Origin of the sequence: Oerskovia jenensis (assembly GCF_016907235.1) — a bacterium.
In the GTDB taxonomy this organism is placed as follows: domain Bacteria; phylum Actinomycetota; class Actinomycetes; order Actinomycetales; family Cellulomonadaceae; genus Oerskovia; species Oerskovia jenensis.
This window is the reverse complement of the sequence record NZ_JAFBBO010000001.1, coordinates 2,576,272-3,029,023: the sequence shown is the minus strand read 5'-3', so window position 1 is coordinate 3,029,023 and position 452,752 is coordinate 2,576,272. Positions and strand designations below refer to the sequence as shown.

Genomic DNA, 452,752 nt, shown 5'->3' with positions numbered 1-452,752 from the left:
ACCTCAAGACCTACCTCCCCGACTACGTGAACTACGAGAAGACCGACTTCGAGCGTGCCCGCGCGACCGACGTCGTCGACCCGGCGGCGAACCCCACGGCGTTCGACGAGTACGCGTGGGCGCACACCGAGCACCCGAGCCCCCAGGGCCTCGGGTACGCCGCGTTCGAGCGCTCGTGGGCCGAGCAGCGTTCCCACGTCGACCGCGCGCTCGCGGCGCTCTCCCCCGGTCTCCGCGCCGAGGCCGAGGCGGCGATCGCCGAGACCCGTCCTGCCGGCGGCGGTGCAGGGACGACGGGCGCACCCGTCGCCCTCGACGGCGAGCTGCAGCTCGGCGCCTATCGCGTACGCGTCGGCGACGACGGCGCGCTCGTCTCGCTGATCGACCCCGACGGCACGCAGTGGGCAGGGCCCGAGCATCCTCTCGGCGCCTACCGCTACGAGACGTTCGACGAGCGCGACGAGGCCCGCTGGATGAGCGAGTACTGCCGCGACCTCGACGAGAACGCCTGCTGGGCGGTGCCTGACCAGTCGAAGCCCGGTCTCGCGATCGCCGATCGCCTCCCGGCCACGACCTTCGCACCCCGCCTCGAGTCCGCCGGACGCCGGACCGACGGGACCGACACGGTCCTGTCCCTGCGGCTCGCGCTGCCCGACGTCGCGTGCGAGACCTGGGGAGGGCCACGGGACATCCGGCTGAGCTACCGCTTCCCGGGTACCCCGGGACCGATCGTGGTCACCCTCGACCTCTGCGGCAAGGACGCCTCCCGGCTCCCCGAGGCGAGCTGGCTGGGCTTCCGTCCGCGCACCGAGCCCGGTGACTGGCGTCTGACCAAGATCGGCACACCCGTCGACCCGCGGTCGGTCGTGCGCAACGGCAACCGCAGCATGCACGCGGTCGACGCCGTCGTGCACACCGCGGCGCGGACGTTCTCGCTGCGCCCGCTCGACGCGGCGCTCGTCGCGGTCGGTCGCCCCGCGCTCCTACGCTTCGACAACACCGTCCCCGATCCGGAGAAAGGCCTCCATGTGAACCTGCACAACAACGTCTGGGGAACGAACTTCACGATGTGGTTCGACGACGACCTGCGCTTCCGCTTCGTCCTCGCCCTCGGGGGTGCGCGATGACCACCACGACCGCGATGACCCCGGAGACCCCGGAGACCCCGATCACCGGCTCGCTCGTGACGAGCCCTCCCGTCGTGATGGCTCCGCGCCCCGACGGGTTCGAGGTCGTCTGGGGGGTGAGCAGGCTGTCCCGTGGCTGGGTCGAGTGGGAGGCTGCCGACGGCTCGCGCGGCACCGTCTCGGGCGACGCGTTCGGCATGGTGCCCCAGGGGGCCCGGGTGCTGCGCGTGCGGGTCGACGGCCTGCCGCACGGCTCGACCCTGCGCGTCAGGACCGTCACCGAGGCCGTCGACGCCTCGTCCCCTCGGCACGAGAGCGCCTGGAGGTCGGTGCGCATGCTCGACGGTGCGTCCGAGGACGCGCGCTTCGCGGTGTGGAACGACACCCACCAGCGCGACGACACCCTGAGGGCGCTGCACGAGGCGACCCCCGAGGTCGACGTGCTCGTCTGGAACGGCGACCTCTGCAACGACTGGACGGACCCGGCGGAGTTCGCCACGACCGTCCTGAACCCTGCGGGCCTGGACGTGAGCGACGGCCGGCCCCTCGCGATCGTCGTGGGCAACCACGACGTGCGCGGCACCTGGGCCTACCAGCTCGAGGACTTCGTCGCCACGCCGGAGGGGCGGCCGTTCACGGCGTACCGCGTCGGGCCGGTCGCGTGCATCGTGCTGCACACGGGCGAGGACAAGCCCGACGACCACCCGACGTTCGAGGGCCGTGTCGCGTTCGAGCCGCTGCGTGCCGAGCAGGCCAGGTGGCTGCGCGAGGTCACGGCGCGTCCCGAGATCGCGGACGCCCCCTACCGCGTGGTCTTCTGCCACATCCCCTTGCGGTGGATCGACGAGACCGTCGTCGACTACGACGCCGACGGCTACGACTGGTTCAGCCGCAGGAGCCGCGACGCGTGGCACGACACGCTCGTCGAGTGGGGGGCCCAGGTCGTCGTGTCGGGGCACACGCACTACCACGCCTCGCTCCCCGCGACCGAGGAGTTCCCGTACGCGCAGCTCATCAGCGGCGGACCCGATGCCGAGACGACCTCCGACGAGGCCGCCGCGTGGATCGACGGCTCGGCGTCGGCCGACGAGCTCGTGCTCACCATGCGCGACCTCGCCGGCACGGTGCTGCACGAGGTCCGTCTGCCACCGCTCACCTGACGACGAGACGACGAGGGGGCCGGGTCGCTCGTGCGACCCGGCCCCCTCGTCGTCCCCTCACCTCAGCGGCTTGCAGAGGAGCGCGTCAGGCACGCCCCCGTGGTTCCAGCGCCACGTGAAGGCGACGCCGGAGATGTACTCGCCGTCGGCGCACTGGCCCTTGTACCTGCCGGGCGCCCAGTCGCTCGCGGTCGAGCCGCCCCCGACCGGCCGGTTGTCCCCCTGGTCGAACCACACGAGACGGCCCTGGCTCGCGGGGAGCGCGGTCGCGCTCTGGCCGCACAGGAGCTTCGAGGTGGACCACTTGGTGGTCGTCCCGATCGTCAGGCTGTAGCCCACGGCCATCTGCCCGGCCGGGCACTGCAGCTTGTCGTACCTGCTCGCCCAGTCGGTCTGCACGGTCGACTCGTCCTCGACGATCGTGCGGACGTCGGTCAGCGCGGGCTGCAGGTTGTCGGTGCAGAGCGCTCGGTTGGTGCTCCGAGCGACCCCGACGAGCCGCTGGGAGTCAGGGCAGCTCCCCTTCCACCTGCCGGAGTCCCAGTCCGGCCGGGTGTTCATGAGAGCCGAGGCGTTCGTGTCGGGCGAGTGGCTGCCGCTGCCGAGCATGTTCCAGCGCGCCGCGCGCGCGACCTGCCCGGTCTTGCCGTCCGAGGCCACGAGCTTCGTCCACTGCGGGTAGCGCCAGTCGTCGGCGATGCTGAGCCGGGTGCCGTCGGTCTTGTAGGCGAGGAGCGAGTAGCTGTCGACGAAGGTGCCGTCGTCGGTGGCGTGGGCCACGAGGGGCCAGGCCGCGAAGTCGCTGTCGTTGGCGACGAGGATGTCGGTGAAGTTCGCCCACCACGCCTTGTCGAGGGCGCCCGTCTCGTCGGAGGAACCGATGCCGAACTCGCTGAACCACACGGGGGCGGTGTAGTGCTGGTTCGCCGTGGTGACGAACGCGGCGGCCTTCTTCACCTCGGCCGCGAGCTCGCTCGCACTGAGGTCTCGATAGCGCGCGTCGTGGGTCTCGCCGAGTCCGGTGGCGCCGGTGTGCTGCGGTCCGGTGTAGGCGTAGATGTGCGCCGCGTACACGAGCTTGTCGGGGTACGGGAGGGTGTTCGAGAGGTTCGCGACGGGCTTGAGGTGCGGCCGGTCGTGGAACAGGCCGTCGAGCGGGATCCCCTGCCAGTTGATGCCCTCCATGATCACGAGCACGTCCGGGTTGGCCCGCTGGATCGCGACGCCGGCCTGCTGGTAGGACTTGTACAGGTCGTTCTTGTCACCCATGCCCCAGTTGGGGTCGTCCAGGATGTCTCGGCGCACCTCGTTGCGCAGGTCCATCCCGACGACGCGGGGGTTGTCCGCGTAACGCTCGGTCAGCATGACCCAGTCGCTGATCCACTTCTCGATGGTCTGGCTGCTGTACGGCTTCGAGTTGCCGTCGTCGGCGCCGCAGCACCAGCGCGACGTCGTGGTGTGGTTGTTGAGGATGACGGCGAACCCGTCGGCCGTGAGCGCTTCGACGACCTCGTCGAAGACCTGCAGCGGTGTCATGCCCCGCAGCTGCGGGTTCGCCGTCACCGCGACGTCGGGCACGGGCGCGGTCATGCCGAGCATCTCGTTCGAGTAGGACAGCCGGATGCTGTTGAGCCCGAGCCCGTGGAAGTCGCTCATGAGGGTTGCCATCGGCACGCGGTCGAGGCCCATGGGGATGTCGTAGCTGATGCCGCTGTTGTGGTTGGCGGGGTCGTTCCTGTCGCCGCTGCCGTTCCAGTGCCCCTGCGCGCCGTCCCAGTTGGCGGACTTGAGCTTGAACCTGTCCCCGTCCGCGTCGACGACGTACCGACCGCGCGTGCTGAGCGGCGCGTCCCACGACGCCGACAGCTGCGGACCGGTCAGCACCCGGACTGCTCCTGGCGTGGCCGTGGTGGACGTGGTCGACGGGGACGCTCCGGGGGCGGCGGACGTCGGGCTGACGACCGACGTCGTGAGCCCGATCGTGACCAGTGCTACCGCGAGCCGCATGATGCGACGTTGCATGCTGCGAACCTCTCTGTTCGTCTCGTGCGTGTCCGCGGCGCTCGACGACGAAAGGCCGCGGCGCCGCGGCTGATCCGGTCAGGCTAGGTTGACGAACTGGCGATGTCAACGTAAACATCCGACGGGATGGCAACGTGAACATCGGCCTGGCTGCTGTGCGCGCCCGCCCTCAGCGCTGCGTCTCGAAGAACTCCCGGATGAGGTCGCCGCACTCGACGTCGCGGATCCCGCCGACCACCTCGACGCGGTGCGGGTTGCGGCGGTCGCGCACGATGTCCCACACGGACCCGCACGCGCCGGCCTTGGGGTCCCACGCGCCGAGCACGAGCCGCTCGACGCGCGCGAGCGTGGTCGCGCCCGCGCACATCGCGCACGGTTCGAGGGTCACGACGAGCGTGCACCCCTCGAGGCGCCACGAGCCGAGCGTCGCCGCGGCCTGGCGCAGCGCGAGGACCTCGGCGTGCGCGGTGGGGTCGCCGATCTCCTCGCGCCGGTTGCGGCCGAGGCCGAGGAGCCGCCCGTCAGGCCCGACGACGAGCGCACCGATGGGCACGTCTCCCGTGGCGAGGGCGTGGGTCGCCTCGTGCAGCGCGAGCCCCATGAGCTCGTCCCACACGGCACGGCGGGCCGCGACGGTGTCCGGGGGGAACGTACCCGTCGCCCAGGGCAGGTCGAGCCCGGCAGGGCCGGGTTCCGTGGCGGGGGCGACGTCGTCGGGGACCATGCTCCCGAGGCTACCGGGCGGTACCCTCGAACCATGCGCCTGCACGTCGCCGACCACCCGCTGGTCGCCCACAAGCTCACCGTCCTTCGCAACAAGGACACCGCCTCTCCGACCTTCCGCCTCCTGGTGGACGAGCTCGTGACCCTGCTGGCCTACGAGGCGACGCGGGACGTCCGGGTCGAGCCCCACGAGGTCGAGACCCCGGTCACCACGACGGTCGGGGTCCGCATCGCCGAGCCGCGCCCGCTCGTCGTCCCCATCCTGCGCGCGGGCCTGGGGATGCTCGAGGGCATGACCCGCCTGCTGCCGACGGCGGAGGTCGGCTTCCTGGGGATGCAGCGCGACGAGGAGACGCTCGAGGCCGTCACGTACGCGAACCGTCTCCCGGACGACCTGACGGGTCGCCACGTGTTCCTGCTCGACCCCATGCTCGCGACCGGCGGGACGCTCGTCGCCGCGATCGACTACGTGTTCGAGCGCGGCGCGCGGGACGTCACGGCCGTGTGCCTGCTCGCCGCCCCCGAGGGCATCGAGGTGCTCGAGAAGGCGATCGGCGACCGGGTCGACGTCCAGCTCGTCGTGGCTGCGGTGGACGAGCGGCTCGACGAGAACGCGTACATCGTGCCGGGCCTGGGCGACGCGGGCGACCGCCTGTACGGCGTCGTCTGAGACCAGCGGCCTCGTGGGGCGCGGGGTGAGCGGTCCGCCGGGTCGCCCTGCGCCCACGATGCCCGACGGCGTCACGTCCGTCCCATTTTCGCGTCTCACCCCATGAGATTCTTGGCTCCCGCCCTTGGCGACCCTCGACGTCGCTGCCATGCTCGCCACGTGACCCCCTCGCTGAGCTCCCGAGGCGCCGACCGGCGCCCGAGCGTCAGCATGTCCTCCAGCGTCTGTTGTCCGGCCTGACTCGCTCAGCCCTCTGACAACCCTGCCGACCCTCGTCGGCGCCGCTCCGGCCCCGGCCGTCGAGCGGAAGACCCTGGAGCCTCGCATGACCACCCTGACCCACCAGACCGCTCGCTCGCACGCACCCCACCGCCGCACCCACCCGGGCTTCGTCCTGTACGTCGGTGTCGACGCCGCGACCGGGGAGCACCCGCAGGCCGAGCTCGTCGAGCTCGCCGAGGCCCTCGGGGAGCTCGCCCGCGAGTGGCTCCCGGACGCCGAGACCTACACCGCGCTCACCCTCTCCGCGCCCGCGACCGACCGTCACGAGCAGCTCGTCGACGAGGGACGCCGCAAGGCCCGCGGCCGCAGCGCCGCGCGTCGGGCCGAGATCCCCACGCCCGCCCCCGACCTCGCACCGCTCGGCGACGTCCAGGCGTTCCGCGACCGCCTCGCGGCCCTGTCGCCGTTCCCGCGGGTCGTCATCGACCCGGCGAGCCGCCGCGTGACGGTCGACGGCTCCGAGCAGCGGCTGACCCACAAGGAGTTCGAGCTCCTGACGCACCTGTCCCGCTCGGCGCACCGCGTCGTGACCCGGGACGAGCTCCTGTCGACCGTCTGGGGAGCCGACGCGGTGCGCGACGGCAGCCGGACCATCGACGTCCACGTGCGCCGCCTGCGCGAGAAGCTCGGGCTCCAGCACGTCATCTCGACCGTCCGCGGGCTCGGCTACCGGTTCGACCCGCAGACCCACGTCGTCCTCAGGGGCTCGGGGGACGCCGCCTGAGGACCAGCGCTGCCGGGTCGCACGTTCGTGGTCTCGTGGGGGGATCCCGTCCGACCCGGCAGCAACCCCGCCGTGCGGCGACCGTCCGAGTTTGGTCGAGGGCCCCCGGCAGGGTTGGATGAGGGCGTCCGTCCCCCCGTCCCGTGAGGTCCCCGCCGTCGTGCCTGTGCTCCGCCCCTCCGCCCGTCCCCTCGCGGGCCTGATCGGGGCGGTCGCCTCGCTCGGCCTCCTGTCGGGATGCGTGGGCACCGAGGTCGCCGCAGCACCCGCCCAGGTGCGCGAACCCGCGATCGACCACGCCGCGGCCGCCACCCTCTTCGGGTCGCTCTCCGCCACGCGCAACGCCGCGAACGCAGCGCGCGACCCGGCCGTCCTCGCCCGCATCGGGACGGGCCCCGTCCTGCGGTCCTCGACGTTCGCCTTCGCGGCGCAGAGCGCGCAGTCGGCGGACCCCGTGGCGCCCCACACGTCCGTGCCCGGAACGCTCGCCGCACCCACGGCAGGGACCGCGGACTGGTTCTACTCCCTGGGCGCACAGGGCGACCCGGCGGCGTCGGACGGCGAGTTCGTCGAGTCCACGCTCTTCACCCGCGTGTCCGCGGACGCACCCTGGCTGCTGACCTACCAGCTCGCGACGGACCCGGCCCTCGCCCTGCCGCAGCCGGTGCTCACGGGAGGGACCGCCGTCGGGCCGGACGACGCAGGGCGTGCCCGCGGGGACGCCGCACTCGACGAGGTGCTCGACTTCGCCCGCACGGGCCAGGCGGCCCCCACCCTCGACGTGACCGACGCCGACCAGCTCGCGACCGCGCACGCCCAGGGCTTCCCCGTCCCGGACCTGTCCCCCGCGAGCGGCACCGAGGAGCGCTCGTGCGGGTACGAGGAGCCCGGCCCCGCCTGGCTCACGGCCGCCGAGGGCATCTTCACCCTGGTGTCCGTCGAGTGCACCCAGACCGTGGCGCTCACCGGCGGGTGGACCGCGCCCACCCCCACGACCGGCACGCTCGGCACCGTCCCTCCGGGGGTGCGCCTGTCCGCGTGGACCGTCACGCAGACCGTCACGGTCCTCGTCGAGGTGCACGACGACGGCACGTCCCGGGTGGTCGGGTCCCGGCTGCGCCCGGTCCGGACGGACGTCACACTCGCCCCGTGACCCCGGTCGCTGCGGACGCCCGGGGCCCGGCGTAGGTTCGGTCCATGAGCGACACCACCGGTTCGAACCCCGTCCCCCGCGGCTGGAAGCGCCGCGGCCCGCACTTCACCGACCGCATCACGGCCGACAGCACCTCGTCGCCCGGCGGGCAGGGCGACGACCAGGGCCGCTGGCCCGTCGAGCCCGGGCGCTACCGGCTCGTCGCGAGCCTCGCGTGCCCGTGGGCGCACCGGTCGATCATCGTGCGTCGGCTGCTCGGGCTCGAGAACGCGATCTCGCTGGGCGTCGTCGACCCGATCCAGGACTCCCGGTCGTGGCGCTTCACGCTCGACCGCGACGGGATCGACCCCGAGCTCGGCTCCCACTTCCTCGCCGAGCACTACCTCGCGCGCGACCCCGAGGACGACGGCGGCGTGAGCGTACCCGCGATCGTCGACGTCCCCTCGCGCCTGCTCGTGACCAACGACTACCCGCAGATCACGCTCGACCTCTCGACCGAGTGGACCGCCTACCACCGGCCCGGCGCACCGGACCTCTACCCCGAGGCGTGGCGCGACGAAATCGACGACGTCGCCGAGAAGATCTACCTCGACGTCAACAACGGCGTGTACCGCGCCGGGTTCGCCGACTCGCAGGAGAAGTACGACAAGGCGTTCGGGATCCTCTTCGAGCGCCTCGACTGGCTCTCGGACCGGTTGTCCGAGCGCCGCTACCTCGTCGGTGACCACCTCACCGAGGCCGACGTGCGCCTCTTCACGACCCTGGTGCGCTTCGACGCGGTCTACCACGGGCACTTCAAGACCAACCGCAACAAGATCACCGAGGACAAGGTCCTGTGGGGATACGTCCGCGACCTGTTCCAGACGCCCGGGTTCGGTGACACCGTGAACTTCGAGCACATCAAGCACCACTACTACCGGGTCCACTCCCAGCTCAACCCCAGCGGGATCGTGCCCGACGGTCCCGACCTGTCCGGATGGCTCACGCCGCACGGGCGCGAGGCGCTCGGCGGCTCGCCCTTCGGCGACGGCCACGCGCCGACTGCCGCGACCGACCTGGCGTCCTACCACCTCGCCCCGCTCGCCGTGCCGGTCGCGGGCGATCCGCAGGCAGCGCGCCCCAGGGACTGACGCCGGCCGGGCGGGGCCACGGCACGCCGCGCCACGTCACGGCACGCCACGCCTCGCCACCGCACACAGGCGAGCCAGGCCGCACCACGGCGACCGTCGAGCGCGGGCACCGCGCGCACGAGGGAGGGACCGAGACGCTGCGTCTCGGTCCCTCCCTCGTGCCGTTCGCGGCCGACCCGTCAGGTCGACGAGCGACCCGTCAGGTCACCTGCCGCTCTCGTCGTGCCAGAAGTACGGGCCGAGCGGGGACGTCGGTGCGACCGAGACGCTCCACACCGTCGCGGTGTAGTTCCGGCCCTCGTACGCGACGCGGTCACCCAGGCGGTAGGCCTCGGTCCAGTGCCACGCCGGCAGGCACGACTGGCCCGCGACCTGGAACGTCCAGGAGTGCCCCGAGTCCGCCACGACGCGGTACGTCGCACCGGCCTCGGGCACGTTCGGCACCTTGAGCTGGACCCTCTTCTGGTCCTGCACCACCCGGTGCGTCTCGGGCGCGAGGACACCGTTCACCTCGACGTGGAACGTGACGGCCGCGGTCGAGGCGGTGTTGTCGTACACGAACGTCACGGGCCGGTACGACTGCTGCTCGTTGTCCTCGAAGTAGCAGACGCCCAGGATCGGGGCGCCCACCGTCGGCGCGAACACGTCGTAGCGCGCGGCCTCGTACTTGGCAGTCACGGTGTTGCTGCGGGCCACCCCGTCGGCTGTGACCGACTGCTGGAACTGGACCGTCCCGGCGGGGAGCCGGGTGACCCCCGTCGGCAGGAAGAACTCCTGGGTGGCCCCGGCCGGGACGTCGACCGCCGCCCCGGCGAAGCCGTACACCGGGGAGTACATGCGCACCCGCACGGTCCCCGGTGAGGTGTTGGTGTACGTGCCGACGATACGGACCGACTTGTCGGCCGCCTCCGCACGGGCGCTCTGCGTCGCGGACCAGCTCGGGACGTAGCAGCTCGCGGCAGGGATCACCTGGCTCGCGACCTGCCGTCCGTCGGCCGAGACCGTGAACGTGGCGCCCTGGTACCCGGCCGACACCGTGACCGGGACGACCTTCCCCGGGGCCACGACCTGTGAGAGGTCGTCGCGACCCGCGACCGTGAACTGCACCGGCAACGTGGAGGACGAGTTGTCGAGCATCAGCGTCACGGAGGTCGAGGACGCGTGCGCGGCCGGGTCGTAGACGCACTGCCCGGCCGTGACGGAGGCCTTCGGGGCGATCGCCGCACGGTCGTACGGGGCGACGACCTCACGCTGGTACCCCTTGCCGGCGGCGCCGGTCTCCGCGACCCACCGGTACTGGCGGAAGGTGACCTTGCCGGCGTCGACGGACTGGCGCCCGGTGTCGATCGTGAACGAGCCGGTCTGCCCCGCGGCCAGCGTGACCTTCTCCGAGTCCTTCGTTCCCAGGCCCGCCGGCGCGAGCATCCGCACGTCCATCGCCTCGGCCGTGGTGTTCACCACCGTGCCGGTCAGACGCACCTGACCGCCCACGTTCTCCGCAGCGACCGACACGTCCTGCGACCACTGCGGCACGTAGCAGCTCTCGCCACGGACCGTGAACGACCCGACGACCCGACCGTCCGCGAGGACCGTGAACTCGTGCGCGTCGAGCCCGCGCAGCAGACCCGGTGCGGTCACCGTCGCCTTCTCGCCCTTGCCGACGACCGTGCGCAGACCGTCCTGACCGGCCACGCCGAACTCGACGGGAAGCGTCGAGGCCGAGTTGTCGAACGAGAGCTCGACGTCGGCGACCGAGGTCCGCGACCCGAGGTCGAAGACGCACTGCCCCACCGTGGGCGCCGCGGCCTGGGGTGCGATACGTGCCCCCGTGTGCCCGACCTCGAGCGGCTGGTCGTACTCGCCCGGGTCACCGTCGGCGTCGGGGACGGACAGGTGCTGGTGCACGAGCAGGTCGCCGGAAGCCAGGACCTGCTCGCCGGTCGACCGGAAGAACGTCGCACTCGTGCCCGGGTCGATCGTGACCGTCCCTCGCGAGGCTTCGTCGGCACCCACCGGCGTCATGTCGTCGACCTGGACCGTCAGAGGACGACCGGTCGAGTTGGTGACGGCCGCCTCGAGACGGACGGACCCCGCCTCGTTGCTGGTGCTCGTCGTCACGTCGGCGCCCGACAGCCACTGCGGGACGAAGCAGTCCTTGGCAGGGACGCCGGCCACCGGTACCTTCCGCGTGAACTCGCGCGCCTCGACCGTGGTCACGAGCGTCAGGGACGCCGAGGCGTCCTTCGGGACGCGCAGGTCGTGAGGCACCGCGAGCTGCGTGCTGGCTCCGCGAGGCACGGACACCGTCGGAGAGGTCACGGCGTCGACCCCGAGGCTCACCCGGAGGTCGTCGTAGGCCGTCGTGTTGGTGACGCCCTTCAGCACGACGGTCGCGGCGCCGTCGACGCACTGGGCGGCGAACGCGGCCCCGGCGGGGGCCTTGTCCGCGCCGGCCCAGGGCTCGCCGACCGTCAGGTCCGCGCTCGCGGTGTCCCTCAGGACCCGGCCGGCGGACGACGTCGTCGCGGAGAACGAGAGACCTGCCGTGGTCGCCTCGGCCCCGTCTCCCGCGAGGAGCTGGATGTCGAGCGCAACCGGCGGGCCGGACGTCTGGCTCCCGCCGGGAGCCACGAGCGCCGCGCCTTCCGTCGGCGTGCACCTCAGGGACGCGTCTCCCGGCGTGCAGGCCCACCTGTCGTCCAACGACCTCGCGGTGACGCCGGCGGGCAGGTCGCCCACGAAGAACACCACGCCCTGGGCGTCGACGTCACCCGTGTTGCGAGCCGTGAGCCGGACCGCGGTCGCGCCGGGGTTCACGAGCGGGCTGACGGTCGGCGTCACCAGGTCGACCTCGGCGCCGTACGACGGCACGGGCGCCGGCACGTACTCCTTCATCACGGGGGTCAGGCCCTTGCCGTGCACCGTGCCGCCGAACGTGTAGCTCCCGCCCCGCGAGGCCTGGACGGTGACGACGAGGTCCTTCGTCTCCCCGGGAGAGAGCACCCCGACCGAGCACGTGACGAGCGACGACCCGTCGCTCTGCGGCGACGCCGGGCCGCAGGGCAGTGCCGCGAGCCGGATCGCCGGGACGACGCCCCGGCCTGCGGTGACCGCGGAGGTCACGACCGAGACGTTCGGCGGGAGCGTCACGTCGACGACGACCTCCTCGGCGGACGTGCCGCCGGAGTTGGACGCCGTGAGGGTCAGGTCCTCGGGGTCGCGGGGAGCGAGCGTGAGGGGGGCGAACGCGAGGTCGAGAGACGCCGGGGTCGGCGGGTCCACGGGGACGACCGGGTCCGGTGCTCCAGGGATGACGGGGACGACCGGGGTCAGCGGGAACGTCGGAGGCACGAGGGGCGTCGTCGGCTCGCCCTGACCGGCCGGCGCCGTGTCGGCCCCCGCAGCAGCGCTGCCGTTCGAGGCCGGCGCCGCGGGGTCGGCAGGCGCCTCGGCGAGCGGCGCGGTGTTCGCCGGGGAGGTGGGGTCGTCGCTCGGGACCGAGGGCTGGCTCGTCGGAGCGCTCGTAGGAGCGCCCGACGGCGACGTCGAGTCCGACGGGTCGGGACTGGCACCCGCGCTGGGGGGCGGGTCGGACGAGAAGCCACCGGACACGGCGACGACCCCCGCGCCGACGGCCGCGACCGCCACGACGCCCACGGCGGCGGCGATCAGAGGGGATGCCGCGATGAAGGCCGCCAGGCCGGTCGCGCCGGCCGCAGCAGCGGCGCCCGTGCCGACCGCGGCACTCGCGCCGACGGCCGCGGCCGCACCGAGCCCACCGCTCGTGGCGGCCGCACCGGCCGCAGCGGCCCCGCCCATCGCGCCGGTACCTGCGGCTCCGCCGGCGGCACCGGTCCCGGCCGCGGCCCCGCTGCCACCTGCGGCGGCGCCGGAACCGGCAGCACCGGAACCCGAGGCCCCGGCTGCGCCGCTCCCCGCGCTCCCGCTCGCACCGCCCGCAGCGCCCGTCGCCCCGGCCGCCCCGGCACCGACCGCCGCGCCCCCCCGTGAGCGGGAGCGCCGTGCCGACCAGAGCCAGTCCCGCGGCTCCGAACACCAGCGGTGCGATGACGGCACGCATGCCGTGCGAGACGTCGCCGAGCTCGAGCACGAGCGCGCGGCACTCACCGCACTCCTCGAGGTGGGCGTCGACCTTCGCGGTCTCACGCTTCGCGAGACCGCCACGGACGTAGGAGCCGAGCAGGGGGTTGACGTTCTCGCACCCGGCGCTGCTCGTGCCCGTGAGGTGCTGCTGGAGGTAGGCCTGGCGCAGCCCCTCCCGGGCACGGTAGGCGAGCGCCGAGACACCGTTGGCCGTGAGCCCGAGGAGCGGAGCGATCTGGGCCGGGTTCATCTCCTCGACCTCGGTGTACCAGAGCACGGCCTGCCATCGCTCGGGCAGACCTTGGTAGGCCTTGGTCACGACGGATCGTTCGAACCCCAGGAGCGTGGGGTCCTCGGTCGACGCCATGGGTCCGAACGCGCTCTCGAACGTCTCGATGTCGTCGGTGGGCTGCGTGCGTCGGCCCGCGTTCGACAGGTCGTAGGACAGGCGCCGGACGACGGTGAAGAGGTAGGCGCGGAACGTCACGTCGGGTCCGCCACCGGACTGCAGGATGCCCAGGACCTTGGCGAAGGCTTCGGACACCATGTCGTCGGCGTCCGAGCCCGAGCGCACGTACTGGCGCGCCACGGTGCGCGCCGCGGCGGCATGCCGCTCGTACAGCGCACCGAATGCCGCGTAGTCTCCCGCACGAACGGCGGTGATCAGCTCGGCATCGCTCGTCGGGGCATCGTCCCTCGACGTGTCGACCTGCGTCATGCCCTACCGCCTCTGACTCCGCCTCACCTCGTCAGGCAAGGCTCTCCCGTTCATCCTAGACGGGAAAACTGGTGGTGTTATCTACGTCTCAACGCGGTTTCGCCCGTCTTGTCCGTCTGTCAGGATGACAGAACCGACGGAATGTGCTGCATGTCCGTCGGTGTGTCGAGTGGATGAAAGAGAATCAGGACGCCGCTGTCGCGTCATGAGCACGGGCCTCACACGTCTCATAGGTATGGACCTACGACCTGGCTACCCCGAGCCAGCCGTCGCCTCGCTGCTCGACGAGTGGCAGGCGGCCAGCACGAACAGCGTCTGGCTGCGGCCAGGCGACTGGTACCACCCTGCCGTCGAGGCGCTCGTCGAGGCGCTCACGGACTCCCGCTGCCCGGCCGCTGCGGCCGAGCGGCTCGGTGAGGCCCGCGGCCGCGACGGGATCAGCATCGGCGAGACGATCGACGACCTGACCTGCTTGTTCGACCTCTGGGGCACCGCTCCCGATCTTCGCGTGCTGCGGGCAGTCAGCACCGGGTGGGCCGTGGGCAACGAGGTGGTTCCGGGCGCTCCGCCGACGACCGATCCTCGATCGGGGCTCGTCACGGTCCCCTACCTCGTCCAGCGCCTCCAGGAGACCTACGGACTGGCCGACCGCCTGGGGACGCCGGCTCCGACCACGCACTGCCTCGTCCTGGTGGACGTCGCGGTCGAACGCATCGACGGCTGGCAGAAGGTCGCCCGCGCGGCAGCCATGGGCAAGGTGCTGACCGAGACGTTCGGCCTCGGGCACCCGGTCGCGACGCTCGGTGGCGGGATCTACGCGGCGCTCTGCGCTCGCACGGCCGACGTCGGCCCGGTCCGTGCGGAGCTCCGGCACAGGATCGAACGCATCGCGCTCACGTTCGGCGTGACGGCGATCCTCCGGCGCCCGCCCCGCATCTGGGTCGAGCCCCTTCCCGCGCAGCATGCCGACGCGGCGAAGATGCTTCACGACCTCTCTCGCTAGACCACGCGGTCGTCGGGTGCTCCGGCCGCCCGGCGAGTCCCCCCGCACGCCACGACGCCCCGTCGTCCGGCGAGGGACGACGGGGCGTCGTGGGGGAATCGCGCGTGGGGGGACGGCGCGAGGGTCAGCGGGGGCTGTAGGTCAGGCAGTCGGCGTGGTCCGCGCCCTGGGGGCCGGCTCCGACGCGGATCGAGGAGGCGTTGCACTCGAGCGACTCGTTGTGCGCGCACTCGCCGCGCTGGCAGGCACCGACGTGGGCGATGACCTTGTCCAGACCGCCCTTGGCGGTCAGGGGGATGAACGTGGCGCACTCGGCCTCGCTGCCGTGCGCGGCGATCGTCACGGCGCCGGCGTGGCAGCCGTGCTCGTGGTTGTATCCGCATCCGTCGATCGAACACTCGACGACCTGGGGCATCTCCATCAGGCTGCTCATGGGACTTCTCCTTGCTCGAAGGACAGGGGCGTTCAACCGTGCAATTCCTTCACGGTATTCCTTCGCGCATCCTGTGTATAGGAAGCAAGGCCTCACTCACTTCGGCGGAATTCCGCCATTTTTACGTCACGCACACCGCACGTAATTGCGCCCGGAGGATTCAGGTGCGGGCGAGCCCACCGGGTCGGGCGGGGGGCACGGGAAGGGTCAGGAGCCCCGGCCGGGACGCCACAGGACGAGGGCCCGCGCCTCCGTCGCCTCACCGACGACCTGGCCGCCTGCCCCCGTCTCCTCCCCCCGCGAGCGCCGCACGCGGCGTCCACGGGGCACCACGACGACGTCGCCGCTCACCCCGGCCGCGAACACGCGTCCTCCCTCGAGCCGGGCGGACAACGCGTCGAGGCGGGACTCGAGCCGACTCACCTGCTCCTCGAGCGCGAGGATACGGCGGATGCCCGCGAGGTTGATGCCCTCCTCCTGGGAGAGCCGCTGGACCTCGAGGAGCTTGGCCACGTCCCGCTGGGAGTAGCGGCGACCACGCCCCATGGTGCGGCGCGGGGTCACGAGTCCCAGCCGGTCGTACTGACGCAGCGTCTGCGGGTGCATCCCGGCCAGGGTCGCGGCCTGCGAGATGGCGAGCACGGGGGCGTCGTCGTACGCGTTGAACGGGATCTGGCTCCCCGTGGGGGCCTCGTTCCTCGCCATGCTCTCCTCCTCGCTCTTCCTCGTGCCTGCTGGTCGCCCGCCCGTTACTCGGCCGCGCGCCCGAACAGGTCGGAACGTACGTCGTTCTCGCCGTCGGTCGCGGCGGCGAGCGCCTCGACGGCCTCCTTGGCGGCCTTCGAGAGCTTCTGCGGCACCACGACCTGGATCGTGACGAGCAGGTCGCCCGTCGCCTTGGCGGTCTTGACGCCCTTGCCCTTGACGCGCAGCGTGCGGCCGGACGGCGTGCCCGCGGGGACCTTGACCTTGACGGGCTTGCCGTCGAGCGTCGGGACCTCGATGGTCGCGCCGAGGGCTGCCTCCGCGAACGTCACGGGGACGGTCAGGCGCAGGTTGTGCTTCTCGTCGACCGAGAACACGGGGTGCGGCGTGACGTGCACCGTGATGACCAGGTCGCCGGGTGGGCCGCCCGCGACGCCGGGTCGGCCCTTGCCGCGCAGCCGGATCTTCTGGCCGTCGCGGACGCCGGCCGGGATGCGCGCCGTGATGGTGCGGCCCTCGGTCGTGACGTTGACGGTCGAGCCCTCGACGGCGGGCCGGAACCCGAGCGTGGCCGACGAGTGCACGTCGGCGCCCGCCTGCGGGCGCTGGTACCCGGCGTTGGGGCGGAAGCCGGTCTGGCCTCCCCCGCCGCCGAACATCGACCCGAGGATGTCCTCGAAGCCGCCGCCACCGCCGGTCTGGGTGGAGTACCGCACGCGGCCTCCCCCACCTCCGCCGCCACCGCCGCCGAACATGCCGCCGAAGATGTCCTCGAACCCTCCGGCGCCACCGGCGGGTCCGCCGGCTCCTGCGGAGAAGCGGGCGCCCCCGCCGGCCATGGCACGGATCGCGTCGTACTGCTGGCGCTGCTCGGCGTCGGACAGGACCGCGTAGGCCTCGCCGATCTCCTTGAACTTCGCCTCGGCCTTCGCGTCACCCTGGTTCTGGTCGGGGTGATAGGTGCGGGCCAGCTTGCGGTACGCCTTCTTGATCGCGGCGTCGTCGGCATCCTTGGGGACGCCCAGCGCGGCGTAGAAGTCCTTCTCGATCCAGTCCTGACCGGTCAAGGCGCCTCCTCTCGTAGGTCTCACCGGCCCCGGGGCCGGTGGTGGTGCTTACATCGATAGTGGTCGTGCTCCCGGGGCCCGACGGCGGAGGTCACCTTCACGCGGAAGGTGCGCTCCGCCGTCGGGCGTCCCGGGTCCGGTGGGTGCCCTGTCCCGCAGGACCTGGCACCCACCTTCCGTTTCTACTCCGGTCCGACGACCGAGACGCGCGCGGCGCGCACGATCTTCTCGCCGATCCGGTAGCCCGGCTCGATGACCATGTTGACCGTGGCCGACGTGGCCTCGGGGTCCACCTGGTGCATGAGCGCCTCGTGGACCGTCGGGTCGAACTCCTCGCCCACGACGCCGTACCGCTCGATGCCGAACTTCGCGAGGCTCGCGTCGAGCTTGTCGGAGATCGCGACGAACGGTCCGTCGAGCTCGCCGTGCTGGCGGGCCCGGTCGATGTCGTCGAGGACCGGCAGGAGCGCGGCCAGGACGTCCTCGACGCCCTTGACCCGCGCGGCCTCCTGGTCACGCAGCGACCGGTTGCGGTAGTTGGTGAAGCTGGCCCGCTCGCGCTGGAGCGCGTCGAGGTGGGCCGCCGCCTCGGACTGCGCAGCAAGAAGAGCTGCGTCGTCCCCGGCCTCGCCGGTGGGCTCGAAGTCGAGCCCGGCCAGCGGGTCGCTCTCCGCGTCGTTCCCGGCCGAACCGGGCGCGGAGCCGGCCCCCTCGGGGGCAGCCTCCTTGGGCTGCCCCTCCGGGGTCACCTTGCGCTTGTCGGTGAAGTGGAAGGGCTGGTCCTCGGAGCCGAGCTCCTCGGGGCCCTGTGCGTCGCTCGTCACTTCTTGTCGTCCTCGTCCACGATCTCGGCGTCGACGATGTCCTCGTCGGGAGCCGAGGTCGCACCGGCGGCCGCAGCGGCATCCGCGTCAGCGGCGCCCTGGTCGCCCGCGGCCTGCTCACGCTCGGCCGACGCGTAGAGCGCCTCGCCGATCTTCTGGCTCGAGGCCAGGAGCTTCTCGTGGGCAGACTTCACGGCGTCCGCGTCGGTGCCCTCGAGGGCCGTCTTGACCGACGCGATGTCGGCCTCGACCTCGGTGACGACCTCGGCGGGGAGCTTCTCCTTGTTCTCCGCGACGAGCTTCTCGGTCGAGTACACGAAGGACTCGGCCTGGTTGCGGGTCTCCGCCTCCTCGCGACGCTTCTTGTCCTCGGCCGCGTGCTCCTCGGCCTCCTTGACCATGCGGTCGATGTCCTCCTTCGGCAGCGCGGAGCCACCGGTGATGGTCATCTTCTGCTCCTTGCCGGTGCCGCGGTCCTTCGCGCCGACGTGGACGATGCCGTTCGCGTCGATGTCGAAGGTGACCTCGATCTGCGGCAGGCCGCGCGGGGCCGGGGCGATGCCCGTGAGCTCGAACGTGCCCAGCGGCTTGTTGTCGCGGGCGAACTCGCGCTCACCCTGGAAGACCTGGATCAGCACCGACGGCTGGTTGTCCTCGGCGGTCGAGAACACCTCGCTGCGCTTGGTCGGGATGGCCGTGTTGCGCTCGATGAGCTTGGTCATCACGCCACCCTTGGTCTCGATGCCCAGGGACAGCGGGGTGACGTCGATCAGGAGGACGTCCTTGCGCTCGCCCTTGATGACACCGGCCTGCAGCGCGGCGCCGACGGCCACGACCTCGTCCGGGTTGACGCTCTTGTTGGGCTCCTTGCCGCCCGTGAGCTCCTTGACGACCTCGGTCACGGCGGGCATGCGGGTGGAACCACCCACGAGCACGATGTGGTCGATGTCGCTGACGGAGATGCCGGCGTCGCGGATGACCGCGTGGAACGGCGCCTTGGTCCGGTCGATGAGGTCCTGCGTCATCTGCTGGAACTGGGCGCGCGTGAGCTTCTCGTCCAGGTGGATGGGGCCGTTCTCGCTCATCGAGAGGTACTGCATGGAGATGTTGGTGCTCGTCGCGGACGAGAGCTCCTTCTTCGCCTGCTCGGCGGCCTCACGCAGACGCTGGAGCGCGATCTTGTCCTTGGACAGGTCGACGCCCGAGCTGTTCTTCACCTGCTGGATGAGGTGCTCGACGATGCGGTTGTCCCAGTCGTCGCCACCGAGGCGGTTGTCGCCCGAGGTCGCGCGGACCTGGATGGTCGAGAAGTCGTCCTCGTCCTTGCCCACCTCGAGGAGGGACACGTCGAACGTTCCACCACCGAGGTCGAAGACGAGGATGAGCTCGTCCTCCTTGCCCTTCTCCAGGCCGTAGGCCAGAGCGGCGGCGGTGGGCTCGTTGACGATGCGCAGGACGTTGAGGCCCGCGATCTGCCCGGCGTCCTTGGTCGCCTGGCGCTCGGCGTCGTTGAAGTACGCCGGGACGGTGATGACCGCGTCGGTGACGGGCTCGCCCAGGTACTCCTCGGCGTCGCGCTTGAGCTTGCCGAGCACGCGCGCGGAGATCTCCTGCGCGCTGTACTTCTTGTCGTCGATCTCGACCGACCAGTCGGTGCCCATGTGGCGCTTGACCGACGTGATGGTGCGGTCGACGTTCGTGACCGCCTGGCGCTTGGCGATCTCGCCGACGAGGACCTCGCCGGTCTTCGAGAACGCGACGACCGACGGGGTCGTGCGAGCGCCCTCGGCGTTCGCGATGACGGTGGGCTCTCCACCTTCGAGGACGGCGACCACCGAGTTGGTGGTGCCCAGGTCGATTCCGACCGCTCGTGCCATGTTCATGCCTCCGTTGTGTTGCCTGCGTGTGGTGCTTGTCGTCCGTGCGGCAGCCTGCGGTGGGGTCCCGTGGCGGGCCTGGTGCCCGACGGCGCGTGGTGGCGCGCCCGTCCGGACCGTCCCCTGCTGGGTGTCTCCACCCGACTGCCGGTTGAGTCGTCTTCACTCAAGTTATGCCGGTCCGTGTCGCTGCGCAAGCGGCGGAGGTCAGAACTTGAGTCCACTAGGCTCAACTCTGGAGCGGGGAGGGGTATTCCCGGTGGGGTGGCCGGCGGGCGGCAGGCAGATACACAGCGGGTGGCCGACCGGTTCACCTGGAACCGTCCGGCCACCCGCTCACGAAGACTCCTCGATCACGCCAGCTCGACGGCGTCGGCCTGCGGTCCGCGGTCGCTCTGGCGCACCTTGTACCGGACCCGGTCGCCCTCCTCCAGGACCTCGGTGCCCCGCACGACCGACACGTGCACGAACAGGTCCAGGCCCCCGTCATCGGGGGTGATGAAGCCGAAGCCGCGCTCCTCGTCGTAGCGCGCGACGATGCCCTCACCACCGCGCACGGGCCCGCCCGATGCTCCGGGTCGACCCGGTCGGCCACGGTCCACGGCGCCGCGCCCACCCCCGGAGCCGCGTGCGAGCTGCACGTTGCGCGCGTTCGGCCCCTTGTCGCCGGCGACGACGTCGTACGTCACGCGGTCGCCCTCGGAGAGCTCGGTCATCCCCGAGCCGAGAGCGCTGACGTGGACGAAGACGTCGTCGCCGCCCCCGTCAGGAGCGACGAAACCGAAGCCCTTGACGTCGTCGTACCAGGAGACCGTGCCGTCCGCGCCGTCCGAGGGCACCGCACGCTGGGCCGCCTCGGCCCCGAGCGGCAGCAGGTGGTCGGCCTGCGGCCCCTTCTCCCCGTCGACGACGAGGAACGCCACCCGCTGCCCCTCCGAGATCACACCGCCCCCGACGATGGCCGAGCTGTGGACGAAGATCTCACCGCGACCGCCGTCGGGCGTGATGAAGCCGTATCCCTTGGTCGGCTCGTACCAGTTGACGGTGCCGAGCACCCCCACGGGCGCGTCGGCGGCCCGGTCTCCCGTGACACGGACGCGGCGCGCCTGCGGCCCACGGTCCCCCTCGCCCATCTCGAACTCGACGGTCTGCCCCTCACGGAGCACCCGCGGTCCGTCGTCGTCGAGGATCTCGGACGCGTGCACGAACAGGTCCTCGGCCTCGTTCCCGAGGTCGATGAAGCCGAAGCCTCGGTCGGCGTCGAACCATCGGACAATTCCCTGGGGCACTGAGGACTCCTCTTCTGAGCGAACACTTGCTGTCGTCCATTGTCCCCCCGGCGGAGCCGTGGCGGGTGGGCCCGGCTGACTCCGACGAGATCGACGACGGACCGCAGCCACGAGACACCCGCGCCGGGTGCCGTTTGACCCTCGACCCGGTCGAGGCGCGAGCGTGCCGCCATGACCACGACCCTCTCCCCCGCACCGGCGCTCCCCCGCCCCTATCTCACCTGGCTCTGCGGGGTGACCGTCTCGCAGCTCGGCGACGCCGTGCTCGCGTTCGCGCTCGGCTGGGCCGCCGCCGGGCTCGGTGGGACGACGGCGGCCCTCGTGCTCACCCTCGGCGGGTTGCCTCGCCTCGTCCTGCTGGTCGTGGGCGGCGCGGTCGCCGACCGCTTCGGCGCGCGGCGCGTCCTGATCGCCGGGGAGGCGGCGCTGCTCGCCCTGACCGCGGTCCTCGCGCTCGCGCTCACGCGGTTCGGGACGCCGACCTGGCTGCTCCTGACCACGTCCCTCGCACTCGGCACGATCTCCGCGTTCTGCCTGCCCTCCACGGGCTCCATGCCGCGGCGCCTGGTCCGGGACGACCAGCTCTCGCGTGCGCTCGCGCTGCGCCAGAGCCTGGTCCAGATGGTGCTCCTCGTCGCTGCTCCGCTGAGCGGCCTGCTCGTGGGCACCGCGGGGTTGCCGACCATCGCGTGGGGCACCACGGTGACGACCGGCGTCTGCTTGTGCGTGCTCGTCGCCGTCCGGGAGCCGTCCAGGTCGGCGCCCGACCGCGCGCCCACCGGCGCACCGGTCCCCGCGCGGCTCGACCTGATCGACGGCTTCCGCGTCGTCACCCGCACTCCGGGACTCCGCAGGGCGCTCGTGCTCACGGGGGCGGGTGCGGCCCTGATCCTGCCCGTGCCGTCGCTCCTCGTGCCCCTCCTCGGCCGGGCCTCCGGCTGGGGCCCGGGGACCACGGGCGCGGTCGCCGGGGCGGTCGGCGTCGGGGTGATCTGCGCGGCACTCCTCGCCGCCCGACGCCGGACGGTCGTCGCAGGGTCCACCGGCTCTCCGGCCGGTGCCGTGGACCGTCCAAGGCCCGCACGCCCAGGACGCCGGGCACCGTCGGCATCCGCCGCCGTCGGGCTCGTCGTGAGCGCGACCGGGGCGCTCGTCGTCGCGGTCGGGGCGCTGCTCGGCGGCTCGGCGGCCACCGTGGTCACCGTGCTCGGTGCCCTGGTCCTCGGGTGCGGGAACGGGACGTTCGTCGCGCGGATCGCGCCGCTCGTCCTGGGCAGCGCGCCCCGGACGCACCTCGCCCGCGTCCAGGCCCTGGTCGGGCTCGCCCAGCTCGTGCCCGTCCTGGTCACGAACACGGCCCTCGGTGCACTGGCCGAGCGCACGTCGCCGCACTGGGCGCTGGGCGCGACGGCCGCGGGCCTCGCGGCGCTCGCGGTCTGGGCACGCCGCTCGGCTTGACCCTCGCGCGGGTCGAGGGTCCACAGTGTGCGCATGCCCGACGACCTGCTCAGCATCGGCGCCCTCTCCCGCACCGGCGGCCTGCCCGTGACCGCGCTCCGGTTCTACGACGCAGCCGGTGTGCTCCGGCCCGCGCACGTCGACCCCGCGACCGGGTACCGCTGGTACACCTCGGCCCAGGTCCACACGGCTCGGCTCGTCGCGAGCCTGCGCCAGGCCGGGCTCCCGGTGTCCGACCTGGTCACGGTCCTCGCGGCTCCCCAGGAGTCCACGGCCGTGCTGGCCCGGCACCGCCGTCGGCTCGAGGAGGACCTGGTCGCGGCCTGTGCGCACCTCGACGCGGCAGACGGCCTCCTGGCCCAGCCCGGCCGCTGCACGGTCGCCTCCGCGGACCTCGTCGCGGCGGTCGCGGCCGTCCGGCACGCCGTCGGCACTGACCCTGACTGGCCCGGGCTCACGGGCATCCTGCTCCACCTCGACGGGGACACGCTCCGCCTCGTCGGCTGCGACCGCTTCCGTCTCGCCGTCGCGACCGTGCCGGCGAGGCAGGTCTCGGGCCCACCGGCCCGTGTCGTCGCCCCTCTCGGCTTCCTGGAGACGCTCGCATCCGCCACGCTGCCCGACGTCGGGTCGGTCGCCCTGGGCAGGGACGTCCTGGAGGTCCTGGGGGCTCTGGGCGCTCCGCTCGACGCGGCGTATCCCGACTACGAGCGGCTCGTGCGCTCGGGCTCGTCCCCGAGCACGACGGTCACGTCCGACGAGCTGGTCAGGACGGTCACGCACGCGGACGACGTCGTGGCCGTCCGGCTGGACGGCGACCGGGTGGAGATCGGCCCGCCGGGCCCGCCGGGCACGCTCGGGTTCTCGCGGAGCTTCCTGCTCGACAGCGTCCGCGCGACCCGTGCCGAGCACGTCGCGCTGGCCCTCGACGAGCGGTCGGCCCTCAGCGTCCGTGCCGCAGACCGGCCGGACCACCTGCACGTCCTGATGCCGATCCTCCTCGACCAGCGGTGATCCCTGGGCAGGTCACGCCTCGGCGGGCAGCCCTTCGGCGGTCCGACGCCTCACGCCCTCCGCGCCGCCTCCCCCACCTTCCGGGCGAGCTCCGGCCAGAGCGGGGCGAAGCACCCGACCCAGGGCGCGGGCATCCGCCCTGCGTCTCGACGATCCTCGACCTCGGCCCACGTGACCCAGGTGGCCTCGTGGACCTCTGCCGGGTCGAGGACCAGCCGCGGGTGCCCGGGCACGGTCGCGACGTGGACGTCGAGGAACGACGCGGACTCGACGCCCCTCCCGACGCGCACGAGCGCGCCCTCGTCGAGGACGAGCCCCGTCTCCTCACGCACCTCGCGCACGGCTGCCTGGGCACCGGTCTCGCCCGCGTGCACGCTCCCGCCAGGGATCTCCCACAAGAGCGGGAAGGTCTTGGTCGCGGCGCGACGGGTCAGCAGGACCAGGCCGTCGGACCGGACGACGCACGTCGCCACCATGAGGTGGAAGCGGCCCGGGGGCCATCTCGGCTCCCCTCGGCGGTGGACCTCTCCGGTCAGGTCGCCCTGCTCGTCGAGCAGGTCCCAGGTCTCCGCGTCGGCCATCCAGGCATCCTCGCAGCCGCGCGGGCCGCGCTCCAGGTCTGCCCGACGGCGGATCACGCCGTCGCGCGTCAACGCCCCCGCGCCGCGAGATCGAGCGCGCGTTCCACCGTCGCCGCGTAGACGTCGTCGACGGCGAGCGGGAGATCGTTGAACCAGTCCGTCGCGATCCGGAACACCAGCGCACGCACGAGGTGCTGCGCGAACCCCTCCCCCGGGTCGATCGTCTCGAGGAGCGACGGCGGCGCCCCCTCGAAGCAGACCGCGTCGACCGCGACGATCGCCACCGAGTACCGGACCGGCCGCCAGTAGAGCGTCAGGTCGATCACGGCGGGCGGCAGGTGGTCGTCGAACAGCACGTTGCCCGTGAGGTCGCCGTGGACGATCGTCGACGGCTCGGCGACGACCCGCCGGGCCGCGAGCAGCGCCGGGAGGTGCGGGACGCCGTCGGGCACGTCCACCGCGTCCTCGCCCCAGGCGAGCCGGTCCGCCCGAGCCCAGGCGTGCGTCCGCTCGTCGAGGAACCCGGGCCGCGCGGCGCCGTCGAACACCTTCGCGAAGCGGTGACCCACCTCCGCGACCTGGGCCCACCTCCCCGCGACGTGCTCGCCCGGGAGGACCGGGAACGCCGTCCAGCCGTCGACGACGAGGTCGCCCGCGACGCTCGCGAGCGGCAGGCTCAGCCGGAGCCCGCCCCCGCCCGACGGCGCGTGGTCCCGCAGCCAGTCGAGCTCGGCCGGGAGCACGTCGAGCGGCTTGAGCACCGTGTCACCGGTGCGCCAGGCCCTGCCCCGTCCGCCGTCGAGCCTCGTCGCCGGCCCGACGGCGCCGAACGCCTCGAGGACCTGTCTCGGTGGGTGCACCGGGCGAGCGTACCCGGGACGTCGCGTCCGGTGACGGGACGGTACGTGCGGCGTCCGCACCGCGCGCCGCGAGCGCCTCGCCGTGCGAGTCGTCCCGTGTGCACGTAATGTCCGGGAACTCGCGCGGCGTCCAGCCCGGCCGTCCCGCGCCGACCCCCGCCTGGAGGCCCCGTGCACCCGTTCGTCCACCGCTACGAGCTCGACACCACGCGACCGACCCGCCGCGAGGTCGCCCGTGACCTGGCCCTGCGGGCGTTCCTGCCGGGCGTCGCACTGTGGGTCGTGATCGTGGGTCTGGGGTTCCTCATCAAGGGGCCGCTCGACAACCTGCCCGGCGAGGCCGGGGTCAACCAGGCCCTCGTCGACCTGCGGACCCCGTTCCTCGACAACGTCACCGAGATGCTGTCCGCGATCGGGATGACCGAGTTCATCATCGGGGCGTGCGTGCTCGCGGTCGCGCTCATCTGGTGGCGGACCAGGCAGTGGTGGTTCGCCCTGGTCCCCGCGCTCGCGGTGTCGCTGCAGGCGCTGATCTTCCTCACGTCCTCGCTCGTCGTGGGCCGCACCCGCCCCGAGGTCGACATGCTCGACCACGCCCCGCCCACGTCGAGCTTCCCGAGCGGGCACACGGGCGCGTCCACGGCGTTCTACCTGACGCTCGCGCTCCTCGCGCAGCGTGTACAGAACCCGGCGCTCCGGGTCGTGCTCACGGTCCTCGCGGTGCTCGTCCCGTTCGCGGTCGGCTTCGCACGGCTCTACCGCGGCATGCACTCGCTGACCGACGTCCTCGCCGGGCTCGTCAACGGCGTCGTGTGCGCAGTCCTGGCGTGGGGCTACCTGCGCCGCGACACGTCGCGGGTCCGGGCCTGACGACCGCAGTCATCGCGGGCCGAGCGTCAGCGGGTGCCGGTCACCCTCGGCGTCCGCCGGTCGCCCTCGGCGGGTCCGTCGGTCACCGTCACCCCGCGACCGGCTCCACGCGCACGATCTGCGTACGGGCGACCACCCGGTCCCGGACGTCCGCGAGCGCCACGCGGGCGGGGTCGGCCATGTACGCGGCGAGCGCGCCGTCGTCGGGCATCTCGATGACCTGCACCTCGGCGGGGAGAGCCGGGTCCTCGCCGGGCACGCTCCTCACCCGTGAGGTGACCCGGCCGCCGTGGACGGGGACGAGCGCGAGGACCTCGTCCTCGTAGCGCGCGAGGGGTTCGACCTGGCCGTCGACGGCCCAGAGCAGGACGCAGAGCGTGAGTGGCACGCGCCCACGCTACCGGTGCCGAGCATGCGTCTGGCGCTCCTCGAGCATGCGGTCGGCGTCGCGAAGGACGGCAATCACGACGCCAACCGCATGCTCGGCACCGGGAGGGCGCCGGAGAGGGCGCCGGGAGGGCACCGGAACTATCCCTCCGCGATCCGCTTGATCGCGCCGAGGCGGCGGTCCCACTCGGCGCCGATCGCGTCGAGGGCTCGGGCGGTCTCCCCCAGGCGGGACCCGATCGCGCGGTAGCGGACCTCACGTCCGACCCGCACGGGCTCGACCAGCCCGGCGTCGGCGAGCACGGTCAGGTGCTTGGCGATCGCCTGCCGCGTCACGGGCAGCACGGTCGCGAGCGCGGACGCCGACAGGTCCGCGCGCCCCAGCTCCTGGAGGATCTGCCACCGGGTGTCGTCGGCGAGCGCCGCGAACACGGGGGCCAGCGTCTCGGTGCTCACGCCGCGGGGCCGTCGGCGGGGCGCGCGCCGTCGGCCGGGCGCACGTCGCCCGCGGCGAGCACTCCGCCCGCCGAGGACGCCCGGTCGCCGAGCGCGTCCCGCGCGGGGAACGCGGCCCCCTCGACGAACGCGACGAGCTCGTCGAGCTCGCTGGTCCACCCCGAGCGGTTGTCGGCCATCGCGCCACCGGCCCCGTCGCCGAGGCGCTCGAACCCGGACTCGACGACCGTGAGCACCGTGCCCTCGCCCTCGGGGGTCAGCGTGAACCGGACGAGGGTCGAGTTGTCGGGGCGCAGCTCGGCGCCGGCCTGGTTGGTCCAGGTGAACGCGAAGGCGTGCGGCTCGTCGTGCTCCTCGATGCGGACGGCGAACTGCCCGTACCCGTCGAAGCCGAAGGTGCCCTCGCCGCCCACGCGCAGGTCGGGCAGGGAGGCCTCCTGGCCGAACCACTGCGCGATCAGGTCGTCACGGGTCAGTGCCGCCCACACCGTCGACGGCGCGGCGTGGACGAGCAGCGTGCGGGTCACCTGGAACGCCTCGGTGTCGATCGAGGCCTGCTGGTCGGTGGTCGTCATGGTCGTTCCTCCCTGGTTCCTCTGGGGGTCCTGGTTCCTCTCGAGTACATCTGCAACTTCAGAGTTGCATCAATCGTCACCCAGCGCAACCTCTTGGTTGCAGTTCGTTCGTCGGCACGACCGTGCCCGCGACGGCGCCAGGTCACGCCCCGACAACGAAGATCGGCTCGCCGAGCCGCCTCGGGACTCGGGACGTACAGTCGGCAGATGGGCCAGTCCACACGACCCCGCCAGCAGACCTCCGCCGTCAAGGCGCTCGCGCTCCTGATGGCCTTCCTGCTCGTGTCGGCCATGGGGGGCGTCCTCGCGGCGGGCCTCCTGCTGCCCATCGCGGCAGGGGCGAACACCGCGACCGAGGACGTCACACGGATGTTCGACGAGCTGCCCGACGAGCTCGTCCCCGGCCCCCTCGCCGAGAAGTCCAGCGTCTACGCCAACGACGGCACGACGCTCCTCGCGACGTTCTACACCGAGAACCGCATCGTGGTGCCCCTGGACCAGGTCTCCCAGCCGATGAAGGACGCGGTCGTCGCGATCGAGGACCACCGCTTCTACCAGCACGGCGGGATCGACCCCGAAGGGGTGACCCGAGCCGCCATCAACAACTTCACGGGCGGCGACACCCAGGGCGGGTCCAGCCTGACCCAGCAGTACGTCAAGAACGTCCTGATCGAGCAGGCCGTGCGCGACGACGACCCGGTCGCGATGCGCGCGGCCCGCGACGACACGCTGGGCCGCAAGGCTCGCGAGGCCAAGCTCGCGATCTCGCTCGAGACCGTCATGAGCAAGGAGGAGATCCTCCAGGGCTACCTCAACATCGCCCAGTTCGGCATCCGGGTCTACGGCGTCGAGACCGCCTCCCTGCACTACTTCGGCAAGCACGCCTCCGAGCTCAGCGTCGTCGAGGCCGCGACGATCGCGGGCGTCACCAACGCCCCCACCAAGTACGACCCCGTGACCAACCCCGCCGACTCCGAGAAGCGGCGCAACCGGGTGCTCGGCAAGATGCTCGAGCAGGGATACATCACGCAGCAGCAGCACGACGAAGCCGTCGCGACCCCGCTGCCCGCGACGCTCCACGTGCAACCCATCTCGGGTGGGTGCCAGACCGCCGGCGGGGCGGCGTTCTTCTGCGACTACGTCACCAAGGTCATCACGTCGGACCCGACGTTCGGCGAGACCAAGGCGGACCGGCGGGCCCTGCTCTACCGCGGCGGCCTCGACATCACCACGACGCTCGACCCCCGCATGCAGCAGGCCGCCGAGGCGAACATCTCCGCAGCCGTCCCGCCGTCGGACCCGAGCGGGCTCGAGGACGCACTCGTCACGGTCGAACCCGGCAGCGGGAAGATCCTCGCGATGGCGCAGAACCGGCCCTACGACGTGTCCAGGGAACCGGCTCCCGGAACCACCGCCGTGAACTACAGCGCCGACCAGCTCCACGGCTCCTCGAGCGGGTTCTCCCCCGGCTCGACGTGGAAGGTGTTCACGCTCGCGGAGTGGCTGCGCTCGGGTCACACGCTCAACGACACCGTGAACGCGAACAAGCGCACGTTCGTCCCGACGCGCGACTTCCGCGCCTCGTGCGCCCGGCTCGACCGCATCCCGTGGTCGCCGGGCAACTCGGACGGCTCGACCGACCAGGGGTCCATCCCGGTCCTGCGCGCGACGTTCAACTCGGTCAACACGGCATACGCGTCGATGGAGTCCCAGCTCGACCTGTGCGCGGTCCGCGACATGGCATGGTCCGCGGGGCTGCGCCCGTCCCGCACCGCGGAGATCACGGGCGACGCGTCGTCGATCCACGTCATGCCGACCATGACGATCGGCACCCAGAACTCCTCCCCTCTGCAGATGGCGTCCGCCTACGCGACGTTCGCGAGCGGTGGCACCTACTGCGACCCGATCGCGATCACCCGGGTCGTCGGGGCCGACGGGTCCGAGCTGCCCGTCCCCTCGGCCAACTGCAACTCGGGGGCGGTCGACTCCCGGATCGCGAACACCGTCACGTTCGCCCTGGAGAACGTCATGACGCAGGGCACGGCCAAGAAGTCGCAGCTCTCCCGGCCGAGCGCGGGCAAGTCCGGCACCGCCAACAACAACAACCACACGTGGTTCATCGGGTACACGCCGCAGCTCGTCACGGCCGTGTGGATCGGCAACGCCGAGAACGACGTGTCCATGAGCTACATGAAGATCAACGGACGCTACGAGAAGCGCTGGTACGGATCGACGTTGGCCGCACCGACGTGGCAGTCCTACATGGAGACGGCGCTCGAGGGCTACCCCGTCGTCGGGTTCCCCGGCCCGGACCAGGGCATGGTGGGGCAGGCGCCCGCGCCCAAGCCCGCCGAGAGGCCCCAGGACGACGCGCCGGCCGCGCCGACCGACCCCGCCCCGCCGACCGACCCCGCGCCCCCGACCGACCCGGCCCCGCCGACGGACCCGGGCGTGCCGCCGACGCCCTAGCCCGTCGTCCGAGCCGCCGATCAGCCGTCCCCCGGACGGCCTACCCCGGATGCCCCATGCTCTCGGGCCACGTTCAGGGTTCTTTCAGGGAGATCCCCGATGCTCCGCCGACCGTCCCGCCGCCAGGATGGACGCAGCGGCTCGGAGGGGCCGACGTGAGCGGTCCCCCGCGACGCTCCCCCTCTCCCGGGTCGCCGTCCGCAGCGCGCACCCCTCGAGAGAGAGTCCAGCCATGCCTTCCCCGTCCCCCGCCCCGGCCGTCACGACGGCGGCCGCCGCCGGCGGCACACCCCCCTCCGGCTCCGACGCGATCGCGACGGCGCGCGGCCTGGTCAAGACCTACGGCAAGGGCGCGACGGCGGTCCACGCCCTCGCAGGGGTCGACGTCGACTTCGGGCGCGGTCGGTTCACGGCGATCATGGGCCCGTCCGGCTCGGGCAAGTCCACGCTCATGCACTGCATGGCGGGCCTCGACACCCCGACGGCCGGCACGGTCGTCGTCGACGACCTCGTCGTCTCCACGATGAACCAGCGTCAGCTCACGAAGCTGCGCCGCACCCAGCTCGGGTTCGTCTTCCAGTCGTTCAACCTCGTCCCGACGCTCACGGCCGAGGAGAACATCACGCTCCCGCTCGACATCGCGCGCAAGCCCGTGGACCGGGCGTACCTCGCGAAGGTGGTCGACGCCGTCGGGCTGAGCGACCGGCTCCAGCACCGCCCGAGCGAGCTGTCCGGCGGGCAGCAGCAGCGCGTCGCGTGCGCGCGCGCCCTGGTCTCCAAGCCGTCCGTCGTGTTCGCGGACGAGCCCACGGGGAACCTGGACTCGACGTCCTCGCGCGAGGTCCTGACGTTCCTGCGCGAGTCGGTCGACGACCTGGGCCAGTCCGTCGTCATGGTCACGCACGACCCGGTCGCCGCGAGCTACGCGCACCGCGTCCTGTTCCTCGCGGACGGCCGCATCGTCGACGAGATCACCGACCCGACACCGGACTCCGTCCTGGCGGTCCTGGGTTCTCTCACGCGCAAGAAGGCGGCCGCCTGATGCTGCGCGTCGCCCTGCGCAACGTCCGGGCGCACCTCGTGCGCCTCGGGATGTCCATCCTCGCCGTCGTGCTCGGCGTCTCGTTCGTGGCGGGCACGTTCTCGCTGCGCGAGATGCTCTCCACGACGTTCGACGGGATCGTCGACAGCTCGTCCGCCGACGTCCTGGTACGCGGCGAGGAGGAGTCGTCCGCGCTCACCCAGGAGAACGCGAGCGCTGGGGCGGTCCGCAACCCGATCCCGGCCGACCTCACGGACACGATCGAAGGAGCCGACGGCGTCGCGCACGCCTTCGCCGACTACACCGGTCCGCTCGTGCTCGTCGGGGCGGACGGCACCCCGCCGCCCACCACGGGAGCGCCGACGTTCGGTCTCGCCTACCGGGCCGAGGATCCCGCGACCCCGCTCGCGGAGGGTGCGGCGCCGTCGGGCCCGGACGAGTTCGCGCTCGAGGCCGCCACGGCCGAGGCCAGCGGCCTCGTCATCGGGGACACGACGACGATCGTCGTCGCCGGACAGATCACCGAGGCCACCCTGACCGGGATCGTCGACATGGGCGCCTCGATGGCCGGGGCGAGCATCGTCTTCTTCGACGAGGCCACCGCGGCCGCGGCGTTCGCGCCCGACGGCATGGTCTCCGCCATCACGGTGCTCGCCGAGGACGGGGTGAGCGAGCAGGAGCTGCGCGACGACGTCGCGAGCGCCCTGGAGGACGCGTCGCCGACCGAGGCCGTCGAGGTCATCACCGGAGAGGTCGCGCGCGACGAGGCCCGCGAGGACATCGCCTCGATGCTCGGCTTCATCGAGACGTTCCTGCTGGTCTTCGCCGGGATCTCGCTGTTCGTCGGCGGCTTCATCATCGCGAACACGTTCGCCATGACGGTCCGCCAGCGGCAGCGCGAGTTCGCCCTGCTCCGCGCGGTCGGGGCCTCCCCCCTCCAGGTGTTCTCCTCGATCCTGGTCCAGGCCGCGATCATCGGCACGCTCGGCGGTGCACTCGGGATCCTCGGCGGGCTGGGGCTCGTCACCGCCCTCAAGGCCGTGTTCGAGTCCATGGGCATGGACCTCACGGGCGACATCCCCGTCAACGCGTCGATGATCGTGGTCTCGCTCGTCCTGGGCATCTTCGTCTCGGTCGCCTCGGCCGCGCTGCCCGCCCGGCGCGCGGCGCTCGTCGCCCCGGTCGAGGCCATGCGCGACGACTCCCCGGCCCAGGCCGGGTCGCTCAAGGTCCGCGGGATCATCGGCGCGGTCGTCGCCGGGGCCGGAGTGGGGGCAGTCGTGCTGGCCGTCGTCCAGGCCGCGGCCGACGACACCGCGAGCACCGGAGGCCTGCTCGGCCTCGGCGCGGTGGGGGTCGTCGTCGGGACCCTGCTGCTCGCCCCCGTCGTGGCCCGAGGCGTCCTGCACGTCATGTCCGCGCCGTTCGTCGCCTGGGCCAAGCCGCTCGGGACGCTCGCCCGCGGCAACGTGACCCGCAACCCGCGCCGCACCGCGAGCACCGCGGGCGCCCTCATGATCGGCATGTCGCTCGTCGGGGCCGCTTCCGTCCTGGCGGTGTCCATGCAGGCGTCCATGAAGAACCTCGTGACCGAGGAGTCCCTCGCCGACCTCGTGGTGCAGTCCGCGACCGGTACGGTCCCCTCGGGCGCGGTGAGCGACATCTCGGCCCTGCCCGAGGTCGGGCGGGCCGACTCCATGACGGCCGACCGGTACTTCGTCGGTGCCGCCGGCGAACCCTCGGACGAGGCGTCGCCGCTGTTCGTGCTCGGGGTCGACCCGAGCCTGTTCGGCGAGACGTGGAACACCGAGGCCGTCGAGGGCGACCTCGACACGCTCGCCGACGGGCAGGTCTCGGTCCTCAAGGCGACCGCCGACGACGAGGGCTGGGAGCTCGGCGACGAGCTCACGCTGCGCACGCAGCTCGGCAGCACCGACGTGACGATCGGCTCGGTCTTCGACTCGCCCGCCCTCGGCGTGCCGGTCGTCGTGCCGGACACCGTGTTCGCGGAGCTCTCCGCGGCGCCGACCGAGATGTCGACCATGCTGCTCCTCCAGGCCGCCGACGGCGTGACCCAGGCAGACCTGGACGCCGCCGTGACCGCCGCCGCCAAGCCGTACATGATCGTGTCCGTCATGGACAACGAGGAGTTCATCTCGTCGCTCGCGAGCCAGGTCAACCAGATGCTCACGATCCTCTACGCGCTGCTGGGGCTCTCGATCGTCATCGCGATCCTGGGCATCGTCAACACCCTGGCGCTGTCCGTGATCGAGCGGACGCGCGAGATCGGTCTCCTGCGGGCCGTCGGGCTGGGACGCTCCCAGCTCGCCGGGACGATCGTCATCGAGTCGATCCTCACGGCCGTGTTCGGCACGGTGCTGGGCCTCGCGGTGGGCGTCGGCCTCGCGGCCGGCATGCCCACCGTGTTCGCGAGCACGGGGTTCACCGACCTCGTGATCCCGTGGACCGCGCTGGGGACGATGGTGGGCGTCGCGGTGCTCGTCGGCATCCTGGCCGCGGGGTGGCCCGCGCTGCGCGCGGCCCGGCTCCCGGTGCTCGACGCAGTCACCGTCGACTGACCGTCGACCGACGGCCCGCACGGGCGACGGCCTGCCCGTCGCCCGGGCCGGCCGCCGCCCCGCACGAACGGCGCACGCCGGTCGCTCCCCACGGAGCGGCCGGCGTCGTCGTCTGCCCCTCGGCGACCCCGTGGTGGTCCGCACGCCGACGATGCTGCACGATCAGCACATGCCGATCCTGCCCACCGACCGCGACCCCCGCCTGATCACCGAGCGTCGAGGAGGCACCCTCACCGACGAGGACCACCACCTGCTGGCCGAGTGGGCCATCGCGTGCGTCGAGGGCGTGCTCCCGCTCTTCGAGCAGGTCGCACCGGACGACCCTCGCCCTCGCGACGCCCTCGACGTCGCTCGCGCGTGGATCCGCGGCGACGCCGCCATGAAGGATGCCCACCGAGCCGCGTTCCCCGCGAACGCCGCCGGGCGCGGCCTCCCCGACCCGGCGAGGTACGCCGCGCTCGCAGCCGGGCAGGCCGTGGCCGTGGCCCACGTCGCCGCCCACGACCTGGGCGCCGCGGCCTACGCGATCCGCGCGACCGTGGCCGACGCCACCGCCCAGGGCCGAGACGCCGAGTCGGCACGCCTCGCCGAACGAGACCGGCAGCGCGCGCTGCTCCCGGCCCAGGTGCGGGACCTCGTCCTCGACGACCAGCGACGCCGGAGCCCGATCTGCTGGGACGTCTTCGACGACTGACGCCGCACCGACTGCCCACCGACCGGCCCGGACGGGTCGGTCGGGTCCGGTCGGTCGGGTCGGGTCGGGTCGGGTCGGGTCGGTCGGGTCGGGTCGGGTCGAGTCGGGCCCGGCCCGGCCCGGTCCGTCGTCACCGGTCCACGGTCACCGGTCCCCCCGTCGAGACCCAGGAGCCGAGCGGCCGCGTCGGCACGTCCTCGTCCGACTCCTCGGTCCCGCAGACCACGAGACCGCGCGCCCGATAGTTGGCCAGGGCGGCGGGACCGTCGAGCGAGCACGTGTGCACCCAGACCCGGGAGACCGGCGGGACGTCGAACCGTCGTGGCAACGACCACGCCGCCGCGAGGCAGTGCTCGAGCAGCAGCCCGCCCAGCCCGCGGCCGATCGCCTGCTCCGCGAGCCCGAAGTAGCGGATCTCGACGTGGGTCCCGTCCTCGGCGACGACAGGCTGGAGCTGGCCGTAACCCCACGGGCCGTCCTCGCCGTACAGGATCCAGAACTCCGTGCCCGCCACGTCGAGCTCGGCGGCCCACTGGTCACGTGTCCAGCCGAGGCGGTCGGTCCAGGTCCACGGGCCGCCGATCAACCCGTAGAGGAATCGCGCGTACTCGGGACGGACGCCCACGGTCCGTTCGAGCCGGACACCATCGGGGACCGCACGGGGCGACCTGTCAGTCTCGTGCAGCATCTGGAGCGTCGTGGTGATGACCTTCACGAGCATCAACAGTAGGGCCGCACCGCCTGGCCCCCGTCGCGGCCGCTCGACGCCGTCACGACCGGTCGGCCCCCTAGGTCGCGGGCGCCGTCGGGTCCCAGACGAAGCCCAGCGCGTCGAGTGCCGCGGTCCGCTCGGGGCTCAGCCTCCCGCCCTTCCCCTCGCTGCGCCGGCTGCGCACCCACTGTCCGAGCCGGAACCCGTCGTCGCGCCAGTACCGGATGGGCACGCGGGCGTGCCCGTGCTCGACGACGTAGGCGCGCAGCGCCTCGACCCCCTGCTGCCACAGGGCCTCGTTGTCGCGGACGCGCCACTCGAAGCCGAGCCGGTCGAGGACCTCCACCCGGTCCTGCGCGAGCAGGCCCTTGGCATGCCTGGCCCGCGTGTAGGCGACCCAGTCGCCCAGCCGCCGCCCGTCCGGGGTCGCGAAGCCGGCGGGGACGCGGCAGTGCCCGCTCTCGTCCCGGTACGTCTGGAGCGCGTCGACCCAGGCACGGAACGCCCGGTCGTCCGTCGCGCGCGTCATCCCGGGCTGCGGCGTCACGGTCCACTCGAACCCCAGGGCCGCGAGCTCACCGACACGTTCTGCGCGCAGCAGACCGTGACGGTGCTCCCAGCGGCGGCGGGCGACCCACGCACCCAGCGCGGTCCCGTCGGGGGCGACGTGGTCCCCGGGCACACGGCTGTCCCCGTGCTCCTCCACGTACCGCGTCAGGAGCCCGATGCCACGGAGCCACTCGTCGTCCTCCTCGTCACGCACCTGCCAGACGAAGCCCAGGTCGTCGAGCCGCGCGACCCGTTCCGCCGAGAGCGAGCCCGTCTGCCTGGAGGCGCGCTGGCTCGACACCCAGTGGCCCAGACGGGTCCCGTCGTCGCACTCGAAGGTCGTGGAGATGTCGGGGCCGTTGCGCGCGATGTACCTCGACAGGCACGCCAGGTGCGCGTCCCAGTCGTCGGCGGCCAGCACGGTCGGGAACTCGAACCCGAGGTCGCGCAGCTCGCGCTCCTGCGTCGCGGACAACCTCCCGGCACGTCGGTCACGGCGCACCCGCGCCGCCCAGCCCGACAGGTCGAAGCCGTCACCCGTGACGTACGGGTCCGGCACCCGGCCGTGCCCGTGGTCGGCGACGAACGCCGCGAACGCACGGTGGCTGCGTCTCTTCGAGGTCTCGAGGGCAAGGGTCCAGTCCATCCCGACCGCGTCGAGGTCGGCCACCTGCTCGTCGGTGAGCGCACCGGCCGCCCGGCGTCGACGCATGCGCCCGACCCACGCCCCGAGCCCGAACCCGTCGGCCGACTCGAAGTAGTAGGGGACACGGGTGTGCCCGTGCTCGTCCTTGAACGCGGCCAGCTGGTCCACGTTGCGCTGCCACTGCTTGAGGGGATGCCGGACCTCGAACGCGAACCCGGCCTCGCGCAGAGCCCGCAGTCGCTCGTCCTTCAGAGTTCCCACGGCGTGCTCACGGCGCTGGACCTTGACCCAGGCGCCCAGGGTGAAACCGTCCGGGCCGGCGCGATGGTTCACGGGGACCCGGGAGTGCCCGTTCGCGGCGACGAACTGCACGAGGTGGGCATGGCCCTGCCACCAACGCTCTTCGTAGCGTCCCACTCGCCGGCCTCCTTCCTCTCGACGGCCCGGTGAACGGCCCGCGGGGCCGATCACCCGGGAAAGACACGCTGGGAGGGCCCGTGTGACGGCAACCGGTCGATGGATCGTCCTTTTCATCCACTGGCCCGGCCGACACGGGGAGGAAGGGCCGCGCGCGGGGCCTCGCGGCCGCTCGGCACGGGCCCCCGGTGAGCCAGGTCGCCTCTCTCGCGCTGGGCCGACGGGCCCGACCTCCGCCCGCCTCCCGGTGACCCGGCCCTTCCCGATGACGTGACCCGCTCCACCCGATAGTGTCCCGCTGAGGGTCGCCGACCCTGCCGTGCCGTGGACCGAGCCCTTCCGGTGAGGCTCGAGGGATGCGTGGTGCCATGTCCGCCTCTCCTCACGTGCTGGTCGGCCGCGAGCGCGAGCAGCGCCTCCTCGCGGCCACCCTGGCGGACGCTCGCCGCGGGGAGAGCCGTGTCCTGGTGCTGCGGGGCGAGCCCGGGACGGGCAAGAGCACGCTGCTGGGACGCACGGCGGCGTCGGCCCACGGCTTCACGGTCCTGCGCCTGGTCGGCACCGAGACCGAGGCGGACCTCCCGTTCGCCGCGATCCAGCGCGCCCTGCTCCCCCGGGCGGCGCGGATCGCGACCCTGCCCGCTCCCCAGGCGGAGGCGCTGCGCGTGGCGCTCGGGACGTCGTCGGGCCCGGCACCGGACCGCTACCTCGTGAGCCTCGCCGTGCTCTCGCTCCTCGCCGACCTGTCCGACGACGCCCCCACCCTGGTCCTCGTCGACGACGCCCAGTGGCTCGACCGGGAGTCGCTCGACGTCCTCGCGTTCGTCGGTCGCCGACTGCACGCCGAGCAGGTCGCTCTCGTCCTGGCCGTACGGCCCGGGACCCCGGGCGAGGCCACCCTCGCCGACCTGCCCGCCGTGGACCTCGCCGGGCTCGCGCGCGACGAGGCGCTCGCGCTGCTGCGCGGACGCGTGGGGACCGCCCTCGACCCGCAGGTGGCGGACTCGATCGTCACGGCGACCGGCGGCAACCCGCTCGCGCTGCTCGACCTGAGCGACGAGCTGAGCGCAGCCCAGCTCGCAGGGCGCGCGGTGCTCGGTGCGCCGCTGCCCGTCGGCAGCCACCTGGAGGAGCACTACCAGCGCCTCACCGGGGCCTACGGGCCCGCGACCCGCCGCTGGCTCCTGCTCGCCGCGGCCGAGCCTACGGGCGACGTCGCCTACGTCGCGGCCGCGGCGGCGACCTCGGGGCTGCCCGACGACGCGTCCGCCCCGCCCGAGCAGGACCGTCTCGTCTCGGTCGACGGCCAGGTCGCGTTCCGCCACCCCCTCGTCCGGTCGGCCGTCTACCGCGGGGCGACCGGCAGCGAGCGCCGGGCGGCCCACGCGGCGCTCGCCGCCGTGACCGACCGTGCGGCGGACGTCGACCTGCGTGCGTGGCACCTGTCGGCGGCCACGACCGGCCCGGACGAGGCGGCTGCCGTCGCGCTCGAGGCGGGCGCGGTGCGCGCGCACGCCCGCGGCGGCTACGCGGCCCGTGCGGCCTTCCTGGCGCGGGCCGTCGAGCTCACCGCGCCAGGTCCTCGGCGGGACGAGCGGGCGGTCTCGGCCGCGGAGGCCGCGTCCCTCGCCGGTTCGCCCGTCCGGGCCCTGGCCCTGCTGGAAGGGGTCGACGACGCGACGCTCGCGCCCGACGTCCTCGCGCGGGGACTCATGGCGCGGGCGGTGGCCCGCAAGTACGCGGGCGCGCCGCGTGCTGCCGCCGAGAGCCCCGGACTCTTCCTGCGCGCCGCGCACGCCCTGCGGGCGACCGACCCGGCGGCGGCACGGGACGCGCTGCTCGCGGCGTTCGGCGAGATCCTCGCCGCGGAATCGGCCGCGGGAGACGGGGTCCTGGCGGAGCTCTCCCGCGAGGCGGCCGCCCTCGGCACGCCCGGGCCCGCAGGCACCGGCACCGGGTTCGGCGTCAGGTTCGGCGTCGGCACGGCCGACGAGGTCGTCGGTGCCCCCGTGACCGGCGACCGGCCCGACGACCTCGCCCCGACGCTCCTGAGCGCGTTGTCCGCCCTCGCGACCACGCCCGACGCGCGGTGCGTCCCGGCGCTCCGGGCCGCGGTCGACGCGATGCGCACGCCCAGCGCGACGTCGTCGGAGACGTTCCGACGGCACGGCCTCCTGGCCGTCGCCGCGACGACCGCGCTGTGGGACGACGCGGCGCGGGACGCGCTCCTGCGGCAGGCCGCCGCGCAGGCGCGCGCCGCGGGCGCCCTCCCGACCCTCGACTCGGTGCTGTGGGTGCTGTCGCTGTGCGAGACCGTCATGGGGCAGCTCGACTCGGCGGACCTCCTGCTGGCCGAGGTCCACGAGCTTCGTGAGGCCGTGGGCCTGAGCCCCGAGCAGGCGCGGGTATTCGCCAACGTCGAGCTGCTCGCCTGGCACGGTCCGGACTCGCTCGCGCTGCGCGAACGGATCGACGGGGCCGAACGTGCCGCCGCCCACCTCGGCATCGGCGGGGCCGTGAGCCTGGCCCGGACGGCGCGGGCGCTGCTCGATCTCGCGGCGGGCGACCACGCCGCCGCCTTCGAGGGGGTGTCCGTCGTCGCGCGCGAGGGGTTCATGCAGGTCGGGACGCGCGTCCTGCCGGACCTCGTGGAGTCGGCGGTCCGCAGCGGCCACCACGACGTCGCCCGCTCCGCGCTCGACCGGCTCGCCGACGTCACGCTCGCGAGCGGGGCACCCTGGGGCCTGGGCGTGCTGTCCCGCTCGCGGGCCCTGCTCGCGCCCGACGGCGAGGTGGACGCCCACTTCCGCGACGCCGTCGAGCACCTGTCACGGACCCGGTCCGTCGCCGACCTCGCCCGGACGCACCTCCTGCACGGCGAGTGGCTGCGCCGCAGGCGGCGGCGCCGCGAGGCCGCCGCCGCGCTCGCGACCGCGCTCGACCTCTTCGAGCGCATGGGGGCCGACCCCTTCGCGGCGCGCGCCCGGCGCGAGCTGAGCGCCGTGACCGGTCGAGCGCCCGCACCGCGCGACCGCCCGACGACGGGGCTGACCGCGCAGGAGCAGACCGTGGTCGAGCTCGCGGTCACGGGCGCGACGAACGCGGAGATCGCCGCGAGCCTGTTCATCAGCACCCACACCGTCCACTACCACCTGCGCAAGGCGTTCCGGAAGCTCGGGGTCACGTCCCGTCGTCAGCTCGCGCACGCCCTGCGCACGCCCGACGGCGGAGCGTCCGTCCCGCGATAGGCGGGCGTCGTCGCCCGCTCCGGGCGGGCGACCGGGCGACCGGGCTCAGGCAGGCTCTCCCGCTCCCTGGGGCGCCCGGGCGTGGGCGAGAGCCCAGTCGAGCGCGGCGTCGGCCACGGCCTCCCAGCCCGGCTCGGCGCACGTCCAGTGCGACCGTCCCTCGAGGTCGAGGACCTCGGTCAGGGCGGGCGACCGGTGGTACTTGTGCGCGTTCGACCGGTTCACGGAGGGCGGCATGATGTGGTCCTCGCTGCCCGTGACGAACAGGAGCGGGGCCCGGTCGGCGTCGTAGTCGACCCACGTCTCCTGCTTGCCCGGCTTGTAGTTGGCGATGAGCCCGTAGGCCCACACCCAGCTCCCGGGCGCGGGGACGTGGTACCGCTCGTACACCTCGAGCGACTCCTCGGCCGAGAGCGTGTTGGTGAACGCGTAGTGGAACTGCTCGGGCGTGAACCCGGCGGCCCGGTGCGCCTTGGCGGGGTTGTTGAGGATCGGGAAGAGCGACTTGATCTGCGAGGGCGGGTTGACCCGCACTCCCTCGGTCGGGGCCCCGTTGATCGCGACCGCCGACGCCCCCAGGCCGCGAGCCAGCAGGAGCTGGGTCAGGGTGCCGCCGAACGAGTGACCCATGATGATCGGCGGCCGGTCGAGGCCCTCGATGACGCCCGCGAGGTGGTCGACGGTCTCCGGGACCGTGAGCCGCGCGATCACGTCGGGGTTCTCGCGCAGCGCCTCGACCTCGATCTCGAAGCCCGGGTAGCCGGGCGTGAGCACGCGCAGGCCCTTGGCCTCGTAGTACGGGACCCAGTGCTCCCAGGAGCGCGGCGTCATCCACAGACCGTGGACGAGGACCACGGTGTCGGGGGCGGTCGGCGGGGCGGTGTCGCTCATGGTGCTCTCCTGTGGCCGTCGGGCTGGTCCTCCCACGGTCCTCGGCGCACGGGCGGCGCCGCATCACCCGTCGCTGGTAGTCCCCGCGGTCCACGTCCGGAGGCACCGGGTGGACAGGCCGGGGTCAATGAGTCAATACTCTGACTCATTGACTCATTCGAAGGAGCACGCATGACCGGCTTGTCGCTCGTCGCCCTCGCCGCGCTCGGCGCCCTCGCCGCTGCGGTCCTGACGGCGGCCAACACTGTCCGGTCCCGGCGCCATCCCCGGCGCCCCGTGCTCGACGCCGCGCTCCGGCACGAACGGACCACGTCCGTCGTCGCCGCCGTCGTCGCCCTGTCCCTGATCGCCTACGTGGTCTCCCCCGCGGCGCTCCCGGGCCTCACCGGTGTCACGACCACCCCCGGCCTGCTCGTCGCCCTCTCCCCCTTCATCGCCGTCGTCATGGTCCTCGTCGTCCGCGCGATCGGCGAGCTGGCCTGGCCCCGTCCCCAGGGGGCGGTCCGCACGGCCCCGCTCGCCCGACGGACCGTCCGCGGCCTCGGCGAGTGGCGGCTGCCCCTCTTCCTCGCGACGGCGGCGCTCACGGCCGTGGCCCTCGTGGTCTTCGGGGTCACGGCGGGCGAGGGCGGAGGTACGGTCGACGCGCCGCTCCTCGTCACGGTCGACGGATGGATCACCGGCGAGTCCGGCCCCTACCCGGGCTGGCCCTACGCCGGGCCGCTGCTCGGCATGCTGGGCGTCATCACCCTCGGGGTCCTCGGCGTGCTGCGTCTCGTCGCCCGGCGCGGCGTCGTGAACGGCGCCACGGCCCACGAGGACGACTCCCTGCGACGGCTCAGCGCAGCCCACGTCCTGGCCGGCACACAGCTCCTCATGGGCCTGGGATCGGCCGCGGTCCTGCTCACCGCAGCCCTCGCCCTGTTCGGGGCCGACCGGACGGGAGCCGCCGTCCTGGCGTTCGCCGTCGGGTCCGCGATCGGCATCACCTCGGTCGTCGTCGGACTCTCGGTGCTCGCCCGACAAGCCCTTCCCGCCCTGCCCGGCACCCCCGCCGCGACCGGGACGACGCCCGGGACGACCGTGGTGCCCGAGCCCCAGGCATGAAGACCCTCATGGTCGACCTGGACTCCCCCGTCCCCGTCTACGAGCAGATCAGGACCCAGGTCGCGGCGCTCGTGTCGTTGGGGACGCTGAACCCGGGAGACCGGCTGCCCTCGTCACGCAACCTCGCCCGGGACCTGGGGGTCGCGGTCGGCACGGTCCAACGTGCCTACCGGGAGCTCGAGGCAGCGGGCGCCGTCTCGTCGCGCCCACGGACCGGGACGGTCGTCGCGACCCCTGCGCACCGGCGGTCGTCGGTCGCGGACCAGCGATCGTTCGCCGACCTCGCGACCCAGATGGTCGCCCGCGGTCGCGAGCTCGGGCTGGACGACTCCGCGATCCTCGACGTCGTCACGGGCCTCCTGCAGCAGCCGGTCGACGCGCCCCGCACGCCCGCGCAGCACTGACTCGGCGGCGGCCCTGACGGCGGGCGCATCGCGCGTGCGGGTGGCGTCGAGCCGGCCGGCTGGTTCGTCAGCCGGCAGGCCCGCCGGCCGGCGGGTTCGTCAGCCGGCAGACCCGTCAGCTGGCGGGGTCGAACTGGAACTCCCGCACCTCCTGCGCGCACCGGCAGGCGACCGCGATCTTCGCGGCCCACTCGAGCGCCTCCTCGCGCGAGGGCACCTCGAGAACCGTGTAGCCGCCCTCGATCTGCCTCGTCTGCGGGTAGGTGCCCTCGGTCACGGTGCCGTCCCCGTCGACCAGGACGGGCGGGACGCTCTCGTCGATCCCGCCGCCGAACACCCAGACGCCCGCTCGCCTGGCCTCCTCCACGACCGCGTGGGACGCCTCCGAGACGGCCGGCAGGTCCTCCGCCGAGACGTCCATGGCGCCGCTCGGGAACGAGATCAGGTACTTCGTCATCGCGTCGTCTCCTCTGTCCGGTTCCAGGGAACCATCCTCGCCGACGCGGACGCCGCGGGCAGTGCGGACGCCACGGGGACTGCGAGGACTGCGGACACGACGATGCCGCGCCCCCGACGCGGGAACGCGGCATCGACCGACGACGGCAGATCCCCCGCGACCGAGCCCGTCTTCCCCGTCCGTGCTCGGCTGCGGCTGATCGTCCGCACACCGTCTCAGACGGCGACCGGAACCTGTGCGCGCAACGCCGCAGCGATCTTCTCGCCCCAGACGTACGCCTCCTCGAGGTGGCCGTCGACCAGGGGGCCGGCCGCGTCCTCGACGAGGAACGACCGGAGCGGCACGAGCATCTCGTAGCCCTTGCGCGTGATGATGCGCGCGGCAGCACGGGAGGCGGACGATGGGATGGCCCGACCGAGCGCGGTGCGGGTGTCGAACGTCGTGACCCACCGGGGGCCGTGCTCGTCCGAGCGGTCCTGGAGCGCGACGCACCACTCGCGCAGGCCGACGTTGCGCGCTGGCACCGTCCCGCCCGAACGCTGGACGGCCTCGGCCCGGGTGCCGGGGCGGCTCATCGACATGGAGTGCGTGGGACCACCGGCGACCACGAGCGCGACGTCGTCCAGGATCGACGGGTCCGCGAGCGCGTCCGCGACGTCCACGACCTTCACCGGCACACCGGTCGCCATGCCGGCCGCGATCTGCCGGGCGACCTTCTCACAGTTCCCGAACATCGACTCGAAGACGACGGCAGCAGTCAGGTTCGTTTCGTGGTTCGACATGCTCCCAGCCTCCCCGAGAACGGCTCTCGAGAACCACGGACGACGGTCCCTGCACGGTGGGACTTTCGTCCCCGGTGCGGGTACCGCGATCTTCCCGACAGGGGGCACGGGGCCCGGTCAACCCCGACGAGCGGCGGACGAGCGCCGAGGTCGGGCTGTATGTTATGGGGCGATCTGTCCACATAGGGGTTCTCCACACGATTCGAGGTGACCTCTCTCTCACCTGCTTCTCATCTGCCCGACGGCGTCGCTCACCAGGCGCGCCAGGACGCCATTTCCCCGGGCCTCGTCGGGCGCCTACGTGTTTACCCTTATGCCGCGCCGCTGTTTGAAGACTCAACGACCTCTGGCTTAGCGTCGCAGCGTTCTGGTCGAGGTGGACCCGAGGCCCTGCGTCTCGCCGTCCACCACAACGAAAGCGAGATGCAGATGAGACGACTACGTGCGGCAATGATCGCCGCCGTGCTCGGCGCCACCGCCATTGTTGCCCCCGTGGTGCTGGCCCCCGCCGCCTCCGCGCACGGCTGGGTCACCTCCCCGCCGAGCCGTCAGGACAACTGTGCCACCGGCGCGACGTCCTTCGACTGCGGCAGCATCAAGTTCGAGCCGCAGAGCGTCGAGGCCGCAAAGGGCTCCATGCAGTGCAGCGGTGGCAGCGGCTACGCCATCCTCGACGACAACAGCAAGCCCTGGCCGCGCACCACGGTCGCCTCGTCCGTGAAGTTCCAGTGGAAGCTCACGGCGAACCACGCCACGACGACGTGGGAGTACTTCGTCGACGGCAAGCTCCACCAGACCTTCAGCTCGGGCGGCGCCCAGCCCGCGAAGGACATCTCCCACACGCTGACCAACCTCCCTGCCGGGGACCACACGGTCCTCGCTCGCTGGAACGTCGCTGACACTCCGATGGCCTTCTACAACTGCGTCGACCTCACCGTCACCGGTGGTGGCACGACGGGTGGCACCACGGGCGGTACGACGGGTGGCACCACGGGCGGTACGACGGGTGGCACCACCGGTGGCACGACGGGTGGCACCACCGGTGGCACGACCGGTGGCACGACCGGCGGTACGACCGGCGGTACGACCGGTGGCACGACCGGCGGCACCACGGGCGGTACGACGGGTGGCACGACCGGCACGCCGCAGTGCGCCGCGGGACCGTGGGACACGGCTGTCGCCTACACGGGCGGCGCCAAGGTCTCGCTCAACGGCCAGCTCTTCGAGGCCAAGTGGTGGACCAAGGGCGAAAAGCCCGACGCCACCTCGCAGTGGGGCCCCTGGAAGAGCCTCGGCGCCTGCTGAGGACTGCATGACGCGTGACGCATGACCGGTGACGCCGGGTCAGGAATTCCTGACCCGGCGTCACTTTTCCATTTCTCGGTCGATTGAATTTCACGCATCCTACGTAGGACCCCCTACGTGCTTCACCGGATTGTGCGGAGCGATTTCATTGCATAGCGTCGAAGTTGTCCGATTCGACATGTGTAGGTCGCCCGGCAATGGGGCCCTACCGACTGCCATGGAGAGCGAGAAGAAAAGATGAGACGACTACGCGCGGCGATGATCGCCGCCGTCCTCGGGGTGGCCGCGATCGCGGCCCCCGTCGTGATGGCCCCGGCCGCCTCGGCACACGGCTGGATCACGTCCCCGCCCAGCAGGCAGGACAACTGTGCGACCGGCGCGACGTCCTTCGACTGCGGCGGCGTCAAGTACGAGCCGCAGAGTGTCGAGGCACCCAAGGGCTCGATGCAGTGTTCGGGTGGCAGCGGGTTCTCGATCCTCGACGACAACAGCAAGCCGTGGCCGCGCAAGAGCGTCGGCAGCTCGGTGACCTTCCAGTGGAAGCTCACGGCCGCTCACAACACGAGCACGTGGGAGTACTTCGTCGACGGCAAGCTGCACCAGACGTTCAGCCAGGGCGGCGCCCAGCCGCCGAGCAACATCTCGCACACGCTGACCAACCTGCCCTCGGGCAACCACACGATCCTCGCCCGGTGGAACGTGTCCAACACCGTCAACGCGTTCTACAACTGCGTCGACCTCACGGTCAACGGAGGTGGCACCACGGGTGGCACGACCGGCGGGACGACCGGCGGCACCACCGGCGGGACGACCGGTGGAACCACCGGCGGCACGACCGGCGGCACGACCGGCGGGACGACCGGCACGGGCGTCTGCACCGCCCCCGCCTGGGCGGCCGGCTCGGTCTACACGGGCGGCACCCGCGTCTCGTACAACAACAAGACGTACGAGGCCAAGTGGTGGAACACCGGGGAGAACCCCGGCACGAGCGGCCAGTGGGGCGTGTGGAAGGATCTCGGCGCCTGCTGACCTGAGCACCGAACGGTCGGCCCTCCGCAGGACGGACTGACCGACACCGCACCAGAACCGCGCCCGGGTCGCCTGGAACGTCAGGAGGCCCGGGCGTCGTGCTGCGCGGCGCCGGGCGGAGCACGCTGAGCGAGACGGGTGGTTCGGTCCGAGACGGGTCCCTGCGCCACGGTCCGGGAGACCTGTCTCGGACCGAAGCACCCGTCTCGTGCGCGGCACCCTGCCGCCCCACGCCTGCTCCCGTCCACCGGCCCCACCGGTCCGAGCCCGACCACAGAACGACGAGCCGTCCACAGCCCGGCGCCAGGGCCGCCGTCGGGTCGCAGTGGAGGGCACCATCGCGGCCATGACCTCACCCACCCACGACACCGACGCCCTGGCCGCGCTCGCCTCCCGCCAGGGCGGCGTGCTCCTGACCGCCCAGCTCCCACGCCCCGTCCTGCGCGCCGCGCTCTCCCGGGACCTGCTCGAGAAGGTCCGTCGGGGCGCCTACCGCTGGCGTGCGGTGGACGATCCTGCTCCGGGCCACGCGCTCGACCGGATCCGCGCCCTCGCGCAGATCGAGGCGGTCTCGCGCCAGCTGCGCAGCCCGTTCGCCCTGTGCCAGGAGTCCGCGGCTCTCGTGTGGGACCTGCCGCTGTGGCGGGTGCCCGCGCGCGTGCACGTCGTGCAGCAGCACCGCCCCGGCATCCCGCGGACGGGCACGGACCTCGTCCGGCATCTGACGGCGCTCGCTCCGGCCGACACCGCGGTGCGCCGGGGGCACGTCGTGACCTCGCTCGCCCGGACGGTCGTCGGCTGCGCTCGGACGCTGCCAGCGCTCGACGCGCTCGTGGTCGTCGACGCGGCCCTCCGGCGAGGTGTCCTGACCGAGCAGCTGCGCGACGTGCTCGACCGTGTCGGGGGCGGGCGTGGGAGCGCGCGGGCCCAGGTCCTCGTGGGCCTCGGCAGCGGGGGCGCGGAGTCGCCCGGCGAGTCCGCGGTCCGGTTCCACCTGCTGCGCCGGGGGCTTCCCGTGCCGACGACGCAGATCCCGGTCACGACCCGGCTGGGGACGTTCCGCGCCGACCTGGGCTGGCCGCAGTGGCGTGTGCTCGTCGAGTTCGACGGGTTCGTGAAGTACTCGACGCTCGCCCAGGGCGATCCGGCGAAGGTGCTGTTCGAGGAGAAGCGGCGTCAGGAGGGCATCGAGGAGGAGGGATGGCGGGTCCTGCGCGTGACGATGCGGGACCTCGAGGACGGCACGGAGCTCGTCCAGCGCGTGCTGCGTCTTCTCCCGCCGGGCACGTCGGTCGACCTCGAGCGGCGCCCGTACCTGTGGTTCGGCGCGGTCTGAGAGCGAGACGGGTGGTCCGGTCCGGGACGGGTCCCTGCGCCACGGTCCGGGAGACCCGTCTCGGACCGAAGCACCCGTCTCACCGCACCAGGTCAGTCGGGGGGCAGGTCGCGCCCCCGCAGCTTGTCGATCTCGCGCCGCTCCCGCTTGGTCGGACGTCCCGCGCCGCGATCGCGCACGGGTACGAACGGCACGGCCTCTCGCGGCAGCACGGGCGGGCTGTGGTCGACGTACGCCTTCGCGGCCTCGGGCGCGCCGACGCGCTTGGCGAGCAGCTCGACGACCTCGACGATCCGCTCGCGCTCACCCCCGCGGTACGTCACGGTGCTGCCGACGCGCACGGTCGCGGACGGCTTGACGCGCACCCCGTCGACCTTGACGTGCCCGGCACGGCACGCGGCCGTCGCGACCGAACGGCTCTTGGTCAGGCGGACCGCCCAGAGCCAGCTGTCGACCCGCATGCTCACTTCCCTTCCCGACGTCGGACCACCCCAGCGTAGGCGGCGCACGTCGCGCGACGGTCCGGTGCGTGCCGCGGACCACCTCAGCGAGCCCGAGCCCCACGGCGCCGCTCCCCACGCGCGCCCGGCGTCGCGGCCGTCCGGGGGCCCGGCTGGCACGGGATCACCCCGACACGCTTGCGCGGATCGTCCCCTATCGCCGTGCGTGTCCGGCCCGTCCGTGCCACGGTGGAACCGACCGGCGACGGTGCCGGTCCGGCCTCGACCGTGTCGTCGGCCGGCGAGCTCGTTCGACGAACGGAGTGGACCATGTGGTTTCTGTCGTGGATCGTGATCGGACTCATCATGGGGGCGATCGCCCGCGCCATCATGCCCGGCAGGGCTGCGGGCGGCTGGGTCGTGACCCTGATCGTCGGTGTCGTCGGCGCGTTCGTCGGCGGGTTCATCGGCCGGGCGTTCGGCTCGGACCCCAACCAGGAGTTCTGGTCGTTCTCGACCTGGTTCTGGGCGTTCATCGGGTCGCTCGTCGTCCTGCTGATCTGGGGCCTCATCGCGGGCCGCAGGTCGAAGGCCTGAGGCGCGCTGCGCCGTCGGGCGTCCTGACGAGGCGCGGCCCGGGGCCACCGGGCCGCGCCGGCCACCCACGAACCCCGAAAACCCGTGGACCGCTCGCGCCTCGCGCGAGACGCTGAGGACATGAGCCATCCGATCGAGTCGACGACGACCTGGCGCATCGCCCGGGCCCCGCACCCCGCCGACCTCGACTCCCCCGACGCGTGGGCGTACCACGGCGTGGCCGAGGTCGAGGAAGAGGTCATGATCGAGGCCCACGGCTACGACGACCTCGCGAACGAGGCCCGCGACGTCCTGGCCGGCATGGACAACCAGCAGTACGCGACCAAGCAGCGCTTCGTCGCGATCCGCGCGGACGCACCCGAGACACCCCGGCCACAGGACGTGCTGGGCCACCTGTTCGTCCTCATGATGACGAGCAGCAACGAACACCTGGGCGAGCTGTACGTGCAGGTGCGCCCGGCGGCCCGCCGCCAGGGACTGGGCACGGAGCTGTGGGAGACGGGCGAGAAGATCCTCGTCGACGCTGGCCGCACCGTCCTGTTCACCGACACCCAGCACGGCGTCGAGCCCCCGCCCGGCCCCCACGCCCTCGAGGCCCGGACGGGCGCGGGACGCGTCCCGGCGAACGACCCCGGGCCCCGCTTCGCGCGGAGCAAGGGCTACGCGCTGGAGCAGGTCGAGCGGCACTCGATCCTGCCGCTGCCCGTCGACCCCGCCCTCCTGGACCGGCTGCGCGCGCAGGCCGGGGCCGCCGCGGGACCGGACTACCGCCCCCTCGTCTGGGAGGACGACGTGCCGCACGAGTGGCGCGAGCAGGTCGGGACGCTCTTCACGCGCATGAGCACCGACGCCCCGAACGGCGACATCGACTACCGCGAGGACCCGTGGGACGCGCAGCGGGTCGGCGTGTGGATCGACGAGCTCCTGAGCAAGGGCGACGGCCTGCTCATGACGGTCGCCGAGCACGTCCCGTCGGGCACGCTCGCCGCGTTCTCCGTGTTCGCCTACCCCAAGGACCACCCGTCGTTCGCGTTCCAGGAGGACACGCTGGTCCTGCGCGAGCACCGCGGCCACCGCCTCGGGATGCTCGTCAAGGTCCGGAACCTCGACGAGCTCGCCGTCCGACGCCCCACGACCGAGCGCATCCACACCTGGAACGCCGAGGAGAACGACCACATGCTCGCGATCAACGTCGACCTGGGCTTCGCGCCCGCAGGCGGGTACGCCGGCTGGCAGAAGCGGGTGGGCGCGTGAGCGGCCCGTCGCAGGCCGCGGCTCAGGCATCGTTCTCCGGCCCGACGGCGTGGCGCGTCCTGCGCGCGCCCGTCCCGGACTCGCTCGGCGCACCCGAGGCGTGGGCCGTGCACGGCACCGTGCGCGTGGGCGAGATGATCGACCGGGAGATCCACGGGCACGCCGACCTCGGTCTCGACGCGGCGACCGTCCTCGTCACGATGACGGCCCAGCAGGAGTACAAGCGCACCGTCCGGCTCGTCGCGGTGGCCGACGGTCCGCGAGACTCTGGCGGTTCGGGGGCCGCCGAGGGCTCCGGCGTCCCGTCCGGCTCGGCTGCGCGCGGACCGGACCCGGTCCCGGTGGCGGGCGACGTCGTCGGGCGCGGGCTCGTCGGCCTTCCCCAGAAGGGGAACACGCACCTCGCGATCGTGTACGTCGGGGTCGATCCCGGGCACCGCGGCCAAGGGGTCGGGGCGGCGCTCTGGGACGAGTGCCTGCGCATCGCGCGCGAGGCCGGGCGCACCGTGATCCTGTCCGACTCCGCACACGCCCCCGAACCCCCGCCCGGCCCCGGTGCCCTCGACTCGCCGACCGGCAGCGGACGCGTGCCGCTCGACGACCCGGGCACGCGCTTCGCGCTCGCGCGCGGCTTCGCGCTCGAACAGGTCATGCGCCAGTCGACGCTCACCCTGCCGCCCCGCGCCGACGTCGTGGACCCGCTGCGCGACGCCGCTCGGGCGGCCGCGGGCGACGACTACCGCGTGCACCTCTGGCGGGACACCGTCCCCGAGGAGTGGATCGACGACTTCGCGGTCCTCGAGACGCGCATGAGCACCGACGCGCCCAACGGCGGGCTCGACCTGGAGGAGGACCCGTGGGACGCCGACCGCGTGCGCGTCGCCTCCCGGTCGTTCGCCGACCGTGGCCAGGGATACCTCGTCGCGGTGGCCGAGCACGTGCCGTCGGGGCGGCTCGCCGCGTTCTCGATGGTCGCCTACCCGCACGACCGCCCCGAGGTCGTCATCCAGGAGGACACCCTGGTCCTGCGCGAGCACCGCGGCCACCGCCTCGGGATGCTCGTCAAGATCGCCGTGCTCGACGAGCTGGCCCGTGCGCGGCCCTCGTCACGGCGCATCCACACCTGGAACGCGCAGGAGAACCGGCACATGCTCGCGATCAACGAGGCCCTCGGGTTCGAGGTCGCGAGCGTCACCGCGGAGTGGCAGCTGCGGCTGGTGTGATGGTGACCGCCTGGGGGGGCACGCAAAATGCGTGGCGTACCCGGGCGGCGGCCCGCCAGGGTGGACGCATGACGAGCACCGACACCGCCGTTGGCCACGAGAACCCCTGGGCCGCGAGCCCGACCCCGCCGCCCGCCCCATCGACCACGACGTGGCGGGCGGTCGACGCCCCTCCCGTGCCGCCCACGCTCGAGCACCCCGACGTCTGGGCCGTGCGGGCCTACACCGACATCGAGCACGACGTGCAGCTCGCGACCTGGGGCTGGACCGACTGGTGGGCGCCGCTGCCCGTGATGCTCGGCGTCCTCCAGCACCAGGAGTACCAGCGCAAGGTCCTGGTCCTCGCGCTGCCCGAGCCGGACCCGGCGACCGATGGGGCCACGGCCCTGGCCGACGACGACGCCGCGGACGGCGCGAGGCGTGCGGACCGCGAGCAGGCCGGCGGGAACGCCCCCGAGCCGCAGGACGTCGGCGGCGCCGCGATCGTGTGGCTCGCGACCGACGCCAACACCCACCTCGCGTACGTCACGCTCATGGTCCGCCCCACGCTCGAAGGCCGCGGCATCGGCGAGACGCTGCTGGCCCGCGCCGAGGAGATCGCGCGCGCCGACGGACGCACCACGGTCATCGTGCCGAGCAACCACTCCCCCGAGCCCCCGCCCGGCCCCGGCGCGCTCGACGCCCCCACGGGCGCAGGCCGCGTGCCCGCAGCCTCCCGGGGAGCGCGCTTCGCCCTGGGGCACGGCTACGCGCTCGAACAGGTCGAGCGTGCCTCCGTCCTGAGACTGCCGGTCGCCCCCGAGAGGCTCGACACCCTGGAACGCGAGGCGACGCGGGCCGCGGGCGACGACTACCGCCTGCACACCTGGTGGGACGAGGTGCCGGCCGCATGGCAGGACCAGGTCGCGATCCTGTGGACCCGCATGAGCACCGACGTCCCCTCCGCGGACCTGGACGTCGAGGAGAGCCCGTGGGACGCGGCCCGCGTCCGCTCCTACCTCGCCGACATGGCTGGGCGCCACCAGCACGTGCTCGTCACGGTCGCCGAGCACGTGCCCACCGGGACGCTCACCGCGTTCTCGGTGCTCCAGATCCCCGTGTCGGACGTCCTGTTCGCCTTCCAGGAGGACACGCTCGTGCTGCGCGAGCACCGCGGACACCGGCTCGGGATGCTCGTCAAGGTCGCCAACCTGCGCGCCTACGCCGAGCGACGTCCCGGCGAACGCCGCATCAACACGTGGAACGCCCAGGAGAACGAGCACATGCTCGCGATCAACGTCGCACTCGGGTTCGAGCCCGTGGGCGTCGCGGCGGTGTGGCAGAAGAAGCTCACCTGACCAACTCTCCTCGGCGCCCGCACCGCACGGTGAGGTGCACGCCCGACGGACGCTCCGCCGTCGGGCGTGCACGGTTGTCCGGCAGCGCACCTCACAACCGCTCGCACCGTGAGCCGCCAGGACAACCGCGCAGGTCGCGGCCTACGGTGGTCGGGTCCGGCCAAGACCCCGCGACACCCACGACCCCCACCGACCAGGGAGCAGCGAGACCATCGTGAGCACTGCGAGCACACCGCCGATCGACGCCACCACCACTCCCGCCTGGGCCGACCTCACGGCCCACGAGGCCGCGCTGTCCCCCGACCTGCGCACCTGGTTCGCCCAGGACCCGGGCCGCGCCGACCGCCTCACGTTCGACGCCGCCGACCTCCACGTCGACCTGTCGAAGAACCTCGTGACCGACGAGACGCTCGCGCTGCTCGTGCGCCTCGCGGACGACGTCGACCTGGTCGGGCGCCGCGACGCCATGTTCCGCGGCGACCACATCAACGTGACCGAGGACCGCGCCGTGCTGCACACCGCGCTGCGCCGCCCGTCCGGGGCGACCCCGGGGCTGGTCGTCGACGGCCAGGACGTGGACCACGACGTGCACGCCGAGCTCGCCAAGGTCTACGCGTTCGCCGACAAGGTGCGCTCGGGCGAGTGGAAGGGCGTCACGGGTGAGCGCGTGCGCACGGTCGTGAACATCGGGATCGGCGGGTCGGACCTCGGCCCCGTCATGGCCTACGAGGCCCTCCTGCCCTACAAGGCCGAGGACCTCGACGTCCGGTTCGTGTCCAACATCGACCCGACCGACGTCGCCGAGAAGACCGCGGGCCTCGACCCGCGCACCACGCTGTTCATCGTCGCGTCCAAGACGTTCGGCACGCTCGAGACCCTGACCAACGCGCGCCTCGCACGCGACTGGCTGTGGACCGAGCTCACTGCCGTCGGGGCCCTCGCAGCGGACGCGGACGACGCAGCCCGTGCCGAGGCCGTCGGCAAGCACTTCGTCGCGGTCTCCACGGCCCTCGACAAGGTCGCGGCGTTCGGGATCGACCCCGCCAACGCGTTCGGCTTCTGGGACTGGGTCGGCGGCCGTTACTCGGTCGACTCCGCGATCGGCACGTCGCTCGCGATCGCGATCGGCCCGGCCCGCTTCGAGGAGTTCCTCGCGGGCTTCCACGCGATCGACGAGCACTTCCGCACCACCCCGATCGAGCAGAACGTGCCCGCGCTCATGGGCCTGCTCAACGTGTGGAACGTCAACTTCCTCGGCGCGCACACGCACGCCGTGCTGCCCTACGCGCAGTACCTGCACCGCTTCCCCGCGTACCTGCAGCAGCTCACCATGGAGTCCAACGGCAAGTCCGTGCGCTGGGACGGTTCCCCCGTCACGACCGAGACCGGCGAGGTCTTCTGGGGCGAACCCGGCACCAACGGCCAGCACGCGTTCTACCAGCTCATCCACCAGGGCACGCGCCTGATCCCCGCGGACTTCATCGCCGTGGCGAACCCGGCGCACCCGCTGGTGGACTCCTCGGCAGGCGATGTCGACGTGCACTCCCTGTTCCTCGCGAACTTCTTCGCGCAGACCAAGGCCCTCGCGTTCGGCAAGACGGCCGACGAGGTCCGCGCCGAGGGCACGGCCGAGGACCTCGTGAGCGCCCGCGTGTTCTCGGGCAACCGCCCCACGACGTCGATCCTCGCGCCCGCGCTCACGCCCTCGGTCCTGGGCCAGCTCATCGCGCTCTACGAGCACATCACGTTCGTCCAGGGCGTCGTGTGGGGCATCGACTCGTTCGACCAGTGGGGCGTCGAGCTCGGCAAGAAGCTCGCCAACGAGATCGCCCCGGCCGTCGCCGGTGACGCGGCCGCGCTCGCCGAGCAGGACCCGTCGACGCAGGCGCTCATCGGCTGGTACCTGAACCAGCGGAGCTGACTGGCTAGCCGGCCGGCTGGCCGGCCAGCCGGCCAGCCGGCCAGCCTGCTGCCGAGAACGGGGTTGAGGTCGTCCTGTCGTCCGGGACGACCTCAACCCCGTTCTCGACGCCGGGGGGGCAGGGGGCTGGGGGGCTGGGGGGCAGGGCTAGTGGGCCGCCACCGCCGCGAGGGCCTGCTCGACCGTCGCGACCTCCTCGGGGGCGCCCGTGATCCCGTCCCTCATGACGAGCACGGACGAGAAGATCCCGTCGCGGCACGACTGGCCCGTGAGCGCCTGCGGGTCCTCGAGCGAGGGCACGATGTTGACGGTCTCGGTGCGGCCCGGCTCGCCGCCCGCGATCTCGATCGTCGTCGAGAAGATCTCGCACGCCTGCACCGCGTCGAGCTTCTCGCCCGTGCCGACGAGCGCCGACGCCTCGCGGATCTTGCGGGTGTTCTCCGCGTCGTCGACGAGTCCCGTCGCCTCGAGCTGCTGGAGCATCTCGGGCAGCTGCTGTGCCCAGTCCGCGGCCGGGATGCGCGAGACCTGGACCGTGGCGCCCGCCGGGTCGCCCCACACGCAGGCAGGGAACTCGACGCTGCCCGCGACCGTCGTCTCGAACGGGCCGTCGAGAGACTGGCCGGCCAGTGCGGTCACCTGGTCGGCACCGATCAGGTCGCACGCTCCCGACGCCGACGAGCTCTCCGTGGCCGCAGCCGGGGCGGGAGCGTCGGCCGCAGGGCCGTCGCCACCGGCGTCCGTGGGTGACGCGCACCCCGTCAGAAGGGTCGCACCGAGCACACCGGGCAGGACAACAGAGAGGACATGCCTCCGCAACGAGTTCACCGGTCAAATCCAACCATACGGTCGGGAGTTGTCCGGTCGGGACGCGGCCGCGAGCGAGGCCCGGACACCTCACACGTTGCCGGAGCCGCCGCACCCCGGGAGGGCCCTCAGCCCGGCCACCACGGCCACCCCCGCGGTCAGCCCTCGGCGCCGCCCGGTACCTTGTCCTTCACGTCCTCGTAGTCCTCGCTCCCGGGCAGTTCGCTCGGCCCGTAGACCAGGTGCACGACCCCCGTGGGGAACACCTCGGAGCGCAGCAGGTGCAAGGGGTAGACCGGTTCGCCCTCGTCGAAGAGCCGCTCGCCCTTGCGGGCCGCGACGGGGTGGACCAGGAGGCTCAGCTCGTCCACGAGCCCGGCGGCGAGGAGCTGCCGGACCACCGAGAGAGACCCCGCGACGAGGACCTTCGCGATCCCCGGGGTCTCCTTGAGCGTCGTCACGGCCTCGACCAGGTCCCCGTCGATCCGCTCGGTGTTGCGCCAACCGAGGTCCGCGTCGCCGCGGGTCGCGACGACCTTGCGCACGTCGCCCAGCCGCTTCGCGAACACCGCGTCCTCCTCGCCGGCCTCCTCGCGACCGGGCCAGGCCCCCGCGAAGCTGTCGTACGTGACGCGCCCCAGGAGCAGGGTGTCGACGCCCGAGTAGTCCTCGTCGACCGCGGCGCCCATGTGCTCGTCGAAGTAGGGGAAGTGCCAGGCCGGGTCGATCTCGGCCACGCCGTCGAGCGAGATGAACAGGGTCGAGACGAGCTTGGCCATGATGGGTCCCTTCGGGAGTCTGCCGGTACGACGGTTGGACCAGGACCGGGCCGCGAAATCATCGGTCCCCTGGTCCCACCGTGGCACGCGACGGGGCTCGCGGCGCGCGCAGGTGCGCGACGCCGTCGGGCCGTGCGCGCGGTCAGGACGGGGGCGGCTCCGAGACCCCCACGTCCAGGGCGCGGGCGAACACCGTGGCGAGGTCGGACGCCCGGCTCGGCGCGCAGCGCGCGGCCCAGTCGGAGACCGCCCCCACGAAGTCGGTCAGGTCCCGCTCGACGCCGGCCAGCAGGCGACGGAGGTCGGCCACCGGAACCTCGATCGTGGGGCTGTCGGCCTCCTCCGTGTCCGCCGTCATCCGGACGACGTCGTCGACGAGCTCGCTCCCGGGGGAAGGACTGTGCCCCAGGTAGGCACCCGTCCCGTCCAGCAGTCCGTACCAGCCCCGCCACTCGCCCAGCGCGACGCAGCAGCCGGGATCCACCGACGCGCCTGTCACGGAATCCTCGAGGCTCAAGCCTCCGAACGCCGACACCCGCTGGGCCGTGAGCATGCCGTGGAGAAAGGTCTCGACCTGGTCTCCGGCCGGGGGCTGCGAGCCCTCCGTGGTCCGCGGCGAGCACGTCTTCGCGACGGCCATCACCGCCGACCCGATCTCCGCCTGACTGATCGACCCGTCGAGAGGCAGGAACCACCCGGTCTCCGCGACCGGCCACAGAGAGAACCCCTCGTCACGGGGGACCTCGAGGACGGGACGCAGAGTGATCATCCGTGCAGTGTCCGCGCCCGGTGCCGTCGAGCGCCACCCGATTGTCTGGTTCGCCCACCGCCGCCATGCCCCTCCCGAGACATCAGTCGCCCGGCCACTCCCCCGTCCACTTCTGGAAGACACGCGCCCCGCCGCGGTCGATGAGCGCCTTGACCCCGGAGAACACCGCTCCCTGGATGAGCGAGGCGATGAGGATCTCGCGCAGCGGGTACTCGGACTGCAGCGGCGTGGGGGCGTCCTTGCGGTGGCCCGGGGAGACGCGCTTGTAGACCTGCTTGAACACCTGGCCGGCGATCAGTCCACCGATGATCGAGCTCGCCAGCCCGAACGGCCGGTACAGGATCTTCGCGGCCTTGCCGCCGTGCTCCTCGGTGCGCTCGGACACGTGGTCGCTCGTGGTCTTCGTCATCGTTCGACGCTAACGCGGGAGCCGGTCGGTCGCAGGGCGGGCACCACCGGCACCCTGGGAACCCACGGCATCCTCGGTTCCCTCCTGGCGGCGAGCATGCGGTCGACGTCGGTATGGGCGTCCTTCCGAACGCCCACCGCATGCTCGAGCGACGCCAACCACATGACCGACCGACGGATCATGAGTCCGCAGGTCACCTCTCGGCCACGGCGCCCGGGCTCAGCCCGGGACGACCGCGCAGCCCGCACGGTCGAGCACGACCCGGACCTGCTCTCCCGGTGCGGGTGCGAGCGGGTGGTGCGCGACGCCGTCGGGCGTGGGAGTCGTGGCGCCGCCCGGCGGAGAGCCGAGCGCGACGACGCGCTGCGTCCCCGCACCGAGGTCCACGTCGACCGTGACCTCGGTGCGTCCCCGCCGGAAGGCGCTGCGCACGACGGTGCCCGTCCACCCCGCTGACCTGTCAGAACCAGCGAGCACTCCACCCATCGCTGGTTCTGACACGTGGGCGGCGAGCACGAGCCCCGTCGGGCCGATCGCGAGCAGTGCGCCCGCCCCCGCCGAGTTGTCAGAATCAGCGAGCACTCCACTCCTCGCTCGTTCTGACAGCTCGGCGGGGACGGCACGCAGCGGCACGAACGCCTGGTAGCCCAGGAATTCCGCGACCCGCCGTGAGGCCGGCGCGCGCCACAGGTCCTCGGGGGCCGCGACCTGGAGCAACCGACCGGCGTCCATGACGGCCACGCGGTCGGCCACGGTGAACGCCTCGTCGTGGTCGTGCGTGACGAACAGCGCGGTGGTCCCGGTCGTGACGAGCGCGGCCCGCAGGTCGCCCGCGAGGCGGTCGCGCAGCCCGCGGTCGAGCGCCGAGAGCGGCTCGTCGAGCAGCAGGAGCTGCGGCTCCGGGGCGAGCGCACGCGCGAGCGCGACCCGCTGGCGCTCCCCGCCGCTGAGCGTCGCGACGGGCCGCTGCGCATACCCTGCGAGCCCGACGAGCTCGAGCAGCTCGGCCACGCGGTCGCTCGCCGCGGTCCGGCGCACCCCCGCCATCCGCAGCCCGAAGGCCACGTTCCCCGCGACGTCCCGGTGCGGGAAGAGCTGCCCCTCCTGGAACATGAGGCCGAACCCGCGCCGGTGCACGGGCACGCCCGCGAGATCGCGCCCGCCCCAGGACACGGACCCGGCGGCCACCGGCTCGAGCCCCGCGACAGCGCGCAGCAGGCTCGACTTGCCGCAGCCGCTGGGCCCGAGCAGCGCGAGCACCTCGCCCGGGGCGAGGTCGAGGCTCACGCCGCACACGGCCGTCGTCCCGGGCCCCTTGCCGGACGCGGGGTCCGCATAGCGCACGACGACGTCGCGCACCGCGAGCCCGCGGCCCACCGTCACGTCGGCAGGGCCGAGCGCACCGGGCACGTCCCGCGGCCCGGGCCGACCGCCACGGGCTCCTGCTCGCTCCACCACCTGGGCTCCGTCCATCAGAACTCTCCTGCCGAGCGGTCGCCGCGCAGGCGCTCCGCCACCATCATGACCGTTGCTGTCAGGACCGCGAGGACCACGCTCGCGGCGAGCGCCATGCCGTAGTTCTCCGCGCCGGGCCGCCCGATGAGCCGGAAGATCACGACCGGGAGGGTCGCGGTGTCGGGGCGGGCCAGGAACGACGTCGCCCCGAACTCCCCCAGCGAGACCGCGAACGCGAACCCGACCGCGAGGCCCAGCGACCGGGCCGCGATGGGCCCGTCGACCGCGGCGAACACGCGCGCGGGCGACGCGCCGAGGGTCGCGGCGGCCTCGCGCAGACGCGGGTCGATCGCGCGCAGCACGGGCAGCACCGTGCGCACGACGAGCGGGATCGCGACGACGGCCTGCGCGATCGGCACGAGCAGGCCCGAGGTCCGCAGGTCCACGTCGAGGCCGAGCGGCTTGTCGAGCGTGATGAGGAAGCCGAACCCGACCGTGACGGCCGAGACCCCGAGCGGGAGCATGAAGACCGAGTCGAGCGCGCCGATCGCGCGCCGCCCCGTGCGGGACCGCGGGCGCCGCGAGACGACGAGCGCCACGAGCCCACCGATCACGACCGCGATGAGCGTCGCGACCGCCGCGGTCCGCAGCGAGTTGGCGGCCGCCTCCCACACGGTCACGGTCAGGGCGTTGCGTCCGCCGGTCGTGCCGAGGTTCGCGTAGTTCGCGAGGCTCCACCCGGCGGGGGTCTGGAAGGACCGGACGAGCAGGTTGACGAGCGGCAGGGCGATCAGGCCGAGCACGACGACGGCGGTCACCACGAGCGGGACGGCGTCCGCGCGCAGGCGCAACGGTCGGGCGGCGGACGTCGCCGCGGACAGGTTGAGCGCGCGATCGCGCCGGGAGCGGGTCCGGTTCGCGACGCTCAGCGCGATCACGACGACCACGAGCTGCACCACGGACAGCACGGCCGCGGTGCGCAGGTCGAGGAACTGGGTGGTCTGGATCCAGATCTCGGTCTCGATGGTCCCGTACTGGATGCCGCCCAGGACGAGCACGACCCCGAACGCCGTGGCGCAGAACAGGAACACGATCGACGCCGCGGACGCGATGGCCGGGGCCAGGGACGGCAGCGTCACCGAGCGGAACGCGCGCCACGGCGAGGCGCCGAGCGCGCGGGCCGCCTCCTCCGCGCGCGGGTCGAGGTGCTCCCACAGCCCGCCGACCGTGCGGACCACGACCGAGTAGTTGAAGAACACGAGCGCCAGCACGATCGCCCCGAACGTGCCGTCGAGCCGCAGGAACCCGAGCAGCCCGCCCTCGACGAGCAGCGACCGGAACGCGACGCCGACCACGACGGTCGGCAGCACGAACGGCACGGTCACGAAGGCCCGCAGGAACGTGCGCCCCCGGAACCGGCACCGGTACAGCACGTACGCGCCGGGGACGCCGAGCAGCACCGAGAGCACGGTCCCGAGCACGCCCTGCCACAGCGTGAGCCCGATGATGCGCCAGGTCCGCGGCTCGGAGAACACCTCGGCGAAGCCGGAGAGGTCGAGGGAGCCATCGGTCACGAACCCGCGCGCGATCAGCGTCGCCACGGGCCACGCGAAGAACACCCCGAGGAACAGCAGCGGCAGCCCGGCGGCGAGCCCCCACAGGAGGACCCGCCCGCCGCGCCGTACGCCGGGTGCCAGGTCCCGGCTCATGGGCGTCATGCTCAGCCGATCACCGTCGACGTCCACGCCTTGATCCACTCGTCGCGGTGCGCGGTGATGTCGGCGGGGGCGACCTCGAACGGCTCCGGGGACAGCGGTGCGAACTCGGCCCACCCCTCGGGCAGCGCGACGTCCGAGTTCGCGGGGTACATGTACATGGTGTCGGCGATGTCGGCCTGGAACGCGTCGCTCACGAGGAAGTCGACGAGCTTCTTGGCGCCTTCGGGGTTCTCGGCCCCGGCGAGCACCCCTGCGTACTCGACCTGGCGGAAGCACGTGTCGAGCAGCGCGCCCGTGCTGGTCGAGGTCCCGTCCTCCGAGACGGTGAACGCCGGGGAGGTCGAGTAGGACAGCGCGAGGGGCCGCGGGCCCTTGCCCTCGGAGCCGGAGAAGTCGACCGAGTACGCGTCGGACCAGCCGTCGACGACCTTGACGCCGTTGTCCTTGAGCTCGTCCCAGTAGCCTTCCCAGCCGTTCTCGCCGTAGGCGCCGACGGTCGCGAGCAGGAACGACAGCCCGGGCGAGGAGGTCGCGGGGTTGGTCACGACGAGCAGGTCCTTGTACTCGGGCTTCGTGAGGTCGTCGAGGGTCACGGGCTCGGCGAGGCCCTTGTCGGCGAACCAGGCGTGGTCGACGTTGACGCACACGTCGCCCAGGTCCACGGGGGTCAGCGCTCCGTCGCCGATCGCGTACTGCGCGGCCGAGTCGGCCAGGCCCGCGGGCGTGTAGGGCTCGAGCACGCCCTCGTCGATCGCGCGTGTCGCGAACGAGTTGTCGATCCCGAACACGACGTCGCCCAGCGGCGCGTCCTTGGTCAGGACGAGCTGGTTGACGAGGGCCCCGCCGTCACCGGGGGCGACCTGCTCGACGGTCAGCCCCGACTCCTTCTCGAACGCCGCGAGCACGTCGTCGCTCACCGCGAACGAGTCGTGCGTGACGAGGGTGACGGTGCCGTTCGCGGCGCTCGACGAGCCGTCCCCCGAGCCGCTGTCGGTCGTGCCGGCGCACGCCGCGAGGGCCAGGACGCCGATCCCGCCGACGAGCCCGAGGCCGATCCTGTGGGCGGGGCTGCGGCGGGTACTGATGGTGTTCACGTGTCCTCCTTGGACGTCACAGGAGGGGCCTCGCGCACGGATGGTCCCGTGAGCGAGGTATGAGAAGCCCGACTTCCTCCACCGGTGCTAACCGGATCAGGTTCGAGGGTCTGCGGTGGTCCGCACTCTCAGCGCCCGTCGCCCGTTGTCTCCGGGCGGACGGCGCTCCCCTGTCGTTCACCTGCGACTTTACACCGCGGCCCGACGGCGCAGGCAGGGCTCCGGCGTGTGACGTCGCCCGGGGCGCGCCGCGCCCCGGGCGACGGCTACGGTGGGACGTGAGCTCCGCCGTCGGGCCTGCGTGCACGCCGGCGGCACCGCCCCGCCCGCCTCACCCTCACCGGAGGAAAACACATGGCCGAGAACGAGCAGACCCTCACCGAGAAGGTCGCGACCGTCGCACTGACGCTGGCCGCGGGCTGGGTCGCGCAGAAGGTCGTGACCGTGGTGTGGGCCAAGGCCACGGGGCACGACGCACCCAAGGACCTGGACGACCCCGAGGTCAGCGTCATCAGCGCCGTGACGTTCGCCGCCGCGGCCGCCGCGGCCAGCGTGTTCGCACGGCGGTTCGCGGGCCGTGAGGCCAAGCGCGTCGTGAAGCGGTTCGTGGCCCGCGCGTCCTGACGGACGCCGAGCCCTGGCGCGGGGCGGAGGGCCAGGACCCTCCGCCTCGCGCACCACGCCCTACCTCGGCGGCTCCTGCACCAGTGCCGCGACGGCCTTGTCGATGCGCCTCTGCCGGGTCTCGGCGGTCCTCGCGGCCTCGACGGGCTCGACCAGCGCGCGCCGGCGGCTGACCGACAGGGCGTCGAACACGGCGCGCGCCTCGGCCGTGAGGGCCGCCGCGAGGTCGTCGGGCACCGCGACCTCGCGCGGGGCGTCGTCGACCTCGATCTCGACGTCCACCTCGTCCCCGCCCGACACCCCGGCCGCTTCCCGGTTCTCCGCGCTGAGCGCGATCATGAACTGCCCCCGGTAGGGCGCGACCGAGCTGCGGTAGGTGTGACCGCCGAGCGTGACCCTCACCGGGACGCGCTTGCCCGCACCGAGCGCGGCGACCACGTCGTCGGGTACGGGGATGCCGGTGGCCGTCTTGCCGCTCTGGAGGATCGTCGCCCGGAATCGCATGGGCCCGAGTCTTCCACCGGCCCGACGACGTGGCGCGCCGACCGCTCGACGGTCGCCCCGCCGTCGGGCCGGAGCACGGGGCCGAGGCAGAACGTGCTGCGCGAGGCAGAACGCACCGCGCACTCCCTCGCGCAGCACGTTCTAACTCGCGGTCACACACCGTCACACGGTCACGCCGTGAGCATCGCCGCCGGGTTCTCGTGCGTCAGGCGACGCAGCACGTCCCGCTCGACCCCACGCTTCGCGAGCATCTCGGTGAAGACCGTGGGCACGTACGCGAACCCGTTGCCGCCGTTCTGCACCCACATCTGCTTGAGGAACACGTCGTGGCTCAGGAGCACCTGCCCCGCGAACCCCAGGTCGATCAACCGGTGCACCGCGCCCGCGGTCGTCTGCGGGTCGGGCGAGACGCCCTCCTTGGGGTAGGTGATGTCCATGCCGACCATGTCGAACTCGAGCCAGACCCCCCGCTTCGCGACCGACCACTGGTACTCGGGGTCCTCGGCCGACGGGTCCATGTGGCACAGCACGACCTTCTCCGGCCGGACCCCCACCTCGTCGAGCACGAGGTCGAGGATCGCGTGCGCACGTCGCTGCCAGCCCGGCAGGTGGATCTGCATCGCGACGTGCGGGTGCTCGAGCTGGGCCAGCGCGGAGGCACGCAGCGACGCCCGCTCGCCCTCGGTGAAGTCCGGCGAGACACCGATCTCCCCGATGACTCCGGGCCGGATGCCCGTGTCCCCGACGCCGTCGGACAGCTCGCGCGAGATCGCCGCGGCCTGCGCCTCCACGGACTGGACCGTGATGCGCTCGCCCTCGAACTTCTCGAGGTAGGCGCCCGCCCCCATGACGACGTTGAGGCCCGTGCGGCGAGCCACGTCGAGCAGGCGCTCGGGGTTGCGCCCGATCGACTCGCTCGACGTCGCGTCGACGACGGTCCGCCCGCCGAGAGCCTCGAAGCTGCGGATCTCCGCCTCGACGGCCGCGACCGGCTTGTCCGCGATGTTGTCGGCGCAGCAGTACGGGTCCTGGCGCAGCGCCCAGGCGACCGACGCGGACACCGGCTCCCGGATCACGGCCTGGGAGAACTCGTAGCTCGGCGCGTCGAGCACCCCGGACAGGTCGTTGAACAGGTGCTCGTGGGGCAGGGTCAGCCCCAGGTCCGACGCCGCGACGGGCCCCGTGACGGTCTGGACGAATCCGGCCGGCGTGACGTTCATCGCGGGCTCACCTCTCCTGCTTCACCACCGCCGACGGCGGCGGCCACCGCGTCACCCGGAGCCGCTCCCGCCGACGCTCCCGCCTTGCCCGACGGGATCATGCCGATCACCGCGGCGATCAGCGCGATCACCGTGCCGATGATCGTGGCCGCGTAGATCGTGTGACCGAGCGACGGGATCGCCGCGTCGATCAGGAGCGAGCCGACGAGCTGCCCGGCCGTCGAGGCGAGGCCCAGGAGCAGCAGGCCCAGACCGCGGACGAGCAGGGCCATGAGGGCGATCGAGAGCAGGCCGAGGGGGCCACCCAGGTACATCCACCACGAGCCGGGGAGCTGGAAGTCGACACCCGAGGTCATGGCACGGATCCCGTAGGCGATGCCGAGGGCCGTGAACCCGACGAGGAAGTTCCAGCCGATCGAGACGAGCATCGAGCCCGTGGCGTCGGCGACCGCGGCGTTGCCCGCGGGCTGCCAGCCGGCGAGGAGACCGCCGACGAACGGCATGATCGCGAGGGCGATCGTGTGCGGGGTGGAGAAGTTCGGCGAGATGACGATGACCGTCGCGACGATCGCGAGGACCGCACCAGCGAGGCGGAAGAACGTGAGCGGCTGCTTGACCGAGGCCGTGACGCCCAGGCGGTCGCAGATCACGCCCGAGATGACCAGACCCGAGATGAGCGAGATCTGGAACGTCGCGACGCCCAGGACACCGACCGTCACGCCCTCCGAGAGGACGATGACCGCGCCGCACAGGCCCGCGAGGAAGTTCCACCACGGGATGGTGCGGCCCTTGATGAGCTTCGGGATCGCGAGCGCCTCGCGCCGCGTCACGGGCCGTGCGAACACGATGACGAACATCAGGACCAGGCCCGTGCCGAACGAGATGAGGGCGGCGGCGTGACCGTCGCCGATCGTCTTGCCGAGCTGACCGTTGACCGCTGCCTGCATGGGGCCGAGGGCACCGGCGAGGACGGTCGCAAGGACGAGCAGAGCGGTCGCCGTGGTCTTGACCGTGCTGCGCTGGGTCGACGTGTCGACCGACTGGGTGCCTCCCGAGCGGGAGGCGGTCTCCGGCGTGGTGTGCTTCATTGCTTGGCCGTGCCTTTCATCTTTCGACGGTACGTCGGATCGGAGGACCGATCGAACGGTCAGCCCTGGGTCGACGCTGAGTGGTCGGGCTGGGTGGGGGTCGTGCGGGGTGGGGGTCGTGCGGGGTGGGGGTCGTGCGGGTCAGTGCTCCGGCGTCAGGCCCTGCGGGACGGCAGGCACCTCGTCGGCGAGCGGCAGGGACTCGATGGCCCCGTCGCGAGTGGTCGTGACGGCCGCGACGCGGGCAGCCCAGCGGGCGGCCCCGACGAGGTCCTCCCCGCGCAGCAGCCCGTCGGCGAGGGCCGCGCAGAAGCTGTCGCCCGCGGCGGTCGTGTCGATCGCGTCGACGCGCACGGCCGGGACGGGGGTCGGCAGGCCGTCGCGGGGCACCACGACCGAACCGTCGGCCCCGAGGGTCACGACGACGTCGCCCGGGAAGGCGAGACCGCGGACCATGGCCACGACGTCGGCGAGCGACTCGGGGGCCTCGTTCGCGCCCGCGAGGGTCGCGAGCTCGAACCGGTTGGGGACCAGCACGTCGAACCGGTCGCGGATCTCGGCCGGGACCGGGACCGCGGGGGCCGGGTTGAGGATCGTCGTCCCGGTCGCGAGGCGCGTGACGGCGGCGAGCGCACCGAGAGGGGTCTCGCACTGGCACAGGACGACCTGTGCGTCGGCGATCGCCCGGACCGCGGCGTCGCGCGCGTCGACGAACGCCTCGTCGACGTCGCCGTTCGCGCCCGCCTCGATGACGATCGTGGACTCGGGCTGCTCCCAGAGGATCACGGCGGTGCCGGTGGGCTGCTCGGAGATCGCGACCGACGCGACGTCGAGGCCCTCGGCCACGAGACGGGTCGTGATCGCGCGGCCCGCGTCGTCGTCCCCGACGGCCCCGACCATCGCGACGCGACGGCCCAGGCGAGCGGCGGCGACGGCCTGGTTGGCCCCCTTGCCGCCGGGCGAGCGCTTGAGCCCGGTCGCGCTGATGGTCTCGCCCGAGCGCGGGATCCGGTCGACGGTCAGCCGGATGTCCATGTTCAGGCTGCCGACGACGGTCACCTCCGGGGAGGCCGCGGCCTGCGGGGCGAGGGCGGGGGTGACCCCGCCCTCGGGGTGGGCGCTCATCAGCCTGCGAGCCAGGTGATCGCCTGGCCGAAGAGCTTGCCGTAGCCGGACCACTCCATGAACTCGCGGGGGGCCCAGTGCGGGGAGATGTCGGACGCGAAGGCCAGCGTGCGGCCCTCGCCCTCGGTGCGGACAGCGACGAGCGGGCGTCCCTCGATGGTCGCGAGGACGGTCGCGTCGGCCTTGGCCGTGAGCTTCTGGTAGCCGAGCAGGATGGGCCACTCGGCATCGAGGCCCGCGGTCACGGGGTGCTCGACGTCGGTCAGCTCGCCGCTGATGCCCTCGGGGGTCTCCTCGCGGTCGTCGTACGGGAGGATCTCGACGGGCAGGACGGCCTCGACCGCGGTGCCGTGGTAGTTCGCCTTGGCCTGGAAGCCCTGGAAGCTGAGGTAGCCGCCGGCCATCATGAGGCCGCCGCCGCGACGCACCCACTCGGCGAGGAGCTTGAGGCGGTTCGGGAAGGGGCGTCCCTCGGAGAACACGACGGGCGGGAGCAGCAGGGTGTTCGCCCCGATGTCCGACAGGAGGACGACGTCGTAGGCGTCGAGCTCCTCGAGGGTCGACGGGAAGTCGGTCGCGACGAGGTGCGACGGGAGGTGCGTGACGTCGTGGCCCTCGGCGGCGAGCGCCTCGAGCAGCTTGGCGCAGCCGATCTCCAGCTGGGCGTGCGGGAAGGCGTCGTAGCCCTTGTAGTCCGTCGCGGCATTGATCCACGACTCTCCGGCTAGCAGCACGCGGCTCATGCGGTTCTCCTCAAGACGGTTCGGGCTCCGCCGCACATCGGCGACGTTGCGCAATGTTGTGTTGCTGTTGCGCAACAACCTAGGCGCGCGGCATCCTGGTGTCAACCGAGGCCCCCGGAGGCCGGTGCCACCGCGCGCCACCCCGTCGGGAATCGGCGAGATGCCGGGCGTTCCGGGGCTCGCGGCCCGCCCACCACCAGCACAGCGATAGGCTCGGGGAGCCCCCGACGGCCGAGGGCACGAGCAGAGAGGCGGCGACGATGACGCTGACGCAAGTTGCGCAACACGCAGGTGTCTCGACGTCCACGGCCTCCCGCTACCTGCGCGGCCAGCTCAACGTCCAGCCCGAGACCGCGGCCCGGATCGACGCCGCGGTCGCCGCGCTCGACTACCGCGGGGCGGTGGTGAACCGCGGCCCCCGGCTGGGCACGGGCACCCCGTCGCGCAACGACGCGACGCCGGGCGTCGTCGCTCTCGTCGTGCCCGACTTCACCAACCCGTTCTTCACGACCCTCGCCGAGGAGTGCGCCGACCTCGCGGCCTCACGGCAGATCCCCCTCGTCGTCGCCGTCTCCGGCAAGCACGGCGAGCGTGACGGAGGTCTGAGCCCGCTCATCGGGGGCAGCGACGTGCTGGGCGGCCTGATCTACCTCGGCATGAGCCGCACCGACGAACGCCTGGCCCGCGCCGTCGAGGGTGGGCTGCCCGTCGTCGTGATCGACGAGGAGATCGACCTCGACCTCGCGGTCGACACCGTGACGGTCGACAACTACGGCGGCGCCTACCAGGCCACGAGGTACCTCATCCAGCAGGGGCACCGCCGGATCGCGCACGTCGCCGGACCGCCCGAGCTGTCCACGACCCAGGAACGCAAGCGCGGCTTCCTCGACGCGCTGAGCGACGCGGGGCTCGGCGCAGACCCCGAGCTGATCCGCCACGGCCCGTACACCGAGCAGTTCGGCGCCTCGACGTTCCCCTATCTGACGCGCCCCGGGAACGCGCCCACCGCGGTGTTCGTGGGCAGCGACATCGTGGCCGTCGGGATGCTCGGCGCGGCCGAGCTCCACGGCATCCGCATCCCGGAGGACCTGTCGGTCGTGGGCTGCGACGGCATCCGCATCGGCCAGTGGCTCCGCCCCCAGCTCACGACCCTCGAGCAGCCCGTCGCGGCCCTCGCCCTCGCGGCGGTCGACGCGCTCGAACGAGCCATGGCCCGTCGCGGGACGGGGGCCGGGACGCCGGGGGCCGGGACACCAGGGGCCGACGACGCCGACGTGGAGCCCGCCCGCACGGTCCTGCCCCTCCACCTGGTCATCCGCGGCTCGGTCGCGCCGCCGTCGGGCTGAGCGGCGCGACCGCCGCGCACCCGAGCCTCAACCGGTCAGGCGGGCACCTGGACCTGGGTGTCGAGCGTGCGCCGCAGGAAGCCGTTGAGCGCGGCGCCGAGGAACCGGCGGCCGCGGAACGTGTGGATCTCCCGCGCCGCGAGGTCCACGACGACGGGCTGGACGATCACGGCGTACTCCAGGCGCGGCTTCACGGTGGCGGCGGCGACGACCTCGGGCGTCACGCCGTCGGCCACGATGACCGCGAACGCGCCGATGCCGGACTGCATGCCCCGCAGCGCGTTGCTGCGCTGCTTGGCGAAGGCCGAGACGTCGCGCGTGAAGAGGTCCACCTGCAGGTCGGTGGGCGTGAAGTGCGCGACCGCGGTGACGACGTGGACACGGGACATCGCGGCGGGGACGAACTTCGCGCGGTAGCCGATCAGTGCCTGCACCGGGCCCACCTGGTCCCAGCCCACCTCGCAGCCGTCGTCGGTCAGGCGTCGGCGGGTGGCGTCGAGGTACTCGGCTGCGTTCACGGCGATGGGTGCGGTCACAGCGCAGATCGTAGGGCAGAACGCCGACCGCGTGAAGAGGTCCGTCCCCTCAGCCCGTGACCGCGGTGATGGTCTCGAGGAACGACCCGATCACGACGAGGTAGATGAGCGCGAAGAACACCGTGTAGAGGCCGCTGAACAGGAGCGCGTCGCGCACCTTGCCGGGTCCGCGGAAGTAGCGGAAGAACTTCTGGAGGAAACCGACCGGGTGCATCAGGTCCCAGCTGTTGAAGCGGATGTAGCGCCCCAGGTAGATGCCGAACGAGACGAGCACGAGGATCACGACGACCACGAGCCAGGACGCCGGGCGCAGGAAGGGCTGGAGGTCGTCGGGGTAGCGCAGCACGGCGTAGAACATCTGGACCAGGAAGATGTTGACGACGGTGTTGAGCACGCCGGACATCGCGAGGGTCAGGACCGCCACGATGTCGAACCAGAGCGGCACGTCCTCGTCGTCCGTGCGGTGGCTGAAGTTGAGCTCGGTCACGAGGTAGCCCGCGTTGGGGAGCAGCAGCAGCCAGATCACCAGCCCGGCGCCCGCGATGGTCGCGACGAGCCACAGCGGCGCCCCGGCCGCGCCCAGCACGAGGTCCCCGACGATCAGGACCGTCAGGACGAGCACGGGCAGCACCGACAGGCCGACGTTGAGCAGCATCGGCCGGTAGACCTCGGTGCGGAACAGGGGCGCCCGCAGGAGGATCAGGGCGAACGCGAAGACGTTGATGAGGATCACGCCGAGGAACAGCAGGGTCATGGGTGGGGCTTTCGGGGTGCGGCGTGGGCGGGGCGTGGGGACCACGCTAGGGCCCGACGGCGTCTTCGCCAGCCCGCGCGACACGTCACCTGCGCGGATAGCGTGGGTCGGGCGGGAATCTCGAGCTCCACCGATTCGCCCGAGGACGGGCGACCGACCCCCGGGAGTCACAGTGACGCATCCTGACGAATCAGCCGCGGCGGTGACGGCTCCCGGCGCCGGGCAGGGGGCCGCCGCCTCGACCGGCGGCGCGCCGTCCGGCGGGTCCGCGACGCTCATGCTGGTCCTCGCCACGATCGGGTTCGCGGTGAACTTCTGGGCGTGGGCCCTCATCAGCCCGCTCGGAGGTGCGTACAGCGCGGCGCTCGGCCTGTCGGCGGTCCAGCAGTCGGTGCTCGTCGCGGTGCCGGTCATCGTCGGGTCGCTGGGGCGCATCCCGGTCGGCGCGCTCACGGACCGGTTCGGGGCGCGGATCATGTTCCCGCTGGTCAGCGCCGCGACGATCGTCCCGGTCCTGTTCATCGGCTTCGTCGCGGACAGTTTTCCGCTGCTCATCCTGGGTGGCTTCTTCCTGGGGCTGGGCGGGACGGCGTTCGCCGTCGGGGTGCCCTTCGTCAACGCCTGGTACCCCCCGGCCCGGCGCGGGACGGCGCTGGGGATCTTCGGGATCGGGATGGGCGGCACCGCGATCTCGGCGTTCACGACCGTGCGGATCACCGACGCGTACGGCAAGAGCGCGCCGTTCGTGCTCGTGGCGTGCGTCCTGGCGGTGTACGCGCTCGTGTCGTGGCTCCTCGTGCGCGACGCCCCGGGCCGGGCGCCCGCCGCGCACGGTCACTTCCTGGCACGCACGTGGGCGACGTTCAGGCTCCCGGCCACGCTCCAGCTCTCGTGGCTGTACGCCGTGGGGTTCGGCGGCTTCGTGGCGTTCAGCGTGTACCTGCCGACGTTCCTGGTGAACGCCTACGACCTGACGGCCGCCGACGCCGCCGCACGGACGGCCGGGTTCGTGGTGCTCGCGGTCGCGTGCCGCCCGATCGGCGGGACGCTCTCGGACCGGTTCGGCGGGATCCCGGTGTCTGTCGTCTGCTTCGCGCTGGTCACGGTCCTCGCGGCGGTCGTCGCGTTCCAGCCGGCCCTCGTACCCGTCGGGACCATCGCGTTCCTGGGCCTCGCGGTAGGGCTCGGGGCGTCGTCGGGCGCGACGTTCGAGCTCGTGGCCAAGGTCGCCCCGCAGGACAAGGTCGGCGCCGTCACAGGGCTCGTGGGGGCCGCGGGCGGACTGGGCGGGTTCATCCCGCCGCTCATCATGGGCGCGGTCTACCAGCTCAACGGGGACTACGGCCTGGGCTTCGCGGCCCTCTCGGTGACGGCCCTGCTGACGCTGCTGTTCACGCTGGGGCCGGTGCGGCGCGGCGTGCGCGACTGAACGAGGTCATGGGGCCGTGCTCGTCCGGGCACCGGCGGTCCTCGTCGGCCCGCTCCTCGGACGGCTTCGTCCGCCCAGCGCCCGCGCCGGGTCGCCCGGTCACCCCTGCGGCTTACGGTGTCCTCATGGACCCGCGCACCACCCACGAGCCGTCGACGAGCCGCCGTCCCGTGGACCGGTCGGGTTCCGGCGAGGGATCGGCACCGGTGAGCGAGGACACCCCGGCGGCGGTCCGCACCGGCGGGACGACGGTCGACGAGTACCGCGACCACGTCCTCGGGCTGGTCTCGCCGCTGCCCGCGGAGCGGCTTCCCCTCGACGAGCTCGCGACCGCCGCCCCGGCACGGCGCGTGCTGGCAGAGGACGTCCGGGCCCTCCTGGACGTCCCGCGCTTCGACGCCTCGGCCATGGACGGGTACGCGCTGCGCGGCGCGGACCTCGCGGCCGCGACCCAGGACTCCCCCGTCACGCTGCGCGTCGTGGGCGACATCGCGGCGGCCCCCGCCGTTCCTCCCACCGAGCGCGGCGCCCCCGGTGGCCCGTCGTCCGGCCTCGGCGCCCCCGGCGAAGCCGTCCGCATCATGACCGGCGCCCCCGTGCCGAACGGGTGCGACGTCGTCGTGCCCGTGGAGCGGACCTCGACGCGACGCTTCGTGCCCGGCGCGCCCCTCGACGAGCGGATCGAGGTCTACGAGCCGTCCAGGCCCAACATCCGCCGCCGCGCCGAGGACGTCGCGGTCGGCGACCTCGTCGCCGCAGCGGGCGCCCCGACGACCCCGCGACTCGTCTCGGCCGCAGCCTCGGCAGGGCACGCGACCCTGCCGGTGCACCGCGTCCCGCGCGTCGCGGTCCTCTCGACGGGCAGCGAGCTCGTGCCGTTCGGCACCGCCCCCGGCCCGGGCCAGATCCCCGACTCCAACTCGCTCCTGCTCGCGGCGTGCGTGCGCGACGCGGGCGGCGTGCCGGTGCGCGTGGGCGCGGTCCCGGACACGGCCGGGGCGCTGCGCGCGGTGCTCGACGACGTCGCCCCCCACGTCGACCTGATCGTCACCTCGGGCGGGGTCAGCGCGGGCGCGTTCGACGTCGTCAAGGAGATCCTGTCCGGCCCGCACGGCGAGGATCACGGCGCTTCCGAGGTGCGGCTCGTCGCGGTCGGGATGCAGCCCGGCAAGCCGCAGGCAGCCGCCCGCTGGCGCGGCACCCCCCTGCTCGGCGTGCCCGGCAACCCGGTCAGCGCGTACGTGTCGTTCCGGGCGTTCGTGCGCCCGGCGGTCCGCCGGCTCGGGGGCCACCCGGAGCCTGTCGAGCCGCTCGTCGAGCGCGTCGCCGTCGAGGGCTGGCGCTCCCCGGCGGGGCGTCAGCAGTTCCTCCCGGTGCGCTTCGTCGGGGCCGACGGCGTCGCACCGGTCGGGCCCGGCGCGCACCACGTGTCGGCGCTCACGCGGGCCGACGCGATCGCGGTCGTGCCACCCGAGGTCGAGGCGGTTGGGACGGGCGAGGTCGTGCGTGTCATGGTGATCGCATGAGCGAGTTCACCCACCTCGACGAGCGCGGCCACGCCCGCATGGTCGACGTCACCCTCAAGCAGCCGACCGTCCGTTCCGCGACCGCGACGGGCGTCGTCCGGTGCGGCCCGCACATCGTCGCGGCCCTGCGGTCGGGCGAGGTCCCCAAGGGCGACGTGCTCGCGGTCGCGCGCATCGCGGGCATCCAGGGCGCCAAGAAGACGGCCGAGCTGCTGCCGCTCGCCCACATCATCGGGGTGCACGGCGCGAGCGTGGACCTCGACGTCCAGGACCACGGCGTCGAGATCAGCGCGACCGTGCGCACCGCGGACCGGACGGGCGTCGAGATGGAGGCGCTCACGGCCGTCGCGATCGCGGGGCTCGCGGTCGTCGACATGGTCAAGGGCCTCGACAAGTCGGTCGAGCTCACCGACGTCCGCCTGCAGTCCAAGACGGGCGGCAAGTCGGGCGAGTGGGTGCGCCCGGTGTGAGCGGGCCCCTGTTCGACGCGATCGTGCTCGCGGGCGGGCGCGCGCTGCGGCTCGGCACGTCCAAGCCGCAGCTCGTCGTCGCGGGCGCCCGTCTGCTCGACCACGTGCTGACCGCGACCCGCGACGCCCGGGCGACGGTCGTCGTCGGGCCGGACGAGCTGGCCTCCGAGGCGTACGTCCTCACGCGTGAGGACCCGCCGTTCGGTGGTCCGGTCGCGGGGACCGCGGCGGGCCTCGCCGCCCTGCCCGACGGCGCAGCCCCCTGGGTCCTGCTCCTCGCCTGCGACGTCCCGCGGGCCGCGGAGGCGGTGCCGCTGCTCGTGAGAGCGGCGGCCGCGGGCACGGCCGACGGGGCGGACGGCGTGCACCTCGCGCACGACGGGCGGGACCAGTGGCTCGTCGGGCTGTACCGGCGCGAGGCGCTGGACGACGCCGTGGCCCGGCTCGAGGGCGACCCCGCGCAGGGCGGCCTCGCGGGTGCTCCTGTGCGCCGACTCGTCTCGGGGATGCAACTCACCCGTGTCGAGGACGTGGACGGTCTGAGCGCCGACGTGGACACGTGGCAGGATGCGGAGACGTACACGCTGCGGCGCGCGCGGTTCGGCACTGGCGACCCGCACGGACCATCGGGAGGCACGGCATGAGCAACCTCGAACGCTGGGTGGACACCCTCGTCGACGAGTTCGACCTCGACCGCGAGGCGGTGGACATCGGGGCCATCCTGGACCTGGCGCGCGACGCCGCGCACCGGGTCGAGCGGCCCGCGGCCCCGCTGACCACCTTCATCGCGGGCTATGTCGCCGGGCTGTCCGCCGGGGAGGGCGCCGACCACCCGGGCCTGGACGCCATGGAGCGGGCCACCGAGCTCGCGCTCGCGTGGGAGGTCGAGCCGACGCTCGACGAGGTCGTCGTCGACGGTGCTGCGGACGCCGACAACCCTGTGGAGCCCGCAGCCCCCGAGAGGGCGTGACGTGCCGCGGGTCCGCTACTTCGCCGGTGCGGCCGAGGCCGCCGGGCTCGAGGCCGAGTCCCTCCCGGGGGCCTCGGTCGGGGAGCTCTTCACGGCCATGACCGCCCGCCACCCCGCGCTCGCCGACGTGCTGCCGCGCTGCTCGGTGCTCGTGGGTGGCATCCGGACCGCCGACCACGGCGTGGCGCTGGCGCCCGACCAGCAGGTCGACGTCCTGCCCCCTTTCGCGGGCGGCTGACTGTCCCCACCTTCCGCTGAGTGCGGAGTAGTTGTCGTCCGGAGAGCCGATCGACGACAACTACTCCGCACTCAGCAACACGTCTTCCCCTCAGTGGTCCCCGCCCGCAAGCTGCGAGAACACGTGCGGCAGCAGCGGTTCGAGCACCGACCAGCCGTCGCGCACACCGCCCGGCGAACCCGGCAGGTTGACCACGAACGCCCGCAGCCCACGGGCCCCCGGGGCGGTCCCCACGATCCCCCGTGACAGCACCGCGCTCGGCACGACGGTCGCGCCGCGCCGCCGGATCGCCTCGGCCACGCCCGGCAGCTCCTGGTCGACGACCTCGGCCGTCCCCTCGGGCGTGTGGTCGCGCGGGCCGATGCCCGTCCCGCCCGTGGTGATCACGAGCCGCGCCCCCTCGACCAGCGCGGAGGTGAGCGCGTCGCGGACCGAGCTGACGCCGTCGGGCACCAGACGCGACGTGACCCGCTCGAAGCCGCCCGTCTCCAGGAGCGAGACCAGGAGCGGCCCCGAACGGTCGACGTACTCGCCGCGCGAGCCGCGGTCGGAGACCGTGACGACCGTGACGGGCAGGTGGGCGAGGGGGAAGGTGGCGTGGGGCCCGTCGAACGTGGTCATGGGAGCACCGTAGACAATCAGGGCGCACCGGGCGACGTGGCCCTGCTCCCCGGGCAGAACCCTGCGGGACGTGGGCATACTGCGAGGCAGACGAACGAACACGCACGGTCCTGCTCGCCCCAGGAGGTCGCATGTCGCAGTCCACCGTCCCCGGCCCGGGCACCGACGCCCGTGCCGCGGACGCCCCACGCCCTGAGTCCCCGGGCGGCAGCGGCGAGGACGCCCTGCTGCGGCTCGGCAAGCACCTGCGCCGCGGCGAGGTCTCGCCGGACCTGCGCCAGCTGTTCCTCCAGGGGGGCCGCGAGGGTGACGTCTTCTACCGGGACCGGTGGTCGCACGACAAGGTCGTGCGCTCGACGCACGGCGTGAACTGCACCGGGTCGTGCTCGTGGAAGGTGTACGTCAAGGACGGCATCATCACGTGGGAGACGCAGCAGACGGACTACCCGTCGGTCGGCCCGGACTCGCCCGAGTACGAGCCGCGCGGCTGTCCGCGCGGCGCGGCGTTCAGCTGGTACACGTACTCCCCGACGCGGGTCCGCTACCCGTACGTGCGGGGAGTGCTGCTGCGGGCCTTCCGCGACGCGAAGGCGCGCACGGGCGATCCCGTGCTCGCGTGGGCCGAGGTCACGGGAAACCCGGAGACGGCGCGCGCGTACAAGCAGGCGCGCGGCAAGGGCGGCCTGGTGCGCGCGTCGTGGGAGGAGGCCGCGGAGATCGTCGCGGCGGCCCACGTCCACACGATCAAGACCTACGGCCCGGACCGCATCGCGGGCTTCTCCCCCATCCCGGCGATGTCGATGGTCTCGCACGGCGTGGGCGCCCGGTTCATCTCGATGCTGGGCGGCGCGATGCTGTCGTTCTACGACTGGTACGCGGACCTGCCGGTCGCGTCCCCGCAGGTGTTCGGTGACCAGACCGACGTCCCCGAGTCGGCCGACTGGTGGAACTCGTCGTACTGCATCATGTGGGGCTCGAACATCCCGGTGACCCGGACCCCGGACGCGCACTTCATGGCCGAGGCGCGCTACCGCGGCCAGAAGGTGATCGTGGTCTCGCCCGACTACGCCGACAACACCAAGTTCGCCGACGAGTGGCTCGCGGTGCACCCCGGCACGGACGGCGCGCTGGCGCTCGCGATGGGGCACGTGATCCTGCGGGAGTTTCACGTGGAACGTCGCACGGCGCCGTTCGTGGACTACCTGAGGACGTACACGGACTCGCCGTTCCTGGTCACGCTCACGCCGAGCCCGGCGTCGGCTTCCTCGGGGCCCGACGGCGGAGCCCACCCCGCGGGACACATCACCTACGTCCCGGACAAGTTCCTCACCGCGGCCGACCTGGGCGACGACGTGCTGCCAGGAGCCGCGAGCGCCGCCAACGCGGCCTTCAAGCCCGTCCTGCTCGACGCCGACGGGGGCGTCGTCATCCCCAACGGCACGCTCGGGCACCGGTTCGGCGAGGCCGACGAAGGGAAGTGGAACCTCGACCTGGAGGGCGTGGTGCCGCTGCTGTCCGTCGCGGACGGCGTGGCGGGCGCTCCGGGGATCCCGGGGGCCGCGCACGAGACGCACGGCGCGTCCCACCACACCGCTGTCCGCGTCGACCTGCCGCGCTTCGACCTGTCCCCCGACCCCGACCAGGGCGAGACCGGGAGGCACACTGGCGGCGCGGGCTCGGTCACGCGCGGCGTGCCGGTCCGGCGCGTGGGCGGGCACCTGGTGACCACGGTGTTCGACCTGCTGCTCGCCCGCTACGGAGTGAACCGCGAGGACCTGGACCTGCCGGGTGAGTGGCCAGCGGGCTACGACGACGCGGACTCGCCCGGCACCCCGGCGTGGCAGGAGCAGTTCACGGGGGTCCCGGCCGCGGCGGCCGCACGGATCGGTCGCGAGTTCGCGGACAACGCCGAGAGGTCGGGCGGGCGCTCGATGATCATCATGGGCGCGGGGGCGAACCACTGGTTCCACGCCGACACGATCTACCGGGCCATGCTCGCGCTGACGACCATGACGGGTTGCCAGGGCGTCAACGGCGGCGGCTGGGCGCACTACGTCGGGCAGGAGAAGTGCCGGCCCGTCACCGGATGGGCGCAGTACGCGGGCGGCCTGGACTGGTCGCGGCCCCCGCGCCAGATGATCGGCACGGCGTTCTGGTACGTCGCCACGGACCAGTGGCGCTACGACGGGCTGCCCGCGGACGCGCTCGCGACACCGCTGGGCTCGGGCCTGTTCGCGGGCCGGACCACGGCCGACTGCCTGGTCGAGTCGGCACAGCGCGGCTGGATGCCGAGCTACCCCACGTTCGACCGCAACCCGCTCGACCTCGTGGACCAGGCCGAGGCGGCCGGGGTCGCCCCTGCGGACTACGTGGTCTCCGAGCTGCGCAGCGGCGCGCTCCGGTTCGCGGTCGAGGCCCCCGACGCCCCCGAGAACTTCCCGCGCTGCGTCACGGTGTGGCGGGCCAACATCCTGGGGTCGTCGGGCAAGGGCAACGAGTACTTCCTCAAGCACCTGCTCGGGACGGACTCCGCGGTGCTCGCGGACGAGTCGGCGCCGGGGCGGCGCCCGCAGTCGATCGAGTGGGCCGAGGAGGGTGCGCGCGGCAAGCTCGACCTGCTCACGACGCTCGACTTCCGCATGACGAGCACCACGCTGTTCTCCGACGTCGTGCTGCCCGCGGCCACCTGGTACGAGAAGCACGACCTGTCCACGACGGACATGCACCCGTTCGTGCACTCGTTCAACCCGGCCATCAGCCCGCCGTGGCAGACCCGCACGGACTTCGACATCTTCCACACGATCGCGCGGAAGATCAGCGAGTACTCGGTCGAGCACCTGGGCGTGCGCAAGGACCTCGTGGCCGCTCCCCTGCTGCACGACACCCCGGACGCCATGTCCGTGCCGCACGGCACGATCGTCGACTCGGGCGCGGGGTCCGCGTCCCGTCCCCTGGTCCCGGGCGTGACCATGCCCAAGCTGGTCGTGGTCGAGCGCGACTACCCGGCGTTCGCGGACCGCATGGCCTCGCTCGGACCGCTCACCGAGAAGCTCGGCATGGTCACCAAGGGCGTGCAGTTCTCGCCGGGCGAGGAGGTGCGGGTCCTGGGGCAGAAGAACGGGCTCGTCCCCTCGGGCCCCGCGGCCGGGCGCCCGCGGCTCGACAAGGACACGCACGCGTGCGAGATGATCCTCGCGCTGTCGGGCACGACGAACGGCCGCCTCGCGGTCCAGGGCTTCGAGCACGTCGAGAAGCGCACGGGCGTCGAGCTCGCCGACCTGGCGCGCGACGAGCAGGGCAAGCGCGTCACGTTCCCGGACGTCCAGTCCCGCCCGACGACGGTCATCACCTCTCCCGAGTGGTCCGGCTCGGAGCACGGGGGCCGCCGGTACACCGCGTTCGCGATCAACGTCGAACGCCTCAAGCCGTGGCACACCCTCACGGGGCGCCAGCATTTCTTCCTCGACCACGACTGGATGACCGAGCTCGGGGAGCAGCTGCCCGTGTTCCGGCCGCCGCTCGACATGCATCGCCTGTTCCCCGACTCCCCGCCCCTGGGCGACCGCTCCCCGAGCGGCTACCCGGGCTCGGAGGGCCAGGCCGAGGTCGCGGTGCGGTACCTGACCCCGCACTCCAAGTGGTCCATCCACTCGGAGTACCAGGACAACCTGTTCATGCTCTCGCTCTCGCGCGGCGGGCCGAACATCTGGATGTCGCCGCGCGACGCCGACAAGATCGGGGTGCGCGACAACGAGTGGATCGAGGCGTACAACCGCAATGGCGTGGTCGTGGCCCGGGCCGTGGTCTCGCACCGCATGCCCGAGGGCACGGTCTACATGCACCACGCCACCGACCGCACGATCGACGTCCCGCTCGCCGAGACGTCCGGGCTGCGCGGCGGCATCCACAACTCGTTGACGCGGGTGCTGCTCAAACCGAGCCACCTCGTCGGGGGCTACGCGCAGCTCGCGTTCGCGTTCAACTACCTGGGGCCCACCGGCAACCAGCGCGACGAGGTCACGACGATCCGCCGCCGCTCGCAGGAGGTGACGTACTGATGCGTGTGATGGCTCAGATGTCGATGGTCATGAACCTCGACAAGTGCATCGGGTGCCACACGTGCTCGGTGACGTGCAAGCAGGCGTGGACGAACCGCACGGGCGTCGAGTACGTGTGGTTCAACAACGTCGAGACGCGGCCCGGCCTCGGCTACCCCCGGACCTACCAGGACCAGGAGAAGTGGCAGGGCGGCTGGGTCCGGACCAGGCGCGGGAAGCTCAAGCTCCGCGCGGGCGGGCGGGCCAAGAAGCTCGCGACGATCTTCTCCAACCCCAAGCTCCCCTCGATCCACGAGTACTACGAGCCGTGGACGTACGAGTACGACATGCTGCTCTCGGCCCCGCAGGGCCCGCACACCCCCGTCGCCAAGCCGAAGTCCCTGCTCACGGGCGAGGACATGAAGATCGAGTGGTCGGCCAACTGGGACGACGACCTGGGCGGGTCCAAGGAGACCATGCAGGACGACCCCATCCTGCAGCACATGAGCGAGCACGTGGCCTCGGAGTTCGAGCAGACGTTCATGTTCTACCTGCCACGCATCTGCGAGCACTGCCTCAACCCCGCGTGCGTCGCCTCGTGCCCGTCGGGGGCCATGTACAAGCGGGCCGAGGACGGGATCGTCCTGGTGGACCAGGACCAGTGCCGCGGGTGGCGCATGTGCGTCACGGGCTGCCCGTACAAGAAGGTCTACTTCAACCACAAGACCGGCAAGGCCGAGAAGTGCACGCTGTGCTACCCGCGCCTCGAGGTCGGCCTGCCCACGGTCTGCTCCGAGACGTGCGTGGGGCGCCTGCGCTACCTGGGCCTGGTCCTGTACGACGCCGACCGCGTGACCGAGGCCGCGTCGGTCGAGGACGAGCACGACCTCCTGGAGTCGCAGCGCTCGGTCTTCCTCGACCCGCACGACCCGGCGGTCGTCGAGGCCGCGCGCGCCGAGGGCATCCCCGAGGACTGGATCGCGGCCGCGCAGGCCTCCCCGATCTGGGCCCTCATCCAGAAGTACCGCGTGGCGCTGCCGCTGCACCCCGAGTACCGGACCATGCCCATGGTCTGGTACATCCCGCCGCTGTCGCCCGTGGTCGACGTGGTCGGCTCGTCGGGCAACGACGGCGAGGACCCGCGCACCCTGTTCGCGGCGATCTCCAAGCTCCGCATCCCGCTCGAGTACCTCGCGGGCCTGTTCACGGCGGGCGACACCGTGCCCGTGGAGCGCACGCTGCGCCGTCTGGCCGCGATGCGCACCTACATGCGCGACATCAACCTGGGCGAGGAGCCCAACGAGGCCATCGCCCGCGCGGTCGGCATGACGGGCACCGAGGTCCAGGAGATGTACCGCCTGCTCGCGATCGCCAAGTACGAGGACCGCTACGTCATCCCGACCGCCCACCAGGAGATCGCGCGCGAGCTCGAGGAGATCAGCTGCTCGCTCGACTTCGACGGCGGCCCCGGGATGGGCGGCATGGGCGGCGCCGGGCCGTTCGGCTCGTCGAGCGGGACGCCGACCCCGGTCGCGGTCGAGAACTTCCACGTGCTCCAGGCCCGTCAGACGGCCGACTCCCCCAACGGGCCGTCGACACCCGGGCGCGTCAACCTGCTCAACTGGGACGGCAACGGCCGGCCCCCGGGCCTGTTCCCGCCGGGGTCTCCCGGTGGCTCGGACGGCCCCGGGCCGGACACGTCCGGCGACGACGCGGCGGCCCGCTGATGGGCCTGTTCACGAAGTCCCCGGCGACGACCCTCCTGCCCCGCCCGACGGCGCGCACGCCCCTCCTGGAGCCCCTCGCCCCCGTACGGACCACGCCCGCGCAGCGACGCACCACGCACATGGCCGCCTCGCTCCTGCTCGACTACCCCGACGCCGGGACGCTCACCGCCGCGCGCGAGGTGCGCGGCGTCGTCGGGCAGCTTCCGGGCGCCGTGCAGGCGCGGCTCGGCGCGTTCCTCGACGACCTGGAGACCGGCGAGCCCGCCGCGCTCGAGGCGCGCTACGTCGCGACGTTCGACCTCAAGCGCAAGTGCTCGATGTACCTGTCGTACTACGCCGCCGGGGATACCCGGAAGCGCGGCATGGCCCTCGTGCGGTTCGTGCAGGCCTACCGGGCCGCCGGGTGGGAGGTCGACGGCGAGGAGCTGCCCGACTACCTGCCCATGGCCCTCGAGTTCTCCGCGCGGGCCAGGACCCGCGACGAGGAACGCATCGCCGCGGGGCTGCTCGGCTCGCACCGCCAGGGCATCGAGGTGCTGCGCTCGGCCCTCGCCGCGATGGCCAGCCCGTACGCGCTCGTGGTCGAGGCCGTGTGCCTGACCCTGCCCCCGCTCGACGCCGAGACCGAGCGGCGGTACCTCGAGCTCGTGACGTCGGGCCCGCCGACCGAGATGGTCGGGCTGTCGGCCATGGGGCCGCTCGAACCGTTCGCCCCCGCAGGGGCGCCGCCCGAGGAGGTACGACGATGACCGGAGCGAGCACGGGAGACGTCCTGCTGTGGGTCGTCTTCCCCTACGTGACCTTCGCGGTGTTCGTCGTCGGGTCCGTGTGGCGGTACCGCTACGACAAGTTCGGGTGGACCACACGCTCGAGCGAGCTCTACGAGAAGAAGCTCCTGCGGCTCGGCTCGCCGCTGTTCCACTTCGGGCTGCTGTTCGTGATCCTCGGGCACGTCCTGGGGCTCGTGATCCCCGAGACCTGGACCGAGGCCGTCGGGATCGACGAGGGCGCGTACCACTTCGTGGCCACCTACATGGGGTCGCTCGCGGCTCTCGCTCTCGTCGCCGGGCTGCTCATCCTCGTCTACCGGCGGCGGACCACCGGGCCCGTGTTCCTCGCGACCACGCGCATGGACAAGGTCATGTACGTGTTCCTCGCCGCGTCGATCCTGCTCGGCGCGTGGGCGACCGTCCAGACCCAGCTCCTCGCCGAGAACCACGGGTACAACTACCGCGAGACCATCTCCCCCTGGTTCCGGTCCCTCTGGTACTTCCAGCCCCAGCCCGCGCTCATGGAAGGCGTACCCGCGGCGTTCCAGCTCCACATCGTCGCCGCGAACCTGCTGTTCATCCTGTGGCCCTTCACGCGGCTCGTGCACGCGTTCTCGGCGCCCGTGCCGTACATCTTCCGGCCCTACATCGTGTACCGCTCGCGCGACGCATCCGTGGCGTCCCGCGAGCCGCGGCCGGGGTGGGACCCGGGAGCAGGGCCAAAGGTGTAGTCAAACCCGCCGCATCTGGCCCGGTGTGCTGCAGCCGGAAGCACATCCGATGTTGTGAGCGAATCGGGCCGCCATACCGCCCGGAGGGGCAGAAACCCCTCCCCTTAGGGCATCCTGCGATAACTTCAGCACAATTCCCGACCGGACGGTCGGTGATGCCAGGGCGTCTCTCGAACCGCCAGTAGACAACCCCCTCTGCAGGTCGCTATTCTCATTCACGTCCAGTAAGTAAGGGTCGCTGCGCAATGTCGTGCGCGACCCCGACAGAAGGGTGCATCGATGCATCGCAAGTCAGCAGGGGGGCGATCGGCCTGCTCTTGGCCGCTGCTCTGATCTTCGTTCCGGCAAGCAGCGCAAGCGCGATCAAGATCGACGACACGGGCGACTGCCCCGGCGGTCGCTATCAGGTGACGACCGGCACCTCCAAGTCCTGGGTAAGCGTGAACTCTGGCGGAACCTACAGGACTGGTTCCACGTCGAACGGGAGCGTTGCAACCGCGAAGGCTCGTAGCGCCATTTCCGGGGCTGTCTACTGGAGCGTGTCGAACACGCAGAACGTCGTTCCGGGCTGGTCCTATACCTGCAGCGTGTAGCAAATCACCGGTGGGGATGGCTTTCCTCGACGAACCGCGGCGCCATCCCCACCGTTCTTCGCTGCGATCCGAAGCGCGAGTTTCGATCACCCAAAAATTACAACACTCTCCAGCCCAGTCACGCTGCGGTTTGGTCTGCATCATTCACGACGGAGACTTCCGATGAGCACTCTACGTCCCGCCGCACCACTCGGCGGCTCGATCCTGCTATCCGCACTACTCCTCGCATGCGCGGCCTGCACTTCCGCTCCGACACGGGAAGCTCCGGAGGCCCGCTATACTCCGCCCGCATGGATGGCCGAGCAGCTACAAACCACAGAGGCCTTCACCGCCTTTCAAGAAGCCTGCGCCCGCGAGAAGGGGTACACGGTGACGACCGAGATCGACGGAGGAATCTCGCTCGATCTGTCCGGCGCACCACTTGAACAGCAGAAAGCCTTCGATACAGTCATGAATGCGTGCTACAACAAGGCCATCGGGCAGCTGGGAGAGCAGGAGGTCCCCGCAGCGAGCGATTTCTACGACCGCGTCGTCGACACGCACGCCTGCCTTCTCGCCGAAGGGTATACCCTAGCCGACCCACCGAGTCGTGAGACGTGGATCGATACCTTCAACGGGGCCGACACTGTCAACGTCTGGTCGCCGTACGCCGCACTCCTCGAGGCCGAGCCGGAGATCTCCAAGGACGAGTGGTACCGGCTCAAGTCGATCTGCGTCGAAGACGGCGTCGTCTACACGACCGACTTTGCTGAAGACGTGACCAGCGAGTGACCATCTCCGGATCGGACCACAGAGTCCCGGGGTCGGGAATCCCCTGCTTCTCGATCCTGACTGCGCCCCGGTAATACGTTCACGGTCAGCAGGTACGCAGAGAACGGCAAAGAACCGGTGTCGGGCGTTTTCGCCTCGACCAGGAAGGGCCGCAACCCCGCATCGCGGCCACTGGACGCGATGCGTTGCAGCCGGGCCGGCTCAAGCGCACCCGGCACGACCGCCGCTCGAATCGCACGACTATGAACGGAAGATGATGACACGCAGGTGGGGGGCCCGAGCGGCCTGGGTTCTGGTGGTGCTGCTCGCAGCGGCCGGTGGATTGTGGGCGGGGCGGGCGACGTTCGCCCCGCCCGCCGCTCCGGTGGCTGAGTCGACGGTGCCGCTCTACACGGTCCGCGAGGAGACGGTCGGGAACTCGATGTCCTTCCCGGTCGCGGCCCGATGGGACAAGACGCCGCTCGGAACCGGGGCCGCCACGGGGACAGTGACGTCCCTCGAGGTCGTCGAGGGCGACACGGTCGCGGCGGGCGACATCCTGTACACCGTGGACCTGCGGCCAGTCGTCATCGCGTCCGGCGCGGTTCCCTCATTCCGTGACCTCTCCGAGGGCAGCGAGGGGGCGGACGTCCGCCAGCTCCAGGAGTTCCTGCGCGACGCGGGCTATCTCAAGGTCCGCACCCCGGACGGGAAGTTCTCCGAGGCCACGACTGCGGCGGTCAAGAAGTGGCAGAAGACCGCCAAGGTCACCGAGGACGGGGTCGTCCGCGCGGGGGACGTCGTCTTCGTCGGCACGCTGCCAGCGAGGGTCGTCCTCGACCCCGAGGTCTTCCTCGGTGCTCAGCTGACTCCCGGTACGGCCGTGGTGTCCTCGCTCGGTCTGACGCCGACGTTCGTCATGGAGCTGTCCGCCGACCAGGCGGGGCTCGTCCCCACGTCCGGCCCGGTCTCGGTGACCGGGGCCGACGCGACCTGGGACGGCATCATCGCCTCCGCCACCACCACCGACAACGGCCTCCTCCTCCTCACGCTCACGGCCCCCGACGGCGGCTCGCTGTGCGGCGTGGCGTGCAGCAGCGTCCCCGTCGCCGAGAAGGACGCGCTGTTCACCGGGAACATCATCACCGTCGAGGATGCGACAGGCCCTGCCGTCCCGGCAGCAGCGATCGGCACGCGAGCCGGTGGGGAGGCGTTCGTCGTCACCGAGGACGGCGAGCAGGTCCCCGTCACGATCCTGTCTCAGGGCAACGGTCGGGCCGTCGTCGACGGCATCGCGGTGGGCGACGTCGTGCGGCTGTTCGGCGAGAAGGACCCAGGGGCCAGCGGGGGTACGACCGGAGGCAAGGGTGACGGGTCGGACGCCGGTACGGCTGAGACCGGAGGCGGCACAGGCGGGACCACGCCGTGACCCTCGCGACGAGCGACCTGACGTTCGCCTACCGCAAGGGTGCTCCCCCGGTCATCGAGGGGCTGACCACGGCCTTCGCGCCCGGCGCGCTGACCACGGTCACGGGCCCCTCCGGGTCGGGCAAGTCGACGCTGCTCTACATCCTGGCGCTCATGCTGCGCACGACCTCGGGCGAGGTCCTGTGGGACGGCCGGCCCGTCGCGTCGCTGCCCGACGCCGAGCGCTCGCGCCTGCGGGCCGCGGACGTCGGCTTCGTCTTCCAGGACGCGATGCTCGACCCGGCCCGCACCATCACCGACAACGTCTGCGAGGGCGCCCTGTTCGCGGGCATGCCCGCCCGCGTCGCGCGCACCCGCGCCGCCGACCTGCTCGACCGGTTCGGCGTGGGGCACCGGGCGACGCACCGTCCCGGTGAGATCTCAGGTGGTCAGGCCCAGCGCGTGGCCCTGTGCCGCGCGCTGCTGACCTCGCCGCGCGTGGTGTTCGGCGACGAGCCAACGGGCAACCTCGACCACGCCTCCGCCCGCATCGTGTGGGACGCGCTGCGCGACCACGCTCGAAGCGGCGCGACCGTCGTCATCGCGACGCACGACGAGCAGCTCGCCGCCGAGGCCGACCACCGGCTGGTCCTGGCATGAGCGCGCCCGAGCAGCAGCTCTCGCCCCCCGCACCCGACCCGCGCACCGCCGCACCCGAGCTCCCCGCTGATGGCCCGCCGTCGGGCAGGAGAGAGACCTGGCCCGGGTCGCCGCGTCCCGCGCGACTCCTCGCCGACGGCGTGAAGTCCGCGTTCGCCCAGCCCGTCGCGACAGCGACCGCAGCGCTCGTCATCGCGATCGTGTGCCTCGTGGTGTTTGCCACCACCGGGCAGTCCGCCGCCGCAGAGCGCGCGGTGATGGACCGGATCGACGGGGTCGGCACACGGCTCGTCACGGCGTTCGACCAGTCGGGCAACGCACACATGCACGCGCGCGGCGTCGAGGACGTCGCGCGCCTGGACTCCGTGAGCTGGGCGTTCGCGCTGGGATCGGTGACCGATGTCCGTAACGCCGACACGGGCGGGCTGTCCGCCGGGGTTGCCCTGCGTCCCCTGTACGGCGGCCTGCCCCCCGCGCTCCAGATCGTCACTGGCCGAACCCCGCGCGAGGGCGAGGCAGTCATGGGGGTCGACGCGGCGCGCACGCTCGGGATGGTCGACGGCGTCGGAACCGTGACCGACGGCCCACGCTCGTGGCCCGTGGTCGGGGTCTACGAGGCCACGGGTCCGCTCGCGTCGCTCAGCACCAGCATCCTCGTCTCCAGCCCGACGACGCCGCTCGCCCCGAGCGGCCCCGGTACGTCCGGGGACACGCCCCCGCCCGTCGAGGCACGCTACGTGTACGCCATGGCGACCGACGTCACCACGGTCGACGAACTCGCCGCAGCCATCCCGGCCGTCATGCCCGCAGCCGAGTCCCGGCAGATCACGGTCGAGACCCCCGACGGCGCGCTCGCGCTGCGCGAGGTCGTCGCCGGGGAGCTCGGGGCGTCGTCCAGACAGCTCATGGCCGTCGTCCTGGGGGTCGGACTCGCGCTCATCACCATCACCATGCTCGGGGCCGTTGCGGGCAGGCGCCGGGACTTCGGGCGGCGTCGCGCACTCGGTGCCACGCGCACCGCGATCATCACCCTCGTCCTGGTCCAGACCGGGGTCGCTGCCCTGGCCGGGATCGCGCTCGGCGTCGGGGGCGGGCTCGCCGTCGTGCACCAGCTGACGGGCACCCTGCCCGACCCCACGTTCACGACCGGCGTCGCGACCCTCGCGGTCCTCATCGCCCTCGCAGGGGCAGTACCGCCCGCCCTGGCCGCCGCGCACCGAGATCCGGTCCGGATCCTGCGCGTCCCCTGACAACCCACGATCTGGATGAGGGCGGAGATGTGGCCGCCATCTCGCGAGAGATGGCGGCCACATCTCCGCCCACAACGCTCCGGCGAGACCTCAGGACGGGCGGCGGCGCGGCTTCAGGCGCACGTCCGGCAGCACCGGAGCGGGCAGCGGCCCGCCGTCGTAGCCGGCGACCTCACCGAACCTTCGGCCCGACGCCCCTGCGGCGTAGCGCGTGCCGCCGTCCCCGGGCACGGAGACCTGCGCCGCGGCCGTCTCGTCCCCCAGGACATCCGGGCTGACCTCGACCTGCGCCATCCAGTCCGCACGCGCGGCCGCGACGTCGTCGTGCGAGCGGCCCACGAAGTTCCACCACATGACGATCTCCTCGGCGAACGGCTCGCCGCCGATCAGCACGGCCCGCACGGCTCGCTCCCCCGCCGAGACGGTCAGCACCGAACGCCCTGGCTCGACGTAGCCGAGCGATGCGACCGGCACGGGCACGCCCTCGAACGACGCGTCGCCCGCATCGACGAGCAGCGCGTGCTCGAAGCCCGGGTCCACCGCGAGCTCGACCGACGCCCCCGCGGGCAGGTCCACCTGCGCCCCGACCAGGGGCGTGAAGACCGTCGCGGCCGACCGCAGCTCGGCGCCGCCCAAGCTCAGCGCCCCCACGAGCACCTGGACCCGCTCGCCCCCAGGCCCGCTCCACGCGGGCAGGTCGCCGTGGTGCTCGAAGAAGGGCTCGTCACCGAGCCGGTCCGCCGGCAGCGCGACCCAGAGCTGCACGCCGTGCAGCAGGGGCGGGCGCACGCCCGCGGGCGACTCCTCCGAGTGCGAGATGCCGCGTCCGGCCGTCATGAGGTTGAGCTCGCCCGGCCGCACGGTCTGCAACGAGCCGACCGAGTCGCGGTGCAGGATCTCGCCCGCGAACAGCCAGCTCACGGTCTGGAGGCCGGTGTGCGGGTGCGGCGGGACCTGCATGCCGTCGGACGTCGAGACGTCGTCGGGCCCGTAGTGGTCCAGGAAGCACCACGCGCCCACGAGCGAGCGCACGCGCTGCGGCAGCGTGCGGCGCACGTCCATGGCGCGGGTACCGCCGAGCGGGACCTGGCGGTGGTCGAGGATCTCGACGGGCGATCCTGCGCCCGGGACGTCCTGCGCGCCCGACGACGGAGCATGGCTCCCCGCGGCGCACACCTCTTCGCGGGGCCGGGTCTCGAGGTTGCTCATGGGACGAGCCTAGGCTCACCTCCGGCGTGGGGCCCGCCGCTGCGGACCGAGCCGACGAGCCGGACGGCGGGGAACCGTTGGCGACCGACCGCCGAGACACAGCGAGGCCCCCGGCGGGGGCCGGGAGCCTCGCTGACTGACCGTGTGCCCTGAGGCGGCCGGACCTGGAGGGTCCGGCCGGGCTCCGCGTCGACGTCGCGGCTCGACGCCCTCCCCACGACGAGCGGGTGCTCGTCCTGTTCTCCTGGAAGGCGCCTCTCACGATCGGCCTTCCGGTTCCGGTCGAGACCTGCGTCGTCACCCGCAGCCCGGGGCGTTGGCACCCGCGGGACGTCCCACCGTTCTCCGGTCAGCCTGGGGCTCTCGGGGGTTGTGGTTCCAGCGTCCTTGCCGGTCCGTCCTCCCGTACGGGAGGGCGTCGTTGGGGCTGCTGCCGCCGTACCCGTCGAAGCCGATAGTGACGTTTCTAGTCCTGCACGGGCCACCCCGGCAAGAGGTCGACGGACCCTTTTTCGACGATCGCGTTCACCACAGGTTCGTCCACAACGAGATCACCGTCCTCACGTGGTTGCCCACAGGCTTGTGCACAGAATCTGTGGATAACTCTCGGGTCGGGTCACACCCAGAAGCGCGCCGTGCTCTCCGCTGCGATGCGCTCCTCGACCTCCGTCGCCGACACCGCGAACCCGTCGTCGTCGACCAGGACGCCCTGGACCCTGCCCTGCAGCACCGCCGCGAGCCGGGCGAGCGACGCCCGCATACGGGCCCGTGCGATGAGGTGCAGTCCCGACGGCTCCTCGACCTCCGTCTCGTACGGATCGGTGGGAACCCACACCAGCCGGTACGCGAACGGTCCGTACTCGCGCCAGTCGAGCGCCCCCAGGGACGCGGGCACCCTGCCCACCTTCTGCACCACGAGCTGCACCGCGCCGTCGTACGGCGTCTCGCCCGCCAGCGCGAAGTCGACCAGGCGGTCCGCCCGCTCCTCGACCTCCGTCACCCGCGCCCCGGGGACGAAGGTCCGCAGCACCCCCAGCGCGGACTCCGGTGTGAGCGCGTGCGCGCTGTACACCGTCAGGTCCACACCGCGCGCCGGGTCCGGCGTCAGCACCTGCGCCCCGTCGACCGCCACGCTCCCCCCGACCTTCCTCGCCGCGGCGACGGCCCACCGCACGGCGCGGAGCTCGATGTCCTCGGGCAGCCCCGCGGCGAAGACCCGGCCGAGCCCGTCACGGTCCTCCAGGGAGAACGGCGCCCGGCCCCGCGACGAGTGCGCGACCCGCACGGCCCACACCTCCGCGGTCGAGGACCCCACCCCCAGGCCCTGGACCCCGGGAGCCAGAGCCACGAACGGCCCCACGACCTCGACGCCCTCGGTGAGCCGGAGCACCCCGGGGCGACGGATGTCGTCGGGCACCACGCCGCGGAAGCGTGCGCCCGCCATGGGTCGCTCCGCCGGGCCGCTCGTCGGCTCGCTCACCCAACCCGCCTCCGGGAACCAGGCCCGCGCGAGCACCTCGATCCCCGGACGCGCGACACCGCGCGAACGCGGCAGCGCGAGCAGGTGGTCACTGCGGTACAGGTCGGGGACCCACCCCGTCGGAGGAAGCGTCATGACGTGACGCTAGGCGCGCCGACGACCGCCCAGAATGCCGGGAGGTTACGGGCGTGGGTCGGGTGCGGGCGCCGGGCTCGGGTCAGGCGGTCGGGGCGCCGACGTCGTGCAGGTGGTGGACGACGTCGTGCAGGAAGTACTGGCCCAGCGTGCGCACCGTGAAGACCGAGCCGTTCGACCGGCGGCCGGGCCGCTCCCAGTCGTCGGGCCCGACGGCGTCGAACCGCCCCGCGACCCGATCACCCGCGATCGCGATCTCCCGGGCGAGGAGCTGCGGGTCCTGGTGCTCGTAGTCGCCCGCGAGCGCCGCCGCGTCCTGGTCCCAGTTCGCGAACAACGGGTCGTCCCCCTCGACCATCGACGCGAGACGCACGTCGAAGATGGCGAACACGTCGCGGACGTGCGCCGCGTACTCGAGCGGGGACCACGTGTGCTCGTCGGGGCGCACCGCGGCGTCCGGGCGGGCGAGGACGTCCTGCCAGCGCGGGATCGTCGCCCGGACCGCGGGCCCCACCTGGTCCGGGTCGACCGTCCCCGACTCGAACCCGCACTCGGGGCACGGATGGTCGAGGACCCAGGTCCAGTCCTTGGTGTCAGGGGTGATGCCGGAGGGGTCGGCCGGGGCGGGCTGCGAAGGCGTCGTCATGCCCGGATGCTAGGGCCCCGTCGCGCGGCGCGGAACCCCCGGTCCATCCCGTGGCCTCACTCCTGCGGGGCGGGCGGCGGGATCTCGTCGAGCAGGAGGACGTCGAGCGGCTCGAGCATCCACTCCTCGAACGGCACGCTCCGGAACAGGTCGAACAGGGCGTCCTCGCCCGCGGTGAAGGCTTCCGACGACTCCCAGGTCGTCGTGAGGACCAGGCGCTCCTCGTCGCCCTCGGACCACACCGCTGCCTGCACGAGCCCGGTGATCGACCGCGTGACGAGGGCAGCCTGCTGGAGGTAGGCGAGCGTCACGTCGCGGAACTCGGGGCGCGGACGGTGCACGACGACCTGCGTGAACATCGGTCCTCCCCGGTCTCGGCTTCAACGCTACGAGCCGCTGGCGACCCCTGGGAAGAGTACGACAGGGTGATGTCCTGGACGTCATGCCGCCCGGGCCCCGTCGCCCATCTGGTCGAGGGACCGTCCCTTGGTCTCCGGGAGGAACCGCAGCACGAAGAACACCGCGAACGCCGAGACGGCGGCGAAGGTCCCGTAGGTGGCGGGCAGCCCCCACGCCTCGCTGACCACGGGGAACGACCGCGTCACGGCGTAGTTCACGAGCCACTGCACGGCCGTCGCGACCGCGAGCGCCGTCGCCCGGATCGCGGGCGGGAACATCTCCCCGAGCAGCACCCAGCCGAGGGGCCCCCACGTGAGCCCGAACGAGACGACCATGAGGTTGACCGCGACGAGCGCCGTCATGGCCCAGGCCAGGGGGAAGACCAGCTCTCCCGAGGCCGACGTCGTCGCCTGACCGAACGCGAAGGCCGTGACCGCGAGGGACACCGCCATGCCCACGGAGCCGGCCGCGAGCATGGGACGGCGCCCGAACCGGTCGGCGAGAAGGATCGCCACGACCGTGACGGCGATGTTGACCCCGGCCGTCACGAGCGACATGGTCAACGCCTCGGACTCGGTGAAGCCGACCGACTCCCACAGCGACGTCGAGTAGACGAACACGGCGTTGATGCCGCTGAGCTGGATGAGGGCCGCGACACCGAGCCCGATCCACACGATCGGCCGGAGCCCCAGGGCGTGCCCGCGCAGGTCCCGGAGCGAGCTCGTGGCGTGCGCGCCGATCGAGGTGCGGAGGCGGCCCACCTCGTCGTCGACCTCCCGGTCGCCGAGGCCGGTGAACCCCTGCAGGACCCGCTGGGCCTCGGTCTCGCGCCCCTGAGCCACCAGGTAGCGAGGGGACTCGGGCAGGCGCAGGGCGGCGAGCCCGTAGAGCGCGGCGGGGACGAGCTCGGCCAGGAACATCCAGCGCCACGCGGGGAACCCCGCCCAGAGGTCGTTCGCCGCGCCCCCGGCCGCGCGCGACATCGCGAGGCCCACGGCCAGGGCCACGAAGATCCCGATGGTGATGAAGAGCTGCTGCAGACCGCCCAGGCGACCACGCGAACGCGGCGGCGCGATCTCCGCGATGTACGCGGGCGCCATGACCGAGGCCGCGCCGATCCCGATGCCCGCGAGGAACCGCACGGGCAGCAGGACCTCGACGGACGGGGTGAAGGCCGCGGCCACCGCGCAGAGGCCGAACAGCAGCGCCGAGAGCAGCATGACGCGCACTCGCCCGAGACGCTCGGACACCGCCCCGGCGAACCAGGCACCCACCGCGCACCCGAGGAGCGAGAGCGAGGCAACGATGCCGCGCAGGCTCGCGCCCAGCGCGAAGTGCTCGCTGAGGGCGCCGACCGCGGAGTTCACGACCGACGTGTCGAACCCGAACAGCAGACCACCGAGGGCCGCGGCGAGGCACGCGAGGACGACCTTGCGGGGCACGCGGGGTCGCGGCTGCGCGTCGCTGGTCATGGTCGGAACCGTTCGGTGGTCATGGTCCGAACACTGTCATGGGTCGCGGCCCGGGCGCAGTCCTCGGCGGGTGATCCTCGCCCCGGTCACACGTGGCGGGTGCCCGCAGGTGTGTCAGAACCAGCGAGCACCCGAGGCCACGCTCGTTCTGACAACCCTCGGGGCCCGCCCGGGTGTCAGAACCAGCGAGCACCCGAGACCACGCTCGTTCTGACAACTCCTCACAGCACCTGGCCCGCGAGCGCCGCCGACTCCTCGTCCGAGAAGAGCCGCGACCGGATGATGAACCGCACGCCCTCGGGAGCCTCGACGCTGAACCCCGAACCGCGCCCCGGCACCACGTCGACCGTCAGGTGCGTGTGGCTCCAGTACTCGAACTGGTTGCGGCTCATCCAGAACGGCACGGTGAAGGTCACCCGCGCAGGTTCGACCACGTGCCCGGCACCCTCCGCGACCTCCTCGTCCCCCCGCAGGGCGGACCCGAGCCCCAGCGGTCCCGCAGGTCCGGTCAGCGCGACGTCCGCGAGCTCGGGCTCCAACAGCTCCGAGAACGAGTCGGCGACCACGAGGTCACCGAGGTGGACGTCCGCGTCCGACGTGAGGAACTCCCCCTGCGGGTAGCACATGGGCGACGACCCGTCGCAGCACCCGCCGGACTGGTGGAACATGAGGTCGCCGTACTGGACGCGCAGGCGCGCGAGCAGGTCGGCCGCGCCTTCCGTGAGAGCCACCCGCTCGGGCAGCACCGCTCCGGGCGGCACTGCACCGCCCGCCGGCTCGGTGCCGGGCGCGGCGACCACCGCCCCCGGTGCGGCGACCTGCGGTGCGGGCGTGACGTCGTCGGACATGATCGTTCTCCCCTCGTGACGGACGGGACCGGCGGCCGACAGACGAACGACCGCCAGCCGACCGACGGAAGCCGTGGGCGGGACCCAGGAGCAGGGCCCCGCCCACGGCAGCGGTCGAGACCTAGAAGAAGCCGAGCTTCGAGGCCGAGTAGCTGACCAGGAGGTTCTTGGTCTGCTGGTAGTGGTCGAGCATCATCTTGTGGTTCTCGCGGCCCACGCCCGAGCCCTTGTACCCGCCGAACGCCGCCGCCGCCGGGTACGCGTGGTAGCAGTTCGTCCACACGCGGCCCGCCTGGATCTCACGGCCCGCCCGGTAGGCGATATTGGCCTCGCGCGACCACACGCCCGCGCCCAGCCCGTACAGGGTGTCGTTCGCGACCGTGATCGCGTCGTCGAAGTCCGCGAAGTCCGTGACCGCGACGACGGGCCCGAAGATCTCCTCCTGGAAGATGCGCATCGAGTTCTTGCCCTCGAAGATCGTCGGCGTCACGTAGTAGCCGCCCGCGAGGTCACCGCTCATCTCCGCTCGGGTGCCGCCCGTGAGGACCTTGGCCCCCTCGGCCTTGCCGATGTCGATGTAGCTGAGGATCTTCTCGAGCTGGTCGTTCGACGCCTGCGCGCCGATCATGGTCTCGGTGTCGAGGGGGTTGCCCTGCTTGACGGCCTTGGTCCGCTCGATCGCGTCGCCCAGGAACTGGTCGTAGATCGAGGACTGGATGAGCGCGCGCGACGGGCACGTGCACACCTCGCCCTGGTTGAGGGCGAACATCGTGAACCCCTCGAGGGCCTTGTCGTAGAAGTCGTCCTTCTCGCGCGCGACGTCCTCGAAGAACAGGTTGGGCGACTTGCCGCCCAGCTCGAGCGTGACCGGGATGATGTTCTGGCTCGCGTACTGCATGATGAGCCGGCCCGTCGTGGTCTCGCCCGTGAACGCGATCTTGCGGATGCGCGGGCTCGACGCGAGCGGCTTGCCCGCCTCGACCCCGAACCCGTTGACCACGTTGAGGACGCCCGGGGGCAGCAGGTCCCCGATGATGTCGATCAGGAACAGGATCGACGCGGGCGTCTGCTCGGCGGGCTTGAGGACCACGCAGTTGCCCGCCGCGAGCGCGGGGGCCAGCTTCCACACCGCCATGAGGATGGGGAAGTTCCACGGGATGATCTGCCCGACCACGCCCAGCGGCTCGTGGAAGTGGTAGGCGATGGTGTCCTCGTCGATCTCGGAGATCGACCCCTCCTGGGCCCGGATCGCGCCCGCGAAGTAGCGGAAGTGGTCGATCGCGAGCGGGATGTCCGCGGCGAGCGTCTCGCGCACGGGCTTGCCGTTCTCCCACGTCTCGGCGACCGCGATCTTCTCGAGGTTCGCCTCCATGCGGTCGGCGATCTTGTTGAGGATCACGGCGCGCTCGGTCGCCGTGGTCTTCCCCCAGGTGCGGGCGGCGCCGTGCGCGGCGTCCAGGGCGCGGTCGATGTCCTCGGCCGTGCCGCGCGCGACCTCGGTGAAGGTGCGGCCCGTGACGGGGCTCGGGTTCTCGAAGTAGCGGCCGCTCGCCGGGGCGACGTACTCGCCGCCGATCCAGTGGTCGTAGCGGGTCCTGTACTCGGCGATCGCTCCGGGGGTGCCCGGGGCAGCGTAGACGGTCATGTGCGTCTGCCTCCTTGCAGTGCTCTGTGCCGTGCGTGGCCCGCCGCCTGCCGTCTGCCCGCCGTCCGGCGCGGTCCACATCCCGGGGCGCACCGTTGCGCCCGGGTGCTCCGGACGTTACGCAGCGCAGGGTTGCAGAAGGGTTGCAGTCACGTTGTCAGAACGAGCGAGGTCCCCGGGGCACGCTGGTTCTGACAGGTGCGCCCGGAGCCCTCAGCGCAGCGAGCGGTCGAGGAGCGCGAGGCGCGCGCGGGCCCGGGCTGCGGCAGGGGTCCCGGGGGCGGCGAGCGCCGCGAGCCGGCGCCACGCCGCGTGGTCGTCGGCGCCCTCGTCGCTCGCGAGCCAGCGCCCCAGCACCCCGACGTCGCCCGACGCGAGGACCGCCCCGCGCACCTCGGCCGACAGCTCGTCGCGCAGCCGCTCGACGCCCGGCGCGACCGACCGCGGCAGGACCGGCCCCGGGTACGCGGTGAGCGCGGCGTGCACGTCGCCGGCGGCGAGAAGGTCTCGCACGGTGTCGAGGTCGGTGCGCAGGGGCGCCCCGAGCCGATAGGGCCGCGAGCCCCCCAGCAGCGGCCCGACCGCGCGCCGCAGCCGCGACACCTCCGCGCGGACCGTCACGTCGGACAGCTCGCCGGGATGCAGCAGCACGGCCAGCTCGTCCGCGCCGAGCCCCCGGGGGGACGCGGCGAGCAGCAGCAGGATCTCGCTGTGGCGAAGGCTCAGCCGGCCCGACGGCGCAGCGTGCGTGCCGCCGTCGGGCACGGTCGCGTAGGTGCCCGGGCCGGGCCACCCGGCCGCTGCTCCCGGCGCGGCGCGGAGCACGCCGGAGGACACCCCGAGGACGTCGAGGCGCGGCGCAAAGGCGCCGACCGGCGAGCCGGTGGCGCTCTGCTCGAACCGCTCGGACCGTTCGGCGAGCTCGCGCTCGACCGCGGCGACCGAGGCGCGCACGAGGGACAGCACGAGGCCCGACGCCGCGACCTGGCCGCCCGTGACGTCGAGGACCCCGAGGATGCGCCCTGTGCGCAGGTCGCGGACCGGGGCCGCCGCGCAGTTGAACGACTGGACGGGGCGCGTGAAGTGCTCTGCCCCCAGGACCTGGACCGGGCGCCCCGTCGCGAGGGCAGTGCCGGGGGCGTTGGTCCCGACGCGCTCCTCGCGCCACACCGCGCCCTCGACGAAGCCGATGCGCCCGACGTCGTCGCGCACGCTCGCGCTGCCCTCGACCCACAGGAGGCGGCCGGCGTCGTCGGTCATCGCGACGACCGCGCTCTCCCCCGCGAGCCCGGCGACCAGGAGGTCCCGCACGATCGGCATGGCACGCGCGAGCGGGTGGTGCGCCCGGTAGGAGCCGAGGTCGGCGTCGGACATCGACACGTCGGGGTGGGGGACGTCGGGGTCGACACCGCTGCGGGCGCTGCGGCGCCACGAGGCGGCGACGAGCGGGCGGACGCCGGGCGGGAGGGCTCCCGTGCTGAGGAAGGTCTGGTGCGCGGCACTCACGGCGAACGCGCCGGGCGCGGTGCCGACCGGTGCGGTGTGACGCGCGCTCGGCGAGGCGTCGTGGGTCTCGGGACGGTCGGTCATGATCGCCTCCTTCGACGCCCTCGTCGAGTCCTGCCGGTCCTGGGGCCAGTGTAGGTGGCACGACGCGCGGCGTCCTGGGACCGCTCCCGCGTCCAGGGTGCGCGCGCAGCGCGTGCGCCCGGTGTGCGCCCGGCGGGCCGGGCGAGCGCCCCGGACCCGCAGAACGACGCGAATTAGCAATCTGACAAAGAGTGCCTATGATGTCATCATGCCGAAGATCATCGGCGGTTCGCTCCACGAGCACCGCGCACAGACCCGTCAGAAGCTCTTCGCGGCGCTCTCGAACCTCATGATGGACCGCGGCTTCGACGCGATCTCCCTCGCGGACATCGCCGCTGCGGCGGGCGTGGGACGCACCGCGGTGTACAACCACTTCCCCGACAAGGAGTCGCTGCTCCTGGGCTTCATCACGCACGAGACCGAGCAGTACGTCGGGACCCTGGAGCGCGCACTGGAGGGCGTCGACGACCCGGTCGAGCAGCTCCGCACGTACATCCGCCAGCAGGCCCAGCTCAAGCGCGTCTTCCACCTGGCCCCCGGACCGGACCTGCGCACCGTGCTCTCGCGCGGCACCCAGCAGCGCCTGCGCGAGCACGCCGTGATCGTCGAGGACACGCTGCGCCGCATCCTGACCGCGGGCATCGCGTGCGGCGAGTTCCCCGAGCAGGACCTCGGCACCACGGTCCAGCTCGTCAACGCGTGCCTCTCCGGGCGCCTCATCCCCGAGGACCCCGCCCAGCGCGAGCGCGCGATCGAGGCGACCGAGGCGTTCGTCCTGCGGGCCGTGGGCGCGCAGGAGCTCGTCGCCGGCTGAGGTTTGACACCCTGCGCGACAGGCTGGGAGCCTGCGGCGTGACCTCGACCGCCCCGGCCCGCGCCTTCCTCGCCCCGACCCTCACGTTCGTCCTGGCGACGTTCGTGGCGTCGGGCGCGCTGCTCCTCCTCCAGCCGGCCTCGGGGATCGACCCGTCGGTGCTCGCGCTCGTCCAGCTCGGCCCCGCGGTCGGGGCCGGGGCCACGGTCGCGATCTTCCGCAGCCGCCTCGCGCCCCTCCTGCCCGACGCCGTCCCGCGCCGTCAGGTCGTCGCTCACCTGGTCCTGGCGTTCGCCGCGTGCCTGCTCTACTGGGGCGTGCTCGTGGCCGTGCTCCTGGTGCAGGGTGAGCCCCTCGACGGCGCGCACGGCGTCGCGGGCGTGCCGTTCGTCGTGCTGACGCTCACGTACCTCGTGGGTGCGGCCGGCGAGGAGATCGGGTGGCGCGGCATGCTCCAGCCGCTGCTCGAGAACCGGTTCTCGCTCCTGGTCGCGAGCATCGTGACGGGCCTCGTGTGGGGCGTGTGGCACGTGCAGATCTTCACGGCCGGGCCCGTCGTGATCGTGGGCTTCCTGCTCGCGACCGTCGCACTGTCGGTGCTCATGGGCCACTTCGGCCGCGGGACCGTGCGGCAGCGGGTCGCGCTCGCGACCCTCGTGCACTGGCTGGTGAACCTCGCGCTGCTCGTGACGCTCGGCGACCGCCACTCGACTCCCGCCGGCACGGTCGCGAACGCGATCGCCGCGCTCGTGACCACAGCCGTGTTCATGGCGATGTTCGCTGCGGCCCAGCGCAAGCGCGGCAGGAGCGCGCTCGTGGCACGCCGGACGCAGGACGTCGCGGCCTAGGTCGCACGCCCGGCGCGAGCGGGCCGTGGTGTCCCGGCCCGACGACGGAGCGTGCCTCCCGCCGTCGGCTCACCGCTCCGAGCGAGCCAGCGCCCTCGTCGCCGTCCCGACCGCTTTCGGCCTGTCTCACCGGTGCTCACCGTCGTCTCTCGCCACACGGCCCTCCCCCAGGGGTGTGGTTCTGCGAAGCCGCAACAATTGTTGCGGCTCCGCAGTAGACGAACCCTCCCGAAGCCGTCAGGATCCGCTGCCGTGGCGCGGCAGGACCGCACCCGACAGACCGGCCGGCGCTCCGCCGTCGGGCCGTCGCGGGCTCGCGCCGACGGGCGCCTAGAGTCTTCCGGTGCCCCCAGCCCTCCCCCCGCTCCCCCCTGACGACGCCTCGACGCCACCCGGGACCCCCGAGGACCCCGTCCGCCGCGGTCTCGGCCGGTCCTTCACCAACGTCTTCACCGCGAACATCAGCTCGAGCCTGGCCGACGGGATCGCGCGCGTCGCCGCGCCGCTCCTCGCCGCCCGCCTCACCGACGACCCGCTGCTCATCGCAGGCATCGCAGCCGTCGCGATGCTCCCCTGGCTGTTCTTCGCGATCCCGTCCGGGGTGCTGCTCGACCGCATCGACCGCCGCCACGCCATGGCGATCGCCAACGGCGCCCGGACCCTGCTCGCGGCCCTGCTCCTGACGCTCTTCGCGACCGGCACGCTGACCATCTGGTGGCTGTACGTCGTGATCTTCGCGTACGGCGCGCTCGAGACGCTGTACGACGGCGCGATCCGGGCCGTCGTCCCCGCGATCGTGCGCCGACCCGACCTGCCGCGCGCCAACTCCCGCATCGAGGCCGGCGAGCTCGTGGTGCAGAACTTCCTCGCCGTGCCCCTGACGTCGGCGCTGTTCGCGGTGGCCGTCGTGATCCCGCTCGGGATCGGCGCGCTGTCCTACGCGGTCGCGGGGGTGCTCGCGTTCTTCCTGCCCGCCGCGGCGGCAGGGGCGCACCGGACGCACCGGAACCGGCTGCGCCGCGCCGACGAGGCCGGCGAGCCTCCGGCGCCCGCCCTCGTCCGTACGACCTTCGCCCGCCAGCTCACCGACGGCTTCCGCTTCATCATGAGCCACCCCATGCTGCGCCCGCTGTGGTTCCTGAGCATCCTGATCGCGCTCTTCTTCGCGGCGGCCATCGCGACCGACGTGCTGTTCGTGCTCGAACGGCTCGACGTGCCCGAGCAGTGGTTCGGGGTGTTCATGCTGTCGGGGGCCTTCGGCGGGATCGTCGGGGCCGTGGTCGTGAGCCCGCTCAAGGTCCGCTTCGGGGCGGGCCCGGTCATGGCCGCGGCGAACTTCGTCGGGCCGGTCGCCCTGGTGGTCATGGGGTTCTTCCCGACGGTCCCCGTCGCGGTCGTGTGCTTCGCGGTGTCGTTCGGCTCGACGTCGGTGTGGAACGTCCTGGTCATGTCGCTGCGCCAGGCCGCGATCCCCGGGCACCTGCTGGGCCGGGTCCACGGGACGTGGCGCACGCTGCTGTGGGGGACCATGCCGCTCGGGTCGCTGCTGGGAGGGCTGCTCGCCCGGATCGACCTCACCACGCCGCTGCTCGTCGCGGGCGGGCTCACGGTCGTCGTCGCGGCGGTGGGCTACCGGTTCCTGCACGGTCTGCCGAACCCCGAGGACGTCGCGGAGCACGCGCTGCCCACCAGGTGACGTCGCGCCTCCGCGCCCACCCCCTGAGATCTCCCCCACAGAGCATAGGTAAACCTCACCTCACTGTTGTATCGTTCCTGACGCGACGTCATGACGATGTGTCACGACACACCGCGGACCCGGCGCCGACCACCCGGCGCACGTGCCGACGTCGTGCACGTGACACGACGAACCGCAGGAGCCCGCTGAGATGACCGCCGAGACCCTTCCCCCCGTGGATGCCGCACCCGCATCCCTGTCGCTGCGCCTGCGCGAGGGCACCCGCCCCGAGCACGAGCAGGCCGAGACCACGGGCTTCGTCGAGAAGCTCATGGGCGGCGAGCTCGACGTCGCCGCCTACACCGACCTCGCCGCGCAGCAGTACGCGATCTACGGCGCGCTCGAGCAGGCCAGCGCCCAGATCCGCGACGACACCCAGGGCGCGACCCTCGTGTTCGACGAGCTGACCCGCACGCCCTCGATCGAGAAGGACCTCGCGTTCCTCGTCGGCCCCGACTGGGCCACCCAGATCCGCATCCTGCCCGCGACCGAGGCCTACGTGGCCCGTCTGCTCGAGGTCGGCACGTCGCTGTCCGCCTACGCCGCGCACGCCTATACGCGCTACCTCGGCGACCTGTCGGGCGGCCAGATCATCAAGCGCATGATGGAGCGCCACTACGGCCTCGGCCCCGACGGCCTGGCGTTCTACACGTTCGACGAGATCCCCAAGGCCAAGCCCTTCAAGGACGTCTACCGCGAGCGCCTCGACTCCCTGGACCTCACGGACGAGCAGATCGCCGAGACGGTCGCCGAGGCCAAGCGCGCGTTCCGCCTCAACAGCGCCCTGTTCGCCGAGCTCGGCGCGGTCCACTGCTGACTGCTCGCTGAGCAGCACCGGGCACCACCGGGCGCTGCTCCCGCTTCGCCCCCGGCCCCCTCGGCCCTCGCGGTTGCCGAACATGCGGTGGGCGTCCGTCGAACATGCGGTGGGCGTCGCAGATCCAAGGATTCTCGACGTCCACCGCATGCTCGGCACCGGGGGCCGGCCGCGCCCGACGTCTCCAAGATCACAGAAGATCCTGGGGACCGGCATGCCTTCTGACGGGCTGCGTAGGTTAGCCTCAACTTACCCGAAGCCGCCCTCTCGCGTGGGCGGCCGACCCCTGCTGGAGCCCCTGTGATGTCGCACCCTGCCCGTGTCCCGTCCCACGAGCAGCGTCGTGGTCCCCTGACGCACCGCCTGCGGCGCTCGTCCGTCGCCGGTCTCGCGACGCTCGCAGCGGTCCTGCTGGCGGCAGGCTGCGCGCCCCTCCCGTACGAGCCGCCGGAGCCGACGTCCGCACCCACCACGGACTCCGCGCCCGTGCCGGCCGAGGCCGAGGCCGTCACCCTGGACGCGTGCGCGGCCCTGGAGTCGGGCGAGCGCCCCGCCGTGGACCCCGCGACCTTCCCGACGGGTCCCACGACCGCGACGTTCGCCGACAACGTGATCGACCCGATCACGACGTCCCCCGCCCCGGCCCTGCCCGTGACGGTCCAGTCGCACGACGGCCGCCAGGTGACCGTCGCCGACGCCTCCCGGATCATCGCGGTCGACCTCTACGGCACGCTCGGCGAGATCGTCTACAGCCTGGGCCTGGGCGCGAACGTCGTGGGCCGGGACCTGCCGACGGGCTTCCCCGAGGCCGCCGACGTCCCCGTGGTCACGGGCGCGGGCCACGCCCTCAACATCGAGACCATCCTGGGCCTGAACCCGAGCGTCATCCTCACGGACGCGACGCTCCTCACGGACACGGCCCGCTCGCAGCTCGAGTCCTCGGGGATCCCCGTCGTGTACTTCGACGAGGCCCGCACGCTCGACGGCATCGACGACCGCATCACCGCGGTCGCGACCACGCTCGGCGTCCCCGAGGTCGGCGCGGCCCTCGTCGCGCGCACCGACCAGCAGGTCTGCGCGGCCCTCGCGGGCGTCCCCGCGGACACGGGCAACCCGCTCGTCGCGTTCCTGTACCTGCGCGGTTCCAACATCAAGATGCTGTTCGGTCCCGGCTCGGGCGCCGACGACCTGATCCGCGAGATCGGCGGCCAGGACGCCGGCACCGCGATCGGCCTCACGCAGCAGTACGCGCCCGTCACGAGCGAGGCCATCATCGCCGCGGCCCCGGCGGCGTACCTCGTCATGACCGACGGCCTCGAGTCGAGCGGCGGCCTCGACGCCATGATGGCGATCCCGGGCCTCGCCCAGACCCCCGCGGGCCAGAACCAGCGCGTGGTCGACATGGACGGCAGCCGCCTCCTGACGTTCGGCCCCCGCACGGGCGAGACCATCGCGTCGCTCGTCGAGGCGTTCTACGGCGTCCCCGCGCCGGACCTGAGCACGGTCGGCTCGGTCGACGCCTCGGCGGACGCAGGGTCGACCGCACCGTGACGCCCACCTCACGCCCCGCCGGCCCGACGACGTCGCGCACCACCGCGGGCTCCCTCACCACCGAGCAGCGCACCCCGCGCGCGACGAGCACCACCGGCGGCGCGCCGGACGGACCGGTGCGCGGCGCCGTCGGGCCGGGTGCTGCCGGCGGTTCTCCCAGCGGTCCCGGTGCGCAGGACGCCCTCCCCGGCGTCGGGAGGTCACGGCGACGCGCCGCGACCTGGCTCATGATCGGGCTGGGCGTCGCGCTGGTCGTGCTCACGGTGCTGTCCGGCATGACCGGGCAGGTGCCCGTGTCGCCGTCGGAGGTCCTCGGCTCGCTCATGCACCACCTGGGCCTGAACATCGGCCCCATGCCCTCGCACCCGCAGGGCGAGAACACGCTGTGGGTCGTGCGCTTCCCGCGCGTGGTCCTCGCGATCCTGGTCGGGGCGGCGCTCGCGTGCTCGGGCGCGCTCATGCAGGGCGTGTTCGGCAACCCGCTCGCGGAGCCCGGCGTGATCGGGGTCTCGGCCGGCGCGGCCGTGGGCGCGTGCGCCGTCATCGTCACCGCGGGCTCGCTCGTGTCGGGGACCTGGGTCGCCGCCGCGGCCTTCCTCGGCGGACTGATCACGACGTTCCTCGTGTACGCGCTCTCGCGCTCGGGAGGCCGGACCGAGGTCGTGACGCTCGTGCTCACGGGCATCGCGGTCAACGCGTTCGCGGGCGGGCTGCTCGCGTTCTTCACGTTCGTCGCCGACCCCGCCGCACGCGAGCAGATCGTGTTCTGGCAGCTCGGATCCCTCGGCGGGGCCACGTGGGGGTCGGTCGCGGTCGTCGCGCCCATCGCGATCGTCGGCGTGACCGGCGCGATGCTGCTGCGCCGCCAGATGGACCTGCTGTCCCTCGGCGAGCGCGCCGCGCACCACCTGGGCGTCGACGTCGAGCGGCTGCGCCAGATCGTCATCGTCCTCGTGGCGCTGCTCGTCTCCGCGGGCGTGGCGTTCACGGGGATCATCGCGTTCGTCGGGCTCGTGGTGCCGCACCTGGTCCGCATGGTCTGCGGGCCGAGCCACCGCTGGCTCATCCCGGCCTCGACGCTCGGCGGCGCCGTGGTGCTGCTCCTCGCGGACCTGGTCTCGCGCACCCTCGTCGCGAACGTCGAGCTCCCGCTCGGCATGATCACCTCGCTCGTGGGTGGGCCGTTCTTCTTCTACCTGCTGCGCCGCACGCGCTCGCGGCAAGGAGGCTGGGCATGAGCCGCACACTGGTCGAGCTCGACTCTCGGCACGAGGGCAGCAGCTTCTTGTCGTCCCTGCGGACCGCGGTCACGGGGCGGCGCCGGGCGTCACGGCTGCCCTCTGTCGCGGCGGCCGGCGACGTCGTGACCGAGGCGCGCGACGCGACGCTCTCGCTCGACGGGACGCCCGTGCTGCGCGACGTGTCCGTCCAGGTGCGGGCGGGCGAGGTCCGCGCGCTGCTCGGCCCCAACGGTGCGGGCAAGTCCTCGCTGCTCGGGGCGCTCACGGGCGACCTGCCGCTCGACGGCGGGGCCGTCCTGGTCGACGGTGCGCCCCTGCGGTCCTGGACACCGACCGAGCTCGCGATGCGCCGGGCCGTGCTCATGCAGCAGATCCACCTCAGCTTCCCGTTCACGTCGCTCGACGTCGTCCAGATGGGTCGCGCGCCCTGGCGCGGGACACCGTCGGAGGAGATCGACGACGAGGTCGTGGCCGAGTCTCTCGCCGCGACCGACGTGACGCACCTCGCGGCCCGCCACTTCCCGTCGCTGTCCGGGGGCGAGAAGGCGCGTGTCGCGCTCGCCCGTGTCCTCGCGCAGCGGACCGGGTTGCTCATGCTCGACGAGCCGACCGCCGCGCTCGACCTCAAGCACCAGGAGCTCGTGCTCCAGATCGCGCGTCGCCACGCGGAGGCCGGGGGCGCCGTGGTCGTCGTCGTGCACGACCTCGGCCTGGCGTCGGCGTACGCGGACCAGGTCACGCTCCTGTCGGGCGGTCGGGTCGTGGCCGACGGTTCTCCTCGCGAGGTCCTGACGGCCGGGCTGCTGAGCGAGGTGTACGACTACCCGGTCGAGGTGGTCGAGCACCCCGACGGCGGTGCGCCGATCATCCTGCCGGCGCGTTCCCTGGCGGCTCCGCCGAGGTAGAGGGCTGCCGTCGAGGTAGAGGGCTGTGGCCCTCTACCTCGACGACGACCCTCTATCTCGCGGGCCCTCCTACAGGTTCCGCTCCGCGTACGCCGCCAGGGCGTCGCGGACCAGGCGCGCACCCTCGACGCCGCCGTAGTTCGCCGCGAACCGCTCGTCGGCCACGTACATCTCACCGAGCCCGACGACGTACTCCTTGACCGGCGCCCCACCGTGCCCCGGAGTGCCCGGGATGCCGCTCAGCCACTCGACGTGCCGCCGCGCGAGCGCCTGCGCCTCGTCGCTGTCCGGGGTGACGCCCTCCGCCGCGGCGGCGGTCCAGTCCGCCCCGAGCTGCCGGGTCCGCTCCTGGTAGGCCGCCTTGTCCTGCGCGGACAGCCCACGCCACCAGGTGTCGCCCGTCCGGTAGGCCTCGGCACCCCACCGCTCGGTGACCTCCGCCTCGTGCTTCGTGTGGTCGAACCCGTCGAACATCTCGTCCGCCATGAGTCGCCCACCTCCTTCCATGGTCGTGATGGTGTGCTCGACCGACGCGATCTGTCGCGCCAGCCGCAGCTCCTCGGCCCGGAGGGCGTCCAGGTGGGTCCGCAGAGCCCGCGCCTGCACGGCGGGGCTCGCCTCGCCGTCACGCTCCAGGATCTCTGCGATGGCCGGGAGGCCCACGCCGAGGTCCCGCAGGAGGAGGATCCGCTGGAGGCGGACGAGCGCAGGTCCGTCGTAGTACCGGTAGCCGTTGTGCCCGACCCTACTGGGCGCGAGCAGCCCGACGTCGTCGTAGTGACGCAGCGTGCGGCTCGTGGTCCCGGCGAGGCGGGCGATCTCCTGGATGGACCAGTCGGTCGCGGTCCCCGGTGTGCGTGCGGTCATGCGCTCTCCTCCTTTCCTGGGTGCTGGACGCCTCGGGTGAGGCAGCACGATCGACCCTAGAAGTTGACGTTACGTCAAGGTCAACACGGATTCTCGACCGGCCGCACGGCCGCACGGACTGAGCGTCCGGGCGCACCCGCGCGCTCCCGTCCTCCCGCTGCCCGACGGCGTCACTCCCCTCGCAGCACCCGCGCGAGCTCGTCCGTGGTCGCCACGACCCGGAGGGCGCCCGCCGCCTCGAGCTCGCCCGGCACGGCGTATCCCCAGGCGACCCCGAGGCACGTGATGTGGTGCACGGCGGCGCCGAGCACGTCGTGCTCCCGGTCGCCGACCATGACGATCTCCTCCCACGAGGGGAGCCCGCCCGGCGATGCCGCGAGGGAGGTGAGCGCGTGCTCGATCACGTCGGCCTTGGTGCCGCGCGAACCGTCGAGGGTCGCGCCGTAGACGCCCTCGACGTGCGTGTCGATCCCGAAGTGAGCGGTGATGCGGCGCGCGTAGACCTCGGGCTTGGACGTGGCGACCGCGAGCCGGACGCCTGCGTCGCGTGCCGCCGTCAGGCACTCGAGGATGCCGGGGTAGAGCGAGTTCTCCATCATGCGTCCGGCGGCGTAGACGTCGCGGTAGGCCGCGACCGCCTCGGGGACCCGGTCGGCCGGGACGCCGTGCCGCGCGAACGACTCGGCGAGCGGGGGGCCGACGAAGCGCTGCAGGGCATCGTCGGTCGGCGGCTCGATCCCCAGGGTCGCGTAGGCGTGGCGGACCGAGGACAGGATGCCGGGGGCCGAGTCGGTCAGGGTGCCGTCGAGGTCGAGGAGGGCCAGTCGGTAGGGAGGGGGCGCAGTGGTCACGGGATCGATTCTCCCGCGTGCCGCGGGCCGGCCACCGGCCCCCGAGGTAGAGCCCTTCCGTCGAGGTAGAGGGCTGCAAGCCTCTCTCTCGACGCCAGCCTTCTATCTCGGCGGGTCGCTCGGTTGCGCCCGACCACCGCCGCGCCTCGCGAGCACCCACCCGGCGACGAAGCCGAGGACCAGCAGCCCGGCACCGACCGCAGCCAGCCCCACGGTGTGCGCCCATGGCCTCGGCGGCGCGAACGTCTCGCCCGACAGCGGCGCGTAGGCGAACCACCCGAACGAGGTCCACCAGGAAGACCGCGACGCGAGCCACGCCCCCACACCCACGAGGAGCACCCCGGCCACGAGCCCGAGCACGGCGCCACGGCTGCGCGGACGAGGACGGGGAGCAGGTGCGGGCTGGGTCATGCCGGACATCCTGGCGCGGCTGCCGCGCGGTCGCAACGCCCCGCGCCGGCCGCCGGCCACCGCCCACCGGTCACCGGCCGCCGGCCGCCGACGTAGAGGCCTTCCGTCGAGGGAGAGGGCTGCAAGCCTCTGTCTCGACGCCAGCCCTCTATCTCGGCGCCCCGGCTGTCCCGGCCGCGCCGACCTCGCTCTCCCACACGAGCCACTTCTCCGCCACGGCGCGTTCGACGTCGATCCCCTGGGCCCGCGCGAGCAGCAGCAGGTGCGCGAGGACGTCGGCGACCTCGGCCGCGAGCGCCGCCCGTCCGCCGTCGGGCACCTCGCCCTCCGACGCGGCGCGCGGCCGCGTGCGACCCGTGGCCATGAGGTACGCCTGCGTGAGCTCGCCCATCTCCTCGGCGAGCTTGAGCACGAACCAATCGGGGTCGCGCTCGATCCCGAACTTCCGCGCGTAGAGCGCGGACACGGCCTCGACGCGCTCGGTGAGCGCGGGCAGCGTCAGGCCCGACGGCGCGGGCTCGGGCGGGGTGCGCGGCGTCGCGGTGGTCATCGCGTCAGTCAAGCACGCGTCACTCCCCGACGAGCCCCCGCACCACGCGGTACGACAGGTGCGTGACGAGGTGGTTGCTGCTCACGGGCCCGGGCTCGACGCGCAGACCGCCGAGCCCGTCGAGCAGCCGTTCACCCGCCCCGAGGAGCACGGGCGCGACGTGCAGCCCGAACTCGTCGACGAGCCCCGCGGCGAGGTATGCCCGCATGGTCGAGGCGCCGCCCGCGATCCCGACGTGCCCGTCCCGCGACGCCGCGAGCGCCTGCGACAGCGCGGACTCGATCCCGTCGGTCACGAAGAAGAACGTCGTCCCGCCCTCCATGACGAGGGGGTCGCGCGGGTGGTGCGTGAGCACGAACACGGGTGCGTGGTACGGCGGTTCGTCGCCCCACCAGCCTCGCCAGGCCGCGTCCCACGGTCCGCGCCCGGGGGCGAACATGTTGCGTCCCATGACGAACGCGGTGGGGGCCGCGACGGACTCGAGCGCGGCCGTGTTGACCTCGGGTTCCTCGAACATCCACCGGTGGAGCTGCTCGCCGCCCTCGCCGAGCGGGTTCTCGAGGGACTGGTGCGGTCCCGCGACGAACCCGTCGAGGGACAGCCCGACGTCGAACGTGACCCTGCCCACGGCGCTCACACCGACTTCCTGGTCCGACGGATGCCGACCCACAGGCCGACCGCGCACGTGACCGCGGCGGCCACGACGCCCCACAGGACGGTCGTGCTCGCGAACGTCCCGCCGAACAGGGCGCGCTCGGCGTCGACCATGTAGGTCAGGGGGTTGAACTTCGACGCGGTCTGCATCCACGACGGCCCGGCCTCGAGCGGCAGCATCATGCCCGACAGGATGAGCAGCGGGAACAGCAGCGACTGCTGGACACCCCAGAACAGCCACTCGCGGTTCTTCGCGGCGAGCGCGAGCGCGCAGGAAAGCGCCCCGACGCCGACCCCGAACAGGCCCAGGAGGGCGAGCCCCGCGAGCGCGTGCAGCGGGTAGAACGTGAACCCGAACGGGATGCACACGAGCGCGATGAGCAGGCCCTGGACCACGAGCGGCGCGAACTCCTTGAGCGCGCGTCCCACGAGGATCGCGGACCGGGACAGCGGGGTCGCGAGGACTCGCTCGTAGGAGCCCGTCATCATCTCGTAGAGCAGGTTGGAGCCGGTCATGGAGGTCCCGAACAGGGAGATCATGACGATCACGCCGGGCACGAACCACTGGAGGGTCGCGGCGGTGGACCCGCCGGGCCCGCCCATGCCGCCGCCCACGGCGCCGGTCAGCAGCGGCCCGAACAGTCCCAGGAAGATCAGCGGCTGGAGCAGCGAGAAGATCAGGGTGAAGGGGTCGCGCAGGACCAGGAGGATCTCGCGCGTGAAGACGGCCCAGGTGTCGCCGAGGAACTTCGCGGCCCCCGAGCGCCCGACGTCGGAGCGCCGGTCGGTCGCCTGCCTCGCCGCGGCCTGTGGTGCGGTCCGGGTGTCGAGCCCGAGGTTCGCCTCTCGCCGGTCCCCCGTCGCCTGCCCGACCTCGGGCTCGACCCCCTGGCTCGGGTTCGTCTGCTCGTCCATCACGCCGCCTCCTCGCGCAGGCTCCGACCGGTCAGGTTGAGGAACACGTCGTCGAGGCTCGCCTGCTTGAGCCCGGCCGACCGGACCGAGAGCCCCGCGACGCGCAGGGACTCGATCGCCTCGGGCAGGCGGTCGGTGCCGTGCGCCGTGGACAGGGTCACCGTGACGTCTCCCCCGGCGCCGACGGTCGCCTGCAGCCTCCCGTCGTCGGCCTCGCCCACCGAGCCCACGACCGGGGCGAGAGCTGCGCGGACGCGCGTGACGTCGTCGGGCACCTGTCCCTGGGACGCGGACGTCCCGCTGACGACGAGCGTCACGACGTCGTCCGCGTGGTCGCGCTTGAGCGCGGCGGGCGGGGCGTCGGCGACGATCGTGCCGTGGTCGATCACGACGACGCGCTCGGCCATGGAGTCGGCCTCGTCGAGGTAGTGCGTGGTGAGCACGATCGTCATGCCGTACCGCTCGCGCAACGCCCCGATGTGCTCCCAGAGGTTCGCGCGGCTGTGCGGGTCGAGGCCCGTGGTGGGCTCGTCGAGGAACAGCAGCGGCGGGTGGTTCATGAGGCCCAGCGCCACGTCGAGGCGGCGGCGCTGTCCGCCCGACAGGCTCTGGACCGTGCGCTTGCCGAGGCCGTCGAGCTCGAGGGCCTCGAGGAGGTCCGCGGCCCGGCGCTGGTACTCGGAGGCCGCCATGCCGTAGAAGCGGCCCTGGTTGTGGAGCTCGTCGGCGACGCGGTACGAGAACCCTCCCCCGTTGCCCTGGCCGATGTACCCGATGCGTGACCGGACCTCGGCGGGCTGGGTGCGGACGTCGAAGCCGGCGACCTCGGCCCGGCCCGACGTGGGTTCGAGGAGGCTCGTGAGCATGCGCAGGGTCGTGGACTTGCCGGCGCCGTTGGGGCCGAGGAACGCGACGAGCTCACCCTCACGGACGTCGACGTCGATGCCCTTGACCGCCTCGACCACTTCCTTCTTGCGATGGAAGGTCTTGGTCAGCCCTTCGGTGTGGATCATGGCTCACGCCTCTCGCGTACGGTGTACTGGAATAGGTTTTCACGCTAGCATACGGTGTACGGGAAATGAAGGGTCTCCCGGTACAGCGCGGAAGTGGGAGGATCAGGCACCATGGCCAGCAACACCGTCGCCCCGGTCCCCTCCGACGGGGTGGACTCCGCCCGGACCTCGGACTCATCGGTCGGCACCCCCGTCACGGCGGCCGACGGCGACGGCGCCCCGGACCCGACCGACCAGGTCCCCCGCCCCCCCGAGGTGACCCGGCGCCTCGCGCTCCTGTGGGACCCGCCCGCCCCGCCGACCCGCGGTCGCAAGGCGCGCCTGACGCTCGACGAGGTCGTGACCGCCGGGATCGCCGTCGCGCAGGAGGTCGGGCTCGACGCGCTCTCGATGCGCCGCGTGGCAGCCCGCCTGGGCATGGGCGCCATGTCGCTCTACACCTACGTCCCTGGTCGCACCGAGCTCGTCGACCTCATGATCGACCGCGCGTTCGCCGAGCTCGACCTGCCCCCGGCCGACGCCCCCTGGCGCGACGGGCTCTCGCGGTATGCGCGCGAGGTCTGGCACCTCTACCAGCGCCACCCCTGGATCCTCCAGACCAACATGTGGCGCCTGCCCCTCGCGCCGCACGTGCTCGACGCCCAGGAGGCCGGGCTGCGGACGCTCGTCGACACCGGGCTGTCCGCCGAGCGCGTCGTCGAGATCCTGGGTCTGGTCGACGCGTTCGTGCGCGGGCTCGCGCGCGCCGCCGTCGCCGAGTCCGTCGAGAACGACGCGAGCGGCATGAGCAGCGACGAGTACTGGACGTCGATGAGCAGCTTCTGGGCCGACTGGTTCGACGTCGAGCGCTACCCCGTCATGACGCGCATCTGGGAGGCGGGCGGTTTCCACGCGCCGAGCGACCCGTTCGACGCGTCGCTCGACCGGCTGCTCGACGGCGTCGAGATGACGATCGACCGGGCCTGACCCGGGTGCCGAGAACGGGGTTGAGGTCGTTCTGGCGCCCGTAGCGGCCCCTGTCCCGTTCTCGACCGCGGGGAACCTCGGGCTCGGCGAGGCAACCGGTCCGCCGCGCGCCCGCCGCCCCCGCGCGCTACCTTCCGAGGACGAGGCCCTGCGCCGCCCCACGGACCCGCCGTGGGGCGGGCCCCGCGAGGACGGTGGATCCCATGCCCGAGCAGGACGACTCCCTCACCGGACGCACCACCAAGATCGCCCGGCGCCTGTGGGGCCTGGCCTACCTGCGCGGCGCCCTGTTCCTCGTGATCGGCGTCGTGCTGTTCGTCGCGCCGGACCGCGGCATCCAGTGGCTCACGTGGCTCGTCGCGGCGATGGCCGTCCTCCAGGGGATCCTCTTCCTGGTCGAGGCCGCGCGGCAGCGCAAGGACGGCGAGGGCGCGGTCTGGCGCTGGGTCGTGGGCGGCCTGAGCATCGTCGTGGGTCTCGTCCTCGCGTTCTGGCCCTCGGCGAGCGTGACCCTCGTGCTGCGGCTCGTCGGCATCTGGGCGCTGGTCGCGGGGGTCATCGGCCTGGTCGGCGCGCTGCGTGCCCGCCGCACGCGCGAGCCCGGGTGGGACTGGGAGCTCGCGACGGCCGCGCTGTGGGTCGTGTTCGGCGTCCTGGTGCTCGTGAGCCCCGTGACCGGGCTGCAGACCATCACGGTGCTGCTGGGGCTGTACCTCGTGGTCACCGGGGTCGTGATCCTGGTGGCCGCGTTCGCGCAGAGCACGGCGGCGAAGGACGCCAAGGCGGCGCTGGCAGGCTGACGGCCAGCCGGCCCAGCGGTCGAGAACGGGGTTGAGGTCGTCCCGTCGCCGATGACGACCTCGACCCCGTTCTCGGCACCGCGGGCCGCGCCCGCTACCAGGCGTCCAGGTGGCGGTGCTCGTGGCCGGGCGGCGGCTCGTACTCGGCGTGCGGCTCGGGCTGGAGGTAGGTGCGCGCGAACGCGAGCGAGGCGGCGAGGTCCTCGTAGCGCTCGGCGGCCGTGCGGGCACGTCGCGTCGCGATCTCGACGACGACGTCCCCCTCCCAGCCTCGGCGCACGAGCTCCCCCAGCACCTTGTCGCACGGTTGCGTGCCGCGCCCGGGGACGAGGTGCTCGTCCGACATCGAGTCCGTGCCGTCGGCGAGGTGGACGTGCGCGAGCCGGTCACCGAACACGTCGAGCAGGTCGAGGCTGTTCTGGCGTGCGACGGCCGCGTGCGAGAGGTCGAGCGTCACCTTGTCGTACGGGTGGTCGGTGGGGTCCCAGCCGGGGAGGTAGGCCTGCACCTCGCGCTTGCGACCACGCCACGGGTACATGTTCTCGACGGCGATGGTCACGCCGGTCGCGGCGTTGAGCTCGCGCACGTGGTCGGCGAAGCCGCGCGCGTACAGCCCCTGCCAGCGGAACGGCGGGTGCACGACCACGGTGGCCGCGCCCAGCTCGAGCGCGAGGTCGACGGTCCGTTCGAGCTTGGGGCCGGGCAGCCGTCCCCACACACGCTGGCTCACGAGGAGCGTCGGGGCGTGCACGCTGCGGATGGGGACGCCGACGTCCGCCGAGAGCTTGCCCAGGGCCTTCGCGTCCTGCGTGGCCGTGTCCGACCAGACCATGACCTCCATGCCGTCGTAGCCCAGGTGGGCTGCGGCCTCGAAGGCGAACGGCGCCTTGCGCGGGTAGACGCTGGCGCTCGACAGCGTGACCTTGATCCGGGGCTCCTCGCCCGTGCCTGCTTCACCCCCTCGGGCCTCGCCCTGGACGGGCGGCTGGGCGTCGGGCGTCGTCGCTTCACGCATGTCCGACACCCTAGCGCCGTCGGGTGAGCGTCGTTCACAGGGCGTCCTGAAGGCCCCATGAACTCTGGCAGGATGCTGCTCGACCGAACCGCCCGGAGCACAGGAGTGCGCATGGATCGTCCCGACGCCGTCTCTCCCTCGACCGTCGGCACGGCGCGTCCGGGGTTCGGCCCGGGCGACGACGTCGTCCTCTCGACCGAGACCGACGACGCCCAGGCGCTCGCGGCCCTGGAGTCGCTCGTGGCGTACCTGGAGCAGGACTCGGCCTGAGAGCGGCCGCGGCCCAGCCCCTGTCGAGGGGCCCTTCCTGCCCGACGGCGCCGCTCCCGTCCGCGTCCGGAGCCTCACCTCGTGCGCGGGTCGTCGAGGCCCCCGACCCTCCCCGTCCCGGGGGCGTGCCGGCCCGCCCGCCCCGGTCCGCCGTCGGCTCCCACCTCCGCTACAGTGGACTGGTCTATACCACTTCCAGGTAGGAGCCTGTCATGGAACGAACCGTCACCGTCGCCATCGCCGAGGGACTCCACGCGCGCCCCGCGGCGCTGTTCGTGGCCGAGGCGGGCAAGCAGCCCGTCGCCGTGACCCTCACCAAGGAAGGCGCCGAGACCGTGGACGCCGCGAGCATCCTCGGGGTCATGACGCTCGGCGCGGCCGCCGGCGACCAGGTCGTGCTCGCGACGGAGACGGACGGCGCCGAGGCCGAAGCCGCCCTCGACGCGCTCGCCGAGTTCCTCGGGCGCGAGACGGTCTGACCCTCTCGCCCCGGCACCGTCGGGGTGTGACGTCCGGGCCGTCCGGTGACGGATCCCGCGACCCGGACGTCACCCGCGGCAGCCCGGCGTCGCGGGAGACGCGGGAGACGCGGGACGCGCGCACGACAGCACCGAGCCCGTGCCCCTCGGACGAGAGGCACGGGCTCGGTGCTGCGTGGGGGGCGGTGCGGCAGCACCGCCGCGGGGCTAGAGGCCCAGCTCCTCCAGCACGGGCAGCCGCGCACGGACCGCGTCTCGCGCGGCGGCAGCGGTCGGCGAGGCCACCGCGACCCTCGCGAGCTCGGCGCACTGCTCGGACGTCGTCGCCGCCAGGACGGCCGCGACGTCGCCGAGCGCGCGCGGCGTCATCGACAACGACGTGACCCCGAGGCCCACGAGGACCGGCGCCAGGGCCGGGTCGGCCGCAGCCTCCCCGCAGACGCCGACCGGACGGCCGTGCTCGGCCCCGCCCGCGCACGCGGCACCCACGAGGGAGAGCACCGCGGGCTGCCACGGCGTCGAGAGCGCGGCGAGGTCCGCCGTCTCCCGGTCCGCGGCCATCGTGTACTGGGTCAGGTCGTTCGTGCCGATGCTCGCGAAGTCGACCTGCTCCAGGACCCAGCGCGACTGGATCGCCGCGGCGGGGACCTCGATCATGACGCCCGCGGTCGCCAGGCCCCGCTCACGGCAGGCTGCCGCGAACTCCTGGGCCTCGTCCGGGGTCGCGACCATGGGGGCCATGACCCACACGTCGGCCTCCTCGGCCGCAGCGGCCTGGGCGATCGCGTCGAGCTGGCGCGCCAGGACCTCGGGGTGGCGTACTGCGGTGCGCAGCCCACGGACGCCGAGCGCCGGGTTGGGCTCGTCCTCGGCCGTGACGAACGGCAGGGGCTTGTCGGCGCCCGCGTCGAGCGTGCGGACGACGACCTTGCGGCCCCCGAACGCGCTCAGCACGGCGCGGTAGGCCGCGACCTGCTCGTCGATCCCGGGCTCCTCGGTACGCCCCAGGAAGCAGAACTCGGTCCGGAACAGACCGACTCCTTCCGCCCCTGCGGCCACCGCAGCCTCGGCCCCGGCCGGGTCCGCGACGTTGGCGAGGAGCTGGACCCGCACGCCGTCGGCCGTCCTGCCCTGACCGTCGAACGCGCGCGGACCGCGCGGGCGGTCGAGCACACGGGCGACGTCCTCGGGCGACGGGTCACGCTCGACCGTGCCCTGCGAACCGTCGACCAGGACGGTCTCGCCGTCCGCGAGCTCGGTGGCCCGGGGGGTCGCGACGACCGCGGGGATCCCGAGCGAGCGGGCCAGGATCGCGGTGTGCGACGTCGGGCCTCCCCCGCTCGTGACGATCGCGAGGACCCGCGCGGGGTCGAGCGTCGCGGTGTCGGCCGGCGCGAGGTCGGTCGCGACGAGCACGAACGGGTGATCGAGGTCCGGGACCCCCGGCGCCCGACGGCCCGTGAGGGCCGCGACGATGCGCTCGCGCACGTCGCGGACGTCGTGCGCACGCTCGGCCATCATGCCGCCGAGCGACTCGAGGCGGGCCGCGAGGTCGCCGGCCGCCTCCCACACCGCACGCTCGGGGGTGGTCCGCTCGTCGCGGACCTTGCGCGCGGACTCCTTGGACAGCGTGGTGTCGGCCGCCATGGCGGCCGTGACCGTGAGGACCTCGACGGCGGTACCGGTCGCCCTCGCGGCGCGTGCCGCGAGGTCAGCCTGGACGCTGCGGACCGCGTCGTCGATCGCGGCGACCGCCGCCTCGACGTCCGCGTCCGGCCCGAGCGTCGCCGCGGCGGGCTCGGGCACGGGGGCCGGCATCGTCACGACGACGCCGGCCCCCCGTCCCGGGCTGACGCCCACACCGTCGAGGACGGAGGTCACCTGCCGCCTCCGCCGTCGGCCGTCGCCCCGGAGCCTCGGGCATCTGCCCCTCGGGCATCGAGCTCCGCGGGAGACAGGTCGGCCTCGGCCGCCTTCTTCTCCTCGGCGACCAGGACCGGGTCGGCGGTCGGGTCGGCGATGGCATCGTCGTCGTCCTCGCGGCCCGGCGTGCGCAGGTTCCACTTGGTGATGACGAACCGGAACAGGAAGTAGTAGATGACCGCGTACCCGAGGCCGATCACGATGATCCACAGGGGCATCGTCGCGATCCGGAAGTTCAGGAGATAGTCGATCGCGCCGGCCGAGAACCCGAAGCCAGACTTGATCCCCAGGGCGTTGACCAGGGCGATAGAGGTACCCGTGAGGACCGCGTGGATCGCGTAGAGCGGGTAGGCGACGTACACGAACGCGAACTCGAGGGGCTCGGTCACGCCGGTGACGAACGCGACGAGCGCGGCCGAGCCCATGATGCCGCCGATGAGCTTGCGGTTCTTGGGCTTCGCGGTGTGGATGATCGCGAGCGCGGCCGCCGGGAGCGCGAACATGAAGATCGGGAAGAAACCGGTCTGGAACAGCCCGGCCGTGGGGTCGCCGTGCAGGAAGCGCGGGATGTCACCGTTCCAGACAGCGCCGCTCGCATCGGTGTACTCGCCGAACTGGAACCAGGGCAGCGAGTTGAGCAGGTGGTGCAGGCCGATCGGGACGAGCAGTCGGTTGGCCGTGCCGTACACGAACCCGCCAAGGATCGCCGAACCGGTGACCCACTCTCCGATTGCAGTGAAGCCCGCGTCGAACCAGGGGTAGATGAGTGCGCCGACCACGGCGATGAGGACCGCGGCCCCCGCGGTGACGATCGGCACGAAGCGACGGCCGCCGAAGAAGGCCAGGTAGGGAGGCAGCTTGATGCGGCTGTACTTCTGGAACATGATCGCGGCGGTGAGACCGATGACGATGCCGCCGAGGACGCCGTAGTTGATGAGGTCTTGCTTGGGTGGCCCGGTGATGGCCGCTGTGACGAGGTCGAGGAAGCTCCCGTCCCCTGCCGCGGCAACGGCGTCCGGGTTGGCGCCTGCCAGCCATTCTGCGGGGGTGTCGGGCTTGCCGAGCACATACGGCGAGAGGGCCTTGCTCACGCCGCTGAAGACCAGATAGCCGATGACTGCGGCCAGGCCCGTCGAGCCGTCGGCCTTCTTGGCGTAGCCGACCGCGACACCGACCGCGAAGAGCAGCGCCAGATTGTCGAACAGCGCGTTGCCGGCGGACGCGAACACGTCGGCGACGGGCTGCAGCCAGGGGAAGGTGCCCGCGGCGCCGTCCGCACCGAGCATGTCGGCCTGACCGAGGCGCAGCAGCAGTGCTGCGGCGGGCAGGGAGGCGATGGGCAGCATGAGGGATCGACCGACCCTCTGCAGCTGGGCGAAGCCGGGAATCCCCTTCTTCACCTTGGGTGTTTCGGCCACGGACGTCATGTTCACTCCTCGTTGATCGGGTGCCACCGAGGCCGTCGGATCGCACCGCTGGAACTGGGAACTGCCTTTGATCACGACGCCGGCCCGGACCCTGGAGCGCGTCGTTGCTGTAACCCGAGCCATCGCCACCGTCTGTGGTGGGATAGTTGTCTGGACCACTTGCGGACAGAGTGGTCTAGACATCATGATGTGTCAAGCCCCGGCAACTCCGGGGCGACCGAGAGCGAGGAACACGTGGCAGCGACGACGCAGGCCAGAGCACCTAAAGGTGGGCACAAGCACCAGATCGTGCGCGCCTACCTGAGCGACCTGATCGCGAACGAGCTGTCCGTCGGGGACGCCGTTCCCTCGGAGCGCGTGCTCACCGAGAAGTTCGGCGTCTCGCGCATGACGGTCCGCCAGGCTCTCGACGCCCTCGTGGCCGACGGCGTGCTGCAGCGCGAGCAGGGCCGCGGCACGTTCGTCGCTCCGCAGCACACCGACTTCGAGATGCGTCTGACGACGTTCGGCGAGGAGGCGCGACGGCTCGGCCTCGTGCCGAGCACCCAGGTCATCGACAGCGACACCCTCGCCGCGGGCCGGGTCGTCGCCGAGGCCCTCGGCATCGCTCCTGAGGACCGCGTGCACTACGTCGAGCGGCTGCGCTTCGCGGACGGCACGCCCATGGCCGTCGAGCGCGCATGGGTGCCGGTGGCGCTCGCCCCCGACCTGCTCGACAACGGTGTCCCCGACAGCCTGTACGGCGCGCTGCGCGAGCGCGGCCACTCCCCGACGTGGGGCGAGGACACGATCATGGCCGCCGAGGCCAGCGCCGCCGAGCAGGCGATCCTCGCCATGACGAGCGTCCGGGCCGTCCTGCGCGCGCACCGCAAGACCTACTCCGACGACGGCGCCTGCATGTACTCCCAGATGTGCTACCGGGGCGACCGGTACTCGGTCGTCGTCCCGCTCCGCGAGGCGCGGCCGACGATCGTGCCCCGACCCGCCCCCGCACCGGAGCTCGAGGCAGTGCCCGAGGCGGCGCCCGTGCCCGGGTCCGGCACGGCAGAGGCGGCCGAGACCGCATGACCCCCACGACCGGCACGACCGACGACCTACCCACGACCCACGCACCAGAGAGGATGCAACGATGACTGCAGCCGATGCAGCACGGGCCGCCGCGATACTCGCCGGCCTCGGCGGGGTGAGCAACATCGAGGAGATCGACCCCTGCACCACCCGACTGCGGTCGCTCGTCAAGGACCCCAGCCTCGTCGACGTGGCCGCCCTGCGCGCCGCCGGCGCCTTCGGGGTCATGACGACGGGCCGGGTGGTCCAGGTCGTCGTCGGCCCCCAGGTCGACACGATCGCCTCGGACCTCGCAGACCTCATGTGACCCCGTGCCCGTCCTCGGCGGGCACCACGACGCACGCCCGCACCAGCACACGAAGGAGCACGACATGAGCAAGGCAGAGCAGATCCTCAAGGGCCTCGGCGGGGATGCCAACATCCTCGACCTCGAACCCTGCATCACGCGTCTGCGCGTGGAGGTCGAGGACCCCACGCTCGTCGACGACAAGACCCTCACCAATGCTGGTGCCATCGCGGTCGTCCGGACGGGCAACGCGATCCAGGTGATCGTCGGCCCGGAGGCCGACAACCTCGCCTCGGACATCGAGGACCTCCGTTGAGCACTGCGCCCCTGACCGTCCTCTCGCCCGTCACCGGGACCGTCGTCGCCCTGTCGGACGTCGACGACCCGGTGTTCTCGGCGGGCCTCGTCGGTCCGGGTACAGCGATCGCGCCGGACCCGGCCGAGGGCGGCCTCGTCTCGGCGCCGATCAGCGGCACGATCGTCAAGGTCCACCCGCACGCGTTCGTCATCAAGCACGACAGCGGCCAGGCCGTGCTCGTGCACCTGGGCATCAACACGGTCCAGCTCGCGGGTGAGGGCTTCACGCTGCACGCCGCGCAGGGCGACGTGGTCCACCAGGGCGCGACCCTGGTCACCTGGGACCCCGCCGCGATCGAGAAGGGTGGCCGCTCGGCCGTCTGCCCCGTCGTCGCGCTCGAGGGCAAGCCCGACGCCGTGACCCCGCTGGCCCCGGTCGGGACCTGGGTCGCGCGCGGCGAGGACCTGCTGATCTGGGAGTGACCCTCCGTGTCAGAACGAGCGTGACCTCGAGGTCACGCTCGTTCTGACACGTCCGGGGCCGTGGCCTGGGGAGGCACGCGGAGGGCCGTCCGCCTATAAATGGTGCGCGGTCCTTCCATATGCCAGGCTCTGTGATCGACACCACGTCCACAGGGGGCGAGCCTGGTGTCGGATGCCTCGTGCATCACGACCCTTCAAGGAGAACGATGAAGTTCAAGAAGGCCATCGCCGTCATCGCCACGACCGCCGCACTGATGCTGGCAGCACCCACCGCCGCCAACGCCGCCGAGACCAAGACGTACACGAACACGTTCGGCAGCTGCCGCGTCCTCGTGGTCACCTGGGTCAACGCCGGAGGTGGCGGCCCGTTCAACTCCCCCTACCGTCTGCTGGGTGGTCAGTCCAAGACCTTCAGCACCGCGGGTCACATCCTGGGCCACAGCTGGACGGCCTGCTGACGTACTCACCAGGGCCGGGCTTCGTCGAAGCCCGGCCCTGGGCGTGTCCTCGTCCGATCTCAGCCCGTCCGCCGGTGCGGCCTCAGCCCCGCAGCGGGAGCGTCAGCACCCGATCGTCCGGGGAATCGCCCACGATCCGCACCGGCACGCCCCAGTCCTGCTGGGCGAGGTGGCACGCGGGGAACACGTCGGGGTCGGGCGTCCCGTCGGCGAGCAGCGGCACGACGTCGCACGACGCGGCCTGGGCGGTCACGTGCAGCACGCCCTCGGTCACCTCGGGGTTGACGACGAGCGCACGGGACAGTTCGGTCCCCGTGCCGGCGCCCTCCAGCAGCAGCTCGGGCGGTGTCGCGCTCACGGTCAGGCGCGTCGAGGGCCCGTAGCGGTCGTCGAGCTTCTGCCCCGGCGCGGGCGAGAACGGCACGTCGAGCCGCAGCTCCCCGGCCACGACGTCGGTGACGGGCCGCTGCGTGCGGTGCGCGCCGCCGTCGAGCACCTCTCCCGCGAGCGTCGCCGGGAGCGTGACGCGCGTGATGCGGTGCGAGGAGGACTCCACGACGAGCAGGTCGACGCGCGCCCCCGCCGCGGTGGCCTCACCGGGAGCCCACGGCTCCCCGGCCACGAGCACGACGACGTCGCTCGGCTCCGCGAGGCCCGTCGCCAGGGTCGTCACCTCCCCCACGTTCTTGTCAGAACCAGCGTGGCCTGGGGTGCTCGCTCGTTCTGACACGACGGGCGGGGAGGGCGGGGCGGGCGGGACGTAGCGACGGATCGCCCCGTTGTAGGTGTCGGCGACGACCACGCTGCCATCGGGCAGCACCGCGACCCCGAGCGGATGCTGGAGCAGCGCCTGGTCGGCCGCGCCGTCACGGTGCCCGAAGTCGAACAGCCCCTGCCCGACGGCGGTGCTCACCTCTCCCTGCGTCGTCCCGGCGACCGGGGTCACCACACGCAGCGCCGACGTCTCCGAGTCCGCGACCCACACGCGCTGGTCCGGGCCGACGGCCAGCCCGGACGGCTGCGCGAACCAGGCGTCGACGAGCGGCCCGTCGAGCAGACCTTCGTTCATGGTGCCGCCGACGAGGTCGATCGATCCCTGCTCGCCGTCGAAGGCCCACAGCGAGTGGTTGCCCGCCATCGCGACGAGGAAGGCCCCCGCCTGCTCGACCCAGGCCACGTCCCAGGGCGACGACAGCTTCTGCAGCACGGCGCCGCCCGCGTTCTCGATCGTCGCGGGCAGGCCCGCGGGCCTGGGCTGCTCCGGTGTGTCCGCGCCGACGAGGACCGTGAGTCGCGATCCGAACGGCCCGTCGACCTCGGCGAGCGTCTCACCGACCGGCGCACCACCGTCAGCGGCCGCGAGCACGTTGTCGACCGCCCCCACCATGTACTGCTGCCCGTTCCCCGCCACCGTCGTCACCCGGCCGTCCGCGAGGCGCACGCCGCGCAGCGCGTGGTTGACCGTGTCCGCGACCAGGACGTCGTAGCCGAGGTGGGCACGCAGCTCGGTCGGGACCAGGCACAGCCCGTTGGGCTCGCTGAACCGCGCCACGTCCGGCCCTCCGTCGACGAGCCCGCGCTCGCCGGACCCGATGCGCCGGACGAGCGTCTCGCCGTCGGGCCCGAGCTCGGCGAGCGAGTGGTGCCCCGCGTCCGCGACCAGGAGGTTGCCCCCCGGGAGCGCGATCGCCTTGGCGGGGAAGCGCAGCGTGCCCGACGTCGGGGCGGGCGGCACGTAGACGTCGTCGCTCCCCGCGGCGAGGGACCGCAGCGTGCCCTTGGCGCGGTGCTCGGTCACGAGCTCGTCGACGAGCGCGGCGAGCGCCGAGGCGTGCCCCTCGCCTGCCATCTGCGCGACGACGTAGCCCTCGGGGTCGATCACGACGAGCGTCGGCCAGGCCCGCGCGGTGTACGCGGACCAGGTGACGAGCTCGGGGTCGTCGAGGACGGGGTGGCGCACCTCGTAGCGCTCGACCGCGGCGGCGAGCGCGACCGGGTCTGCCTCGTGCTCGAACTTCGGCGAGTGGACGCCGATGATGACGAGGTCGTCGCGGCGGGCCTCCTCGAGCTCGCGCAGCTCGTCGAGGACGTGCAGGCAGTTGACGCAGCAGAAGGTCCAGAAGTCGAGGACGACGACCCGGCCGCGCAGGTCCGCGAGCGTGACGTCGCGGCCGCCGGTGTTGAGCCAGCCGCGCCCGACGAGCTCGGAGGCGCGGACGCGGGGCAGGCGGGCGTGGGGGGTCGTAGAGCTCACCCGAGGATTCTCCCCTCCCCCGGGGCGCACCGTCACCCCCGGGACGGAACCCTCACTCCCTGGGTGGGCCCGGGGCGCGGCGGTTCCCGTCGACCGCATTCCTCGTCGCGTGAGAGCGAGTCGCGTGAGAGCGAGGGGTGCGGTGGGACGACGGGCGTCACCCCGCGCCGACGTGCCCCGTGACGCGCACGACGACCGCGACGCCGTCGACCTCCTGCGGCACCTCGCGCCGGGCGTCGGCGTCGACGACGTTGACCTGGAGGCACCAGGTGTCGTCGAGGGGCGCGGGCGCCTCGGCATCCTGCGGCGCCCCCGTCCGAGCGCCCGCTGCGTCACCGGCCGCGTCCGCGGGCCCGCGCGTCAGCCCGATCCCCGTCACGCCCTCGTGGCCCGCGAGGGCCCGCTTGAGCGCGGCCTTCGCGTCCCGGGCCTGGTCGATGCTCGCCACCGGTACCACCCTCCGGCCGTCCACCGCGGGTCGAGGCGGGCTCAGCGGGCGAGCCGGGCGTCGAGGGCCGCGAGGACGGTGTCGATCGGGTTGACGTACGTCAGCCCGGTCCCATTCTCTCCCCCGGTCTCCGACCCGGCAAAGAGCAGCCCGAGCGCGACGCCGTCCGCGCGGTACACGAGCGACCCCGAGTCGCCGCCGCGGGAGAACGGCCCGGTCCCGGTCGACTCGACCTCGATCTGGTCGTCGAAGCGCAGCACGCCGAGCTCTTCGCCGTACCCGACCACGACGTCGTCGAGCTCGATCGCGGTGACACGCCCCGCTGTGACCCCGGTGGTCCGGCCGATCTTGGCGACCGTCTCGCCGCCGAGGGCGGCGGCCGTCGTCGTGATGTGCCCCACGGGGTAGTCGAGGTCCACGTCGGGGTCGTCGAGCAGGGCGATCGCGGCGTCGACCGTCGCGGTCCGCCCCGGGGCGAGTGGCACGGTCGCGGCGAGCGTCCCCACCTGGTCGGCGGGGGCGCGTCCGCCGTCGGCGGGCCCGGGCTGCACGACGGCGTCGCCCACCTGCGCGCGCGGCGAGCCCGCGAGCACGTGGTAGTTGGACAGGGCGTGCAGCGCGTCCCCGACCAGGACGAACGCGCCGAGCGTGCCGGCCGTGACGTCGACGTGCGCGATCGAGACCCCGGGGCGCAACGGTCGCACCCGGCCGGTCTCGCCCGTGGCCTGCGCGGTCACGACGGGCGGACGCGGGCCGGTCCCGCTCGACCGGGAGAGCGCCCGGATCCGACCCGTCCGGCGCACGTCCACGACCGGTCCCGCCTGCGACGCGACGCGCCGAGCGATGCTGCGCACGGCCGGGACCCCCAGGCGGTAGCGGACCGCGATGCCGTACCCGCCGCCCTCGCGCGGGGCCAGGCCGAGCGCGAGCGTGGGAGTCCGAGGGTCCTGCCTCACGTGCCCGACCTCGCCGGGCCCGTCGGCCGTGCTCGCCGTCACGTAGGGGCCCGCTCGCTCCGCGAGATCGCGCGCGTAGTCCGCGAGCTGCCCCTTGATCTCCCGTGCCTCGTCCCTGTCCATGCGTCGAGGTTGGCACGGCCCACCGACAAGCACGTGACGAGAGTCACCGTGTCGCTGGGGCTGTTCGCTTCACGAAACAGACTGTCAGGAAAACTTCTTCCGGGAAGTCGCGTCATGAAGTCCGGGTTCGCCCCTCTTGAGAGGTGTACACAGTTTCTCCGCCGCGAGACCCGCGGCCCTCACCTTGAGAGTGATCATGCACCTCGACCACGCGTTCCGGCCCTCGACCGACGAGATCCGTAGCGCCATCCTCTGGGCCCTCGACCACGACCGCGCCGCCCTCGTCGAGCACCGGGCCTTCGCGCACCTCAACCTGCGCAGCCCTGTGCGGCGTGCCGCGGACGCCCGTCTCGTGCGCCGCTGGCTCGAGGCCTCGGCGGTGTCCTGCGTCATGACGGGCACGCTGGCCATGGCAGCATGACCCCGTGATCGACTTCACCAACGCCTCGTTCGTCAAGCTCAACCCCTGGGACCTGGCGAGCGCCCAGAAGGACCTTCAGCAGATCCTGCACGCCGACGAGCAGGTCTACCTGGCGTTCAAGGGCATCCGTGACTCCGTGACGTTCACGAGCAAGCGCATCCTCGCGCTCAACGTCCAGGGCATGACGGGCAAGAAGAAGGACTTCACGACCCTGCCGTACAGCAAGATCCAGGCGTACTCGGTCGAGACCGCCGGGACGATCGACCTCGACTCCGAGCTCGTCCTGTGGTTCTCGGGCCTGGGCAAGGTCAAGCTCGAGTTCGGGCGCGGCGTCGACATCTACACCGTGAACCGGCTCCTGGGCGACAAGGTTCTCTGACCAGCCCGACCGCCTACCGGCTGACGTCGACCCACTGCGCCCCCGCGAGCTCCGCGAGCCGTCCGGGCGAGATCGCGAACGCGCTCGTCGGGCTGCCCGCCGCCGGGTAGACCGTCTCGAAGCCCTGCAACGACACGTCGCAGTACACCGTCACGGGCCCGCTGTGCCCGAACGGCCCCACCCCGCCGATCGGCTGCCCCGTCAGCGCGGTCGCGGCCTCGGCGTCGAGCATGCGCGGCTTGGCCCCGAACGTCGCCCTGAACTTCGCGTTGTCGACCCGCGCGTCGCCGCGCGTCACGAGCAGGAAGCTGCGCTCGCCGTCGCGCAGCGCGAGCGTCTTCGCGATCTGTCCCGGCTCGACCCCCAGCGTCGCGGCCGCCATCTGGACCGTCGCGGTGTCCTCGCCCGTGTCGAGGACCGTGAGGTCCGGGGCCTGGGCGTCGAAGAAGGCACGGGTGCGGTCGGTGCTCACGGCAGGTCTCCTCGGGGGTCGGCAGGCAGCCATCATCGCGCGCGACCAGCCAGGACGAAACCCGGCCGCTCCACGGGGTCGAGAACGAGGTTGAGGTCGTCCTGGACCCCGGGACGACCTCAAGGTCGTTCTCGACGCGGCGGGGCGCCGTTCTCGTGGAGCGTTCAGGCCACAGGCACCGCGCCCGACGGCGGAGTCCCCACCTCCGCGACCGGCCGCGGCAGGTAGGTCTCGCCCGTGAGGTCCGCCCGCTCGACGCGATCGAGGCGGAACCACCGGACGGCTTGTCGGGACCGGCACCACGCGATGAGGTACCAGGCGTCCTCGCGGTGGGCCAGGATCACGGGCTCGACCCGGCGGGCCGACTCGTTCCCGCCCGCGTCGCGGTAGCGGATCGCGAGCACGAGGGACCGGGCGAGGGACTGCTCGACCGCGCGCAGGACCTGCAGGTGCACGCGGGCGCGCGGCACGGGACCGCCGCTCGTCGCGTCCGCAGCCGGCGGACCCGCCTGGCGTGCGGCCGCGTCGGCCTCGCCCCGACCGGCCGCGGCACGGGGTTCCGGCTCGAGGTTCTCGCCCCCGGGCCGCGACGACCCGGGCCCCTGGGGGACGTGCGCGCGCCGGTGAGCGGCGCCGTCGGGCGGGGAGGACGCGCCGTCCGGGGTGCGCCCGCCGCGGTCGATCCACACCCTGCCCGCGAGCGCCGCCGCCCGCTCGCGCGCCTCCGGGCCGAGCGCGTCCCAGACCTTGCCCTGCGCGGCTGCGGCGTCGAGCGCGAACGGGCTGCCCGGCGGGAGCGCCGCGAGCGCGACCGCGACCGCGACGGCCTGCTGCGGCGTGAAGTTCACGGGGGGCAGCGACGCGGAGGGATCGAGCACGTAGCCGCCGCCCGGCCCGGCCTGCGCCCAGATTGGCAGCCCCGCCTGCTGGAGCGCGGAGACGTCGCGCTTGATCGTCCGCTCGCTGACCTCGAGCAGCCGGGCGAGGCGCGGCCCGGTGGTCCCGCCGGGCCCCGCGCGACGCAGCTCCTCGGCCACGGCGTAGAGCCGTTCGGTCTTGTTCACGTGCCGCCTCCGTCGAGATCCCCGGAACCCCTCGAACAATGGTGACAGACAGGTGTCACCAGGGCCGCGCGAGAGTGGACCCATGACCACTTCAGCGCAGGACACCAGCACAGAGCAGCAGACCCACGTCGTCCTCGTCCCGGGCTTCTGGCTCGGGGCGTGGGCGTGGGACGACGTCGTCCCTCATCTCGAAGCCGCGGGCCTCGTCCCGCACGCCGTGACGCTCCCCGGGCTCGACGACGTCGCGACCGACCGCAGCCGCCTCACCCGCGAGGACCACGTCCAGGCGGTCCGCGACGTGATCGCCCCCCTCGACGGGGACGTCGTGCTCGTGGGGCACAGCGGCGGTGGCCCCGTGATCCACGAGGTCGTCGACCGCGACCCCGCGCGCATCCGTCGCACGGTCCACGTCGACACGGGGCCGCTCGTCGACGGTGCGTCGCTCGCCCCCGACCTGCCCGCGGGGACGGTCGAGATCCCGCTGCCCGCGTGGGACGAGCTCGTGGCCCAGGGGTCGAGCCTCGACGGGATCGACGAGGCCGGGCTCGCGCGGTTCCGCGCACGGGCCGTGCCCCACCCGGGCGGCGTCGCCGGGGGCCGGGTGCACGTGAGCGACCCCGCGCGGCTCGACGTCCCCGCGACCGCGATCTGCACGAGCCTGCCCTCGGAGGTGCTGAAGACGATGGCGCACCCCGGGCCGCCCCTGCACACCGAGCTCGGCGAGCTCGACGTCACGTACGTCGACCTGCCGACGGGGCACTGGCCCATGTTCTCGCGGCCCGCCGACCTCGCGGCCGAGATCGCGCGGGCGGCGCGGGCGTAGGCGGCCCGGCTGGCGACTGGCGAGAACGAGGTGGAGGTCGTCCTGGATCCCAGGACGACCTCGACCTCGTTCTCGACAGCGGGCACGCGGGCGCAGCGCGGCGGGGCTACGAGCCGGCGGGCACCGTGATCTCGACCAGAGGTGCGTCGCCGAGGTCACCCGGCGCGACGACGACACCGCGCTCGCGGTAGTCACCGGACCGGGGGGTGGCGGGCACGATCACGAGGTGGTCCGGACCCGAGCCTGCACGGACCTGCACACCGGTCCCCTCGGCACCGATCCGGAACACGACGGTGCGCGCCCGGCCCCCGAGCTCGAGGTCGACCGTGAGCCCGTCGGCCCTCGCGGGCAGCACGGGGTCGACGACGAGCGCGCCCGCCTGCTCGGTGAGACCGAGGACGCCCTGGACGAGCTGGCGCAGGTAGATCCCCGGCCCGCTCGAGTAGACGCGCCATCCACCCCGCACGCCGACCGACCCGTCACGGAGCCCGTCGAAGTCGCGCGCGAAGCTCGCCCGGTCGGGGAAGTCCGCGTCGCTCGACGAGAAGTAGGCGTTGCGCTGACGCGGGGCGGCGTGAGCGATGCGGTCCCCGAGGTCGAACGGGCTGATGCGGAGCAGCTCGTCGAGCGTCCGCGCGCGACCCAGCGCGGCGAGGGCCTCGGCGTAGCGGATGTGCGCGTGGACGTACATCAGGCCCACCTCGCGCCCGACGTTCGCCGCCTGCTCGGCCCGCTGGAACGTGTGCGGGATCCCCTCGTCGAACGCGGCGGGGTGGTCCATGAGCCGTACCCCGTCGGGGAAGTGCAGGTGCTCGAGGATGAGGCGTTCGTGCTCCTCTGCCTCGGTGGGGGTGAGGATGCCCGCGATGATCGACTGGTTCATCGGGATGAGCCGGTAGCGCATCCCCGTGCTGGTGTCCCGCGGGTGGATGACGAGCTCGTCGCCCTGGTCGCCGTGCCGCACGTACCCCGCCATGACGCCGTCGACGAGCGCACGCTCGCGCAGATCGGCACGCACCGAGGACGCGAGGGTCGCGGCGCGGGCCGAGAGCGGAGCCAGGTCCTCGCGGCCCGTCGTGGTGCGGGCCAGGAGCGCGGCCGCCTGCACCAGCAGCGCCGACGTCCACGTCGAGGCCAGGTTGGTGCGCATCCGGGGGTCGGCCGGCTGGAGGGTGTCGTCCCAGTCGCCCTCGCCGTAGGCGGGCAGCGACGTGCCCGGCAGGAGGTCGGTCTCGAGGTGGTCGAGGATCCGGACGACGTGGTCGAGCACGGTCGCGGCGGCGTCCGGGCCGGCGTCCGCGGGTCGGCGGTGCGCGTGGTCCCAGAAGGGAACCGCCTCGTCGAGGATCGCCAGGTCGCCGCTCGCCTCGAGGTACTGGGCGAGCGCGAAGAGCGGCCACACGACGATGTCGCCGTGCGACGAGTCGTTGTACCGCTCGGCGTACGCGTCGAACATGAACCACTGCGGGAACCCGCCCCAGGTGTGCTGGTGGGCGAGGACCCGCAGGACGATCTGCCGGGCGATGTCCTCACGGCCCCCCGCGAGCGCCAGCTCGAGCGGGCCCTGGCACACGTCGCGGGTCCCCCACGCCGCGCCCGAGTACTGCTCGAGCCCGTGCGGGACCAGGAAGTGGATCAGCGCGTCGTGCGCGTACCACGGCACGAGGAGGTCGAGCTCCTGCGTCTGGACCTCGGCGTGGGGCTGGAACCGCAGACCGCGGACGAGGCCGCGCACGGTCTCCAGGTGTCCCGCGAGCGTGGCCTCGAGGTCGCCGAGGGGGTCGTGCTCGGGAGCGAGGAGCTCGAGGGCACCGGCGTCACCGTGCAGCGAGCCTGCGATCGCGACGGTCAGCACGCCGGTGTCCGTGGTGCTGGTCATCCGGTCCGTCGGGGCGCCGTCGAGGGAGACCGGCGCGGTCGAGGTGAGCGCGTAGCGAAGGTCCGGGTAGTGACCGTCGACGTCGCCGCCCGCGACCGGACGCAGCAGGACCGCGCGCTCGGACGCCCGCTCGGCTTCCCAGCCGCCGGCCTCGTCGTCGAGCTCGAGGGTGGCCGTGACGCGCAGCGCGCGCTCGCACCGCACCCTCACGTCGAGGCGGTCGAGACGGTGGTGGGCCACGGTCCGCACGTCGATGCGGCCGACGGGCGTCTCGTACACCCAGCGCACGCCACCGACGTCGAGCACGAGGGCCGAGGGCACCCCGAGCAGGTGCGCGCCCGAGCCGTCGTCGACGAGGACGCGCAGCCCGCTGCTGCGCAGCAGGTTGAGGTGGTGCCGGTGGACCGTCGTGAGGCGGTTGGCGGTGGTGTTGCCGAGGACCACGTGCGACGCGAACACCCCGGGAGCGAACGCGGTCACGGACAGGACCTCGTCGGTGGGCAGGACGTCGTCCCCGGCCTTGAGGACGTGCCCGTGCGACCGTTCCGTCAGGGTCTCCTTGCGCCCGTCGACGACGTGCGACCCGCCGGGCGTGAAGAACGAGAGCAGCGTGCCGTCGGCGTCGCGCTCCGGGAGCAGGACCGCGTCGACGCCGAGGTCGAGCGCCGCGAGCAGGTCGGACTCGTCGAGCGCGTCGCCGGCCAGCAGCGGGGCGTCCCGGAGCACCGAGCCGGTCGTGGGCAGGGGCCGCGCGTCGCGCTCCTGCGCGGCGACGGCGACGGCGGCCGCGGCCCACCGGTCCACCTCGTCGACGTGGGCCGCGAGCGGGCCGCGGGCGTCGAGGTCGACGACGGTGACCGCGTGGACCTGGGCCGCGCCGCTCGAGAGGTCCAGCGGCCGCGAGACGAGCGTCTGCATCGCGTACTCGTACTGCAGCACGCCCGAGGTGACGGGGCCGAGCAGCCCGTGCGGGGCGCCGTCGTGACGGGCCTGCGGGGTGAAGACCTGCAGCGAGTCCGTGAGGTGGGACGCGGCCCCCTCGACGAGGAAGGTGACGGCGAGCGGCAGGCGCGGCAGCGCGGACATGGTCTGGCGGCTGACGAGGACGCTGCCCACGGTGGGGTGCGTGAGCGCCCGGTGCAGCAGGTACTGGCAGACGTACGCCTCGCTCGACAGCGCTGCCGCGGGGGGCGCCAGGGCGAGGTCCTGCAGGTGCACGACGTCGTACACGATGCGCTCGTCGACGTCCGGGCCGGCCGTGAGGTCGACGCGCCACACGAGCGTCCGGTCCGCCACGGTCAGCTCGACGCACGTGGTCAGCCCGAGCGCTCGACCGGACCACACGACGCGGTCGACGCCCGTCTCGACGTCCGTGACCGCGGGAGCCGAGCCCGTGAGGTGGGCGACCTCGACCGTGCCGTCCGCGCGGGTCGCGCGCAGGAGGACACCTCCGGGCATGCGGTCGTGCTCTCCGGGGAGGTACTGGTTGACGAGCAGCCCGCCGGTCCGGACGGCACGCACGTCACCGCCCTCCGTGAGCTCGACGGTCATCTCGGCCGAGGTGAGCGTCGCGCCGGCGAGGGCGGTGGTCGTGGCGGTGCTGGTCACGTGGACTCCTGCTCGATGAGGGGGGCGGGGGCGGGGGGCGCGCCCTGCTCCGGCTGGAGCAGCGCGACGAAGTGGTCGAAGAGGGCGACCATGTCGACGTTCTCGGGGTCGAGCAGCCACTGGAGCTGCAGGCCGTCCATGACTGCGGAGAAGAGCTGCCCGATCGCCTGGGGGTCGACCTCGGGGCGCAGCTCACCGCGATCGATCGCGTCGTGGAACCGGGTGTCGTCCTGATGGCGCAGCGCTCGGTAGCGGTCCCGCACGACCGCGTGCGCGGGGTGGGTGGGGTCGGTGGCCTCGGCCGCGACGACGACGTGCAGACCGACGAGCCCCGGCGTCTCGGCGTTGCGACGGACCTGGTCCCGGATGGTGGCCAGGAGGGTCGCACCCTCGGTCTCCTCCTGCGTGCGGCGCTCGAGGTCGCGCCGGTCGCGCTCCTCGATGGTCGCCGTCAGGAGTCCGGCCTTGCTCCCGAAGTGGTGCAGCAGCCCGGCCTCGGAGATCCCGACCCGCGCGGCGATCTCGCGCAGCGAGCTGCCGCGGAAGCCCTGCTCGCCGAAGACCTCGACGGCCGTGCGCAGGATCTCGCGCCGGCGCTGCTCGCCCCGGACGAGGCGGCCGTCGGGCCGCTTGCCCTCGGCCTTGCCCTGGTTCTTGCCCTCGGCCTTGCCCTGGTTCTTGCCCTCGGCCTTGCCCTGGTTCTTGCCCTGGTTCTTGCTCGTGGGCGCGGTCCGCGCCGGGCTCTCCGTCGCGGTCTTCGGGGTCGCTGCCGTGTCGGCAGGGTCAGCGGTGCGCGTGCCAGGACCGTTCTCGATCATCACTGTCTCCTTCGTCAGGATTTGTCGGTATCCACGGTAGCGGCCGGACATCCCTGGGAAAAGACTAACCGAGCGCACGCTATGGTAGTTTCGCATCGGCTCAGAGATCGAGCCGAACACTCGATGAGGAGGATTGCTCATGAAGCTCGGACGCAAGGCGGTCGCCGTCGGCATCGTCGGACTCCTGGCCCTGACCGCCTGTGGGCGCGCGGACGAAGGGTCGGCAGAGAAGCCCGGCGCCTCGTCCAGCACGACGGTGGACGACTCGCCCGCGAAGGGCGACATCTCCGTCTGGGCGATGGGCGAGGAAGGCGAGAAGCTCCCTGACTTCGTCAAGGGCTTCACCGACGAGAACCCCGACGCGAAGGTCCAGGTCACCACCATCCCGTGGGCCGACGTCATGACGAAGTTCCAGACGGCCGTCGCCGCCGGCACCGTGCCCGACGCGATCATGATCGGCACGTCCTTCATGCCGACGATGGTCTCCACCGGGGGCCTCGCGCCCGTCCCGGACGGGCTCGTCGACAGCGCCGACTTCGTCGAGGGCGCCGCCGCCTCGACCGTCGCGGACGGCGTCGAGTACGGCGTGCCGTGGTACGTCGAGACCCGTGTCATGTACTACCGCTCGGACCTCGCGCAGGCCGCCGGTGTGGCTGCTCCCACGACCTGGGACGAGCTCACCGCCTTCGCGCAGGCCATGAAGACCAACGGTTCCACGTACGGCCTCCAGCTCCCCATGGGTGACGCAGAGGACTCGACGCAGGTCATCCTCCCGTTCTACTCGCAGGCGGGCGGCTCGATCTTCAACGAGGCCGGTGACGCCTACGACCTGGACAACCAGGCGATGATCGACGCGCTCGACTACTACGCCTCGTTCTTCACCGAGGGCCTGTCCCCCCTCGCAGGCTACGGCGACACGCAGAACAGCGCGTTCGTGGACGGGTCCGACCCGGCCTTCGTCTCCGGGCCGTGGATGGTCAACGTCCTCGCCGACATGCAGGGCGAGGACTGGGTCGAGCAGAACGTCGCGACGGTGCCCGTGCCCGCCGGGACCACGAACAACGACTCGTACATCGGCGGTGCGCACCTCGGCGTCTTCAACGAGGCCAAGAACGCCGACGGCGCCTGGAAGCTCGTCCGCTGGCTCGCCGAGCCCGAGACGCAGCAGGAGTGGTACGCCGCGACGAACGACCTCCCGGCCGTCAACAGCGCCTGGGACGACGAGGCCCTGACGTCCAACCCGCGCACCCAGGTCCTCCAGGAGCAGCTCAAGAACACGATCGCCCCGCCGACCGTCCCGAGCTGGGACGAGCTCTCGGCCACGATCGAGACCGAGGCCGAGAAGGTCGCGAACGGTCAGGTCACGTCCGAGGACGCGGCGAAGACGATCCAGGCCAAGGCCGACACGCTCGGGCTCGGCTGGTAAGTCCCCGCCATGACAACGACCACCGAGGGGCGGCGCCGACGTTCGGTCGGCGCCGTCCACCGGCGACGTCAAGCCGTCGTCGCCTGGCTGTTCGCGCTGCCGTTCGTCGCAGTCTTCTCGGTCTTCATGCTGGGACCGTTGCTCGCGTCGTTCGGCATGTCGTTCTCGGATCTCACGATCCGTGACATCAAGACCCCCTTCGCGGTGAACTTCGTCGGACTCGACAACTTCGCCCAGGTCTTCCAGGACGAGCTCTTCCGCAAGGCGCTCGTCAACACGTTCTTCTTCGTGGTCGTCGGCATCCCGCTGACGATGGCGCTGGGCCTCGCCCTGGCCGTCGCCCTCAACTCGGGCATCGAGAAGTTCCGCAGCGTCTTCCGCGTCGGGTTCTACACCCCCGTCGTGACCTCGATCGTCGCCGTGGCGGTCGTCTGGCGGTTCATCCTCCAGGACTCCGGCCTCGTCAACACCGTGCTCGGCTGGGTCGGCATCAACGGCCCCGACTGGCTCAACGACAGCACGTGGGCCATGCCCTCGATCATCGTCATGGCCGCCTGGCGCAACATGGGCACGCTCATGATCATCTTCCTCGCCGGCCTCCAGGCCATCCCGCGGGACGTCTACGAGGCGGCCGAGGTCGACGGCGCCGGCGCCTGGCGCCGCTTCCGCTCCATGACCGTGCCCCTCATGCGCCCCACGCTGCTGCTCGGCGCGGTCCTGCTGTCCGTCGGCTTCCTCCAGGTGTTCGAGGAGCCGTTCGTCATGACCAAGGGCGGGCCGGTCAACTCCACGCTGACGATCAGCTACTACGTCTACAACCAGTTCGGCTACGGCAACTACGCGTTCGCCTCCGCGGCGGCGTACGTGCTCTTCGCGCTGATCGCGGCCCTCGCGGCAGTCCAGTTCCGCCTGCTGCGGTCGAAGGAGGATTGACATGTCCCTCACGTCCTCGAAGGTCGCCCCGGCGCCGACCAGCACGAGCCCGACGCCGCGCCCACCCCGCCGTCCGATCCGCTGGTCGCGCGGCGCCACGTACACCGCGCTCGTCGTCGGGCTCCTGCTGACGCTCATGCCGTTCATCTGGATGCTGCTCGGCAGCTTCAAGACGCAGGGCGAGCTCCTCCAGCGCCCCATCACGTGGTGGCCCGAGAACCCCACGCTCGAGAACTACGAGAAGTGGCTGTCCCAGCTCAACTACGGGCAGTTCTTCACCAACTCGATCGTCGTGGCCGTCGCGGTCGTGCTCGGCAACATCGTCTTCTGCTCGATGGTCGGGTACGCGCTGGCCAAGATGCGGTTCCCGGGCAAGAAGATCCTCTTCGCGCTCGTCATGCTGACCCTCATGGTCCCGGGCGTCGTGACGCTCGTCCCGATGTTCGTCCTCGTGTCGAACATGGGTCTGGTCAACACCTACCCGGCGCTCGTCCTGCCGTTCCTCGCGGGACCGCTCGGCGTGTTCCTCATGCGCCAGTTCATCCTCGGGATCCCCGACGCGCTCATCGAGGCCGCCCGGATCGACGGCGCGGGCGAGTTCCGCATCTTCTTCAGGATCGTCCTGCCCCAGTGCGGGCCGCCGCTCGCGACGCTGAGCATCCTCACGTTCCTCGGTTCGTGGAACAACTTCCTGTGGCCGCTCGTCGTCGCGCAGACCGAGAACATGTACACGCTCCCGGTCGCGCTCTCGCTCTACTCGGTCGGCTCCAACGGCACCTACTACGGCCTGCTGATGGCCGGCTCGGTGCTCGTCGTGACCCCGATCCTGATCCTCTTCCTGTTCCTGCAGCGCTACTTCGTGCAGGGCATCGCCATGACCGGCATCAAGTAGGAGAACCCCCATGCCTCTCACCTTCCCCGAGCCCTTCGCCTGGGGCGCCTCGACGGCCGCCCACCAGATCGAGGGCAACAACGTCAACAGCGACTGGTGGGCACGCGAGGTCGCGACCGACTCGACCCTCGCCGAGCCGTCGGGCGACGCCGCCGACAGCTACCACCGCTACGCCGAGGACATCCGGCTCCTGGCCGAGTCCGGGCTCACCTCGTACCGCTTCTCGATCGAGTGGGCGCGCATCGAGCCGGCCGAGGGCATGTTCTCGCGGGCCGAGCTCGACCACTACGGCCGCATGGTCCAGTGCTGCCTCGACCACGGCGTCACGCCGCTGATCACGTTGCACCACTTCACGTCGCCCCGGTGGTTCGCCGAGGACGGCGGGTGGACCGACCCGCGCTCGGTCGAGCGCTTCGCCCGCTACGTCGAGCGCGTGCTGCCGCTGCTGGACTCGGCCTCGCACGTCTTCACGATCAACGAGCCCAACATCCTCGCCATGATGATCACCGCCGCCAAGGGCAAGGAGCAGCTCCAGGCAGGCACCATGCACGCGCCGGACCCCGTCGCGACCGAGAACCTCATCGCGGCGCACCGCCGAGCGGTCGAGCTCGTGCGCACCGTCGGGGTGCCCGTGGGCTGGCCCGTGGCCCCGCAGCAGTTCTTCGCGGACCCTGGCGCCGAGGAGGTCCTGCGGGAGTACGCCTACCCGCGCGAGACCGTGTTCCTCGAGGCCGCGCGCGGCGACGACTTCGTCGGCGTCCAGGCGTACACCCGCACGCGCATCACGGTCGACGGGCCCCTGCCCGCTCCGGAGGACTCCGAGAAGACCCTCACCGGCTGGGAGTACTACCCGCAAGCGATCGCGGAGGCGGCGCGGCTCGGCCACGAGATCACGGGCCTGCCCGTGCTCGTCTCGGAGAACGGCATCGCGACGTCCGACGACGCGCGCCGCATCGACTACACGCGTGACGCCCTGCGCGCCCTACGGGCCGAGGTCGACGCGGGCCTGCCCCTCATCGGCTACCTCCACTGGTCGCTGCTCGACAACTACGAGTGGGGCTCGTTCGCACCGACCTTCGGGCTCATCGGCTGGGACCCGGAGACCTTCGAGCGCACCCCCAAGCCGAGCCTCGGCTGGCTCGGGTCGGTCGCACGCGGCGAGATCTCGCTCGACGACTGACCAACCACCTGGCCACCCGGGGCCGAGAACGGGGTTGTGGACGTGATGGAGCCCATCACGTCCACAACCCCGTTCTCGGCACCCCCGGTTCTCGGCCAGCGGGTGCAACCCCGGCGTCCGGGTGCATCCTGGGAGGGAGGGGTTCCGCCCCGGATCTCCCGGTCAACGAGGAGTCGACATGTCCGGTCTCATGCTCGCCAGCAGCGTCGATGCCGCGGTGTACGTGCCCACGGGGTCGGGCCCCGCGAACTGGTTCCTGCTCTTCGGGATCCTGCTCGTCGCGTCGATCATCGTGTTCATGGTCGTCGAGCTGGTCCGTGCCGCGCACGACCGGCGCCTCCCGCCGCACCGGCGCATGTCCCACTAGGCGGGAGTCTCCCCGGCACGCGGACCCGCGGAGGCACGCTCCGCCGTCGGGCGTCGCACCTCACGCACCCGGACCCGCTACGCGAGGCGGGACACGGCGCACGACGACGCCCGTCCCACCTCGCGCACGACGGTCAGCCCAGCGTCGTCGGGAGCCGGGCCGCACCCTCGCCCGGGGCGACGCCCAGCACACGCTCCGCGAGGAACGCCTGCACGACCTGGTACCAGACGATCGAGTGCTGCGGCTGGAGCACCCAGTGGTTCTCGTCGGGGAAGTACAGGAAGCGGTGGTCGGTGCTGCCGTCGGCCGCGGCGGGCAGGCCCGACGCCGAGAGCAGCTCGTACCAGAGGCGCAGGCCCTCGCCGATCGGGACGCGGTAGTCCTTGTCGCCGTGGATCACGAGCATGGGCGTGACGATGTCCGCGACGTAGCGGTGCGGGGAGTGCTCGGCCGCCATCTCGGGCGTCATCTCGCGCTGCCAGTAGTAGGACGCGTCGGTCGTGGGGCCGAACTGGTCCAGGGCCCACAGGCTCGCGTGCGTCACGATGGCCTTGAACCGGTCCGTGTGGCCCGCGACCCAGTTCGCCATGTACCCGCCGAACGAGCCGCCCATCGCGGCCGTCCGGGTCTCGTCGATCTCCGGCAGGGCCTCCGCGGCGTCGGTGATCGCGAGCAGGTCCGTGTACGGGGCCGCGCCCCACGAGCCCCACCCGCGCTGCACGAAGTCCTGGCCGTAGCCCGTCGACAGCGCGGGGTCGGGCAGCAGCACCGCGTAGCCCTGGGCCACGAGGATCCACGGGTTCCAGCGCCAGCTCCACGCGTTCCACGAACCGAGCGGCCCGCCGTGGATCCACAGCAGCAGCGGCGCGGGGTTCTCCGCGCTCGCGCCGTGCGGCAGGGCCAGCCAGCCGCGGACGCGCACGTCGTCCGACGCCGCGGTCTCGATCTCGGTGAGCGTGCCGGGCAGGTCGGGGCTCTCGACGGGGCCGCGCAGCGCGGTCGCCGCGAGCGGCGTGCGCTCACCGGCAGGGGCCGCGAGGAAGTCCGCGAGCTCGATCCGCACGGGGTGCGAGGGCTCGAGGTAGCTCGTGCGCTGGGCGTACGCGGCCGAGGCGTCGGGCGCGACGCGGACGTCGGTGAACGTCGCGTCGTCCGAGGTCAGGCGCGACACCGTGCCGTCGTCGCCCGCCCCGTCGGGCGTGAAGGCGACGTGGAAGACCGGGCCGCGGCCGTCGTCGTCGGCGGTCACGAGCAGGCCCGAGCCGTCCGGCAGCCACGCGACCGACGTGGGCCAGCGGTCCCAGCTCGCGGCGAGCGAGCGCAGACCGTGGTTCGCGCCGCCGTCGCCGGGGTCGCCGTCCGACCCGTCGCCCGCGCGCAGCGGGACCACCGCGAGGCTCTGCACAGGTGCGTCCTGCGGCGTCGTGAGCGTGTCGCGCACGAACACGACCCACGCGCCGTCGGGAGAGATCACGGGTGAGTTCGCGTCGGCGCCGGGCTCGTCGACGAGCGTGCGACGCTCGCCGGTCGCGGTGTCGATCGCGACGAGGATCGACCGCTCCGAGGCTCCCGGTCCCGCGACGGACCAGGTCGTGACGAGCGTGGTGCCGTCCGCGGACAGGTCCGCGGAGTGCTCACGCAGCCCACGCCCGACGGCGGAGGTCACGTCCCGCAGCTCGAGGCGCCCCGCGGGGAGGTCGGGTGAGGCGGGGTCGGTCGCGTCGGGGTCGACGGGCGCCGCGGCGGCGCCCGTGGCCGACGCCGTCTCGCTGGCCGGCGCCGCCGGGAGCGGGCGGGCCGGCTCGTCGGTCAGGTGCGACAGGTCGGCGATGAACCGGTGCTGCTCGGACGGGCCCAGGTCGTGGTCCCAGTACCGCACGGGGTAGCCCGTGTGGAGGATCGCGGCGACCTTCTTGTCCTTGCGGGCCGTGCGGAGCTCGGCGTCGTGCGCGAGGTCGCGCGCGCTCGGCAGGACGTCGGCTGCGAGCGACAGGACGGGGGCGCTGCGTGCGACGAGCGGGGCCGAGACGCCCGCGGGGGCCGACGCGACGATGCGTGCCTCACCGCCCGTCGCGGGCAGGAGCCACAGGGCCGAGACCGGGTCGCCCTCGGTCGAGGCCGACGCGTCGCTGTCGGGGCGCGCGGACGTGAAGAGCAGGTCCCCCTCGGCCGTGAACGCGGCACCCGACTCCCCCTTGGTGCTGCGCGTCAGGCGGCGGGCAGGCGCCTGACCCGTCGGGTCGACCTCCCACAGCGCCGAGACGTAGGCCGTGCGCTTGGCGTCGAGCGTCGAGACGCTCGTCACCAGGCGACGCCCGTCGGGGGACATCACGAGCCCACCCGTGCGCGGGATCGCGACGTACTGGTCGAGGTCGTGGAAGGGGGTCGGCGTTGGCCCGGCGGCCGCGGGGCCGGACGGCTCGGGCGCGGTGGCGGCAGAGTCTGCGGAGTCGATGGTCACTGCACCGTCCTATCACGACGCCCGGCCCCCGGCGCCGCACCCCCGGCCCGCGCCCTCTCGGTGCCGAGCATGCGGTGGGCGTCGCTCCCGGCCCGATTCTCGACGACGACCGCATGCTCGGCCCGCGACCACCGCAGGCTCGGCCCCTGACCACCGCAGGCTCGGCAGCCGCGTGCTCGTTCGGCGCATACTGGACCCGTGCCCAAGGCCCCTTTCCTCGTCCTGACCGTGAGCGCCGCCGTCGGGCTGCTCCTGACCGGGTGCGGGTCCGAGCCCGCACAGGATCTCGACGACACCGTGCTCGCCGGGATCGACGCTGCCGGACGCGCGGACGGCGACCTCGACCTCATCTCCACGACCCACTTCGACTGGCAGAAGGCCGTGATCGTGTGCCCCGGCGACGACCCGGCCGACGTCGCGGAGGCAGCCGGGACCGACGGCCCCGTGCAGGGCGAGCTCCCGAGCACGGTCGACGTCGGCACGGGCTACCTCGTGTTCGTCAACGACGACGAGGTCGTGCAGGTCGCGGACCTGCGGCTCGCCCAGGCCGACCTGTGCTCCGAGGACCTCGCGCTCACCAACCGGGTCCTGAGCCCGGGCGCGAGCCTGCACGTAGCCCGCGGCACGGGCGACGGCTGGGTCGTCACCCGGGACTGAGCCGCCGCACTCGGGGTGTGGCCGGGGTGCCGAGCACGGGGTTGTGGTCGTCCTGACGCCGATGACGACCGAGACCTCGTTCTCGGCACCGGAGGGTTCCGGGTGGGGGTCAGGCGTTGAGGCTCGCCACGAGCTCCGGCAGGTCCGCTACCGAGTCGAGCAGGAAGTCGTGGCGCTCGCGGCCCAGGTCCCTCGCGCCCAGCTTGCCCGTGAGCACCCCGACGACCGCCCCGGCGCGCGCGTTGACCCCCGACCGCAGGTCGAGCACGGTGTCGCCCGCGACGAGGACGCGCGCGACGTCGAGCACGCCCGTGCGCTCCATGTCCCGGTGGACCATGTAGGGCGCCGGGCGCCCCAGCGGCACCTCGTCGGCACACGTCACGGCGTCGAGCGTGACCTCGGGCGAGAGCCACTGCTCGGGGCCGGACGCGACGGTCCAGCCGAGCACGTCGAGGATCCCCCGGGTCACCTCGCGCGTGAAGCCCGTGGTCAGCGCGACCTTGACGCCCGCGGCGCGCAGGGCCGCGAAGGCCTCGGGCGCGCCCGGGATCGGGGTCGGGGGGTTCAGGAGGTACGCCTCGCGGAGGAGCGCGGTGAAGCGCGCGAACGCGGCGTCGACCGTCGCCTCGCCGGGCCCGGGTGCGCCGGGCGCACCGGATCTCCTGTCAGAACCAGCGTGGGCCAGGGCACTCGCTGGTTCTGACACGCCGATCGCGAGCAGGGCGGTGATCGCCGCGCGCTTCTCGGCCCCCATCCAGTGCTGGATGTCCGACGACGTCGCACCGCTCCCGTGCTCGAGGACCGCCGTGTGCAGCGCGTCGTAGACCGCGCCGCCCTCCTCGACGGTCGTGCCCGCGATGTCGAGCGCGACGAGCTCGATCGCGAGGGGCGGGCGGGCGGTGGTCGTGGACGTGCTGGCCGTGCTGGTCGTGCTGGTCATGCGGAGGGCTCCTGGTTCGGGTCGGTGTCGGCGGTGCCGGCAGTGTTGTCGGCGGAGGGAGCCGTGTCTGCCCCACCGGCCGGGGGCGACACGAGCGACGCCGCTGCGGCCGACGCCGTCGGGAAGCGGACCATCGAGAGCGACGTGTCCTGGGTGTTGTCGATCGTGAAGGCCGCGAGCTCGGGCAGGTAGCGGTCGTCGGCGTACTCGACCGGGACGCCCGCGGCGTTGCGCGTGGTGCGGCGCTCGCGCAGCAGAGGGGCGCCCACGGCGACCTCGAGCAGGTCGGCGTCGGTCTCGTCGGCCGCGACCGCGTCGATCACGTGGCGGGCGGCGTGCAGGTCCGCGCCGCGCGAGATGAGGTGGTCGTAGATCGACCCCGTGTCCGGGTCGAACTCGAAGATGAGGCGCCCCACGGGCTCGATGAACGTGTCGCGCTCGACCATCGCGGGGACGCCGTCGAGCAGCCGCAGGCGCAGGACCTCGACCACGGGCGTGCCCTCCTCGAGCCCCAGTGCGTCGGCCGCGACGCCGTGCACGCCGCGGCGCGCGACCTCGACGGTCCGCTGACCGGGCACGCGACCCACCCCGGCGGCCCACCGGCTGAACGACAGGAACGTCTCGAAGGGCTGCGGGACCGCGCGCGAGCGCACGACCGGCGGGCGCCCCTGCCCCCCGCCGATGAGCCCCTCGCTGCGCAGGGTCCCGAGCGCCTGGCGGACCGTGCCGCGCGAGATCGAGAACTCGGCGCACAGCGCGGACTCGGACGGCAGGGAGTCTCCGATCGCGTAGGTGCCGGACACGATCCGACGGCGCAGCTCACCCAGCACGTGCTGGTGCAGCGGGCCGTGAGGCGGGTGGGCGGCGGGGGCAGCGGGGGCCGACCGGGCCGCGTGCGGCGGACGGGACGGGACGCCCGCCCCGGGCTGCGGGGCGGCGTGCGGGGACGACGAGGACGGTGCCATGACTTGACCATACAGGCGCTCGTTGAGGGGTCGACCGCGCAACGGGTGACGGTCGTATGAACCCTGCACACATCGCGCCAACCGCAGATGAACACTCTGGAAACTTGTCTGAACAAGTCTCGGAATCGCTTGATCACGACTCGAACGGCACGGCAGTGTCCGTGTCGTGAGCAGCACACCATCGCCGTCCCGGGCCACCTCGACCGGCACCGCCGGCCCCCGTACCGCCGGCCCTCGTCCCGCAGGCCCCAGCGCCGCCCCCCGCGCCGGGGGCAGCCCGTCCGTCGCGTCGTCCACGCGGCCGACGAGCCACCCCGGCACGCGCAGTCCGTCCACCGGGAACGACCTCCCCGCCCGCGTCGACCTCGTCGTCGTCGGCGCCGGCATCGTCGGCCTCGCGCACGCCGTCGAGGCCGTCGGGCGGGGCCTGTCCGTCCTCGTGGTCGAGCGTGACGACCGCGCGGTCGGCGCCTCGGTGCGCAACTTCGGGCACGGGTGCTTCACCGCGCAGGACGGCACGGCCCTCACCTACGCCTTCACGGCCCGCGAACGCTGGATCCAGCTCGCCAAGGAGGCCGACTTCTGGCTGCGCGAGTCCGGGACCGTCGTCGTGGCCCGCGCCGACGACGAGCGGCAGGTCCTCGAGGACTTCGCCCACGGCCGCGACGGCCACGTCCGGCTGCTCGACCGCGACCAGGTCCTCGACCGCGTCCCGGGCGACCCCGCCGAGGTCGTCGGCGGCGCGTTCCTGTCCCAGGACATCCGGGTCGACCCCCGGGAGGCCGTCCCCGCGATCGCCCGCTGGTACGCCGAGCAGCGCGGCGCGCACCTCGCCTGGTCCACCACGGTCCAGGGCTTCGAGGCCGGCAGCGGCGTGACCCTCGTACGCACCTCCCGGGGCGACGTCGTGGCGACCAAGGTGATCCTCGCCGTCGGGCACGACGTGGACCGGTTCTTCCCCGACACCGCCGCCGCCGCGGGCCTCCAGCGCTGCACGCTCCAGATGCTGCGCGTCGACGCTCCCGGGGGCGCAGCCGGCGGTCCCCGCGAGATCGACCCCGCGATCTTCACGGGCACCTCGCTGCTCCGCTACGACGGCTTCCGTCACTCCCCTGCGACCGCCGCCGTCCGCGAGCGCCTCACGGCCCAGCACCCCGCCCTGATCGACGCCGCGGTGAACCTCATGGTCACCCAGCGCCCCGACGGGACGCTCACGCTCGGCGACACGCACGCCTACGCGACGACGCCCGGGCCGTTCCACCCCGAGTCCCTCGACGAGCTCCTGCTCACCGAGGCCGCGCGGCTCTTCGGCGCGGGCCCCCTCACGGTCCGCGAGCGCTGGCAGGGCGTCTACGCCTCCGCGCCCGCGCCGTTCCTCGACGTCACGCCCATGCCGGGCGTGCGCGCCGTGTCGGTCACGTCCGGCATCGGCATGACCACCGCGCTCGGGCTCGCCCCGCGCGTGCTCGACAGCTTCCTCTGACAGACCAGCCTCTCTCGCGAAACCCCCACCCCAGGAGAAGACATGCACCGCAGCCGCACCGGCCAGGCCACCTCCGTCCTCGCCGCCGCACTGCTCCTCGGCACGCTCAGCGCCTGCTCGACCGGCACCGCCGACGCGGGGACCAGCACCGACGGTGCCGAGTCCACGACGTGCCCGAACGGCGCGATCCGCTTCGGCATCGAGCCCTACGAGGACCCCGCCAAGCTCGAGCCCGCCTACCAGCACCTCGCCGACGCGCTGTCCGAGAAGCTCGACTGCCCCGTCGAGCTCACGATCGTCGAGGACTACTCGGCCGAGGTCCTCGCCATGGAGAACGGCAAGCTCGAGCTCGCCCAGTTCGGCCCGCTCGGCTTCGTGTTCGCGAGCGAGCGCGCCGACGCCGAGCCCCTCGCCTCGTTCGGCCTCGCCGACGGCTCGCTCTCGAGCTACACCGCGGGCATCTGGGTGCCGGTCGACTCCCCGATCCAGAGCATCGAGGACCTGCCGGGTCACTCGCTCGCGCTCGGCTCGACCGGCTCGACGTCGGGCGACGCCCTGCCTCGCTTCGCGATCCTCGACGCGGGTCTCACCGAGTCCGACGTCGAGATCACCTACGCGGGCGGCCACCCCGAGGCGCTGCTCGCCCTGACCAACGGCCAGGTCGACGCCGCGCAGATCAACTCCCAGACGCTCGCGACCGCCGAGCGCGAGGGCACGTTCGACTCCTCGACGTTCCGCCAGGTCTGGGAGTCCGACCCCATCCCGAACGACCCCATCACGGTCGCCGGCTCGCAGAGCCAGGAGTTCAAGGACGCCGTGCGCGAGGCCCTCCTCACGCTCGACACGGCCGACGTCGAGGCCATCGGCGCGTTCCTCGACGTCGACCCGGCGGGTCCGCTCGTCGAGGTCGACGTCGACACGTACAAGCCGCTGTTCGACCTCGCCACGACGCTCGGGCTCACGTCCGACGACGTCTGACCCCCACGGACGTGCGCGGGGTCGTCGCCGGGTCGACCAGACCCGGCGGCCACCCCGCTCGTCCCGTCCGGTCGACCACGCTCCCGGTCGACCGCCCTCTCTCCCCCGCGGGCTCGCGTCCCGTTCCAGCAAGGAGTAGTTCCAGATGGCTTCACACCACGGCGCGCTCGCGCCGGGCTCGCCGGGGCTGCCCGGCGGGCCGGGCGGCTCGGCCGGCCCCGTCACGGCCGAGGGCGTCCTGCACCTGCCCGACGGCGTCCGCTCGCCCGGCCTGCACCTCCGGGACCTGCGGGTCCAGTTCAACACCCGCTCCGAAGCGGGCGAGAACGTGCTGCGCAGCGCGGTCGACGGCATGGACCTCGACGTCGCGGCGGGCGAGCTCGTGGCGATCCTCGGCGCGAACGGGTGCGGCAAGTCGACGACGCTCAAGTCGGTGATCGGGCTCGCGCCCGTGACGTCGGGCGAGGTGTGGGTCGACGGTGAGCAGGTTCTCCCCCACCACCGGACCTCGGCGGCGGAGCAGCACGAGGCCAGGCGCCGGGTCGCGATGATCTTCCAGCAGGTCAACCTCGTGCGGCGACGCACGGTGCTCGACAACGTGTGCGCCGGCGCGCTCGGGCGGCTGCCGCTGCGCCGGTCCCTCGTCGCGTCGCTCTTCCCCCGCGACCTGCGCGCCGAGGCCATGCTGTGCCTCGACCGCGTCGGCCTCGCCGACCGCGCGCTCGACCGGGTCGGCCAGCTCTCGGGCGGTCAGCAGCAACGCGTGGCCGTCGCCCGGGCCCTGTGCCAGCGGGCGAGCATCCTGCTGGCCGACGAGCCCACGTCGGCGCTCGACCCCGCGGCCTCGACCCAGGTCATGGAGCTGCTCGCGACCCTCGCGCACGACGAGGGTCTCGCGGTCGTCGCCGTCCTCCACGACCCCGAGCTCGCGCGCGAGCACGCCGACCGCCTCGTCGGGATGGTCGCGGGCCGCGAGCGCCTCAACGGTGCGCCGGACGCGGTGACGCGCGACGCCGTCGAGCACCTGTACTCGGCCGAGACGGCGACCGCGACCGTCACCCGGACGACCACCGGAACGAGGATCCCCGCATGACCGCCACCGCCCCCACCCGCTCGCCCCGCTCCCCGCGCGGCGGCTCCCCCGCCCGGGCCGAGGGGCCGTCGCCCGAGAGGCTCGCGCACGTCGTCGTGCCCACGGCCCACCGCTCGGGCCGGCAGGTCACGACCTGGGTCACCGCGGGCGCGGTGCTGCTCGGTCTGCACGTCCTCGCCTGGCAGGGCACGGGCTTCTCGATCAGCGCGCTCGTGGGCGGCTGGGAGGGCATGGCCCGGTTCGTCGGCGAGGCGTTCCCGCCCGACCTCGACTGGTCGACCGTCGTGGCCCCCGGGCTGCAGGCCACGCTCGTGACGCTGTGGATCGGGCTGCTCGGGACCACGCTGTCGATCCCGCTCTCGCTCCTGCTCGCGGTGCTCGCCGCGCGGGGCAGCACGCCGGGGTCGGTCTGGTACCAGGGGTCGCGCGCGATCCTGTCGTTCTTCCGCGCCGTGCCCGACGTCGTGTTCGCCCTGATCTTCGTGACCGCCGTGGGGCTCGGACCGTTCGCGGGGGTGCTCGCGCTCGTCGTCCACAACACGGGCGTCATGGGCAAGCTCTGGGCCGAGGCCATGGAGGAGATCGACCCGGGGCCGGCCGACGCGCTGCGCACCAACGGCGCGGGCCGCACCCAGGTCGTCACGCACGCCGTGCTGCCCGCGGTCGTGCCGCAGTTCCTGGGGCTGCTGCTCTACCGGTTCGACGTCAACGTGCGGTCCTCGCTCGTGCTCGGGCTCGTGGGCGCGGGCGGGATCGGGTTCCTCATCAACAAGTCGATCAAGCTGTTCCGGTTCGACGAGATGCTGACCTACATCCTCATGGTCCTCGTGCTGGTGTGGGTAGTGGACCGCTTCTCGTCATGGGCAAGGGCAAGGATCGCGATCTGAGATCTCGGCCCGTCGGTGCCGAGAACGGGGTTGAGGTCGCTATCCGAGGGATGGCGGCCTCGATCCCGTTCTCGGCCGCGCGGAACCTCGTGCTCGACCTAGGAAGCTCCGGATCTCCGCTCCGACTCGTCCCACACCTGCAAGGTCCCGGGCCGTGAAGCGGAGCAGCGCGACGCCTCGGGACGCGACGAGCAGGTTCTGCCGTCGCCGGTCGGCGAACAGCGCCTCGGGTGCTCCGTGAATCTCGGTCCCGTCGACCTCGGCGATCAGCCAGCTCTCGTCCGGGAGGCGCCAACCCAGGTCGCCCCGGGCCAGGAACTGACCCTGGTCGCCCGAGATCACGACCTGGAGATCGTCGGGCGGGACACCGGCGTCGAGACAGTCGAGCCGGGCGAAGGTCTCGAGCGGGGACTCGGCGCGCCGGTCGCTGAGCTCCCACCACGAGTGCGTCCTGGCGACCCCGCGTCGGCCCCGCGCCATGTCGTGCGCACGGTCGAGTCCACGGACGTCGAGCAGGCCGCGGTGCTGCGCACTGTCCATCAGGGCGACCGCGGCGCGGCGACCGACCTCCGGTACGGTCTGGGCGAGCGCCCAGTCCGGCGTGGCGACGTACCGGTCGCCGACTCGTGTGACGGTCATCCCGTCGTCGAACTGCCTCAGCAGGATGCCGTCCCGTGAACCCGTCGCGCGCCCACCGGGGAGCGCCGCCTGCGCGGTGATCCGGAGCGGGAGCCCCTGGATGCCGAGCAGTGCCAGTGCGCAGGGGCCGACGGCGATCGCGTCCGGCCCGAAGGCGAGAAGACCTGCCCAGGCGGCGCGTCGACGGCGATGGTCCGGGACCCCCGGCCCTTCCCGGCGGTCCGGCGGCACCGGGTCGGTGTCGTAGACACCACGGGTCACCTGCGTCCATCGCCGTTGCTCGACGAGCCGGGAACGGCGGTGCGAACGCAGTCCGTGCTCGTCGCACTGCGCCGCCGACACCAGTCCCTCCTGGCGGCGCGCGACGACGAGGAGCTCTTCGGGTACCCGCGACAGGTGGCGCATCGGGGCATCCCAGCAGGTGACGCCGACCACCCGCCGCCGCCCGACGACGCCCTGGGGACGACCCTCGTGGCTGGGGTCCCTGTGGACACCGTCGACAACGGGAAACCATGCGGTCCAGAACGGGGTTGAGGTCGTCATCCGGCGGATGACGACCTCAACCCCGTTCTCGGCACCTGGACGGCACCAGCTCAGTCCTTGTCCTGCTCCGCCATCTTCGCGAGCATCTGGTTGTACTCGTCCATCTCGACGTCGCCGTCCTTGTCGACCCGGCGGTCGCGGCGCCTGGCGTCCTTCTCGTCGGACTTCGCCCACATGACCGCGACGACGATCGCGAGCGACAGCGTCGGCAGCTCCCCGATGCCCCACGCGACGCCGCCACCGCGCTGCTGGTCGGCGATCGCGGTGATCCCCCAGTCGTGGCCCATGAGCCCGAACCACTCGGGCACGAGGAGCTGCGTCCCGGTCGTGAGCGACACCCCGAAGAACGCGTGGAACGCCATGGTCACGAGCAGGAGCAGCAGCCGTTGGGGCCAGCCGGGCCGCTGCGGTCCGGGGTCGATCCCGACGAGGGCGTTCGCGAACAGGTACCCGGCGAGCGTGAAGTGCAGGATCATCGCGAGGTGCCCGACGTACGTCGTCATCGCGAGCTCGAACGCGGGCGTGTAGTAGAAGACGATCATCGACCCGGCGAAGTTGATCGCCGCGACGATCGGGTTGGCGAAGAACTGCCCCCACCTCGACGTGACGAGCGCGAGCACCCACTCGCGGGGGCCGCGCGAGCCGTCCTTGCGCACGGGCACGGCCCGCAGCAGCAGGGTCACGGGCGCGGCGAGCACCAGGAAGATGGGCACGACCATCGCGAGCACCATGTGCTGGACCATGTGCGCGCTGAACAGCACGTGCCCGTAGACCGCGGGCCCACCGTTGGTGACCCAGAACAGGACGACGATGCCGAGCGTCCACGAGATCGTCCGCCCGATCGGCCACCTGTCGCCCCGCTTCGCGAGCCGGCGCACCCAGCGCAGGTACACGACGAGGGCCGCGACGCACGCGAACGCGGGCAGCAGGTCCCAGCGCCACTCGGTGAACCAGCGTCCGAGGTCCGGCTCGGGAGGCAGCGGGTGACCGGTCACGAGCTCGGCGGGCGTCGGCAGCGCGATGGGCTCGTCCGGTACGGGGGGTGCGGTGGAACCGAGCGCGACGGCCACGCCCGACACCGCACCCATGACGAGCAGCTCGACCGCGACGAGCCGCCAGAACAGCCAGGTCGCGGCCTTCTCGGCCGCGGCCTGCGGTCGACCCTTCCCGGCGGCGGCCGGGCCGCGCTGACCGGTGGCCCCCGGGCCGGCGTTCTTCCCCGGCCCGACGGCGGAGCCCGCCGCCGCTCCCTGCTCGCCCGTCGCGGTGGCCGTCCCGGCGGACGTGCTGGTCGTGCGCGGGCCGCGGGCGGGACCGCCCACGCCCTGGAGCCGGCGCACGACGAGCTCACGGTGCGCGAACCCGATCGCGCCGAGCACCACGATGAGGCCGACCTTGGTGAGGATGAGCACGCCGTAGTCGGTGCTCAGCCCGGCGACGCCGCCGAGGCGGATCCAGGCGTTCGCGACGCCCGAGACGGCGACGGCGACGAACGACCACCCCGCGATCGAGGAGTAGCGCGAGACCGAGGACGCGAAGGCCGTGCGGTCGAGGCCGCCGCGCAGCCGCACGATCGCGAGCACCCCGAGCCCCCCGATCCACAGGGCCGCCCCGCCGAGGTGGAGGAACATCGAGGAGATCGCGAGCTCGTGGCTCGCGGCGCCCGCGGTGTGGCCCGTGTTGGCCTGGAACGCGAGGGCCGAGATCGCGAGCAGGGCCGTCCACAGGGCACCGGTCGCGGTGCGGACCGCGAACGCGCACGCCGAGGTCAGCGCCGCGACGACGATCACGCCGAGGAGGCTGCGGCCCAGCGAGATCTGGGTGACGAACGCCGCGAGCTGGTCGCCGAAGCCCACGCTCGTGACGGGCATGCTCGACAGGACCGAGTAGCGCAGGATCGTCTGGACGACGGTGAGCACGGCCCACACGGCCGCGGCGGCGCCGGCGACCCCGAGCGCCTTGCGCAGCGGCGGTCCGGCGGGCAGCACGCAGGCCGCGAGGACGAGCGAGCCGATGGTCAGGGCGATCGCGAGCTCGGTCAGGGTCGTCGAGATCGGCAGTCCCCACCGCGCGGCCGTTCCCGGGTCGGCGAACCCTGCGAGGGCCTGGAACGCCCCGGAGAAGGCGCCCGCGGCGACGACCGAGAGGATCGCGACGACGACGGCCGCGGGCCCCGCGAGGACGAGCCACCAGGGGTTGCGCGGGGCGAGGTCGGCATCCCGGGTGGCGGGCTGCGCGACGCGGTCGGGCGCGGTTCCGGGGGTGCTGCGGGGGGCGGTGGCGGTCACCCGACCAGGGTAGGCGGGATGGGGTGCATCGCGGTATTCCCCTCGTGCCGCCGTCTCCTGTCGAGGAGTCGTCGCCGCCACGCCCGGACCCGCCCCCGGCCCGGCGTGACGGCAGGTCCCCTGCCACCCCGACGGCGGAGCGCGCCTCGCCCGCCTGGGCGCGCTCCGCCGTCGGGCGGCCTGCCGGGGGGAGTTCTCCCCATGCCTCGCCTGTGGATGAGACGCGGCGCTCCGAGGCACCGCTGGCATACTGGGCCGGGTTCGCACGGCGTCCCCCTCGTGAGGGACGGCCGTGCCCAGATCCCCGGCACGACCCGAGCACACGCGAAGGACCTCACCATGGCCACAGGTCACGGCAGCATCTCCACGACGGACCTGGACCGCGCGGGTCACCTGCTCAAGCGGGTCGAGCAGGTGTTCGACCAGCGCGTGGTCGGGCAGGAGGCCCTGCGCACGGCCCTGATCAGCTCGCTCCTCGCGGGTGGCCACATCCTGCTGGAGTCGGTCCCCGGCCTCGCCAAGACCACGGCCGCACAGACGCTGGCCGCCGCGATCAACGGCTCGTTCCGCCGCATCCAGTGCACGCCGGACCTCATGCCGAACGACATCGTGGGCACGCAGATCTACAACTACGCGACCGGGTCCTTCACGACGCAGCTCGGTCCCGTGCACGCGAACCTGGTCCTGCTCGACGAGATCAACCGGTCGAGCGCCAAGACGCAGTCGGCGATGCTCGAGGCCATGCAGGAGAAGCAGACGTCGATCAGCGGCGAGAACTTCCCGCTGCCCTCGCCCTTCATGGTCCTCGCGACGCAGAACCCCATCGAGGAGGAGGGCACGTACGTGCTGCCCGAGGCCCAGATGGACCGCTTCCTCATGAAGGAGGTGCTGACGTACCCGGCCCCGGCGCAGGAGCTCGAGATCCTCGACCGCATCTCGACGGGCCGCATGACGGCACCCATCACGGCCGAGCCGATCAGCATCGACGACGTGGTCTTCCTCCAGCGCCTGGTCGACGACGTGTACGTGGACGAGTCGATCAAGCGGTACATCGTCGACCTCATCAACACGACACGGCTGTCGGGCCCGCGGCCCGTCCCCGGGCTCGACCAGCACGTGCGCGTCGGCGCGAGCCCGCGCGGCGGGATCGCGCTCATGCGCGTGGGCCAGGCCCTCGCGATCCAGGCCGGCCGTGCGTACGTCGTCCCGGACGACATCAAGGCGGTCCGCTACTCGGTCCTGCGCCACCGCCTGGTGCGCACGTTCGACGCGCTCGCCACGAACGTGCAGCCCGAGCAGCTCATCGACGCTGTGTTCGACGCGGTCCCGACCCCGTAGGGCGCGGTCCATGACAGACGTGTCGCGACTGGCCCAGGTGCGGGCCAGGCTCGAGCTCCCGCTGGCCCGGCGGGCCTCGGGGCTGCTCGAGGGGCGGCACCGCTCGATCCTCAAGGGACACGGGCAGGACTTCGACGACCTCCACCTGTACGCGCCGGGTGAGGACGTGGGGGACATCGACTGGAAGTCGAGCGCCCGCGCGGGCATCCCCGTGGTACGCCGATTCGTGCGCGAGTCCAACGTCAACCTGGTCCTCGTCGTGGACACTGGCCGCAACATGGGGGCCACGGCCGCGAGCGGCGAGCCCAAGGCCGACGTCGTGAGCTTCTGCTGCGCGCTCGTGGCCTACCTGGCGCGCGACCGCGGGGACCGGGTCGCGCTCGTCGCGGGCGACGCGGAGCGCATCGTCCAGCTTCCGCCCCGGGCCAGCACGCAGGACCTCGAGCTCCTGCTCCGTACGGTCGAGAAGCAGCTCCGGGTCGACGCGCCGCCGAGCGACCTGAACCGCGCGCTCGACCGGGCTCTCAACGCCTTCCGCCGCCGCTCGCTCATGGTCGTCCTGACGGACGAGGCCCGACCGGGTCCCGAGCACGAGCGCCTGCTGCGGCGCCTGCGCGTGCGCCACGAGGTCATGGTCGTCGCGGTCGCGGACCTGTCGCCGGTCGGTGCGCCCGCCGACCCCTCGGCGCGGACGACGGGCCAGGTCGCCGACGTCGACGGCACGCTCGACCTGCCGCCGTTCCTGCGGGGTCGTGCGGACATCGCCGCAGGGGCTGCGCAGGCGGCGCGCTCCCGGCGCGGGGCGGTCGTGGACCTGTTGCGCACCCTCCAGGTGGAGGCCGTGAGCGTGACCGGGACCGGCGACGTCGTGCCCCGTTTCGTCGAGCTGCTGGGGAGGGCCAAGCGTGCCGGACGATGAGCTCTACGCCCCGGTCCTCTACAGCGGCTGGTGGGCGGCCCTGGGGGTGGCCCTGCTGCTGCTCGTCGTCGGTTGGGTCGTGTTCGCGTTCCTGTCCACGCGCGCGTCGGCGCAGGAGAAGGCCGCGCGGTTCCCGGGGCCCTGGGCCCCGGGCACGCCCGACCCGTACGCGGGCCTGCGGGCCGAGTTCGAGGCGCACCTGGACGCGGTCGAGGCGGCCTATCTCGCGGGCGGGCTCGACGAGCGTGGGCTGCACCTGGCGCTGTCGAAGGAGGTCCGCGGCTTCGCCTCGGGCCGCCTGGGCGTGGACGCCTCGGTGCTGACGCTCTCGGAGATCGAGAGCATGACGGGCACGGCGCACCTGACCCGCCTCATCGCGCGGTACTACCACCCGTCGTTCGCGGAGGACGAGGCCCTCGACCTGCCCACGCCGCCGGAGCAGGGTGGCTCGCCCGACGGTCGGGAGTCGATCGACCGCGCTCGTTCGGTGGTGAGGACGTGGTGACGCCCGGGCCCCAGGGCGCCTCGATCCTGTGGCCGTGGCTGCTCGCCGCGGTCGTGGTCCTGGTGCTGGCCGCGGGCGCGTCGGCATGGTGGCTCGCGCGCCGCCGTCGGGCACGGGCGGAGAAGGCGCGGTCCGACGACGTCACGTGGGTCGCGAACTCGGCGTACCTCGCGCAGGTCCCCGCGTTCGCGGCGTGGGTGCGCCGCTACCGGACGCTCCAGGTCGCGGGGCTCGGAGGCCTGCTCGTCGCGCTCGTGGGCGTCGGCGCGGTGGCCGCTCGTCCGGTCGAGACGGACCTGGTCGTGGACCGCATGGGGACCCGCGACATCGTGCTGTGCCTCGACGTGTCCGGCTCCATGACGGCCTACGACGGCGAGATCCTCAAGGTCTACTCGGAGCTCGTCGACAACTTCGAGGGCGAGCGCATCGCGCTGTCGATCTTCAACTCGACGTCGCGGACCGTGTTCCCTCTGACCGACGACTACACGCTGGTCCAGGAGGAGCTCGCTGCGGGGGTCGCGGCGTTCGACAAGGACCCCAGCACGCTCGACTTCAGCAGCGAGCGTGACCGGAAGGACGTCCTGGAGTTCCTCACCTACACCGCGGGGACCCTGGCGAACGAGTCCGCGGCGAGCCTGATCGGCGACGGGCTGGCGAACTGCGCGCTCCAGTTCGACGAGGAGACCACGGACCGGTCGCGCTCGATCATCCTCGCGACCGACAACTACGTCGCGGGCGAGCCCATCTACACGCTCGAGGAGGCCGCAGCGCTCGTCACCTCGCGCGACATCACCCTGCACGGGATCTACGGCGGCTCCGAGCTCTACGAGGGCACCCCCGAGGAGACGCAGTACCGCGAGGTCGTCCAGGACGGTGGCGGGCTGTACTTCCTCGCGGGCGACCCGCAGGCCGTCGAGGGCATGGTCGAGGACGTGGTCGCGCAGCAGGCCGTCGAGCTCGACGCGAGCCCCGAGGTCGTCGTGACCGACCTGCCCACGACCTGGTTCCTCGTGGCGACCGCCGGTACCGCCCTGCTCGTCGTCGTCGCCTGGAGGCTGCGCGAATGACCTTCCAGCCGTTGGTGCCCCTGTGGGCGTGGGCCGTCGTGTTCGTCCCGCTGCTCGGTCTCGCCGGGTGGCAGCTCGCCGTCGCTCTCCGTGCCGCGGCACGCGGTCCCGTCGGGCAGGGCCGGGTCGCGGGACCCCGTGGTGCGTGGGCCCGCCGGACCGCGCTCGTCGCCCTGCTCGCCGTGATCGGGCTCGGCCCCTCGGTCCCCGTGACGGACCGCGACACGTCGGTCGCGAACGTGGACATGTTCTTCGTGGTCGACCGCACGGGGTCCATGGCGGCCGAGGACTTCGACGGCACCAACGAGCGCCTCGACGGCGTGCGCCACGACATCGCGAGCCTCACGGCGGACATCCCGGGCGCCCGCTACTCGATCATCTCGTTCGACTCCCAGGCGAGCCGCCAGGTCCCGCTCACGACCGACGCCCGGGCCATCACGTCCTGGGCCGAGACCTTCCAGCGCGAGATCACGCTCTACTCCAAGGGGTCGCTCACGGACCGGCCGCTCGACGCGCTCGGCGCCGCGCTCCAGGGTGCCGCGACGGACCGACCGGCCAACGTGCGCCTGGTGTTCTTCCTGTCCGACGGCGAGCAGACCGCCGACGGCGAGCCCCGCTCGTACGAGGACCTCGCGCCCCTCGTCGACGGCGGCGCCGTCCTCGGCTACGGCACCTCGGAGGGGGGTCGCATGAAGGAGTACATGCCGGGCGAGGACCCGGCCACGGCCGGGTACCTGCGGGACCCGTCGCGCGCGACCCTCGACGAGGCCGAGTCGCCCGATGCGCTGTCGCTGATCGACGAGGACAACCTGCGTGCGGTCGCCACCCAGCTCGGGGTGCCGTACGCGCACCGCGAGACCACCGGCCCGACCGCCGAGCTCGTCGCGGGGGTCGACGCCCAGCAGGTCGCGGCCGACGGCAGGCGCCTGGTGACGGCGTACCGTCCGGTCGTGTGGCCGTTCGCGCTCGTGGGCGCCGTCCTGCTCGGGTTCGAGGCGTGGGCCGCCGGCCGGTCGGCCTCGCGTCGGGTGGGGGTCCGCGCATGAGCGGCGACGGCCGACCCCCGCAGCCCCCGCCGGTGTGGGGAGCCCCCGGCGCCCCCGGCCCGAAGCGGCCGGCGGCGCCGCACGGCGGCTCGCCGTTCCCGGCCCCCCGGCCCGGCACGCGTTCCCCCCAGGGCGCGGCGATGCGCACGAGGCGGCTGCGCCGTCGGACGCTGCTGCTCCTGCTGCCCTGTCCCCTGCTGATCGTCGCGCTGGTGCTCGGCACCAAGCTGGTCTTCCTCCCGGTGATCGCGTCCTACGCGTCCGGGCGCTACGAGGCGAGCGACTACTCGGAGGCCGCCACGAACTTCGACCTCCAGAAGACGATGAACATCGTCGACCCGTGGAAGGCGTGGTTCAACACCGGGACCGCCCACCACCGCGCGGGCGACGACACGACCGCCATCTCCGACCTCCACCGTGCCTACGACCTGGCCGAGGACGAGGAGCCTCTGGTCCGTTGCGAGATCCAGGTCAACCTGTCGATCTCCTACGAGACCGCGGGCGACTTCGAGGCGTCCATGGGCGAGGACTTCCTGTCGCAGAAGAGCGCGCTCGAGGAGGCCCTCGCTGCGCGCGAGGCGGGGCGGGACTACGACTCGTTCCTCATCGACCCCTTCGGTACCGGCGACGAGCTCGTCCCCGAGGACCTCCAGGACCAGGCCACCGAGTGGTTCTCGTTCGCCGAGCGGTCCTACGCGACGGCCGAGCAGGTCCGCGGGTGGCCCGGGTGCGAGGCGCAGCCGCCCGAGGCGAAGGAGCAGAACGAGGCGTCGGTCCAGCGTCTGCGGGACAAGCAGCAGCAGGCGAAGGACGCCCAGCCGCCAGAGCCGCAGGACCCGCAGAGCGGCGACCAGGGCGAGGAACCCCCTCCGGAAGCCGACCAGAGCGAGCAGGAGCGGGCCGAGGCCGAGCGTCAGGAGAAGCTCCAGCAGCAGAACTCCGAGGCTCGCGGCGACGAGGACCAGAGCCGGCAGGAGTACCAGGAGTACTTCGGCGGCGAGGACCCCGCGGACGGGTCGGGCGAGGGCGGCGGGTCCGCCAAGAACTGGTGAGGTGCTCGCACCCTCGCTCCCCCGTGGCCAGGTGTGTCGGACGGTGCGTGGTCTCCGGCGCACGTCGGTTCTGACGACCCTGCACGAGCCCTCAGTCGTCGAGGCCCTCGACGAGCCAGGTGCGCGGACCGGGGCCCTCCTCCGCGAGCACGTCGTGCGGGTTGGCCAGGACGCACTTGCGCAGCGACAGGCAGCCGCACCCGATGCAGTCCGTGAGGTGGTCACGCAGGCGCACGAGCTGCTCGATCCGGGCGTCGAGGTCTGCGTGCCACATGCGCGACAGGCGCCGCCAGTCCTTGGCGGTCGGCGTGCGGTTCTGCGGGAGCGTGCCGAGAGCCTCACGGACCAGGGCGAGCGGGATCCCGACGCGCTGCGAGACGCGGATGAACGAGACGCGGCGCAAGGTCTCGCGGGGGTAGCGGCGCTGGTTGCCGGGCGTACGGCGGGACGAGAGCAGACCTTCGCGTTCGTAGAAGTGCAGGGCCGACACCGCGACGCCGCTGCGGCGCGCGAGCTCGCCGACCGTGAGCTCGTCGTCGGGGTGAGGTCCGTCGTCAGGCATGATTGCTCCAGGCATTCGTCGCTCCGTCCATCGTCGAGACGAATCCCCTTGACCTCGACAATGGTTGAGGTTCGAGACTAGTCGAAGCGCTCGATCGAGCTCACTCCTGCCGCGCAACCCCCACCGGTCCGCGCCCACCCCTGCGAGGAATCATGGAACCACCACGCCCCGAGGCGCCCCAGGCCGAGGTCGCCGCCGCGATCGGCGACGCCCACACGCCCGACCCCTCGCTCCCGGTCCCCGCTTCCGCCGCGGCCACCACGACCACCGCGCTCGAGCCGCCCGCCGACGCACCCGTCGCCGTCGGCGCGGGCCTGTCCCCCGCGACCCAGCGCACCGTGCTCGTCGGCATGGTGGCCCTGGTGCTGCTCGGGGCGTTCGAGGCCCTCGCGGTCGCGACCGCGATGCACACCGTCGCGACCGCACTCGACGGCATGTCGCTCTACGCCGTCGCGTTCGCGGGCTCGATCGCGGCGAGCGTCGTCGGCATGGTCGCCGCAGGTCGGTGGTGCGACCGCTTCGGGCCGGGCCCGTCGCTGTGGGGCGGCGTGGGCCTGTTCCTCGCGGGCCTGGTCGTCTCGGGGCTGGCCCCGAGCATGGAGCTCTTCGTCGCGGGGCGCGTGGTGCAGGGACTCGGCACCGGGATGTACATCGTGGCGCTGTACGTGCTCGTCGCCCGCGTCTTCCCCGAGGAACGCCGGCCCGCCGTGTTCGCGGCCTTCGCGGCGGCCTGGGTCGTGCCCTCGCTCGTCGGCCCCGTCATCTCGGGGCTCATGGTCCAGCACCTCGGGTGGCGGTGGGTCTTCCTCGCCGTGCCCGTGCTCGCCGTCCCCGCCGTGCTCATGATGCGCCCGGGCCTGCGGGCCGTCGGCCAGGACCGCCGCGCGGTCACGGCCGGCGCGACCGGGAGCGCGGCACTGTGGTGGGCCGTGGCCGCAGCCGCCGGGATCGGCCTGCTGCACTTCGCAGGGCAGCAGGAAGGCGCCCGCCTGTACGTGCCGCTCGTCGCGGCGCTCGCCCTCGTCGTGGTCTCCGTGCCCCGGCTGCTGCCGCGCGGCACTGCCCGCGCGGCCCGCGGGCTCCCGTCCGTCATCGCGATCCGTGGCCTCGTCGCCGCGGCGTTCACCGGGACCGAGGTCCTGCTGCCCCTGCTCCTCCAGTCCGAGAGAGCCCTGTCCCCGACCCAGGCCGGCGGGATCCTCACCTTCGGGGCGATCGGCTGGTCGGTCGGTGCGTGGCTGCGCGGCAAGGCGCACTGGGGCTGGTCGCACGCGCGGTTCGTCCTCGTCGGTTCGCTCTTCGTCGCAGGCGGGATCGCGGGCACCGTGCTGCTCGCCTGGTCAGCGGTGCCGCCCCTCGTCGGCATGCTCGCCTGGACGTTCGCGGGCCTGGGCATGGGCATGGTCCACCCGACGCTCTCGGTCCTCACGCTCGCCCTGTCCCCCGAGGACCAGCAGGGCGCGAACAGCTCGGCGCTCCAGGTCTCCGACGCCCTGTCCGCAGCCATCGCGCTCGCCGTGACGGGGTCGATGCTCGTGGTGCTGCGCGAACCCCTCGGGCTCCTGGCGTACGTCGTGTGCTTCGGGGTCATGGTCGCGATCGCGCTGCTCGCGGCGTTCGTCTCGCCGCGGACCCGCGTCCAGGCCTGAGGCGCACGTCCCGAGGGCGGGGCCGGGACGGCGGGGTGGGGACCGCCGGCGGGGCCGGGCCGGGACGGGTCGGCCCGGGATCGCCGGCTCGGCCCCGCCCTCGATCCGTGTCCGGGTTGCCCGGTGTCCATATGCTCTCGCAACATCGGGCTTCGTACGTTCGAGCGCATGAAACGCTACGAGCTGTCCCTTCTCGCCCTCCTGACCGCGGCGCTCATGGTCGTCGGCGCCGGGCCGTCGTCCGCGATCAGCGGCGGTACGGAGGCCACCCAGGACTACCCGTTCATGGGCGCCTACAAGCCCGGCCACCCGGTGCCCCCCGGCGCTGGTGGCAACGGGTGCGGCGTCACCTTGATCGATCCGCAGTGGGCCCTGACCGCAGCCCACTGCCTGAAGAACAACCGGGCGCAGAACGGGTCCCCGGTCGGCTGGACCGTGCAGGTCGGGTCGCCCGACGTCACCGAGGGGGGCGACGTCGCCACGGTGGACCGCTTCTTCCGGCTCCCCGCCATGGGCGAGGCCTGGTGGGGGAAGGACCTAATGCTCCTGCGGCTCGCGGAGCCCGTCTCCGCGACCCCGATCGACGTCGCTGCGGCGGCTCCCTCCCCCGGGACGTCCGGGCGCATCCTCGGCTGGGGAAACACCGTCGAGGACGGCCCGCCCTCCTACCCGCAGATGCTCCAGGAGGCCGACGTCAGCCTTCTCGCGAGCGACGCGTGCCCGACCCTCGACGTGGGCGAGCTGTGCGTCGGCACGGGCGACGGCAGCACCCGGGGCAAGGCCGGAAACGCCGACTCGGGCGGTCCCCTGCTGGTCCGCGAGGGCGACGCGTGGGCGATCGCCGGGCTGCTCACGGGCCCTGAGGAGCACAACGACGCGGTCGCCGGCCTCTACACCGACGTCACGCGCCACGGCGACTGGATCCGCACCGTGATGGAGACCCACGAGTCGATCCCCGACGACGTCTTCGACATGGGTATGGGCGGCTTCCCCGCGCTGTCGGGCTGCGAGTCCTCGATCGTGCGGACGTCGACGTCGGCGGGCGACGACCCGGCCATGCTCCTCACCAACGGGCACTGCCTCCCCGTCGTGGACGAGACGTTCGGCATCCCGGGGGTCGGGGCGACGATCGTCGACCAGCCCGTGGACGCGTCCGTCGCGTTCACCGACGCGCAGGGCTACGGTCTGACGACCGCCGAGATCGAGCGTCTGCTGCTCGGCACCATCACGGGGACCGACGTCGCGCTGTACCGCCTCGACGAGTCCTTCGAGGAGCTCGAGTCCGAGGGGGTCACGGTCCTGACCCTCGCCGAGTCCCGGCCGCAGGTCGGCGACACGGTGACCCTCAAGACCACCGACCCCCGCGGGTGCACGATCGAGGCGGTCGTCCCGGTCTTGCGCGAGGGCGGCTACGAGCAGCACGACGCCCTGCGCATGGCGGCCGGCCCCGACTGCGAGACGTACCCCGGCGACTCGGGGGCCGCGCTCGTCGCGGCCGACGGCGTCACCGTCGTCGGCGTCAACAGCACCACCAACCGCGACGGCCTCCTGTGCGAGATCGACAACCCCTGCGAGGTCGGCCCCGACGGGACGACCACGGTCGTGACGAACCAGCCCTACGGGCAGCAGGTCGTCGGGCTGAACGCCTGCCTCACCGAGGAGTCCGAGCTCGACCTCGATGCCCGCGGCTGCGAGTTCGAGGCATCGGGGGACCAGCGGGGGGTCCTTCCGTCACCGCCCGACGGCGCACCCGTCGTCGACGCCCCCTCGTCCCTGACCACCGCGGCGCGCCGGGTCTGACGTCGGCCGGGGCACCGGGGTCCCGTCGGTCGCGCCGTGCGGCTAGGCGGGGCCCTGCGCCGCGAGGGCCTCGGCGCCCTCGGCGTAGCGGTCCAGCACGATCGCGGTCAGCCGTGCGTCGGGGGCGAGCGGCGCGGTGACGAGATCGGCGCCGGTCTCGAGGAGACGGTCGTGGAAGAACCCGGGGGCGAGCAGGTAGGCGGCGACGACCACGCGCGGGACCCTCGCTCGTGCCGGTTCGTCGTCGCTGCCCGACGGCGCCGCGTGGGTCTCACCGAGGGGTTCGCCGTCCGCGGTGGTCGCCTCGCCCGTGGCCGCGCTCGCGGCGAGCGTCTCGCGGGCGGCCGCGACGGCGTCGCGCACCGTCGGGGTCGCCATCGCGCCGAACCCGACCGTGACGGGGCCGTCGTGGTGCGCGCGCAGGAACTCGGCGACGGCCTCGACGTCGCGAGCGGCGCCCGCCTTGCTCGACCCGGCCGCGGCCAGGACCACGGCGTCGTGCGGACGGACCCCGGCCTCGGTCAGTCGGTCGGCGAGGATCTCGGCGAGGCGCGGGTCGGGGCCGAGCGCGCGGGCCGCGGTCGCGGGTCCGTGCTCGGGGCCGCGGCCCTCGTGCTCGGGCGAGACGGCCTCGGTGATGTCGACGTTCACGTGGAATCCCGTGGACAGCAGCAGCGGCACGACGACGGCCGCCCCGCCCGGGCGCTCGCCCGCGGCGGGCGGCGCGACGGCCTGCGTGACGACGTCCGCGACCTCGGGCTGCTGGACGTCGACGAACGCCTCGCGCACGTCGAGGTCGGGACGGGTCGCGCGGACGTCGTCGAGGATCGCGCGGATCGCGGCCTGGCCGTCCGCGTTGTTGGTGCCGTGCGAGCAGCCGACGAGCACGGGTCGGCCGACATCCCTCGCGCCGCTGCCCGCGGCGTCGACGGTCGGCGCGCTCCCCTCGGTCGCGTCGGAGGGAAACCCCAGGATCTCCGTGCTCATGCCAGCTCCAGTCGATAGCCACGTTTGACGACGGTCTTGACGAGGGTGCGGTCGCCGACCGCCTCGCGCAGACGGGCGACCGCGACCTCGGCGGCGTGCGGGTCGCGCGAGTCGCCGGGCAGCGCCGCGAGGACCTGGTCCCGCGTCACGACGTCCCCCGCCCGGTTCCCGGCGCGCGCGGCCAGCAGCCGCAGGACCTCGAGGCCCGAGGGCGAGAGCGGCAGGACGCGGCCGTCGAGCACCGCGACGCGCGAGCGGATCTGCAGGTTGCCCGCGACGGTCACGAGCGCGAGCGTCTCGGCGTGCTCGTAGTGCCCGACGAGCGTGCGGACCAGCGCGCCGAGGCGGCCGCGGTCCGGCTGGAGCGTCGGGACGCCGCGGTGCGCGAGCGGTCGGGCCGTGATGGGGCCGACCGCCGCGGCGATCATGGCACCGCTCGCGAAGCGCGCGACGACGGCGTCCCCGACCCCCTCGGACTCGGCCGCCGCGAGCCAGGCCTCGGCGCCCGGGGCCGACGTGAAGACGACCGCGTCGATCTCGCCGGCCGCGGCGGCGTGGACCGACGCGCGCAGCGCCGCCTCGTCGGGCGGCGGCCCCCAGCGGTACACGATGAGGCTCGCGACGTCGGCCCCCGCCTGCGCGAAGACCACGTCGAGACCGTCGGCCCCTGCACCGTGGTGCTGAACTGCGATCCGCAGCCCGTCGACCCCCTCGCCGAGCAGGACGTCCGCGATCTCGCCCGACGTCTCGGACTCGGCGACCCAGTCGGCCTGGAGGCCCGCGGCCTGGATCGCGCCGCGCGCCTTGGGGCCGCGCGCGACCAGGCGGGCCCGGCTCATGACGTCCAGCAGCTCGTCGGCCAGGCCGTGCGCGTCGGCGGCCTCGATCCAGCCCCGGAACCCGATGCCCGTCGTGACGACCACGACGTCGGGCGGGTGCGCGATCAGATCCCGCGTACCCGCGAGCAGAGCCTCGTCGTCCTCGTTGGGCACCATGCTCAGGGCCGGCGCGTGCCGCACCTCGGCGCCCCGGCGGGACAGCGCCGCGGCGAGCTCGGCCGACCGGCGGTCGGCCGTGACGAGGACCGTGCAGCCGGCCATGACCTGGCCCAGCGCGGGACGGTGTCCGCCGGTGGGCTCGCCCGTGACGTCCGTGACGTCCGTGACCTGATCCGTCACAGGGCGGGCTCCGGCACGAGGGCGGACAGGACGGGCAGCGATACCAAGGTGTCCGGGACGAGCAGGCCCTCGGCCGCGACGTCCCCCACGACGACGACCGCGGGCGCCCGGACCCCGACCTCGGCCGCACGACGGACGAGCGTCCCGAGCGTGGCGCGCGTGACCCGTTGGTGCTGCGTGGAACCGGACTCGACCACGGCGACGGGCGTGGCGGCGTCGGCCCCGGCGGTGACCGCCTGGTCCGTGATCTCGCTCAGCATCGACACTCCCATGAGGATCACCAGGGTAGCCGTGCGGTCGCGCACCGCGGCCAGCGCGACCACGCCCAGGGGCTCGTGACCGTTCACGACCAGGAACGCGCCGACCGTCCCGCGATGCGTGAGCGGGATGCCCGCGAGCGCCGGGACGGACAGGGCGCTGCTCACGCCGGGCACGACTTCGACCGGGACGCCCGCGGCCCGGCACGCGAGGACCTCCTCGCCGCCCCGCCCGTAGACGAACGGGTCGCCGCCCTTGAGGCGCACGACCCGTCGTCCGCGGCGGGCCTGCTCGACGAGGATCGCGTTGATCTCGTGCTGCGGGACGGGGTGGTGGCCCGGGGTCTTGCCGACGTCGATGATCTCGACGCCCGCGGGCAGGTCGGCGAGGACCTCGACGGGTCCCAGGCGGTCGGTCACGACGACGTCGGCGCCCGCGAGCGCTCGCCAGGCGCGCAGCGTGAGGAGGTCGGCGGCGCCGGGTCCGCCGCCCACGAGCACCACCGAGCCGCCGGGCACGGTCCCGCCGGTGCCGCCGGTGCTGCCGGTGCTGCCGGTGCTGCCGGTGCTGCCGGTGCTGCCGGTGCTGCCGGTGCTGCCGGTGCCGAGCATGCGGTTGCCGTCCGCCGAGCATGCGGTGGGCGTCCGATCCGGGACGGATCCCGACGACGACCGCATGCTCGGCCCCGAGGCGGCCGTCACGGGGTGGGGCCGGTCGGGGTGGGGCCGGTCGGCACCGCGACGTGCACGACGCCGTCGCGCACCTCGACCGGCCACGTCGCCAGGTCCGGGCCCGCCACGAGCACGGGGAGGAACCCGACGGGGTCGAGGCACTCTCCCGTCTCGAGCGCGAAGACCTGCTTGTACATCGGGGAGGCGACGGTCGGCACCCCACGGCGCGTTCCGACGATGCCGCGCGACATGACGTTCGCGCCGCTGAACGGGTCGAGCTGCTGGACCGCGAGCACGCGGTCGTCGGTCAGGCGGAAGAGCGCGACCTGGTTCCCGTCGACGAGCGCCGCGGCCCCGCGCTCGACCGTGAGGTCCGCGACCCCGCACACGGGCTGCCACACCGGGACGGCCTGTGCGTCCACCACCGCGCCAGCCGGCGCAGCCGTCAGGCCCGGTGCGGCCGTCGTACCCGTCGTGCCCGTCATCTGCGCGCTCATGCCCGTACCTCCAGCGTCGTCCCGGCGATCAGTACCGCGCCCGCGGCGCCCGCACGCTCCGCGGTCGTCGCCGGGCGGGGCTGCCCGCGCTCGGCCACGTACGCGAGGTCCGGGTCCGCCGTCGTGGGCGCGTTGACGAACGACCCGAACCGCCTGAGCTTCTCGGGGTCCTCCAGGACCGCACGCCACTCGTCCTCGTACGCGTCCACGTGGAGCGCCATCGCGGCGTCGAGGTCCGCCGCGATGCCCAGCGAGTCGTCGAGGATCACCGCGCGGATCCCGTCGAGGCCGCCCTCGACCTCGTCGACCCACACCGACGTGCGCTGGAGCCGGTCGGCGGTGCGGACGTAGTACAGGAGGAAGCGGTCGATCGTCCTGATCAGCGCCTCGTCGTCGAGGTCCTCCGCGAGGAGCCGCGCGTGCCGGGGAGTGAAGCCGCCGTTGCCACCCACGTACACGTTCCAGCCCTTGTCGGTCGCGATGACCCCGACGTCCTTGCCGCGCGCCTCGGCGCACTCGCGCGCGCAGCCCGAGACGCCGAGCTTGATCTTGTGCGGCGACCGCAGGCCGCGGTACCGCAGCTCGAGACGCACGGCCATGCCCACCGAGTCCTGCACCCCGAACCGGCACCACGTCGACCCGACGCACGACTTCACGGTCCGCAGCGACTTCCCGTACGCCTGCCCCGACTCCATGCCCGCGTCGACCAGGCGGCGCCAGATCAGCGGGAGCTGCTCGATCCGCGCCCCGAACATGTCGATCCGCTGGCCGCCCGTGATCTTGGTGTAGAGCCCGAAGTCCTTCGCGACCTGCCCGATCACGAGCAACCCCTCGGGCGTGATCTCCCCGCCCGGGATGCGCGGGACCACCGAGTAGGTGCCGTCCTTCTGCATGTTCGCCATGACGTGGTCGTTGGTGTCCTGGAGCGCGGCCTGCTCGCCCGTCAGGATGTGACCGTTGCCCAACGAGGCCAGGATCGACGCCACGACCGGCTTGCAGATGTCGCACCCACGACCGGGACCTGCGGCCGGGAGCCCGGCCGGGGCGACGCCGTCGGGCAGGGCGGGCGCGCCGGGCGTCCCGTCGGGGACGACCTCCGGGACTCGACCGAACCGCGCGATGATCTCGCTGAACGTGTGCAGGTCCGCGACGCGGACCGCGTCGAAGAGCTGCGACCGCGAGAGCTCGAAGTGCTCGCACAGCGCGTTCGAGACCTCGATGCCGGCCTTCTCGAGCTCGGTCGTCGTGAGCTTCTTGACGAGCGGGAGGCACGAACCGCAGCTCGTGCCGGCCTTGGTGCACGACTTGACCGCGGCGACGTCTGTGCACGCGTGCTCGGTCACGGCACCGCGGACCGTCCCCGCGGTGACGTTGTTGCACGAGCAGACCGTGGCGTCGTCGGGCAGCTCGAGCCCCGCCGCGCCGCCGCCCGCGGCGCCCTCGGGCAGGAGGAACGCCCCGGGGTCGCCCGGCAGCTCGCGCCCCAGCATGGGCCGCAGGGCCGCGTACGGCGTCGCGTCGCCCACGAACACGCCACCCAGGAGCGTGCGCGCGTCGTCGGACAGGACGAGCTTCTTGTAGACGCCCGCGACGGGGTCCGCCCAGACGAGCTCCATGGCGCCCTCGGTGCGCGCGAACGCGTCGCCGAAGCTCGCGACGTCCACGCCGCGCAGCTTGAGCCTGGTCGCGGTGTCCGCACCGGGGAACGTCGCCTCGCCCCCCAGCAACCGGTCCACGACGACCTCGGCCATCGCGTACCCCGGGGCCACGAGCCCCAGGCACCTGCCCTCGATGCACGCGACCTCGCCGACCGCCCACACGTGCGGGTCCGGCGTGCGGCACGACAGGTCGACGACCGCTCCCCCGCGCTCGCCGACCGGGAGGCCCGCCGCCCGGGCCAGCTCGTCGCGGGGCCGGACGCCCGTCGCCAGGACGACCACGTCGACGTCGAGCCGCCCGCCGTCCACGAAGTCGAGGCGGCCCACGTGACCCGTGGCGCGCGCGGGCCGCATCTGCTGGGTCGCGGTGCTCACGCGCACCGCGATGCCCCTGTCGTTGATGAGGCGACCGAGCGCCTGCCCACCGCCCAGGTCGATCTGCGCGTCCATGAGGTGCGTCCCGAACTGGACGACGGTCGCCTGGGCGCCGAGCGCCGTGAGCGCTCCCGCGGCCTCGAGCCCCAGGAGCCCGCCGCCGATGACGGCGCCGCGCACCGGGCGGTCGTACGAGGTCCCGGCCCGCTCCTCGCGCTTGGCCTCGACCCACCCGCGCAGGGCCGCGACGTCGTCGATCGTGCGGTACACGAAGACGCCCGGCAGATCGTTGCCCGGGATCGGGGGGCGCGCGGCGTCCGAGCCCGTCGCGAGCACGAGCTCGTCGTAGTCGTGGACCCGGCCCAGGCGGTCGGTGACCTGGCGGGCCTCGCGGTCGATCGAGTCGACGCGGCAGTCGCGGACCAGGCGCACGAGCGGGTCGTCCCACAGCGCCGGGTCGCCGAGGGTGAGCTCCTCGGGGTCGCGCGCCGAGAAGTAGGAGGTGAGCGCGACGCGGTCGTACGGGTAGCGGGGTTCCTCGGCGAAGACGGTGACCCGCCACCCGCCGGCGGTGTCACGGGCGCGCAACGCCTCGACGAGACGCTGGGCGACCATGCCGCCGCCGACGACCACGAGGTGACGGGGAGAGCTCGATGATGCGGTCACGGGGGCTCCTGGGGGGTGCGGTCCGGGTGTCCGGGAAGCGGCTGCTGCTCCGGACACTAGGGACGCGCCGTTTCCGCGCCGCTCCCGCCCCTTTGCCCGGCCGTAACGTTCTTCTCACGCGCGCCGGGGGCGGCGCGTGAGAACGCGCGCGCGGCCTGCCGGCGCCGCCCCGGGAGCCCTGTCAGCGGGGCACGCCGGCGGGTTCGGGGGCCGTGGGATGCGCGGGCGCGGGGCCCTCCTGCTCCGGGTCTGCTCGCCGCAACCAGTCGGCGATCCCGCACACGACGTCCTTGCACCCGCCGCACCCGGTCGTCGCACGCGTCGCGCGTGCGATGTCCGTGGTGCTGCGGGCACCTTCTCGCCAGCTCGCGACGATGTCGCCCTTGGTCACGCCGTTGCAGCTGCAGACCGTGGTCCGGTCGGGCATGTGCGTGGGGTCCGACGCCGGAGCCGCGGCCTGCGCGACGGGTCGCAGCAGGAGGTGGGCCGGGTCCGCGGGCACGGGGACGCGGCGCGTGTAGGTCGCGGCGAGGTCGGCGCCCACCTGCGCGGCTCCGACGACGGTCGCCCCGACGAGGAACCCTCCCGCGACCACGACCTCGACGTGGCGTCCCGCGTCGGGGTCGGTCAGGCGGAGCGTGCGGTGGGTGGGGTCGTGGGGACGCCGCGACCCGCAGACCCCCATCGCGACGACGTCCAGGCCCGCGGCCTTGAGACGCACGACGTCCGTGGGTGCGGGGTTCGGCGCGGGCGGCGCCTCGGTCGGTACGACTCCGGACGACGACCTCGCCGCACCGACACGCGGGTGGTCCCGAGATGCGGCCAGCGGGGGTCCTGCGGCGCCGTGGACCCCAGCTGGCCGTATCTCGCGGGGGCCACGGCTCGGTGGACCCCACGCGCTCCGTTCGACGCCGAGCGCGATCCGCAGCGCCATGCTGGGCCGGTCCTCGTCGACGAACCGGACGCGGGGGCGCGTCCTGGCCCCCTCGGGGTCGGGCCCAGAACGCCCCGACGCGCCCCCCGGTCCCCTCGCGGATATCCGCAGGGCGAGCCGCGCCGCGAGCCGCCGCGACTGCTCCCACCCCTGCGCGATCAGCCCCGTCCCTCCCTCGGGCGGCTGCGCGCAGTCACCGATCGCGTGGACGTCCGGGTCGTCGGGGCTCGCCAGTCCCTGCCCGACGACGACTCCCCGGTCCACCGTCAGGCCCGCGGTCCGGGCGAGGGTCGCCTCGGGCACCGTCCCGCACGCGAGCACGAGCAGGTCGGCCGGGATCTCGTCGGCCGGTCCGGACGGGTCCGCGGCAGGTGGCCCTCCCGTGCCGCCCGCCCCGGGTGCGCCGGTCGCACGAGGTGAGCGTCCGCCGTCGGGCACGAGGACGAGGCCCGCAACCACCGCACCCCCGCCGCCGACGCCGCGCACCACGACCTCGCGCGTGCGCGTCCCGGTGCGCACCGTGATCCCGAGCTCGGCGAGCGTGCGCAGGGCGGCGAGGCCCGCGTCCGGGCCGAGCTGCCGGTCCATGGGGCTCGCGCCACCGTGCACCACGGTCACCGCGAGCCCGCGCCGGGCCAGGCCGCACGCGACCTCGAGCCCCAGGACCCCCGCACCGATCACGACGGCGGAGCGCGCGTTGGCGGTCGCGGCGACGATCTCGCGCGCGTCGTCGAACGTGCGCAGGGCGTGCACCCCGGCCGGCAGCGACCCACCGGGCCCCGCGCGCAGGCCCGGGACGTCCGGGATGCGCGCGGCCGAGCCGGTCGCGAGCACCACGGCGTCGTACGGGAAGGCCCCGTCGCTCGTGAGCACGGTGCGCGAGGCGCGGTCGATCGCGATCGCGGGCGCACCGCGGTGGACCTCGACGCGCTCGTCGTCGGCCGAGGGCAGGGTCAGCGCACCGATGTCGGCCCGGCCCGCGACGACCTCGCTCAGCAGGACACGGTTGTACGGCTCGTACCCCTCGTCGCCGAGCACGGTGACGCGCAGGGCCCGGGCGCGGTGCTCCCGGCCCGGTCCGACGCTCGCGAGCAGGTCAGCCACGAACCGCGACCCGACCATCCCGTCGCCCACGACGACGACCCGGAACAAGGTGTCAGAACCAGCGTGACCCATGGCCCACGCTGGTTCTGACATCTCGGCGGTGTCGGTCACGCGACCACCTCCTCGGAGCGCTCGAGCGCCCGGCCGGCGCCCGCGCCATCGCCATCCGCGCCCGCGCCCGCGCCGCCGTCCAGGTCCGGCTCGACCGCGACCGCGCAGACCTTGAACTCGGGCATCCCGGAGATCGGGTCGGTCGCGTCGGTCGTGATGCGGTTGACGCTGCCCGCGCCGCTCCAGTGGAAGGGCATGAACACCGTGTCGGTGCGGATGTCGTCGCTCCACCGCGCGGGCGCCCGGACGTCGCCCCGAGCCGACGTGAGCCGCACCGGGTCGCCGTCGCGGATTCCCAGACGGAACCCGAGGATCGGGTGCATCTCGACGAACGGACCGGGCACGATCCGGTCGAGGTCGGCGACGCGGCGCGTCTGCGCGCCCGACTGGTAGTGCTGCAGGACGCGACCCGTCACGAGGTAGACCGGGGCGTCGGGCCGCAGGTCGTCGCTGGGGCCGACGTGGTCGACCGCGACCATGCGCGCGCGCCCGTCAGAGGTGTGGAAGCGCTCGAGGAACAGTCGCGGGGTGCCGGGGTGCGCCTCTCCCCCGCCCGGGTTGTCAGAACCAGCGTGGGCCATGGCACTCGCTGGTTCTGACAAGCCAGCGGGCACCGCCGGCACGGGCCAGTAGAGCCCCGGACCGCCCGCGGCCTCGTCGGTGTCGAGCCGCGCGTGACTGAGCCCCGAGTAGTCCGCGACGCCGCCCGCCGAGGCCCGGGCCAGCTCGTCGAACACCTCGGCCGGGTCGAGCGGGAAGGGCACGGCCGAGCCCAGTCTGCGCGCGAGCTCGGCGAAGACCCACAGCTCGGACCGCACGTCTCCCGGCGGCGTCACGGCCTGCCGTCGGCGGATCACGCGCCCCTCGAGCGACGTCATGGTCCCCTCCTCCTCGGCCCACTGCGTCACGGGCAGCACGACGTCGGCGCGCAGCGCGGTCTCGGACGGCACCAGGTCGCACACCACGAGCAGGTCGAGCGCGTCGAGCCGCTCCGCGACGCGCGTCGCGTCCGGGGCGCTGACCAGCACGTTCGACCCGTGCACGAGCAGTGCCCGCGGCCCGCCCGGCGTCCCGAGCGAGCGCAGCAGCTCGACCGCGGGCCTGCCCGGGCCGGGCAGCGAGTCCGGGTCCACACCCCACACCGCAGCGACGTGGGCGCGCGCGGCCGGGTCGTCGATCTTGCGGTAGCCGGGGAGCTGGTCGGCCTTCTGCCCGTGCTCACGCCCGCCCTGCCCGTTGCCCTGCCCGGTGATCGCGCCGTACCCGGACCCGGTCCGGCCGGGCAGGCCCAGCGCGAGCGCGAGGTTGATCGCCGCGGTGACGGTCGCGGTCCCCTGGGTCGACTGCTCGACGCCCCGGCCCGTGAGGACGAACGCCCCGCGCCCGCCGCGCACGGGTGAGGCCGCGGCGAGCAGCCGAGCGACCCGGCGGAGGTCGTCGGCCGGGACGCCGCACACGGTCTCGGCCCGCTCGGGCCACCAGGCCGCGACCGCTCGCCGCACGTCCTCGACCCCGGACACGCGCGCTGCGAGGTACTCGTCGTCGGCGAGGCCCTCGGCCCACACGACGTGCAGGAGCGCGAGCAGCACCACGAGGTCGGTGCCCGGCACGGGCTGCAGTTGGATGCCCTGCGGCGGACCCTCGCGCGGTCCCGTGAGCGCGGCGGTCGCCGTGCGCCGAGGGTCCACGACCACGAGACCGCCGCGCTCACGCACGCCCGCGAGGTGCTGGACCGAGGGCGGCATGGTCTCGGCAAGGTTCGAGCCGAGCAGCAGCACGGCGCCGGCCCCGGCGAGGTCGGCGAGCGGGAACGGCAGACCGCGGTCCGCGCCGAACGCCCGGTTCGCCCCGGCAGCAGCGCTCGCCATGCAGAAGCGCCCGTTGTAGTCGATGTTCGCGGTGCGCAGCACGGTCCGGGCGAGCTTGCCCAGCGCGTACGCCTTCTCGTTGGTGAGCCCCCCGCCGCCGAAGATCGCGACCGCGTCGCGCCCCGATTCGGCCTGGATCGCCGTGATCGCGTCGGCGACCCGGCCGAGCGCCTCGTCCCACGTCGCGGGCCGCAGCTCGCCGCGCGTCACGACGCCCGACGCGTCGACCGTGCGGTCGCGCACGAGCGGGACCGTGAGCCGGTCGCTCGCCGTGAGCAGGCTCGCGCTGGTCCAGCCCTTCTGGCACAGCCCGCCCTTGTTGGTGGGGAACTCGCGCGGTGCGACGACCACGCGAGGTGAGGCTCCGCCGTCGGGCCCACGGTCCTGCGCGGGCGTGAGCGTCATGCCGCACTGCAGCGCGCAGTAGGGGCAGTGCGTGTCCCTGCCCGACGGCGCCGCTCGCCCGGCGCGGTCGGGCACGCCCTGGGCGTGGGCCGGCCGGGCGGCGGCGGCCACGCTCAGACCCCCGCCGAGGCCAGCGACGCACCTCGGCGCTGGTAGACGGCCCACGTCACGACGGCCATGACGGCGTACACGCCGATGAAGATCCACAGCGCCGGGACGAGCGACCCCGCGAGATCGTTCGAGACCGCGAAGCCGCGGGGGATGAGGAACCCGCCGAACGCCCCCACGGCCCCCGCGATCCCGATGCACCCTGCAGCCGCCTTGCGGACCCGGAGGCGGTGGGCGGCGCGCTCGTCGTCGGGCAGGCCCTTCGCCGTTGCCTCCCCCGACGCCGCGAAGACCGCGGGGATCATGCGGTAGGTCGCACCGTTGCCGATGCCCGTCGCGACGAACAGCAGCAGGAACGAGCCGAAGAACGGCCCGAACGAGTGCGACCCGAGCGCCTGGATCGCGCCGAACGCGCCGACGGCCATGACGACGAACGCCGCGATCGTCACACGCGCCCCGCCGACCCTGTCGGCGACGATCCCGCCGAGCGGTCGGGACACCGACCCCACGAGCGCCCCGAGGAACGCGATCGAGAGCGTGACCTCGGGGAACTGGTTCTTGAGCAGCGTCGGGAAGGCGCCCGAGTAGCCGATGAACGACCCGAACGTCCCGATGTAGAGGAACGAGATGATCCACGTGTGCCGGTTGCGGGCAGCCGCGGCGAACGACCGCACGTCGGCCGTGGCGTGCGACAGGTTGTCCATGAAGCGCCACGCGAGGAACGCCGCGAGCAGCACGAACGGGATCATCATGAGCCCCGCTCGCTCCAGGGCGATGCCCGCCCGCGTCACGATCACGAGCGGCACCGCGAGCTGGACCGCTGCGGTCCCGAGGTTGCCGCCCGCGGCATTGAGCCCGAGCGCCTTGCCCTTCTCCTTCTCGGGGTAGAAGAACGAGATGTTGGCCATGGAGGACGCGAAGTTGCCGCCGCCGACCCCGGCGAGCGCCGCGACGAGCAGCATCACGCCGAAGGGCTTCTCCGGGTCCTGCACCACGACCGCGAGCGAGACGGTGGGCACCAGGAGCAGGAGCGCGGACACGATCGTCCAGTTGCGTCCGCCGAACAGCGGCACCGCGAACGTGTACGGGATGCGCAGGGTCGCGCCCACGAGGCTCGGGACGGCGATGAGCCAGAACTGCTGGTCCACGGTGTAGGCGAAGCCCGCCGCGCCGAGCTGCGGCACGACGATCGACCACAGGGCCCACACCGCGAACCCGAGGAACTCGGCGAACACCGAGATCCACAGGTTGCGGGTGGCGACCTGGCGGCCACCGTCGCGCCAGAACGTGGGGTCCTCGGGGTCCCAGTGCTCGATCCAGCGGCCACGGCGACGGGACCGGACCGCGGCGGGTGCCCCTCCGGACGAGGCCGCCGGGGCCTGCGGTGACCCCGACGACGGCGCGAGCGTGGTGGTCGTGACCTGCGGGGTGGGACCTGCGGGGACGGACATGTCGCCTCCTGGTGGGACCGGGGTGGGACCTGGGACCGGGTGAACCGGCACGTCGAGCGACGCCCGACCGGTACCAGCGACCGTAGGAAGAACGTGTTTCTACCGGGCGTGAGGTCCGTTTCCCGTCCGTAAGGGTTTGCGCACACCGCGGCCGGCCCCGCTGTGAGAGCCGCCCCTGCATCGCCCGTGCGGAGCGCAGTGACCGAACCGTCAGGTGATATCCGGGCCGTCCGGCGTTTCATCCTGCCCGAGCCCGACCGACCCGGTTTAGACTCGCGCCAGTCCCTTCGACGGCGGCCGGGCTGGGCGCGCTCCGACCGCTGCACGACGGGGCGAACCGCTGGACCCACGTCCAGGGGTTGAGATTCGAGAAAAGGATCCACGCATGCCGCGACAGAGCACCGCTGCATCCGGAGCGGTCAACCCGCTGCGCGCGCTCGCCGCGCTCGTCCGTCTGACGAGTGCGTCCGCACCGAAGGACGTCGACCACAGCGCGGCCCTGTGCCGGGTGTGCGCCTGGTACCTCGACGAGCCGGGCTGGACGCTCGACGGTCCCACCCACACGATCTGCGACTGCTGCGGGTCCGAGAGCGGTATCGACGACACGACCCCCGAGCGCATCATCGCCTACCGCCGCCGCTGGACCCGCGGCGGCCACGTCTGGTTCGACCCGACGCGCCGGCCCGCGGGCTGGTCCTACGACGACGGCCTGCCGTCGGACACGCAGGACCGCTGGAGCGCCGCGCGTCACTGACGTCTCCCCGCACCACCTGCCACGCCCGGCCGCTCCCGGCCGCCGTGAGGTCCTACCCCTGGCCGGGTGCTCCCCACGTCCCTCCGCCAGGGGGCGGGGCACAGGGGCCGGGGGCGACGAGCGCCGCGATCTCGGCCCGCACCGCCACGCCGTCGCCTGTCCTCATGACGGTGTAGACGACTCCTTCGTGCGAGCTCGACGCAGGCGCGTTGCCGACCATCGCGGAGTCGACCGGCGGATCGTCGGGCACGGGCGCCCAGGCTGTCGTGACGAGGTCCGCGGTCGGGTTCTCCCTCAGCCAGTTGGCCGTCTCGCTGACGGTCGCACCAGGGATCTTCCAGAACGCCTCGAGCTCTTCGACCGGCCCGCAGGACCAGCCGGTGAAGGAGGTGAAGGTGGCGACGCTGGAGTCGGATCGGATCGCTCCGGGCGGCACGACCGCCGCGTCCAGCCAGGCCTGGGCCCGCTCGCGTGCTGCTGCACCGTTGGCCCCCGGTGCGGAGGTCGCCTCACCGCTCGACGTGACGGCGACGGGGCCCGGGGTCGCCGGCCCGCCGTCGCCGTCGTCACCGGCGGCGGGGACGGAGACGGGGGCGGGGGCGGAGGCGGGGGCGGCACAGCCGGTCACCGAGAGGGTCACGAACAACGCACCGATCACCAGGCCTGAGCGACTTCGCATGCGCACACCCTAGCGGCGAGGGGACTGCCCGATCGCACACCGATCATCGTGCATCCGCTGAGGCGTCGGCGGTCTCTCCGCAGCGCCCGGCGGGGCCGTCAGCCCCAGACGAGCGCCTGGGCCGGGTCCTCGAGGATCTTCGCGACGTCGCTGAGCACGTAGGCGCCCAGCGCGCCGTCGACCAGGCGGTGGTCGAAGCTCAGCGCGAGCTGCGTGACCCAGCGCTTCTTGATCTTGCCCTTGTGGACCCAGGGCTGCTCGCGGATCGCGCCGAACGCGAGGATCGCGGCCTCTCCCGGGTTGAGGATCGGGGTGCCCGTGTCGATCCCGAACACGCCCACGTTGGTGATCGTGATGGTCCCGTCCGACATGTCGGCGGGCGACGTGCGGCCCGCGCGGGCCGTGGCCGTGAGGTCGGAGAGCCCTTGGGCGAGACCCTTGAGGTCGAGGCGGTGCGCGTCCTTGATGTTCGGCACGACGAGCCCGCGGGGCGTCGCGGCCGCGATCCCCAGGTTCACGTAGTGCTTGTAGACGATCTCCTGCGCGGCCTCGTCCCAGCTCGCGTTGATGTCGGGGTGGCGGCGCACCGCGAGCAGCAGCGCGCGGGCCGTGATGAGCAGGGGTGTGACGCGCACGTCCTTGAACTCGCGGTCCTCGCGGAGCCTCGCGACGAGCTTCATGGTCTTGGTGACGTCGACCGTGTGGAACTCGGTCACGTGCGGGGCCGTGAACGCGCTCTGCACCATGGCCTCGGCCGTGCGCTTGCGCACGGACTTCACGGGCACGCGGGTCTGGCGTCCGTCGGGGGTCACGGACGAGCCGGTGCCCGCGTCGTTGAGCCAGGGCGAGTCGTCGCCCGCGTAGGTCGCGAGCGTGCGCGGCTCGGAGCGCGCGTTGTAGGCGAGCACGTCCTCGCGCGTGATGATCCCGCCGGGCCCGGTCGCGGGCACGGACGCGAGCTCGACCCCCAGGTCGCGCGCGAGCTTGCGCACGGGGGGCTTGGCGAGGACGGTCCGTCCGGCGGTCGCGGCGGAGACCAGGGCACGGATGGGTCCCGACGGCGCCGGTCGCGCCGGCTGCGCGGGTGCGGCGGCGGCCGGGGTCACCCGAGCGGGGGGCGCGGCGACGGGAGCGGGACGCTCCGCCGTCGGGCCGGGAGCAGACGTGCCGCGGCGCGGGCGACGCGCGCTCGCCTGCTCGGCGACGCCGTAGCCGACCAGGACCGCGCCGCTGCCCTCGGCAGCGGGGGCTTCCGCCGCGGGGGCGGCAGGGGCCGACGGCTCGCCCGTCGGGTCGGTGTCGACCACGATGATCGGCACACCCACCTCGACCGTGTCCCCCTCGGCCGCGAGGAGCTCGGTCACCACGCCCGTGTACGGCGAGGGGAGCTCGACGAGCGACTTGGCCGTCTCGATCTCGACGATCGTCTGGTTGACCGTGACCTCGTCACCCACGGAGACGTGCCACTGCACGATCTCCGCCTCGGTGAGTCCCTCGCCGGCGTCGGGGAGCTTGAACTGCTCGAAGGTGGGCACTGCTGCTCCTCGTGTGAACTGGTCTACGGGTCGGAAGATCGGGTGCGGCGCGGGGCCGTCAGAACGCCAGGGCGCGGTCGACGGCGTCGAGCACCCGGTCGAGGCTCGGCAGGTACTCGTGCTCGAGCTTCGCGACGGGGTACGGCGTGTGGAACCCGCCCACGCGCAGCACGGGCGACTCGAGCTCGTAGAAGCACTCCTCGGTCACGCGGGCCGCGATCTCGGCGCCCGAGCCGAGGAACGTCGCGGCCTCGTGCACGACGACGCAGCGCCCGGTCTTGCGCACCGACGCGACGACGGTCGCGGTGTCGAGCGGGGAGATGGTGCGCAGGTCCACGACCTCGATCGACCGGCCCTCGGCCGCTGCCGCGGCGGCGACCTTGAGCGCGGTCGGCACCGTGGGGCCGTACGCCACGAGCGTGAGGTCCGTGCCCTCGCGCACCACGACCGCGGAGTTGAGGGTCGAGTCGCCGACGGGAGCGTCGAGCACGACGTCGCCCTTGTCCCAGTAGCGGCCCTTGGGCTCGAAGAACAGCACGGGGTCCGGGGACGCGATGGCCTCGCGGATCATGGTGTACGCGTCCTGCGGCGTCGACGGCGAGACGACGCGCAGCCCGGGGGTGTGCGCGAACAGGGCCTCGGGGCTCTCGCTGTGGTGCTCGACCGCGCCGATCCCGCCGCCGAACGGCACGCGGATGACCACGGGCAGGTTCAGGCGACCGCGCGAGCGGTAGTGCATCTTGGCGAGCTGCGTCGTGATCTGGTCGTAGGCCGGGAAGATGAACCCGTCGAACTGGATCTCGCACACGGGCCGGTAGCCGCGCAGCGCCAGGCCGATCGCGGTCCCCACGATGCCGGACTCGGCGAGCGGCGTGTCCACCACGCGGTCCTCGCCGAAGCTCGCCTGGAGCCCGTCGGTCACGCGGAAGACGCCGCCCAGCTTGCCGATGTCCTCACCCATGAGCAGAACCTTCGGGTCGCCCGCGAGCGAGGCGCGCATGCCCTCGTTGATGGCCTTGCCCAGCGTGAGGCGGGCCGTGCCGGTCGCCGTGGCCGGTGCGGTGGTGGTCGGCGCGCTCATCGTGCTCCTCCGTGCTGGTCGTGCGTCCTCGAGGCTCCCTCGTCCGTGAAGGACGCCTCGTACTCCTCGAACCACCGGCGCTCGGCCGTGACGACCGCGTGCTCGGTCGCGTAGACGTGCTCGAACATCGACTCGGTCGACGGACGGCCCAGCCCACGGACGAACGTCCGCAGACGCTCGCCGAGCGCGTCGCCCTCGGCCTCGAGGTCCGCGGCCCACTGCTCGTCCCACGCCCCCTCGGCCTCCAGCAGGAGGCGCAGGCGGTCGATCGGGTCCCGACGGCGCCACAGCTCCTCCTGCTCGGAGGTGCGGTAGCGCGTGGGGTCGTCCGAGGTGGTGTGGGCGCCCATGCGGTACGTGTACGCCTCGATGAACGTGGGGCCGCCCCCCGCGTGCGCGCGCTCGAGCGCCTCGGCCGTCGCGGCGTAGCACGCGAGGACGTCGTTGCCGTCGACCCGCAGGCTCGGGATGCCGAAGCCGTGCGCTCGCTGGTGGATGGGGATGCGCGACTGCTTGGTCGTGGGCTCGGAGATGGCCCACTGGTTGTTCTGGCAGAAGAACACGACCGGGGACTCGTTGACCGCGGCGAAGACGAGGGCCTCGCTCACGTCGCCCTGGGACGTGGCACCGTCGCCGAAGTACGTCACGACCGCGGTGTCCTTGGCCGGGTCCCCCGTGCCGACGAGCCCGTCGCGCTGGACGCCCATCGCGTAGCCCGTCGCGTGCAGGGTGTGCGAGCCGATCACGAGCGTGTAGAGGTGGAAGTTGTGCGCGTCCGGGTCCCAGCCGCCGTGGTCGATGCCGCGGAACTGGCGCAGGATGTCGGCGACGTCGACACCGCGCGTCCAGGCGACGCCGTGCTCACGGTAGGACGGGAAGACGTAGTCCTGCGGGGCCAGCGCGCGGCCCGAGCCGATCTGCGCCGCCTCCTGGCCGAGCGCCTGGGGGAAGAGTCCCAGCTCGCCCTGCCGCTGCAGCGACGTGGACTCGTCGTCGAAGCGGCGGGTCAGCACCATGTCGCGGTACAGGCCGCGCAGGGCGTCCGCGTCGAGGTGGGCCACGCGCTCGCGGTAGGCCGCGTTCTCCGGGGTCTCGACCCGCACCCCGGCCGGGGTCAGGAGCTGGAGGAGGTCCGCGTCGACGGGGAGCGTCGCCCCGGTGTCCGTCGTGCCGGAGTCCGTCGAGGCCGCCAGGGGACCGCCGGCAGGCTCGGCTGCGAGGTCGGCCGCGGGGGCCGTGTGCTGCTGGTTCACGCGTTCTCCTTCGGTGCGGCCCGAGGCGTGAGCCCGGGTCGCTCGGGGGCGGTCCTCGGCCGTTCCCGACCGAACCTACGACACCGTAGCTTACGCAAGCGTAGGCTACGAGCACGCAGCCTCCTGCGCCATTGGAGGACAAACCTTTCCCGCCCGTCTTTGGAGGTTCCCTCCAACAGGGCGTCCACGTCCCGCCACGAACCAGGGCGTCAGGGGCAGAACGGTTGGCGCAACCCGTCAGAACGTGCGCACCGACTCAGGCCCCCCGCGCCCCTCCGCACCGCGAGACCCGGGGGTCCCCCGGCGAGCTCTAGCCGGTATACCCCCCACGCACACGCAGGGCGTCCCGCTCCCGGGTCACGGGCCACGTCGAGAACGCGAACACCAGGAACATCACGACGTTGAGCAACGGCACGATCCCCACCAGGACCCACCACCCCGAGTACCCGGCCTTGCGGATGATCTGGATGTAGGCGATCAGGAAGATGATCGCGACGGCCGCCCAGACGATCAGCGCCGCCGTGCCGAAGAGCCAGCCGTAGTCGTCCTGGAGCTGGTCGTACGAAGGAGTGTCCATACCGGGAGTCTTCTCCCGGTGGCCCCCTCCGGCAACAGGTACCGGCGGCCCTACCGCCAGCCGGCCGCGACCCGCAGGAACGACTCGGTCGCCTCCTCCTCGCCCACGCTCACCCGGATGCCCTCGCCCGCGAACGGACGCACGAGCAGACCCGCCGCCGACGCGCCCGCGGCGAGCTCCGCCGTCGGGCCGCCGAGCGGGAACCACACGAAGTTCGCCTGCGTCTCCGGCAGCTCCCAGCCCTGGTCGCGCAGCCCCTCGACCAGCCGCTCGCGCCGCGAGACCAGGTGCTCGACGCGCTCGAGCAGCTCGTCCTTGACCGACAGGGCCGCGAGCGCCGCGCGCTGGGCCACGTGCGAGACGCCGAACGGCGTCGAGACCGCACGGATGCCCGCCGCGAGCGCGGGCTCGGCGACCGCGTAGCCGACCCGCAGCCCGGCCAGGCCGTACGCCTTGGACAGCGTGCGCAGCAGCACCACGTTGCGGTGCGCCGCGAGGACCGCGAGACCGTCGGGCGCCTGCGGGTCGCGCACGAACTCCAGGTAGGCCTCGTCGAGGACCACCAGGACGTCGGTCGGGACCGCCGCGAGGAACGCGTCGAGCTCGCCCGCGTGCACCACGGGGCCCGTCGGGTTGTTGGGCGTGCAGACCAGGACGACACGGGTGCGGTCGCTGATCGCGGCGGCCATCGCGGGCAGGTCGAGGCGACCGTCCCGGGTCACCGGGACACGCACCGAGGTGCCGCCCGCGACCGCGACCGCGATCGGGTACGCCTCGAACGAGCGCCACGGGTAGACGACCTCGTCCCCCGCGTCCACGACGGCCGACAGGATGTGCGCGAGCACGGCCACCGAGCCGTTGCCCACGACGACCTGCGCCGCGTCCACGCCCAGGTCGGTCGCGAGGGCCTCGGTCAGATCCGTCGCGTACATGTCCGGGTACCGGTTGGTGTCCGCGGCCGCGTCGACGATCGCCGCGACGACCGCCGCGGGCGGCGGGTACGGGTTCTCGTTGGACGACAGCTTGAACGCGCTCGACCCGGGTGCGAGACGCGCGCCCGGCACGTAGGCCGGCAGGGCGGCGACGGCGGGGCGCAGCGGGACGGAGGGGGCCTGGGGGGCGAGGTCGGTCACGCCCTCCAGGATGCCACCGTCCCCCGCCGCCCGACGGCGTCGCTCACCTCGCGGGCCGTCGCCCCGCCGGCCGGAGCGCCGTGGGCGGACATCTCGCGGGCTGCCCGCGCACCATCCACCCGTTCCCGGCGTGGCCCGGCGCCCTGACGGACGGGGATGGCAGGATGGCACGCATGAGCTTCGTCATCCGCGTCATCGTCACCGGCATCGCGATCTGGCTCACGAGCCTGTTCATCGACGACCACTTCTCGATCGTCGGCTCCGACACCGTCGGTGGCCAGATCGTGATCGTCCTGGCCGTGGCCCTGATCTACTCGCTGGTCAACGCGATCATCAAGCCGATCGTGGCGATCATCTCGATCCCGCTGTACATCCTCACGCTGGGCCTGTTCACGCTCGTCGTGAACGCCCTCATGCTGATGCTCACGGCGTGGATCACCGAGCAGACCGACTGGGGCATCCGCATCGAGGGCGGGTTCTGGTGGGCGCTGCTCGCCGCGCTCATCATCGGCGTGCTGAACTTCCTCATCTCCGCGGTCGTCGCGCCCAAGTCACGCGTCTGACGCGCGAGGGCCGGAATCGGGGGCCGGGGGCTTCTGCACGTCCCCGCGGCGCCGCTAGGGTGCGTGCATGCGAACCGCCCCACTGGTGATCGGCGCCGTACTCGTCGCGCTCTCCCTGACCGGCTGTGCGACCGCCGGCGACGGGGTGACAGCCCCCGGCTCGGCCGGTCCCCGGTCGAGCGGCGAACCGACGACCGGCACGCCCGGCACGGACGACTCGGGCGGCACGTCCGGCCCCGTCGACGCGGCAGCACGCGAGCGCGCCCAGGGCTGGCTGGACGCGGCCTCCCTCCCGCCCGGAGCGATCCCTGCCGAACCGGGCGACGCGGCCTTCTCCTCCTACACGGGCTGGCCCTGCGGGCCGGTCGAGGAGCTCGAAGCGTTCTGGTCGATCCCCGGCGCCACCGTCAACGAGACGGCAAACTGGCTGCAGCAGAACCCGACGGCGGACCTCCTCTCGACCGCGCTGGCCCCCGTCCCTGACGAGCCGCTCGTCGACTCGGCCCACGTCGGCTACGTCCCCGCGCCGGACTCGCACGAGGGCATCGTCTACACCGTCATGCGGACGCTCGACGGCGTCGCGGTGCGCGCCGAGATCGCGGCTCTCACGGAGTCTGCGGAGTGCCCGGCGCTCCCTGACGGAGGGACGCGGGGCGCGCCCGGCCAGGGCTGACCCTTCGCACCTCACCCCGTGTCTCTGGGCGCCCCGTGACTCCTGGGCACCCGCCTCCTGGGCGCCGTGGCGTTGGGTGCGTCCCGGGGTCCCTGGGTCCCGGGGTCCCTGGGTCCGGGGTCCCGGGGCACACCTCACGACCGATCCATCCGCACGAGGAGAGCACCATGGGCACCTGGAGCAGCTCGACGACCGGCCTGGTGACGCTGCCCGACGGGCGCCGGTTCCGCGGGCGTGGGCTCGCTGCCGGGCCTCCACCGGACGACGACCTGCCCGAGCTCGGCGTCTACCTGACCGGCGCCCCGCACCGTGAGGCGTGGGAGTCGCGGTGGGTCGCGTGGCCCGACTTCGGCCTGCCGCGCTCGACGTCCGAGGCGGTCGCGGCGCTCCACGAGGCCTTCGAGCGCGCGGCGTCGGAGCGCGTCGAGATCGCGTGCGACGGCGGGACGGGGCGCACCGGCACGTCGATCGCACTCCTCGCGAGGCTGGCCGGGGTCCCGGCCGACGAGGCCGTCGGCTGGGTGCGCGCCCACTACCGCCCGCGAGCCGTCGAGACCCCGGGGCAGCGGCGTCTCGTCGCGCGCATCGACCTGACGCCCCCGCTCGCCGGACCGACGTAGCTCCTCACCCCGCGCCCACCGCCCTCCGCATCCCGTCGACCACCCGCTCGACCGCCCCGACGGGCGTCGCGGCGCGCGCGGCCGCCGCGACGTCCAGGTCGAGAGCGCCGCGGAAGTACCGGGCCTCGACGCGCTCGCCCGACACCGCCCGTTCGAGCGCGTCGAGGTTGTCCGCCAGCCCGGGATGCCCCACCTCCCGGGCTCGTTCGAGGACGGCGACGTGGAACGGCACGCCGTGCGGGACCTTGCCGTCCGACCCCGGCGCACCTGGCGCGTCGAGGTCGGCGCGGACCGTGACCTGGTCCGGACCGGCGCGGTTGTCCGCGCCGTCGAGCTGGGAGACGCCCTCCTGCTCGATCTCGACGTGCGTGCCCCGTACCCCGGCGGGCAGCCGCGTCAGCCCCACGGGCGCACCGGCCGTCAGGACCTGGCGGACGTCGTAGCGAGGCGCGCCCCCTGATGGTCCGGCGGCCCCCGCCGCACCCGTCACGGCCGTCGCGACGGCCATCGCGACCATGCCGCCCTGTGAGTGGCCGACGAGCACGACCTCCTCGTCCGCCGGGATCCCGGCCTGCCTCATCGCCTCGAGGACGTGCACGGCGCTGTCAGCACGCGCGCCCTGCACCAGGTCGAAGTTCGACGTCATGCTGAACGGCGTCGTCGGGTTCCCGAGCTGGGTGCCGGGGACGGTCACCACCCAGGTCGCGGTGCCGCCGTCGCCCACGTACTTCTCGACCGACACGATCGAGTCCGGCAGGTCGTCGCCCGTGCCGTAGACGACGTCGATCCCGGTCAACAGGTCCTCGGCGGTGCGCGCCACGGGCTTGGTGAACCCAGCGGGCAGGGCGGAGCCGGTCAGCTCGGTCGTGGAGACCTGCGCGTCGAACAGGCCGCGGTAGGGCTGCGAGAGTGCGCGGAGCATCCCGGCCGCGTCCTCGACGGCCGAGCGCCCGCTGAGCACGGTCAGCGGGCTCAGCATCCCGAGCGCGACGCCCGCCCCCCGGACGAACTCGTCGTGATACGCCCCGGAGCCCGTCACGAGACGCGCAGGCTGGAAGCCCTGTCCGGCCACGATGCCCCGCACGACGTCCACGATCCCGGCCCCTGCCAGGACGGCCACACCGGAGGCAGGAGTCTGCGCGAGCCACGAGAGGACGGTCTCGACCCCCGACTCGCCTTCCTCGTAGACGCCCGCGGCCTTCGCGAGCCGGTCGATCAGCCCGTGGAGCAGGGCCACGGCCGAGACCAGGGCGTCGTCGTAGGCGGCGATCTCCTCGAGCAGCGCGGCGCGTGCCGCGACGACCTCGGGCGGCACGGGCGCCCACGACGACGGGATCCCCGAACCGAGCGTGGGGTGGCACGCGGGCACGCCGCCCGCCCAGCGCACCGACGACGACGGCGCCTCCACGAGCCCGCTGACCAGACCGTGCGCGCGCCGCCCCTCGGCGAGCGCGGCCTCGACGCGGAGCACGGCCTCCGCCACCACGGCGGCGGCCGCGAGGAGGTCGGCCGTCTCGACGCGCGTGACCCCGCCCGAGACGACGATCCCCGCGGTCGGGTCGGGCGCCCGGCTCATCGCAGGCTCGCCTCGGCGTTCGCGGCGTCGACCGTCAGGGCGTAGCGCGCCGCGGCACCCATCGCCTGGTCGACGGCTCGGTCCGCCCGGAGCAGCTCGTGGACCGCCTCGACGACGAGGTCTCGATAGCCGTCCGACGCCTGCCCCTCCCACGCGACGTCCGCTGTCCGGCGGACGATCGCGACGGCCTCGGCGGCAAGGTCGGACGCACGGCGCAGCTCGGGTCGCGGATCGACCGCGGCGAGAGCAGGGGACCAGCCGGACGTGGCGCCGGGGAGGGAGAAGGAGGTCGACATGCGCACGACCGTAGGGACTCCCCCCCGGGGCCCGCTGGTCCGGCGCTCACTTCTGTGGGCAGGAGCTCGCACGCCGGGCCTGTGCACGGCTCGGCAGCGACGCCCGCCCAGGGGGCGACGACCGCGAGACGCCCGCTCCGCCGTCGGGCCCGCGTGGGAGAATGGCGCCATGCCTACGGACTCCGCCGACTCCGCCGCGCCTGTGACCACCACCCAGCGCGCCACGCTCGCCGACATCACCCCGCCCATCGCCCTGGGTCCGCTCGACGGGCGCTACCGCGGCGCCGTCGCGCCCCTGGTCGACCACCTGAGCGAGGCCGCGCTCAACCGCGAGCGCCTCCACGTCGAGGTCGAGTGGCTCATCGCCCTCACCGAGGGCCCCGTGGTCCCGGGCGCGCCCACGCTGAGCGACGCCGAGAAGGCGTACCTGCGCGCGATCGTCACCGATTTCGACGCTGCGGGCATCGCCGAGCTGGGCGAGATCGAGCGCGTCACGGTGCACGACGTCAAGGCGATCGAGTACTACATCAAGCGTCGCCTCGAGGCCGCCCCGGGCGTGCTGGGCGAGGGCACGGTCCTGCCGTCGGCGGGCGAGCTGGTGCACTTCGCGTGCACGAGCGAGGACATCAACAACCTGTCGTACGCGCTCATGGTGCAGGGCGCGGTGCGCGACGTGTGGCTGCCCGCCGCGACGGCCCTCACGGACCAGCTCACGGACATGGCCCGCGAGCACGCAGCCGTCCCGCTGCTGAGCCGCACGCACGGCCAGCCCGCGACGCCGTCGACGCTCGGCAAGGAGCTTGCCGTGCTCGCGCACCGCCTGCGCCGCCAGCTGCGCCGCATCGAGGGCGCCGAGTACCTCGGCAAGCTCAACGGCGCGACGGGCACGTACGGCGCGCACACGGTCGCGGTCCCGGGCGTCGACTGGCCGGCCGTCTCGAAGTCCTTCGTCGAGAGCCTCGGCCTCACGTGGAACCCGCTGACGACGCAGATCGAGTCGCACGACTGGCAGGCCGAGCTCTACAGCGACCTGGCCCGCTTCAACCGCATCCTCCACAACCTCAGCACCGACGTGTGGACGTACATCTCGCTCGGCTTCTTCAAGCAGATCCCGGTGCCGGGCGCGACGGGGTCCTCGACCATGCCGCACAAGGTCAACCCGATCCGCTTCGAGAACGCCGAGGCGAACCTCGAGATCTCCTGCGCGCTGCTCGACACGCTCGCCTCGACGCTCGTGACCTCGCGCCTGCAGCGCGACCTCACGGACTCGACAACGCAGCGCAACATCGGCCCGGCGTTCGGCCACTCGCTGCTCGCGGTGGACAACGTCTCGCGCGGCCTGCGCGCCCTCGCGGTCAACGCGGACCTGCTCGCGGCGGACCTCGACGCCAACTGGGAGGTGCTCGGCGAGCCCATCCAGTCGGCCATGCGCGCGGCGTCGGTCGCGGGCGTCCCCGGCATGGAGAACCCCTACGAGCGCCTCAAGGACCTCACGCGCGGGCACCGGCTCACGGGCGAGGAGATGCGGGAGTTCGTCCAGGGCCTCGGCCTGCCCGACGACGTCACGCGCCGCCTCACGGACCTCACCCCGGGCACGTACACGGGCATCGCGGAGCAGCTGGTGGGCGACTACCTGGCCTGACCCGGGCTCGTTCGCCGAGAAGTGAGTAGATGCCCCTGATCCCGCCGGATCAGGGGCATCTACTCACTTCTCGGCACCGGCTCGGCACCGGCTCAGGCCGGGGTGGGGCCCGTCGACCGCGCCCCGGACGCCTCGACCGGCTCACCGAACCGGTCGACCGCCCAGCGCAGCACCAGGAACGTCGCGGCGGAGACCAGCAGCAGGACGACGACGTCCACGCGCTCGTACCCGTAGAAGGGGTAGGTGCGCGACCCGAAGATCCCCACGCGTCCGATCATGAACGCCGCGAAGATCCCACCGAGCAACGGCGCCGCGTCGCGCGTCGCCGGGATCACCACGAGCACGACCAGCCCCACGACCACCGGCACCACGATCGTGCCCGTCGTGAGCTGCCAGATCGGCGATATGTATCGCCACGACGGCCCGGCCCCCGCGTACTCGCCCCAGGTCAGCGCGGCGAGCAGCAGGGCGACACCGGTCGGAGCGATGCCCCAACGCCACCCGTAGGGCCGTTCGCCCGTCCGGGTCCGTTCGACCAGGGCGAGCGCGAACGCCGCCAGGCCCAGGACCCACGCGGCCTCGACGTAGGCGGCGAGCAGCACGTCCTGGCCGATCATGACGGCCAGCGCGACCGTCGAGACCGCGGCTCCCGCGACCACGAGGGCCCGGCCGGCACGGACGAGACCGCACAGCACCAGGACCAGCCCGGTCCCCCACAGGACCCACCCCGGCGCGAAGGGGTTGCTGGACACCGCGAGCCACGGACCCTGGTACTCGAACGCGACGGCGGTCGACACGAGGGTCTTGGCGGCCGGGACCATCAGCAGGAGCGGCAGGACGAGCACCAGGACCGTCGCGGCCGATCGTCGCCGCCCCGGGGTCGGGCCGAGCGGGACGACCGCCCACTCGCGCACAGCGGCCAGCACCAGGTCGCGGCGCTCGGCCCCGGACGGACGGGACTGCCCGGGGAGCGCGCCGTCGAGGAGGTGGCCGAGCATCTCGGCCTCGTGCTCACGCCGGTACGAGTACGGGAAGAGGCGTACCAGCCGGCGGTAGTCGCGGACGAGCACGGGCACGACGGGCACGACGGGCAGAGCCTCGTCGGCGGATCCCACCTGCTGCGGACCGGCGGCGCTCACGCGGGCACCGGCCCGGCACCCAGGCCCGACGGCGCAGCCCCCGTCGCGCGTCCAGGCGAGCTCCTGCGGGACTCGCCGCGGGAGCCAAGCCGTTCCAGGGCGCGGCGTGCCTGGGCCTCGGCCCGGTGCGCCTCGGCCTCGAGCCGCTCTCCGCCCTCGGCGGTGAGTCGGTAGTACCGGCGCAGGCGCGAGTCGACGACCTCCTCGTGGTCGACCTCGACGAGCCCCGCGGCGGCGAGCCGGTCGATCGCGCCGTAGAGCGTCCCGACGCGCAGCGTGATGCGGCCGCCCGAGCTGGCCTCGACGTCCTTGGCGATGCCGTAGCCGTGCAGCGGGCCGGCCGCGAGCGCCGACAGGATGAGGAACGCCGGTTCCTGGAGCGGTTTGGATGCCATGCCGAAGAACATACTCTCGTCACGAATCCATGGGTGCCGACACTCCGACGACTCGCCTTCGAGAACGGGGTTGAGGTCGCCATCCGACAAATGGCGACCTCGACCCCGTTCTCGTCCGCAGGCGGGTCGGCCTGGCCGGCCCGCAGGGCAGATTCCTTCACAAATGAGGAGAACTGTGAAATTCTCTTCCATGCATCGGACCCGTACCAACGGAGGCATGGACATGACGCACCACCCGAGCGACCCCACGGCGGTCGCCCCCGCTCCCACCACCCCCTCGCCCGAGACCACGGGCCTCGGCCGCCGTGGCTTCCTCACGCTCGCGACCGCCGGCATCGCGGCCAGCACGCTGAGCGTGACGATCGGTTCCTTCTCCCCCGCCGCGGCTGCGACCGCACCCGACCCGGCGACGGGAGCGGCGCCGTCGGGCCCCGTGCCCCGCAAGCGCGAGCTGCGCGCCATGTGGATCTCGAGCGTCGTCAACATCGACTGGCCCTCGGCCGCCGGGCTGAGCGCCGAGCAGCAGAAGGCCGAGTACCTGCACTGGCTCGACGTCGCCGAGCAGTACCGGCTCAACGCCGTGTTCGTGCAGGTCAGGCCCACGGCCGACGCGTTCTGGCCCAGCCCCTACGAGCCGTGGTCGCAGTACCTCACGGGCACCCAGGGCAAGGACCCCGGCTACGACCCGCTCGCGTTCGTCGTCGAGGAGTCGCACAGGCGCAACATCGAGATCCACGCCTGGTACAACCCGTACCGCGTCTCGATGCAGGCCGACCCCGCCCAGCTCGTCCCCGAGCACCCCGCCCGCCAGCACCCCGACTGGGTGTGGGCGTACGGGGGCAAGCTCTACTTCGACCCCGGTCTGCCCGAGGCGCAGGAGCACATCCAGCGCGCGATCCTGCACTCGGTCGAGAACTACGACCTCGACGGCGTGCACTTCGACGACTACTTCTACCCCTACGCGGTCGCGGGCCAGACCATCCCCGACGCGCACACCTACGCGAGCCACGGCGCGGGCTTCGCGACGGTCGAGGAGTGGCGCCGCCACAACGTCGACACGTTCGTGCAGTCCATCTCGCAACGCATCAAGCAGGTCAAGCCGTGGGTCAAGTTCGGGATCAGCCCGTTCGGGATCTGGCGCAACGCCTCGACCGACCCGCGCGGCTCGGCGACCAACGGCTCGCAGTCGTACGACATGCAGTTCGCCGACACGCGCAAGTGGGTCACCGAGGGGTGGCTCGACTACATCAACCCGCAGATCTACTGGCAGATCGGGCTCGCAGTCGCGGACTACGCGAAGCTCGTGCCGTGGTGGGCCGAGGTCGCGGCCCAGTCCGGCACCCAGCTCTTCATCGGCGAGGCGCTCTACAAGGTCACCTCGGGCGTCTTCACCGACCCGGCCGAGATGTCGAACCACCTGACCTTCAGCCAGCAGGTCGACGCCGAGGTCGGGCCCGTGCTCGGCAACGTCTACTTCTCGGCCAAGCACGTCCCCGCCGACCCGCAGGGGTCCATGAGCCGTGTGCTCGAGGACCACTACCGGCACCCGGCACTCGTGCCCGCCTCCCCCAGGCTGCCCGCGCAGCCGCTGCGCACCCCGGTCCTCGCCTGGGCCGGGTGGCGCGACGACGGCGTCCGCGTCCACTGGACCGACGCCGGCGGACGCCGCTTCCCCGCGACCTCGTTCGCGATCTACCGCGTCGACGGATGGGTCAAGAAGGTCGACGTCGAGAACCCCGCGCACCTGGTCGCGACGCAGCGCGCCGAGGGGCGGATCCTGCAGGACTACCTCGACGAGACCGCGCTGCGCGGCAAGAAGTACACCTACGTCGTCACCGCGCTCGACCGCCTGTGGAACGAGTCGCGGCCGAGCGAGGTCCGCTGGTCGGTCTGACCCGGACGGCCCGGGCCGAGGCGCCACGCGCCACGCCGCACGCGACCGCAGGATGGGGACTTCTCCCCCGCCCGGACCACCCGTGCCGCACGGCCCGACCCCTAGGATGATGGCCGCTGCGCGCCGCCGGCGCGCAGCCCGTCGACCAGGGGGAAACGTGACCAACTACGGCGCCGACGTCGCCGCGCTCCGAGCACTCGCGACCAGCCTCGACTCGGGGGCACAGGAGCTCGACGGCTCCCGCAGCGCCGTCCGCGGCAGACTCCTGGCCGGCTTCTGGCGTGGCCCCCGCGCGGACCAGTACCGCGCCGACTGGCAGCACCGGCTCGACCCGATGCTCGCGCGCACCGCGGACTCGCTCCGCGACGCCGCCCGCACCCTCCGCTCCAACGCCGAGGCCCAGGAGACCACGAGCGCCTCGGGCGGGCCGACCGCCGTCGGAGCGACCCCGTCGGGATCCTCCACGACCCGCGGAACCACCACGGCCGGCGGACCGGCGGAGAGCGCCCCCGGCGCGCCGGAACGGTCCCACCTCCCCTCGTTCATCGGTGGTCGCACCACCGGCGACGACGCGGTCCGCGACCCCGACGGGTCCGTCCGGACCCCCGCCACGGCGTCGCGGGAGGCCATGTGGGCGTACCGGTCGTCCTACGACGCCGCGACCGGGACCAGCACGCAGTCCCTCACGGGAGAGGCCGGCGTGACGGTGCCCGCCGGTCCCGTCGGGATCTCGTTCGGGGCCGCGGGCGCCGCCGAGACCTCGGAGACCGTCAGGTCCCACGAGGGCTTCACGACCTTCGCGAGCACGGCCAAGGGATCCCTCACGGCGAAGGGCGGGGTCGACGTCGACGGGTACGGCGTCGAGCTGAGCCGCGGGGAGGGCCTCGAGCTCTCGTACCGGACCACGGTGCCCGACGCCGTCGCGGGCGCCCCCGGGTTCGACGCCTCGGCCGTCTCGCCGCTCGACCCCCGGAGCATCCCCGTGGGGGCGAGCGTGCAGATGGACGACAAGTCCTTCAGCGACGAGGGCTCGCGCGTCTCGTTCAAGGTGGTCAACTTCGACGACTCGACCTCCACGAGCGAAGGCGTGAGCAAGCTCGTCGAGCGGATCGACGAGGACCACGTCCGGCTGACGGCCGGACCGACGTCGGCCCTGGAGCTGGCCGGATCGGTCGGGGTCGAGCTCGAAGGAATCAGGGCGGCGATCGGCCAGAGCACCTCGTTCGAGAACGCGATGGCGCGGACCGCGGTCTTCGACCTCAGCACCTCCGAGGGACAGGCCGCCTACGCCACGGCGCTGGCCACCGGTGACATGCCGACCGACGGCGTCGGGGTCTCCGGTGCGCTCGTCGTCGAGAAGTTCACGGACACCCACAAGGACCAGACGATCATCGACGTCTTCGGTCAGAACCTCGGCAGCGACTTCGTCCGCGCCGACGGGAGCATGACGAGGACCGTCCAGCCCGACGGGAGCGCCGTCGTCGAGGGCACGATCGACATCGCGGACGGGAGCCGTCAGCTCGCGTTCTCGCAGTCGGTCGGACCGACCGGCCAGGTCGACGGTGCCGGCGCCGAGTACGTCCTGCGCGTCCCTATCACGGGCGACTCCGTCGACTTCGCGCGCATGCTCACCACGTCCGGGCCGCCGGCCGCAGAGGGCCGGACCCTGGAGATCGCCCTGAACGGCTCCGACGTCGAGAAGCTCAACTCGATGGGCTACGGCTACCTGCACAAGGACCTGCCCCCGGGCGCGACGGCCCCCTCGAGCGCGCTCTCGGAACGCGTCCTGGACTACTCGGGCAACCCCGTCACGAGGATGCGCGAGGACAGCGACCAGGGCATCGGCTTCCGTCGGCCCGGCGCAGAGTTCCTCGGCAGCATGGTGGACGCGTCGGTGGGTGACAACGGGAACGTCCTGGAGGGTCTCTGGCGGATCAGCGAGCGAGACGGGGACGGCTCGACGAACCGCGGGACGCTGCCCGGGACGGCCCGGATCGTCGGCTGACGGCGGGTCGCCGCCCGGTCGACGCACGGTTGCCGCCCGGTGGACGCCCGGTCGCCGCATGGTCGCCGCCCGGACGACGCGCCCGGTGGGGAGTCCTCCCCATGTCGGCGGGCACCGGCTTCACGTAGCCTTTCACCGTCCCTGCCCCTGCCCGTCCCGGAAGAGGTCCCCGCGTGTCCACCTACGGCGCCGACGTCGAAGCCCTCCGCCAGCTCGCGACGACCATCGACGGTGGCGCGGGCGTTCTCGACGACGCGCGCACGTCCGTCCGCAACGCCTACCAGTCCGCCTTCTGGTCCGGGCCCGACGCGCAGCAGGCGCGCGGTCAGTGGGACGGGCAGCTCGAACCGTCGCTGGCTCGGACGGCGCAGGCCCTGCGCGACGCGGCCGCGACCCTGCGCAGCAACGCCGACGCCCAGGAGCGCACCAGCACCGCCGGCGGCGGGACGGGCGGGGGTGCCCCCGTGGCGCCGGGCGGGTCCGCCGGCGGCGGCAGCGGCAACAGCAGCGGCAGTGGCAGTGGCAGCGGCAGCGGCGACGCCCCTGGCGGCGGCCCGGCCGTCAACGTCAAGAACACCCAGGAGTCCAGCGCGGACAACGGCTCCCTCGGCTCCCCGGCGACCGAGGGCAGCAAGGGCTCGGTCTCGGGCGGTGTCACCTACGACCCGACCACGGGCGAGACCACGGTCTCGGGGTCGGGATCGCTCGAGAACTGGTTCAAGACGGCCAACGGCTCCACGGTGACCTTCGGCCTCACGGGCGGCGCCGAGCTCACGTCGGGTCAGAAGAGCGAGGACGGGTTCACGACGTGGACCACCAAGTCCGACGTGTCGGTCGGCGTCGAGGGGGGCTTCGACAAGGGCGGCAACGGGATCAGCGGCAGCTACACGACCGGCGTGACGTCCGAGTACGCCGTCAAGGTGCCCGACGACGCGAAGGTCACGGACCCGGGCAGCGTCAACCCGTTCGACCCGTCGACCATGCCGACCGGCTCGACCGTGACCATGGACAGCGGCAGCTACCAGGGCACCGAGCTCGAGGCGTCGTTCCGGCACATCGCCCTGGAGTCGGGGCTCAAGGAGTCCGCCGGTGTCAGCAGCATCATCGAGAAGACCGGCGACGACACGGTGCGCATCACGTCGGGCCCCACGGACGCGCTGAGCAACAGCTTCGGCCTGGGCCTCGACTTCGACGTGGTCAAGGCGATGCTGGGCAACACGACCTCGCTCGACGGTGCCTCGCTCCGCAGCGCCGAGCTCGACCTCTCGACGCCCGAGGGCAAGGCCGCGTACGACGCGTACCTCCTCACGGGCGAGATCCCGGCCGACCCCTCGACCGGCGTCTCGGGCCTGACGAAGATCGAGAAGCTCGACTACAAGTCGACGACGTCGGTCGGTGTCGAGACCCCTGTCGGCGGCGCGTCGTGGGACGTGGGCGAGAACTCGGGCTCGGCCGTCGTCACGACGTACCCGGACGGTTCGGCCGAGCAGCAGACCAAGCTCAGCTACGGCGGTCGCAGCGACACGTTCTTCACGCAGTCGTTCGGGGCGGACGGCACCGAGGACCCCTCGGGGCGCTCGTACACGTACACGGTCAAGGCCGACGAGATGACGACCCAGCTCTTCAACCAGAGCGAGTACTCGGGCCTCGACGCGGGGGTCACGGTCAAGGAGGGCGACACCCTGCGCCTGACCCTGACCGAGCAGCAGATGGCGAAGCTGCACACCAACGCGATGACGTTCACCGAGTCGTACCCCGGCACGAACCTGGTCAGCTCGCTCGCGACGGACTACGACGGCGCGAAGATCGACACGTTCGACTACGCGGCGAACCTCGCGCGCGGGCCGCGCAGCGACTACGACCTCGTCCAGATGCTCTACACCATCAACCAGGCCGCGGACGGGGACCTGGCCAACAAGAAGGTCGGGCAGTTCCCCGGGACCATCACCCCGGCCGGATAGGCACGGCCGGACAGGCCCAGCCGGGCGGGCCCAGCCGGGCGGCAGAGCCGTCGGCAGAGCGGTCGGCAGAGCGGTCGGCAGAGCGGGCGGCAGGACAGCCAGGCGCCTGGTGGTCGTCGAAGCAACCGCGACCGGTCCTGTCGTAGCCTTCGTCCTGCCATTCGCGTACGACCAGGGGGAACAACCATGTCGAAGTCCGGTGCCGACGTCGCAGCGCTGCGAGCGCTCGCGCAGAGTCTCGAGGACGAGGCCCGAGAGCTCGCCGGGACACAGACCGGGATTCGTGCCCGCCTGGGCTCGGTGTACTGGCGGGGCCCGATCGCCGACCGGTTCCGCAGCGACTGGCGTGGGCATCTCGATCCGTTGCTGGCCCGGACCGTCACCTCCCTCGAGAGCACCGGTGCGCTCCTGCGGCGCAACGCCGAGGCCCAGGAGAGGACGAGCGGTGCCGGTGGGGGGACGAGCACTCACCTCGGTCCCGTGGGGTCGGGCAAGGAGTCGCCATGGCACGTCCCCGGCTCGCAGACGCCGGGCGGCGGCTTCGTGGGCGGCACGGTTCCCGGAGCCCCGGTCGACCAGGACGCCGGCCCGCGGATCCCTGGCCTCATGCCCGTGCCCGACGGCGCCACGTACGACCCCGCGACCGGTATCAAGACCCGACCGGTCACGGGCGAGGCGGAGTACACGAGCGAGCAGAAGACCGAGGACGGCGTCACGACCTCGACCGAGTCGTCGAAGGCGACGGTGGGCGCCGAGCACGGGTTCGAGAAGGGCACACCGGGGACAGACGGTCACCGCACCCTGGACCTCGGCGCATCGTTCTCGAGCGGCACGAGCGACGTGCGCACGGCCGGCGAGACCACGAAGGACGGTTGGACGATGTCCACGTCGACGTCCGACATCTCCGTGAGCCGCGACGGGAGCATCTCGCTGAACAAGGTCGGCGCGGGGGCCGGTGAGACCACGGGCGAGACCGCGTCGTACTCCGTCAGGGTCCCGGAGGGCGCACGTACCGAGGGCGTCACCCCGTTCGACCCGACCACGATCCCGGTCGGCGGCTCGGTCGTCATGGAGAGCGGGGACTACACGACGTCCAGCCTGTCCGGGTCGTTCGACAAGATCGCCGCCGAGTCCAAGATCACGACCGACCGTGGCGTGAGCAGCACCATCGAGCGCCTCGACGACGACAGCGTGCGGATCACCTCGGGACCGACCGGTTCCCACGAGGAGGTCCTCGACCTGCGCGCGTCCACCGCAGGCGTCAGCTCGGGGATCACGGGGACCTCGCTGCTCGAGGGAACGCGGCTCAGGATCGCGGACCTGGACGTCTCGACCCCGGAGGGGGCAGCCGCCTACCAGCGCTACCTCGTCTCCGGGGAGCTGCCCGACCAGCCGTCGCCGGGGATCTCGGGGGTCACGTCGATCGAACGCCTCGACTTCCAGGGCCGTTCGACGATCGACTGGATCAGCACGGACTTCTGGTCGGCGTCGAGCGACGTCGTGGACTCGAAGGGGTCGGACGTGCTGACCCGGTTCCCGGACGGGTCGTCCGAGGCGGTCACCACGTTCGGCACGTCCGAGCGCCCCGTGTTCACCACGAAGGCGGCGTTCGAGCCCGACGGCACCGAGAAGGTCTTCGCCCGCGAGACGACCTACACCGTGGTCGCCGACGACGTCGCCGTCCGCATCCTCAACGACGAGAGCTTCGGGTTCGACCCCGGTGAGAAGGTCGCGGTCGGTGACCGGGTCGAGCTGAGCCTGAACGACCGGCAGATGCGGATGCTGCTCTCGAACTCGGTGGACGCCGTGCAGAACGCGCCGGGGGGACCGGGGTTGTCCTTCGCCGCTCTGGACCAGGAGGGGCGTCCGGTGACGGACCACCAGCAGTTCGGGAACAACATCGGCTCGGGCTTCTACCGTGACGGGAACTTCCTCCAGATGATCTCCCACTCCAACACCTCGTCGGAGGGGCGCTTCCTGCCAGATGGGCCTCGGGACTTCCCGGGCCGTGTGACGGTGGTGGGCTGACGACGGCCCCCCGGGGGCGCCTCACACGGGCAGCGCGAACCTCCCGTCGGGGTCGAGCTCGCGGCGCACGGTCGCGAGGTGCGCCTGGTCGGCCGGCGACCACAGGTCGATCGGTGCGGCCTCGCTGATCGCCCCCGCGAAGTTCGCCTGGGTACGTCCGAGCGACCAGGGCTGCGCCGCCTCGAGCAGACCGTTGATCGCTGCGGGGACGGCCGTCTCGAAGAGCTCGGGGACGGGGAGCCCGATCGTGAAGAGCGCGAACGCGGCGTCGCGCCCCGTGACCGAGTCGGGGCCGTGCGACCCGTCGGCGAGCGCCCCGCCGAGGTGGCGGATCTCGGTCATCATGAGCGGTGCCTGGCTCTGCGGCCCGGCGACCGCGAGCACGGCCTCGGCGGTCCGGGGCTCGAACGTGTGCAGGAGGGTCGACCCGTCGAGGATCGGCATGGGGTCGGTCGGGTCGGCGTGCACTCCCCCGATCGCCGCGTAGGGGATCTCGGCGATCGAGTCCATGAGGATCGGCACCGCGGTGCGCAAGGGTGCGATGGCCCTCTCGACCTCGGCCAGGGGCCGGGTCGAGGCCACGCGGACGTTGGCCACGTACTGGCCGCGCAGCGGCTCGGGGAGGAACTCGAGCGGCGGCAGGCGCAGGAGCGCGATGGACGTCGTGATGTCGGACGGCGCGCCCTGGACCCAGTCGGCGTAGGTCCGGAAGAGCGTCGCGGCGTCGTCGCCGAGGGCGAAGAAGTTCCCGCCCGTGACGGTCTCGAGGTTGAGCAGGCGCACCGTCACCGAGGTCACGACCCCCAGCCCCCACTTGCCGCCCCGCAGCGCGCGCAGGATCTCGGGGTGGTGCTCGTCGTCGACGTGGAGCAGGGTGCCGTCGCCCGTGACGAGGTCGGCCGCGACGAGATAGTTCGACCCGAAGCCGACCTCGCGCGCGAGGGGGCCGATCCCGCCGCCGAGGAGGAAGCCCACGGCTCCCACGTCGGGCGAGGACCCGGTGACGGCCGCGAGCCCGAGGGGCGTGACGACGTCGAGCACGTCCCTCCACCGGGAGCCGGCCGCGATGCGGGCGGTGCGGGCGGGTTCGTCGACCTCGACGCCGGTCAGACCGGCGGTGCTCAGGGCGATGCCGCCGTCGATCCCGCGCGCGAACCCGTGGCCCGTGCTGAAGACGGTCACGGGCAGCCCGAAGCGCTGGGCGGTGCGGACGGTCGCCCGGACGTCGTCGGCGGAGGTTGCGTGGACGACGTAGTCGGGGTGGTGCTCGACCGCGACGTTCATGCCCGAGAGCCGGGCCTCGGGGTCGGTCCCTGCGAGGACCCGGCCCGTCACGCCCTGTGCGAGCGCGGCGAGCACGACGTCCTGCGTGGTGTCGTGGGCAGTCATGGGAAGTCCCTCTCGGACGGTGGGGAGCGCGGAGCGGCGCTACCCCAGAGAGAGGGATGGGAGCGCTTCCGGTGACAGGTCCGACGAGGGTGACGGAATTGTCCGGCGAGGGTCGCACCCGCGAGCGCCCACGGTGACCGAGACGTCCGCCGGTCGTGAGGCTCCACCGCGCCCACGGTGACCGCGCGCGCCATGATGAGCGAGGGCGTCCCGCACGCCCCGACCCGAGGAGCGACGATGCCCCAGCACGCGACGGACCAGGCCCCGACCCGACCCGACGGCCGCCCACCCCTGCGCGGCACGCCCGCCCCCGAGGACCGCAAGGAGCAGGGCCGCGCGGCCCGCTCGCTGCTGCACCGTCGCTCGACCTCCGCCTGGGAGCCCGCACCCGACCGCCGCGACCCCGTCGCGATCCTCCAGGCCCAGAACGCGAGCCGCGTCCCCGAGCTCGTCCCCCTGCGCATGGGTCGCATGGCCGCGACACCGTTCTCGTTCTACCGCGGGGCGGCGGCCGTCATGGCGGCCGACCTGGGCACGGGCCCCACCACGGGGCTGACCGTCCAGCTGTGCGGCGACGCGCACCTCGCGAACTTCGGCGGCTTCGCGTCTCCCGAGCGTTCGCTCGTGTTCGACATCAACGACTTCGACGAGACGCACCGCGGCCCCTTCGAGTGGGACGTGCAACGGCTCGTCGCGAGCCTCGAGATCGCGGGCCGTCACCGCGGCATGTCGCACCACGAGCGCGAGCGCATCGTGCTGGGGGCAGGGCGCGCCTACCGCGAGACCCTGCGGTCCTTCGCGGACCTCGGCCACCTCGACCTGTGGCACGTGCAGCTGCGCGGCGACGAGATCGTCGACAGGTGGCGCGGCTCGGTCCCGCCGGCCGTCATGGAGAACCTCCGCAAGGCGCTGCGGAAGGCGCGCACGAAGGACCGGCAGAAGGCCCGCCGTCGGCTCACGGTGCTCCACGACGACGGCGAGCTGCGCTTCCAGAGCAACCCGCCCCTGCTCGTGCCCGTCCGGGAGCTCTTCGACGCCGAGGAGCAGGCCCTCCTCCTCGGCGTCGTGACCACTGCGCTCGCGACGTACGGCGAGTCGCTCACGGGAGCCCGGCGCATCCTGCTCGAGCGCTACCGCCTCGTCGACCTGGCGCGTCGCGTGGTCGGGGTGGGGAGCGTCGGGACGCGCTGCTGGGTCGCGCTCCTCGTGGGCCGGGACAACGACGACCCGCTGTTCCTGCAGGTCAAGGAGGCCGAGCCGTCCGTCCTGGAGCCCTACACCTCGGCCAGCCCCTATCCGGAGAACGGGCGGCGCGTGGTCGAGGGGCAGCGGCTCCTGCAGGCCACGAGCGACGCGCTGCTCGGCTGGAACACCGTGCACGGCGCCGACGACCACCCCCACGACTACTACTTCCGCCAGCTCTGGGACTGGAAGGTCTCGGCCGACCTCGAGACCATGCTCCCGGTCGCCATGGCCGCGTACGCGCAGATGTGCGCGTGGGTCCTCGCGCGCGGCCACGCCCGCTCGGGCGACGCCCTCGCGATCAGCGCGTACCTCGGCAAGGGCGACGTCGCCGACCGCTCGTTCGCCGAGTTCGCGAAGCGCTACGCGGACCAGAACGCCCTGGACCACCGGGCACTCGTGGACGCGATCGCGGCGGGGGACGTGGAGGCGGTGGAGGGCGTCTGACGCCTGCCGCGCTCCGTGGAGTCCCGGGGCCCGACGGCGCCGCTCACCTGGCGCGGACGCGGCCCGTCCCGCCGTGGCCGGGGCGCGTCCGCGCGAGGGGGAAGGTCCCGCTCAGGCTCCCGTGGTCGGCTGCGCTGCCGAGCGGGCGAGCCCGCGCCGCAGGAGGACGACCTGGTGGGCGAGCGCGGCGAGGACGAGCGCACCGAGCAGGATCAGCACGACGATCCCGCCCACGTCCGGTCCCGCGGCGTCGCACGTGCTCACGACGTCGCCCGTCGTCGACGCGCCGACCTCGCCCGATCCGTCCAGGACCGTGGTGGCTCCCTGCGTGACGCAGGTCGAGGACGCGAGCAGGAACATGCCGCTGAGGCCGAGCCACGCGGCCCCGGCGACGAATCCCGACACGATCCCCCAGACCTTCTCGTGGGTGGTCCACAGCGGCGAGGCACCGAGCAGGACCGCTGCGGTGAGCCACAGGACGCCCGGGAGCAGCAGCGGCGCACCGACGATGCCGACGATCGTGAGGCCGAAGACCACCGGGGCGACCCATGCCCCGGCGAGGGCGGGGCGCGAGGAGGCTCCGCCGTCGGGCAGGGAGGGCCTGGGTGCTCCCGACGACGCTCGCGCCACGTCCTCCGGAGCCCCGAGCGACGCCAGGATCGCCGCGACCTCCTGCTCGCCGGGCGCGTGCCCGAGCTCGGCCAGGCTCGCGTCGACGTGCTCGCGCACGCCGCCCAGGACGTCGGCACGCTCGGCCGGGTCGAGGTGCGCGAGCATGCGCCCGAGGTCGTCGAGGTAGACGCTGATCGCGTCGGTCGTGCGGTTCATCGGTGGCTCCCCAGGGTCGAGTCGACGGCATCGCGGAAGGGTGCCCAGGTGCGGGCGAAGGTCTCGAGGGCCGCGCGACCCTCCGGGGTCAGCGCGTAGTAGCGACGGGGCGGGCCGGCGTCGGACTCGCGCCAGTGCGTCTCCACGAGCCCGCCCTTGCGCAGCCGCGCGAGCAGCGGGTAGAGCGTGCCCTCGCCGCTCAGGAGGACGCCGTCGGTCGAGAGGCGGCGGGCGATGTCGAGCCCGTACCACTCGTCGTCGGCGAGGAGGGCGAGCACGCAGTACTCGATCGCCCCTCGCCGCAGGTTGGTGAGGATCATGTCCTCGCTAGGTACCATGCGAGACAAGGTACCACCGCCTGCGCGGACCGAGAAGAGGGTCCTGCGGAAGCCTCCGTCGCCGGTCTCCCGCGCCGGCGGGCGGGTGGGATCAGATCTGGTCGAGGCGACGCAGGATCGCGCCCTCCCGCAGCGCCCACGGGCAGATCTCGACCTCGGCGACCTTGAGCGCCTTCATGGTCTCCTCGGCGACCACGCCCCCGGCCACGATCTGGAACGTCCGCTCGGCCGTGATCCCCGGCAGCTCGGTACGCCCCGCCGCCGGGATGCGCGCGAGGCGCGGCACCCAGTCCGAGAGCTGCGAACGCTCCATGCGCCACCGCTCCTCCGGCCCGACGACCGCGACCTTCATGCCCGCGAGCCGCGCGAGCGACCGGAACGTCTTGGACGTCGCGACCACGTGGTCGGGGCGCGGCAACCGCTTGACCTCGCCCAACGCCCCCGCCAGGACCTCCCGGACGTGAGCACGGAGCGCCGCGACCTGCTTGGCCGAGGGCGGGTCGTCCGGCAGGAACTCGATCGTCATCCGACCTGCACCGAGCGGCACCGAGACCGCGACGTCGGGCTCCTCGTCAAGACCCGACGCGATCTCGAGCGACCCGCCCCCGATGTCGAGCACCATGAGCCGACCCGACGCCCAGCCGTGCCAGCGCCGTGCGGCGAGGAACGTCAGCCGCGCCTCCTCGGGCCCCGAGAGGACCTCGATCGGGACGCCCACGCGCTCCTCGATGGCCGACAGCACCTCGGCGCCGTTGGTCGCCTCGCGCAGCGCCGACGTCGCGAGCGCCAGCGACTCCTCGACCTCGTACTCGCGGGCCAGAGCCGCAGCCTGGTCGGCAGCCACCAGGAGCGCGTCGACCCCCTCGGCCGAGATCGAGCCGTCCGGCTGGAGGTAGCGCATGAGCCGCACCACCGAACGGCCCGACGCCGCCGGGTCCGGACGCGCGCCCCGCTCGGCGTCCACGACGAGCATGTGGACCGTGTTGGAACCGATGTCGAGCACTCCCAGTCGCATCCGCCCACGGTAGCCGCACCCGTCCGGGACACGCGGGAGCCCGCACCGCGCCGGCGCCCCGTCGCACGGGTCGCCGGTGCCGCTGGAGCGGCTGGCCGCGGCGCCTACGTCAGGTGGTTGGCGTCGTTCATCGAGCTGTTCGACCGCCCGGTGACGCGCCTGACGTGCGTGTCCGACCCGCTCTCGTCGAGCGTGACGGACTTGGTGTCCCGTCGGTGGTCGTGCCGCTTGCCCGTGTTGCGGTACCGCGCCCACGTGAACCAGTAGAACAGCGGCCCTGCGAGCAGCAGCACCACCACGACGACGACCTTCACGGCCCCCTCCTCCTCGGAGGAGGAGGCGACGACGGTGAGCGCGTCCAGGGCGAGCGCGTGCATCAGAACCCGATCATGACGAAGAGTGCCGCGACGGCCGCCACGGCCTCGACGACGACGGACACCGCGAGCAGGCGGCGGTGGTTGACCGGGACAGACCCCATGGTCTCGCCCGTGCGGCCGTTGACCGCGACGTAGTGCAGCAGCGACGACCCGTTCTTGCGGACCTCGTGGTACGAGTACAACCACACGGGCAGGTAGGCGGCGACCCACCGCTGCCCGACGACGTCGAGCCGTTCGCGGTCCCACCGGACGCCACGGTCGTAGAACTCGATCATGTCGCGCGCCCGGAACCGCGCGATCTCCTTCGCCTGCGCGAACGCGGGATCGCGCAGGTCCTCGACGTCGCTGTCGCGGCGCTCGGCCGTGAACCCCGACAGGTAGTTCGAGTCGTAGCGCACCGCGTTCTCGACGTCGAACGGCAGGATCGTGTTGATGACGTTGTTCGTCCGGGCCTTGCCACCGTGGTCTCGCCGGTCGGCCGAGGACTCGATGGTGAGGTCGTCGACGTGCAGGTCGAAGTCGCGCACGACGTCGTACAGGTCGTAGTCGTAGCGGGTCTCGGTCGTGTCCTTGCCGTCGGAACCCCGGACGGTCACGGTGTACCTGCGCACGAGGTGCTCGCCCTGCCCTTCGAGGCGCGCCTTCGCATTGAGGTCCGCGACGAGGTACGGAAGGTAGACACCGACGACGTTCTCCGGGGTGAACTCCGCCCGGAACCGGGGGTGCGCGTAGAACTGGCGCCGGCCGACGAACTGGCGGATGCCCGCGACCGCGTCCTCCTTGGGGAGTCGGAACGGCAGCAGGACGTCGGGCACGGCCCCGTTGGGGACCTGCTGGTTCACCGACAGGACGTTGCGGCACCAGTGGCAGCGGGCCTGTGTGCCGTGCGCGGTGTCGACGACGACGTCGGCCCCGCAGCCCGCGCAGCGGAACGTCAGGATCTCCTCGGCGGACGGCACGATGTCGGCGCTGCCGGAGCCCAGGACGACGCCTTCGAGCCCGCCGATGTTCCCGTCGAGCCCGAGGTCGGCGAGCGTCACCGTGCTCACCCACTCGTACCGGCAGAACCCGCACCGCAGCGTCGCCCTGGCGACGTCGTAGCCGATCTCGGTCGCGCCGCACCGGATGCACTTGACGAGACCGTCGGTCGCGCCGGTGTCGGTGCGCACGACGGTCGGGCCGCCCGCCGGGCTCCCCGCCAGCGGAGGCCGGGCGGTCGTCGTCGGGCCGGCTCCCGGCGGGGGCGGGCCCTCGGGGGCAGGAGCCGACTCCGGCTCGTGAACGGTCATGGCCTCAGAACCCGAGGACCTTGGCCTTGGCGGCGTCGTAGTCCGCCTGGGTGATGAGGCCCTGGTCGAGCAGCGACTTGAACTGGGTGAGCTTCGCGACCGGGTCCTCGGCGGCAGGGGCGGGCGCGGGCGGTGCAGCAGGCGCCGCCTGCTGGACCGGGACCTGCTGCACCGGCACGACCGGCTGCTGCAGCCCGGACATGGCGCCGCCGGCGGCGTTCATCCCCATGCCGAGGATCGCCATGTTCGCGGCTCCGCCCGGGTTCTCCCCCGCGGACTGGATGCCGCGCGCGGCGGCCTGCTGGAGGAACGAGTTCCCCCGGGCCCCAGCGAGGGCGTCGGCCTTCTTGACGTCGCTGAGCAGCGCACGCGTGTCCTCGTCGTACTCGATCGCGGCGAGCGCGACCTTGACGATCGACAGGCCGCGGTAGGAGGTCCACTGGTAGCCCTCCTCGACCGCACCCGCCAGGGACTGCGCGAAGCCGACCGAGTCGCTCTGGATCCGGGTGATCCGGTTCCCCTTGTCGGGGTCGTTGGTGTAGCTCGAGAAGGCCGCCGCGAGCGAGCCGACGACCTCCGTGAAAAGCTGGCTCGCGGCGTCGTTGTCGAGGTCGGAGAAGTCGAAGACCTTCGCGCTCGCCCCGAGGTACGTGAGCGGCACGAACTGCTTGACGAAGAGGATGGGGTCGACGATGCGCAAGGAGTAGGTGCCACGCGTGATCGCGCCGACCTGGGCGCCGAGGTAGGCGTCGTCCCAGTAGATCTCCGACTGCGTGCCGAACCGGTTGTTCGGCAGCTCCTTGAGGTTGACGTAGAAGCCGAGCTGCTGCGACCCGGGCTGCCCGCCGAACTTGAACCGCTCCCACGACGTCGTGATCAGGGGGCTCAGGATGCCGTTGCCCGCGAAGATCGACTGGGAGTTCTGGTCGTCGGACGTGTACAGGTACCCGCCCGGCTCGGCCACGAAGCCCGTGAGGGCGCCGTCCTGGAACGTCAGGAGCCCGTACCCCTCGGGGACGACGAACCGGCTCCCGTTGGTGATGATGTTCGCCGAGCCCTTGGTGTTCGCCCCGCGCCCGGCGTTCTGCCCCTGCGCGACGGCCGGGAAGAGCGCCGCGGTCGGTGCGAGGTTCGTCGGCGGCGTCAGGAAGTCCTTCCACTGGTCCGCGAGCGTGCCTCCGAGGGCACCAGCAAAGGCCTTGATGAATCCCATCGAGCTCTCCGTCCGATCGGGCGGACGGCGCCGCGCGTGACCTGTGTTCGTCGCGTCGGGCCGTGGGGGCCCTCCGCGATCGGCACAGTATCGACTTTCGTTCCGGAACGGAACTATCGGCGAGTTCCCGGCGCATCGGCTCTCACGGACCGGACCGCCGAGGGTCACGCGGCCGGCCCGACGCTGACGCACCGGATGACAGGATGTTCTCCGTGACCTCCCCCGCCCCCCTCCCAGACCCCCTGAAGACCGTCGGCTGGATCCACGTCGTGGACGGGCGGCTGCTCGTCGTCCGCAGCCGGGACAACGACCTGTTCTTCATGCCGGGAGGCAAGCTCGATCCCGGCGAGAGCGACGAGCAGGCCCTGGTCCGGGAGATCGAGGAGGAGCTCGGCGTACTGCTCGACCCGGCCACGGTGCGACCCGGGTTCGTCGCCGAGGCTCCCGGTCACGGCCTGGGTGGGCGGCTCGTGCGCATGCACTGCCTCTACGCCGAGCCGCTGCCCGGGTCCCCCGAGCCGGCACCCCGTGCCGAGGTCGGGGAGCTCACGTGGGTCGGTGCGCAGGACGCGCACCGGGTGCCGCCCGCGGGCCGGATCGTGCTGGAGCGCCTGGCGGCGACCGGCGTACTCGCGGCCTGACCCTGCGGGTCAGCCGAGCGGGGCGGCAGAGCGGGTCGGCAGAGCGGGTCGGCCGAGCGGGTCAGCCGAGCGGGTCGGCCGAGCGGGTCGGCCGAGCGGGTCGGCCGAGCGGACCTTGCCACGCGGGCTGCCGGTCGAACGTGCGGTTGCCGGTCGCCGAGCATGCGGTCAGCGTCCGGATCCGGCACGATCGCGGCATCCACCGCATGTTCGGCACCGAGAGGTCGGCTCAGCGGCCCGCGCACACCTCGTCGCGGCCCGACACGTCGGCCCCCAGGGTCGCCGCCTCGGCGTCGGCCACCACGGCAGAGGCTTCCTCGCGGGCCGCGGCCAGCGCCGACGCCCGTGCCGCGACGATCGCGTCGTGCAGCTCGGCGTGCACGCGCCTGCGGACCGAGCGGGTGAGCGCCTCGGTCTCGGCGTCGTCGACCGTCGCTCCCGCGCCCCGGCGCTCGGCCACGCGCTCGGCGACCTCGGCCGCGATGCGCCGGTCGGCGTCGTCGAGCAGCGCCACGACGGCCGTGTCGGCCGCGCGCCCCAGGCGGGTCTCCTCGAAGTCCTGCGTCGCCCGGTCGACGATCCGCCGCGCGTGCCCGACGACGAGCGACCCCAGGGCGGGCGAGTGCGCCTTGAGGGAGGCCAGGTCGTAGAGGAGGACGCCGTCGAGGTCCGCGACCCGAGGGTCCACGTCACGGTGCAGGGCCAGGTCGAGGACGACCATGGGCCGGTGCGGCACTTCGTCGCCGGCGGCCTCCGCCGCGCGGGACCGGGCACGGACCACCGCGGCCGCGTCGAGCACGTGCCCCAGGGCGTCGCCCTCGGCCCGCTCCCCGCCACCCGCGACCGGCAGCCGGTCACCGTCGGCTCGCGGGGTGGTCGGCCGCGACGCACCCCGTCCACCGGACTGCGCTCCCCCGTCGAGCGCCCGCCCTCGGGCCCCGCTGCACGAGACCACGAGGTCGGCGTCCTCGAGGGCCTCCACGAGGTCGGTCACGGCCACGACGCCACGGTCGGCCGCGAACTGCTCGGCCCGTCCCGACCCCGAGTACACGCGCACGTCGTCGCAGCCGCGGGCGCGCAGGGCTGCGAGCGACGCCCCGGCGTACGAGCCGGTGCCGATGAGCACGGCGCGGACCTGGCGCCAGGGCGGCAGCTCGGCGCTCGCGAGGTCGAGCCCGAGGGACACGACCGACCGGCCGTTGCCCCCGAGCGTCGTCTCGTTGCTGATCTTCTTGGAGGTCCGCGACGCGGTCTGGAACAGGAGCTCGAGCGTGGACGACGTCACGCCGCCCTCGCGTGCTTCCTCGAGGGCGCGCTTGACCTGCCCGGCGATCTCTCGCTCGCCCACGACCATCGAGTCGAGGCCGGCGGCGACCTCGAAGAGGTGGGCTGCGACGTCGGGCCCGGTGCGTGTGGAGAACGCGCGCACCGCGACGTCCTCCTCGACCCCTGACGCGGCGGCGACGAGCCGCGCGACCTCGTGCGACGCGTGCCGCACGCCCCAACCGTCGACCGGCGAGTCGATGTCCAGGTACACCTCGAACCGGTTGCACGTCGCGACGACGACGGCACCGGTGATCGCTTCGCAGGTCGCGACGGCGGCGCGTCCGACCGACCCGGCCCCTGTGGACAGGAGCTCGAGGGTGGACATGTCCAGCTCGTGGTGACTTGCGGTCATCGACAGGAGAACCACAGTGCTCCGATTCAATCACCGCCCCGGCCACAAGGCAGAATCGGTTCTTGTGACGTTCACCGCGCTTTCCGACAACCACCCTCTCGTCGACGGTCGGACGACGAATTCTCCGCTCGTGCGCGCATTGCGCGGCGAGCGTCCGCAGACCACTCCTGTGTGGTTCATGCGGCAGGCCGGCAGGTCGCTGCCCGAGTACCGCGAGCTGCGGCAGGGCATCGGGATGCTCGACTCGTGCCTGCGCCCGGACCTGGCGAGCGAGATCACGCTCCAGCCGGTGCGCCGGCACGGCGTGGACGCGGGGATCTTCTTCTCGGACATCGTCATCCCGCTCAAGCTCGCGGGGGTCGAGGTGGACATCGTCCCGGGGGTCGGCCCGGTCATGGGCCAGGCGTACCGGACGCCCGACGACGTCGCTCGCCTCGTGGAGCACGAGCTCACGCCGGAGTCGCTCGCCCCCGTGACGGAGGCGGTCGCGCTCACGGTCGCGGCGCTCGGGTCGACCCCTCTCATCGGGTTCGCGGGGGCGCCGTTCACGCTCGCGGCCTACCTGGTCGAGGGGCGTCCGTCGCGCGACCACCTCGCGGCGCGCACCCTGATGCACGCGGACCCCGAGTCGTGGGCGCGGCTCACGGCGTGGACCGCGCAGATCACGGGCGCGTTCCTGCGTGCGCAGGTCCTGGCCGGGGCCAGCGCGGCCCAGCTCTTCGACTCGTGGGCCGGCAGCCTGTCCCTGGAGGACTACCTCGCGGGCGCCAAGCCGGGCAGCACGGTCGCGTTGTCGCAGGTCAGCGACCTGGGTGTGCCCGCGATCCACTTCGGGACGGGCACCGGGCACCTGCTCGGGGCCATGCGTGACGCGCTCACCGAGGCCGGTGTGACGCACCCGACCGTGGGTGTCGACTACCGCACGCCGCTCGACGAGGCCGCGGCCGCGCTCGGGGGGTACGTGCCCGTGCAGGGCAACATCGACCCCGCGCTGCTCGCGGCGCCATGGCCCGTGCTCGAGGCGCACGTGCGCGACGTGCTGCGCCGCGGCGCCGCGGCACCGGGGCACGTGGTGAACCTGGGGCACGGGGTGCCACCCGAGACGGACCCGACGGTGCTGACCCGCGTGGTCGAGCTCGTCCATTCCGTCCGGAACGTGTCAGAACCCGCGTGACCCCTGGGTCACGCACGGTCTGACACACCCTCGCAGCGGGGGCACACTTGACGTGTGCACCCCGTTGCTGATGGCTCGTCCGGCCCGTCCTCCCCGTCCGACGCCTCGTCTCACGCCACGTCCGACGCTCCCTCCCACGGCTCGTTCGACGCCGTGGTCGTCGGCGCCGGCATCGCCGGCCTGACCGCCGCGCGCACGTTGCGCCGTCGCGGTCTGCGGGTCCTGGTCCTGGAGGCGGCCGACCGCCCGGGCGGGCCCGTGCACGGCGACAAGCTGGGCTCGACGGGGCTCACGGTCGACGTCGGGGCAGAGTCGTTCGCGGCCCGGGGCTCCGCGGTGGGCGACCTGGTCACGGACCTGGGCCTGACGGTCGTCGAGCCCGCCCCGCTCGGCGCCTGGGGCTATGCCGCGAGCCACGCGTTCCCGCTGCCGAAGGCCGGGATCATGGGCATCCCGGCCCACCCGTTCGCGGCCGACGTGCGTCGTGCGGTCGGCTGGCCCGGTGCCCTGCGTGCGGGTCTGGACCGCGTCAAGCCTCGCCGCTGGGTCGACGAGGAGAACCTCGAGACGTTCACGCGCTCGCGCCTGGGGCGCCGGGTCGCGGAACGCCTCGTGGCGCCGGTCGCCGCGGGGGTGCACTCGGCGCCGCTCGAGCGCCTCGACGTCGATGCCGTGGCCCCGGGACTGCGCGAGGCCTACGCCCGGGAGGGGTCGCTGACGCGCGCGGTCGCGGCGATGCGCGCGCAGGCGCCGGCAGGCTCGGCGGTGCGCGGCATCGAGGGCGGCCTGCACCGTCTGGTCGAAGAGCTCGCGCTCGCCGTGACGGGCGAGGGGTCCGACGGCGCCGCACCGGCCGGGAGCACCGGTCCCGCCGGGGTGGTGCTCACGCGGCACGAGGTCGTGGACCTCGGCCGGGACGCCGTCGGGGGCTGGACCGTCCAGGCCGAGGGCCCCGGTGGACCCGTGACCTTCCGGTCCCCGCGCCTGCTCGTGACGACCCCCGCGGTCGTGGACCTGGTGTCCCCGCTCGCGGGCCGCACGGCCGACCCGGTCCCGGACCCCGAGCCGGGCGCCGACATCCGGCTCGTGACCCTGCTGCTCGAGGCCCCCGCGCTCGACGCGGCACCGCGCGGCAGCGGCCTGCTCGTCGCGCCCAAGCCCCGCACGTGGTCGACGCGTGACGAGAACCACCGCGCGGGCGCGCACGACCCGGTCCAGGCCAAGGCCCTGACCCACTCGACCGCGAAGTGGCCGTGGCTGGCCGCCCGGGTGAGCGACGCCGTCGGGCCGGGGAACCACGTGGTGCGCCTGAGCTACGGGCGCATCGGGGAGACGGTCGAGCCGGCGCTCGACCAGGTCGTCCGCGACGCCTCGGTGCTGCTGGGCGTGGACCTGGAGGGCAAGGTGCGCGAGCACCTGTCGACGCGGTGGAACGGGTCGCTCCCGCCGCCCACGCCCGTGTACCGGCGCGAGGTCGCGATGTTCGTCGAGCGCGTCTCGCACGTGGACGGCCTGGGCGTGACGGGCGGGTGGATCGCGGGCACGGGGCTCGCGGCGATCGTGGGGCACGCGCAGGAGTGCGCCGAGCAGCTCTGAATTCTCCCGCCGGCGTGACCTTTCCCGACGTGCTGACAATTCGTCTCTTTGTCATGACTGCATGTCAGGTCGATGTCACCCCGCGACAATTCCCGGAATCACGCGACGAACGGCTCCGCGCACATTTCGAGATACCCCCGACGCAGAGGACACTGGAACCGTGAGCATTCGTGTCGGAACCCGTGGCAGCGCCCTCGCGACGACCCAGACGGGTCTCGTCGCCCGGCGCATCGAGAAGCTGACCGGGCACCCGGTCGAGATCGTGCGCATCCGCACCGAGGGCGACGTCCGCACCGGCTCGCTCACCCAGATGGGCGGCACCGGGGTGTTCGTCACCGCGCTGCGCGAGGCCCTGCTCGACGGCCGCTGCGACGTCGCCGTGCACTCCCTCAAGGACCTCCCGACCGGCGCTGCCGAAGGCCTGACCCTCGTGACGCCCGAGCGCGAGAACCCGCGCGACGTCCTGTGCGCACGCAACGGCTGGACGCTGGAGACCCTGCCGCGCGGCGCCAAGGTCGGCACGGGCTCGCCCCGTCGCGCGGCCCAGCTCCTCGCGGTCCGCCCCGACCTCGACGTGCTCGACATCCGCGGCAACGTCGACACGCGCCTCGCCCGGGCCCTCGGCCCCGACGCCGACCTCGACGCGGTCGTCCTCGCCTACGCCGGGCTCTCGCGGCTCGGGCGCCTCGACGCGGTCTCCGAGGTCATCGACGTGCGCATCATGGCCCCGGCCCCCGGGCAGGGGGCGCTGGGCGTCGAGGTACGGACCGCCGACCTCTCGCCGCTGTCCTCGTTCGACCTCCTGCCCGACGGCGCCACGGACCGCCCGCTCGACCTCGCCGACGTCGTCGCGGGCCTCGACCACCTCCCGACCCGCCTCGCGGTCCTGGCCGAGCGTGCGCTTCTCGCGCGCCTCGAAGCCGGCTGCGCGGCGCCCGTGGGTGCGCACGCCGTGGTCGAGGACGACGAGATCCGGCTCTCGGCAGTCGTGGCCCGGCTCGACGGCGGGCAGGTCCTCACGCACTCGGCACGGGTCGCGCTGCCGTCGCCGGCGGGCGCTGCGGGCCGGGCCACCGCAGGGGCTGCGGGCTCGTCCGTCGAGGCGCACGAGGCCGCGGACGCCACCGACGCGCTCGCCCGCGGCCTCGGGGTCCAGGTCGCCGACGCTCTCCTGGCCGGTGGAGCCGCCGAGCTCGCACCGCTGCGTGCGACCGGACCGGGCGCCGCGACCGACTCGTTGTGGGCTCCGGGCACCGCGCCCAGCAGCCACCCCGACGACGCGCACGGCTCCTCCGGCCGGGAGGACTCCCCCGGTCAGGTCGACCCAGGCGCCGCGGTCGGCCCGGTCGGCCGGTCCCCGGTCGGCGGCACCGACGCCCCCGTGAGCCCGGAGCAGCGCTGATGGCGGGGCGCCTGCGCGACCCCCAGCGCGGCCGCGCCCTGCCGCCTGCCCCGGAGCGCCAGGCTGCGGCCGCCGCGGACAGCGCCCCCGAACCCGCCGCCCGACCGACCGCGGCGCGCGACGCCGTCGGGTCGGGCGAGGCACCCACCGGCGACGCCGACTCCCCCGAGGCGGGCGATGCCGTCGGGACGGACGGCGCTCGCGTCGCCCACGACGGGCCCACCGACGCCGTCGGGCCGCTGGCCGGTACCACCGTGCTGGTGCCGCGCGCGCCGGGGCGGGCCGCATCCCTGGCCGCACTCCTGCGCACGCAGGGCGCGACCGTGCTCGTGAGCCCCGCCATCGAGCGCGCCCCCATCGAGGACACCGCGGCGATGGACGCCGCCGTGGCGGACCTCGCGGGCTTCGCGTGGGTCGTGGTCACGAGCGTCAACGCGATCGACGAGCTGACCGCGAGCGCCGCGCGCCGGGGCCTCTCGCTCGCCGAGCTGTCAGAACGAGCGAGGACCGGGGTGCACGCTGGTTCTGACACGAGGTGGGCCGCGGTCGGGCCGGCGACTCGGCGAGCGCTCGAGGGCGCGGGGGTCCACGTCGATCTCGAGGCGAGCGTGAACTCGGCGCGCGGGCTGCTCGCGGCGTTCGACGCGCTCGCCGAGGCCCCCGACCGCACCTCGCCGGCGGACGGGTCCGTGCGCGCGACGCCGCGCGTCCTCGTCCCGCAGGGCGACCTCGCGAAGCCCACCATGGCCGACGGGCTGCGCGACCGGGGCTGGGCCCCGCACGTCGTGATCGCGTACCGGACCGTCTCGCACCCGCTCTCCCCGGAGGTCGTGGACGCGTGGCGAGCGGGCGAGGTCGACGTGGTCGTGCTGACCTCGGGCAGCGTCGCGCGCGAGGTCGCGGCCCAGCTCGGCGCGGACCCGCGCGTCGCGGGTGTCGCGATCGGTGAGCCGACGGCGGAGGCCGCGCACGCCGTCGGGCTGCGGATCGACGCGGTGGCCGAGAAGGCGACCGACGACTCCCTGGCAGAGGCCGTGCTGCGCGTCGCCGCCCCCACGAACCTGTCAGAACGCGCGAGCCCTCTGGGCCACGCTCGTTCTGACACCCCCTCCCCCTCTCCCGCCGTGTCAGAACCAGCGAGCACCCCAGGTCACGCTCGTTCTGACAACCCCACCACGACAGAAGGCAGGAACCACCCGTGATCCGTCCCCGCCGCCTGCGCTCGACCCCGCAGATGCGTCGGCTCGTCGCCGAGACCCGGCTGCACGCCGCCGACCTGGTCCTCCCCCTGTTCGTCAAGGAGGGCCTGACCGAGCCCAAGCCGCTCGGGTCCATGCCCGGCATCGTGCAGCACACCGAGGAGAGCCTCGCCGGCGCCGTCGCGCAGGCGACCGCAGCCGGGCTGGGCGGCGTGATGCTGTTCGGCATCCCCGCGCACCGCGACGCGACCGGCTCGCAGGCGGACGCCCCCGACGGCATCCTCAACCGTGCGATCCGCATCGCACGCGACGCGGCTCGGGACGCCGCCGCCGGCACGGGTCGCCCGGCTCCGGTCGTCATGGCCGACCTGTGCCTCGACGAGTTCACCGACCACGGGCACTGCGGGGTGCTCACCCCCGCAGGCGAGGTCGACAACGACGCGACCCTCGTCCGCTACGCCTCGATGGCGCTCACCCAGGCCGAGGCAGGCGCGGAGGTCGTGGCACCCTCGGGCATGATGGACGGCCAGGTCGCCGTGATCCGCGAGGCCCTCGACGACGCCGGGCACACGGGTGTGAGCATCCTGGCGTACAGCGCCAAGTACGCGAGCGCGTTCTACGGGCCGTTCCGCGAGGCCGTCGACTCGACGCTCCAGGGCGACCGCCGCACCTACCAGATGGACTCGGCGAACTTCCGCGAGGGCCTGCGCGAGGCGGACCTCGACCTGGCCGAGGGCGCCGACATGGTCATGGTCAAGCCCGCGGGCTCGTACCTCGACGTGCTCGCGGCCGTGGCCGAGCGCAGCGACGTCCCCGTGGTCGCGTACCAGGTCTCGGGCGAGTACGCGATGATCGAGGCGGCCGCCGCGAACGGTTGGATCGACCGGCGCGGCGCCGTCCTGGAGTCCGTGCTCGGCATCAAGCGTGCGGGCGCCGACATCGTCCTGACCTACTGGGCCCTCGAGATCGCAGAATGGATTCGGTGACACCGATGACCATCCACCCGACCGGTTCGCCGCTGCGCGCGACCACCCTCCACGACAACCACGAGGCGTTCGTGCGCGCCCAGGGCGCGATCCCGGGCGGCGTGAACTCGCCCGTTCGCGCCTACGGCTCGGTGGGCGGCGACCCGCGCTTCATCGCGAGCGCGCGCGGCGCGTACGTCACCGACGTGACGGGCCGCGAGTACGTGGACCTCGTGTGCTCGTGGGGTCCTGCGCTCCTGGGGCACGCTCACCCCGCGGTCGTCGCCGCGGTCCAGGACGCCGCGGCGCGCGGCCTGTCGTTCGGCGCCCCGACGCTGGGCGAGGTCGATCTCGCGGAGGAGGTCCGCCGCCGGGTCCCTGCGGCCGAGCGCGTGCGCCTGGTCTCGACGGGCACCGAGGCGACCATGACCGCGGTGCGGCTCGCGCGCGGCGTCACGGGCCGCAACCTGCTGGTGAAGTTCGCGGGCTGCTACCACGGGCACGTCGACGCGCTGCTCGCCGAGGCGGGCTCGGGCGTCGCGACGCTCGCGCTGCCCGGGTCGGCCGGCGTGACCGAGGCCAGCGCGGCCGAGACCCTGGTCCTGCCCTACAACGACCTCGAGGCCGTCGAGCGTGCGTTCACCGAGCGCGGCTCGGAGATCGCCGCGGTCATCACCGAGGCCGCACCCGCGAACATGGGCATCGTGCCGCCCGCGCCCGGCTTCAACGAGGGTCTGCGCCGCATCACGGCCGAGCACGGCGCCCTGCTGATCCTCGACGAGGTCCTCACGGGCTTCCGCGTGGGGCCGAGCGGCTGGTGGGGCCTGGAGTCAGGCATGGCCGCGGGCGAGCGGCCCTCGTACACGCCCGACCTCTTCACGTTCGGCAAGGTCATCGGCGGCGGCATGCCCGTCGCAGCGCTCGGTGGTCCGGCCGTGATCATGGACCAGCTCGCGCCGCTCGGTCCCGTCTACCAGGCAGGCACGCTGTCCGGGAACCCGGTCGCGGTCGCGGCGGGTCTCGCGACGCTGCGCCTGGCCGACGACGCCGTGTACGCCCGCGTCGACCACGTCGCGCAGGTCGTGGGAGACGCCGCGAGCGCGGCCCTCGCCGCGGAGGGCGTCCCGCACGCCCTGCAGCGCTCGGGGAACCTGTTCTCGATCATGTTCGGCGACTTCGCCGCCGCGGCCGGGGTGCGCACCTACGCGCAGGCCCAGGCGCAGGACGTGTTCCGCTACAAGGCGTTCTTCCACGCGATGCTCGACGCGGGGGTCAACCTGCCGCCGTCGGTCTTCGAGGCGTGGTTCGTGTCGTCCGCGCACGACGACGCCGCGGTCGAGCGCATCCTCGCCGCGCTCCCGGCCGGGGCGAGGGCTGCGGCGCGCGCCCAGCGCTAGACCTCGCACGGGGCGAGGTGCCCGGCGGGGTCGAGCTGCGCCGTCGGGCACCTTCCTCCGTGCCCGACGGCGCCGCTCACCTCACGCCCTGCCGCGCCGTCGTGGACGGCGTGGCGGGCGGCTCCGGCGCGGTCAGTAGCTGATCTGCCCGACCTTCTTGCCCAGGCTGCGGATCTGGAAGCCGAACGCGATGAGCGCGACACCCCACACGAGGGCGACGACCGCGAGGATCCACACGATCGACACGACGCCCGCGCCCACGTTGAACAGGACCAGGACACCGAAGACGAGCGCGAGCAGGCCCGCGAAGACGCCCCAGCCCCAGCCGCTGCCGGGGACCTTGCGGAGCTCGACGCTCGCGATGGTCTGGAAGAGGCCGAGGACCACGGCCCACAGACCGACGATCCACACGAGGACCTCGGCGGTCTTGCCGGGCCACACGAGCAGCACGATGCCGACCGCGACGCTCAGGAGACCGACCGTGACGAGTGCGGCCGTGCCGCCGGTCCCCCGGCGGCGGATGCCCTCGACGATCTCGAAGAGTCCGTCGACGAGCGTGAAGATCGCGACGATCCAGATGAAGACGACCGCCGTGATCTCCGGCCACACGAGCGCGACGACACCGAAGAGGATCGCGATCACGCCGCGGACGACGGGCCAGTACCAGACCTGCTTGGCGGTGGTGGAGAAGGCGGTGAGGATGGGGTCCTGCGTGGTCATGGTGGGCTCCTGACGTCGGATCCTGTCCCGCCGGGAACGCTGGAGCACCGTCCGTGCGGGCTGTTCGATACTCATCGAACACCCGAAACGGCCGCATGTCGTGGCGAACGCCGCATACGTCGCGCAGGGACCTACGGCCCTTGACAATGCGATACCCCGCAGGGGTACCTTTGGGGGTTGGTACCCAGTAGGGGTATCCGAGCGAGTGATCACGGAGGCCCAGCATGAGCGACACCACGACCCAGCGCCCGGTCGAGCCGGGCCCGACCCCCGCCCACACCGGCCCCCACGGGTACGCCTCCGACAAGGAGGCCTACCTCAAGCGCATGCGCCGCATCGAGGGCCAGGTGCGCGGCATCGCCCGCATGATCGACGAGGACGTCTACTGCATCGACATCCTCACCCAGGTCTCCGCGGTGACCAAGGCACTCCAGGCGGTGTCCATCGGACTCGTCGAGGACCACCTCGGCCACTGCGTCGTCGACGCCGCCCGGTCCTCCGAGGCCGAGGGCGCCGCCAAGGTCCGCGAGGCGTCCGAAGCCATCGCCCGTCTCGTCCGCAGCTGATCCCCACCCCTCCCCAAGGAGCACCATGAGCACCGTCACCACCCTCGGCGTCACCGGCATGACCTGTGGCAACTGCGTCTCGCACGTCACCAAGGACGTGGGTGCCGTCCCCGGCGTGGAGAACATCAGCGTCGACCTGAACGTCGGCGGCGCGTCCGAGGTCACCGTCTTCTCGGACGACCCGCTCGACGAGGCCGCGCTGCGCGAGGCCGTCGACGAGGCCGGCTACGAGGTCGTGAGCTACGAGGTCCAGCTCGACGCGCAGGCCGCGCAGTCGGCCGAGCAGGCCGCCGACCGCAAGGCCCACAACTGCGGCTGCGGCTGCGGCACGGACTCCGCGGCGGACGCGGCTCCGGCCCAGAAGACGTACGACCTCCAGGTCCCGCAGTCCTGACGCCCCGGGTTCGTGTCAGAACCGGCGAGCCCTCAGGCTCACGCTCGTTCTGACAACCCTGCCCGACGGCGGCGCACCGGCCGGACTCCCGGCCCACGCTCCGCCGTCGGGCAGCGCACGAGCCGCGAACCGCCCGCCGGACCCTCGGCCGCGCGCCTCACGCCGCCGACCCAGGCCGCTGCGCGCCGCGCCCCCACCCGGGGCGCACCGCCGTCCCCGCCCCGGACCCCGGGCCGCGACGGAGCAACCCCACCCGGCGCGACCCGCCGGACGCACCACCGGACTCCCGAGGAGCACACATGACCACCCCCACCGGCCTGACCGCCGGGCCGAACCTCGTCGAGGTCGACCTCGCGATCGAGGGCATGACGTGCGCGTCGTGCGTCGCACGCGTCGAGAAGCGGCTCAACCGCGTCGACGGCGTCGAGGCGACCGTCAACCTGCCGCTCGAGAGCGCGCACGTCGTGCTGCCCGAGGGGGTGACGGACGCCGAGCTCGTCGCGGCCGTCGAGAAGGCCGGCTACCAGGCGCGGGTCACGGGCCGCCGTCGCGCGACGGTGCCCGCGGTCGGGGCGGCGCGTGCGGTCGGCGCGGTGCCTGCGCCCGAACCTGTCGCCGTCGTGTCAGAACCAGCGAGCACCCCGGCTCACGCTGGTTCTGACGACCCGGCTATCGACGACCCGGCCACCGACGACCCCGCTTCTGACGACCCGGCGGTGGCCGGGTCCGTGCCCACCGCGACCGACACCTCGGCTCCCACGCGCGACCGCGGCGCCGACCTCGCCCGACGACTCAAGGTCGCCGCGGTCCTCACGCTGCCCGTCGTGCTGCTGTCGATGGTCCCGGCCCTGCAGTTCCCGGGCTGGCAGTGGGTCGTCACGGCCCTCGCGCTCCCGGTCGTGACGTGGGGCGCGTGGCCCTTCCACACCGCTGCCTTCCGTGCGGCCCGCCACGGCGCCTCGACCATGGACACGCTCGTGTCGATCGGCGTGATCGCCGCGACCCTGTGGTCGCTGTGGGCACTGCTGCTGGGCGGCGCGGGTGAGATCGGCCTGCGCATGTCGGTGTCCCTGCTGCCCTCGCGCGCGCACGGCTCCATGCCCGAGCTCTACTTCGAGGTCGCGGCCGTGGTCACGACGTTCCTCCTCGCGGGCCGCTGGTCCGAGCACCGCTCACGCCGCAAGGCCGGCGACGCGCTGCGCTCGCTCCTCGCGATGGGTGCCAAGGACGCCGAGCGCGTCACGGCCGGCCCCGACGGCCAGCGCGTGACCGAGCGCGTGCCCGTCGCGGCCCTGCGCGAGGGCGACCTGTTCACGGTCCGCCCGGGCGAGAAGATCGCGACCGACGGCGTCGTGGTCGAGGGCAGCTCCGCCGTCGACACCTCGCTCCTGACGGGCGAGCCCGTCCCGGTCGACGTGACCCCCGGCGACGACGTCACGGGTGCGACCGTCAACACCTCGGGCCACCTGCTCGTCCGTGCGACGCGCGTCGGCGAGGAGACGACGCTCGCCCAGATCGGTCGCCTCGTGAGCCAGGCGCAGACGGGCAAGGCTCCCGTGCAGCGCCTCGCGGACCGCATCTCGGCCGTGTTCGTGCCGATCGTGCTGGTCCTGGCCGTGCTCACCCTGGGCGGGTGGCTGCTCGCGGGGGCGAGCACGCAGTTCGCGTTCACGGCGGCCGTGGCCGTGCTCATCATCGCGTGCCCGTGCGCGCTGGGGCTCGCGACCCCGACCGCCCTGCTCGTCGGGACGGGCCGGGGCGCGCAGCTCGGCATCCTCATCAAGGGCCCCGAGGTCCTCGAGTCCACGCGCCGCGTCGAGGTGATCGTGCTCGACAAGACCGGCACCGTGACGCAGGGGCGCATGGCCCTGGAGCGGGTGGTCACGCGTGAGGGAACGCTCGAGCTGGGGTCGGAGGCGGCGCGGGCTGCTGCTGGTTCGCCGGGCGAGCGGCCCGACGGCGCCGCTCACCACGCCCTGCGCCTCGCCGGTGCGGTCGAAGGGTTGAGCGAGCACCCGATCGCGCAGGCGATCGCGTCTGCTGCGACGCAGCTCTCTGGGGCAGACCTGTCAGAACCAGCGAGCGCTGGGGGTCACGCTGGTTCTGACAACCCGGTCGCGGAGGGCGTGGGGGGTGTGGGGGGCGTCGAGACCGGGGCCGACGGTGTCGTCATCGGTTCCGCGCAGGTCTTCGACTTCGTGAGCTCGCCGGGTGGCGGCGTGAGCGGCCTGGTCCGCACCGCGCACTCGGGCCTGTCCCCCGCGGGCGCCCTCAACGCGCGGCGGGTGCTGGTCGGACGGCCGACGTGGCTCGCCGAGCAGGGCGTCACGTTCGACGTGTCAGAACCAGCGGGGGCCATGGGTCACGCTCGTTCTGACAACCCTGGGGGCGAGCTGCGCCGAGCGTTCGACGAGGCCGAGGCCACGGGCGCGACCGCCGTCGTCGTCGCCTGGAACGGAACCGCCCAGGGCGTCCTCGTCCTGCGCGACCCCGTCAAGGAGACCTCCGCCCAGGCCGTGACCGAGCTCCGCGCGCTGGGGCTGCGTCCGATCCTTCTCACGGGCGACAACGCTGGGGCCGCGCGCGTCGCCGCCCGCCAGGTCGGTATCGCGGAGGAGGACGTGATCGCGCAGGTCCTGCCGCAGGACAAGGTCGACGTCGTCGCTCGCCTGCGCGCGCAGGGTCGCGTCGTGGCGATGGTCGGGGACGGCGTGAACGACGCCGCCGCGCTCGCCGGGGCCGACCTCGGCCTCGCCATGGGCACGGGGACGGACGTCGCGATCGAGGCGAGCGACATCACGCTGGTCCGCGGCGACCTGCGCTCGGCCGCGACCGCGATCCGGCTCTCGCGCCGGACGCTGCGCGTCATCAAGCAGAACCTGTTCTGGGCCTTCGCCTACAACGTGGCCGCGATCCCGCTCGCCGCTGCCGGGCTGCTCAACCCGATGATCGCGGGGGCCGCGATGGCCATGAGCTCGGTCCTGGTCGTCGGCAACTCGCTGCGCCTGCGCCGAGCGGGCTGAACCCGGCTGAACCCGGCTGAACCCGGCTGCCGAGAACGAGGTTGAGGTCGTCATCGTGAGGATGGCGACCTCAACCTCGTTCTCGGCACCGGGGTGACCAGCGAGTACCCGTCACTGCGCGGGCGGGCGGCCCGGGCGCCGCGGCGGGCGCACGTCTCGTGGGAGCCGCCCCTCGGCGTCGAGGGCGCGGCGCAGCACCATGTCGATCTGCGCGTTGACGCTGCGCAGCTCGTCCGACGCCCAGCGCGCGAGCGCGTCGTGCACCGCCGGGTCGAGGCGCAGCAGGACCTGCTTCCGCTCGGTCCGGGGACGGCGCGGCGCACCCTCGCGCCCGGCGTCCGCACCGCCGTCGGGCCCACCCACGCGCGGCGCACCCTCGCGCCCGGCGTCCGCACCGCCGTCGGGCCCACCCACGCGCGGCGCACCCTCGCGCCCGGCGTCCGCACCGCCGTCGGGCCCCTGCGCGCCCTCACCCGGCGACCCGCCGGGGGCGGGCGCCGGGACCTCGGGGGTCACGAGTAGAGCGACCCGGCGTTGACGACGGGGGTCGCGCGGCTGTCGCTGCACAGCACGACGAGGAGGTTCGACACCATGGCGGCGCGGCGCTCGTCGTCGAGCGTGACGATCGACTCGGCCTCGAGGCGCTGCAGCGCGTCCTCGACCATGGACACGGCCCCCTCGACGATCCTCGACCGGGCCGCGATGATCGCCCCGGCCTGCTGGCGCTGCAGCATGGCCTGCGCGATCTCGGGGGCGTACGCGAGGTTGGAGATGCGGGCCTCGATGACCTCGACGCCCGCCACCACGACACGGGCGGCGACCTCCGCGGCGATCTCCGCCGAGACGACCTCCGTCGCGCCGCGCAGCGACTGCTCGCCGGCCTCGGCGTCGTCGTACGGGTGGGACATGGCCACGTGGCGCAGCGCCGACTCGGCCTGGACACGGACGAAGTCGGTGTAGTCCTCGACGGCGAAGCTCGCCTTCGCGGTGTCCGCCACCTGCCACACGACGATCGCCGCGATGTTGATCGGGTTGCCGTCGGCGTCGTTGACCTTGAGCTCGCTCGTCTCGAAGTTGCGGACGCGGACCGACACGCGCTTGCGCGTCGAGAGCGGCACGGTGGCGACGAGCCCGGTGCGGCGGATCGTCCCGAGGTACCGGCCGAAGAACTGGACGACGAGCGTCTGCCCCGGGTTGATGACCTTGACGGCGGTGAGCGCGAGGAGGCCGAGCACGATCGCGACCACGCCGAGCAGGGTGCCGACCGGGGTGCTCGTCATGAACAGGGGGACCGACCCGCCGAGAAGGACGAGGACGAGGAGGATCGTGAGACCACCTCCGCCGGCGCCGAGCGACCACGCAGGCTGCTCGGTGACGTCCACGCGGGTGCCGTCGTGCCCGACGGGGCGTCCGCTCGGCTCTCCGCCCAGGGACTCCTGCGGGGGGACGGTGGTGTCGCTCATGACGTGTTCCTCTCGTCGCTCACGGGTGCCGGGAGCCCCGCGTCTATCAAAGTGATATCACATTAGGCTCTGTGTCGTCGAGAACGAGGTTGTGGTCGCCATCCACAGGGACAGCGACCACAACCTCGTTCTCGGCACCGGGAGGGGGGCGAAGGGGACTACTTGAAGCGGCGACCCTCGTCGCGGCGGTACGCCCACACCGCCAGGACCGCGAACACCACGGTCCACCCCAGCAGCACGACCCACGCGAGCGCGTAGGCCGGCTCTCCCGTGAGCGCCTGGACCAGCAGGTCGCGACCGGCGCGCGTCGGGGTGGTCATCGAGATCGCGTCGAGCCACGGCGGGAACAGGAACGGCGGCAGGAACAGGCCGCCCGCGAACGCGAGCGGGAACAGGATGACCTGCACCACGGGCAGCGCGGCCTTGGCCGAGAGCGAGTACCCGATCGCGATGCCCAGCAGCACGAACGGCACCGACACGAGCAGCACGGTCCCCACCCCCGCGAGGAGCTGTGGCCCCGTCACGGAGGCCGCGGTCAGCAGCCACCCGATGAGGATGAGCGGCACGAGCCCGAACAGCGAGAAGATCCCGCCGTTGAGGATGCGCGCGATCATGCGCGGCGCGGGGCCCGCGGGCAGCGAGCGCAGGAACGGGTCGAACGGCAGCGCCCTGTCCTCCGCGACGCCCAGCCCGTACGTGAACAGGCTCGCGGAGCAGATCGCGAACAGCCCGAGCGACGCGACGGCCGTGGTCGCCGCGACGGGGTCGCCCGCGACCCCCTCCTGCGGCACGACGAAGAAGAACATCGCGAGCGCGGGGAACAGCAGGTTCCCGAGGACCGCGATGGGCACGCGCACGGTCTCGAGGAACTGGTACTTGAGGTGGATCCAGGTGAGGGTCGCGGCGCCGGGCGGGCGCCCGCTCACGCCAGGGGTCGTGGTCACTGCGTCGGTGCTCATCGCGCGCTCTCCTCCTCGGAGGTCTGGTGGTCCGGGATGCCCGACGGCGTCGCGCCCGTCGGGGTCCCGGCCTCGCCGTGGTCGGTGGTCGTGGCGTGCGAGACCATCTGCTCGAACGCCTCTTCCAGGCTCGCGCCCCGGATCTCCAGCCCGTGGAACGGCAGGCCCGAGGTCACGAGCGTGCGGACCAGCTCGTCGGCGTCGGCCGTGTACAGCTCGTAGCGCCAGGTGCCGGACGCCCCGGCCCGGGCCGCGCCCGTGTCGCCCGCGCTCCCGGTGTCGGCGGTCCGCTCCGACCGCACCACGCCCGGCAGGTCGGCCCCCAGGTCGGCCGCGCTGCGCACGACCACGCGGCGCAGCCCGACGCGACGCAGGATCGCGTCGAGCGTGTCGTCGGCCTTGACCACCCCCCGGTCGATCACGACGACGCGCTGCGCGAGCGCCTGCACCTCCTCGAGGTAGTGGCTCGTGAGCAGCACGGTGCCGCCGTTCGCGTGGTACTCGCGGATCGCGGCCCACAGCGCCTGGCGTGCGCTCACGTCGAGCCCGGTCGTGGGCTCGTCGAGCAGCACGACGCGCGGTCGACCCACGAGCGAGAGCGCGACCGCGAGGCGTCGCTTCTGGCCGCCGGACATGGCCCCGGTCTGGCGCCCGGCGAGGTCGGACAGCCCGAACTGCTCGAGCAGCTGCCCCGTGGGCACGGGGTTCGCGTAGTGCTTGCCGACGAAGTCGACGACCTCGCGCACCTTGAGCGTCGCGGGCAGGCCGGTCTCCTGCGGCGTGAGTCCCAGCCCTTGTCGGGACGGGGCGTCGCGCGGGTCACCGCCGAACAGGCGGACGACACCGGAGTCGGGCTTGCGCTGCCCGCTCACGAGCGAGAGCAGCGTCGACTTCCCGGCGCCGTTGGGGCCCAGGAGGCCGACGAGCTCGCCGGCCCCGACCTCGAGCGTCACGTCGTCGAGCGCGACGACGTCGCCGAAGCGGCGGGTCACGTGCTGCGCCGACACGAGGGACCCGTGCGGCACGGCCTGGCCTCCTCGTGTCGCGGCGGCGGCGCGCCCTGGGCTGGCGGCAGAGTGCTGGGTGGTCACGATCCGGCTCCTCTCAGGAGCATGGTCAGGGACTCGGTGTAGACCTCGAAGGCACGGCGCCCGCGGGGAGTGAGGCTGATGTAGGTGGCCGGGGTGCGGCCCTCGTGGGTCTTGGTCACGGTCACGTACTCGGCGTCCTCGAGCTTGCGCAGGTGCGTCGAGAGGTTGCCCGCGGTCATGTCGAGGAGCTTCTGGAGCTTGGGGAACGCGATCTGGTCGCCCGCGCCCAGGGCGGAGAGGGTCGCGACGACGCGCAGTCGCGCCTGGGCGTGGATGACCGGGTCGAGCTCGACGTCAGGCACGGGTACCTCCCGCGACCCGGCGCCGGGTGCGGACGCGCAGGACCTGCTCGACGAGGGTCATGAGCAGGAACCCGCCTCCTCCGGCGGCGGCCATGACGAGGTAGAGCCCGGGCAGGCCGACGATCGTCGCGGCCCCGGCGACGAGCAGGATCCACACGCCCAGGACGTACAGGCGGGTCTCCTGCCACATGGCACCGCCCGCGAGGTACATGATCCCGACGACCAGGCACGACAAGGAGTTGCTCGCGAGGGACATGACCTCGGGGTTCGCGCCCGCCCGGGCGAGCCCGCCCAGGACCATGCTCATTGCCGCGAAGGAGATGAACCAGGCCCAGCCGTAGAGCGCGCCCGAGCGGGCACTCGCGCCGCGCACCCCGCTCACGCGGGTCATGATGTGCACGATCGTGATCGCCACGGCGCCCACGATGAGGAAGGTGAAGGCGAGGAGGGCCCAGGGCTCGGGCTGCCCGACGGCGCCGCTCGCCCCGGTCTCCAGGGTCGCCGTGGCGGGAGGGGGGGCCGAGCGCAGCGAGCTCACGTAGAGCGTCGTGTAGCCCAGCAGCCACGCCAGCCCCCAGACGCCGTAGAGGACGCGGCCGTCGGGCTCGACGTCCTTGGCCTTCTCCTGCTGGGCCGCGATGAGGCGCAGGCTCGCGGCGGGGTCGAGCGGCTGGTCGTCGTCGGTCCCCTCGGCGGGTCCGGCGGGCCGGTCGGGCGACTGGTCGGGCATCTGGTCCGGCACGGCAACTCCGTTCTCCACCACGACGGTCGTGGTTTGTACTGCAAACTACTTTGTAGCCTGCCAGGAGGAGCGGGGTGCGCGCAAGAGGTTTGATGCCGAGAAGTGAGTAGATGCCCCTGATCCGCGTGGATCAGGGGCATCTACTCACTTCTCGGCGGCGGAGAGCCGTCAGGACGTCGCGGAGCCCGAGGCCCCGGTCCCCGGGACGCTCTCGGCACCAGAACCGCTCCCGGACCCGCTTCCGGTTCCCGTGCCGGGCTGCTGCTCGAGGTCGGTGCCCGAGCCGGCACCCGAACCTCCTGCGCCCCCGCCCGTACCCGGAGTCGGGTTCGGGTCGGGCGTGACCGGCGTGGTCGGCTCGGGGTCCGGGACCGTGGTCGGCGGGTCGGTCGGCGCCGGGGTCGGGACCTCGCTCGGGGCCGGGCTGGGCGTGGTGCCCGAGCTCGGCGCGTCGGTCGAGGTGTCCGTCGTGCCGCCGGTCGTGTCTCCCGTGTCCCCCGTCGTCGAGGGCTCGCGCGAGACGACGTGGCTGATCGACGTGCCCGAGCCCTCCTCGCCGCGCAGGATCTCGCTCAGCGGGCGCCCGGCGACGACCTCGACGAGCGTCACGCCCACGATCAGCACCAGGAAGACACCGACGGCCGAGAGGATCAGCGTCCTGCGGCTCGGCCGGCGGGACGTCGCGTCGTCGCCGTCCGTGTCGTCGCCGTCCGTGCCGTCGCCCGAGGTAACGCCGTCCTGCGGGCCGTCCGCGCCGTCGTCGGGCCCGTCCGTGGCCGCGGTGCGCAGGTCGTCGAGGCGCGTGCCGCCCACGTCGTCGGCCGAGAGGACCGCGGTGTCGGCAGCCTGCCCGTCCGTGCCGACCGCGGGCAGCACCCTGGTGTCCCCGGAGCCGTCGTCGCTCACCGAGTGCGACCCCGCGAGCGTCGGCAGCAGGACCTTGCGGCCACCCTTGCCCACGGGCAGCGCCACGCCCGCCTTCATCGCGGCCTTCATCTGGCGACGCGTCTTGAGGATCGAGCGCGTGTAGAGGTTGTTCCCGACGACCGTCAGGACCGACGCCACGCCCGCACCGATGATCGTCCCGGCCACACCCAGGTACGACAGCAGGACCGTCGAGCTCACGGCAGCGAGCGCGCTCGCGACGACCTGCGTGACCGAGAGGCCTGGCGGCTTCTCGTCGAGGTCGTCGTCGGCGGCGCCCGGTGCAGGGGCGTCTCGGGCGGTCGGGCTGATGGAGGGGGGTCTGTGCGAAGTCACGGTCCTTCCAGGGTAGGAAGCCCTTCTGCACGCCCCCCGGACGCCTGTTGACCAACCGACGAGGATTGTGTGAAGACCGCGCAGCGCTCCCCCGCGGCGGGTGCTATAACGGCCAGGTGACCACTCCTCCCGGCACTCCTCCCGGCACTCCCTCCGGCGCAGCCGCCGCGCCCGACGTGCCGTCCGGCACATCCCGAGAGCCGGGAGCGGCAGGAGTCGTCGTGGCCACGGCCGACGAGACCACGGGCGGGAAGCGCTCCCGCTGGGCCCCGACCACGGCAGACCGCCCCGAGACGCGCCGCCGCATCGGGGCCGAGATCTGGATCCTGCTGGGCCTGAGCCTCGGCCGGTCGGGCGTGTACGCGATCGTCAACATCGTCGCGCGCCTGACCGAGGGCACCCCGCTCGCCGAGCAGAGCACGAGCCTCAACAACTCCCAGTCGCCCCGCCCGTACCTCGACCTGACGTACCAGATCCTCAGCATCGGCTTCGCGCTCATCCCGGTCGCGCTCGCGCTCTACCTGCTCTCGGCGCGCGGCCGGTCGGTCACGCGGGCCATCGGGCTCGACGGCAGCCGCCCGTGGCGCGACACCGGGTGGGGGTTCGCGCTCGCCGCGGTCATCGGCATCCCGGGCCTGGGGCTGTACGTCGCCGGGCGCGCCCTGGGGATCACGGTCGAGGTCAACCCCGCCAACCTCGCCGACTACTGGTGGACCGTCCCGATCCTGATCCTCGCGGCGCTCCAGAACGGCCTGCTCGAAGAGGTGATCGCGGTCGCGTACCTGTTCGAGCGCACCAAGGACCTGGGCTGGGGGCGCGTGAAGTTCGTCGTGTGGAGCTCGCTCCTGCGCGGCTCCTACCACCTGTACCAGGGCATCGGCCCGTTCATCGGGAACGTGGTCATGGGTGTCGTGTTCTCGTGGTTCTACACGAGCAGGTGGGGGCGGCACCGGGTCGTGCCGCTCGTGATCGCCCACACGATCCTCGACGTGGTCGCGTTCGTGGGCTACGCGCTGCTGCCGCGCGAGTGGCTCGAGGCGCTGGGCGTCGGCTAGCCGCCGCTCCCCGGCCACCCAGGCGTCGCTGAGTGCGGAGCAGTTGTCGTCAGAACCGCCGTTCGGCAGCAACTACTCCGCACTCAGCGACCGGGCTGGGCCCGACCGTCAGGCGCGCAGCGCCCGGAGCTCCTCCCGGCGCACGGCCTGGAGCACCGGGTCCGGCACGGGCAGCGACGCCAGGAGCTGCTTGGTGTACACGTGCTGCGGCGCGCCCAGCACCTCGGCCGACGTGCCCTCCTCGACGAGCAGGCCCCGGTAGAGCACCGCGATCCGGTCGGCGAGCAGGTCCACGACCGCGAGGTCGTGGCTGATGAACAGGCACGCGAACCCGAGGTCGCGCTGGAGCTCGGCGAACAGGTCGAGCACGCGCGCCTGGACGGACACGTCGAGCGCCGACGTGGGCTCGTCCGCGACCAGGAGCTCGGGGTCGAGCGCGAGCGCCCGGGCCAGGCTCGCGCGCTGGCGCTGCCCGCCGCTCAGCTCGTGCGGGTACCGGTCGCCGTACGAGCGCGGGAGCTGGACCGACTCGAGCAGCTCGTCGACCCGTCCGCGCGCGTCGCCCGCGTCGGCGGCCCGCCCGTGCACCACGAGCGGCTCGGCCACGCACTCGGCGATCGTGAGCAGCGGGTTGAAGCTCGACGCGGGGTCCTGGAAGACGAACCCGATGCGCGGCCGCACGGGCCGCACGTCGCGCTCACGCGCTCCTCGCATCTCGACGCCCAGCACCGACAGCGACCCGCCCGTCACGGGCGTGAGCCCGCCGATGGCCCGGCCGATGGTCGTCTTGCCCGAGCCCGACTCCCCCACGAGCCCCAGCACCTCGCCCGGCCGGATCGACAGGTCCACGCCGTCGACGGCGACGAACGCGGGCTTGCGGAAGCGGCCCGGGTACTCGATCCGCAGTCCCTGAGCCACGACCACGGGCGCACCCTCGGCCCAGCCGTCGGCGCGCGCCTGGACCCGCGCGGCGGCGTTGACCACCCCGCCGCCCACGCGCGGCACGGCCTCGAGCAAGGACCGCGTGTACTCGGCCTGCGGGTCCTCGAACAGCGACCGGACGTCCGCCTGCTCGACGACCTTGCCCTGGTACATCACGGCCACACGGTCCGCGAGGTCCGCGACGACGCCCATGTTGTGCGTGATGAGCACGATCGCGGTCCCGAACTCGTCGCGGCAGCGCCGCAGCAGGTCGAGGATCTCGGCCTGCACGGTCACGTCGAGCGCGGTCGTCGGCTCGTCGGCGACGATCAGCCCGGGGTCGAGCGCGAGCGCCATCGCGATCACGACGCGCTGCTTCTGCCCGCCCGAGAACTGGTGCGGGTACTTGTCCACCGCCGTCTCGGGGTCGGGGAGGCCGACCCGGCGCAGCACGTCGATCGCCTGTCGGCGACCTTCCGCGCGCCGCACGCGCCGGTGCGCGCGCAACCCCTCGACGATCTGCCACCCCACGGTGAAGACCGGGTTGAGCGCGGCCGACGGCTCCTGGAAGACCATCGCGACGTCCGTGCCGCGCACGGCCCGCAGCTGGGACCGGCTCAGCGCGACGACGTCGGACTCGCTCGTCCCCGCCTTGTTCGCCAGCACGACGGCGCCCCTCGCCGTCGCGGTCTCCGGCAGCAGGCCGAGGATCGTCTTGGCGGTCACGGTCTTCCCGCTGCCGCTCTCGCCCACGACCGCGAGCACCTCGCCCGGGGCAACCTCGAGATCGACCCCGTCGACCGCGAGGATCGGACCGGCGTCGGTCGCGAACGAGACCGTGAGGTCCCGGACGGTGACGACCGCACCCGAGGTGCGTGACGTCGTCGGGCGTGAAGCCTGTGCGGGTGCCGAACCCGGCACCGCGTCCTGCTGCGCGCTCACGGGCGCACCTCGATTCCCTCGTCGCCCAGCGTCCCCGAACCTTCCAACCCGCCCAGCCCCGCGGGGCCGGCCGCGAGCGTGCCGCCCGGCACGACCGAGGTCTCCGCGACCTCGCCCGCCCCGACCGCGGCCGCCCGGCGGCTGCGCAGGCGCGGGTCCGCGAGGTCGTTGAGGCTCTCGCCCACGAGCGTGATGCCCAGGACCGCGAGCACGATCGCGAGGCCCGGGAAGAGCGCGGTCCACCAGATGCCGCTCGTGACGTCGGACAGGGACTTGTTGAGGTCGTAGCCCCACTCGGCCGCGGCCGTCGGCTCGATGCCGAAGCCCAGGAACCCGAGCCCCGCGAGCGTGAGGATCGCCTCGGACGCGTTGAGCGTCACGATGAGCGGCAGCGTGCGCGTCGCGTTGCGCAGCACGTGCCGCCCCATGATCCGGCGGTGCGGCGTGCCGATCACGCGCGCCGAGTCGATGAACGCCTCGGCCTTGATCCGCACGGTCTCCGCGCGGATCACGCGGAAGTACTGCGGGATGAAGACCACGGTGATCGAGAACGCGGCCGCGAGGATGCCGCCCCACAGGTCCGACTGACCGCCGCTGATGACGATCGCGAGCAGGATCGCGAGGAGCAGCGACGGGAACGCGTAGACCGCGTCGCACACGACCACGAGCACGCGGTCGAGCCAGCCCCCGAAGTACCCCGAGACCAGGCCCAGCAGGACACCGATCACGATCGACGCCGCGATCGCGACCACGATCACGAGAGCGGCGGTGCGCGTCCCCCAGATCACCCGGGACAGGACGTCGTACCCGCCGACGGTCGTACCGAGCAGGTGCTCGGCCGACGGCGGCTGCTGCGCCCCGAACAGCACGTCGCCGCTGCGGAGCTGGCTGAACCCGTACGGCGCGAGCCACGGCGCGGCCAGTGCCGTGAGCAGGAAGAGCGCCGTGACGACCAGGCCCGCGACGAGCATCCCGCGCTGGAGGCCCACGCTCTGACGGAGCTGGTGGACCACGGGCAGACGGCCCCAGGAGAGTCGGCGTGCCATGTCAGTACCTCACCCTCGGGTCGATGAACGCCGCGAGGACGTCCACGAGGAAGTTCGTGACCGCGACGATCACGGCCAGCAGGACGACGATCCCCTGGACCGCGACGAAGTCCCGGGCCTGGAGGTACTGCGCGAGCATGAACCCGAGGCCCTTCCACTCGAACGTCGTCTCGGTCAGGACCGCCCCGGCCAGGAGGAGGGCGATCTGCATGCCCATGACGGTGATGATCGGGATGAGCGCGGGCCGCCACGCGTGCGTGCGCACCAGCCGGTGCTCGGACACCCCGCGCGAGCGTGCCGCGTCGACGTAGTCGGTCGCGAGGGTCCCGATGACGTTGGTGCGCACGAGGCGCAGGAACACCCCGGCCGTCAGCAGGCCCAGGGCGACGCCCGGCAGGACCGCGTGCATCAGCACGTCGCCCAGGACAGCAGGGTCGCCCGTGCGGATCGCGTCGACGACGTAGAAGCCCGACGGGTCGGGCAGGGCCATCATCTGCAGCTCGGCTCCCGTGGACGCGCGCCCCGCGACGGGGAACCATCCGAGACCCACCGAGAAGACGAGCTTGAGCAGCAGGCCCGCGAAGAACACGGGCGTCGCGTAGCAGAGGATCGCGAAGACGCGCAGGAACGCGTCGGGGATCCGGTCGCGGTGGTGCGCGGCGAGGAGCCCGAGAGGCACGCCGACCAGGAACGCGATGATCAGGGCGTAGACCGCGAGCTCGAGCGTCGCGGCGCCGTAGGTCGCGAGGACCTCGGACACCGGACGGTTGTCGCTGATCGTGGTGCCGAAGTCGCCGCGCACGATCCCGCCCAGGTACTCGAGGTACTGGACGATGATCGGGCGGTCGTAGCCGGCCTCGTGGATGCGCTCGGCGAGCTGGTCGGCGCGCAGGCGCCCGCCGAGCGCGGCCGTGATGGGGTCGCCGGTCGAGCGCATGACGACGAACACGGTCGTCACGAGGATGAAGACGGTCGGGATGATGAGGAGGAACCGGACCAGGACGTACCGTCCCAGCCCACCCCCTCCGGACGTCTTCTTCCGCGGGGAGGTGGAGCGGGAGGTCCCGGTGCCCGGCGGGTCGGCCGTGGTCACCTGGTCGGTCGTCGTGGTCATGTCGTCCGTTCGTCGTGGTCCGAGCCGCGCTGCTCGGTGGCCTGCGGTGCTGCTGCGCGGGCTCGGGCGTGCCGAGCCGGCTGGGCTCGGGGTGGTCGGGACGTCATCGGCCCGACCACCCCGAGCGCCCGTGGGATCAGCCCTTCGAGAGCGCGCCGTAACGGAACTTGAAGGACGCGTCGAGCGTCTTCTCGGTCCCCTCGACACCGGTGCCCACGACGGCGACCTGCGCGCCCTGGAGGTAGGGGACGGTCGAGAGGTCCTCGGCGACCTTGTTCTGGATGTCCTCGATGAGTGCCGTGCGGGCCGCCGGGTCGGGCGTGGCGGCCTGCTGGAGGATCAGGTCGTTGACCTCCTGGTCGTCGTAGTGGTTCGCGAGGAAGTTCTCCTGGAGGAAGAACGGCGTGAGGTAGTTGTCGGCGTCGGAGTAGTCCGGGAACCAGCCGAGCTGGTACGCCGGGTACACGTCGGCCGTGCGGTCCTTGGCGTACTGGACCCACTCGGTCGTCTGCAGGTTGACCGTGAACAGGCCGCTCTCCTCGAGCTGGTCCTTGATGAGCGCGTACTCCTCACCGGAGGACGGACCGTAGTGGTCGTTGCTGTACTGCAGGTCGAGCACGACGGGCACCGTGACCCCGGCCGCCTCGAGGGCCGCCTTGGCCTTGTCGGCGTCAGGTCCGCCCTGGCCGTCGCCGTAGAGCTCCTTGAGCGGCTCGACCGCTCCGGTCAGGCCCGCGGGGACGTACGAGTACAGCGGCGTGTAGGTGCCCTTGTAGACCTGGCTCGCGATGGCCTCGCGGTCGATCAGGTCCGCGACCGCCTGGCGCACGGCGAGGGCCTTGGCCGGGTCCGCGCCGTCGGCCGTGGCACCGTAGGGCTGGGAGTCGAAGTTGAACGTGATGTAGCGGATCTCTCCGCCGGGGCCGTCGACGACCTTGACCTTGTCGTTGCCCCGCAGGTCGTCGATGTCGGTCGCGGACAGGCTGCGGAAGGCGACGTCGATGTTGCCCTCCTGGATGTCGAGCTTGAGGTTCGACGCGTCGGCGTAGTACTTGGTGTTGACCGTGGCAGTCGCGGCCTTGCCGAGCACGCCCTGGTAGTCGGGGTTGGCCTCGTAGGAGATGAGGTTGTTGAAGTCGTACTTCGCGATCGAGTACTGGCCCGCGAACGCCTTGCCCGCGACGATGTCGGCGTCCGGCGTCAGGGCGTCGGCCGCGAACACGTCCTCGTCGACGATGGGGCCGGCCGGGCTGGACAGGATCTGCGGGAACACCTGGTCGTCGGGCGACGTGAGCGTGAAGACGACGGTCGTGTCGTCGGGCGCGGCGACGCTCGCCAGGTTGTAGAGCAGCGAGGCGGGCCCGTTCTCGTCGTTGATCGCGACCTGGCGGTCGAACGTGAACTTCACGTCGGAGGACGTGAGGTCGTTGCCGTTGGCGAACTTCAGGCCCGGCTTGAGCTTCACGGTGTACTCGGTGGGGCCGGTGAACTCGGCGGACTCCGCGATGTCGGGCTCGACGTCGGGGCTGCCGTAGGGGGTGTTCAGGAGGAACGGGAACACCTGGTTCATGACCGCGAAGGACCCGTTGTCGTAGGAGCCGGCCGGGTCGAGCGTCGTGACCTTGTCGGTCGTGCCGATGGTCAGGGCGCCGCCGGCGCTCGCGCCGCCGCCCCCGTCGTCGTCGTTCCCGCCGCTGCCGCACGCCGTGAGCGTGAGCGTCACGACGGCGATGCCCGCCGTTGCGGCGAGGAGCCGCTTCCTGGAAACGGTCGTCATCCGTCACACCTCTTCTTCGGGGTCGTGAGGTGGGTGCGCGGTGGCGCTCCCACGACCTGGCGCTGTGACCAAGGTGCGTGATGTCTAACACACCGTTGTTTCGGTCGAGCACCCGCGAAGGGCGAGATGGTGCGGTTCCGGTGATGTTGTTACCGGGTCGTAACTCCAGCCTCCACATGGTGAGACAGGTCACACGGGTGAAGTTACCCAGGAGTACGTTCCGGTGCGTCACGGTCGTTTCGCGGCGCGGCGCGTCGTGGTGGCAGCGCTGTCATCGCGCCTCTCACCGAGGGGGCGTCCCCTGCCCGGCGCCGGAGCCCGGCTCGCGCGGCCAGGTCACCCCGTCCGGGTCGTCGGCAGGTTCCGGACCGTCGGCGGAAACCGGGTCGTCGGCCCGTGCGTCGACCGCCCGCTCGGTACCGGCCTCGGTGCCCGCACCGGTACCGGCCCCGGCGACGGGCCCACCCGACACCGCAGCCCCGTCCTCGATCACGAGCCCGTCTCCCGGCCCGGCCACCTCGCCCGGGACCTCCCTGCCCGGGGCGAGCTCCGCCGTCGGGCCGGAGGGTTGCACCTCGCCCGGGACCGGAGCGGGCGCCGCCGTCGCCTCCGCGACCACCGGGGCCGACGGCCCCGCACCCAGGACCGACCCGCCCGTGACGACCACTCCCGCGGCGACCGCCTGCGCACGCAGGTCGGCGAGCTCGCGCGCGACCGAACGCACCCCGAAGCCCGAGACCACGTGGATCGCCCCCGCGACGAACGCGTAGAGGCCGAACACGACGACCGTCAGGCTCAGGACGTCGCCCGCGTCGACCGGTCGGGTGACGAGCAGCAGGCCGAACAACGCCGACACGATGCCGGACGTCAGCATCCACGGCCACCCCAGGTCACGGTTGCGCACGAGCCCCGCCGCCCCCACGACGGCCACGACCCCCAGGACCAGGACCCACACGACCAGGACGTAGTAGAGCGCCGTCGCGCTGAGGTCGGGCCAGAACGAGATCGCGACCCCGAAGAGCACGTCGACGACCGCCTGGGCGAGCCACCACCGCCAGCCCACCTGCTTGCGGTGGGCCAGGCCCTGGGCCGCGACGAGGACCGCGTCCGCGACGAGGAAGATCCCGAACACCCAGCGCAACGTCTCGAGCGCCTCGAGCGGCTGGATCATGAGCAGCAGCCCCAGGACCACCAGGAGCACCCCGCGCACCACCGGGAGCCACCAGACGTTCTTGAACGCGTGGGGAGGCTCGGCGACCCCGACGGCCGCCCGCTCCCTGCGCCTGCTCCGGACCATGAGCCACCACCGTTCGCGTCGTGCGCCGAGCCCCTGAGCGCGGACGTCCATGACACCTCGTCGTCGCAGGTCAGGTGGGAGCGCTACCTGGGTTCATGGTGCTGGAGGTTGGTCACACTCGCGCGCCGAAGCACCCCCGGCACCGGGAGCAAGCGGGCAAATCACCCGTCCGAAAGTGGCGTAATACCGCGCCTCCTGGGGCCTCCCGCCCTAGACTCGCAAGCATGTCTGCGCGCGCTCACGACCCGGCCGGTCCTCCGGCGACGGCCGGGCCGCGCCCGCAGGTGCACGAGGTCGGATCGCGCGCGAACCCCGAGCCCCCAGCGCCCGACCCCCGCTCGTTCCGCGCCTTCCTCACGACGCCGCGCCCGGTCGGGGACGGCACCGACCCGACCGTCATGATCGTCGACACCCCCGAGTCCCGCGTTCGCCACCCCAGCGACCTCGTCGGGATCGTGCTGTGCGCCCTGGGAATCGCACTGGTCATGTTCATGTCCGTGTACGCGCACGGCACCACGGCGGGCGTCGCCGAGGACGTCCAGGGCTTCTCCGACCTCCTCGCCCGGATCCTCTTCATCCCCGTCGCGGTCCTCGAAGGGCTCGTGACCCTCGCGATCCCCACGGCCGTCCTCATCGAGCTGGGCATCCGCAAGCTCGGGCGCCAGGTCGTCGAGTCGATCGCCGCCGCCGCGCTGGGCATGGTCCTGGGCATCGCGCTGACCTACTCCGTCATGATGTTCGGGTCCGACGACCTGATCCAAGGGCTCTCCGTCCGCATCCGGGGCGAGTGGCAGCTCAGCATCCCCGGCTACGTCGCCGCGATCAGCGGACTCCTCACCGCAGCGGGTCCCCGCACGCGACGCCGGACGGTCGCCTGGTCCTGGAACCTGCTGTTCATCGCGCTCGGCGTCGTCCTCATCACGGCCCAGGTCTCGCTGCCCGGCGCGATCATCACGCTCCTGCTCGGCCGCATCGCGGGCAACACGGTCCGGTGGGTGTCCGGCGTCCGCAGCGAGCGCGCCTACGGTCCGCACCTGGTCGACGGCGTCCGCCGGGCCGGCTACTCGCCCACCGCCCTCGTGCGCGTGCGCGACGTGTCCCAGCCCGCCGAGCTGGCCGAGGCCGCCGAGGACCCCATCACCGAGGTCAACTCCGACGGCGAGATCACGGCCGAGGTCCACGTCGGCGTCGTGCGCATCGCGGGTTCCGACGAGGACTCGGCCCTGACCGCCGACGCGCGCCTCACGGGCGACCACCTGTCCGGCGCGCTGGGCCAGGGCATCAGCGAGCCCGCCGAGGCGCCGTCGGACCCCGCCGCGATCGCCCTCGCCCGCTCCGGGGACAACCGCGTCTACGCGATGTTCACCGAGGACGGTGTGCGCCGCGACGTCGTCGTGCTCGACGGCGACCGGCAGGTCGTCGGCTTCCTCACCCGGCTGTGGCGCTCGCTGCGCCTGCGCGGCATCGAGGGCCGCGCCGCGATCTCGCTCAAGGCCGTGGCCGAACGCACCGCGCTGCTCGCCTACGCGGCCCGCGCCGCAGGCGTCCGCACGCCGCGCCTGCTCGGCGTCGCCGAGTCCGACGACTCGATGATCCTCGTGCAGGAGCACGCGGTGGGTGCCGTCTCGCTGCGCGACCTGCCCGACGACGAGGTCACCGACGCCGTCCTGACCGAAGCCTGGCACCAGATCCAGCTCGCGCACGACGCCGGCCTCTCGCACCGCGCCCTGACCTCCGACGTCATGCTCGTGAGCCGCGGCGAACCGGGCGGGGCAGCGACGCACCCCGCCGGGAGCAGCACCGCGACGACGTCGGTCGACCTGCGCCCCGACGACGAGACCGGCCCCGACGACTCCGAGGTCAAGGTCTGGCTGACGGGCTGGGAGCAGGGCGACATCGCGTCCTCCGAGCTCTCGCGCCGCATGGACCTCACGCAGATGGTCGCGCTGCTCGCACTGCGGGTGGGGGCCGAGCGCGCCGTGGCCTCGGCCGTGAGCGTGCTGCCGGGCGAGGACATCGCAGCGATCGGTCCGCTCCTGCAGTCGATCGCCCTGCCCGTGAGCACGCGTGAGGAGATGCGGGCCAACAAGGAGCTCTTCAAGGACCTGCGTGCCGCGCTCGTCGAGCGGCTCCCCGAGACCGACGTCGAGCCCCAGCGCATCACGCGCTTCGGGGCGCGGACGATCATCACGCTGACCCTGACGATCGTCGCGGTGACCGTGGTCGTCACGACCATGAACTTCCAGCAGATCGCCGACGCGGTGTCGACGGCGAACCCGTGGTGGGCCGTCATCTCGTTCGCGCTGGGCGTCCTCACCTGGTTCGGCGCGGCCCTGACCTTCGTGGCCTTCTCGCCCGTGAAGCTGCCCATGCTGCGCGCGACGCTCACGCAGATGGCCGGGTCGTTCGTGGCCCTCGCGGCACCGGCCGGGATCGGACCGGCCGCCCTGAACCTGCGCATGCTCACCAAGCGCGGCGTGTCGACCCCCATGGCCGTCGCGACCGTGGCCCTGGTCCAGGTGTCGCAGTTCGTCGTCACGATCCTGCTGCTGGTCGTCCTGTCGATGACGGCTCGTTCCGGCGGCCTCATCAAGCTGCCCTCGACCACCGTGCTGCTCGCGATCACGGGCGTCGCGCTCGCGATCATCGCGACCCTGCTCGTCCCCGCGGTCCGGCGCTGGGTGCTCGCCAAGATCCGGCCGACCGTCCAGCAGGTCTGGCCCCGCCTGTCCGAGATGCTCAGCCAGCCGGGACGCCTGGCCCTCGGCTTCGGCGGGAACATCGTCATGACGCTCGGCTACGTGCTCGCGTTCGACGCGGCCCTCGCGGCGTTCGGCCAGGAGCTCGCGCTCGTCGACGTGGCCGTGATCTACCTGGTCGGCAACGCGGCGGGCGCAGCCGTCCCGACACCTGGCGGTCTGGGCACGATCGAGATCGCCCTGACCGCCGGGCTGACCGCCGCGGGGATCCCGCCCGCGATCGCGACGTCCGCGACGATCCTCTTCCGTGTCGCGACCTACTGGGCCCGTATCCCGATCGGCTGGGGCGCGATGCGGTTCCTGCAGCGCAAGGGCGACCTCTAGGCGGTCGCCGCGCGCACCGGGCCGTCGCGGCACGCACCGGGCGGCACGGTCGACGCGTCCTCGCGGTCGTCGACCTCACCCCTGCAGCACCACCGCCGACCCCTGCCCCCCGCCGCCGCACAGGGCCGCCGCGCCCACGGCGTCGCCGCCGAGCGCCGCGAGCCGCCGCGCCAGGTGACCCACGATCCGAGCGCCCGACGCCCCGATGGGGTGCCCGAGCGCGATCGCACCGCCGTTCGCGTCGACGATCGCCGGGTCGACGCCCAGCAGGTCCGTCGACGCGAGGGCCACCGCGGCGAACGCCTCGTTGATCTCGATCGCGGACAGCTCGTCGATCGCGAGACCGGCGCGCCCGCAGGCGGCGAGGATCGCGTTCGCGGGCTGCGCGTGCAGCGAGACGTCGGGCCCGGCGACGAGCGCGTGCCCGAGGAGCCGTGCGCCGCTCAGCCCGCGCCGCGCGGCCTCCTCGTCGCTCACGAGCACGAGGGCCGCGGCGCCGTCGGAGATCTGCGAGGCGTTCCCGGCCGTGATCGTGCCGTCCTCGCGGAAGGCGGGGCGGAGCCGTGCGAGGACCTCGACCGTGGTGTCGGCGCGCACGCCGTCGTCCGCGTCGACGAGCCGGCCCCCGCGCCCGGGCGTCTGGAAGGGCGCGATCTCGCCCCGCAGGAAGTCCGCGGCTGCGGCGGCCCGCGCGTGCGACGAAGCCGCGAACGCGTCCTGCGCCTCCCGGCCGATCGCGAGCCCCTCGCCGTGCCGCTCGGTGCTGAGCCCCATCGACTCCCGCTCGAACGCGTCGCGCAGCCCGTCGTGCGCGAGCGTGTCCACGAGCGTCACGTCCCCGAACTTCTGGCCCGCGCGCGACCCGACCCACGCGTGCGGTGCGAGGCTCATGGACTCCTGCCCCACGGCCACGACGACCTGCGCCTCGCCCGCGGCGATCAGCCGGTGCGCCTGCACCACGGCCTCCATGCCCGACAGGCACACCGCGTTGAGCGTCATCGCGGGCACCGAATAGGGCACGCCCGCACCGACGGCGGCCTGCCGGGCGGGGTTCTGGCCGGCCCCGCCCTGGAGCACCTGCCCGGCGAGGACGAGCTCGACGTCGTCGGGCGTGATGCCCGCGTCCGCGAGCGCCGCACCCAGCGCGTGAGCCCCCAGGACCGCGGCGGGCACGGTCGCGAAGGCCCCGTTGAAGCGCACGAACGGGGTGCGCGCGTACCCCACGACGACGGTCATGACTCCTCCTGTCCTGCCGGGGCGGTGGCCCCCGCGTTCTCCAGCCCGACGACGTAGCTCGCCTCGGTCGCGTCGCGTACCTCGTCGAGGGTCACGTCGGGCGCGACGGCGCGCAGCACGAGACGCCGCCCCGGGTTGTCAGAACCAGCGTGACCTGGAGTCCCCGCTGGTTCTGACACGTCGCCGGGCAGGACGTCGAAGACCGCACGGTCCGTGATGATGCGGTCCACCACGCCCTCGCCCGTGAGGGGCAGCGCACACTCGTGCCGGAGCTTGGGCGACCCGTCGCGCGCGACGTGGTCCATGAGCACGACGATCCGGGGTGTGCCCGCGACGAGGTCCATGGCCCCGCCCATGCCCTTGACGAGCTTCCCGGGCACGGTCCAGTTGGCCAGGTCCCCCGTCTCGGAGACCTCCAGGGCCCCGAGGATCGCGATGTCGACGTGCCCGCCGCGGATCATGGCGAACGACGTCGCGGAGTCGAAGTAGCTCGCTCCCGGCAGGGCCGTGACGGTCTGCTTGCCCGCGTTGATCAGGTCGGCGTCCTCGTCGCCCTCGACCGGGAACGGCCCGATGCCCAGCATCCCGTTCTCGCTCTGCAGCGTGATCGAGACGCCGGGCGGCAGGTGGTTCGCGACGAGCGTGGGGATGCCGATCCCGAGGTTGACGTAGTCGCCGTCGCGCAGCTCGGCCGCGGCGATCGCGGCCATCTCGTCCCGGTCCCAGGGCATGTCAGGCGTCCTTTCCTGCGGGGGTCGGCGCGCCGACCCCGACGGCGCGCGGCCGCACCGTGCGCTGCTCGATGTCCTTGACCCGCGCCCGCGCGGGCACGAGCCGGTCGACGAAGATCCCGGGCGTGACGACGACGTCGGGGTCGAGGGGCTGGTCCAGGAGGATCTCGGCCTCGACGACCGTGACGCGCCCGGCGGTCGCGACGAGCGGGTTGAAGTTGCGGGCCGTGAACCGGTAGGTGAGGTTGCCGTAGGGGTCGGCGCGGTGCGCGTGCACCAGGGCGAGGTCGGCGACGATGCCGCGTTCGAGGACGTAGCGGCGCCCGTCGAACTCCTCGACGGGCTTGCCCTCGGCGACCGGGGTCCCCACGCCCGTGGCGGTGTAGAACGCGGGGATGCCCGCGCCCCCCGCGCGCAGCCGCTCGGCGAGCGTGCCCTGCGGCACGAACTCGACCTCGAGGTCGCCGTCGAGGTACCGCTGCGCGAACAGCTTGTTCTCCCCGACGTACGACGACAGGACCTTGTCGACCTGGTCGCTCTCGAGCAGCAGCCCGAGCCCCTTGCCGTCGACGCCCATGTTGTTGGACACGACGGTCAGCCCGCGCACGCCCGAGTCGCGCACGGCCTCGATGAGGTCGGACGGGATGCCGCACAGGCCGAACCCGCCGACCGCGATCGTCATGCCGTCGTGCAGCAGACCGTCGAGGGCCGTGGCCGCGTCGGGATGCTGCGTGACGCCGGGTGCGCGCGGGGCCGTCCCGGGGGCCGGGGCGCCGTCGCTCACCGGCCGGGTTCCGTCGGTCGTCATGTCGGCCTGCTTCCTGTGCGGAGGGCTCGGGGGGCGGTGCGGTCGGTCGTGCCGCCGGGGCGGGCGGTCCCGGACGTGGTGGCGTCGGCCGCCCGTGCCCGTCGCAGCACGGCCTCGGCGTGCCGCAGCGAGGGGCCGTCGATCATCACGCCGTCGTGCACGAACACGCCGTCGTGCTCCTGCGCGGCGGCGAGCAGCGCGCGGGCGGACGTGACGGCGCCCGGCGGGGGTGCGTACGCGGACCGGATGACGGGGACGTGCGAGGGGTGGATGCACGCGGTCGCGGCGAAGCCGACGGCCGCGGCGTCGAGCGCCTCGTCGCGCAGGCCGTCGAGGTCGTCGATCGCGAGGTGCACCGCGTCGATCGCGGCGACGCCCGCCGCCCCCGCGGCGAGCAGCACGGCGGACCGGGCGGCGCGCGCGACGTCGCGGTAGGTCCCGTCGGGGTACCGGCTCGACGTCCCGCCGAGCGACGCGACCAGGTCGTCGGCGCCCCACATCAGTGCGACGACCCCCTGCCGCCGGGCCAGCTCGGGGGCGGCCAGGACGCCCGCGGCCGTCTCGCACAGCGCCACGACGCGCAGCCCGCCGAGGTCGCGCGGCAGCCGCTCGTCGGCCTTGGGGACCATGACGGTCCGGTAGGGGGTGCGCACGAGCGCGGCCAGGTCGGCCTCGTGCTCCGGGGTCCCGACCGCGTTGACCCGCACGATCGTCCGCGCCGGGTCGAGGGGCTCGGCGAGCAGCGCGTCGCGCGCCGCAGCCTTGCCGGCCGGTGCGACGGCGTCCTCGAGGTCGAGGATCACGGCGTCGGCGCGGTCCGCGGCCTTGCGGTACCGGTCGGGCCGGTCGGCGGGGCAGAAGAGGAGCGCGGGCCCCAGGTCGAAGGTCGTCACGGTGCACCGCCCTGCCCGACGGCGGAGCGCGCCGCCGCGGCCGCCTCCCCTGACGCGCGGCTCTCGGGTGCGTCGGCCCCGTGCGCGAACGCTCCCCGTGGGTGCCCGCCCGACGACGACGCGGGGTGGGCGCCGTCGTCGGGCGTGGCGGTGAGGGGTGGCCCCGCGGACCCGCTCCCCCGCGCCGCGCGGCCCGCGACGGACTCCTCGTGACCGGTACGCGTCCACACGAGCGTCGACCGCACGGCCCGCGCCACGAGCACGCCGTCCTGGTTGTGCCCGCGATGCTCGAACGTCACGACGCCCTGCCCGGGCCGCGACGCGGACGGCCGCTTCTCCAGGACGACCGTCGAGGAGTACAGGGTGTCGCCGTGGAACACCGGGTGCGGGAACGCGACCTCGGAGAAGCCGAGGTTCGCGACGATCGTGCCCTGCGTGAGCTGTGCGACCGAGGCCCCGACGAGCGTCGAGAGCGTGAGCATCGAGTTGACCAGGCGCTGCCCGAAGGGCTGGTCGGCGGCCCAGGCCGCGTCGAGGTGGAGCGACTGGGTGTTCATGGTCAGCGTCGTGAACAGCACGTTGTCGGCCTCGGTCAGCGTGCGTCCCGGGCTGTGGACGTAGCGGACCTCGGTCTCGAGCTCGTCGTAGTAGAGCCCGCGCTGCGCGATCTCCCGCATCCTGCACTCCTTCCTCGTGGCAATCGTCGGAGAACGTCCGGTCGAGAACGAGGTTGCGGTCGTTCTGGCCGGTACATCTACATCAGCCTCGTTCTCGACCGCGCGGAACCTCGTTCTCGACCGCGGCCTAGGCCGTGAGGCCCAGCCCGCGCGCGATGATCATGAGCTGCACCTCGGACGTCCCCTCCCCGATCTCGAGCACCTTGGAGTCCCGGTAGTGGCGCGCGACCGGGTTCTCGTTGAGGAACCCGTAGCCGCCGAAGATCTGCGCCGCGTCACGCGCGTTGGCCATGGCCGCCTCGCTGCCCACGAGCTTCGCGATCGACGCCTCGACCTTGAACGGCGCGTCGTTGGCGAGCCTCGACGCCGCGTCGTAGTAGCAGAGTCGCGCCTGGTGGACACGGGTCGCCATGCGCGAGAGCGTGAACGCGATGTGCTGGTTCGAGCCGATGTCCCGGCCGAACACGTTGCGCGTCCGCGCGTACCGCAGCGCCTCCTCCAAGCACCCCTGGGCGGCGCCCGTCGCGAGCGCCGCGAACGCGATGCGCCCCTCGTCGAGAGCGCGCAGGAAGTTCGCGTACCCGCGGCCCAGCTCGCCCAGGAGGTTCTCAGCGGGGACCCGGACGTCCTCGAACGTCAGGGGGTGCGTGTCCGACGTGTGCCACCCGACCTTGTCGTACGACGGCCCGACCGTGAACCCGGCCGTCCCGGACGGCACCAGGATCGACGACAGCTCCTTCTTCACGGTCCCGTCGTCGCGCACCTCCTCCGCCGTGACCGCGGTGACCGTGACGACGCTCGTGATGGGCGTCCCGGAGTTGGTGATGAACTGCTTGCTGCCGTCGATGACCCACACGCTGCCGCCGTCCGGTCCGGGCTCGTGCCGCGCCGTCGTGCGCGTCGCGCCCGCGTCGGAGCCCGCCTCGGCCTCGGTCAGCCCGAACGCGGCGAGCGCCCGCCCCGTGACGAGGTCCGGCAGCCACCGCTCGCGCTGCTCCGCGGTCCCGTGCCGCACGATCGGCATGATCCCCAGCCCCACACCGGCCTCGAGCGTCACCGCGATGCTCTGGTCGACGCGGGCGAGTGCCTCGACCGCGAGGCACAGCGACAGGTAGTCCTTGCCCTGGCCGCCGTGCTCGACGGGGAACGGCAGGCCGAAGAGCCCCAGGTCGCCCATCTCGCGGATGATGTCGAGCGGCAGGCGACGCTCGGTGTCGTACCGGTAGGCGGCGGGCGCGACGACGGTGTCCGCGAACTCGCGCACGGTGTCGCTGAGCTTGCGCTGCTCGTCGGTCAGCTCGGTGTTCATGACGCTCCTGGGGTGTGGGAGGGGACGGGGACGGCCGGGATGTCGGCCTCGGGTCGTGGCATCGGGGACGGGCCGGGCGGGTCCGCCAGGTCGTCGGGTGCTGGCGCGGCGTCCGACGCGACCACCGCGACGGGCCCGTCCGCCGGGACGGGAGCGACGTCGTCGGGCGCCCGTTCGACGCGGGCGACGACCTCGTCGCGGCGCACCAGGTCGCCCGGGCGGGCCGTGAGCCGCACGACGCCCGCATGCGGGGCCCTCAGCGCGTGCTCCATCTTCATGGCCTCGACGACCACGAGGACGGCGCCCGCGTCGACGCTCTCCCCGTCCGCGACGGAGACCGCGACGACCGTCCCGGGCATGCCCGCGCGGACGTCGGGGCTCGTGGGTCCGTCAGGGTGCACCGTGCGCCCGCGCGCGGCCGCGTCGAGCCGCTCGGTGCGCGTCGGGACCGCGACCTGGACGACGCGGCCCGCGCGAGAGAGCCACACGCTGCCGTCGGCACCGGTCGCGAGGTGCACGGTCTCGCTCCTGCCCTCCGCGGTGAACCGCCACGCGTGTCCCGCGGCCGGGGTCAGTGCGGCCCGCCGGGCCGTCCCGGGCCGTGGGCCCTCGTCCACGTGCACGACGGCGTCGCTCACGTCTCCCGCGACGGTCACCTCGTGGGGATCGTCCGGGGCGACGTGCAGCACGACCCGGTGGGGGCGTGGCGAGGCGTTGAGCCGCCAGCCGTCGCGGGCGCCCCACGCGCCGGGCACGCCCCGTGGACGCCCGGCGAGCACGAAGAGCGCCACCACCGCGAGGTCCTCCTCGGTCGCGGTCCCCGAGGGCACTCCCCCCGCCGCCACGAACCGCTCGATCAGGCCCGTGTCGAGGTCGCCCGACCGGACGTCCGGGTCCCCGAGGAGCGCCCGCAGGAAGCCGATGTTGGTGTCGACCCCCAGGACGAGCGTCTCCGCGAGCAGGCGGTCGAGCCGGTCGAGCGCCTGGGCGCGGTCGGCGCCGTGCGCGACGGCCTTCGCGAGCAGCGGGTCGTAGTCGCCCCCGACGCGCAGACCCTCGGTGAGGCTGCTGTCGAGACGCCACCCGGCGCCGTCGGGCTCGGTGAGCGCGAGGACCTCGCCCGTCGCGGGCAGGAACCCGCGCGCCGGGGACTCGGCGTAGACCCGGGCCTCGATCGCGTGGCCCCGCAGCACGACGTCCTCCTGCGCGAACCTGAGCGGCTCGCCGGCCGCGACGCGGAGCTGGGCCTCGACCAGGTCCAGGCCCGTGACCATCTCGGTCACGGGGTGCTCGACCTGCAGGCGCGTGTTCATCTCGATGAAGTAGAAGGTGGTCGGCTCGGCGGCCGGCACGAGGAACTCGACCGTCCCGGCGCCCTCGTAGTCGACGCTGCGCGCGACCTCGCACGCGGCCGCCCCGATGCGCTCGCGCGTCGCGGCGTCGAGCAGCGGCGACGGCGCCTCCTCGACGACCTTCTGGTGGCGCCGCTGGAGCGAGCACTCACGCTCCCCCAGGTGCACGACGGCGCCGCGCGAGTCCGCGAGCACCTGCACCTCGATGTGGCGCGGCCGGGCGACCAGGCGCTCGACGAGCAGCGTGCCGTCGCCGAACGACCGGGTCGCGACGCGGCGGGCGCTCGCGAGCGCGGCCGGGAGGTCGTCGGCCGACGTCACGACCTGCATGCCCTTGCCGCCGCCGCCCGCCGAAGGCTTGACCAGCAGCGGGAAGCCGACGTCGCGCGCAGCCCGCGCGAGGGCCTCGTCGTCGAGCGCCCGGCCCGTCCCGGGGTCGCGGCCCGTGCTGCCCGGCACGACCGGGACCCCGCGCGCCGCGACGATCTCCTTGGCCGTGATCTTGTCGGCCATGGCCTCGAGCGCCGCGACGCCCGGACCGACGAACACGATGCCCGCGTCCGCGCAGGCCCGCGCGAGCTCGGGGTTCTCCGACAGGAAGCCGTAGCCGGGGTGGATCGCGTCGGCGCCCGTCGCGCGGGCCGCGTCGAGGATCGCGGGCACGTTCAGGTAGGACTCGGCAGCAGGGGCCGGGCCGATCCGCACCGCGACGTCGGCGAGGGAGACGTGGCGCGCGCCGGCGTCGGCGTCGCTGTGGACCGCGACCGAGCGGATGCCGAGGCGCCGCAGCGTGGCGATGACGCGGCACGCGATCTCGCCGCGGTTGGCGACGAGGACGGTGCCGAAGGGCCGCGTGCTCGGGTTGTCAGAACGAGCGTGACCTGGGGTGCTCGCTGGTTCTGACAACAGCGGGGTGGTGGGCGGGGAGGCAGCAGGCACGGTGTCCATGGCCCTCACATCCTGAAGAGCCCGAAGCGCGGGCCCTCGGTCGGGGCCAACGGCGTGCGGGCGCACACGTCGAGCGCGAGTCCCAGCACGCGGCGCGTGTCGGCGGGGTCGATGACGCCGTCGTCCCAGAGCCGGGCCGTGGCGTAGTACGGGTCGCCCTGCTCCTCGTAGCGCGCACGGATGTCCTCGCGGAAGGCGGCCTCGTCGTCGGGCGCCCACTGCTCGCCGCGCGCCGCGAGCTGGTCGGCCTTGACCGTCGCGAGCACCGACGCGGCCTGCGGGCCGCCCATGACCGAGATCCGGCTCGCGGGCCACGACCACAGGAAGCGCGGCGAGTAGGCGCGCCCGCACATCGAGTAGTTGCCCGCCCCGAACGACCCGCCGACCACGACGGTCAGCTTGGGCACGCGCGTCGTCGCGACGGCCGTGACCATCTTGGCGCCGTCCTTGGCGATGCCCCCGGCCTCGGCGTCGGTGCCGACCATGAACCCCGAGATGTTCTGCAGGAACACGAGCGGGATGCCGCGCTGGTCGCACAGCTCGACGAAGTGCGCGCCCTTGAGCGCCGACGGGCTGAACAGGACCCCGTTGTTCGCGACGATCCCCACGGGGTGCCCGTGCAGGTGCGCGAACCCCGTGACCAGGGTGTCGCCGTACTCGCGCTTGAACTCGTGGAACACGCTGCCGTCGACGAGCCGCGCGACGATCTCGCGCGCGTCGTAGGGCGCCTGGACGTCGACCGGCACCGCGCCGTACAGACTCTCGCCCGGCCCGCCGGGCTCGTCCTGCCCGACGACGGGCGGGACGCTCTCGTCGACCGCCCATGCTGGCGCGGGGTCCGGCGGGAGCGTCGAGACGATGCGTCGCACGATCGCGAGCGCGTGCTCGTCGTCCTCCGCCAGGTGGTCGGTGACGCCCGAGCGGCGCGCGTGCAGGTCGCCGCCACCCAGCTCCTCGGCCGTGACGACCTCGCCGATCGCGGCCTTCACGAGCGGCGGGCCGCCCAGGAAGATCGTGCCCTGGTTCCGCACGATCACGGTCTCGTCGCTCATCGCGGGCACGTACGCGCCGCCCGCGGTGCACGAGCCCAGGACGGCTGCGATCTGCGGGACGCCCGCGGCCGAGAGCCGGGCCTGGTGGTAGAAGATCCGGCCGAAGTGGTCGCGGTCGGGGAACACCTCGGCCTGGAGCGGCAGGAACGCGCCGCCCGAGTCGACCAGGTAGATACACGGCAGCCGGTTCTCGAGCGCGATCTCCTGGGCCCGCAGGTGCTTCTTGACCGTGAGCGGGTGGTACGTGCCGCCCTTCACGGTCGCGTCGTTGCACACGACCAGCACCTGGCGCCCCTCGACGACCCCGATCCCCGCGATCACACCCGCCCCGGGCCACTCGCCGCCCAGCATCCCCTCGGCCGCGAGCGGCGCGATCTCCAGGAACGGGCTGCCCTCGTCGAGCAGGTGCTCGACGCGCTCGCGCGGCAGCAGCTTGCCGCGCGCGACGTGCCGGGCCCGCGACGGCTCGGGGCCGCCGAGCGCGGCACGGGCCGTGCGCTCGCGCAGCCCGGCGACGAGCGCGCGCTGGGCTGCGTCATCGGCCCGGGCCGTGGTGGAGGCCGGGTCGACCGTCGTCCCCAGGACGTCGCCGACGCCTGGGGAGCGCGTGGTCGGCAGGGTCGCGGTCACGAGGGCGCCCCCGTCCGGGACGCGCCCTGCTCGCCGGGGCCCGGGGCCTCGGGGGCGCCCGGGTCGCCCGGGTCGCCCACGAGCAGCAGCGCGAGCGCCGGGTCCGCGAGCAGCGCCCCGAGCTCCGCGAGGAACCGGGCACCCTGCTCGCCGTCGACCACGCGGTGGTCGAACGACAGGCTCAGCGTCAGGACGTCGCGCAGCGCGACCTGTCCCTCGTGCTCCCACGGCCGCTTCCGCACGGCCCCGACGCCCAGGATCGCGGCCTCCCCCGGGACCAGGATCGGCGTCCCGGCGTCGACGCCGAACACCCCGACGTTGGTGATCGTGATGGTTCCGCCCGTGAGCCGTTCGGGCGCGGTGCGCCCGCTGCGGGCGGTCGCGGTGAGGTCCGCGAGCGCCTGCGCGAGTCCTGTGAGCCCGAGCGTGTGCGCATCGGGCACGTGCGGCACCACGAGGCCGCGGTCGGTCGCGACCGCTATCCCCAGGTGGACGCGCGGGCTGTGGACGATCTCCGCGCCCCCGTCGGGCAGGTCCTCCCACCGGCTCGCGAGCGACGGGTGCCGTGGCAGCACGACGCACAGCGCCCGCGCGACGAGAGCCAGGACCGTGATCCTGGTCCCGCGGGCGAGCGGGTGGGTCCGCAGGCGGTCGAGGAGCTCGGTGCTCGGCGTAACGTCGAGCGTGAGGAACACGGTCGCGTGGGGCGCGGTGAACGCGCTCGCGACCATCGCGGCGGCCGTGTGCTTGCGCACGCCGCGCACGGGGGTCCGGGTCTCTCGGGTGGCCGGGTCGCCCGTCCGGCGGCCGGGGGTCCGGTCGGCACGCAGGCCCGACGGCGCCGCTCCCCTCCTGTCGTCCGGCTCGGCCGGTGCGGTGCGCGTCTCGGGCAGCGGGAACCCTCCGGCGCGCCGTGAGGCCGCGCGGGCCAGCCCGGACTGGCCGAGGATGTCGCGCAGCGAGGTCGGCGCGAAGCGCCCCGAGGTGCGTGCGGGCTCGTCGGCAGCGTCCTCGTCGTCGTCCCACTCGTCGGCCGGTCCTGCGGTGCCGAAGCCTCGGGACGCCGGTCCCCTCGACGCGTCGCTCGGGAGACCGTGGACGCCGTTGCGCTCCCGGCCCGTCCCCGCGCGTCGACCGGCTGCGGCACCCTGGTCGGCTCCGGTCCCGGTCCCGTCGCGGGAACCGTCCTGGGCACAGCTCACCGCCGCCAGGACGTCCTCGCGGGTCACGAGGCCACGGGCCCCGGTCCCGACGATCCGTTCGAGGTGGACCCCGAGCTGCTTGGCCAGCCGGCGCACGGGCGGGGTCGAGCGGGGTCGCTCGATGGGGGGCATACCGGTACTCGAGCCCGCTGCCGCGCTCGCACCAGCCCCCGCCCCCGGGCCGGCTCCGGCTCCGGCTCCGGCTCCGGCTCCGGCTCCGGCTCCGGCCATGTCGTCGTCGGAGAGCTTCCCGTGCTCGACCCCGTCCGCCGAGATGCGGCCATCTGGGGTGCTGACCCTGTTCTCGACCCCAGTTGGCCGCATCTCGGCAGCGGCCGGGGCCGGGGACCGGCGTGCTCGCCTCGTGGGTCGGCCCGATCGTTCCGGTCGCGCACCGTACCCGACGAGGTTCGGCTGGGGCGCCTCCTCGGGCCCGTCCGCCCCGCTGTCGGCCGCACGACCGGCCGCCGTGGCGCCGTCGGGCGAGCCGACCCCCGCCGACGTGGCTGCCGACGAACCATCGGGCGCGGCGCCGTCGGACACCTGGCCCGGGGCACCGCGGCGGGCCGTCCGCCCCGCACGGCCACTGCCTGCCGACGCCCTGTCCGACGGCCCCGCGGCGGGCACCGCGCCCGACACCCCCGCCTCGTCCGGGACCTCGAACGTCACGAGCGGCTCACCGACGTTGACCGTCTGTCCCGGCTCGGCGTGCAGGACCGTGACGACGCCCGCGTAGGGCGACGGGAGGTCGACCAGGGCCTTGGCCGTCTCGACCTCCGCGATGACCTGGTTGAGCTCGACCGTGTCCCCCGCGGCGACGTGCCAGCTCACGAGGTCGGACTCGGTGAGACCCTCGCCGAGGTCGGGCAGGAGGAACTCGCGTGTGGCCATCACCGTGCCACCCCCTCGAACGACGCGTACTCCGACGACACGTGCGCCCCGCGCCCCAGGACGCGATCCACGCCGTCGAGGATCCGGTCCAGGTCCGGGACCTGGTGCTGCTCGGCCTTCGCGGGCGGGTACGGGACGTCGTGCCCCGTGACGCGCACCGGCGCGGCCTCGAGGTGGTCGAAGCAGTTCTCGGTGGCCGCCGCGGCGACCTCGGCGCCCAGGCCCGCCTGGTGCGGGGCCTCGTGCGCGACGACCAACCGACCCGTCTTGCGGACCGACGCCGCGACCGTCGCGTGGTCGATCGGCGAGAGCGAGCGCAGGTCCACGACCTCGACCGACACGCCCTCGTCGGCGGCGGCGACAGCCGCGTCGCGGGCCGTCGTGACGAGCGACCCGAACGTCACCAGCGTGACGTCGGTGCCGGGCACGACGACGCGCGCCGCGTCCATGGGCGGCGCCGAGCGGAGGTCGGCCGCCTCGTTGACCTCGCCCTTGAGGTGGTAGCGACGCTTGGGCTCGAAGAACACGACCGGGTCGTCGCACGCGATGGCCTGCTGGAGCACGGTGTAGGCGTCCTGCGGGTCGGAGACCGTCACGACACGCAGACCCGCGGTGTGCGCGAAGTACGCCTCGGGCGACTCCGAGTGGTGCTCGGCCGCCCCCAGGCCACCGCCCACGGGGATGCGGATCGTGATCGGCAGGCGCACCGCGCCGCCCGTGCGGGCGTGCATCTTGGCGAGCTGGGACACGATCTGGTCGAACGCGACGTACACGAACCCGTCGAACTGGATCTCGCACACAGGACGGTAGCCGCGGTACGCGAGCCCCACGGCCGTGCCGAGGATGCCCGACTCCGCGAGCGGCGTGTCCAGCACGCGACGCAGGCCGAACTCGCTCTGGAGCCCGTCCGTCACGCGGTACACACCGCCGAGGCGGCCGACGTCCTCGCCCATGACGAGGACCTTGTCGTCGGTCGCGAGCGACCGGCGCAGGCCCGCGTTGAGGGCCTTGGCGAGCGTCAGGGTGGTCATCGGGCACCGTCCTTCGCGTCGGGAGAGCTGGGGGCGCGGGTGCCCGCGACCTCGGGCGCGACCGCGCCGGTCGAGGCGGCGCCGTCACCGTCCTCGGACCCCGCGAGGTCGGCGAAGCCCTCCAGGTACTGCGCGTACGCGGCGCGCTCGGCCGCGAGCGCCGCGTGCGGCTCGGCGTACACGTGGTCGAAGATCGAGAGCGCGGACGGGTCCTCGAGCCCGATGCACCCGGCACGCAGCTCGGCCGCGGCCCGGTCCGCGACGCCCTGGACGCGCGTCTCCTCGGCCTCGGTCAGCAGGCCGCGGTCGGTCAGGTAGGCCCGGTACCGGGAGATCGGGTCACGCCCCGCCCACGTCTCGAGCTCGGCGGGGTCGCGGTAGCGCGTGGGGTCGTCGGCCGTGGTGTGCGGGCCCATGCGGTAGGTCACGGCCTCGATGAACGTGGGGCCACCGCCCGTGCGGGCCCGGTCGAGGGCCTCGTGCGTCACGGCGTGCACCGCGAGGACGTCGTTGCCGTCGACGCGCACGCCCGGGAGCCCGAAGCCCGCGGCCCGGTCCACGAGCGGCACGGGCGACTGGAGCGCCACGGGCTCGGAGATGGCCCACTGGTTGTTCTGGCACAGGAACACCACGGGCGCCCGGTAGGTCGCGGCGAACACGAACGCCTCGTTGACGTCTCCCTGACTCATGGCGCCGTCGCCCAGGTAGGCGACCGCTACGGCGTCGGCCCCGTCGTTCTGGATGCCCATCGCGTAGCCCGTCGCGTGCAGCGTCTGCGCGCCGATGATGACCTGCGGCGTCGCCATGTTCACTGCGTACGGGTCCCAGCCCGACGCCGTCACGCCGCGCCAGACCCGCACGAGGTCGACGAGCGCGACGCCTCGCGTGTACGCCACGGCGTGCTCGCGATAGCTCGAGAACACGAAGTCGTCGGGACGCAGGGCACGACCCGAGCCGATCTGGGCGGCCTCCTGCCCCAGCAGCGGGGGCCACAGCGCGAGCTCGCCCTGCCGCTGGAGAGCCGTGGCCTCGGCGTCGATCCGACGCACCACGACCATGTCCTCGTACAGTCGAAGGGCCGACGCGGGGTCTGCGTCGAGTCCTTCCAGCCACCGGTCCTGCTCCGCCGATCCGCGGCGTGCACCGGCCTCGTCGAGCACCTGGACGACGTTCTGCGTCGTCCGCGGCTCGACACGGCTGTCCACCTTGCTGGGCGTCATCGCGTCACCTCGCGTCTGCTCCCGTGCTCGTCGTCGAGCACCCCGCCGCTCACCGTCGAGCACCGGATACCGCGAACGTAACCCCACCCCGCACATGGCTCCAGTCATCGCGAGAAGGCTGCGCGTTCTGCTCCCGGATGTCGGGCTAGGCTGAACACTGTGCGCAGCTACGATGCCGTCGACCTCGATCTCCTCGTCGCGCTCGCGAAGGACCCGCGCGGCACGATCGTCGCGCTGGCCGAGCGCCTGCGGCTCTCGCGCAACACGGTGCACGCACGCATGGCCCACCTCGAGGAGGCCGGAGCGTTCCTCGACTTCGACCGGCGCATCAGCCCGGAGTTCCTGGGCCACCCCCTGACCGCGTTCATCGAGGTCGAGGTCAAGCAGAAGGAGCTGGGTCGCATCGTGGCGACGCTCGCGGAGATCCCCGAGGTGCTCCAGGCGCACGGGCGCAGCGGCACCTCGGACCTGCGGGTCCTGGTCGCGTGCCGCACCACGGACCACCTGTTCCGCATCGACGCGGCGATCCTCGCGATCGACGGGGTCGAGCGCACCGAGACGTCGCTCTCGATGGGAGAGCTCATCCCGTACCGGGTGCGGCCCCTGATCGAGCGGGCGCGCAAGGCGCTCTAGGACTGGCACCCGCCGGACGAGGCCCGGCCGCGAGATGGGTGGTCCTGCACGCGACGGGTGCCTACGCCACCGACGCGAGCACCCGTCTCGTGCCGAAGCACCCGTCTCGCGCGGTGGCCCCCTACCGCAGGTCGCGCAGGTACGCCGCCGCACCGTCGAACGCGGCCATGCGCCGCTCGTAGTACACCGCGATGATGAGCAGCAGCCCGCCCGCGGCCGTCAGCGTGAGCATCCACGGCCCGGCCGAGACGGCCGTGCCGAGCTGGCCCACGAACACCACGAGGATCTCGACCGGCAGCACCACGACGCCCAGCACGAACGGCGCGGCGAGGTGGAACCGGGTCCCGACCAGCACCGCCGCGAGCGCGAGCCCGATCACGAGCACGGCCCGCCACGTGCGGGCGTCGGTGGAGGTCGCCACGACCGAGGGCCCGAGCGTCGCGGCGATCCCCACGGCGAGGGTGCGCCACGACCCGACGTACCCCACGGGCCAGTCGGTGAGCCGGGGCCGCGTCACGACCGGCACACCGCCCGTCGTCGCGGCGAACGCCAGGTACCCCGCGACGAGCAGTCCCGCACCGAGCGGCAGCGAGAAGACCTCGACGCGGAGCTCGCGCGGGCTCCACGCCCCGATCGCGGCCGTGAGCGCGAGCAGCCACACGAACCAGGTCGGGGGCCAGCGCAGCTCGTCAGGCCGCGCCACGGCTCGGCGCACGGTGTGCACCACGAGCGCGAGCAGAGCGGCCTCGACGAGCCACGCGATCGAGATCGCGGTCCAGCTCTCCCCCACGGCTCCGACCGGCCCGACGACGGCGAGCACCAGCGCGGGCGCGGCCCACCACCGGCGAAGGGCCGGGTCGAGCGGTGCGGCGCCGTCCGGCCCCTGGCTCCCCCGGTCGGCACCGCCCCACGGCGCGACCACCGCGACCAGGCGAGCACCCGCGAGCGCCGCGAGCGCCGCCCCCGCCGCGGACCAGGCGAGCGCGACGAGGTAGGTCCGGGTCGGGTCGTCGCCGCCCGCCTCCTGGACCGACCGGAGCGCCGCGACGAGCCCCGCGACCGACGCGAGGATCGCGGCGAGCGCGAGGTGGGAGGCGGCGTCGGCCGCCCAGACCGCGCTCACGCGTGCGCCGCGCGCCGCGAGACGACGAGCCGCCTCACCTCCCGCGACGAGGACCAGGCCGAGCGTGAGGACCGCGGGGTCGCGCCAGGCGTCCCCCTCGGGGACGAGGATCGACACGAGCAGCGAGGGCAGCACGAGCAGCCCGAGCCCGCTCAGCACGAGACGCCACCCGGTGAGCGCGCGCCGTGCCAGGAACCCCCCGACCACGACCGCGGCGAGCGCAGGCGGCGCGGTGTAGGCCTCGACGAGCCCGACGTCGAAGAGCGCGAGCAGCGACCACAGGGCACCGACCCACATCGCGCCCGCGACCCACCACGCCCACCGGCGGGTCGGCCGTCCGGCGACGACCGCGGCCCCGGCGCCCAGGACGAGGAAGACGACGGCAGCGGTCTCGGGGCCCGCCGCGACGCGCACCAGGGCCAGCAGCACCGTGAGGCACGCGGTCACGAGCACGCTCACCTCGACCGCACGTCCCGCGTCGAGCACGTGCCGTTCGGGGAGCCCTCGCGCCGTCAGGTACGCCTGGGCGGACGGCACGCCGACCACGGCCGCAGCGGTCAGGATCGCGACGAGCGGCAGCACCACGGGGGACGCGCTGCCGGGCACGAGCTCGGCGCCGAGACAGACCAGGACGACCGACGCCGTCGGGAGCAGGAGCCCCGCCGCGGCCACCCGGACCGCTCGCGCCATCTCCGACCGCCGGGTCAGGACGAGGACGCCCTCGAGCGCGAGCATCGTGGCCGCGGCGGCCGCGGACCACCAGCTGCGTTCGTCGAGCACGGTCGCGACCCCCAGCAGGAACGGCACCGACGTCGTGACGAGCACGGCCCACCACGACGGCTGCCCGACGGCACGGACCCGCGTGACGACGATCGCGACGACCGAGGCAGTGATCGACACGACGGCCACGGCCTCGGTCCCGCCGAGGCCCGTCCACCCGAGCGTCGTCCCGAGGACCAGCAGCGCGTAGGCGTAGCCGGCGGCCACGAGGAACGGGTGCGCCAGGGTGGGCACGTACCGGCGGGCGAAGAGCGCCAGCGCGAGCACGACGGCGCCGCTCAGGACCACGGTCGGACGCGCCGACCAGGACACGAGGGCCGTGAGCGCCGTCGCGACGAAGCCGCCCGTGAGCGCGGCGGCAGCCCAGGAGCCCAGGGGCCACGGGGTGCGGGGCGCCGGGGCGGGGGCCACCGGGGTCGAGGTCTCCGGGGCGGCCGACGTACCTGTGGCTGCGGGGTCCGCGGCCCGGCGAGCCTGCACGAACCGGCCTGCGACCACGAACAGTGCGAGCGCCACGACCGCGAGGACCGCGAAGCTCGTGACCGCAGCCCAGGCAGGGTGCAGCGCCACCCCGAGGGCGAGCACGAGCGCGGTCCACGGCGCGGCGTCCCCCGCAGCGCGCGCGAGTCCGGTCCGAGCGGGGACCGCCGGTGCGGTCGGCGCCGGCTCAGCCTCGCGAGCCCACCGGTGGGCGGACCCCGGACCGGAGATCTTCGGTGCCGCCGGTCCCAGGTCCAGGCGGCCGACCGCGAGCATCGCGAGCAGGAGGGCCGCGACCCCGACCAGCGCTGCCGTGGTCGCGGCGTCGTCGAGCGTCCCGACCTCGGCGAGGCGGTCCGTCGTGAACGACCACGTGGTGCCGGCCGGCCGGATCGTCGAGACCGGCACGAGCAGACCCGTCAGCCCGTACGCCGCCGCGGGCAGCGTGGCGAGGCCGAAGACGGCCGACCCGCCGGCCACGAGCGCGGAGCGTGTGCGGCCGCCGACCCGGGCCCAGGTCGCGACGCCGACCAGGGCGGCCCCCGCGAGCAGCGCCGCGACCGGGACGCTCCCCAGCCACACCGGGTGGGTCCCGACGCCCAGGAGCGCCCCCACGAGGACCGTCGTCCCTCCCGTGGCCCACCACCACACGCGCTGCCCGGTGCACCGGGCCAGCACGCAGGCCGTGCCCGCGGCCACCAGCACGAGCAGCGCGGCCCCGCTCCAGCCCGGGAGCCCCGGGACCGGCGGCACGAGCAGCGCCAGGACCACGGCCGTGGGGAACGCGAGGGAGCGCGCGACCTCGAGCACGGTCTGCTCGAGGGTCAGGGGCGATCCGAGCCGCTCGCGGGAGCGCCGCAGGACGGGCAGGTCGAGCACGGTCACGAGCGAGGACGCCAGGAGCGCGACCGAGAACGCGGCGAAGGTCGAGGTGGTCAGGCCGTCGAACGTGCCCGCGAGGACCACGGGCACGACCGGGCTGAGGATCAGTCCTGCCGCGACCCAGCTCCGCAGGCGTACCCGGTGGCCGCCGACCAGGAGGCCCGCGACGACCAGGAGCAGCAGGAGGCCCCGCACGAGCGCCGGGTCGGCGCCGCCGAGCAGGCGCGCGCTCAGCACGAGCTCGACGTCGACGAGCAGCAGCACGACGCCGAGCGCGCCGATCGACTCGGCCGACGCCCCCATCCCCCGCGTCCGCAGGAACGCGGCCGTCGCGAGCGCGAGGAGCGTCACGACGCCCGTGACGAGAGCGCGCACCGCGAGGTCGTCCGCGAGCGTGAAGAAGACGAACACGATCGTGGCGACCGCGAGCAGGCCTGCCCCCGCGCTCGCGAGGATGGGCTGGAGCCCGAGGCTCGACCGGGTCGGGGCGGTGCCCGCGGTGGCTGCGGTGGCCGAGGTCGGACCTCGTCCGTGCACAGGCGTCAGGGGCTGTGGGGCGACGGGGCGTGGTCGGCCGGGGACGACAGGCGAAGGTCCGGTCGGAGGCTTGTGGACCGCTGCCCTCTCCGGGGCCGTGCCCTGCGGGGCGGTGGCAGGGCCGCCGACCCTGCTCGTGCCCGGGCGGGGGCCAGGATCCTGGACGAGCCCACGTTCCTCGGCCGTGCGCAGCGCGCGCAGCGCCGAGGCCCGGCGCTCGAGCGCGAAGGCTGCCTCACGCGACGCCTTCAGCACCTCGACGGCCCAGGGGCCGGTCAGGACCAGGCCGCAGTCCTCGCACCTCGTCGACGTCAGGGTGGCGCCGCAACCAGGGCAGGCGTGCTGGTCACGAAGCCGCGACGTCGCGACCTCGACCCACAGTTCACTCATGGGCACATCATGGCGAACTCCCCGAGCCGCTCGCGGTGCCGACCCGTGGGGTGTCGGTGCGGATCAGGTGAAGGGCGTGCTCCGAGCCAGGTCGTCCGCCGGTCCGGTCGGCACGACGGACCCGTCCGGCGCGGTCCGTCCGGCGGGTGCCGTCGGCCCGGCAGGCTCCGTCGGCCCGGCAGGCTCGACGGGCGACCGGGACGCGGCCGGCTCGGTCGGCACCGTGACGGCTGCGATGGCCGTGGTGAGCGGGATCGCGAGCACGAGCCCGATGGACCCGACGAGCGTCCGGACGACCTCCTCCGCGATCTCGCCCGACGTGAGGTTCACGCCGAGCGACTGGTCGGACAGCCAGACGGCCATGAGCAGCGGCAGGGCCGCGCCGACGTACGCGAACGCGATGGTGTAGACGGTCGAGGCGATGTGGTCGCGCCCGATCCGCATGGCCCGCGTGAAGAGCTCGCGCCGCGACGCCCAGGGCGCGAGCGCGCGCAGCTCCCAGACGGTCGAGGCCTGCGTGATCGTCACGTCGTTGAGCACGCCCATGCCCGCGAGGACGATCCCGCAGATCGCGATGCCCTGCAGGTCGATCGCCGGCGCGTAGGACGGGAGCCACAGGGACTCCTCGGACGTGAGCCCGGTGATGTGCGAGGTCGAGGCGCCCCACCACGCGAGGACCGCGGTCAGGACGAGGCCCACGAGGGTCCCGACCATCGCGGTCGAGGTCCGGACCGTGAACCCGTGCGCGACGTAGAGCACCACGAACATGACGGCCGACGACGTCACGAGCGCCACGGCCAGGACGTTCTGCCCCGCGAGGAGCGCGGGCAGCGTGAACTGGCCGATCGTCACGAGCGCGACCACGAGCCCCGCGAGCGCCGCGAGCCCTCGCAGCCGGGCGACCGCGAGCACGAGCGCCGCGTACGCGATGGCGAGCACGGCGATCGGTATCCCGCGCTCGAAGTCGAGGAAGGCGTAGGGGGTGCTGCCGTCGCCCTCGGCCTGGGAGATGTAGAGCATCCGGAGGCGGTCGCCGACGTCGAAGCCGTGATGGACGTACTCGGGCGGGGCCACGACCTCCGTCTCGGTGCCGTCGTCCAGACGGACGGGCACGAGCCCCGTCTCGACCTCGGCCTCGCCCGTCACGACGCCCCGCACCACGTGGGTGCCCTGCGCGGTGAACGGGATCTGGTCGGGCAGGTCGGCAGAGCGGGGCCAGAGCGCGACGAGCCCGACGATCGTCAGGAGCAGCGCGGGGACGAGGATCGCCGCGAGCACGACCCGGACCCGCCGCGTCGCGGGCAGCGCAGCGCTGCTCGTGTGGGAGTGCCCGTGATGGTGGCTCATGGCGCCCTTCGGATCGGCCGGTCGGGCGCACGCCCTGGACCCACCCACCCTAGAGATTGAGAACGGTTATCGCTACGAGCGACGCGCCGGGTCCCCCACGTCGGCACCGGACGACAGAGGCCCGGGTGACCGACGTCGTCGGGCACCCGGGCCTCTGCACGGGATGCGGGGCACGGCCCCGCGGTGCGGCACGCCTCAGCGCGCCGCGAAGATCACTTGGTGACGGCCTTCTTCAGGAGGCTGCCGGCGCTGATCTTGACTCCGAAGCCAGCGGGGATCTGGATCTCCTCGCCGGTGCGGGGGTTGCGGCCCGTGCGAGCGGCGCGCTCGACACGCTCGACGGAGAGGAGGCCGGTGACCTTGACGGCCTCGCCCTTGCCGAGCGACTCGACGAGGACTTCCTGGAACGCGTTGAGGGCGTTCTCGGCCTGAGCCTTGGTGAGGTCGGACTTTGCGGCGATGGCCGAGACGAGCTCAGACTTGTTGAGCGACATGCGGATCCCTTCATCGGTTCACGCCTCACGGTGGGCACCGCGAGACGTTGAGGTCTCAGTTTGCCAGCCCTGAGGCGGGACTTCGTGGACAACACTAAGGAATCTACGGGGTTCTGCGCGCGTTTCCGCGCCGAAACGGTTCCTCTGAGCGCAGAATCTTGTCCGATCCGCGCCGAATGTGACCTAGTTGGCGCCCCCGGGGCCCCCGGAGGAGCTCCACGCGCACAAGATCCGCACACGCGGGGGGCACCCGACGACGCGCCCACAGCCCCGTTCGCCGTCTCTCGGCACGCTGCAGCAAGCCCCGGTACGCACGGAGCCGCCCACCCCGAGGGGTGGGCGGCTCTCCTGGCCACGAGCTAGCGACCGCGGCCCGACGACGAGCGACGGCTCAGCGACCCTCGCTCTTCGCGGCACCTCCCGTGGCGCCCTTGCCGTACCGCTGACGGAACTTCTCGACGCGCCCGGCGGTGTCCACGACGCGCGCGGTGCCCGTGTAGAACGGGTGGCTCGCGCTCGAGATGTCGACGTCGACCACCGGGTAGGTGTTGCCGTCGGTCCACACGATCGTCTTGTCCGGGCGGCCCGGACCGGACGCCGAGCCTCCGGCGAGCGTGGACCGGGTCAGGAACGCGAAGTCGGCCGAGATGTCGCGGAACACGACCGGCCCGTACTCGGGGTGGATGTCCTTCTTCATGGGTGCTCCTCTGCGTGTCTCGACTACCAGCTGGACTTGGTGACGCCCGGCAGCTCCCCGCGGTGCGCCATGTCGCGCAGCCTGATGCGGGAGAGCCCGAAACGCCGGTTGTACGCACGCGGCCTGCCGTCGACGACGTCGCGGTTGCGCAAGCGGGTCGCGCTCGCGTCGCGCGGCTGCTTGCGCAGCTCGGTCGTGGCGGCCTCCTTCTCGGCGTCCGACGCGCTGGGCGACGCGATGATCCTCTTGAGCTCGGCGCGCCGCTCGGCGTACCGGGCGACGATCACCTCGCGCTGGGCGTTGCGTGCGATCTTGGACTTCTTGGCCATGCGGCTCCCCTTACCGTTCCTCGCGGAACGCGACGTGCCGTCGCGCCACCGGGTCGTACTTGAGCAGGGTCAGCCGGTCCGGGTCGTTGCGGCGGTTCTTGCGGGTCACGTAGGTGTACCCGGTCCCTGCGGTCGAACGCATCCTGACCACGGGGCGCAGCTCGGTGCGTGCTGCCATCAGACCTTCTCCCCTCGAGCGATGATTCCGGCGACGACCACGTCGATCCCTCGACGGTCGATCGTCCTGATCCCCTGGGCGCTCACTCTCAGCCTGACATGCCGGCCCAGGGACGGCACCCAGTAGCGCTTGTGCTGGACGTTGGGGTCGAAGCGACGCCGCGTCCGCACGTGCGAGTGCGAGATCGAGCGGCCGAACCCCGGCGAGGTGCCGAGCACCTGGCAGACGGCGGACATGACGAACTTCCCTTCGGTGGGTCGTGGAGACCCGACACTAGTTATTGAGAACCGTTCTCGTCAAGAGGTAGGATCCCAACTGATGAGAACCGTTCTCTGTAGAGGTGGAGCGTCCGCATGCCCGCAGATATTCCCGGGAACCCCCGCCCGTCCGGGACCCGCGTCCCGCTCAGCGTGCTCGCCACGATCGACCCCGTGCTGCGCGACACCGCGATCTTCGGCCTCGTGACCGACACGCCACGATCGGTCGCGCTGCGACACGACCTCCACGCCGAGGACGGCACCCTGCGGCGCGTGGTCGTGGACGCGACCGGGGTCGTCGAGGACACGCTCGTCGAGCTCGAGCACGCGTGCCTGTCGTGCGCGGTCCGCGAGGACGCGATCCCCACGCTCCACGAGCTCGCGCACGACGGCCGCTGGGACCAGGTCCTCCTCGCGCTCCCCGTGGCCGCCGAGCCCCTGCCCGTGGTGCGCGCGCTCGACGCCGCCGCCCGCCCCGGCGGCGCGCTCGACGGGCTGCGGCTCGCCACGGTCCTCACGGTCGTCGACCTGGCCGCGGTCGAGACCGACCTCCTCGACGACGACCTGCTCGAGGAGCGCGGGCTCGCGCTCGCCCCCACGGACCACCGCTCGGTCGGCGAGGTCCTCGCCGCCCAGGTCGAGCACGCCGACCTCGTGGTCACGACCGGCGCACCGCCGGCACCCGACCTCCGCGACACGCCGGGGGCGGCCGTCACGCCCGGCTCCCCCGGGCTGCCGGTCCCGCCCAGCACGCCCGACGGCGCCACGCACCTGGGTGGGCACGCGGCGGTCCGGGCCGCGTGGGACGGGCGCCGCGCGAGCGCACGCACCGGATCGGGACTCGTGGACCGCCTGCGCCCGGACACCTCGACGCGGGCCGACGGCCTCGAAGGGCTCACCTTCGCCGACCTGTCCGCGGCGTCGCACGACGCGGCCGACGCCGAACGGCGCGCACACCCGCTCGGGGTGCGCGCCGCCGTCGGGCAGGACGCCGCGACGGGGACCTGGACCCTGGAGCTGATCTCCGACCTGCCCTTCGACCCCGAGCGCCTCCTCCACCAGGTCCGGCGCCTGGGCACCGGGCGCCTGCGCAGCCGTGGCGTGTTCTGGGTGCCCAACCGGCCCGACTCGATGTGCGCGTGGGACGGCGCGGGCGGTCAGCTCAGCATCGGGGCGGTCGGGACCTGGGACGCGATCGCGCCCCGCACCCGGCTGGTCTTCACGGGAGCGGCCGACTCGGCCGACGACCGCGCGGCCCTGGTCGCCGCGTTCGACGAGATCCTCTCCACGCGCGAGGAGGTCGCCGACGGCGGCCTGCGGTGGCTCGGCCGCGAGGACGTGCTCGCGCCGTGGCTCGGTGAGCGCAGCGACGCCCTCTGAGGCCGGCGTGGCGCGGCGGCGACGACCGACGCCCCGGGACTCGTGGGAGTCCCGGGGCGTCCTGGTCGTGCAGCGGCCGGCCTCCGGGGCCGGCCCCGAAGGGCCGACCCGATCGGCTAACGGCAGCCCGTGGCCTCGAACTGCCTCTCGGTCGTGGTCGTGACCTCCTTGCCGTCGACCGTGGCGGTCGCGGTGAACGTCACCGTCCCCGCCTCGATCGCCTCGCTGCGCGAGTTGAACTTCTGGCTCGCGCTCTTGCCGGGCTGGACGTTGGTGAAGGTCTTGGTGCCGTACGGCGTCATGACCACCACGTCGACCGGGAAGTCCTCCTCGTTGACAGCGCGCGCCGTGACCTGGGCGCGGGCGCCCGTGCACTGCGAGGTGGCCGTCGTGGTGACCTCGAGCTCGGGCTCGGGCTCGACCGGGTCGGCGCAGGACACCTTGGCGGAGCCCCAGTCGGCGTGGTCGTTGCCGTTGCCGTCGCCGCCGTCCCCGACGACCAGGTCGAGGTAGCGGACCCCCGTGACGGGCACGTTCAGGTCGACGGTCTTGCCGCCGCCCTTGAGCACCTCGGTCTGGGCGAGCTGCGTGCCGTCGCCGAGGACCGTGAACTGCACGGTGCCCTTGGTCGCCTGGACGTCGTCGACGCCCACGGTCGCCGTGAAGGACTCGCACTGCCCGGCGAGGAAGACCCGGACGGTCGACTTCGCGTGCGTGCCCAGGCCCTTCTCGTGGACGACGCCGCGCAGCGAGAGCGGCTTGCCGTCCTTCTCGCCCTGCTCGCCGTTGGACAGGTCGCGCTCGACCGGTCCCCACCCGTTGGTCGTCGAGACGAAGGGCAGGTCGCTGACCCAGTTCTCGCCACCGTTCGGCGGCACGACGACCCACACCGACTGGCCGGCCTCGACCGACCGCTCGCCGACGGGCGCAGCCGTGGTCGTGTACGAGCCGCCCGAGGTGAGCGTGTAGGCGTCGGCCGTGATCTTGCCGTGCGGGGTGACCTGCCACGTCGTGGTCAGGACGCCGCCGGCCGGGAGCGTGGCCGCGGTCGAGGCGTTGGTCGCCTCGACCTCCCAGCCCTCGGGCACGTCGAGCGTCACGGCGACGTCCGCGACGGCCACGGGTTCGTGGACCGTGAGGCGCGTCGTGACGGTGCTCGCGACGTCGGGCTCGAACGCGACGGGTCCGGGGGACACCGTCAGGGACGCGCAGGCCGGGGTGGCCTCGGCCGGGCCCAGGTCCACGACGCGGAAGTCGTCGAGGATCAGGTCGGACTGGTTGCCGCCCGCGGTGAGCTTGCGCAGCCCCACCCAGGTGTCGCCGCAGCCGCTGGCCACGACGTCCTCGGAGAACGTCGCGGTCGTGCGCTGCTGCCCCAGCGGGGTCGCGTGGGTCTCGACCGACGCCGGGGCGCCGCTCGCGACCGAGTCGTAGCCCGTGACCCACTGGTACTCGCCGCCGTTGCCCGACTGGTAGTCGAAGCTCACGCGGTACTGGTGGCCCGCCTCGAGCTTCACGGTGCTGGGCACGGTGCGGTAGACGAGGCCCTTGTTCTCCTCGTGCGCCTTGAGCGACCAGTCGCCGGACAGCGCGTCGTCGACGAGCTTTCCGTTCCAGCCCGCCTGCGTGTACGGGGCGTTGCGCTTGGCGATGTGCGTGCGCGGGTCGGTCACGCCGCCCGCGTCGCCCTTGACGAACGGTCCCCAGCCCTGGGGCACGTTCTCGAAGTCCTCGAACGCGACGACAGTGCCGGTCTCGCCCTCGACGGCCGGGGCCACCGAGCGCGTGGCGCTCACGACGCGCAGGTCGTCGACCCGCACGACGGCGTCGCCCGCCGAGGCGGAGACCGTCAGCATCGGACGGGCCGGGCCCGTGACGTCGACGAGCACCTGGACGCGCTGGTAGTAGCGGTTGTTCTTCTCGTCGGCCGCGACGAGGTTCTTGGCGGTCGACCGCTCGACGACGGTGCTCGCGGTCTGCGCGACACCCTCGCCCGAGACGGACAGGGTCGTCGTGCGGGACGTCCCGGGCTGGACCTCGACCCACGCGCTCACGGCGTAGGTCCCGGTCGAGAGCTCACCGAGCTGCTGGCTCAGCGACGAGGCGCCCGCACCGAGCGTCGCGACGCGCTGCCCGTTGGACAGGGTCTCGATGCCCGTGGTGCCGGTCGTCTCGTACGCGTCGAGCGTCGCGGCGTTGAAGCCGGGGTCGACGATGCCGCTCGCGGTGCCCCACGCGACGTCCTCGGCCGAGGGCGTCGTGACGCCCTGCGGGTACAGGACGTACGGCTGGCCCGCGGTCGCCTCGACCGTGACCTTGCCGTCCGTGACCGGGACGTCCGCGACCTTCTCGCGGCCCGTCGTCGTGAGCTTGTACATCGTCAGGCTCGTGGCGCCGGAGAACTCGTCCGTGAGGGTCCACGTGGTCGAGCCGCCGGCCGGGTTGTAGTGGTAGAGCTTGCCGCCCTCGGCGGCCTCCCCCTCGATCCCGGGGGCGTCGGCCGCGTTCCACGGCAGGAGGTAGGTGCCGCCCGTGGCGACCACGGCGTCCCCGACGAGGATCTGCCGGTCGGCCGCGGCCTGGCCGCGCGCCGAGACGTCACCCGTGAAGTCGATCCGGTCGGTGCCCCAGCGCACGATCTCCTGGTGCTGGAGGAACTTGGTCGGGACGTTGGTCGTCCAGATGTTCGTGTAGAACGCGTTCCAGTCGGTCTGCCCGGTCCAGCCCTCGAACTCGACGAGCCGCGCGTTGCCGAGCAGCGGGTGCGGGTTCCAGGTGTCCTTCTCGGCGTTGTCGATGAAGCGCACGATCTGGGAGTTCAGGCCCTTGTTCGCGGCGCCGCCGTAGTTCTCGTCCGCGGACCAGTGGCTCCACAGCGAGCTCGCCTCGAACTTGTCGGACCACTCGGTCGCGATCTGGAGGTCGTTGGCGCGGGCCGCGTCCGCGAGGGCGCGCGCCTGCCAGCCGAAGTTGTAGTAGACGTCGACGTAGAGGAGGTCCAGGTTGCCCTGGGTCTCGTCGGCGAGCTGGCCGATGCGTGCGGCCAGGTCGCCGCTGTTCACGTCGCGGCGCTGGTCGATGTAGTACGACTGGCCGAGCCAGTTCCAGCCCTTGGCCGAGGGGTCGACGAGCTCGTCGGAGAAGGCGTTCGCCTCGGCGTAGGCCTCGGTCGCGTTGATGTGGACGCCGAAGTCCGCGTTCCAGTCGCCACCCTGCGCGAGCAGCGTGTTCATGTCCTCGAGGCCGCCCGCGCGCTCGTTGTAGTTGCCGCCGTAGTCGGGGTGCGCGGAGTCGTGCCCCTCGGAGCCGTAGCCCTTGAGCAGCGCCATCTGCCCCAGGCCGTCGGTGGCGAGCGAGATGCGCTTGACGTCGTCGAGCGTGCGCAGGAACGGGTGCGTGGCCTGCGAGGCGAAGTTGAACGGGATGTGGGTCACGACGCGGTCGGCGACCTGGTCGGCGCCGAGGGCCTTGGGCGCGGTCGCGCGGAACGCGATCGCCCCGTCCTGCCAGTCGACCGTGTCGTCGGCGTTGGCGTCGGCCGTCACGACGACGGTCGCGTACGGCAGCTCCTCGGTGACCGGCGAGCCCTGGGCCCGGTAGGTCCAGGCGCCGCTCCAGACGCCCACGCGCACGCCGCCGTCGGCCGCGCGCGCCTGGCGCTGCAGGCGGTTGCCGTCCGCGGCGGCCTTGCCGTTCGCCTCGTCGTAGACGCTGTTGGTCACGATCGTGGCCGACAGCTTGCTCGTGCTGACGATCGCGTACGCGGACCCGACCGGGTTCGCGTTGACGGGGGTCTGCCCCGTGACGGTCGTGAACGTGTCACCGACCTTGCCACGGTCCGGGCTGATCACGGCCGAGGCGACGACGGCCGACGGGTCGGCCGACGAGACCGAGAGCAGGTCGTGGCCGGGGACCTCGATGGTCCCGACGCGGAAGGCCTCGGTGTCGGTCACGCCCGTGACGCGGAACGTCACGGCGCTGCCGTCGACCTCGAGGCGCGTGTCGATGCTGACGCCCGCGAGGTCGGGGAACGTCAGGCGGTAGTCGCGGCTCGTCTCACCGGGCTCGCCGGCCTCGACCGCGACGGTGCGGTCGGTGCCGTTGAGGCGCACCTTCGCCACGGTCGCGGTGCTGCCCGCGAGCGAGGCCCCCGACGCGCGGTCGGTGTAGCTCAGGACCCGCGGGAAGTCCGCGGCGACCTGGACGTCGAGCTGAGGAGAGCGCAGCGTCGCCGCACCCTCGACGCTCGCCGCCGCGACCTGCTCGGCCGTCAGGCCCAGGGCCGAGAGCTGGTTGATGCTGCTCGCCGCCGCGGGGAGGGCCGCGACCGGCAGCGCCGCGAACGGCACCACGACCGCGGTGGCGAGCGCCACGAGCCGGCGGGCGCGGCGCGAGCCGCCGCCCGGGAGGGAACCGGCCCGGGGGCCAGGGGAATGTCGAACCATGTGCTGTCTCCTTCGATAGCAGTTCATCGGCCGTCCCCCGACCGACGGGCGTCACAGCTCTTCGACGTACTCCTCGGGCTCGCCGAGGACGGCTTCGTCCGTCAGCTCGAGGTCGGACCCGACCTCGTGCAGCTCGAGGACCGTGACGGTGTTGCTCCCCGCGCGCAGCAGCGGCGCGGGGACGTAGAGGGTGTGCTGCGGACCGCGCTCCCAGTAGCGGCCGAGCAGCACGTCGTTGACCCAGACGAACCCCTTGGTCCAGCCGGGCAGCGTCAGGAACGCGTCGGCGGGCTCCTCGACGTCGAGCGTCGTCCGGGCGATCACGCCCTGCGGCCCGACGGCGTCGGCTCTGTCGGAGTCGGCGGCGTCGGCGTCGTCGTCGGCGGGCTCACCGGTGGCCCCGCCCGCCCACAGCCCGTCCACGGGCAGCAGGTCGAGCGGCAGGGACCGCGAGGTCCAGCCGTGCACGATGCGCCGCTCGACCAGGACGTCGCCGAGGATGCCCTTGTGCTCGCCCAGGCGCGGCCCGTAGTTGATGCGCCCCAGGTTCTCGACGAGGATCTCGAGCCGCACGGGCACGCCGCGACCGACGACCGTGAGCCCCCGGTGGGAGGTCTCGCGCTCGAGGACGCCGACCTCGTGGCCGTCGACGTAGACGGTCGCGCGGTCGTGCAGCCCGAGGATCGAGAGCGTGCTGGCGCCGGGCGGGAGGATCGGCGTGGCCGTGTGGAGCACGAGCCCGGCGTTCTGCCCGAGCTGCTCGAACGTCAGGGGCGACGACGCGGAGGTCTCGGCGCCGAGCACCCGCAGGGCGGGCAGGAGCGGGCGGGCCGCGACCGGAGGCAGGGCCCGCGCCGGGAGCCGGACGGGGGGCTGGATCCACCGGTCGTCCTGGGTGTCCCCGACGTCGCCCCGGTACTCGGAGAGGACCTTGCGCAGCGCGAAGAACTTGGCCGTCACGGTGCCGTCCTCGGCCACCGCGGCGTCGGAGTCGTAGCTCGTGACGGTCGGCTGGAGGCGCGTCCCGTCGTGGTTGGCGCCCGCGGTCAGCCCGAAGTTCGTGCCGCCGTGCGCCATGTACAGGCTCACGGACCCGCCGAGGTCGAGGAGCTCGCGCACGTCGGCCGCGGCGCTGTCGGCGCCGCGCACGTGGTGCGGGTCGCCCCAGTGGTCGAACCAGCCGTTCCAGAACTCGGCGCACACGAAGGGCTGCTCGCCACGACGCGCGGTGAGCTTGTCGAGCGCCTGCCCCGGACGGCTGCCGAACGTGGCCGCGGCCAGCACGCCCGGGAGCGTGCCGCCGTCGAGCATGAGGTCGGTGGGTCCGTCGGCCGTGAACAGGAGCTCGTCGATGCCGCGGGCAGCGAGCGCGTCGCGCACCCACGCCATGTACGCGTGGTCGTCGCCGAAGCTGCCGTACTCGTTCTCGACCTGGACGGCCACGACCGGCCCGCCCTGGCTCGCCTGGAGCGCCGCGAGGCGCGGCACGAGCTCGTCGAACCACGCCGCGACCGCGGCGAGGAACGTCTCGTCGCTGCACCGCAGCCGGATCCCGGGCGTCGCGGTGAGCCACGCGGGCAGGCCGCCGTTGTCCCACTCGGCGCAGATGTAGGGGCCGGGGCGCACGACGACGTCGAGCCCCAGGTCTCCCGCGAGGCCCACGAACCGCTCGACGTCGCGCCAGCCGGTGAAGTCGAACGTGCCCCGCTCCGCCTCGTGCCAGTTCCACGGGACGTAGGTGTCGACCGTGTTGAGGCCCATGGCACGCAGGCGCAGGAGGCGGTCCTCCCACTGGTCGGGGTGCACGCGGAAGTAGTGGATCGAGCCCGAGAGCAGGCGGTGCGGGGCACCGTCCCGCAGGAGGGTCGAGCCGTCGGCGCACAGCCGGGGCGTGGTCGCGCCGTCGGCGCGCAGGGTCGGTCCGCCGACCGGGCGCTGGGCCTGGCCGGCTGGGTGCTGCTGGTTCACTTGATGGCCCCCGCTGCGAGTCCGGAGCGCCAGAAGCGCTGGAGGGAGAGGAACGCGACGATGAGCGGGACGACCGCCACGAACGCGCCGATGATGACCATGTGCCGCTCGATCTGGCCGGCCTGGACCAGGGCGTTCCAGCTCACCAGCCCGACCGTGACGGGCCGCAGGTTCTCGGAGATGAGGACCTGCGAGGGGAGCAGGAAGTTGTTCCAGATCTCGACGAACTGGAAGAGGAAGATCGTGACGAGCGCGGGGGCCATCATCTTGAGGCTGACCCCGAAGAAGATGCGGCCCTCGCTCGCGCCGTCGAGGCGCGCGGCCTCGATGACCTCGTCGGGTACCGAGCTCGCGGCGAAGATGCGGCCCAGGTAGACGCCGAACGGGCTCACGATGCTGGGCAGCAGCACCGCGAGGTAGGTGTTGACGATGCCCGTCGCGGAGAACATGAGGAACAGCGGCAGCGTGAAAAGGACCTTGGGGATGAGGACCGCGCCGAGGACCACGCCGAACAGCACGCCCTTGCCGCGGAACTCGTACTTGGCCAGGGCGTAGCCGGTCGAGACCGCGATGAGCGTCCCGAGGCCCGCGCCCACGATCGAGTAGAGCGCCGAGTTCGCCATCCAGACGGCGAAGATCCCGTCCTTGTAGGCGAACAGGTCGCCGATGTTGCCGAACAGGTCGAAGTTCGAGAACCACAGGGGGCTCCCGGCGAACGTGTACCCCGCGTCCTTGGTGGCCGCGACGAACAGCCACCACAGGGGGAACAGGAAGTACACGGCCGTGAGCGCGAGGACCGCGGTGACCGCGATGCGGCTCGTGGCGGTGGTCTCGATCGAGTCGCCGCGCAGGCCGCCCGTGCTGCTCTGGCTCCCCTTCGCGGCGTCGCGCTTGCGGCGCAGGCGGTTGCCCGTGGTCTTCTCGGCCCGGGCGGGGGCGGTGCTCGTGGTCACGAGGACCTCCTGGACGTCAGACGGAAGAAGAGGACGGACAGCACGGCCACGCCGACCGCGAGCAGCACCGACTGGGCCGCGGCGTACGGGTAGTTGGCCGACTGGAGCGAGGCCTGCGCGGCCATGATCGGCGTGTAGCTCGCGTCGATCGCCCCGGTGCTCTGCTTGAGCACGAACGGCTCGTTGTAGAGCTGCGCGGAGCCGATGATCGAGAAGATCGTGGTGAGGAGGATCGCGGGCCGCACGAGCGGGATCTTGATGCTCCACGCGGTGCGCCACGGCGAGGCGCCGTCGAGCTTGGCGGCCTCGAGCACCTCGCCCGGGACCCCCTGGAGCGCGGCGTAGATGATGATCATGTTGTAGCCGGTCCAGCCCCACGTCACGACGTTCGCGACGGCCCACAGGGCGAAGTCCTGGCTGAGGAAGTTGACGTCGATCCCGACCAGCCCGAGGAGCTGGTTGAACGGGTTGTTCGTGGGCGAGTAGAGGAACGACCACATGAGCGCCGAGACCACGGTCGGCACCGCGTAGGGCGCGAAGCTCGAGAGCCGGAAGAAGCCCTTGGCCCGCGCCGAGGCCGAGTCGATGAGGAGCGCGATCCCGAGCGCGAGGCCCAGCATCACGGGCACCTGCACGACGCCGAACAGGAGCACGCGGCCGATCGAGGTGATGAACGTCGAGTCGCCCAGCGCGTACGCGTAGTTGAACAGGGGGTCGAAGATCTCCTGCGTGCCGCCCAGCCCGAGCGCGTCGCGCTGGATGCGGAACATGCTCTTGTAGATCGCGAACAGGATGGGCGCGACGTACATCCCGACGAACAGCACCACGAACGGACCGACGAACCAGATCGCGTACCGGCTGGTCCGGCTGCGCGGTCGCTTGGGCGGCGTGGTCGCCGCGCGCTTCGTCTCGACCGGCGGCGGTGCCGCCGACGTCAGGCTCGTGGTCATGGTGGGTTCCTCAGGGGGATGCGTCGTGGTGCCCGACGACGTCACGCGCCCAGGTGCACCGGTGCTCGCAGGTGCGTGGCGTCGTCGGGCCTTGTGCTGCTCGTGCGCGGCGGGAACCGCGCGGGTCGTGCTGGTCGTGCCGGACGTCAGGTGGTCACTCGTTGACGGCGATGCCCTGCTGCGTGAGCTCGGAGACCGTGGCCTCGCGAGCGCCCGTGAGCGCGGTCGCGACGGTCGCGCCGCCTTCCTTGGCGTAGGCCTGCTTCATGCCCGTGCCGAGCGTGCCCACGAGGGTCGAGACGCCGGGGCCCCAGGCCCAGTCCTCGTTGACCTGGCCGGAGGCGGTCTTGAACACGTCGCTGATGACCTGGCCGCCGAAGTACTCGTCGCCCGTGGCGAGGAGCTCGGACTCGAGGCCCGCGACCGAGGCCGGGTAGACGCCGCCGCCCTTGACGAGCTCGTCGACAGATGCGGTGTCGGTGCTGATCCAGTTGGCGACGGTCCAGGCCGCCTCCGGGTCGTCGCAGCCCTTGAGGACCGCGGAGAGGCTGCCGCCCACGTTGCCGGTCTTGGCGTCGCCCGCCTCCCACTGCGGGAGCTCGGCCACGGCCCAGTCGCCCGACGAGGCAGCGGCGGAGTCCTTGAGGATGCCAGCGAACCAGGCGGCGCCCACGATCGTGGCGATCGAGCCGTCGCCGAGGCCCGCGGCCCAGTCGTCGCTCCAGATGCCCGCGCCGATCACGTCGGCGTCGATGAGGCCCTGCCAGTAGTCGGCGACCTCGAGGTTGGCCGGGGAGTCGGGCGTGATGGACCAGGCGTCGTCCTTGATCTCGTACCAGGGAGCGCCGGCCTGCCAGGCGAAGCCCGAGTAGTCGTAGTCCTCGTAGGTGCCGGTCAGCTTGATGCCCGCGGCCTTGAGCTTCTCGCCCGCGGCCTGGTACTCGGCCCACGTGGTGGGGACGGCGATGCCGTTCGCCTCGAACACGGTCTTGTTGTAGAAGAGCACCATGGGGCCCTGGTCCTGCGGGGCACCGTAGGTCTTGCCGCCCACGTTGACGCCGGCCCAGCCCGCGGGGGCGTAGAGGTCCTTGTCCTTCCCGGCGAACTCGGTGACGTCCACGACGTTGCCCTCGGCGACGAAGCTGGGGAGCGTCTCGAAGCCGACCTGGGCGATGCACGGGGCGTTGCCCGCGGTGATCGAGTTGCGGATCTTGTCGTAGCCGCCCTTGTTGCCGGGCTCGATCTGCGTGTACTTGATCTTGATGTCGTCGTGCGTGTCGTTGAAGATCTTGGCCGACTCGTCGTAGCCCGCGGCCCAGGTCCAGACCTCGATCTCCTTGACCTTGCCGTCGCCGCCTGCCGAGCCACCGGACGTCGTGTCCGACGAGCAGGCGGTCAGGCCGCCCGCAGCGAGGGTGAGGATCGACGCGACCCCGACTGCCTTGACGATCGATGACTTCATGACTCTCCTTCTGACCACACTGTGCTGAGGATGGAGCGGCGACGGCGCCGCGGTCTGCGTGGAGCACACTCTGGCACACGTTGATATGGATCACAACCCACTCATCACGGCGCAGCAAGAGTTGCATGAACCCGTCACTTTCGGCTGCATGTTCTGACTGTTATGGTCAACACTGATAACAGAAGGGTGACGACGACGCAGGCCAGGGAGGCTCGCGCTGTTGACGTCCACTACGCTGCGGTGCACACCCGCGGCCCCGCCCACCGAGGTGCCCGACGCTCCACGCCGGACCCTCACCGCCCGAAGGAGAGCACGTGGAACGACCGTCACCGCCCGCACGGACGGAGCCGGCGCAGGGGAGGACCACGGCCGTTCCCGCCCGGGGCCGCGGCCCCGCGATGGCCGACGTCGCCCGCGTCGCCGGCGTCTCCGCCCAGACCGTCTCCCGGGTCCTGTCGGGGCACCCCAACGTCAACGAGACGACCCGCGAGAGGGTGCGCGCCGCCGTCGAGCAGACCGGGTACCGCCGCAACAGCCTCGCCCGCGCACTCGTGACGGGACGCAGCAAGACGATCGGCGTCATCACGCACGAGACCGACTTCTACTCGGGCAGCGCCATGATGCTCGGCATGCAGCGCGCGGCCCGCGACGGCGGCTACTTCGTGAGCACCGCGAGCACCGCCTCGCTCTCCCCCGCCTCGATCGCCCAGGCCGTCGACCGCCTCCTCGACCAGGGCGTCGACGGGCTCGTCATCGCCGTCCCCGTGCGCGACGACGAGTCGCTCGGCGACCTCATCCACGGCACCCCGACCGTCGTCGTGGACGGCATGCAGTCGTCAGCGACCGAGGTCGTCGCGGTCGACCAGGTCGCCGCCGGACGCGTCGCGACCGAGCACCTCCTGGCGCTGGGCCACGAGACCGTGTGGCACCTCGCCGGCCCCGCCTCGTGGAACGACGCCAACGGGCGCACCGCCGGGTGGCAGGCCGCGCTGCACGACGCCGGACGCACCGAGCCGCCCGTGCTCTACGGCGACTGGAGCCCCGAGTCCGGCTACCGCAACGGCCTGGTCCTGGGCCGCCTGCCCGAGGTCACCGCGGTGTTCGTCGCGAGCGACGAGATGGCGTTCGGGCTGATCCGCGGACTCACCGAGAGGGGACGGCGCGTCCCCGAGGACGTCTCGGTCGTGGGCATGGACGACATCGCCCTCGCCGAGTACTGCTCCCCCCCGCTCACCACGGTCCGCCAGCCGTTCCACCTGACCGGCCGCCTCGCGATCGAGCACGTGATCGCGCTCATCGCGGACCCGACGACCGTGCACGAGCCCGAGGTCGTGCTGCCCGAGCTCGCGGTACGCCTCAGCACGGCGCCGCCGCGCTGAGCGTCGCGGGCACGGAGCAGGCCCGGCCGACCGAGCGCAGATGGAGAGCGCGGCCTGCCATGCCCCCTGTCCGAGACAACATCCTCAGCCTCGCCGCGTGAGGTGGAGGTTGCTGCTGGCCCCGGCACGCACGCTCTCCTCTACCCTGTTTCGCCGTCGTCCTCGCCCTCTTTGTCATGTGCAACGTCATCGTCACCGTCCGCACCCCTGGTCGGCAGCACGGCAGCGTCGATCTGCGCCACCCACGCGTTGAGCTCTGCGACTGCCTCGTCGAGCCCGATGTCGATCTGCGCATCGGCCGCGGCGCGTTCGAAGTCGGTCGGCCAGTGCGGGTGGGCGACCACGACGCATGGCCACGTCCGCTCAGCGCGGCCAAGAGCCTGGGCGTCGCGCGCACGCGCGTCGAAGACGTCCATGACGGCTGCACGAACGCCAGCCAGGTTCTCACCGATGTCGGCGAGGTCGCGAAGCAGCAGCAGGTCGACGAGGTCGCGCGCCCGGTCGTTGGTCGCAGTCGGCGGGTCGTGGGGGTCGGTGCAGGCGTGAATCTTCTGCGCGACCTGATAGCGCATCGCGATGCCCACCATCACAGCGGGGCCCGGCAGCCCGAGCCCCGCCAGCGTGGGCGGTGCGAACGATTCAGGCGCGGCTCCGGCGCCACCTTCATCTGGCGCGATCTCGACCTGGACCCTTCGCCACGTCTTGCCTCTGAGCTCGACGACGACATCGAAGCGGCGCGGCTTGATGACGCGAGTAGGGATCTGAATGACCTCGACGGCGTCTCGCCGTAGCGTCAGGGGGCCCCAGGGCTCGGCGAGCTCGTCATCGAGCTTGGCGAGGAAGTCGTCGATGTCACCGCGGATGAGTCCGTCCACGTCCTTCGTCGCGCGCGTCGGCGCGCTGGGGAGCCGGTATTGCAGCAGGGTCCCACCCTTGAGCAGGAAGTGCGGCTGACCGGTGGCGTCGAGGGCTCGCTGCAGTGCAGCGATGACAACCGTGGACGCAACGAGCCATGCCAAGCGTCCGCCGCGGCTGCCCAAGCGTCTCTCGGCCTGCTGGAGCCAGGAGTTGAGCATGGCGACCGACGCCGGCTCCTTGGTCTTCTCGGGCAGGTCGGCCAGACCAAGGGGCACATCAGCGTTCGGGTGTGTCACGGTTCGTCAGCTTCCTCTGCAGGTCGGCGCTCTCGCTCACGGTGATGCGCCCGGTCTCACGAGCCGTCGTGAGGGCCTGGCGGAGAAGATAGGTCGGGGTGCCGGTCTCGATGCACTGGGCGATCGCAGTCGTGGGTTTCACTGTCGGAATCTGTTCGAACCAGCCGATATGGCGGGGATCGAGGTCCTGGTGGTGGACCTCGATCCCGTCGGCGCCGGCACGTCGGATGCGGTGGCGTCGGGGAACCGTGACGTGGATCCGGTCAGGGTTGACGTCGCCGAGCCCGTAGAGAGCCAGGGCTGTCTCGTGGGACAGAGCGGCCTCGTCCACACCGGTCCACAGCACTGCCAGGTGCAGATCGTCGTACTCACTCACGGGGACGACATTCACGCGATAGACGCCGTGAGCGACCTTCTCCAGGTAGCCGCGCGCGACGAGCTGCTTGAGTGCGTGCGGACTGTGCCCTTCGCGCAGCGCGTCGGCCCGGCGGATGAACCCGTGACGGTCGAAGGCCTCTTCGAGCAGGCGATCGCGGGTGTATGGCATGTCAAAAGGGTACCGCTAGTGGCACCCTTTTGACATTGCCTTGCGGCGAGAGGTCTTGGTCAGGAATCAGAGGAAGAGCGCCGTCGACCTGCCCCGGACGCGCCGGAGGCGGCCCGTCGCGTGAGCGCCCCCCTGCAGGGCTCACGCCACGGGCCGCCTCCGACCCTCACGCCCGTCACGACCCCCATCGACGACCGAGCGTTCACCTGAGCAGAGGAGGGTGGCGTTCGTTTGATACAGAAGGTCGCCGTGACCCGCATCACATTCTGACATCGGGTGTCACCCGCCGCAGCGGGACGGCCCGCCCGGGGCGCCACGAGCACCCCGCACGAGCCGTCCGTCCGCGCAGCCGTCAGCCCAGCAGCGCCTGCCCCAGGAACTCGCCCTCGGCACACCCGGGCGGCACTGCGAACACCGCCGACCCGATCGGCGTGGTCCACTCGTTGAGCAGGTCCACCTCGTCGAGCCGCTGCTGGATCGGCACGAACTGGCGGTCCACGTCGGCCTGGAACGTCACGAACACCAGGCCCGAGCTGCTGAGCGCGCCCGGGTCGGCCGCGACGTCGGGCGCGTCGTCGTAGCTGTACGCGCGCCGCAGGAACCGCTCGGTCGGGTCGTCGGTGCGGGAACGGCGCACGTGCGCCGCGGGCCCGATCACGGTCAGCCCGTGCGGCCCGACCGCGTCGAGGTCCGGCTCGTCGTGCTCACGGTCGCCCGTGAGCGGCGCGCCGTCCACGAGGCGACGCCCCATGACGGCCTCGCGCGTGGACCGGTCGACCTCGTCCCACGTGTCGAGCTCCATGCGGATGCGCCGCACGACCATCGACGTCCCGTCCGCGAGCCACCCGTCCGTGCCGTCCGACCACACGAGCGGGGCGTCCGCGACGGGATCCACGTTCCGGGTCCCGTCGATCTGCCCCATGAGGTTGCGCATGGTCCGGCCCGCGCGCTCGCTCCCGACCGACCGCCGGAAGCCCTTCTGCAGCCACCGCACCGACGCGAAGTCGCGCGCCTCGCGGAGCAGCATCCGGACCGCGTGCGAGACCGTGACCTCGTCGTCGGCGCAGACCTGGAGCACCAGGTCGCCGTCGTTCCAGCGGTCCTCGAGCCGGTCCACGCCGAACGCGGGCAGGGGCCGGAGCCACGCGGGGCGCCGGTCGTCGAGCCCCGCGGCCGTGAAGACCCCGGGGCCGTAGCCGACCGTGACCGTCAGGCGCGCGGGCACCTCGGCGAGCTCGGGCTCGGTGTCGGTCAGGCCGGGACGTCCCTGCGTGAGGCGCGCGACGTCGTCGGTCCAGATCCGCATGAGCCGCACCAGCGCGTCCCGGTCCGTCCCGGGCGCGAGGGTCAGCGCGACGAGCGTCAGGTACGCCTGGGGAGGCGTCTCGACGCCCGCCTGGCGCGGACCGTGGAAGGGCACGCGCAGGTCGCCGTGCAGCGAGGGCTCCCCCGTGCCCGACGGCGCCGCTCCCGTCCCGGGGGCCGTGGCCCTCCCGGCCCACGCACCTCCCGCACCGGCGACCGCGACCGCCCCGGCGGCGGCCCCGCCGACCAGGAACGCACGGCGCGAGACCCTGGGCCGGGACGGGGCCGCTGCGCTCCCGGCGGCCGGGACCGCCTCGGGACGTGGCCCGACGTCAGCCATCGTGGCTCATGTCGTGGCCCTCGTCATGACCCTCGTCGTAGCTCTCCTTGGCGCCCGCGAACGTGCGGGCCGGGGCCGTGACGACGAGCGTGGAGCCGTCGCTCAGCTCGAGCGTGACGTCGTACTCGGCCCCGGGCTCGACCGGTGACGAGAGCTCCATGAGCATGAGGTGGTCGCCGCCCGGCTCGAACGCGCGCTCGCCGCCCGCGGGGATCGTCAGGCCGCCCTCCTTCTCGCGCATGACCATGGCGCCCGAGGCGTCGGTCGCCATCTCATGGATCTGGACCGGGGACAGGTCGGACGTCGCACCGACGACCGTGACGTCCTGGTCGCCGTCGTTGTGCAGGACGGCGAAGGCCGCGGTCATGCCGGACTCGGCGGCCTTGATCCAGGGATCGGTCGCGGTCAGGTGGTCGGCCGCAGTGCCCGCCGGTGCGCTGTCGGACGAGGTGCTCGGGGTGGTTGCGTCCGACGAGGTGCCGGCCGAGGTGGCCGAGCACCCTGCGACCGCGAGCAGCGCGAGCGTCGTGACGGCCGCGCCGAGCAGGGCCGTGCGCCGGGGGCGGACCGAGGTGCGGGACGAGGGAGCGGTGGTGCGTGCAGACATGGTGGTTCCTTCGAGGAGGCCCGGCGTCGTGGCGCGCGAGGGCGGCCCGCGGCGCGGGTCGTGCGGGGTCCGGGCAGGACGGGACGCACGACCGGCGGGTCGCGAGGTCGCCCGGGCGACGACGTCGCCGGGAAAGAGGTGGGGAGGGGTCAGTCCTGCTGCTGCTGGCGGCGACGGACGATCAGCACGGCGACGACCACGACCGCAGCCGCGAGCACCGCGAGCCCGACGAGCAGCGGCACGATCGAGCGCGCCTCGTCGCCGGTCTCGTCGGACGCGTCGGACGCTGCTGCAGTGGTCGCCTCGGTCGTCGTGTCCTCGGTCGCCGACGGCGACACGGCCGCGGGCTCCTCGGTCGCCACGGGTGCGACCGGCTCGGGGGCCGCCGCGACCGCGAACGAGAACGTGCCCTCGATCGGGTGACCGTCCGAGGAGACGACGCGCCACGCGACCGTGTACGTGTCACCGGTCAGCTCGGCGGGCCACGGGAACGTCGCCGAGGTCCCCTCGATCGTGGGGCTGCCCTGCGCGACGACGGTCCCGGCCGTGTCGGTCACGACGACCTGCGGCTCGACCGCGAGAGGCTCGGTGCTGAACGTCATGGTCAGTGCGGCGGGCGCGGCGTCGAGCTGTGCGCCGTCCGCGGGGTCGGAGCTGATGATGCGGTCGTGCGCCTGGGCCGGCGTGGCTCCGACGACGCCGAGCAGCAGGGTCGCCGCCAGCGTGGCCAGGGCCGCGAGCACCGCGACCAGGAGGCGGGCCGAGCGCGGCACCGGGCGCGCGAGGGCGACCGCGTGCGCGCGGTCAGCGGCGGTGGACGGGTGGGGCTGGTTGGTCTGCGAAGACATGGAAGACGCTCTCGATGAGGCGCGGCAGGTGCACGCGCAGGGGGTACCCGGGGACGGCCGGCCTCGTCGATGGTCCGCGCACGAGCACGGACGGGGTCAGGAAGGAAGGGCGACGGGCCGGGCGAGCAGCGGTGGTCCGCGCGTCGTCGGGGTCCGCCGGTGGACCGTCGCCGTACGCGACGGTGCGGGAGCCGGAGCGAGGAGCCGATGTGCGACCGGCAGCGCGGGCAGCAGGTCCGCCAGCGGACCACGGGGCGCGAGCCACGTCAGCAGCAGGCCCAGCGCGCGCTCGCCGTGCGCGACGACCACGGCCACGACGACGGTCGCGAGCACGTGCGCCAGAACCATCCACGCACCTGCCGAGGTCTCGTGCGGAAGGTGCGCGACGCCGTCGGGCAGCAGAGGGGTACCCGCGGCACAGGCCGTGACCTGGCTCGCCGCGGAGAGCCCGGCGTGGCCCGCGTGACCGGCACCGCCGCCGACCGGCGCGCACGACGCGGTCGCGGAGAAGCCCAGCCCGTAGTGCAGCGCGACCTGGCCCGTGCCGAGGACCGCGACGAGCCGGACGAACGTGAGGCGGAAGCGGGCCGCGAACGTCGCGCCGGCCATCGTGAACGCGGCCAGCGCGAGCAGGATCAGCGGGTGCGGGAGCGTGCCACCGCCGACGCGGTGCGCGAGCGCCGCGAGGGCCAGCACCAGGGTCGCGACGAGGCCCGCGCGCGCGACGCGCAAGGGACCGGCGACCTGGGTGAGCACGGGACCACCCTAGCGGGACATGACGCGGCGTCGGATCCGGCTTCCGGAGCCCGGCGGACGGGCCCGCGAACGCGCTCGGACGACCCCCCACGCCACCAGCACCCACCAGACCGTCCAGGACACGCCGACGACGAGGACCGTGCGCGCCTCGTCGACGGCGTTCCCCCTCAGGGCCTGCTCGAGGTCCCCCACCTCCATCACGACCGGCCGCTCGCCCGGCGCCACGACGACGTCGAACGTCCCGTCGTACGCGCTCGCCGGTGGCGCGTCGTGCCAGCCGCGCCCGAGGCCCGTGGTGTCGACGTCGACGGACCGCAGCCGGGCGACGATCCCGGTCGCCTCCCCGGGAATCTCGACCACGGCCTCGGCGCGGTCGAGCGTCGGCCCGCCCCGGCCGCCCGGCTCGACGAGGAAGCGCGCGTCGCGCGCCGTCGCGGGCGTCCCGGAGGCCGAGAGGTCACGGGCCAGCCCCAGGTCGCGCGTGGTCGAGGTCAACGCCACTCCCCCGACCACGCCGACGAGCACGCCGATCCCCAGTGCCGCCCCCAGCCAGGTGTCCAGCCAGCGGGCGCGCCGCCGCCGGAGCTGATCGGCGGGTGAGGCACGGTGCGCCGCGCGGCTCATGTCGCCCCCTGATGATCGTCGTGCCCGGTCGGGGAGAGGATAGAGCGCATGACCACACGCAACAGCATCGCCATCACGAACGGCTACGTCGTCCCCGTCGCCTCCGCACCCCTGGAGAACGCGACCGTGCTCGTCGAGGACGGCGTCATCACGGCCGTCGGCCAGGACGTCGTCGTGCCCGACGGGGTCCGCACGGTCGACGCCGGGGGCCGCTGGGTCCTGCCCGGGTTCGTCGAGTCCCACGGCCACATGGGCGTCATGGAGGAGGCCGAGGGCTGGGCCGGCAACGACACCAACGAGATGACCGACCCCAACGGCGCCGCGCTGCGCGCGCTCGACGCCATCAACATCGAGGACGAGGGCTTCCGCGACGCGCTCGTGGGCGGCGTGACCTCGGCCGTCATCAAGCCCGGCTCGGGCAACCCGATCGGCGGGCAGACCGTCGCGATCAAGACCTGGGGCGGTCGGACCGTCGACGAGCAGGTCATCCGCGAGGCCGTGTCCGTGAAGTCGGCGCTGGGCGAGAACCCCAAGCGCGTCTACGGCGACCAGAAGAAGCTCCCGTCCACGCGCCTGGGCGTCGCGAACGTGATCCGCACAGCGTTCGTCGACGCGCAGAACTACGTCGCCAAGCGCGACGCGGCCGAGGCCAAGGGCGAACCGTTCGACCGCGACCTCGCCAAGGAGACCCTGGGCCGCGTGCTCGCGGGCGAGCTCTACTGGGACCAGCACACGCACCGCGCCGACGACATCGCGACCGCGCTGCGCCTCGCGGACGAGTTCGGCTACAAGCTCGTCATCAACCACGGGACCGACGGCGCCGCGGTCGCGGACGTCCTGGCCGAGCGCGACGTGCCGGTCATCTTCGGCCCCCTGATCACCTCGCGGTCCAAGATCGAGCTCCGCAACCGCGACATCGCCAACCTCGGGGCGCTCGCCCGCGCCGGGGTGCGCGTCGCGATCACGACCGACCACCCCGTGGTGCCCATCAACTTCCTGGTGCACCAGGCGTCGCTCGCCGTGAAGGAGGGGCTGGACCGCGACGTCGCGATCCAGGCGCTCACGACCAACCCGGCCGCGTTCCTGGGCCTCGACGACCGGGTCGGGTCGCTGCGCCCCGGGCTCGACGGCGACGTCGTGATCTGGTCGGGCGACCCGCTGGAGGTGACCTCGCGCGCCGAGAACGTGTTCGTGACCGGCACCGAGGTCTACACGTGGGACCGCTCGGCAGCCGGCGGTCGCGGTGCGGGCACGGTCGTGGAGCGCGGAGAGCGCTTCGCGGACTGACCCCGAGCAACCCGGTGGTGCCGAACCCGAGGTACGGCACCACCGGGTTCGCCTGGGTCAGTGGTGGAACCCCTTGCTCACGGCCTCGACAGGCATGGGCGACTCGAGCGCGTCGAGGAACGCGATCTCGGCCCGGATGTCGTCGAGCAGGCTGCCCGCCAGGTCACGGCTCAGACCGTTGCGCACCACGATCCGCTGGACCGTCAGGTTCTCGAGGTCCACGGGCATGGGGTAGGAGGGCAGGAGCCATCCCTTGGTCCGCAGCCGTTCGGACAGGTGGTAGAGCGTCCACTTGTCGGTGTACCCCTCCTTGAGGCTCCACGCGAAGACCGGGATGTCGCTCCCGTCGTTCCACAGGTCGAACTGCGGCATCTTCGCGATCTCGCCCGAGAGGTAGAGCGCGACGTCCTGCGACGCCTTCTGCACCTTGTGGTAGCCGTCGTAGCCGAGGCGCAGGAACAGGTAGTACTGGAGCAGCACCTGCGAGCCCGGCCGGGAGAAGTTCAGCGCGAACGTCGGCATGTCCCCGCCCAGGTAGCTCACCGAGAAGACGAGGTCCTCGGGCAGCGCGGCCTCGTCCCGCCAGACGACCCACCCGAGCCCGGGGTACACGAGCCCGTACTTGTGGGCCGAGGTGTTGATCGACGCCACACGGTCGACCCGGAAGTCCCACACGAGGTCCGGCTGGAGGAAGGGCGCGATCATGGCTCCCGACGCGCCGTCGACGTGGATCGGGACGTCGAGCCCCGTCGCGGCCTGGATCTCGTCGAGCGCGGCCGAGATCTGCTCGACGGGCTCGTAGGCCCCCGTGTACGTGACCCCGAGGATCGCGACGACCCCGATGGTGTTCTCGTCGACGTACTTCTCGAGCTCGAACCCGTCGAGCACCTTGTGCTCGAGCGAGATGGGGACGTAACGGGCCTCGACGTCCCAGTAGTTGCAGAACTTCTCCCAGCAGACCTGGACCGCGCTCGAGAGCACCAGGTTGGGCTTCTCGGTCGACTTCCCGGCGGCCCGGCGCGCGTGCTGCCACCGGCGCTTGAGCGCGAGGCCGCCCAGCATGGCCGCCTCGGAGGACCCGATGGTCGAGGTCCCGATCGTCGTCGCCGGGTCGGGGGCGTTCCACAGGTCGCCGAGGATCTTCCAGCACCGGGTCTCGATCGCGGCGGTCGCCGGGTACTCGTCCTTGTCGATCATGTTCTTGTCGGCGGTCTCGGCGTTGAGCCGCTGCGCGTAGGGGTCCATCCACGTGCCGACGAACGTCGCGAGGTTGAGGCGCGCGTTCCCGTCGAGCATCGCCTCGTCGTGGACGATCTGATAGGCCGTCTCGGGGAACGACTCCCCCGGCGGCAGGACGTTGCGAGGGAGCTCCGTGGCCTCCCCCGGCCGGGAGAACAAGGGGTTCATGGCGACGACGTCGCGGTCCTCGGACGGTGCGCCGCGGGTAGATCCGGACATGTGCGTTCCTCTGGCAGGGCGGGGGCGGGTCGGTCGGCACGCCCACCGGGTGGGTCGACGCGGTCGTGCCGCCGCTCCCAGCCCGCTCCCTCCACGGTAGGTCGGCAGTCCGCCGAGCGCCTGGCGAGCCCCGGCCGACGAGCCTAGGCGACACGTGTTGCCAAACTATTGGCACGGGCGTACCGTCAAAGTGTCAGCACGTTCCGTCGTCCCGACGAGCGGCCGCACCACCCGCCAGGCAGCCACCAGGCCCCCGAAGGAGGCGACATGGACCCCCGCACCGAACGCACCACCGCAGCCCTGCGCACCGCAGTCCTCGAGCTCGCCGCCGAGCAGGACATCGACGAGCTCACGGTCTCGCAGGTCTCTGCCCACGCCGGGATCAACCGCGCCACGTTCTACGACTACGCGAGCAACCCCGCGGACCTGCTCACGACCATCCTGCGCACCGAGCTCGACGCGATCCGCAGCGACTTCCTCGCGGCCGCGCAGGGCCTGTCCCCCGACCCCGCCGCGGGCCCCGACGCGCGCCCGCGCACCGACCCCCGGCAGCTCGTCGACACCATCACGCAGGCGATCGTCGGCCACGTCGACACGCACACGTCGATCTACGAGCGCGCCCTCGAGGGAGGACTGAGCGCTCCCCTGTTCCGCCTGCTCGCGGAGCACTTCTCCGACACCCTGCGCACGTTCCTGCTGGACCAGCCGCACCTCATGCCCGTGCCGTGCGACGCCGAGCAGACCGAGGTCGAGCAGGCCGCCCGCGCGTACGCCTGCTACGTCGCGCTCGGCTCGGTCGGCGCCCTCGAGGCGTGGCTCGCGACCCCGTCCCCCCGTGACCCGGACTTCTTCCCCCGGATCACCCGCACCTCGCTCGCCCCCTGGTGGACCGCGCCGAACTGACCCGACGCGACCACCCGCCCCGGCGAGCCGCACCACACACCGCACGCTCCGCCGTCGGGCACCCCGAACGGGCGCCCCGACCCCGGGCACACCGAAAGGAGGCCCCACCATGGGCCGTGTCTTCAACAAGGTCGCCATCGTCACCGGAGGAACCGGAGGCATGGGCGTGACCCACGCCAAGGCGCTCGTCGCCGAGGGCGCGAAGGTCGTCGTCGCGGACCTCGACGACGCCAAGGGCGAGGCGCTCGTCGCCGAGCTCGGCGAGAACGCCGCCTACGTCCACCTCGACGTGACCAAGGAGGAGGACTGGGCTGCGGCCGTCGCGTTCACGCTCGAGACGTTCGGGCGCATCGACGTCCTCGTGAACAACGCGGGCATCGCGAACGCCGCCGGCATCACCGAGTTCACGCCCGCCATGTGGCGCCAGATCATCGACATCAACCTCACGGGCACGTTCCTGGGGATCCACGCGGTCTCGCCCGTCATGGCCCGTGCCGGGCGCGGGTCGATCATCAACATCTCGTCGGTCGAGGGCATGCGCGGCAGCGCGGGCCTGCACGGGTACGTCGCGTCGAAGTTCGGCGTGCGCGGCCTCACCAAGTCGGTGGCCCTGGACCTCGGGCCGTCGGGCGTGCGCGTGAACTCGGTCCACCCGGGCTTCATCAAGACGCCCATGACGGAGAAGATCAGCTCGGACGACCTCCACATCCCCCTGGGTCGCGCGGCCGAGCCCGAGGAGGTCTCGCAGCTCGTGCTGTTCCTCGCGAGCGACGAGTCGAGCTACTCGACCGGGTCGGAGTTCATCGTCGACGGCGGCCTCATCGCGGGCGTGCCGCACAAGTAGGGCAGCACCGCGCCGGTCGCGGCGAGGCAGGCCTGCGGGTCTACCTCGCCGCACGGCCCGCCGACGCGCAGTCGATGCACTGCCGGGCCGTCGGGCGCGCGTCCAGGCGCGCCTCCCCGACCGGTCGGCCGCACGTCTCGCACGTCCCGTACGTCCCCGCGTCGAGGCGTCCGAGCGCTGCCTCGGCCTCGGCGGACTGCTGCTCGGCCAGGCGCTGCAGCGCACCGACCTGCGCGCGCTCGAACGCGATCGTCGCACCGTCGGGGTCGTGCTCGTCGTCGGCGTTCGAGTCCTTGGACGCCTCGACGATCCCGGCCACCTCACCGCGCAACGCCTCACGCCGCGCCTGGGCCTCGGCGCGCAGGGCGACCAACCGCGCGCGCACGACGGCGTCACGCGCCTCGCGCTCGCGAGGTGCGGCGGGCGCGCTCGTCTCCCCGCCGACGGGGTTGCCGGTGTCGGTCATCGTCAGGTCCAACGCGGGAGCCCTGCCCACGCTTCCCGGTGCGCGCCGGTGGCGGCCGACCGGGCGATCGTCCGCCGCGCGGCCTGTCGGTCCCCCGTGCGACGATCGGCGCGTGCCCGTCGTCGAGTCCTCCGTGGTCGGCCCCGTGGATCCCGGGGCCGCGTTCGCGGTCTCGCAGACCACGGGCGAGACCGTCTGCGCTGGTTCTCGCCCTCGCCGGGCCGTGACGTCGGACACCTCGACCAGCCCGCGACCAGGGCGGTCCGGCGCTACGGCGTCACGTGTCGCTCCGGATGGCTCGCGTCCGTCGCCGAGCTCCTCGGCTCGTGGCTCCCGGGCCGCGGCGTCCGCCGCCGGATCGACGGTTTCGCGCGTGGTTGCGCGGACCCCGTGGGCGTCGCGGTGGTGCGCGGACCAGCTTCGCCGCCTTCCCGGGACCCCGGCCGGGCCTGCTCCGAACGGGCCTCCCCGATCACCGGCGACGCCCCGCCCGGCACCCGAATCCCCAGGTCACGGCCGAGGTCACGGTCCGGCATCGCGCATGACAGGACTCGGTCCGGGATGGAAGAGTGAAAGCCGGTTTCGCGCGAACCGCACAGTTTCCCCCCAGCGCCCCCGCATCTCGAAGAGGTAGACCCATGAGCACCGCGATCTTCTACGACCGCCACGGCGGGGTCGACGTCCTGCGCGTCGGCGACGAGTCCGTGCCGGCCCCCGGTGAGGGCGAGCTCGTCGTCGCGAACCGCGTGATCGGGGTCAACCCGGCGGACGTCAAGAAGCTGGCCGGCGACTTCGGCGGCAGCGACGAGTTCCCGCAGGTGCTCGGGTTCGAGGCGGCGGGCGTCGTGGAGGCCGTCGGCGAGGGCGTCGAGGGCTTCGCGGTGGGCGACGAGGTCGTGTGGAGCGGCACGGGCGCGCAGCGCGAGAGGTCGGTCGTCAAGGCGTCGAAGGCCAAGGTCAAGCCTGCGAACGTGTCGTTCGAGCAGGCTGCGGTGCTGCCGGTCGCGGCCTCGGCGGCGTTCTCGGCGCTGGTCCAGGCCGGTGTCGGCGACCAGGACGTCGTGCTGGTCCACGGGGCGTCGGGCGGCGTGGGCTCGGCCGCGGTGCAGATCGCGAAGGCGCTGGGCGCGCGCGTCGTCGGGACGGCGTCCGAGCGCAACCACGACTACGTGCGGGACCTGGGCGCGACGCCCGTCGCGTACGGCGCGGGGCTCGTGGACGCGGTCCGTGCGCTCCCGGACGGGCTCGCGGACGTGACCGCGGTCCTCGACACAGTCGGCTCCCCGGAGACTGTCGCGCAGACGGTCGAGCTCCTGGGCGCCGACGGCCTCGAGCGTGACGGGAAGCCGCGCGCGGTGACCCTGGTCGAGTCGCAGGAGTCGCTCGCCGCGGGCCTCGCGTCCAAGGTGTCGCAGAAGGGGGCTCTCGCGGAGGTCCTCGCGCTCGCCGAGGCGGAGCTGCTCTCGTCGGAGATCTCGGCGCGCTTCCCGCTGGCCGAGGCGGCCCGCGCCGTCGAGCAGGTCGCGGGCGGCCACGTGCGCGGCAAGGTCGTCCTGGAGGTCTGACGGCGTCGCCCCGGGGGACGCCCGCGCGGGCGTGGGTGGGCCGTGGTTCGCTGGGTGCCATGCCGCCCAGCCCCACCGTGCCCGACGACGCCGCTCACCTCGCCCGGGTGCGTCGCCTCGCGCTCGCGTTCCCCGGCGCCGAGGAGCGCGTGTCGCACGGGCGCGTGACGTTCCGCGCCCGGCTGATCTTCGCGGTCTTCAGCGGCATGACGAAGGCGACCGACTCGGCGCCGGTCCGGCAGTACCCGCGCTCGGTCCTCGTGAAGGTGGACCCCGCGGAGCACGCGGCCCTGTCGCAGGACCCACGGTTCTACGTGCCCGCGTACTACGGTCCGGCGGGATGGCTCGGGCTCGACCTCGACGCCGCCCCGGTCGACTGGCAGGAGGTCGCGGAGCTGCTCGACATGTCCTACCGGGAGGTCGCGGGGCCGCGGCTCGTGGCCCGGCTCGACGCCGAGGGGTCCCCGGCCGGGCGGTAGCCCCACGCGGCGGGACCCCCACGGCGGCCCCGGCGGGCCGGTGACCGGCACCCCCGTACCGTCCCCACCGGCACCTCAGCGGGACGCGGCGGGAAGCCGCCCGGCGTAGCGTGGCCGCATGGTCGGCGACGGGAGGTCCGGAGGGACCCCGGAGGCTCCGTGGGGTCCGCCGTGGCACCGCGCGCGGCCGTCCGGCCCGTGGTCGTGGTCCGCCGGCGAGGGCGACGGTGCCGGTGCCGGTGCCGGTGCCGGTGCCGATGTGAGCGCGAGCGACCCGCGCAGCGGCCCGCTCGACCACCGGCGACCCCGCCTGTTCCTCGCGATCGTCACGGCCCTGGTCGCGGTGGTCGGCACGCTGGGCGCGGCGCACGGCCAGCCCGGCGCCCAGCCCCTCGACCCTCTCGCCCTCGCGCTGCTGCTGGTCCCGCCCGTGGTCCTCGCGACGATCCCTCGACACCACCTCCTGGCGGTCTCCCTGAGCCTCGCCGCGACGGGCACCTTCCTGCTGCTCGGCTACCCCTGGGGGCCGGTCTTCGTCCCGACGGTCGCGGTCCTCGCGGGCGTGATGCTCGCCGGGCCGGCGGCGCACGGGCGGGTCGTGGCCTGGTCCGGGGTCGTGGTGCTCGCGGGGATCACGACGGTCGCGGCGACGCTCCGGGGCGGCCCGCCTTCGGTCGCTCTGCTCGGTGGGCTGGCGTGGACGGTCGTCGCGCTCCTCGCGGCGGGGGGTGTGCGGGGCAGGGTCGCGCGCCTGGCGGCGTTGCGCGCGGCCCGCCGCGAGCACGACGTCAACGCCGTGACGGCCGAGCGGCTGCGCATCGCCCGCGAGCTGCACGACGTGCTGGCGCACTCGCTGTCCGCGATCACCGTGCAGGCGGGGGTGGGGTTGCACCTCCTGGATCGCGATCCCGAGCAGGCGCGCGCAGCCCTCACGGCGATCCGTGCCACGAGCCGCGAGTCGCTCGACGAGGTCCGCGCGGTGCTCGGCATCGTGCGTGCCGAGGGCGGCGAGGCGCCCCGCTCCCCCTCGTGGGACCTCGCGTCGCTCCCCCGGCTGGTCGAGCAGGTGCCGGGAGTCGTGGTCGACCTCTCGGTCGAGGACGCCGCGCACGACGCCTCACCACGCCTCGCCGGGATCGTCTACCGCGTCGTCCAGGAGTCGCTCACGAACGCGCAGCGGCACGCGGCCGGCGCCACGCGCGTGGTCGTCGAGGTCCGGGTCACCGGCACGGGCCCGTCCCGCACCCTGGTCGTCACGGTGTCCGACGACGGAGCGCCCCTCCCGGGCCGGGCGGCGGACACGTCGTGGCCGCGCGGGGACGACGACCGGGTGCCCGAGGGATACGGCCTGCGGGGCATGCGCGAGCGCGTGACCGACGCGGGCGGGTCGCTCACGGCCGGCCCCCGGCCCCCCGCCGGGTTCGTCGTCGAGGCGAGGATCCCGTGGGAGGCGCGCGACGCCGTCGGGCAGGAGACGGGCGACGTGCCCCCACCGGCGCACGGACCGCCTCTCGACGAGACCGCGCGCCCCCGCGCGGCGACCGACGACCCACCACCCCCGCACCAGGAGCGCCCATGATCCGCGTCGTGCTGGCCGACGACCAGAGGCTCGTGCGCGGCGGCTTCCGCGCCCTCATCGACTCCGAGCCGGACCTCGAGGTCGTCGGCGAGGCCGCGACGGGTGACGACGCCGTGCGGCTCGCGCTCGACCTGCTGCCCGACGTCGTGCTCATGGACGTCCGCATGCCCGGCCTCGACGGGCTCGAGGCGACCCGACGGATCGTGGCGGACCCGGCGGCGTCGGGCGTGCACGTGGTGGTGGTGACGACGTTCGAGCTCGACGAGTACGTGACCGAGGCGATCCGCGGCGGCGCGAGCGGGTTCCTCGTCAAGGACACCGAGCCCGCGGACCTCGTGCGCGCGGTGCGGGTCGCGGCGGGCGGCGACGCGCTGCTCTCCCCGACCGTGACGCGGCGGCTGCTCGCGCGCGTGGCCGACGCGACGCGCGACGTCGACCCCCTGCCCGGGCTCGCGGACCTCACGCCGCGCGAGCACGAGGTGCTCGTCGAGGTCGCGGGCGGACTGTCCAACGAGGAGATCGCGCGGGCCCTGTACCTGTCGGAGTCGACCGTCAAGACGCACGTCTCGCGCGTCATGACCAAGCTGCGGGCGCGCGACCGGGCGCAGCTCGTGGTCGCGGCGTACGAGGCGGGGATCGTGCGGCCGGGCTGGGCGGGGCCCACGTCCTAGGGCGCCCAGGCTGGCGAGGACGGTACCAGCGGGGTACCCGGGAGACATCCCCGGGCCGACGACGTGGCGCGGAACGCGCGGGAGCCTGGAGACGAGGCCGCACCCGGCGGCCGGACGCGGCGACCCGTCACCCGTCACCAGCCCCTCCAGGAGGCCCCCATGCTCACGACCCTCACGACAGCCACGACCGACGTCCTCGCCCACGGCGGTGCGGGCTGGGGCCCCGGGCCGTGGTGGTTCGTCTTCCCGCTGCTGTGGTTCGCGCTGTTCGCCACGGTGATCTTCCTGTTCGCGCGTCGCGCACGACGCGGCGGACCGTGGGGGCACCCCGGCGGGCCGGGCGCGTGGCGCGGCGGCACCGACCCCGTCTCGATCCTCGGCGAGCGCTACGCGCGCGGCGAGATCGACGAGACCGAGTACCGCCAGCGCCTCGAGGTGCTCACGCCCAAGGACCGCTGACCCCTCCCGGGAAACACTGAGTGCGGAGTAGTTGTCGTCGATACGTCGTATCGACGACAACTACTCCGCACTCAGCGGGAGGCGGGTGGGACGTGGCGTCAGCGCGTCCCGACCAGCTCCTCGTCGGCGGCCGAGGCCGCAGGCTTGTCGGACGCGTTCGCGGTCGACGGGTCGGCCTCGGACGCGAGCGCGGACTCGTTCGACTCATCCTCGTCGTCCGTGAACAGGTCCTCGACGTTCACGCCGTCGTACTGCTCGACGTCGAGGATGCCCTCACGCTTGGCGACGACGGTCGGCACGAGCACCTGGCCCGCGACGTTGACCGCGGTGCGGCCCATGTCGAGGATCGGGTCGATCGCGAGCAGCAGGCCGACGCCCGCGAGCGGCAGGCCCAGCGTCGAGAGCGTCAGCGTGAGCATCACGATCGCGCCGGTCAGGCCGGCGGTCGCCGCCGAACCCACGACGGACACGAACGCGATGAGCAGGTAGTCCGTGAAGGACAGGTCGATCCCGAAGAGCTGGGCGATGAAGATCGCGGAGATCGCCGGGTAGATCGAGGCGCAACCGTCCATCTTGGTCGTCGCGGCGAGCGGCACCGCGAACGACGCGTACTCGCGCGGGACGCCCAGGTTCCGCTCGGTCACGCGCTGCGTGACGGGCAGCGTGCCGATCGAGGAGCGCGAGACGAACGCGAGCTGGATCGCGGGCCACGCGCCCTTGAAGTAGCTCGTGATCTTCAGGCCGTTGGTCCGCAGGATCACGGGGTAGACGACGAACAGCACGAGCGCGAGACCGATGTAGATCGCGGCGGCGAACGTCGCGAGCGGCGCCAGGAGGTCCCACCCGTAGGTCGCGACCGCGTAACCGATGAGGCCCAGCGTGCCCAGCGGCGCGAGGCGGATGATCCACCACAGGACGGTCTGGATGATCGAGAGCGCCGAGCGGTTGAACGCGAGGAACGGGTCGGCCTTCTTGCCCGACTTGAGCGCCGCGATGCCGATGACCAGCGCGATGACAACGATCTGCAGCACGTTGAACGAGATCGAGGTCGTGGCTCCTGTGACCGCCCCCTCGGCCGACTCGAGGCGGGTGCCCGCGCCGATGCCCAGGAAGTTGCCCGGGATGAACCCGTTGAGGAAGTCGAGCCACGAGCCCGACTTGCCCGGCTCGCTGCCGTCGGCGGCCGACAGCGTCGTGTTGGCGCCCGGCTGGAGCACGAGGCCCAGGCCGATGCCGATCACCACGGAGATCAGCGCCGTGATGGCGAACCACAGGATCGTCTGGCCCGCGAGGCGCGCGGCGTTGGTGACGTTCCGCAGGTTCGCGATCGACGCGACGATCGCGGTGAACACGAGCGGCGGGACGATCGCCTTGAGCAGCGTCACGAACGACGAGCCGATCGTGTCGAGCGTCGTGGTCAGCCAGTTCGGGACCTCGTCGGGGGTTCCGGCGCCGGACGCGGGGCCCATCGACAGCGCGGCCCAGCCGAGCAGCACGCCCAGCACGAGCGCGACGAGGATCTGGACCGTGAAGGACGGCGCCTTGAAGCGGCGCACGGGCGCGGGGGCGCCGTTCACGGACTTCTCCGGCGTGGCGGGAGCCACGGCCTGCGAGGAGGAAGAGGAGGAGGGCACGGTTCTGCTTTCTTCGTCACGGGCACGTGGGGTGCCCAGGGATCGCGAGCGTCGCGAGGGAGGGAGTGCAGTCGTCCCGGCCCGAGAAGTGAGGGAGACCCGACGCGAGGGGCACGACGGCGCGTTCCCACGGAGGGCACGGCCTGGTCCACGGCGCACGGGCTCACGCCCTGCGGTGCAGGGTGAGCAGCGGCGTACCGGCGTCAGGGGGGTGGGGAGGACTGCTGTGCGGGCCAGGGGCCCAGCGGTTCAGTGGGTCAACAACAGAGCGCGCTGGCGACTCGTCGCAGATCGACGTCACGGCGCGCGGTGAAGTTCCACCGGTTCAGCAAGGATTCGACTCCCGTTCGGGCCGGCCCGGAGGCCGGCGGGTGCGGGCGATCGTCGCCCACGGTTACCGATAGTAGCCGAGGAGGGGGAGTCGTCGAGCCGCGGCACCGTTCCCTGGGACGAGGCGCGCCGTCACGAGGTCGTCGCGGCCCGTGCGTGCGCACCCCCGCAGCACGGCGCTGCGCCGCGGACCGTCAGGGCGCGTCGATACGCAGGGGCGCCAGGTCCCCCGGGAGCGGGGACCGACCGGGCCCCCCGGCCCTGACCCAGCGGTGGAGCGACCCGCTCGCCTCCTCACCGGCGAGACGCTCGAACCAGACGGGACCGTGCTCGGCGCGGGCCGACGGTGCGGGCCGCACGACGACCACGTCGCCGCGCTCGCACGCGTCGAGGCAGTCGACGAGCGTGAGGCCGGCATCACCGGACGCTGCGATGGCCTCGACGCGCGCGAGCTGCCCCCCGGGAAGCGGGTCCGACGCGCCGAGCGTCTCCCCCGCGCACAGGCGGCAGACCGTGAGGCCGGGGACGGTCCTGCGCAGGCGCGTGGTCGCTCGTCGGTCGCGGTCGGTCGCGTCGTCGCCGGTCATGGTTCCGTTCCCTCACCTCGATACCCGGTACCCCCACGAGGTATCCGGCGCGCCAGCCTAGCCGGTCGCGCCGAGGCGAGGCGACCACGCCGTCCGTCCGGTCCAGCCCCGGCCACGGCCGGGCCGTGGCCGGACCACGACAGGTCCGGGGCCGCTACTCGCCCGCGTTCGGCGCGTCGAGGAACGCCTTCAGGAGCGGGCCGGCCGTCCCCGACCCGCTGTCTCCCGTCTCGACGAACACGGCCACGGCCAGGTCGCCCTGGATCGCGATCATCCACGCGTGCGCCTGATCGCCGTCGCCGTACTGCGCCGTCCCGGTCTTCGCCCCCACCTCGCCGGGCAGGTCGGCGAGCAGCTTCGCGCTGCCGTCCGTGACGACCGAGCGCATGAGGCTGCGCAGCGTCGCCGCCTCGTCGGCCGTGAGGGCCGACGGCGTCGGGGTCTCGGCCGCCGCAGGCGTCACCGCGGGCCGGACCAGGACGGGCGAGACCCGCTCACCCTTGGCGACGCTCGCCGCGAGCGTCGCCATGCCCAGCGGCGACGCCTCGACCTTGCCCTGGCCGATCATCGACGCGGCGTGCTCGGTGCCCTGGGCCTCAGCCGGGACGGAACCGAAGAACCCGGGCGCCCCGAGCGCGGCCTCGACCCCCAGGCCGAGGTCCGCGGCGGCGTCGTGCAGCGCCTGCTGCGAGACGGCCCCTCGCTGGGCGATCATCGCCGTGTTGCACGAGTTGGCGAACGCCGAGCGGAACGGCAGGTCACCGATCGCGGCCTTCGGGAAGCCCGGCACGTTCTGGAAGGTCCGACCGTCGACCGTGATCTCCGGCGTGCACGACACGGGCGTGTCCGGCGTGACCCCCGAGCGCAGGATCGCGAGCGCCGAGGCGACCTTGAACGTGGAGCCGGGGGCGTACTTGCCGGTCGTCGCGGTCGACGTCCCGTCGCCACCGGGACCGCTCGCCGCGGCGAGCACGTTCCCGGTCGACGGCTGGATCGCGACGATCGCGCTCGCCGACGGGACGCCGGTCAGCACGGACTCGGCCGCGATCTGCATGTCGGTGCGCAACGTCGTCTCGAGCGGTACGCCCGCGACCGGTTCGACCGAGAAGGCGTCGGTGACGTTCTCGACCGGGTCGGGCTCGCCGTCGCCGTCCAGGTCCTCGCCCGTGTCCTCGCCCGCGCTGCCGTCCGCGACGACGCTCACCGTGATCCCGGGCGTCCCCCGGAGCTGGACGTCGTACTGCCGCTGGAGGCCCGAGAGGCCGATCGTGTCGCCCGCGACGACCTGCCCCTCGGACTCCTCGACGGCCTCGGCGGTCGCGTCGCCCACGCGACCCAGGATCGCCCGCGCGAAGGTGCGGGTCGGCGCGAGGTCGAGCTCGCCGTCGACCACGGACGCACCGTCGATCGCGCGGACCGCCCCGACGTCGATGCCGGCGGTGTCGTCGGTGCGGACCACGATGGCCTCGACGAACGCCTTGGCCCCGGCTCCCGCGACCTTCTGCGCGTACGCCTCGGCGTCGATCCCGACGGCGGCGCCCACCTGGCGCGCGACGGCGTCCTGGCGCGCGGGGTCGAGGTTCATCTTGTCGACGCCGATCCGGTACACGGGGCGCGGCTCGACGATGGGTCCGCCGTCGGCGCCCAGGATCTGGGCCCGCTCGGCGCGCACCCGGGTGACTGCCAGGCGGTCTCCGTCCTTGAGGTCGGGGACCAGCACGTCGGGCTCCCACGCCACGGCCCACTCCTGCGCTCCGCCGTCCGGCGAGTCCTGGAGCAGAAGGTCGACCGTGGTCTCGTAGGTCCAGGGCGTGGTGTCCGTGACGTTCCACGTGTAGGCCAGCGTCGCCGTCGCCCGCTTGCCCTTGTCCTCGCCCTCGGTGGCGACGTCGACCTTCGTGACCTCGACGGTGTGGTCGACCGCGGCGAGCGGCTCGAGCACCGCGTCCCGGTGCGCGGCGACATCACTGCCTGCCTGCGTGAACGCGACCCCCGCGAAGTCCCCGTCGGAGATCGCGGTCGCGAGGTCGTGGGCCGCGCCGTCCGGGCTGGGGGCGTCCTCGCTGCACGCGGTCAACGTCAGGGCGAGCACCGCCAGGGTGGCCGGGCCGATCGCTCGCCGCCATCCGGACCGTCGCGCCCCGACGAGCCTGTCGACCTGCTGCGTGCGAACCACGTGCTCCCCCTCGATGCCCTGCGGCAGACGGTCCGCCGACGACCGGCGGAAGAGTTGAACGGGCGTCCTCGCCCGCCTGCGAGGCTAGCCCACGCCTGCGCGGGAGCGCGGCCACGGCTCGCACGTCTACCCCGGAACCTCACAGGTTCTCCGCCGTCGCGCTCCACCGCGCCGGAACTCTCCCCCGTTCCTAGAGTGGAGACGACCGGAGGAGGCACGGATGCCGAGGATCCGCACGGACCGGGGGCTCGACCGCCTCGTCAACTTCACCGACGCGTCGGTCGCGATCGCCATCACGCTGCTCGTGCTGCCCCTCATCGACCTCGTCACGGACGGCAAGGAGCACTCCGTCACGTCCCTGTTCACCGACGAGCGCGGGACCTTCCTCGCGTTCGCGATCAGCTTCGTGGTCATCGCGAACTTCTGGGTCGGGCACCACCGCGTCTTCGAGCACCTGCGGGACTACTCGAACGCCATGCTGTGGGCCAACTTCCTGTGGCTCGCGAGCATCGTGTTCATCCCGTTCACCACACAGCTCCTGGCGGACGAGGGCACCGACGACCCGGCGGTCAACGCCCTGTACATCTCGGTGATGATCGTGACGACGGGCAGCCTGGCGCTCGTGGAGTGGCTGGCGGTCCGCGACCCCGACCTCCAGCGTCCCGAGGTCCGGGGCGAGCTCGAGGTGAAGGGCGCGCTCGTCGCGGTGCTGCTGCTGCTCGTGATCCTCGTGCTCGCCGTGGTCGCGCCGGGGGTCGGGATGTTCTGGCTCTTCCTGCTGTTCCTGTCCGGTCCGCTGACCCGGCTGCTCGCCCGGCGCAGGGCGCCCGAGCAGCACGACCCGACGGACGCCGCCGGCGCCCCGTGAGGCCCGGCGGGGCGTCCCGTCAGTCCGCCGCGACCGGGGGCAGCACGCGGGACGCCGAAGGTGTCGACGAGGCCGACCGCACGGCCTGCCCCATCCGGCTGACGGCTTCCGTGAGGACCTCCTGGCTCGTCGCCAGGTTCAGCCGGACGTGCCCGGCGCCGCCCGGCCCGAAGTGCCGCCCGTCGTTGAGCGCGACCTTGGCCCGGTCCAGGAAGAACCGGTACGGGTCGTCGGCGACCGACGACGCGTCGAGCCACGCGAGGTAGGTGCCCTGCGTGGGTTCGTAGCGCACCTGCGGCAGGTGCTCCTCGAGGAGGTCCGCGAGCAGCAGCTTGTTGCGGCGGACGCCGCGCAGGACCGCGTCGAGCCAGGCCGTGCCCTGCGTGAGCGCGGCGGCGTGCGCGATCACCGACACGTGCCCGACGCCGTGGACCACTTCCTCGGGGATGCGTCGCAGGTCGTCGGCCGCCTCGGGGCCACCGACCGCGACGGCGGCCTTGAGTCCCGCGAGGTTCCAGGCCTTGGAGGCCGAGAGGACCGCGATCGCGTTCTCGGCACCGGCCACGGTGACGACGGGCGTGTACGCGACGTTGGGCGCGGTGATCGGCGCGTGGATCTCGTCGGACACGATGCGCACGCCGTGGCGGCGGGCGAGCGCCGCCAGCCCTTCGAGCTCTGCGCGCGTGTGGACCGTGCCCGTGGGGTTGTGCGGGTTGCACAGCAGGTAGACCGCGCGGCGCCCGCTGCCGGGGCCGCTCCCGTTGAGCGTGGCCCCGGTGGCGTCGGCGAACGCCGTGTCGAGCGCGTCGAGGTCGAGACGGAAGTCGGAGGTGAGCGGCGCGGTGACGACCCGACGCCCCTCGTTCTGCGTGAACCCGAAGAAGGGCGGGTAGACGGGCGTGCTGACCACGACCGCGTCACCCGGGCCGGTGAGCACCTTGAGGATCTCCATGAGCCCGAGCATCACGTCGGGCACCATGCGCGTCCCGGCCGGGTCGAACGACCAGTCCCAGCGGCGCTTCGCGAACTGGGCGAGGGCTTCGGCATACGTGTCGCCGTAGTCGTAGCCCGTGTCGCCCGAACGCATGGCCTCGGTCACGGCCGCCACGACGGGCGGCGCGAGCTCGACGTCCATCTCGGCGACCCACAGGGGCAGGACGTCAGGGGCGTAGGCCCGCCACTTGAGGCTGGTCCGACGGCGGAGCGTGTCCGGGGTGAGGGCGTCGAGCGGGTTGTCGGTCGCGAAGGGTGAGGTGGTCACGGATCGAGCCTACGGTGGGTCCACCGCGGGCGCCGGGACCAGATCCGGTCCGGCTCGCCGACGAGCGGGGCCGAGTCCGGTCCGGCTCGCCGACGAGCCGACGGCCGCCTCTGCCGCGATCCGGGAGCCTCCGGCACTCCCGTCGAGGGCAGCTCGACCACTAGGTTGTCCGGATGGGAATCCTCTCCGGTCTGATCCTCGTCTACTACGTCGCGCTCGCTGCGGTGGCCGTCCTGGTGATCTGGGCGCTGGTACTCACGATCCAGCTCTTGCGGAGCGTGCTCGCCGAGCGCAGGTCACGTGCGGTGACGACGGCCCGCGGTCCGCTCGACCAGCAGCCCGTCGACGGGTAGGGCTCGCCGCCGCTCAGTCGGTGGAGGGCCGCCCGGCCGACACCCCGGACTGCTCGAACACGCCCTTGGGCAGCGCGAGCGTTGTCGTGGGGGTCTTGACCCGCTCGGCCGTACCCTCCGCGACGACCTGCTCGTCGTCGGGCAGCGCGCGACGCGCAGGACGCCCGTGCGCGGGCGGCGCCCCGCCGAGGGTCGACCTGGAGACGCGCAGCACCACGAACGCGATCACCGCGAGCGCCACGACCCCGATGACGACCTTCTGCAGGACGCCCGCGTACTCCTCGACGAGGTGCCAGCTCTCGCCCAGCGCGTAGCCCGCGCCGACGAAGATGCTGTTCCAGATGAGGCTGCCCGCGGTCGTCAGGAGGACGAACTTCGGCAGCGGCATGCGATCCACCCCGGCGGGCAGCGAGATGAGGCTCCGGAAGATCGGGATCATGCGGCCGAAGAACACCGCCATGCTGCCGTGCTTGTGGAACCACGCTTCCGTGCGGTCGACGTCCTCGAGCTTGACGAGCGGCAGCCAACCGATGATCCGGCGCGTGCGCTCGCGCCCGACGAGCGCACCGACGTAGTACAGCGCGACCGCGCCCACGAGCGACCCGACGGTCGTCGCGAGGATCGCCGCGAACACGTTGAAGCTGCCGCGGCTCGCGGTGAAGCCCGCGAGCGGCAGGATGACCTCGCTCGGCAGCGGCGGGAACAGGTTCTCGAGCGCGATGGCCAGCGCCGCGCCGAACACGCCCAGCGTCTCCATGAGCGACACGGCCCAGCCCGCGACACCACCCAGGTCGGGCTCGCTCGCGGCGGCCACGTGCACGAGGTCGGCGGGGAGGTTCGCAAAGGGCATGCGCAGACACTATGCGCCGGGCACCGGACATTTCGAGCTCGGGCGTGTCTCCCCTGAGCACCTTCACGGGCTGTTCACGGTCTCGCGCCGCAGACGCCCCACGATCGACGTCGCGGCGACGAGCCGGCGCTCGATCGTCCCGTCGAGGAGGCGCACCGGGACGCCCGTCCCCGCGATCAGGTCCCGCGTGAGCGCCTCGGCATCCGCCCGGAACGGCTCGCTCACGGGGCGGTCCTCGGGAGGGAGCGGGAACTCGACCGGCAGGAGCAGGAAGAGGTCGTAGGTACGCGCCGCACGGGCGACGGCCTCGCGCAGGAGCCCGTCCACGACGTCGGGCAGGACGCCGTCCCGCGGCGCACCGGAAGACGTCCGACGACGCAGTCTCACCGCGGCGTACACCCACTCGTGCAGGACCGAGCCGTCCGAGACCATGTCGGGCGTCGTGCTCTCCTGCTGGACGCGCTGGGCGTAGCGTCGCAGGCAGAGCTGGACCACCTCGGCCTCGGTGCACTCGAGGAGCGACCGGGGAGGGGAACCGACCGGGTCCCTCATCGCGTCCAGCCCGGGGACCACGAGGCCCGTCCGGCGACCCAGCTCGGCAGACAAGGTCGACTTGCCGACCCCGTGGGCCCCTACCACCGCGACACGCACACTCTTCCCCTTCCGTCGTCCCCACCCGTCGTCCGTCACCACCCGTGACCGGCCGCCCTCAGACGGCCACGAGGCTCCAACCCCGCCGGCGCCCCAGCACCGCGAGAGGTGCGCCGGGGGCCGCGACGACCGTCGGGTGGCCGGTCAGGCCCATGTAGCCGGCGTCCGACAGGTCGTCGCCGTACGCGGCCGAGCCTGGCAACGAGATCCCTTCGCGCCGCGCGTGCTCGGCGACGGCCCTGACCTTCGCCTCACCGATCATCGGGACCGCCACGCGCCCCGTGAACCGCCCCTCCTGCACCTCCGGGTCGGTGACCAGCAGATGAGCACCGCCGAGGACCTCCGCGAGCGGGGCGAGCGCGGGCGCGAAGGACCCGCTGACCAGGACCACGACGTGCCCCGCGCGCCGGTGCCGCTCGACGAGCGAGACGACCTGCGGGCGCAGGACGCCCGCCCGACCGGCCGCGTCGCCCGCGTCCGCGGCCCCGGACCCGCCCGTGCCCGGCGCACGCCCTGCCCGCACCGAGGCGAACCACCGGCGGCCGACGTGCTCGACCTCCTCGACCGACCTCCCCGCCCACCACCCGAAGTAGTGCCGGTTGCGCTCGGCACGCGTCACGCCCGCCTCCCGCATCGCCGCGATGCTCCTCAGGAACGTCTCGGCCTCCGGCTCGGCGCCCCGCTCGGCGGCGTCGAAGCGCAGCAGCTCGAAGAGCGTGACCCCCGTCGTGAGCGTCCCGTCGACGTCGAGGTAGGCCGCCGCCCGGGGCGGGTCGCTCACCCGTCGCCACCTGCCGCGATCCGGTCCCGGACGAGCCTGCTCAGCCCGTCGAGGTCGCCCAGGCTCGCGACGTCGTAGTCGCTCACCTCGATCCCGTAGGCCTGGCTCACGACGGCCGCGATCTCCGCGGTCGTGAGCGAGTCGATGGCCAGGTCGTCGAAGGTCGCGCCGGTCGGGCGCAGGTCCGGCAGCCCCGGGATCGCCCGCCCGACGAGGTCGGCGATGGACTCGGGGGACGGGTCGAAGACGGTCTCGGTCATGGTGCGCTCCTTCTCAGAGGTCCTGGACGACGAGGCGTGGCCACGTCGCCGTCGCGGCGCCCCAGGTGGTTCCTCCACCGAAGGCGGTCAGCAGGATGCGTTCGTGCGGGGCGAACGTGCGGGCGTGCGCGGCCAGCGCCAACGGGATCGACGCGGCCGAGGTGTTGCCCGCGCGGTCGAGGTGGATCACCACCTTGTCGGACGAGATGCCCAGCGAGTGCGCCACGAGCCGGAGGATGCGCTCGTTCGCCTGGTGCGCGACGAACCAGTCGACGTCCTCGACCGACCACCCCGAGAGGGCGAGCGCTCGGCGCGACGAGGACGACATCGCCCCGACGGCCGCACCGAAGACGGCCCGCCCGTCCATGCGGAAGTACGCGTCGGACGCGTCGACGAGCTCCCGGTGCGGGACCCGCGAGCCACCGGCCGGGACGGTGATGAGGTCGTGGGCGCTCCCGTCGGAGCCCAGGTGGAACGCCCCGAGGCTCCCCGCCTCGTCGGGATCGCCCCCGTCGACGACGACGGCCCCCGCACCGTCGCCGAAGAGGATCGACGTCGCGCGGTCGCGCGGGTCGACGATCGAGGTGAACTGGTCGGCGCCGATCACGAGCGCCCGGCGGTGCAGCCCGGCGAGCACCGCCGCACTCGCCTGGGCGAGCGCGTAGACGAAGCCCGAGCAGACGGCTGCCAGGTCGAAGGCCGCCGCGGTCCCCAGCCCGAGCCTGCTCGCCACCAGGGGGGCGGTGGCCGGGCACGAGCGGTCGGGCGTGCTCGTCGCGACGACGACCAGGTCCACGTCCGGTCCGCCCGCGGAGGCGAGCGCCCTGCGCCCTGCCTCGACCGCGAGGTCGGACGTCGCGCTCCCCTCGTCGGCGAAGCGTCGCTCCCGGATCCCGGTCCGGGTCCTGATCCACTCGTCCGAGGTGTCGACGAGCGCCGCGAGGTCGTCGTTGGTCACGACCCGTGGCGGCAGGTACCCGCCCACTCCGCGCAGGACCGCTGCGCCCGGTCGGTCACGTGAGGGCATGCGTGAGCTCCCGCTCCTTCTCGTCACGCACGTCGAGCAGGTCGTAGTCGACCTGTGCCCGGGCCACGGCCTCCTCGATGGTGACGACGCGCGGCAGGTCGTAGTGGTCGGTGATCGCCTGGAGGCGCTCCGGGATCGTGCCGCCGATGCTCACGTTGGGGATGCCCAGATCTGCGATCTCCCGCTGGAGCTTCTCGTCCGCGAGCCTGCGGAACTTCTCGTTGACCGGGCGGTGCCCGTCGGCGACGAGAGGGAACTCGATGGGCAGGTGCACGAATGCGTCGTAGCTCGCCGCGGCGTGCTGCTTGGCGGGGACGCCGAGCGCGTCGATGACCTCCTCGAAGAACCGGATCGCGTCCGTGCGCTCGACCGAGTCGAGGTCGATCGAGTCGTTCGGGTTGATGCCCACCAGGACGCGCACCGTGCCGTAGACCCACTCGTGCAGCGAGGAGCCGTCCGAGATGAAGGTGTCGCCCAGGTGCGACTCGTTGACGGCCCGCTCGGTGTTGCGCCGGGTGATCAGCATGAGGATCTCCGCCGCGCTGCACTCCTCCAGGGTCTTGCCGGGGACGGAGATCGGGAGGAGCTCCCGCATGGTCTTGGCCGCGCTCCGGGGGATCCCGGTGAGGTGCGCGAGCGCGATCGTGGTGAAGGTCTTGCCTGACGAGTAGGTCCCGGAGATCGCGAGCCTCATGACAGTTCTCTTTCCTCGGTGGGTGGAGCGGTGGTCGGTGGGTCGCTCACCGCAGTGGGCGACGGGATGCGGTGGGCGACGTCGCAGTGCACGGTCGTGCCGTGCCCGACGACGGCGCGGGCCTGCGCGCAGCGCCAGGTCTCCCCGCGGAGCACGACGAGCCGTGGCTGGACCAGCGTGACGTCGATCGGGTGGGTCGCATCGAGCCAGAGCGCGGCGCCGTCCGACTCGAGGACCGTCCGCCGCATCCAGAGCGTGCTGCTGTCGGCGCGCGGGACGTGGTCCAGCTCGTAGAGGAGCACCTGGGCGAGCTGGAGCGTGGCGACGAACGCCTCGACGAAGGAGAGGCTCGGGCGGTCGGTCGCCCCGATGCCGAGGTCCTGGCCCACGGTCCCGGGAAGGGTGGTGGCGACGAGCCGCGCGTGCGCCTCGTCGTGGCCGACCGTCGCCACCTCCCGCACGTCGACCGAGCGGGAGGCATACCCGGCGCCGTGGACGCGTCGCGCCGCGTCGCCCAGCAGCTCGTCGGGTGAGGCGACGGTCAGGTCCACGCGCCCGGCGACCGCCAGGGGACGGTGCACGGTGACCTCGACCGTCATGGTCCCGACGAACGCGTGGACGGTCACGTCCCGGTCCCGGCACGCGTCGTCGAGCCGGGCGGTCACCGCGAAGTCCTGGTGGGCGCCCTCGACCGGTTCCTTCCCGGCGACGACCACGACACGCCGCAGCACGACGTCGACGAGGAAGGCGGGCGAGAACGTGGCCGCCAGCAGGATCTCGGCGGCCTGCACCGCCAGGACCAGGACGTCGGTGGTGCTCAGGTGCGGCAGCTGGTCGACGTCGCCCTTGGTGGACCAGCGCTCCACGACGCTGATCGACCCCCGGGCTTCCAGTCGTGAGGCCGCGCCGTCGTGGCGGACGACGACGGACCGCAGCCGGGGGTCGGTCCCCCGGTAGCCGCTGCCGAAGAAGCGCGACGCCGAGGGGCCGAGGAGGTCGTCGATCGCCGGGAGCGCAGTCTCCGTCTCGGTCTCCGTGGCCATGATGTCCTCCTGGTTCCTCGTGAGCGTGCGGGTCGGTCGTGGCTGCTCGGTGCCGCGGGGCCCGTGGTCGTCGACGAGGCCGCCCCCTCGCTGCGTGGTCACGCCTGGCCGTGCGGGACCGGGCGGTCGGCACGTCCTGCGCCGGCGTCCTCGAGGTCGGGCGCGGACCGGCCCGCGCCGGGCCGCCGCTCCGCGGGCAGGAAGACGAGGATCAGGACCGCGGTGGCGAGGATCAGCACGGCGTTCACGAGCAGCCCCGCGTGGACTCCGCCGAGGACCGCCTCGCTCGTGGTCGGGTCGTCGAATCGCCCGGTGGCGAACGCGATCGCGACCGCGCTGATGAGCGGGGTCCCCACGGTGAACGCGATCTGCTGCGTCTGGCCTGCGAGCCCGGTCGCGAGACCCTGCTCGGAGTCGGGGAGCCCCGACGTGACCGTCACCGTGTAGGCCACGATGACCAGGACGTGCCCGAACCCACCCACGGCCGTGGCGAGGAGGATGTGGACGAAGCCCAGCGTCTCGCCCACCCCGAGGAGGAGGAACGTGAGGGTCGTGACGCCCTGCAGGGTCAGACCGAGCAGCAGCGTCGCCTTGGCTCCGATGCGGTCGATGACCCGTGCGGCGACGAGCCCTCCCGTGAAGGCCCCCGCGCCCAGCACACCGAAAGCGAGCCCCGTCGCGAGCGCCGACGCCTCGAGCACGCGCTGGAGGTACAGGGTCAGGAGGAAGACCTTGCTGCTCTCCATCGCGAACGTGGTGAACCCGGCGAGGTTCCCCCAGGACACCGTGGGCCTGCGCAGGATGCTCACGGCGGCCAGCGGGTGCGAGGACCTGCTCTCGACGAACCAGAAGCTCACGAAGGCCGCGACGGAGAGGACGACGAGCCCGAGGAACGCGGGCGACCCCCATCCGGAGCGCTCGCCCGTCGAGATGCCGAGGACCAGGGCGAGGAGCCCCGTCGACAGGAGCGCCGCGCCCGGGACGTCGAGCTTCTGCTGCTTGCGCTCGCCGTGGTCGGTGAGCAGGAAGGGAGCCGCCGCGAGGATCAGGAGCCCCGCCGGCACGTTGATCAGGAACGTCGAACGCCACCCGAGCACGTCGGTGACGACGCCGCCCAGGACGGCACCCACGGCGAACCCGAGCGACAGCAGGGCGCCGTTGAGCCCCAGGGCCCGGTTCCGCAGCGGGCCCTCCTCGAACGACGTGGTCAGGAGCGAGAGCGCGGCCGGCATCGTGATGGCGGTCGCGAGCCCCTGACCTGCCCGGGCCGCGAACAGCACCCAGGGCTCCGTGGCGAACCCGCCCACGGCCGAGGCCACGGTCAGCACGACCATGCCGATCAGGAACATGCGCTTGCGCCCGTGCAGGTCCGCGACCCGCCCCATCACGAGGACGAGGCTGGCCGCGGTCAGTGCGAACGCGGTCACGATCCACTGCAGGTCCGCGTCGGGGATCCCGAGGTCCTCGCCGATCACGGGCAGCGCCACGGTCACGATCGAGAAGTCGAGAGCGAACATGAACTGTGCGCCGAGGAGCACGATCAGGACGAGTCGTTGGCGACCGGTGAGCGCGAGGTCCTCGCTGGTTCGTGTCATGTCTCGAGGATGGTCGCGGCCCGGCACGTCATCCAGAGCGGCCTTATAGGGGTGCTGGGACCACCAGGCTGCTCGTGTCCTCGGCGGGCGACCACGAGCGCCCGCCCTCGCTGGTGCGGCGCACGCGACCGAGGACGACGTCGGCGAAGTGGCTGCCCGCCCCGACCGTCCCGGGCTCGCCGAGCAGGTCGAGCGTCTCGGCGCGCGTCGCCCGGGACGTGACGGGATCCTCCTCGAAGCACGAGCCGAGCGCGGGCTGCTCCACCTGGACGCTGCTGTGCATGACGTCGCCGAAGCACAGCAGACGCTCTCCCCGCGACTCCAGGAGGTAGGAGGTGTGCCCCGCGGTGTGCCCCGGACTGGCGAGCGCGGTGAGGCCCGGGAGGATCGACCGACCGTGCTCGGCGACCTCCCACTCCCCGCGTGCGAGGGCCGGGTGCGCGTCGAGCTCGGCCGACGACGCGACGTGCGGGACCGTCCGCAGCGCAGCGCCGACCGGATGCTCCCCGTGCGCGAGCCACCCCGCGTGGTCCTCGTGCAGGTGCGTGAACAGCACCCGGTCGAGCCCTTCGAGGACCGCGGGGGACAACCGGGCGAGCCCGCCACCGCGCAGCGTGCCGAGCGCTGGGTGCGTGGCGTCGGCGGCGAGGGTGCGGGGACCGAAGCCCGTGTCGACCAGGACCGACCAGCCGGGCGCCTCGACGAGCAGCGCGCCGACCGACCCGACGAGGTACCCGTCCTGGTCGAGCAGCCCGGACGGGACGGACCGGTCACCCTCGGGGAGCGAGAACCACCGCTGCGGGTGGAGCTGGACCGTCCCGTCGGGGACGTAGCGGACCCGGAGGTCGCCCACGCGCAGGACCCGGGGGCGAGCCGGTCGGTTCCAGCGCGTCACCGCGTTCACCGGAGCCTCTGGAGTGCCTCGGCGGTCTCCGTCCCCGGCCGGGGCAGGTAGAGGAACAGCCGCAGGTCCTCGCCCCCGAGCGGGTTCAGGACGGTGCACTGCCAGGTCAGGCGGCCGATCTGCGGGTGGTCGTAGGTGATGTCGACGTGCGGCTCGACCCCCACCGAGTAGGAGGTCCAGTACGCGGCGAACTCCGGGGACGCGGCCGAGACCCGGTCCGCGAGGAGGTCGAACGTCCGGTCGGACGGGTAGGCCGCGGCCTGCCGCCGGAGCTGGCCCACGATCATGCGTCCGACGAGGGCCCGCTGAGGGTAGCGCTCCGCGACCCGCTCCTCGGTGAAGAAGTCCGCGAGGCAGTTGGCCCCGACCTGGCTGCCGAAGACGTGCTCGGCGAGCTCGTTGGTCGCCACCACGTTCCAGTACCGGTCGACGACGTAGGCGGGGAGCTCGGAGAACCCGTCGAGCACGCGCACGAGGTTGTCGCGCAGCTCGGTCGGGGCGCTCGACCTCGACGGGAGCCGCGTACCGGTCAGCTCGTAGAGGTAGGCGAGGTCGCCGTCCACGAGGCGCAGGGCGCGCGCGATCGACTCGACGACGACCGCGGACACCCCGATCTCGCGCCCCTGCTCGAGCCAGGTGTACCAGGTGACCCCGACGTTGGCGAGGACGGCGACCTCCTCCCTCCGCAGGCCCGGGGTCCGCCGCCGCCGGCTGGGGGGCAGCCCGACGTCCTCGGGCTGCAGGCTCTCGCGCCGGGCCCGCAGGAACAGCGCGAGCGACCGTCGCCGCGAGTCGCCGTCGTCCGGTTCGGCGCGGGGTGCGGCCTGCGCCGGGGCGCTCATGCGCCGACCCCCGCGCTCACGACGGGCCGACGACCACGGCGTCGCGTGCGGGTGCAGACCGGCGCGGGGACGACGGGCACGAGGAGCGAACGGACGAGCCGGGCGAGCGCGGGCGCACGGTGGAAGAGGTGCCCGTCGTCGACCGCGTGCTCGCGCGGACGTCCGAGGGTGTACTCGTCCCAGCCGCGCATGAGCCGTGCGGTCACGACCTCGTCGCGCGTCCCGTGGACGAGCTCGACCGCGGTGGGCACGGGCCGGACCGGTGGCGCGTAGGCGAGCGAGCGGCGCACCCCGGCCGTGGTGCGCTCGGCGAGGCCCGGAGCGGGCACGAGAGCCGCCCCGGCGCGGAGCAGCGCCGCGGCACGAGCACCGTCCGGGTCGAGCGCCCCGGGCGGCGCGACCGCCGCGAGGACGAGCGAACGAGGGAGCGTCTCGCCACGCTCGGCCCTCGTGCGGCACAGCTCGTAGGCGACCAGACCGCCCATGCTGTGCCCGTAGAAGTGGGTGTCGCCCAGGTCGGTGCCCGCCAGCCGACGGCCGACGTCCTCCGCGATGCTCTCGATCGTGGCGGCCTCGCCAGGACGTTCGAGGGCGAGAGGGACGACGTCGACCTCGGGGGCGAGCGCGGCGCGCAGCGGACGGAACCCGGCGGGGTTCCCTCCGGCGTGGTGGAAGCAGTAGAGCGTGACGGGACGCATGGGCGGTCTCCTGGCGGGGCGTCGGGTGAGGGGCGAGGTGCTGGACCACCCCCACGAGCGCGGGCTCGCCGGGTGGCCGTGGGCAGGTCGACATCGCCCCCCGCTCACCGGGCGGTCCGCCGCGGCGGCGCGCACGGGCCCGGCCGCACCTCGTGCGATGACGTCGTCCACCGCGTTCCCCCCGCTCTCCGCGCCCTCCCCGACCTGCGGGCGGACGCGAGTGCCTCGCCCGCCCCGGTCCGGGACAGCAGACCTACCGTCCAGCCTTGCGGCGACCGCCGCAACCCCTCCCCCTGATCCGTCTCACCTGGCGGGCAGGCGCTCGCCCGCCGTCAGTACCGCCGTCAGTACCGCCAGCGCGACATGTCCTGCTGGTAGGTCCGGTAGACGACCGGCGACAGCAGCGTCGAGGCCTGCATGGCGACCTCGGGTCCCGGGTGGTCGCCCGCGAGCGTCGCGGTGGCCCGCAGCGAGTCGAGCGTGTGGAAGCGCAGGCCCTGGGGAAGGGGCGTGGCGCCGAAGAGGCGCGCTCCGCCGTCGGGCCCGAGCGTCCCGGGCGCCGCCACCTCGCCCTGCCCGGCGACGGGAGGCAGCGACAGCACGAAGCCCCACTCCCCGAACGAGGGCACGTTGACCGACAGCGGCACCACGGTCCGCCCGGGTGAGCCCGCGCGCACGGTCGCCGCGACCTGCCAGAACGCGTGCGGCGTGAAGTACGACGACGTCGCCTGGGTCGCGTACACGCCCCCGGGCCGCAGGTGGTTGGCGACCATGGCGTAGAACTCGGTCGAGTACAGCTTGGCGATGCGTTCGTTCGACGGGTCGACGAGATCCACCAGGATCGCGTCGAACGTCTGGTCCGTGGTGTCCATGAACCGGAACGCGTCGCCGTTGACGACGCTCACCCGCGGGTCGTCGAACGAGTGCTCGTTGAGGTCGCTCACGAGGCGGTTGGTGCGCGCGAGCTCGGTCACGGCCGGGTCGAGGTCGACGACCGTGACCTCGCGGACGCTCGGGTACCGCAGGACCTCGCGGGCGAGCAGACCGTCCCCTCCCCCGAGGATCGCGACGGACGCGGGCGCCGCGACCGAGGTGAGCGTCGCGTGCGCGAGGGTCTCGTGGTACCTCGCCTCGTCGAGCGAGGAGAACTGGAGCTGGTCGCTCAGGTAGAGCCGCACGTCGTCGCCGAAGCTCGTCAGGACGAGCTTCTGGTACGCCGTGGACTCGTAGTACAGGACGGGATCCTGGTAGAGCCGCGTGTTGATCGCGCCCTCGATCGCGCTCGACGCCGCGAAGCACCCCACGAGGAGGACGACCGTGAGCCGGGCGAACCAGGTCCAGCGCGTGCGCCGCCCCATGCGCCGCAGCATGAACACCGCGACCAGCACGTTGAGCAGCGCGACCGCGTACGCCGTCCGCATGAGCCCCAGGTACGGGAGCATGACGAACGGGAAGAGCAAGGAGGCCGCGAGCGCCCCGAAGTAGTCGACCGCGAGGACCTTCGACAGCAGCCCCACGGACTCGTCGCGCCCGTTCTCCTTGAGCAGCGCGACGAGCAACGGGATCTCGATGCCGATCCCCACGCCCAGCGCGAGCGAGAGCAGCACGAAGACGAGCCAGTAGACCTCGGTCAGGCTGAACGCCGCGTAGAGGATCAGGACCGAGCTGCCGCCGAGCAGCGCGAGCCCGACCTCGTTGCGCACGAAGTTCAGGCCCGGGTTCGAGGCCAGGCGCGTCGCGAGCAACGAGCCGATCCCCATGCCGAACAGCGTCAGGCCCGTCGCGACCGAGAACGCGACGACCGAGTCGCCGAACAGGTAGGAGGCGGCCGTGCCGAGGATCAGCTCGTAGATGATCCCGCCGACCGCGACGAGCAGCGCGGCCGCGAACACGGTCGGCTTGTCCATGGCGCGGCCCGACGGCGGCGCGGCGCCTGCGAGCGGCTCGTCCCCGACGGGCGGCTCGCCTCCCGCGGGCCCGGCGCCCCCCGCGGGCGGCTCGGTCGCCGTGTGCGTCTCGCCGATCACCGTCAGGAGAGGATCGTCCCCGCGATGATGATGCCGATGGCGACGGCCAGCCCGGCGATCATGATCCCGAAGGCCGTGTTGTGCTCGTCGACGAGCTCGCGGTGCAGGTTGAGCTTGAAGAGGTAGTTGACGACGACGATCGTCAGGACGAGCAGGACGATGCCCAGCACCGAGTAGACGATCGTGGACAGGAAGGCGTCGAGGCGCAGCTCGTCGATGATGCTCATGGTTGCTCCGAGGTGTCGTGAGGGTGGGTGTGCTGGGCGGTCGTGATGTCGCCGGTGCGAGGTCGCGCCGGCCGGTGCGCGCCGCGCCGGGGTCGCGCGAGGTGCTACTTGCCGAGCCCGCCACCACCGCCGCCGTAGACCGAGCGGCGGTAGCAGGTCTGGTCGGTCGTGAGGGGGTCCCCGCTCGCGTCGTACTGCTGCTCGACCGTGCGGGGCGTGCACTCGTCGCGGTCGTCGTCGCGGTCGCCGCACGCGGAGAACAGCCCGATGCCCATCGCGACGAGCGCCACGACCGCGACCGCGGGACTGACCCCGCCCTGGCGCGGCGCGACCCGCTTGCCGAAGTGCGCCTTCTGACCCGCGGCGTCCAGGACGGTGCCCTGGTAGAGGTCGATGACGCGGTCGTCGAACTTCTCGAGCGAGAACACCGTGCGGTTCGCGCGGAGCTCGGCGTAGGCGACGCGCTGCCCCGGCGTCAGGTCGTACGTGAACGAGCCGTCGAGCGACACGATGGTCCCGACGCCGACCTCGGAGACGACCGCACGGTGCTTCGTCCCGGCGACCGTGAGGGTCAGGGTCTGTCCCACGCGCATCCGCGTCGGGTCGAGCGCCTCCTCGGACTCCGCGGGACGGTAGAGCGTGACGCCCTTCGTGTCGTGGTCGTACTCGACCCAGAAGTCGAGGTTCTCGTACCCGAGGACCTCCCACTCCTCCCAGTAGTACGTCACGCCGTCGCTCGGGTCCTTCTCGCCGTAGACGACGACGCCCTGCGGCAGCGAGCGCCACGGCGGCGCGCCGATCAGGTGCTTGCCGAGCGACATGCGGGCCCGGGGTCGGCGCGCCTTCACAGGAGGGTCCGGACGGTCACGTCGGCGGCCGAGAAGGTCTCGCGCAGCAGGCTGCGCGTGTCGTCCTCGAAGCTGCCCGACGACGGCGCGCGGCAGGTCGTGAGGGTCACGTAGGCGGTGCCGTCCTCGGGCCACGTGTGGACCGCGAGATGGGACTCGGCCAGGAGCGTCGCCATGCTGAAACCTTGCGGCTCGAAGCGGTGCGAGGTCTCGCCGAGAGGGGTCAGCCCGGCACCGTCGACGAGCTGCGAGAGGCAGGTGCGGACGGTCGTCTCGTCGTCGAGGAGAGCGGGGTCGCCGCCGAGGACGTCGAAGACGTAGACGAGGTTGCGGTTGACCGGGTCGGTCGGCACATGTTCTCCCTGAGCAGCGGCTGGCCGCGTCACGGTAGCGGATGCCTGACGTTCCGGAAAAATGCGGACGCACGCCGGGACGGCGGGTCGGATGCCCTTCTCGCCGAGCGCGGTCGGGCGACCCGGCCTAGCGTGAGTGACCGGGGCACCGGCGACGACGCCGGAGCCCTCTGCTCGTCCGCACCAGGCGGGGTGGAGACACCCTGTCGTTCCTCGATGTTCCGCACGACTCGAACTCGGTCCGGCGCCCGGTCGCGTGCCGCCCTCCGGACCACAGCGATGGCGACCACGGAGGCGACATGACGAAGAAGCCGTTCAGCGGTGAGATCAAGCTCGACGTCCGGGACTCGACCCCGGACTGGGACGCGTTCCTCCCGCCCAAGGCCCCGGCGGGCTCCCCCAACGTGCTCGTCGTGCTGTACGACGACACGGGCATGGCCTCGTGGTCGCCGTACGGCGGCCGGATCGAGATGCCGACGATGGACCGCCTCGCGCGCGACGGCCTGACGTACTCGCAGTGGCACACCACGGCGCTGTGCTCGCCGACGCGATCGACGTTCCTGACGGGCCGCAACCACCACCTCAACGGCTTCGCGACGATCTCGGAGTCCTCGACGGGCTTCCCGGGCTACAACTCCCACATCCCCGCGTCGAACGCGACCATGGCGCACGTCCTGCGGGACGCGGGCTGGTCGACCTTCTGGGTCGGCAAGAACCACAACGTGCCGATCGACGAGTGGACGGCCGGGGCGTCGAAGAAGAACTGGCCGCTCGCCCAGGGGTACGACAGGTTCTACGGCTTCATCGGCGGGGAGACCAACAACTGGTACCCGTCGCTCGCCGAGGACAACCACTACATCGACCAGCCGTACCTGCCCGAGGACGGCTACCACCTGTCGAGGGACCTGGCCGACCAGGCGCTCAAGATGATCCGGGACGTCCGGCAGACCGAGCCCGACAAGCCCTGGTACATGTGGTTCTGCCCCGGCGCGAACCACGCCCCGCACCACGCGCCGCAGGAGTACATCGACAAGTACAAGGGCCGGTTCGACGACGGGTACGAGGCCTACCGCGAGTGGGTCCTGCCGCGCATGGTCGAGCGCGGCATCCTGCCCGAGGGCACGGTGCTCACCGAGCTCAACCCCATGCCCGACGGGACCTTCTCCCCGACGGACGAGGTGCGCCCGTGGGCCTCGTTGAACGACGAGGAGAAGCACATGTTCTCCCGGATGGCCGAGGTGTTCGCCGGGTTCAGCGAGTACACCGACGCCCAGGTCGGGCGCGTCGTCGACTACCTCGAGGAGTCCGGACAGCTCGAGAACACGATCATCGTGTACTGCGCCGACAACGGCGCCTCCGGGGAGGGCAGCCCGAACGGCTCGGTCAACGAGGGCAAGATCTTCGGCGGCTACCCCGACGACGAGGCGCAGAACCTCACGATGGTCGACAAGCTGGGCACCCCCGACACCTACAACCACTACCCGACGGGGTGGGCTGCGGCCTTCTCCACCCCGTACAAGATGTTCAAGCGCTACACCTACCAGGGTGGGGTCGCCGACCCCCTGGTCATCCACTGGCCCGCGGGCATCGCCGCCAGGGGCGAGGTCCGCCACCAGTACCACCACTCGACCGACATCGTGCCCACGATCCTCGAGGCGTGCGGCGTCGAGTTCCCCGACACGTACAACGGTGTCGCACAGACCCCGCTCTCGGGGGTGTCGATGGTCCCGTCGTTCGGCGCCGCGCCGGACGCGCCGACGAACAAGCAGACGCAGTACTACGAGATGTTCGGGCAACGCGGCATCTGGCACGAGGGCTGGAAGGCCGTCTCGGTGCACGGACCGGTGAGCGGCAAGGGGCACTTCGACGACGACGTGTGGGAGCTCTACCACACCGAGGTCGACCGCTCGGAGTCGCAGAACCTCGCCGCCGAGCACCCCGAGAAGCTCGAGGAGCTCAAGGCCCTGTGGCTGGAGGAGGCGAAGGCGAACAAGGTGCTGCCGCTCAACGACCTCCAGATCATCGGCAACCCCAAGGACTTCGAGACGTTCGTCGCCATGGAGTTCCACCAGCCGGCACCGCCGAGCGGCCAGTTCGTCTACTACCCCGGCACGAGCGAGGTGCCCGAGCGGTCCGCGGCCAACACGCACGGCGTCTCGTACAAGATCGCGGCGGAGGTCGAGCTGACCCCCGAGTCGCAGGGCGTGATCTTCGCGCACGGGTCCCGCTTCGGCGGGCACGCGCTCGTCGTCAAGGACGGCCAGGTGCACTACGTGTACAACTTCCTGGGCATCCCGCCCGAGGACCGCGTCTCGGCCCCGGTGCCGACCTCGGGCAAGCACATCATCGGCGTCGAGTTCACCAAGGAGGGCATGGGCGAGAACCGCGAGGGCGTGGGCCCGCTCACGCTCTACATCGACGACCAGCAGGTCGGCGAGAAGCGCATCCGCACGGTCCTCGGGCACTTCTCGCTGTGCGGCGAAGGGCTGACGATCGGACGCGACAGCGCGGATCCCGTCTCGTCGCTGTACGGCTACGGGTTCGACTTCACGGGCGGTGAGATCGCGCGGGTCGTCTTCGACATCGCCGACGACGCCTACCTCGACCTCGAGGCCCACATGGCCGCGGCCATGTCGCGCGACTGACGTCCTGCCCGCCCGGGGCGGCCGGCCTCGCGCCGACCGCCCCGGGCGTCCCGTACCCGCACCCGAACCGGTGAGAGGACCCTGATGCCCGACCTTCCGTCCTGGCGCGACACCCCGACCCGACGAGCGATCCTCGACCTCGTGGCCGCGGTCGCGACCGGCCCCGACGCACTGCCCCCGGCAGAGCGCGTCGCCGTCCTCGACAACGACGGCACCCTGTGGACCGAGAAGCCCCTGCCGGTCCAGCTCCACTTCCTCGTCGCGCAGTGGGCGCAGGCGGCCGCGAACGACCCGGCCCTCGCCGAGAGCCAGCCCTACCGTGCGGCCGCGACCGGCGACCTGGCGTGGTTGGGCGGCGCTGTCGACAAGCACTACGCGGGGGACGACACCGACCTCCGCCTCCTGATCGAGGCCGTCGTCGCCGCGCAGGCGGGGCGCTCGGTCGGGACCTACGCGGACTCGGTGCGAGCTTTCCTCGACGAGGCCACGCACCCCGCCCTCGGCACGCCCTACCGCTACGCCACGTACCAGCCCATGCGCGAGCTCCTGGACCTCCTGCGCGCCCACGGGTTCTCGACCTACATCACCTCGGGAGGTGACCGGGACTTCATGCGCCCCTTCACGGAGGACTACTACGGCGTGGCCCCCGAGCAGGTCGTCGGATCGAGCCTGGGGCTCAGCTACGACGACGAGACGGACGACGTGGTCTACGGCTCGTCGTTCTCGTTCATGGACGACGGTCCCGAGAAGCCCGTACGCATCTGGAGCCGCATCGGGCGACGACCCGTGCTCGCGGTCGGCAACTCGAACGGCGACGTCCCCATGCTCGCCTACGCGGCCGGACACCCCCGAGGGATGGCGGTCCTGATCCGTCACGACGACCCGGACCGCGGGGACCTGCCCTACGACAAGGGTGCGGACCAGGCGCTCATCGCTGCGGCGGACAGGGGGTGGACCGTGGTGAGCGTGCGCGACGACTGGTCGCAGGTCTTCCCGACCGCGCCGGGGACCGCGCAAGGGATCGCCCCGGTGTCCACGGCGGGGACGGCACCGCGGGTTCCCGAGGCCCGGGGCCGGTGACGTCCGTGCCGTCAGGGCCATGCGCGGATCTCTTCCCGACCCTGCGCGGCTACCGCGCCTCCTGGCTGCGGTCCGACGTCGTGGGCGGCCTCTCGGCGGGCGCCGTCGTCGTGCCGCAGGCCATGGCGTACGCGACCATCGCGAACCTGCCCGTGAGCTTCGGGCTGTACACGTGCATGGTGCCGCTCGTCGTGTACGCACTGCTGGGTGGCTCGCGGACGCTGAGCATGAGCACGACGTCGACCATCGCGACGCTCTCGGCCTCGACGCTGCTCGCTGCCGGCGTCGCCGCGGACGCCGCGGACCCCGCGCGGGCCGTGGCGACGCTGACGCTGCTCGTCGGCGCGCTGCTGCTGCTCACGCGGGTGCTGCGCCTGGGCTCGCTCGTCGAGAACATCTCGCAGGCCACGCTCGTGGGGATCAAGGCCGGGGTGGGCGCGACCGTCGCCGCCGCCCAGCTCCCGCACCTCCTCGGGGTGCCCACCGACCCCGACGCCACGGGGTTCTTCCACGTGCTCGGCGCGGCGCTCGGCAGCCTCGACCAGGCCGTCCCGGCGACGGTCGCGCTGTCGGTCGGGAGCATCGCGGTCCTGCTGCTGCTCGGCCGCGTCGCGCCACGGGTACCCGCCCCTCTGGTCGTCGTGGCCGCGGGCATCGCGCTCGTGGCCTTCGCGGGTCTCACCGACCGGGGCGTCGAGGTCATCGAACCGATCCCGCCCGGGCTGCCGCTCCCCGTGCTGCCCGACCTGTCGCTCGTCGGCTCGATGCTCGCCGGCGCGAGCGCGATCGCGATCATGGCGTTCCTCGAGACCGTCGCCGTGGGGCGCGGGGTCCGTCGACCGGACGAGCCACAGATCGGGCCGGACCAGGAGCTCCTGGCGAACGGGGTCGCGGCCGTGGTCGGCGCGTTCTTCCGCGCGATGCCGCCCGCGGGTGGCTTCTCCCAGACCGCCGTCAGCCTCCGGGCCGGGGCCCGGACGCAGGTCGCCGGGCTGGTGACCGCGGCCCTCGCGATCCTCGTCGCGCTCTTCCTCGCCCCCGTGCTCGACGACCTGCCGCAGGCCACGCTCGGCGCGATGGTCGTCGTCGCGACCGTGAGCCTCATCAAGGTCGGCGACTTCGTGGTCCTGTGGCGCATCAACCGGGTCGAGTTCGCGGTCGCGGTCGTGACCACGGTGATCGGCCTCGTGGCCGGGCTGCTGCCCGCCGTCGGGGTCGGGGTCGGGCTCACGCTCGTCCTCGTGCTGCGTGAGCTCGACCGCCCCCGCGTCGTCCCGCTCGTGCGCACCCCGCAGGGCGGCTGGGCACCTGTCGACCGTGGCACCGCCGAGGGCGACGACTCCGAGGAGGACGCCGACGTGACGCGCGAGGTCGCGCGCGAGGCGGCCCTGGAGTCGGGCATCGCCCCAGGGGTCCTGGTCCTGCACCTCGACGCGGGCCTCTACACCGCGAACACCCGGCCCACGGTCGAGCGCATCCTCGCCCTGGCCAGGGCGAGCGCTCCCGCACCGCACGCCGTGGTCCTGGAGTCCGGCGCCCAGCGCGGCGTCACCTCGACCGTGCTCGACGGGCTCGCGGACCTCGACCGGCAGCTCGCCGGGATCGGCTGCACGCTCCTGCTCGCGCGGGTCCCGGCCGAGACCGCGGCCAGGGCCGCGGCCTCGCCGTGGTTCGCCGCGCTCGCGACCGACGGGCGCCTGCTGCCGAGCGTCGACGCCGCGGTCGAGGCGGCCCGGACCCTGTCGGCTACGCCCCGGTGACCAGGTCGTCGAGCCGCCTGATCGGGTCCCAGGCCCCGTCCTCGCTGTTGGACACGACCGCGATCGTCACGCCGGGCTCGCCGCCCTGCCCGGGGTAGTGCTTCACGATCGCGCTCGACCCCGTGTTGATCCCGTCCTTGGACAGCGACCGGACGCTCCCGTCCGCGGTGACCTCGATCTCGAGGCCGAACGCGAAGTGCACCGCCGCCGCCGTGCCCGGCGCGGCGTCCGGGATCTCGTGGTGCAGGGCCTGCGGGCTCAGGAACGCGTCCGTGAGGTCCGGCGGCAGGAGCTCGCCCGCCCGGACGGCGTCGAGGAACCGGACCAGGTCGGCCGCCGTGACGTGCGCGCCGCCGTCGGGCGAGCCGATGGGCGGGTAGCTGTAGATGTTCTGCCGCCACCCCACGACGGGCGCGTCGCCCTCCCCGTGGCGAGGCTCGCCGTCGGGGGCGTCGCCGTCGGGCACCGCTGCGCGGACGGGCTCCCAGCCCTCCGCGACGTCCGGCACCGCTTCGCGCATGTCGAAGAAGCCCGACGACGCCATGCCCGCGCGCGCGAAGACGTGCTCGCGGACGTAGTCGCGGTAGGTGAGGCCCGTGGCGCGCTCGAGAGCCAGCCCCGCGAGGACGTACCCCACGTTGCAGTACCGGCAGCCCTCGCCCACACCGAACGTCGGGGTCTTGTGGACGAACTGCGGCAGGAAGTCCGCGGTCTGCGTGACCGAGTAGTTCGGCTTGTCGACCCACAGGGCCTCGTAGGACTCGCCGGCCTCCTCGTCGGCGTCGTCCGCGATGCCCGAGGTGTGCGACAGCAGGTGGCGCAGCGTGACCGCCCGCGGGATCTGCGTGCCCTCGAGGTCGACGTGGTCGTGGATCGAGGCGTCCAGGTCGAGGGTCCCGGCCGCGACCTGCTGGAGGACCGCGACCGAGGTGAAGAGCTTGGTCACAGACGCGACGTCGAAGCGCGTCGAGGTCTTGACCGGCACACCCCAGCGCCGCGAGGCCAGGCCGTAGGCCCCCTCGAACAACGTCTCGCCCTCGCGGGAGACGAGCACGACCCCCGAGAACTCGTCCCCTGCGGCAGCCTGCCGGAGGTGGTCGTCGAACGCGGCGAAGGATCCCGTCGTGAGGCTCATGCCTTCGACGGTAGGCCTCACGGGACGTGTCAAGCCAGGGCATTGTGGGAGTGGCAGGATCGCAGGATGGACCTCGAGGACTTTCTGGAGCACGTGAACCGCGGCGAACTCATCGAGGGCGGGTCCGCACGGCACGAGTTCATGCACGGAGCGGCCCAGGAGGCGCTGCGGTGCGTCGCCGATCTCAACTCCGGGTACCGCACGCCGGACGAGGTGCGCGGTCTGCTGTCGCGGCTGACGGGGGTCGTCGTAGACGAGTCGGTCACGGTCTTCCCGCCGTTCTACTGCGAGTTCGGCAAGAACCTGACCCTGGGCAGGGACGTCTTCATCAACAGTGGCTGCCGCTTCCAGGACACCGGTGGCATCACGATCGGGGACGGGACCCTCATCGGGCACGGGAGCACCCTGACGACCCTGAACCACGCCGTCGACCCCGCCCGCCGAGCGGACATGATCCCCGCACCGATCAGGATCGGACGCAAGGTCTGGCTGGGGGCATCGGTCACGGTGGTCCCGGGCGTGACCATCGGCGACGGTGCGATCGTCGGTGCCGGAGCGGTCGTGACCAAGGACGTCCCGGCCGACACGATCGTCGCCGGGGTGCCTGCGAAGGTCCTGCGCCCCACCGGTTTCGACGCGTCGCTCGGCTGACGTCCGCGCGCCGCCCTACCCATCGCTGGACCGCACTGTCCGAAGGAGAACCACCGTGCCCCGTCCTCGCCTCGGCGTGATCGTCCCGCGCGACCTGCCGATCACCGACCTGCTGCCGTTCGCGCTGCGCGCCGAGGAGATCGGCCTCGACGAGCTCTGGGTGGTCGAGGACTGCTTCTTCCGGGGCGGGATCGCGCAGGCGGCGACGATCCTCGCGCGCACGGAGTCGATCCGCGTGGGCATCGGGATCCTGCCGGCAGCGGTGCGCAGCCCCGCCATGACGGCTCTCGAGGCCGGGACGCTGGCCGAGCTCCACCCGGGGCGGCTGCTGCTGGGGATCGGGCACGGGATGCCCGCGTGGATGCGGCAGATCGGGGTGTGGCCGGCGAGCCCCCTGACGCTGCTGGAGGAGACCACGAGCGCCGTCCGCTCGCTGCTGCACGGCGAGCGGCTCACCACCGACGGACGCTACGTACAACTCGATGATGTCGCTCTGTACAGCCCGCCGGCTGTCGCCCCGCCCGTGCTCAACGGGGTGCGCGGGCCCAGGTCCCTGGAGGTCTCGGGCCGCGTCGCCGACGGCACGATCCTCGACATGCCAGTGACCCCCGAGTACCTGGGCGTGGTCCGCGCGGCCGTCGAGCGCGGCCGGGCAGCGGCCGGCCCGAGCGCCCCGCCCGAGCACACGCTCGTCGCGTTCGCCCTCGCCGTGGTGCACGACGACGTCGCGACGGCCCGCGAGATCGTCCGGCCTGCGCTGGCCACGTTCGGCGCCGCCGACTGGTCGGCGCAGATCGACCCGCTGCCGTTCGCGTCCGCGTTCCGGGCGCTGCGCGACTCCAGCCCGACGCCCGAGGACTTCGCCCGCGCGCTGCCCGACGAGTGGGTCGACCAGCTCGCGATCGTCGGCCCGCCCGACGTGATCCGTGCCCGGCTCGCCGCGCTCGAGGCGAACGGCGTCAGCAGCGTCGTCGTCGTGCCGACGAGCCCCGACCCCGGACGCCAGGACGACCCGTTCGCGGCGCTCGACGCGCTCGCCCGGGTCGTGTCGTCCGCCGAGAAGTGAGTTCACGCCCCTGATCCGCACGGATCAGGGGCGTGAACTCACTTCTCGGCGGAAGCGGTCAATGGATGAGCTCACGCCAGTTGGCGGGGACCCGCTGCGCGGGACCGGGCGTGGACTGGTCCTCGGGGCGCGAGATCGGCGGCGCGAGGTCCGGCCCCTCGAACGACTGCTCCGAGACGTAGTCCCAGTACCAGTCCTCGCCGGGCTCGTAGGAGCGCATGAGCCGGTGGCCGGTCTCCTGGAAGTGCGCCGTGGCGTGCTGCGAGGGCGACGTGTCGCAGCACCCCACGTGGCCGCACCGCGCGCACCGTCGCAGGTGCACCCACCACCCGTCGGACGACTCGCACTCGGCGCAGCCCGGACCGCTCGGTGGCACCGTCAGGTCGAGGGACTCCTCGAGACCGCCGGTGCCACCGTCGGCGGGCGCCGTCAAACCTGTGCCCCGACGCTCCGGACGACCGGCTCCCAGTCGCTGGGCTCGAGCGGTTCGGCGGGCTCGGCCGCGGCCCAGCCGCGGGCCGCCTCGATCGTCGACGAGAGCAGCTCGTAGAGCGCGTCGTCGGCGTCGCGGGAGCCCGCCTCGGAGATGCCCTGGACCGCGGCGGCGACGATGCTCGGTGCCGCGTCGCGCGCGAACCGTGCGGGACGCAGCCGCGAGCCCTTGCAGAACGACTCGGCCCAGGCCGCGGTGCGCGGCACCATGTTCAGGGCGTCCTGCGACGCCTGCGTCCGGGTGCCGGGCTCACGGCCCTCGAGCTGGTCGAGCATGCGCTCGCCCGCGATGATCGCGACCGCGAGGACGTCCTGCCGGTCGCTCGGCGAGACGGGCAGCGCCGTCTGCGCCGCGCGCAGCGAGATCCACACGCTCCACCGCGGGTCGTCGGACCGCAGCCCGATCACGGACGGGATGAGGATCGCCAGGCGTGGCCTGGCCGCATCGCTCGTGAGGTCGTTGACCGCTCGCGCGAGCATCGCGACCAGCGGGTGCGTGCACTGGGGATGGTCGCTCCAGCGCTCGCCGGCCAGGTACGACGCGAGCTCCATGAAGCACGCGCCCTTCTTCGGGTTGCGGTGCTTGCCGCGTCCTAGCATGGGTAGCACGTCGTACGTCGATGTCACGAGGGCACCTCCATCAAGGGGTCCGGTCCATTCCAGTCTGCGACCGGCACCCGTTGTTGGCAACGGGTGGGAACCTACCCGCCCGCCGGGCCGGGCCGACGGGACGGCTGCGTGTCGCGGAAGCGCTGGTCGAGCCACGCGAGGAGCGCTGGTCGAGCCACGCGAGGAACGGTCCGACGACGATCCCCGCCAGCACCTCGTAGCCCGCCGCGCCGGGGTGGTACCCGTCGCCGTCCCGCACTTCGCGTCGCCAGACCTGGCTCTGCACCGTGCCCGAGAACGTGTCGACGAACGGGACGGCCCGATGCCGAGCAACCTCCCGCAGCGCCTCGCTCGTGCCGAGCAGGCGCGCGTTCTGCGTGTCGTCGTCGACCGCCGGCGGACCGACGAGCAGGACCTCCGCCGCGCCGGCCGTCCGGTACGACCGGTCGAACGCCTCGACGGTCCCGGCGGGCGTCACCCGCACCCGTCCGTCCACCAGGACCGTGTCGTTGACCCCGAACGACAGGACCACCCCGGTGCGGGCCCCGGACGGCAGCCGTGGCGCCAGCTCGCGCGCGAGCCGGTCGCCGACGTCCTGGGACGTGTCGCCCCGGACACCCAGGTTGTAGGCCGTGAGGCGATGCCCGCGGGCGATCGCGGCCGCCGTGACCCGACCGACCCACCCCAGCGCCGTCGGGTCACCGGTCCCTGCGACGAACGAGTCCCCCACGAAGCACGTCCGGACGTCAGGTCCTGGCATCGACATGACACCGATCGTAGGGCGGTCGCGGGCGTCGCAGAGGGTGCCGTCCCTCGCGTCTCCCGGGTCGCCGTCGCCCGGCGACCTCACCCCTAAGGCGCCTCAGACCACCTCAGGCGAGATACGCCGTCGGGCCTGAGGCGGTAGCGGCCCAGAACCTACCCGCTCGACCGATGCACGACGCACCCGCTCAGCACGAGAGTGAGGATCACAGCGGGCACCGGGTCCACTGCCGACGAGCAGGACGGGAACGACCATGAACGAGATGTACGTGATGGGCTTCGAGACCGAGGTGGCCTACCGCCAGCAGCAGGTCCGCGCGGACTACGACCACCAGGAGAACGTGCTGATGCACTGGCTCCGCAGCCACCGCCTGGGGCACAAGACGCACAGTACCCACGTGAGCACTGCCGGTCAGAGCGGATGACGGAGCCCTCTTCCGGTCGGGTGGGCCGAGGTCGAGCATCGCCCTCGGCACCGCCAGGACCCCGGTTCCCGGCCGGACCGGAAGAGGGGTTCGTCACACCGGGCGGCGAGTATCAGGAAACATCGTGGCAGGCGTCACAGGCCGCTGCGAGGATGGGCAGTATGCCGCGCCCCTCCCAGGCCCACTTCGTCGCACGAGCGCACCAGCTCGACGTGATCGCCGCAGCGGTGAGCCGCGCTGCCGCCGGCGACCCCGGTGCGATCCTGCTCGGCGCCGACGCCGGGGTCGGCAAGTCGCGCCTGCTGGTCCGCGCCGCAGAGCTCGCACGCGGGACCGGGGCGACGGTCGTCGTGAGCCACTGCGTCGACCTGGGCGACGTCGGCCTGCCCTACCTGCCCTTCACCGAGGCCCTGTCCGAGCTCCGGTCCAGCCACGAGGTCGTCGACAAGACCATCGAGGCCCGGCCCGCGCTGGGCCGGCTCCTCGACGCGGGCCCGGCGGCCCTCGACGGCAACGGCGAGGACCAGGCCGGGCGCCTCCAGCTCTTCGAGGCCATCACGGCTGCGCTCACGGCCCCCGGGCACCCCGGTGCCCCGCTCGTCCTGGTCATCGAGGACCTGCACTGGGCCGACCCCTCCACGCGCGACGTCCTGCGCTTCCTCCTGGCACGCCTGCGGGCCGACCACCTGCTCGTCATCGCGAGCTACCGCACCGACGACCTCCACCGCCGCCACCCGCTGCGGCCCGTGCTCGCCGAGCTGCGCCGCCACCCGCGCGTCGACCACCTGGCCCTCGACCCGTTCACCCCGGGCGAGCTCAAGCAGTTCACGACCGCCGTCGCGGGCCGCTCCTTGCCCAAGAACGACTTCGAGCGCGTCATGAAGCGCTCGGAGGGCAACGCGTACTTCGCCGAGGAGCTCGTCGAGGCCGGACCGCAGGCCGACGCCCTGCCCTGGTCGCTCGCCGACGTGCTGCACGCCCGCCTCGAACAGCTCGAGCCCGACGTCCAGCAGCTCGCCCGCATCGCGTCCCTCGCGGGGCGCGTGGTCGCCGAGCCGCTGCTGCGCGCCGTCGTCGCCCAGGACCTCGGCGTGTTCTCGCTCGGCGGGCTCCGGCCCTCGGGGACCGTCCTGACGCGAGCGGCGTGCGAGCAGGTGTTCGACGCGACGCTCCGGGAGGCCGTGGCCCACCACGTGCTGACGGTCGACGGCGGCAGGATCGCCTTCCGGCACGCCCTCCTGGCCGAGGCCATCTCGGCCGACCTCCTGCCGGGCGAGCAGGTCGCGCTGCACCGCGCCTACCTGGCCGCGCTGACCGAGGACCCGTCCCTGGGGTCGCCCGCGCAGCGGGCCCACCACGCGCTGTCGGCGCACGAGACGACGACGGCGCTCGTCGCCTCCCGTGAGGCCGCGCGCCGTGCGGGGCGCGTCCTCGCGCCCGCCGAGGAGCTGCGGCACCTCGAGCAGGTGCTTCGCCTGTGGGACGTCGTTCCCGAGGCCGCGGACCTGCTGGGCGAGGACCGCGTCGACGTGGCCGTCGCGGCGGCGTCCGCGGCGAGCCGCGCGGGCGAGCCGGACCGCGCGGTCGCGATCGCGCGCAAGGTCGTCGAGATGACCGCGGAGAACCCGCTGCGGCAGGCGTCGCTGCGTCACGTGCTGTCCCTGCACCTGCTCGGGATCGAGCGCGTCGAGGAGGTCATCGAGCACACGGCCGCGGCCCTCGCGGTGCTGCCCACCGAGCCTCCGTCGAAGGATCGCGCGTGGACCCTCGCGACCCGCGCGCGGGCAGCGATGAACCTCGACCGTGCCGACATGGACGTCGTCGCGCAGGAGACCGCCGAGGAGGCGATCGAGGTGGCCCGCGCGATCGACGCCCCTGACGTGGAGGCCGACGCCCTGACCACGCTCGCGGTGCTCGAGGTCGACGACGCGGATCGCGCCGCCCAGCTCCTCGCCAACGCGCGAGAGCGTGCCCAGGCCGCGGGCGACCTCCTCACGGAGATGCGCTGCTGGTACAACATCGCAGCCAACCGCTACTACTCGGGGGACCTCGAGCAGGCGCTCGTCGAGGCGCACACCGGGCTCGAGCACGCAGTCGCGGCAGGTCTCGGCTGGAACGGCTACGGCGTCGAGCTCCGCCTCTTCGGCGAGCTCGTCCGGTACGCCACGGGCGACCTCCGCCCCCCACCTTCGTCCCCCGACCCGGTGCCACCGAGCGCGGTCGCCGCGCTCTCGGCAGCCCAGCTCTACGCGGCCGTCGCGCGCGGCGACGAGGGCGTGATCGAGCGTGCGCGCGCGCTGCGTCCCGAGTGGCGGCGGGACGGGCAGATCGCCCTCATCGCGGGCGGGTGCATGATCGACGCGCTCGTCTGGACGGCACAGCGCGAGGAGGCCCTGTCGCTCGCGCAGGAGCTCATCGTGTACCTGGGTCGCACCTGGAGCGACTACTTCCTGGGCCGGATCTGGATCTCGGCGCTCGCCCTGACGGCGCTGGCCGACGCGACCGAGGAGCGCCGGCTCGTGGGCGCGCCTGTCGACGACCTGGTCGCGCAGGGAGACGCCCTGCTCACCGAGGCCGAGACCACGGCGCAGCGGGGACGCCCACGCGGGGGTCGGCTCGGCCCGGAGGGCATCGCGTGGCTGGTGCGGGCCCGCGCCGAGCACAGCCGCCTCACGGGGACGAACGACCCGCTCCTGTGGCAGGAGGCCACGGCAGCGTTCGACTACGGCTACCGCTACGAGATCGCGCGGTCCCGCTGGCGCTGGGCCCAGTCGCTGCTGGGCGTGGGGGACCGCGAGGGCGCCGCCACCCAGGCGGGCGAAGCCCTCGAGGAGGCCGACGACATGGGCGCCGCGCCGCTCGCGAGCGCGCTGCGGGACCTCGCGCGGCGCGGACGCCTGGACCTGCCGGGCCTGCGCCGCGGCGCCACGACGGTCCTGACGGACCGCGAGGAGGAGGTGCTGCTGCTCGTCGCGCAGGGCCTGACGAACCGGCAGATCGGCGAGCGTCTGTTCATCAGCGGCAAGACCGTGAGCGTCCACGTCTCGAACGTCCTGGCCAAGCTGGGCGCCTCGGGCCGCACGGAGGCCGTCTCGATCGCGCACCACCGCGGGCTGATCGAGGTCTGACGACCGCACGTGTGGTTCGCTGGTCGCCATGAGCGCCCCGGCCCCTGGAACCCTCGTCCTGCTGCGTCACGGGCAGAGCGTCTACAACGCTGAGAACCGGTTCACGGGGCTGCTCGACGTCGACCTCTCGGACCAGGGTGTCCGCGAGGCCGAGCGGGCGGGCTCGGAGCTCGCCGCGGCCTGCGAGCACGACCCGACGCTCGTCCCCCGCCGCGTGCTGACCTCGCCGCTCGTCCGGGCCTCGGCGACCGCGGCGATCGTCGCGGCGCGGCTCTCGGGGCCGCCTCCTGTGGTCCCCGAGTGGCGGCTGGTCGAGCGCCACTACGGCGCGTTCACCGACGACCTGCGCGAGTCCGTCCGGGCCGAGTACGGCGAGACGGCCTACTGGGAGTACCGGCGCTCGTTCGACCACCGGCCGCCGCCCGTCGAGGAGGGCAGCGAGGCCGCAGCGCGGGTCGCGGACACCTTCTCGCGCCTGCCCGACGCCGCCCGCCTCGGCCTGCGCCGCGACACCGAGTCGCTCGCGGACGTCGTCGACCGCCTGACTCCGCTGTGGGCGACGGTGCGCGAGGCCCTCGACCGCGGCGAGAACCTCCTCGTCGTGGCACACGGCAACTCGCTGCGGGCGTTCGTCATGCTCGTCGACCGGCTCACGGCCCCCGAGGTCCAGGTCCTCAACGTCCCCACGGGGATCCCGCTCGTCTACCGCTTCGAGCGCCAGGTGCCCGACGACGCCGCGCACCCGGGCGGGGATCCCCACCCGGGTGCGCAGCCGGGTGCTCAGGCGGCCGGAGCCCACCTCGTGCCCGTGCACCGCGGCGGGCTCTACCTCGACGCGGACCGCGCGGCGGCCGAGCTGGCCGACCTGGAGCGGCGCGGCGGGACGTGAGTCACGACACGTCGGCGAGCATCGAGAACAACGCCAGCTGCTCGTCCGCCTCACACCGGACCATGGTGTCGCGGTCTTCGCCGAGCCGGTCCCGCCGGTTCGGCACCGTCAGGCTCGCCATGTCCAGACCGTCGGCCGCACCACGGAGCTCGAGGCAGCGGAGCACGACCTCGTCCGAGGTGGCCTGGTCGTGCACGAGGGCGTTGAGCTCGAGCTGCACCGGATCCACGGGATCCTGCCACCGCGGGTCCACCGCGGCGCTCGGCGTCGCGACCCCGGTCTCGGGGTCGTACGCGACGGTGCAACCGGTGTCCGGGCGCGAGCACCCGCCCGCCCCCCGGGACGCGGCCGCGAACGTGAGCACCAGCTGGGGCGCAAAGGACGATTCGTCGCTCACCTCGAGAGCGACGACCTCCCTCTGGCGCTCGGGAACGACGAGGCTGGGTGTGAGGAGAGTCGAGACCGTCGTGCCGTCGGCCCCTTCGAACGGTTCCCAGGACGTGACGTACGTGTCCGCCTCGTCCGTCGTTCCCTTGCTGAGGGGCGTCGCGAACACGATGCGCCGTGCTCCTGCCTCGACCGCCACGACCGAGGGCACGTCCTCGACCACGACGTTCGTGGGCTCGTACCCGTCCTGCAGCCGTCGGAGCTCGGCATCGTCCCCAGCGACCACCTGGACCCGCTGCGTCTCGATCGGCGGGTAGCCGAGTTCGGTCATCTCTTGGATGCGGGCCGGGTCCTTGGCATCGCTGCGGTCGACGACCTCGCCGTCCTCGAGGTCCGCGAGACCTGCTTCGAACTCGACCGTCGAGACGATCAGGAACCGGTCGCCGTTCGCGCCGGTCTCGATGCCCGTGTCGAGCACGACCGTCTTGTCCGGCAGCTCGAAGGTCGCCGCCTCGGCGACGGCCGTGATCCCGGGGGCGATCTCTCGATGCGCGATCTCGGTGCTCAAGGTCTCGTAGGCCGCCGCGGGGACGAGCTCGTGAGCCACCTGGCTGGGGAGGCCGCTCGCGACCCCGACGCCCAGGACGGCGAACGCCGTGAGCACTGCGGTCCCGGTGGCGGCCCGCCGGGCTGTGGCCTTGCGCCGGCTCGTGACGAGCACGACGGGCAGGTCGAGCGTCGAGGGTGGGACGGAGTCGGCCGCAGCGTGCAGACGGTCGAAGAGGTCGTCGTGCGGTCCGGTCATGAGGAGCTGCCCTTCCGGGAGGGGTCGTCGAGGATCGTGCGGAGCCGGGCGAGCGCCCGGGACGCGGTCGACTTCACGGTGCCGACGGGGATGCCGAGCTCTGTGGAGACCTCGGTCTCCGAGAGGTCGAGCATGTGCCGCATCACCACGACACGACGTTGCTTGAGGGGGAGCTGCAGAAGGGCGCGGACGACCAGGTCGCGGTCGTCCACGGTGCTGGGAACCGCGCCGGCCGGGGTACGGGCCCTCGGCGGGCCCGCGATCCCCTCGGAGTGGTCGCGGAGGTCGTCCGGTCCGGACAGCACCTCACGGCGGGTGCGGCGCCATGTGTCGACGCGCAGGTTCGCGAGGATCCGGCGCGCGTAGACGAGCGGGTCTCCGTCGCGGGCCGTGGACCAGGCCCGGTAGGTGCGTTCGAACGTCTGCTGCGTGAGCTCCTCGGCGCGGTGCTGGTCACCGCACAGGAGGTAGGCCATGCGGTGCAGCGGGCCGACGGCCTGCTCCATGAAGACCGTGAACTCGGCGTTCCTGCTCGCACGCAGCACCACGCCCTCGGGGGCGTCGGCGCCGCCCCCACGCGCGAAGTCCACGTCGAACGGGTCCGGTGCGGCGGCGTCGTCGGGCACTCCTCGCGGCCCGTCCTCCAGGCCGTCGCCGCCGCTCACGAGCGGCAGGACCGCGGTCACGGCAGCGCCCCGGGCACCGAGGGCCGCAGGTCTCCGGTCGAGGGGCCCGTCCGCCGGGACTCGAGCAGCTCGACATCCCGTGTCAGGCCGTCGCGGACATGCCTGCTCAGGAGCGATCTCTGCTCGGTCGTGAACCTGCTCCGGTCGCCTGCCACGGGCCCTGCCGTCCCGTGCTCCAGCCGGTCCAGGGCCACGATGCGGTCGAGCAGTCCGAGGATCTCGGCCCGTTCGGCCCGGCCGGACAGGTGCACGGCCACGACCCGGTCCGCGAGCGCCCGCTGCGCATCGAGGACGCCGAAGCGCGAGCCGTCCAGCAGCACCGTGCCCAGCGGTCTGCGCACGACCAGCCACCCCCTGTCGTCGTCGGTCGCCACGAGCCGGGCGCCGCGCACGGTGACGCGGTGCGACGCGAGCGACCACCGGATGATGATCGCGCACACGGGCAGCGCGAGAACGAGGAGGACCACGCTGAGGACTGGTCGTGGTGAGGGCCAGGTCAGCCCGACCGCGAGGAGTGAGCCCCCGACACCTCCGACCACGACCACGACCGACCCCGCCGACCCCCTGTCCAGCCTGTCCCGGAGCCGCCCCCTGACGGCTCGAGACCTCGCTGGAGCGGGTCCTGACGACGCGCTGCTGCCCCCTGCGACCCGTGCACCGGACCTGCTCGGCGGGGGTCGGTACGTTGTCCTCACGACCAGAACACGCAGCCGCGGGGGCAAAGGTTCCACCCCGGCCGGTACCAGGTGGTGCCCCGGTCGCTCCCAGCCGCCACCGAGGTTCCTCGCACGCGCCGCACACATAACCTACGCATCCGTAGGTTACGGTGTAGTAGTGAACACCTTGGCAAAGCAGCCCTGGCTGAGTCGGTACTCCCCAGGGGTTCCCGCGACCGTCGACGTCCCCGACGAGCCCGTGACCGCGGCGCTCGCCCGAGCGGCTGCCCGCTGGCCCGACCGGGTCGCGGTCGACTTCTTCGGTGCGACCGTCACGTACGCGCACCTGGCCGAGAAGGTGGACCGCGCCGCGAGCGCCCTGTCCACGCTCGGCGTGGGGCGTGGCGACCGGATCGCGCTCGTGATGCCCAACAGCTCCTCGCACCTCGTCGCGTTCTACGCCGCGCTGCGCCTGGGTGCGACGGTCGTCGAGCACAACCCCACCTACTCGTCAGACGAGCTGGCCCACCAGCTCGCCGACTCGGGTGCGACCGTCGCGCTCGTCTGGCAGAAGGCCGTCCCGACGGTCCTCGCCGCGAAGCCGGGCACCGGGCTGCGCACGGTCGTGTCGGTCGACATCGCCCGTGACCTGCCCCTCGTCAAGCGCATCGCGCTGCACCTGCCCGTCACGGCGGCGCGCACGCAGAGGGCCGCGCTGCGAGGCCCGGCGACGGCAGGCGTCCCCGACTGGCACCGGCTCGTCGCGAGCGCAGGTCCGCTCGACCCGTCGACCCCCCAGCCCGAGGCCGACGACGTCGCCCTCCTCCAGTACACGGGCGGCACGACGGGCACGCCCAAGGGCGCGGTCCTGACGCACCGCAACCTCGTCGCGAACACCGTGCAGGGCCAGGCGTGGGCGTCGTTCCGCGAGGGCAAGGAGACCGTCTACGGCGTCCTGCCGTTCTTCCACGCGTTCGGCCTCATGTTCTGCCTGACCCTGCCCGCGCGCATCGGCGCGACGCTCGTCGCGTTCCCCAAGTTCGACGCCGAGTCGTTCCTGGCCGCGCAGAAGCGTCGCCCCGCGACCTTCCTCCCGGGCGTCGCGCCCATGTTCGACCGCATCGCCGTCGCGGCCGCCAAGGCCCGCGCGGCGGGCAAGTCCGTCGACCTGCACTCGATCCGGCTCGCGTTCGCGGGGGCCATGCCCATCAGCCCGACGACGGCGCGCACCTGGGAGGAGGCGACCGGCGGCCTGCTCATCGAGGGCTACGGCATGACCGAGACGTCCCCCGTGGCTCTCGGCAACCCGGTCTCGGCCGACCGCCGGCCCGGCACGCTCGGCCTGCCGTTCCCGAGCACCGACATCCGGGTCGTCGACCAGGACGACCCGACCAAGGACGTCGAACCGGACGAGACCGGCACGGTCCGCGGCGAGCTGCTCATCCACGGGCCGCAGGTCTTCCAGGGCTACTGGAACCGCCCCGAGGAGACGGCTCACCAGCTCCTCGACGGCGGCTGGTTGCGCACGGGCGACGTCGTGACCGTGGACGCGGACGGCGTCGTCACGCTCGTCGACCGCATCAAGGAGATGATCATCACCGGCGGGTTCAAGATCTACCCGTCGCAGGTCGAGGACCACCTGCGCCTCATGCCCGGGATCCGGGACGTCGCCGTCGTGGGCCTGCCCGGCGAGGGCTCGGACGAGCGAGTGGCCGCGGCCGTCGTGCTCGACGAGGACCAGAGCACCGCGAGCGGGCTCCCGATCGACCTCGCGGCCGTACGCGAGTGGGGCGAGCAGAAGCTCGCGCGCTACGCCCTGCCCAAGCACCTGTTCGTCGTGCCCGACCTGCCCCGCTCGCAGATCGGCAAGGTGCTGCGCCGCGTCGTCCGCGAGAACGTGCTGGGCAAGCCGACCGACGGCGAGGGGCACGGGGGGCACTCCACCGGCGGCGCGGCGCCGACCGCCTGACCGTCCCCGGCACGACGCGAGGCCCTTCCCGGTCCACCCGGGGAGGGCCTCGCGTCGTCTCCGTCGCGGGGCGCGTGCTCGTGCCTGGCCCTGCGGCGTCCGGTCTCCGGTCTCCGGTCTCCGGGTCAGGGAGCCAGCAGGTCGCGCACGTGCGCCGCGATGTCGTCACGCACGAGCCGCATGCGTTCCATGCCCTCGATCCCGCGCAGCGAGGGCTCGTCGGTGTCCCAGACCACGACGGGCGTCCCGTCGTCGGTGGTCACCTGCGCCTCGCGGCCGAGGACGACCACGACGTCCGCGGCCGCGACCAGCTCCGGGGTCAGAGGCTTGGGGTGCTCGCCCGACAGGTCGACGCCGACCTCCTCGAGCGAGGCGACCGAGAGCGCGTTGAGGCTCGACCCCGGCGAGGTCCCGGCAGAGTCGACCCGCACGTCGGGTGCGATCTTCCGGGCCAGCCCAGCGGCCATCTGCGACTTGCCGCCGTTCTTGACGCATACGAACAGGACGGATTGGGGGGTGCTGCTCATCGGGGTCCTCCTGGTCGTCGGCCGACCGGTCGTCGGCCGACGTCCGGCCGTGCTGGTCGCAGGTCCCAGGCTACCGACGTGCGGGGAGTCGCCGGTCCGCCCCCCTCACCTGTCCGTGTCGTCGCACCGGATACACGTGCGGCCGGCCTGTGAGGTTGCTCGGGCCGGGCGACGAGTGCGCCGTTCCCGGCTGCTCAGACCGCCGAGTCGGGCGAGACGACCTCCCACGTCCCGAGCTGCGTGAACCCGGCGCGGGCCGCCAGGGCGCGGGACGCGGCGTTGTCGACCTGGCAGCGGTACTGCGGCTCGTAGCCCTGCGACAGGGCGTGGCGGCTGATCGCCCGGACGACCTGGCGGGCGTGCCCCTTCCCCCGTGCGTCGGGGAGCGTCAGGACACCCGTGTCCGCCAGGCGGGAGTCCCCCCAGGGGTACGTGCTCGCGGCGGCCACGAGCCGCTCGCCCTCGAACGCACCGAACACGGCCCAGTGGTCCAGCTCGACGTACGCGTCGTCGAGGTCCTGCTCGGGCGCGCTCGCCTCGAACGCGGAGAAGGCCGCGGCGTCCAGGGCGGTCAGCCGCCGCACGGTCGGCGCGTCGGCCTCGGCGCGCAGGGCGGTCGTGGCGTGCTGCGTGAGGTGGAAGACGCAGTCGGCCTCGTGCAGCGTGATGCCCGCGTCCTGCAGCGCCCGCCGCACCGACGCCTCGGTGACGGCCCGCGGTCCGGCGAGGTCCAGGAGACCCGCGATCTGCGGAGTCACCGCGACCAGGACGGCGCCTGGCCCGTCGGTGAGCGAGGCCGTCGGGGCGGCAGGACTGTCCGAGGCGTCCGCGCCACGGGTCGTCAGCACCGTGACGCGACGGTCCTCGGGCAGCCCCGGGTTGCTCACGACCGTGAGCGCCTCGTCCCGGTGCAGGACGTCGCCGCCCACGAGGGGCGCGCGCCAGAAGTCGGTGATCGTCTGGGAGAACAAGGGAGGGCTCCTCGGAGGTCGCGGGCAGCGACCTGCTGCGCGTTCCGCACGGTACAGGCGTGCGGCAGCGCACTCACCTCTTTTCACCGCCCCCGACGCGTGACCCACGTCGTGCGCGGGGCGAGGCCGAAGCGCGGTCAGCGGTCGCCGTCGGGCGCCCCTCCGTGGGGTCCCGCGAGCGCCGAGAGCGTGACCTCGAGCGTGACGATGCCGTCCGTCCCGCCGTACTCGTCGACGACGATCGCCAGGTGCACCCCGGTGCGGCGCACGAGCGCGAGCGACGGCAGGAGCTGGTGGCGTCCTCAGCCCCCGATCCCGTCGAGGAAGCGGACGACCCGCTCGGTGAGCAGGCGAGCCGCGTGCTCGTCGTACGAGGGCAGGCTCGCGTCGGCGAACAGGTGCGCGTCCCCGGGGTAGAGGAAGAGCTCGGCCTCGCCGGGCGCGGCCTCGACCAGGGCTCGGGCGGCGTCGAGGTCCCCCTCGTCGACGAAGATCGGGTCGGCGTCCATGCCGTGGATCTGCACGGGGACCCCGAGCGGCCAGCCGTCGCCGAACTCGGACGTCGGGATGCACGAGGAGAACAGCAGGGCGCCCTGTGCTCCCTCGCGGGTCTGCGCGAGCATCTGCGCGGGCACCACCCCGAGCGAGAACCCGGCGAAGACCAGCTCCTCGGGCAGCCCGTCCGCGACCGTGGCGCCGCGGGCCAGGATCGTGTCGAACCCGATCTGCTCGACGTACCCCATGCCGCTCTCGATGTCGGGGAACGTCCTGCCCTCGTACAGGTCCGGCAGGTGCACGACGTGCCCGGCCTCGCGCAGGGTCTCCGCGAACGCGCGGACCCCGGGCGTCAGGCCGAGCGAGTGGTGGAAGAGCAGTACCTCGGCCATGGGGGCTCCTTCGCGTCACGGGCGCCGAGGGGCGGCGCCGCCCTCCCGATCATCGCGCAGACCGCCCACGCGCGCCGGGTGCGCGGCGCCCGTCTCCCGTCGGTACCTCTCGGCACCGGTCGGCAGCGGCCGGCGCGCACGTCCTCGAGCCACGTCCGCGAACCACGTCAACGCCCCGTCGGCACCGGCCCCAGCCGTCGCAGCAGCGCGAGGCGGCTCGCGGTGCGCTCGACGTCGAGCGCGACGCCCTCCTCACCGTGCCTGCGCAGCGTCTCGTCGGGGTCCTGAAGGGCCAGGACGTGCAGCGGCACGTCGCGGTCGCACAGCACGTCGACGAGGTTCGCGAACCGTTGCCCCGTGTCGGGGGCCTGCGCACCCAGGGCAGGGACGCCGTCGAGCACCACGGACCCGAAGCGGTCGGCGAGGTGCAGGACGTCCGAGACCGCGGTGCGTCCCGTGCACCAGTGCGCGAAACCGAGCCACACCGTGACGTCCCGGGCCGCGAGGACCGGGTGCTCGCGCGATCCGATGCGCACGGTCGTCGCCTCGCCGGGCTCGGGCCGCGCGAGGCCGGCGGCCGCGAGGCGGGCGTCGGTCGCGGGCCACACGAACGAACCTCCCCGGAAGCCGCCCGTCTCCTCGCTGGGTGCGTGCCGGTGGTCGCGGTCGCCGCCGATCTCGACGACGTCGAGGCGCGCGGTCAGCAGGTCGATCGTCGGGACGAACAGGTGGTGGTAGGCGGGGCTCGGCAGGAGGCCCGACGGCGGGTAGTTCGACGTGAGGACCACGCGCACCCCGCGCTCGTCGAGGGCACGGACGGCCCGGGCGACGAGCATCGCGTCGCCCGCGTCGTGCACGTGGAACTCGTCGAAGCAGACCAGCCGCGCCTCGCCGACGATCACGTCGAGCGCCGCGTCGATCGACCCGCGGTGGAAACGCTCGCCGTGCAGGCGGCGCAGGAAGTCGTGGAAGTGGACACGGACCGCGTCGTCGCGGTCGTCCCGCCGGGCGACGGCCGCGAGGAACACGTCCATGAGCCAGGTCTTGCCGCGCCCCACGGGACCCCAGAGGTACAGGCCGCTCAGTGCGTCGGAGGGGGGTTCGGCGAGGCGCGCGGCGAGGGCGTCGAGGGCTCGGGCGGCGGGTTCCTGGCCGGGGTCGACCGAGAAGCCGCGTCGGGCGGCGTCCTGCCCGACGGCGTCGCGCACCACGGTCGGTGCGCCCGCCAGGGCGTCGGCCAGGTCCCTCGGGTGCGCCTCGTCCACCGCCCGAGGGTACGCGACGCTCCCTGGAGCGAGCCGTCAGGAGCGGCCCGGGTGTCTGCCCGGGCCGCTCCTGACGACCTGTCCGTGCACCGCGCCGCTGCTCGCGCGCCCGGGAGGTGGAGCGGCGGGAGAGGTGGGCTCCGCCGTCGGGCCGTGCGAGAGCGCGAGGCTCAGGCGAGCGCCTTGGCCTTGAGCGACGCGAACTCGTCGGGCGTGATGGTCCCCGCGTCGAGGAGAGCCTTGGCCGTGGCGATCTGGTCGGTCGGGGACTGGCCGCCCGTCGCGACCTCGCGGATGTAGGAGTCGGCCTGCGCCTTGGCGGCATTGGCGGCCGCGAGATGACGCTCCGTCATGCCCTTGCCGCGGGCGATGATGTAGATCAGCGCCGTCAGGAACGGGATGAAGACCAGACCCACGATCCACAGCGCCTTCCACCAACCGCTGAGCGTGTGGTCGCGGAACAGGTCGGTGAGGATCTGGAAGAGCACCATCAGGTACGCGATGAAGACGAACCACCAGATCAGAAGCCAGAAGAAGTCCCAGAATTCCATGGTGAAGCCCCGTTCGACGATCTCCGGCGCTCGCGAGCGCGAGGCGCTGAGGTCAGATTAGTGACGGGCGTCACGATGCGCGCGGCGAAACGGGCGGGTTCCGGGTGAAGCGCCCCTGATGCGACGTCTCGCGGGCACGCCGAGGGTCACGCACCTGTGACCCGCCGTCGGCCTCGGCGGGCCCCGTCGTTCCGGGGAGGATCGATTCACCCCACGCTTCCCGGTGACGGACAGCGGCCCGCACGCCATACTGAGGCGATGACCGAGGCCCAGGCGATCTTCGAGCTGGTCGAGGCGGGTCTCGGGACGCCGACCGCTGACGAGTCCTTCGACCGCTTCGCCCGCCTGGCCATGCGCCAGCTCGGCGTCCCGACGGCCGCGGTGTCCCTGGTCCTGTCGGACGAACAGGTCTACCCCGGGGCCCACGGCATGCCCGAGGACATCCAGCTCAGCAGGCGCATGCCGCTGACCCACTCGTTCTGCCAGCACGTGACGAACGACCGCGAGCCGCTCGTCGTGCCCGACACCCGCAAGGACGCCCGCGTCTGGGACAACCCGTCCATCCCGGAGTTCGGTGTCCTCGCCTACGCGGGCTTCCCGATCTTCGACCAACGGGGCCGCGTCGTCGGGACGCTGTGCGCGATGGACGACGAGCCGCACGACTGGACCGACACCGACCTCGCGACCCTTGCCGACCTGACGGCCGCGTGCACCTCCGAGCTCCAGCTGCGCATCGCCCACGAGCGCGCGACGAGGATGCAGAACCTCGCCATCCAGGCGACCCGGCGCAACCGCCTCCTGCTCATGCTCAGCGAGGCCTTCGCCGACGCGACCTCGGTCCAGGACGTGGGCGAGACCCTCGCCTACGTGGCGTCCTCGGCGATCGGGGCCCGGTACGCCGGGCTCGCGGTCGTCGACCCGTCGCGCAAGAGCCTGACCTACACGAGCATGGACCACCTGGAGCCGGCGCTCTCGCCGTCGTACCGGTACGCGCGCCTCGACGACCCGGACCGTGTCCTGTCCTTCGTCGCCCGCACGCAGGAAGCCCTGTTCTTCCGGGACGAGGCCGAGATCCTCGCGGCGTTCCCGACCGTCTCCGAGGCGCTCGACGAGAGCGTCGGCGCGCGGGCGCTGCTGCCCGTGCTCTCCGGCACGACCCTGCTCGCGGTCATCTTCCTCGGGTGGGAGCAGGGCAAGACCGCCGACGACGAGTCCCTGTCCCGCGCGGGCCTCGCGGGATTCGTGGCGCACGCCCTCGAACGCGTCAAGCTGCTCGAGGAACGGCGCGACGCCGCCACGACCCTCCAGGCCGCGATGCTCACGGCGCTGCCCGACATCCCGCACCTCGAGCTGGCCTCGACGTACTCGCCCGCGACCCTCACGGACCAGGTCGGCGGGGACTGGTACGACGCGGTCGTGTACGACGAGGACGCCTCGGTCCTCATGATCGGCGACGTGACCGGCCACGACATGCGGGCCGCAGCCGAGATGGGCCAGCTCCGGTCGATGCTGCGCACGTTCGCCTGGAGCCACGACGAGTCGCCCTCGGCCCTGCTCCGCCTCCTCGACCGCGCGAACACCGGGCTCTCGCTCCATGCGAGCGGGACCGCGGTCGTCGTCCGGCTCGACCGACGCGGCGACTTCTACGACCTGTCCTGGTCCAACGCCGGGCACCCGCCGCCGCTCATCCTGCGGTCCGACGGGAAGGTCGAGCTCCTCGACACCCGACCGGACATGATGCTCCGTTTCGTCCCCAACGCCGCGCGCTGCGACCACATGACCCACCTCGGCCCGGGCGACACCCTCCTGCTGTACACGGACGGGCTCATCGAGCGGCGCGGGGTCCCGCAGAGCGCACGCCTGGCGGGCCTCGCGCAGGCCCTCGCGACACTGCGGCACGGCTCGACCCTCGCGCTCCCGAACGCCCTGGTCCAGCGCCTGGTCGGCAGCGACCAGCGCGACGACATCGCGGTCCTGGCGGTCCGGGTCCGGGCAGCCGTCGACTCCCACCCGACGCCCGCGTGCCCCACCCGGATGACGCGCGACGTCGAGCACTCGACCGCGGCGATCTCCCCGGCACGGCGCTGGGTCGACGACATCCTGGAGAGCTGCGGGATCAACCGCGACCAGCGGCGCACCATCATGCTCCTCGCGAGCGAGACCCTGACCAACGCGGTCCAGCACGCGCAGGGACCGCTCGAGGCGGTGGTCGAGGTGTGGCCCGCGACCGTGCGGATCGGTGTCCGGGACGCGTCCCCCGACGAACCGACCCTGCACGACCCCGAGCCGCACGAGACGGGCGGTCGCGGCATCCAGTTCCTCGACCGGTTCGCCGACCGGTGGTTCGTCGAGCACAAGACGTCCGACGGGCCGGGCAAGACCGTCTGGTTCGAGCTCGCCCGGGCCGACGCCCTCTCCCGCTGACGGTGTGGGCGGCGCGCGCTACCGTGTGAGGTGGCGCACATCGCCGCGCGCCCACGAGAGGACACCATGACCGAACGTACAGCGACCGTCGCGGACGAGGACCTCGGGGAGCTCCTGGACCAGTACCGGTCGCAGCTCACGGGCTACTGCTACCGCCTGCTCGGCTCGTCCTTCGAGGCGGACGACGCGGTCCAGGACACCATGGTCCGCGCCTGGCGCTCCTACGACCGCTTCGAAGGACGCTCGGCGCTGCGCTCCTGGCTCTACCGCATCGCGACGAACGTCTGCTTCGACCATCTCGCCCAGCGCAAGCGTCGCGAACGTCCCATGGGGCTGGGTGCCGCCCAGTCGGCCGAGGAGAGGAACCTCGGCGAGCAGCTCTCGGAGGAGACGTGGGTCGAGCCCGTCCCCGACGACCGGGTACTGCCCCGGGACGGCGACCCGGCCGACGTCGCGGTCGGGCGGGAGTCCATCCGCCTCGCGTTCGTCGCGGCCCTGCAGTACCTGCCGCCCAAGCAGCGCGCCGTCCTCATCCTGCGCGAGGTCCTGCGCTGGCAGGCCAGCGAGGTCGCCGAGCTCCTGGAGACGACGGTGCCGTCGGTCAACAGCGCGCTCCAGCGTGCGCGGGCCACGCTGTCCGCCCAGGCGCACTACGGGTCGGGCCCCGGGACGGACGGCGCCAACCTCCCGACCGTGCCCGTCGACGAGGACAAGAACGAGCTCCTGGAGAAGTACCTCGACGCGTTCGAGCGCTACGACATGCCCGCGCTCGTGGCGCTGCTCCACGACGAGGCCACGCTCTCGATGCCGCCGTACGCGCTGTGGATGCAGGGCCCGGTGCAGATCGAGCGGTGGATGGTCGGGCCTGGGGCGGAGTGCCGCGGCTCACGCATGGTGCCGGTGCGCGCCAACGGGACGTTCGGCTTCGGCCAGTACCGGGTCTCCCCCGACGGCGGGTACGACGCCTGGGCGCTGCAGGTGATCGACACCGCGGACGGCAAGGTGACCGGCATCAACGCGTTCCTCGACGTCGAGGCCTGGTACCCGCTCTTCGGTCTGCCGCTCCACCTCGACGCGTAGACGCCACCGCGGGAGAGGCCCGGTCCTGCCGGGCCCCTCCCGCGTGCGCTGCTCGACGTGCGCCGTGCAGGGCGCGCGCCGCGCACGACGCGCGTGCGCGACGCCCCCGGATCAGTCGAAGGTCTCGAGGAGCACGCGGCGCTCCTCCTGGGTGAGGTTCGTGGCGATGAGGTCGCCGTGCAGCCCGTGGAACCGCTCGCCCACGCGGTCCAGGTTGCCGTCCTCGGTCACGGCGAACAGGGCGGAGGTGCCCTCGGTGACCTGAGCGCGGATGCGGTCGAGCTGGTCCTTGTTCAGTCCCACGGCCTCCATGGACTTGTGGATCGCGCCCAGGGCAGCGCCTGCGGCGACCCCGATCACGGGCACGAAGAAGAGCGCCCCGAACAGCAGGCCCCAGAAGGCGCCCCAGCCGGTCCCGCGCCACTCGTCCTCGTGCGTGTGGCGCGTCGTGGGCTTCTTCGCCCCCTCGGGCCAGGTCACGATCGCGCGGTCGACGATCTTGATCAGACCTTCGGACGCCGCGTCCTTCAGGACGCCGGACGCGACCTCTGCGCCTCCGGGGGTGTCGAACGACCAGACGGTGAACGTTGCCATCGTTGTCCTCTCGGGTGGGTCGGAAGCCCCGGGCGGGCCGGGGCCGGGGTGGAGCAGGGCTCGGTCAGCCGAGCAGCTTGGCCTTGGCGGCAGCGAACTCGGCGTCGCTGAGGACCCCGCTCGCGTGGAGCTGGCCGAGCTGTTCGATCTGCGCCAGGAGGTCGTTCCCGCCCCCGGCGGCAGGTGCTGCGGGCGCCGCCTGCGCAGCCTGGGCCGCCGCTGCCTGCTGCGCGTAGAGCTGCTGCTGCTGGGCCTGCTGCTGCGCCTCGTACTGCTGCTGCTCCGCCTGCTGCTCGGCCTTGCCCTGCTGGTGCCGGTTCACGGCGCCGGCCGTGGCGGACGCCGTCCCGGCGATGACGGCCGTGCGGGCCATCGTCCCCAGCAGACCTGGGCGTCCTACGCGTCGTAGTGGCATGGTGTGCTCCGTTCCTCGTGCGGTGATGTCCGAGTGCGTGGTGTCCTCGTGCGGTGGTGTCCGTGCGGTCGCCCTGTCGGGGGTTCGTCCCCGTCGGGGGTTCGCCCCGTCGGGGGTTCGCCCCGTCAGGGGTTCGTCCCCGTCGGGGACGGCCCTCAGCCGATCTCGGCGAGCTCGACGATCTCGTTGACGACGTCGGCGGGGATGCGTTCCTGCGCGATCACCGCAGCCCCGGCGTCGTGCACGGCGCCCACGAACTGCCGCGCCCAGGAGTGCTCGACGATCAGGACGAGGGCGGACGTCCCGGGCTCGAGGTTCGACGCGACGTCGTCGATGTCCTCCTGCCCGGCGAGGCCCGAGCTGCCGAGCTGGGTCTCGGTGATGTCGAGCTCGTCGCCGAGGTCCTCGACCTCGATCACGTCGATCTCTCCACCGATCCCCTTGCGGATCACGGTGAGGTCGAGGAGCGTGACGACGTCGGACCCGAGGAGGTCCGCGATCGCCATCTTGACCGCGTCCGGGACCCGCTCGGAGGGGAAGGCGATCGCGACGAACTCGACCGGACCGAACTGTGTCGTGGCCATGGGTGGTGCTCCGTTCTTCGGGGTTGCGGGGTGCGGGAAGTGGTGGAGCCGGTCGCGGTCCGGCGGTCCGGCCGCAGGAGGGACCACGTCAGGCGGGAGTCGCGTCCGTCGTCACGGCAGGTGGGCGTCGGACCTCGACGCCCGCTCGGCCTCGTCACCGTGCACGACGAGCGCCCACAGCACGAAGATGCCCAGGACGATCGTGACGACCGACCACCACGGGCTCGCGGGGAGCGCGACGAACTGGGTCAGCACGTTGAGCACGACGAGCACGATCGCGACGAGCCGTGCCCAGCCGCGGCCCGCGAGGAGCGCGAAGCCCACGATCACGAGGAGCGCCCCGACGACCAGGTGGATCCACCCCCACGTCGACACGTCGAGGACCACGATCCCCTGCTCGCCCAGCCCGACGAGCTTCTCGGGGGAGAACGCGGCGACCAGGCCGCTGATCGCGTTGAACAGCCCGAGCGTGACCAGGACGATGCCCGCGAACCACACCCAGCCGACCCATCCCGTGACCTGTGACGACCGCGCCATGGTGCCTCCTCGCACACGTAGAACGGGTGACGTCGTCCTGGCCGTGACCGGCCCGGCGTCACCCCGGAAGTCTCGCTCCCCTGATCGTGGCACCGGACTCCCGCGTCGGCATCCGCTGCGCGAGCGGCCGTCCACCACCACTATGGGTCCATGGAGCTGGGGTTCACGGGCGGGATCGCGCTGGTCGTCGTGCTCGGGGTCGTGGGGCAGGTCGCCGCGAAGGCGCTCAGGGTGCCCTCGATCCTGCTGCTGCTCGTGCTGGGGCTGCTGGCCGGCCCGGTGTCGGGGCTCGTCGACCCGGACGTCCTGCTGGGCGAGGACCTGTTCCCGCTCGTGTCCATGGCGGTCGGCCTCCTGCTGTTCGAGGAGTCGCTCAAGCTCGACATGAAACGGCTCCAGGGCGGGGCGCGTCGTCCGGTCGCGCTGCTCGTGACCCTGGGGGCGGTCCTGACGGGGGTCGGAGCGACCCTCATCTGCTGGTGGGTGCTGGACCTGCCGCTGTCCCGGGCCGCGGTCATCGGGGCCATCCTCATCGTGTCGGGACCCACGGTCGTCGGGCCGTTGCTCGCGGTGATCCGGCCCAAGCAGCCGCTCGAGTCGGTGCTCGCGTTCGAGGGGATCTTCATCGACCCGATCGGCGCGACGGTCGCGCTCGCGATGGCCAACATCGCGCTCCACGCGGCCCCCGAGCACCTGGGCGCGACCGCGCTGTCCGGGGTCCTGACGGGGGCGGTCGCCGCGGCGGCGTACGTCGCGGCGGTCCGGTGGGGCAAGGTCCCGGCGGCGACCGAGGTGTCGCTCGCGTTCGCGACGGCGCTCGCGACGTATGCCGTGGCCGAGGCGTTCCACGAGGAGGCCGGCCTGTTCGCGACCACGACGCTCGGGATCGTGCTCGCGAACCAGCGCTGGGCGCGCATCGAACCGCTGCACGAGTTCGGCAGCCACGTGGGGCTGCTCCTCATCGGCACGCTCTTCATCCTGCTCTCGGCGCGGGTCGACCTCGACGCGCTCGCGACCTACGCGCTCGCGACGCTCGCGATCGTGGCGCTGCTCGTCCTGGTCCTGCGCCCGCTCGTCGCGTCGATCGCGACCACGGGCAGCGTCCTGTCGAGCCGAGAACGGGTCATGGTCGGGTGGATGGCCCCGCGCGGGATCGTCGCGGCGTCGACCGCGTCGGTCTTCGCGCTGCGCTTCGAGGACGACGGTCAGCCGTTCGAGCAGCTCGTCCCGGTGGTCTTCGGGGTGATCCTGCTGACGGCGATCGTGTACGGCCTCACCGGGCCGTGGGTCGCGGGCCGCCTGGGCGTCCGCTCGCCCGGCCCGGAGAACCTGGACGACGACGGGGTCCCGGTCGCGCAGGAGCGCGCGCCCGGCTGACCACGCACGCGGACCTGCGCGACCGGTACCGGTGTGTGACGCGGACCTTCCTGCCCGACGGCGTGGGCGCGCCACCGGCGAGCACGCGTTCGCTACCTTCACCCCATGACGAGCGACGCGAGCACCACTCCGGAGCCGGCCACCCCGGGCGCTCCGCAGGTCCAGGGCGCCCCGACGTCCCCGAGCCCCGACCGGCCCCGGGACTTCCTGGCGCTCTCCCCCGACGACCCCCGCAAGCCACCCCGGTGGCTGCCGCGCGCGCTCTTCATGACCGTCGTCGCGGTCTTCGTCGGGATCTTCGCGTGGTACGCGATCGGTACCCTCGAGAGCCTCGGCGTCAACATCCTCATCGCGTTCTTCATCGCGCTCGCGCTCGAGCCGATCGTGGTGTGGCTCGTCCGGCACGGGTGGCGGCGTGGCGCGGCCGCGGCGACGGCGCTGCTGGGTGGTCTGGTGCTCGTCGTGGGCATCTTCGCTCTCTTCGGCAACCTGTTCGTGCAGCAGCTCGTCCAGCTCGTCCAGTCGATCCCTGCCCTCTACACCGACATCCAGGAGTTCCTCTCGACGAGGTTCGACGTCGACATACCGAGCTCCGACGAGCTCCTCAAGCAGGGGTTCAACGAGTTCGGCGAGGACGTCGCGTCCGGTGCCCTGGTCGTGGGGACGACGATCGTGGGCGTGATCTTCGCGTTCCTGACGATCATGCTCGTGACGTACTACCTGCTCGCGGCGGGCCCCAAGTTCCGGGTCGCGATCTGCCGCTGGCTCACGCCGAACCGTCAGCAGGAGGTCCTGCGCCTGTGGGAGATCACGCAGGTCAAGGTCTCCGACTTCATCAACTCGCGCATCGTCCTCGCGGCACTGTCGAGCGTCTTCACGTTCGTCTTCCTGCTGATCGTGGGCACGGACTACGCCCTGCCGTTGTCGGTGTTCGTGGGCGTCGTGTCGCAGTTCGTCCCGACGATCGGTACGTACATCGGCGGCGCGCTGCCCGTGATCGTGGCGCTCACGTCGCAGGGGCTGCCGCAGGCCCTCGCGGTCCTCATCTTCATCGTCGCGTACCAGCAGCTCGAGAACCTGTACTTCTCGCCCAAGGTCTCGGCGCGGGCACTGGAGATGAACCCCGCGGTGTCGTTCGTGGTGGTCCTCGCGTTCGGGGCGGTGTTCGGGGCGCTCGGAGCGTTCCTGTCGCTCCCGATCGCCGCGACCATCCAGGCCGTCGCGAACACCTACATCCAGCGGCACGAGCTCGTCGACTCGCACATGCTGCACGACCCCGGCCAAGGGAAGGACGACGACCCTGCCGACGACGAGGGCGGGGACGACAGCGGGCCCGCGCGACGTCGTCGGGCCAACCGGAAGGCCGGGCGCGACGCCGCGAAGACCGTCGACGAGCGCCACGCCGACGGCATCGAGTAGCGCCCGCAGCACCGCGACCGTCCTCGACGCCCTGACCCCCGACGACACGGCACCGGGCCTCCGTGCCCGCGCGCACGAACCGTCACCGTGCCATCGTGGCCGGGAGGTCCCGTCCGGCGGCGTCCGCCGGCTCCGCCCAGAGGTCGAGGAGAGCAGATGTCGCACCATGAGCTTCCAGGTCGTCTCGGGTCCGTCCGCAGGGACGGCGAGCTCCCGCGCCGGGAGGACGTGCCGCTGATCTTCGACGAGCTGGACCGTCAGCTCGCGACCCAGGCGTACCTGTGGGCGTTGCCGATCGTGTCGTACGCGCAGTGGAGGAAGGTCCACTACGAGGTGTTCGGGGCGACGGGCTCGGACCTGGTCCACTACGTGACGTACCAGGACCGGTTGGGCCTCATCACGGCCAACGCGACCACGCCGTACATCCTCAACTTCTTCGACCTGTCGCAGACGGGTCCGCTCGTCATCGAGCTCCCCGCCGGCCCCACGGCGGGCGGGGTCTCGGACTTCTGGCAGCGGGAGTTCGGCGTCATGGGCGAGATGGGGCCCACGGGCGACGCGGGCGGCAAGCACCTGGTCCTCCCGCCCGGGCACGAGGTGCCGACCGGGGCCGAGGAGCACATCGTCCTGCGCTCGACGGGCGTCAACATCATGTTCGGCTTCCGCACCCTCGACCCGGACGACGCCCGGGCACGAGCCCTCGTCGACGCTGTGCGGATCTACCCGTTCGCGCTGCGCGAGGACCCGCCCGCGACCCGGGTCGTCTCCCCGGACGGGCGCCCGTGGTCGGGCGACCAGCCCACGGGGCTGGAGTTCTGGGAGCGCCTGCACGACGTCTACCAGAACGAGGTCGTCGACGAGCGCGACCGCTTCTACCTCGCGATGCTCAAGCAGCTCGGGATCGAGAAGGAGCGGCCGTTCGAGCCCGACGCCCGCCTGCGCGCGATCCTCGAGGAGGGAGCGGCGGCGGGTGAGCTCATCGCGCAGGCCAACTCGTTCGATAAGCGGTTCGCCGGCTCTCGGTACTGGGAGGACCGCCGGTGGGACCTGACGATCGCGCTCTCGACCTCCGACCAGAGAGCGCCGTTCTACGACGAGCTCCTGGAGCGCGCGTCGTGGTTCTACGAGGCCGTGAGCTTCTCCGCCGCCATGAAGAGCCACACCCCGGGGCTCGGGCAGGCGTACCTCAGCGCGTACACGGGCGCTGACGGCGAGTGGCTCGACGGCGCGCGCCACTACACCCTGCACGTGCCCGCGAAGGTTCCTGCCAAGCTGTTCTGGTCCGCGACGGTCTACGACGCTGCGACCCGCTGCCTGATCGACAACGAGCAGCAGCGCGGCGACCGTGGCTCGCGGGACGCGGACCTCGTCCCGGACGACGACGGTTCGGTCACCCTGCACTTCGGCCCCACGCCACCGCCGAGCGGAGAGTCGAACTGGGTGCAGACCGTCCCGGGCAGGCACTGGTTCTCCTACTTCCGGTTCTACGGCCCGCTCGAGTCCTACTTCGACCGCAGCTGGAAGCTGGGCGACATCACCCCCGTGTGACCGGCAGCGCTAGGGTGCCCGGATGACCGACGCCCCTGCCGTGACCGTCCGTCCCGCGACCCGTGACGACCTGCCCGCGGTCGCGGAGATCGCGGCGCACCACGTCCTGCACACGGTCTCGACGTTCCAGACCGAACCGCTCCCCCTCGCGGGCTGGGAGGAGCGGTGGGAGTCGCTGCGGGCGGCGGGTCGCCCGTTCCTGGTCGTCACCGTGCCGGGCGCACCCGGCCTGCCCGACGACGTCGCCGGGTTCGCGTACGTGGGCGCCTGGCGCGAGCGGCCCGCCTACGCGGCGACGGGCGAGGACACCATCTACCTCGCCCCCGGCAGCGAGGGACGCGGCCTGGGCCGGACGCTCCTGACCGCCCTCCTGGAAGCGGCCGCGGAGGCGGGCGTGCGCGAGCTCGTCGCGGTCGTGAGCGACGCCGACTCCTCCGCGTCCGTGGTGCTGCACGAGAAGCTGGGCTTCCGGCGGGTCGGGCGTCTCGAACGCGTCGGGTTCAAGCACGGCCGCTGGCTCGACACCGTGCTGCTCCAGCGCTCGCTGGGCTGACGCCGCGGGAGAGGCCGCCCGCCCGGGCCACGCGACGCCGTCGGGCCTGGGCCGTTCAGAACGCCGAGACGTCTCCCGGCGCACGCTGCGGCCTGCTCAGGGCGCGCAGCACGGCCGTCTGCCCGTGGCGGCGCACCGACACCGTGGTCAGGACGCCGAGCACGTCCGCCACGACGTCGTCCCCGAACAGCGGGGTCGGCAGGGCCACGCTCGCCGCGAGATCGTCGCTGTGGACCGTGAGCTCGACGAGCCGCGTGAGCAGGTAGTCGTCGGTCGTCAAGGACCAGGACAACCACGAGGGCGAGACGACGGCAGGGGCATCCGGGTCCGCGAGCAGCACGGCGACCCGGTCGAGCGCGGCCCGTCCACGGCCCAGGACCGCGTCCGGACCGTCGTCGGCCAGCGCGTCGCTGCGTTCCCGCACGCCGACGTTGGCCGGGGAGTCGAGGTCGGCCCCGACCCACTCGGCGCGCGCGTAGTGGTCGTGCACGCCGACGACCTCACGTCGCGCCACGGGCGACTCGAGCACGAGGCGCGTGTGGACGACCTGCTGGAGCAGGTGGTGGGCCAGCCCGCCGACGCTCATCCCGGCGCACGCGCTCTCGGCGGACCAGGCGGCGGCGACCTCGGGCCGGGACGCGAGGTCGAGGGCGCTGCGGGCGGTCGCGAGGAAGGAGGTGCGGTCCATGCCGCACAGGGTAGGCCCGCGGCGGGCCCTCCTCCCGCGCCCGTGGCACGATGGACAGATGATCCGACCCCTGCTCGTCGGAGTGCACCCGGGCCAGCACCCGGACATCGTGCAGCGCGCCGCCGGTTTCGCGCACGCCCTGGGGACGTCGGTCGTGTGCGTGTGGGTCGACATCGGTCCCGTGCCCGACGACGGCCGTGGGGAGCAGCGGCTCAAGGCCGAGCTCGACCAGGCGCTGCACGGGACGGGCGTCGGCTGGACCCTCGTCGTCGCGGGTGACGGCGACGTCGCCCGCCAGCTCGACGAGGCCGCGGTGGGCCATGACGCCGCGATCGTCGTGGTCGGCGCGCACCGTGCAGGCGCGGACGGGTGGCGCAACGAGGCCCTGGGCGGGTCGGTCGCGGGGAGGCTGTCGCACCTGCAGCACCGGCCCGTCGTCGTGCTGCCCGTGCTGCCCGCGCCCTCCGAGAGCGAGCCGGACGAGGACTGACGGCCCGCCCGCGAGAACCGCCCGGCCTCCCGGGACATCGGCCCCTGCCGCCCGGGACACGTCCCACCCCACGCTCGTCGTGCCAACCACCCACGGCCGCCGCCCGTCCGGGCCCGGCCCCACGACACGCAGGGGTCCCTCATGACCGCACGACCGACAACCTCCCTCACGCCCGGCACCGACCTCGCCCACGGGCATCCCGCCCGCGCCTCCCGGGCCTGGGCGTGGACCGGCGTCGCGGCCGGCGTCCTGGGCATCGTCTCGATCCAGGCGTCCTCGGCCCTCGGGGCGAACTGGGCCACGACGGCGGGCGACGCCGACGCGATCGTGGCCGACCTCGCGGGCAAGACGCCCACGCTCCTCGTCTTCCACACCGCGACCGTCCTGGTCGCCCTCCTCGTCCTGATCTTCGCGGCAGGGCTCAAGCGCCGGCTCGACGTCCAGGCTCCCGCCGGGAGCCTCCTGCCCACGGTCGCCGGCTGGGGCCTGGTCCTGACCTCGGTCGCCGCGTTCATGGGTTCCGGGCTCGACACCCAGTTCATGTTCGGCTTCGCCGACCTCGACCTGGTCGTCCCCGAGGCGGGCGCGTTCTTCAGCGACTGGACCGCGACCATCCCGTGGCTGTGGGTCGGTGCGGGCCTGACCGCGGTCGCGGTCGCCGTCGCGTCCCTGCGGCACGGCGCCGCGCCACGGTGGATCGGCGTCGTGAGCCTGCTCCTGGGCGGCCTGACGCTGCTCGTGGGCATCTCTCCGCTGCAGTACATGGCGGGCTTCGTGGGTCCGGTGTGGCTCACGGTCGCGGCGCTCGGCTTCGCGCTGGGCGACCGTCGCTGACCGGCCCGACGGCGCAGCCCACCACCGTGGACCCGTCACCACCCCCACGGCCCGCCCCGGGCCGCGCGACCGGTCCCGTCCCCGTCCTCGGGGGCCGGGCCGGTCGTGGGAGTGCGCGGGCCCGTCCGGGCGTCCCCGCGGAGAGTGCGGGAGACCGTGCGGGTGGAATCGCTCCCGACCTCTGTCGCCCGGGCGTCCGCGCGCCCTACCGTGGCGCTGTGGGCGCTGTCGCAGGGGACGAGCCACCGGAGTCCTCCGGCGAGACGGTCACGCCCCCGCTCACTCGCGAGCAGGCATCGGCCGAGGTCCCGCTCGGCCGCCCCGGGCGACGGTCGGCGTTCGGCCGCACCGCCCTCGGGACCGGTGGCCTGCCGCGGACAGCGCTCGCGATCGCGGTCACCTCGTGGACGCTGGGCCTGGCGGCGCTCGCCCTCCAGCTCGCGTCGGGTGTGGGCCTCCTGCTCGGCGACCTGCTGTTCGTCGTCGTCGACGCGATGGTCGCGCTCGTCTACGGGTCGGTCGGGGCGATCATCCTCTCGCGGCGACGGCACGTCGTCGGGTGGCTGGTCTCGCTCGCGGGGGTCGGCGGCGGGCTGGCCGCGCTCGGTGGGGCGTGGGGCAGCTACGCGAGCACGCACCCCGACCTGCCGGCGCTCGACCCTCTCGCCGCGGCGTACGGGCTGGCGTGGGTACCCGGGACGATCGGGCTGTTCGTGCTGGTGCCGTGGTTCGTGCGCGACCACCCGTTGTCCGTGGGCGCGTGGCTCGGGGTCGCGGGCGGCGTCGGGTCGATCCTCTACTTCGTGCTGGCCCCGGTCGACGACCCGCGCCCGGCCATCCTCGGCGTCGTCGTCATGGGGCTCGTGACCGCGGCCGCGACGTGGTGGCGCCACCGGCACGGGCCGCCCGAGGAACGCCGCGGCCTGGGCCTCCTGGCCCTCGGCACGGCCGTCATGGCCCTGTCCTTCCTCCCGCTGCTCGGGACGTGGAGCTCGCCCGACGTGATCCTCGCGCTGCCCCTGACCCACCTCGCGTGCCAGGCGCTGTTCCCCGCGGCGCTGCTCGTCTCGGTCCTGCGCAACCGGCTGTGGGGGCTCGACCTCGCGCTGAGCCGCGCCACGATCGGCGCCCTCCTGACGCTCGCCCTGGTCGCGGTCTACGTCGCGCTCGTCGTCACGGTGACCGCGCTCGTCGGGAACCGGCCGCTCGCCCAGGTCCTCGCGGCCGTCGGGGTCGTGCTCGCGGTCCAGCCTGCCCGCACGTGGCTCCAGCGGCGCGTGCGCGCCCTGGTCTACGGCGAGACCACCGACCCCGGGCGGGCCGTGCTGCGCATGGGCCGCCAGCTCGGCGTCGCCGCGACGGCCGAGGAGCTGCTGCACGGGCTCGTCGCCTCGACGGGTGAGTCGCTCAAGCTCGAGTCGGTCACGCTCACGAGCCGGGGGACGCCCCCACGCGCCGGATCACCCGGCAGCGAGGAGCCGGTCACGGGGCCACCGCCCGCAGATCCTGACGCGTCCGCGGTCGAGAGCCCGCCGCCGACCGTCGAGGCCGCCTGGGGCAGGCCGACGTCGACCCACGTCACGCACGTGCCCGTCGAGCACGGCGGCCGGGTCCTCGGCGACCTCGCCGTCACCCCCCGCGCGGGCGAGCGCCTCGACACCCGGACCCGGGACGCGCTCGCCCAGCTCGTGCCCGTCGTCGCCGCCGGCCTCGCCCTGGCAGGCGGCGCGCGCGACCTCGAACGGGCCAAGGACGCCGTGACCCGGGCGCGCCTGGCCGAACGGCGACTCGTCCGCCGGGAGCTGCACGACGGCGTCGGGCCGTGGTTGAGCGGGCTGCGGCTCGGGCTGCAGGGCGCGCGCAACACCCTCGCGACCGACCCGGCCGCCGCGGCCGCCGTGCTCGAGGCGCTCCAACGCGAGGTCGAGCAGCGGGTCGGAGACGTGCGCACGCTCTCGCGCAGCCTCCTGCCGCCCGCGCTCGACGAGGCCGGGCTCGAGGCCGCGCTGCACGACCTCGCCGACCACCACGACGCGAACGGCTTCGCGGTCGAGCTGCTGTGCGGGCCGTGCGGCGACCTCGACACCCGCATCGCCGCCGCGGCCTACGCGATCGCGAGCGAGGCCGTCATCAACGCCTCGCGCCACAGCGGGGCGGCGGGCTGCCGCGTCGAGGTCGCCGCGCACCCGGACGGCGCCCCCGCACCGGGCACCCACCTGGTCGTGACGTGCGACGACGCGGGCGCGGGCGTCGGACAGGACGCGCGCGCCGGCGTCGGGACGCGGTCCATGCGGGAGCGCGCCGAGGAGCTCGGTGGGACCCTGGAGATCACCCCGCTCGCACCGCGCGGCACGCGCGTGCGGGCCGTCCTCCCGCGGAAGGTCGTGCTGTGAGCGTCATCCGCGTGGCCCTCGTCGACGACCACCCCGTGTTCCGCATCGGGATGGCCGCGCTGCTCGACTCGCTCGACGGCGTCCGTGTGGTGGCGCAGGCCGCGAGCGCCGCCGAGGCCAGGGCCCTCCTGGGGGACCCGGCCGGGATCGACGTGGTCGTCATGGACCTCGACCTGGGCGACGGGTCGGGCGTCGAGCTCACGCGGGACCTGGTGCGCACCCGTCCCGACGTGCCCGTGCTCGTCATGACGATGCACGAGGACGACGACTCGGTCGCTGCGTGCCTGCGCGCCGGGGCACGCGGGTACCTCGTGAAGTCGGCGACGCCGCACGAGGTCGAGCGGGCCGTGCGGGCCGTTGCCAACGGCGAGCTCATCCTGGCGCCGGGGGTCGCGGCGCGGGCCGTGGCGAACGTGCTGGGCGGCTCGCGGACGGCCGTGCCGTTCCCGCAGCTCACCGACCGCGAGCGCGAGGTCCTGGCCCTCGTCGCCGCGGGCCTCGACAACACGGCCATCTCGCGGCGGCTCGCGTTGAGCACCAAGACGGTCCGCAACTACGTCGCGGGCGTGCTCGCGAAGCTGAGCCTGCGCGACCGGGCCGCGGCGATCGTGGCGGCCCGGGAGGCGGGCCTGGTCCCGGACCGGACGGCGCCCCGCTGAGCCGGCGGCCTCCCCCGCTGAGTGCGGAGTAGTTGTCGTGGATCCGGCCGATCGACGACAACTACTCCGCACTCACGGGGCCTCGACGTGCCAGAACGTGTCGGTCGCCCCGGGCCGACGAACACGTCGGGCAGGTTGCCGATCCACTCCGGGTTGAGGACACCCTTGATCATGTCGCTCCAGCGCAGGTCGGTCATGGGTTGAGTCTGGCAGCCCCGCTGAGTGCGTGATTCGGCTGCGACTCGCCGGGCGTTTCGCAGCGGAATCATGCACTCAACGACACGCCGGCCCGACGGCGGAGCGCACCCTCCCGGGGAAGGTGCGCTCCGGCGTCGGGCCGGGACCCGTCACGGGTGGACGAGGATCTTCACCGCGGTCTCGTTACGGCGGACCAGGGTGTCGAAGCCCTTGCTCACGAGGTCCTCGAGCGGGATCTTCGCCGTGATGAAGGGCGCGAGGTCGACCTTGCCCTCCTGGACCAGCCGGATCGTCTCGGCGTGGTCGCGCACGTAGGCGATCGTGCCGCGCAGGTCGATCTCCTTGAGAACGAGCTTCTGCATGTCGACCGCGGCGGGCTTGCCCCAGATCGACACGACGACGATCACTCCCGCGGGACGGACCGCGTCGAAGAGCTGGTCGAGGACCGCGTTGACGCTCGTGCACTCGAAGGCCACGTCGACGCCCTTGCCGCCCGTGATCTCGCGGACGCGGGAGATGAGGTTGTCCTGCGTGGGGTCGACGACGTGGTCGGCGACGCCCGTCTCACGGGCCTTGGTCTTCCGGGCCTCGGAGACCTCGGACATGATGACCGTGACGCCCTGCGCCTTGAGGACCGCGGCCGTGAGCAGGCCGATGGGGCCCGCGCCGCCGACGAGCGCGACGTCGCCGGCCTTCGCGCCCGAGCGCACGACGGCGTGGTGCCCGACCGACAGGGGCTCGATGAGCGCCGCCTGGTCGAGCGGGATGTCGCCCACGGGGTGGACCCAGCGACGGTCGACGACGACCTTCTCCGAGAGCCCGCCACCCCCACCGGCCAGGCCGATGAAGCCCATCTTGACGCACAGGTGGTAGTTGCCTGCCTCGCACTGCGCGCACTCACCGCACACGAAGTAGGGCTCGACGACGACCGACTCGCCGATCGTCAGGTCGTCCACGCCCTCGCCCAGCGCGGTCACGGTCCCGGAGAACTCGTGCCCCATCGTGACGGGCATCTCCTCGTGCGACAGCGGGTGGGGGTGGCCCGCCGCGGGGATGAAGATGGGGCCTTCGAGGTACTCGTGCAGGTCGGAACCGCAGATCCCGCACCACGCGATGTCGATCGCGACCGCGCCGGGCCGCAGCTCGGGAGCCGGGACCTCCTCGATGCGGATGTCCTGTCGTCCGTGGAAACGTGCAGCCTTCATGTCCTCGCCACGCCCTCTCTCGTTGGTCGCTGGGTTCCTGACAGGCGGCACCGTTCGAGCCGCCCAGATGCCCGGGGCAATTGCCACCCTAGGCACGTGACCTGCGGGAAAACCCCGCCAAAGGTCCCGAATCGGATGTGACATGTCCCTCGTCAGGGCGTCAGATCGAGGCGGTGCGCGGCCCGGCGACGCACCGCCCGGGCGGCGACGCGCGGAACCGGCGTACCGCCCGAGCGGCTCGCGTGGGAGGCCGCCGGTACGTTGGGGACCATGACGGACCCGGCGACGCCCGCTCCCCTGCGCGACACCCAGCTCCCCGGCAGCGGCGGCCTGCTGCTCCTCGACTCCGCGTCGCAGTACTTCCGCGCGTTCTTCGGCGTCCCGGACTCGGTCAAGGCCCCGGACGGCACGCCCGTCAACGCGGTGCGCGGCTTCCTCGACACCATCGCGGTGCTCGTGGCCGAGCGCCGGCCCGCGCGCCTCGTGGCCTGCTGGGACGACGACTGGCGGCCCGCGTTCCGCGTCGACGCCATCCCGTCCTACAAGGCCCACCGCGTCGCGACCGAGGTCCCCGGCACCACGGGCATCGAGGAGGTGCCCGAGGCCCTGACCGCTCAGGTCCCGATCATCGTCGACATCCTCGCGGCCCTCGGCGTCGCGCGGGTCGGGTGCCCCGGCTACGAGGCGGACGACGTGATCGGCACGCTCGTCGAGCGCGAGTCGGTCCGGCGGCGCGCCGTGCGCGAGGCGGGTGGGGAGCCCGGGGCGGGCGGCGCCGTCGGGCCCGCGTCACCCGACGCCGGGCCGGTCGAGGTCGTCACGGGCGACCGGGACCTGTTCCAGCTCGTCGACGACGACGTGCCCGTGCGCGTCCTGTACACCGCGCGCGGCCTCAAGAAGCTCGACGTCGTGGACGTGGAGCGCCTGGCCGAGCGCTACGGCGTGTCATCGGGCCAGGCGTACGCCGACATGGCCGCGCTGCGCGGCGACCCGAGCGACGGCCTGCCGGGCGTCGCGGGCATCGGGGAGAAGACCGCGGCGGGCCTGCTGGCCCGGTACGGCGACCTCGCGCGCATCCTGCGTGCTCGCGACGAGGGCGACAAGGGCCTGAGCCCCACGCAGCGGCGCCGGCTCACCGAGGCCGCGGACTACCTGGCCGTCGCGCCGCTCGTGGTCCAGGTCGCGCGCGACGCACCCATCCCCCCGGTGCCCGACGACGTCCCGTCCGCGCCCGCGGACGCTGCGGCCCTCGACGAGCTCGCCGCGCGGTGGGGGTTGCGGTCGAGCGTGGACCGGGTCCTGGAGGCGTTCGCGTCGGTGCGGTGAACGGCTGTGCGGCTGCGCGGCGATGGTCGTCAGCGGCGGGGCGCCCGGCGGTGACGACGTCGCTCGTCGCCGCGCAGGCCGCCGAGGAACGCCCGGACGACGATCACCACGAAGACCACGATCGCCACGACGACGACGAGGTTCACGACCTGCCAGGGCTTGATGTCCACTGCACTTCCCTTGGTCGGCACCGTCCGCAGCGGGGGCTCCCGTCGCGCGTCGGTGCGTTGCAAGGAGGGTCCCACACGCCGGCTGTGTCGTACAGATCCCTGGCCTCACCATGGTTGACACCGCTGTCATCGGTGCAGGATCGTACGATGACGTCGCCCCCGACCGGCCTGGAGCCCTGATGCCCTCTCACGCCCCGCACGTCCTCGTCGTCGGCGAGGCGCTCGTCGACGAGGTCCGACGTGCCGACGGCACGACCGCCGAGCACCCCGGCGGCAGCCCCGCCAACGTCGCGCTGACCCTCGGCCGGCTCGGCCGCGACGTCCGGCTCGCGGCCCATCTCGGCCGCGACGAGCGCGGCGACACGATCCGCGCCTGGCTCGCCGACTCGGGCGTCGCCCTCACCACCGGGTCCGACGGCGCCGCCGCCACGAGCGTCGCGCGCGCGGTCCTCGACGGGTCGGGGGCCGCGACGTACGACTTCGCGATCACGTGGGACCTGGCCCCCGGCACCGGAGCGACCGACTCGACGCTCGCGGTCCACACCGGGTCGATCGCCGCAGTCCTCGAACCCGGCGCGACCGCGGTCCACTCCCTGGTCCTGGCAGCGCGCGAGCACGCGACCATCACCTACGACCCGAACGCTCGGCCCAGCCTCATGGGCACCCCCGAGACCGCGCTTACCCGGATCGAGCCCCTCGTCGCGGCCGCGGACGTCGTCAAGGTCAGCGACGAGGACGTCGAGTGGTTGCACCCGGGCGCGGACCCCGTGGAGATCGCCCGCCGGTGGGCAGGGGCCGCCGGCACCCAGCAGGGTCCCGCGATCGTCGTCGTGACGTTCGGCGGCGAGGGAGCCGTCGCAGTGTGCGCGGCAGGCGAGGTCCGGGTCGAGGCACCGCGGGTCGACGTCGTGGACACCGTGGGCGCGGGCGACACCTTCATGGGCGCGCTCGTCGACGGGCTGTGGGAGCAGGACCTCCTGGGCGGGGCGAGGCGCGAAACGCTCCGGGCGATCGACCTGGACACGCTGACCACGGTGCTCGACCGATGCGTGGCGGCCGCCGCGATCACGGTCTCACGCGCGGGGGCGAACCCGCCGTGGCGTGCGGAGCTCACGAACTGAGGTCCCGCCCGCCGACGGTGACGCACCCGACTGCCGAGGGTGACGTGCCGTTCCGCCGACGGTCACGGGCGATGTCGCCGACTGTGACCGCACTAGCTGCCGAGGGTGACGTAGTCGGCCGCTGAGGGTGACTCTCTGTCACCCTCGCCAGGCACGACCGTCACCCTCGGCGGGCTACCCGGTCACCCTCGGCGGGCCTGTCCGTCGCCCTCGGCGACCCGGCACGTCACCCTCACGCCGCCCCGATCGCCTCCTCGACGCCCAGCTCGAGCAGCAGCCGTCGCCGGAAGTCCCCGAACCCCGGGACCCCTCGGCGCCGCGGCCGGTCGAACGGCACCTCGAGCTCGACCCCGACCTTCCCGTCCTGGAGCACGGCCACGCGGTCGGCGAGCAGGATCGCCTCGTCGACGTCGTGCGTCACGAGCAGCACCGCGGGCTGGTGCTCGTGGCACAGCTCGGCCACGAGCGCCTGCATCTTGATGCGGGTCAGGGCGTCGAGCGCGGCGAACGGCTCGTCGAGCAGCAGCAGCCGGGGGTTGCGCACGAGCGCCCGGGCGAGCGCGACGCGCTGCGCCTCTCCTCCGGACAGGGTCGTGGGCCACGCGGCCTCGCGCCCGCCGAGGCCCACCTCCTCGAGCGCCGCCGAGGCTGCCGCGCGCCGGTCGCGGGTGGCCCGCTGCCCGAGGATCACGTTGGATCCGACGCGCTTGGACGCGACGAGCCGCGGCTCCTGGAACACGACGGTCCGCTCGGCGGGGGCCTCGACGGTCCCGGTGTCGTGGCTCTCGAGCCCGGCGAGGATGCGCAGCAGCGTCGTCTTGCCGGAGCCGCTGGCGCCGAGCAGCGCGACGAACTCGCCGGGGCGCAGCGTCAGCGAGAAGTCCTCGAGGATGGTCCGGTCGCCGTACGACTTCCCGACGTCCTGCACCCGGACGGTCGGTGCGGCGAGGTCCGGCACGGTCGGTGCGCTCATGACTTTCTCCCGAGTCGCTTGTAGGGCAGCAGGACGCGTTCGAGGCTACGCACGACGAGGTCGACCGACAGCCCCCACACCGCGTAGATCAGCACGCACACCACGAGCACGTCCATCTGGAAGTACTGCTGCGCGGAGACCATGAGGAACCCGATGCCGCGCGGCGCGTTGGACATCTCCGCGACGATCAGCGCGAGCAGCGACACCGACAGGGACACCCGCAGCCCGACGAGGACCGAGGGGATGGCCTCGGGCAGGATGACGTGCCGCACGAGCCCGAGCCCGCGCAGCCCGAACACCTTGCCCGCCTCGAGGATCTTGCGGTCGACGTTGCGCACGCCGCTGTGGGTGTTGAGGTAGAGCGGGAACAGCGCGGCGGCCGCGATGATGATGATCTTGGGTCGTTCGTCGATCCCGAACCAGAGGATGAGCAACGGCGCGATCGCGAGGAACGGGATGGTGCGCAGCATCTGGAGCGTGGGGTCGAGGAGCTGGTCGCCCAGGCGGAACAGCCCCGCCACGACGCCGAGCGTGAGCCCCAGCAGCCCGCCGACCGCGAAGCCCACGGCCACGCGCCCGAGCGAGACGGACAGGTTCTCCCACAGCACCCCCGTGCTGACGAGCGTGGCGAACGCGTCGGCGACCTGCCAGGGCGCGGGGAACTGCTTCTCGTCGATCCAGCCCTGGGCCGAGCCCAGGAACCAGGCCGCGAGGATCGCGGTGGGCACCGAGGCGCGCAGCAGCCCGTCGCGCGGCGAGCGTGTCCTCCTGCCCGACGACGCAGCACCGGTCCGCGCCCCGGCGGCGCCCCCGGAGGTGGCCGGCACCGTGCCCGCGCCTGCCGCGACGCCCGAGGTGGACGCGGGAGCAGCGGTGCGCGGCGTCGTCGTGCCGGTGGTCACTCGACGCCCCACGTGCTGACGTCGAACGCCTTCGGGGCAGCCCCCGAGCCGACGAGGAAGTCGAGCGTCGACTGGACGGTCTCGAGCCCGTCGGGGTCGATGGCCTGCGTGCCGTACTGCCAGAGCTCGGCCTCCTTGACGACCTCGACGGGCGAGCCCGTGGCCTCGAAGACCCACTGGGCGTAGGCGTCGTGGTCGGCCTCGATCTTCGCGATGCCCGCCTCGGTGACCTCCCAGACCGCGGCGGCGAGCTGCGGGTTGGCGTCGTAGGTCTCTCGCGAGGTGAGCGAGACGTTGGTCGCGAGCAGGTCGGGGTCGTCCTCGCTGGCCTTGGACAGGACGGGGAAGTCGTTCTTCAGGCGCCAGATCCCGGCCGTGGTCGCGGGGACCGGGACGGCGTCGATGTCGCCACGCTGGAGCGCGGGCAGGGCGTCGGCGAACAGGAGGTTGACGAGCTCGACGTCTTCGAGGACACCGGCCCGTTCCAGGACCGCACGGCCGTACTTGTCGAAGTTGGAGCCGAACTGGAGCCCGACCTTCTTGCCCGCGAGCTGGTCGATCGTCGTGACGCCGCCGGCCTTGGTGAGGAACCAGATGTCGGAGGACGGCTTGGCGATGACGAGCGCCGGGACGTCGAGGCCGCTCGCCTTGGCCTGCGTCGCCGGGGTGTCGCCGATGAAGCCGACCTGGATGTCGCCCGTCTGGAGGGCCTGGACCACGGGCGGCCCGTTGTTGAACCCGACGAACCCCTCGTACGCGAAGCCGTGCTTCGCGAGGATCTCGTCCGCGATCCCGGTCTCTGCCGCGTAGCCGAACGGCCCGGTCGCGACCGGCGTCTTGCCCGCGACGCCGTTCCACGGTCCGCCCGTGGTCAGGGGCGCGAGCTCGGCGGCGGCGCTCGACCCGTCGCCCGACTGCGTCGCGGCCTCCGACGTGGAGCAGGCCGCGAGCGCGGCGACGAGGGCGAGCGACGCCAGGGCGGCGAGGGTGCGGTTCCGGCTCATGAGGGGGCTCCTTGGGGGGTGGTCGGGATGCTGTCTGGCGGGGTGCGGTCGTGGGACAGGAGGTCGTCGGAGACGCGGTCGAGGGAGGGTGCCGCCGGGGCGAGCGCGGCCGCGCGGTGGTAGTCGACGTCGGACGCGAGGACCGCGGGGGTGGGCTCGCCGCCCTGCGCGGTGACCGGCGTGCCGACCGTCCCGGTGTCCTGGTCGCCGCCCTGTCCTCGCGGTGCCCGCCGCCACCCGACCCGGTCCCGGTACAGGCCCAGGAGGTCGCGGTCGAGCAGGTCGGCCTCGTCGAGGAACGGCGAGCCGGCGGGCTCGGGCGTCCGGGAGGGGGCCACGAAGATCGCGTCCTCGGGGCAGTACGCCTCGCACTGGAAGCAGGTCTGGCAGTCGGAGTGCCGCGCGATGGTGGGCACGCCGCCGTCGACCGCCTCGAAGACGTTGGTGGGGCAGATGCGCACGCAGATGTCGCACGACGTGCAGCGCGCGGCGTTGAGGATCTCGATCACGACGCCTCCTCGGTCCGGGTCGGTGGGGTGGTCGGGTGCGGCGCTCCCGCGAGGGACGGACCTGGAGCGCCGGCGTAGGGCGCCCCCGCGTCCCCGGTCACGGGCGGCTCCGGGTCCGGCACGACCCACAGGTCGCGCAGCCCGCCCGTGAGCAGGCGCCGGGCCTGCTGCGGGTCGGTGTCGGGGAAGTCGGTGCGGGTGTGCATGCCGCGGGTCTCGGTGCGGTGCAGCGCGGTGCGGTCGGCCCAGCGCGCCGTCGCGAGCATGCCCGCGGTCTCGCGCGTGCGGATCGCGTCGAGGCCGCGCGCGTCGGTGGGCACGAGCTCGGTGCCCGCGCGGTCCCACAGGTCGTCGAGCGTGTCGAGCGAGCGCACGAGGCCGTGGTGATGACGGAAGGCCGACTTGTCGATGGGCAGCATCTCGTCACGGACCGCGGCCGTGATCTCGCGCCACGCGTCGGCCGGGGCCGACCGTCCGGGCCGCGCGCCGCCGTCGGGCCGCAGACCCAGCGTGCCCGTGGGGTCGAGGCGCACGCTGCGGGACGACGGGCCGCGGTCTGTCGCCAGGGCGGCCGCGGCCCGGCCCGACCACGTGCCCGACGCGACGGCCCACGCCAGGTTGGGTCCGCCCGCGCCGGTCGCGGCGCCGACCACGCGGTCGCGCGCCGCGACGTCGCCCGCCGCGTACAGGCCCGGGACGCCCGTCCAGGCGTCGCGGTCGAGCACGTGGATGCCGCCTGTGCCGCGGACCGTGCCCTCCTGGACCCAGTCCATGGGGAAGCGCTCGGTGAACGGGTCGACGCCCAGCTTGTCCGTGACCATGAAGAAGTTGGGCATGGCCGCGCGCAGGGTCGGGCGGACCTCGGGCGGGAACTGGGTGAACTGGGCCGTGATCGTGCCGCGCAGCGAGGCGCCGAGCAGCTCGGCGCGGCTCTTGTGCAGGTTCTCGTACGCGATGGGGACGCCCTCGTGGTCCCAGTAGGAGGCCGTGACGAAGAAGCCGTTCTTGTCCATCGAGGTGCCGAACGGGACCATGCCGTAGAAGTTGGAGAACTCCATGCTCGACAGGTGAGCGCCCACCTCGGCGGCCATGAGGTGGCCCTCGCCCGTGTTGACGTCGCCGCCCAGGGAGTGCGACTTCCAGGTGGTCCCACCCGTCGCGAGCACGACGGCGCCGCTCGCCACGCGCCACGGGCGCCCGGTCTGGCGCTGGTAGCCCTGGGCGCCCGAGACGACGCCCGCACCGTCGACCAGGAGCTCGAGCGCGGGGCTGTGGTCGAGGACCGTGACGCCGTTCTTCTTGACCTTGCCACGCAGGAAGCGCAGGTAGTCGGGCGACGATCCCGAGAAGGACCGCTCGCCGGGGCGGCGCGCGAAGGGGTTCGGGGCCTGGGCGGGGCCGCCTGCTCCGCCGCGGGCACCGGTGCCTGCTGGGCGCGAGCGGCGCGTGCGCTCGTACCCCCAGCCCTCGATGAGCGCGGTGCGGTACCAGGCCTCGTCGAGGACGTCGTTGGTCCAGTCGCGGTCGGTCAGGTGGCCGCCCTGCTCCTCGCGCGGCGTGATCTCCTCGTCGCGGCGCTCGGCGTCCGGCGGGACGAGCCAGTGCCCGACGCCGGCCGTCGCCGCGACGCCGCTCGTGCCGCAGTAGCCCTTGTCGACCAGGACGACGCTCGCGCCCTGCTCGGTCGCGGCGATCGCGGACCAGGTCGCGGCGGGGCCGCCACCGATCACGAGGACGTCGGCGTGCAGGAGCAGGTGCTCGGCGGAGTCCTCGACGAGGGCGGGTCGGGGGGCACGGTGAGAGGTGGGTCGATGTGCTCCGGGACCCGAGGAGGCTCGGGCGACCGAAGGAGAGCGGGGGGAGGTAGAGGGCACAACCATGAGGGGTCGCTTTCGGGGGGCCGCGACCTGGTCGCGGGTGCACAGGAGCGCCGGTGGGGGGCGGCGCAGGGGGCTGTTCCGTCGGGTCAGACGGGACGACAGCAACAGCCCGGCGCGGTGGCGCGGAGCGCGCGGTGCGTCGGCTCGGTGTGCATGAGAGGGACGCTAGTTGAACTGGACCGAAACGGTCCAGATTCGTCTCACGGATGAGACAAGGTTTCGCAGTGTTAACCGTGCAGCGTTGAACCGGTGGAACATCTGACGCCGACGGTGACGCCCCGAACCGCCGACGGTGACGGTGCGAGCCGCCGAGGGTGACGGTTCGTCACCCTCGGCAGGCACGAGCATCACCCTCGGCGACCCACGCCGTCACCCTCGGCGTGCGTCCTCTCCCCCGCCCCGCAGCTCGACCTCGTCCCCGAACGGCCGCGTGACCCACGCCTCCGAGTCCCCGACGAGGTGAGCGACGTCGTCGGGCAGCGTGCCCGACGCGAGGTCCGCGATCGTGACGTGCTCCAGGACCGAGCGCATCGCGACCCGCAGCGCGACCCACGTCTGCTGGAGCGCCGCCGCGGACGCCGCGTACGACGTGTCCTCGGGCTGGACGCCGGCGACGTTCGCGAGCGGGCCGTCGATCGCCCGGATGACGTCCGCGACCGCGATCCTCGCCGGGTCCGCCGCCAGCCGGAACCCTCCCTCGGCGCCCCGACGGCTCTCGACCAGGCCGGACCTGCGCAGCTGGTTGAGGATGCCCAGGAGGAACGACCCCGGGATGCGCTGCGCCTTGCCGACGCGCTCCGCGGTCACGAACCCCTCGTCGTAGGCGACGGCGAGCTCCACGCACGCGCGGACGGCGTAGTCGATCTTGGCGGTGATGCGCATGGGCCCAGTATGCCGACGGCATGTGACCGACCGTGCAGGATGATCGGGTGAAGCGCCCCGACCACCAGCGCGGTGCAGGGCGGTGCGGGTTCGGCCCGGGCGCCCGAGGTGTGCGAAGGTGCAGCGGTGACTTCGTACCGGGTGAGCCTCGTCGTCGGGATGCTGCGCCCTGGCGCGTCCCCGGAAGCCGTGCTGCCCGCCGCGGCTGCCGCTGCCCGCGAACGGACCGAGGTCGAGTCCTACGACCTGGGGATCGTGGCCGGCGAAGCCCGCGTCACGGTGCGCTTCCTCGCCGAGGACGACGACCAGGCGGCCGAGACCGCCCGGGCGGTCCGCGCCGCGGCCGGCGCCCTCGTCGAGGTGAGCGGCGCTGTCTTCACGCGCCGCTACGGACCGAAGTGGCACCCCGTCGCAGGCGGCATCCACCGCTGACCTGCACGTCCGCCGCTTCCGAGGCCGCCGCGGGTCTGGCGTTCTCACGGTCCGGACGGGGAGGGTGTCCTGTCCGGGCTCGGACGCGCTCGGCGCGGGTAGACCGTAGGTTGGACACATGCTTGCCGCCTACGTGACGCACTTCGACCAGCAGGACCCGCTCGCAGGGCTGACCGTGGGAGACCTGCCCGCTCCGGAGCCCCGGGAGAACTGGTCGGTGGTCGACGTCCGGGCCGCGAGCCTGAACCACCACGACCTGTGGTCGCTGCGCGGGGTGGGGCTGCGCGCCGAGCAGCTCCCGATGATCCTCGGCACCGACGCCGCGGGCATCGCCCCCGACGGCACCGAGGTCGTCGCCCACGGCGTGATCGGTGCCGACGGGCACGGCGTCGGCCCCTCCGAGTCCCGGACGCTCCTGTCCGAGAAGTACGCGGGCACGCTCGCCGAGCAGGTCGCCGTGCCCACGAAGAACCTGGTCCCCAAGCCGCCCGAGCTCACGTTCGTCGAGGCGGCGTGCCTCCCGACGGCGTGGCTCACCGCCTACCGCATGCTCTTCAGCGTCGCGGGGCTCGCCCCGGGCGACCGCGTGCTCGTCCAGGGGGCGGGGGGCGGCGTCGCGAGCGCCGCGACGCGCCTCGCGAGCGCGGCGGGCATCGAGGTGTTCGTGACGTCACGGTCGTCGGCCAAGCGGGCACGGGCCCTGCAGAACGGCGCGTCCGCGGTCTTCGAACCGGGCGCGCGGCCCCCCGCCCGGGTCGACGCCGTGATCGAGACCGTCGGTCAGGCCACGTGGTCGCACTCGATGCGCTCGGTCCGACCGGGCGGGACGGTCGTCGTCGCAGGGGCGACCTCGGGCGACGCGAGCCCCGCCGAGCTCTCACGCATCTTCTTCCAGGAGATCACGGTGCGCGGGGTCACGATGGGCTCGCGCGAGGACCTCGCGGCCCTGCTGCGGTTCCTCGCCCGCACCGACGTGCGCCCCACGATCGACGAGGTCTTCCCGCTCGCCCAGGCCGCGTCCGGCCTCGCCCGGCTCGACGCCGGGGAGCACTACGGGAAGATCGTGCTCACGACATGACCGAGGACGCGGAGCGGGGGCGCCCGGAGGGGGCCGGGCGCGAGACCAGGCGTGCCTCCGACGTCGGACCGGACGTCGACGCGGCCGCCGAGGGGGCCGCAGGCTCCACGCAGCGTGGCAGCGGGTCGCGGGCGACCGGCTCGGCGGGGTCGCACGAGTGGACGGGTTCGCCGCGCATCGCGGGGTCCGGACGTCGCCCCCGGACCACCGCTCCCCGGACCCTGACCCTCGCGTCGCTGCGAGCACCGCTCGCCGAGGCCGCCTCGCTCGTCCCGGCGGGGCCCCGCGGCCCTGCACCGCGACCGCGGGTCCGACCGCAGCGCGGGCGGTGGGAGGAGGACGTCCTGGGGCCGGACTATCGCCGTCTGACGCTCCAGCTCACGCCCGACGACGAAGGTGACGTCGTCGCGACCCTCGTCCGGTACGACCCACCGACCGAGGAACCCGTCCGCCCCGCGCGCGCGGTGCTGTACGTCCACGGGTGGAGCGACTACTTCTTCCAGACCGAGCTCGCCGAGTACTGGCACGCGCAAGGTGCGGCGTTCTACGCCGTGGACCTGCGCAAGTACGGGCGGAGCCTCCGGCCGCACCAGACCCCGGGATACATCGAACATCTCCACGAGTACGACGAGGACCTCGAGACCGCGCTCGCCATGATCCATGTCGAGCTCGGCGCGCACGCCTCGATCATGCTGGTCGGGCACTCGACAGGAGGGCTCACCGGGGTCCTGTGGGCGCACCGCAACCCCGGCCGGCTGCGCGGGCTCGTGCTCAACAGCCCGTGGTTGGAGCTCCAGGGGTCCTCGACGGTCCGGACCGTGTCCTCCCCGGCCATCCGGCAGCTCGCACGCTTCCAGCCCAAGGCCCCCCTGCCGAACATCGATCCCGGCTACTACGCCCGCACCCTGCGCGACCTCGAGAGCGGCGGTTGGGAGTTCAACCCCGCCTGGCGACCGGTCCCGTCGTTCGCCGTCCGGGCAGGGTGGTTGCGAGGCATCATCGAAGGCCACGCCACCGTGGCCGCCGGGCTGTCGGTCACGTGTCCGATCATCGTCCTGACGTCGGACCGGACCATCATCAGTCCCCGCTGGAGCGAGGACATGCGGCAGGCGGACATCGTGCTCGACGTCGAGCTGCTCGCCCGGCGCGCACCGAACCTCGGGCCCGTGGTGACGATCGCCCGCATCCCCGGAGGGATCCACGACCTGACGCTGTCCGGTCCAGGACCGCGCAGACGGTTCTACCGCGAGATCACCCGATGGCTCGCAGGGTACGGGTGGAGCTGAGCGAGAGCGCAGGGGCCCTGACCGGGCCCACGAGAATGCTGCGGATATGCCAAAGGCCCACCCCGTGAGGGGTGGGCCTTTGGTGAATGGTTGTCCGGCGGCGACCTACTCTCCCACCCCGTCTCCAGGGCAGTACCATCGGCGCTGAGAGGCTTAGCTTCCGGGTTCGGAATGGGACCGGGCGTTTCCCTCTCGCTATGACCGCCGTAACTCTATGGAGATGTCGGGACCCTGGTTACGAAGGGTGTGCCCGTATCTCGGGAACCGCACAGTGGACGCGTAGCAAAAAGTTTGAGTGTTATCAAGTTGTCGGCTTATTAGTACCGGTCAGCTTCAGCAGTCTTTAGTCCTGCCTTACACATCCGGCCTATCTACCCAGTGGTCTAGCTGGGAGCCTCTCCCCCTTGCGGGGATGGAAACCTCATCTTGAAGCAGGCTTCCCGCTTAGATGCTTTCAGCGGTTATCCCTTCCGAACGTAGCTAACCAGCCGTGCTCCTGGCGGAACAACTGGCACACCAGAGGTTCGTCCGTCCCGGTCCTCTCGTACTAGGGACAGCCCTTCTCAAGTTTCCTGCGCGCGCAGCGGATAGGGACCGAACTGTCTCACGACGTTCTAAACCCAGCTCGCGTACCGCTTTAATGGGCGAACAGCCCAACCCTTGGGACCTACTCCAGCCCCAGGATGCGACGAGCCGACATCGAGGTGCCAAACCATGCCGTCGATATGGACTCTTGGGCAAGATCAGCCTGTTATCCCCGGGGTACCTTTTATCCGTTGAGCGACGGCGCTTCCACAAGCCACCGCCGGATCACTAGTTCCGACTTTCGTCCCTGCTCGACCTGTCAGTCTCACAGTCAAGCTCCCTTGTGCACTTGCACTCGACACCTGATTGCCAACCAGGCTGAGGGAACCTTTGAGCGCCTCCGTTACATTTTAGGAGGCAACCGCCCCAGTTAAACTACCCACCAGGCACTGTCCCTGATCCGGATTACGGACCGAGGTTAGATATCCAGAGCGACCAGAGTGGTATTTCAACGTTGACTCCACACACACTGGCGTGCATGCTTCACAGTCTCCCACCTATCCTACACAAGCCGCACCGAACACCAATACCAAGCTATAGTAAAGGTCCCGGGGTCTTTCCGTCCTGCTGCGCGTAACGAGCATCTTTACTCGTAGTGCAATTTCGCCGAGTTCGCGGTTGAGACAGCGGAGAAGTCGTTACGCCATTCGTGCAGGTCGGAACTTACCCGACAAGGAATTTCGCTACCTTAGGATGGTTATAGTTACCACCGCCGTTTACTGGGGCTTAAATTCTGAGCTTCGCCCGAAGGCTGACCCGTCCTCTTAACCTTCCAGCACCGGGCAGGCGTCAGTCCGTATACATCGTCTTGCGACTTCGCACGGACCTGTGTTTTTAGTAAACAGTCGCTTCTCCCTGGTCTCTGCGGCCGTCAACGCTCGGGAAGCTAGTTCCGTCACGCATCGGGCCCCCCTTCTCCCGAAGTTACGGGGGCATTTTGCCGAGTTCCTTAACCACGATTCTCTCGATCGCCTTAGTATTCTCTACCTGACCACCTGAGTCGGTTTAGGGTACGGGCGGCTAGAACCTCGCGCCGAGGCTTTTCTTGGCAGCATAGGATCACCCAATTCGCGCATACGCGCTATCTATCAGTTCTCAGGCTATGTGAACAGCGGATTTGCCTACTGTTCGCCCTACAACCTTGGACACGGTCAACCATCGCCGTGCTGGGCTACCTTCCTGCGTCACCCCTGTTAATACGCTTACCTAGTACCGGTTCGGGTCGCGCGCCGCTCCAGCGATGTCTCCCGAAGGAGACGGTGCTGGTTAAGGGCGCTTAGCATCACCGGGTTCGGTATGGGCGGTTCTTCGCCGGTAGGAGAATATCAACTCCTTGTCCATCGACTACGCCTGTCGGCCTCGCCTTAGGTCCCGACTTACCCAGGGCGGATTAGCCTGGCCCTGGAACCCTTGGTCATTCGGCGGACGGGTTTCTCACCCGTCTTTCGCTACTCATGCCTGCATTCTCACTCGTGTAGGCTCCACCGCTGGGTTACCCCGCGACTTCACTGCCCACACGACGCTCCCCTACCCATCCACACGCCTGGACCACGAAGGCCTAGCGTTTGTGTGAATGCCACAGCTTCGGCGGTGTACTTGAGCCCCGCTACATTGTCGGCGCGGAATCACTTGACCAGTGAGCTATTACGCACTCTTTCAAGGGTGGCTGCTTCTAAGCCAACCTCCTGGTTGTCTGTGCAACTCCACATCCTTTCCCACTTAGCACACGCTTAGGGGCCTTAGCTGGTGGTCTGGGCTGTTTCCCTCTCGACTACGGAGCTTATCCCCCGCAGTCTCACTCCCGCGCTCTCACTTACCGGCATTCGGAGTTTGGCTGACGTCAGTAACCTTGTAGGGCCCATCGGCCATCCAGTAGCTCTACCTCCGGCAAGAAACACGCGAGGCTGCACCTAAATGCATTTCGGGGAGAACCAGCTATCACGAAGTTTGATTGGCCTTTCACCCCTAACCACAGGTCATCCCCCAGGTTTTCAACCCTGGTGGGTTCGGTCCTCCACGTAGTCTTACCCACGCTTCAACCTGCCCATGGCTAGATCACTTCGCTTCGGGTCTAGACCCAGCGACTCATTCGCCCTATTCAGACTCGCTTTCGCTACGGCTTCCCCACACGGGTTAACCTTGCCACTGAGCACTAACTCGCAGGCTCATTCTTCAAAAGGCACGCTGTCACCCCTGCTAGGGAGGCTCCAACGGATTGTAGGCACACGGTTTCAGGTACTATTTCACTCCCCTCCCGGGGTACTTTTCACCTTTCCCTCACGGTACTGGTCCGCTATCGGTCACTAGGTAGTATTTAGGCTTAGCAAGTGGTCTTGCCGGATTCACACGGGATTTCTCGGGCCCCGTGCTACTTGGGATCCCCTTCGGGAGGCCGCGTCATTTCGTCTACGGGGGTCGCACCCTCTGTGCCGGGCCTTTCAATGCCCTTCGACTATAACGCGGCTTTCTGACTCCCTGACCGGGTACCAGCCCGGTCTGAAAGGTCCCACAACCCCGCCCATGCAACGCCTGGTAGCTATCACACATGAACGGTTTGGCCTGTTCCGCTTTCGCTCGCCACTACTCACGGAATATCTCTTCCTGTCGGTACTGAGATGTTTCACTTCCCGACGTTCCCTCCACACACCCTATATATTCAGGTGCGGGTCACTGGACATGACTCCAGCGGGGTTTCCCCATTCGGAGATCCTCGGATCACGGTTCGTTTGCCAACTCCCCGAGGCTTATCGCAGGCTACAACGTCCTTCATCGGCTCCTAGTGCCAAGGCATCCACCCTGTGCCCTTAAAAACTTGACAACAAAAAATTGCAGAGAACAAAGATAAATCTTTGATCTTACAAAGATGCTCGCGTCCACTGTGCAGTTCTCAAGCTACGGACGATCCCACCCGCTCCCACGGCCTACCAACACAACGGTTGGCGGTTCACCCAGGAGACGCGATGGCCCGTTCAGAGCGACCCCACCCATGCGGGCGGTTCCCTCAGGACCCAACAGTGTGCTTGGCAAACCCATCCCCCGTACCCGTGATGTTCCACCACCCACACAAGGTGGGCAGGTACTGACACGAACCGTCATGGACGAGCTCTTCGTTAATGTTCCACCCTTGAGCAACCATCCACCCACGCGTTCGGCGGGTGCCATGGCCTCTGCACAACCAACGCCCGAGGGCGCCGGCTGTGAGTGATGCTCCTTAGAAAGGAGGTGATCCAGCCGCACCTTCCGGTACGGCTACCTTGTTACGACTTAGTCCCAATCGCCAGTCCCACCTTCGACAGCTCCCTCCACAAGGGTTGGGCCACCGGCTTCGGGTGTTACCGACTTTCGTGACTTGACGGGCGGTGTGTACAAGGCCCGGGAACGTATTCACCGCAGCGTTGCTGATCTGCGATTACTAGCGACTCCGACTTCATGGGGTCGAGTTGCAGACCCCAATCCGAACTGAGACCGGCTTTTTGGGATTCGCTCCACCTCGCGGTATCGCAGCCCTTTGTACCGGCCATTGTAGCATGCGTGAAGCCCAAGACATAAGGGGCATGATGATTTGACGTCATCCCCACCTTCCTCCGAGTTGACCCCGGCAGTCTCTTATGAGTCCCCACCATAACGTGCTGGCAACATAAGACGAGGGTTGCGCTCGTTGCGGGACTTAACCCAACATCTCACGACACGAGCTGACGACAACCATGCACCACCTGTACACCGACCTTGCGGGGCAACCATCTCTGGAAGTTTCCGGTGTATGTCAAGCCTTGGTAAGGTTCTTCGCGTTGCATCGAATTAATCCGCATGCTCCGCCGCTTGTGCGGGCCCCCGTCAATTCCTTTGAGTTTTAGCCTTGCGGCCGTACTCCCCAGGCGGGGCACTTAATGCGTTTGCTGCGGCACGGAACTCGTGGAATGAGCCCCACACCTAGTGCCCAACGTTTACGGCATGGACTACCAGGGTATCTAATCCTGTTCGCTCCCCATGCTTTCGCTCCTCAGCGTCAGTTGCGGCCCAGTGACCTGCCTTCGCCATCGGTGTTCCTCCTGATATCTGCGCATTCCACCGCTACACCAGGAATTCCAGTCACCCCTACCGCACTCTAGTCTGCCCGTACCCGATGCAAGCTCAAGGTTGAGCCTTGAGTTTTCACACCAGACGCGACAAACCGCCTACGAGCTCTTTACGCCCAATAATTCCGGACAACGCTTGCGCCCTACGTATTACCGCGGCTGCTGGCACGTAGTTAGCCGGCGCTTCTTCTGCAGGTACCGTCACTTGCGCTTCTTCCCTGCTGAAAGAGGTTTACAACCCGAAGGCCTTCATCCCTCACGCGGCGTCGCTGCATCAGGCTTTCGCCCATTGTGCAATATTCCCCACTGCTGCCTCCCGTAGGAGTCTGGGCCGTGTCTCAGTCCCAGTGTGGCCGGTCGCCCTCTCAGGCCGGCTACCCGTCGTCGCCTTGGTAGGCCATTACCCCACCAACAAGCTGATAGGCCGCGAGTCCATCCCAGACCGATAAATCTTTCCAGACACTCCCCATGCAGGGGCGTCTCGTATCCAGTATTAGACCTCGTTTCCAAGGCTTATCCCGGAGTCTGGGGCAGGTTACTCACGTGTTACTCACCCGTTCGCCACTGATCCGCCCAGCAAGCTGGGCATCACCGTTCGACTTGCATGTGTTAAGCACGCCGCCAGCGTTCGTCCTGAGCCAGGATCAAACTCTCCGTAAATGTTTGCTATCAACCCCGAAGGATTAACAACCATACGAAGCGGACCCGAAGGTCCATAATCATGGCTACAAACCGAAAACATGACGTTTTCAATTCATACCAAAAGAAGTCTCAACACGAACACACAACACACACCGAAGGTGCGCGCCACACGCCCATGCAGGACAATTGGCATTAACTATCAAGCACACTGTTGAGTTCTCAAGCAACCGACACGCACCGACTCCAACCCCTCAGGGGCCTTCACTCGGGGCAACTTGTTAATCTTATCAGACTTTCCGGGGCGTTCCGACCTCACGATTTCTCGTGAAGGGAGCCGCTCAAGCCGACCGCATTCCCTACTCCTCAAGGAAACAAGAAACCCCAGGAGTCTTCAGGAAGTGTGGTTCACCCGGGGGATCCAGCCACTTCGCGGCGGCTCCGAAGAGCTTCGCAGTGGTGTCTGTTCCTCCCTGCCGGGCTGACTCAGAGAACATTACGGGGGTCGAGGCCCGATGGTCAAACCCGTGCCCCGTGACCCCGGTCACCGGGGCTCGGACGGCGCCGGCGGGTGATCTCCAGCCCACGGGCTCCGCCCGCGACGACGATCTCGCGCGCGACCTGCGTCTGATCGCCGCGACGGCCGGAGGGACGGACGGACGGACCGACGGACCGACGGTCGGACGGACCGGACCGACCGGACCGACCGGACCGGACTACCGGACCAACCGGACCGACGGTTCGTCGTGCCTGGCGCTCCCCCAGGTAGCGTCGGCCCATGAGCTTCCACGACGACCCCTCGCGTCCACAGGTCGACCAGCACCCGGGTGAGAGCCAGCACGTCCGCGTGCACGTGCCCTGTGTCATCGAGGAACGGCATCTCGCTCGTGCTCTCGAGGTGTACCGAGAGCTGGTCGTTGCGACTCGTCAGGAGCCCGGTTGCCTGTCGTACGAACTTCTCCAGGGAAGGGACGACGCCACTCGGTTCGTCCTCGTCGAGGAGTGGGAGTCGCAGGAGCACCTCGACGCGCACACTCGGACGGAGCACTTCGTGCGACTCGTCGCAGCGCTCGAGGATCTCGAGAAGGCGGAGCCCGCTCTGCTCTACCGTCAGGTCCTCTAGGGCCCAGCACGGGAGTTCACCGGGGCCGTCTCCCTGCGGCCGGCCTCGACGTCGGCGCCGGTTCCCCTCAGCGAGCGAAGTTCTCCACGTCTCGCAGCCAGTCCGCGATCGCGCCGAGGTCCGCCGAGGTCAGCCCGACGGCGGGATCGACCTGGTGCAGCAGCGCGACGCCTGGATGATCGACGTCGATCCACCGCCGGTCGGCGTCCCCGATGACGTCGTCGACCCAGACGAACGGACGCCCCGCGGCGATCCGGACCAGTGCTCTCGTCTTCCACTGCAGGTCGTTCGCGCCACGGTCCCCCGCGTACGCGGGAAGATCCGCAACCGGGAGGCTCGGCAGGCCGAGCAAGGGTGCGATCACGTGGTTCGCCTCGTGCATCCAGGCCGTCGCCCAGACGAGCTCGCACCCCAACCCCGTCAACAGAGGACCCATCGCCCGGCCGATGCACGCCAGGTAGGGGTTCGATGCGGCGGTCCAGGTCTCGGGCGGGCCCGGCACCGACGGCATTCCCGGCCCTCCGAACGGAAGCAGGGTTCCGTCGATGTCGAGGAGCAGGATCGGTCGCGGTGCGATGGCCATGCGCGCACGGTAGCGCGGCCCTGGTCGTTTCCCTCGACCCCCGCGTGGATCGAGCGGGCCGGCTACGTCGCCGAGCGCTGTCGACGCGCTTCGTAGAGCACGATCGAGGCGGCGTTCGCGGCGTTGAGCGAGCTGGCCGCGCCGGCCATGGGGATGCTGAGCGTGACGTCGGCGGCATCTCGCCAGGCGCGCGAGAGACCCGCGGTCTCGTTGCCGATGAGGAGGAGGGTCGGACCTGTCAGGTCGTGCTCGGAGATCTGGGCCTCTCCGTCCTCGTCGGTCGCGACGACGACGATCGGCACGCCGCTCGCCCGCCGGCTCTCGACCCATTCCATGACCTCGAGGGGAGACTCCGCCCGGATCGTCGGTACCGCGAAGAACGAGCCGGTGGAGGCGCGCACCGCCTTCGGGTCGTACGCGTCGGCCGCATGCCCCGTGGTGATCACGCCGTGCGCGCCCAAGGCGTCGGCCGACCGGACGATCGACCCGATGTTGCCCGGCTGCGTCGGACGGTCGAACACCAGACCCAGGAAGTCCGCCGGCACGGGGATCCGCAGGAGGTCGTCCGCGGGCATCGCGACGACGGCGAGCAGCTCGGCCACGCCCTCGGACTTCTCGCTGAGCTCCCCGAGCAGCGGCGCGGCCATCGCGATCTTCTCTGCGTCGGGGAGGGAGGCGAGCAGGCCGCGGGCCCACGGCGAGAGCGACCGGTCCGCGTCGTACACCAGGGCACGGACGTCCCAGCGGTGCTCGATCGCCAGGTTGATGGGCCGGACTCCCTGCACGATGAACTCGCCCGCGCGATGACGCTTGGTCCTGTTCGCGAGCAACGTCTGCAGCACCTGAAAGCGTGCGTTCCGTGCGCTGATGCGGGTAACCACGTGTTCCTCCTGAACCGTTGTGCGGCGACGCGGTCCGGCCGTCGCCCCCTGGAAGGCTACCGGCTCACGACCGGTGCAGACTGTGTCCCTCGATCGGCAGCCCGGCCGACGCGTCGTGCGGGACCTGCGTCCGGGGGACATGACCATGCCTCGTTCCACCGCCCTCCCCCACTTCCCCGGGTCGGACAGCCGTGAGCCTCGGCGGTACGTTCGTGCTCGTCGTGGCTGCGCCGGCTCTGGCGCTCGCCATGTCGCCGATGCTCCTCCTGACGGCCTTCGTGCTCGGGGGCATCTCGTCGTCGCAGCAGGTTCGCTCGTCCGGGTGCACCGCAGCGGCGGCGGAGCGCCGGAGCGCCCGGCCCGACGGCGGAGCTGACCCCACCGGCTCCGGCCCGGGCCATGCTGGGCGCGCCCGGCAGTGAGGCTGGCTCCCGGTGGGTCGTCGGAGCGTGGCGGCGTTTCCGGGGACAGGAAAGCCCCGGCACGGGTGGGTGCTGGGGCTGAGGGGGCTGGTGCGTGGCTCGCGTGAGTGTTGGGGGTATGCCAAAGGCCCACCCCGTGAGGGGTGGGCCTTTGGTGAATGGTTGTCCGGCGGCGACCTACTCTCCCACCCCGTCTCCAGGGCAGTACCATCGGCGCTGAGAGGCTTAGCTTCCGGGTTCGGAATGGGACCGGGCGTTTCCCTCTCGCTATGACCGCCGTAACTCTATGGAGATGTCGGGACCCTGGTTACGAAGGGTGTGCCCGTATCTCGGGAACCGCACAGTGGACGCGTAGCAAAAAGTTTGAGTGTTATCAAGTTGTCGGCTTATTAGTACCGGTCAGCTTCAGCAGTCTTTAGTCCTGCCTTACACATCCGGCCTATCTACCCAGTGGTCTAGCTGGGAGCCTCTCCCCCTTGCGGGGATGGAAACCTCATCTTGAAGCAGGCTTCCCGCTTAGATGCTTTCAGCGGTTATCCCTTCCGAACGTAGCTAACCAGCCGTGCTCCTGGCGGAACAACTGGCACACCAGAGGTTCGTCCGTCCCGGTCCTCTCGTACTAGGGACAGCCCTTCTCAAGTTTCCTGCGCGCGCAGCGGATAGGGACCGAACTGTCTCACGACGTTCTAAACCCAGCTCGCGTACCGCTTTAATGGGCGAACAGCCCAACCCTTGGGACCTACTCCAGCCCCAGGATGCGACGAGCCGACATCGAGGTGCCAAACCATGCCGTCGATATGGACTCTTGGGCAAGATCAGCCTGTTATCCCCGGGGTACCTTTTATCCGTTGAGCGACGGCGCTTCCACAAGCCACCGCCGGATCACTAGTTCCGACTTTCGTCCCTGCTCGACCTGTCAGTCTCACAGTCAAGCTCCCTTGTGCACTTGCACTCGACACCTGATTGCCAACCAGGCTGAGGGAACCTTTGAGCGCCTCCGTTACATTTTAGGAGGCAACCGCCCCAGTTAAACTACCCACCAGGCACTGTCCCTGATCCGGATTACGGACCGAGGTTAGATATCCAGAGCGACCAGAGTGGTATTTCAACGTTGACTCCACACACACTGGCGTGCATGCTTCACAGTCTCCCACCTATCCTACACAAGCCGCACCGAACACCAATACCAAGCTATAGTAAAGGTCCCGGGGTCTTTCCGTCCTGCTGCGCGTAACGAGCATCTTTACTCGTAGTGCAATTTCGCCGAGTTCGCGGTTGAGACAGCGGAGAAGTCGTTACGCCATTCGTGCAGGTCGGAACTTACCCGACAAGGAATTTCGCTACCTTAGGATGGTTATAGTTACCACCGCCGTTTACTGGGGCTTAAATTCTGAGCTTCGCCCGAAGGCTGACCCGTCCTCTTAACCTTCCAGCACCGGGCAGGCGTCAGTCCGTATACATCGTCTTGCGACTTCGCACGGACCTGTGTTTTTAGTAAACAGTCGCTTCTCCCTGGTCTCTGCGGCCGTCAACGCTCGGGAAGCTAGTTCCGTCACGCATCGGGCCCCCCTTCTCCCGAAGTTACGGGGGCATTTTGCCGAGTTCCTTAACCACGATTCTCTCGATCGCCTTAGTATTCTCTACCTGACCACCTGAGTCGGTTTAGGGTACGGGCGGCTAGAACCTCGCGCCGAGGCTTTTCTTGGCAGCATAGGATCACCCAATTCGCGCATACGCGCTATCTATCAGTTCTCAGGCTATGTGAACAGCGGATTTGCCTACTGTTCGCCCTACAACCTTGGACACGGTCAACCATCGCCGTGCTGGGCTACCTTCCTGCGTCACCCCTGTTAATACGCTTACCTAGTACCGGTTCGGGTCGCGCGCCGCTCCAGCGATGTCTCCCGAAGGAGACGGTGCTGGTTAAGGGCGCTTAGCATCACCGGGTTCGGTATGGGCGGTTCTTCGCCGGTAGGAGAATATCAACTCCTTGTCCATCGACTACGCCTGTCGGCCTCGCCTTAGGTCCCGACTTACCCAGGGCGGATTAGCCTGGCCCTGGAACCCTTGGTCATTCGGCGGACGGGTTTCTCACCCGTCTTTCGCTACTCATGCCTGCATTCTCACTCGTGTAGGCTCCACCGCTGGGTTACCCCGCGACTTCACTGCCCACACGACGCTCCCCTACCCATCCACACGCCTGGACCACGAAGGCCTAGCGTTTGTGTGAATGCCACAGCTTCGGCGGTGTACTTGAGCCCCGCTACATTGTCGGCGCGGAATCACTTGACCAGTGAGCTATTACGCACTCTTTCAAGGGTGGCTGCTTCTAAGCCAACCTCCTGGTTGTCTGTGCAACTCCACATCCTTTCCCACTTAGCACACGCTTAGGGGCCTTAGCTGGTGGTCTGGGCTGTTTCCCTCTCGACTACGGAGCTTATCCCCCGCAGTCTCACTCCCGCGCTCTCACTTACCGGCATTCGGAGTTTGGCTGACGTCAGTAACCTTGTAGGGCCCATCGGCCATCCAGTAGCTCTACCTCCGGCAAGAAACACGCGAGGCTGCACCTAAATGCATTTCGGGGAGAACCAGCTATCACGAAGTTTGATTGGCCTTTCACCCCTAACCACAGGTCATCCCCCAGGTTTTCAACCCTGGTGGGTTCGGTCCTCCACGTAGTCTTACCCACGCTTCAACCTGCCCATGGCTAGATCACTTCGCTTCGGGTCTAGACCCAGCGACTCATTCGCCCTATTCAGACTCGCTTTCGCTACGGCTTCCCCACACGGGTTAACCTTGCCACTGAGCACTAACTCGCAGGCTCATTCTTCAAAAGGCACGCTGTCACCCCTGCTAGGGAGGCTCCAACGGATTGTAGGCACACGGTTTCAGGTACTATTTCACTCCCCTCCCGGGGTACTTTTCACCTTTCCCTCACGGTACTGGTCCGCTATCGGTCACTAGGTAGTATTTAGGCTTAGCAAGTGGTCTTGCCGGATTCACACGGGATTTCTCGGGCCCCGTGCTACTTGGGATCCCCTTCGGGAGGCCGCGTCATTTCGTCTACGGGGGTCGCACCCTCTGTGCCGGGCCTTTCAATGCCCTTCGACTATAACGCGGCTTTCTGACTCCCTGACCAGGTACCAGCCCGGTCTGAAAGGTCCCACAACCCCGCCCATGCAACGCCTGGTAGCTATCACACATGAACGGTTTGGCCTGTTCCGCTTTCGCTCGCCACTACTCACGGAATATCTCTTCCTGTCGGTACTGAGATGTTTCACTTCCCGACGTTCCCTCCACACACCCTATATATTCAGGTGCGGGTCACTGGACATGACTCCAGCGGGGTTTCCCCATTCGGAGATCCTCGGATCACGGTTCGTTTGCCAACTCCCCGAGGCTTATCGCAGGCTACAACGTCCTTCATCGGCTCCTAGTGCCAAGGCATCCACCCTGTGCCCTTAAAAACTTGACAACAAAAAATTGCAGAGAACAAAGATAAATCTTTGATCTTACAAAGATGCTCGCGTCCACTGTGCAGTTCTCAAGCTACGGACGATCCCACCCGCTCCCACGGCCTACCAACACAACGGTTGGCGGTTCACCCAGGAGACGCGATGGCCCGTTCAGAGCGACCCCACCCATGCGGGCGGTTCCCTCAGGACCCAACAGTGTGCTTGGCAAACCCATCCCCCGTACCCGTGATGTTCCACCACCCACACAAGGTGGGCAGGTACTGACACGAACCGTCATGGACGAGCTCTTCGTTAATGTTCCACCCTTGAGCAACCATCCACCCACGCGTTCGGCGGGTGCCATGGCCTCTGCACAACCAGCCCCCGAGGGCGCCGGCTGTGAGTGATGCTCCTTAGAAAGGAGGTGATCCAGCCGCACCTTCCGGTACGGCTACCTTGTTACGACTTAGTCCCAATCGCCAGTCCCACCTTCGACAGCTCCCTCCACAAGGGTTGGGCCACCGGCTTCGGGTGTTACCGACTTTCGTGACTTGACGGGCGGTGTGTACAAGGCCCGGGAACGTATTCACCGCAGCGTTGCTGATCTGCGATTACTAGCGACTCCGACTTCATGGGGTCGAGTTGCAGACCCCAATCCGAACTGAGACCGGCTTTTTGGGATTCGCTCCACCTCGCGGTATCGCAGCCCTTTGTACCGGCCATTGTAGCATGCGTGAAGCCCAAGACATAAGGGGCATGATGATTTGACGTCATCCCCACCTTCCTCCGAGTTGACCCCGGCAGTCTCTTATGAGTCCCCACCATGACGTGCTGGCAACATAAGACGAGGGTTGCGCTCGTTGCGGGACTTAACCCAACATCTCACGACACGAGCTGACGACAACCATGCACCACCTGTACACCGACCTTGCGGGGCAACCATCTCTGGAAGTTTCCGGTGTATGTCAAGCCTTGGTAAGGTTCTTCGCGTTGCATCGAATTAATCCGCATGCTCCGCCGCTTGTGCGGGCCCCCGTCAATTCCTTTGAGTTTTAGCCTTGCGGCCGTACTCCCCAGGCGGGGCGCTTAATGCGTTTGCTGCGGCACGGAACTCGTGGAATGAGCCCCACACCTAGTGCCCAACGTTTACGGCATGGACTACCAGGGTATCTAATCCTGTTCGCTCCCCATGCTTTCGCTCCTCAGCGTCAGTTGCGGCCCAGTGACCTGCCTTCGCCATCGGTGTTCCTCCTGATATCTGCGCATTCCACCGCTACACCAGGAATTCCAGTCACCCCTACCGCACTCTAGTCTGCCCGTACCCGATGCAAGCTCAAGGTTGAGCCTTGAGTTTTCACACCAGACGCGACAAACCGCCTACGAGCTCTTTACGCCCAATAATTCCGGACAACGCTTGCGCCCTACGTATTACCGCGGCTGCTGGCACGTAGTTAGCCGGCGCTTCTTCTGCAGGTACCGTCACTTGCGCTTCTTCCCTGCTGAAAGAGGTTTACAACCCGAAGGCCTTCATCCCTCACGCGGCGTCGCTGCATCAGGCTTTCGCCCATTGTGCAATATTCCCCACTGCTGCCTCCCGTAGGAGTCTGGGCCGTGTCTCAGTCCCAGTGTGGCCGGTCGCCCTCTCAGGCCGGCTACCCGTCGTCGCCTTGGTAGGCCATTACCCCACCAACAAGCTGATAGGCCGCGAGTCCATCCCAGACCGATAAATCTTTCCAGACACTCCCCATGCAGGGGCGTCTCGTATCCAGTATTAGACCTCGTTTCCAAGGCTTATCCCGGAGTCTGGGGCAGGTTACTCACGTGTTACTCACCCGTTCGCCACTGATCCGCCCAGCAAGCTGGGCATCACCGTTCGACTTGCATGTGTTAAGCACGCCGCCAGCGTTCGTCCTGAGCCAGGATCAAACTCTCCGTAAATGTTTGCTATCAACCCCGAAGGATTAACAACCATACGAAGCGGACCCAAAGGTCCATAATCATGGCTACAAACCGAAAACATGACGTTTTCAATTCATACCAAAAGAAGTCTCAACACGAACACACAACACACACCGAAGGTGCGCGCCACACGCCCATGCAGGACAATTGGCATTAACTATCAAGCACACTGTTGAGTTCTCAAGCAACCGACACGCACCGACTCCAACCCCTCAGGGGCCTTCACTCGGGGCAACTTCTCTAACCTACCAGACCGGCTTCTTCGTTTCAAACCCGGCAAACCGGGCCGAACTCGGAGGTCGATCCCCGACGTCAGGCACCGGAGGCGTGAAGCATCCAGGTCAAGAGGTCGGATTTCAGTCCGGGGGAACAGCCACTTCGCGGCGGCTCCGAGGAGCTTCGCAGTGGTGTCTGTCTCTCCCTGCCGGGCTGACTTCGAGAACATTACGGGGAGGTGAACGCATCGGTCAACCCGGCTCCGCGTGACCCCGGTCACCGCTCACCTGGGCACGGCGCGCCACCTCGGGCGACACCGTCCAGGGGCAGGCGACGGCTTCCGGCAGGACCGCGCCGCCGTCCGGCCTCCACGCCTCCAGGTCTCCCGCCCGACGGCGGACGAGGTGCCCGGTACGGCACTCACCGGCCGTCCTCTCACGACCCTTCGTCCCCGACGGCCTCGCAGTACCGCGCGCCCATCTCGCGCACCGCCGCGCGCAGCTCGGGTGGACCCACCACCTCGAACGGGACGTCGAACATCCCGACCCACGCGGCCAGCCCCCGCCACGACCACGAGCCGGCGACGAGCCTCGACCGGTCCGGGCCGATCGCCTCGACGAGACCCTGGTCGCCGACCCACGGTGCGAGGTCGTCCGCCCGGGCGTGCAGGACCACCTCGCCCTCGGCGGGCCACCGTGGACGGGAGAACTGGTGCGCGACGTACGCGGCGACGTCGGCGCCCGGTACGCGGCTCGCGCGCCGCTCCCTGCCCGCACCCTTCCCCCGCGATCCCCCGGCAGCGCCGTCGCCGCCCGGCCGCGCCCCCGGCGCACCCGGCGCACCAGCACCCGAGGGGCCGCCGCCGCGCACGGAGCCCACCGCCCCTGTCCCGGCGGGCCCGCGGTCGGTCGGCACGTCCGGCAGGTCGCGCGGTGCGAAGCGCGGTCCCGTGGGCGTCCGGGGCGTCATGCGGTCGACGCGGAACGTGCGCCAGTCCTCGCGCTCGAGGTCCCACGCGACGAGGTACCAGCGCCCGCCCCACGTCACGAGGTGGTGCGGCTCGGCGCGACGCGGGGCCCGGAAGGCCGCGGCGCCCGAGCCGAGCAGCGGCGAGGAACCGCCCTCGTAGTCGAAGCGCAGCACCTCGCGCGCCCGCACGGCGCTGCCCACGGCGACCAGCACGGCCGGGTCCACGTCCGGGCGCGCCCCGTCCCGCGCGGACGGCACCGCGGTCACCTCGAGCGCGTCGATCCGCCCGCGCAGCCGTGCGGGCATGACCTGGCGGATGGTCGCGAGCGCCCGCTGCGCCGGCTCCTCGAGACCGCCCACCGAGGAGGTCTGGAGCGCGATGGCGACCGCGACCGCCTGCTCGTCGTCGAACAGCAGGGGCGGGAGGTCGGCGCCGGCGTCGAGGCGGTACCCGCCGTCGGGCCCCTTGGTCGCGCGCACCGGGTAGCCGAGCTCGCGCAGGCGGTCGACGTCGCGCCGCACCGTGCGCGGGCTGACGCGCAGGCGCTCCGCGAGCGCCTCCCCCGGCCAGTCGCGCCGGGCCTGGAGCAGGGAGAGCAGGGCGAGGAGGCGGGCCGAGGTCTCGAGCATGGTCCCAGCGTCGCACGAGGTAGCGGACAGAACCTGACCTCTACCTCCGCCAGGGTGGAGTCATCACCCACTCCTGGAGGACACCGTGATCCACACCCGCTCCCTCACGAAGGACTTCGTCGTGAGCCGCCACGAGACCGTGCACGCCGTGCGCGGGATCTCGCTCGACATCGAGCCGGGCGAGCTCGTCGCCGTCCTGGGCCCCAACGGGGCCGGCAAGACCACGACCCTGCGCATGCTCACGACGCTCATCGCGCCCACCTCGGGCAGCGCGACCGTCGCGGGGTACGACGTCGTCGCGCACCCCGCGCAGGTCCGTCACCACATCGGGTACGTCGGGCAGGGCAACGCCGCGGGCCACAACCAGCGAGCCGTCGACGAGCTCGTGACGCAGGGCGTCGTCTACGGCCTCGACCGCCGGGCCGCGCGCCGCCGCGCCGACGAGCTGTTCGAGGCGCTCGACCTGACCGCGCTGCGCACGCGCAAGGTCGCCGACCTCTCGGGCGGGCAGCGTCGCCGGCTCGACGTCGCGATGGGCCTCGTCCACTCGCCGTCGCTGCTGTTCCTCGACGAGCCCTCGACCGGGCTCGACCCGCACAACCGCGCCAACCTGTGGGAGCACGTCCTGCGCATGCGGGCCGACGCGCTCGCCACCACGGGCGACCCCATGACGATCGTCCTGACCACGCACTACCTCGACGAGGCCGACACCATGGCCGAACGTGTCGTGGTCGTCGACCACGGCGAGGTCATCGCGGACGACACCGCGGAGGCGCTCAAGACGAACCTCGCCGGGGACCGCGTGGTCCTCGAGACCACGCCCGACGACGGCGCCCGCCTCGCGCAGCTGGTGGCCCGCGCGGACGGGGTCCGGGAGATCGAGGCAGCCGGCACCCAGGTCACGGCACGGGTCACGGACGGCCCCGCGCTGCTCCCGGCCCTGCTGCGCGCGGCCGACCACGCGGGCGTCGTCGTCGCCACGGCCCAGGTCCACCGCCCCACGCTCGACGACGTGTTCCTCGCGCTGACCGGCCGCAGCCTGCGCGAGACGGGGACGCCGGACGTCCCCGGCGCGACCTCACCCTCCGCACGGACCACCGAGAGCGCAGCGCTCTCCGGGAAGGACGCAGCATGAGCACCGTCGACACCACGACCACGGGCCGTGGCGGCCCCGCTCCCACCCGCACGCAGCGCGGCGCCGGCCCGACAGGTCGCCCCGGTGCCCGGCCTCGCGGACGGCTCGCGCACCTCGCCCGCGACACCTCGATCGTCCTGGTCCGCGAGCTGCGCCCGCTGCTCCACGACCCGTTCTCGGTCGTGTTCGGCCTCGTGCAGCCGCTCGTGTTCCTCGCCTTGTTCGGCCCCCTGCTCGTCGGCACGCTCAGCGGCCAGGACGGCGGCGCGGACGGGACGCTGGGCGGCAGCGTCTGGCAGTGGTTCGTCCCGTCGATCCTCGTGATGACGACCCTGTTCGGCACCTCGACCACGGGCGCCAACCTCCAGCAGGAGCTCAACACGGGCGCGCACGAGCGCATGCTCGTCTCGCCCCTGTCCCGACCGTCGCTGCTCGTGGGACGCGCACTCAAGGAGATGGTGCCGATCGCGGCGCAGTCCGTCGTGGTCGTGCTCGTGATGCTGCCGTTCGGGTTCGAGCTCTATCCCGTGGGCGCCGTGCTCGGGCTGCTCATGCTCGCGATCTTCGGGGTGGGCATCGGGTCGCTCAGCTACGCCCTGGCCCTCGCCGTGCGCAAGCAGGAGTGGATGTTCTGGCTCGTGCAGCAGACGCTGCTCTTCCCGCTCATGATCCTGTCGGGCATGCTCCTGCCCCTCGAGACCGGACCGGGCTGGATGCAGGCCGCGGCCCACCTCAACCCCCTGACCTACCTGGTCGACGCAGAGCGCGCGCTCTTCGCGGGCGACCTGACCTCGTCGGCCGCCGCCTGGGGCTGGGTCGCCGCGGTGGTGACCGCCGCCGTCGGGCTGGCCGTGGGGATCCGGACCATGGTGCGCAGCACGGACTGACGCCCCCGAGGACGACGGAGGGGTGGCACGCCCACGGCGCGCCACCCCTCCGTCGGCCGCGCGCGCGGCACGAACGTCAGGCGTACTGCTCGCGGAACGCGTCCGTGAGGCTCGGCCCGCCGTCGCCCAGGCGCCACACGCTCCACCCGTCGGCCGTCGCCGTGCCCGACGCCGCGATCGCCGCCGCGTCCGGGTGACGGAAGCGGGCGCCGTCGGTCAACTCGATGAAACCGTCCGGGTACAGGACGGCCTCGAAGCGCTGCCCACGACGCGGGCGCGACCACACGAGCGACACGGGCGTGCCGAAGGCGCGGGCGAGGGCGTGCAGGTCCGGGTCGTCGTCCGGGTCGTCGTCGAGCACGGACGCGGACGGCGGCGGCGGGGCCGGCACGAGATCCTGGCCCAACGGGTCGATCGTGCTCAGGGCGTCGACCACCGGGACGTTCACGGGCGGCTGGTACGACAACGGGTCGTACGCGGGGGCCTCGGCCTCGTAGGACTCCCGCGTCAGCACCGACTCACGGGTCCGGATCGACTCGCGTGTGCGGATGGACTCGCGCGTCAGGATCGAGGCGCGGCTCGGCGTGCGCGACGACAGCGCGTCCTCCGCAGCCTGCGTCGACGAGTAGCGGCCGAACTCGGACGCCTCGTCCACGGGCGGCGACGCGAGCAGCGGCACGGGCGGGACCGGGGGCGCCTCCGGGACGGGCGGCACCGACAGCTCGGCGGCCGGACCACGGCCGAGCAGAGGTTCGTGGATCGGCTCGAGCGTGCCGGTCACGTCCGCCGACCCCGCAGCGCTGCCGTAGACGGTCGCCGCGGCCTCGAGCTCCGAGCCTCGCCGACGGTCGGAGCGCGACCGCTGCGTCACGATCGGCAGCTTGCCCGTGAGCGCGCGCCCGACCGCCACGCCCTCGGCGAAGTCCGCGGTGCGCTGCGCCGAGCGCGTGGGCTCGACCGCCGCCCGGCGGGGGGCGGCCGGAGCCGCCGGCCGTGCGGTGCGCTCGGGCACGAGCGGCGAGACGTCGACGAACCTGCGGCCGTCCGCCCCGTGCATCACGCCGAGCTTGAGGACCGACACCGACGACCCCGGCTGGCGCAGGAAGTCGAGCGCGTCGACGATGCCGTCCTCCGCGCTCGAGCAGATGACGATCAGCCGGGCCCCCGTGGCCCGCGACGTCGCCTGCGACCGCGTCAGGGGGACGTTGTCGTAGAAGGTCGTGACGTCCTGCTGGAAACGGGCCGCTCCCCCGGCGTAGCGGCTCGCGAGCTCGGCTCGCGTGAGCTGCCCCGCGCGACCGGCATGGTTCATGGCCCGGGTCAGGGTCTCCTCGGTCAGCTCCGAGACGACCTCGATCACGACGGGCAGGCCCGCGGCGTCGAGCGCCAGCAGGTGTGGCTCGTCGGTCGACGACCCCTGCCGGACGGGGAAGATCTGCTCACCGAGCAGACCGTCCAGGTGGCCGTCGACCACACGCTGCGCGACCGTGCCGAACCCCCCACCCGCCGGCTGCGACGGGCGGACGAGAACTGGACGCTCGGCGTCCACCTCGAAGAGGGGCATCTTGGTCTCCTGCGGCTCGGGAAGCGACCTCGAACGCTGCCCGGGACGGCGGCGTTGCCGCATAGCCTACGACGCCCGTGCGAGCGACTCGAACGAGTGCGTTTCACCCACTGGGACGGGGGCGTCCCAGCCGGTGTCAGTCCTCGGCCAGGCGCTCCTCGATGCGCTCGATCTTCCCGGTGAGCTCCCCGGTCCGACCTGGGCGGATGTCCGCCTTGAGCACCAACGAGACGCGGTGCCCGCCGGCGCCCACGGCCTCGGTGGCGCGCTTGACGACGTCCATGACCTCGTCCCACTCACCCTCGATCTCGGTGAACATCGACGTGGTCCGGTTCGGCAGGCCCGAGGCGCGGACGATGCGGACGGCTTCGGCGACGGCGTCCGTGACGGACTCGCCGGCACCGAGCGGGGCGACGGAGAAAGCGAAGATGGCCATGGGGCCATCATGCCCGTCGTACGGCTCCGCTCGCCGTGCCGAGCGTCCCCCGGTACCCGTAGCGTGGGGCTCATGCGTATCGGAGCACACGTCGACCAGGCAGACGCCATCCACCAGGCACGGGCGATCGGCGCCGACCAGGCCCAGATCTTCCTGGGCGACCCGCAGGGCTGGAAGGGCGCCGAGTTCACCTACCCCGGCGGCGCCGAGGCCCTGCGCGCGGACGCCGCGGCCGCGGACCTCGACCTCTACGTGCACGCGCCGTACGTCATCAACGTCGCGAGCACCAACAACCGCATCCGGATCCCGAGCCGCAAGTCGCTCCAGAAGATCGTCGACGGCGCGGCCGAGATCGGCGCCAAGGGCGTGATCGTCCACGGCGGCCACGTGACCGCGGACGACGACGTCGCGGTCGGCTACGACAACTGGCGCAAGGCGATCGACGCGCTCGACGCCAAGGTGCCCGTCCTGATCGAGAACACCGCGGGCGGGGCCAGGTCGATGGCCCGCACGATCGAGAGCATCGGGCGGCTGTGGGACGCGATCGGGGCCGCGGAGGGCGGGGACGAGGTCGGCTTCACGCTCGACACGTGCCACGCCTGGGCGGGCGGGATCGACCTGGCCACCGCCGCGGACCAGGTCCGCGCCGTGACGGGCCGCATCGACCTGGTGCACGCGAACGACAGCCGGGACACGTTCGACTCGGGGGCGGACCGCCACGCGCACTTCGGCGACGGGCTCATCCCGCCCGACGAGCTGGTCGCTGTCATCGCGTCCGCCGGGGCGCCCGTCGTCTGCGAGACGCACGGCGACATGGGCCCGGACATCGCCTGGCTGCGCTCGCGTCTGGGCTGAGCGGCCCGACGGCGCAGCTCGCCCCGGGTCACGGGGTGCGGTGGGCGGTGGCGTGAGCCCGGGCGCTCCCCGTGCGGCGGGGCGGGCGGCGCGCGGGCAGGGCGGCAGTGCCGTGCCGACGGTGCGGGCAGGTGGTGCGCTCCAGCGACCGCTCCGCCGTCGACCATGCGGTGGGCGTCGCCCGAGCATGCGGTGGGCGTCCGCTTCTGGGTCGAGACGAACGCCCACCGCATGCTCGGCACCGGGGGGGGTGGAAACGGGGGCTGCACCCGGGGGCAGCCGCGCGGGTGTACCGAGAGGGTCAGCCCGTGTTCTGCAGGCCCGCCGCGACGCCGTTGACCGTGAGCAGCAGCAGGTGCTGCAGGCCGTCCTTGTACTGCCCCTCCGCCCCCGAGCGCAGGCCGCGCAGCGCACGGAGCTGGAGCAGCGAGAGCGCGTCGACGTACGGGCTGCGGAGCTGGACCGCACGTCCCAGGACCCGGCGACCGGCCAGCGGCCACTCGTTCCCGCTGATCTTGAGGACCCACTCGCGCGTCAGGCGCAGCTCGTCGAGGATCTTGGCCGCGAGGTCGTCCCGGTCGCCGAGCGCGAGGTAGCGCTCCGCGATCCGCTCGTCGGCCTTGGCGAGCGACATCTCGACGTTGTCGATGAGCGTCGCGAACAGCGGCCAGTCGCGGTGCGCCTCGCGCAGCCGCTCGAGGTCGCCGAACTCCTGGAGCGAGGTGCCCAGGCCGTACCAGCCGGCCAGGTTGATGCGGGCCTGCGACCACGAGAACACCCACGGGATGGCGCGCAGGTCCTCGAGCGACTCGACCGACAGACCGCGTCGCGCGGGACGGGACCCGATCGGCAGGAGCCCGACCTCCTCGAGAGGGGTGACCTCGGAGAACCACTGCGGGAATCCCTCGCTGCGCACGAGAGCGTGGAAGTGCTCGCGCGAGGTGGAGTCCAGTGCGGACGCCACGTCGGCGAAGCGCGCGGTGGCCTCGGCGTTGCGGCGCTCGACCGAGGGGGCGGAGGCGAGCAGCGTCGCCGCAGCCACCTGCTCGATGTGGCGGGCGGCGATCGTCGCGTCGCCGTAGCGGGCGGTGATGACCTCGCCCTGCTCGGTGAGCTTGAACCGGCCGTCGACCGAGCCCGGGGGCTGGGCGAGGACCGCGCGGTTCGCGGGGCCGCCGCCACGCCCGAGGGCGCCGCCGCGGCCGTGGAACAGCGTCAGGTTGATCTCGTGACGCTGGGCCCACTCCGCGATGCGGCTCTGGGCGGAGTGCAGGGCGAGGGTCGCCGAGACCGGGCCGACGTCCTTGGACGAGTCCGAGTAGCCGAGCATGACCTCGACCTTGCGACCGTTCTCCGCGAGCCGGCGCTGGACCTGGGGCAGCTCGAGCGCCGCCTCGAGGATCTCGACGCTCGCCTCGAGGTCCGCGAAGGTCTCGAACAGCGGGATCGCGTCGATCACGGGTGCGTCCTCGGCGCCCTCGAACGCGAGCTCGGCGAGCTGGTAGACCGCGGCCAGGTGCTCGGGCTTCTGCGTGAACGAGACGATGTAGCGGCGCGCGGCACGGATGCCGTAGCGCTGCTGGATCGAGCCGATCGCCCGGTAGGTGTCGAGGACCTCGCGCGTGCGGTCGGACAGCGTGCCGTGCACGCCGTGCTCCGCGATCTCCGCGAGTGCGGCCTCGTGGACCTGCGAGTGCTGACGGACCTCGAGCTCGGCCAGGTGGAACCCGAAGGTCTGCACCTGCCACACGAGCTGCTGCAGGTCCCCGTAGGCCGCACGGGGCGCACCCGCCGCGATGAGCGAGTCCTGGACGACCTTGAGGTCGGCCTCGAGCTGCTCGGGCACCGCGTACGCGAGGTCCGCGTCGCGCAGGCGGGTCGCGGCGATGCGGCGGGCCACGACGAGCATGACGGCGCGGTGCGGCTCGGCCGGCGACTCCGCGGCGGCCTCGGCCGTGATGGCCTCGGAGAGCTGGCGCTGCTTCTGCCAGAGCGAGCGCAGGCCGTCGGACGCGGGCGTGCCCTGCTCGTCGAGCGTGAGCGTGCGCCCGATCCGCTGGGCCGCGCGCTCGAGGGCCTGGAGCGCGTGGTCGGCCGCGATGGCCGCGGCCTGGCGCGTGGTCTCCGCGGTGACGTTCGGGTTCCCGTCACGGTCGCCGCCGATCCAGGTCCCCAGGCGCACGAACGGTGCGGCCAGCGGGCGGTCGTGGCCGGCCTTGTCGGCGAGGAGCCAGTCGTCGAGGCGGCGGTAGACGGTCGGGAAGACCGTGAAGAGGGTCGCGTCGAACACGCTCATCGCGGTGCGGACCTCGTCGAGCGGCGAGGGCTTGGCCGCACGGATCGGGGACGTCCGCCACATGCCGTCGATCTCGGCGAGGAGCTTGCGCTCGTTCTCGGCCAGCGACGCGCCACCGGCGGGCAGGGCGTCGCGCTCGGTCAGCAGGCCCGACAGGCGCCGGATCGACGCGGAGATCGCCCGACGGCGGGCCTCGGTCGGGTGCGCGGTGAGGACCGGGCGGAACTCGAGCCGCTGGAGGCGAGCGAGCGCCTCCTCGTGCCCCACCTCGTCCGCGAGCTGCGTGAAGGCCTCGGGCAGCGTGTCGTCGACGACCGACGGCGCGAGCTCGGCCTCGCGGTCGTGCAGGACCCGCACGCGGTGGTGCTCCTCGGCGAGGTTCGCGAGGTGGAAGTACACGGTGAACGCACGGGCCACCTGCTCGGCGCGCTCGTGGCTGAAGCCCTCGACGAGACGCTCGGCCTCCTCGAGCGCGGCGTCCGCGTGCTCGCCGTACGCGCGGATCGAGAGCTCGCGCAGGTGCTCGACGTCGTCGAGCAGGGCGGGATCCCCCGACTCCGTCAGGACCGTGCCGAGCAGGCGGCCGAGGAGGCGGACGTCGTCGCGCAGCGGCGCCGGGACCTCGTGCCGGGCGCCCGTGCGGCCGTTGCCGTCGGTGGATTCGGGGGAAACGTTGTCGGTCACGGGTCCGTAGCCTAGGCGCTCCACGTCCCGGCGCGTCGGGGCGTCTGCCTGGTGGTCGCTCGTACGAGGCCACGAGCCCCGCGGGACCCTCCCCGGGAAGCACGACGCCCGGGCGAGGAGACCTCGCCCGGGCGCGTGACGTCGTCGGGCCGGGTCAGTGCGTGAACGCGCCCTGCCAGACCGTGTCGAACGGCGCGTGCGAGCTCACGCGCGCCTCGATCGCCTCGGTGACCATCTGCTTCGCGACGCCCACGGCCCGCTCGACGTCGTTGCCCTTGGCGAGCTCGGCCGTGATGGCCGCGGCGAACGTGCAGCCCGCGCCGCTCACGCGCTCCTCGCCCACCTTGGGGACGGAGAAGACCGTGATCTCCTGACCGTCGAACAGGACGTCGACCGCGTCCGGACCGGGCAGCTCCACGCCGCCCTTGACGACCACGAAGTCCGGACCCAGCGCGTGGATGCGCTCGGCGGCCTCCACGAGATCGTCGATCGACTCGATCTTCTCCATGCCGGACAGGACCTTGGCCTCGAACACGTTGGGCGTGATGACCGTGGCGAACGGCAGGATCTTCTCGCGCAGCGCGGTGTCGGTGTCGAGGGCCGCGCCCGGCTCCTGGCCCTTGCAGATCAGGACCGGGTCGAGGACCACGTGGTGCCAGCGCTGGCTCGCGAGCGACTCGGCGACCACGTCGATCGTCGCGGGCGTGCCGAGCATGCCGATCTTCACGACGTCGAGGTCGTACGTGCTGGTCGCGGCCTCGAACTGGTCCGCGATGACCTGCGGCTCGACCGGGACGAAGCGGTGGCCCCAGTCGTTCTTCGGGTCGAACGACACGATGCACGTCAGGGTCCCGACGCCGTACACGCCCAGCTCCTGGAACGTCTTGAGGTCGGCCTGGATGCCGGCTCCCCCGGTGGCTTCCGATCCGGCGATGACGTACGCGAGGTTGACCATGGTGCTGCCTGTGTCCTTCGAGGAAGAGTGGTGGGACCGGGGCCGAGCCCCCGGGAAAGCCTACGCCGCGCCGCAGGCCCTCACGCGAGGTGGCCCGGGCACCCCGGGCCGCTCACCGCCCCGGGCGCACCAGCCCCGCCTCGTACGCGAGGATCACGAGCTGGACGCGGTTCGTGAGCCCCACCTTGGTCAGCAGCGAGCGGACGTGGCTCTTGACGGTCGCCTCCGAGAGGAACAGCTCGTCCCCGACCTCCTTGTTCGACAGCCCACGGGCGACGGCCAGCAGGACCTCGATCTCGCGCGGGGTCGCGGCCTCGAGGCCCGTCCCCGCGCGTACCGCGCTCTGCGCGCCCGCGACTGCGTGCCGGTCCGAGAGCTCGACCCAGCGCTCGATGATCCGGCGCGTGACCCCCGGGTCGAGCAGGCCGTCCCCCGCGCGGACCCGGTGGACCGCGGTCACGAGGGACTCGGGGTCGGCGTCCTTGAGCAAGAACCCGGCGGCCCCCGCGCGCAGGGCCCCGTAGACGTACTCGTCGTCGTCGAACGTGGTCAGGACGAGCGTGCGCACGCCCGCGAGGTCGGGATCCTCGGCGATCCGAGCGGCGGCGTCGATCCCGTTGAGGTGCGGCATGCGCACGTCCATGAGGACGACGTCGGGCATGAGGGCGCGAGCCATCTGGACCCCCTGGGCGCCGTCGGCCGCCTCGCCCACGACCGTGATGTCGGGCTCGTTGTCGAGGATCATGCGCAGGCCGAGACGGATGGTCGCCTGGTCGTCGACCACGACCACCCGCACGGGCTCGTCGAACGCCCGGCTCTCGGCGACGAGGGGCCCACGAACGGTCGCGGGCGGGCTCCCGGGCGGCGGCGGGGGCGGGACGGGGACGTGGGTCATGTCGCCTCTCGGGGCAGGACGGCCTGGACGCGCCAGCCGCCGTTCTGGTCGGGACCGGCGGACAGCGTGCCGCCGCAGGACTGGGCTCGTTCGCGCATGTTCAGCAGCCCGTTGCCGCCGTGCAGGTCGGGGTTGTCGGGCAGGGGCGGCCCGGGGTCGCGCACGGCGACGCGCACGTAGCCGGCGGTCGAGACGATCTCGAGGCTCGCGCGGGGCGCGATCGAGTGCAGCAGGACGTTGGTCAGGCCCTCCTGGGCGATGCGCACGACGGCGAGGCTCACCTCGGCGGACAGGTCTCCCAGGTCGTCGGGCAGGTCGAGCTCGACGACCCGGCCCGCGTCGGCGAGGCGCGCGGCCGCGGCACGGACGTCGACGAGCGCGGGGGCGGGCGCGAGCTCGAGCGCGTCCCCCGCCTCCCGGCGCAGCACGTGCACGACCGAGCGCATCGAGGTCAGCGCCTTCTTGCCCTCCTCGGCGATCCACGTGACGGCCTCGGCCGGGGCGTGGGGCTGGTTGGGCGCGACACGGTCCGCGGCCTGCGCCCGGACGACGATCGCGGCCATGTGGTGCGCGACGACGTCGTGCAGCTCGCGGGCGATGCGCGTGCGCTCGGCGAGCACGGCCTGCTCTGCGAGGCGGCCCTGCAGGGCCGTGAGCTCCTGGTTGCGCTCGCGCAGGGCCTCGCCCGTCACCGCGATGCGCCGGACCATCCACCCGAGCGAGACGGCCGCGAGCGCCAGGGCGACCGTGGTGAGGATCTCCGACGGGCTGCCCGACGCGTAGATCGCCGAGTACCCGGGCCAGGGCGGCATCCAGAGGTTGAGCGCCCAGCCCGAGAGCGTGACCGCGATCGTCGCGAGCGGCAGCGGCACGGCCCCGTGCCGGGTCGCGCCGAAGGCCGCGACCAGGAGCGGCACGAGGTGGAACTGGTTGCCCCCCGCGCCGTCCTGGCACAGGGGGTAGAAGGTCACGGTGCCCCAGAAGGCCCACCCGGGCGCGACCCGCCGCAGGGCGAGCGTCAGGACGAGCCAGGCCCCCGTCCACCAGTACGGCTCGATGAAGTGCGGCCGCCAGTAGTCGCCCCGGTACATGGAGCCGACGAACCCGAACCAGACCGCACCGACCGCGAGGGCGACGAGGAGGTCCTGCGCCCACACGGGCGCGCGGTGGAGGGGCGGCACGCCCCCACCGTAGCGAGTCGGCTGCGGGCACGGCACCGCCCTGGGGCTGGTGCCCGACGACGGCGCGTCCGCCCCAGGAGGGAGCCCGGCGGGGCGCGGGGCACCCTACGGCGAGGCCCGGTACCGCCCTGGGAGCGATGCCCCGCGTCCGTGGGCCGGGCGATGCTCGGGGCATGTCCCGCACCGTGCCTGCCCCGCCCCCGGTCCATCACTGTCGGCCGTCCCTCGCGGACCGCGTGTACGCGGCGGTCATCGGGGCCGGGATCCTGGCGAGCGCGGTGTCGGCGTACGAGCTCGTGGCGCGCGACGCCCCGCTGTCGACGTCGAGCATGTCGGTGCTGTCGGTCCCGTCGGGGCCGGCAGCGTGTCCGGCGGGTGCCCCGGGCAGCGGGTGAGCGAGTACCCGAGGGCCGCTAGTCGCCGCCCGTGCCTGCGCGCGGCACGGGCACGTCCGTGACCTCGGGGGCCGCGAGCATCTCCGGGAAGCTGCGCACGAGCAGCCACGCCGGCAGGATCGCGAGGCACAGCACGGGCAGGACCCCGACGTCCCCCACGACCGCGACCGCGACGAACAACGCGATCCATCCGTCGCGCCCGACGGCCAGGACCACGCCCAGGACGCCGCTCGCGACCGAGAGCCCGAGCGGCGCGCCGGGGAAGGCCGCGTTGACGGCGACCCCGGCCGCGACCCCGATGAACACCGCGGGGAAGATCCGCCCGCCCCGGAAGCCCGCCGCGGCCGCGATCACGAGCGCCACGAGCTTGACCGCGAAGATGAGGACCAGGTTCCACGTCGAGAAGTCGGCGCGCTGCTGGACGAGCTCGAACGACTGCTGGGAGCCCTTGAAGAGCGTGAGCGGTCCGCCGATCGCGCCGAGGATCCCCAGGAGCACGCCGCCGAGCGTCACGTACAGGACCGGGTTCCCCATGCCGTGGAAGAACCGGTGCAGGTGCCTGAACGCGAGCACGCCCAGCAGGGCCGCGCCTGCGGCGAGCGTCGCGACCGCGAGCGAGATGCCGACGTCGCCGAGGTCCGGCACCCCGAGGTCGGGCAGGTCCATCGAACCGAACGGGCGCCCGATCGCGTCCATGGTCATGGCCCCCGCACCGGCCGAGACGAGCGGCAGGAACAACCGGTCGAACAGCGGCCCACCCCGGGGGAAGCCCGCGACGACGCCCGTGAACACGAGCGCGGCCGCGACGGGGGTCCCGAACAGCGCACCGATCGTCGCTGCCGCGGCCAGCATCACGACGAGGTCCGTGGGGACCTGGCGCCACAGCCGCGCGACCAGCGCGACGAGCAGCGCGGTGTTGATCGCGATGATCGGGTTCTCGGGTCCCAGGCTCACTCCCCCGGCGAGCCCCAGGACCGTGACGACCGCGAGGCTCGGCAGCACGTGGAGCGGCAGCGGGGGCGCGATGAGCTCGGTCGTCGCGGAGTCGCGGCCTCCGTGGCCCGGCACGAGCCACACGACGAGCCCCACGAGCAGTCCCGCGCCGGTCAGCATCCCGAAGATCCACCAGCGGGAGTCCGGGTCCACCCCCAGCGATCCCGGCAGGTCCGTCCACAGGAGGTCCTCGGCCGCCGCCGACAACCAGTCGAGCGCGTAGAGCACGAGCGCCGACACGATCCCGACCAGCACCGCGGGCACGCACAGCCTCAGCAGCGTGCGCAGCGCCGGGGCGTCCGGCGGGAGCGGGTTGGGCGGCGCCGGGCGGGAGGTCGCGTCGTCGTCCCTCGCAGCCATGCGCCCAGCGTGGCACGCGGGCCGCCCGCGCGCGCCCCGGGGCCCGCGCCCCCTGCCCGACGGCGCCGCAACAGCCCCAGGGCTGACCCCACCCCGCGAGGACCGCACCCTGGGGCGAGGGCGAGTGCCGCCGTCGGGCGGATGTCCCGTGCCGGGGGGCCTGGGAAGGTCGACGCGTGCCCCTCCGCGACGATGCCCGAACCACGCGCGGGCGCCGCCCCGCCTGGGCCGCGCCCTGGCCCGACGCCACCACCCGCGCGGGTCGTGCGGTCCGCCACGACCTGCGTCGAGCACGAGGTGTCACGTACGGGGTCGTGCTCACGCTGCTGGTGACGGCCGCCGCCGAGGCCGAGGTGTGGCCGCTCACCGCGTACCGGCTCTTCAGCACGGTACGGACCGGCACGACCGTGACCCTCGAGCTCGTGGCCGAGACCGACGACGGTGACGTCCTCGTCCACCCGACCGACCCTGCCGAGCCCCTCGCCACGACGACCCGCCAGTACCCGGACCTCGCCGCGGCCCCACCCGAGCGTCGCCGTGAGATGGTGTCCGCCTGGTTGGACCTGGCGGGGATCGACCCCGCAGAGGTGCGCACCGTCCGGCTCGAACGCACGGTGCGCACTTTGCCCGACAGCGCGAGCGGCTGGGTCGAGCGGTCGCGCGAGACGGTCCTGGAGGTCGTGCCGTGAGCGGGCCGGCCGGGTCGTCGCTGTGCCGGGCGGTTCACGTCCTCGACCGCGCCCTCGTGGCCCCCGGTCCCGCCTACCGGCTGCTCGAGGTGCGCACGCTCCTCGCGCTCGTGATCGGGCTGCGCCTGGCCACGCGCGACTGGACCGTGGTCGCCGACCGGCCCGCCGCGCTCACCGACCACGGGTCCGTCCTGGGCTGGCTGCTCCTGGCCCCGCCCGCCTGGCTGCTCGTCGTGGTGCAGTGCGCCGGGCTGCTGGGCGTGACGCTCGTCGTGGCACGCCGCTCCGGACGCGCGGGGTTCGTGCTCGCCTGGTGCGCGTACACCGCTCTCGCCGCCCTGTGGGGCAGCTCGGGAAAGGTCCTGCACCCCGACGTCCTGACGGTCACGGTCGGGTTCGTCCTGCTGTTCGCGGGCGACCCGCCACGAGCGCTGCCCACCACGGAGCGGAGCACGCGCTGGGGCTGGCCGCCACGCGCCGCGCTCGCGGCGCTCGCCACGGTGTACTTCCTCACCGGGGCGCAGAAGCTGCGGCACAGCGGCACCGGGTGGGTCCTCAGCGACAACATGTCGTGGGTCCTGCGCCAGGGCGCGGGCGGGTCCCCGTTCGGGGAGGCATGGGTCCACGCCGTCGCCGACCAGCCGTGGCTCACGCAGGCGCTCGCGGGCGGGGCGCTCGTGCTCGTGCTGACGGCTCCGGTGTGGCTCGCGGTCCGGGTCACGCGCGTCCCGTTCGTGCTCGCGGTCGCCGCGATGCACGGCAGCATCTGGGCGTTCCTCGGGCTGGACTACTCGGCGTGGGTCCTGACGGCCGCGGCCGTCGCGGTGCCGATGGCGCTGCGGCCCGGGCGGCGGGTGCCGGGGCGGTGGTCGTCGGGGCCGGGGCGCGAGGACGGTGCGCGCCCCGCTGCGGGCCCCGTCGTCGAGATGCGGCGACGTGGGGTCACGGTCCGTCCATGACCCCACGTCGCCGCAGCTCGCGTCGCGCTCAGGCGGTGCGGCGCAGCCGGGCGCCCAGCGCGTAGGCCCCGACGACGGTCGCCGCGGCGACCAGCACGACGTCCTTGAGGACGTACTGCCCGAGCAGCGTCATGCCCGAGGCGAACAGCTCGTCGAAGAACAGCACCGTCGGCGCGAGGATCCCGACGAACGCACCGGCCAGGACCACGAGCCCCGCCCGCAGCCAGTACCCGGTGACGAGCGTGATCCCGATGAAGCACTCGACGACCGCGGTCGCGACCACGGCGACCGTGCCGTGGACGAGCCCCAGGGTCAGGGTGTCGATCGTGCGCTCGGCGACGACCTCGGCCGGGCTCGCTCCGGGGAAGAACTTCAGGATCCCGAACCCGAGGAAGACCAGGCCGAGCGCGACCCGCAGCGCGGGGACGGACCAGCGGGTCAGGAAGCGTGCGAGGGCGTCGACGGCGTCGCTCACGTGGGTCGAGACGGAGCCTCGGCGGGAGACCGCCGGACCGTTGACGGAGAGGGTGGACATGGACGTGCCTTTCGGGAGGTGGTGGGTTGTCGGCGCCTCGTCGTCGGGCGCACATCCAGAAGGAGCCCTCCCGGGCGACGGGTGATGCGGGTCACACCCCGTTTCACCCACCCTTCCGCCCCGGGCAGCACGAAGGCCCCGACGGCGAGCCGTCGGGGCCTTCGTCTCCCGCACCGCTGCGGGTCCCCGGCGCGCACCCCGGTCCCTCAACCGGGTCCACCACCCGGCGCGCCGGTGGGTCCTCGGGCGAAGCCCCTACTTGCCGAACATCTGCGCGAAGGACGGCACGCCGTCGAACATGCCCGTCGTGGTGCGCGGGTCGCGGGCCGCGACCGTGCCCGCGAGCTCCTTGGCCGCCTTGCGGATGCGGGCCGGGAGCGGGCCGGCGTCGTGCGTGCTGTCGCCCTCGGCGGCCCAGTCGTCCGTGGCCGCGAAGACCGACGTCGTCGCGACGTCCGCGTGCAGGTACGTGAACAGCGGGCGCATCGAGTACTCGACGGCCAGCGAGTGGCGGGACGTGCCGCCCGTGGCGCCCAGCAGCACGGGCATGCCCTGGAGCGAGTCCTTGTCGAGGATGTCGACGAAGGACTTGAAGAGGCCCGAGTAGGTGGTCGTGAACAACGGCGTGACCAGGACGAGCGCGTCGGCGCCCGTGACCTTCTCGATCACCTCGGCGAGGTCGCCGCTCGCGAAGCCCGTGAGCATCGCGTCGGTGATGGCGTGGGCGACGTCGCGCAGCTCGACGGTCGTGACCTCGGCGTCCACGCCCAGGTCGCCGAGCTCGGCCGCGGTCGCGGCGGAGAGACGGTCGGCGAGGAGGCGGGTCGAGGACGGCTGGCCGAGGCCGGCGGAGATCGCGACGATCTGGCGAGCGGTCATGAGGTGGTGCTCCTGGTTCGTGAGGGTTCTTCGAGTGTGCCGCACGGGACGTGCGGCGGGTGGTGCGTGGTGCGTGGTGCTGCTCGTGGCCCGACGGTGCTGAGGAGCCGGGCCGCCCCTGGCCACAAGGGCGGCCCGGCCCGCCCGGGTGACCCCGGGCGGACGCTCGGTCAGAGACCGAACGCGGAGCCCTTGCGGGTGGTGCCCGCAGCGCCCTCGGCGGCCTCGGCGGCGAGGATGTCGTCCTCGGCGGTCTTGCCCGTCCAGTGGTCCGCGGCCGCGACGACCTGCTCCGCGATCTTGCCCTCGGCGCGGGCCTTGGCGACGCGCTGGGCGTGGCTCGGCGGGTCGCTCGGGACGTGGGCGGGGCGCTTGGCCTCCATCTCCTTGCGGAGCACGGGGACGACCTCGCCGGCCAGCAGGTCGATCTGCTCGAGGACCGTCTTGAGCGGCAGGCCCGCGTGGTCCATGAGGAAGAGCTGGCGCTGGTAGTCGCCGACGTGCTCACGCATGGCGCCGTAGCGGTCGATGACCTCCTGCGGGCTGCCCACGGTCAACGGGGTCTGCGCGCTGAAGTCCTCGAGCGAGGGGCCGTGCCCGTAGACGGGCGCGTTGTCGAAGTAGGGCCGGAACTCGCGCACCGCGTCCTGGGAGTTCTTGCGCATGAAGACCTGGCCGCCGAGCCCGACGATCGCCTGGTCCGCCTGGCCGTGGCCGTAGTGCTCGAAGCGCTGACGGTAGTACTGGACCATCTGCTGGGTGTGGCTGATGGGCCAGAAGATGTTGTTGTGGAAGAAGCCGTCACCGTAGTAGGCGGCCTGCTCGGCGATCTCCGGGGTGCGGATCGAGCCGTGCCACACGAAGGGCGCGACGCCGTCGAGCGGGCGCGGCGTGGCCGTGAAGCCCTGGAGCGGCGTGCGGTACTTGCCCTGCCAGTCCACGACCTCCTCCTCCCAGAGGCGGCGCAGCAGCGCGTAGTTCTCGATCGCGAGGTTGACGCCCTCGCGGATGTCCTTGCCGAACCACGGGTAGACGGGACCGGTGTTGCCGCGGCCCATCATGAGGTCCATGCGGCCGTCCGAGATGACCTGGAGCATCGCGTAGTCCTCGGCGATCTTCACCGGGTCGTTCGTGGTGATGAGCGTCGTGGAGGTCGACAGGATGATGTTCTTCGTCTGCCCGGCGAGGTAGCCGAGCATCGTCGTCGGGGACGACGGGACGAACGGGGGGTTGTGGTGCTCACCCGTGGCGAACACGTCGAGGCCTGCCTCGTCCGCGTGCTTCGCGATGGTGAGCATGGACCGCACGCGCTCGGTGTCGTTGGGCGTGCGACCGGTGACGGGGTCGGTGGTGACGTCGCCGACGGTGAAGATGCCGAACTGCATGGGGGTTGCTCCCTCGTCCTTCAAGTTGATGCATTTGCATGTACTTGGAGGAGAACCGGGAGGGTCCCGGGGTTATTCCCCGTGCCACGGGGTGGCGTGGGTCACGCACGCCCGGCCCGACGGCGGAGCGCGCCCCGGACGCCCGGGTGCGCTCCGCCGTCGGGCCAGGGGGGACGGCTACGGGCGCAGCGCGAACGTGTGCATGCCGTCCTCGTCCTCGGGATCGGGCTCGGCCGCGTGCTCCCAGCCCAGCGCCGAGAAGAACGCGAACGCGGCCAGGTTCTCCCGGTCGACGAACGCGACCCAACCGTCGGGGGCCTCCCGCTCGACGTGAGCCACGACCTGGTCGAGGGCCGTGCGCCCCAGGCCCGTCCCCCGGCGTGCCGGGTCGACGGCGATGTCGGTGACGGCGTGCGCCGCGTTCTCCCCGTTCGCCCACACGATCCCGACCACCGCGACGGGCACACCGTCGGCGAGGACGACCAGCTCCTCGCCCGTCTCGTCGGCCAGGACGTACGCGAGCCACTCGTCGTCGAGCGGGCCGAGCTCCTCGTCGAGCACCGGGTCCTCGTACCAGACCTGCAGCCACGAGTAGTCGTCGGCCGCGAACGCGCGGACCGAGAGCGCGGCCACCTCGCCACCGATGGCGCTGGTGGACGCGTCGGTGCTGGTGAGCCTGTCGGTGCTGGTGGACGCGTCGGTGCTGGTGGAACCGTCGGTACTGATGGACGAGGGGCGCGCGAGGTGGGAAGGCATGGCCGACATCCTGGCGAACGGCGCCGGCGCCGTCGAGGACATCTCACTCACTGCGGACGCGGCGCGTACATGATCACGGCGACGCCCACGAGGCACAGCAGCGCGCCGAGCACGTCCCAGCGGTCCGGACGGAAACCGTCGACGGCCATGCCCCACACGAGCGAGCCCGCGACGAACACTCCCCCGTACGCCGCCAGGATCCGGCCGAAGCTCGCGTCGGGCTGGAGCGTCGCGAAGAAGCCGTACAGCCCGAGCGCCACGACCCCCGCCCCGATCCAGACCCACCCCTTGTGCTCGCGGATCCCCTGCCAGACCAGCCACGCGCCACCGATCTCGAAGAGGGCGGCGGCGCCGAAGAGCAGCATCGATCGCAGGACGGTCATGGTGGTCTCCTCGGTCGTGCGGGGTGCGGGGTGCGGGGTGCGGCGTGCGGCGTGCGGGCGCCTGGGCCCGCGCGGGCCCGGCCACGGCGCGTGCCGACGGGGGTGTAGGTGCGGGCACGGGCGCAGGTGCCGGGACCGGCACCGCGCCCATCCTCTCGCGCACAGCCCCCTCACAGGCCGGCAGGCAAGACTGGCACGAGCCGCAGCACCGAAGGATCGGAGACCCGATGCCCCACCCCGACACCGAGCCGGTCGCCCACCGGGGCGACGGGACGACGCCCGGCGTGACCGTCCGGCGCGCGCGCTTCGTCGACGTGCCCGGCGTCGCGCGCCTGCTCACTGCCGACCACCCCGTGGTCGACCTCGACGGCGACGGCGCCCCCGACGCCCCGGTCGACCCCGAGCACCTCTCCTCCGCGACCCGCCTGGTCCTGAGCCACGGGATCCTGGAGCAGGGCGAGATCTGGGTCGCCGAGGACTCCGACGGGCTGCGCGCCACGACCGTGTGGCTCCCGCCCGAGGTGCCGGCCTTCGAGGACGAGCTGCGCGGGGTCCTGGTGCGCGAGGTGGGCGTCGACCCGCTCGACGAGCCCGACGACGAGGAACCGGTACGCGTCGCGACCCGCCAGGCCCTGGACGTGGCGCAGTCCGTGATCGCCGACGCGCTCGACGCCGTCCGCCCGCGACTGATCCTGGTCGCGGCGGCCGTCGCCCCCGACGTCGAGGGCCCCGACCGCGCCGACACGTTGCGCCTCCTCGTGGACGCGCCCGCGAGCGCCCCGCGCACCCCGGGCGGCCTCCCGGTGCCCCCGGCGGAGGGCCCGCTGCTGACCGCGGTCGTCGACCCGGCGCGCGTCGAGGGCATGCGGGCGGTCGGGTTCGTCGAGCACGCCGTCGTGGACCTCGTGCCGCACGGGCGGCTGTGGATCGGCGTGCGGGCCTGAGCGGCAGCGCGCGAGAACGGGGTTCCGTGCGCCCGAGAACGGGGCTGAGGTCGCCATTCCCTCGATGACGGCCCCAACCCCGTTCTCGGCACCCGGAGGGTCCCGGAGGGCTGGGCTCGGCTAGGCGACCGCCGCGACCGCGAGCGTCCCGGCGACCACGGCCAGGGGCGCGAGGACGAGTCCCTGGCGCACGAGCGGCCACCAGCCGACCTCGCGGAACCCCATCCAGTGCCGCGAGCACTGGACCCACCACAGCACGGTCGCGACCGACGCCCACGGCGTGATCAGCGGACCGGCGTTCACACCGACGAGCAGCGCCGCGAGGCGCGCGGGGTCGGCCGCGGCGGCGGGTTCGAGCGCGAGGTAGGCCGGCAGGTTGTTCACGACGTTGGCCGCGAGGGCGCCGACCCCCGCGACCTGGAGCAGGTCGCCCGTCCCGGTCCCGGTGCCCGCGAACCGCGCGAGCAGGTCCCCGAGCCCGTGGACCTGCCACGCCTCGACGGTCACGAAGAGCGCGGCGAGGACCAGGACGGTCCGCCACGGCACGAGCTCCCCGACGGGCGCCACGAGGTCGCGGCGCCGCACGAGCGTCACCACCAGCAGCACCACGGCCCCCGCCGTCGCGACGGCGGGCACGGGCAGCCCGACGGCGAAGCACACCCCGAGCGCGACCGTCACCAGTGCGGCGAGCGGCAGGAGCACGTGGTCGCGCTCGGCGACCAGCGGGAGCGCGTCGAACGTCCCGCGCAGGTCCCGGTGGTGAGCCGCGAACAGGTAGGCGACCGTCACCGCGACCACCACGAGCGCCGGCAGCCACATGGTCGCGGCGTACGGGACGCCCGGCTGGAGCCCCGCGAGCCGGTGGGCCGCGAGCAGGTTCGTCAGGTTGGAGACGGGCAGCAGCAGCGAGGCCGTGTTCGCGAGCGCGAGCACTGTGAGCGCGAAGGGCAGCGGCCTGGACCCCGTGCGACGCGCGATCGTCAGGACCACGGGCGTGACCAGGACGGCCGTGGTGTCGAGCGACAGGACGACCGTGCACGCGCTCGCGAGGAGCACCACGAGCCCCCACAGGCGCAGGCGGCCGCCCCGGGCGAGACGCAACGCCCAGGAGGCTGCGGCGTCGAACAGGCCGGCGGCCGCGCACATCTCCGCGACCACGGTGATCGCGACGAGGAACAGCAGGATGGGACCGACGCGCGCCGCGAGCTCTCCCGCACGATCGAGCGGCAACCACCCGACCGCGACCACGAGGACGCCCACGACGACCGCCGCCGCCCACAGCGGCACCCGTACCCGTCGACCTGCCACGCTGCTCTCCCTGCTCGTCCCCGCCCCCGGGAGCGCGCCGCCCGACCCGTCGCCAGGTCGGCGTCGCTCCCTGCGCTCGTACGCCCTGGGCGTCGCGGGCTTTCGCGCCGCGCCCGCAGCGGGCAGAGTCGAGGGTATGACGGACGGGACGCGGTTGCTGGTGCTGGGCGGGACGGAGTTCGTGGGACGCGCGGTCGTCGACGACGCGCTGGGTCGCGGCTGGGACGTCACGACGTTCCACCGGGGCACGCGCGAGGCGCCGCACGGGGTGCGGGTCCGGCACGGTGACCGCACCGCCGTCGGGGGCCTGGACGCCCTCGCGGACGGCGAGTGGGACGTCGCGGTCGACACGTGGTCGGGGGCCCCGAGCGTGGTCCGCGACGCCACCCGCCTGCTCGACGACCGCGTGGGCCGGTACGTGTACGTGTCGAGCCGGTCGGTCTACACCTACCCGGCCGAGGCCGGGGCGGACGAGGACGCCCCCCTCGTCGAGGCGTCCCCCGACGACGGCGCCGACGTCGACTACGCACGCGCCAAGCGCGGCGGCGAGCTGGCCGTCGAGGAGTCGTTCGGGCACCGTGCGATCCTCGCCCGGGCGGGGCTGATCCTGGGGCCGCGGGAGAACGTGGGGCGTCTGCCCTGGTGGTTGCAGCGGATCGCCCGCGGCGGGCCCGTGCTCGCCCCCGGTCCCGGCGCGCTGCCGCTGCAGTACGTCGACGCGCGCGACCTCGCCGCGTTCGTGCTCGACGCGACCGAGCAGGGGCTCGGTGGACCGTACAACGTCGTGAGCCCCAGCGGGCACGCGACCATGGCCGAGCTGCTCGAGGCGTGCGTGGCCGCGACGGGCTCGGACGCCGAGCTGCGCTGGACATCGCCCGAGGCCATCGAGGCCGCGGGCATCGCACCCTGGACCGAGCTGCCCGTCTGGCTCCCCCCGGGCGAGCTGCACGACACCCTGCACCGCGGCGACGTGTCGCGCGCACTCGCGGCGGGACTGCGCAACCGGCCTGTCGAGGAGACGGTCGCGGACACGTGGGCGTGGCTGGGAACCCTGCCCGACGACGGCGCTCCCCAGCGTGCGGACCGCCCCGGGGTGGGGCTCGACCCGGACAAGGAGGCGCGGGCGCTCGCGGGCTGACGCCCCGCGCCGGGACGAGCACGGACCCGTCGACAGGACGTGGCCGGGGCTTCCCGGGTGCACGTCCGACGACCGGTCCGTGGGGGTGGTCGGTCGTGCCGGAGCGGGCGTGGCCTCGACGTCACGCCCGCCCCGACACGAGTCTTGGGGGCGGTGCTACCGCCTCACCGGACGCTGCGCCGACGAGCGGCGGGGCGACGCGACGGGCGCGAGAGGTGCACGAGGACACCGCCGAGGACCACCAGGGACGTGCTCGCCACGACCAGCGGCATCGTCTCGGCACCGGTCTGGACGAGCCGTTCGACGGGCGCCTCGGACGGGGTGGCCGTCCTGACCTGCGCGGCAGCGGCCGGCTGCGTGGTCGCCGACGGAGCCGGCGTGCTGTCGGCGGCCTCGGTCACGTCCCCGGGGACCTCGGGCTGAGCGAGGTTCGCCGCGGGCGTCGTCGGCTCCTGCGGGGGCGTCGTCGGCTCCTGCGTGGTGGTGGGCGTCGAGCGCTTCCGGTCCACGGGAGTGCTCGGCTCGTCGGTCGGCTCGAGGATCGTCGACCACTTCGTGTCCGTCGCCGCCGTCGACCGCTTCGTGGGGACGGTCGCCGTCGGGGTGGTCCCAGGTCGTTCGGTGACCTGCGTCCACGGGGTCGTGGACGGCTCCTCCACGTCCGTCCACGGCACCGTCGTCGGGGTCGTCTCGGGAACCTCGACGTGCTCGGTGGCCGGAGCCTCCCAGCAGACCCGCACGTGGTCGTAGGTCGGTGCGTTCAGCTCGCCGTGCAGGTCCGCCCCGGACCCCCAGCCCGGCAGCGCTCGCCCCTCGGCCGTGACGACGGTGAGGCTGCGGAGGTTCGGCCCGTCGCCCTCGACCGACACCACGGAACGCTGGAGGACGAGCACGAGGCCGGTGTCGCCGATCGGGAACCGTCCGTCGTCACCGCGGCCGAGCTGGTCGGCGCCGACGTCCTGGCACGTCGGCTCACCCGGCGCCGGATCGGCGTGGGCCGTCGACGCGGCCAGTGGCAGCGTGGCGGTGACGGCGAGCACGAGAGCGCCCACCTGCACGGTGCGGGCGGCGGCGGTACGGAACGTGCGGGGGCGGTGGGCGTCTGTCGAGGACATGCCTCCAGCCTCCCGCCCGCACCCCCTGCGGCGGATCGACCCGGCGTCGACCAGGACGCCCGACTTTGGTCGATGTCCGGTTCGGGACCTCGCCGCCTCAGTCGGCGGCGCGACCTCAGTCGGCGGCGTCGCGGACCATCAGGGCGATCTGCACCCGGTTGTCGACGCCGAGCTTGTCGAACAGGTGCCCGATGTGGGACTTGACGGTCCCGATGCTCATGAAGAGCTCGGCGGCGATGCCCGCGTTGGACAGCCCGCGCGCGACCGCCTGGGCGACCTCCGCCTCGCGTTCCGTGAGGGTCGCCAGGCGCTCGCGTGCGTCCGTGACCGTGCCCCGGTCCGTCCGGTGCGCCACCGCGGCGATGAGCTGGGCCGTGACCGAGGGCGAGAGGATCGGCCGGCCGGCCGAGACGGCCCGGACCGCCGCGAGCAGGTCGGGCGGTGCGGTGTTCTTCAGGAGGAAGCCCGTGGCTCCGTCGCGCAGCGCGGTGAGGACCATGTCGTCGGTGTCGAACGTGGTCAGCATGATCACGGCCAGGTCCGGGTGGGTGGTCCGCAGCCGCCGCAGCGCCTCCAGGCCGTCCATGCGCGGCATCCGGATGTCCATCAGGACGACCTGCGGGGACGTCTCCTCGACGAGCCGCAGGGCCTGCACCCCGTCGTCCGCCTCGCCCACGACGTCGATGCCGGGGTCTGCGCCGAGCATCATGCGCAACCCGGCTCGGACGAGCTGTTCGTCGTCGACCAGGACGACGCGGACCGGGTCCTCGGACGACGTCACGAGTCCTCCCCGGGCCAGGGCAGAACGGTCCGCAGCACGTAGCCTCCGTGCGTGTCCGGGCCGTGCTCGAGCCGGCCCCCGGCCAACCGTGCTCGTTCGGCGATGCCGACGAGTCCCATGCGTCCTCCCTCGATCTGGTGCGGTGCGCTCGTGCTGCCCGCGGCGTTGCGCACCTCGACGGTCAGCAGCCCGCCCGGGGCGCCGTCGATCCGGACGACGACCTGGGCGCCGGCCGCGTGCTTGCGCGCGTTGGTGAGTGCTTCCTGGACGATCCGGTACCCGTCCCTGCTCAGCTGTCCCGGCAGCTCGGGCAGATGCTCCCTCGTCGCGGCGACGACCTCGACGCGTACCGGTGTGCCGGCGTCGACGGCTTCGCGAGCCAGGTCGTCCACGTCGGCGAGGGTCGGCTGGGGACGATCGGGGACGATCGTGCCCTGGTCGGCGTCGGACGACCGGAGCACGCCCAGGACCTGCCGGAGCTCGACCAGCGCGAGGTTCGCGTTGTCCCGGACCACGCCCGCCGCCTCTGCGACGTCGTCTGCCGGGAGGTCGGGCCGGAACGCGAGCACTCCCGCGTTCATCGCGACCAGCGAGATCCGGTGCGCCAGGACGTCGTGCATCTCGCGCGCGATGCGCGTGCGCTCGGCGACCTTCGCCTGCTCGACGCGTGCGGCTTGCTCCCGCTCTGCCGCACGGGCCCGCTCGCTCAGCGCCTCGACGAGCTCCCGCCGGTTCCCCTGGTACGCGCCGAGCCCGACGCACGCGGCGTAGACCCCGGCCGCGACGGCGCCCCGCTGCCACCACGGTCCGGTCGCGTCGCCGGTCAGGTCGTCGAGCGCGCTGCTCGCGAGGAACAGCACACCGACACCCGCGACGGGCCACCACCGGCGCCACGTGGCCAGCGAGGCCACGGCGACGAACATCGCTCCCAGCACCGACGAGCAGAACGCCGCGGCGACGACGAGCAGGACCGCGACCAGCACCGGCCGGGAACGACGGATCCTCAGGAGCGCCACTGCGGCGATGCCCGCAGCAGCGTCCGCGACCCAGCGCAGGGGCGGGGAGCCGGGCGACTCCGCCACGGCGAAGGCGAGGAAGAGTGCCCCCACGGCCGCGGCGAGGACGAGCGTCGCGATCTCGCCCGAGCGGCCGGCCTGCCCCGTCGTGCCCGCGCGCTCCGCAGCGCGCCGCGCCCCGTCGCCGGGAGGCGGCAGCTCTCCACCACTGGTCAGGACGACACCCCCGGGCTCGGCGACGCCACGGAGACCGGCGTGATCGCCTCCCGCGCGGGTCGGGTGCGCTCCCGCACGACGAGCACCACAAGGGTCACGGCCGCCAGGACGTAGACGACCGGGACGAAGAAGTTCGCGGCGAGCGTGGCGCCGGAGTCGGACATGTGGACTCCCGCCAGGAAGGACGAGAAGTCCCACAGGGCGTGGAGCGCCATGGCCGCGAGGATCGTCCCGGTCCCACGACGGGCCAGGTACAGCCCGGTCCCCGTGAGGGCCGCGAAGAAGATCTGGATGACGGCGCCCGGCTCGTTCAGCAGCAGGTTGGTGAGGTGGAAGCCGCCGAACCACAGCGTCGTCCAGAGGATCGCCATGCCTTCGGAGCGGTCGCCCTGCCGCATCGCGCGCAGGACGACGCCGCGGAACAGGGTCTCCTCGGTGAACCCGACCAGCAGGCTCGCCAGGAGGACCGCGAGCAGGTGCTCGGGCTCGAACAGCGACCAGTCGAGGCCCGCGAGGTGCAGGACCGCGACGAGGAGGACGACGGCCGGCAGGGCCCACAGGAACCAGCCCATCGGCAGGCGGCGCGCGTCACGGAACACGTGGTCCCAGCGCGCCCAGGCGAGGAAGGCGACGAGCCAGACCGCCCCGGCCGCGAGCGGCAGGACGACCGCGCGCATCGTGGACGCGGCCGTGTCGAAGAAGTCCTCGTACCCGATGCCCGAGATCCGCATGAGGCCGATGACGACCACGCAGTACACGACGAACACGACCGCCGCGACAGGGACCGAGGGGGCGACGCGCCACCGGGACGAGAGCTCGGCACGTGGGGACATGATGCTCCGTTCGTGGTGGGCCCGACCGACGCGCTAGACCCTTCTGCCAACTTATCCGGCGGGCCCGCACGCGGGCGGGAACCCGGCGCGCGTCGTGTCAGAACCCGCGTGGTGCATGGGTCACGCTCGTTCTGACACGAACCGGGGTCCGCAGGTCACGGCCGTAGGTAGTCGAAGATCAGCGTCGTGCTCGTGCCCGCGACCTCCGGGCGGACGCTCAGCGTGCTCGCGACGAGGTCCCGCAGCACGGTCGAGTCACGCACCGCGACGTGCACCATGAAGTCCCGGTCCCCCGTCACGAAGTAGATGCCCTCGACGTTGGGCAACCCCGCGAGGTAGTCGCGGAACGCCGTGAGGCCCGACCGGGCGTGCGAGTGCAGGCGCACCGCGATGAGTGCCTGGAGGCTCCGGCCCATGGCCGCCGGGTCGATCTCGGTGCGGAAGCCCTGGATGACGCCGCGCTCCTGGAGCGAACGGATGCGCGCGTGGCACGTCGATGGCGCGATCCCGACGGCTTCCGCGACGGCCTTGTTGGTGGCCCGCGCGTCGGCGTCGAGGACGGCGAGGATGTGGCGGTCGGTCTCGTCGAGCACGGCCGCCTGGACCTGCGTCGACCCGGCCCGAAGATCGTTCGGCATGGTCCCCCACTCTCGTCGTCCTGGAGAAGATCGTTCGGCCAGACGCCTCTCTGACGAAGAACCGACCAGCCTGCTTGAACCCTACCGAAGATCCCTCCACCATGGGGGGTGAGGCGCAACCCGTCTCCCACGACCCGGCCTCAGCATCCTCGAGGCCGGGTCGACAACGTCTCAGGGCAAAGGAGCCCCCGATGACCACCCCGTCACGCACCACCCCTGGTTCCCCCGCCCCCCGCACGGCGGTCGTCGTCGGCGCAGGCATGGTGGGTCTCGCGACCGCCTGGCACCTGCAGCGGCTCGGCGTCGAGGTCACGGTCCTCGACCGCGAGGGAGTCGCCGCAGGTTCGTCGTGGGGCAACGCCGGCTGGCTCACGCCCGGCATGGCCATGCCGCTGGCCGACCCCACGCTCTGGACCTACGCCCCCAAGGCGCTGCTCGACCCGGCCGCACCCCTGCACGTCCCGGCACGGCTCGACCCGCGCCTGTGGTCCTTCCTCGCGAGGTTCGCGACGCACGCGACCCAGCGCGCCTGGGACCGCGCGATGGCCGCGCTCACCCCGATCGACCGGCTGGCGCTCGACGCGTTCGACGAGCTCGCCGCGCACGGCGTCGCGGCCCGCTCCACGCCCGGACCGTTCGTCATCGGCTTCGAGGACGAGAGGCAGGCCGCGCCGTTCCTCCACGAGATCGCCCAGGTCGAGGCCGCGGGGCAGGTGGTCCCGCTGCGCCGCGTCGACCGGCCCGACGGCGCCGCTCGCCCCTCCGGTACGCCGCACCCGGGCGGGGGCCGGGCACCCGGGGTGCGCGACGCCGTCGGGCACGCCTCACCCTCGACGGACCCTCGCGACCGGGCGCCCGAGACCGACCCCGTCGGGCGGCCCGCGCAGCTCACCGACCACGTGCGTGCCGTGTACACCCTGGAGGGCCAGCGGTTCATCGAGCCCGGACCGTTCGTCGGCGCGCTGGGCGACGCGGTCCGCGCGCGCGGCGGGCGCATCGTGACCGGCGCGACCGTCACGGGCCTGCGCGCCCAGGAAGGGCGCGGCGTGCAGGTGCTCGTCGACGGGCAGGACCCCGTGGTCGCCGACGTCGCGGTCCTCGCGACCGGCGCGTGGCTCCCCGGGCTCGCGAAGCCGCTCGGGGTGCGCACGCTCGTGCAGGCCGGGCGCGGCTACTCGTTCACCGTCAAGACCGACGTGCCCGTCGAGCAGCCGATCTACCTCCCGTCGCGCCGCGTCGCGTGCACGCCCTACCAGGGGCGGTTCCGCATCGCGGGGACCATGGAGTTCCGGGGCCCCGACGAGCCGTTCCAGCCGCGGCGCATCGACGCGATCCTCGCGTCGGTGCGCGACCTGTTCCAGGGAGTCGACCTCGACGACCGGCACGACGAGTGGGTCGGCTCCCGGCCGGTGACCCCCGACGGGCTGCCGCTCGTCGGCGCGACCCGGGCTCCCGGCGTCTACGTCGCGGGCGGGCACGGGATGTGGGGCATCGTGCTCGGGCCCGCGACGGGCAGGCTGCTCGCCGAGCAGATCATGACCGGGACGGTGCCGCCCGAGATCAGGAGCTTCGATCCGCTGCGGTGATGGCCGCCGAGAAGTGAGTAGATGCCCCTGAATCGCTCGGATCAGGGGCATCTGCTCACTTCTCGGCGAGAACGTCTGCCGGCGCGGCGTCGACCCGGATGGCCTCGAGGTAGTTCGCGATCGCATCGCGGTTCCTGGTGAGGGTGTCGATGCGCTCGGTCATCCGTCCCAGCTCGGTCTCGAGCAGTGCGATCTTGTCCGGGTAGGCGTTGTGCAGGTGGATCTCGCGGGGCTGGTTGAGGCACGGCAGGAGCTCGGCGATGATCCGCGTCGGGAAACCGACCTCGAGCAGGCCCCGGATCTGGAGGACGCGGTCGACGAGGTGCTCGCCGTACTCGCGGTAACCGTTCTCCTCGCGCTGCGGGGTCAGGAGGCCCTGCTCCTCGTAGTACCGGAGCAGCCGGGTGGCCGTGCCGGTGCGGCGGGACAGCTCGCCGATGCGCATGCGCTACGCCTCTCTCACGGGTCGAGCTTGACCTTCACATCCATGTCAGACATTCATGCTAACCCTATGACCACCTGCACCGCTCCGACCGAGCCGTCGACCGACGCTCCCCCGACGGCCACAGCGCCCGTCTCGCCCGCCGCGTTCGCCGCGCCGGCGGGCCCCCCGACGGCCACAGCGCCACCTGCGCCCCCGACGACCACGCGCCCGCACCGGACCGGCGCACCCGCGGACGCTGCGCCGTCGGGCCCGCGCTTTCCCCTCCTGCCCCTGCTCGCCCTGGCCGCGACCGGGTTCGTCACGCTCCTCACCGAGGTGCTGCCCGCGGGCGTGCTGCCCGCGCTCAGCGCCGACCTCGGGGTCTCCGCGAGCGCCGCCGGGCAGACCGTCACGGTCTTCGCGATCGGGGCGATCGTCGCCGCGATCCCCCTCAGCCGCGCGACGGCACGCTGGCCCCGGCGCCGCCTGCTGCTCACGACGATCGCCGGGTTCGCGGTCGCGAACACCGTGACGGCCGTGTCGTCGAGCTACGCCCTCACGCTCGGCGCGCGCTTCGCGGCGGGGCTCGTCGCCGGGCTGACCTGGGCGCTCCTCGCCGGGTACGCACGGCGCCTCGCCGCGCCGGAGCAGGCCGGGCGAGCGCTCGCGATCGCGATGGGCGGAGCGCCGCTCGCGCTGGCGCTCGGCGTCCCGGCCGGGACCGCGCTGGGCGCGACCGTCGGGTGGCGCTGGGCGTTCGGCGCCATGACGATCCTCAGCCTCGGGCTGGCGGCATGGGTGCGCTGGGGCGTGCGGGACTTCCCGGGCGAGCCGCGCGGGACCCAGGTGCCGATCGGGCGGGCGCTGCGGCTGCCCGGCGTCGCGCCGGTCGTGCTCGTGACGGGTCTGACCGTCCTCGCCTACAACGTGTTCTCGACGTACGTCGCGGTGTTCCTCGACGACGTCGGGCTCGGCGCGCAGACCGGGGTGCTGCTCGCGGTGCTCGGCGCGACGTCGTTCGCGAGCCTCGTCGTGATCGGGGCGCTGATCGACACGCACCTGCGCGTCATGACGGTCCTCGCCGCCTCGCTCCTGGGGCTCGCGGGCCTGACGCTCGCGGTCGCGGCGGGCTCCCCCGTCGCGGTCTACGCCGCGGTCGCCGCGCTGGGCTTCGCGTTCGGCGGCAGCGGGACCCTGTTCCAGACGGCGCTCGCGCGAGCAGCGGGTCCTGCGGCCGACGTCGCGCAGTCCGCGTTCGTCACCTCGTGGAACGGGGCGCTCGCGCTCGGCGGGATCGTGGGCGGCGTCGTGCTGGGTGCGGGCGGGTCCGGCGCGCTGCCGTGGGCGACGCTCGCGCTCGCGGTGCCGGTCGTGGGGATCGTGCTGGGGGCGCGGCGGCACGCGTTCCCGGCGACGCGGGGTGACGCGCGGCCCGATGGGACGTAGGGGCGCGCCCGGCCCTGGCCGTCGAACGTCGAGATCGGGCTCGTTGTCGCTGGATCGCCTCGTCGGGCGACAACGACCCCGATCTCGCGGTGCAAGCACCAGGGGCGTCGGGACACAGACAGGGTGACGCCGTCGGAGACACCCAGGGGGACCCATGCCGCACCGCCGACCAGCACGTCCGCTCCGCACAGGCTCGCCGCTCGCCCTCGCCGGGCCGCTGCTCGCCGGGCTGCTGCTCGTCGGCGGTTGCGCCGGAGCGGCGTACGAGCCCGACCCGGGGGCTGTCCCCTTCGAGCTCACGACCCACTGCGGCATCGACGAGCTCGTGCACGAGGGCCTCTGGTACCAGCGGGTCGACGGTCCGCTCGACATCGGCGGCGGCAATCCCCCACGCGGCTGGGACAACCCCTCCCAGGCGGGGTGGCTGCTCGTCGAGGGTGACCGCGCGACCTTCACGGACGACCAGGGGCACGAGGAGGTCTTCGAGGTGCGCGAGGGCGCGACCGCAGCGATCGACCTCTGCGCCTGACCCGCCGAGCCCGGGCCCGCCGAGCCCGGCCCGCCGAGCCCAGCCTGGCCAGCCCGACCCGCCGAGAAGTGAGTAGATGCCCCTGATCCCCACGGATCAGGGGCATCTACTCACTTCTCGGCGGCAGGTGCAGGTGCAGGTGCAGGTGCAGGTGCAGGTGCCGCAGCGCAGGAGCTGCAGCTCAGCCGTTGAACGCGTCCGGGTCCGGCCCGATGCGCCCGTCAGCGCGGTCGAGCCCGTCGATCGCCTCGACCTGCTCGGCCGAGAGCTCGAAGCCCAGCACGTCGAGGTTCGACGCGATGCGCTCGGGCGTGACCGACTTGGGGATCGCGACGGTCCCGGCCTGCAGGTGCCAGCGGAGCACGACCTGCGCGGGCGTCACGCCGTGCGCGTCGGCGATCTCACCCAGGACCGGGTCGCCCAGCACGGTCCCCTGGCCCAGCGGGCTCCACGCCTCGGTCACGATCCCGAGCTCGCGGTGGTGCGCCCGCAGCGCCCGCTGCGAGAACGCCGGGTGCAGCTCGACCTGGTTCACGGCGGGCGTCACGTCCGTGGCCGCGACGAGCGCGTCGAGGTGCTCGGCCGTGAAGTTCGAGACGCCGACCTCTCGGACGAGCCCCGCCTCGCGCAGCGCCACGAGCTCCTCCCACGCCTCGACGAACCGGCCCGCCCCGGGCACGGGCCAGTGGATCAGGTACAGGTCGAGGTGATCGAGCCCGAGCCGCTCGAGGCTCTGCTCGAACGCGGGTCGCACGGCCTCGCGCGCCATCGCGTCGATCCACAGCTTGCTCGTCACGAAGACCTCGTCCCGGGGCAGGCCCGACGCGGCGATGCCCGCGCCGACCCCCGCCTCGTTGCCGTAGACCGCGGCGGTGTCGATGCTTCGGTACCCCGCGTCCAGGGCGAGCGAGACGACCTGGGCGGCCTCGCCGTCGGGCACCTTGAAGACGCCGAAGCCGAGCTGCGGGATGCTCGTCCCGCCGCGCAGAGCGACCGCAGGGACGGTGGTGGTGCTGGTCATGATTTCTCCTTCGGGTGGTGGGTGGGTCAGTGGGCCGCGACGGGCACGGGCGCCGCAGCCGGCGCCACGGGGGTCCGACGCTCCTGGAGCGTCGCGACTCCCAGGGCCACGACCGCGAGCAGCGTCAGCGCCGCGCCCGCCCACAGGGGCGAGGTGAAGCCGAGCCCGGCCGCGACGGCCAGGCCGCCGATCCACGCGCCGAGCGCGTTGCCCACGTTGAACGCCGCGATGTTGGCGCCCGACGCCATGGTCGGGGCGGCCTGCGCGTGGCCCATGATGCGCATCTGGAGGCCGGGCACGGTCGCGAACCCGAAGGCCCCCATGAGGAACAGCGAGACCAGGGTCATGACCTGGCTCGTCGCGGTGAGCGCGAAGACCGCGAGGACCACGGTCAGCGCGCCGAGGAGCACGAGCAGGCTCGTGGTCAGGTACCGGTCCGCGGCCTTGCCGCCCAGGTAGTTGCCCACGAACAGCCCGACGCCGAACAGCACGAGCAGCCACGGCACGCTCGTGGTCGCGAACCCGCCGACCTCGGTGACCGTGAACGCGATGTAGGTGAACGCGCCGAACATGCCACCGAACCCGAGCACGGTGACGAGGATCGACCACCAGACCTGCGGGTTGCGGAAGGCCGCGAGCTCGGTCCGCAGGGACGGCGTGCCCGACGGCGCAGCCCCGGCCGGGAGCGCGGGGTCGCCGTGGGCGGTGGCCGAGCGGGCCGCGTCGCCGGGGGCCGCCGCGACGCCGTGCGCGCCGGCCGCCCGGCGCGTGGACGGCACGAGCAGCAGGATCCCGACGAGCGCGACGACGCCGATGGCCGTGATGGCCCAGAACGTCGAGCGCCAGCCGTACTGCTGTCCGAGGAACGTGCCGAACGGCACGCCCAGGACGTTGGCGGTCGTGAGGCCCGCGAACATCGTCGCGATGGCGCCCGCCCGCTTGGCCGGGGCGACCATGTCCGCGGCGACGACCGCGCCGATCCCGAAGAACGCGCCGTGGCACAGGGCCGCGAGGATGCGCCCGCCGAGCAACAGCTCATAGGTGGGGGCGAGGGCCGAGAGCAGGTTCCCGGCGATGAACAGGATCATGAGGCTGCCGAGGACCGTCTTGCGGTCGAGGCGGATCACGGCGGCCGTGAGGCCGATCGCTCCGACCGCGACCGCGAGCGCGTAGCCCGAGATGAGGTAGCCGGCGACGGCCTCGGTCACGCCGAACTCTCGTGCGATCTCCGGCAGGAGACCCATGATGACGAACTCGGTGAGCCCGATCCCGAAGCCCCCGACGGCGAGGGCGAGAAGACCCAGCGGCATGCGCTGCTCCTTGTCTGTGTCTGGCACCTCGCGCAACAGCGTGTGTGCAACAACCGGCGCGTGCAGTAGTTGCAGGCGCCTCCTAAATAGTTGCACGCGCTGGTAGTTCACACAAGCGGTATAGTTGAGAGCGACGTCACGACAGGCACAGGAGGCACGCATGGGCATCGGGGACGACGCCGTCGAGATCCGCTCGCAGGGCTGGCGCACGCTCGCCGCGCTGCACGGCATCCTCGACACCGCGCTCGAACGCGCGCTCCAGGCCGACCACGGCCTCTCGGTCGTCGAGTACACCGTGCTCGACGCGCTCTCGCGCCAGGACGGCTGGCACATGCGCATGCAGCAGCTCGCGCGCGCCGCAGCCCTGAGCAGCAGCGCCACGACCCGGCTCGTGAACCGCCTCGAGGACCGCGGCCTGCTCACGCGCATCCTGTGCCAGGACGACCGCCGCGGCATCTACACCGAGCTCACCCCGCAGGGCGAGCAGCTCCTGCGCCAGGCCCGGCCCACGCACGACGCGGCCCTCGAGCGGGCGCTGACCGAGGCCTGCCAGGTCGAGGAGCTCGCGCCTCTCGTCGCGGCGCTCCACGAGCTGCCGGCCGAACCGTCGGCGAGCGCGGCCCCCGTGAGCGCGACCGCCTGAGAGCCACCGCCCTGCGCCCCTCGGGGGGAGGGCGCGGCTCGGTCACCGAGTGCGGACCGCTCACCGAGCGCGCAGCTCGGGTCGTCCCGAGCGCTCGCGGACGAACCGGACCGCACGCCTGCGGAGTCCGTCCAGCACCCCGCGAGGGGGTCGGCTGACAACCCGCCCCACATCTGGGACGCTCGTCCCATGGGGGACCCCGCGACGACGCCGGCACCGCACGACGGTGACCACCACGAGCCTGCCCGCGCGACGGTGGGGGCCTCGGCCACCGCCCCCGCCCACGGCGTCGCCGAGCCCGCCGCGCGCCCAGCGCCCGCCCTCCCCCCGGGCCGTGCCACCTCCTTCCCGCCGGACCTCGACGACCTCGACGACGCCCCGCTCGTCGGCCCGTACGCGAGCTGGTTGCGTCGCGTCGGGGCGTTCCTGCTCGACAACTCGATCCTGGCCGGGCTCATGTTCGTGGTCGTCGGCCCGGGGGTCGCGCCGAGCGCGCTCCCCGGCCTGGACAACACCGGCAGCACGGGCACCGCGTTCGAGGACGTGACCTGGTCCGAGAGCGCGTGGATGATCGGCGCGGTCCTTGCGATGGTTCTTCTCCAGGCGTACACCGGCGCGACGCCCGGCAAGCGGGCGGCGGGGATCGTCGTCGTCCAGCGGGACTCCGGCCGCCCGGTCGGGTTCCTCGCCACGGTCCTGCGCTGGCTCGCGCACCTCCTCGATGCACTGTGCTTCATCGGGTACCTGCGCCCGCTGTGGGACGAGCAGCGCCGCACGTTCGCGGACAGCCTGCTGTCGACGATCGTCGTGCGGTCCGTCGCACCCGAGCCCCACGCCGTGCTCGCCCCGTTCGTCCGGCAGGGACGACGCGGGTCGACGGTCGTCACCGCGGCGGCGACCGTCCTGTGCGTGGCCGGGCTGGCGTACGCCTACGGCCCCACCACGACCACGGGTGGGAGGTTCGGGTCGTCGGTGGCCTGCACGACGTGGGAGCACGAGGACCGCCCCGACCCGGCCCGGCTCAGCGAGGCGTCCTTCAGCAGCACGACGTCCGGCACGATCACCCGCCTGGGAGTGACCCACCCCTACCCGCCCGACGGCGCGGTCCCGGCGGAGATCACGCTCGTCTGGGACGGCGACCTCCCGGCGGGCTCCACGGTCTCGCTCGAGGCCGTCCTCACGGCCCCGGACGGCACCCGGCAGGAGTACTCGACGCCGCTCGACACGCGCTACGCCGGGTTCGGCGCCGATCCCACGAGCCCCGGCGTGATCGTCCTGCCCGCGGACGCTCTCGGAGACGGCGGACCCGGGTGGACCTGGTCCGCCCAGATGCGCGTCGACGGCGTCGCGACCCCGAGCTGTGGCGCCGACCTCCCCTCCTGAGCCGCCCCGCCGAGCCGATTCTTCCGGCCCGACCTAGCGTGAGACGCATGAGCCCCCGGAAGATCGGCCTGGTCCTGCTGCTCGTCGCGCCCATGGTCGCGCTCATGCTCTCGCCGTGGAAGCACGACGGCACCCTGGTCTACCTGGGGATGCTCCCTGCGGGCGTGGGTCTGCTCGTGGGGCGGGGCGCCGCGCTCGTCGCGGGACCGCTCACGGCCGTCTGCATGGCGGTGGGTGTCTCGCTGAGCGACCTGCCGCTCGCGGGGGCGGTCTTCATGACGGTCCTCGGGGCGTGCGTGGGCTTCTCGGCAGTCCGGGGCTGGCACGGGATCGGCGGGTTCGTCGGGCCGCAGACGGCGTTCGCGCTCATCGGCGGGCCGCTCGTCGCGCTCCCCTCGGGGACGGTCGCGGCCTCGACGTCCGTGGGTGCCCTCGCGGCCATGGCCGGCTGGGTCGCGTTCGGCGGTCTGTGGACGGCTCTGATCGGCGGGCTCCTGACCAGGGGCATGCGTCTGCCCGGGCCCAAGCCCGTGCCCGAACGGGTCGCGACCTACTTCGGCCTGGCGCTCGCGGTCCTCGCGGGCGTCGCGACCTACGTCGCGATGGGCTGGGTCGACTCCCCCAACGCCTGGTGGCTGCTGCTCACGCTGTTCGTGGTCGTCCAGCCGTACTTCGCGGCGACGCTCTCGCGGACCCTGGCCCGGGTCGGCGGCACGCTCGCGGGCGCCGTGCTCGCGGGGGTCGTGGCGCACTTCCTGAGCGGTTCACCGACCGTGCTGTCGGCCGTGGCGCTCGTCCTGACGGGGGCCGCGGGGTGGGCCTACCTGAAGCAGCCGTACTGGGTCTTCACGCTCTTCCTGACCCCGGCGGTGATCCTGCAGACGTCGGGTGGTGAGGACGTCCTGCTCGCGGCCGACCTCGAACGTGCCCTGTTCACGGTCGCCGCCGCGGCCGTGGCGGTCGCGGTCCTCGCGGTGGGCCACCGGGTGCTCACGTCGCGTCCGCGCGCCCCTGCCTGACCGGCGTGGCCGCAGGCCCGACGGCGCCGCTCACCCCGGCACCGCGACGTCCGGTCCCGCGAGCACCAGCAGGACCGCGCACACCGCCGCGACGGCCATGCTGAGCGCGAAGGGCAGCCGGCTCGTGGTCCGCCGCACGGCGACGACACCTGCGGACACCGCGAGGGCCACCGCGACGACCCCGCCCGTCCAGGCCGCGACGCTCGGCGTCCCCGGCGGACCGAGCACCACGACCGCGACCGCGGCCACGAGCACGGCGGGGGCCAGGACGCTCGCGCGCGTCCGCCCGAGCCGGTGCGGCAGCCCCCGGATGCCGGTCGCCCGGTCGTCCTCGAGGTCCGGGAGGGTGTTCGCGACGTGCGCCCCGACGCCGAGCAGGGCGGTCGCGGTCATGGCCCAGGGGGCGGCGACGCGGTCGCCGGGCGACGCGAGCACCACGAACAGCGGCAGCAGCCCGAACGACACCGCGTAGGGCGCCCAGGACCACGCCGTCGACTTGAGCCACGCGTTGTAGGTCCACGCGCTCGCGACGGCCACGAGGTGCACCAGCCCGGCCACGAGCCCGGTCGCGAGCGACAGGACCACGCACAGGGCCGCTGCGACGAGCGCGGCCGCGTGCACCTGCCGCGTCGAGACCAGCCCGGCGACGACGGGCTTGTCGGTGCGCTGCACCGCGACGTCGCGGCGGGCGTCGAGCCAGTCGTTGGACCAGCCGACCGAGAGCTGACCGGTGAGGACCGCGGCGGTGACGAGCGCCGTCGTGCCCGGCCCGGACCCGACGCCCACGGCGAAGAGGCCCGCGAGCGCCGTGACCACGACCGTGGGCCCCGCGTGGCTCGCGAGCGCGAGCCCGCGCAGGGTCGTCGACGTCGCCGCCGCCCCCGACGTCACCTCGTCATCACCCGACCTCCACCCGCCCGACGCTAGCAACGCGCGGGCCGCGCGTCGCCGTGACACGATGCGGGAATGTCGCGGTTGCTCGCGGTCGGACCGGCTCTGCCGGGCGTCGCACACCCTCAGAGCGAGATCACGGAGACGATCGGGCCCCTGCTGACCCCGTCGCCCGCCAAGCGCGCCGTCCTGCGCCGGCTGCACGAGGCGAGCGGCGTGCGGACCCGGCACACCGCCCTGCCCCTCGACGAGTACGCGGGGCTCAGGTCGTTCGGGGTCGCGAACGACCACTTCATCCGCGTCGGGACGGGTCTCGCGGAGGAGGCGTGCCGTCGGGCGCTCGACGACGCGGGGCTGGCCCCGGGCGACGTCGACTTCCTGCTGTTCACGTCCGTGACAGGGATCGCGGCGCCCTCGATCGACGCGCAGCTCGTGACGCGGCTGGGGTTGCGCACCGACGTCAAGCGGCTGCCGTCGTTCGGTCTCGGCTGCGTCGCGGGGGCCGCGGGGATCGCGCGCGTCCACGACTACCTGACGGGTCACCCGCAGGACGTGGCCCTGCTGGTGTCGGTCGAGCTGTGCTCGTTGACGCTCCAGCACGGCGACGACTCGATGGCGAACCTGGTCTCGACCGGCCTGTTCGGCGACGGCGCGGCCGCGGTCGTCATGGTCGGCGACGCGCATCCGGCGTGCCTCGCGCCCGAGGACTCCTCGCCCGACGGCGGAGCGCGCGCCCCCGGTGCGCTCGGCACCCGGACCGTGGGCACCGCAGGCGTCCCGGCGCGACCCGTGCCGCAGGGCGTCGAGGTCCTCGACACGCGCAGCCGCCTGTACCCCGAGACGGCCGACCACCTCGGCTGGACGATCCGCGACAGCGGGTTCGGGATCGTGCTGTCGGCGGGCCTGCCCGACGTCATCGCGGCGCACCTCGCGGGCGACGTGAAGTCGCTGCTGGCCGAGCACGACCTCACGACCGAGGACGTCGGGACGTGGGTCGTGCACGCGGGCGGGCCGCGCATCCTCGACGTCGTGCGCGACTCCCTGAGCCTCGACGAGCGGGACCTGACGCTCAGCCGGGAGTCGCTCGCCGCCGTCGGGAACCTGTCGTCGTCCTCGGTGCTGCACGTGCTCGCCGCGACGCTCGCGGCACGCGAGTCGCCCGGCGCGCGGCGCCTCGCGACGCCGCGCCCGACCCACGGCCGGCACGGCGTCCTCATGGCGTTCGGCCCGGGCGTGAGCGCCGAGCTCGTCCTGCTCCGCCTCCCCGACGTCACGGAGGGCTGATGCTCGTCTTCTTCTACGTCGTGGTCGGGGCGACCGCGCTCGAACGGCTCGCCGAGCTCGTCGTCTCGGCGCGCAACGCGAGGTGGTCGTTCGCGCGCGGTGGCGTCGAGTCGGGGCGCGGCCACTTCCCCGCGATGGTCGCCCTGCACACGGGCCTGCTCGTCGCGTGCGTGGTCGAGGTCAACGTCGCGGACCGGCCGTTCATCCCCTGGGTCGGGTGGCCCGCGTTCGTGCTCGTGGTCGCGAGCCAGGCGCTGCGCTGGTGGTGCATCACCTCGCTCGGGCCGCGGTGGAACACGCGCGTGATCGTGGTCCCCGGGCTGCCGTGGGTCGACCGCGGGCCGTACCGCTGGATCGCGCAGCACCCCGGGCAGCGCTGGTTCCGGCACCCCAACTACGTCGCGGTGGTCGTCGAGGGCTTCGCGCTGCCGCTCGTCCACTCGTGCTGGACGACCGCGCTCGTCTTCACGGTGCTCAACGCCGTGCTGCTGCTGCGGTTCCGGCTCCCGGCCGAGGAGCGCGCGCTCGACGCGCTGCCGCACACGCAGACGCGGGCCCCGGGCCCGGTCAGCCGGCCGTGACCGACACCGACGTCCTGGTCGTGGGCGGCGGACCGGTCGGGCTGGCCGCCGCGATCGAAGCGCGGCTCGCGGGCTACGACGTCATCGTGGTCGAACCGCGCACAGGCCCTGTGGACAAGGCGTGCGGCGAGGGGCTCATGCCCGGCGCGCTGCGCGCGCTCCAGGCCCTGGACGTCGATCCCGACGGGCACGTCCTGCGGGGCATCAGCTACCGCGACGCGCACCGGCACGCCGACCATCTCTTCACGGCCGGGCAGGGCCGCGGCGTGCGACGGACCACGCTGCACGCCGCGCTCGCCGAGCGCGCGGCCGCCCTCGGGGCCACGACCGTGCGCGGCCGGGTCGAGAGCGTCGAGGAGAGCGCCGGCGCCGTGACCGCCGCCGGGATCAGCGCCCGCTGGCTCCTGGGGTGCGACGGGCTGCACTCGACCGTGCGACGCCTCGCCGGGCTGGAGGTCGGCGCCGACGCCCCCGCGCACGAGTCGCTCCTGGCGCGCAGCCGCCACGGCGGCGAGGGCCCCGGCGGGGCGACCGGCTCGGGCGACGAGGCCGCGCCGCACGCCGCACGCATCCCCACCGAGCTCGGCGGCACCGCGCCGCCCGTGCGCCCCGGACCCGATCCCCGGCGCCGCTTCGGCCTGCGCCGCCACTTCCGCGTGCCCGCGTGGACGGACCTCGTCGAGGTCCACTGGGGCGACCACGTCGAGGCGTACGTGACGCCCGTGGCACGAGACGTCGTCGGGATCGCGATGCTCGGCCCCACCGGGACGCACTTCGACGACGCCCTCGCGGGCTTCGCCGAGCTGCGCGAGCACCTGCGGGACGCCGAGCCGTCGGGCCCGGTCCGCGGCGCGGGCCCCCTGCGTCAACGGTCCCGACGGCGCAGCACCGGCCGGGTGCGCCTCGTCGGGGACGCGTCGGGGTACGTGGACGCCCTCACGGGTGAAGGACTGCGCGTGGGGCTCGCGCAGGCGAGCGCCGCCGTCGGGCACCTGGACGACCCGGACGCGTACGAGCGCGACTGGTCGCGCGTGACGCGTGACTACCGCGTGCTGACCTCGGGGCTCGTGGCGTGGGCCACCTCGCCCGCGCGCCGAGCGATCGTGCCGCTCGCGGCGCACGTGCCGTGGCTCTACGGGACGGTCGTGGAACGGCTCGCGCGCTGACGGACGACCTCACGGGCGATCATGAGCTCTGCGCCCCACACCCCGACCGCGACCACGCCGACCGTCCAGGCCGCAGCGAACCGGTACGCGACGTAGGCGACGGCCAGCAGCAGGACGAGCACGAGCACCCAGGGAACTTCTCCCCACCCGTATCCGCGGACCGTCGCCAGGGGCTACGATCAGCGACGGCGACGCGAGCCCCTGCCCGCGTCGCCACCTCAGCGAGACAACGCCCCTGACCGGCCGTCGGCCGGTCAGGGGCGTTTGCGACGGCCGTGCTCTACCCGCAAGAACCGAGGATCGCGATGCCGCACCGCCGATGGAAAGAACAGCGCCTGTGCCCGCAGTGCCAGGACGTGGTCCTGGTCGAGATGCGCTTCGTCGCACTGCCCTCCGCCCCTGGCGAGGACGTCACGATGGAAGCCGTCGGCACCGACGACGCGGGTCACGAGTTCCACTGACCCCGCTGCGACGACGGGTCAGGAAGAGGCCCCGAGCTCGCCCCCGGACCGTGGGCCCGTCTCCTTGAGCTCGACGAAGATCGCGTGGGTCGCCGTCGTGCCCGTGTTCTCCCCCACGTGCACCTGGTCCGGCAGCCAGCGCGTCTCCCCCGGCGCCAGCACCACCTCCATGACCCGGTCCCCCGACGTGATCCGCCGCTCGAAACCGCTCAGCGTGTACATGACGCTGTCGGGATGGTGGTGCGGGTGCGTGCGCGTACCCGGCTGGTCCTCGTACTCCAGCACCCGGACGCGATCGTTCTCGAAGACCACCCGGTAGTGGTCCGGATCGGTGACCGTCGGATCGTCCGACGCCTGCTGGTCCTGTCCCATGCTCGCCTCGGAACCTCGTGGCCCGTCGTCGTCGACCGGCACGTCCTTCGAGCATCCCACCACCCGGTCGGCACGCACCTCGGGTGCGCACCCGCTCGCCCGTCGGCGAGCCCGGTGCCGGGGCCGGACCTACGAGATGCCGCGGTCCCTGGCCCAGCGCAGGATGTCCTCGCGGTTCGAGACACCGACCTTGCGGTAGATGCTGCGCAGCTGGGACTTGACCGTGTTCCGGGTGACGAACAGGATCGCTGCGAGCTGCTCCAGGGTCATGTCCTCCGTGAGGTGCGTGAGGACCACGAGCTCTCGACGTGAGAGCACGACCTCCTCCTGCACCTCGTCGGGTGGTGGGGACTGGGGCGACGTTCGCTCCGTGATGGACATGGGTTCCTCCGTCCGTGGTCGCCGCACGTCGCCCACGTTGTGATCCGGTCTCTTCTGGCTCCTACTCAAGAGACCGGATGGAAACGGATCCATGACGCGAGTTCCCCCGACCGGTCTGTGGCGGCCGGGCGCACGGGCCCCACCGCGGCGTCCCTCAGGTCGTGGCCGCGTCGTCGGGCAGGCCCGCGTCGTGGCCGAGGATCGCGGCCTGCGTGCGGTTCGTGACCCCGAGCTTGACCATGGCGTGGGTCAGGTGGGTCTTGACCGTCGGCTCGGCCATGTAGAGCGCTCGCGCGATCTCCGCGTTCGACAGACCCGTGGCGAGGAGCCCGACGACGGCCCGCTCCCGCTCGCTCAGCTCCCCCACCCTGGCCCGTGCCTCCGCCTGCCGCGTGGTCATGGCCGGGCCGAGGGAGTCCAGCAACCGACGGGTCACGGCCGGCGACAGCATCGCGTCCCCCTCCGCCGCGGCCCGGATCCCCCGCTGGACCTCGCTCACCGTGCTGTCCTTGAGGAGATAGCCCGCGGCACCGGCCCGCAGCGCGGGCACGACGTACTCGTCGTACTGGAAGTTCGTGAGGATGACGACCGCGACCTCGGGCGCCACCCGACGGATCTCCTGCGTGGCCTCGATGCCGTTCATGACGGGCATCTGCATGTCCATGAGGACGACGTCGGGGCGGCGTGCGATCACTGCCTCGACCCCCAGGCGGCCGTTCTCGGCCGTCCCGACGACGTCGAGGTCGTCGGCCGCGTCGACGAGGGCGGCCATCCCCTCGCGGAAGAGGCTCTCGTCGTCGACGACCACGACCCGGATCATGCGGTCCCCCACGGCAGCACGGCCTCGACCCGGAAGCCGCCGTCGGGCGTCGGTCCGATCGTGGAGCGCCCGCCGACGAGCTCGACCCTCTCGCGGATGCCCTGGAGCCCGTGCCCGCCGGTGGGCAGCTCGACCTCGGGGATCGCCGTCGGCCCGTTGACGACCTCGACCCGCAACGAGTCCGCCCCTTCGTGGACCTGCACGGAGGTCTCGGCTCCGGGCGCGTGCCGCACCGCGTTCGTCAGCGCCTCGCGCACGATGCGCACCGCGGTGCGCTCGGTGACGCCCGGCGGCTCCCCCGGGTCGACGTCGGCGTCCACCTCGACCGGTTGACCCACGGCTCGCGCCTCCGCCACCAGCACGGCGACGTCCCGGAACGACGGCTGCTCGAGCCCCGCCGGGCTCCCGTCCCGGCTGAGCAGGTGCAGCACGCCCCGCATCTCCTCGAGCGCCTCGCGCGCGGTGTCCCGGATCCGGTCCACGTCGACGCGGACCTGCGGGTCCTCGACCTTGGTCTCCAGGAGATTGGTCTGCAGCACGACGTAGCTGATCCGGTGGGCGACGACGTCGTGCATCTCACGGGCGAGCCGCTCGCGCTCGGTCGTGCGCACCTGCGCCGCCACGTGCTCGGCCGCCTCGATGCTCCGGTCCCGGATGGCTGCGTTCGCGACCCGCTCGGCACGCCTGCTGCGGCCGGCCAACCAGGGGCCCAGGACGAGCAGGACCAGGGTCAGGGACATCGCGATGTCCGACCGTCCCATCGCCAGAGAAGCAGCCGGGAGGATCACCACGGCGCCGGTGACCGCCCAGGCCGCACTACGTCGGGGCGCGAGGCGCTCCCCCGCGTCGAACGCGGCGAGCAGCGTGGCCGGGACGGGTGAGACCCACGAGAGCAGCGCGCATCCCAGGACCGCCGGGCCGGTCAGTCGCGGCCACAGGAGCAGCGAGGCCCCGACGACCTGCGCCGTGACCTCGGCCCAGAGCGGAGTCCCCCACAGCCCCACCGCCACGCGTGACACCGCCAGACCGACACCGGCGAGCGCGGCGAACGAGGCGATCGCGACGTCGCGCCGCGAGATCGACCCCAGGGCGGGCATCCGCATGCTGCCAGGCTAGCCAGGAACGCCGGGATACGGCGGTCGAAGCGCACGCACCGAAGCAGGCCGCCCCCTCCGTGACGGAAGGGGGCGGCCTGCTTCGGGGGGACGGTCAGCTCTCGGTCGAGCTGGTCTTGCGACGCCCGGCGAGGACGAGGCCCGTGCCGGTCAGGACGATGAAGGCTCCTGCGACGGCGAGCATGCCCGCGTTCACGCCGGTCGAGGCGAGGTTCCCGGCGTCGGTCCGCTGGACCGCTGCGGCCACCGGGACGGTGTCCGTCAGGCCGAGGTTCGTCGGGTCGGTCGAGGCGACGGTCCGGACGGTCCCGTCCGTTCCGACGAAGACCGGGTCCACGGCGTCGGCGGTCTCGACGACGGTCGTCGTGGGGTCCTCGGGGACGGCCGGGTTCTCGGGACCCGTGGGGTCCTCGGGGACCACGGGCGCCTCGGGCTCGTCGGCCAGGCTGATGCCGACCCAGTCCCACGCGGTCGAGGGCTGGTCGAGCTCGCCCAGGCCGATCAACCAGTGCGGGAAGGTCGCGGCCGTCCACTGACCGTTCTCGTCGGTCGTCCCGTGGTTGTTGTGGTCGCTGCCCGTGTAGAAGTGCGGGCTGCCCTGCTCGGTGCCCTGCGCCGAGCCCCAGAGCTGGAACTGCGGCAGCGACGCGACGTCCAGACCCGCGGGGACGCGGACGAACACGCGCTGCCCCGGCGTCACGGACGTGACCGTGGCGCCGTTCGCGTCGACCAGCGTCACTCCGGCCGGCACGGCCTGGCCGTCGGCGGTGCGCAGCTCGACGTGGATGTCACCGGTCCCACCGACGAGCGAGGCCGTGAAGCCGTAGTCGGTCGAGCCGTCGGTGTTCCTGACGTAGCCGTGCGAGACGAAGCCGGGCTGAGGCATGACCACGTTGGTGGTCAGCGCGTTCTCGATGAGCCAGGCCGCGGTCTGCATCGTCGCCATGCGGTCGCTCAGGTAGCCCTGGTCCCAGGTGCGGGTCCAGTCCTCCGCCTGCTGGCCGGCGAACTGGTCGAGCGCCTTCTGGCTCAGGGTCACGTGCCCGGCGTCGTCGACGTCGAAGAACAGCCCCATGACGTCGTGGCCGGTCGAGAAGTACCACACAGCGAACTGGGTGGCCTCGTACGCGGTGTAGTCGGCGCGGCGGAGGTTCTGCTCCGCGACGGCCTGCTCGGCGTCGGCCAGGGTGATCCACCCGTTGTCGATGCTGTACTGGTAGTCGGCGATCGTGGCGGTGTCGGGCACGCTCACCCCGGCCCGGTCGAACAGCACCCGGGCGTCGGCACCGCGAGCGGCCAGGTCGGCGCCGCCCTTGTAGCCGTTGACGAGCACGGTCTGCTGGGCGGAGGTGTTCTCCCAGTGGATGCCCTCGGCGTCCGGGGACACCGTCTCGTCGCCCGACCACACGTGGTACCAGTAGCTCGCGATGTCGCGGTCGTAGACCATGTGGATCGTGCCGTCGTCGTCCGTGAGCGAGTGGTGCAGGATGTGCAGCTGCGGCTGGCCGCTCCACCCCGTCCAGTCGCGGCCCGACGTGGCGTCGTCGTCCTCCAGGAAGTACCAGTAGTCGCACGAGAAGCCGTTGTTGTAGCTGTCCTCCCAGTGCGGGTGGTAGTCGGCGTCGGGGTAGACGGGCACCGACTGCAGCGCACCGACCACGGAGGGCGCGCCCAGGGGGGCGACGGTCGCGGCCTCGGGGATCACGGCGTCGTCGGCCTGCTCGGTGGCCGTGGCCTCGTCCACCGGAGCGGCCTCGGCCGCGGGGTCGGCTGCGGGGTCGGCGACGGGGAGATCCTCCTGCTCGCCGGCAGGGGCGGGGGCAGGATCGGCTGGCGCCGCCTCCTCGGCGGGCGCCTCGGGAGCGCTCGCCTCGGGGGCGGGCGCCACGACCGGGTCCACCGGCGCCGGGGGCGCAACGGGCGCCTCGGCGGCAGGTACGGCAGCGTCGGCCGGGGCGGCGGGGACCGCCTGCTCGGCACCAGCCCCGGACGTACCGGCGTCGGGAGCCGCGGGCGCGCCCGCCTCGGGGGCGTCCGTTCCCTCGGCCGCGAAGGCCGCTGCTCCACCGCCCAGCACGAGCGCCGCGGAGACTGCGGTGGTGGTGACGGTACGAAGAACCTTCATGATCGTCGAGCTCCTGAGGTGAGGTGGGCACCGGTCGCGCCCTGATCCCTCTACGTTCCCGCCCACCAGGGGGTCCCCGACTCACCCGTTCGGACCGACCCCCCTCATCCGAACGTCTCGACCCCGCGCCGTCGGGCATCGTCCACGGTGCCCTCGGAGGGGCGGGCCCGGACGGTGCGCGCACGACGCTTCACGCGGTGCGGCTCACGCCGTACGGCGCACCCCCCGGACGACCGTCACCAGGCAGCCCGCGCAGGCCACCGCGACCACGGCGAGCAGCACGGTGTACCCGGCGAGCGCCGTCGCCCCGGCCAGGACCACGGGGAGCAGGAAGCCCACGTAGGACAGGCTGTAGTAGACGCCCGTGAGTCCCGCGAGGTCGGTGGGTGTCGCGATGGCCTGCACCTCGATCAGTCCTGCGACCACGCAGATCCCGTACGCGGCGCCGAGCGTGACCGCTGCGACTGCGCCGAGGACCGGGGAGACGACGGTCCCGTTGGCCGCGGCCAGCGCCATGCCGAGCAGCATCAGGCACATCCCGACGACGAGCGACCGTCCGCCCGTGACCCGGTCGATCGCCTTGACGAACGGCTGGACCACCGCGCCCGTGCCGAGCGTGAGGACCGTGAGCAGGGTCGCGTAGGCCAACGACAGGTCGCCGGTCTGCTCGACCACGAGCTGTGGCATGACGGCGTAGGCGATCCCGGCGGCCCCGAAGATCCAGGGGGCGGCGGGCACCACGACGCGCACGAACCGGCGGTGAGAGGCGGCGGGGACCCGCAGGTCGGCGAGGAGCGAGGTCGTCGACCGGTGGCCCCCGATGGTCTCGGTCGCGGTCGCGAGCAGGACGAGCGCGACCACGCTGAGCACGACGTGGACCACGTAGGGCGTGACCGTCGGCCACGGACCCCACTGGGCGAGCACGCCCGAGACCCCGGCTCCGATCCCGAACCCGAGGGTCAGGGACAACGACGGGCGGCGCGCACCCGCGGTCGGGTCGGTCCCCAGGTCGAACGGTGCGCTCGACAGCTCCTTGACCCAGCTCGTGCCGACCGACATCGCGACGCCCACGCTCAGCCCGGCGAGCAGGCGCCCCAGGCAGATGACGACCTCGCTGCCGAACCCCAGGGCCAGCAGGACGCTGGCTCCGATCCCACCCAGGACGCCGACGACGGCGAGCGGCTTGCGGCCGTACCGGTCGGACAGCGGGCCCGCGACGAGCAGCCCGGGCACGAGACCCAGGACGTACATGCCGAGGAACAGGTCGACCATGACGACGGAGTAGTCCCCGAGGTCCTGGTACATGTGCAGGAGCGGCGTGAAGTGGTTCCCGCCCCAGGCCATGACGACGAGGGCGGGGGCGACGCGCAGCCAGCCGGGGAAGGGGCGTTGGCGGTTCATGATCATTTCTCGGTGACGAGGACGGTGGGACGGTGGCCCGTCGGCGGGCAGGGCACGGCCACGACGGGAGGCCGAGCGGGAGGGCGGGGTGATGGCGGCCGGGAGGGCGCGGCGCCCGTCAGCCGTAGTTGCCTCGCTGGACGTGCGCGCGCAGCGCGGCCTCGTACGCCGCGGCATCGCCTGCGCGCGCCAGCGTGGCGAGCACACGGTGGTCGGCGAGGAGTCGCGTGGGCGAGGTCGCGTCGCGTCGGACGGCGCGGTGGGTCAGGAGCTCGAGGCGTGGTCCGAGCTGCGCGAAGAGGTCTTCGATCACGTCGTTGTCCCCCGCGCGGATGACCCGCGAGTGGAACGCGAAGTCCGCCTGCGAGAAGGCGAGCAGGTCGCCTTCCTGTTCGGCGACCACCTGGCGGGCGACGAGGTCGTCGAGGTCGCGCGCGACGCCGTCGGGCAGGGAATGACCGTCCAGGGCGCGGATCGCGGACGACTCGAGCATGATCCGCACGGCGAGGAGGTCCGTGACCTCCTTGTCCGTGACCGTGGCGACGATCGCTCCTCGCTTGGGGAACAGCGTGAGCAGGCGGCACGTCTGGAGCTGGAGGAACGCCTCGCGGACGGGGGTGCGGCTGATGCCGAGCTCGTCGGCGACCTCGCCCTCCGTGACGAGCGAGCCCGGGGCGGTCTCGCCCGTGATGATCGAGGCGGACACCGCGGCGAAGGCGCGCTCGACGGCGCTGGGGGCCTGGTCGTCGGACTTCTTGCGAGGCGACATCTTGCGACCCTAGCACCTTAGATGCAAGGGAGCATCCGGGTCGTGACGGCTACGGTCCGGTCACGATCGGCCCGCCCGGTCGCCGGACCCCAGGACCCCGCATAGCCTCGTTCGACCAGCCGACCCGACCGGATGGAGCTTTCCGTGCAGAAGACCGGGACCGATCCCGACGAGTACCTCACGACCCTTCCCGAACGATTCCGCGACGACGCCCTGCGCCTCGACGCCGCGATCTCGGAGGTGATGGCCGGCCGCTCCCGGGTGCTCTGGGAGGGGGTCTTCTGGGGCGGCACCGACCAGCGGATCATCGGGTACGGCGACGTGCTCCAGGCTCGCCCCCGCGGCGGGAGCGTCGAGTGGTTCGCCGTCGGCCTCGCGGTCCAGCAGAACTACCTCAGCGTGTACGTCAACGCCGTCGAGGACGACCAGTACGTCGCCCAGAAGTACGCCCACACGCTCGGGCGCGCCAAGATCGGCAGCTCGAGCGTGAGCTTCAAGTCGCTCGCCGACATCGACCTGGACGCCGTGCTGCACCTGGTGCGCATCGCCCGGGAGCAGACGGCGTAGCGCGACCCGCACGTCCGGGCCCCGGTCCGGACGTCGCGAGAAGTGAGCAGCTGCCCCTGGATCGCCGGATCCAGGGGCAGCTGCTCACTTCTCGGCGCAGGCGGCGCAGGCGGTCCGGGCGGCCACAGGCAGTACAGGCGGTACCGCTCAGGGCTACCGTTCCGCGGACGGCGCGTGCATCTCGACGCTGATCTGGCTCGCGTCGAGCACCTTGAGCGTCTCGTCCATCGCCCCCGAGCTGTAGGTGCCGTGGTCGCGCACGTGCAGCAGCTCCTCGCGCTGGGCCGCGAGCACCGCGAGGCGCAGCTCACGGTACTGGCGGTGCCGGTCGTCCCCCTCGGTGGCCTCCCGGTCCACGAGGTCGTCGTGCGCGATCTCCTGGCGCACGCGCTCGATCGTCTCGGGGGCGTAGGGCGTCCCGTCCGGACGGGCGAGGCCGGGCGCGTCGATCACCTCGGCGGCCACGCGCGAGAGCTCGCCGAGGAGCGCGAGCCGCTCGTCGTTCTCGGTCGAGGCGTCGACCGTCAGGTCGAGGCGTCGCACGACCCACGGCAGCGTCCCGCCCTGGACCAGCAGCGTCCCGGCGGCCACGAAGAACGCGATGAGGACCAGCAGCGCCCGGTGCGGCGTGCCGGCCGGGAGGGACTGGGCCGCCGCGAGCGTCACGACGCCGCGCATGCCCGCCCACACGAGCAGCACGCCCTCGCGACGACCGAGCGGCTCGGCCGCCAGGTAGTCGATGTCGGCGATGCGGCGCGTGAGGAACGTCTGGATCCGGGCCATGCGGGTCTGGACGCGCGGGTCGTCGAGCGAGGGCGCCTCCCCCGGACCGGCGCTCCGCCCGGGGCCGCCGCGCGCCCCGGCGAGGCCGCCCGGGCCACCCAGGCCGGGGACGCGCGCGCCCGTCCGGTCCCCGCCCGGACCGCCGGCCGCAGCACCCTCCGGACCGCCTGCCGTGCCCCCTCGCGGCGCGCGGCGCCGTCGTCTCCCCCGGCCCGGCCCGCGGTCCTCGACCGTGGGCAGCTCGCCGCGGTCGAGCTTGTCGGTCACGGCCGCGAGCTTCTCGCGCACCTCGGGGTTGCGGCGGTTGGAGCGCTTCATGAGCCACAGCAGCGCCGCGACGAACACCGACCGCAGCGCGATGACCACGACCGCGGCCAGGAGCGCGAGCCCCGCGGCCGTCCACAGGCTGCCGTGCTCCTCGCGGACCTCCTCGACGAGCCCGAACACCTCGAGCCCCATGAGCAGGAAGACCCCGCCCTCCAGCAGCAGCTCGACCGTCCTCCAGTTCGCCTTCTCGGCGATCCGGTCCTGCGGGCTCAGGTGCTTGGGCGCGCCGAGCCCCGTGACGATGCCGGCCGTGACGACCGCGACCAGACCCGACGCACCCAGGTGCTCCGAGGGCAGGAACGCGATGAAGGGCACGACGAACGAGATCGCGGTGTTGGACGTCGCCTCGCGTACCCGCGAGCGCAGCCACAGGTTGGCCTTGCCGACGACGAACCCGATCGCCACGGCGACCGCCACCGCGTAGACGAAGTCGCCCGCGACCTGCCCGACCGAGACGGTCGCGGCCGTGGCCGCGATGGCCGAGCGCAGCAGCACCAGGGCCGAGGCGTCGTTGAGCAGGCTCTCGCCCTCGAGCACCGTCACGACGCGCGGCGAGACCCCGGCCTTCTTGACGATCGAGGTCGCGACCGCGTCGGTGGGGCTGATGATCGCGCCGAGCGCGATGCCCGTCGCGAGGCCGATCCCCGGGATGAGCAGGTGGAACAGGAACCCGAGCACCACGGCGCTGATGACGACGAGCACCACGGACAGCCCGCTGATGGCCTTGAGGTCTCGCCGGAAGTCCATCGCGGGCATGCTGACGGACGCCGAGTACAGCAGCGGCGGCAGGACTCCGGCAAGGATCCACTCGGGCTCGACCTCGACGGCCGAGACCGCGGGCAGGAACGACACCGCGACGCCCAGCAGCACGAGGATCAGCGGGGCGGCGACTCCCAGGCGTGGTGCGAGCGCGGTCACGCCGACCACCGCCAGGACGCCGGCGATCAGGTAGGGGACGAACTCCATGGGCTTCTCGTCTCGCTCGGGAGATTACTTCCTATCAGACGAAGCATCTGCGCCCCGCACCGCTACGCGTCGCGCGGAACCCACTCTGCCGCCTGGTCGCGCGCGGCGCGCAGCATCGCGACGGCCTCGTCCTGGTTGACGCGCGCGAGCGCGAGCGCGCTGAGCTGGAGCGAGAGCAGCAGGCGCGCGCGCCGCTCGACGGACTCGTCCGCGAGCGCCGGGTCCGCGGCGCGCAGCGCCCCGGCGAGGGCGTCGGTCAGCTCGGCCCGATAGGCGTCGACCGCGCCGCGCAGCGCCTCGTCGTGCCCGGCGGCCCCGGTCGCGCACCCGACGAGGAGGCAGCCGAGCCGCGGGGAGTCGGCGGGAAGCTGCCCGACGGCGGAGGCGAGCCGGTCGAAGTACGTCACCACCGCGCGCCCCGCCTCGGGCGCGGTGCCGCTCCCCTGACCTGCGGTGACGAGCGGCCGCAGCCGGGGCCGGATCACGGTGTCGAGGTAGTCCTCGACGGCCGCGTCGAACAGCCCACGCTTGGAGCCGAACGCGTGGTAGAGGCTCGACCGGTTGATCCCGGTGGCGCGTTCGAGGTCGGGGAGAGATGCTCCGTCCAGGCCCTGGTCCCAGAACACGTCCCGGGCCGCCTGGACCACCGTGGTGGTGTCGAACGACTGCGACCTGCCCATGTGGACCGCCTCACTTTCCGCATCTCGTATTGCACCGACCAGTACACAACTGTACCGTCGATTAGTAGACCGATCAGTTCAGAATCAAGTCTCACCGGCAGCGGCAGACGCGAGAGCACCGCCCCTCACCCTGGAGGACACCACCCATGACCGCGACAGCACTGGTCTTCGCCGGCCTCGCCGCGCTGATCCACGTCTACATCTTCGTGCTCGAGTCGGTGTCCTGGACCTCCCCGCGGACCCGTGCCACGTTCGGGACCACCGAGCAGGAGGCCCGCGCCACCAAGGAGCTCGCGTTCAACCAGGGCTTCTACAACCTGTTCCTGGCGGCCATCACCGTGATCGGCATCCTGCTGGTCACGAGCGGGCACACCGGGGTCGGCGCCGCGCTCGTCCTGAGCGCGACCGGCTCGATGGTCCTCGCCGGGCTGGTCCTGATCCTCTCGTCCCCCGCCAAGGCCCGCGCCGCGCTCGTCCAGGCCGTCCCGCCCGCGATCGCGGTCGTGCTGCTCGTGATCGCCCTGGTGTCCTGACGGCCGCCAGGCCCCACGCACCGACCACCCCACGGCCCGAACCCCCACCCGCCGCACGGGCCCTCCCGGCCCGAGCGACGCCGTCGGGCCTGCTCCCCCGCAGAACCGCAACCGAAGGACACCCATGACCTCCACGCAGATCCAGCTCGTCGCCCGCCCCACGGGCTGGCCCACGCACGACGACTTCCGCACCGTCCAGGTCGACCTCCCCGACCTCGCGCCCGGCCAGGTGCGCGTCCGGAACGAGTTCGTGTCCGTCGACCCGTACATGCGCGGGCGCATGAACGACGTGAAGTCGTACACCCCGCCCTACGCGCTGGGCGAGACCATGACGGGCGGCGCCGTCGGGCGCGTCGAGGCCTCGACGGCCGAGGGCTTCGCGGTCGGCGACGTCGTGCTGCACCAGCTCGGGTGGCGCGACGTCGCCCAGGGCGATGCGGCCGCCTTCCGCGTGGTCCCCGAGATCCCGGGCGTCCCGCTGTCCGCCTACCTGGGGACGCTGGGCATGACGGGTCTCACGGCGTACGTCGGGCTGCTCGAGATCGCGGGCCTGCGCGAGGGCGACACCGTGTTCGTCTCGGGCGCCGCCGGGGCCGTGGGCACCGCCGTCGGGCAGATCGCGCGCCTCAAGGGCGCGGGCCGCGTCGTCGGGTCCGCCGGGACCCCCGAGAAGGTCGCGCTCCTGACCGAGCGCTACGGCTACGACGCCGCGTTCAGCTACAAGGACGGGCCCGTCGCCGACCAGCTCGCCGTGGCCGCGCCCGACGGGATCGACGTCTACTTCGACAACGTCGGCGGCGAGCACCTCGAGGCCGCGCTGGGCGCGTTCAACGACTTCGGGCGCGCGGCCCTGTGCGGCGCGATCTCGCAGTACAACGAGACCGAGCCCGCGGTGGGCCCGCGGAACATGGGCAACATGGTGACGCGCAGCCTCATGCTCCGCGGCTTCACGATCGGCAACCACCTCGAGCACTTCCCCGCGTTCTCGCGCGACATGGGCGCCTGGCTCCAGGCGGGCGAGGTCGTGTTCGACGAGACCGTGGTCGACGGGATCGAGAACTCGGTCGACGCGTTCCTCGACCTCATGCGCGGCGCGAACACCGGGAAGATGGTCGTGCGCGTCTGAGGTTCTCCGGCCGGCCTCGTGCCGGCCCGGCCCGGGGCCGCGCCTAGAACGCCACCGAGTGCGTCCTGAGCGCGGCCTCGTCGCGTGCCGGCCGGGCGCCCGCCGGCCCGTCGCTCCCCTGGTCCCCCTGCCCGACGGCGCCGCGCGCCCCGACCGGCCGCGTCACTCCGCGCTGGTCGAGGATCGGGCGCACCCCCTCGGCGAACCAGTGCGCCTCCTCGAGGTGCGGGTAGCCCGAGAGCACGAACTCGTCGAAGCCCGCCTCGTGGTACTCCTGCACGAGGTCGGCGACCTCCTCGTGGCTGCCCACGAGCGACGTCCCGGCGCCGCCGCGCACGAGCCCCACGCCCGCCCACAGGCCCGGGTGCACCTCCAGGGACCGCGAGCGGCCGTCGAAACGGTCGCCGTTGAGCGCGGCCATGCGCCGCTGGCCCGTCGAGGACGACGCACGGAACTGGGCCTGCGCGGCCGCGACCTGCTCGGGCGACCACGCGTCGAGGAACGTCTCGGTCACGCCCCACGCCTCGGCCGACGAGTCACGGCTGATGGTGTGCAGCCGGATGCCGAACCGCAGGGTCCGCCCCCGCTCGGCCGCGAGCTCACGCACGCGGTCGATCTTGGCCTTGGCCTGGGCCGGTGGCTCGCCCCACGTGAGGTAGACGTCGGCGTGCTCGGCCGCGACGGGCAGCGCGGCCTCCGAGGACCCTCCGAAGTAGATGGGCGGCGCCGGGTCCGGCGGCACGGGGACCCGGCCGTCGCGGATGCGGTAGTGCTGCCCGTCGAGGTCGAGGGGCTCGCCCGAGAACAGCCCGCGCACCACGGCCAGGAACTCGGCCGTGCGGGCGTAGCGCTCGTCGTGGTCGAGCCAGTCGCCGAACCGTTGCTGCTCGCTCTCGTCCCCGCCCGTCACGACGTTGAGGCGCACGCGCCCGCCCGAGAACCGCTGGAGCGTCGCGGCCATCTGCGCCGCGAGCGTCGGCGACACCAGGCCCGGGCGGAACGCGACGAGGAAGTGCAGCCTCTGCGTCTCGCGCAGCAGCGCCGCGGTGGTCAGCCACGCGTCCTCGCACCAGGTGCCGGTCGGGGTCAGGACGGCCTCGTAGCCCAGGCGGTCGGCGGTGCGCGCGACGTCGGTGAGGTACTCGAGCGTCGGCGCCCGGAAGGCCCGCGCCGTCCCGGGGGTCGTCGCGGCGTGCGAGGAACCGACGACCGTGCGGCCGTCCCCCGACGTCGGCAGGAACCAGTGGATCGCGGCGGTCATGTCTCCTCCGTCCGGCGCGGCCCCTCCTGCGGACGGTCCTCGCGGGCCCGGCGGGCCGGTCGGTCGAGGAGGTCGTGGGTCGCGCGCGTCGGCGGACCGTAGGCACAGGCTCGGGACGGGTCAAGCGGTTCGTCGATGCTCTCGCGGGCTGGGACGGGTGAACCTCGACCTCCCCCGCAGGAGGGAGGGCGGGTCCGTCGCGCGCCGGTGCCGGGCCCCGGGCCGGACCCGCAAGAATCGTCCGCATGGTCACCGCCGCCCCTCCGACCCAGCCCATCCCGCTGCCACCCGCCGGGGTCGTCGTCCCCGGTCGCTCGGCGAGCGCCGCCGCCGAGCGCGAGGACTGGCGGCCCTGGGTCCTGCCCGCGGTGCTCGCGATGCTCGTGGGGCTGTTCGCGATCAGCACACCGATCCTGTCCTACGGGTACGTGGGCACCGGGCTCTGGCAGAGCTCGCTCGAAGGGTTCCCGCTCGTCCACCCGGTCATCGCGCTGGGCAGCTTCAGCGCCGTCGTCGGGGTCCTCGTCTCCCGGCGGTCGACGGGCCTCGCCTGCGTGCTCGCGACCTGGCCGTTCCTGCTCGTCGCGCTGATCGGGACGTTCGTGTGGGCGTGGTGGCTCGCCCTCCTCGCCATCACCGTGGTCGCCGCGGTCGACAAGGTCCTGCAGGCCGCCCTGCCCCTGTTCCTCACGATCACGGTGGCAGGCGTCTACTGCGCGACAGGCATCGCCGCCCTCCTGCCGATCGGCCCGGTGACTGCCGGGACGGGCGGCCGGGAGGTCACCTTCGTCCTCTACACCGTCGTCGCGCTCGCGACGACCGCGATCAGCGGGGCGATCGGGGCCGGGGTGCGTGCTCGGCGGCGCACGGCCGAGGCCGCTCGCGCCACCGAGCACGCGCTCGCGGTCGAGACCGTCGCGAGCGAGAGAGCGCGGATCGCGCACGACCTGCACGACGTCGTCGCGCACCACATCTCGCTCGTCGCGGTCCGCGCGGAGTCGGCGCCGTACGTGCACCCCTCGATGGACGCCGAGTCCAGGGTCGTGCTCGCGGACATCGCCGACGACGCCCGGCGCGCGCTGGGCGAGCTGCGGCAGGTGCTCGCGGTCCTGCAACGCACCGAGGACGCCGACCGGGCCCCGCAGCCCGGGGCCGCGGACGTCGTCGCGCTCGTGGACGCGGCACGCTCGGCCGGGCAGTCCGTGACGGTCGTGGGCGACGTGCCGGTGCTGCCACCGGCCCAGGGCATCGTGCTCTACCGCGCGGTGCAGGAGTCGCTCACTAACGCGCGCCGCCATGCCCCGGGGCAACCGGTGACGCTCGCCCTCGGGACGGGAGCGGCGCCGTCGGGCACGGGCACGCTGCCCGTTCCCCCGGACGGCCCGTCCCCGACGGCCGGCCACGAGGCGAGGACCACCGTGACCGCGCGCGTCGCGAACCCCCTCGTCCCGCGCACATCCCCCGCTGCTCCAGGCCGCGGGCTGCTCGGGATGCGCGAACGCGTCGAGTCCATCGGCGGCTCGCTCACGGCGGGCGAGGAGGACGGCTCGTTCGTCGTGGAGCTCGCGCTCCCGGTCGACGGGCCGGAACCGGCCACGGCCGCCGAGCGCACGGGCACGTCCCTGTACGGCCACGCGGGCGACCCCCTGCCGCTCCCCGACGCCGCGGACGGGATCGACGCATGACCCGGGTCGTGGTCGCCGACGACCAGCCCGTGGTCCGGTACGGCTTCGCGGCGATCCTCGACGCGGCCGAGGACATCGAGGTCGTCGGCTCGGCAGGGAACGGCGCCGAGCTGCTCGACGTCGTCGCGGCCCGCCGGCCCGACGTCGCCGTCGTGGACGTGCGCATGCCCGTCCTGGACGGGATCGCCGCGACCGCCGCGATCTGCGACCGGTACCCCGGCACGAGCGTCCTCATCCTCACGACGTTCGACCTCGACGAGTACGTGTTCGACGCGCTCCAGGCCGGGGCGTCGGGATTCCTGCTCAAGGACACCCCGGCGCCCCGGCTGGTCGAGGGTGTGCGGCTCGTGGCCGACGGCTCGATGCTCCTGGGGCCCACGGTCACCCGCCGCCTCGTGGGCGACTTCGCGCAGCGCGCCCCCCGGGTCGCCCCCGGGATCGAGGACCTCACGTGCCGCGAGCGCGAGGTGCTGCTCACGGTCGCGCGCGGGCTGTCGAACGCCGAGATCGGGGCCGAGCTGTTCATCTCCGAGCAGACCGTGAAGTCGCACGTGTCGGAGGCGCTGCGCAAGCTGGGCTGCCGCGACCGCGTGCAGCTCGTGATCGCGGCCTACGAGTCGGGCCTGGTCGGGCCGTCAGAACGAGCGTGACCCCGAGGGCTCGTTCGTTCTGACAGGCACCCGCTCGACGAGCGGCGGCCCTCCCGGCGTGCACTGCACAGGATGCGGGCTCCGAGGCACGGACCTCCTATCATGAGGCGTGAGTTCCGACTGGTTCGACCTGGCCACCCAGGGCACCGAGAGCGGTGAGCTGGCCCGGTCGATCGACTGGTCCGCCACCTCGCTCGGCTCCCCCGACACCTGGCCCAAGACGCTGCGCGCCGCCGTGCGCCTGTGCTTCAGCACGCGCTTCCCCATCTTCATCGCCTGGGGACCGGACCTCGTGATGCTGTACAACGACGGCTACCGGCCCATGCTCGGGCAGGACAAGCACCCCGGCGCCATGGGCGCCCCCGCGGCCGACGTGTGGGCCGAGATCTGGGACGAGATCGAGCCCCTGTTCGCCGGGGTCCTGAAGACCGGCGAGCCCACCTGGTCCGAGGACCAGCCCCTGATCATGAACCGCTCGGGCTTCGACGAGGAGACGGCCTTCACGTTCTCCTACAGCCCGTTGCGTGACGACGAAGGCGTCATCCGCGGTGTCCTCGACGTCGCGACCGAGACCACCGACCACGTGGTCGACGCCCGCCGGCTCCAGACCCTCGGCACCCTCACGGCGACGCTCCAGCGCCTCCAGGGCGACGTCGACGAGCTCGCGGCAGCGACCGTCGGGGTGCTCGGACGCAGCGTCGACGTCACCCGAGCGGACCTCTACCTCGACACGTCGGCCGGGCTGGTGCCCTTCGCCTCGACCCACGAGCGCCACGACGAGTCGGTCCCGTCGCAGGTCCTGCGCGAGGTCGCCGACGAACGCCGCCTCGAGCAGGTCGGCCCAGCGCTCGTCGCGCCCCTCGCGGCCAGCCGTGACCGGGCCGTCGCCGGCGTCATCGTCCTCGAAGGGAACCCGCAGCGCCCCGACGACGACGACCAGCGGTCGTTCCTCCAGCTCGTCGCCTCCGCGGTCGGCACCGCGCTCAGCAGCACGCTCGCCCAGATCCGCCAGGTCGACGAGCTGCGCGACGTCGCGAACGCCCTCCAGGACGCCATGCTGCCCGACGACCCGACCGCCCCGGGCTGGCACACCCGCTACCGCCCCGCGGACGACAGCCTCCTCATCGGCGGCGACTGGTACGACGTCGTCGACCTGTCCGGCGGGCGGTTCGGCCTGGTCGTGGGCGACTGCGTGGGCAAGGGCCTGCGCGCCGCGGCCGTCATGGGCCAGCTCCGCAGCGCGAGCCGTGCCCTGCTCCTGGAGAACCTGGGCCCCGCGGCCACGCTCGAGGGCCTCGACCGCTTCGCCCGGACGCTGCCCGGCGCCGAGCTCGCGACCGTCCTGTGCGCGATCGTCGACGAGAACGCCCGCACCCTGACCTACTCGGCCGCAGGCCACCTGCCGCCGCTCGTCGTCAACGAGTCCGCGACGTGCTGGCTCAACGAGGGGCGCGGCACGCCGCTCGCACTCAGCACGGTCCCCCGCCCCGAGGCGACAGCGGCGCTCGACAGCGGCGACGCCGTCGTCCTGTACACCGACGGGCTGGTCGAACGTCGCGGGGAGCACCTGTCGACGGGGCTGCGCCGGCTCGCCGACGCTGCCCTCGCGATCCGCAAGGAGCGTCCCGCGGCCGACCTGCCGGACGCGCTGCTCGCCGAGCTCCTCGCGGACGGCGCCAGGGACGACGTCGCGCTGCTGCTCTACGAGGCGCCCTGACCCGCCCCGCCCGCCGACGGTCCGGCGTCGGCTAGGCCAGACCCGCGTCGTGCACGCAGATCGCGACCTGCACGCGGTTGTCCGCCCCGAGCTTGTCGAGCACCCTGCCCACGTGGGTCTTGACCGTGGCGATGCTCAGGAACAGGCTCGTCGCGATGTCCGCGTTGGACAGCCCCGCACCGATCGCGACCGCGACCTCGAGCTCGCGCTCGGTCAGCCGTGCGAGGCGCGTCCTCGCTGCGGCCTCCCGGTCGTCGACGGGCTGACGTGCGACGGCCGTGATGAGCTGCTCCGTGACCGACGGCGACAGCATCGAGCGCCCCTCCGCGACGAGCCGGACCGCGGCCACGAGCTCGGCAGGAGGAGTGTCCTTGAGCAGGAACCCGGCCGCGCCCAGCCGCAGCGCGGTCAGCACCATGTCGTCGGCGTCGAACGTCGTCAGCACGATCACCTTGAGCGCCGGGTCGGCGGCGCGCGCGATCTCGAGGGCCGCGAGCCCGTCGCGGCGTGGCATGCGGATGTCCATGAGGACGACGTCGGGCCGGGTGCGCGCGATCTCGGACACGGCCGCGATCCCGTCGGCGGCCTCCCCCACGATCTCGATCGTCCGGTCGCCGCCCAGGATGAGGCGCAGTCCCGCGCGGACCAGGGTGTCGTCGTCGACCAGGACGACGCGCAGGGGCGCGTCCGTCCGGGTCCCGGGGGCGGCAGGAGCAGTCGAAGGGGTCACGTCCACGGGAGCCACGCTCTCACGACGAAGCGACCGGCCCCGTCGGGCCCCGCGGTGAGCTCACCGCCCGTGAGGCGGGCGCGCTCGGCGAGCCCCGTCAGCCCCAGGCCCGACGGCGGCGCACCGGACGTGCTGGGGGCGTCGCCGTCGTCGGGAGTGCGGACCGCGACGAGCGGGTTGGCGACCCGGAGGACGAGTCCTTCTCCGGGCGCCCCGTCGATCTCGACCCGCACGGGCTCGCCCGGTGCGTGCTTGCGGGCGTTCGTGAGCGACTCCTGCAGGATGCGGTACGCGCTCCGGCTCACCTGGTCGCCGAGCTCGCGCAGCTGCTCGCTCGTGACCGGGTCGACCTCGCACGTGACCGGGTCGGAGCCGTCCGGGCCCTGCACCTCGGCCAGCAGGTCGGGCAGGGCGACGAGCGTCGGCTGCGGGCGCTCGGGGGTCCCGCCCGGGACGTCGGTCTCGCGCAGGACGCCGAGGACCTCGCGCAGCTCGGTCATCGCGAGGTGCGCGTTGTCGCGGATCACGCCCGCGGTCGCGGCGGTCTCCTCCTGCGTGAGGTCCGTGCGGTACGCGAGCGCGCCCGAGTGCATCGCGACGAGCGAGATGCGGTGCGCCAGGACGTCGTGCATCTCGCGCGCGATCCGGGTGCGCTCGGTCGAGCGTGCCTGGTCGACACGCGCGGCCTGCTCACGCTCGGCCGTCACGGCCCGCACGCGCCAGGACTCCGCGAGGTCGCGGCGGTTCCCGATCGAGACACCGATCGCGACGAGCAGGGCGTACACGAGCGCCCCGACGACGACCCACACCCACCAGGGCGTCTGCGCCCACTCGGGGATCAGCGAGCGGAAGAGCGCCTCGTTCCCCAGGCTGGACGCCATGTAGACGAACCCGACGCCCGCGATCTCGCGCAACCGTCGACGGGTCGCGAGCGAGATCAGCGCGATCACGACGGCCCCCGCACCGAAGGTCGTGAAGCCGCCGACCGCCCCCATGAGGAGCGCCACGGTGAGCGGTGCCGCACGGACCGCCGGGAGGAGGACCAGCGCGACGACGCCGAGGAGGAGGTCGAGCAGGAAGATCGCCCCCCACTGCTCGAACGTCGCCCCCTGGGGGTCCTCCGCGGTCAGGAGCGCGTTGGCGAGGTACAGCAGGGCGCCGAACCCGAACGCGGCCGCCAGCCGCCAGGACATGTCGAACGTGGAGTAGGGCACGTAGCGGATCGGCCGAGCAGGAGGCATGCGGCGAGACTATGCGTGCGGGCGGGCGGTGCACATCGCCAGTCGGGACGACCCGGGGTCACCCCAAAGGATCAGGCCCACGCCGCGCCGGGGGCTCCTCCCGGGGACGACGACGGCGGCGCCGCCGGAAGTCCGTCCCGTGAGCGCCGCCGTCGCGGGCCGGTCCGTGGACCGGCGGGTGATGCTGGGTCAGTCGGCGGCCGGGGCCGCACCGTTCGCCGCGCGGTACGCGGTGAGGACGGCCTTGGGCAGACGCCCCTTGGGGCTCACGGTGTGGCCGTTCGCGAACGCCCAGGTGCGGATCTCGGCGGTCGTCTCGCCCGGCAGGAGGTATCCCGTGCTCTTCGGGGCCGCGGCGGCCTCGGGGGCGGCGGGCGCCGCGGACGAGGGGGCCTGCTCGACGACGGGCTCGGGCTCGGCAGGGGCCTCGGGGGCCACCTCGACGACGACCGACTCGACGACGACCGACTCGACGACCTCGACGGTGACGGCCCCGGTCTCGACGGTGACGGCCCCGGTCTCGACGACGTCGACCTCCTCGGGTGCCTCGGCGACGGTCTCGGTCTCGACGATCTCGGTCTCGACGATCTCGGTGACCTCGACGACTGCGACCGGCTCGGCCGCCGGCTCCGGCTCGGTGGCTTCGACCGGGTCGGCCGCCGGCTCCGGCTCGGTGGCTGCGACGACGGGCTCGGTCTCCACGGCCTCGACCGCTGCCACAGCCTGGGTCTCGGTCTCGGTCTCGGTCTCGACCACGACGACCTCAACGGTCTCGACGACCTCGACGACCTGGGTGACCTCGGGTGTCTCGACCGCGGAGACGGGCTCCCGGTCGACGACGGGCGCCTCGGCCGTGGGCGCGGTCTCCGGCTCCAGGACGGCGATCGCGACGGGCGTCGTCGCGGGCTCGGCCGCTGCGGCGGGAGCGACCGGCGCCGTCGTGCGGGCCGGTGCCTGCGCAGGAGTGGTGTCGGCAGCGGTCTTCTGGGCGACGTCGAACAGGGACGCGACGCTCACCACCGGTGCGGCCTCCGCCTTCTTCCGACGACCCTTGAACCAGCTCAGCAAACCCATGACGACCTCTCGGCGGACGAAGCGCACACCGATCGACGTGCGCGCGGCAACTCTTTCACATCTCGGACAACCGCCGGTAGGACGCCCATCACCCACCGGTCAGCGGGACGACCGCCACGCGAGGGCCGCGCGGACGCACGTGACCACGCCGAGGGCCAGGGTCACGACGGCGACGAGCACCACGACCTTGCCGGCCGGGCCGAACGCCGAGTTCGCGACCACGACGTCGTACAGCACGTGGGCGGCCACGAAAGGCCAGACGTCGCGGTGGCGCGAGTACAGCAACCAGAAGAGGACGGACCAGACGAGCACCAGGGTCATGGTCATCGGGACCCCGTAGTAGAGGTGGAAGAGACCTCGGAGCACGACGATCACGGCGACCTGCACCCAGCCCGGTGCCCGCAGCCGCGTGAGGACCGCGACCGGGACGGCCAGGATCAGGATCTCCTCGGCCACGCCCGCGTGGAGCGCGTAGAGCAGGACCAGGACCGCCCCGGGGCGCTCACCGCCGCCGGACCCCGCCTGCTCCAGGACCGGGGCGAAGGACGCGGCCTGGAACGCGATCCACAGGAAGAGGTACGCCACCGCGAAGAGCCCGAGCCTGTCCCACCAGCCCGACCGCTCACGACGGACGAGCCCCAGGTCCACGCGGTCCACGCCGCCCCGAGCGGCCAGCACGATCGCCGCCGCGATGCCCACGAGTGCCGTCCCCCACAGGACCGCCATGGCGCCCGCGTCGGGCGAGCCCGAGGACGACGAGCCGGAGAGGATCTGCACGGCCCCGTACACGTACAGCCCGAACGCGACCGCGTACGGGACGACGATCGTGGTCGCACCCCACAGGACCGACGGCGGCCGCGACCAGGGCCGGGCGACGTCGCTCGACGACCGGCTCACTTCTCGAACGTCCCGTCCGCCGGCAGGGTCACGTCGCACGTCACAGGAGCGCCCGGCGTGGCCGAGGTGGCCTCGACGAGCACGGCCTCGTTGGTGCGCCCGACGTCCTTGAGGACGCGGCACGACGCGGTGCCCTCACCGGCGGGGGTCGCCTCGACCCGGGCCGGCTGCCCGGCCGCCACGACCGCCTCGGTCGTGAAGGGCGACTCCACGGGACCGGGAGCGCTCTGCTCGACCGACTCGCCCGTGCGGTCGCCCGCCGGGGCCTGCGTCCAGACGACCGACTCGACGCCCGTGTCCGACGTGACCTCGTACGTGAGGAAGTACGAGTCGATCGGCCGGTCGATGATCGCCGTGCGCAGCGCCAGGAACCCCACCACGAGCAGGGCGATGCCCAGGATCGAACCGACGACGACGAGGACAGGACCGACCTTGCTCTGCACAGCGCACTCCGAATGATCTGCGGCCGAGGCGGGGTGCGCGGGGCCGACGGGAACGGGCACCGGGTACGGCGCCGTCGAGCACACCGCGACGCCTCCGGTCCGTGGGACGGGGCGTCGGGTGCGCTGCTCCCACGCTAGGCGCGCGGACCGGGGGCGTGCATCGACCCTGCGGGCGAGGTGCGGGCGAGGTTCCGTGCGGGCACGTCGGCACTGCGGCGTACCGGCGTCGCCCGCAGGGTGACAATCGGACACGACGACCGGCCACCCGGAACTCGCTCGACTCCCGGGCGGCGCGCGCGATGTACTGGAGACCCCCCGCCCCCGCCCCGCCAGGAGTCCCGTGCCCTCGTCCCCGAGTCCCGCCACCGACCGCGAACGCCTCGGCCTGCACGCCGACTGCGCGAGCTGCTTCGGCCTGTGCTGCGTGGCGCTCGCGTTCACGCGCTCGGCCGACTTCCCGATCGACAAGGACGCGGGCGACCCCTGCCGCAACCTGCGGCCCGACCACCGGTGCGGCATCCACCCGGAGCTCCGTGAACGCGGGTTCGTCGGGTGCACGGTCTACGACTGCTTCGGGGCGGGGCAGAAGATCTCCCGGGTCACGTTCGCGGGGCAGGACTGGCGCGAGCACCCCGAGGTGCGGACGTCGATGTTCGCCCTGCTGCCCGTGCTGCGGCACGTCCACGAGCTGCTCTGGTACCTCACCGAGGCCGTGGCGCTGACCGACGGCCACGACAGCCCCGACGGCCGCGTGCTGACCTCGGACCTGCACGCCGCCGTCGACCGGGTCGAGCGACTCTCGCTCAGCACCCCGCAGGACCTGCTCGCACTGGACCTCGACGCCCTGCGGGGCGGCGTCAACCCGCTCCTGCTCCGCGCGAGCGAGGACGCCCGCGCCCGCTCGCGGCACCAGCCCCGTGGCCGACGCGCGGACCACCGCGGGGCCGATCTCGTCGGGAGGCGACTGGCCCGCGCCGACCTGCGCGGAGCCGGTCTGCGCGGCGCCCTGCTCGTCGGGGCGGACCTGCGGGGCGCGGACCTGCGCAGCGCCGACCTGATCGGGGCCGACCTGCGCGGGGCGGACCTGCGCGGTGCCGACCTCACCGACGCCCTGTTCTGCACCCAGGCCCAGGTCAACGCGGCCCGCGGCGACACGGCGACCCGCCTGCCCGAGGGCCTCGAACGCCCCGGGCACTGGACCGCTGCCCCGACGGACGCCGCACCCGCACCGCACCCGCGCCCTGGCCGCCCACGCAGGGCGACCCGACCGCGGCGGTGAGCGCCGCCGTCGGGCCGACAGGTGCGCGGACGAGCGCCCGACGCACGAAGGGGCGGTCCCCAGCGGGACCGCCCCTTCCTCACGACCTGTTCAGTCGTTGAGCTTCTTGGCCTGCTCGGCCACCGTGTCGACGTGCTTGTCGACCGAGTCCGGCGTCCGGCCCTTGACCAGGCTCGCGACCTGGTCGATGCGCTCGTCCGTCAGGGCCTCCTTGGCCTTGGCGACGATGCCGCCCAGGCCACCCGGTGCGCCACCCTTCGACTCGCTCATGTCCTCGTCCTTCCGTCGGATCCCGGCACCGGTCGATACCGGGTCACTGGGTATCCTGCCCTGGTCCGGTCGCCCGCCGCGCACCCCGGGGCGGGTGAAGCGTCACGGCACGAGCACGATCCGCGTGCCCGACGCCGTCCTGGCCCCCCAGGCCGCCTCGACGTCGCGCAACGGGGTCGCCACGACCGCGACCTCGGGCCGGACCTGCGGCAGCAGGGCCGCGAGCTCACGGACGGCGGCGACCATCCCCTCGGGCGACACCGATCCCTGCCCGCTGCCGCTGACCTGCACGTTCGTCTTCCGGAGCGTCGCCGCGGGCAACGTGATGGTCGGCCCTGCGGTCGCGCCGACGTGGACCCAGCGCAGCACGTGAGCCGGATCCGTCCGGGCCCCCGTCACGGCCGCGAGGGCCGTCTCGGTCGGGGCTCCCCACACGTAGTCGACGACCACGTCGACGTCGGCGGCCTCGCGCGCGAGGCGCTCGGCCACGTCGTCGGCCGTGAGCGGGACGACCGCGTCCGCGCCGAGACGCCGGACGACCTCGAGCGAGGCCAGGTCGCGGCCGGCCCCCACGACGCGACCCGCACCCAGGTGCCGGGCGAGCTGGACCGCGAGGCGACCCGCGTTGCCCGTCGCGCCCAGGACCAGGACGCTCTCCCCGAGGCGGAGGTCGGCCCGGTGGCGCAGCGCGAGCCACGCCGACATCGCGGGGTTCATCGCGGCCGCGACCGTGACGGCGTCGAGCCCGTCGGGCAGGTCGACCAGGCGGTCCGCCGGGACCGCGACGAGCTCGGCCATGCTGCCGTGCGGCGCCTGCAGCCCCGCGAAGAACACGCGACGGCCGTCGGCGGTACGACCCACGCCGTCGAAGCCGGGGACGAGCGGCAGGACGCCGTCGCTCGTGTAGTGCGTGCCCGCGGCCCCCGAGCGCACGCGCGGGTGCAGCCCCGCGGCCAGGACGTGCACGAGGACCTCGCCGGGTCGCGGGACGGGGTCGGGCACCTCGGCGTAGCGCGGCGGCCGGTCGAAGGACGTGACGAGAGCGGCGTGCACGGTGGTTCCTCTCCTGGGACGGACGAACGGACGATGTGGTGCCGGTGGCATCGCTGGTGGTGGCGGGACGGCCGAGGGACCGGCCTCGACACCTCTCTCCACGGCCGTCCGTGGCGCGTGCGCTCAGACCGGCGGTGGCGGGACGAACGGGGGCGCCGGCAGGTCCCCCGTGACGGCCCACTCGCCGGGGCGGTCACGCAGCGCCTCCCCCACCGCCGCGACCACGGCCGAGGTGACGTGCGGTGCGTTCCGGGGCGCGTGCCAGTAGCGGACGTGGACGGTCGTGCGGTCGGGCTCGACCGCGACGGTGAGGAACTCGGGGGCCGGTCGCTTGTGGACGCCGTGCGCCGCGGCGACCGCGGGCAGGACGGTGGTCTCGACCTCGTCGGCCCGGGCGTCTCCGAGCCGGATCTCGACGGTCGCCCGGCGCGCACCGAGCACCGAGTGGTTGACGAGCGGGGCCGCGAGGACCGCGGAGTTCGGCAGGTGGACCTCGCGACCGTCGACCGTCGCGATGACGACCGACCGGCCGTTGAGCTCCTTGACCACGCCCGTCCAGTCCAGCGACTCGATCTCGTCGCCCAGGCGCACCGGCATGCGGGTCTGGAGGATGACCGCCGCCCCGAAGTTGTCCGCGATCCCGCGCAGCGCCAGGACCGCGACGATCACGACCACGATCACCGCACCGAGGATCGGCTCGGTGCGGAACCCGAGGAAGGCCAGCGCGAGCCCGATCCCGACGAGCAGCAGGAAGTAGTGCACGACCCGCTCGGCGACCGCGAGGAGCTGGGGGGACAGGCCCTTCGTGCGGGCACCCAGCGCCCGCACCCCCTTGCGCGCCAGGCGTGACAGGATCCACGCACCGAGCACCGCGAGGACCGCGAGGACGACGTCCCAGCCCGAGATGTCGGTGTCGGCGAACCAGCCGCTCACGGTGTCGATCACGCACGACCTCCTCGTCGGGACTGCTCGGGCGCGCGGCGACCCGGCCGACCGCGCCACGCGGCCCGCGGCCCGCGTCACGCGCCACGCGCCATGCGTCACGCGCGCCACGTCGATGCTCGCACCGCGGAGGAGGCTCGGCATCCGGGGGCCGGCGAGCGCCCCGAGCACCCGCGCGACACACATCACCCGCTCCGGGCACCCCTCCCCATTGCGTGGGGACACCGCGACCCTCCACAGTGGACCCCGTGGCCCCCGCCACCACACCCCACCACCCTTGAGGGAGCTTTCTTCGTGCGTCTCGTCCGCGGTATCGCCGTCCTGTCCGTCGCGTCCGTCGGGGTCCTCGGCCTCGCCGCGTGCTCGTCCGGGACCGATGCCCCCGCGTCCACATCGACCGCCGCCGACGCCGAGAAGGCCCCGGCGAAGGAGTCCTCGTCGGAGCTCACGCCCGAGAACTTCGCCAAGCGCGTCACCGCCGCGGTGATCGACGCCGGCAGCGTGACCATCTCCATGTCGACCGCGGCCGCCGGCGCGACCATGGACGTCACGGGCGACATCGTCATGAAGGACGGCAAGCAGCAGCTCGCGATGACCATGGCCGTACCGGGTTCGGAGGAGATGCAGATCCGTGTGGTCGACGGCTTGATCTACCTGAACCTGGGCACGCTCAGCCAGGGCAAGTTCGCCACGATCGACCCCGCCGACACGTCCAACCCCATGGCTTCCTCGTTCGAGGACCTCGCCGAGCAGATGGACCCCACGACGAGCGTCAAGGAGCTCGACGGGGCGATCGTGAGCATCGAGAAGGACGGCGAGCCCGTCGACGTCGACGGCGTCAAGGCCCAGCCGTACACGATCGTGGTCGACACCACGAAGCTCTCGGGCTCGATGAAGGACGAGGTCGACGCCGCCGGCGGTGCGCTCCCCGAGACGCTGACCTACCAGTACTGGATCGACGCGGACGACCGGATGCGCAAGGTCGTCACGAGCGTCCAGGGCGCCACCGTGGAGATGACCTTCACGAACTGGGGCGAGGACCTGCAGGTCGTCGCGCCGTCGGCCGAGGAGATCACGACCGAGCCGATCTTCTGATCCGCCGCGCTCTGCACGGGCGCTGAGCCCGCGTCCCGACGGCGGCGCACCGGTCCCGGCCGGTGCGCCGCCGTCGTGCTGCCCGGCCGAGCGGGGACCGGGGCGCGGCGGGCGCTGCGCGTCGACCGCCGTGCACGAGGCGGCCTCGGGCCGGTCAGTCCGTGGGGCGGCGACGCATCTGCTTGGTCGTGGTGCGCTGCTTCTTCGCGGTGAGGCGACGCTCCTGCGAGCCGCGCGTGGGACGGGTCGCACGTCGCTGGCGCGCGGGCGGCGCGAGGCCCTCGGCGACGAGCGCCGCGAGGCGCGTCCGTGCGGCCGCCCGGTTGCGGAGCTGCTCGCGGTTCTCGCTCGCCGTCACGGTGAGGACACCGGCGACGAGCCTCTTCTCGAGGCGTTCGAGGAGCCGCGCCCGCTGCGAGTCGCTCAGGACGACCGACGCGGCGACGTCCCACGAGAGCTCGACGCGCGAGTCCGTGGTGTTGACGCCCTGCCCACCCGGGCCCGAGGCGCGCGAGAACCGCCAGGCGAGCTCGCCCTCGGGGATGGTCAGGGCAGGGCTGACCGCGAGGCCGCGGTGCGGGACGGTGGTCACCCGACCATCATCGCCTGTCGTGGCCGGCAGGAGCCCTTCATTACCGGAACGGGCGTGCTGGTCCTACGATGTGCCGCGGGCGCCATCGTCGGCCCCCGTCGGCACCACCTAGGAGCACCATCGTGCGTCTTTCCCGCGGCCTCGCCGCGCTCTCCCTCGCGTCGGCCATGACCCTCGCCCTCGGCGCGTGCTCGGGCGACGCCGAGCCCGTCGCCAGTCCTCCGGCGGCCAGCCCCGAGACGTCCCCGAGCCCTACCCCGACCCCCTCCCCGACCGAGAAGGTGTCGAACGAGCTCACGGCCGAGAACGTGATCGGACGACTCACTGCCGCGCACCGCGCCGCGGGCAGCGTGACCCTGTCGACGTCGGTCACGATCGACGGCGAGCCCATGGCGATCACGGGCGACGTGGCCTTCCTCGACGGCTCCCAGGACCTCCGTCTCGCGTTCGCCATGCCCGGCGTCACGATCGACGTCCGCCGCGTCACCGGCACGTACTACCTGGGCGCCGGCGAGCTGAGCGCGAACATGTTCAACACGGTGGACATCGCGGGACCGGCCGACGGCCCGGCGGGCCTCGGGCTCATCGCCGCCGCCCTCGACCCCGCGCAGAGCATCGGCCTCCTCGCGCCCGGCGTCACGAGCCTGGAGAAGAGCGGCGACCCGGTCGTGGTCGACGGCGTCGAGACCCAGCCCTACACCCTGACGGTGGACACGGCCAGGCTCGACGCCGTCGCCCAGGAGGCCATCAAGGGCGACGACGGCATCCTGCCCCCGACCTTGGCGGTCCAGCTCTGGGTCGGCGCGGACGACCTGGTCCGCAAGCACGTCCAGGTCGTCGGCGCCGAGAACCTCGAGTTCGCGTACACCGCCTGGGGCGCCGCTCCCGCGGTCGTCGCCCCGACCCCCGAGCAGATCACGGCCGAGCCGATCCTCTAGCCCGGCGCTCCCGGGGACGAGCGTCGTCCGGGACGTGAGCGGCGTCGTCGGGCGGGATCGTGCCCGACGGCGCCGCTCGCATCAGGAGGCCCGCTCGCCGACGCGCCCCTCGGCGCGGTCGCGGATGCCGCGCAGCATGCGCGCGCTCATGAGGAAGCTGACGGGCTGGACCGGCTCGACGACCGCACCCGACCACCACCGGGTGTAGCCGTAGCGCTCGCGCACGATCAGCCGGGTCGCACCGTCCGGGACGGGGCGCAGCACGAACGACCAGGTGAAGTCGTAGGGAGGTGCGGAGGCGCCGACCGGGACCGCGCCACGCAGCACGAGGTGCCGGTCCGGGACCATCGCGGCGACGCGCAGCGCCACGTCGGGGTGGAGGCGCACGTCGTCGCCGACCGCGAGCCGCTGCCACTGCGGGTCGATCCGGTCCGCGTTCTCGATGTCGCAGCCCACGAGGTTCTCGAGCCACTCGTAGCTGTAGAAGCCGCCGCGCCCCTGGCCGAGCTGCAGGACCCACTTCCACACCTCGCGCGGCGGGGCGTCGATCGTGACGGCGCGGGTCGCGACCGCGTCGGCGTCGGGGACGATCTCGTCGCCCGCGAGCGAGGCCGACGGTTCGCCGTCGCGGGTCCCCCAGGTCATGGTCAGGCGTCGGGTCAGGAGCAGCGCTCCGACCAGGAGCGCCGCAGCGGCGGTCCGTCGTACGAGCGGTCTCATGGCAGTCTCCTCCGTCGTGGGACCTCGGCTGTCTCGATCGTCGCATCTCCGGGGACCGAAGTCGCGACGCTTGTGACGGATTGCACAAGCGTGTCGTGGGCGGTCAGTCCACGAGGCCGAAGGCCAGGAAGTGCGGGCTCGCGGCGATCAGCGCCGGGTCCTGCTCGAGCAGGCGCGCCGCCCTGACCGCGGAACCCAGCAGGAGCTCGGCCTCGTCCAGCGGCAGGTTGTCGAGCGCCGGGGCGCTCGGCCCCTCGACGCCGCAGACCGCGACCGTCCCCAGCCCCGCGTCCTCGAGCTCCCCCGCGAGCTCGTCGGGACGGTGGAAGTACGCGGTCGTGAAGCCGGACCGTGGGTCGTTCAGGCCGGTCTCGACAGCGCGACGCAGCGACGCCTCCGTCTCGTCCGACACCTCTCCCACGGCCGCGAGCTCCAGGAGCCCCGCGTACCGGCTGATCGCCGCGGCGACCACGACGCCTCCGCTGCGCGCCACGCGCGCCGCCTCACGGAGTGCGAGCAACCGGTCGGGCCGCTCCGTGAGGTGGTAGAGCGGCCCCAGGACGAGCACGGCGTCCGCCGAGGAGTCCGCGAAGGGCAGCTCCCGCGCGTCCCCGACCTGCGCACGCACCCCAGGGATCTCCGCCGCACGGGCCACGTGCGACGGCACGGGGTCGATCAGGTCGACGTCGTACCCGGCGTCCGCGAGCCAGGCCGCATGCACCCCGGTCGCACCCCCGACGTCGACCACCCTTGCGGGGGCTGCCGGGAGGAACCTGCTCAGGAGCTCGCGCGTGCGCAGCAGCTCGAGGCGACCGTGAGCGGTCGCATGGAGGCGACGTTCCTCGCGGTAGCGGTCGGTGTAGAAGTCCAGGATCTCGGGGTCCAGCGCTGGTCCGGTGCTCACGCGGACATCCTGTCGCCGATGTCCCTGTACGTCGAGCGTGCAGCTCTGGCCGTCCGTCGGCGAAGCGCTCGGCGACGAGCCGCAGCCCTACGTGAGGTGGTCGAAGTCCCCGCGCACCCAGGCCGCGTGCCGGTCGGCCGAGCGCCGCACGACGGCCCGCGCGTCCACCGGGATCACGCCCTCGAAGTTGTTGTAGAGCCGGTCGAACGCGAAACGCTCGACGTGCGTCGCGACCCGGTCCACCACGGCCCCCGACAACGGGATCCGGTTGGGGTAGCTGCGCAGGAAGCTCACCGACGTGCGGTCCGGGTTCGCGAAGATCGTGTCCCCGCTGAGCAGGACGCCCTTGCCGTCGGCGCCGGCCGCCCAGTGGGCGACCGCGCTGCCGGGGAAGTGACCGCCCGGCTGGGTCAGCGTCACGCCCGGCAGGATCTCGCGGTCCTCGGACCACGTCTGGATCACCGGGTCGGGGCGGGCGACCCACCCCGCGTCGGCCTCGGCGACGAGGACGGGCACGTCCCCCAGCGCGCGGCTCCACTCGACCTGGACGCCGAACATGTGCGGGTGGCTCGCGACGACCGCGACGACCTCACCGAGCGACCGGACCTGGCGCACCGCGTCGTCGTCGACGTACCCGACCGGGTCCCACAGCAGCATCCCGACCGGGGTCCGCACGACCTTGGACTCCTGACCGATGCCCACACCGGGGCTCCCGGCGAGTGCGAAGAGGTCGGGTTCGAGCTCGGTGACCGTGACCTCGTGCCCTTCGGCGGCGAGCTCGTCGAGCGTCGTCCAGGCCTGGCCCTCTGCGGGCACCCACTGGCGTTCGTCGGCGCAGATCGCGCACACCTCGGGCCGTTCGGCGTGCTCGACGGCGCACGTCCTGCAGATCCACCACGTCATCGGGGTCGTCCTCTCCTCGGAACGGGGCCGTGTCAGAACCAGCGTGGCCCCGGGGTCACGCCCACTCTGACACGCATCCCGCCGTGGGCGCCGTCGGGGCTGCGGGTCTCGGGGTTCACCCCGACCGGGAAATGGGGGGAACACCCCATGTCGCCCGGCGCACCGCGCCCCCTAGCCTCGGTGATGGTGGGCCCCGCCGGGGGGTGGGGCCCCCACCACGACTCCGCGCGCGCTCCGCGAGCGGAGGCCCGTCTCGGCAGCACCTGGGACACGACGAGCAAGGGGAACGACATGCGGACCACACACCGACGACTCGCGACGGCCGGCCTGGTCGCCATCGCGGCGGTCGCGCTCGGGGCGTGCGGGTTCGGGCCGCGTTCGGTCGCGACCGACACCTACACGGTCACGGAGCCGATCACGTCGGTGCGCCTCGACCTCGAGGCCGGTTCCGTCGCGCTGCGCGGCGACCCCTCGGCGACCGAGGTCGGGATCGAGCGCACGGTCGACTACACCGGCTCCTACCCCGGGCAGGAGACCCACCGCGTCGAGGACGGTGTCCTGGTGCTCTCCGGGTGCGGTCGGCGCTGCTCCGCGAGCTACTCGATCGACCTGCCCGCCGGCCTGCCCGTCACGGGCGGGACCGAGCACGGCAGCATCGACCTGACCTCGACCGGCGCGGTGGACGTCGAGACCTCCAACGGCTCCGTCACGCTCACCGAGGTCGACGCGAGGATCGTCGCACGCTCGGACAACGGCAAGGTCACGGGGACCCGCCTCGGCGGCACGGACGGCATCGACGCCGAGACCTCCAACGGTGCGGTCGAGCTGTCCCTCACGACCCCGCAGGACGTCCGGGCGGCGACCGACAACGGCAGGGTCGAGGTCACGGTCCCCGACGGCAGCTATCGGATCCGCGCCGAGACGGACCTGGGCGGCACCGACGTCTCGGTCCCGCACGACCCCGACGGCGAGTTCGAGATCGAGGCGTCCTCGTCCAACGGGCGTGTCACGGTCTCCCGGGGCTGAGCTGCTGTCAGAACCAGCGTGACCCCGAGCGCACGCTGGTTCTGACACCGAGGGGCCGAGGGCCGAACGTGCGCGGGGGGCCGGTCCACCGGGCCGTCAGAGCGGCCCCAGGACGTCGCGGGCGTCGGCGTCGAGCACGAGCGTGTCGAGAACCGTGAGCAGCATGCGTTCCTCGTACCGGAAGTGGGACTCCATGATCGCGGCGACCCCCTCGAGGTGACGCTCGAGCTCGTCCGGGGGCGCCGCGCGGTCGACCGCAGCCGTGAGGCCGCTCAGCAGGTGCGCGATCATCGAGTGGTCCTGCCTCAGGTTCCGCAACGTCCCGACCAGCTCGGGGTGCGCGGCCGCGATCGCGGGGAACAGCTCGCGGTCCTCGCCCTCGTGGTGCCCTGTCAGCGCGGTGCAGAAGCCGTGGCAGAACAGCAGCAGGTCGCGGGTCGCTGGTCGGGCCTGCTCTCCGTCGTCGAGCGCGGCACGGGTCACGCGCAGCGCCTCGCGCAGCCGGTCGTGCACGGCCCGCAGCTCGCGGCTCCAGGCGACGAGCCGGGACGTGTCGGACTGCGTGGTGGGCCCGGGCCGTGCGCCGGTCCCGGTCGTGTCGCCCTCAGTCACGTGAGGGCGAAGGGGTCGACGCTCTCATCGTCGTGCTCCTTCGTGTCCGGCGCCTCCATGCCTGGCACGGTCTGCCACCGGCACGCGACGCTGCGCAGACCCTACCGGACGCTCGCGTGCGGGGCGCGCGCCGTCGTCGGGCCGCGGGAGGCGCCTGCCGCCCGACGGCGCCGCGCACCTCCAGCGCAGCAGGTCACCCCCGCGCGACCCAGGCGGGGCGGCGCGCGTCGTCGACGCGCACGACCACGTCGGCCGTCCGCTCGGGGGCCACCTCGGCCCGGTACCGCGTGTACGCGGGCAGCGTCCAGGCGTCGGCGGGCTGCGTGCGCCGCGCGATCGTCGCGTCCTGGAGCGCGAGGTGGACGGTCAGGTCGACGTCGAGCCCGCGCCCGAGCGACAGCGACCCGTCGAGCAGCACGACGAGCCCCGGTGGCGCCTCGACGTAGTCGGCGCGCGTCGAGCGCGAGGTCACGGAATCGCGCAGGCTCGGCAGGTAGCGCCCGACCCCGTCCGGCCCGACGGCGGTCAGCACCTCACGGTTCAGCGCGCCCACGTCGATCCACTCGTCGAGCAACGAGTCCGGGTCCTCGTGGCCGTGCTCGAGCCGCACCGACGCGGGCCGCAGGAAGTCCCGCAGGCCGATGCGCGCCGTCGGGCGGCCCGCGACGCGCAGGGGTTCGACGAGCCGGTCGGCGAGCGAGGCCGGGTCCGTCGAAGGGTGGCCGTCGACGAGGACGCGCACCGCACCGCGGACGCGGGGGTGGTCTGCGACGAGCGCGGCGATCCGCGCGACCAGGACCTCGGGACCGACCGGCTCGACGCGCACCCGGTCAGGATGTCACGTGGCCGCGAGGACCAGGGTGCGCACCCGTGCCGAGGTAGTCCTGCGGGCTCGCGTCGAGGACCCGGCGGAACATGGTCGAGAACGCGGCCGGGCTCTCGTACCCCAGCGCGCCGGCGACGCGCGTCACGGACTCCCCCGCCGCGAGCCGGGGCAGGGCCGCCAGCACGCACGCGCGCTGTCGCCACCGGTCGAAGGTCAGCCCGGTCTGCGCCCCGAAGCGGCGGTTGAACGTCCGCAGGCTCACGTGCAGCGTGGCCGCCCAGGTCGCGGGCGAGGCATGGGCGTCCGGGGCGTCGAGGAAGGCGCGGCACATCACGAGCAGCGCACGGTCGTTCGGCAGCGGGACGTGCAGCGGCAGAGGCGTCATGCGCGACACCTCGAACAGGAGCAGCCGGACCAGGGCGCCGTCGCGGCCGTGCTCGTCGTACTCCGCGGGCAGGTCGACCGCCTCGAGGAGGAGCTGCCGGGCGAGGGGCGAGACCGTCACGACCTCGCACGTGGCCGGTCCCCACGGCGCAGCGACGGGCTCGACGTAGAGGCTGCACGTGCTGACGCCGTACATGGTGACCTGGTGGACGGTCTCCGGCGGGATCCACACGGCGCGGTGCGTCGGGACGACCCAGCTGCCGTCGTCCGTCTCGACGTGCATGACCCCGGTCGCCCCGTACAACAGCTGTGCCCGGCGGTGACGGTGCGGGGTGAGCACCTCGCCCGTCGCGTAGTCGGTACCGATCGGGAGGACGTCGCGCGGGACGTCGTCGACCTGGTCGATCGGAATGTTGCGCACACCACGACCCTAGCCAGCCCTGGCGTGATCGCGAAGGAACCTGGCACGTCCGCGGATGCGCGCCACCGGGCTCGCTTCCTAGCGTGGACCCTGATGTTCCTCGTCCTGCTCCTGTCCGGATGCCTCACCGGCGTCACCACCGTCCTCTTCGGCTTCGGCGGCGGCTTCATGATCGTTCCGTTGCTGCTGTGGCTCCTCTCGGGGCCGGGATCCGCACCGCTCACCGAGGACCTGGGGATGCACGTCGCGGTCGCCACCTCGTCCGCGGTCATGGTCGTCAACGCGGGGGTCGCGACGTTCGCCCAGCATCGCGCCGGGACGTTGAGGACCGACGCGCTCTGGCCCCTCACGGCGTTCATCGCCATCGGCGCGGCGCTCGGCGCCTCGGTCGCCGGCCTGGTGCCCGGCGAGGTTCTGCGGTGGGCGTTCGTCGTCTACCTCGCGGTCACGCTCCTCCACGCGGTGCTGCGCCCGGGGTTCCTCGCCACGGCACGACCCGCGCGCCCGCTGGGCCGGGCGACGACCTTCGTCGTCGGACCCGCGGTGGGCGCGGTCGCGGCGCTGCTGGGCGTGGGTGGCAGCGTCATGACGGTCCCGCTCTTCCGCCGCCACGGCTGGTCCATGACGGACTCCGCCGGTCTCGCCAACCCGCTCGGCCTGCCCGTCGCCGTCGCGGCCTCGATCACCTACGTGGTGGCCGGGGGCGCCTCGGCATCGGTCGTCGGGGCCGGTCACCTCGGCTACGTCGATCTCTCGGCCTTCGTCGGCCTGGCGGTCGGATCCGTCCTGGGGATCGTGCTCACGCGCCGGTTCGTCGGCCGGATGCCGGACCGCGTGCACGCCCGGGCCTACCTCGTGCTGCTCGCGGTGGTCCTCGTGGCGACCGTCGTCGTCTGACGGGCTCGACCCGTCCCGTGAGGCGCCGCCCGGGCGGTGGGCGCCTCCCTCGGCGAGTGCCGTCACCGGTCCCGTGCCACACTCCGGAGAGGTGGCCGACCTGACGGTGGGGAGGGACACGGGTCGCGCGGTCGCCCGCCGACCGGTTCGAGAGGGTCAGGAGTCGGGCCCCTGTCCGGCGCCGGCACGACGTCGTCCCCCCAGACCGTCCTCCCACGGAGGTGCCCGATGACCACTTTCCCGACCGTCCGCCAGGTCGTGCTCGACACGACCGATGCCCGCGCCCTCGCCGAGTTCTACCGTGCCCTGCTCGGGCTGGAGTACCGCCCGGGCGACGAGCCCCCGGCCGTGGGCACCCCCGACCCGAACGGCCAGGACTGGCTCGTCCTGCGTTCGCCCGGGGGCATCCCCCTGGCGTTCCAGCAGGTCGAGGACCTGCGCCCCTCGACGTGGCCCGACCCGGCCGTCCCGCAACAGCTCCACCTCGACTGCACGGTCCCCGACCGGGACGCGCTCGACGCCCAGCACGAGCGCGCCGTCACCCTGGGGGCCCGCCTGCTGCTCGACCGCTCGGACGACCCGGTCGAGCCTCTGCGCGTGTACGCGGACCCGGCCGGGCACCCGTTCTGCCTCTTCGTGGGCTGACCCTCCGGTCCACGCCCGACCGGCCGGACGTCGCGGCACGCACGAGGGCACCGTCAGAGTGCCTCGACCTCGATCAGCCACTGCACGACGGTCCGGTCCTCGATCGTCATCCGGTACGTCTGCCCGGCGTCGATCGCGTCGTCCAGCCGGCTCTGGCGGTTCTCGTTGACCTGGAGCAGGCCACAGGACGTCCGCACCTGGTAGTACGTCGTGGAACGGTTCGTGTGCGAGACCAGGTCGTCCTCGGCGAGGCACGTCTGCTCGGTCGTCGTCCAGGTCGCGACCCAGGCGACGAACGGCCCGACCAGGACGACGGCCGCGACGGTCCATCCGATCGCGGCCTTGGGGATGCGCATGGCGTGGAGCATACCGGCGCCGGCGCGCTGGCCGTCGGCGGAGGACGGCCCGGCGTCGGACGGGCACAACGGGCCGGGAACGCACGAGGCCCCGTCCACAGGTCTGTGGACGGGGCCTCGCGGGCAGTGGGTCAGCCGACGCGGATGAACGTCGGGTTGTTCTGCCAGATCTTGCTGTGCTTGACGGTGCTGCCCGGGGTCGTGGCCTCGATCTGCATGCCGTTGCCGGCGTAGATCGCGACGTGACCGGGGGACCAGATGAGGTCGCCCGGACGTGCTTCGGCGGCCGAGACGGGCGTACCGGCGTCGCGCTGGGCGCCCGACTGGTGCGGCAGCGAGACGCCAAGCTGCGCGTAGACGTACTGCGTCAGGCCGGAGCAGTCGAACCCGCTCGGCGACGAGCCGCCGTAGACGTAGGGAACGCCCACGTACTTCAGGGCGATGTCGACGACGGCAGAGCCCGAGGCCGAGGCCGCCGGAGCAGGAGCGGCCTTCGCCGCAGCAGGCTGCGCGCGCTCGACGCTGCGCGAGGCAGCGGCCGAGCGTTCAGGGGCGGGAGCGGGAGCAGGCGCGGGCGCCGGCTCGGGCTCCGGGGCGGGGGTGACCGCGACGGACGCCTGCTCGATCGGCAGGGCCGCGTCGGCGGCGACGGTGACCGCGGGGCTGGTCGCCAGCGCCTCACGGGCCTGTGCGGTCACGGCGGCGAGGTCGACCGAGCCGATGGACTTCGACTCGTCCGACGCCGGGGCGGCGTTCGCGGGGGCCGTGAAGACCGAGATCAGCAGGCCCGACGACGCGGCGACGACCGCGCTGCGACGCACGACGGCGGTCGCTCCGGACGCGGCAGACCGACCGAGGGAGGTCAAGGGGGTGATGGGGCGGTGCGCAGCACGATGGCGCGCACGTGGGCGTGAAGTCACGTGTGATTCTCCTGGACGCCTGAGAGGTCAGCTGTCGGGTTCGGGCCGGAGAAACTCTGCCCGGCCGGGCGGACCGAGGTCCGACCGGCTTCACCCCAAGGACACCGTCTCCGGTGCCCACGAAATTGGGTCCCCCACCCCTGCCATGGGTGTAGTTCGTGGCTCCGGAGGTGACAGGGTTCGGCGTCCACCGGGGCACTCCAGCGAGAAGGTTCTCTGCGGAGCAGAATCGACGGTACATGGCGACGCTGCGATTGTCACAATGAGGTAACGAACCGCGCGAGTCGGACATCCGTCCAGCTATGACAACGGCCCGCACCCTCGCGCGAAGGGTGCGGGCCGCCGTCGGGGACGGTGGGCGGAGCGGTGCTCAGGCGGGCTTGGTCGCCTTGCCGTCCAGCCACAGGGTGTCCGACTCGTCCCGGTGCGTACCCGTCGAACCGACGTGCTTGCTGTCAATCGTCGGGCCCTTCTTGATGACGTGGACGAGCGCCATCGCGTGACCACGGCCCAGGTCGTAGTCCTCCTTGAGCCACTCGACGATCACGCCCGCCTTGACCGACGGATCGTCGTAGCCCTTCTCGTGGGCGATCGCCACGAGCTGGCGCGGGGTGAGGCCGGTCTTGTCCTCGATGGTGTCCAGATAGGCCTGGAAGGACATGGTGCTCCTCGCTTCTGATGGATCGGGTGGATCGGGAGGGTGCGGCTCACGCGGTCCGCAGGACCGTGCGCAAGCGCTGGGCGAAGGCCGACGGGTCGTCGACGAAGCCCGTGTGGTCGCCCGGGAAGAGCGTGGTCGTCGTCCCGAGCAGGGCCGCGAGCGCCGACGACGTCCGGTCGCAGAGCTGACCCGTCGAGTCCTCGCCGACCCCGACGACGACCCGGACGGGAGAGGCCCTCAGGGCTTCGACGTCGGGCTCGAAGAGAGTCGTCCCCAGGAGGTCGTGCGCGAACCAGAAACGCTCGTCCGCGACCTGCTGAGGGTCCCGCTCGCCGCCGAACATGTGCTCGACCATCCCGTCCGGGACGGCGATGTCGCCGACCGCGAAGAACTTCCGCCAGGCCCCGACGACGTCGCCCGCGCGGTGGTCGGCCACGAGCTCGCGGGTCGCGGCGTGCAGCCGCTCACGGTCCGGCATGAGGGCGTCGAGCGGCGCCTCGTGCGCGACGACCGTCCTGACCAGGTCGGGGTGCGACTGGGCGAGGGCGAGCGCGGTCACGGCGCCACCGCTCGACCCGACGACGGTCGCGGGGCCCGCGTCGAGACCGGCCAGGAGGCGTGCGAGGTCGTCGGCCCTGACCTCGGGGGGCGTGTCCTGGTCCGGGTCGTCGACCGTGCTGCGGTGGATGCCCCGCGGGTCGGTCGTCAGGACGGTGTGGTCGGCCGCGAGCAGGTCGGCGAGGGGAGCGAACGCGTCGGCGTCCATGGGGGCGCCGACGAGCGCCACGAGCGGCCCCTGACCACGGACCTCGTGGTGGAGAGCGGCGCCGGGGACCCGCAGGGACCGGATGGTCGCGGGGACGGCCGCGGAGACGGCCGGGGTGTCGGTCACGAGAACCTCCAGAGGTGCGCAGGACGTGTGTCGAGGGGGTGGACCGGGCGGACGGGCGGAACTCATCGGTGGCCGCGGCGCTAGCCTCGGCACCGTGAGCACGCCCGAGGAGCCGCCGCGCACGACCGACGTGGGCACCGCACGCCAGGAGACGGCACTCGCCGACGGGAGCGTCCGGCCTGCGACGGTCGAGCTCCCCCCTGACGTCGGACGAGGCCCTCGGTCTGCTCGACGACGCCTACGCCGGCTGGGAGGTCCTGCGGCGGTCCACCCGGCCCTCGGTCGTGGCGGAGGAGCGCGACGGCGTCGGCTACGGGCTGTCGTCGACCCTCGTCCACGTGCTGGTGCGGCGGCCGGGGGAGCGGTGCGGTCGCCCGGACGGGCGCGACCTACCGTCCGAGCAGCGCGTCGATCTCGGCCATCTCGGCCGTCTGCACGTCGACCATGACCTGCGCGAGATCCCGGAGCCCGACGTGGCCGCCACCCTCGATCTCGCCCTGCGTCATCGCGATCGCGCCCTCGTGGTGCGAGTGCATGAGCTCGAGGAACGTCTTCTCGGCCTCGCCGACGACGGTCGGGTCGCCCGTGCTCGCGTCCGCGAGGCGTTCGAGGGACCCCATCTGGTCGCTCGTGAGCATGCCGTTCGCGACGTGCACGGAGTGCATCTGCATGAGGTCGTCGAGGCCCCAGGCGTCGGCCCAGCCGAGCATGGTCCCGATCTCCTCGGCCTGCCCGTCGAGGATCCGCTGCGCGAGGTCGCGCGTCGGTGCGCTCACGCCGTCGACGGCCAGGATGATCTCGCTCATCTCGACGGCCTGCTCGTGGTGCGGGGTCATTATCGCGACGAAGTGGGTGTCGACGTCGTTGACCTCGGCCGGGGCGGAGCCCGTGCTCGAGGTGCCGCCCGGCGCGGCCGGACCGTCCCCCGGCCCGCTGGCGTCACCGCCGGTCGAGCAGCCCGCGAGGGCGGCGGTCAGGACGAGCACGGTGAGGGCGGTGGGCAGCTTCTTCATGAGGACTCCGGTGTGTCTCGGGATCGCCGGGGCACGCGGGCGCCGGTTCCGGCGAGCGTCCGACCAGGGTAGATGCCGAGTCTGGGAGCCGACTGTGCACGGTCGGGAGCGGGAGCCGGGCCCGTGCCCCGCGGCGCCCGACGGCGGCACGCACGCGACGTCGTCGGGTCCGGTGCCGCACGAGGCGGGCGGGTGAAGGAGCGCGCCACCAGATCACCCTGTGGATCCCGCGCCCCGGCGGTCTCCGTCACAGTATGGTCAGCGCACCGACGAGGAGGCCACCGTATGACTTCCCCCCAGTCCACCGACCACCGTTCGGCCACGACCACCGTGGCGCACACCACCACCGAGGCCGACCTCCCACCCCTGCTGACGGGCTGGCGGCGGCTGTGGACGCGCCCGGCGCTCATGCCCTACGTGCGGCTCGTCGTCCTGGTCCTGGCGGTCAACGTCGGGGCGGCCTTCGCCCTGCTCCCGGGCACGTCGACGACCGCACGTCTCGACCTGACCCTGACGGCGGCCGCGCTGAACCTCGGGGCCGCGGCCGTGATCCGGCAGCAGCACGTGGTCAACCTGCTGTTCCGCCTCGCCACGAGCGCCCCCGTGACGTGGCCGCTGCGCGTCCGCGCGGGGCTCGCGAAGGTCTACCACCTGGGCGGGATCCACGTCGGGGCGGCGATCTCGGCGACCGCGTGGTTCACCCTGTTCGCCGCGACGGCCCTGAGCCCGTCGGGGCGCGACGCGCTGTCGTCGCCGACCCTCGGGGTGGTCGTCGCGCTCGCCCTGCTGCTGCTGACGATCGCCGCCCTGGCCACGGCGCCGCTGCGCCGGCGGCGCCACGACCTGTTCGAGATGAGCCACCGGCTCGGCGGGTGGTCGACCCTCGCGGGCTTCGTGGCCCTGACCGTCCTGTTCGCGCACGACCTCGCGCCCGCCGACCCCTGGGCCGCGATCCTCTCGGCTCCCGCGACGTGGGTCCTGGCGGTCGTGGTCGTGTGCGTGGGGCTGCCGTGGCTGCACCTGCGCAAGGTCGCCGTGGACGTGCACACGCCGTCTTCCCACGTCGCGATCGTGCGCCTCCACCACGACCCGCGGACGTTCGTGGGTTCCTCGACCACGATCGCCCGGCACCCCCTCGGCCAGTGGCACCCGTTCGCCAACCTCGTCACGCCGAGCCGCCCCGAGCTGCGCCTCGCGATCTCCCGGGCGGGCGACTGGACCGGGTCCTTCATCGACTCCCCGCCGGACCACGTGTGGGTCCGCGGCGTCCCCACGGCCGGGGCCGGGAACGTCGGCAAGCTCTTCCGCAAGGTCGTGTGGATCACGACGGGCAGCGGGATCGGCCCGTGCCTGCCGAGCCTGCTCGCGGGCGCACCGGCCCACCTGGTGTGGGTCACGCGCACACCCGAGAAGACGTTCGGCCCCGGGCTCGTCGCCGAGATCACCGAGTCGCTGCCGGACGCCCTCGTGTGGGACACCCGCGCCCAGGGCAAGCCGGACCTCGTGGCCCTCGCGCTCGACGCGGTGCGCGCGACCGGCGCAGAGGCCGTCATCTGCATCTCCAACCGTCCGACGACGTTCGAGGTCGTCGAGGGTCTCGAGTCGCGGGGCATCCCCGCGTTCGGCGCCATCTGGGACTCCTGAGGCGCACCGCTCCTCCCCCGGCCCGACGGCGGCACGCACGTGGCGCCGTCGGGCTGCGGAAGGTCTCGAGCGGTCATCTCGGATCGCCGGTCAGCCGTCCTCCCAGCGTGCTTGCCGCGACCACGGCCGCCCCCGCGACGAAGACGACGTCCTTGAGGACGTACTGGCCCAGGAGCGTCATGCCGTCCCCGAAGAGCTCGCCGGCAAAGAGCACGACGGGCGACATCATGCCGACGAGCGCGACGGCGAGCACGATCAGGCCGACCTTCAGGCCCCGTCCCGTCAGGAGGGTCAGCCCGATGAAGGTCTCGACGACCGCAGTGAGGACGACCGCCGCCGCACCCTCCACGACCCCGAAGGTCAGGGCCCCCACGGTCTGCGTGACGATCTGCTCCGCCGGGCTCGCGCCGGGGAAGAACTTGAGCACCCCGAAGCCCAGGAACACGAGTCCGAGCGTGACCCGGAGCGCAGGCACCGACCACCGCGTCAGGTGGACCGCCAGGGCGACGGCCACGGCGTCGGAGCGCCGCGCGGGCCCCTGCCCGGTGGTCGGGTCGCCGGGCGCGGGCGGGTCGCTGGGCATGGGCGGGTCGCTGGGGGCGGGCCGGTCGCTGAGCGCGGTCGGCGAGGGCGCCGAGGTCAGGGTCTGGGGTTCGGCGGCGGGCATCTGGTCTCCTCGTCGAGAGCGTGCGGAAGATCCGGCGCCTTGCGGAGAAAGCGCCGGATCGTCCGTATATGTGATGGCTCGCCGAGCGTAGCCACCGCGGATGAGGGCCAGATGAGGCGGGCGGCCCGTCAGCCGGCGAGGCGCCCGTGCAGGTGCATGTCGTGCCAACCGTCGACGTGCTTGCCGCTCTCCCGGAGCGTGCCCTCGGGCGCGAACCCCGCCGCGAGCGCGACCTTGCACGACGCCTCGTTGCGCGTCGAGTGCACGAGCCGCAGACGGTGCAGGCCCAGGTCCGCGAACGCCCAGGCGACCAGGAGACCGACCGCACGCGGCGCGACCCGGCGACCTCGCGCGGCGGGCAGGACCCAGTACCCGACCTCTCCCCCGCCCTCGTGCAGGTCGAGGTGGTGCAGGGCGACGCGCCCGACGACCACGCCGCAGGACTCGACGGCCCAGTCCCCGGCGGCCTCCTGCTCCCAGTGCTCGGCCCGCGAGTCGATCCAGGTCTCCGCCTCGGCGACGTCGACCATCGCGCGGGCGTGCCAGAGCTGGATCGCCGGGTCCTGGTAGGCGACGAGCAGGGCCGGTGCGTCGGCCCGAACCCAGGGCCGCAGCGTCAGACCGTCGCCCGCGAGGACGGGCATGGGCTGCGCGCTCAGGCGGCCGGAGGGAACGGTGGGCTCGGTGAGGATCGGCACGCGAGCGATCGTCCCACGAGGGTTGCGGACCGGTCACGATCCGATGCAGATCGCCCCGTGACGCGGAGCCACCTGCCAGGATCCCGGCATGACGTCGCATCCGGGGCCCATGCCGCCACCCTCGCCCTCGGAGGTCGCGCACCGGCGACGCGGCCACGGGCCGGTCTGGGCCTGGGCGCTCGGAGCGTCGGGCGTCGCTCTGGTCGGAGCCTGCGTCTGGGGCGTGGTCACGGTCCTCGGGCCGTACCTGTCGCACGACCCGCTGGAGCTCATCGACAGCCCCCCGGTGACCGAGGCGCTGGAGGCTCCTTGCGCAGCGGTCCAGGCGGCGGCCGCGAATCTCGACCCAACGGCTCCGGCCCCCGAGCGGGCGGCGCAGCTCACGGGCGTGGTCACCGCGATCGACGACCTCGCGGCGTCGGTCGCCGCGCTTCCTGCCGACCTGGTCGACGGCGACAGGCCGACCCGCTACTGGGTGGTCGACTGGACGACGCTCGGGACGCGCCTCACGGACTACTCGGCAGCGCTGGTGAGCGGGGCCTCGGTCGAGCTCGACACCCCGCTCACCCAGGACGGCTACACCGTCGTGACGCGCATGGACGTGGCCGCGCCGCTCGGGTGCGAGGTGCCCGCGGTCCTCGTGGCCCTCGACCCGACGCCTCCCCCGGCACCGTCGACCGAGAGGTGACGGCGAGCCACGGCCGGCGGCGACCCGGCCTTGCCGCGACTTGAGGAGTTGCTAAACTTGTCAAGTCTCCAGGAGGTCCTGTGCCCACCACCGCCACCACGGCGCCGCTCTACGCGATCAAGGCCGAGCTGTTCCGCTCCCTCGCGCACCCCACCCGCATCCAGGCGCTCGAGGTGCTCAGCGTCGCACCCGACCACGAGGCCCCCGTGAGCGACCTGCTCGCCGCGACCGGTGTCGAGGCCTCGGTCCTGTCCCAGCACCTCGCCGTGCTCAAGCGGGCCGGCGTCGTGACCTCGTCACGCACGGGCAACACGGTCGTCTACCGGCTGAGCAGGCCGCTCGTCGCCGAGCTGCTCGTCGTGGCGCGCGCGTTCCTGCGCGAGACGCTCGACGCGTCCGGGCGACAGCTCGCCGCTGCGGACGAGCTGCCTCCCCTCCAGGGGGAGAGCGAACGGACCGGGCAGTGAGCCGGGCGGGCCGCTCGGTACGCGACCTGCTCCCCTCGCGCGCCGACGTCGACCTGCGGCCGCGGACGCTGCGCGCCGACCTGCTGGCCGGCATCACGGTCGGCGTGGTCGCCCTGCCGCTCGCCCTCGCTTTCGGTGTGAGTGCCGGGGTCGGGCCCGGTCCCGGCCTCGTGACAGCCGTGGTCGCGGGCGTCGTGGCCGCGGTGTTCGGCGGCTCGCGCGTCCAGGTCAGCGGGCCGACCGGCGCGATGGCCGTCGTCCTCGCCCCGATCGTCGCCCAGCACGGCCCCGCGGCGGTGCCCCTCGTCGCGATCCTCGCGGGCGTCGTCGTGCTGCTGGCCGGGGTGACGCGGCTGGGTCGCGTCGTGACGTTCATCCCGTGGCCCGTGGTCGAGGGGTTCACGGCCGGGATCGCCGCGATCATCTTCCTCCAGCAGGTCCCCGCGGCCTTGGGCGTCACGGGCGCGGTGGGCGGCAACCCGCTGGTGGTCGCCGTCGACTCGGTGGTCGCGGCGGTCGCGAACGGGCCCACGGCGCTGTGGACGGTCGGCACCGTGGCGCTCGTCGCCGTCGTGATGCTGGTGCTGCCGCGCGTGGCTCCTGCGCTGCCCGCCTCGCTCGTCGCGGTCGTGCTCGCGACCGTCGTCGCCCAGCTCGCCGGCGCGCCCGTCGCGCGCATCGGGGCGCTGCCCGACTCCCTGCCCCTGCCGACCGTGCCGCCCCTCGACGCGGGCTTGCTGCGGTCGCTGATCGGCCCTGCGTTCGCCGTCGCTGCCCTTGCCGCGATCGAGTCCCTCCTGTCGGCGCGCGTCGCTGCGGCCATGCCC

At 72.8% G+C, this 452,752-nt stretch carries 411 protein-coding genes, 6 rRNA genes, 4 pseudogenes and 2 riboswitches (2 of these 423 running past the window's edge); of the genes and pseudogenes, 174 read left to right on the top strand and 247 right to left on the bottom strand.

The window, feature by feature from the left end; genetic code table 11:
* Positions 1-1,127, top strand: the 3' portion of a protein-coding gene (locus tag JOD49_RS13640; RefSeq protein WP_205307656.1) for a DUF5054 domain-containing protein. It extends 955 nt beyond the left edge of the window; the window shows 1,127 of its 2,082 coding nt (coding positions 956-2,082); the start codon falls outside the window, past its left edge; it ends in the stop codon at positions 1,125-1,127.
* Complete coding sequence (locus tag JOD49_RS13635) at positions 1,124-2,287, top strand: metallophosphoesterase family protein (RefSeq protein ID WP_205307655.1); 1,164 nt, start codon at positions 1,124-1,126, stop codon at positions 2,285-2,287. The genes JOD49_RS13640 and JOD49_RS13635 overlap by 4 nt, the downstream gene beginning before the upstream one ends.
* A gap of 57 nt (positions 2,288-2,344) precedes the next feature.
* Here JOD49_RS13635 and JOD49_RS13630 read toward each other — a convergent pair whose 3' ends face one another.
* Together JOD49_RS13630 and JOD49_RS13625 are read right to left on the bottom strand one after the other, a co-directional pair.
* Positions 2,345-4,309, bottom strand: a complete 1,965-nt coding sequence (locus JOD49_RS13630; protein WP_205307654.1) for a glycoside hydrolase family 5 protein — start codon at positions 4,307-4,309, stop codon at positions 2,345-2,347.
* A gap of 169 nt (positions 4,310-4,478) precedes the next feature.
* Positions 4,479-4,910 carry a nucleoside deaminase gene (locus JOD49_RS13625; protein WP_030153537.1) on the bottom strand — a complete coding sequence of 144 codons (432 nt, stop codon included), beginning with the start codon at positions 4,908-4,910 and terminating at the stop codon, positions 4,479-4,481.
* Positions 4,911-5,066: 156 nt separating this feature from the next.
* On the opposite strand from JOD49_RS13625, the gene upp reads away from it, so the two are divergent.
* The 4 genes from upp to JOD49_RS13605 all read left to right on the top strand — a co-directional run bounded on the left by upp (position 5,067) and on the right by JOD49_RS13605 (position 8,991).
* Positions 5,067-5,702 carry a uracil phosphoribosyltransferase gene (upp, locus tag JOD49_RS13620; RefSeq protein WP_205307653.1) on the top strand — a complete coding sequence of 212 codons (636 nt, stop codon included), beginning with the start codon at positions 5,067-5,069 and terminating at the stop codon, positions 5,700-5,702.
* A 325-nt stretch (positions 5,703-6,027) separates the two neighbouring features.
* A complete protein-coding gene (locus JOD49_RS20575; protein ID WP_205307652.1) occupies positions 6,028-6,708 on the top strand; it encodes a winged helix-turn-helix domain-containing protein in 681 nt (226 codons plus the stop codon).
* 160 nt (positions 6,709-6,868) lie between these two features.
* Complete coding sequence (locus tag JOD49_RS13610; RefSeq protein WP_205307651.1) at positions 6,869-7,861, top strand: DUF8094 domain-containing protein; 993 nt, start codon at positions 6,869-6,871, stop codon at positions 7,859-7,861.
* 44 nt (positions 7,862-7,905) lie between these two features.
* The gene (locus JOD49_RS13605; RefSeq protein ID WP_205307650.1) at positions 7,906-8,991 is read left to right on the top strand and encodes a glutathione S-transferase family protein; all 1,086 of its coding nucleotides are present in this window, start codon (positions 7,906-7,908) and stop codon (positions 8,989-8,991) included.
* A 204-nt stretch (positions 8,992-9,195) separates the two neighbouring features.
* Here the strand turns inward: JOD49_RS13605 and JOD49_RS13600 are convergent, their stop codons facing one another.
* Together JOD49_RS13600 and JOD49_RS20915 are read right to left on the bottom strand one after the other, a co-directional pair.
* The gene (locus JOD49_RS13600; protein ID WP_205307649.1) at positions 9,196-12,810 is read right to left on the bottom strand and encodes a DUF11 domain-containing protein; all 3,615 of its coding nucleotides are present in this window, start codon (positions 12,808-12,810) and stop codon (positions 9,196-9,198) included.
* Between the two features lie 310 nt (positions 12,811-13,120).
* Positions 13,121-13,813 (bottom strand): annotated as a pseudogene (locus JOD49_RS20915) (sigma-70 family RNA polymerase sigma factor); the annotation flags it as partial.
* Positions 13,814-14,048: 235 nt separating this feature from the next.
* Here JOD49_RS20915 and JOD49_RS13590 point away from each other — a divergent pair.
* A complete protein-coding gene (locus JOD49_RS13590; RefSeq protein ID WP_205307648.1) occupies positions 14,049-14,816 on the top strand; it encodes a hypothetical protein in 768 nt (255 codons plus the stop codon).
* 124 nt (positions 14,817-14,940) lie between these two features.
* Here JOD49_RS13590 and JOD49_RS13585 read toward each other — a convergent pair whose 3' ends face one another.
* The 6 genes from JOD49_RS13585 to JOD49_RS20570 form a co-directional block, all read right to left on the bottom strand.
* A complete protein-coding gene (locus JOD49_RS13585; RefSeq protein ID WP_205307647.1) occupies positions 14,941-15,249 on the bottom strand; it encodes a DUF1540 domain-containing protein in 309 nt (102 codons plus the stop codon).
* A gap of 207 nt (positions 15,250-15,456) precedes the next feature.
* Positions 15,457-15,954, bottom strand: a complete 498-nt coding sequence (locus tag JOD49_RS13580; protein WP_205307646.1) for a heat shock protein transcriptional repressor HspR — start codon at positions 15,952-15,954, stop codon at positions 15,457-15,459.
* A gap of 44 nt (positions 15,955-15,998) precedes the next feature.
* Entirely contained in the window at positions 15,999-17,021 is a 1,023-nt protein-coding gene (locus JOD49_RS13575) for a DnaJ C-terminal domain-containing protein (protein WP_205307645.1), read from the bottom strand.
* A gap of 182 nt (positions 17,022-17,203) precedes the next feature.
* A complete protein-coding gene (grpE, locus tag JOD49_RS13570) occupies positions 17,204-17,845 on the bottom strand; it encodes a nucleotide exchange factor GrpE (RefSeq protein WP_205307644.1) in 642 nt (213 codons plus the stop codon).
* Positions 17,842-19,722 (bottom strand): molecular chaperone DnaK, encoded by a 1,881-nt coding sequence (dnaK, locus tag JOD49_RS13565; protein WP_205308985.1) that lies wholly within the window; start codon positions 19,720-19,722, stop codon positions 17,842-17,844. Before dnaK ends, grpE begins: the two co-directional genes overlap by 4 nt.
* A gap of 353 nt (positions 19,723-20,075) precedes the next feature.
* Complete coding sequence (locus tag JOD49_RS20570) at positions 20,076-21,011, bottom strand: cold-shock protein (RefSeq protein WP_205307643.1); 936 nt, start codon at positions 21,009-21,011, stop codon at positions 20,076-20,078.
* Between the two features lie 171 nt (positions 21,012-21,182).
* Here JOD49_RS20570 and JOD49_RS13555 point away from each other — a divergent pair, with 171 nt between their 5' ends.
* Both JOD49_RS13555 and JOD49_RS13550 read left to right on the top strand, forming a co-directional pair.
* Entirely contained in the window at positions 21,183-22,469 is a 1,287-nt protein-coding gene (locus JOD49_RS13555) for an MFS transporter (protein ID WP_205307642.1), read from the top strand.
* 33 nt (positions 22,470-22,502) lie between these two features.
* Entirely contained in the window at positions 22,503-23,483 is a 981-nt protein-coding gene (locus JOD49_RS13550; protein WP_205307641.1) for a DNA polymerase III subunit beta family protein, read from the top strand.
* Positions 23,484-23,533: 50 nt separating this feature from the next.
* On the opposite strand, the gene JOD49_RS13545 is transcribed toward JOD49_RS13550, so the two are convergent.
* Positions 23,534-24,064: an NUDIX hydrolase gene (locus tag JOD49_RS13545; protein ID WP_205307640.1), complete on the bottom strand. Its 531-nt coding sequence runs from the start codon at positions 24,062-24,064 to the stop codon at positions 23,534-23,536.
* A gap of 68 nt (positions 24,065-24,132) precedes the next feature.
* Positions 24,133-24,924, bottom strand: a complete 792-nt coding sequence (locus tag JOD49_RS13540; protein WP_205307639.1) for a TIGR02569 family protein — start codon at positions 24,922-24,924, stop codon at positions 24,133-24,135.
* Positions 24,925-25,095: 171 nt separating this feature from the next.
* On the opposite strand from JOD49_RS13540, the gene JOD49_RS13535 reads away from it, so the two are divergent.
* Complete coding sequence (locus JOD49_RS13535) at positions 25,096-25,794, top strand: phosphatase PAP2 family protein (protein ID WP_205307638.1); 699 nt, start codon at positions 25,096-25,098, stop codon at positions 25,792-25,794.
* 88 nt (positions 25,795-25,882) lie between these two features.
* Here JOD49_RS13535 and JOD49_RS13530 read toward each other — a convergent pair whose 3' ends face one another.
* The 3 genes from JOD49_RS13530 to JOD49_RS13520 all read right to left on the bottom strand — a co-directional run bounded on the left by JOD49_RS13530 (position 25,883) and on the right by JOD49_RS13520 (position 27,212).
* The gene (locus tag JOD49_RS13530) at positions 25,883-26,182 is read right to left on the bottom strand and encodes a DUF1330 domain-containing protein (RefSeq protein ID WP_205307637.1); all 300 of its coding nucleotides are present in this window, start codon (positions 26,180-26,182) and stop codon (positions 25,883-25,885) included.
* A gap of 140 nt (positions 26,183-26,322) precedes the next feature.
* On the bottom strand, positions 26,323-26,637 hold the full coding sequence (locus JOD49_RS13525; RefSeq protein ID WP_307822538.1) for an ArsR/SmtB family transcription factor: 315 nt from the start codon (positions 26,635-26,637) through the stop codon (positions 26,323-26,325).
* A complete protein-coding gene (locus JOD49_RS13520; RefSeq protein WP_205307636.1) occupies positions 26,634-27,212 on the bottom strand; it encodes an SRPBCC domain-containing protein in 579 nt (192 codons plus the stop codon). The genes JOD49_RS13525 and JOD49_RS13520 overlap by 4 nt, the downstream gene beginning before the upstream one ends.
* Positions 27,213-27,419: 207 nt before the next feature.
* Here JOD49_RS13520 and JOD49_RS13515 point away from each other — a divergent pair, with 207 nt between their 5' ends.
* The 4 genes from JOD49_RS13515 (at position 27,420) to JOD49_RS13500 (ending at position 33,996) form a co-directional block, all read left to right on the top strand.
* A complete protein-coding gene (locus tag JOD49_RS13515; RefSeq protein ID WP_205307635.1) occupies positions 27,420-29,681 on the top strand; it encodes a transglycosylase domain-containing protein in 2,262 nt (753 codons plus the stop codon).
* A 232-nt stretch (positions 29,682-29,913) separates the two neighbouring features.
* Positions 29,914-30,723, top strand: a complete 810-nt coding sequence (locus JOD49_RS13510) for an ABC transporter ATP-binding protein (RefSeq protein WP_205307634.1) — start codon at positions 29,914-29,916, stop codon at positions 30,721-30,723.
* The gene (locus JOD49_RS13505; protein ID WP_205307633.1) at positions 30,723-33,302 is read left to right on the top strand and encodes an ABC transporter permease; all 2,580 of its coding nucleotides are present in this window, start codon (positions 30,723-30,725) and stop codon (positions 33,300-33,302) included. The genes JOD49_RS13510 and JOD49_RS13505 overlap by 1 nt, the downstream gene beginning before the upstream one ends.
* Positions 33,303-33,471: 169 nt before the next feature.
* Positions 33,472-33,996, top strand: a complete 525-nt coding sequence (locus JOD49_RS13500) for a putative immunity protein (protein ID WP_205307632.1) — start codon at positions 33,472-33,474, stop codon at positions 33,994-33,996.
* Positions 33,997-34,126: 130 nt separating this feature from the next.
* Here JOD49_RS13500 and JOD49_RS13495 read toward each other — a convergent pair whose 3' ends face one another.
* On the bottom strand, positions 34,127-34,717 hold the full coding sequence (locus tag JOD49_RS13495; protein ID WP_372441306.1) for a GNAT family N-acetyltransferase: 591 nt from the start codon (positions 34,715-34,717) through the stop codon (positions 34,127-34,129).
* Positions 34,718-34,784: 67 nt separating this feature from the next.
* On the bottom strand, positions 34,785-36,320 hold the full coding sequence (locus JOD49_RS13490; RefSeq protein ID WP_205307630.1) for a helicase associated domain-containing protein: 1,536 nt from the start codon (positions 36,318-36,320) through the stop codon (positions 34,785-34,787).
* Positions 36,321-36,688: 368 nt separating this feature from the next.
* Between JOD49_RS13490 and JOD49_RS13485 the strand changes: the two genes are divergently transcribed.
* Positions 36,689-39,568 (top strand): helix-turn-helix transcriptional regulator, encoded by a 2,880-nt coding sequence (locus JOD49_RS13485; protein ID WP_205307629.1) that lies wholly within the window; start codon positions 36,689-36,691, stop codon positions 39,566-39,568.
* Between the two features lie 45 nt (positions 39,569-39,613).
* Here JOD49_RS13485 and JOD49_RS13480 read toward each other — a convergent pair whose 3' ends face one another.
* Positions 39,614-40,459 carry an alpha/beta hydrolase gene (locus JOD49_RS13480; protein WP_205307628.1) on the bottom strand — a complete coding sequence of 282 codons (846 nt, stop codon included), beginning with the start codon at positions 40,457-40,459 and terminating at the stop codon, positions 39,614-39,616.
* A gap of 171 nt (positions 40,460-40,630) precedes the next feature.
* On the opposite strand from JOD49_RS13480, the gene JOD49_RS13475 reads away from it, so the two are divergent.
* Together JOD49_RS13475 and JOD49_RS13470 are read left to right on the top strand one after the other, a co-directional pair.
* On the top strand, positions 40,631-41,566 hold the full coding sequence (locus JOD49_RS13475; RefSeq protein ID WP_205307627.1) for a hypothetical protein: 936 nt from the start codon (positions 40,631-40,633) through the stop codon (positions 41,564-41,566).
* Entirely contained in the window at positions 41,563-41,970 is a 408-nt protein-coding gene (locus tag JOD49_RS13470) for a GntR family transcriptional regulator (RefSeq protein WP_205307626.1), read from the top strand. Before JOD49_RS13475 ends, JOD49_RS13470 begins: the two co-directional genes overlap by 4 nt.
* 115 nt (positions 41,971-42,085) lie before the next feature.
* Here the strand turns inward: JOD49_RS13470 and JOD49_RS13465 are convergent, their stop codons facing one another.
* Both JOD49_RS13465 and JOD49_RS13460 read right to left on the bottom strand, forming a co-directional pair.
* Entirely contained in the window at positions 42,086-42,427 is a 342-nt protein-coding gene (locus JOD49_RS13465) for a YciI family protein (RefSeq protein ID WP_205307625.1), read from the bottom strand.
* Between the two features lie 215 nt (positions 42,428-42,642).
* Complete coding sequence (locus tag JOD49_RS13460) at positions 42,643-43,209, bottom strand: flavodoxin domain-containing protein (RefSeq protein WP_205307624.1); 567 nt, start codon at positions 43,207-43,209, stop codon at positions 42,643-42,645.
* Between the two features lie 462 nt (positions 43,210-43,671).
* On the opposite strand from JOD49_RS13460, the gene JOD49_RS20225 reads away from it, so the two are divergent.
* The 3 genes from JOD49_RS20225 (at position 43,672) to JOD49_RS13445 (ending at position 46,879) form a co-directional block, all read left to right on the top strand.
* Complete coding sequence (locus tag JOD49_RS20225; protein WP_307822537.1) at positions 43,672-44,514, top strand: lytic polysaccharide monooxygenase; 843 nt, start codon at positions 43,672-43,674, stop codon at positions 44,512-44,514.
* Between the two features lie 237 nt (positions 44,515-44,751).
* On the top strand, positions 44,752-45,543 hold the full coding sequence (locus JOD49_RS20220) for a lytic polysaccharide monooxygenase (protein WP_239525215.1): 792 nt from the start codon (positions 44,752-44,754) through the stop codon (positions 45,541-45,543).
* 346 nt (positions 45,544-45,889) lie between these two features.
* Positions 45,890-46,879, top strand: a complete 990-nt coding sequence (locus JOD49_RS13445; RefSeq protein ID WP_205307623.1) for a type IV toxin-antitoxin system AbiEi family antitoxin domain-containing protein — start codon at positions 45,890-45,892, stop codon at positions 46,877-46,879.
* Positions 46,880-46,971: 92 nt separating this feature from the next.
* Here JOD49_RS13445 and JOD49_RS13440 read toward each other — a convergent pair whose 3' ends face one another.
* The gene (locus JOD49_RS13440) at positions 46,972-47,340 is read right to left on the bottom strand and encodes an RNA-binding S4 domain-containing protein (RefSeq protein ID WP_205307622.1); all 369 of its coding nucleotides are present in this window, start codon (positions 47,338-47,340) and stop codon (positions 46,972-46,974) included.
* Between the two features lie 309 nt (positions 47,341-47,649).
* Between JOD49_RS13440 and JOD49_RS13435 the strand changes: the two genes are divergently transcribed.
* The 5 genes from JOD49_RS13435 to pgi all read left to right on the top strand — a co-directional run bounded on the left by JOD49_RS13435 (position 47,650) and on the right by pgi (position 53,651).
* Positions 47,650-47,916, top strand: coding sequence for a GlsB/YeaQ/YmgE family stress response membrane protein (locus JOD49_RS13435; protein ID WP_030150204.1), 267 nt, complete (start codon positions 47,650-47,652; stop codon positions 47,914-47,916).
* Between the two features lie 120 nt (positions 47,917-48,036).
* Positions 48,037-49,170: a GNAT family N-acetyltransferase gene (locus JOD49_RS13430; RefSeq protein ID WP_205307621.1), complete on the top strand. Its 1,134-nt coding sequence runs from the start codon at positions 48,037-48,039 to the stop codon at positions 49,168-49,170.
* A complete protein-coding gene (locus JOD49_RS13425; RefSeq protein ID WP_205307620.1) occupies positions 49,167-50,393 on the top strand; it encodes a GNAT family N-acetyltransferase in 1,227 nt (408 codons plus the stop codon). Before JOD49_RS13430 ends, JOD49_RS13425 begins: the two co-directional genes overlap by 4 nt.
* Before the next feature lie 68 nt (positions 50,394-50,461).
* On the top strand, positions 50,462-51,730 hold the full coding sequence (locus JOD49_RS13420; RefSeq protein WP_205307619.1) for a GNAT family N-acetyltransferase: 1,269 nt from the start codon (positions 50,462-50,464) through the stop codon (positions 51,728-51,730).
* 214 nt (positions 51,731-51,944) lie between these two features.
* Positions 51,945-53,651 (top strand): glucose-6-phosphate isomerase, encoded by a 1,707-nt coding sequence (pgi, locus tag JOD49_RS13415; RefSeq protein ID WP_205307618.1) that lies wholly within the window; start codon positions 51,945-51,947, stop codon positions 53,649-53,651.
* Positions 53,652-53,798: 147 nt separating this feature from the next.
* On the opposite strand, the gene JOD49_RS13410 is transcribed toward pgi, so the two are convergent.
* From JOD49_RS13410 to JOD49_RS13380, 7 genes are all read right to left on the bottom strand, one after another.
* On the bottom strand, positions 53,799-54,434 hold the full coding sequence (locus tag JOD49_RS13410) for a hypothetical protein (RefSeq protein ID WP_205307617.1): 636 nt from the start codon (positions 54,432-54,434) through the stop codon (positions 53,799-53,801).
* Positions 54,435-54,616: 182 nt separating this feature from the next.
* Positions 54,617-55,237, bottom strand: a complete 621-nt coding sequence (locus JOD49_RS13405; RefSeq protein WP_205307616.1) for a dihydrofolate reductase family protein — start codon at positions 55,235-55,237, stop codon at positions 54,617-54,619.
* A gap of 142 nt (positions 55,238-55,379) precedes the next feature.
* Positions 55,380-56,006 (bottom strand): hypothetical protein, encoded by a 627-nt coding sequence (locus JOD49_RS13400; protein ID WP_205307615.1) that lies wholly within the window; start codon positions 56,004-56,006, stop codon positions 55,380-55,382.
* Between the two features lie 82 nt (positions 56,007-56,088).
* The gene (locus tag JOD49_RS13395; RefSeq protein ID WP_205307614.1) at positions 56,089-56,415 is read right to left on the bottom strand and encodes a DUF4235 domain-containing protein; all 327 of its coding nucleotides are present in this window, start codon (positions 56,413-56,415) and stop codon (positions 56,089-56,091) included.
* Positions 56,416-56,634: 219 nt separating this feature from the next.
* A complete protein-coding gene (locus tag JOD49_RS13390; protein ID WP_205307613.1) occupies positions 56,635-57,888 on the bottom strand; it encodes an ABC transporter ATP-binding protein in 1,254 nt (417 codons plus the stop codon).
* Positions 57,888-59,588 carry an ABC transporter permease gene (locus tag JOD49_RS13385; protein ID WP_205308983.1) on the bottom strand — a complete coding sequence of 567 codons (1,701 nt, stop codon included), beginning with the start codon at positions 59,586-59,588 and terminating at the stop codon, positions 57,888-57,890. Before JOD49_RS13385 ends, JOD49_RS13390 begins: the two co-directional genes overlap by 1 nt.
* Before the next feature lie 2 nt (positions 59,589-59,590).
* A complete protein-coding gene (locus tag JOD49_RS13380) occupies positions 59,591-60,682 on the bottom strand; it encodes a thiamine ABC transporter substrate-binding protein (protein WP_205307612.1) in 1,092 nt (363 codons plus the stop codon).
* Positions 60,683-60,738: 56 nt separating this feature from the next.
* Positions 60,739-60,864: riboswitch (TPP riboswitch) on the bottom strand.
* 172 nt (positions 60,865-61,036) lie between these two features.
* Here JOD49_RS13380 and JOD49_RS13375 point away from each other — a divergent pair.
* Positions 61,037-61,306: a DUF4235 domain-containing protein gene (locus JOD49_RS13375; RefSeq protein WP_205307611.1), complete on the top strand. Its 270-nt coding sequence runs from the start codon at positions 61,037-61,039 to the stop codon at positions 61,304-61,306.
* Between the two features lie 60 nt (positions 61,307-61,366).
* Here JOD49_RS13375 and JOD49_RS13370 read toward each other — a convergent pair whose 3' ends face one another.
* The 5 genes from JOD49_RS13370 to JOD49_RS13350 form a co-directional block, all read right to left on the bottom strand.
* Positions 61,367-61,810 carry a DUF1905 domain-containing protein gene (locus JOD49_RS13370; protein ID WP_205307610.1) on the bottom strand — a complete coding sequence of 148 codons (444 nt, stop codon included), beginning with the start codon at positions 61,808-61,810 and terminating at the stop codon, positions 61,367-61,369.
* Positions 61,811-61,980: 170 nt separating this feature from the next.
* The gene (locus tag JOD49_RS13365) at positions 61,981-63,030 is read right to left on the bottom strand and encodes a phosphotriesterase family protein (RefSeq protein WP_205307609.1); all 1,050 of its coding nucleotides are present in this window, start codon (positions 63,028-63,030) and stop codon (positions 61,981-61,983) included.
* A complete protein-coding gene (locus JOD49_RS13360) occupies positions 63,027-64,118 on the bottom strand; it encodes a DMT family transporter (RefSeq protein WP_205307608.1) in 1,092 nt (363 codons plus the stop codon). The genes JOD49_RS13365 and JOD49_RS13360 overlap by 4 nt, the downstream gene beginning before the upstream one ends.
* 141 nt (positions 64,119-64,259) lie before the next feature.
* The gene (locus tag JOD49_RS13355; protein ID WP_205307607.1) at positions 64,260-65,243 is read right to left on the bottom strand and encodes a ribokinase; all 984 of its coding nucleotides are present in this window, start codon (positions 65,241-65,243) and stop codon (positions 64,260-64,262) included.
* The gene (locus JOD49_RS13350) at positions 65,243-65,986 is read right to left on the bottom strand and encodes a glutamine amidotransferase (RefSeq protein WP_205307606.1); all 744 of its coding nucleotides are present in this window, start codon (positions 65,984-65,986) and stop codon (positions 65,243-65,245) included. Before JOD49_RS13350 ends, JOD49_RS13355 begins: the two co-directional genes overlap by 1 nt.
* A 98-nt stretch (positions 65,987-66,084) precedes the next feature.
* On the opposite strand from JOD49_RS13350, the gene JOD49_RS13345 reads away from it, so the two are divergent.
* Positions 66,085-67,332: a LacI family DNA-binding transcriptional regulator gene (locus tag JOD49_RS13345; RefSeq protein WP_307822536.1), complete on the top strand. Its 1,248-nt coding sequence runs from the start codon at positions 66,085-66,087 to the stop codon at positions 67,330-67,332.
* Between the two features lie 35 nt (positions 67,333-67,367).
* Here the strand turns inward: JOD49_RS13345 and JOD49_RS13340 are convergent, their stop codons facing one another.
* Entirely contained in the window at positions 67,368-67,868 is a 501-nt protein-coding gene (locus JOD49_RS13340) for a hypothetical protein (RefSeq protein ID WP_205307604.1), read from the bottom strand.
* A gap of 49 nt (positions 67,869-67,917) precedes the next feature.
* Positions 67,918-68,622: a DUF1361 domain-containing protein gene (locus JOD49_RS13335; RefSeq protein ID WP_205307603.1), complete on the bottom strand. Its 705-nt coding sequence runs from the start codon at positions 68,620-68,622 to the stop codon at positions 67,918-67,920.
* Between the two features lie 172 nt (positions 68,623-68,794).
* Between JOD49_RS13335 and JOD49_RS13330 the strand changes: the two genes are divergently transcribed.
* The 6 genes from JOD49_RS13330 to JOD49_RS13305 all read left to right on the top strand — a co-directional run bounded on the left by JOD49_RS13330 (position 68,795) and on the right by JOD49_RS13305 (position 73,255).
* On the top strand, positions 68,795-70,051 hold the full coding sequence (locus tag JOD49_RS13330) for an MFS transporter (RefSeq protein ID WP_307822535.1): 1,257 nt from the start codon (positions 68,795-68,797) through the stop codon (positions 70,049-70,051).
* Positions 70,052-70,176: 125 nt separating this feature from the next.
* Positions 70,177-71,577 (top strand): molybdopterin molybdotransferase MoeA, encoded by a 1,401-nt coding sequence (locus tag JOD49_RS13325; protein WP_205307602.1) that lies wholly within the window; start codon positions 70,177-70,179, stop codon positions 71,575-71,577.
* On the top strand, positions 71,574-72,047 hold the full coding sequence (gene moaC, locus JOD49_RS13320; RefSeq protein WP_205307601.1) for a cyclic pyranopterin monophosphate synthase MoaC: 474 nt from the start codon (positions 71,574-71,576) through the stop codon (positions 72,045-72,047). Before JOD49_RS13325 ends, moaC begins: the two co-directional genes overlap by 4 nt.
* Entirely contained in the window at positions 72,044-72,691 is a 648-nt protein-coding gene (gene mobA, locus JOD49_RS13315) for a molybdenum cofactor guanylyltransferase (RefSeq protein WP_307822534.1), read from the top strand. The genes moaC and mobA overlap by 4 nt, the downstream gene beginning before the upstream one ends.
* On the top strand, positions 72,688-73,017 hold the full coding sequence (locus JOD49_RS13310; protein ID WP_204809998.1) for a DUF6457 domain-containing protein: 330 nt from the start codon (positions 72,688-72,690) through the stop codon (positions 73,015-73,017). Before mobA ends, JOD49_RS13310 begins: the two co-directional genes overlap by 4 nt.
* 1 nt (position 73,018) lies before the next feature.
* Entirely contained in the window at positions 73,019-73,255 is a 237-nt protein-coding gene (locus JOD49_RS13305; protein WP_204809999.1) for a MoaD/ThiS family protein, read from the top strand.
* Between the two features lie 90 nt (positions 73,256-73,345).
* Here JOD49_RS13305 and JOD49_RS13300 read toward each other — a convergent pair whose 3' ends face one another.
* Complete coding sequence (locus JOD49_RS13300) at positions 73,346-73,876, bottom strand: MogA/MoaB family molybdenum cofactor biosynthesis protein (RefSeq protein WP_191790248.1); 531 nt, start codon at positions 73,874-73,876, stop codon at positions 73,346-73,348.
* Between the two features lie 131 nt (positions 73,877-74,007).
* Between JOD49_RS13300 and JOD49_RS13295 the strand changes: the two genes are divergently transcribed.
* The 8 genes from JOD49_RS13295 to JOD49_RS13260 all read left to right on the top strand — a co-directional run bounded on the left by JOD49_RS13295 (position 74,008) and on the right by JOD49_RS13260 (position 85,801).
* The gene (locus JOD49_RS13295) at positions 74,008-77,934 is read left to right on the top strand and encodes a nitrate reductase subunit alpha (RefSeq protein ID WP_205307600.1); all 3,927 of its coding nucleotides are present in this window, start codon (positions 74,008-74,010) and stop codon (positions 77,932-77,934) included.
* Positions 77,934-79,640, top strand: coding sequence for a nitrate reductase subunit beta (gene narH, locus JOD49_RS13290; protein ID WP_205307599.1), 1,707 nt, complete (start codon positions 77,934-77,936; stop codon positions 79,638-79,640). The genes JOD49_RS13295 and narH overlap by 1 nt, the downstream gene beginning before the upstream one ends.
* Entirely contained in the window at positions 79,640-80,389 is a 750-nt protein-coding gene (gene narJ / locus JOD49_RS13285; RefSeq protein WP_205307598.1) for a nitrate reductase molybdenum cofactor assembly chaperone, read from the top strand. The genes narH and narJ overlap by 1 nt, the downstream gene beginning before the upstream one ends.
* A complete protein-coding gene (gene narI, locus JOD49_RS13280) occupies positions 80,386-81,141 on the top strand; it encodes a respiratory nitrate reductase subunit gamma (protein ID WP_205307597.1) in 756 nt (251 codons plus the stop codon). Before narJ ends, narI begins: the two co-directional genes overlap by 4 nt.
* Positions 81,142-82,028: 887 nt before the next feature.
* On the top strand, positions 82,029-82,505 hold the full coding sequence (locus JOD49_RS13275) for a hypothetical protein (RefSeq protein ID WP_205307596.1): 477 nt from the start codon (positions 82,029-82,031) through the stop codon (positions 82,503-82,505).
* Positions 82,506-82,758: 253 nt separating this feature from the next.
* On the top strand, positions 82,759-83,913 hold the full coding sequence (locus JOD49_RS13270; protein WP_205307595.1) for a peptidoglycan-binding protein: 1,155 nt from the start codon (positions 82,759-82,761) through the stop codon (positions 83,911-83,913).
* Positions 83,910-84,551, top strand: a complete 642-nt coding sequence (locus JOD49_RS13265; RefSeq protein ID WP_205307594.1) for an ABC transporter ATP-binding protein — start codon at positions 83,910-83,912, stop codon at positions 84,549-84,551. The genes JOD49_RS13270 and JOD49_RS13265 overlap by 4 nt, the downstream gene beginning before the upstream one ends.
* Positions 84,548-85,801, top strand: coding sequence for an FtsX-like permease family protein (locus JOD49_RS13260; protein WP_239525214.1), 1,254 nt, complete (start codon positions 84,548-84,550; stop codon positions 85,799-85,801). Before JOD49_RS13265 ends, JOD49_RS13260 begins: the two co-directional genes overlap by 4 nt.
* A gap of 90 nt (positions 85,802-85,891) precedes the next feature.
* Here JOD49_RS13260 and JOD49_RS13255 read toward each other — a convergent pair whose 3' ends face one another.
* The 8 genes from JOD49_RS13255 to JOD49_RS13220 form a co-directional block, all read right to left on the bottom strand.
* Complete coding sequence (locus tag JOD49_RS13255) at positions 85,892-87,010, bottom strand: pirin family protein (protein WP_205307593.1); 1,119 nt, start codon at positions 87,008-87,010, stop codon at positions 85,892-85,894.
* Between the two features lie 616 nt (positions 87,011-87,626).
* A complete protein-coding gene (locus tag JOD49_RS13250; RefSeq protein WP_205307592.1) occupies positions 87,627-88,625 on the bottom strand; it encodes a hypothetical protein in 999 nt (332 codons plus the stop codon).
* Positions 88,626-88,707: 82 nt separating this feature from the next.
* Entirely contained in the window at positions 88,708-89,271 is a 564-nt protein-coding gene (locus JOD49_RS13245; RefSeq protein ID WP_205307591.1) for a DinB family protein, read from the bottom strand.
* Positions 89,272-89,327: 56 nt separating this feature from the next.
* Entirely contained in the window at positions 89,328-89,630 is a 303-nt protein-coding gene (locus tag JOD49_RS13240) for an antibiotic biosynthesis monooxygenase (protein ID WP_191790237.1), read from the bottom strand.
* A gap of 81 nt (positions 89,631-89,711) precedes the next feature.
* Complete coding sequence (locus JOD49_RS13235; protein ID WP_205307590.1) at positions 89,712-91,142, bottom strand: sugar porter family MFS transporter; 1,431 nt, start codon at positions 91,140-91,142, stop codon at positions 89,712-89,714.
* Between the two features lie 221 nt (positions 91,143-91,363).
* A complete protein-coding gene (locus JOD49_RS13230; RefSeq protein ID WP_205307589.1) occupies positions 91,364-91,990 on the bottom strand; it encodes a DUF779 domain-containing protein in 627 nt (208 codons plus the stop codon).
* 121 nt (positions 91,991-92,111) lie between these two features.
* Positions 92,112-93,635, bottom strand: coding sequence for an aldehyde dehydrogenase (gene adh / locus JOD49_RS13225; protein ID WP_205307588.1), 1,524 nt, complete (start codon positions 93,633-93,635; stop codon positions 92,112-92,114).
* A gap of 213 nt (positions 93,636-93,848) precedes the next feature.
* Positions 93,849-95,225, bottom strand: coding sequence for a sigma-54-dependent transcriptional regulator family protein (locus tag JOD49_RS13220; RefSeq protein ID WP_205307587.1), 1,377 nt, complete (start codon positions 95,223-95,225; stop codon positions 93,849-93,851).
* Between the two features lie 208 nt (positions 95,226-95,433).
* Here JOD49_RS13220 and JOD49_RS13215 point away from each other — a divergent pair, with 208 nt between their 5' ends.
* From JOD49_RS13215 to JOD49_RS13185, 7 genes are all read left to right on the top strand, one after another.
* Positions 95,434-96,039, top strand: a complete 606-nt coding sequence (locus JOD49_RS13215; RefSeq protein ID WP_205307586.1) for a TetR/AcrR family transcriptional regulator — start codon at positions 95,434-95,436, stop codon at positions 96,037-96,039.
* A 38-nt stretch (positions 96,040-96,077) separates the two neighbouring features.
* The gene (locus JOD49_RS20795) at positions 96,078-96,887 is read left to right on the top strand and encodes a CPBP family intramembrane glutamic endopeptidase (protein WP_205307585.1); all 810 of its coding nucleotides are present in this window, start codon (positions 96,078-96,080) and stop codon (positions 96,885-96,887) included.
* 343 nt (positions 96,888-97,230) lie between these two features.
* Positions 97,231-98,583 (top strand): MFS transporter, encoded by a 1,353-nt coding sequence (locus JOD49_RS13205; protein WP_205307584.1) that lies wholly within the window; start codon positions 97,231-97,233, stop codon positions 98,581-98,583.
* A 190-nt stretch (positions 98,584-98,773) separates the two neighbouring features.
* The gene (locus JOD49_RS13200) at positions 98,774-99,439 is read left to right on the top strand and encodes a biliverdin-producing heme oxygenase (RefSeq protein ID WP_205307583.1); all 666 of its coding nucleotides are present in this window, start codon (positions 98,774-98,776) and stop codon (positions 99,437-99,439) included.
* 303 nt (positions 99,440-99,742) lie between these two features.
* The gene (locus JOD49_RS13195) at positions 99,743-100,990 is read left to right on the top strand and encodes a heme/hemin ABC transporter substrate-binding protein (RefSeq protein WP_205307582.1); all 1,248 of its coding nucleotides are present in this window, start codon (positions 99,743-99,745) and stop codon (positions 100,988-100,990) included.
* Positions 100,991-101,217: 227 nt separating this feature from the next.
* Positions 101,218-102,228 carry a FecCD family ABC transporter permease gene (locus JOD49_RS13190; protein WP_205308979.1) on the top strand — a complete coding sequence of 337 codons (1,011 nt, stop codon included), beginning with the start codon at positions 101,218-101,220 and terminating at the stop codon, positions 102,226-102,228.
* Positions 102,225-103,136, top strand: coding sequence for a heme ABC transporter ATP-binding protein (locus JOD49_RS13185; RefSeq protein ID WP_205307581.1), 912 nt, complete (start codon positions 102,225-102,227; stop codon positions 103,134-103,136). Before JOD49_RS13190 ends, JOD49_RS13185 begins: the two co-directional genes overlap by 4 nt.
* Before the next feature lie 69 nt (positions 103,137-103,205).
* Here JOD49_RS13185 and JOD49_RS13180 read toward each other — a convergent pair whose 3' ends face one another.
* The 7 genes from JOD49_RS13180 to JOD49_RS13150 form a co-directional block, all read right to left on the bottom strand.
* On the bottom strand, positions 103,206-104,003 hold the full coding sequence (locus JOD49_RS13180) for a MerR family transcriptional regulator (protein WP_205307580.1): 798 nt from the start codon (positions 104,001-104,003) through the stop codon (positions 103,206-103,208).
* A gap of 170 nt (positions 104,004-104,173) precedes the next feature.
* Positions 104,174-104,854, bottom strand: coding sequence for an HAD hydrolase-like protein (locus JOD49_RS13175; RefSeq protein WP_205307579.1), 681 nt, complete (start codon positions 104,852-104,854; stop codon positions 104,174-104,176).
* A 102-nt stretch (positions 104,855-104,956) separates the two neighbouring features.
* Complete coding sequence (locus JOD49_RS13170; protein ID WP_205307578.1) at positions 104,957-105,265, bottom strand: hypothetical protein; 309 nt, start codon at positions 105,263-105,265, stop codon at positions 104,957-104,959.
* A gap of 148 nt (positions 105,266-105,413) precedes the next feature.
* The gene (locus JOD49_RS13165) at positions 105,414-105,815 is read right to left on the bottom strand and encodes a pyrophosphohydrolase domain-containing protein (RefSeq protein WP_205307577.1); all 402 of its coding nucleotides are present in this window, start codon (positions 105,813-105,815) and stop codon (positions 105,414-105,416) included.
* Between the two features lie 19 nt (positions 105,816-105,834).
* Complete coding sequence (locus JOD49_RS13160) at positions 105,835-106,443, bottom strand: dihydrofolate reductase family protein (protein ID WP_205308978.1); 609 nt, start codon at positions 106,441-106,443, stop codon at positions 105,835-105,837.
* Between the two features lie 5 nt (positions 106,444-106,448).
* A complete protein-coding gene (locus JOD49_RS13155) occupies positions 106,449-107,384 on the bottom strand; it encodes an ABC transporter permease (RefSeq protein ID WP_205307576.1) in 936 nt (311 codons plus the stop codon).
* Positions 107,384-108,397 (bottom strand): ABC transporter ATP-binding protein, encoded by a 1,014-nt coding sequence (locus JOD49_RS13150; RefSeq protein WP_205307575.1) that lies wholly within the window; start codon positions 108,395-108,397, stop codon positions 107,384-107,386. The genes JOD49_RS13155 and JOD49_RS13150 overlap by 1 nt, the downstream gene beginning before the upstream one ends.
* Before the next feature lie 111 nt (positions 108,398-108,508).
* Here JOD49_RS13150 and JOD49_RS13145 point away from each other — a divergent pair, with 111 nt between their 5' ends.
* Together JOD49_RS13145 and JOD49_RS13140 are read left to right on the top strand one after the other, a co-directional pair.
* Positions 108,509-109,363 carry a TetR/AcrR family transcriptional regulator gene (locus JOD49_RS13145; protein ID WP_205307574.1) on the top strand — a complete coding sequence of 285 codons (855 nt, stop codon included), beginning with the start codon at positions 108,509-108,511 and terminating at the stop codon, positions 109,361-109,363.
* 203 nt (positions 109,364-109,566) lie between these two features.
* Complete coding sequence (locus JOD49_RS13140; protein ID WP_205307573.1) at positions 109,567-110,163, top strand: HdeD family acid-resistance protein; 597 nt, start codon at positions 109,567-109,569, stop codon at positions 110,161-110,163.
* A gap of 94 nt (positions 110,164-110,257) precedes the next feature.
* Here the strand turns inward: JOD49_RS13140 and JOD49_RS13135 are convergent, their stop codons facing one another.
* Positions 110,258-111,178, bottom strand: a complete 921-nt coding sequence (locus JOD49_RS13135) for a sugar phosphate isomerase/epimerase family protein (RefSeq protein WP_205307572.1) — start codon at positions 111,176-111,178, stop codon at positions 110,258-110,260.
* A 111-nt stretch (positions 111,179-111,289) separates the two neighbouring features.
* On the opposite strand from JOD49_RS13135, the gene JOD49_RS13130 reads away from it, so the two are divergent.
* On the top strand, positions 111,290-111,448 hold the full coding sequence (locus JOD49_RS13130) for a hypothetical protein (RefSeq protein WP_205307571.1): 159 nt from the start codon (positions 111,290-111,292) through the stop codon (positions 111,446-111,448).
* Positions 111,449-111,660: 212 nt separating this feature from the next.
* Positions 111,661-111,927: an HPr family phosphocarrier protein gene (locus JOD49_RS13125; RefSeq protein WP_030150259.1), complete on the top strand. Its 267-nt coding sequence runs from the start codon at positions 111,661-111,663 to the stop codon at positions 111,925-111,927.
* Positions 111,928-112,134: 207 nt separating this feature from the next.
* On the opposite strand, the gene ptsP is transcribed toward JOD49_RS13125, so the two are convergent.
* Complete coding sequence (gene ptsP, locus JOD49_RS13120; RefSeq protein WP_205307570.1) at positions 112,135-113,808, bottom strand: phosphoenolpyruvate--protein phosphotransferase; 1,674 nt, start codon at positions 113,806-113,808, stop codon at positions 112,135-112,137.
* Entirely contained in the window at positions 113,805-115,277 is a 1,473-nt protein-coding gene (locus JOD49_RS13115) for a PTS transporter subunit EIIC (protein WP_205307569.1), read from the bottom strand. Before JOD49_RS13115 ends, ptsP begins: the two co-directional genes overlap by 4 nt.
* 234 nt (positions 115,278-115,511) lie before the next feature.
* On the opposite strand from JOD49_RS13115, the gene JOD49_RS13110 reads away from it, so the two are divergent.
* The 5 genes from JOD49_RS13110 (at position 115,512) to JOD49_RS13090 (ending at position 117,869) form a co-directional block, all read left to right on the top strand.
* A complete protein-coding gene (locus tag JOD49_RS13110; protein WP_205307568.1) occupies positions 115,512-116,345 on the top strand; it encodes a GntR family transcriptional regulator in 834 nt (277 codons plus the stop codon).
* Positions 116,346-116,406: 61 nt separating this feature from the next.
* The gene (locus JOD49_RS13105) at positions 116,407-116,652 is read left to right on the top strand and encodes a PTS sugar transporter subunit IIB (protein ID WP_056644676.1); all 246 of its coding nucleotides are present in this window, start codon (positions 116,407-116,409) and stop codon (positions 116,650-116,652) included.
* A gap of 64 nt (positions 116,653-116,716) precedes the next feature.
* Entirely contained in the window at positions 116,717-116,947 is a 231-nt protein-coding gene (locus JOD49_RS13100; protein ID WP_205307567.1) for a PTS sugar transporter subunit IIB, read from the top strand.
* The gene (locus tag JOD49_RS13095) at positions 116,944-117,411 is read left to right on the top strand and encodes a PTS sugar transporter subunit IIA (protein WP_239525212.1); all 468 of its coding nucleotides are present in this window, start codon (positions 116,944-116,946) and stop codon (positions 117,409-117,411) included. Before JOD49_RS13100 ends, JOD49_RS13095 begins: the two co-directional genes overlap by 4 nt.
* Positions 117,412-117,617: 206 nt before the next feature.
* A complete protein-coding gene (locus JOD49_RS13090) occupies positions 117,618-117,869 on the top strand; it encodes a hypothetical protein (RefSeq protein ID WP_205307566.1) in 252 nt (83 codons plus the stop codon).
* An 82-nt stretch (positions 117,870-117,951) separates the two neighbouring features.
* On the opposite strand, the gene JOD49_RS13085 is transcribed toward JOD49_RS13090, so the two are convergent.
* Genes JOD49_RS13085 through JOD49_RS13075 form a run of 3 tightly spaced genes read right to left on the bottom strand, consistent with a single transcriptional unit; the run spans position 117,952 to position 121,650 of the window.
* Positions 117,952-120,222 (bottom strand): thioredoxin-like domain-containing protein, encoded by a 2,271-nt coding sequence (locus JOD49_RS13085; RefSeq protein WP_205307565.1) that lies wholly within the window; start codon positions 120,220-120,222, stop codon positions 117,952-117,954.
* A gap of 58 nt (positions 120,223-120,280) precedes the next feature.
* Entirely contained in the window at positions 120,281-120,571 is a 291-nt protein-coding gene (locus JOD49_RS13080; RefSeq protein WP_307822532.1) for a hypothetical protein, read from the bottom strand.
* 41 nt (positions 120,572-120,612) lie between these two features.
* On the bottom strand, positions 120,613-121,650 hold the full coding sequence (locus tag JOD49_RS13075; RefSeq protein ID WP_205307564.1) for a chymotrypsin family serine protease: 1,038 nt from the start codon (positions 121,648-121,650) through the stop codon (positions 120,613-120,615).
* A gap of 196 nt (positions 121,651-121,846) precedes the next feature.
* Here JOD49_RS13075 and JOD49_RS13070 point away from each other — a divergent pair, with 196 nt between their 5' ends.
* Together JOD49_RS13070 and JOD49_RS13065 are read left to right on the top strand one after the other, a co-directional pair.
* Positions 121,847-122,071, top strand: coding sequence for a hypothetical protein (locus tag JOD49_RS13070; RefSeq protein WP_205307563.1), 225 nt, complete (start codon positions 121,847-121,849; stop codon positions 122,069-122,071).
* A gap of 4 nt (positions 122,072-122,075) precedes the next feature.
* Positions 122,076-122,450, top strand: coding sequence for a PH domain-containing protein (locus tag JOD49_RS13065; protein WP_205307562.1), 375 nt, complete (start codon positions 122,076-122,078; stop codon positions 122,448-122,450).
* A gap of 13 nt (positions 122,451-122,463) precedes the next feature.
* Here JOD49_RS13065 and JOD49_RS13060 read toward each other — a convergent pair whose 3' ends face one another.
* Together JOD49_RS13060 and JOD49_RS20210 are read right to left on the bottom strand one after the other, a co-directional pair.
* Positions 122,464-122,922, bottom strand: a complete 459-nt coding sequence (locus JOD49_RS13060) for a YbaK/EbsC family protein (protein WP_205307561.1) — start codon at positions 122,920-122,922, stop codon at positions 122,464-122,466.
* 164 nt (positions 122,923-123,086) lie between these two features.
* Positions 123,087-123,986 carry a helix-turn-helix transcriptional regulator gene (locus JOD49_RS20210; protein WP_307822531.1) on the bottom strand — a complete coding sequence of 300 codons (900 nt, stop codon included), beginning with the start codon at positions 123,984-123,986 and terminating at the stop codon, positions 123,087-123,089.
* Positions 123,987-124,068: 82 nt separating this feature from the next.
* On the opposite strand from JOD49_RS20210, the gene JOD49_RS13045 reads away from it, so the two are divergent.
* Positions 124,069-124,809: an alpha/beta fold hydrolase gene (locus JOD49_RS13045; protein ID WP_205307560.1), complete on the top strand. Its 741-nt coding sequence runs from the start codon at positions 124,069-124,071 to the stop codon at positions 124,807-124,809.
* Between the two features lie 106 nt (positions 124,810-124,915).
* Here the strand turns inward: JOD49_RS13045 and JOD49_RS20790 are convergent, their stop codons facing one another.
* Both JOD49_RS20790 and JOD49_RS13035 read right to left on the bottom strand, forming a co-directional pair.
* Positions 124,916-128,296: a GH36-type glycosyl hydrolase domain-containing protein gene (locus tag JOD49_RS20790; protein ID WP_205307559.1), complete on the bottom strand. Its 3,381-nt coding sequence runs from the start codon at positions 128,294-128,296 to the stop codon at positions 124,916-124,918.
* Complete coding sequence (locus JOD49_RS13035; protein ID WP_205307558.1) at positions 128,293-129,114, bottom strand: TetR/AcrR family transcriptional regulator; 822 nt, start codon at positions 129,112-129,114, stop codon at positions 128,293-128,295. The genes JOD49_RS20790 and JOD49_RS13035 overlap by 4 nt, the downstream gene beginning before the upstream one ends.
* 139 nt (positions 129,115-129,253) lie before the next feature.
* Here JOD49_RS13035 and JOD49_RS13030 point away from each other — a divergent pair, with 139 nt between their 5' ends.
* From JOD49_RS13030 to JOD49_RS13010, 6 genes and pseudogenes are all read left to right on the top strand, one after another.
* A complete protein-coding gene (locus tag JOD49_RS13030) occupies positions 129,254-130,540 on the top strand; it encodes an extracellular solute-binding protein (RefSeq protein WP_205307557.1) in 1,287 nt (428 codons plus the stop codon).
* 9 nt (positions 130,541-130,549) lie between these two features.
* The gene (locus JOD49_RS13025) at positions 130,550-131,473 is read left to right on the top strand and encodes a carbohydrate ABC transporter permease (RefSeq protein WP_205307556.1); all 924 of its coding nucleotides are present in this window, start codon (positions 130,550-130,552) and stop codon (positions 131,471-131,473) included.
* A 1-nt stretch (position 131,474) separates the two neighbouring features.
* Positions 131,475-132,365, top strand: a complete 891-nt coding sequence (locus JOD49_RS13020; RefSeq protein ID WP_205307555.1) for a carbohydrate ABC transporter permease — start codon at positions 131,475-131,477, stop codon at positions 132,363-132,365.
* 10 nt (positions 132,366-132,375) lie between these two features.
* A pseudogene (locus JOD49_RS20910) lies at positions 132,376-132,972 on the top strand (family 1 glycosylhydrolase); the annotation flags it as partial.
* Between the two features lie 3 nt (positions 132,973-132,975).
* Positions 132,976-133,542: pseudogene (locus tag JOD49_RS20905) on the top strand (family 1 glycosylhydrolase); the annotation flags it as partial.
* Positions 133,543-133,723: 181 nt separating this feature from the next.
* On the top strand, positions 133,724-133,912 hold the full coding sequence (locus tag JOD49_RS13010) for a hypothetical protein (RefSeq protein ID WP_205307553.1): 189 nt from the start codon (positions 133,724-133,726) through the stop codon (positions 133,910-133,912).
* Between the two features lie 133 nt (positions 133,913-134,045).
* On the opposite strand, the gene JOD49_RS13005 is transcribed toward JOD49_RS13010, so the two are convergent.
* Positions 134,046-136,241 carry a S9 family peptidase gene (locus tag JOD49_RS13005; protein WP_205308974.1) on the bottom strand — a complete coding sequence of 732 codons (2,196 nt, stop codon included), beginning with the start codon at positions 136,239-136,241 and terminating at the stop codon, positions 134,046-134,048.
* Between the two features lie 330 nt (positions 136,242-136,571).
* Between JOD49_RS13005 and JOD49_RS13000 the strand changes: the two genes are divergently transcribed.
* Positions 136,572-137,030: a hypothetical protein gene (locus JOD49_RS13000; RefSeq protein ID WP_205307552.1), complete on the top strand. Its 459-nt coding sequence runs from the start codon at positions 136,572-136,574 to the stop codon at positions 137,028-137,030.
* Between the two features lie 109 nt (positions 137,031-137,139).
* On the opposite strand, the gene JOD49_RS12995 is transcribed toward JOD49_RS13000, so the two are convergent.
* Both JOD49_RS12995 and JOD49_RS12990 read right to left on the bottom strand, forming a co-directional pair.
* A complete protein-coding gene (locus tag JOD49_RS12995) occupies positions 137,140-137,970 on the bottom strand; it encodes an HAD family hydrolase (protein ID WP_205307551.1) in 831 nt (276 codons plus the stop codon).
* A complete protein-coding gene (locus JOD49_RS12990) occupies positions 137,967-138,935 on the bottom strand; it encodes a GntR family transcriptional regulator (protein ID WP_205307550.1) in 969 nt (322 codons plus the stop codon). The genes JOD49_RS12995 and JOD49_RS12990 overlap by 4 nt, the downstream gene beginning before the upstream one ends.
* Positions 138,936-139,101: 166 nt before the next feature.
* On the opposite strand from JOD49_RS12990, the gene JOD49_RS12985 reads away from it, so the two are divergent.
* From JOD49_RS12985 to phnE, 4 genes are all read left to right on the top strand, one after another.
* The gene (locus tag JOD49_RS12985; RefSeq protein ID WP_205307549.1) at positions 139,102-140,418 is read left to right on the top strand and encodes a TIGR03364 family FAD-dependent oxidoreductase; all 1,317 of its coding nucleotides are present in this window, start codon (positions 139,102-139,104) and stop codon (positions 140,416-140,418) included.
* Positions 140,419-140,460: 42 nt separating this feature from the next.
* On the top strand, positions 140,461-141,396 hold the full coding sequence (locus JOD49_RS12980; RefSeq protein ID WP_205307548.1) for a phosphate/phosphite/phosphonate ABC transporter substrate-binding protein: 936 nt from the start codon (positions 140,461-140,463) through the stop codon (positions 141,394-141,396).
* Between the two features lie 145 nt (positions 141,397-141,541).
* On the top strand, positions 141,542-142,489 hold the full coding sequence (locus tag JOD49_RS12975; RefSeq protein ID WP_205307547.1) for a phosphonate ABC transporter ATP-binding protein: 948 nt from the start codon (positions 141,542-141,544) through the stop codon (positions 142,487-142,489).
* Positions 142,486-143,376, top strand: a complete 891-nt coding sequence (gene phnE, locus JOD49_RS12970; RefSeq protein ID WP_205307546.1) for a phosphonate ABC transporter, permease protein PhnE — start codon at positions 142,486-142,488, stop codon at positions 143,374-143,376. Before JOD49_RS12975 ends, phnE begins: the two co-directional genes overlap by 4 nt.
* Before the next feature lie 39 nt (positions 143,377-143,415).
* Here the strand turns inward: phnE and JOD49_RS12965 are convergent, their stop codons facing one another.
* Both JOD49_RS12965 and JOD49_RS12960 read right to left on the bottom strand, forming a co-directional pair.
* Positions 143,416-144,420, bottom strand: a complete 1,005-nt coding sequence (locus JOD49_RS12965) for a putative endonuclease domain-containing protein (protein ID WP_205307545.1) — start codon at positions 144,418-144,420, stop codon at positions 143,416-143,418.
* A 188-nt stretch (positions 144,421-144,608) separates the two neighbouring features.
* Positions 144,609-146,846: a bifunctional copper resistance protein CopD/cytochrome c oxidase assembly protein gene (locus tag JOD49_RS12960; RefSeq protein ID WP_307822530.1), complete on the bottom strand. Its 2,238-nt coding sequence runs from the start codon at positions 146,844-146,846 to the stop codon at positions 144,609-144,611.
* Positions 146,847-147,185: 339 nt separating this feature from the next.
* On the opposite strand from JOD49_RS12960, the gene JOD49_RS12955 reads away from it, so the two are divergent.
* From JOD49_RS12955 to JOD49_RS12930, 6 genes are all read left to right on the top strand, one after another.
* Positions 147,186-148,184 carry an AAA family ATPase gene (locus JOD49_RS12955; protein ID WP_205307543.1) on the top strand — a complete coding sequence of 333 codons (999 nt, stop codon included), beginning with the start codon at positions 147,186-147,188 and terminating at the stop codon, positions 148,182-148,184.
* A 10-nt stretch (positions 148,185-148,194) separates the two neighbouring features.
* Positions 148,195-149,103 (top strand): DUF58 domain-containing protein, encoded by a 909-nt coding sequence (locus JOD49_RS12950; RefSeq protein WP_205307542.1) that lies wholly within the window; start codon positions 148,195-148,197, stop codon positions 149,101-149,103.
* The gene (locus JOD49_RS12945; RefSeq protein WP_205307541.1) at positions 149,090-149,608 is read left to right on the top strand and encodes a hypothetical protein; all 519 of its coding nucleotides are present in this window, start codon (positions 149,090-149,092) and stop codon (positions 149,606-149,608) included. The genes JOD49_RS12950 and JOD49_RS12945 overlap by 14 nt, the downstream gene beginning before the upstream one ends.
* Positions 149,602-150,675, top strand: a complete 1,074-nt coding sequence (locus tag JOD49_RS12940) for a vWA domain-containing protein (RefSeq protein WP_205307540.1) — start codon at positions 149,602-149,604, stop codon at positions 150,673-150,675. Before JOD49_RS12945 ends, JOD49_RS12940 begins: the two co-directional genes overlap by 7 nt.
* Positions 150,672-151,721 (top strand): vWA domain-containing protein, encoded by a 1,050-nt coding sequence (locus JOD49_RS12935; protein ID WP_205307539.1) that lies wholly within the window; start codon positions 150,672-150,674, stop codon positions 151,719-151,721. The genes JOD49_RS12940 and JOD49_RS12935 overlap by 4 nt, the downstream gene beginning before the upstream one ends.
* A 140-nt stretch (positions 151,722-151,861) precedes the next feature.
* Positions 151,862-152,773: a hypothetical protein gene (locus tag JOD49_RS12930; RefSeq protein ID WP_205307538.1), complete on the top strand. Its 912-nt coding sequence runs from the start codon at positions 151,862-151,864 to the stop codon at positions 152,771-152,773.
* A gap of 91 nt (positions 152,774-152,864) precedes the next feature.
* On the opposite strand, the gene soxR is transcribed toward JOD49_RS12930, so the two are convergent.
* On the bottom strand, positions 152,865-153,335 hold the full coding sequence (gene soxR, locus JOD49_RS12925) for a redox-sensitive transcriptional activator SoxR (RefSeq protein ID WP_205307537.1): 471 nt from the start codon (positions 153,333-153,335) through the stop codon (positions 152,865-152,867).
* A gap of 152 nt (positions 153,336-153,487) precedes the next feature.
* On the opposite strand from soxR, the gene JOD49_RS12920 reads away from it, so the two are divergent.
* Together JOD49_RS12920 and JOD49_RS12915 are read left to right on the top strand one after the other, a co-directional pair.
* The gene (locus JOD49_RS12920; RefSeq protein WP_205307536.1) at positions 153,488-154,984 is read left to right on the top strand and encodes an MFS transporter; all 1,497 of its coding nucleotides are present in this window, start codon (positions 153,488-153,490) and stop codon (positions 154,982-154,984) included.
* A gap of 168 nt (positions 154,985-155,152) precedes the next feature.
* Positions 155,153-156,784 carry a S1 family serine peptidase gene (locus JOD49_RS12915; RefSeq protein WP_205307535.1) on the top strand — a complete coding sequence of 544 codons (1,632 nt, stop codon included), beginning with the start codon at positions 155,153-155,155 and terminating at the stop codon, positions 156,782-156,784.
* Positions 156,785-156,826: 42 nt separating this feature from the next.
* Here JOD49_RS12915 and JOD49_RS12910 read toward each other — a convergent pair whose 3' ends face one another.
* The 8 genes from JOD49_RS12910 to JOD49_RS12875 all read right to left on the bottom strand — a co-directional run bounded on the left by JOD49_RS12910 (position 156,827) and on the right by JOD49_RS12875 (position 169,055).
* Entirely contained in the window at positions 156,827-157,771 is a 945-nt protein-coding gene (locus JOD49_RS12910) for a sirohydrochlorin chelatase (protein WP_205307534.1), read from the bottom strand.
* Positions 157,768-158,871, bottom strand: a complete 1,104-nt coding sequence (locus JOD49_RS12905; protein WP_205308973.1) for a uroporphyrinogen-III synthase — start codon at positions 158,869-158,871, stop codon at positions 157,768-157,770. The genes JOD49_RS12910 and JOD49_RS12905 overlap by 4 nt, the downstream gene beginning before the upstream one ends.
* A gap of 74 nt (positions 158,872-158,945) precedes the next feature.
* A complete protein-coding gene (gene cobA / locus JOD49_RS12900) occupies positions 158,946-159,818 on the bottom strand; it encodes a uroporphyrinogen-III C-methyltransferase (protein ID WP_239525211.1) in 873 nt (290 codons plus the stop codon).
* Between the two features lie 86 nt (positions 159,819-159,904).
* Positions 159,905-160,375, bottom strand: coding sequence for a nitrite reductase small subunit NirD (gene nirD, locus JOD49_RS12895; RefSeq protein WP_239525210.1), 471 nt, complete (start codon positions 160,373-160,375; stop codon positions 159,905-159,907).
* Complete coding sequence (locus JOD49_RS12890) at positions 160,372-163,023, bottom strand: FAD-dependent oxidoreductase (RefSeq protein WP_205308971.1); 2,652 nt, start codon at positions 163,021-163,023, stop codon at positions 160,372-160,374. The genes nirD and JOD49_RS12890 overlap by 4 nt, the downstream gene beginning before the upstream one ends.
* Before the next feature lie 232 nt (positions 163,024-163,255).
* Positions 163,256-165,223 (bottom strand): FAD-dependent oxidoreductase, encoded by a 1,968-nt coding sequence (locus JOD49_RS12885; protein WP_307822528.1) that lies wholly within the window; start codon positions 165,221-165,223, stop codon positions 163,256-163,258.
* Complete coding sequence (locus tag JOD49_RS12880; RefSeq protein ID WP_205308969.1) at positions 165,220-167,496, bottom strand: molybdopterin oxidoreductase family protein; 2,277 nt, start codon at positions 167,494-167,496, stop codon at positions 165,220-165,222. Before JOD49_RS12880 ends, JOD49_RS12885 begins: the two co-directional genes overlap by 4 nt.
* Positions 167,497-167,609: 113 nt before the next feature.
* Positions 167,610-169,055, bottom strand: coding sequence for an MFS transporter (locus JOD49_RS12875; RefSeq protein ID WP_205307532.1), 1,446 nt, complete (start codon positions 169,053-169,055; stop codon positions 167,610-167,612).
* A gap of 385 nt (positions 169,056-169,440) precedes the next feature.
* Here JOD49_RS12875 and JOD49_RS12870 point away from each other — a divergent pair, with 385 nt between their 5' ends.
* The gene (locus tag JOD49_RS12870; protein ID WP_205307531.1) at positions 169,441-169,809 is read left to right on the top strand and encodes a hypothetical protein; all 369 of its coding nucleotides are present in this window, start codon (positions 169,441-169,443) and stop codon (positions 169,807-169,809) included.
* Positions 169,810-169,861: 52 nt separating this feature from the next.
* On the opposite strand, the gene JOD49_RS20565 is transcribed toward JOD49_RS12870, so the two are convergent.
* The 6 genes from JOD49_RS20565 to hisC all read right to left on the bottom strand — a co-directional run bounded on the left by JOD49_RS20565 (position 169,862) and on the right by hisC (position 176,067).
* The gene (locus JOD49_RS20565) at positions 169,862-170,488 is read right to left on the bottom strand and encodes a hypothetical protein (RefSeq protein ID WP_205307530.1); all 627 of its coding nucleotides are present in this window, start codon (positions 170,486-170,488) and stop codon (positions 169,862-169,864) included.
* A 98-nt stretch (positions 170,489-170,586) separates the two neighbouring features.
* A complete protein-coding gene (locus tag JOD49_RS12860) occupies positions 170,587-172,023 on the bottom strand; it encodes a dihydrolipoamide acetyltransferase family protein (RefSeq protein WP_205307529.1) in 1,437 nt (478 codons plus the stop codon).
* Between the two features lie 58 nt (positions 172,024-172,081).
* Positions 172,082-173,104: an alpha-ketoacid dehydrogenase subunit beta gene (locus JOD49_RS12855; protein WP_205307528.1), complete on the bottom strand. Its 1,023-nt coding sequence runs from the start codon at positions 173,102-173,104 to the stop codon at positions 172,082-172,084.
* Complete coding sequence (gene pdhA, locus JOD49_RS12850; RefSeq protein ID WP_205308968.1) at positions 173,101-174,297, bottom strand: pyruvate dehydrogenase (acetyl-transferring) E1 component subunit alpha; 1,197 nt, start codon at positions 174,295-174,297, stop codon at positions 173,101-173,103. The genes JOD49_RS12855 and pdhA (JOD49_RS12850) overlap by 4 nt, the downstream gene beginning before the upstream one ends.
* A gap of 370 nt (positions 174,298-174,667) precedes the next feature.
* Positions 174,668-174,934: a DUF805 domain-containing protein gene (locus JOD49_RS12845; RefSeq protein ID WP_205307527.1), complete on the bottom strand. Its 267-nt coding sequence runs from the start codon at positions 174,932-174,934 to the stop codon at positions 174,668-174,670.
* Positions 174,935-174,984: 50 nt separating this feature from the next.
* Positions 174,985-176,067 carry a histidinol-phosphate transaminase gene (hisC, locus tag JOD49_RS12840; RefSeq protein ID WP_205307526.1) on the bottom strand — a complete coding sequence of 361 codons (1,083 nt, stop codon included), beginning with the start codon at positions 176,065-176,067 and terminating at the stop codon, positions 174,985-174,987.
* Positions 176,068-176,240: 173 nt separating this feature from the next.
* Here hisC and JOD49_RS12835 point away from each other — a divergent pair, with 173 nt between their 5' ends.
* The 3 genes from JOD49_RS12835 (at position 176,241) to JOD49_RS12825 (ending at position 177,923) form a co-directional block, all read left to right on the top strand.
* Entirely contained in the window at positions 176,241-176,630 is a 390-nt protein-coding gene (locus JOD49_RS12835) for a phage holin family protein (RefSeq protein WP_205307525.1), read from the top strand.
* A 67-nt stretch (positions 176,631-176,697) separates the two neighbouring features.
* Positions 176,698-177,303, top strand: coding sequence for a hypothetical protein (locus tag JOD49_RS12830; protein WP_205307524.1), 606 nt, complete (start codon positions 176,698-176,700; stop codon positions 177,301-177,303).
* A 167-nt stretch (positions 177,304-177,470) separates the two neighbouring features.
* Positions 177,471-177,923 (top strand): protein-tyrosine phosphatase family protein, encoded by a 453-nt coding sequence (locus tag JOD49_RS12825; RefSeq protein WP_205307523.1) that lies wholly within the window; start codon positions 177,471-177,473, stop codon positions 177,921-177,923.
* A 4-nt stretch (positions 177,924-177,927) separates the two neighbouring features.
* On the opposite strand, the gene JOD49_RS12820 is transcribed toward JOD49_RS12825, so the two are convergent.
* Both JOD49_RS12820 and JOD49_RS12815 read right to left on the bottom strand, forming a co-directional pair.
* Complete coding sequence (locus tag JOD49_RS12820; RefSeq protein ID WP_205307522.1) at positions 177,928-179,499, bottom strand: hypothetical protein; 1,572 nt, start codon at positions 179,497-179,499, stop codon at positions 177,928-177,930.
* The gene (locus JOD49_RS12815) at positions 179,496-179,795 is read right to left on the bottom strand and encodes a hypothetical protein (protein WP_205307521.1); all 300 of its coding nucleotides are present in this window, start codon (positions 179,793-179,795) and stop codon (positions 179,496-179,498) included. Before JOD49_RS12815 ends, JOD49_RS12820 begins: the two co-directional genes overlap by 4 nt.
* Before the next feature lie 169 nt (positions 179,796-179,964).
* On the opposite strand from JOD49_RS12815, the gene purB reads away from it, so the two are divergent.
* Positions 179,965-181,437, top strand: a complete 1,473-nt coding sequence (purB, locus tag JOD49_RS12810) for an adenylosuccinate lyase (protein ID WP_205307520.1) — start codon at positions 179,965-179,967, stop codon at positions 181,435-181,437.
* 92 nt (positions 181,438-181,529) lie between these two features.
* Here purB and JOD49_RS12805 read toward each other — a convergent pair whose 3' ends face one another.
* A complete protein-coding gene (locus JOD49_RS12805) occupies positions 181,530-182,576 on the bottom strand; it encodes a hypothetical protein (RefSeq protein ID WP_205307519.1) in 1,047 nt (348 codons plus the stop codon).
* On the bottom strand, positions 182,573-182,971 hold the full coding sequence (locus tag JOD49_RS12800) for a PadR family transcriptional regulator (RefSeq protein WP_205307518.1): 399 nt from the start codon (positions 182,969-182,971) through the stop codon (positions 182,573-182,575). The genes JOD49_RS12805 and JOD49_RS12800 overlap by 4 nt, the downstream gene beginning before the upstream one ends.
* 217 nt (positions 182,972-183,188) lie before the next feature.
* On the opposite strand from JOD49_RS12800, the gene JOD49_RS12795 reads away from it, so the two are divergent.
* From JOD49_RS12795 to JOD49_RS12780, 4 genes are all read left to right on the top strand, one after another.
* Entirely contained in the window at positions 183,189-184,865 is a 1,677-nt protein-coding gene (locus JOD49_RS12795) for a glycoside hydrolase family 10-like protein (protein WP_239525209.1), read from the top strand.
* Positions 184,866-185,022: 157 nt separating this feature from the next.
* Positions 185,023-186,870, top strand: coding sequence for a WXG100 family type VII secretion target (locus JOD49_RS12790; RefSeq protein WP_205307517.1), 1,848 nt, complete (start codon positions 185,023-185,025; stop codon positions 186,868-186,870).
* 173 nt (positions 186,871-187,043) lie between these two features.
* The gene (locus JOD49_RS12785; protein WP_205307516.1) at positions 187,044-188,831 is read left to right on the top strand and encodes a WXG100 family type VII secretion target; all 1,788 of its coding nucleotides are present in this window, start codon (positions 187,044-187,046) and stop codon (positions 188,829-188,831) included.
* A 186-nt stretch (positions 188,832-189,017) separates the two neighbouring features.
* Positions 189,018-190,859, top strand: coding sequence for a WXG100 family type VII secretion target (locus tag JOD49_RS12780; RefSeq protein ID WP_205307515.1), 1,842 nt, complete (start codon positions 189,018-189,020; stop codon positions 190,857-190,859).
* A gap of 21 nt (positions 190,860-190,880) precedes the next feature.
* On the opposite strand, the gene JOD49_RS12775 is transcribed toward JOD49_RS12780, so the two are convergent.
* Positions 190,881-192,248: an FAD-binding oxidoreductase gene (locus JOD49_RS12775; protein WP_205307514.1), complete on the bottom strand. Its 1,368-nt coding sequence runs from the start codon at positions 192,246-192,248 to the stop codon at positions 190,881-190,883.
* A gap of 237 nt (positions 192,249-192,485) precedes the next feature.
* Between JOD49_RS12775 and JOD49_RS12770 the strand changes: the two genes are divergently transcribed.
* Positions 192,486-193,937, top strand: a complete 1,452-nt coding sequence (locus JOD49_RS12770) for a DUF2252 domain-containing protein (protein WP_205307513.1) — start codon at positions 192,486-192,488, stop codon at positions 193,935-193,937.
* A gap of 111 nt (positions 193,938-194,048) precedes the next feature.
* Here the strand turns inward: JOD49_RS12770 and JOD49_RS12765 are convergent, their stop codons facing one another.
* The 6 genes from JOD49_RS12765 to JOD49_RS12740 form a co-directional block, all read right to left on the bottom strand.
* Positions 194,049-194,765: an HAAS signaling domain-containing protein gene (locus tag JOD49_RS12765; protein WP_205307512.1), complete on the bottom strand. Its 717-nt coding sequence runs from the start codon at positions 194,763-194,765 to the stop codon at positions 194,049-194,051.
* Positions 194,762-195,103 carry a PadR family transcriptional regulator gene (locus JOD49_RS12760; protein WP_205307511.1) on the bottom strand — a complete coding sequence of 114 codons (342 nt, stop codon included), beginning with the start codon at positions 195,101-195,103 and terminating at the stop codon, positions 194,762-194,764. Before JOD49_RS12760 ends, JOD49_RS12765 begins: the two co-directional genes overlap by 4 nt.
* A gap of 91 nt (positions 195,104-195,194) precedes the next feature.
* Positions 195,195-196,118, bottom strand: coding sequence for a Ppx/GppA family phosphatase (locus JOD49_RS12755; protein WP_205307510.1), 924 nt, complete (start codon positions 196,116-196,118; stop codon positions 195,195-195,197).
* Between the two features lie 104 nt (positions 196,119-196,222).
* Positions 196,223-196,495 carry a hypothetical protein gene (locus JOD49_RS12750; RefSeq protein WP_205307509.1) on the bottom strand — a complete coding sequence of 91 codons (273 nt, stop codon included), beginning with the start codon at positions 196,493-196,495 and terminating at the stop codon, positions 196,223-196,225.
* The gene (locus JOD49_RS12745; protein WP_205307508.1) at positions 196,495-197,784 is read right to left on the bottom strand and encodes a TFIIB-type zinc ribbon-containing protein; all 1,290 of its coding nucleotides are present in this window, start codon (positions 197,782-197,784) and stop codon (positions 196,495-196,497) included. Before JOD49_RS12745 ends, JOD49_RS12750 begins: the two co-directional genes overlap by 1 nt.
* 4 nt (positions 197,785-197,788) lie before the next feature.
* Positions 197,789-198,997, bottom strand: coding sequence for an SHOCT domain-containing protein (locus tag JOD49_RS12740; protein ID WP_205307507.1), 1,209 nt, complete (start codon positions 198,995-198,997; stop codon positions 197,789-197,791).
* A gap of 212 nt (positions 198,998-199,209) precedes the next feature.
* On the opposite strand from JOD49_RS12740, the gene JOD49_RS12735 reads away from it, so the two are divergent.
* Complete coding sequence (locus tag JOD49_RS12735) at positions 199,210-199,638, top strand: NUDIX hydrolase (RefSeq protein WP_205307506.1); 429 nt, start codon at positions 199,210-199,212, stop codon at positions 199,636-199,638.
* A 229-nt stretch (positions 199,639-199,867) separates the two neighbouring features.
* Here the strand turns inward: JOD49_RS12735 and JOD49_RS12730 are convergent, their stop codons facing one another.
* A complete protein-coding gene (locus JOD49_RS12730; protein ID WP_205307505.1) occupies positions 199,868-201,331 on the bottom strand; it encodes a glutamyl-tRNA reductase in 1,464 nt (487 codons plus the stop codon).
* Positions 201,332-201,380: 49 nt separating this feature from the next.
* Here JOD49_RS12730 and hemE point away from each other — a divergent pair, with 49 nt between their 5' ends.
* The 6 genes from hemE to hemL all read left to right on the top strand — a co-directional run bounded on the left by hemE (position 201,381) and on the right by hemL (position 209,049).
* Positions 201,381-202,490: a uroporphyrinogen decarboxylase gene (gene hemE / locus JOD49_RS12725; protein WP_205307504.1), complete on the top strand. Its 1,110-nt coding sequence runs from the start codon at positions 201,381-201,383 to the stop codon at positions 202,488-202,490.
* Positions 202,491-202,544: 54 nt separating this feature from the next.
* Complete coding sequence (locus tag JOD49_RS12720) at positions 202,545-204,086, top strand: protoporphyrinogen/coproporphyrinogen oxidase (protein WP_205307503.1); 1,542 nt, start codon at positions 202,545-202,547, stop codon at positions 204,084-204,086.
* Positions 204,087-204,246: 160 nt separating this feature from the next.
* Complete coding sequence (gene hemC / locus JOD49_RS12715; protein ID WP_205307502.1) at positions 204,247-205,488, top strand: hydroxymethylbilane synthase; 1,242 nt, start codon at positions 204,247-204,249, stop codon at positions 205,486-205,488.
* Positions 205,488-206,690, top strand: coding sequence for a uroporphyrinogen-III synthase (locus tag JOD49_RS12710; protein WP_205307501.1), 1,203 nt, complete (start codon positions 205,488-205,490; stop codon positions 206,688-206,690). Before hemC ends, JOD49_RS12710 begins: the two co-directional genes overlap by 1 nt.
* A 32-nt stretch (positions 206,691-206,722) precedes the next feature.
* Positions 206,723-207,673: a porphobilinogen synthase gene (gene hemB / locus JOD49_RS12705; protein WP_239526371.1), complete on the top strand. Its 951-nt coding sequence runs from the start codon at positions 206,723-206,725 to the stop codon at positions 207,671-207,673.
* Between the two features lie 5 nt (positions 207,674-207,678).
* Positions 207,679-209,049, top strand: coding sequence for a glutamate-1-semialdehyde 2,1-aminomutase (gene hemL / locus JOD49_RS12700; protein WP_205308966.1), 1,371 nt, complete (start codon positions 207,679-207,681; stop codon positions 209,047-209,049).
* A 132-nt stretch (positions 209,050-209,181) separates the two neighbouring features.
* Here hemL and JOD49_RS12695 read toward each other — a convergent pair whose 3' ends face one another.
* Complete coding sequence (locus tag JOD49_RS12695; protein WP_205307499.1) at positions 209,182-209,769, bottom strand: HdeD family acid-resistance protein; 588 nt, start codon at positions 209,767-209,769, stop codon at positions 209,182-209,184.
* A gap of 224 nt (positions 209,770-209,993) precedes the next feature.
* On the opposite strand from JOD49_RS12695, the gene JOD49_RS12690 reads away from it, so the two are divergent.
* The 3 genes from JOD49_RS12690 to JOD49_RS12680 all read left to right on the top strand — a co-directional run bounded on the left by JOD49_RS12690 (position 209,994) and on the right by JOD49_RS12680 (position 213,752).
* Complete coding sequence (locus JOD49_RS12690) at positions 209,994-210,335, top strand: metal-sensitive transcriptional regulator (RefSeq protein ID WP_205307498.1); 342 nt, start codon at positions 209,994-209,996, stop codon at positions 210,333-210,335.
* Positions 210,336-210,360: 25 nt separating this feature from the next.
* Entirely contained in the window at positions 210,361-210,729 is a 369-nt protein-coding gene (locus JOD49_RS12685; protein WP_205307497.1) for a heavy-metal-associated domain-containing protein, read from the top strand.
* 299 nt (positions 210,730-211,028) lie between these two features.
* Positions 211,029-213,752, top strand: coding sequence for a heavy metal translocating P-type ATPase (locus JOD49_RS12680; protein ID WP_239525207.1), 2,724 nt, complete (start codon positions 211,029-211,031; stop codon positions 213,750-213,752).
* Positions 213,753-213,863: 111 nt separating this feature from the next.
* Here the strand turns inward: JOD49_RS12680 and JOD49_RS12675 are convergent, their stop codons facing one another.
* The 7 genes from JOD49_RS12675 to JOD49_RS12645 all read right to left on the bottom strand — a co-directional run bounded on the left by JOD49_RS12675 (position 213,864) and on the right by JOD49_RS12645 (position 219,569).
* Complete coding sequence (locus JOD49_RS12675; RefSeq protein ID WP_205309125.1) at positions 213,864-214,268, bottom strand: type II toxin-antitoxin system antitoxin; 405 nt, start codon at positions 214,266-214,268, stop codon at positions 213,864-213,866.
* Positions 214,265-215,215, bottom strand: coding sequence for an SPFH domain-containing protein (locus JOD49_RS12670; protein ID WP_205307496.1), 951 nt, complete (start codon positions 215,213-215,215; stop codon positions 214,265-214,267). Before JOD49_RS12670 ends, JOD49_RS12675 begins: the two co-directional genes overlap by 4 nt.
* A 158-nt stretch (positions 215,216-215,373) precedes the next feature.
* Positions 215,374-216,174 carry an ABC transporter permease gene (locus JOD49_RS12665; protein ID WP_205307495.1) on the bottom strand — a complete coding sequence of 267 codons (801 nt, stop codon included), beginning with the start codon at positions 216,172-216,174 and terminating at the stop codon, positions 215,374-215,376.
* Complete coding sequence (locus tag JOD49_RS12660; RefSeq protein WP_205308964.1) at positions 216,171-217,166, bottom strand: ABC transporter ATP-binding protein; 996 nt, start codon at positions 217,164-217,166, stop codon at positions 216,171-216,173. Before JOD49_RS12660 ends, JOD49_RS12665 begins: the two co-directional genes overlap by 4 nt.
* Before the next feature lie 95 nt (positions 217,167-217,261).
* On the bottom strand, positions 217,262-217,567 hold the full coding sequence (locus JOD49_RS12655; protein WP_205307494.1) for a transcriptional regulator: 306 nt from the start codon (positions 217,565-217,567) through the stop codon (positions 217,262-217,264).
* A complete protein-coding gene (locus JOD49_RS12650) occupies positions 217,560-218,309 on the bottom strand; it encodes a hypothetical protein (protein ID WP_205307493.1) in 750 nt (249 codons plus the stop codon). The genes JOD49_RS12655 and JOD49_RS12650 overlap by 8 nt, the downstream gene beginning before the upstream one ends.
* Positions 218,310-218,477: 168 nt before the next feature.
* Positions 218,478-219,569, bottom strand: a complete 1,092-nt coding sequence (locus JOD49_RS12645) for a hypothetical protein (protein ID WP_205307492.1) — start codon at positions 219,567-219,569, stop codon at positions 218,478-218,480.
* 305 nt (positions 219,570-219,874) lie between these two features.
* Between JOD49_RS12645 and JOD49_RS12640 the strand changes: the two genes are divergently transcribed.
* Complete coding sequence (locus tag JOD49_RS12640) at positions 219,875-220,624, top strand: CPBP family intramembrane glutamic endopeptidase (protein WP_307822689.1); 750 nt, start codon at positions 219,875-219,877, stop codon at positions 220,622-220,624.
* Positions 220,625-220,732: 108 nt separating this feature from the next.
* Here JOD49_RS12640 and JOD49_RS12635 read toward each other — a convergent pair whose 3' ends face one another.
* The 5 genes from JOD49_RS12635 to JOD49_RS12615 form a co-directional block, all read right to left on the bottom strand.
* The gene (locus tag JOD49_RS12635) at positions 220,733-222,466 is read right to left on the bottom strand and encodes a dipeptide ABC transporter ATP-binding protein (RefSeq protein ID WP_205308962.1); all 1,734 of its coding nucleotides are present in this window, start codon (positions 222,464-222,466) and stop codon (positions 220,733-220,735) included.
* Between the two features lie 17 nt (positions 222,467-222,483).
* The gene (locus JOD49_RS12630; protein ID WP_205307491.1) at positions 222,484-223,533 is read right to left on the bottom strand and encodes an ABC transporter permease; all 1,050 of its coding nucleotides are present in this window, start codon (positions 223,531-223,533) and stop codon (positions 222,484-222,486) included.
* 1 nt (position 223,534) lies between these two features.
* Positions 223,535-224,647, bottom strand: a complete 1,113-nt coding sequence (locus tag JOD49_RS12625) for an ABC transporter permease (protein ID WP_205307490.1) — start codon at positions 224,645-224,647, stop codon at positions 223,535-223,537.
* Positions 224,648-224,783: 136 nt separating this feature from the next.
* Positions 224,784-226,424, bottom strand: coding sequence for an ABC transporter substrate-binding protein (locus tag JOD49_RS12620; RefSeq protein WP_205307489.1), 1,641 nt, complete (start codon positions 226,422-226,424; stop codon positions 224,784-224,786).
* Positions 226,425-226,707: 283 nt separating this feature from the next.
* A complete protein-coding gene (locus tag JOD49_RS12615) occupies positions 226,708-227,772 on the bottom strand; it encodes an HdeD family acid-resistance protein (RefSeq protein ID WP_205307488.1) in 1,065 nt (354 codons plus the stop codon).
* Positions 227,773-227,945: 173 nt separating this feature from the next.
* Between JOD49_RS12615 and JOD49_RS12610 the strand changes: the two genes are divergently transcribed.
* Positions 227,946-230,804 carry a lysylphosphatidylglycerol synthase transmembrane domain-containing protein gene (locus JOD49_RS12610; protein ID WP_239525206.1) on the top strand — a complete coding sequence of 953 codons (2,859 nt, stop codon included), beginning with the start codon at positions 227,946-227,948 and terminating at the stop codon, positions 230,802-230,804.
* A 75-nt stretch (positions 230,805-230,879) separates the two neighbouring features.
* On the opposite strand, the gene JOD49_RS12605 is transcribed toward JOD49_RS12610, so the two are convergent.
* The 11 genes and pseudogenes from JOD49_RS12605 to pdhA (JOD49_RS12550) form a co-directional block, all read right to left on the bottom strand.
* Positions 230,880-232,040: an acetyl-CoA C-acyltransferase gene (locus JOD49_RS12605; RefSeq protein ID WP_205307487.1), complete on the bottom strand. Its 1,161-nt coding sequence runs from the start codon at positions 232,038-232,040 to the stop codon at positions 230,880-230,882.
* Complete coding sequence (locus tag JOD49_RS12600) at positions 232,037-232,771, bottom strand: 3-oxoacid CoA-transferase subunit B (protein WP_205307486.1); 735 nt, start codon at positions 232,769-232,771, stop codon at positions 232,037-232,039. The genes JOD49_RS12605 and JOD49_RS12600 overlap by 4 nt, the downstream gene beginning before the upstream one ends.
* A 1-nt stretch (position 232,772) precedes the next feature.
* Complete coding sequence (locus JOD49_RS12595; protein WP_239526369.1) at positions 232,773-233,453, bottom strand: CoA transferase subunit A; 681 nt, start codon at positions 233,451-233,453, stop codon at positions 232,773-232,775.
* Positions 233,454-233,575: 122 nt separating this feature from the next.
* Positions 233,576-234,472: an HpcH/HpaI aldolase/citrate lyase family protein gene (locus JOD49_RS12590; protein WP_205307484.1), complete on the bottom strand. Its 897-nt coding sequence runs from the start codon at positions 234,470-234,472 to the stop codon at positions 233,576-233,578.
* Positions 234,473-234,660: 188 nt separating this feature from the next.
* Positions 234,661-235,149: pseudogene (locus tag JOD49_RS12585) on the bottom strand (MaoC family dehydratase); the annotation flags it as partial.
* Between the two features lie 127 nt (positions 235,150-235,276).
* Entirely contained in the window at positions 235,277-236,458 is a 1,182-nt protein-coding gene (locus JOD49_RS12580; protein ID WP_205307482.1) for an acyl-CoA dehydrogenase family protein, read from the bottom strand.
* Positions 236,455-238,758, bottom strand: coding sequence for an ATP-binding protein (locus JOD49_RS12575; protein ID WP_205307481.1), 2,304 nt, complete (start codon positions 238,756-238,758; stop codon positions 236,455-236,457). Before JOD49_RS12575 ends, JOD49_RS12580 begins: the two co-directional genes overlap by 4 nt.
* A gap of 5 nt (positions 238,759-238,763) precedes the next feature.
* Positions 238,764-240,392, bottom strand: a complete 1,629-nt coding sequence (locus JOD49_RS12570) for a carboxyl transferase domain-containing protein (RefSeq protein WP_205308960.1) — start codon at positions 240,390-240,392, stop codon at positions 238,764-238,766.
* Between the two features lie 44 nt (positions 240,393-240,436).
* Complete coding sequence (locus JOD49_RS20785; protein ID WP_307822527.1) at positions 240,437-242,533, bottom strand: dihydrolipoamide acetyltransferase family protein; 2,097 nt, start codon at positions 242,531-242,533, stop codon at positions 240,437-240,439.
* On the bottom strand, positions 242,533-243,564 hold the full coding sequence (locus JOD49_RS12555) for an alpha-ketoacid dehydrogenase subunit beta (RefSeq protein WP_205307480.1): 1,032 nt from the start codon (positions 243,562-243,564) through the stop codon (positions 242,533-242,535). Before JOD49_RS12555 ends, JOD49_RS20785 begins: the two co-directional genes overlap by 1 nt.
* Positions 243,561-244,784, bottom strand: a complete 1,224-nt coding sequence (gene pdhA / locus JOD49_RS12550) for a pyruvate dehydrogenase (acetyl-transferring) E1 component subunit alpha (RefSeq protein ID WP_205307479.1) — start codon at positions 244,782-244,784, stop codon at positions 243,561-243,563. The genes JOD49_RS12555 and pdhA (JOD49_RS12550) overlap by 4 nt, the downstream gene beginning before the upstream one ends.
* A gap of 159 nt (positions 244,785-244,943) precedes the next feature.
* On the opposite strand from pdhA (JOD49_RS12550), the gene JOD49_RS12545 reads away from it, so the two are divergent.
* Positions 244,944-245,417 carry an Lrp/AsnC family transcriptional regulator gene (locus JOD49_RS12545; RefSeq protein WP_205307478.1) on the top strand — a complete coding sequence of 158 codons (474 nt, stop codon included), beginning with the start codon at positions 244,944-244,946 and terminating at the stop codon, positions 245,415-245,417.
* A 121-nt stretch (positions 245,418-245,538) separates the two neighbouring features.
* Here the strand turns inward: JOD49_RS12545 and JOD49_RS12540 are convergent, their stop codons facing one another.
* The 7 genes from JOD49_RS12540 to rpmB all read right to left on the bottom strand — a co-directional run bounded on the left by JOD49_RS12540 (position 245,539) and on the right by rpmB (position 252,890).
* Positions 245,539-249,609: an SCO7613 C-terminal domain-containing membrane protein gene (locus tag JOD49_RS12540; protein WP_205307477.1), complete on the bottom strand. Its 4,071-nt coding sequence runs from the start codon at positions 249,607-249,609 to the stop codon at positions 245,539-245,541.
* Between the two features lie 63 nt (positions 249,610-249,672).
* A complete protein-coding gene (locus JOD49_RS12535; protein WP_205307476.1) occupies positions 249,673-250,956 on the bottom strand; it encodes a YibE/F family protein in 1,284 nt (427 codons plus the stop codon).
* Between the two features lie 212 nt (positions 250,957-251,168).
* Positions 251,169-251,450 (bottom strand): HU family DNA-binding protein, encoded by a 282-nt coding sequence (locus JOD49_RS12530; protein ID WP_030150363.1) that lies wholly within the window; start codon positions 251,448-251,450, stop codon positions 251,169-251,171.
* Between the two features lie 391 nt (positions 251,451-251,841).
* The gene (locus tag JOD49_RS12525; RefSeq protein WP_205307475.1) at positions 251,842-252,147 is read right to left on the bottom strand and encodes a type B 50S ribosomal protein L31; all 306 of its coding nucleotides are present in this window, start codon (positions 252,145-252,147) and stop codon (positions 251,842-251,844) included.
* A gap of 23 nt (positions 252,148-252,170) precedes the next feature.
* Positions 252,171-252,476: a 30S ribosomal protein S14 gene (rpsN, locus tag JOD49_RS12520; RefSeq protein WP_205307474.1), complete on the bottom strand. Its 306-nt coding sequence runs from the start codon at positions 252,474-252,476 to the stop codon at positions 252,171-252,173.
* A 10-nt stretch (positions 252,477-252,486) separates the two neighbouring features.
* Positions 252,487-252,654, bottom strand: coding sequence for a 50S ribosomal protein L33 (gene rpmG, locus JOD49_RS12515; protein ID WP_030150366.1), 168 nt, complete (start codon positions 252,652-252,654; stop codon positions 252,487-252,489).
* Entirely contained in the window at positions 252,654-252,890 is a 237-nt protein-coding gene (gene rpmB / locus JOD49_RS12510; RefSeq protein WP_205307473.1) for a 50S ribosomal protein L28, read from the bottom strand. The genes rpmG and rpmB overlap by 1 nt, the downstream gene beginning before the upstream one ends.
* A gap of 117 nt (positions 252,891-253,007) precedes the next feature.
* On the opposite strand from rpmB, the gene JOD49_RS20190 reads away from it, so the two are divergent.
* A complete protein-coding gene (locus tag JOD49_RS20190) occupies positions 253,008-254,291 on the top strand; it encodes a CobW family GTP-binding protein (protein WP_239525205.1) in 1,284 nt (427 codons plus the stop codon).
* 116 nt (positions 254,292-254,407) lie between these two features.
* Here JOD49_RS20190 and JOD49_RS12500 read toward each other — a convergent pair whose 3' ends face one another.
* From JOD49_RS12500 to JOD49_RS12480, 5 genes are all read right to left on the bottom strand, one after another.
* Positions 254,408-258,736: an endo-alpha-N-acetylgalactosaminidase family protein gene (locus JOD49_RS12500; protein ID WP_205307472.1), complete on the bottom strand. Its 4,329-nt coding sequence runs from the start codon at positions 258,734-258,736 to the stop codon at positions 254,408-254,410.
* A gap of 51 nt (positions 258,737-258,787) precedes the next feature.
* The gene (locus JOD49_RS12495) at positions 258,788-260,704 is read right to left on the bottom strand and encodes a glycoside hydrolase family 35 protein (protein ID WP_307822525.1); all 1,917 of its coding nucleotides are present in this window, start codon (positions 260,702-260,704) and stop codon (positions 258,788-258,790) included.
* Positions 260,701-261,657 carry a carbohydrate ABC transporter permease gene (locus JOD49_RS12490; RefSeq protein ID WP_307822524.1) on the bottom strand — a complete coding sequence of 319 codons (957 nt, stop codon included), beginning with the start codon at positions 261,655-261,657 and terminating at the stop codon, positions 260,701-260,703. The genes JOD49_RS12495 and JOD49_RS12490 overlap by 4 nt, the downstream gene beginning before the upstream one ends.
* Complete coding sequence (locus tag JOD49_RS12485) at positions 261,654-262,607, bottom strand: carbohydrate ABC transporter permease (RefSeq protein ID WP_191790125.1); 954 nt, start codon at positions 262,605-262,607, stop codon at positions 261,654-261,656. Before JOD49_RS12485 ends, JOD49_RS12490 begins: the two co-directional genes overlap by 4 nt.
* A gap of 154 nt (positions 262,608-262,761) precedes the next feature.
* A complete protein-coding gene (locus tag JOD49_RS12480) occupies positions 262,762-264,069 on the bottom strand; it encodes an ABC transporter substrate-binding protein (RefSeq protein ID WP_205307471.1) in 1,308 nt (435 codons plus the stop codon).
* A 314-nt stretch (positions 264,070-264,383) separates the two neighbouring features.
* Between JOD49_RS12480 and JOD49_RS12475 the strand changes: the two genes are divergently transcribed.
* Positions 264,384-265,448: a LacI family DNA-binding transcriptional regulator gene (locus JOD49_RS12475; RefSeq protein ID WP_307822523.1), complete on the top strand. Its 1,065-nt coding sequence runs from the start codon at positions 264,384-264,386 to the stop codon at positions 265,446-265,448.
* 140 nt (positions 265,449-265,588) lie between these two features.
* On the opposite strand, the gene JOD49_RS12470 is transcribed toward JOD49_RS12475, so the two are convergent.
* The 7 genes from JOD49_RS12470 to JOD49_RS12440 form a co-directional block, all read right to left on the bottom strand.
* The gene (locus JOD49_RS12470; protein ID WP_205307470.1) at positions 265,589-266,602 is read right to left on the bottom strand and encodes a nucleotidyl transferase AbiEii/AbiGii toxin family protein; all 1,014 of its coding nucleotides are present in this window, start codon (positions 266,600-266,602) and stop codon (positions 265,589-265,591) included.
* The gene (locus JOD49_RS12465; RefSeq protein ID WP_205307469.1) at positions 266,583-267,149 is read right to left on the bottom strand and encodes a type IV toxin-antitoxin system AbiEi family antitoxin domain-containing protein; all 567 of its coding nucleotides are present in this window, start codon (positions 267,147-267,149) and stop codon (positions 266,583-266,585) included. Before JOD49_RS12465 ends, JOD49_RS12470 begins: the two co-directional genes overlap by 20 nt.
* Before the next feature lie 352 nt (positions 267,150-267,501).
* Positions 267,502-268,794, bottom strand: a complete 1,293-nt coding sequence (locus tag JOD49_RS12460) for a Dyp-type peroxidase (RefSeq protein ID WP_205307468.1) — start codon at positions 268,792-268,794, stop codon at positions 267,502-267,504.
* Complete coding sequence (locus tag JOD49_RS12455) at positions 268,787-269,401, bottom strand: copper chaperone PCu(A)C (RefSeq protein ID WP_205307467.1); 615 nt, start codon at positions 269,399-269,401, stop codon at positions 268,787-268,789. The genes JOD49_RS12460 and JOD49_RS12455 overlap by 8 nt, the downstream gene beginning before the upstream one ends.
* Before the next feature lie 149 nt (positions 269,402-269,550).
* Positions 269,551-270,249, bottom strand: coding sequence for a copper resistance CopC family protein (locus tag JOD49_RS12450; protein ID WP_205307466.1), 699 nt, complete (start codon positions 270,247-270,249; stop codon positions 269,551-269,553).
* A gap of 96 nt (positions 270,250-270,345) precedes the next feature.
* Positions 270,346-271,005: a hypothetical protein gene (locus JOD49_RS12445; RefSeq protein ID WP_205307465.1), complete on the bottom strand. Its 660-nt coding sequence runs from the start codon at positions 271,003-271,005 to the stop codon at positions 270,346-270,348.
* Between the two features lie 9 nt (positions 271,006-271,014).
* Complete coding sequence (locus tag JOD49_RS12440; RefSeq protein WP_205307464.1) at positions 271,015-271,629, bottom strand: hypothetical protein; 615 nt, start codon at positions 271,627-271,629, stop codon at positions 271,015-271,017.
* A gap of 48 nt (positions 271,630-271,677) precedes the next feature.
* Here JOD49_RS12440 and JOD49_RS12435 point away from each other — a divergent pair, with 48 nt between their 5' ends.
* Complete coding sequence (locus JOD49_RS12435; protein WP_205307463.1) at positions 271,678-272,916, top strand: amidohydrolase; 1,239 nt, start codon at positions 271,678-271,680, stop codon at positions 272,914-272,916.
* Positions 272,917-272,973: 57 nt separating this feature from the next.
* Here JOD49_RS12435 and gad read toward each other — a convergent pair whose 3' ends face one another.
* Positions 272,974-274,374 (bottom strand): glutamate decarboxylase, encoded by a 1,401-nt coding sequence (gad, locus tag JOD49_RS12430; RefSeq protein ID WP_205307462.1) that lies wholly within the window; start codon positions 274,372-274,374, stop codon positions 272,974-272,976.
* A 267-nt stretch (positions 274,375-274,641) separates the two neighbouring features.
* Here gad and JOD49_RS12425 point away from each other — a divergent pair, with 267 nt between their 5' ends.
* Both JOD49_RS12425 and JOD49_RS12420 read left to right on the top strand, forming a co-directional pair.
* Complete coding sequence (locus JOD49_RS12425) at positions 274,642-275,277, top strand: TetR/AcrR family transcriptional regulator (RefSeq protein WP_205307461.1); 636 nt, start codon at positions 274,642-274,644, stop codon at positions 275,275-275,277.
* A 109-nt stretch (positions 275,278-275,386) separates the two neighbouring features.
* Positions 275,387-276,121, top strand: a complete 735-nt coding sequence (locus JOD49_RS12420) for a glucose 1-dehydrogenase (protein ID WP_205307460.1) — start codon at positions 275,387-275,389, stop codon at positions 276,119-276,121.
* A 40-nt stretch (positions 276,122-276,161) separates the two neighbouring features.
* On the opposite strand, the gene JOD49_RS12415 is transcribed toward JOD49_RS12420, so the two are convergent.
* Positions 276,162-276,587: a TraR/DksA family transcriptional regulator gene (locus JOD49_RS12415; protein WP_205307459.1), complete on the bottom strand. Its 426-nt coding sequence runs from the start codon at positions 276,585-276,587 to the stop codon at positions 276,162-276,164.
* A gap of 638 nt (positions 276,588-277,225) precedes the next feature.
* Between JOD49_RS12415 and JOD49_RS12410 the strand changes: the two genes are divergently transcribed.
* The 5 genes from JOD49_RS12410 (at position 277,226) to JOD49_RS12390 (ending at position 281,340) form a co-directional block, all read left to right on the top strand.
* Positions 277,226-278,152: a quinone oxidoreductase family protein gene (locus JOD49_RS12410; protein WP_205307458.1), complete on the top strand. Its 927-nt coding sequence runs from the start codon at positions 277,226-277,228 to the stop codon at positions 278,150-278,152.
* A 59-nt stretch (positions 278,153-278,211) separates the two neighbouring features.
* A complete protein-coding gene (locus JOD49_RS12405) occupies positions 278,212-278,631 on the top strand; it encodes an MmcQ/YjbR family DNA-binding protein (RefSeq protein WP_205307457.1) in 420 nt (139 codons plus the stop codon).
* Between the two features lie 259 nt (positions 278,632-278,890).
* A complete protein-coding gene (locus JOD49_RS12400; protein WP_205307456.1) occupies positions 278,891-280,210 on the top strand; it encodes a sensor histidine kinase in 1,320 nt (439 codons plus the stop codon).
* On the top strand, positions 280,207-280,881 hold the full coding sequence (locus JOD49_RS12395) for a response regulator (RefSeq protein WP_205307455.1): 675 nt from the start codon (positions 280,207-280,209) through the stop codon (positions 280,879-280,881). Before JOD49_RS12400 ends, JOD49_RS12395 begins: the two co-directional genes overlap by 4 nt.
* Before the next feature lie 159 nt (positions 280,882-281,040).
* The gene (locus JOD49_RS12390; protein ID WP_205307454.1) at positions 281,041-281,340 is read left to right on the top strand and encodes an SHOCT domain-containing protein; all 300 of its coding nucleotides are present in this window, start codon (positions 281,041-281,043) and stop codon (positions 281,338-281,340) included.
* Positions 281,341-281,438: 98 nt separating this feature from the next.
* On the opposite strand, the gene JOD49_RS12385 is transcribed toward JOD49_RS12390, so the two are convergent.
* The 3 genes from JOD49_RS12385 to JOD49_RS12375 form a co-directional block, all read right to left on the bottom strand.
* On the bottom strand, positions 281,439-282,917 hold the full coding sequence (locus JOD49_RS12385; RefSeq protein WP_307822688.1) for a dicarboxylate/amino acid:cation symporter: 1,479 nt from the start codon (positions 282,915-282,917) through the stop codon (positions 281,439-281,441).
* 581 nt (positions 282,918-283,498) lie between these two features.
* Positions 283,499-283,891: a hypothetical protein gene (locus JOD49_RS12380; protein WP_205307452.1), complete on the bottom strand. Its 393-nt coding sequence runs from the start codon at positions 283,889-283,891 to the stop codon at positions 283,499-283,501.
* Positions 283,892-284,045: 154 nt separating this feature from the next.
* Positions 284,046-286,067 carry a penicillin-binding transpeptidase domain-containing protein gene (locus JOD49_RS12375; RefSeq protein ID WP_307822522.1) on the bottom strand — a complete coding sequence of 674 codons (2,022 nt, stop codon included), beginning with the start codon at positions 286,065-286,067 and terminating at the stop codon, positions 284,046-284,048.
* Positions 286,068-286,287: 220 nt separating this feature from the next.
* Between JOD49_RS12375 and JOD49_RS12370 the strand changes: the two genes are divergently transcribed.
* Positions 286,288-286,935: a TMEM175 family protein gene (locus tag JOD49_RS12370; RefSeq protein ID WP_205307451.1), complete on the top strand. Its 648-nt coding sequence runs from the start codon at positions 286,288-286,290 to the stop codon at positions 286,933-286,935.
* A 19-nt stretch (positions 286,936-286,954) separates the two neighbouring features.
* On the opposite strand, the gene JOD49_RS12365 is transcribed toward JOD49_RS12370, so the two are convergent.
* Positions 286,955-288,196 (bottom strand): MalY/PatB family protein, encoded by a 1,242-nt coding sequence (locus tag JOD49_RS12365; protein WP_307822521.1) that lies wholly within the window; start codon positions 288,194-288,196, stop codon positions 286,955-286,957.
* Positions 288,197-288,369: 173 nt separating this feature from the next.
* On the opposite strand from JOD49_RS12365, the gene JOD49_RS12360 reads away from it, so the two are divergent.
* Entirely contained in the window at positions 288,370-288,549 is a 180-nt protein-coding gene (locus JOD49_RS12360; RefSeq protein WP_205307450.1) for a hypothetical protein, read from the top strand.
* 13 nt (positions 288,550-288,562) lie between these two features.
* Here JOD49_RS12360 and JOD49_RS12355 read toward each other — a convergent pair whose 3' ends face one another.
* The 15 genes from JOD49_RS12355 to speD form a co-directional block, all read right to left on the bottom strand.
* Positions 288,563-289,399: a DedA family protein gene (locus JOD49_RS12355; RefSeq protein WP_307822520.1), complete on the bottom strand. Its 837-nt coding sequence runs from the start codon at positions 289,397-289,399 to the stop codon at positions 288,563-288,565.
* A 63-nt stretch (positions 289,400-289,462) separates the two neighbouring features.
* Entirely contained in the window at positions 289,463-290,050 is a 588-nt protein-coding gene (locus tag JOD49_RS12350) for an AAA family ATPase (protein WP_205307449.1), read from the bottom strand.
* Positions 290,051-290,108: 58 nt separating this feature from the next.
* Positions 290,109-290,831: an HAD family hydrolase gene (locus JOD49_RS12345; protein WP_205307448.1), complete on the bottom strand. Its 723-nt coding sequence runs from the start codon at positions 290,829-290,831 to the stop codon at positions 290,109-290,111.
* Positions 290,828-291,091 (bottom strand): acyl carrier protein, encoded by a 264-nt coding sequence (locus tag JOD49_RS12340; RefSeq protein WP_138822134.1) that lies wholly within the window; start codon positions 291,089-291,091, stop codon positions 290,828-290,830. Before JOD49_RS12340 ends, JOD49_RS12345 begins: the two co-directional genes overlap by 4 nt.
* A gap of 13 nt (positions 291,092-291,104) precedes the next feature.
* The gene (locus JOD49_RS12335; RefSeq protein WP_205307447.1) at positions 291,105-292,118 is read right to left on the bottom strand and encodes a beta-ketoacyl-ACP synthase III; all 1,014 of its coding nucleotides are present in this window, start codon (positions 292,116-292,118) and stop codon (positions 291,105-291,107) included.
* On the bottom strand, positions 292,105-292,812 hold the full coding sequence (locus JOD49_RS12330; protein WP_205307446.1) for an AAA family ATPase: 708 nt from the start codon (positions 292,810-292,812) through the stop codon (positions 292,105-292,107). Before JOD49_RS12330 ends, JOD49_RS12335 begins: the two co-directional genes overlap by 14 nt.
* Positions 292,809-293,855, bottom strand: a complete 1,047-nt coding sequence (locus JOD49_RS12325) for an AvrD family protein (RefSeq protein ID WP_205307445.1) — start codon at positions 293,853-293,855, stop codon at positions 292,809-292,811. The genes JOD49_RS12330 and JOD49_RS12325 overlap by 4 nt, the downstream gene beginning before the upstream one ends.
* A 98-nt stretch (positions 293,856-293,953) precedes the next feature.
* Positions 293,954-295,450, bottom strand: a complete 1,497-nt coding sequence (locus JOD49_RS12320) for an MFS transporter (RefSeq protein WP_205307444.1) — start codon at positions 295,448-295,450, stop codon at positions 293,954-293,956.
* A gap of 43 nt (positions 295,451-295,493) precedes the next feature.
* Entirely contained in the window at positions 295,494-296,345 is an 852-nt protein-coding gene (locus JOD49_RS12315) for an MBL fold metallo-hydrolase (RefSeq protein WP_205307443.1), read from the bottom strand.
* Between the two features lie 5 nt (positions 296,346-296,350).
* On the bottom strand, positions 296,351-297,196 hold the full coding sequence (locus JOD49_RS12310) for a helix-turn-helix transcriptional regulator (protein WP_205307442.1): 846 nt from the start codon (positions 297,194-297,196) through the stop codon (positions 296,351-296,353).
* Positions 297,193-297,894, bottom strand: coding sequence for a thioesterase II family protein (locus JOD49_RS12305; RefSeq protein WP_205307441.1), 702 nt, complete (start codon positions 297,892-297,894; stop codon positions 297,193-297,195). Before JOD49_RS12305 ends, JOD49_RS12310 begins: the two co-directional genes overlap by 4 nt.
* A gap of 344 nt (positions 297,895-298,238) precedes the next feature.
* Positions 298,239-299,921 carry a polyamine aminopropyltransferase gene (locus tag JOD49_RS12300; RefSeq protein ID WP_307822519.1) on the bottom strand — a complete coding sequence of 561 codons (1,683 nt, stop codon included), beginning with the start codon at positions 299,919-299,921 and terminating at the stop codon, positions 298,239-298,241.
* A 2-nt stretch (positions 299,922-299,923) separates the two neighbouring features.
* Positions 299,924-300,148, bottom strand: coding sequence for a DUF350 domain-containing protein (locus JOD49_RS12295; RefSeq protein WP_138822118.1), 225 nt, complete (start codon positions 300,146-300,148; stop codon positions 299,924-299,926).
* Positions 300,149-300,252: 104 nt separating this feature from the next.
* Complete coding sequence (locus tag JOD49_RS12290) at positions 300,253-300,969, bottom strand: DUF4178 domain-containing protein (RefSeq protein ID WP_205307440.1); 717 nt, start codon at positions 300,967-300,969, stop codon at positions 300,253-300,255.
* 23 nt (positions 300,970-300,992) lie between these two features.
* Positions 300,993-301,349, bottom strand: coding sequence for an S-adenosylmethionine decarboxylase (gene speD, locus JOD49_RS12285; RefSeq protein ID WP_205307439.1), 357 nt, complete (start codon positions 301,347-301,349; stop codon positions 300,993-300,995).
* 299 nt (positions 301,350-301,648) lie between these two features.
* Between speD and JOD49_RS12280 the strand changes: the two genes are divergently transcribed.
* The 3 genes from JOD49_RS12280 to JOD49_RS12270 all read left to right on the top strand — a co-directional run bounded on the left by JOD49_RS12280 (position 301,649) and on the right by JOD49_RS12270 (position 306,834).
* On the top strand, positions 301,649-303,994 hold the full coding sequence (locus JOD49_RS12280; protein ID WP_205307438.1) for an arylsulfatase: 2,346 nt from the start codon (positions 301,649-301,651) through the stop codon (positions 303,992-303,994).
* A gap of 84 nt (positions 303,995-304,078) precedes the next feature.
* Positions 304,079-305,074: an HAD family hydrolase gene (locus tag JOD49_RS12275; RefSeq protein ID WP_205307437.1), complete on the top strand. Its 996-nt coding sequence runs from the start codon at positions 304,079-304,081 to the stop codon at positions 305,072-305,074.
* Positions 305,075-305,079: 5 nt separating this feature from the next.
* Positions 305,080-306,834 carry a SulP family inorganic anion transporter gene (locus JOD49_RS12270; protein ID WP_307822518.1) on the top strand — a complete coding sequence of 585 codons (1,755 nt, stop codon included), beginning with the start codon at positions 305,080-305,082 and terminating at the stop codon, positions 306,832-306,834.
* Here the strand turns inward: JOD49_RS12270 and JOD49_RS12265 are convergent.
* The gene (locus JOD49_RS12265) at positions 306,821-307,969 is read right to left on the bottom strand and encodes a serine hydrolase domain-containing protein (RefSeq protein WP_205307435.1); all 1,149 of its coding nucleotides are present in this window, start codon (positions 307,967-307,969) and stop codon (positions 306,821-306,823) included. The two genes, JOD49_RS12270 and JOD49_RS12265, sit on opposite strands and share 14 nt — an antisense overlap.
* Before the next feature lie 66 nt (positions 307,970-308,035).
* On the opposite strand from JOD49_RS12265, the gene JOD49_RS12260 reads away from it, so the two are divergent.
* A complete protein-coding gene (locus tag JOD49_RS12260; protein WP_191790099.1) occupies positions 308,036-308,620 on the top strand; it encodes a sugar O-acetyltransferase in 585 nt (194 codons plus the stop codon).
* 55 nt (positions 308,621-308,675) lie between these two features.
* Positions 308,676-309,686 carry an LLM class flavin-dependent oxidoreductase gene (locus JOD49_RS12255; protein WP_205307434.1) on the top strand — a complete coding sequence of 337 codons (1,011 nt, stop codon included), beginning with the start codon at positions 308,676-308,678 and terminating at the stop codon, positions 309,684-309,686.
* A gap of 58 nt (positions 309,687-309,744) precedes the next feature.
* Here JOD49_RS12255 and JOD49_RS12250 read toward each other — a convergent pair whose 3' ends face one another.
* From JOD49_RS12250 to JOD49_RS12240, 3 genes are read right to left on the bottom strand one after another with little or no spacing between them, the layout of a single operon-like run.
* Positions 309,745-310,119: a UBP-type zinc finger domain-containing protein gene (locus JOD49_RS12250; RefSeq protein WP_205307433.1), complete on the bottom strand. Its 375-nt coding sequence runs from the start codon at positions 310,117-310,119 to the stop codon at positions 309,745-309,747.
* Complete coding sequence (locus JOD49_RS12245) at positions 310,116-310,805, bottom strand: hypothetical protein (RefSeq protein ID WP_246857741.1); 690 nt, start codon at positions 310,803-310,805, stop codon at positions 310,116-310,118. The genes JOD49_RS12250 and JOD49_RS12245 overlap by 4 nt, the downstream gene beginning before the upstream one ends.
* Positions 310,806-310,818: 13 nt before the next feature.
* Entirely contained in the window at positions 310,819-311,553 is a 735-nt protein-coding gene (locus tag JOD49_RS12240; protein WP_205307432.1) for a GDSL-type esterase/lipase family protein, read from the bottom strand.
* Positions 311,554-311,803: 250 nt separating this feature from the next.
* Between JOD49_RS12240 and JOD49_RS12235 the strand changes: the two genes are divergently transcribed.
* The 3 genes from JOD49_RS12235 to JOD49_RS12225 all read left to right on the top strand — a co-directional run bounded on the left by JOD49_RS12235 (position 311,804) and on the right by JOD49_RS12225 (position 315,991).
* Complete coding sequence (locus JOD49_RS12235) at positions 311,804-311,974, top strand: hypothetical protein (protein WP_205307431.1); 171 nt, start codon at positions 311,804-311,806, stop codon at positions 311,972-311,974.
* Between the two features lie 161 nt (positions 311,975-312,135).
* A complete protein-coding gene (locus JOD49_RS12230; protein WP_205307430.1) occupies positions 312,136-315,102 on the top strand; it encodes a helix-turn-helix transcriptional regulator in 2,967 nt (988 codons plus the stop codon).
* Between the two features lie 28 nt (positions 315,103-315,130).
* Positions 315,131-315,991, top strand: coding sequence for a 2,3-bisphosphoglycerate-dependent phosphoglycerate mutase (locus tag JOD49_RS12225; protein ID WP_205307429.1), 861 nt, complete (start codon positions 315,131-315,133; stop codon positions 315,989-315,991).
* A gap of 1 nt (position 315,992) precedes the next feature.
* On the opposite strand, the gene JOD49_RS12220 is transcribed toward JOD49_RS12225, so the two are convergent.
* Genes JOD49_RS12220 through JOD49_RS12210 form a run of 3 tightly spaced genes read right to left on the bottom strand, consistent with a single transcriptional unit; the run spans position 315,993 to position 318,336 of the window.
* Complete coding sequence (locus tag JOD49_RS12220) at positions 315,993-317,183, bottom strand: hypothetical protein (protein WP_205307428.1); 1,191 nt, start codon at positions 317,181-317,183, stop codon at positions 315,993-315,995.
* Complete coding sequence (locus JOD49_RS12215; RefSeq protein WP_307822517.1) at positions 317,180-317,869, bottom strand: SigE family RNA polymerase sigma factor; 690 nt, start codon at positions 317,867-317,869, stop codon at positions 317,180-317,182. Before JOD49_RS12215 ends, JOD49_RS12220 begins: the two co-directional genes overlap by 4 nt.
* Positions 317,866-318,336, bottom strand: a complete 471-nt coding sequence (locus JOD49_RS12210; RefSeq protein ID WP_205307427.1) for a hypothetical protein — start codon at positions 318,334-318,336, stop codon at positions 317,866-317,868. The genes JOD49_RS12215 and JOD49_RS12210 overlap by 4 nt, the downstream gene beginning before the upstream one ends.
* Before the next feature lie 367 nt (positions 318,337-318,703).
* Here JOD49_RS12210 and JOD49_RS12205 point away from each other — a divergent pair, with 367 nt between their 5' ends.
* On the top strand, positions 318,704-320,494 hold the full coding sequence (locus tag JOD49_RS12205; RefSeq protein ID WP_307822516.1) for an AMP-binding protein: 1,791 nt from the start codon (positions 318,704-318,706) through the stop codon (positions 320,492-320,494).
* 125 nt (positions 320,495-320,619) lie between these two features.
* Here the strand turns inward: JOD49_RS12205 and JOD49_RS12200 are convergent, their stop codons facing one another.
* The 6 genes from JOD49_RS12200 to JOD49_RS12180 all read right to left on the bottom strand — a co-directional run bounded on the left by JOD49_RS12200 (position 320,620) and on the right by JOD49_RS12180 (position 324,695).
* The gene (locus tag JOD49_RS12200; protein WP_205307426.1) at positions 320,620-321,021 is read right to left on the bottom strand and encodes an arsenate-mycothiol transferase ArsC; all 402 of its coding nucleotides are present in this window, start codon (positions 321,019-321,021) and stop codon (positions 320,620-320,622) included.
* A gap of 194 nt (positions 321,022-321,215) precedes the next feature.
* Entirely contained in the window at positions 321,216-321,992 is a 777-nt protein-coding gene (locus JOD49_RS12195; RefSeq protein ID WP_205307425.1) for a GNAT family N-acetyltransferase, read from the bottom strand.
* A gap of 137 nt (positions 321,993-322,129) precedes the next feature.
* Positions 322,130-322,261, bottom strand: a complete 132-nt coding sequence (locus JOD49_RS20560; RefSeq protein ID WP_275588974.1) for a hypothetical protein — start codon at positions 322,259-322,261, stop codon at positions 322,130-322,132.
* 33 nt (positions 322,262-322,294) lie between these two features.
* Positions 322,295-322,879: a dienelactone hydrolase family protein gene (locus tag JOD49_RS12190; protein ID WP_205307424.1), complete on the bottom strand. Its 585-nt coding sequence runs from the start codon at positions 322,877-322,879 to the stop codon at positions 322,295-322,297.
* A 167-nt stretch (positions 322,880-323,046) separates the two neighbouring features.
* Positions 323,047-324,144, bottom strand: a complete 1,098-nt coding sequence (gene zapE / locus JOD49_RS12185) for a cell division protein ZapE (RefSeq protein WP_205307423.1) — start codon at positions 324,142-324,144, stop codon at positions 323,047-323,049.
* Positions 324,145-324,314: 170 nt separating this feature from the next.
* On the bottom strand, positions 324,315-324,695 hold the full coding sequence (locus JOD49_RS12180; RefSeq protein WP_205307422.1) for an SHOCT domain-containing protein: 381 nt from the start codon (positions 324,693-324,695) through the stop codon (positions 324,315-324,317).
* Between the two features lie 258 nt (positions 324,696-324,953).
* Here JOD49_RS12180 and JOD49_RS12175 point away from each other — a divergent pair, with 258 nt between their 5' ends.
* Complete coding sequence (locus tag JOD49_RS12175; protein WP_205307421.1) at positions 324,954-327,119, top strand: SpoIIE family protein phosphatase; 2,166 nt, start codon at positions 324,954-324,956, stop codon at positions 327,117-327,119.
* Between the two features lie 66 nt (positions 327,120-327,185).
* Positions 327,186-328,199, top strand: coding sequence for a sigma-70 family RNA polymerase sigma factor (locus JOD49_RS12170; protein ID WP_205307420.1), 1,014 nt, complete (start codon positions 327,186-327,188; stop codon positions 328,197-328,199).
* 111 nt (positions 328,200-328,310) lie between these two features.
* On the opposite strand, the gene JOD49_RS12165 is transcribed toward JOD49_RS12170, so the two are convergent.
* The 4 genes from JOD49_RS12165 to JOD49_RS12150 all read right to left on the bottom strand — a co-directional run bounded on the left by JOD49_RS12165 (position 328,311) and on the right by JOD49_RS12150 (position 330,329).
* Positions 328,311-328,793: a DUF1269 domain-containing protein gene (locus JOD49_RS12165; RefSeq protein ID WP_205307419.1), complete on the bottom strand. Its 483-nt coding sequence runs from the start codon at positions 328,791-328,793 to the stop codon at positions 328,311-328,313.
* A gap of 64 nt (positions 328,794-328,857) precedes the next feature.
* Complete coding sequence (locus tag JOD49_RS12160) at positions 328,858-329,208, bottom strand: SHOCT domain-containing protein (protein ID WP_205307418.1); 351 nt, start codon at positions 329,206-329,208, stop codon at positions 328,858-328,860.
* Between the two features lie 155 nt (positions 329,209-329,363).
* Positions 329,364-329,792 (bottom strand): DUF6325 family protein, encoded by a 429-nt coding sequence (locus JOD49_RS12155; RefSeq protein WP_205307417.1) that lies wholly within the window; start codon positions 329,790-329,792, stop codon positions 329,364-329,366.
* Positions 329,793-329,903: 111 nt separating this feature from the next.
* A complete protein-coding gene (locus JOD49_RS12150) occupies positions 329,904-330,329 on the bottom strand; it encodes a DUF7144 family membrane protein (protein ID WP_205307416.1) in 426 nt (141 codons plus the stop codon).
* 150 nt (positions 330,330-330,479) lie between these two features.
* Between JOD49_RS12150 and JOD49_RS12145 the strand changes: the two genes are divergently transcribed.
* The 4 genes from JOD49_RS12145 to JOD49_RS12130 all read left to right on the top strand — a co-directional run bounded on the left by JOD49_RS12145 (position 330,480) and on the right by JOD49_RS12130 (position 335,226).
* On the top strand, positions 330,480-331,706 hold the full coding sequence (locus tag JOD49_RS12145) for a cation:proton antiporter (protein ID WP_205307415.1): 1,227 nt from the start codon (positions 330,480-330,482) through the stop codon (positions 331,704-331,706).
* Between the two features lie 105 nt (positions 331,707-331,811).
* On the top strand, positions 331,812-333,125 hold the full coding sequence (locus JOD49_RS12140) for an AI-2E family transporter (RefSeq protein WP_205307414.1): 1,314 nt from the start codon (positions 331,812-331,814) through the stop codon (positions 333,123-333,125).
* 156 nt (positions 333,126-333,281) lie between these two features.
* Positions 333,282-334,673 carry a DUF1254 domain-containing protein gene (locus tag JOD49_RS12135; RefSeq protein ID WP_205307413.1) on the top strand — a complete coding sequence of 464 codons (1,392 nt, stop codon included), beginning with the start codon at positions 333,282-333,284 and terminating at the stop codon, positions 334,671-334,673.
* Between the two features lie 22 nt (positions 334,674-334,695).
* Positions 334,696-335,226 (top strand): GNAT family N-acetyltransferase, encoded by a 531-nt coding sequence (locus JOD49_RS12130; RefSeq protein WP_205307412.1) that lies wholly within the window; start codon positions 334,696-334,698, stop codon positions 335,224-335,226.
* 55 nt (positions 335,227-335,281) lie between these two features.
* Here JOD49_RS12130 and JOD49_RS12125 read toward each other — a convergent pair whose 3' ends face one another.
* Entirely contained in the window at positions 335,282-335,914 is a 633-nt protein-coding gene (locus JOD49_RS12125) for a maleylpyruvate isomerase N-terminal domain-containing protein (protein ID WP_191790072.1), read from the bottom strand.
* Between the two features lie 58 nt (positions 335,915-335,972).
* Here JOD49_RS12125 and JOD49_RS12120 point away from each other — a divergent pair, with 58 nt between their 5' ends.
* From JOD49_RS12120 to JOD49_RS20780, 4 genes are all read left to right on the top strand, one after another.
* Positions 335,973-336,404: a universal stress protein gene (locus JOD49_RS12120; protein WP_205307411.1), complete on the top strand. Its 432-nt coding sequence runs from the start codon at positions 335,973-335,975 to the stop codon at positions 336,402-336,404.
* Between the two features lie 141 nt (positions 336,405-336,545).
* Entirely contained in the window at positions 336,546-337,238 is a 693-nt protein-coding gene (locus JOD49_RS12115) for a hypothetical protein (RefSeq protein ID WP_205307410.1), read from the top strand.
* A 218-nt stretch (positions 337,239-337,456) separates the two neighbouring features.
* Complete coding sequence (locus tag JOD49_RS12110) at positions 337,457-339,631, top strand: sensor histidine kinase (RefSeq protein WP_307822515.1); 2,175 nt, start codon at positions 337,457-337,459, stop codon at positions 339,629-339,631.
* Positions 339,628-340,290, top strand: a complete 663-nt coding sequence (locus JOD49_RS20780; protein WP_307822514.1) for a response regulator — start codon at positions 339,628-339,630, stop codon at positions 340,288-340,290. Before JOD49_RS12110 ends, JOD49_RS20780 begins: the two co-directional genes overlap by 4 nt.
* A gap of 347 nt (positions 340,291-340,637) precedes the next feature.
* Here JOD49_RS20780 and JOD49_RS12100 read toward each other — a convergent pair whose 3' ends face one another.
* Positions 340,638-341,693, bottom strand: coding sequence for a 2,3-butanediol dehydrogenase (locus tag JOD49_RS12100; protein WP_205307409.1), 1,056 nt, complete (start codon positions 341,691-341,693; stop codon positions 340,638-340,640).
* Positions 341,694-341,963: 270 nt separating this feature from the next.
* Between JOD49_RS12100 and JOD49_RS12095 the strand changes: the two genes are divergently transcribed.
* Positions 341,964-343,019, top strand: coding sequence for a 5'-3' exonuclease (locus JOD49_RS12095; RefSeq protein ID WP_205307408.1), 1,056 nt, complete (start codon positions 341,964-341,966; stop codon positions 343,017-343,019).
* Between the two features lie 29 nt (positions 343,020-343,048).
* Here the strand turns inward: JOD49_RS12095 and JOD49_RS12090 are convergent, their stop codons facing one another.
* The gene (locus JOD49_RS12090; protein WP_205307407.1) at positions 343,049-343,189 is read right to left on the bottom strand and encodes a hypothetical protein; all 141 of its coding nucleotides are present in this window, start codon (positions 343,187-343,189) and stop codon (positions 343,049-343,051) included.
* A gap of 179 nt (positions 343,190-343,368) precedes the next feature.
* Here JOD49_RS12090 and JOD49_RS12085 point away from each other — a divergent pair, with 179 nt between their 5' ends.
* Positions 343,369-344,310 carry a carbohydrate kinase family protein gene (locus tag JOD49_RS12085; RefSeq protein WP_205307406.1) on the top strand — a complete coding sequence of 314 codons (942 nt, stop codon included), beginning with the start codon at positions 343,369-343,371 and terminating at the stop codon, positions 344,308-344,310.
* 232 nt (positions 344,311-344,542) lie between these two features.
* On the opposite strand, the gene JOD49_RS12080 is transcribed toward JOD49_RS12085, so the two are convergent.
* From JOD49_RS12080 to JOD49_RS12055, 6 genes are all read right to left on the bottom strand, one after another.
* Entirely contained in the window at positions 344,543-345,283 is a 741-nt protein-coding gene (locus JOD49_RS12080; RefSeq protein ID WP_205307405.1) for an ABC transporter ATP-binding protein, read from the bottom strand.
* Positions 345,280-346,185 carry an ABC transporter permease gene (locus tag JOD49_RS20775; RefSeq protein WP_205307404.1) on the bottom strand — a complete coding sequence of 302 codons (906 nt, stop codon included), beginning with the start codon at positions 346,183-346,185 and terminating at the stop codon, positions 345,280-345,282. The genes JOD49_RS12080 and JOD49_RS20775 overlap by 4 nt, the downstream gene beginning before the upstream one ends.
* Positions 346,182-347,189, bottom strand: a complete 1,008-nt coding sequence (locus JOD49_RS12070; protein ID WP_205307403.1) for an ABC transporter substrate-binding protein — start codon at positions 347,187-347,189, stop codon at positions 346,182-346,184. The genes JOD49_RS20775 and JOD49_RS12070 overlap by 4 nt, the downstream gene beginning before the upstream one ends.
* The gene (locus JOD49_RS12065) at positions 347,186-347,698 is read right to left on the bottom strand and encodes a 4Fe-4S dicluster domain-containing protein (protein ID WP_205307402.1); all 513 of its coding nucleotides are present in this window, start codon (positions 347,696-347,698) and stop codon (positions 347,186-347,188) included. The genes JOD49_RS12070 and JOD49_RS12065 overlap by 4 nt, the downstream gene beginning before the upstream one ends.
* A complete protein-coding gene (locus JOD49_RS12060; RefSeq protein ID WP_205307401.1) occupies positions 347,695-349,578 on the bottom strand; it encodes an FAD-dependent oxidoreductase in 1,884 nt (627 codons plus the stop codon). Before JOD49_RS12060 ends, JOD49_RS12065 begins: the two co-directional genes overlap by 4 nt.
* 369 nt (positions 349,579-349,947) lie before the next feature.
* Positions 349,948-350,460 (bottom strand): RrF2 family transcriptional regulator, encoded by a 513-nt coding sequence (locus tag JOD49_RS12055; RefSeq protein WP_205307400.1) that lies wholly within the window; start codon positions 350,458-350,460, stop codon positions 349,948-349,950.
* A gap of 126 nt (positions 350,461-350,586) precedes the next feature.
* On the opposite strand from JOD49_RS12055, the gene JOD49_RS12050 reads away from it, so the two are divergent.
* The 3 genes from JOD49_RS12050 to JOD49_RS12040 all read left to right on the top strand — a co-directional run bounded on the left by JOD49_RS12050 (position 350,587) and on the right by JOD49_RS12040 (position 353,256).
* Positions 350,587-350,892 carry a hypothetical protein gene (locus JOD49_RS12050; RefSeq protein ID WP_205307399.1) on the top strand — a complete coding sequence of 102 codons (306 nt, stop codon included), beginning with the start codon at positions 350,587-350,589 and terminating at the stop codon, positions 350,890-350,892.
* Between the two features lie 118 nt (positions 350,893-351,010).
* A complete protein-coding gene (locus tag JOD49_RS12045) occupies positions 351,011-351,970 on the top strand; it encodes a zinc-binding dehydrogenase (RefSeq protein ID WP_205307398.1) in 960 nt (319 codons plus the stop codon).
* Positions 351,967-353,256, top strand: coding sequence for an alpha/beta fold hydrolase (locus JOD49_RS12040; protein WP_205307397.1), 1,290 nt, complete (start codon positions 351,967-351,969; stop codon positions 353,254-353,256). Before JOD49_RS12045 ends, JOD49_RS12040 begins: the two co-directional genes overlap by 4 nt.
* A gap of 92 nt (positions 353,257-353,348) precedes the next feature.
* Here the strand turns inward: JOD49_RS12040 and rrf (JOD49_RS12035) are convergent.
* From rrf (JOD49_RS12035) to JOD49_RS12025, 3 genes are all read right to left on the bottom strand, one after another.
* A 5S ribosomal RNA gene (rrf, locus tag JOD49_RS12035) occupies positions 353,349-353,465 on the bottom strand.
* An 88-nt stretch (positions 353,466-353,553) separates the two neighbouring features.
* Positions 353,554-356,659, bottom strand: a 23S ribosomal RNA gene (locus tag JOD49_RS12030).
* Positions 356,660-357,056: 397 nt separating this feature from the next.
* Positions 357,057-358,577 (bottom strand): 16S ribosomal RNA (locus JOD49_RS12025).
* The 16S, 23S and 5S rRNA genes sit together here, the layout of an rRNA operon.
* 757 nt (positions 358,578-359,334) lie before the next feature.
* Between JOD49_RS12025 and JOD49_RS12020 the strand changes: the two genes are divergently transcribed.
* Positions 359,335-359,679, top strand: coding sequence for a putative quinol monooxygenase (locus tag JOD49_RS12020; RefSeq protein ID WP_205307396.1), 345 nt, complete (start codon positions 359,335-359,337; stop codon positions 359,677-359,679).
* A 67-nt stretch (positions 359,680-359,746) separates the two neighbouring features.
* On the opposite strand, the gene JOD49_RS12015 is transcribed toward JOD49_RS12020, so the two are convergent.
* The gene (locus JOD49_RS12015) at positions 359,747-360,262 is read right to left on the bottom strand and encodes an HAD domain-containing protein (RefSeq protein ID WP_205307395.1); all 516 of its coding nucleotides are present in this window, start codon (positions 360,260-360,262) and stop codon (positions 359,747-359,749) included.
* Between the two features lie 62 nt (positions 360,263-360,324).
* The gene (locus JOD49_RS12010) at positions 360,325-361,143 is read right to left on the bottom strand and encodes a TrmH family RNA methyltransferase (RefSeq protein ID WP_307822513.1); all 819 of its coding nucleotides are present in this window, start codon (positions 361,141-361,143) and stop codon (positions 360,325-360,327) included.
* Between the two features lie 191 nt (positions 361,144-361,334).
* Here JOD49_RS12010 and JOD49_RS12005 point away from each other — a divergent pair, with 191 nt between their 5' ends.
* Positions 361,335-361,565 (top strand): hypothetical protein, encoded by a 231-nt coding sequence (locus JOD49_RS12005; protein WP_205307394.1) that lies wholly within the window; start codon positions 361,335-361,337, stop codon positions 361,563-361,565.
* Positions 361,566-361,729: 164 nt separating this feature from the next.
* Here JOD49_RS12005 and rrf (JOD49_RS12000) read toward each other — a convergent pair.
* From rrf (JOD49_RS12000) to JOD49_RS11985, 4 genes are all read right to left on the bottom strand, one after another.
* Positions 361,730-361,846: ribosomal RNA gene (rrf, locus tag JOD49_RS12000) — 5S ribosomal RNA — on the bottom strand.
* A gap of 88 nt (positions 361,847-361,934) precedes the next feature.
* Positions 361,935-365,040: ribosomal RNA gene (locus tag JOD49_RS11995) — 23S ribosomal RNA — on the bottom strand.
* A 397-nt stretch (positions 365,041-365,437) separates the two neighbouring features.
* Positions 365,438-366,958, bottom strand: a 16S ribosomal RNA gene (locus tag JOD49_RS11990).
* A 672-nt stretch (positions 366,959-367,630) separates the two neighbouring features.
* On the bottom strand, positions 367,631-368,794 hold the full coding sequence (locus JOD49_RS11985; RefSeq protein WP_205307393.1) for a helix-turn-helix transcriptional regulator: 1,164 nt from the start codon (positions 368,792-368,794) through the stop codon (positions 367,631-367,633).
* Between the two features lie 85 nt (positions 368,795-368,879).
* Between JOD49_RS11985 and JOD49_RS11980 the strand changes: the two genes are divergently transcribed.
* Both JOD49_RS11980 and JOD49_RS11975 read left to right on the top strand, forming a co-directional pair.
* A complete protein-coding gene (locus JOD49_RS11980; protein WP_205307392.1) occupies positions 368,880-369,929 on the top strand; it encodes an ATP-binding cassette domain-containing protein in 1,050 nt (349 codons plus the stop codon).
* Positions 369,926-370,816: an ABC transporter permease gene (locus JOD49_RS11975; RefSeq protein WP_205307391.1), complete on the top strand. Its 891-nt coding sequence runs from the start codon at positions 369,926-369,928 to the stop codon at positions 370,814-370,816. The genes JOD49_RS11980 and JOD49_RS11975 overlap by 4 nt, the downstream gene beginning before the upstream one ends.
* A gap of 76 nt (positions 370,817-370,892) precedes the next feature.
* On the opposite strand, the gene JOD49_RS11970 is transcribed toward JOD49_RS11975, so the two are convergent.
* Positions 370,893-372,380, bottom strand: a complete 1,488-nt coding sequence (locus JOD49_RS11970; RefSeq protein ID WP_205307390.1) for a restriction system modified-DNA reader domain-containing protein — start codon at positions 372,378-372,380, stop codon at positions 370,893-370,895.
* Between the two features lie 136 nt (positions 372,381-372,516).
* Positions 372,517-372,816, bottom strand: coding sequence for an MTH1187 family thiamine-binding protein (locus tag JOD49_RS11965; RefSeq protein ID WP_205307389.1), 300 nt, complete (start codon positions 372,814-372,816; stop codon positions 372,517-372,519).
* Between the two features lie 72 nt (positions 372,817-372,888).
* On the opposite strand from JOD49_RS11965, the gene JOD49_RS11960 reads away from it, so the two are divergent.
* Complete coding sequence (locus JOD49_RS11960; RefSeq protein WP_205307388.1) at positions 372,889-373,671, top strand: deoxyribonuclease IV; 783 nt, start codon at positions 372,889-372,891, stop codon at positions 373,669-373,671.
* A gap of 301 nt (positions 373,672-373,972) precedes the next feature.
* On the opposite strand, the gene JOD49_RS11955 is transcribed toward JOD49_RS11960, so the two are convergent.
* The 4 genes from JOD49_RS11955 to JOD49_RS20770 all read right to left on the bottom strand — a co-directional run bounded on the left by JOD49_RS11955 (position 373,973) and on the right by JOD49_RS20770 (position 379,682).
* Positions 373,973-376,651 carry a phosphoenolpyruvate carboxylase gene (locus tag JOD49_RS11955; RefSeq protein ID WP_205307387.1) on the bottom strand — a complete coding sequence of 893 codons (2,679 nt, stop codon included), beginning with the start codon at positions 376,649-376,651 and terminating at the stop codon, positions 373,973-373,975.
* 154 nt (positions 376,652-376,805) lie between these two features.
* Positions 376,806-377,606: a bifunctional hydroxymethylpyrimidine kinase/phosphomethylpyrimidine kinase gene (gene thiD / locus JOD49_RS11950; RefSeq protein WP_205307386.1), complete on the bottom strand. Its 801-nt coding sequence runs from the start codon at positions 377,604-377,606 to the stop codon at positions 376,806-376,808.
* Between the two features lie 112 nt (positions 377,607-377,718).
* Positions 377,719-378,501, bottom strand: a complete 783-nt coding sequence (locus JOD49_RS11945; RefSeq protein ID WP_205307385.1) for a response regulator — start codon at positions 378,499-378,501, stop codon at positions 377,719-377,721.
* On the bottom strand, positions 378,498-379,682 hold the full coding sequence (locus JOD49_RS20770) for a sensor histidine kinase (RefSeq protein WP_205307384.1): 1,185 nt from the start codon (positions 379,680-379,682) through the stop codon (positions 378,498-378,500). The genes JOD49_RS11945 and JOD49_RS20770 overlap by 4 nt, the downstream gene beginning before the upstream one ends.
* 173 nt (positions 379,683-379,855) lie before the next feature.
* Between JOD49_RS20770 and JOD49_RS11935 the strand changes: the two genes are divergently transcribed.
* Entirely contained in the window at positions 379,856-380,077 is a 222-nt protein-coding gene (locus JOD49_RS11935) for a hypothetical protein (RefSeq protein ID WP_205307383.1), read from the top strand.
* A gap of 18 nt (positions 380,078-380,095) precedes the next feature.
* Here JOD49_RS11935 and JOD49_RS11930 read toward each other — a convergent pair whose 3' ends face one another.
* Positions 380,096-381,430 (bottom strand): ion channel protein, encoded by a 1,335-nt coding sequence (locus tag JOD49_RS11930; RefSeq protein ID WP_205307382.1) that lies wholly within the window; start codon positions 381,428-381,430, stop codon positions 380,096-380,098.
* A gap of 176 nt (positions 381,431-381,606) precedes the next feature.
* On the opposite strand from JOD49_RS11930, the gene JOD49_RS11925 reads away from it, so the two are divergent.
* Both JOD49_RS11925 and JOD49_RS11920 read left to right on the top strand, forming a co-directional pair.
* Complete coding sequence (locus JOD49_RS11925) at positions 381,607-382,119, top strand: hypothetical protein (RefSeq protein WP_205307381.1); 513 nt, start codon at positions 381,607-381,609, stop codon at positions 382,117-382,119.
* A complete protein-coding gene (locus JOD49_RS11920; protein ID WP_205307380.1) occupies positions 382,116-383,078 on the top strand; it encodes a hypothetical protein in 963 nt (320 codons plus the stop codon). Before JOD49_RS11925 ends, JOD49_RS11920 begins: the two co-directional genes overlap by 4 nt.
* A 28-nt stretch (positions 383,079-383,106) precedes the next feature.
* On the opposite strand, the gene JOD49_RS11915 is transcribed toward JOD49_RS11920, so the two are convergent.
* The 5 genes from JOD49_RS11915 to JOD49_RS11895 form a co-directional block, all read right to left on the bottom strand.
* The gene (locus tag JOD49_RS11915) at positions 383,107-383,613 is read right to left on the bottom strand and encodes a DoxX family membrane protein (RefSeq protein WP_205307379.1); all 507 of its coding nucleotides are present in this window, start codon (positions 383,611-383,613) and stop codon (positions 383,107-383,109) included.
* A 255-nt stretch (positions 383,614-383,868) separates the two neighbouring features.
* Positions 383,869-384,492 carry an FMN reductase gene (locus tag JOD49_RS11910; RefSeq protein WP_205307378.1) on the bottom strand — a complete coding sequence of 208 codons (624 nt, stop codon included), beginning with the start codon at positions 384,490-384,492 and terminating at the stop codon, positions 383,869-383,871.
* A 170-nt stretch (positions 384,493-384,662) separates the two neighbouring features.
* Positions 384,663-385,877: an LLM class flavin-dependent oxidoreductase gene (locus tag JOD49_RS11905; RefSeq protein WP_205307377.1), complete on the bottom strand. Its 1,215-nt coding sequence runs from the start codon at positions 385,875-385,877 to the stop codon at positions 384,663-384,665.
* A gap of 177 nt (positions 385,878-386,054) precedes the next feature.
* Positions 386,055-386,633 (bottom strand): GNAT family N-acetyltransferase, encoded by a 579-nt coding sequence (locus JOD49_RS20545; RefSeq protein WP_205307376.1) that lies wholly within the window; start codon positions 386,631-386,633, stop codon positions 386,055-386,057.
* Between the two features lie 47 nt (positions 386,634-386,680).
* Positions 386,681-387,016, bottom strand: coding sequence for a YnfA family protein (locus JOD49_RS11895; protein WP_205307375.1), 336 nt, complete (start codon positions 387,014-387,016; stop codon positions 386,681-386,683).
* A 227-nt stretch (positions 387,017-387,243) separates the two neighbouring features.
* Here JOD49_RS11895 and JOD49_RS11890 point away from each other — a divergent pair, with 227 nt between their 5' ends.
* Positions 387,244-387,960, top strand: a complete 717-nt coding sequence (locus tag JOD49_RS11890) for a hypothetical protein (RefSeq protein WP_205307374.1) — start codon at positions 387,244-387,246, stop codon at positions 387,958-387,960.
* Between the two features lie 120 nt (positions 387,961-388,080).
* Here JOD49_RS11890 and JOD49_RS11885 read toward each other — a convergent pair whose 3' ends face one another.
* Entirely contained in the window at positions 388,081-389,268 is a 1,188-nt protein-coding gene (locus JOD49_RS11885; protein ID WP_205307373.1) for an SLC13 family permease, read from the bottom strand.
* 136 nt (positions 389,269-389,404) lie between these two features.
* Here JOD49_RS11885 and JOD49_RS11880 point away from each other — a divergent pair, with 136 nt between their 5' ends.
* Entirely contained in the window at positions 389,405-390,406 is a 1,002-nt protein-coding gene (locus JOD49_RS11880) for an NAD-dependent epimerase/dehydratase family protein (protein WP_205307372.1), read from the top strand.
* Positions 390,407-390,570: 164 nt separating this feature from the next.
* On the opposite strand, the gene JOD49_RS11875 is transcribed toward JOD49_RS11880, so the two are convergent.
* The 5 genes from JOD49_RS11875 to JOD49_RS11855 form a co-directional block, all read right to left on the bottom strand.
* A complete protein-coding gene (locus tag JOD49_RS11875) occupies positions 390,571-391,521 on the bottom strand; it encodes a hypothetical protein (RefSeq protein ID WP_205307371.1) in 951 nt (316 codons plus the stop codon).
* A 115-nt stretch (positions 391,522-391,636) separates the two neighbouring features.
* The gene (locus JOD49_RS11870; RefSeq protein ID WP_307822512.1) at positions 391,637-392,302 is read right to left on the bottom strand and encodes a response regulator; all 666 of its coding nucleotides are present in this window, start codon (positions 392,300-392,302) and stop codon (positions 391,637-391,639) included.
* Positions 392,299-393,438 carry a sensor histidine kinase gene (locus JOD49_RS20170; protein ID WP_504739223.1) on the bottom strand — a complete coding sequence of 380 codons (1,140 nt, stop codon included), beginning with the start codon at positions 393,436-393,438 and terminating at the stop codon, positions 392,299-392,301. The genes JOD49_RS11870 and JOD49_RS20170 overlap by 4 nt, the downstream gene beginning before the upstream one ends.
* 92 nt (positions 393,439-393,530) lie before the next feature.
* Positions 393,531-394,367, bottom strand: coding sequence for a CPBP family intramembrane glutamic endopeptidase (locus tag JOD49_RS11860; protein WP_205307369.1), 837 nt, complete (start codon positions 394,365-394,367; stop codon positions 393,531-393,533).
* Between the two features lie 155 nt (positions 394,368-394,522).
* Positions 394,523-395,005, bottom strand: coding sequence for an Lrp/AsnC family transcriptional regulator (locus JOD49_RS11855; RefSeq protein WP_205307368.1), 483 nt, complete (start codon positions 395,003-395,005; stop codon positions 394,523-394,525).
* Between the two features lie 191 nt (positions 395,006-395,196).
* Between JOD49_RS11855 and JOD49_RS11850 the strand changes: the two genes are divergently transcribed.
* Complete coding sequence (locus JOD49_RS11850) at positions 395,197-396,591, top strand: NAD(P)/FAD-dependent oxidoreductase (RefSeq protein ID WP_205307367.1); 1,395 nt, start codon at positions 395,197-395,199, stop codon at positions 396,589-396,591.
* Positions 396,592-396,646: 55 nt separating this feature from the next.
* Here JOD49_RS11850 and JOD49_RS11845 read toward each other — a convergent pair whose 3' ends face one another.
* Positions 396,647-397,036 (bottom strand): MerR family transcriptional regulator, encoded by a 390-nt coding sequence (locus JOD49_RS11845; RefSeq protein WP_205307366.1) that lies wholly within the window; start codon positions 397,034-397,036, stop codon positions 396,647-396,649.
* 66 nt (positions 397,037-397,102) lie between these two features.
* Between JOD49_RS11845 and JOD49_RS11840 the strand changes: the two genes are divergently transcribed.
* Together JOD49_RS11840 and JOD49_RS11835 are read left to right on the top strand one after the other, a co-directional pair.
* Complete coding sequence (locus JOD49_RS11840; RefSeq protein WP_239525204.1) at positions 397,103-398,461, top strand: MFS transporter; 1,359 nt, start codon at positions 397,103-397,105, stop codon at positions 398,459-398,461.
* A 154-nt stretch (positions 398,462-398,615) separates the two neighbouring features.
* A complete protein-coding gene (locus JOD49_RS11835) occupies positions 398,616-398,990 on the top strand; it encodes a hypothetical protein (RefSeq protein WP_205307365.1) in 375 nt (124 codons plus the stop codon).
* 181 nt (positions 398,991-399,171) lie between these two features.
* Here JOD49_RS11835 and JOD49_RS11830 read toward each other — a convergent pair whose 3' ends face one another.
* Together JOD49_RS11830 and JOD49_RS11825 are read right to left on the bottom strand one after the other, a co-directional pair.
* On the bottom strand, positions 399,172-400,011 hold the full coding sequence (locus JOD49_RS11830; protein ID WP_205307364.1) for an aldo/keto reductase: 840 nt from the start codon (positions 400,009-400,011) through the stop codon (positions 399,172-399,174).
* A gap of 26 nt (positions 400,012-400,037) precedes the next feature.
* Positions 400,038-401,321, bottom strand: a complete 1,284-nt coding sequence (locus JOD49_RS11825) for an MFS transporter (protein WP_205307363.1) — start codon at positions 401,319-401,321, stop codon at positions 400,038-400,040.
* A 160-nt stretch (positions 401,322-401,481) separates the two neighbouring features.
* Here JOD49_RS11825 and JOD49_RS11820 point away from each other — a divergent pair, with 160 nt between their 5' ends.
* The 3 genes from JOD49_RS11820 to JOD49_RS11810 all read left to right on the top strand — a co-directional run bounded on the left by JOD49_RS11820 (position 401,482) and on the right by JOD49_RS11810 (position 404,366).
* Positions 401,482-401,964 carry a MarR family winged helix-turn-helix transcriptional regulator gene (locus JOD49_RS11820; protein WP_205307362.1) on the top strand — a complete coding sequence of 161 codons (483 nt, stop codon included), beginning with the start codon at positions 401,482-401,484 and terminating at the stop codon, positions 401,962-401,964.
* Positions 401,965-402,153: 189 nt separating this feature from the next.
* Positions 402,154-403,347, top strand: a complete 1,194-nt coding sequence (locus tag JOD49_RS11815; protein ID WP_205307361.1) for an RDD family protein — start codon at positions 402,154-402,156, stop codon at positions 403,345-403,347.
* A gap of 47 nt (positions 403,348-403,394) precedes the next feature.
* The gene (locus JOD49_RS11810) at positions 403,395-404,366 is read left to right on the top strand and encodes an FUSC family protein (protein WP_205307360.1); all 972 of its coding nucleotides are present in this window, start codon (positions 403,395-403,397) and stop codon (positions 404,364-404,366) included.
* A 30-nt stretch (positions 404,367-404,396) separates the two neighbouring features.
* Here the strand turns inward: JOD49_RS11810 and JOD49_RS11805 are convergent, their stop codons facing one another.
* Positions 404,397-405,257 carry a UbiA family prenyltransferase gene (locus JOD49_RS11805; RefSeq protein ID WP_205307359.1) on the bottom strand — a complete coding sequence of 287 codons (861 nt, stop codon included), beginning with the start codon at positions 405,255-405,257 and terminating at the stop codon, positions 404,397-404,399.
* Between the two features lie 75 nt (positions 405,258-405,332).
* Between JOD49_RS11805 and JOD49_RS11800 the strand changes: the two genes are divergently transcribed.
* From JOD49_RS11800 to JOD49_RS11790, 3 genes are read left to right on the top strand one after another with little or no spacing between them, the layout of a single operon-like run.
* The gene (locus tag JOD49_RS11800) at positions 405,333-406,541 is read left to right on the top strand and encodes a type III polyketide synthase (RefSeq protein ID WP_205307358.1); all 1,209 of its coding nucleotides are present in this window, start codon (positions 405,333-405,335) and stop codon (positions 406,539-406,541) included.
* Complete coding sequence (locus tag JOD49_RS11795) at positions 406,541-407,122, top strand: isoprenylcysteine carboxyl methyltransferase family protein (RefSeq protein ID WP_205307357.1); 582 nt, start codon at positions 406,541-406,543, stop codon at positions 407,120-407,122. Before JOD49_RS11800 ends, JOD49_RS11795 begins: the two co-directional genes overlap by 1 nt.
* Positions 407,119-408,288: an NAD(P)/FAD-dependent oxidoreductase gene (locus JOD49_RS11790; protein WP_205307356.1), complete on the top strand. Its 1,170-nt coding sequence runs from the start codon at positions 407,119-407,121 to the stop codon at positions 408,286-408,288. The genes JOD49_RS11795 and JOD49_RS11790 overlap by 4 nt, the downstream gene beginning before the upstream one ends.
* On the opposite strand, the gene JOD49_RS11785 is transcribed toward JOD49_RS11790, so the two are convergent.
* Positions 408,255-408,416, bottom strand: a complete 162-nt coding sequence (locus JOD49_RS11785) for a hypothetical protein (RefSeq protein WP_205307355.1) — start codon at positions 408,414-408,416, stop codon at positions 408,255-408,257. The genes JOD49_RS11790 and JOD49_RS11785 overlap by 34 nt on opposite strands.
* Before the next feature lie 177 nt (positions 408,417-408,593).
* Here JOD49_RS11785 and JOD49_RS11780 point away from each other — a divergent pair, with 177 nt between their 5' ends.
* On the top strand, positions 408,594-408,749 hold the full coding sequence (locus tag JOD49_RS11780; protein ID WP_168210015.1) for a hypothetical protein: 156 nt from the start codon (positions 408,594-408,596) through the stop codon (positions 408,747-408,749).
* An 18-nt stretch (positions 408,750-408,767) separates the two neighbouring features.
* Here JOD49_RS11780 and JOD49_RS11775 read toward each other — a convergent pair whose 3' ends face one another.
* The 7 genes from JOD49_RS11775 to JOD49_RS11745 form a co-directional block, all read right to left on the bottom strand.
* The gene (locus JOD49_RS11775) at positions 408,768-409,121 is read right to left on the bottom strand and encodes a cupin domain-containing protein (RefSeq protein WP_205307354.1); all 354 of its coding nucleotides are present in this window, start codon (positions 409,119-409,121) and stop codon (positions 408,768-408,770) included.
* Between the two features lie 129 nt (positions 409,122-409,250).
* A complete protein-coding gene (locus tag JOD49_RS11770; RefSeq protein ID WP_205307353.1) occupies positions 409,251-409,502 on the bottom strand; it encodes a response regulator transcription factor in 252 nt (83 codons plus the stop codon).
* A gap of 154 nt (positions 409,503-409,656) precedes the next feature.
* Positions 409,657-410,322, bottom strand: coding sequence for a response regulator (locus JOD49_RS11765; RefSeq protein WP_205307352.1), 666 nt, complete (start codon positions 410,320-410,322; stop codon positions 409,657-409,659).
* On the bottom strand, positions 410,319-411,425 hold the full coding sequence (locus JOD49_RS11760; protein ID WP_205307351.1) for a sensor histidine kinase: 1,107 nt from the start codon (positions 411,423-411,425) through the stop codon (positions 410,319-410,321). The genes JOD49_RS11765 and JOD49_RS11760 overlap by 4 nt, the downstream gene beginning before the upstream one ends.
* Positions 411,426-411,531: 106 nt before the next feature.
* Positions 411,532-413,562: a hypothetical protein gene (locus JOD49_RS11755; protein ID WP_205307350.1), complete on the bottom strand. Its 2,031-nt coding sequence runs from the start codon at positions 413,560-413,562 to the stop codon at positions 411,532-411,534.
* Positions 413,563-413,766: 204 nt separating this feature from the next.
* Complete coding sequence (locus JOD49_RS11750) at positions 413,767-414,963, bottom strand: MFS transporter (protein WP_205307349.1); 1,197 nt, start codon at positions 414,961-414,963, stop codon at positions 413,767-413,769.
* A 118-nt stretch (positions 414,964-415,081) separates the two neighbouring features.
* Positions 415,082-415,732, bottom strand: a complete 651-nt coding sequence (locus tag JOD49_RS11745; protein ID WP_205307348.1) for a GntR family transcriptional regulator — start codon at positions 415,730-415,732, stop codon at positions 415,082-415,084.
* 144 nt (positions 415,733-415,876) lie between these two features.
* Between JOD49_RS11745 and JOD49_RS11740 the strand changes: the two genes are divergently transcribed.
* Positions 415,877-416,299 carry a hypothetical protein gene (locus tag JOD49_RS11740; RefSeq protein WP_205307347.1) on the top strand — a complete coding sequence of 141 codons (423 nt, stop codon included), beginning with the start codon at positions 415,877-415,879 and terminating at the stop codon, positions 416,297-416,299.
* Positions 416,300-416,452: 153 nt separating this feature from the next.
* On the opposite strand, the gene JOD49_RS11735 is transcribed toward JOD49_RS11740, so the two are convergent.
* Entirely contained in the window at positions 416,453-418,375 is a 1,923-nt protein-coding gene (locus JOD49_RS11735; protein ID WP_205307346.1) for a cation:proton antiporter, read from the bottom strand.
* A 62-nt stretch (positions 418,376-418,437) separates the two neighbouring features.
* The gene (locus JOD49_RS11730; RefSeq protein ID WP_205307345.1) at positions 418,438-419,055 is read right to left on the bottom strand and encodes a TetR/AcrR family transcriptional regulator; all 618 of its coding nucleotides are present in this window, start codon (positions 419,053-419,055) and stop codon (positions 418,438-418,440) included.
* A gap of 146 nt (positions 419,056-419,201) precedes the next feature.
* Between JOD49_RS11730 and JOD49_RS11725 the strand changes: the two genes are divergently transcribed.
* Entirely contained in the window at positions 419,202-419,588 is a 387-nt protein-coding gene (locus JOD49_RS11725) for a DUF1304 domain-containing protein (RefSeq protein ID WP_205307344.1), read from the top strand.
* A gap of 124 nt (positions 419,589-419,712) precedes the next feature.
* Entirely contained in the window at positions 419,713-420,714 is a 1,002-nt protein-coding gene (locus tag JOD49_RS11720) for an NADP-dependent oxidoreductase (RefSeq protein WP_205307343.1), read from the top strand.
* A gap of 43 nt (positions 420,715-420,757) precedes the next feature.
* Here JOD49_RS11720 and JOD49_RS11715 read toward each other — a convergent pair whose 3' ends face one another.
* On the bottom strand, positions 420,758-421,975 hold the full coding sequence (locus tag JOD49_RS11715; RefSeq protein WP_205307342.1) for an LLM class flavin-dependent oxidoreductase: 1,218 nt from the start codon (positions 421,973-421,975) through the stop codon (positions 420,758-420,760).
* A 245-nt stretch (positions 421,976-422,220) separates the two neighbouring features.
* On the opposite strand from JOD49_RS11715, the gene JOD49_RS11710 reads away from it, so the two are divergent.
* From JOD49_RS11710 to JOD49_RS11700, 3 genes are all read left to right on the top strand, one after another.
* Positions 422,221-423,660 carry a sensor histidine kinase gene (locus JOD49_RS11710; protein WP_205307341.1) on the top strand — a complete coding sequence of 480 codons (1,440 nt, stop codon included), beginning with the start codon at positions 422,221-422,223 and terminating at the stop codon, positions 423,658-423,660.
* Positions 423,657-424,310 carry a response regulator transcription factor gene (locus tag JOD49_RS11705; protein WP_205307340.1) on the top strand — a complete coding sequence of 218 codons (654 nt, stop codon included), beginning with the start codon at positions 423,657-423,659 and terminating at the stop codon, positions 424,308-424,310. The genes JOD49_RS11710 and JOD49_RS11705 overlap by 4 nt, the downstream gene beginning before the upstream one ends.
* Positions 424,311-424,419: 109 nt before the next feature.
* A complete protein-coding gene (locus JOD49_RS11700; RefSeq protein WP_205307339.1) occupies positions 424,420-426,027 on the top strand; it encodes a SpoIIE family protein phosphatase in 1,608 nt (535 codons plus the stop codon).
* 31 nt (positions 426,028-426,058) lie between these two features.
* Here the strand turns inward: JOD49_RS11700 and JOD49_RS11695 are convergent, their stop codons facing one another.
* From JOD49_RS11695 to JOD49_RS11675, 5 genes are all read right to left on the bottom strand, one after another.
* Positions 426,059-426,757 carry a response regulator gene (locus tag JOD49_RS11695; protein WP_205308944.1) on the bottom strand — a complete coding sequence of 233 codons (699 nt, stop codon included), beginning with the start codon at positions 426,755-426,757 and terminating at the stop codon, positions 426,059-426,061.
* A complete protein-coding gene (locus tag JOD49_RS11690; RefSeq protein WP_205307338.1) occupies positions 426,754-427,998 on the bottom strand; it encodes a sensor histidine kinase in 1,245 nt (414 codons plus the stop codon). The genes JOD49_RS11695 and JOD49_RS11690 overlap by 4 nt, the downstream gene beginning before the upstream one ends.
* A gap of 189 nt (positions 427,999-428,187) precedes the next feature.
* On the bottom strand, positions 428,188-429,072 hold the full coding sequence (locus JOD49_RS11685; protein WP_205307337.1) for an Lsr2 family DNA-binding protein: 885 nt from the start codon (positions 429,070-429,072) through the stop codon (positions 428,188-428,190).
* 99 nt (positions 429,073-429,171) lie between these two features.
* Complete coding sequence (locus tag JOD49_RS11680) at positions 429,172-429,969, bottom strand: CPBP family intramembrane glutamic endopeptidase (protein WP_205307336.1); 798 nt, start codon at positions 429,967-429,969, stop codon at positions 429,172-429,174.
* Positions 429,966-430,412: a hypothetical protein gene (locus tag JOD49_RS11675; RefSeq protein ID WP_205307335.1), complete on the bottom strand. Its 447-nt coding sequence runs from the start codon at positions 430,410-430,412 to the stop codon at positions 429,966-429,968. The genes JOD49_RS11680 and JOD49_RS11675 overlap by 4 nt, the downstream gene beginning before the upstream one ends.
* 340 nt (positions 430,413-430,752) lie before the next feature.
* Between JOD49_RS11675 and JOD49_RS11670 the strand changes: the two genes are divergently transcribed.
* Positions 430,753-431,691: a pentapeptide repeat-containing protein gene (locus JOD49_RS11670; protein ID WP_205307334.1), complete on the top strand. Its 939-nt coding sequence runs from the start codon at positions 430,753-430,755 to the stop codon at positions 431,689-431,691.
* Positions 431,692-431,781: 90 nt separating this feature from the next.
* Here JOD49_RS11670 and JOD49_RS11665 read toward each other — a convergent pair whose 3' ends face one another.
* The 3 genes from JOD49_RS11665 to JOD49_RS11655 all read right to left on the bottom strand — a co-directional run bounded on the left by JOD49_RS11665 (position 431,782) and on the right by JOD49_RS11655 (position 433,959).
* Positions 431,782-431,961: a hypothetical protein gene (locus tag JOD49_RS11665; RefSeq protein WP_205307333.1), complete on the bottom strand. Its 180-nt coding sequence runs from the start codon at positions 431,959-431,961 to the stop codon at positions 431,782-431,784.
* A 102-nt stretch (positions 431,962-432,063) separates the two neighbouring features.
* Positions 432,064-433,014 carry a quinone oxidoreductase family protein gene (locus tag JOD49_RS20765; protein ID WP_205307332.1) on the bottom strand — a complete coding sequence of 317 codons (951 nt, stop codon included), beginning with the start codon at positions 433,012-433,014 and terminating at the stop codon, positions 432,064-432,066.
* Between the two features lie 123 nt (positions 433,015-433,137).
* Positions 433,138-433,959, bottom strand: a complete 822-nt coding sequence (locus tag JOD49_RS11655) for a mechanosensitive ion channel family protein (RefSeq protein ID WP_205307331.1) — start codon at positions 433,957-433,959, stop codon at positions 433,138-433,140.
* A 291-nt stretch (positions 433,960-434,250) separates the two neighbouring features.
* Here JOD49_RS11655 and JOD49_RS11650 point away from each other — a divergent pair, with 291 nt between their 5' ends.
* Entirely contained in the window at positions 434,251-435,051 is an 801-nt protein-coding gene (locus tag JOD49_RS11650) for an SCO4651 family lipoprotein (RefSeq protein ID WP_205307330.1), read from the top strand.
* 154 nt (positions 435,052-435,205) lie between these two features.
* On the opposite strand, the gene arfB is transcribed toward JOD49_RS11650, so the two are convergent.
* Entirely contained in the window at positions 435,206-435,643 is a 438-nt protein-coding gene (gene arfB / locus JOD49_RS11645; RefSeq protein ID WP_205307329.1) for an alternative ribosome rescue aminoacyl-tRNA hydrolase ArfB, read from the bottom strand.
* Positions 435,644-435,765: 122 nt separating this feature from the next.
* Here arfB and JOD49_RS11640 point away from each other — a divergent pair, with 122 nt between their 5' ends.
* Complete coding sequence (locus JOD49_RS11640; RefSeq protein WP_205307328.1) at positions 435,766-436,581, top strand: hypothetical protein; 816 nt, start codon at positions 435,766-435,768, stop codon at positions 436,579-436,581.
* A gap of 81 nt (positions 436,582-436,662) precedes the next feature.
* Here JOD49_RS11640 and JOD49_RS11635 read toward each other — a convergent pair whose 3' ends face one another.
* The 3 genes from JOD49_RS11635 to JOD49_RS11625 form a co-directional block, all read right to left on the bottom strand.
* Positions 436,663-437,301, bottom strand: a complete 639-nt coding sequence (locus JOD49_RS11635; RefSeq protein ID WP_205307327.1) for an SRPBCC family protein — start codon at positions 437,299-437,301, stop codon at positions 436,663-436,665.
* 103 nt (positions 437,302-437,404) lie between these two features.
* Positions 437,405-438,205: a class I SAM-dependent methyltransferase gene (locus JOD49_RS11630; RefSeq protein ID WP_205307326.1), complete on the bottom strand. Its 801-nt coding sequence runs from the start codon at positions 438,203-438,205 to the stop codon at positions 437,405-437,407.
* A gap of 87 nt (positions 438,206-438,292) precedes the next feature.
* Positions 438,293-439,108 (bottom strand): MBL fold metallo-hydrolase, encoded by an 816-nt coding sequence (locus JOD49_RS11625; RefSeq protein ID WP_205307325.1) that lies wholly within the window; start codon positions 439,106-439,108, stop codon positions 438,293-438,295.
* A gap of 291 nt (positions 439,109-439,399) precedes the next feature.
* On the opposite strand from JOD49_RS11625, the gene JOD49_RS11620 reads away from it, so the two are divergent.
* Positions 439,400-440,134 carry a DUF4097 family beta strand repeat-containing protein gene (locus JOD49_RS11620; RefSeq protein WP_205307324.1) on the top strand — a complete coding sequence of 245 codons (735 nt, stop codon included), beginning with the start codon at positions 439,400-439,402 and terminating at the stop codon, positions 440,132-440,134.
* Between the two features lie 96 nt (positions 440,135-440,230).
* Here JOD49_RS11620 and JOD49_RS11615 read toward each other — a convergent pair whose 3' ends face one another.
* From JOD49_RS11615 to JOD49_RS20760, 3 genes are all read right to left on the bottom strand, one after another.
* Positions 440,231-440,746 (bottom strand): hemerythrin domain-containing protein, encoded by a 516-nt coding sequence (locus JOD49_RS11615; RefSeq protein ID WP_205307323.1) that lies wholly within the window; start codon positions 440,744-440,746, stop codon positions 440,231-440,233.
* A 193-nt stretch (positions 440,747-440,939) separates the two neighbouring features.
* A complete protein-coding gene (locus JOD49_RS11610; RefSeq protein WP_205307322.1) occupies positions 440,940-441,572 on the bottom strand; it encodes a nucleoside/nucleotide kinase family protein in 633 nt (210 codons plus the stop codon).
* Between the two features lie 4 nt (positions 441,573-441,576).
* On the bottom strand, positions 441,577-442,377 hold the full coding sequence (locus tag JOD49_RS20760) for an AraC family transcriptional regulator (RefSeq protein ID WP_205307321.1): 801 nt from the start codon (positions 442,375-442,377) through the stop codon (positions 441,577-441,579).
* Positions 442,378-442,470: 93 nt separating this feature from the next.
* Here JOD49_RS20760 and JOD49_RS11600 point away from each other — a divergent pair, with 93 nt between their 5' ends.
* Together JOD49_RS11600 and JOD49_RS11595 are read left to right on the top strand one after the other, a co-directional pair.
* Positions 442,471-443,274 carry a sulfite exporter TauE/SafE family protein gene (locus JOD49_RS11600; protein WP_205307320.1) on the top strand — a complete coding sequence of 268 codons (804 nt, stop codon included), beginning with the start codon at positions 442,471-442,473 and terminating at the stop codon, positions 443,272-443,274.
* 228 nt (positions 443,275-443,502) lie between these two features.
* A complete protein-coding gene (locus JOD49_RS11595) occupies positions 443,503-443,919 on the top strand; it encodes a VOC family protein (RefSeq protein ID WP_205307319.1) in 417 nt (138 codons plus the stop codon).
* A gap of 53 nt (positions 443,920-443,972) precedes the next feature.
* Here the strand turns inward: JOD49_RS11595 and JOD49_RS11590 are convergent, their stop codons facing one another.
* The 5 genes from JOD49_RS11590 to JOD49_RS11570 all read right to left on the bottom strand — a co-directional run bounded on the left by JOD49_RS11590 (position 443,973) and on the right by JOD49_RS11570 (position 447,761).
* A complete protein-coding gene (locus tag JOD49_RS11590; protein WP_205307318.1) occupies positions 443,973-444,275 on the bottom strand; it encodes a hypothetical protein in 303 nt (100 codons plus the stop codon).
* Positions 444,276-444,406: 131 nt separating this feature from the next.
* A complete protein-coding gene (locus JOD49_RS11585) occupies positions 444,407-445,141 on the bottom strand; it encodes a C40 family peptidase (RefSeq protein ID WP_239525202.1) in 735 nt (244 codons plus the stop codon).
* A 55-nt stretch (positions 445,142-445,196) separates the two neighbouring features.
* Positions 445,197-445,362: riboswitch (cyclic di-AMP (ydaO/yuaA leader) on the bottom strand.
* Positions 445,363-445,565: 203 nt separating this feature from the next.
* A complete protein-coding gene (locus JOD49_RS11580; protein WP_205307316.1) occupies positions 445,566-445,856 on the bottom strand; it encodes a DUF4287 domain-containing protein in 291 nt (96 codons plus the stop codon).
* A gap of 46 nt (positions 445,857-445,902) precedes the next feature.
* Positions 445,903-446,748: an alpha/beta fold hydrolase gene (locus JOD49_RS11575; RefSeq protein WP_307822510.1), complete on the bottom strand. Its 846-nt coding sequence runs from the start codon at positions 446,746-446,748 to the stop codon at positions 445,903-445,905.
* Between the two features lie 389 nt (positions 446,749-447,137).
* Positions 447,138-447,761: a DUF305 domain-containing protein gene (locus tag JOD49_RS11570; protein ID WP_205307314.1), complete on the bottom strand. Its 624-nt coding sequence runs from the start codon at positions 447,759-447,761 to the stop codon at positions 447,138-447,140.
* Between the two features lie 285 nt (positions 447,762-448,046).
* On the opposite strand from JOD49_RS11570, the gene JOD49_RS11565 reads away from it, so the two are divergent.
* Positions 448,047-449,405 (top strand): FNR domain-containing protein, encoded by a 1,359-nt coding sequence (locus JOD49_RS11565; RefSeq protein ID WP_205307313.1) that lies wholly within the window; start codon positions 448,047-448,049, stop codon positions 449,403-449,405.
* A gap of 73 nt (positions 449,406-449,478) precedes the next feature.
* Here the strand turns inward: JOD49_RS11565 and JOD49_RS11560 are convergent, their stop codons facing one another.
* The gene (locus tag JOD49_RS11560) at positions 449,479-450,072 is read right to left on the bottom strand and encodes a DoxX family protein (protein WP_239525201.1); all 594 of its coding nucleotides are present in this window, start codon (positions 450,070-450,072) and stop codon (positions 449,479-449,481) included.
* A gap of 128 nt (positions 450,073-450,200) precedes the next feature.
* Entirely contained in the window at positions 450,201-450,770 is a 570-nt protein-coding gene (locus tag JOD49_RS11555; protein WP_205307312.1) for a GNAT family N-acetyltransferase, read from the bottom strand.
* Positions 450,771-450,858: 88 nt separating this feature from the next.
* Between JOD49_RS11555 and JOD49_RS11550 the strand changes: the two genes are divergently transcribed.
* The 3 genes from JOD49_RS11550 to JOD49_RS11540 all read left to right on the top strand — a co-directional run.
* Positions 450,859-451,458, top strand: a complete 600-nt coding sequence (locus JOD49_RS11550; protein ID WP_205307311.1) for a hypothetical protein — start codon at positions 450,859-450,861, stop codon at positions 451,456-451,458.
* Positions 451,459-451,538: 80 nt separating this feature from the next.
* Positions 451,539-451,925, top strand: coding sequence for an ArsR/SmtB family transcription factor (locus JOD49_RS11545; protein WP_205307310.1), 387 nt, complete (start codon positions 451,539-451,541; stop codon positions 451,923-451,925).
* On the top strand, positions 451,922-452,752 hold the beginning of the coding sequence (locus JOD49_RS11540) for a SulP family inorganic anion transporter (RefSeq protein ID WP_205307309.1). The gene runs 957 nt beyond the window's last position; only the first 831 of its 1,788 coding nucleotides appear in the window; its start codon is at positions 451,922-451,924; its stop codon lies off the right edge, out of view. The genes JOD49_RS11545 and JOD49_RS11540 overlap by 4 nt, the downstream gene beginning before the upstream one ends.

Excerpts from the sequence above, each read along its gene's own strand:
- JOD49_RS12910 (WP_205307534.1), bottom strand. The coding sequence starts at position 157,771 with ATGAGCACGGAGATCCTGGGGTTTCCCTCCGACGCGACCGAGGGGAGC.
- JOD49_RS12890 (WP_205308971.1), bottom strand. The coding sequence starts at position 163,023 with ATGGTCGCCCAGCGTCTCGTCGAGGCGTTGCGCGCCCGTGACACCGCC.
- rpmG (WP_030150366.1), bottom strand. The coding sequence starts at position 252,654 with ATGGCAGCACGCACCGAGCTGCGCCCCGTGGTCAGGATGCGTTCGACC.
- JOD49_RS12085 (WP_205307406.1), top strand. The coding sequence starts at position 343,369 with ATGCCCTCTCACGCCCCGCACGTCCTCGTCGTCGGCGAGGCGCTCGTC.
- JOD49_RS12855 (WP_205307528.1), bottom strand. The coding sequence starts at position 173,104 with ATGAGCGCGCCGACCACCACCGCACCGGCCACGGCGACCGGCACGGCC.
- JOD49_RS13045 (WP_205307560.1), top strand. The coding sequence starts at position 124,069 with ATGACCACTTCAGCGCAGGACACCAGCACAGAGCAGCAGACCCACGTC.
- JOD49_RS12870 (WP_205307531.1), top strand. The coding sequence starts at position 169,441 with ATGCCGCGACAGAGCACCGCTGCATCCGGAGCGGTCAACCCGCTGCGC.
- JOD49_RS12535 (WP_205307476.1), bottom strand. The coding sequence starts at position 250,956 with ATGAGCCACCATCACGGGCACTCCCACACGAGCAGCGCTGCGCTGCCC.
- JOD49_RS13370 (WP_205307610.1), bottom strand. The coding sequence starts at position 61,810 with ATGCGATTCCGGGCGACGATCCTCCAGAGCGGCAAGACGGCCACCGGC.
- JOD49_RS12455 (WP_205307467.1), bottom strand. The coding sequence starts at position 269,401 with ATGTCTGCACGCACCACCGCTCCCTCGTCCCGCACCTCGGTCCGCCCC.
- JOD49_RS13100 (WP_205307567.1), top strand. The coding sequence starts at position 116,717 with ATGAGCAAGGCAGAGCAGATCCTCAAGGGCCTCGGCGGGGATGCCAAC.
- phnE (WP_205307546.1), top strand. The coding sequence starts at position 142,486 with ATGACCGCCACCGCCCCCACCCGCTCGCCCCGCTCCCCGCGCGGCGGC.
- nirD (WP_239525210.1), bottom strand. The coding sequence starts at position 160,375 with ATGAGCGCGCAGATGACGGGCACGACGGGTACGACGGCCGCACCGGGC.
- JOD49_RS11945 (WP_205307385.1), bottom strand. The coding sequence starts at position 378,501 with ATGACCCACGTCCCCGTCCCGCCCCCGCCGCCGCCCGGGAGCCCGCCC.
- JOD49_RS13025 (WP_205307556.1), top strand. The coding sequence starts at position 130,550 with ATGACAACGACCACCGAGGGGCGGCGCCGACGTTCGGTCGGCGCCGTC.
- JOD49_RS13220 (WP_205307587.1), bottom strand. The coding sequence starts at position 95,225 with ATGACCGACCGTCCCGAGACCCACGACGCCTCGCCGAGCGCGCGTCAC.
- JOD49_RS13260 (WP_239525214.1), top strand. The coding sequence starts at position 84,548 with ATGAGCGCGCCCGAGCAGCAGCTCTCGCCCCCCGCACCCGACCCGCGC.
- JOD49_RS12360 (WP_205307450.1), top strand. The coding sequence starts at position 288,370 with ATGGGAATCCTCTCCGGTCTGATCCTCGTCTACTACGTCGCGCTCGCT.
- JOD49_RS12765 (WP_205307512.1), bottom strand. The coding sequence starts at position 194,765 with ATGAACCGCACGACCGACGCGATCAGCGTCTACCTCGACGACCTCGGG.
- JOD49_RS13430 (WP_205307621.1), top strand. The coding sequence starts at position 48,037 with ATGAGCCATCCGATCGAGTCGACGACGACCTGGCGCATCGCCCGGGCC.
- JOD49_RS12335 (WP_205307447.1), bottom strand. The coding sequence starts at position 292,118 with ATGCCCTCACGTGACCGACCGGGCGCAGCGGTCCTGCGCGGAGTGGGC.
- JOD49_RS11745 (WP_205307348.1), bottom strand. The coding sequence starts at position 415,732 with ATGTCGCCTCGCAAGAAGTCCGACGACCAGGCCCCCAGCGCCGTCGAG.
- JOD49_RS13105 (WP_056644676.1), top strand. The coding sequence starts at position 116,407 with ATGACTGCAGCCGATGCAGCACGGGCCGCCGCGATACTCGCCGGCCTC.
- JOD49_RS12920 (WP_205307536.1), top strand. The coding sequence starts at position 153,488 with ATGGAACCACCACGCCCCGAGGCGCCCCAGGCCGAGGTCGCCGCCGCG.
- JOD49_RS13590 (WP_205307648.1), top strand. The coding sequence starts at position 14,049 with ATGGACCTACGACCTGGCTACCCCGAGCCAGCCGTCGCCTCGCTGCTC.
- JOD49_RS12380 (WP_205307452.1), bottom strand. The coding sequence starts at position 283,891 with ATGACCGGCGACGACGCGACCGACCGCGACCGACGAGCGACCACGCGC.
- pdhA (WP_205307479.1), bottom strand. The coding sequence starts at position 244,784 with ATGACGCCCAGCAAGGTGGACAGCCGTGTCGAGCCGCGGACGACGCAG.
- JOD49_RS12145 (WP_205307415.1), top strand. The coding sequence starts at position 330,480 with ATGGAGCTGGGGTTCACGGGCGGGATCGCGCTGGTCGTCGTGCTCGGG.
- JOD49_RS12815 (WP_205307521.1), bottom strand. The coding sequence starts at position 179,795 with ATGTCGACCTCCTTCTCCCTCCCCGGCGCCACGTCCGGCTGGTCCCCT.
- JOD49_RS11855 (WP_205307368.1), bottom strand. The coding sequence starts at position 395,005 with ATGCCGAACGATCTTCGGGCCGGGTCGACGCAGGTCCAGGCGGCCGTG.
- JOD49_RS13585 (WP_205307647.1), bottom strand. The coding sequence starts at position 15,249 with ATGAGCAGCCTGATGGAGATGCCCCAGGTCGTCGAGTGTTCGATCGAC.
- JOD49_RS12620 (WP_205307489.1), bottom strand. The coding sequence starts at position 226,424 with ATGACGACCGTTTCCAGGAAGCGGCTCCTCGCCGCAACGGCGGGCATC.
- JOD49_RS12330 (WP_205307446.1), bottom strand. The coding sequence starts at position 292,812 with ATGAGGCTCGCGATCTCCGGGACCTACTCGTCAGGCAAGACCTTCACC.
- cobA (WP_239525211.1), bottom strand. The coding sequence starts at position 159,818 with ATGCTCGGCACCGGCAGCACCGGCAGCACCGGCAGCACCGGCAGCACC.
- hemL (WP_205308966.1), top strand. The coding sequence starts at position 207,679 with ATGACCATCCACCCGACCGGTTCGCCGCTGCGCGCGACCACCCTCCAC.
- JOD49_RS12770 (WP_205307513.1), top strand. The coding sequence starts at position 192,486 with ATGCCCCAGCACGCGACGGACCAGGCCCCGACCCGACCCGACGGCCGC.
- JOD49_RS12420 (WP_205307460.1), top strand. The coding sequence starts at position 275,387 with ATGGGCCGTGTCTTCAACAAGGTCGCCATCGTCACCGGAGGAACCGGA.
- JOD49_RS12685 (WP_205307497.1), top strand. The coding sequence starts at position 210,361 with ATGAGCACCGTCACCACCCTCGGCGTCACCGGCATGACCTGTGGCAAC.
- JOD49_RS12450 (WP_205307466.1), bottom strand. The coding sequence starts at position 270,249 with ATGTCTTCGCAGACCAACCAGCCCCACCCGTCCACCGCCGCTGACCGC.
- JOD49_RS12230 (WP_205307430.1), top strand. The coding sequence starts at position 312,136 with ATGCCGCGCCCCTCCCAGGCCCACTTCGTCGCACGAGCGCACCAGCTC.
- JOD49_RS12355 (WP_307822520.1), bottom strand. The coding sequence starts at position 289,399 with ATGCCCTTTGCGAACCTCCCCGCCGACCTCGTGCACGTGGCCGCCGCG.
- JOD49_RS13335 (WP_205307603.1), bottom strand. The coding sequence starts at position 68,622 with ATGACCCTGCTGTTCCTCGGCGTGATCCTCATCAACGTCTTCGCGTTC.
- JOD49_RS11580 (WP_205307316.1), bottom strand. The coding sequence starts at position 445,856 with ATGTCCTTCCAGGCCTATCTGGACACCATCGAGGACAAGACCGGCCTC.
- JOD49_RS13300 (WP_191790248.1), bottom strand. The coding sequence starts at position 73,876 with ATGACCACGTTCGACGGGCCCCACGCCACCTTCCCCCTCGCCCACCTG.
- JOD49_RS12115 (WP_205307410.1), top strand. The coding sequence starts at position 336,546 with ATGACCGCACGACCGACAACCTCCCTCACGCCCGGCACCGACCTCGCC.
- JOD49_RS13030 (WP_205307557.1), top strand. The coding sequence starts at position 129,254 with ATGAAGCTCGGACGCAAGGCGGTCGCCGTCGGCATCGTCGGACTCCTG.
- JOD49_RS11890 (WP_205307374.1), top strand. The coding sequence starts at position 387,244 with ATGCCCCACCCCGACACCGAGCCGGTCGCCCACCGGGGCGACGGGACG.
- JOD49_RS13390 (WP_205307613.1), bottom strand. The coding sequence starts at position 57,888 with ATGGACGGAGCCCAGGTGGTGGAGCGAGCAGGAGCCCGTGGCGGTCGG.
- JOD49_RS12485 (WP_191790125.1), bottom strand. The coding sequence starts at position 262,607 with ATGACCACGAGCCTGACGTCGGCGGCACCGCCGCCGGTCGAGACGAAG.
- JOD49_RS12905 (WP_205308973.1), bottom strand. The coding sequence starts at position 158,871 with ATGGCCGGCTGCACGGTCCTCGTCACGGCCGACCGCCGGTCGGCCGAG.
- JOD49_RS12225 (WP_205307429.1), top strand. The coding sequence starts at position 315,131 with ATGAGCGCCCCGGCCCCTGGAACCCTCGTCCTGCTGCGTCACGGGCAG.
- JOD49_RS11565 (WP_205307313.1), top strand. The coding sequence starts at position 448,047 with ATGACTTCCCCCCAGTCCACCGACCACCGTTCGGCCACGACCACCGTG.
- JOD49_RS12600 (WP_205307486.1), bottom strand. The coding sequence starts at position 232,771 with ATGCCCTGGGACCGGGACGAGATGGCCGCGATCGCCGCGGCCGAGCTG.
- JOD49_RS12320 (WP_205307444.1), bottom strand. The coding sequence starts at position 295,450 with ATGACACGAACCAGCGAGGACCTCGCGCTCACCGGTCGCCAACGACTC.
- JOD49_RS11685 (WP_205307337.1), bottom strand. The coding sequence starts at position 429,072 with ATGGGTTTGCTGAGCTGGTTCAAGGGTCGTCGGAAGAAGGCGGAGGCC.
- JOD49_RS13630 (WP_205307654.1), bottom strand. The coding sequence starts at position 4,309 with ATGCAACGTCGCATCATGCGGCTCGCGGTAGCACTGGTCACGATCGGG.
- thiD (WP_205307386.1), bottom strand. The coding sequence starts at position 377,606 with ATGGTCAACCTCGCGTACGTCATCGCCGGATCGGAAGCCACCGGGGGA.
- JOD49_RS13580 (WP_205307646.1), bottom strand. The coding sequence starts at position 15,954 with ATGGCGAGGAACGAGGCCCCCACGGGGAGCCAGATCCCGTTCAACGCG.
- JOD49_RS13475 (WP_205307627.1), top strand. The coding sequence starts at position 40,631 with ATGACCGGCTTGTCGCTCGTCGCCCTCGCCGCGCTCGGCGCCCTCGCC.
- JOD49_RS12760 (WP_205307511.1), bottom strand. The coding sequence starts at position 195,103 with ATGGTACCTAGCGAGGACATGATCCTCACCAACCTGCGGCGAGGGGCG.
- JOD49_RS12595 (WP_239526369.1), bottom strand. The coding sequence starts at position 233,453 with ATGACGATCGCGGTCGGCGGGTTCGGCCTGTGCGGCATCCCGTCCGAC.
- JOD49_RS12710 (WP_205307501.1), top strand. The coding sequence starts at position 205,488 with ATGGCGGGGCGCCTGCGCGACCCCCAGCGCGGCCGCGCCCTGCCGCCT.
- JOD49_RS12440 (WP_205307464.1), bottom strand. The coding sequence starts at position 271,629 with ATGAGCCGCGCGGCGCACCGTGCCTCACCCGCCGATCAGCTCCGGCGG.
- JOD49_RS11765 (WP_205307352.1), bottom strand. The coding sequence starts at position 410,322 with ATGATCCGGGTCGTGGTCGTCGACGACGAGAGCCTCTTCCGCGAGGGG.
- JOD49_RS13170 (WP_205307578.1), bottom strand. The coding sequence starts at position 105,265 with ATGACCCAGCCCGCACCTGCTCCCCGTCCTCGTCCGCGCAGCCGTGGC.
- JOD49_RS11760 (WP_205307351.1), bottom strand. The coding sequence starts at position 411,425 with ATGCGGATGCCCGCCCTGGGGTCGATCTCGCGGCGCGACGTCGCGATC.
- JOD49_RS12460 (WP_205307468.1), bottom strand. The coding sequence starts at position 268,794 with ATGGCTGACGTCGGGCCACGTCCCGAGGCGGTCCCGGCCGCCGGGAGC.
- narI (WP_205307597.1), top strand. The coding sequence starts at position 80,386 with ATGACCGGAGCGAGCACGGGAGACGTCCTGCTGTGGGTCGTCTTCCCC.
- JOD49_RS13190 (WP_205308979.1), top strand. The coding sequence starts at position 101,218 with ATGATCGGGCTGGGCGTCGCGCTGGTCGTGCTCACGGTGCTGTCCGGC.
- JOD49_RS12020 (WP_205307396.1), top strand. The coding sequence starts at position 359,335 with ATGAGCTTCCACGACGACCCCTCGCGTCCACAGGTCGACCAGCACCCG.
- JOD49_RS12015 (WP_205307395.1), bottom strand. The coding sequence starts at position 360,262 with ATGGCCATCGCACCGCGACCGATCCTGCTCCTCGACATCGACGGAACC.
- JOD49_RS13625 (WP_030153537.1), bottom strand. The coding sequence starts at position 4,910 with ATGGGGCTCGCGCTGCACGAGGCGACCCACGCCCTCGCCACGGGAGAC.
- JOD49_RS13635 (WP_205307655.1), top strand. The coding sequence starts at position 1,124 with ATGACCACCACGACCGCGATGACCCCGGAGACCCCGGAGACCCCGATC.
- JOD49_RS13325 (WP_205307602.1), top strand. The coding sequence starts at position 70,177 with ATGGACCCGCGCACCACCCACGAGCCGTCGACGAGCCGCCGTCCCGTG.
- JOD49_RS12795 (WP_239525209.1), top strand. The coding sequence starts at position 183,189 with ATGGACATGACGCACCACCCGAGCGACCCCACGGCGGTCGCCCCCGCT.
- JOD49_RS13600 (WP_205307649.1), bottom strand. The coding sequence starts at position 12,810 with ATGGGCGGGGCCGCTGCGGCCGGTGCGGCCGCCACGAGCGGTGGGCTC.
- JOD49_RS12080 (WP_205307405.1), bottom strand. The coding sequence starts at position 345,283 with ATGAGCGCACCGACCGTGCCGGACCTCGCCGCACCGACCGTCCGGGTG.
- JOD49_RS13445 (WP_205307623.1), top strand. The coding sequence starts at position 45,890 with ATGACCTCACCCACCCACGACACCGACGCCCTGGCCGCGCTCGCCTCC.
- JOD49_RS12390 (WP_205307454.1), top strand. The coding sequence starts at position 281,041 with ATGCTCACGACCCTCACGACAGCCACGACCGACGTCCTCGCCCACGGC.
- JOD49_RS12045 (WP_205307398.1), top strand. The coding sequence starts at position 351,011 with ATGCTTGCCGCCTACGTGACGCACTTCGACCAGCAGGACCCGCTCGCA.
- narH (WP_205307599.1), top strand. The coding sequence starts at position 77,934 with ATGCGTGTGATGGCTCAGATGTCGATGGTCATGAACCTCGACAAGTGC.
- JOD49_RS12965 (WP_205307545.1), bottom strand. The coding sequence starts at position 144,420 with ATGCGCCACCTGTCGCGGGTACCCGAAGAGCTCCTCGTCGTCGCGCGC.
- JOD49_RS12425 (WP_205307461.1), top strand. The coding sequence starts at position 274,642 with ATGGACCCCCGCACCGAACGCACCACCGCAGCCCTGCGCACCGCAGTC.
- JOD49_RS11690 (WP_205307338.1), bottom strand. The coding sequence starts at position 427,998 with ATGCCTCCTGCTCGGCCGATCCGCTACGTGCCCTACTCCACGTTCGAC.
- JOD49_RS12095 (WP_205307408.1), top strand. The coding sequence starts at position 341,964 with ATGACGGACCCGGCGACGCCCGCTCCCCTGCGCGACACCCAGCTCCCC.
- JOD49_RS13515 (WP_205307635.1), top strand. The coding sequence starts at position 27,420 with ATGGGCCAGTCCACACGACCCCGCCAGCAGACCTCCGCCGTCAAGGCG.
- JOD49_RS11595 (WP_205307319.1), top strand. The coding sequence starts at position 443,503 with ATGACCACTTTCCCGACCGTCCGCCAGGTCGTGCTCGACACGACCGAT.
- JOD49_RS13485 (WP_205307629.1), top strand. The coding sequence starts at position 36,689 with ATGTCCGCCTCTCCTCACGTGCTGGTCGGCCGCGAGCGCGAGCAGCGC.
- JOD49_RS13480 (WP_205307628.1), bottom strand. The coding sequence starts at position 40,459 with ATGAGCGACACCGCCCCGCCGACCGCCCCCGACACCGTGGTCCTCGTC.
- JOD49_RS12265 (WP_205307435.1), bottom strand. The coding sequence starts at position 307,969 with ATGAGCCTCACGACGGGATCCTTCGCCGCGTTCGACGACCACCTCCGG.
- JOD49_RS11590 (WP_205307318.1), bottom strand. The coding sequence starts at position 444,275 with ATGCGCATCCCCAAGGCCGCGATCGGATGGACCGTCGCGGCCGTCGTC.
- JOD49_RS11620 (WP_205307324.1), top strand. The coding sequence starts at position 439,400 with ATGCGGACCACACACCGACGACTCGCGACGGCCGGCCTGGTCGCCATC.
- JOD49_RS12305 (WP_205307441.1), bottom strand. The coding sequence starts at position 297,894 with ATGCGTCCCGTCACGCTCTACTGCTTCCACCACGCCGGAGGGAACCCC.
- JOD49_RS12670 (WP_205307496.1), bottom strand. The coding sequence starts at position 215,215 with ATGAGCGACACCACCGTCCCCCCGCAGGAGTCCCTGGGCGGAGAGCCG.
- JOD49_RS12165 (WP_205307419.1), bottom strand. The coding sequence starts at position 328,793 with ATGGCAACGTTCACCGTCTGGTCGTTCGACACCCCCGGAGGCGCAGAG.
- JOD49_RS13240 (WP_191790237.1), bottom strand. The coding sequence starts at position 89,630 with ATGTTCACGCAGGTCGTCGTGCACCGTCCGCGCCCCGAGTTCCGCGAC.
- JOD49_RS12395 (WP_205307455.1), top strand. The coding sequence starts at position 280,207 with ATGATCCGCGTCGTGCTGGCCGACGACCAGAGGCTCGTGCGCGGCGGC.
- JOD49_RS20575 (WP_205307652.1), top strand. The coding sequence starts at position 6,028 with ATGACCACCCTGACCCACCAGACCGCTCGCTCGCACGCACCCCACCGC.
- JOD49_RS12200 (WP_205307426.1), bottom strand. The coding sequence starts at position 321,021 with ATGAGCAGCACCCCCCAATCCGTCCTGTTCGTATGCGTCAAGAACGGC.
- JOD49_RS12040 (WP_205307397.1), top strand. The coding sequence starts at position 351,967 with ATGACCGAGGACGCGGAGCGGGGGCGCCCGGAGGGGGCCGGGCGCGAG.
- JOD49_RS20220 (WP_239525215.1), top strand. The coding sequence starts at position 44,752 with ATGAGACGACTACGCGCGGCGATGATCGCCGCCGTCCTCGGGGTGGCC.
- JOD49_RS13555 (WP_205307642.1), top strand. The coding sequence starts at position 21,183 with ATGACCACGACCCTCTCCCCCGCACCGGCGCTCCCCCGCCCCTATCTC.
- JOD49_RS12155 (WP_205307417.1), bottom strand. The coding sequence starts at position 329,792 with ATGGCCACGACACAGTTCGGTCCGGTCGAGTTCGTCGCGATCGCCTTC.
- JOD49_RS13165 (WP_205307577.1), bottom strand. The coding sequence starts at position 105,815 with ATGACCACCGCGACGCCGCGCACCCCGCCCGAGCCCGCGCCGTCGGGC.
- JOD49_RS11895 (WP_205307375.1), bottom strand. The coding sequence starts at position 387,016 with ATGACCGTCCTGCGATCGATGCTGCTCTTCGGCGCCGCCGCCCTCTTC.
- dnaK (WP_205308985.1), bottom strand. The coding sequence starts at position 19,722 with ATGGCACGAGCGGTCGGAATCGACCTGGGCACCACCAACTCGGTGGTC.
- JOD49_RS12800 (WP_205307518.1), bottom strand. The coding sequence starts at position 182,971 with ATGGCATCCAAACCGCTCCAGGAACCGGCGTTCCTCATCCTGTCGGCG.
- JOD49_RS12580 (WP_205307482.1), bottom strand. The coding sequence starts at position 236,458 with ATGAACACCGAGCTGACCGACGAGCAGCGCAAGCTCAGCGACACCGTG.
- JOD49_RS11665 (WP_205307333.1), bottom strand. The coding sequence starts at position 431,961 with ATGAGCGAGTCGAAGGGTGGCGCACCGGGTGGCCTGGGCGGCATCGTC.
- JOD49_RS13465 (WP_205307625.1), bottom strand. The coding sequence starts at position 42,427 with ATGACGAAGTACCTGATCTCGTTCCCGAGCGGCGCCATGGACGTCTCG.
- JOD49_RS11825 (WP_205307363.1), bottom strand. The coding sequence starts at position 401,321 with ATGCCGCTGGGTCTTCTCGCCCTCGCCGTCGGGGGCTTCGGGATCGGG.
- JOD49_RS13250 (WP_205307592.1), bottom strand. The coding sequence starts at position 88,625 with ATGACGCTTCCTCCGACGGGGTGGGTCCCCGACCTGTACCGCAGTGAC.
- JOD49_RS11755 (WP_205307350.1), bottom strand. The coding sequence starts at position 413,562 with ATGAAGGTTCTTCGTACCGTCACCACCACCGCAGTCTCCGCGGCGCTC.
- JOD49_RS13520 (WP_205307636.1), bottom strand. The coding sequence starts at position 27,212 with ATGACGACCACCGACCAGCAGGCCTCGATCGACACCGAGGCGTTCCAG.
- JOD49_RS12410 (WP_205307458.1), top strand. The coding sequence starts at position 277,226 with ATGAGCACCGCGATCTTCTACGACCGCCACGGCGGGGTCGACGTCCTG.
- JOD49_RS12750 (WP_205307509.1), bottom strand. The coding sequence starts at position 196,495 with ATGCACGCGCTCGCCCTGGACGCGCTCACCGTCGTCGCCTCCTCCTCC.
- JOD49_RS13245 (WP_205307591.1), bottom strand. The coding sequence starts at position 89,271 with ATGACGACGCCTTCGCAGCCCGCCCCGGCCGACCCCTCCGGCATCACC.
- JOD49_RS11800 (WP_205307358.1), top strand. The coding sequence starts at position 405,333 with ATGTCGCGGTTGCTCGCGGTCGGACCGGCTCTGCCGGGCGTCGCACAC.
- JOD49_RS13545 (WP_205307640.1), bottom strand. The coding sequence starts at position 24,064 with ATGGCCGACGCGGAGACCTGGGACCTGCTCGACGAGCAGGGCGACCTG.
- JOD49_RS12120 (WP_205307411.1), top strand. The coding sequence starts at position 335,973 with ATGATCCGACCCCTGCTCGTCGGAGTGCACCCGGGCCAGCACCCGGAC.
- JOD49_RS13180 (WP_205307580.1), bottom strand. The coding sequence starts at position 104,003 with ATGACCGCACGCACACCGGGGACCGCGACCGACTGGTCCATCCAGGAG.
- JOD49_RS11915 (WP_205307379.1), bottom strand. The coding sequence starts at position 383,613 with ATGTCCACCCTCTCCGTCAACGGTCCGGCGGTCTCCCGCCGAGGCTCC.
- JOD49_RS12775 (WP_205307514.1), bottom strand. The coding sequence starts at position 192,248 with ATGACTGCCCACGACACCACGCAGGACGTCGTGCTCGCCGCGCTCGCA.
- JOD49_RS13495 (WP_372441306.1), bottom strand. The coding sequence starts at position 34,717 with ATGCTCGTGAAGGTCATCACCACGACGCTCCAGATGCTGCACGAGACT.
- JOD49_RS11905 (WP_205307377.1), bottom strand. The coding sequence starts at position 385,877 with ATGCAGTTCGGCATCTTCACCGTCGGCGACGTCACCACCGACCCCGTC.
- JOD49_RS11625 (WP_205307325.1), bottom strand. The coding sequence starts at position 439,108 with ATGACGTGGTGGATCTGCAGGACGTGCGCCGTCGAGCACGCCGAACGG.
- JOD49_RS11600 (WP_205307320.1), top strand. The coding sequence starts at position 442,471 with ATGTTCCTCGTCCTGCTCCTGTCCGGATGCCTCACCGGCGTCACCACC.
- JOD49_RS11880 (WP_205307372.1), top strand. The coding sequence starts at position 389,405 with ATGACGGACGGGACGCGGTTGCTGGTGCTGGGCGGGACGGAGTTCGTG.
- JOD49_RS11550 (WP_205307311.1), top strand. The coding sequence starts at position 450,859 with ATGACGTCGCATCCGGGGCCCATGCCGCCACCCTCGCCCTCGGAGGTC.
- JOD49_RS12950 (WP_205307542.1), top strand. The coding sequence starts at position 148,195 with ATGACAGACGTGTCGCGACTGGCCCAGGTGCGGGCCAGGCTCGAGCTC.
- JOD49_RS13420 (WP_205307619.1), top strand. The coding sequence starts at position 50,462 with ATGACGAGCACCGACACCGCCGTTGGCCACGAGAACCCCTGGGCCGCG.
- JOD49_RS13395 (WP_205307614.1), bottom strand. The coding sequence starts at position 56,415 with ATGACGAAGACCACGAGCGACCACGTGTCCGAGCGCACCGAGGAGCAC.
- JOD49_RS13510 (WP_205307634.1), top strand. The coding sequence starts at position 29,914 with ATGCCTTCCCCGTCCCCCGCCCCGGCCGTCACGACGGCGGCCGCCGCC.
- JOD49_RS12605 (WP_205307487.1), bottom strand. The coding sequence starts at position 232,040 with ATGACCGTCGTCGTGGGGTACGCGCGCACCCCGTTCGTGCGCTTCAAC.
- JOD49_RS13185 (WP_205307581.1), top strand. The coding sequence starts at position 102,225 with ATGAGCCGCACACTGGTCGAGCTCGACTCTCGGCACGAGGGCAGCAGC.
- JOD49_RS11835 (WP_205307365.1), top strand. The coding sequence starts at position 398,616 with ATGCCGCACCGCCGACCAGCACGTCCGCTCCGCACAGGCTCGCCGCTC.
- JOD49_RS12530 (WP_030150363.1), bottom strand. The coding sequence starts at position 251,450 with ATGTCGCTCAACAAGTCTGAGCTCGTCTCGGCCATCGCCGCAAAGTCC.
- JOD49_RS12405 (WP_205307457.1), top strand. The coding sequence starts at position 278,212 with ATGCCGCCCAGCCCCACCGTGCCCGACGACGCCGCTCACCTCGCCCGG.
- JOD49_RS12130 (WP_205307412.1), top strand. The coding sequence starts at position 334,696 with ATGACCGACGCCCCTGCCGTGACCGTCCGTCCCGCGACCCGTGACGAC.
- JOD49_RS12310 (WP_205307442.1), bottom strand. The coding sequence starts at position 297,196 with ATGAGCGCCCCGGCGCAGGCCGCACCCCGCGCCGAACCGGACGACGGC.
- JOD49_RS11735 (WP_205307346.1), bottom strand. The coding sequence starts at position 418,375 with ATGGAGTTCGTCCCCTACCTGATCGCCGGCGTCCTGGCGGTGGTCGGC.
- JOD49_RS13270 (WP_205307595.1), top strand. The coding sequence starts at position 82,759 with ATGATGACACGCAGGTGGGGGGCCCGAGCGGCCTGGGTTCTGGTGGTG.
- JOD49_RS13200 (WP_205307583.1), top strand. The coding sequence starts at position 98,774 with ATGACCGCCGAGACCCTTCCCCCCGTGGATGCCGCACCCGCATCCCTG.
- JOD49_RS12290 (WP_205307440.1), bottom strand. The coding sequence starts at position 300,969 with ATGTCGCTCGGCAAGCACCTGATCGGCGCGCCGCCGTGGCGCTCGCTG.
- JOD49_RS13070 (WP_205307563.1), top strand. The coding sequence starts at position 121,847 with ATGCACCTCGACCACGCGTTCCGGCCCTCGACCGACGAGATCCGTAGC.
- JOD49_RS12665 (WP_205307495.1), bottom strand. The coding sequence starts at position 216,174 with ATGAGCACCGACGCAGTGACCACGACCCCTGGCGTGAGCGGGCGCCCG.
- hemB (WP_239526371.1), top strand. The coding sequence starts at position 206,723 with ATGCGTCGGCTCGTCGCCGAGACCCGGCTGCACGCCGCCGACCTGGTC.
- JOD49_RS13115 (WP_205307569.1), bottom strand. The coding sequence starts at position 115,277 with ATGACGTCCGTGGCCGAAACACCCAAGGTGAAGAAGGGGATTCCCGGC.
- JOD49_RS12555 (WP_205307480.1), bottom strand. The coding sequence starts at position 243,564 with ATGACCACCCTGACGCTCGCCAAGGCCCTCAACGCGGGCCTGCGCCGG.
- JOD49_RS12180 (WP_205307422.1), bottom strand. The coding sequence starts at position 324,695 with ATGGAATTCTGGGACTTCTTCTGGCTTCTGATCTGGTGGTTCGTCTTC.
- JOD49_RS12150 (WP_205307416.1), bottom strand. The coding sequence starts at position 330,329 with ATGGCGCGGTCGTCACAGGTCACGGGATGGGTCGGCTGGGTGTGGTTC.
- JOD49_RS13360 (WP_205307608.1), bottom strand. The coding sequence starts at position 64,118 with ATGAAGCACACCACGCCGGAGACCGCCTCCCGCTCGGGAGGCACCCAG.
- JOD49_RS13295 (WP_205307600.1), top strand. The coding sequence starts at position 74,008 with ATGTCGCAGTCCACCGTCCCCGGCCCGGGCACCGACGCCCGTGCCGCG.
- JOD49_RS11965 (WP_205307389.1), bottom strand. The coding sequence starts at position 372,816 with ATGGCCATCTTCGCTTTCTCCGTCGCCCCGCTCGGTGCCGGCGAGTCC.
- JOD49_RS13150 (WP_205307575.1), bottom strand. The coding sequence starts at position 108,397 with ATGATCCACACCGAAGGGCTGACCAAGACCTTCCATCGCAAGAAGGAA.
- JOD49_RS12500 (WP_205307472.1), bottom strand. The coding sequence starts at position 258,736 with ATGGTTCGACATTCCCCTGGCCCCCGGGCCGGTTCCCTCCCGGGCGGC.
- JOD49_RS13505 (WP_205307633.1), top strand. The coding sequence starts at position 30,723 with ATGCTGCGCGTCGCCCTGCGCAACGTCCGGGCGCACCTCGTGCGCCTC.
- JOD49_RS13405 (WP_205307616.1), bottom strand. The coding sequence starts at position 55,237 with ATGGCCAAGCTCGTCTCGACCCTGTTCATCTCGCTCGACGGCGTGGCC.
- rpmB (WP_205307473.1), bottom strand. The coding sequence starts at position 252,890 with ATGTCCGCCGTCTGCCAGGTGCTCGGCACCTCGCCGGGGTTCGGCCGC.
- soxR (WP_205307537.1), bottom strand. The coding sequence starts at position 153,335 with ATGCCTGACGACGGACCTCACCCCGACGACGAGCTCACGGTCGGCGAG.
- JOD49_RS11910 (WP_205307378.1), bottom strand. The coding sequence starts at position 384,492 with ATGACCGCTCGCCAGATCGTCGCGATCTCCGCCGGCCTCGGCCAGCCG.
- JOD49_RS11570 (WP_205307314.1), bottom strand. The coding sequence starts at position 447,761 with ATGAAGAAGCTGCCCACCGCCCTCACCGTGCTCGTCCTGACCGCCGCC.
- JOD49_RS12465 (WP_205307469.1), bottom strand. The coding sequence starts at position 267,149 with ATGCCATACACCCGCGATCGCCTGCTCGAAGAGGCCTTCGACCGTCAC.
- JOD49_RS13145 (WP_205307574.1), top strand. The coding sequence starts at position 108,509 with ATGGCCAGCAACACCGTCGCCCCGGTCCCCTCCGACGGGGTGGACTCC.
- JOD49_RS11840 (WP_239525204.1), top strand. The coding sequence starts at position 397,103 with ATGACCACCTGCACCGCTCCGACCGAGCCGTCGACCGACGCTCCCCCG.
- JOD49_RS12740 (WP_205307507.1), bottom strand. The coding sequence starts at position 198,997 with ATGGGATTCATCAAGGCCTTTGCTGGTGCCCTCGGAGGCACGCTCGCG.
- JOD49_RS11795 (WP_205307357.1), top strand. The coding sequence starts at position 406,541 with ATGCTCGTCTTCTTCTACGTCGTGGTCGGGGCGACCGCGCTCGAACGG.
- JOD49_RS11730 (WP_205307345.1), bottom strand. The coding sequence starts at position 419,055 with ATGGGCAGGTCGCAGTCGTTCGACACCACCACGGTGGTCCAGGCGGCC.
- upp (WP_205307653.1), top strand. The coding sequence starts at position 5,067 with ATGCGCCTGCACGTCGCCGACCACCCGCTGGTCGCCCACAAGCTCACC.
- JOD49_RS13090 (WP_205307566.1), top strand. The coding sequence starts at position 117,618 with ATGAAGTTCAAGAAGGCCATCGCCGTCATCGCCACGACCGCCGCACTG.
- JOD49_RS11860 (WP_205307369.1), bottom strand. The coding sequence starts at position 394,367 with ATGTCCCCACGTGCCGAGCTCTCGTCCCGGTGGCGCGTCGCCCCCTCG.
- JOD49_RS12295 (WP_138822118.1), bottom strand. The coding sequence starts at position 300,148 with ATGAGCATCATCGACGAGCTGCGCCTCGACGCCTTCCTGTCCACGATC.
- narJ (WP_205307598.1), top strand. The coding sequence starts at position 79,640 with ATGGGCCTGTTCACGAAGTCCCCGGCGACGACCCTCCTGCCCCGCCCG.
- JOD49_RS13365 (WP_205307609.1), bottom strand. The coding sequence starts at position 63,030 with ATGAACGTCACGCCGGCCGGATTCGTCCAGACCGTCACGGGGCCCGTC.
- JOD49_RS13375 (WP_205307611.1), top strand. The coding sequence starts at position 61,037 with ATGGCCGAGAACGAGCAGACCCTCACCGAGAAGGTCGCGACCGTCGCA.
- JOD49_RS12070 (WP_205307403.1), bottom strand. The coding sequence starts at position 347,189 with ATGAGCCGGAACCGCACCCTCGCCGCCCTGGCGTCGCTCGCCCTCGTC.
- JOD49_RS11725 (WP_205307344.1), top strand. The coding sequence starts at position 419,202 with ATGACCGCGACAGCACTGGTCTTCGCCGGCCTCGCCGCGCTGATCCAC.
- JOD49_RS13440 (WP_205307622.1), bottom strand. The coding sequence starts at position 47,340 with ATGCGGGTCGACAGCTGGCTCTGGGCGGTCCGCCTGACCAAGAGCCGT.
- JOD49_RS13140 (WP_205307573.1), top strand. The coding sequence starts at position 109,567 with ATGCCCGAGCAGGACGACTCCCTCACCGGACGCACCACCAAGATCGCC.
- JOD49_RS13435 (WP_030150204.1), top strand. The coding sequence starts at position 47,650 with ATGTGGTTTCTGTCGTGGATCGTGATCGGACTCATCATGGGGGCGATC.
- JOD49_RS11750 (WP_205307349.1), bottom strand. The coding sequence starts at position 414,963 with ATGAACCGCCAACGCCCCTTCCCCGGCTGGCTGCGCGTCGCCCCCGCC.
- JOD49_RS12830 (WP_205307524.1), top strand. The coding sequence starts at position 176,698 with ATGCGAACCGCCCCACTGGTGATCGGCGCCGTACTCGTCGCGCTCTCC.
- JOD49_RS12930 (WP_205307538.1), top strand. The coding sequence starts at position 151,862 with ATGCGCACGAGGCGGCTGCGCCGTCGGACGCTGCTGCTCCTGCTGCCC.
- JOD49_RS20190 (WP_239525205.1), top strand. The coding sequence starts at position 253,008 with ATGCCCGCAGATATTCCCGGGAACCCCCGCCCGTCCGGGACCCGCGTC.
- JOD49_RS12615 (WP_205307488.1), bottom strand. The coding sequence starts at position 227,772 with ATGGACGTCCGCGCTCAGGGGCTCGGCGCACGACGCGAACGGTGGTGG.
- JOD49_RS12630 (WP_205307491.1), bottom strand. The coding sequence starts at position 223,533 with ATGGCACGCCGACTCTCCTGGGGCCGTCTGCCCGTGGTCCACCAGCTC.
- moaC (WP_205307601.1), top strand. The coding sequence starts at position 71,574 with ATGAGCGAGTTCACCCACCTCGACGAGCGCGGCCACGCCCGCATGGTC.
- JOD49_RS13350 (WP_205307606.1), bottom strand. The coding sequence starts at position 65,986 with ATGAGCCGCGTGCTGCTAGCCGGAGAGTCGTGGATCAATGCCGCGACG.
- JOD49_RS20545 (WP_205307376.1), bottom strand. The coding sequence starts at position 386,633 with ATGCCTTCCCACCTCGCGCGCCCCTCGTCCATCAGTACCGACGGTTCC.
- JOD49_RS12835 (WP_205307525.1), top strand. The coding sequence starts at position 176,241 with ATGAGCTTCGTCATCCGCGTCATCGTCACCGGCATCGCGATCTGGCTC.
- JOD49_RS11935 (WP_205307383.1), top strand. The coding sequence starts at position 379,856 with ATGTCCCGCACCGTGCCTGCCCCGCCCCCGGTCCATCACTGTCGGCCG.
- JOD49_RS11710 (WP_205307341.1), top strand. The coding sequence starts at position 422,221 with ATGGTCACCGCCGCCCCTCCGACCCAGCCCATCCCGCTGCCACCCGCC.
- JOD49_RS11770 (WP_205307353.1), bottom strand. The coding sequence starts at position 409,502 with ATGTCCATCACGGAGCGAACGTCGCCCCAGTCCCCACCACCCGACGAG.
- JOD49_RS11815 (WP_205307361.1), top strand. The coding sequence starts at position 402,154 with ATGGGGGACCCCGCGACGACGCCGGCACCGCACGACGGTGACCACCAC.
- JOD49_RS11960 (WP_205307388.1), top strand. The coding sequence starts at position 372,889 with ATGCGTATCGGAGCACACGTCGACCAGGCAGACGCCATCCACCAGGCA.
- JOD49_RS12780 (WP_205307515.1), top strand. The coding sequence starts at position 189,018 with ATGTCGAAGTCCGGTGCCGACGTCGCAGCGCTGCGAGCGCTCGCGCAG.
- JOD49_RS13385 (WP_205308983.1), bottom strand. The coding sequence starts at position 59,588 with ATGACGCCCATGAGCCGGGACCTGGCACCCGGCGTACGGCGCGGCGGG.
- JOD49_RS12880 (WP_205308969.1), bottom strand. The coding sequence starts at position 167,496 with ATGACGCTCACGCCCGCGCAGGACCGTGGGCCCGACGGCGGAGCCTCA.
- JOD49_RS12625 (WP_205307490.1), bottom strand. The coding sequence starts at position 224,647 with ATGACCACGACGACCGACCAGGTGACCACGGCCGACCCGCCGGGCACC.
- JOD49_RS12690 (WP_205307498.1), top strand. The coding sequence starts at position 209,994 with ATGAGCGACACCACGACCCAGCGCCCGGTCGAGCCGGGCCCGACCCCC.
- JOD49_RS12995 (WP_205307551.1), bottom strand. The coding sequence starts at position 137,970 with ATGACCAGCACGACCAGCACGGCCAGCACGTCCACGACCACCGCCCGC.
- JOD49_RS13020 (WP_205307555.1), top strand. The coding sequence starts at position 131,475 with ATGTCCCTCACGTCCTCGAAGGTCGCCCCGGCGCCGACCAGCACGAGC.
- JOD49_RS12100 (WP_205307409.1), bottom strand. The coding sequence starts at position 341,693 with ATGAAGGCTGCACGTTTCCACGGACGACAGGACATCCGCATCGAGGAG.
- JOD49_RS12325 (WP_205307445.1), bottom strand. The coding sequence starts at position 293,855 with ATGGCCACGGAGACCGAGACGGAGACTGCGCTCCCGGCGATCGACGAC.
- JOD49_RS13470 (WP_205307626.1), top strand. The coding sequence starts at position 41,563 with ATGAAGACCCTCATGGTCGACCTGGACTCCCCCGTCCCCGTCTACGAG.
- JOD49_RS13075 (WP_205307564.1), bottom strand. The coding sequence starts at position 121,650 with ATGGACAGGGACGAGGCACGGGAGATCAAGGGGCAGCTCGCGGACTAC.
- JOD49_RS12060 (WP_205307401.1), bottom strand. The coding sequence starts at position 349,578 with ATGGTTGTGCCCTCTACCTCCCCCCGCTCTCCTTCGGTCGCCCGAGCC.
- JOD49_RS12190 (WP_205307424.1), bottom strand. The coding sequence starts at position 322,879 with ATGGCCGAGGTACTGCTCTTCCACCACTCGCTCGGCCTGACGCCCGGG.
- JOD49_RS11985 (WP_205307393.1), bottom strand. The coding sequence starts at position 368,794 with ATGCTCGAGACCTCGGCCCGCCTCCTCGCCCTGCTCTCCCTGCTCCAG.
- JOD49_RS13215 (WP_205307586.1), top strand. The coding sequence starts at position 95,434 with ATGCCGAAGATCATCGGCGGTTCGCTCCACGAGCACCGCGCACAGACC.
- JOD49_RS13275 (WP_205307596.1), top strand. The coding sequence starts at position 82,029 with ATGGCCGAGCAGCTACAAACCACAGAGGCCTTCACCGCCTTTCAAGAA.
- JOD49_RS12955 (WP_205307543.1), top strand. The coding sequence starts at position 147,186 with ATGGCCACAGGTCACGGCAGCATCTCCACGACGGACCTGGACCGCGCG.
- JOD49_RS11775 (WP_205307354.1), bottom strand. The coding sequence starts at position 409,121 with ATGGGACAGGACCAGCAGGCGTCGGACGATCCGACGGTCACCGATCCG.
- JOD49_RS12175 (WP_205307421.1), top strand. The coding sequence starts at position 324,954 with ATGACCGAGGCCCAGGCGATCTTCGAGCTGGTCGAGGCGGGTCTCGGG.
- JOD49_RS20785 (WP_307822527.1), bottom strand. The coding sequence starts at position 242,533 with ATGGCCACACGCGAGTTCCTCCTGCCCGACCTCGGCGAGGGTCTCACC.
- JOD49_RS12480 (WP_205307471.1), bottom strand. The coding sequence starts at position 264,069 with ATGAAGTCATCGATCGTCAAGGCAGTCGGGGTCGCGTCGATCCTCACC.
- JOD49_RS13355 (WP_205307607.1), bottom strand. The coding sequence starts at position 65,243 with ATGAGCGCCCACCCCGAGGGCGGGGTCACCCCCGCCCTCGCCCCGCAG.
- JOD49_RS13255 (WP_205307593.1), bottom strand. The coding sequence starts at position 87,010 with ATGAGCAACCTCGAGACCCGGCCCCGCGAAGAGGTGTGCGCCGCGGGG.
- gad (WP_205307462.1), bottom strand. The coding sequence starts at position 274,374 with ATGTCCGGATCTACCCGCGGCGCACCGTCCGAGGACCGCGACGTCGTC.
- JOD49_RS12220 (WP_205307428.1), bottom strand. The coding sequence starts at position 317,183 with ATGACCGGACCGCACGACGACCTCTTCGACCGTCTGCACGCTGCGGCC.
- JOD49_RS12680 (WP_239525207.1), top strand. The coding sequence starts at position 211,029 with ATGACCACCCCCACCGGCCTGACCGCCGGGCCGAACCTCGTCGAGGTC.
- JOD49_RS11930 (WP_205307382.1), bottom strand. The coding sequence starts at position 381,430 with ATGGCTGCGAGGGACGACGACGCGACCTCCCGCCCGGCGCCGCCCAAC.
- JOD49_RS11970 (WP_205307390.1), bottom strand. The coding sequence starts at position 372,380 with ATGCCCCTCTTCGAGGTGGACGCCGAGCGTCCAGTTCTCGTCCGCCCG.
- JOD49_RS12415 (WP_205307459.1), bottom strand. The coding sequence starts at position 276,587 with ATGACCGACACCGGCAACCCCGTCGGCGGGGAGACGAGCGCGCCCGCC.
- JOD49_RS12825 (WP_205307523.1), top strand. The coding sequence starts at position 177,471 with ATGGGCACCTGGAGCAGCTCGACGACCGGCCTGGTGACGCTGCCCGAC.
- JOD49_RS12235 (WP_205307431.1), top strand. The coding sequence starts at position 311,804 with ATGAACGAGATGTACGTGATGGGCTTCGAGACCGAGGTGGCCTACCGC.
- JOD49_RS20565 (WP_205307530.1), bottom strand. The coding sequence starts at position 170,488 with ATGCGAAGTCGCTCAGGCCTGGTGATCGGTGCGTTGTTCGTGACCCTC.
- JOD49_RS13035 (WP_205307558.1), bottom strand. The coding sequence starts at position 129,114 with ATGATCGAGAACGGTCCTGGCACGCGCACCGCTGACCCTGCCGACACG.
- JOD49_RS12160 (WP_205307418.1), bottom strand. The coding sequence starts at position 329,208 with ATGCCACTACGACGCGTAGGACGCCCAGGTCTGCTGGGGACGATGGCC.
- JOD49_RS13400 (WP_205307615.1), bottom strand. The coding sequence starts at position 56,006 with ATGATCACTCTGCGTCCCGTCCTCGAGGTCCCCCGTGACGAGGGGTTC.
- JOD49_RS12140 (WP_205307414.1), top strand. The coding sequence starts at position 331,812 with ATGACGAGCGACGCGAGCACCACTCCGGAGCCGGCCACCCCGGGCGCT.
- JOD49_RS12875 (WP_205307532.1), bottom strand. The coding sequence starts at position 169,055 with ATGTCCGTCCCCGCAGGTCCCACCCCGCAGGTCACGACCACCACGCTC.
- JOD49_RS12695 (WP_205307499.1), bottom strand. The coding sequence starts at position 209,769 with ATGACCACGCAGGACCCCATCCTCACCGCCTTCTCCACCACCGCCAAG.
- JOD49_RS13125 (WP_030150259.1), top strand. The coding sequence starts at position 111,661 with ATGGAACGAACCGTCACCGTCGCCATCGCCGAGGGACTCCACGCGCGC.
- JOD49_RS11850 (WP_205307367.1), top strand. The coding sequence starts at position 395,197 with ATGACCACCCCGTCACGCACCACCCCTGGTTCCCCCGCCCCCCGCACG.
- JOD49_RS13235 (WP_205307590.1), bottom strand. The coding sequence starts at position 91,142 with ATGACCAGCGACGCGCAGCCGCGACCCCGCGTGCCCCGCAAGGTCGTC.
- JOD49_RS13500 (WP_205307632.1), top strand. The coding sequence starts at position 33,472 with ATGCCGATCCTGCCCACCGACCGCGACCCCCGCCTGATCACCGAGCGT.
- JOD49_RS12990 (WP_205307550.1), bottom strand. The coding sequence starts at position 138,935 with ATGGCACCGTCCTCGTCGTCCCCGCACGCCGCCCCGCAGCCCGGGGCG.
- JOD49_RS12170 (WP_205307420.1), top strand. The coding sequence starts at position 327,186 with ATGACCGAACGTACAGCGACCGTCGCGGACGAGGACCTCGGGGAGCTC.
- JOD49_RS12845 (WP_205307527.1), bottom strand. The coding sequence starts at position 174,934 with ATGGACACTCCTTCGTACGACCAGCTCCAGGACGACTACGGCTGGCTC.
- JOD49_RS11560 (WP_239525201.1), bottom strand. The coding sequence starts at position 450,072 with ATGCCCGCCGCCGAACCCCAGACCCTGACCTCGGCGCCCTCGCCGACC.
- JOD49_RS13155 (WP_205307576.1), bottom strand. The coding sequence starts at position 107,384 with ATGGACGAGCAGACGAACCCGAGCCAGGGGGTCGAGCCCGAGGTCGGG.
- JOD49_RS12135 (WP_205307413.1), top strand. The coding sequence starts at position 333,282 with ATGTCGCACCATGAGCTTCCAGGTCGTCTCGGGTCCGTCCGCAGGGAC.
- adh (WP_205307588.1), bottom strand. The coding sequence starts at position 93,635 with ATGACCGTCTACGCTGCCCCGGGCACCCCCGGAGCGATCGCCGAGTAC.
- purB (WP_205307520.1), top strand. The coding sequence starts at position 179,965 with ATGCCTACGGACTCCGCCGACTCCGCCGCGCCTGTGACCACCACCCAG.
- JOD49_RS12915 (WP_205307535.1), top strand. The coding sequence starts at position 155,153 with ATGAAACGCTACGAGCTGTCCCTTCTCGCCCTCCTGACCGCGGCGCTC.
- JOD49_RS12125 (WP_191790072.1), bottom strand. The coding sequence starts at position 335,914 with ATGGACCGCACCTCCTTCCTCGCGACCGCCCGCAGCGCCCTCGACCTC.
- JOD49_RS12055 (WP_205307400.1), bottom strand. The coding sequence starts at position 350,460 with ATGCGCATCACCGCCAAGATCGACTACGCCGTCCGCGCGTGCGTGGAG.
- JOD49_RS12755 (WP_205307510.1), bottom strand. The coding sequence starts at position 196,118 with ATGCGACTGGGAGTGCTCGACATCGGTTCCAACACGGTCCACATGCTC.
- JOD49_RS13550 (WP_205307641.1), top strand. The coding sequence starts at position 22,503 with ATGCCCGACGACCTGCTCAGCATCGGCGCCCTCTCCCGCACCGGCGGC.
- JOD49_RS12240 (WP_205307432.1), bottom strand. The coding sequence starts at position 311,553 with ATGTCGATGCCAGGACCTGACGTCCGGACGTGCTTCGTGGGGGACTCG.
- JOD49_RS12975 (WP_205307547.1), top strand. The coding sequence starts at position 141,542 with ATGGCTTCACACCACGGCGCGCTCGCGCCGGGCTCGCCGGGGCTGCCC.
- JOD49_RS11780 (WP_168210015.1), top strand. The coding sequence starts at position 408,594 with ATGCCGCACCGCCGATGGAAAGAACAGCGCCTGTGCCCGCAGTGCCAG.
- JOD49_RS12260 (WP_191790099.1), top strand. The coding sequence starts at position 308,036 with ATGGACCTCGAGGACTTTCTGGAGCACGTGAACCGCGGCGAACTCATC.
- JOD49_RS11810 (WP_205307360.1), top strand. The coding sequence starts at position 403,395 with ATGAGCCCCCGGAAGATCGGCCTGGTCCTGCTGCTCGTCGCGCCCATG.
- rpsN (WP_205307474.1), bottom strand. The coding sequence starts at position 252,476 with ATGGCCAAGAAGTCCAAGATCGCACGCAACGCCCAGCGCGAGGTGATC.
- JOD49_RS13195 (WP_205307582.1), top strand. The coding sequence starts at position 99,743 with ATGTCGCACCCTGCCCGTGTCCCGTCCCACGAGCAGCGTCGTGGTCCC.
- JOD49_RS13310 (WP_204809998.1), top strand. The coding sequence starts at position 72,688 with ATGAGCAACCTCGAACGCTGGGTGGACACCCTCGTCGACGAGTTCGAC.
- JOD49_RS12275 (WP_205307437.1), top strand. The coding sequence starts at position 304,079 with ATGCCCGACCTTCCGTCCTGGCGCGACACCCCGACCCGACGAGCGATC.
- JOD49_RS13085 (WP_205307565.1), bottom strand. The coding sequence starts at position 120,222 with ATGCGGTCGACGGGAACCGCCGCGCCCCGGGCCCACCCAGGGAGTGAG.
- JOD49_RS13605 (WP_205307650.1), top strand. The coding sequence starts at position 7,906 with ATGAGCGACACCACCGGTTCGAACCCCGTCCCCCGCGGCTGGAAGCGC.
- JOD49_RS12575 (WP_205307481.1), bottom strand. The coding sequence starts at position 238,758 with ATGGACACCGTGCCTGCTGCCTCCCCGCCCACCACCCCGCTGTTGTCA.
- JOD49_RS11635 (WP_205307327.1), bottom strand. The coding sequence starts at position 437,301 with ATGAGACCGCTCGTACGACGGACCGCCGCTGCGGCGCTCCTGGTCGGA.
- JOD49_RS11720 (WP_205307343.1), top strand. The coding sequence starts at position 419,713 with ATGACCTCCACGCAGATCCAGCTCGTCGCCCGCCCCACGGGCTGGCCC.
- JOD49_RS12435 (WP_205307463.1), top strand. The coding sequence starts at position 271,678 with ATGACCACACGCAACAGCATCGCCATCACGAACGGCTACGTCGTCCCC.
- JOD49_RS11820 (WP_205307362.1), top strand. The coding sequence starts at position 401,482 with ATGGGCATCGGGGACGACGCCGTCGAGATCCGCTCGCAGGGCTGGCGC.
- JOD49_RS13135 (WP_205307572.1), bottom strand. The coding sequence starts at position 111,178 with ATGCGTGAAGCGACGACGCCCGACGCCCAGCCGCCCGTCCAGGGCGAG.
- JOD49_RS12280 (WP_205307438.1), top strand. The coding sequence starts at position 301,649 with ATGACGAAGAAGCCGTTCAGCGGTGAGATCAAGCTCGACGTCCGGGAC.
- JOD49_RS11705 (WP_205307340.1), top strand. The coding sequence starts at position 423,657 with ATGACCCGGGTCGTGGTCGCCGACGACCAGCCCGTGGTCCGGTACGGC.
- JOD49_RS11715 (WP_205307342.1), bottom strand. The coding sequence starts at position 421,975 with ATGACCGCCGCGATCCACTGGTTCCTGCCGACGTCGGGGGACGGCCGC.
- JOD49_RS12525 (WP_205307475.1), bottom strand. The coding sequence starts at position 252,147 with ATGAAGAAGGACATCCACCCCGAGTACGGGCCGGTCGTGTTCCGCGAC.
- JOD49_RS13130 (WP_205307571.1), top strand. The coding sequence starts at position 111,290 with ATGGATCGTCCCGACGCCGTCTCTCCCTCGACCGTCGGCACGGCGCGT.
- JOD49_RS12540 (WP_205307477.1), bottom strand. The coding sequence starts at position 249,609 with ATGAGTGAACTGTGGGTCGAGGTCGCGACGTCGCGGCTTCGTGACCAG.
- JOD49_RS12935 (WP_205307539.1), top strand. The coding sequence starts at position 150,672 with ATGACCTTCCAGCCGTTGGTGCCCCTGTGGGCGTGGGCCGTCGTGTTC.
- JOD49_RS13230 (WP_205307589.1), bottom strand. The coding sequence starts at position 91,990 with ATGTCCGACGACGTCACGCCCGCACCGCAGGTCGCCGCACCGGGGGCG.
- JOD49_RS12980 (WP_205307548.1), top strand. The coding sequence starts at position 140,461 with ATGCACCGCAGCCGCACCGGCCAGGCCACCTCCGTCCTCGCCGCCGCA.
- JOD49_RS11845 (WP_205307366.1), bottom strand. The coding sequence starts at position 397,036 with ATGCGCATCGGCGAGCTGTCCCGCCGCACCGGCACGGCCACCCGGCTG.
- JOD49_RS13460 (WP_205307624.1), bottom strand. The coding sequence starts at position 43,209 with ATGTCGAACCACGAAACGAACCTGACTGCTGCCGTCGTCTTCGAGTCG.
- JOD49_RS11975 (WP_205307391.1), top strand. The coding sequence starts at position 369,926 with ATGAGCACCGTCGACACCACGACCACGGGCCGTGGCGGCCCCGCTCCC.
- JOD49_RS12610 (WP_239525206.1), top strand. The coding sequence starts at position 227,946 with ATGTCTGCGCGCGCTCACGACCCGGCCGGTCCTCCGGCGACGGCCGGG.
- JOD49_RS12370 (WP_205307451.1), top strand. The coding sequence starts at position 286,288 with ATGCCGAGGATCCGCACGGACCGGGGGCTCGACCGCCTCGTCAACTTC.
- JOD49_RS11875 (WP_205307371.1), bottom strand. The coding sequence starts at position 391,521 with ATGTCCTCGACAGACGCCCACCGCCCCCGCACGTTCCGTACCGCCGCC.
- JOD49_RS13010 (WP_205307553.1), top strand. The coding sequence starts at position 133,724 with ATGTCCGGTCTCATGCTCGCCAGCAGCGTCGATGCCGCGGTGTACGTG.
- JOD49_RS12745 (WP_205307508.1), bottom strand. The coding sequence starts at position 197,784 with ATGACCGTTCACGAGCCGGAGTCGGCTCCTGCCCCCGAGGGCCCGCCC.
- JOD49_RS11830 (WP_205307364.1), bottom strand. The coding sequence starts at position 400,011 with ATGACCAGCACCACCACCGTCCCTGCGGTCGCTCTGCGCGGCGGGACG.
- JOD49_RS12340 (WP_138822134.1), bottom strand. The coding sequence starts at position 291,091 with ATGACCGAGACCGTCTTCGACCCGTCCCCCGAGTCCATCGCCGACCTC.
- JOD49_RS12820 (WP_205307522.1), bottom strand. The coding sequence starts at position 179,499 with ATGAGCCGGGCGCCCGACCCGACCGCGGGGATCGTCGTCTCGGGCGGG.
- JOD49_RS13005 (WP_205308974.1), bottom strand. The coding sequence starts at position 136,241 with ATGTCCCCCGACGGGCGTCGCCTGGTGACGAGCGTCTCGACGCTCGAC.